This window comes from Streptomyces sp. SudanB52_2052 (assembly GCF_964272415.1).
In the GTDB taxonomy this organism is placed as follows: domain Bacteria; phylum Actinomycetota; class Actinomycetes; order Streptomycetales; family Streptomycetaceae; genus Streptomyces; species Streptomyces olindensis.
The window spans coordinates 8,748,069-9,102,193 of the sequence record NZ_OZ186796.1; the positions used below are offsets into that span (position 1 = coordinate 8,748,069).

Annotated in this window: 322 protein-coding genes and 28 pseudogenes (1 of these 350 only partly in view); 171 read left to right on the top strand and 179 right to left on the bottom strand. The window is 72.4% G+C overall.

Features of this window, described 5'->3' with window-relative positions; genetic code table 11:
- Positions 1-78, bottom strand: partial view of a GlsB/YeaQ/YmgE family stress response membrane protein gene (locus ACSUPV_RS39325; protein ID WP_031118633.1) — the start only. It extends 186 nt beyond the left edge of the window; 78 of the gene's 264 nt are visible here — the first part of the coding sequence; its start codon is at positions 76-78; the stop codon falls past the left edge of the window.
- A gap of 179 nt (positions 79-257) precedes the next feature.
- Positions 258-698, bottom strand: coding sequence for an SPW repeat protein (locus ACSUPV_RS39330; protein WP_436949676.1), 441 nt, complete (start codon positions 696-698; stop codon positions 258-260).
- 217 nt (positions 699-915) lie between these two features.
- Here ACSUPV_RS39330 and ACSUPV_RS39335 point away from each other — a divergent pair, with 217 nt between their 5' ends.
- From ACSUPV_RS39335 to ACSUPV_RS39345, 3 genes are all read left to right on the top strand, one after another.
- Positions 916-1,092 (top strand): hypothetical protein, encoded by a 177-nt coding sequence (locus ACSUPV_RS39335; protein WP_359788476.1) that lies wholly within the window; start codon positions 916-918, stop codon positions 1,090-1,092.
- A 136-nt stretch (positions 1,093-1,228) separates the two neighbouring features.
- Complete coding sequence (locus ACSUPV_RS39340) at positions 1,229-1,306, top strand: putative leader peptide (RefSeq protein ID WP_352234107.1); 78 nt, start codon at positions 1,229-1,231, stop codon at positions 1,304-1,306.
- A 269-nt stretch (positions 1,307-1,575) separates the two neighbouring features.
- Entirely contained in the window at positions 1,576-2,799 is a 1,224-nt protein-coding gene (locus tag ACSUPV_RS39345; RefSeq protein ID WP_382616140.1) for a serine hydrolase domain-containing protein, read from the top strand.
- Here the strand turns inward: ACSUPV_RS39345 and ACSUPV_RS39350 are convergent.
- Both ACSUPV_RS39350 and ACSUPV_RS39355 read right to left on the bottom strand, forming a co-directional pair.
- A complete protein-coding gene (locus ACSUPV_RS39350; RefSeq protein ID WP_031118636.1) occupies positions 2,796-3,845 on the bottom strand; it encodes an acyl-CoA dehydrogenase family protein in 1,050 nt (349 codons plus the stop codon). The two genes, ACSUPV_RS39345 and ACSUPV_RS39350, sit on opposite strands and share 4 nt — an antisense overlap.
- Before the next feature lie 84 nt (positions 3,846-3,929).
- Positions 3,930-5,036 carry a substrate-binding domain-containing protein gene (locus tag ACSUPV_RS39355; protein ID WP_031118637.1) on the bottom strand — a complete coding sequence of 369 codons (1,107 nt, stop codon included), beginning with the start codon at positions 5,034-5,036 and terminating at the stop codon, positions 3,930-3,932.
- 78 nt (positions 5,037-5,114) lie between these two features.
- Between ACSUPV_RS39355 and ACSUPV_RS39360 the strand changes: the two genes are divergently transcribed.
- From ACSUPV_RS39360 to ACSUPV_RS39375, 4 genes are all read left to right on the top strand, one after another.
- A complete protein-coding gene (locus ACSUPV_RS39360) occupies positions 5,115-5,552 on the top strand; it encodes a MarR family winged helix-turn-helix transcriptional regulator (protein WP_037758209.1) in 438 nt (145 codons plus the stop codon).
- Positions 5,553-5,793: 241 nt separating this feature from the next.
- Positions 5,794-6,684: a glycoside hydrolase family 19 protein gene (locus tag ACSUPV_RS39365; protein ID WP_436949677.1), complete on the top strand. Its 891-nt coding sequence runs from the start codon at positions 5,794-5,796 to the stop codon at positions 6,682-6,684.
- 84 nt (positions 6,685-6,768) lie between these two features.
- Positions 6,769-8,136: a phospholipase gene (locus ACSUPV_RS39370; RefSeq protein ID WP_436949678.1), complete on the top strand. Its 1,368-nt coding sequence runs from the start codon at positions 6,769-6,771 to the stop codon at positions 8,134-8,136.
- Positions 8,137-8,178: 42 nt separating this feature from the next.
- A complete protein-coding gene (locus tag ACSUPV_RS39375) occupies positions 8,179-9,102 on the top strand; it encodes an oxidoreductase (RefSeq protein ID WP_436949679.1) in 924 nt (307 codons plus the stop codon).
- Here the strand turns inward: ACSUPV_RS39375 and ACSUPV_RS39380 are convergent.
- Positions 9,099-9,557, bottom strand: a complete 459-nt coding sequence (locus ACSUPV_RS39380; protein ID WP_031118642.1) for a pyridoxamine 5'-phosphate oxidase family protein — start codon at positions 9,555-9,557, stop codon at positions 9,099-9,101. The genes ACSUPV_RS39375 and ACSUPV_RS39380 overlap by 4 nt on opposite strands.
- A gap of 90 nt (positions 9,558-9,647) precedes the next feature.
- On the opposite strand from ACSUPV_RS39380, the gene ACSUPV_RS39385 reads away from it, so the two are divergent.
- Positions 9,648-10,555, top strand: a protein-coding gene (locus ACSUPV_RS39385; RefSeq protein ID WP_436949860.1) for an IS5 family transposase whose coding sequence is annotated in 2 segments (ribosomal slippage) — positions 9,648-9,993 and positions 9,993-10,555 — 909 coding nt in all. Because the reading frame shifts where the segments join, the coding sequence is not laid out codon by codon here.
- Positions 10,556-10,580: 25 nt separating this feature from the next.
- Here ACSUPV_RS39385 and ACSUPV_RS39390 read toward each other — a convergent pair.
- Positions 10,581-11,216: a TetR/AcrR family transcriptional regulator gene (locus tag ACSUPV_RS39390; protein ID WP_037758220.1), complete on the bottom strand. Its 636-nt coding sequence runs from the start codon at positions 11,214-11,216 to the stop codon at positions 10,581-10,583.
- 62 nt (positions 11,217-11,278) lie between these two features.
- Between ACSUPV_RS39390 and ACSUPV_RS39395 the strand changes: the two genes are divergently transcribed.
- On the top strand, positions 11,279-12,163 hold the full coding sequence (locus ACSUPV_RS39395; RefSeq protein ID WP_436949680.1) for a class I SAM-dependent methyltransferase: 885 nt from the start codon (positions 11,279-11,281) through the stop codon (positions 12,161-12,163).
- A 36-nt stretch (positions 12,164-12,199) separates the two neighbouring features.
- On the opposite strand, the pseudogene ACSUPV_RS39400 reads toward ACSUPV_RS39395, so the two are convergent.
- Positions 12,200-12,589 (bottom strand): annotated as a pseudogene (locus ACSUPV_RS39400) (tautomerase family protein).
- A 129-nt stretch (positions 12,590-12,718) separates the two neighbouring features.
- Here ACSUPV_RS39400 and ACSUPV_RS39405 point away from each other — a divergent pair.
- Entirely contained in the window at positions 12,719-13,111 is a 393-nt protein-coding gene (locus tag ACSUPV_RS39405) for a VOC family protein (protein ID WP_436949681.1), read from the top strand.
- A gap of 46 nt (positions 13,112-13,157) precedes the next feature.
- Positions 13,158-14,237, top strand: coding sequence for an adenosine deaminase (locus ACSUPV_RS39410; protein WP_436949682.1), 1,080 nt, complete (start codon positions 13,158-13,160; stop codon positions 14,235-14,237).
- Here the strand turns inward: ACSUPV_RS39410 and ACSUPV_RS39415 are convergent.
- Positions 14,219-14,734, bottom strand: coding sequence for a mycothiol transferase (locus ACSUPV_RS39415; RefSeq protein WP_436949683.1), 516 nt, complete (start codon positions 14,732-14,734; stop codon positions 14,219-14,221). The two genes, ACSUPV_RS39410 and ACSUPV_RS39415, sit on opposite strands and share 19 nt — an antisense overlap.
- Positions 14,735-14,775: 41 nt before the next feature.
- Positions 14,776-15,660 carry a LysR family transcriptional regulator gene (locus tag ACSUPV_RS39420; RefSeq protein WP_031118649.1) on the bottom strand — a complete coding sequence of 295 codons (885 nt, stop codon included), beginning with the start codon at positions 15,658-15,660 and terminating at the stop codon, positions 14,776-14,778.
- 117 nt (positions 15,661-15,777) lie between these two features.
- Between ACSUPV_RS39420 and mgrA the strand changes: the two genes are divergently transcribed.
- On the top strand, positions 15,778-16,770 hold the full coding sequence (gene mgrA / locus ACSUPV_RS39425) for an L-glyceraldehyde 3-phosphate reductase (protein WP_436949684.1): 993 nt from the start codon (positions 15,778-15,780) through the stop codon (positions 16,768-16,770).
- 56 nt (positions 16,771-16,826) lie between these two features.
- Here mgrA and ACSUPV_RS39430 read toward each other — a convergent pair whose 3' ends face one another.
- Both ACSUPV_RS39430 and ACSUPV_RS39435 read right to left on the bottom strand, forming a co-directional pair.
- Positions 16,827-17,114, bottom strand: coding sequence for a DUF1905 domain-containing protein (locus ACSUPV_RS39430; RefSeq protein ID WP_031118652.1), 288 nt, complete (start codon positions 17,112-17,114; stop codon positions 16,827-16,829).
- 74 nt (positions 17,115-17,188) lie between these two features.
- A complete protein-coding gene (locus ACSUPV_RS39435) occupies positions 17,189-17,572 on the bottom strand; it encodes a nuclear transport factor 2 family protein (RefSeq protein ID WP_031118653.1) in 384 nt (127 codons plus the stop codon).
- Positions 17,573-17,910: 338 nt separating this feature from the next.
- On the opposite strand from ACSUPV_RS39435, the gene ACSUPV_RS39440 reads away from it, so the two are divergent.
- The 4 genes from ACSUPV_RS39440 to ACSUPV_RS39455 all read left to right on the top strand — a co-directional run bounded on the left by ACSUPV_RS39440 (position 17,911) and on the right by ACSUPV_RS39455 (position 22,834).
- Positions 17,911-18,321, top strand: a complete 411-nt coding sequence (locus tag ACSUPV_RS39440) for a hypothetical protein (RefSeq protein ID WP_031118654.1) — start codon at positions 17,911-17,913, stop codon at positions 18,319-18,321.
- Between the two features lie 65 nt (positions 18,322-18,386).
- Positions 18,387-20,717 (top strand): FHA domain-containing protein, encoded by a 2,331-nt coding sequence (locus tag ACSUPV_RS39445; RefSeq protein WP_436949685.1) that lies wholly within the window; start codon positions 18,387-18,389, stop codon positions 20,715-20,717.
- Positions 20,718-20,726: 9 nt separating this feature from the next.
- Positions 20,727-21,842 (top strand): hypothetical protein, encoded by a 1,116-nt coding sequence (locus ACSUPV_RS39450; protein WP_436949686.1) that lies wholly within the window; start codon positions 20,727-20,729, stop codon positions 21,840-21,842.
- Positions 21,839-22,834 carry a serine/threonine-protein kinase gene (locus ACSUPV_RS39455; protein WP_382616158.1) on the top strand — a complete coding sequence of 332 codons (996 nt, stop codon included), beginning with the start codon at positions 21,839-21,841 and terminating at the stop codon, positions 22,832-22,834. Before ACSUPV_RS39450 ends, ACSUPV_RS39455 begins: the two co-directional genes overlap by 4 nt.
- A gap of 9 nt (positions 22,835-22,843) precedes the next feature.
- On the opposite strand, the gene ACSUPV_RS39460 is transcribed toward ACSUPV_RS39455, so the two are convergent.
- A complete protein-coding gene (locus ACSUPV_RS39460) occupies positions 22,844-24,142 on the bottom strand; it encodes a streptophobe family protein (protein ID WP_031118659.1) in 1,299 nt (432 codons plus the stop codon).
- A 178-nt stretch (positions 24,143-24,320) separates the two neighbouring features.
- On the opposite strand from ACSUPV_RS39460, the gene ACSUPV_RS39465 reads away from it, so the two are divergent.
- Entirely contained in the window at positions 24,321-25,487 is a 1,167-nt protein-coding gene (locus tag ACSUPV_RS39465; RefSeq protein ID WP_436949687.1) for a DUF6777 domain-containing protein, read from the top strand.
- 16 nt (positions 25,488-25,503) lie between these two features.
- On the opposite strand, the gene ACSUPV_RS39470 is transcribed toward ACSUPV_RS39465, so the two are convergent.
- Genes ACSUPV_RS39470 through ACSUPV_RS39480 form a run of 3 tightly spaced genes read right to left on the bottom strand, consistent with a single transcriptional unit; the run spans position 25,504 to position 26,638 of the window.
- Positions 25,504-25,920: a PRC-barrel domain-containing protein gene (locus ACSUPV_RS39470; protein WP_436949688.1), complete on the bottom strand. Its 417-nt coding sequence runs from the start codon at positions 25,918-25,920 to the stop codon at positions 25,504-25,506.
- Entirely contained in the window at positions 25,917-26,501 is a 585-nt protein-coding gene (locus ACSUPV_RS39475) for a PRC-barrel domain-containing protein (protein WP_037758245.1), read from the bottom strand. Before ACSUPV_RS39475 ends, ACSUPV_RS39470 begins: the two co-directional genes overlap by 4 nt.
- Positions 26,498-26,638, bottom strand: coding sequence for a hypothetical protein (locus ACSUPV_RS39480; protein ID WP_359788524.1), 141 nt, complete (start codon positions 26,636-26,638; stop codon positions 26,498-26,500). Before ACSUPV_RS39480 ends, ACSUPV_RS39475 begins: the two co-directional genes overlap by 4 nt.
- Before the next feature lie 186 nt (positions 26,639-26,824).
- Here ACSUPV_RS39480 and ACSUPV_RS39485 point away from each other — a divergent pair, with 186 nt between their 5' ends.
- Complete coding sequence (locus ACSUPV_RS39485) at positions 26,825-27,289, top strand: ATP-binding protein (protein WP_031118663.1); 465 nt, start codon at positions 26,825-26,827, stop codon at positions 27,287-27,289.
- Positions 27,290-27,436: 147 nt separating this feature from the next.
- On the opposite strand, the gene ACSUPV_RS39490 is transcribed toward ACSUPV_RS39485, so the two are convergent.
- On the bottom strand, positions 27,437-28,324 hold the full coding sequence (locus ACSUPV_RS39490; protein ID WP_037758247.1) for an RNA polymerase sigma factor SigF: 888 nt from the start codon (positions 28,322-28,324) through the stop codon (positions 27,437-27,439).
- A gap of 250 nt (positions 28,325-28,574) precedes the next feature.
- On the opposite strand from ACSUPV_RS39490, the gene ACSUPV_RS39495 reads away from it, so the two are divergent.
- Positions 28,575-29,003, top strand: a complete 429-nt coding sequence (locus ACSUPV_RS39495; RefSeq protein WP_031118666.1) for a helix-turn-helix domain-containing protein — start codon at positions 28,575-28,577, stop codon at positions 29,001-29,003.
- A gap of 18 nt (positions 29,004-29,021) precedes the next feature.
- On the opposite strand, the gene ACSUPV_RS39500 is transcribed toward ACSUPV_RS39495, so the two are convergent.
- Both ACSUPV_RS39500 and ACSUPV_RS39505 read right to left on the bottom strand, forming a co-directional pair.
- Positions 29,022-29,624: a ClpP family protease gene (locus tag ACSUPV_RS39500; protein ID WP_031118667.1), complete on the bottom strand. Its 603-nt coding sequence runs from the start codon at positions 29,622-29,624 to the stop codon at positions 29,022-29,024.
- Entirely contained in the window at positions 29,624-30,265 is a 642-nt protein-coding gene (locus tag ACSUPV_RS39505; protein ID WP_436949689.1) for an ATP-dependent Clp protease proteolytic subunit, read from the bottom strand. Before ACSUPV_RS39505 ends, ACSUPV_RS39500 begins: the two co-directional genes overlap by 1 nt.
- A gap of 235 nt (positions 30,266-30,500) precedes the next feature.
- Here ACSUPV_RS39505 and ACSUPV_RS39510 point away from each other — a divergent pair, with 235 nt between their 5' ends.
- Entirely contained in the window at positions 30,501-30,980 is a 480-nt protein-coding gene (locus ACSUPV_RS39510) for a VOC family protein (RefSeq protein WP_031118669.1), read from the top strand.
- Positions 30,981-31,035: 55 nt separating this feature from the next.
- Here ACSUPV_RS39510 and ACSUPV_RS39515 read toward each other — a convergent pair whose 3' ends face one another.
- The 4 genes and pseudogenes from ACSUPV_RS39515 to ACSUPV_RS39530 form a co-directional block, all read right to left on the bottom strand.
- Complete coding sequence (locus ACSUPV_RS39515) at positions 31,036-31,911, bottom strand: aminoglycoside phosphotransferase family protein (RefSeq protein WP_382618618.1); 876 nt, start codon at positions 31,909-31,911, stop codon at positions 31,036-31,038.
- A gap of 32 nt (positions 31,912-31,943) precedes the next feature.
- On the bottom strand, positions 31,944-32,882 hold the full coding sequence (locus tag ACSUPV_RS39520) for an SGNH/GDSL hydrolase family protein (RefSeq protein WP_436949690.1): 939 nt from the start codon (positions 32,880-32,882) through the stop codon (positions 31,944-31,946).
- An 87-nt stretch (positions 32,883-32,969) separates the two neighbouring features.
- Positions 32,970-33,317: pseudogene (locus ACSUPV_RS39525) on the bottom strand (SAM-dependent methyltransferase); the annotation flags it as partial.
- A 1-nt stretch (position 33,318) separates the two neighbouring features.
- A pseudogene (locus ACSUPV_RS39530) lies at positions 33,319-33,705 on the bottom strand (family 2 encapsulin nanocompartment cargo protein terpene cyclase); the annotation flags it as partial.
- A 398-nt stretch (positions 33,706-34,103) separates the two neighbouring features.
- Here ACSUPV_RS39530 and ACSUPV_RS39535 point away from each other — a divergent pair.
- Together ACSUPV_RS39535 and ACSUPV_RS39540 are read left to right on the top strand one after the other, a co-directional pair.
- Positions 34,104-34,904 carry a VOC family protein gene (locus ACSUPV_RS39535; protein WP_436949691.1) on the top strand — a complete coding sequence of 267 codons (801 nt, stop codon included), beginning with the start codon at positions 34,104-34,106 and terminating at the stop codon, positions 34,902-34,904.
- Positions 34,905-34,940: 36 nt separating this feature from the next.
- A complete protein-coding gene (locus tag ACSUPV_RS39540) occupies positions 34,941-35,654 on the top strand; it encodes a ribonuclease H family protein (protein WP_436949692.1) in 714 nt (237 codons plus the stop codon).
- Between the two features lie 10 nt (positions 35,655-35,664).
- Here the strand turns inward: ACSUPV_RS39540 and melC2 are convergent, their stop codons facing one another.
- A complete protein-coding gene (gene melC2 / locus ACSUPV_RS39545; protein ID WP_436949693.1) occupies positions 35,665-36,486 on the bottom strand; it encodes a tyrosinase MelC2 in 822 nt (273 codons plus the stop codon).
- Positions 36,487-36,518: 32 nt separating this feature from the next.
- A complete protein-coding gene (gene melC1, locus ACSUPV_RS39550) occupies positions 36,519-36,887 on the bottom strand; it encodes an apotyrosinase chaperone MelC1 (RefSeq protein WP_031118678.1) in 369 nt (122 codons plus the stop codon).
- A gap of 333 nt (positions 36,888-37,220) precedes the next feature.
- Here melC1 and ACSUPV_RS39555 point away from each other — a divergent pair.
- Positions 37,221-37,658: pseudogene (locus ACSUPV_RS39555) on the top strand (FAD-dependent monooxygenase); the annotation flags it as partial.
- A gap of 10 nt (positions 37,659-37,668) precedes the next feature.
- Here the strand turns inward: ACSUPV_RS39555 and ACSUPV_RS39560 are convergent.
- Entirely contained in the window at positions 37,669-39,408 is a 1,740-nt protein-coding gene (locus ACSUPV_RS39560; RefSeq protein ID WP_436949694.1) for a cholesterol oxidase substrate-binding domain-containing protein, read from the bottom strand.
- Positions 39,409-39,547: 139 nt separating this feature from the next.
- Between ACSUPV_RS39560 and ACSUPV_RS39565 the strand changes: the two genes are divergently transcribed.
- Positions 39,548-40,531, top strand: coding sequence for an aldo/keto reductase (locus tag ACSUPV_RS39565; RefSeq protein WP_037758258.1), 984 nt, complete (start codon positions 39,548-39,550; stop codon positions 40,529-40,531).
- A 9-nt stretch (positions 40,532-40,540) separates the two neighbouring features.
- Here ACSUPV_RS39565 and ACSUPV_RS39570 read toward each other — a convergent pair whose 3' ends face one another.
- Positions 40,541-40,888 (bottom strand): hypothetical protein, encoded by a 348-nt coding sequence (locus ACSUPV_RS39570; protein ID WP_031118682.1) that lies wholly within the window; start codon positions 40,886-40,888, stop codon positions 40,541-40,543.
- Between the two features lie 151 nt (positions 40,889-41,039).
- Here ACSUPV_RS39570 and ACSUPV_RS39575 point away from each other — a divergent pair, with 151 nt between their 5' ends.
- The gene (locus ACSUPV_RS39575; RefSeq protein WP_436949695.1) at positions 41,040-41,537 is read left to right on the top strand and encodes a DUF6328 family protein; all 498 of its coding nucleotides are present in this window, start codon (positions 41,040-41,042) and stop codon (positions 41,535-41,537) included.
- A gap of 66 nt (positions 41,538-41,603) precedes the next feature.
- Here the strand turns inward: ACSUPV_RS39575 and ACSUPV_RS39580 are convergent, their stop codons facing one another.
- Positions 41,604-42,029, bottom strand: a complete 426-nt coding sequence (locus ACSUPV_RS39580; RefSeq protein ID WP_031118684.1) for an SsgA family sporulation/cell division regulator — start codon at positions 42,027-42,029, stop codon at positions 41,604-41,606.
- A 62-nt stretch (positions 42,030-42,091) separates the two neighbouring features.
- Entirely contained in the window at positions 42,092-43,132 is a 1,041-nt protein-coding gene (locus ACSUPV_RS39585; protein WP_436949696.1) for a hypothetical protein, read from the bottom strand.
- A gap of 200 nt (positions 43,133-43,332) precedes the next feature.
- Here ACSUPV_RS39585 and ACSUPV_RS39590 point away from each other — a divergent pair, with 200 nt between their 5' ends.
- On the top strand, positions 43,333-44,025 hold the full coding sequence (locus tag ACSUPV_RS39590; protein ID WP_037758265.1) for a hypothetical protein: 693 nt from the start codon (positions 43,333-43,335) through the stop codon (positions 44,023-44,025).
- On the opposite strand, the gene ACSUPV_RS39595 is transcribed toward ACSUPV_RS39590, so the two are convergent.
- The gene (locus tag ACSUPV_RS39595) at positions 43,922-44,893 is read right to left on the bottom strand and encodes an LLM class F420-dependent oxidoreductase (protein ID WP_031118687.1); all 972 of its coding nucleotides are present in this window, start codon (positions 44,891-44,893) and stop codon (positions 43,922-43,924) included. The genes ACSUPV_RS39590 and ACSUPV_RS39595 overlap by 104 nt on opposite strands.
- Before the next feature lie 72 nt (positions 44,894-44,965).
- Between ACSUPV_RS39595 and ACSUPV_RS39600 the strand changes: the two genes are divergently transcribed.
- On the top strand, positions 44,966-46,408 hold the full coding sequence (locus ACSUPV_RS39600) for a serine hydrolase domain-containing protein (protein ID WP_436949697.1): 1,443 nt from the start codon (positions 44,966-44,968) through the stop codon (positions 46,406-46,408).
- Here ACSUPV_RS39600 and ACSUPV_RS39605 read toward each other — a convergent pair.
- The 6 genes from ACSUPV_RS39605 to ACSUPV_RS39630 form a co-directional block, all read right to left on the bottom strand.
- The gene (locus ACSUPV_RS39605; protein WP_436949698.1) at positions 46,400-48,061 is read right to left on the bottom strand and encodes a protein kinase domain-containing protein; all 1,662 of its coding nucleotides are present in this window, start codon (positions 48,059-48,061) and stop codon (positions 46,400-46,402) included. The genes ACSUPV_RS39600 and ACSUPV_RS39605 overlap by 9 nt on opposite strands.
- A 344-nt stretch (positions 48,062-48,405) precedes the next feature.
- Positions 48,406-49,365 carry a threonine/serine dehydratase gene (locus ACSUPV_RS39610; RefSeq protein WP_031118693.1) on the bottom strand — a complete coding sequence of 320 codons (960 nt, stop codon included), beginning with the start codon at positions 49,363-49,365 and terminating at the stop codon, positions 48,406-48,408.
- A gap of 113 nt (positions 49,366-49,478) precedes the next feature.
- Positions 49,479-50,384, bottom strand: a complete 906-nt coding sequence (locus tag ACSUPV_RS39615) for a polyprenyl synthetase family protein (protein WP_436949989.1) — start codon at positions 50,382-50,384, stop codon at positions 49,479-49,481.
- A 386-nt stretch (positions 50,385-50,770) separates the two neighbouring features.
- On the bottom strand, positions 50,771-51,826 hold the full coding sequence (locus tag ACSUPV_RS39620; protein WP_436949699.1) for a tetratricopeptide repeat protein: 1,056 nt from the start codon (positions 51,824-51,826) through the stop codon (positions 50,771-50,773).
- 194 nt (positions 51,827-52,020) lie between these two features.
- Positions 52,021-52,698 carry an AIM24 family protein gene (locus tag ACSUPV_RS39625; RefSeq protein ID WP_436949700.1) on the bottom strand — a complete coding sequence of 226 codons (678 nt, stop codon included), beginning with the start codon at positions 52,696-52,698 and terminating at the stop codon, positions 52,021-52,023.
- Positions 52,688-53,890, bottom strand: coding sequence for a TerD family protein (locus ACSUPV_RS39630; protein ID WP_436949701.1), 1,203 nt, complete (start codon positions 53,888-53,890; stop codon positions 52,688-52,690). Before ACSUPV_RS39630 ends, ACSUPV_RS39625 begins: the two co-directional genes overlap by 11 nt.
- A 170-nt stretch (positions 53,891-54,060) precedes the next feature.
- Between ACSUPV_RS39630 and ACSUPV_RS39635 the strand changes: the two are divergent.
- The 4 genes and pseudogenes from ACSUPV_RS39635 to ACSUPV_RS39650 all read left to right on the top strand — a co-directional run.
- Positions 54,061-54,354, top strand: a pseudogene (locus ACSUPV_RS39635) (sugar kinase); the annotation flags it as partial.
- Positions 54,355-54,358: 4 nt separating this feature from the next.
- Positions 54,359-54,607, top strand: coding sequence for a hypothetical protein (locus ACSUPV_RS39640; protein WP_436950006.1), 249 nt, complete (start codon positions 54,359-54,361; stop codon positions 54,605-54,607).
- 22 nt (positions 54,608-54,629) lie between these two features.
- Positions 54,630-55,286, top strand: a pseudogene (locus ACSUPV_RS39645) (glycoside hydrolase family 95-like protein); the annotation flags it as partial.
- 98 nt (positions 55,287-55,384) lie between these two features.
- Positions 55,385-56,629: an SGNH/GDSL hydrolase family protein gene (locus tag ACSUPV_RS39650; RefSeq protein ID WP_436949702.1), complete on the top strand. Its 1,245-nt coding sequence runs from the start codon at positions 55,385-55,387 to the stop codon at positions 56,627-56,629.
- 210 nt (positions 56,630-56,839) lie between these two features.
- Here ACSUPV_RS39650 and ACSUPV_RS39655 read toward each other — a convergent pair whose 3' ends face one another.
- The 4 genes from ACSUPV_RS39655 to ACSUPV_RS39670 all read right to left on the bottom strand — a co-directional run bounded on the left by ACSUPV_RS39655 (position 56,840) and on the right by ACSUPV_RS39670 (position 63,357).
- A complete protein-coding gene (locus ACSUPV_RS39655) occupies positions 56,840-59,773 on the bottom strand; it encodes a helix-turn-helix transcriptional regulator (RefSeq protein ID WP_436949703.1) in 2,934 nt (977 codons plus the stop codon).
- Between the two features lie 115 nt (positions 59,774-59,888).
- On the bottom strand, positions 59,889-60,242 hold the full coding sequence (locus ACSUPV_RS39660; RefSeq protein ID WP_031118710.1) for a UBP-type zinc finger domain-containing protein: 354 nt from the start codon (positions 60,240-60,242) through the stop codon (positions 59,889-59,891).
- The gene (locus tag ACSUPV_RS39665; protein ID WP_382617603.1) at positions 60,239-61,684 is read right to left on the bottom strand and encodes an ATP-binding protein; all 1,446 of its coding nucleotides are present in this window, start codon (positions 61,682-61,684) and stop codon (positions 60,239-60,241) included. Before ACSUPV_RS39665 ends, ACSUPV_RS39660 begins: the two co-directional genes overlap by 4 nt.
- Positions 61,681-63,357: an FAD-dependent oxidoreductase gene (locus ACSUPV_RS39670; RefSeq protein WP_037758298.1), complete on the bottom strand. Its 1,677-nt coding sequence runs from the start codon at positions 63,355-63,357 to the stop codon at positions 61,681-61,683. Before ACSUPV_RS39670 ends, ACSUPV_RS39665 begins: the two co-directional genes overlap by 4 nt.
- Before the next feature lie 192 nt (positions 63,358-63,549).
- Between ACSUPV_RS39670 and ACSUPV_RS39675 the strand changes: the two genes are divergently transcribed.
- A complete protein-coding gene (locus ACSUPV_RS39675) occupies positions 63,550-64,443 on the top strand; it encodes a universal stress protein (protein ID WP_359788587.1) in 894 nt (297 codons plus the stop codon).
- 1 nt (position 64,444) lies between these two features.
- Here ACSUPV_RS39675 and ACSUPV_RS39680 read toward each other — a convergent pair whose 3' ends face one another.
- The 3 genes from ACSUPV_RS39680 to ACSUPV_RS39690 all read right to left on the bottom strand — a co-directional run bounded on the left by ACSUPV_RS39680 (position 64,445) and on the right by ACSUPV_RS39690 (position 67,237).
- Positions 64,445-65,677 (bottom strand): DUF4032 domain-containing protein, encoded by a 1,233-nt coding sequence (locus ACSUPV_RS39680; protein WP_031118716.1) that lies wholly within the window; start codon positions 65,675-65,677, stop codon positions 64,445-64,447.
- Between the two features lie 41 nt (positions 65,678-65,718).
- Positions 65,719-66,465, bottom strand: coding sequence for an MBL fold metallo-hydrolase (locus tag ACSUPV_RS39685; protein ID WP_037758303.1), 747 nt, complete (start codon positions 66,463-66,465; stop codon positions 65,719-65,721).
- 139 nt (positions 66,466-66,604) lie between these two features.
- Positions 66,605-67,237, bottom strand: coding sequence for an alpha-ketoglutarate-dependent dioxygenase AlkB family protein (locus ACSUPV_RS39690; protein WP_436949704.1), 633 nt, complete (start codon positions 67,235-67,237; stop codon positions 66,605-66,607).
- A 90-nt stretch (positions 67,238-67,327) separates the two neighbouring features.
- On the opposite strand from ACSUPV_RS39690, the gene ACSUPV_RS39695 reads away from it, so the two are divergent.
- Positions 67,328-67,975, top strand: coding sequence for a TetR/AcrR family transcriptional regulator (locus ACSUPV_RS39695; RefSeq protein WP_031118719.1), 648 nt, complete (start codon positions 67,328-67,330; stop codon positions 67,973-67,975).
- A 17-nt stretch (positions 67,976-67,992) separates the two neighbouring features.
- Positions 67,993-69,666: an FAD-binding dehydrogenase gene (locus tag ACSUPV_RS39700; RefSeq protein WP_436949705.1), complete on the top strand. Its 1,674-nt coding sequence runs from the start codon at positions 67,993-67,995 to the stop codon at positions 69,664-69,666.
- A gap of 22 nt (positions 69,667-69,688) precedes the next feature.
- Here ACSUPV_RS39700 and ACSUPV_RS39705 read toward each other — a convergent pair whose 3' ends face one another.
- Complete coding sequence (locus ACSUPV_RS39705) at positions 69,689-70,039, bottom strand: DUF488 domain-containing protein (RefSeq protein WP_382617613.1); 351 nt, start codon at positions 70,037-70,039, stop codon at positions 69,689-69,691.
- A gap of 143 nt (positions 70,040-70,182) precedes the next feature.
- Between ACSUPV_RS39705 and ACSUPV_RS39710 the strand changes: the two genes are divergently transcribed.
- Complete coding sequence (locus tag ACSUPV_RS39710; RefSeq protein ID WP_031118722.1) at positions 70,183-70,626, top strand: DUF6098 family protein; 444 nt, start codon at positions 70,183-70,185, stop codon at positions 70,624-70,626.
- Positions 70,627-70,670: 44 nt separating this feature from the next.
- Here the strand turns inward: ACSUPV_RS39710 and ACSUPV_RS39715 are convergent, their stop codons facing one another.
- Both ACSUPV_RS39715 and ACSUPV_RS39720 read right to left on the bottom strand, forming a co-directional pair.
- A complete protein-coding gene (locus ACSUPV_RS39715; protein WP_037758482.1) occupies positions 70,671-70,922 on the bottom strand; it encodes a WhiB family transcriptional regulator in 252 nt (83 codons plus the stop codon).
- A gap of 103 nt (positions 70,923-71,025) precedes the next feature.
- A complete protein-coding gene (locus tag ACSUPV_RS39720) occupies positions 71,026-72,243 on the bottom strand; it encodes a saccharopine dehydrogenase family protein (protein ID WP_436949706.1) in 1,218 nt (405 codons plus the stop codon).
- A 104-nt stretch (positions 72,244-72,347) separates the two neighbouring features.
- Here ACSUPV_RS39720 and ACSUPV_RS39725 point away from each other — a divergent pair, with 104 nt between their 5' ends.
- Complete coding sequence (locus ACSUPV_RS39725) at positions 72,348-73,067, top strand: TetR/AcrR family transcriptional regulator (RefSeq protein ID WP_031118725.1); 720 nt, start codon at positions 72,348-72,350, stop codon at positions 73,065-73,067.
- Here ACSUPV_RS39725 and ACSUPV_RS39730 read toward each other — a convergent pair.
- The gene (locus tag ACSUPV_RS39730) at positions 73,056-73,955 is read right to left on the bottom strand and encodes a LysR family transcriptional regulator ArgP (RefSeq protein ID WP_031118726.1); all 900 of its coding nucleotides are present in this window, start codon (positions 73,953-73,955) and stop codon (positions 73,056-73,058) included. The genes ACSUPV_RS39725 and ACSUPV_RS39730 overlap by 12 nt on opposite strands.
- Positions 73,956-74,024: 69 nt before the next feature.
- Between ACSUPV_RS39730 and ACSUPV_RS39735 the strand changes: the two genes are divergently transcribed.
- Together ACSUPV_RS39735 and ACSUPV_RS39740 are read left to right on the top strand one after the other, a co-directional pair.
- Positions 74,025-74,642, top strand: coding sequence for a LysE/ArgO family amino acid transporter (locus ACSUPV_RS39735; RefSeq protein WP_031118727.1), 618 nt, complete (start codon positions 74,025-74,027; stop codon positions 74,640-74,642).
- Between the two features lie 81 nt (positions 74,643-74,723).
- On the top strand, positions 74,724-76,016 hold the full coding sequence (locus tag ACSUPV_RS39740; protein ID WP_436949707.1) for an MFS transporter: 1,293 nt from the start codon (positions 74,724-74,726) through the stop codon (positions 76,014-76,016).
- Positions 76,017-76,020: 4 nt separating this feature from the next.
- Here ACSUPV_RS39740 and ACSUPV_RS39745 read toward each other — a convergent pair whose 3' ends face one another.
- The 3 genes from ACSUPV_RS39745 to ACSUPV_RS39755 form a co-directional block, all read right to left on the bottom strand.
- Positions 76,021-76,476 (bottom strand): cyclic nucleotide-binding domain-containing protein, encoded by a 456-nt coding sequence (locus tag ACSUPV_RS39745; protein ID WP_031118729.1) that lies wholly within the window; start codon positions 76,474-76,476, stop codon positions 76,021-76,023.
- A 285-nt stretch (positions 76,477-76,761) separates the two neighbouring features.
- A complete protein-coding gene (locus tag ACSUPV_RS39750) occupies positions 76,762-78,240 on the bottom strand; it encodes an aminotransferase class I/II-fold pyridoxal phosphate-dependent enzyme (protein WP_031118730.1) in 1,479 nt (492 codons plus the stop codon).
- Between the two features lie 70 nt (positions 78,241-78,310).
- On the bottom strand, positions 78,311-78,532 hold the full coding sequence (locus ACSUPV_RS39755) for a hypothetical protein (protein WP_359788610.1): 222 nt from the start codon (positions 78,530-78,532) through the stop codon (positions 78,311-78,313).
- Positions 78,533-78,800: 268 nt separating this feature from the next.
- Here ACSUPV_RS39755 and ACSUPV_RS39760 point away from each other — a divergent pair, with 268 nt between their 5' ends.
- The 5 genes from ACSUPV_RS39760 to ACSUPV_RS39780 all read left to right on the top strand — a co-directional run bounded on the left by ACSUPV_RS39760 (position 78,801) and on the right by ACSUPV_RS39780 (position 82,433).
- Positions 78,801-79,235: an ATP-binding protein gene (locus ACSUPV_RS39760; RefSeq protein ID WP_037758321.1), complete on the top strand. Its 435-nt coding sequence runs from the start codon at positions 78,801-78,803 to the stop codon at positions 79,233-79,235.
- A gap of 199 nt (positions 79,236-79,434) precedes the next feature.
- Positions 79,435-80,298 carry an RNA polymerase sigma factor SigF gene (locus ACSUPV_RS39765; protein ID WP_031118733.1) on the top strand — a complete coding sequence of 288 codons (864 nt, stop codon included), beginning with the start codon at positions 79,435-79,437 and terminating at the stop codon, positions 80,296-80,298.
- Between the two features lie 25 nt (positions 80,299-80,323).
- Complete coding sequence (locus tag ACSUPV_RS39770) at positions 80,324-80,587, top strand: DUF5133 domain-containing protein (protein ID WP_031118734.1); 264 nt, start codon at positions 80,324-80,326, stop codon at positions 80,585-80,587.
- A 549-nt stretch (positions 80,588-81,136) separates the two neighbouring features.
- The gene (locus ACSUPV_RS39775; RefSeq protein WP_436949708.1) at positions 81,137-81,970 is read left to right on the top strand and encodes a DUF1206 domain-containing protein; all 834 of its coding nucleotides are present in this window, start codon (positions 81,137-81,139) and stop codon (positions 81,968-81,970) included.
- A gap of 28 nt (positions 81,971-81,998) precedes the next feature.
- Positions 81,999-82,433, top strand: a complete 435-nt coding sequence (locus ACSUPV_RS39780; protein WP_031118736.1) for a hypothetical protein — start codon at positions 81,999-82,001, stop codon at positions 82,431-82,433.
- Positions 82,434-82,449: 16 nt separating this feature from the next.
- Here ACSUPV_RS39780 and ACSUPV_RS39785 read toward each other — a convergent pair whose 3' ends face one another.
- The 9 genes and pseudogenes from ACSUPV_RS39785 to ACSUPV_RS39825 all read right to left on the bottom strand — a co-directional run bounded on the left by ACSUPV_RS39785 (position 82,450) and on the right by ACSUPV_RS39825 (position 92,147).
- Complete coding sequence (locus ACSUPV_RS39785; protein ID WP_436949709.1) at positions 82,450-84,690, bottom strand: FUSC family protein; 2,241 nt, start codon at positions 84,688-84,690, stop codon at positions 82,450-82,452.
- A gap of 91 nt (positions 84,691-84,781) precedes the next feature.
- Positions 84,782-86,155: an NAD(P)/FAD-dependent oxidoreductase gene (locus ACSUPV_RS39790; RefSeq protein WP_031118738.1), complete on the bottom strand. Its 1,374-nt coding sequence runs from the start codon at positions 86,153-86,155 to the stop codon at positions 84,782-84,784.
- Positions 86,156-86,363: 208 nt separating this feature from the next.
- Positions 86,364-88,091 carry a PP2C family protein-serine/threonine phosphatase gene (locus ACSUPV_RS39795; protein WP_436949710.1) on the bottom strand — a complete coding sequence of 576 codons (1,728 nt, stop codon included), beginning with the start codon at positions 88,089-88,091 and terminating at the stop codon, positions 86,364-86,366.
- Positions 88,088-88,777 (bottom strand): annotated as a pseudogene (locus ACSUPV_RS39800) (SpoIIE family protein phosphatase); the annotation flags it as partial. The gene ACSUPV_RS39795 and the pseudogene ACSUPV_RS39800, both read right to left, overlap by 4 nt.
- Positions 88,778-89,322: 545 nt before the next feature.
- Positions 89,323-89,737 (bottom strand): annotated as a pseudogene (locus tag ACSUPV_RS39805) (ATP-binding protein); the annotation flags it as partial.
- Positions 89,737-90,177: an anti-sigma regulatory factor gene (locus ACSUPV_RS39810; protein ID WP_031118741.1), complete on the bottom strand. Its 441-nt coding sequence runs from the start codon at positions 90,175-90,177 to the stop codon at positions 89,737-89,739. The pseudogene ACSUPV_RS39805 and the gene ACSUPV_RS39810, both read right to left, overlap by 1 nt.
- The gene (locus tag ACSUPV_RS39815) at positions 90,177-90,596 is read right to left on the bottom strand and encodes an STAS domain-containing protein (RefSeq protein WP_031118742.1); all 420 of its coding nucleotides are present in this window, start codon (positions 90,594-90,596) and stop codon (positions 90,177-90,179) included. Before ACSUPV_RS39815 ends, ACSUPV_RS39810 begins: the two co-directional genes overlap by 1 nt.
- Positions 90,593-91,480 (bottom strand): STAS domain-containing protein, encoded by an 888-nt coding sequence (locus tag ACSUPV_RS39820; protein ID WP_031118743.1) that lies wholly within the window; start codon positions 91,478-91,480, stop codon positions 90,593-90,595. Before ACSUPV_RS39820 ends, ACSUPV_RS39815 begins: the two co-directional genes overlap by 4 nt.
- A gap of 265 nt (positions 91,481-91,745) precedes the next feature.
- Positions 91,746-92,147 carry an STAS domain-containing protein gene (locus ACSUPV_RS39825; RefSeq protein WP_031118744.1) on the bottom strand — a complete coding sequence of 134 codons (402 nt, stop codon included), beginning with the start codon at positions 92,145-92,147 and terminating at the stop codon, positions 91,746-91,748.
- Positions 92,148-92,485: 338 nt separating this feature from the next.
- Here ACSUPV_RS39825 and ACSUPV_RS39830 point away from each other — a divergent pair, with 338 nt between their 5' ends.
- Positions 92,486-92,857, top strand: a complete 372-nt coding sequence (locus ACSUPV_RS39830; RefSeq protein ID WP_031118745.1) for a hypothetical protein — start codon at positions 92,486-92,488, stop codon at positions 92,855-92,857.
- Between the two features lie 39 nt (positions 92,858-92,896).
- Here the strand turns inward: ACSUPV_RS39830 and ACSUPV_RS39835 are convergent, their stop codons facing one another.
- Together ACSUPV_RS39835 and ACSUPV_RS39840 are read right to left on the bottom strand one after the other, a co-directional pair.
- A complete protein-coding gene (locus ACSUPV_RS39835) occupies positions 92,897-93,331 on the bottom strand; it encodes an ATP-binding protein (RefSeq protein WP_031118746.1) in 435 nt (144 codons plus the stop codon).
- A 116-nt stretch (positions 93,332-93,447) separates the two neighbouring features.
- Positions 93,448-95,346: an AMP-dependent synthetase/ligase gene (locus tag ACSUPV_RS39840; RefSeq protein WP_436949711.1), complete on the bottom strand. Its 1,899-nt coding sequence runs from the start codon at positions 95,344-95,346 to the stop codon at positions 93,448-93,450.
- A 152-nt stretch (positions 95,347-95,498) separates the two neighbouring features.
- Here ACSUPV_RS39840 and ACSUPV_RS39845 point away from each other — a divergent pair, with 152 nt between their 5' ends.
- Positions 95,499-95,732 (top strand): DUF6480 family protein, encoded by a 234-nt coding sequence (locus ACSUPV_RS39845; RefSeq protein WP_031118748.1) that lies wholly within the window; start codon positions 95,499-95,501, stop codon positions 95,730-95,732.
- Between the two features lie 27 nt (positions 95,733-95,759).
- On the opposite strand, the gene ACSUPV_RS39850 is transcribed toward ACSUPV_RS39845, so the two are convergent.
- The 6 genes from ACSUPV_RS39850 to ACSUPV_RS39875 all read right to left on the bottom strand — a co-directional run bounded on the left by ACSUPV_RS39850 (position 95,760) and on the right by ACSUPV_RS39875 (position 104,711).
- Complete coding sequence (locus ACSUPV_RS39850; protein ID WP_037758336.1) at positions 95,760-96,848, bottom strand: glutamate--cysteine ligase 2; 1,089 nt, start codon at positions 96,846-96,848, stop codon at positions 95,760-95,762.
- Positions 96,849-96,958: 110 nt separating this feature from the next.
- Entirely contained in the window at positions 96,959-99,166 is a 2,208-nt protein-coding gene (glgB, locus tag ACSUPV_RS39855; protein WP_037758339.1) for a 1,4-alpha-glucan branching enzyme, read from the bottom strand.
- A 3-nt stretch (positions 99,167-99,169) separates the two neighbouring features.
- Positions 99,170-100,540 (bottom strand): maltokinase N-terminal cap-like domain-containing protein, encoded by a 1,371-nt coding sequence (locus ACSUPV_RS39860; RefSeq protein WP_037758342.1) that lies wholly within the window; start codon positions 100,538-100,540, stop codon positions 99,170-99,172.
- A 28-nt stretch (positions 100,541-100,568) separates the two neighbouring features.
- Positions 100,569-102,287, bottom strand: a complete 1,719-nt coding sequence (gene treS / locus ACSUPV_RS39865; protein ID WP_037758345.1) for a maltose alpha-D-glucosyltransferase — start codon at positions 102,285-102,287, stop codon at positions 100,569-100,571.
- On the bottom strand, positions 102,284-104,281 hold the full coding sequence (locus ACSUPV_RS39870) for an alpha-1,4-glucan--maltose-1-phosphate maltosyltransferase (RefSeq protein WP_037758348.1): 1,998 nt from the start codon (positions 104,279-104,281) through the stop codon (positions 102,284-102,286). Before ACSUPV_RS39870 ends, treS begins: the two co-directional genes overlap by 4 nt.
- A 73-nt stretch (positions 104,282-104,354) precedes the next feature.
- On the bottom strand, positions 104,355-104,711 hold the full coding sequence (locus tag ACSUPV_RS39875; RefSeq protein WP_051648375.1) for a DUF5133 domain-containing protein: 357 nt from the start codon (positions 104,709-104,711) through the stop codon (positions 104,355-104,357).
- Between the two features lie 374 nt (positions 104,712-105,085).
- Here ACSUPV_RS39875 and ACSUPV_RS39880 point away from each other — a divergent pair, with 374 nt between their 5' ends.
- Positions 105,086-105,598: a hypothetical protein gene (locus ACSUPV_RS39880; protein WP_031116354.1), complete on the top strand. Its 513-nt coding sequence runs from the start codon at positions 105,086-105,088 to the stop codon at positions 105,596-105,598.
- Positions 105,595-107,751 (top strand): glycogen debranching protein GlgX, encoded by a 2,157-nt coding sequence (gene glgX, locus ACSUPV_RS39885; protein ID WP_436949714.1) that lies wholly within the window; start codon positions 105,595-105,597, stop codon positions 107,749-107,751. The genes ACSUPV_RS39880 and glgX overlap by 4 nt, the downstream gene beginning before the upstream one ends.
- Positions 107,752-107,799: 48 nt before the next feature.
- Here glgX and ACSUPV_RS39890 read toward each other — a convergent pair whose 3' ends face one another.
- Positions 107,800-108,603 (bottom strand): VOC family protein, encoded by an 804-nt coding sequence (locus ACSUPV_RS39890; protein ID WP_359792020.1) that lies wholly within the window; start codon positions 108,601-108,603, stop codon positions 107,800-107,802.
- Positions 108,604-108,854: 251 nt separating this feature from the next.
- Between ACSUPV_RS39890 and ACSUPV_RS39895 the strand changes: the two genes are divergently transcribed.
- Positions 108,855-109,196: an ANTAR domain-containing protein gene (locus ACSUPV_RS39895; protein ID WP_359792018.1), complete on the top strand. Its 342-nt coding sequence runs from the start codon at positions 108,855-108,857 to the stop codon at positions 109,194-109,196.
- A 36-nt stretch (positions 109,197-109,232) separates the two neighbouring features.
- On the opposite strand, the gene ACSUPV_RS39900 is transcribed toward ACSUPV_RS39895, so the two are convergent.
- Positions 109,233-110,024: an RNA polymerase sigma factor SigF gene (locus ACSUPV_RS39900; protein ID WP_037758359.1), complete on the bottom strand. Its 792-nt coding sequence runs from the start codon at positions 110,022-110,024 to the stop codon at positions 109,233-109,235.
- 253 nt (positions 110,025-110,277) lie between these two features.
- Between ACSUPV_RS39900 and ACSUPV_RS39905 the strand changes: the two genes are divergently transcribed.
- The 4 genes and pseudogenes from ACSUPV_RS39905 (at position 110,278) to ACSUPV_RS39920 (ending at position 112,580) form a co-directional block, all read left to right on the top strand.
- Positions 110,278-110,733: a MarR family winged helix-turn-helix transcriptional regulator gene (locus ACSUPV_RS39905; RefSeq protein ID WP_436949716.1), complete on the top strand. Its 456-nt coding sequence runs from the start codon at positions 110,278-110,280 to the stop codon at positions 110,731-110,733.
- Positions 110,730-111,424 (top strand): annotated as a pseudogene (locus ACSUPV_RS39910) (ATP-binding cassette domain-containing protein). Before ACSUPV_RS39905 ends, ACSUPV_RS39910 begins: the two are co-directional and overlap by 4 nt.
- Positions 111,384-111,766 (top strand): annotated as a pseudogene (locus ACSUPV_RS39915) (ABC transporter permease); the annotation flags it as partial. The pseudogenes ACSUPV_RS39910 and ACSUPV_RS39915, both read left to right, overlap by 41 nt.
- A gap of 292 nt (positions 111,767-112,058) precedes the next feature.
- The gene (locus ACSUPV_RS39920) at positions 112,059-112,580 is read left to right on the top strand and encodes a hypothetical protein (RefSeq protein ID WP_031116348.1); all 522 of its coding nucleotides are present in this window, start codon (positions 112,059-112,061) and stop codon (positions 112,578-112,580) included.
- Between the two features lie 24 nt (positions 112,581-112,604).
- Here ACSUPV_RS39920 and hemC read toward each other — a convergent pair whose 3' ends face one another.
- The 4 genes from hemC to ligD all read right to left on the bottom strand — a co-directional run bounded on the left by hemC (position 112,605) and on the right by ligD (position 116,624).
- Positions 112,605-113,540, bottom strand: a complete 936-nt coding sequence (gene hemC / locus ACSUPV_RS39925; RefSeq protein WP_031116347.1) for a hydroxymethylbilane synthase — start codon at positions 113,538-113,540, stop codon at positions 112,605-112,607.
- Between the two features lie 68 nt (positions 113,541-113,608).
- A complete protein-coding gene (locus ACSUPV_RS39930; protein WP_037758362.1) occupies positions 113,609-114,631 on the bottom strand; it encodes a questin oxidase family protein in 1,023 nt (340 codons plus the stop codon).
- Positions 114,632-114,726: 95 nt separating this feature from the next.
- Positions 114,727-115,500, bottom strand: a complete 774-nt coding sequence (locus ACSUPV_RS39935) for an NPP1 family protein (RefSeq protein WP_436949718.1) — start codon at positions 115,498-115,500, stop codon at positions 114,727-114,729.
- Positions 115,501-115,643: 143 nt separating this feature from the next.
- Complete coding sequence (gene ligD, locus ACSUPV_RS39940) at positions 115,644-116,624, bottom strand: non-homologous end-joining DNA ligase (RefSeq protein ID WP_037758490.1); 981 nt, start codon at positions 116,622-116,624, stop codon at positions 115,644-115,646.
- Between the two features lie 443 nt (positions 116,625-117,067).
- Between ligD and ACSUPV_RS39945 the strand changes: the two are divergent.
- The 3 genes and pseudogenes from ACSUPV_RS39945 to ACSUPV_RS39955 all read left to right on the top strand — a co-directional run.
- Positions 117,068-117,316, top strand: a pseudogene (locus ACSUPV_RS39945) (cytochrome P450); the annotation flags it as partial.
- A gap of 34 nt (positions 117,317-117,350) precedes the next feature.
- On the top strand, positions 117,351-117,545 hold the full coding sequence (locus ACSUPV_RS39950) for a ferredoxin (protein WP_436949719.1): 195 nt from the start codon (positions 117,351-117,353) through the stop codon (positions 117,543-117,545).
- Positions 117,546-117,592: 47 nt separating this feature from the next.
- Entirely contained in the window at positions 117,593-118,108 is a 516-nt protein-coding gene (locus ACSUPV_RS39955) for a MarR family winged helix-turn-helix transcriptional regulator (RefSeq protein ID WP_031116341.1), read from the top strand.
- 79 nt (positions 118,109-118,187) lie between these two features.
- Here the strand turns inward: ACSUPV_RS39955 and ACSUPV_RS39960 are convergent, their stop codons facing one another.
- Positions 118,188-119,345 (bottom strand): MFS transporter, encoded by a 1,158-nt coding sequence (locus ACSUPV_RS39960; protein WP_436949990.1) that lies wholly within the window; start codon positions 119,343-119,345, stop codon positions 118,188-118,190.
- A gap of 90 nt (positions 119,346-119,435) precedes the next feature.
- On the opposite strand from ACSUPV_RS39960, the gene ACSUPV_RS39965 reads away from it, so the two are divergent.
- The 4 genes from ACSUPV_RS39965 to ACSUPV_RS39980 all read left to right on the top strand — a co-directional run bounded on the left by ACSUPV_RS39965 (position 119,436) and on the right by ACSUPV_RS39980 (position 123,496).
- A complete protein-coding gene (locus ACSUPV_RS39965; protein WP_436949721.1) occupies positions 119,436-120,197 on the top strand; it encodes an AraC family transcriptional regulator in 762 nt (253 codons plus the stop codon).
- A 50-nt stretch (positions 120,198-120,247) separates the two neighbouring features.
- On the top strand, positions 120,248-120,628 hold the full coding sequence (locus tag ACSUPV_RS39970; protein WP_031116338.1) for a DoxX family protein: 381 nt from the start codon (positions 120,248-120,250) through the stop codon (positions 120,626-120,628).
- Positions 120,625-121,092: a peroxiredoxin gene (locus tag ACSUPV_RS39975; protein WP_436949722.1), complete on the top strand. Its 468-nt coding sequence runs from the start codon at positions 120,625-120,627 to the stop codon at positions 121,090-121,092. The genes ACSUPV_RS39970 and ACSUPV_RS39975 overlap by 4 nt, the downstream gene beginning before the upstream one ends.
- 61 nt (positions 121,093-121,153) lie before the next feature.
- A complete protein-coding gene (locus ACSUPV_RS39980) occupies positions 121,154-123,496 on the top strand; it encodes a SpoIIE family protein phosphatase (RefSeq protein WP_436949724.1) in 2,343 nt (780 codons plus the stop codon).
- 105 nt (positions 123,497-123,601) lie between these two features.
- On the opposite strand, the gene ACSUPV_RS39985 is transcribed toward ACSUPV_RS39980, so the two are convergent.
- From ACSUPV_RS39985 to ACSUPV_RS39995, 3 genes are read right to left on the bottom strand one after another with little or no spacing between them, the layout of a single operon-like run.
- Positions 123,602-124,216: a DNA polymerase ligase N-terminal domain-containing protein gene (locus ACSUPV_RS39985; RefSeq protein WP_436949726.1), complete on the bottom strand. Its 615-nt coding sequence runs from the start codon at positions 124,214-124,216 to the stop codon at positions 123,602-123,604.
- A gap of 38 nt (positions 124,217-124,254) precedes the next feature.
- Positions 124,255-125,085: an aldo/keto reductase gene (locus ACSUPV_RS39990; RefSeq protein WP_037758383.1), complete on the bottom strand. Its 831-nt coding sequence runs from the start codon at positions 125,083-125,085 to the stop codon at positions 124,255-124,257.
- A 60-nt stretch (positions 125,086-125,145) separates the two neighbouring features.
- On the bottom strand, positions 125,146-125,268 hold the full coding sequence (locus ACSUPV_RS39995) for a hypothetical protein (protein ID WP_359792000.1): 123 nt from the start codon (positions 125,266-125,268) through the stop codon (positions 125,146-125,148).
- Here ACSUPV_RS39995 and ACSUPV_RS40000 point away from each other — a divergent pair.
- Positions 125,258-126,247 (top strand): LacI family DNA-binding transcriptional regulator, encoded by a 990-nt coding sequence (locus tag ACSUPV_RS40000; protein ID WP_359791997.1) that lies wholly within the window; start codon positions 125,258-125,260, stop codon positions 126,245-126,247. The two genes, ACSUPV_RS39995 and ACSUPV_RS40000, sit on opposite strands and share 11 nt — an antisense overlap.
- Here the strand turns inward: ACSUPV_RS40000 and ACSUPV_RS40005 are convergent.
- Genes ACSUPV_RS40005 through ACSUPV_RS40020 form a run of 4 tightly spaced genes read right to left on the bottom strand, consistent with a single transcriptional unit; the run spans position 126,210 to position 130,820 of the window.
- A complete protein-coding gene (locus ACSUPV_RS40005; protein WP_436949728.1) occupies positions 126,210-127,589 on the bottom strand; it encodes a glycoside hydrolase family 32 protein in 1,380 nt (459 codons plus the stop codon). The two genes, ACSUPV_RS40000 and ACSUPV_RS40005, sit on opposite strands and share 38 nt — an antisense overlap.
- Entirely contained in the window at positions 127,586-128,440 is an 855-nt protein-coding gene (locus ACSUPV_RS40010; protein ID WP_031116331.1) for a carbohydrate ABC transporter permease, read from the bottom strand. Before ACSUPV_RS40010 ends, ACSUPV_RS40005 begins: the two co-directional genes overlap by 4 nt.
- Positions 128,441-128,457: 17 nt before the next feature.
- The gene (locus ACSUPV_RS40015) at positions 128,458-129,414 is read right to left on the bottom strand and encodes a carbohydrate ABC transporter permease (protein ID WP_037758393.1); all 957 of its coding nucleotides are present in this window, start codon (positions 129,412-129,414) and stop codon (positions 128,458-128,460) included.
- Positions 129,411-130,820: an extracellular solute-binding protein gene (locus ACSUPV_RS40020; RefSeq protein WP_037758396.1), complete on the bottom strand. Its 1,410-nt coding sequence runs from the start codon at positions 130,818-130,820 to the stop codon at positions 129,411-129,413. Before ACSUPV_RS40020 ends, ACSUPV_RS40015 begins: the two co-directional genes overlap by 4 nt.
- 160 nt (positions 130,821-130,980) lie before the next feature.
- Between ACSUPV_RS40020 and ACSUPV_RS40025 the strand changes: the two genes are divergently transcribed.
- Complete coding sequence (locus ACSUPV_RS40025) at positions 130,981-132,522, top strand: glycoside hydrolase family 32 protein (protein WP_436949730.1); 1,542 nt, start codon at positions 130,981-130,983, stop codon at positions 132,520-132,522.
- A gap of 37 nt (positions 132,523-132,559) precedes the next feature.
- Here the strand turns inward: ACSUPV_RS40025 and ACSUPV_RS40030 are convergent, their stop codons facing one another.
- The 5 genes from ACSUPV_RS40030 to ACSUPV_RS40050 form a co-directional block, all read right to left on the bottom strand.
- Positions 132,560-133,588, bottom strand: coding sequence for an LLM class flavin-dependent oxidoreductase (locus ACSUPV_RS40030; protein ID WP_382617665.1), 1,029 nt, complete (start codon positions 133,586-133,588; stop codon positions 132,560-132,562).
- An 80-nt stretch (positions 133,589-133,668) separates the two neighbouring features.
- Complete coding sequence (locus tag ACSUPV_RS40035; RefSeq protein WP_436949731.1) at positions 133,669-135,174, bottom strand: metallophosphoesterase family protein; 1,506 nt, start codon at positions 135,172-135,174, stop codon at positions 133,669-133,671.
- A 47-nt stretch (positions 135,175-135,221) separates the two neighbouring features.
- A complete protein-coding gene (locus tag ACSUPV_RS40040) occupies positions 135,222-136,055 on the bottom strand; it encodes an MHYT domain-containing protein (protein WP_382617669.1) in 834 nt (277 codons plus the stop codon).
- Positions 136,056-136,185: 130 nt separating this feature from the next.
- Entirely contained in the window at positions 136,186-136,941 is a 756-nt protein-coding gene (locus ACSUPV_RS40045) for a dienelactone hydrolase family protein (protein WP_436949733.1), read from the bottom strand.
- Positions 136,942-137,087: 146 nt separating this feature from the next.
- Complete coding sequence (locus ACSUPV_RS40050; protein ID WP_031116321.1) at positions 137,088-137,708, bottom strand: L-threonylcarbamoyladenylate synthase; 621 nt, start codon at positions 137,706-137,708, stop codon at positions 137,088-137,090.
- 412 nt (positions 137,709-138,120) lie between these two features.
- On the opposite strand from ACSUPV_RS40050, the gene ACSUPV_RS40055 reads away from it, so the two are divergent.
- Positions 138,121-139,608, top strand: coding sequence for a helix-turn-helix domain-containing protein (locus ACSUPV_RS40055; protein ID WP_436949735.1), 1,488 nt, complete (start codon positions 138,121-138,123; stop codon positions 139,606-139,608).
- Positions 139,609-139,827: 219 nt separating this feature from the next.
- On the opposite strand, the gene ACSUPV_RS40060 is transcribed toward ACSUPV_RS40055, so the two are convergent.
- The 6 genes from ACSUPV_RS40060 to ACSUPV_RS40085 are packed head-to-tail and all read right to left on the bottom strand — an operon-like array spanning position 139,828 to position 145,302.
- Entirely contained in the window at positions 139,828-141,054 is a 1,227-nt protein-coding gene (locus ACSUPV_RS40060; RefSeq protein ID WP_037758408.1) for a cytochrome P450 family protein, read from the bottom strand.
- On the bottom strand, positions 141,051-142,289 hold the full coding sequence (locus ACSUPV_RS40065; RefSeq protein ID WP_031116318.1) for a cytochrome P450: 1,239 nt from the start codon (positions 142,287-142,289) through the stop codon (positions 141,051-141,053). Before ACSUPV_RS40065 ends, ACSUPV_RS40060 begins: the two co-directional genes overlap by 4 nt.
- Positions 142,286-142,912: a GTP-binding protein gene (locus tag ACSUPV_RS40070; protein WP_031116317.1), complete on the bottom strand. Its 627-nt coding sequence runs from the start codon at positions 142,910-142,912 to the stop codon at positions 142,286-142,288. The genes ACSUPV_RS40065 and ACSUPV_RS40070 overlap by 4 nt, the downstream gene beginning before the upstream one ends.
- Positions 142,884-143,246: a DUF742 domain-containing protein gene (locus tag ACSUPV_RS40075; protein ID WP_037758412.1), complete on the bottom strand. Its 363-nt coding sequence runs from the start codon at positions 143,244-143,246 to the stop codon at positions 142,884-142,886. The genes ACSUPV_RS40070 and ACSUPV_RS40075 overlap by 29 nt, the downstream gene beginning before the upstream one ends.
- On the bottom strand, positions 143,243-143,665 hold the full coding sequence (locus ACSUPV_RS40080; protein ID WP_031116316.1) for a roadblock/LC7 domain-containing protein: 423 nt from the start codon (positions 143,663-143,665) through the stop codon (positions 143,243-143,245). Before ACSUPV_RS40080 ends, ACSUPV_RS40075 begins: the two co-directional genes overlap by 4 nt.
- Entirely contained in the window at positions 143,662-145,302 is a 1,641-nt protein-coding gene (locus ACSUPV_RS40085) for an ATP-binding protein (RefSeq protein ID WP_436949738.1), read from the bottom strand. The genes ACSUPV_RS40080 and ACSUPV_RS40085 overlap by 4 nt, the downstream gene beginning before the upstream one ends.
- 329 nt (positions 145,303-145,631) lie before the next feature.
- On the opposite strand from ACSUPV_RS40085, the gene ACSUPV_RS40090 reads away from it, so the two are divergent.
- Positions 145,632-145,868: a hypothetical protein gene (locus tag ACSUPV_RS40090; RefSeq protein ID WP_030869562.1), complete on the top strand. Its 237-nt coding sequence runs from the start codon at positions 145,632-145,634 to the stop codon at positions 145,866-145,868.
- Positions 145,869-145,938: 70 nt separating this feature from the next.
- Here ACSUPV_RS40090 and ACSUPV_RS40095 read toward each other — a convergent pair whose 3' ends face one another.
- On the bottom strand, positions 145,939-146,388 hold the full coding sequence (locus ACSUPV_RS40095; RefSeq protein ID WP_359791975.1) for a hypothetical protein: 450 nt from the start codon (positions 146,386-146,388) through the stop codon (positions 145,939-145,941).
- Between the two features lie 83 nt (positions 146,389-146,471).
- Positions 146,472-147,176: a hypothetical protein gene (locus tag ACSUPV_RS40100; RefSeq protein WP_382617684.1), complete on the bottom strand. Its 705-nt coding sequence runs from the start codon at positions 147,174-147,176 to the stop codon at positions 146,472-146,474.
- A 158-nt stretch (positions 147,177-147,334) separates the two neighbouring features.
- On the opposite strand from ACSUPV_RS40100, the gene ACSUPV_RS40105 reads away from it, so the two are divergent.
- The gene (locus ACSUPV_RS40105) at positions 147,335-148,993 is read left to right on the top strand and encodes a catalase (protein ID WP_031116312.1); all 1,659 of its coding nucleotides are present in this window, start codon (positions 147,335-147,337) and stop codon (positions 148,991-148,993) included.
- A 4-nt stretch (positions 148,994-148,997) separates the two neighbouring features.
- Here ACSUPV_RS40105 and ACSUPV_RS40110 read toward each other — a convergent pair whose 3' ends face one another.
- Positions 148,998-149,852: a fructosamine kinase family protein gene (locus tag ACSUPV_RS40110; RefSeq protein ID WP_436949739.1), complete on the bottom strand. Its 855-nt coding sequence runs from the start codon at positions 149,850-149,852 to the stop codon at positions 148,998-149,000.
- A gap of 128 nt (positions 149,853-149,980) precedes the next feature.
- Here ACSUPV_RS40110 and ACSUPV_RS40115 point away from each other — a divergent pair, with 128 nt between their 5' ends.
- Positions 149,981-150,304 carry a hypothetical protein gene (locus tag ACSUPV_RS40115; protein ID WP_436949740.1) on the top strand — a complete coding sequence of 108 codons (324 nt, stop codon included), beginning with the start codon at positions 149,981-149,983 and terminating at the stop codon, positions 150,302-150,304.
- 25 nt (positions 150,305-150,329) lie between these two features.
- On the opposite strand, the gene ACSUPV_RS40120 is transcribed toward ACSUPV_RS40115, so the two are convergent.
- The gene (locus tag ACSUPV_RS40120) at positions 150,330-150,863 is read right to left on the bottom strand and encodes a hypothetical protein (RefSeq protein WP_031116309.1); all 534 of its coding nucleotides are present in this window, start codon (positions 150,861-150,863) and stop codon (positions 150,330-150,332) included.
- On the bottom strand, positions 150,860-151,429 hold the full coding sequence (locus ACSUPV_RS40125) for a hypothetical protein (RefSeq protein ID WP_382617688.1): 570 nt from the start codon (positions 151,427-151,429) through the stop codon (positions 150,860-150,862). Before ACSUPV_RS40125 ends, ACSUPV_RS40120 begins: the two co-directional genes overlap by 4 nt.
- A 281-nt stretch (positions 151,430-151,710) precedes the next feature.
- Here ACSUPV_RS40125 and ACSUPV_RS40130 point away from each other — a divergent pair, with 281 nt between their 5' ends.
- The 10 genes from ACSUPV_RS40130 to rfaE2 all read left to right on the top strand — a co-directional run bounded on the left by ACSUPV_RS40130 (position 151,711) and on the right by rfaE2 (position 162,318).
- Complete coding sequence (locus ACSUPV_RS40130; protein ID WP_037767316.1) at positions 151,711-152,238, top strand: hypothetical protein; 528 nt, start codon at positions 151,711-151,713, stop codon at positions 152,236-152,238.
- A 241-nt stretch (positions 152,239-152,479) separates the two neighbouring features.
- Entirely contained in the window at positions 152,480-153,445 is a 966-nt protein-coding gene (locus ACSUPV_RS40135) for an NAD-dependent epimerase/dehydratase family protein (protein ID WP_037767317.1), read from the top strand.
- A gap of 70 nt (positions 153,446-153,515) precedes the next feature.
- Complete coding sequence (locus tag ACSUPV_RS40140) at positions 153,516-155,228, top strand: carbamoyltransferase family protein (RefSeq protein WP_436949742.1); 1,713 nt, start codon at positions 153,516-153,518, stop codon at positions 155,226-155,228.
- A complete protein-coding gene (locus ACSUPV_RS40145) occupies positions 155,225-156,298 on the top strand; it encodes a glycosyltransferase family 2 protein (protein WP_037767318.1) in 1,074 nt (357 codons plus the stop codon). The genes ACSUPV_RS40140 and ACSUPV_RS40145 overlap by 4 nt, the downstream gene beginning before the upstream one ends.
- Positions 156,295-156,903 carry a D-glycero-alpha-D-manno-heptose-1,7-bisphosphate 7-phosphatase gene (locus tag ACSUPV_RS40150; RefSeq protein WP_359791965.1) on the top strand — a complete coding sequence of 203 codons (609 nt, stop codon included), beginning with the start codon at positions 156,295-156,297 and terminating at the stop codon, positions 156,901-156,903. The genes ACSUPV_RS40145 and ACSUPV_RS40150 overlap by 4 nt, the downstream gene beginning before the upstream one ends.
- The gene (locus tag ACSUPV_RS40155) at positions 156,900-157,967 is read left to right on the top strand and encodes a glycosyltransferase family 9 protein (protein ID WP_037767320.1); all 1,068 of its coding nucleotides are present in this window, start codon (positions 156,900-156,902) and stop codon (positions 157,965-157,967) included. The genes ACSUPV_RS40150 and ACSUPV_RS40155 overlap by 4 nt, the downstream gene beginning before the upstream one ends.
- On the top strand, positions 157,964-158,929 hold the full coding sequence (locus ACSUPV_RS40160; RefSeq protein WP_436949744.1) for a glycosyltransferase: 966 nt from the start codon (positions 157,964-157,966) through the stop codon (positions 158,927-158,929). Before ACSUPV_RS40155 ends, ACSUPV_RS40160 begins: the two co-directional genes overlap by 4 nt.
- Positions 158,926-160,203 (top strand): glycosyltransferase, encoded by a 1,278-nt coding sequence (locus tag ACSUPV_RS40165; RefSeq protein WP_436949745.1) that lies wholly within the window; start codon positions 158,926-158,928, stop codon positions 160,201-160,203. The genes ACSUPV_RS40160 and ACSUPV_RS40165 overlap by 4 nt, the downstream gene beginning before the upstream one ends.
- Positions 160,204-160,279: 76 nt before the next feature.
- On the top strand, positions 160,280-160,915 hold the full coding sequence (locus ACSUPV_RS40170; RefSeq protein ID WP_037767325.1) for a D-sedoheptulose-7-phosphate isomerase: 636 nt from the start codon (positions 160,280-160,282) through the stop codon (positions 160,913-160,915).
- Positions 160,912-162,318 carry a D-glycero-beta-D-manno-heptose 1-phosphate adenylyltransferase gene (gene rfaE2 / locus ACSUPV_RS40175; RefSeq protein ID WP_031116291.1) on the top strand — a complete coding sequence of 469 codons (1,407 nt, stop codon included), beginning with the start codon at positions 160,912-160,914 and terminating at the stop codon, positions 162,316-162,318. The genes ACSUPV_RS40170 and rfaE2 overlap by 4 nt, the downstream gene beginning before the upstream one ends.
- Before the next feature lie 79 nt (positions 162,319-162,397).
- Here rfaE2 and ACSUPV_RS40180 read toward each other — a convergent pair whose 3' ends face one another.
- The 4 genes from ACSUPV_RS40180 to ACSUPV_RS40195 all read right to left on the bottom strand — a co-directional run bounded on the left by ACSUPV_RS40180 (position 162,398) and on the right by ACSUPV_RS40195 (position 166,471).
- The gene (locus ACSUPV_RS40180) at positions 162,398-163,699 is read right to left on the bottom strand and encodes an MFS transporter (protein ID WP_037866329.1); all 1,302 of its coding nucleotides are present in this window, start codon (positions 163,697-163,699) and stop codon (positions 162,398-162,400) included.
- A 347-nt stretch (positions 163,700-164,046) separates the two neighbouring features.
- On the bottom strand, positions 164,047-164,610 hold the full coding sequence (locus ACSUPV_RS40185) for a hemerythrin domain-containing protein (RefSeq protein WP_031116289.1): 564 nt from the start codon (positions 164,608-164,610) through the stop codon (positions 164,047-164,049).
- 79 nt (positions 164,611-164,689) lie between these two features.
- Complete coding sequence (locus ACSUPV_RS40190; RefSeq protein ID WP_436949748.1) at positions 164,690-165,223, bottom strand: DoxX family protein; 534 nt, start codon at positions 165,221-165,223, stop codon at positions 164,690-164,692.
- 63 nt (positions 165,224-165,286) lie between these two features.
- Positions 165,287-166,471 (bottom strand): amidohydrolase, encoded by a 1,185-nt coding sequence (locus tag ACSUPV_RS40195; RefSeq protein ID WP_436949750.1) that lies wholly within the window; start codon positions 166,469-166,471, stop codon positions 165,287-165,289.
- A 176-nt stretch (positions 166,472-166,647) separates the two neighbouring features.
- Here ACSUPV_RS40195 and ACSUPV_RS40200 point away from each other — a divergent pair, with 176 nt between their 5' ends.
- Positions 166,648-168,111: an aminotransferase class I/II-fold pyridoxal phosphate-dependent enzyme gene (locus ACSUPV_RS40200; RefSeq protein ID WP_037767390.1), complete on the top strand. Its 1,464-nt coding sequence runs from the start codon at positions 166,648-166,650 to the stop codon at positions 168,109-168,111.
- A gap of 137 nt (positions 168,112-168,248) precedes the next feature.
- Positions 168,249-168,644 (top strand): annotated as a pseudogene (locus ACSUPV_RS40205) (serine hydrolase); the annotation flags it as partial.
- A 7-nt stretch (positions 168,645-168,651) separates the two neighbouring features.
- Here ACSUPV_RS40205 and ACSUPV_RS40210 read toward each other — a convergent pair.
- The 6 genes and pseudogenes from ACSUPV_RS40210 to ACSUPV_RS40235 form a co-directional block, all read right to left on the bottom strand.
- Complete coding sequence (locus ACSUPV_RS40210) at positions 168,652-170,019, bottom strand: alpha-lytic protease prodomain-containing protein (protein WP_436949752.1); 1,368 nt, start codon at positions 170,017-170,019, stop codon at positions 168,652-168,654.
- A gap of 158 nt (positions 170,020-170,177) precedes the next feature.
- Positions 170,178-171,545 (bottom strand): annotated as a pseudogene (locus tag ACSUPV_RS40215) (alkaline phosphatase D family protein).
- Between the two features lie 256 nt (positions 171,546-171,801).
- Complete coding sequence (locus tag ACSUPV_RS40220) at positions 171,802-172,566, bottom strand: metallophosphoesterase family protein (protein WP_031116282.1); 765 nt, start codon at positions 172,564-172,566, stop codon at positions 171,802-171,804.
- The gene (locus ACSUPV_RS40225; protein ID WP_031116281.1) at positions 172,563-172,850 is read right to left on the bottom strand and encodes a BON domain-containing protein; all 288 of its coding nucleotides are present in this window, start codon (positions 172,848-172,850) and stop codon (positions 172,563-172,565) included. The genes ACSUPV_RS40220 and ACSUPV_RS40225 overlap by 4 nt, the downstream gene beginning before the upstream one ends.
- Before the next feature lie 11 nt (positions 172,851-172,861).
- Positions 172,862-173,542 (bottom strand): nucleotidyltransferase family protein, encoded by a 681-nt coding sequence (locus tag ACSUPV_RS40230; RefSeq protein WP_359793377.1) that lies wholly within the window; start codon positions 173,540-173,542, stop codon positions 172,862-172,864.
- Positions 173,539-174,417 carry a hypothetical protein gene (locus ACSUPV_RS40235; protein WP_436949755.1) on the bottom strand — a complete coding sequence of 293 codons (879 nt, stop codon included), beginning with the start codon at positions 174,415-174,417 and terminating at the stop codon, positions 173,539-173,541. The genes ACSUPV_RS40230 and ACSUPV_RS40235 overlap by 4 nt, the downstream gene beginning before the upstream one ends.
- A gap of 221 nt (positions 174,418-174,638) precedes the next feature.
- Here ACSUPV_RS40235 and ACSUPV_RS40240 point away from each other — a divergent pair, with 221 nt between their 5' ends.
- The 3 genes from ACSUPV_RS40240 (at position 174,639) to ACSUPV_RS40250 (ending at position 179,842) form a co-directional block, all read left to right on the top strand.
- A complete protein-coding gene (locus ACSUPV_RS40240; protein ID WP_382617064.1) occupies positions 174,639-174,800 on the top strand; it encodes a hypothetical protein in 162 nt (53 codons plus the stop codon).
- Positions 174,801-174,921: 121 nt separating this feature from the next.
- A complete protein-coding gene (locus ACSUPV_RS40245; RefSeq protein WP_051649234.1) occupies positions 174,922-175,494 on the top strand; it encodes a hypothetical protein in 573 nt (190 codons plus the stop codon).
- A 16-nt stretch (positions 175,495-175,510) separates the two neighbouring features.
- Positions 175,511-179,842, top strand: coding sequence for a cation-translocating P-type ATPase (locus tag ACSUPV_RS40250; RefSeq protein WP_436949756.1), 4,332 nt, complete (start codon positions 175,511-175,513; stop codon positions 179,840-179,842).
- A gap of 123 nt (positions 179,843-179,965) precedes the next feature.
- On the opposite strand, the gene ACSUPV_RS40255 is transcribed toward ACSUPV_RS40250, so the two are convergent.
- Positions 179,966-180,415, bottom strand: a complete 450-nt coding sequence (locus ACSUPV_RS40255) for an SRPBCC family protein (protein WP_031116273.1) — start codon at positions 180,413-180,415, stop codon at positions 179,966-179,968.
- 159 nt (positions 180,416-180,574) lie between these two features.
- On the opposite strand from ACSUPV_RS40255, the gene ACSUPV_RS40260 reads away from it, so the two are divergent.
- From ACSUPV_RS40260 to ACSUPV_RS40270, 3 genes are read left to right on the top strand one after another with little or no spacing between them, the layout of a single operon-like run.
- Positions 180,575-181,006, top strand: coding sequence for a phage holin family protein (locus tag ACSUPV_RS40260; protein WP_436949991.1), 432 nt, complete (start codon positions 180,575-180,577; stop codon positions 181,004-181,006).
- The gene (locus tag ACSUPV_RS40265; protein WP_436949758.1) at positions 181,003-181,434 is read left to right on the top strand and encodes a DUF3618 domain-containing protein; all 432 of its coding nucleotides are present in this window, start codon (positions 181,003-181,005) and stop codon (positions 181,432-181,434) included. Before ACSUPV_RS40260 ends, ACSUPV_RS40265 begins: the two co-directional genes overlap by 4 nt.
- A gap of 42 nt (positions 181,435-181,476) precedes the next feature.
- Positions 181,477-181,971 carry a flavodoxin family protein gene (locus ACSUPV_RS40270; RefSeq protein WP_078651026.1) on the top strand — a complete coding sequence of 165 codons (495 nt, stop codon included), beginning with the start codon at positions 181,477-181,479 and terminating at the stop codon, positions 181,969-181,971.
- A gap of 3 nt (positions 181,972-181,974) precedes the next feature.
- Here ACSUPV_RS40270 and ACSUPV_RS40275 read toward each other — a convergent pair whose 3' ends face one another.
- A complete protein-coding gene (locus tag ACSUPV_RS40275) occupies positions 181,975-183,072 on the bottom strand; it encodes a YihY/virulence factor BrkB family protein (RefSeq protein WP_436949759.1) in 1,098 nt (365 codons plus the stop codon).
- A gap of 723 nt (positions 183,073-183,795) precedes the next feature.
- Between ACSUPV_RS40275 and ACSUPV_RS40280 the strand changes: the two genes are divergently transcribed.
- From ACSUPV_RS40280 to ACSUPV_RS40295, 4 genes are all read left to right on the top strand, one after another.
- On the top strand, positions 183,796-184,383 hold the full coding sequence (locus ACSUPV_RS40280; RefSeq protein ID WP_436949992.1) for a GNAT family N-acetyltransferase: 588 nt from the start codon (positions 183,796-183,798) through the stop codon (positions 184,381-184,383).
- A 209-nt stretch (positions 184,384-184,592) separates the two neighbouring features.
- Positions 184,593-185,273: a lytic polysaccharide monooxygenase auxiliary activity family 9 protein gene (locus tag ACSUPV_RS40285; protein ID WP_037767350.1), complete on the top strand. Its 681-nt coding sequence runs from the start codon at positions 184,593-184,595 to the stop codon at positions 185,271-185,273.
- Between the two features lie 253 nt (positions 185,274-185,526).
- On the top strand, positions 185,527-187,497 hold the full coding sequence (locus ACSUPV_RS40290; protein ID WP_436949993.1) for a DUF1996 domain-containing protein: 1,971 nt from the start codon (positions 185,527-185,529) through the stop codon (positions 187,495-187,497).
- Between the two features lie 178 nt (positions 187,498-187,675).
- Positions 187,676-188,425 carry a sulfite exporter TauE/SafE family protein gene (locus ACSUPV_RS40295; protein ID WP_382617153.1) on the top strand — a complete coding sequence of 250 codons (750 nt, stop codon included), beginning with the start codon at positions 187,676-187,678 and terminating at the stop codon, positions 188,423-188,425.
- A gap of 9 nt (positions 188,426-188,434) precedes the next feature.
- On the opposite strand, the gene ACSUPV_RS40300 is transcribed toward ACSUPV_RS40295, so the two are convergent.
- The 3 genes from ACSUPV_RS40300 to ACSUPV_RS40310 form a co-directional block, all read right to left on the bottom strand.
- Positions 188,435-190,696, bottom strand: a complete 2,262-nt coding sequence (locus ACSUPV_RS40300) for an MMPL family transporter (protein ID WP_382617079.1) — start codon at positions 190,694-190,696, stop codon at positions 188,435-188,437.
- Positions 190,697-190,755: 59 nt separating this feature from the next.
- Complete coding sequence (locus ACSUPV_RS40305) at positions 190,756-191,718, bottom strand: EamA family transporter (RefSeq protein ID WP_382617081.1); 963 nt, start codon at positions 191,716-191,718, stop codon at positions 190,756-190,758.
- 87 nt (positions 191,719-191,805) lie between these two features.
- Positions 191,806-192,636: a chitosanase gene (locus ACSUPV_RS40310; RefSeq protein WP_436949760.1), complete on the bottom strand. Its 831-nt coding sequence runs from the start codon at positions 192,634-192,636 to the stop codon at positions 191,806-191,808.
- A 218-nt stretch (positions 192,637-192,854) separates the two neighbouring features.
- Here ACSUPV_RS40310 and ACSUPV_RS40315 point away from each other — a divergent pair, with 218 nt between their 5' ends.
- The gene (locus ACSUPV_RS40315) at positions 192,855-193,037 is read left to right on the top strand and encodes a hypothetical protein (RefSeq protein WP_436949761.1); all 183 of its coding nucleotides are present in this window, start codon (positions 192,855-192,857) and stop codon (positions 193,035-193,037) included.
- A gap of 25 nt (positions 193,038-193,062) precedes the next feature.
- On the opposite strand, the gene ACSUPV_RS40320 is transcribed toward ACSUPV_RS40315, so the two are convergent.
- Positions 193,063-193,791 carry an ankyrin repeat domain-containing protein gene (locus ACSUPV_RS40320; RefSeq protein WP_382617087.1) on the bottom strand — a complete coding sequence of 243 codons (729 nt, stop codon included), beginning with the start codon at positions 193,789-193,791 and terminating at the stop codon, positions 193,063-193,065.
- Positions 193,792-194,179: 388 nt separating this feature from the next.
- Between ACSUPV_RS40320 and ACSUPV_RS40325 the strand changes: the two are divergent.
- Positions 194,180-194,449, top strand: a pseudogene (locus ACSUPV_RS40325) (SpoIIE family protein phosphatase); the annotation flags it as partial.
- Positions 194,450-194,484: 35 nt separating this feature from the next.
- On the opposite strand, the gene ACSUPV_RS40330 reads toward ACSUPV_RS40325, so the two are convergent.
- Together ACSUPV_RS40330 and ACSUPV_RS40335 are read right to left on the bottom strand one after the other, a co-directional pair.
- Positions 194,485-195,177: a GAF and ANTAR domain-containing protein gene (locus ACSUPV_RS40330; protein WP_031116261.1), complete on the bottom strand. Its 693-nt coding sequence runs from the start codon at positions 195,175-195,177 to the stop codon at positions 194,485-194,487.
- Positions 195,178-195,283: 106 nt separating this feature from the next.
- Positions 195,284-197,848, bottom strand: coding sequence for a SpoIIE family protein phosphatase (locus tag ACSUPV_RS40335; protein WP_382617090.1), 2,565 nt, complete (start codon positions 197,846-197,848; stop codon positions 195,284-195,286).
- 171 nt (positions 197,849-198,019) lie between these two features.
- On the opposite strand from ACSUPV_RS40335, the gene ACSUPV_RS40340 reads away from it, so the two are divergent.
- Positions 198,020-198,610 carry an AMIN-like domain-containing (lipo)protein gene (locus ACSUPV_RS40340; protein ID WP_051649230.1) on the top strand — a complete coding sequence of 197 codons (591 nt, stop codon included), beginning with the start codon at positions 198,020-198,022 and terminating at the stop codon, positions 198,608-198,610.
- A gap of 53 nt (positions 198,611-198,663) precedes the next feature.
- Here the strand turns inward: ACSUPV_RS40340 and ACSUPV_RS40345 are convergent, their stop codons facing one another.
- From ACSUPV_RS40345 to ACSUPV_RS40355, 3 genes are all read right to left on the bottom strand, one after another.
- Positions 198,664-199,767, bottom strand: a complete 1,104-nt coding sequence (locus ACSUPV_RS40345; protein WP_382617157.1) for a GNAT family N-acetyltransferase — start codon at positions 199,765-199,767, stop codon at positions 198,664-198,666.
- 94 nt (positions 199,768-199,861) lie between these two features.
- Positions 199,862-200,239 (bottom strand): hypothetical protein, encoded by a 378-nt coding sequence (locus tag ACSUPV_RS40350; protein ID WP_359793416.1) that lies wholly within the window; start codon positions 200,237-200,239, stop codon positions 199,862-199,864.
- 205 nt (positions 200,240-200,444) lie between these two features.
- Complete coding sequence (locus tag ACSUPV_RS40355) at positions 200,445-201,122, bottom strand: hypothetical protein (protein WP_037768770.1); 678 nt, start codon at positions 201,120-201,122, stop codon at positions 200,445-200,447.
- 314 nt (positions 201,123-201,436) lie between these two features.
- Between ACSUPV_RS40355 and ACSUPV_RS40360 the strand changes: the two genes are divergently transcribed.
- Positions 201,437-202,789, top strand: coding sequence for a diacylglycerol/lipid kinase family protein (locus ACSUPV_RS40360; protein WP_382617094.1), 1,353 nt, complete (start codon positions 201,437-201,439; stop codon positions 202,787-202,789).
- 64 nt (positions 202,790-202,853) lie between these two features.
- On the opposite strand, the gene ACSUPV_RS40365 is transcribed toward ACSUPV_RS40360, so the two are convergent.
- Positions 202,854-203,180 carry an antibiotic biosynthesis monooxygenase family protein gene (locus ACSUPV_RS40365; protein WP_031116253.1) on the bottom strand — a complete coding sequence of 109 codons (327 nt, stop codon included), beginning with the start codon at positions 203,178-203,180 and terminating at the stop codon, positions 202,854-202,856.
- 118 nt (positions 203,181-203,298) lie between these two features.
- On the opposite strand from ACSUPV_RS40365, the gene ACSUPV_RS40370 reads away from it, so the two are divergent.
- The gene (locus ACSUPV_RS40370; protein ID WP_436949764.1) at positions 203,299-204,249 is read left to right on the top strand and encodes a TIGR01777 family oxidoreductase; all 951 of its coding nucleotides are present in this window, start codon (positions 203,299-203,301) and stop codon (positions 204,247-204,249) included.
- A gap of 160 nt (positions 204,250-204,409) precedes the next feature.
- Here ACSUPV_RS40370 and ACSUPV_RS40375 read toward each other — a convergent pair whose 3' ends face one another.
- Both ACSUPV_RS40375 and ACSUPV_RS40380 read right to left on the bottom strand, forming a co-directional pair.
- On the bottom strand, positions 204,410-205,291 hold the full coding sequence (locus ACSUPV_RS40375) for a hypothetical protein (protein ID WP_436949765.1): 882 nt from the start codon (positions 205,289-205,291) through the stop codon (positions 204,410-204,412).
- A gap of 121 nt (positions 205,292-205,412) precedes the next feature.
- Positions 205,413-205,559 carry a hypothetical protein gene (locus ACSUPV_RS40380; protein WP_198678043.1) on the bottom strand — a complete coding sequence of 49 codons (147 nt, stop codon included), beginning with the start codon at positions 205,557-205,559 and terminating at the stop codon, positions 205,413-205,415.
- Positions 205,560-205,699: 140 nt separating this feature from the next.
- Between ACSUPV_RS40380 and ACSUPV_RS40385 the strand changes: the two genes are divergently transcribed.
- Together ACSUPV_RS40385 and pgm are read left to right on the top strand one after the other, a co-directional pair.
- Positions 205,700-206,128 carry a hypothetical protein gene (locus tag ACSUPV_RS40385; protein WP_382617099.1) on the top strand — a complete coding sequence of 143 codons (429 nt, stop codon included), beginning with the start codon at positions 205,700-205,702 and terminating at the stop codon, positions 206,126-206,128.
- Between the two features lie 228 nt (positions 206,129-206,356).
- The gene (gene pgm, locus ACSUPV_RS40390) at positions 206,357-207,997 is read left to right on the top strand and encodes a phosphoglucomutase (alpha-D-glucose-1,6-bisphosphate-dependent) (protein WP_359789494.1); all 1,641 of its coding nucleotides are present in this window, start codon (positions 206,357-206,359) and stop codon (positions 207,995-207,997) included.
- A 54-nt stretch (positions 207,998-208,051) separates the two neighbouring features.
- Here the strand turns inward: pgm and ACSUPV_RS40395 are convergent.
- A pseudogene (locus ACSUPV_RS40395) lies at positions 208,052-208,779 on the bottom strand (DUF5949 family protein).
- On the opposite strand from ACSUPV_RS40395, the gene ACSUPV_RS40400 reads away from it, so the two are divergent.
- Positions 208,693-208,983 carry a zinc-ribbon domain-containing protein gene (locus ACSUPV_RS40400; RefSeq protein ID WP_031116247.1) on the top strand — a complete coding sequence of 97 codons (291 nt, stop codon included), beginning with the start codon at positions 208,693-208,695 and terminating at the stop codon, positions 208,981-208,983. The pseudogene ACSUPV_RS40395 and the gene ACSUPV_RS40400 sit on opposite strands and share 87 nt — an antisense overlap.
- A 31-nt stretch (positions 208,984-209,014) precedes the next feature.
- Here ACSUPV_RS40400 and ACSUPV_RS40405 read toward each other — a convergent pair whose 3' ends face one another.
- On the bottom strand, positions 209,015-209,740 hold the full coding sequence (locus ACSUPV_RS40405) for an ArsR/SmtB family transcription factor (RefSeq protein ID WP_436949766.1): 726 nt from the start codon (positions 209,738-209,740) through the stop codon (positions 209,015-209,017).
- A 66-nt stretch (positions 209,741-209,806) separates the two neighbouring features.
- Between ACSUPV_RS40405 and ACSUPV_RS40410 the strand changes: the two genes are divergently transcribed.
- Positions 209,807-210,436 carry a flavin reductase family protein gene (locus ACSUPV_RS40410; RefSeq protein WP_382617104.1) on the top strand — a complete coding sequence of 210 codons (630 nt, stop codon included), beginning with the start codon at positions 209,807-209,809 and terminating at the stop codon, positions 210,434-210,436.
- 91 nt (positions 210,437-210,527) lie between these two features.
- Here ACSUPV_RS40410 and ACSUPV_RS40415 read toward each other — a convergent pair whose 3' ends face one another.
- Complete coding sequence (locus tag ACSUPV_RS40415; protein WP_435850533.1) at positions 210,528-211,031, bottom strand: hypothetical protein; 504 nt, start codon at positions 211,029-211,031, stop codon at positions 210,528-210,530.
- Positions 211,032-211,098: 67 nt separating this feature from the next.
- Here ACSUPV_RS40415 and ACSUPV_RS40420 point away from each other — a divergent pair, with 67 nt between their 5' ends.
- The 5 genes from ACSUPV_RS40420 to ACSUPV_RS40440 all read left to right on the top strand — a co-directional run bounded on the left by ACSUPV_RS40420 (position 211,099) and on the right by ACSUPV_RS40440 (position 217,017).
- Entirely contained in the window at positions 211,099-211,581 is a 483-nt protein-coding gene (locus tag ACSUPV_RS40420) for an SRPBCC family protein (RefSeq protein WP_436949767.1), read from the top strand.
- 251 nt (positions 211,582-211,832) lie between these two features.
- On the top strand, positions 211,833-212,840 hold the full coding sequence (locus ACSUPV_RS40425) for a trypsin-like serine peptidase (protein WP_037768788.1): 1,008 nt from the start codon (positions 211,833-211,835) through the stop codon (positions 212,838-212,840).
- A gap of 130 nt (positions 212,841-212,970) precedes the next feature.
- Positions 212,971-214,095 carry an NADAR family protein gene (locus tag ACSUPV_RS40430; RefSeq protein WP_436949768.1) on the top strand — a complete coding sequence of 375 codons (1,125 nt, stop codon included), beginning with the start codon at positions 212,971-212,973 and terminating at the stop codon, positions 214,093-214,095.
- A gap of 82 nt (positions 214,096-214,177) precedes the next feature.
- A complete protein-coding gene (locus ACSUPV_RS40435; RefSeq protein ID WP_436949769.1) occupies positions 214,178-215,680 on the top strand; it encodes a HEAT repeat domain-containing protein in 1,503 nt (500 codons plus the stop codon).
- Between the two features lie 95 nt (positions 215,681-215,775).
- A complete protein-coding gene (locus ACSUPV_RS40440) occupies positions 215,776-217,017 on the top strand; it encodes a glycosyltransferase (RefSeq protein WP_436949770.1) in 1,242 nt (413 codons plus the stop codon).
- A 123-nt stretch (positions 217,018-217,140) separates the two neighbouring features.
- On the opposite strand, the gene ACSUPV_RS40445 is transcribed toward ACSUPV_RS40440, so the two are convergent.
- Positions 217,141-217,713, bottom strand: coding sequence for a substrate-binding domain-containing protein (locus tag ACSUPV_RS40445; RefSeq protein WP_436949771.1), 573 nt, complete (start codon positions 217,711-217,713; stop codon positions 217,141-217,143).
- 252 nt (positions 217,714-217,965) lie between these two features.
- On the opposite strand from ACSUPV_RS40445, the gene ACSUPV_RS40450 reads away from it, so the two are divergent.
- The 4 genes from ACSUPV_RS40450 (at position 217,966) to ACSUPV_RS40465 (ending at position 231,264) form a co-directional block, all read left to right on the top strand.
- A complete protein-coding gene (locus ACSUPV_RS40450; protein ID WP_037768801.1) occupies positions 217,966-219,225 on the top strand; it encodes an MFS transporter in 1,260 nt (419 codons plus the stop codon).
- On the top strand, positions 219,225-222,557 hold the full coding sequence (locus tag ACSUPV_RS40455; protein ID WP_436949772.1) for a type I polyketide synthase: 3,333 nt from the start codon (positions 219,225-219,227) through the stop codon (positions 222,555-222,557). The genes ACSUPV_RS40450 and ACSUPV_RS40455 overlap by 1 nt, the downstream gene beginning before the upstream one ends.
- 47 nt (positions 222,558-222,604) lie before the next feature.
- Entirely contained in the window at positions 222,605-229,894 is a 7,290-nt protein-coding gene (locus ACSUPV_RS40460; protein WP_436949994.1) for a MupA/Atu3671 family FMN-dependent luciferase-like monooxygenase, read from the top strand.
- A 143-nt stretch (positions 229,895-230,037) separates the two neighbouring features.
- Positions 230,038-231,264: a glycoside hydrolase family 64 protein gene (locus tag ACSUPV_RS40465; RefSeq protein WP_037768808.1), complete on the top strand. Its 1,227-nt coding sequence runs from the start codon at positions 230,038-230,040 to the stop codon at positions 231,262-231,264.
- Here the strand turns inward: ACSUPV_RS40465 and ACSUPV_RS40470 are convergent.
- The 3 genes from ACSUPV_RS40470 to ACSUPV_RS40480 form a co-directional block, all read right to left on the bottom strand.
- Positions 231,257-232,024 carry a restriction endonuclease gene (locus tag ACSUPV_RS40470; RefSeq protein ID WP_436949773.1) on the bottom strand — a complete coding sequence of 256 codons (768 nt, stop codon included), beginning with the start codon at positions 232,022-232,024 and terminating at the stop codon, positions 231,257-231,259. The two genes, ACSUPV_RS40465 and ACSUPV_RS40470, sit on opposite strands and share 8 nt — an antisense overlap.
- A 396-nt stretch (positions 232,025-232,420) precedes the next feature.
- Positions 232,421-232,630: a hypothetical protein gene (locus tag ACSUPV_RS40475; protein WP_382617124.1), complete on the bottom strand. Its 210-nt coding sequence runs from the start codon at positions 232,628-232,630 to the stop codon at positions 232,421-232,423.
- Between the two features lie 73 nt (positions 232,631-232,703).
- Positions 232,704-233,057, bottom strand: coding sequence for a hypothetical protein (locus tag ACSUPV_RS40480; protein ID WP_031116225.1), 354 nt, complete (start codon positions 233,055-233,057; stop codon positions 232,704-232,706).
- A 262-nt stretch (positions 233,058-233,319) separates the two neighbouring features.
- Here ACSUPV_RS40480 and ACSUPV_RS40485 point away from each other — a divergent pair.
- Positions 233,320-233,832: pseudogene (locus ACSUPV_RS40485) on the top strand (HAD family hydrolase); the annotation flags it as partial.
- 45 nt (positions 233,833-233,877) lie between these two features.
- Here ACSUPV_RS40485 and ACSUPV_RS40490 read toward each other — a convergent pair.
- From ACSUPV_RS40490 to ACSUPV_RS40510, 5 genes are all read right to left on the bottom strand, one after another.
- Positions 233,878-234,633: an SDR family NAD(P)-dependent oxidoreductase gene (locus ACSUPV_RS40490; protein ID WP_037768814.1), complete on the bottom strand. Its 756-nt coding sequence runs from the start codon at positions 234,631-234,633 to the stop codon at positions 233,878-233,880.
- A 36-nt stretch (positions 234,634-234,669) separates the two neighbouring features.
- Positions 234,670-235,332: an acetoacetate decarboxylase family protein gene (locus tag ACSUPV_RS40495; RefSeq protein ID WP_031116223.1), complete on the bottom strand. Its 663-nt coding sequence runs from the start codon at positions 235,330-235,332 to the stop codon at positions 234,670-234,672.
- A complete protein-coding gene (locus ACSUPV_RS40500) occupies positions 235,329-235,781 on the bottom strand; it encodes a hypothetical protein (RefSeq protein ID WP_436949776.1) in 453 nt (150 codons plus the stop codon). Before ACSUPV_RS40500 ends, ACSUPV_RS40495 begins: the two co-directional genes overlap by 4 nt.
- Before the next feature lie 150 nt (positions 235,782-235,931).
- The gene (locus tag ACSUPV_RS40505; RefSeq protein ID WP_031116221.1) at positions 235,932-236,306 is read right to left on the bottom strand and encodes a TraR/DksA family transcriptional regulator; all 375 of its coding nucleotides are present in this window, start codon (positions 236,304-236,306) and stop codon (positions 235,932-235,934) included.
- Positions 236,307-236,358: 52 nt separating this feature from the next.
- Entirely contained in the window at positions 236,359-236,688 is a 330-nt protein-coding gene (locus ACSUPV_RS40510; RefSeq protein ID WP_037768819.1) for a TraR/DksA family transcriptional regulator, read from the bottom strand.
- 356 nt (positions 236,689-237,044) lie between these two features.
- Here ACSUPV_RS40510 and ACSUPV_RS40515 point away from each other — a divergent pair, with 356 nt between their 5' ends.
- From ACSUPV_RS40515 to ACSUPV_RS40540, 6 genes are all read left to right on the top strand, one after another.
- On the top strand, positions 237,045-238,004 hold the full coding sequence (locus tag ACSUPV_RS40515; RefSeq protein ID WP_436949778.1) for a sensor histidine kinase: 960 nt from the start codon (positions 237,045-237,047) through the stop codon (positions 238,002-238,004).
- Entirely contained in the window at positions 238,001-238,654 is a 654-nt protein-coding gene (locus ACSUPV_RS40520; RefSeq protein WP_031116218.1) for a response regulator, read from the top strand. The genes ACSUPV_RS40515 and ACSUPV_RS40520 overlap by 4 nt, the downstream gene beginning before the upstream one ends.
- Positions 238,651-239,091, top strand: coding sequence for a hypothetical protein (locus ACSUPV_RS40525; RefSeq protein WP_436949779.1), 441 nt, complete (start codon positions 238,651-238,653; stop codon positions 239,089-239,091). Before ACSUPV_RS40520 ends, ACSUPV_RS40525 begins: the two co-directional genes overlap by 4 nt.
- Positions 239,092-239,157: 66 nt before the next feature.
- Complete coding sequence (secD, locus tag ACSUPV_RS40530) at positions 239,158-241,395, top strand: protein translocase subunit SecD (protein ID WP_436949780.1); 2,238 nt, start codon at positions 239,158-239,160, stop codon at positions 241,393-241,395.
- Between the two features lie 240 nt (positions 241,396-241,635).
- The gene (locus ACSUPV_RS40535) at positions 241,636-242,055 is read left to right on the top strand and encodes a hypothetical protein (RefSeq protein ID WP_031116215.1); all 420 of its coding nucleotides are present in this window, start codon (positions 241,636-241,638) and stop codon (positions 242,053-242,055) included.
- A 128-nt stretch (positions 242,056-242,183) separates the two neighbouring features.
- On the top strand, positions 242,184-242,744 hold the full coding sequence (locus tag ACSUPV_RS40540; protein WP_037768830.1) for a snapalysin family zinc-dependent metalloprotease: 561 nt from the start codon (positions 242,184-242,186) through the stop codon (positions 242,742-242,744).
- A gap of 105 nt (positions 242,745-242,849) precedes the next feature.
- Here the strand turns inward: ACSUPV_RS40540 and ACSUPV_RS40545 are convergent, their stop codons facing one another.
- Positions 242,850-244,838 (bottom strand): protein-arginine deiminase domain-containing protein, encoded by a 1,989-nt coding sequence (locus ACSUPV_RS40545; RefSeq protein WP_436949781.1) that lies wholly within the window; start codon positions 244,836-244,838, stop codon positions 242,850-242,852.
- A 116-nt stretch (positions 244,839-244,954) separates the two neighbouring features.
- Positions 244,955-245,860, bottom strand: coding sequence for an NAD-dependent protein deacetylase (locus ACSUPV_RS40550; RefSeq protein ID WP_037768832.1), 906 nt, complete (start codon positions 245,858-245,860; stop codon positions 244,955-244,957).
- Between the two features lie 224 nt (positions 245,861-246,084).
- Between ACSUPV_RS40550 and ACSUPV_RS40555 the strand changes: the two genes are divergently transcribed.
- The 3 genes from ACSUPV_RS40555 to ACSUPV_RS40565 all read left to right on the top strand — a co-directional run bounded on the left by ACSUPV_RS40555 (position 246,085) and on the right by ACSUPV_RS40565 (position 248,447).
- Entirely contained in the window at positions 246,085-247,131 is a 1,047-nt protein-coding gene (locus ACSUPV_RS40555; RefSeq protein ID WP_382617141.1) for a glucose 1-dehydrogenase, read from the top strand.
- A gap of 34 nt (positions 247,132-247,165) precedes the next feature.
- Positions 247,166-247,708 (top strand): gluconokinase, encoded by a 543-nt coding sequence (locus ACSUPV_RS40560; protein WP_359789560.1) that lies wholly within the window; start codon positions 247,166-247,168, stop codon positions 247,706-247,708.
- Between the two features lie 85 nt (positions 247,709-247,793).
- Positions 247,794-248,447, top strand: a complete 654-nt coding sequence (locus tag ACSUPV_RS40565) for an NAD(P)H-binding protein (protein WP_436949782.1) — start codon at positions 247,794-247,796, stop codon at positions 248,445-248,447.
- Positions 248,448-248,482: 35 nt separating this feature from the next.
- On the opposite strand, the gene ACSUPV_RS40570 is transcribed toward ACSUPV_RS40565, so the two are convergent.
- Positions 248,483-249,424 (bottom strand): AraC family transcriptional regulator, encoded by a 942-nt coding sequence (locus ACSUPV_RS40570; protein WP_382617143.1) that lies wholly within the window; start codon positions 249,422-249,424, stop codon positions 248,483-248,485.
- A gap of 80 nt (positions 249,425-249,504) precedes the next feature.
- Between ACSUPV_RS40570 and ACSUPV_RS40575 the strand changes: the two genes are divergently transcribed.
- The 3 genes from ACSUPV_RS40575 (at position 249,505) to ACSUPV_RS40585 (ending at position 254,439) form a co-directional block, all read left to right on the top strand.
- The gene (locus tag ACSUPV_RS40575) at positions 249,505-250,350 is read left to right on the top strand and encodes an NAD(P)H-binding protein (RefSeq protein WP_436949783.1); all 846 of its coding nucleotides are present in this window, start codon (positions 249,505-249,507) and stop codon (positions 250,348-250,350) included.
- 212 nt (positions 250,351-250,562) lie between these two features.
- The gene (gene rph, locus ACSUPV_RS40580) at positions 250,563-253,160 is read left to right on the top strand and encodes a rifamycin-inactivating phosphotransferase (RefSeq protein WP_436949784.1); all 2,598 of its coding nucleotides are present in this window, start codon (positions 250,563-250,565) and stop codon (positions 253,158-253,160) included.
- 199 nt (positions 253,161-253,359) lie between these two features.
- Positions 253,360-254,439: an enoyl-CoA hydratase/isomerase family protein gene (locus tag ACSUPV_RS40585; protein WP_436949786.1), complete on the top strand. Its 1,080-nt coding sequence runs from the start codon at positions 253,360-253,362 to the stop codon at positions 254,437-254,439.
- Positions 254,440-254,501: 62 nt separating this feature from the next.
- Here the strand turns inward: ACSUPV_RS40585 and ACSUPV_RS40590 are convergent, their stop codons facing one another.
- The 3 genes and pseudogenes from ACSUPV_RS40590 to ACSUPV_RS40600 all read right to left on the bottom strand — a co-directional run bounded on the left by ACSUPV_RS40590 (position 254,502) and on the right by ACSUPV_RS40600 (position 256,395).
- The gene (locus tag ACSUPV_RS40590; protein ID WP_031116205.1) at positions 254,502-255,542 is read right to left on the bottom strand and encodes a vWA domain-containing protein; all 1,041 of its coding nucleotides are present in this window, start codon (positions 255,540-255,542) and stop codon (positions 254,502-254,504) included.
- A gap of 110 nt (positions 255,543-255,652) precedes the next feature.
- A pseudogene (locus ACSUPV_RS40595) lies at positions 255,653-256,229 on the bottom strand (alpha-L-rhamnosidase N-terminal domain-containing protein).
- Position 256,230: 1 nt separating this feature from the next.
- Positions 256,231-256,395 (bottom strand): hypothetical protein, encoded by a 165-nt coding sequence (locus tag ACSUPV_RS40600; protein WP_436949787.1) that lies wholly within the window; start codon positions 256,393-256,395, stop codon positions 256,231-256,233.
- A gap of 164 nt (positions 256,396-256,559) precedes the next feature.
- Here ACSUPV_RS40600 and ACSUPV_RS40605 point away from each other — a divergent pair, with 164 nt between their 5' ends.
- On the top strand, positions 256,560-259,922 hold the full coding sequence (locus tag ACSUPV_RS40605) for a galactose-binding domain-containing protein (protein ID WP_436949788.1): 3,363 nt from the start codon (positions 256,560-256,562) through the stop codon (positions 259,920-259,922).
- Positions 259,923-259,972: 50 nt separating this feature from the next.
- Here the strand turns inward: ACSUPV_RS40605 and ACSUPV_RS40610 are convergent, their stop codons facing one another.
- Positions 259,973-262,603, bottom strand: a complete 2,631-nt coding sequence (locus ACSUPV_RS40610) for a family 78 glycoside hydrolase catalytic domain (RefSeq protein ID WP_436949789.1) — start codon at positions 262,601-262,603, stop codon at positions 259,973-259,975.
- Complete coding sequence (locus ACSUPV_RS40615) at positions 262,600-263,424, bottom strand: alpha/beta hydrolase (protein ID WP_436949791.1); 825 nt, start codon at positions 263,422-263,424, stop codon at positions 262,600-262,602. Before ACSUPV_RS40615 ends, ACSUPV_RS40610 begins: the two co-directional genes overlap by 4 nt.
- A gap of 130 nt (positions 263,425-263,554) precedes the next feature.
- Between ACSUPV_RS40615 and ACSUPV_RS40620 the strand changes: the two genes are divergently transcribed.
- From ACSUPV_RS40620 to ACSUPV_RS40640, 5 genes are all read left to right on the top strand, one after another.
- Positions 263,555-264,562 carry a LacI family DNA-binding transcriptional regulator gene (locus ACSUPV_RS40620; protein ID WP_436949792.1) on the top strand — a complete coding sequence of 336 codons (1,008 nt, stop codon included), beginning with the start codon at positions 263,555-263,557 and terminating at the stop codon, positions 264,560-264,562.
- Between the two features lie 416 nt (positions 264,563-264,978).
- Positions 264,979-266,535 carry an ABC transporter substrate-binding protein gene (locus tag ACSUPV_RS40625; protein WP_436949793.1) on the top strand — a complete coding sequence of 519 codons (1,557 nt, stop codon included), beginning with the start codon at positions 264,979-264,981 and terminating at the stop codon, positions 266,533-266,535.
- Between the two features lie 9 nt (positions 266,536-266,544).
- Positions 266,545-267,486 (top strand): ABC transporter permease, encoded by a 942-nt coding sequence (locus tag ACSUPV_RS40630; protein ID WP_359789583.1) that lies wholly within the window; start codon positions 266,545-266,547, stop codon positions 267,484-267,486.
- The gene (locus ACSUPV_RS40635; RefSeq protein ID WP_436949794.1) at positions 267,483-269,243 is read left to right on the top strand and encodes a dipeptide/oligopeptide/nickel ABC transporter permease/ATP-binding protein; all 1,761 of its coding nucleotides are present in this window, start codon (positions 267,483-267,485) and stop codon (positions 269,241-269,243) included. Before ACSUPV_RS40630 ends, ACSUPV_RS40635 begins: the two co-directional genes overlap by 4 nt.
- Positions 269,240-270,082: an ABC transporter ATP-binding protein gene (locus ACSUPV_RS40640; protein WP_382617716.1), complete on the top strand. Its 843-nt coding sequence runs from the start codon at positions 269,240-269,242 to the stop codon at positions 270,080-270,082. The genes ACSUPV_RS40635 and ACSUPV_RS40640 overlap by 4 nt, the downstream gene beginning before the upstream one ends.
- Positions 270,083-270,121: 39 nt before the next feature.
- Here the strand turns inward: ACSUPV_RS40640 and ACSUPV_RS40645 are convergent, their stop codons facing one another.
- Positions 270,122-271,144 (bottom strand): zinc-dependent alcohol dehydrogenase family protein, encoded by a 1,023-nt coding sequence (locus tag ACSUPV_RS40645; protein WP_382617718.1) that lies wholly within the window; start codon positions 271,142-271,144, stop codon positions 270,122-270,124.
- A gap of 53 nt (positions 271,145-271,197) precedes the next feature.
- Complete coding sequence (locus tag ACSUPV_RS40650) at positions 271,198-272,469, bottom strand: MFS transporter (RefSeq protein ID WP_382617721.1); 1,272 nt, start codon at positions 272,467-272,469, stop codon at positions 271,198-271,200.
- A gap of 137 nt (positions 272,470-272,606) precedes the next feature.
- Here ACSUPV_RS40650 and ACSUPV_RS40655 point away from each other — a divergent pair, with 137 nt between their 5' ends.
- On the top strand, positions 272,607-273,524 hold the full coding sequence (locus ACSUPV_RS40655; protein ID WP_436949797.1) for a helix-turn-helix transcriptional regulator: 918 nt from the start codon (positions 272,607-272,609) through the stop codon (positions 273,522-273,524).
- Between the two features lie 31 nt (positions 273,525-273,555).
- Here the strand turns inward: ACSUPV_RS40655 and ACSUPV_RS40660 are convergent, their stop codons facing one another.
- Positions 273,556-274,536, bottom strand: a complete 981-nt coding sequence (locus tag ACSUPV_RS40660) for a LacI family DNA-binding transcriptional regulator (RefSeq protein ID WP_436949798.1) — start codon at positions 274,534-274,536, stop codon at positions 273,556-273,558.
- Positions 274,537-274,757: 221 nt separating this feature from the next.
- Between ACSUPV_RS40660 and ACSUPV_RS40665 the strand changes: the two genes are divergently transcribed.
- The gene (locus ACSUPV_RS40665; RefSeq protein WP_436949799.1) at positions 274,758-276,059 is read left to right on the top strand and encodes an MFS transporter; all 1,302 of its coding nucleotides are present in this window, start codon (positions 274,758-274,760) and stop codon (positions 276,057-276,059) included.
- A 183-nt stretch (positions 276,060-276,242) separates the two neighbouring features.
- Positions 276,243-277,217, top strand: coding sequence for an alpha/beta hydrolase (locus tag ACSUPV_RS40670; protein ID WP_436949800.1), 975 nt, complete (start codon positions 276,243-276,245; stop codon positions 277,215-277,217).
- A gap of 115 nt (positions 277,218-277,332) precedes the next feature.
- Here the strand turns inward: ACSUPV_RS40670 and ACSUPV_RS40675 are convergent.
- Positions 277,333-278,286: pseudogene (locus tag ACSUPV_RS40675) on the bottom strand (MFS transporter); the annotation flags it as partial.
- 71 nt (positions 278,287-278,357) lie between these two features.
- Here ACSUPV_RS40675 and ACSUPV_RS40680 point away from each other — a divergent pair.
- Positions 278,358-278,744 (top strand): annotated as a pseudogene (locus ACSUPV_RS40680) (CoA-transferase); the annotation flags it as partial.
- A gap of 116 nt (positions 278,745-278,860) precedes the next feature.
- On the opposite strand, the gene ACSUPV_RS40685 reads toward ACSUPV_RS40680, so the two are convergent.
- The 4 genes from ACSUPV_RS40685 to ACSUPV_RS40700 all read right to left on the bottom strand — a co-directional run bounded on the left by ACSUPV_RS40685 (position 278,861) and on the right by ACSUPV_RS40700 (position 282,466).
- Entirely contained in the window at positions 278,861-279,073 is a 213-nt protein-coding gene (locus ACSUPV_RS40685) for a hypothetical protein (RefSeq protein ID WP_436949801.1), read from the bottom strand.
- A gap of 228 nt (positions 279,074-279,301) precedes the next feature.
- Positions 279,302-280,477, bottom strand: coding sequence for a spore photoproduct lyase family protein (locus tag ACSUPV_RS40690; protein WP_436949802.1), 1,176 nt, complete (start codon positions 280,475-280,477; stop codon positions 279,302-279,304).
- Positions 280,478-280,681: 204 nt separating this feature from the next.
- Positions 280,682-281,833 (bottom strand): S1 family peptidase, encoded by a 1,152-nt coding sequence (locus ACSUPV_RS40695; RefSeq protein WP_037768896.1) that lies wholly within the window; start codon positions 281,831-281,833, stop codon positions 280,682-280,684.
- Positions 281,834-282,043: 210 nt separating this feature from the next.
- Positions 282,044-282,466: a DUF350 domain-containing protein gene (locus ACSUPV_RS40700; protein WP_436949995.1), complete on the bottom strand. Its 423-nt coding sequence runs from the start codon at positions 282,464-282,466 to the stop codon at positions 282,044-282,046.
- A gap of 227 nt (positions 282,467-282,693) precedes the next feature.
- Between ACSUPV_RS40700 and ACSUPV_RS40705 the strand changes: the two genes are divergently transcribed.
- Complete coding sequence (locus tag ACSUPV_RS40705; protein WP_436949803.1) at positions 282,694-283,485, top strand: phytanoyl-CoA dioxygenase family protein; 792 nt, start codon at positions 282,694-282,696, stop codon at positions 283,483-283,485.
- Between the two features lie 62 nt (positions 283,486-283,547).
- On the opposite strand, the gene ACSUPV_RS40710 is transcribed toward ACSUPV_RS40705, so the two are convergent.
- Complete coding sequence (locus tag ACSUPV_RS40710) at positions 283,548-284,801, bottom strand: SLC13 family permease (protein ID WP_436949804.1); 1,254 nt, start codon at positions 284,799-284,801, stop codon at positions 283,548-283,550.
- Positions 284,802-284,918: 117 nt separating this feature from the next.
- Entirely contained in the window at positions 284,919-286,040 is a 1,122-nt protein-coding gene (locus ACSUPV_RS40715) for a PrpF domain-containing protein (RefSeq protein WP_359789608.1), read from the bottom strand.
- 169 nt (positions 286,041-286,209) lie between these two features.
- Between ACSUPV_RS40715 and ACSUPV_RS40720 the strand changes: the two genes are divergently transcribed.
- The 3 genes from ACSUPV_RS40720 to ACSUPV_RS40730 all read left to right on the top strand — a co-directional run bounded on the left by ACSUPV_RS40720 (position 286,210) and on the right by ACSUPV_RS40730 (position 288,306).
- Positions 286,210-287,163 carry a LysR family transcriptional regulator gene (locus ACSUPV_RS40720; RefSeq protein ID WP_031116164.1) on the top strand — a complete coding sequence of 318 codons (954 nt, stop codon included), beginning with the start codon at positions 286,210-286,212 and terminating at the stop codon, positions 287,161-287,163.
- Positions 287,164-287,446: 283 nt separating this feature from the next.
- Positions 287,447-287,938, top strand: coding sequence for a hypothetical protein (locus ACSUPV_RS40725; RefSeq protein WP_436949805.1), 492 nt, complete (start codon positions 287,447-287,449; stop codon positions 287,936-287,938).
- Positions 287,935-288,306, top strand: coding sequence for a peptidase inhibitor family I36 protein (locus ACSUPV_RS40730; protein ID WP_037768907.1), 372 nt, complete (start codon positions 287,935-287,937; stop codon positions 288,304-288,306). The genes ACSUPV_RS40725 and ACSUPV_RS40730 overlap by 4 nt, the downstream gene beginning before the upstream one ends.
- A 38-nt stretch (positions 288,307-288,344) precedes the next feature.
- Here the strand turns inward: ACSUPV_RS40730 and ACSUPV_RS40735 are convergent, their stop codons facing one another.
- Positions 288,345-288,503 carry a hypothetical protein gene (locus ACSUPV_RS40735; RefSeq protein ID WP_436949806.1) on the bottom strand — a complete coding sequence of 53 codons (159 nt, stop codon included), beginning with the start codon at positions 288,501-288,503 and terminating at the stop codon, positions 288,345-288,347.
- The gene (locus ACSUPV_RS40740) at positions 288,473-289,516 is read right to left on the bottom strand and encodes an FAD-dependent monooxygenase (protein WP_436949807.1); all 1,044 of its coding nucleotides are present in this window, start codon (positions 289,514-289,516) and stop codon (positions 288,473-288,475) included. The genes ACSUPV_RS40735 and ACSUPV_RS40740 overlap by 31 nt, the downstream gene beginning before the upstream one ends.
- 86 nt (positions 289,517-289,602) lie before the next feature.
- Here ACSUPV_RS40740 and ACSUPV_RS40745 point away from each other — a divergent pair, with 86 nt between their 5' ends.
- From ACSUPV_RS40745 to ACSUPV_RS40765, 5 genes are all read left to right on the top strand, one after another.
- Positions 289,603-290,160 (top strand): TetR/AcrR family transcriptional regulator, encoded by a 558-nt coding sequence (locus tag ACSUPV_RS40745; RefSeq protein WP_436949808.1) that lies wholly within the window; start codon positions 289,603-289,605, stop codon positions 290,158-290,160.
- 289 nt (positions 290,161-290,449) lie between these two features.
- Entirely contained in the window at positions 290,450-291,061 is a 612-nt protein-coding gene (locus ACSUPV_RS40750; protein WP_436949809.1) for a TetR/AcrR family transcriptional regulator, read from the top strand.
- Positions 291,062-291,108: 47 nt separating this feature from the next.
- Positions 291,109-291,780, top strand: a complete 672-nt coding sequence (locus ACSUPV_RS40755) for an enoyl-CoA hydratase-related protein (RefSeq protein ID WP_436949810.1) — start codon at positions 291,109-291,111, stop codon at positions 291,778-291,780.
- A 172-nt stretch (positions 291,781-291,952) separates the two neighbouring features.
- Positions 291,953-292,750, top strand: coding sequence for a molybdopterin dinucleotide binding domain-containing protein (locus ACSUPV_RS40760; RefSeq protein WP_436949811.1), 798 nt, complete (start codon positions 291,953-291,955; stop codon positions 292,748-292,750).
- Positions 292,751-292,903: 153 nt separating this feature from the next.
- Positions 292,904-293,800 (top strand): aminoglycoside phosphotransferase family protein, encoded by an 897-nt coding sequence (locus ACSUPV_RS40765; RefSeq protein WP_382617751.1) that lies wholly within the window; start codon positions 292,904-292,906, stop codon positions 293,798-293,800.
- Between the two features lie 266 nt (positions 293,801-294,066).
- Here the strand turns inward: ACSUPV_RS40765 and ACSUPV_RS40770 are convergent, their stop codons facing one another.
- From ACSUPV_RS40770 to ACSUPV_RS40780, 3 genes are all read right to left on the bottom strand, one after another.
- On the bottom strand, positions 294,067-294,666 hold the full coding sequence (locus tag ACSUPV_RS40770) for a DoxX family membrane protein (RefSeq protein ID WP_436949812.1): 600 nt from the start codon (positions 294,664-294,666) through the stop codon (positions 294,067-294,069).
- A gap of 69 nt (positions 294,667-294,735) precedes the next feature.
- Entirely contained in the window at positions 294,736-295,998 is a 1,263-nt protein-coding gene (locus ACSUPV_RS40775) for a TolB family protein (RefSeq protein ID WP_436949813.1), read from the bottom strand.
- Between the two features lie 1,257 nt (positions 295,999-297,255).
- The gene (locus ACSUPV_RS40780; RefSeq protein WP_436949814.1) at positions 297,256-297,819 is read right to left on the bottom strand and encodes a cysteine hydrolase family protein; all 564 of its coding nucleotides are present in this window, start codon (positions 297,817-297,819) and stop codon (positions 297,256-297,258) included.
- 119 nt (positions 297,820-297,938) lie between these two features.
- Between ACSUPV_RS40780 and ACSUPV_RS40785 the strand changes: the two genes are divergently transcribed.
- Complete coding sequence (locus ACSUPV_RS40785; RefSeq protein WP_436949815.1) at positions 297,939-298,604, top strand: N-acetyltransferase family protein; 666 nt, start codon at positions 297,939-297,941, stop codon at positions 298,602-298,604.
- Here ACSUPV_RS40785 and ACSUPV_RS40790 read toward each other — a convergent pair.
- On the bottom strand, positions 298,565-299,017 hold the full coding sequence (locus ACSUPV_RS40790; protein ID WP_031116149.1) for an Lrp/AsnC family transcriptional regulator: 453 nt from the start codon (positions 299,015-299,017) through the stop codon (positions 298,565-298,567). The genes ACSUPV_RS40785 and ACSUPV_RS40790 overlap by 40 nt on opposite strands.
- A 145-nt stretch (positions 299,018-299,162) precedes the next feature.
- Here ACSUPV_RS40790 and ACSUPV_RS40795 point away from each other — a divergent pair, with 145 nt between their 5' ends.
- The 8 genes and pseudogenes from ACSUPV_RS40795 to ACSUPV_RS40830 all read left to right on the top strand — a co-directional run bounded on the left by ACSUPV_RS40795 (position 299,163) and on the right by ACSUPV_RS40830 (position 304,985).
- Positions 299,163-300,209, top strand: a complete 1,047-nt coding sequence (locus ACSUPV_RS40795; protein ID WP_436949816.1) for a DMT family transporter — start codon at positions 299,163-299,165, stop codon at positions 300,207-300,209.
- Positions 300,210-300,447: 238 nt separating this feature from the next.
- Positions 300,448-301,270: pseudogene (locus ACSUPV_RS40800) on the top strand (IS481 family transposase); the annotation flags it as partial.
- Positions 301,271-301,633: 363 nt separating this feature from the next.
- Positions 301,634-302,440 carry a hypothetical protein gene (locus tag ACSUPV_RS40805; RefSeq protein ID WP_436950007.1) on the top strand — a complete coding sequence of 269 codons (807 nt, stop codon included), beginning with the start codon at positions 301,634-301,636 and terminating at the stop codon, positions 302,438-302,440.
- 2 nt (positions 302,441-302,442) lie between these two features.
- A complete protein-coding gene (locus ACSUPV_RS40810) occupies positions 302,443-302,811 on the top strand; it encodes a hypothetical protein (RefSeq protein ID WP_031116146.1) in 369 nt (122 codons plus the stop codon).
- 327 nt (positions 302,812-303,138) lie between these two features.
- Positions 303,139-303,204: pseudogene (locus ACSUPV_RS40815) on the top strand (hypothetical protein); the annotation flags it as partial.
- Positions 303,205-303,238: 34 nt separating this feature from the next.
- Positions 303,239-303,716, top strand: a pseudogene (gene tpg, locus ACSUPV_RS40820) (telomere-protecting terminal protein Tpg).
- A 288-nt stretch (positions 303,717-304,004) separates the two neighbouring features.
- Positions 304,005-304,590, top strand: a pseudogene (locus ACSUPV_RS40825) (transposase); the annotation flags it as partial.
- On the top strand, positions 304,587-304,985 hold the full coding sequence (locus ACSUPV_RS40830; RefSeq protein WP_436949817.1) for a type IV toxin-antitoxin system AbiEi family antitoxin domain-containing protein: 399 nt from the start codon (positions 304,587-304,589) through the stop codon (positions 304,983-304,985). The pseudogene ACSUPV_RS40825 and the gene ACSUPV_RS40830, both read left to right, overlap by 4 nt.
- 47 nt (positions 304,986-305,032) lie before the next feature.
- On the opposite strand, the gene ACSUPV_RS40835 is transcribed toward ACSUPV_RS40830, so the two are convergent.
- Entirely contained in the window at positions 305,033-305,848 is an 816-nt protein-coding gene (locus ACSUPV_RS40835) for an oxidoreductase (RefSeq protein WP_037768935.1), read from the bottom strand.
- A 106-nt stretch (positions 305,849-305,954) separates the two neighbouring features.
- Here ACSUPV_RS40835 and ACSUPV_RS40840 point away from each other — a divergent pair, with 106 nt between their 5' ends.
- Positions 305,955-306,566, top strand: a complete 612-nt coding sequence (locus ACSUPV_RS40840; protein WP_436949818.1) for a TetR/AcrR family transcriptional regulator — start codon at positions 305,955-305,957, stop codon at positions 306,564-306,566.
- A 215-nt stretch (positions 306,567-306,781) separates the two neighbouring features.
- Here the strand turns inward: ACSUPV_RS40840 and ACSUPV_RS40845 are convergent, their stop codons facing one another.
- Positions 306,782-307,138: a type I-E CRISPR-associated endoribonuclease Cas2 gene (locus tag ACSUPV_RS40845; RefSeq protein WP_436949996.1), complete on the bottom strand. Its 357-nt coding sequence runs from the start codon at positions 307,136-307,138 to the stop codon at positions 306,782-306,784.
- Between ACSUPV_RS40845 and ACSUPV_RS40850 the strand changes: the two are divergent.
- The 12 genes and pseudogenes from ACSUPV_RS40850 to ACSUPV_RS40905 all read left to right on the top strand — a co-directional run.
- Positions 307,042-307,239: pseudogene (locus ACSUPV_RS40850) on the top strand (DNA helicase); the annotation flags it as partial. The gene ACSUPV_RS40845 and the pseudogene ACSUPV_RS40850 overlap by 97 nt on opposite strands.
- Before the next feature lie 368 nt (positions 307,240-307,607).
- Positions 307,608-308,492: a LysR family transcriptional regulator gene (locus tag ACSUPV_RS40855; RefSeq protein ID WP_436949819.1), complete on the top strand. Its 885-nt coding sequence runs from the start codon at positions 307,608-307,610 to the stop codon at positions 308,490-308,492.
- Between the two features lie 73 nt (positions 308,493-308,565).
- The gene (locus ACSUPV_RS40860; RefSeq protein ID WP_436949820.1) at positions 308,566-309,624 is read left to right on the top strand and encodes a tartrate dehydrogenase; all 1,059 of its coding nucleotides are present in this window, start codon (positions 308,566-308,568) and stop codon (positions 309,622-309,624) included.
- Between the two features lie 114 nt (positions 309,625-309,738).
- Positions 309,739-310,875 carry an N-methyl-L-tryptophan oxidase gene (gene solA / locus ACSUPV_RS40865; protein ID WP_436949821.1) on the top strand — a complete coding sequence of 379 codons (1,137 nt, stop codon included), beginning with the start codon at positions 309,739-309,741 and terminating at the stop codon, positions 310,873-310,875.
- A gap of 128 nt (positions 310,876-311,003) precedes the next feature.
- Complete coding sequence (locus ACSUPV_RS40870) at positions 311,004-311,684, top strand: haloacid dehalogenase type II (RefSeq protein WP_037768947.1); 681 nt, start codon at positions 311,004-311,006, stop codon at positions 311,682-311,684.
- A 395-nt stretch (positions 311,685-312,079) separates the two neighbouring features.
- The gene (locus tag ACSUPV_RS40875) at positions 312,080-313,186 is read left to right on the top strand and encodes an ABC transporter substrate-binding protein (protein WP_436949822.1); all 1,107 of its coding nucleotides are present in this window, start codon (positions 312,080-312,082) and stop codon (positions 313,184-313,186) included.
- On the top strand, positions 313,179-314,318 hold the full coding sequence (locus tag ACSUPV_RS40880) for an ABC transporter ATP-binding protein (protein WP_436949823.1): 1,140 nt from the start codon (positions 313,179-313,181) through the stop codon (positions 314,316-314,318). The genes ACSUPV_RS40875 and ACSUPV_RS40880 overlap by 8 nt, the downstream gene beginning before the upstream one ends.
- 3 nt (positions 314,319-314,321) lie before the next feature.
- Entirely contained in the window at positions 314,322-315,215 is an 894-nt protein-coding gene (locus ACSUPV_RS40885) for an ABC transporter permease (RefSeq protein WP_436949824.1), read from the top strand.
- Entirely contained in the window at positions 315,212-316,078 is an 867-nt protein-coding gene (locus ACSUPV_RS40890; protein ID WP_436949825.1) for an ABC transporter permease, read from the top strand. The genes ACSUPV_RS40885 and ACSUPV_RS40890 overlap by 4 nt, the downstream gene beginning before the upstream one ends.
- Positions 316,075-316,344, top strand: coding sequence for a hypothetical protein (locus ACSUPV_RS40895; protein ID WP_436949826.1), 270 nt, complete (start codon positions 316,075-316,077; stop codon positions 316,342-316,344). Before ACSUPV_RS40890 ends, ACSUPV_RS40895 begins: the two co-directional genes overlap by 4 nt.
- A gap of 79 nt (positions 316,345-316,423) precedes the next feature.
- Complete coding sequence (locus tag ACSUPV_RS40900; RefSeq protein ID WP_436949827.1) at positions 316,424-317,704, top strand: NAD(P)/FAD-dependent oxidoreductase; 1,281 nt, start codon at positions 316,424-316,426, stop codon at positions 317,702-317,704.
- 255 nt (positions 317,705-317,959) lie between these two features.
- Positions 317,960-318,313, top strand: a complete 354-nt coding sequence (locus ACSUPV_RS40905) for a cupin domain-containing protein (protein ID WP_436949828.1) — start codon at positions 317,960-317,962, stop codon at positions 318,311-318,313.
- A 640-nt stretch (positions 318,314-318,953) separates the two neighbouring features.
- On the opposite strand, the gene ACSUPV_RS40910 is transcribed toward ACSUPV_RS40905, so the two are convergent.
- The 9 genes and pseudogenes from ACSUPV_RS40910 to ACSUPV_RS40950 all read right to left on the bottom strand — a co-directional run bounded on the left by ACSUPV_RS40910 (position 318,954) and on the right by ACSUPV_RS40950 (position 327,902).
- Positions 318,954-319,532, bottom strand: a complete 579-nt coding sequence (locus ACSUPV_RS40910) for a hypothetical protein (protein ID WP_436949829.1) — start codon at positions 319,530-319,532, stop codon at positions 318,954-318,956.
- An 81-nt stretch (positions 319,533-319,613) separates the two neighbouring features.
- Positions 319,614-320,270 (bottom strand): hypothetical protein, encoded by a 657-nt coding sequence (locus ACSUPV_RS40915; RefSeq protein ID WP_436949830.1) that lies wholly within the window; start codon positions 320,268-320,270, stop codon positions 319,614-319,616.
- A gap of 379 nt (positions 320,271-320,649) precedes the next feature.
- Entirely contained in the window at positions 320,650-322,080 is a 1,431-nt protein-coding gene (locus ACSUPV_RS40920; protein WP_436949831.1) for an aldehyde dehydrogenase family protein, read from the bottom strand.
- Positions 322,073-322,363: a hypothetical protein gene (locus ACSUPV_RS40925; RefSeq protein WP_436949832.1), complete on the bottom strand. Its 291-nt coding sequence runs from the start codon at positions 322,361-322,363 to the stop codon at positions 322,073-322,075. The genes ACSUPV_RS40920 and ACSUPV_RS40925 overlap by 8 nt, the downstream gene beginning before the upstream one ends.
- Positions 322,360-323,172, bottom strand: coding sequence for a 2-oxo-tetronate isomerase (gene otnI / locus ACSUPV_RS40930; RefSeq protein ID WP_436949833.1), 813 nt, complete (start codon positions 323,170-323,172; stop codon positions 322,360-322,362). Before otnI ends, ACSUPV_RS40925 begins: the two co-directional genes overlap by 4 nt.
- Before the next feature lie 47 nt (positions 323,173-323,219).
- Positions 323,220-323,969, bottom strand: coding sequence for an aspartate/glutamate racemase family protein (locus ACSUPV_RS40935; protein ID WP_436949834.1), 750 nt, complete (start codon positions 323,967-323,969; stop codon positions 323,220-323,222).
- Positions 323,970-324,127: 158 nt separating this feature from the next.
- The gene (locus tag ACSUPV_RS40940; RefSeq protein ID WP_436949835.1) at positions 324,128-324,991 is read right to left on the bottom strand and encodes a class II fructose-bisphosphate aldolase; all 864 of its coding nucleotides are present in this window, start codon (positions 324,989-324,991) and stop codon (positions 324,128-324,130) included.
- Positions 324,991-326,439, bottom strand: coding sequence for a four-carbon acid sugar kinase family protein (locus ACSUPV_RS40945; RefSeq protein ID WP_436949836.1), 1,449 nt, complete (start codon positions 326,437-326,439; stop codon positions 324,991-324,993). Before ACSUPV_RS40945 ends, ACSUPV_RS40940 begins: the two co-directional genes overlap by 1 nt.
- A 49-nt stretch (positions 326,440-326,488) precedes the next feature.
- A pseudogene (locus ACSUPV_RS40950) lies at positions 326,489-327,902 on the bottom strand (aspartate ammonia-lyase).
- A 589-nt stretch (positions 327,903-328,491) separates the two neighbouring features.
- Between ACSUPV_RS40950 and ACSUPV_RS40955 the strand changes: the two are divergent.
- Both ACSUPV_RS40955 and ACSUPV_RS40960 read left to right on the top strand, forming a co-directional pair.
- A pseudogene (locus ACSUPV_RS40955) lies at positions 328,492-328,647 on the top strand (tartrate dehydrogenase); the annotation flags it as partial.
- Between the two features lie 1,152 nt (positions 328,648-329,799).
- A complete protein-coding gene (locus ACSUPV_RS40960; RefSeq protein ID WP_031121671.1) occupies positions 329,800-330,321 on the top strand; it encodes a hypothetical protein in 522 nt (173 codons plus the stop codon).
- Between the two features lie 289 nt (positions 330,322-330,610).
- Here ACSUPV_RS40960 and ACSUPV_RS40965 read toward each other — a convergent pair whose 3' ends face one another.
- Positions 330,611-330,994, bottom strand: coding sequence for a peptidase inhibitor family I36 protein (locus ACSUPV_RS40965; protein WP_436949837.1), 384 nt, complete (start codon positions 330,992-330,994; stop codon positions 330,611-330,613).
- A gap of 626 nt (positions 330,995-331,620) precedes the next feature.
- Positions 331,621-332,277, bottom strand: coding sequence for a TetR/AcrR family transcriptional regulator (locus ACSUPV_RS40970; protein WP_436949838.1), 657 nt, complete (start codon positions 332,275-332,277; stop codon positions 331,621-331,623).
- Positions 332,278-332,453: 176 nt separating this feature from the next.
- Between ACSUPV_RS40970 and ACSUPV_RS40975 the strand changes: the two genes are divergently transcribed.
- The 3 genes from ACSUPV_RS40975 to ACSUPV_RS40985 all read left to right on the top strand — a co-directional run bounded on the left by ACSUPV_RS40975 (position 332,454) and on the right by ACSUPV_RS40985 (position 335,966).
- Positions 332,454-333,485, top strand: a complete 1,032-nt coding sequence (locus ACSUPV_RS40975; RefSeq protein ID WP_436949839.1) for a medium chain dehydrogenase/reductase family protein — start codon at positions 332,454-332,456, stop codon at positions 333,483-333,485.
- Positions 333,486-333,613: 128 nt separating this feature from the next.
- Positions 333,614-335,098, top strand: a complete 1,485-nt coding sequence (locus ACSUPV_RS40980; protein ID WP_436949840.1) for an alpha/beta fold hydrolase — start codon at positions 333,614-333,616, stop codon at positions 335,096-335,098.
- A 43-nt stretch (positions 335,099-335,141) separates the two neighbouring features.
- The gene (locus ACSUPV_RS40985) at positions 335,142-335,966 is read left to right on the top strand and encodes an ester cyclase (protein ID WP_436949841.1); all 825 of its coding nucleotides are present in this window, start codon (positions 335,142-335,144) and stop codon (positions 335,964-335,966) included.
- Position 335,967: 1 nt separating this feature from the next.
- Here the strand turns inward: ACSUPV_RS40985 and ACSUPV_RS40990 are convergent, their stop codons facing one another.
- Both ACSUPV_RS40990 and ACSUPV_RS40995 read right to left on the bottom strand, forming a co-directional pair.
- Positions 335,968-336,120, bottom strand: coding sequence for a hypothetical protein (locus ACSUPV_RS40990; RefSeq protein ID WP_436946617.1), 153 nt, complete (start codon positions 336,118-336,120; stop codon positions 335,968-335,970).
- Positions 336,121-336,596: 476 nt separating this feature from the next.
- Positions 336,597-337,019: a peptidoglycan-binding domain-containing protein gene (locus ACSUPV_RS40995; RefSeq protein ID WP_436946616.1), complete on the bottom strand. Its 423-nt coding sequence runs from the start codon at positions 337,017-337,019 to the stop codon at positions 336,597-336,599.
- Positions 337,020-337,311: 292 nt separating this feature from the next.
- Between ACSUPV_RS40995 and ACSUPV_RS41000 the strand changes: the two genes are divergently transcribed.
- Positions 337,312-338,274 carry a DUF6233 domain-containing protein gene (locus ACSUPV_RS41000; RefSeq protein ID WP_436946615.1) on the top strand — a complete coding sequence of 321 codons (963 nt, stop codon included), beginning with the start codon at positions 337,312-337,314 and terminating at the stop codon, positions 338,272-338,274.
- Between the two features lie 232 nt (positions 338,275-338,506).
- Positions 338,507-338,764: a hypothetical protein gene (locus tag ACSUPV_RS41005; protein WP_436946614.1), complete on the top strand. Its 258-nt coding sequence runs from the start codon at positions 338,507-338,509 to the stop codon at positions 338,762-338,764.
- A gap of 119 nt (positions 338,765-338,883) precedes the next feature.
- Here ACSUPV_RS41005 and ACSUPV_RS41010 read toward each other — a convergent pair.
- A pseudogene (locus ACSUPV_RS41010) lies at positions 338,884-339,542 on the bottom strand (HNH endonuclease family protein).
- 718 nt (positions 339,543-340,260) lie between these two features.
- On the opposite strand from ACSUPV_RS41010, the gene ACSUPV_RS41015 reads away from it, so the two are divergent.
- The 4 genes and pseudogenes from ACSUPV_RS41015 (at position 340,261) to ACSUPV_RS41030 (ending at position 345,125) form a co-directional block, all read left to right on the top strand.
- A complete protein-coding gene (locus tag ACSUPV_RS41015; RefSeq protein ID WP_436946613.1) occupies positions 340,261-340,890 on the top strand; it encodes a hypothetical protein in 630 nt (209 codons plus the stop codon).
- Between the two features lie 117 nt (positions 340,891-341,007).
- Positions 341,008-341,114 (top strand): annotated as a pseudogene (locus ACSUPV_RS41020) (IS5/IS1182 family transposase); the annotation flags it as partial.
- A 165-nt stretch (positions 341,115-341,279) separates the two neighbouring features.
- Positions 341,280-344,396, top strand: coding sequence for an NACHT domain-containing protein (locus ACSUPV_RS41025; RefSeq protein WP_436946612.1), 3,117 nt, complete (start codon positions 341,280-341,282; stop codon positions 344,394-344,396).
- Between the two features lie 327 nt (positions 344,397-344,723).
- A complete protein-coding gene (locus ACSUPV_RS41030) occupies positions 344,724-345,125 on the top strand; it encodes an RRQRL motif-containing zinc-binding protein (protein ID WP_436946611.1) in 402 nt (133 codons plus the stop codon).
- Positions 345,126-345,334: 209 nt separating this feature from the next.
- Here the strand turns inward: ACSUPV_RS41030 and ACSUPV_RS41035 are convergent, their stop codons facing one another.
- The 5 genes from ACSUPV_RS41035 to ACSUPV_RS41055 form a co-directional block, all read right to left on the bottom strand.
- Entirely contained in the window at positions 345,335-345,733 is a 399-nt protein-coding gene (locus tag ACSUPV_RS41035) for a S26 family signal peptidase (protein ID WP_436949842.1), read from the bottom strand.
- A 1-nt stretch (position 345,734) separates the two neighbouring features.
- Positions 345,735-347,549, bottom strand: coding sequence for an ABC transporter ATP-binding protein (locus ACSUPV_RS41040; RefSeq protein ID WP_436949843.1), 1,815 nt, complete (start codon positions 347,547-347,549; stop codon positions 345,735-345,737).
- A gap of 14 nt (positions 347,550-347,563) precedes the next feature.
- Positions 347,564-348,106, bottom strand: coding sequence for a hypothetical protein (locus ACSUPV_RS41045; protein WP_436949844.1), 543 nt, complete (start codon positions 348,104-348,106; stop codon positions 347,564-347,566).
- A gap of 14 nt (positions 348,107-348,120) precedes the next feature.
- Positions 348,121-348,645 carry a MauE/DoxX family redox-associated membrane protein gene (locus ACSUPV_RS41050; protein WP_436946608.1) on the bottom strand — a complete coding sequence of 175 codons (525 nt, stop codon included), beginning with the start codon at positions 348,643-348,645 and terminating at the stop codon, positions 348,121-348,123.
- A 71-nt stretch (positions 348,646-348,716) separates the two neighbouring features.
- Complete coding sequence (locus ACSUPV_RS41055) at positions 348,717-348,920, bottom strand: hypothetical protein (protein WP_436946607.1); 204 nt, start codon at positions 348,918-348,920, stop codon at positions 348,717-348,719.
- 281 nt (positions 348,921-349,201) lie between these two features.
- On the opposite strand from ACSUPV_RS41055, the gene ACSUPV_RS41060 reads away from it, so the two are divergent.
- Entirely contained in the window at positions 349,202-353,056 is a 3,855-nt protein-coding gene (locus ACSUPV_RS41060) for an nSTAND1 domain-containing NTPase (RefSeq protein WP_436949845.1), read from the top strand.
- 166 nt (positions 353,057-353,222) lie between these two features.
- Here ACSUPV_RS41060 and ACSUPV_RS41065 read toward each other — a convergent pair whose 3' ends face one another.
- Complete coding sequence (locus ACSUPV_RS41065) at positions 353,223-353,657, bottom strand: hypothetical protein (protein ID WP_436949846.1); 435 nt, start codon at positions 353,655-353,657, stop codon at positions 353,223-353,225.
- A gap of 68 nt (positions 353,658-353,725) precedes the next feature.
- Positions 353,726-354,125 (bottom strand): ISL3 family transposase (locus ACSUPV_RS41070; protein ID WP_436949847.1); only part of this gene is annotated, 400 nt, incomplete at its 5' end.

Sequence of the window (354,125 nt, forward strand, 5' to 3'; positions counted from 1 at the left end):
GCCCGGGACCACGAGTCGGCCCAGGACGCCGATGACGATGCCGATCACGATGGCACTGATGATGCCGTCGATCTCCATCTCCGCCCCTTCTCCTCAGGACCCCCGCTGTAGTGCGTGTGCCCCATGCCGGCCGGGACACTCCGGCTCTGCGGCTCTGCGGCTCTGCGGCTCTGCGGCGCGCGCCGCTCGCGACCGGGTGCGGGTGTGAAAGGGCCGGCCCGGGGTGCGGACCGGCCTTCGGTTCTCCTCCGGCGGGGCTACGGCCTCGGGGAGGCCTTCGCCGCCGTGCCGGCGCACACCAGCCCCAGGATCACGGCCAGTGCGCCGATGATGATGTTGTTCCACACGACGCCGGCGTCCGGGCTGTCGCCGACGATCCACGGCGAGATGATCATCCACACCCCGAGGGCGCACATGGCCCAGCTCAGGCCGTACATGCGCTCCGGAGCGCGAGTGAACCCGAGCGCCAGCAGGCCGATCGCGACGCCCATGATCAGGTTGTGGGTCACGAGCGGCGGCTGGCTGATCGTGTAGTGGACTATCCACGGGGAGGCGGCGCAGTACAGACCGAGCAGGAACACCGGTCCGTCCACGAGCGCCACATCACGGCCACCGAGCACCCGGGCGTAACGGGTCCGCATTTCGGAGGCATCAGGATGGCTGGTTATGTCACCTCTTGTGGGCGAGACGTTGGCCATGAGTCGTCTCCTTCGTCTTGCAGGGCGACCGCGTATGCGGTAAACGCCGCGTAAGCCTCATTCTGCACTTATTTACCCTTTATGTGTAGAGGTCGGGGCGGTGTGCTGGTTCGTCCCGCGGTACATGTCCGGGCGGATCGGGGGCAACCGGATGGGTACGACAACGACCGATCGACGCCGCCCGGCAGGCGGCTCGGGACAGGGGAGGGCAGCGGGCATGTCAGCGGCCATGAGTGCGAAGGTGTTGGAGCGGTTCCCGGCGGGAGCTCCGCGCGGATCGTGGCCGGCGGAGGAGTACGCGGCCCGCCGCCGCGCCGAGGGCGAGCCCGCCACCGTCGTGATGGATCTGGAGTCGGACGCCTTCCTCGTCGTGGTTCCGTCCGACGAGGACTGAACCGGCCGCACGGGCCGTCCGGGAAACCGTTGCCGTCCAGGCCCCTCATGCTCGAAATCCGTGGTCCGGGATACGAGATGAGCCGCGATTTCCTTGACGGCCCTCGTTCCGCGCTGACGCGATCCACGGCATGACCATGCGACTGGACCTCACGCGGCGACGCCACGTCGACCTCGCACGCGTCTCCAGCGCTTCCTGTCGCAGCGCAGCCTGAGCCCGCAGCGCAGCCTGAGCCCGTCGGCTCGCCGCTTCCCGCACCGCCGTATCCGCCTTCGGCAGCATCCTGCCGAGCCCGCGCCCTGTCGAGCCGTGGCCCGTCCGGGGTCAGTGGTGGCGATTCCTGCGGTGAAGGCCTGCGGCGCGGCTCCAAGCGACAGGCCCTGGAGCCGCTCCGAGCTCAACGATCAACCTCCCGGCCCGAGTTCGGCGTCATCCGCACCAAGGGGCAACCCGGCCCCTTGGTGAACGGGAGGCACAGACCCCATGAAGCAGCGGGCCGCACGGACCGTCTCGTACGCACTGGCAGTGGCGTTGTCGACCGGGGCCGTGGCCGTCGCCCCCTCCGCACACGCGGCGCCGCCGGAGCACGGCCATGAGGCGACCCGGGCCGCCCTGCGTGATCTGGTCGAGAAGGGCGGCCTGCCCGGAGTGGCCGCCAAGGTCCGCGACCGTGAGGGGAGTTGGTTCGCGCAGGCCGGACACGCGGACACCGCCACCGGCCGCGAGCGCTCCCCGGGCGACCACTTCCGCGGCGCCAGCATCACCAAGACGTTCATCGCCACCGTCCTGCTCCAGCTGGAGGCGGAGCGGAGACTGAGCCTGGACGACACGGTCGAGCGCCGGCTGCCCGGCCTGGTGCGGGGCAACGGCTACGACGCGGACCGCATCACGCTGCGCCACCTCCTGAACCACACCAGCGGCATCGCCAACTACACCGACGACCCCGCGTTCCTCCACGACGCCGCCGGTCCCGGATTCCCCGAGCACCGGTACGACACCCACACGCCCGAGGACCTCGTCGCGGTCGCGCTGAAGCACCCGCCCGTCAACGAGCCGGGGACGGCACCCGCGTACTCCAACACCAACTACGTGATCGCCGGGATGGTCATCGAGAAGGCGACGGGCCGCTCCTACGCGCAGGAGATCACCCGGCGCATCGTCCGCCCGCTGAAGTTGCGCGGGACCTCGTTCCCCGGTACGTCACCCCACCTGCCGAAGCCGCACCCCGTCGGCTACTCGCGGCTTCACCAGGACGCCCCGGACGCCCCCGTCCACGACGCCACCGAACAGAACATGACCTGGCTGGGCGCGGCCGGTGACGTCATCTCCACCGGGGGCGACCTCAACCGCTTCCAAAGGGCGCTGATCAAGGGCGAGTTGCTGCCCCGGAAGCAGCTGAAGGAGATGCTCGACGAGGTCCCGACGGGGGACGGGCTCGGGTTCGGACTCGGCGTCGAGTTCGCGACGCTGTCCTGCGGTGTGAAGGTGGTGGGCAAGACCGGGCGGACCAACGGCTCCCTGTCCGCCATGGTCGGCACCCGGGACGGCGAGCACCAGCTGACCTTCAACATCAACGGGGACTGGCTGCCGGACCCGTCGCTCTACACCGACGTGATCGAGGCGGAGTTCTGCGGCGAGGTTCCCTCCCGGACCGGCGATCCGGCCCTGCCCCGGACCGGCGATCCGGCCCTGCCCCGGCTCGGTTAGCCGGACGCCAGCGAGCCGAGGTGCGTCCGGCGCGCCTCGGCCGTCTGGCCCTGCACCAGCAGGAACATCCCCTCGCGCGCCAGCCGCTGCGCCCGGCTGCCCAGGTCCATGGACCGGCCGCCCCCGGCCACGATGGCCGCGGTCGTGGCCGCGCGCAGCACGTCGTACGCCCGGGTCTTCACCGCCAGCCGATCCGGGACGCACGCGTGCGGGACGGGGTGGTCGGCCAGCGCGTAGGCCTCCCGCCGGACCTCGTCGAGCCGGGCCCGCAGCGACCGCGCCGTCTCCTCGCCGTCCGGGGCCCGCGCCACCAGGTGCAGCGCCGCGGACGCCACCCCGAACACGGCCGGACTGGCGTTGGCGGCCCTGGGCAGGTCGACCAGGGCGAACTCCTCCTGAGAGGTGCGCAGCACGACGGACTCCTCCGGCACCCACAGGCCGTCCAGCTCCAGGGAGACGGTACGGGCGGCGGTGAGCGCCGCGAGCCGCATCGGCGCCGACGCGGACAGCCCCGACTGCTCCCGGGCCCCGGCGACGACGAAGACCACCTCTGCGGTGTCCGTCACCCCGGCCAGCAGCATCACGTCGTTCAGACCCCAGCCCGTGTACCAGGGGACCGTGCCCTCGAAGCGCCAGCCGCCCCGCTCGGGCACGGCCCGCACCGGGACCCGGGGAAAGGCCCGGACGTGCGCGAACGCGATGCCGGCCAACAGCTCTCCGGTCGCCAGCGGACGCAGCAGCTGCTCCCGGACGGGCGAGTCGTATGTGGCGAGCAGTTTCACCGGCGTGTGGTGCTGTGTCTGCACGAACCATGTGGAGCAGCACGCCCCGGCGAGGATCTCCGCGGTCTCCCGCGCCACCGCCACGGGCGCGTCCGCCCCGCCGTACTCCTTCGGCCCCACCACCCCGAGCAGCCCCGCCCGCTTCACCGCCTCGACATGGCTCGCGGGCACACCCTCCTGGTCGACGCGCTCGGCGTGCGGGACGAGGAGGTCGTGCGCCAGTCGCCGGGCGCGGGTGACGAGAGGATGGGGTGTGGTGGTCATGGGGGAATTCTCCCGGTCGGCCGGCGCGGGGTGTCGATCCGGGGGTGTGTCGTCCGTGTGGGAGGTGCAAGGACACCCGGACACTCAGAGAGAACGGGCGTTCAGTTCCGTGAGCACGTCGAAGTCGAGCCCGTCGGCCCGCGCCAGATAGATCCGCTGCCGCACATGGGCGTCCCGCAGGTGCAGCAGGCCGCGCGGACCCTCGTACGACACCGCGCCCGCCGCCGCGCCGATCGCCGTCACGTCCAACGTCCCGGCACGCCTCAGCAACGCGGCCAGCAGCAGCACCCCCTCGTAGCAGGACTCGCCGAGGCTGCCGAGGGCGGGCGCCTCGACGCCGTAGCGGGCCGCGTACTGCCCGTGGAAGTCGAGGGTGTCCCGGTTGGCCAGCGACGCGAAGAACCCGGCCGTGCTGTAGAGGTCCTCGGTGGCCGCGGGGCCGCTCGCCATCACCATGTTCTCGTCCATCAGCGTGCTCAGCCGCAGACAGCGCGCGTGCAGGCCGTACGCCGCGAACGCCCGGTTGAAGCGCACCGCGTCGCTGCCGACCAGCAGCATCAGCACCGCGTCCGCGTCCGAGCGCTCGATCCGGCGCAGCACCGGTTCGAAGTCGTGGGTGCCGAGCGGGAGATAGGCCTCGCCGACGACACGACCGTCGGACGCGCGGGCGTACGCACGGGCCGAGCGAGCCGTGTGCCGCGGCCATATGTAGTCGTTGCCCACCACGAACCACCGCCGCACCCCGCGCTCGTGCGCCAGCAGGTCCATCGCGGGCCGCAGTTGGTCACGCGGGGTCTCACTGGTCAGGAAGACGCCCGCCGTGTCCTCGCCGCCCTCGTACAGCGCGGTGTACACGTACGGGACGCGGTGCGCGATACGCGGTGCCAGTGCCTGGCGCACCGAGGAGATGTGCCAGCCCGTGACGCCCTGCACGACACCGAGGTCCACCAGCGCCTCGACCTGGCCGGCGACCTCGCACGGCGCGCCCGAGCCGTCGACCGGCACCAGCCGCAGCTCCCTGCCCAGCACACCGCCGTCCCGGTTGACCTCCTCGGCGGCCAGTCGCGCGCAGAGCTCGCAGGTCGGCCCGAAGATCCCGGCCGGCCCCTGGAGCGGGAAGACGAGGGCCACGCCGAGGACGGAGTCGTCGGCCGTGAACCACTCGGGCGCGGGGAGGTCGTGCCGGAACATGGCGTCATGATTCCGGCTCGGCCGGACGAACTCCAGTGCGTCTCCTACGATGGACACCCCTCGTAGCCAAGGAGCAGGATGCCCACCCCACCCCCACGTCGGCCCGACGACCTGGTGCAGCTGCTGACGCGGGCCGAGCGGCTCGCGGCCCGCCGGCTGCAGGCCGTGCTGGCGGAAGAGGGCTGCTCGCTGGACGCCTGGCGGGTGCTGGCGCTGCTGTCCGACGGCGAGGGGCACCACATGACGGCGATCGCGGAGGCCGCCTTCCTGCCGCCTCCGACCCTGACCAAGCTGGTCGACCAACTCGTCGACCAGAACCTCGTGCACCGCCGGGTCGACCCGTTCGACCGCCGCCGCGTCCTCGCCCGTCTCACCCCGCGCGGCCAGGAGTACTGGCAGCGCGTCGACCGCGCGGTCCGCGCCGGCTGGCCTCCGCTCGGCGAGGGCGACGACGACCTGCTGCGGTCCCTGCTGGACCGGCTCGCGGCGGCGCTGGAGCAGCAGGCAACCGTGTGAGCCCCGAGCGGCCGTGTGAGCCCCGAGGCGGGCAGCCGTGCGAGCCCCGACGCGGAACCGGCGCGCGGATGACTGGTCTACACCCTTGACTGGTACAGACCAACGCGGTTGAGTGTGCCTCCACAGCCCCCCACCACGGCCGCGCCCACGCCGTGACCGGTCCACCGGTGCGTGCGGTGAAGGCTCTGCTCCATCCTGCTCTCGCCCGGGAACGGCCGTGCCCTGCAAAGGAGTTGATCCCGTGTCGAGACGCCGTGTCTCCGCCGTCCTGGCCGTCCTCGCCCTCGCCGGCACCGCGCCGGTGCTGCTGCCCGCCTCGAACGCCTTCGCCGCCGCGTGCTCCAGCTACCCGAACTGGGTGGCGGGGAGGTCGTACGCCGCCGGCGACATCGTCCGCTACACCGACGGCAAGGCGTACATCGCCGAGCACGCCAACCCGGGCTACGACCCCACCATCAGCACCTGGTACTGGGAGCCGTACGCCTGCGACAGCGGTCCGGGCACCCCCGACGCGCGCTTCGTCGTCTCCGAGGCGCAGTTCAACCAGATGTTCCCGAACCGGAATCCGTTCTACACGTACAGCGGCCTCACCACGGCCCTGAACGCCTACCCCGGCTTCGCCAACACCGGCAGCGACACGGTGAAGAAGCAGGAGGCCGCCGCCTTCCTCGCCAACGTCGGCCACGAGACCGGCGGTCTGGTGCACGTGGTGGAGCAGAACACCGCCAACTACCCGCACTACTGCGACTGGAGCCGTCCCTACGGCTGTCCGGCCGGGCAGGCCGCCTACTACGGGCGCGGCCCCATCCAGCTGAGCTGGAACTTCAACTACAAGGCCGCGGGCGACGCGCTCGGCATCGACCTGCTGAACAACCCCTGGCTGGTGCAGAACGACTCGGCCGTCGCCTGGAAGACGGCCCTGTGGTACTGGAACACCCAGACCGGCCCCGGCACCATGACCCCGCACCACGCCATGGTGAACGGCGCCGGCTTCGGCCAGACCATCCGCAGCATCAACGGCTCCCTGGAGTGCGACGGCAAGAACCCGGCGCAGGTGCAGAGCCGCGTGAACAACTACCAGCGGTTCACGCAGATCCTCGGGACGTCACCCGGCGGCAACCTCTCCTGCTGACGCCGGACCACAGGACGTGGTGTCATGCGGGATGTCATGAACCTGACCAGCTGGCCCCGGCCAGTCGTACGAAGGGCATCCCGCATGCGCAGACGCACCCCCCACGCCCTGCTCGCCACGACCGCGGCCCTGGCAGCCGCGGTCGTGGCCCCGCAGCCTGCCGCCGCCGCTGTCCCGGCTCCCGGCACCTACTACGTGCAGAGCGCCACGACCGGGCTCAACGCGGCCGACAGCGGCGGCGCGGTCGAGCAGCACCGGCCCCGCGGCGACGAGGACCGCCAGCAGTGGCGGCTGAAGCCCAGCGGGTCCTCGTACCTCCTGGAGAACACCGACGCGCCCGGCAGCTGCCTCGGTCGCGACGGCGACCAGGCCGCGACCGTCGCCTGCACCGGCGGCGACGCCCTCTGGGAGATCACCCCGCTCGGAGCCGACCGCCACACCCTGAAGGCCCCGGGCACCACGCGGTACCTCACCGTGGCCCCCAAACCGTCCGGTGCCAACTACCCGGCGCGGCTGGCCCTCGGCGGTGCGGGCGACCTCGCCGCCTGGTACCTCACCCCGGTCAGTCCCGTCACCTCCCCCATGCCACCGCAGGACCGGCGCACCCTGGACCAGGTCACGTTCCTCACCGCGCACAACGCCTACGCCAACGGCGTCGACGGCGGTTTCGCCCCGCCCTTCGTCAACCTGGTGCCCAACCAGAGCCGTGGCATCGAGCGGCAACTCGCCGACGGAGTCCGCGGATTCATGCTGGACATCCACCAGACCCCGGACGGCGCGATCCTCTGCCACAACAGCTGCACCCTCGTCAGCCGGCCGGTCGCCCTGTGGGTCGACCTCCAGCGCATCGTCGACTTCCTGGAGGCCCGCCCCGACCAGTTCGTCACCGTCTTCCTGGAGGACTACGTCGACCCCGGCGTCCTGCGCGCCGAACTCGCCCGGGTCGACGGCCTGGCGGACGTGCTCCACCGGCCCGACCGCACCGGCGTACGGCAGAACGGCTGGCCGGCGATGGCGGACCTGATCGCCGCGAACGACCGGCTGCTGATCTTCACCGACCACAGCCGCTCCGCCGACCAGGCCGCGGGCCTGACCCGGGACGCCTTCGGCGTCATGTACCAACGCGAATGGACCGTCGAGAACCACTGGTCCATGGGCCCGGGGATCGGCGCCTCCGACTGGTCCTGCTACAGCCGCTGGTACGACGCCGGCACGAACCTCCCGCTGACCCGCACCGAACCGGGCTTCCGTCCGCTGTTCGTCATGAACCACTTCCGCGACGCCGGGATCACCGCCACGGCCGCCACGGACAACGCCAAACTCGCCGACCGCGCCCGGCGCTTCTGCCAGCCCGCCGCCCGCAAGAAGCCCACCTTCCTCGCCGTCGACCACTACGACCTCGGCGACCCGGCCGCCGCCGTCGCCGCCCTCAACGCGTACACGTATCCGTAAAACCGCCGTACCGGCCCGCGCGGCGTGTGTGACACTCCGCCGATGGACTCACAGACGATCACCGCGGACGCCGCGGGCACCTGGAAACTCGGCGACCTGCCCGTCCACCGCCTCGGCCTCGGCGCGATGCGGCTGACGGGCAGCGGCGCCTTCCACCACGGCACGCCCAGCGACCGCGCACGGTCGATCGCCGTCCTGCGCAGGGCGATCGACCTCGGCGTCAACCACATCGACACGGCCGCCTTCTACTTCTCGTCGCTGCGATCCGCCAACGAACTCATCAACAGCGCGCTCGCGCCGTACCGCGACGACCTGGTGATTGTCACCAAGGTGGGTCCGTACCGGAGGTACACGGGGGAGTGGGGCACCTCGGCGCGCCCCGACGAACTGCGCGGCCACGTCGAGGAGAACCTCCGCCAGCTCGGCCGCGACCACCTGGACGTCGTCAACCTGCGCCGGATGCCGACGTACGACTCGATCGCCGAACACTTCGGCGCCCTCGCCGAACTGCGCGAGGCGGGCCTGATCCAGCACCTCGGCATCTCCAACGTCACGCCCCGCCATCTGGCCGAGGCACAGGCCATCGCGCCGGTGGTCTGCGTGCAGAACCGGTACGCCCTCGACCGGCCCGACCCCGTCTCGGACGAACTCCTCCGCGTCTGCGGCGAGCAGGGCATCGCCTTCGTGCCGTTCTACGCCGTCGCCGGCGACGCCGGTGAGCACGGCGCGACCACCGCCCACGACGAGGAACTCCAAGCCGTGGCCCGGGCCCACGGCGCGAGCCCCGCGCAGATCCGCATCGCCTGGACGCTGCACCGGGGACCTCACGTCCTCGCCATCCCCGGCACCGGCAACCCCGAACACCTCACGGAGAACGTGGCAGCGGGCGCGATCCGCCTCACCGGCGAGGAACTGCAGCGGCTCGACGGACTGCGGAGGAAGGCCGGCCGAGCGGACACCCCCTAGGCCGCCCAGACCCCCTCCCGCATGAGATGCCTGCGCGGCAGCTCGTGCACCTCGCACCACGCCTGGACCGCGCGCGGCCGGACCCGGAAGAAGGCGTACGACGCGTGGTCCTCGCGCGGGTCCCAGCCGGTCTTCGCCCGGAACGCCTCGGCCGCCGCCGACGGCACCCGCCGGGCCGTGAAGGTCTCCGCGTCACCGTCGACGAGCACGACGTCCCGGGTGTCCCCGAGGGCCAGCCGGGCCCGGCGGCCGTCCCGCAGGTTCCGGCCGGTGGGGTTGGTCAGCCGGGTGCACAGCCAGACGGCCTCCTCGTGCCAGACGAACCACAGCGGGACCAGGCACGGCACGCCGTCGGCGTCCGCCGTGGCGACCCAGATGTCCATCTCCCGCTCCAGCCGGTCCAGCACGTCGGCCTTGCGCTGCGCGGGGGTGCGAGGTGGCTCGGTGATCTCCATGGGAGGGACGCTAACGCGCGCCGGGGCCTCGCACCTCGGGCCTCGGACGTAGGCCCGGGGCCTAGGCACTGTCTGATAATTGATCTTGTGGTGGGTCGAGGTGAGTTGACGGATGCGGCATGGGAGCGGATAGCGCCCCTGCTGCCTGGTGTTGACGGTCGTGGTCGTCCGTGGCGGGATCACCGGCAGGTGATCAACGGGGTGTTGTGGCGGTTGCGGACCGGTGCTCCGTGGCGTGACCTGCCGGAACGCTACGGGCCGTGGCAGACGGTCTATGAACGGTTCGCCCGCTGGGAGGCGGACGGAACCTGGGCTCGCCTGCTCGAACAGGTCCAGGTCCGCGACGACTCCGTCGGAGCCGTGGAGTGGACCGTGTCTGTCGACTCCACGATCAGCCGGGCCCATCAGCACGCCGCCGGAGCCCGCAAAAAGGGGCGGCGGCGGGGGACGAACTGGAAGATCCGGCACGCCCGTCGGCTGGCCAGGCGCTGGGCCGGTCCCGCGGCGGGCTGACCACCAAGCTCCACCTCGCCTGCGACGGCCGGGGCCTGCCCCTGGCTGTCGTCGTCACGCCCGGCAACGTCAACGACTCCACCGTCTTCGACATGGTCATGGACGAGCTGAGGGTGCCCCGGACCGGCGCCGGGCGCCCCCGCCTCAGGCCCGATGCGGTCGTCGCGGACAAGGCGTACTCGTCCCGGGCGATCCGCCAGTCCCTGCGACGCAGAGGCATCCGGGCAGTGATCCCGGAGCGGGCGGACCAGAAGGCCAACCGCCTGCGGCGAGGGAAGGCCGGCGGCAGACCGCCGGCCTTCGACCGCGAGCTTTACAGGGCCCGCAACGTGATCGAACGCTGCTTCAACCGCCTCAAGCAGTTCCGCGCGATCGCCACCCGCTTCGACAAACTCGCCACCCGCTACAAGGCCGGAGTCCACCTCGCCGCACTTATCCTCTGGCTCCGCGAACCCAACCAAGATCCTTTGTCAGACAGGGCCTAGGCCGTGTCCGCGCCGTGGCTGGTGATCAGGGCTCCTTGTCGGCCAACAGCTGGGAGCCGAGGGTGTCGTACGCCCATCGTTCCCACTTGGCCGGTGGCCACGCCCGGTCGCGGGTGAGGACGAGGAAGAGCTCCGGGCTGAGGACGGCGTACAGGACGTCCGCCGCTTCTTCGAGGGGGACGGCCGGGCGGGCGCCCGGCTTCCGGGTCAGGGACCTCGCCGCTGTCGAGAGCACGGTGTACCGGGGGTCCGCCTGATCCGGCCACAACTCCCGGATCTCCGGGTTGGTCGCGGTCGCGGCGCGGACCATCTCGTTGAGGGCCGCGACGCGTTCGAGGGTCCTCCTCGTGCCGGCGACCAGTGCGGCCAGCGCGGACCGGGCGGTGGGCGCGGCCATGACCTCTGCGAACCAGGGCCGCTCCATCGTCGGGACGGGTTCGTCGTCGCCCGCGATCGCGACATCGACAAGCTCCTTCAGCAGCGAGGGCTTGTTCCGGAAGACGAAGTAGATCGTCTGGACCGCCACGCCCGCCCGGTCGGCGATCTCCTGCAGCCTGGTCGCCCCGTAGCCCTGCTCCATGAAGAGTGCGCCGGCCGCCTCGATGATGCGTCGCCGTGTCTCCTGGGCCTTGTTGGCCTGTTTTCCCCTGCCTTCACCCATGGCTGGAGTCTATATCTAGAGTCGAACTCTAGAGATGAGCTCTAGTCGTAGGAGGGCAAGCCGTGAACACGATCGCCAACCGTCAGCAGGCAGAGGCGTGGAACGACTGGGAGGGCGTCCTCTGGGCCGAACAGCCCGAGCGGTACAACGGGATGATGGGCGCATTCAACGCACCCCTGTTCGCCGCCGCGGGTATCGCGGCCACGGACCGGGTCCTCGACGTCGGCTGCGGCACCGGTCAGACGACACGTCTTGCGGCGCGACAGGCGCGCGACGGACACGTCGTGGGAATCGACCTGTCCGCGCCGATGCTGGAACGCGCCCGCCGTGACGCCGCCACGGAAGGCCTCGACAACGTCACCTTCGAGCAGGGCGACGCCCAGGTGCATCCGTTCCCCGACGGCGGGTTCGACGTCCTCATCAGCCGCGGCGGTGTCATGTTCTTCGCCGACCACATCGCGGCTTTCACCCATCTGCGGCACGCTCTCGTGCCGGACGGCCGCCTCGCGTTCCTCGGCCCGCAGCCCGCCGGCCCGGACAGTGCCTACGCCCGGGCGACCGCCGCGTTGACGCCGTTCCTTCGCGAGGCATCCCCCGCGTCCCGGGGTATGGGATCGCTCCTCGACCCCGGCCGCATCCGCCACGTGCTCGCCGCCGGCGGGTTCACCGACATCGAGGTGGTCCCATGCGAGGCGCCCATGACCTTGGGCGCCGACGCCGCCGACGCCGCGAACTTCCTCTTCTCCATGGGGCCGACGCGCTACAACCTGCGCGATGTCGCCCCGGCGACCGTCGCCCGTGTCCGTGCCGAAGTGCGCGACGCACTCGTGGAGTTCGAGACCGCGGACGGTGTCCGCGTCCCAGGGGGAGTCTGGATCGTCACGGCGGCGCGCGAAAGCCGCCAGGGCGCGTCCGGGCGCGGGTCGCACCTCCCCCTGAGCGCGTAGGACCGCCGCCCTCGGCGCTTCCGACTCGCCCCGGCGTCACGGTCCTTCGAGGTACTGCGCCACCCCCTCCCCGAGGGACCAGTCGGCCGATGCGTTCTCGGTCAGGACGACGAACACGTTCCGCGGCTCGGTGCCCGCGTACGCCTGGGCGAGTTCGGCGATCCTGCGGTACAGCGCCTGCTTCTGCGCGGGCGTGCGACCGGAGCGCAGGGTGATCGCCACGTAGGCGATGCCGTCGTCGCGACGCACGCCGAGGTAGTCGTCCTACCGCAGGGTGCCGCTGGTGCCGTCGTGGTCCACGAGGACCTGGAACCGGTCGTCGGGCGGGATGCCGATCGTCTCGGTCAGGGCGTCGTGGACCGCACGGCCGAGCGCGGCGAGGCGCTCCGGTCCGGCGCGCAGCGTGTCGATGCGGGTGAAGGGCACGGGGGCCTCCCGGGAGGTCGTCGAGCAGGTCTGTACATACTAGTAGTTACAGAAGGCGGCGACCCGGTTGGCATCCGGGGAGTTTTACGTATAACCTCTCGCGCTAACCCCGCGCTCCGAGAGGCCCCGATGAGACGTATCACCCTGGTCACCCTCGTCGTCGACGACTACGACGAGGCGATCCGCTTCTACACCGAGGCCCTCGGATTCCGGCTCGTCGAGGACGCGCCCCGGCCCGACGGATCCCGCTGGGTCGTCGTCGAACCCGGCGCCCCGGGTGCGGGCACCGGCCTGCTGCTCGCCCGCGCCAAGGGAGAGGCCCAGCAGGCCCGGGTCGGGGACCAGACCGGCGGGCGCGTCGGGTTCTTCCTGCACACCGACGACTTCGCCCGCGACCACGCCCGGATGACGGCCGCGGGCGTGACCTTCCTGGAGGAGCCGCGGTACGAGCCGTACGGCACCGTCGCCGTCTTCCAGGACCTGTACGGCAACCGCTGGGATCTGCTCCAGCCCGCCGCCTGACCCTCTCTCGCCGCTGAGGACCACTCCGCTCAAGGAAAGACCCGCCATGACCGCTACGCGTGTAGACACCGAAGTGATCCGTCGCCTCCCCAAGGCCGTCCTGCACGACCACCTCGACGGCGGCCTGCGCCCCGCCACCGTCGTGGAACTCGCGGACGCGATCGGCCACACCCTGCCCACCGCCGACCCCGACGAGCTCGCCGCCTGGTACTACGAGGCCGCCAACTCCGGTGACCTGGTGCGTTACATAGCCACCTTCGAGCACACCCTCGCCGTCATGCAGACCCGCGAGGGCCTGCTGCGCACCGCCGAGGAGTACGTGCTCGACCTCGCCGCGGACGGCGTCGTCTACGGCGAGGTGCGCTACGCCCCCGAGCTGAACACCCGGGGCGGGCTGACCATGGCCGAGGTCGTGGAGACCGTCCAGGAGGGCCTGGCGGCGGGCATGGCCAAGGCGGCTGCCGCGGGGACGCCGGTGCGGGTCGGCACCCTGCTGTGCGGGATGCGGATGTTCGACCGGGTGCGTGAGGCCGCCGACCTGGCCGTGGGGTTCCGGGACGCGGGTGTCGTCGGCTTCGACATCGCCGGCGCCGAGGACGGCTTCCCGCCCGCCGACCACCTCGCGGCCTTCGAGCACCTGCGCCGCGAGAACGTACCGTTCACCATCCACGCGGGCGAGGCCCACGGCCTGCCCAGCATCCACCAGGCGCTCCAGGTGTGCGGCGCCCAGCGCATCGGGCACGGCGTGCGGATCACCGACGACATCCCCGACCTCGCGGCGGGCAAGCTCGGCCGGCTCGCGGGCTGGGTGCGCGACCGGCGCATCGCCCTGGAGATGTGCCCCACGTCCAACCTCCAGACGGGCGCCGCGACGTCCATCGCCGAGCACCCGATCACCGCGCTGAAGGACCTCGGCTTCCGGGTCACGGTGAACACCGACAACCGGCTGGTGTCGGGCACGACGATGACCCGCGAGATGACCCTGCTGGTCCAGGAGGCGGGCTGGAGCGTGGAGGACCTGCGCACGGTCACGGTGAACGCCCTGAAGAGCGCGTTCCTCCCGTTCGACGAGCGGAACGCACTCATCCGCGACGTGGTCCTGCCCGGCTACGCGGCCGCGCTCTGAAGCAGCCCCTTGAGGTAGGCGGCCTGTCCGACGTGCTGGAGATCGTCGGACAGGACGCTGACCAGCCGTACGCCCAGGCTGACCGGCGGGTCCCAGCGCTCGTCGACGATGCGCTCCAGGTCCTTGGCGGCGAGGCCGCGCAGGGCGTCCAGGCTCTGCGCGTGCACCGCGTCGTAGTAGCCGGTCAGCAGGTCGCCGGAGTCGACCCTGACCTTGGCGACCTTGGCGGGGCTGTGGCCGTAGCCCGTGTCGTGGCGCGGCAGGCCCAGCCCGAAGCGCTTCTCCCAGTCCTGGGAGAGCCACACCTGGTCGAGGTCGAAGGCGTCGGCGATGTGGTCGTCCTGGACGCGGGTGAGGTGCCAGACCAGCCACGCGATGGAGTTGGTGTCGGGGGAGGGGCGGGCGGCCAGTTCGTCGGGCCCGAGCCCCTCGACGGTGGCGTGGACTTCTTCCCGGATGCGGTTGTAGCCGTCGATGAGGATGTCCTTCGCATGCATGGCTCCACCATCGCGCATCGGCGCGCCGCGTGCGCCCCCGGTCACGCGCCGGCGGTCTCCAGCAGCCCCATCAGCGCTCGGGCCGCCGGGCTGGTGGCCTGCCGGGGCGGCAGCAGCGCCACCGTCTCGTAGACGGCCTCGCCGGTGCCCTTCACGGGCAGCGCGGTCAGGGAGGCGCGCTTGTGCGCGAAGTGCCGGGGCACGACGGCCACGCCCAGGTTCTCGTCGACCAGGTCGAGCAGCGTGTGCACGTCGTTCACCTCCAGGGCCACGGCCCGCCGGACGCCCGCGGCGGCGAACACCGTGTCGGTGGTGCGGCGCGGCCCCCAGTCCGGATGGAAGTCGACGAACACCTCCCCGCCCAGGTCCTGAGGCGTCACGGCCGCGCCCGCGGCGGCGAGCCGGTGGCTGGAGTGGCACAGCAGCGTCATCGGCTCGCTGGTCAGCGGCACCGACCGCAGCTGGTCGCTGTCCTCCTGCGTCCGCACGGCGAACGCCAGGTCGAGCCGCCCGGCCGCGACCTCCTCCGCGAGCGCGCCCGACCCGGCCTGCCGGAGGCAGATCTCCACATCCGGGTGACGGTGCCGGAACGCGGCGAGCAGCCTCGCCACGTGTACCCCGGCGATGCACTGCTCGCTGCCCAGCGCGAGCATGCCGCGCAGCACGCCCTGCACCGCCGCCACCGCCTCGTGGGCCGAGCGCACCTGCGCCAGGATCCGCTCCGCCTCGCCGAGCAGGGCCCGCCCGGCCGGGGTGAGCGTCACCCGGCGGGTCGTGCGCACGAACAGCGGCGTCTGCAGCTCACGCTCCAGCGCCCGGATCGAGGCCGACAGGCCCGACTGGGACACCAGGAGGCGCTCGGCCGCACGGGTGAAGTGCTGGTCCTCGGCGACCGCGACGAAATGCTGCAAGTGGCGCAGTTCCATGACTGAGAAGCGTAGCCGCTGAATTCCATCGGATTCTTCTGTTGGACGCATGGGCGCAGGTCACGCCAGAGTGGACACCGGTTTCCTCCCGTCCGAGCCAAACCCTCTGGAGTCGCGTTGTACACCGCACACCCCGACCGCTACGCGGACATGCCCTACCGGCGCACCGGACGCAGCGGCCTGAAGCTCCCCGCGCTCTCGCTCGGCCTGTGGCACAACTTCGGCCCGGACCGTCCCGTCGAGACCCAGCGCGCCATCCTGCGCCGCGCCTTCGACCTCGGCGTCACCCACTTCGACCTCGCCAACAACTACGGCCCGCCGCCCGGCGCCGCCGAGTCCGCCTTCGGCGAGTTCCTGAAGTCGGACTTCGCGCGCCACCGCGACGAGCTGGTCATCTCCACCAAGGCCGGCTACCTGATGTGGCCCGGCCCGTACGGCGAGTGGGGCTCGCGCAAGTACCTGCTGTCCTCGCTGGACCAGAGCCTGAGCCGGATGGGCCTGGACTACGTCGACATCTTCTACTCGCACCGCCCGGACCCGGACACTCCGCTGGAGGAGACCATGGGCGCCCTGCACTCGGCGGTGCAGCAGGGCAAGGCGCTGTACGTCGGTGTCTCCAACTACTCCGCGGAGCAGACCCGCGAGGCCGCCCGCCTCCTGGGCGAGCTGGGCACCCCGCTCCTCATCCACCAGCCGCGCTACTCGATGCTGGACCGCCGCCCCGAGGACGAGGGCCTGCTGGACGCCCTCGACGAGCTCCAGGTCGGCTCCATCGTCTTCTCCCCGCTGGAGCAGGGCCTGCTCTCCGCCCGCTACCTCGACGGCATCCCCGAGGACTCCCGGGCGGCGAGCGACAGCCCGTTCCTCCAGTCCGACGCCGTCACCGAGGAGCTGGTGGGCCGGCTGCGCGACCTGAACGACATCGCGAAGACGCGCGGTCAGACCCTCGCCCAGATGGCGCTGGCCTGGGTCCTGCGCGGCGGCCGGGTGACCTCGGCGCTGGTCGGTGCGAGCAGCCCGCAGCAGGTGGAGGACAGCGTCGGAGCCATCGCCCACCTGGACTTCGACGCGGACGAGCTGGCCCGCATCGACGCCATCGTCCGGCAGTAGCCGCCGCGCTGCCCGGGGGAGCGCGGCCCCTGGCACACGGGAATGGGACGACAGGCCTAGGAACCGATCCGTTCCTCCAGGCGCACGGTCACCGTGTCGCCCTCTCCCTTGCCGATGGCCTTGCGGACGTCGGCCTTCACGGGCAGCTTGTGCGTGCCGTCGCCGAGGGCCATGAACGAGCTGCGGAACGGATGCCCGTCGATCGTCCCGCGGACCTTGACCAGGCCGCGGGTGCCGAAGAACGCGACGGACTCGGGCCAGACCAGATAGGTCCAGCCGCCCTCGGCGGGGCTCTTCTGCAGGACGGCGGTGAACTCGGCGTCCAGTTCTCCGGTCGGGGCCATGACGTCCTCCCGTGCTCGGCGGTCTCCCACACGGCAGACCGCCGGGCACCGGAAAACTCATCGCGGACCCCGGCTCACGCCCCGGCGGGCACCCGGTCCAGGAACCCCAGCACGGCCCTGATCCGGCCCTGCTCGTCCAGCGTGATCACATCCGACCCGGCCACCGGCGCCGAACCGTCGGCCTCGCTCACCAGCTCCCACGAGAAACGCGCGGTGTCGTGGTGCCCGTCGACCGCGCCGGCGAGCCGGAAGACGAACCCCGGGAACTGCTCCCGCGCCGCGGCGATCACCGCGGCGATCTGCTCATGGCCGCTGACGTCGGCCAGGGGGTCGGTGTAACCGCCGTCCGGGGTCCAGGCGGCGGCGACCGCCTTCTCCCGCGCCACCGGGTCCGGGGCGTTCCAGGCCTCGAAGTAGCGGGCGACGGCGTCCTCGTGACGACGGTCGGGTGCGGACATGGGCGATCAGCCTCCAGGAAGGGTCATACCTGCTGGTCGGAGCCCGGATCACCCAGTGCGGCGAACCCGGCGTGAACCACCCTGCCCGGGCCCGCCGGAACCGTCGATTACCTCCCGGGTCATGCCCCTCGGAGACCGCCGCCACGTTTCGGCCAACTCCGGGGGTGAATATGCCAGGAGAGTGGCCGGAAAGTCGTGGTGACAGTGTTTCAGTAGTGAACATACTGACCTGCGAGAGCGCTTTCACGTCCAGCGACGGCGCCCTCACGCACAGCACGCGAGCCGCCCGAGCAGCGAGGCCGGGCCGGCAGACGGGCAGGGCGACGGGGGAGGGTCACGTGCACGACGAGTTTCTGTGCCACGTCACGGCGTACGGAGTCTGCGACGGCCGCCGCATCGGAGTACCCCTGGGCACCTACCGGGCCCCCACCCTCGCCCTCGCCCTGTGGTGGCTGCGCGACCGCGCCTCCTGGATCGCCCAACGCCTCGACCCCCAGCCGGACGCCGAGCACTTACCGCCGGGCGCGCTCGTGCCGGTCGCCGACACCGTGCCCGACGTGCCCATGCTGCTGCGCGCCTGGTGCGCCGACCCCGCCCAGCAGGAGCGGGTCGCCGAGGAGCTGGCGGCCGGCCGGCTGGTGCGCATCGCCACCAGCGACGAGACGACCGAGTACGAACTGCTCGCCGAGTCGGTGGACGCCCTGCGGATGCAGCGCACGGCTCCCGTCCTCGGTATCCCCGTGGCCTGACCGGCCATCACCTGCTCCCGCGCTCACGGAGGCACACACCAGGGCAAATCGGTAGAATCTTGGCCATGGCGCAGCCGTCGGTAGCACCAGAACTCGTCCTGGAGACCGAGACGGGCTCCACCGTGATGATCCCGGGCCGCGACTACCACGTAGGACGCGACCCGATGAGCGACATCGTCATCGACGACGACCGCGTCTCCTGGCACCACGCGGTACTGCGGCCCGACGACGGCCACTGGACCATCGAGGACGAGAACAGCACCAACGGCACCTACGCGGACGGCCGGCGCATCCACGAGTGGGACGTCGGACCCGGCAGCGTCATCCGCTTCGGCAACCCCGCCGACGGACCCCGCGTGGTCCTCCTGGGCCGCCCCGCACCCACCCCGGAACGCCCCTCCGCCGTCTCCATGCCGGCCCTGACCGGCACCTACCGGCAGCCCACGACCGTACGGCCGCTGCCCACCCGCACCGTCCGCATCGGCCGCGCCGGCGACAACGACCTCGTCATCGACGACCTCGTGGTCTCCCGCCGGCACGCCGAACTGCGCGCCCTGCCCGACGGCACCTACGAGATCACCGACCTCGGCAGCCACAACGGCACGTACCTCAACGGCAGCCCCGTCACCACCGCACCGGTCGCCCAGGGCGACATCGTCGGCATCGGCCACTCGGCGTTCTGCCTCGTCGGCGACGAACTCCAGGAGTACGTCGACACCGGCGAGGTCTCCCTCGACGTGCAGGACCTCGCCGTCGCCGTCGACCGCGGCCGCAAGACCCTGCTCGACCACGTGTCCTTCCCGGTGGGGGAGAAGTGCCTGCTCGCCGTCGTCGGCCCGAGCGGCGCCGGGAAGTCCACCCTCCTCAACGCCCTCACCGGCCAGCGCCCCGCCGACCACGGCACCGTCCTCTACGACGGCCGGGACCTCTACCGCGACTACGCCGAGCTGCGCCAGCGCATCGGCCTCGTCCCGCAGGACGACATCCTGCACGCCCAGCTGACCGTCCGCAAAGCCCTCTCCTACGCCGCCGAACTGCGCTTCCCGCAGGACACCGCCAAGGCCGAACGGCGCGCCCGGGTCGACGAGGTCATCCGCGAACTCGGCCTGGAACAGCGCGCCGACCAGCCCGTGCACAGCCTCTCCGGCGGCCAGCGCAAGCGCGTCAGCGTGGCCCTGGAGCTGCTGACCAAGCCGTCGCTGCTCTTCCTCGACGAACCGACCTCCGGACTCGACCCCGGCATGGACCGCTCGGTGATGCACATGCTGCGCGGCCTCGCCGACGACGGCCGGACCGTCATCGTCGTCACCCACAGCGTGCTCAGCCTGGACGTCTGCGACCGGCTCCTCGTGCTCGCGCCCGGCGGCAGGATCGCCTACTACGGGCCGCCCGAGGACGCCCTGCCGTTCTTCGGCTTCGAGCAGTGGCCGGAGGCCTTCGAGGCCTTCGACCGGGACACGGACCGGGACTGGGCCGAGGAGTACAGCGCCTCACCCTTCCACGGCCGGTACGTCGCCGACGCCTCCGCCCAGCCCCAGCTGCCCCGGTCCGAGCCCGTCGTCATCACCGCGCCGCCCCGGCCGCGCAGCCGGGCCGCGCAGCTCGGCACGCTGGTACGCCGCTACGCCTCCGCGCTGAGCGCCGACCGCACCTTCCTGATCATCATGATCGCGCTGCCCTTCGTGATGGGCGTGATGGCGCGGGCCCTGGCGGCCGGCAAGCTAACCTTCGACACGGCGATGAACACGCTGCTCATCCTGTGTGTCGGCGCGGTGCTCACCGGCGCCGCCAACGCCGTCCGCGAGCTCGTCAAGGAACGCGTGATCTACCAGCGGGAACGCGCGGTGGGCCTGTCCAGATCGGCGTACCTGATGTCCAAGGTCGTCGTCCTGGGCGTCGTCACCGTGCTCCAGGCGGTGGTGCTGACCCTGGTCGCCCTGCTCGGCGTGGACCTGAACGCGCCCGGCGGCGAGGGCGTGCTGATGCCGCCCCTGGTGGAGATCACCGTCGCGGTCGCCCTGCTGGCGTTCACGGCGATGATGCTCGGGCTGCTCGTCTCCGCGCTGGTGCGCAAGGAAGAGGTGACGATGCCGCTGCTCGTGCTCATCGCCATCGTCCAGGTCGTCTTCTGCGGGGCCCTGCTGAAGCTGGACGGCGTGCCCGGGCTGGAGCAGCTGGGCTGGCTGGTGCCGGCCCGCTGGGCGCTGGCGGCGATGGCCGGCACCGTCGGGCTGGCCAGGATCGTGCCGGACGACCTGACCAAGGACCCCCTGTTCGAGCACTCGGCGGGCACCTGGCTGCTGGACGTCGGGATGCTGCTCGTGCTGTCGGTGCTGTTCGGCTTCCTCGTGTCCCGGCTGCTGCGCCGGCACGAACCGGCCGTGATGCGGAAGTAGGGAGCCGCCATGACGACTCCCGGCTTCCGGCCCACCCACGTCGTGCCCCAGCACGGGATGCCCGCCTGGGAGGCGCCCGACCCGGCCCGGCCCACCGTCGACCTCGACCCGCTGCTGCCGGTGCAGCTGCTGGAGCGGCAGGGCGACTGGGGGCACGTGCTGTGCTTCAACGGCTGGTCGGCCTGGGTCGACGGCCGCCGCCTGGTCGCCGTGCCGCAGGACCCGCCCGCCGCGGACGGGCCGCTCACCCGCGCCGCGGATCCGCGTCCGCTGCTGAGCCGGGCGCAGGAGGCTCTGGCGCGTTACCGGTCGGCCGTCGAGGACCTCGCGGGCGGCCTGGACCGGGAGTCCTTCCGCGCCCGCACCCGTGGGCTGCGGATCGGCGTGGTCGTCGACGGGGAGTCCGTGTGGCTCTACGACGCCGCGCACGGGCACTGGGTGTACGCCGACGGCACCCGCCTGACCACGTACGCGACGGACGAGACCCCCCGCGCCGACCCGGAGCCGTCCCGCCCGGCCGAGACGCCCGCGCATCCCCCGACACGGGTGGTCCCCGAGGAACCGCCCCGCTCGCAGCCGGCGCCGGCACCCCCACCTGTGCAGGGGGCACCCCCGGGACCGACGCGGGTTGCGTCGCCCGAGGCCCCCGAGCCGACGCGGGTGGTCTCGCCCGAGGCGCCGGGGCCGTCGGGGGCCGCGTCATCCGACGGGCCGGAGCCGACGCCGGTCGTCGTGACTCCAAGTGCTCCCGAGCCGACCCGGGTGGTGCCGTCCGAGGCTCCCCAGCCCACACGGGCGGTATCTCCCGAGGCTCCGGGGGCGTCGAAGTCCGCGCCTGCCGAGGCCCCCGAGCCGACGCGCGTGGTCTCGCCGGAGGCACCGGAACCGGTGGAGGCCGGGCCGCCCGAGGCTGCCGAGCCGACGCGGGCCGTGTCTGCCGAGCCGCCCGAGCCGACGCGAGTCGTGTCCTCCGAGCCCCCCGAGCCGACCCGGGTCGTATCGACCGAGGCTCCGGGACCTCCCGAACCCACGCGGCTCGTCACGCCGGAGGAGGTCGAGGAGGCGGGGCGTCCGGGGGAGGCGGCGCCCACGCGGGTCGTGTCGCCCGGGGGTGACGTCCGTTGAGCCGCGAGACGAGCGTGTTCTCGGGGCGGCCCTCCGAGCTGATCGGGCAGCAGATCGCCGGGTACCGGATCGAGCAGGAGATCGGGCGCGGCGGCATGGCCGTCGTCTACCGGGCCCGCGACCTGCGTCTGGAACGCACCGTCGCCCTCAAGCTGCTCGCCCCGGAACTCGCCCGCAACGACACCTTCCGGCGCCGCTTCACCCACGAGTCCCGCGCCGCCGCCGCGATCGACCACCCCCACATCGTGCCGGTGTTCGAGGCGGGCGAGACGGACGGCGTCCTCTACATCGCCATGCGCTACGTCGCCGGCAGCGACCTGCGGCACGTCCTCGACCGGGAGGGCCCACTGCCGCCCGCCACCGCCGTGCGCGTCGCCGCCCAGGTCGCCTCCGCGCTCGACGCCGCCCACGAGCACGGCCTGGTGCACCGCGACGTCAAGCCCGGCAACATCCTGGTGGCCCGCGGCACCGACAGCGACCACCCCGAGCACGTCTACCTCACCGACTTCGGCCTGACCAAGAAGTCGCTGTCGCTGACCGGGTTCACCACGGTCGGCCAGTTCGTCGGCACACTCGACTACGTCGCCCCCGAGCAGATCTCCGGCAAGCCGGTCGACGCCCGCTGCGACGTGTACGGCTTCGCCTGCGTCGTCTACGAGACCCTGGCCGGTCACCCGCCCTTCCGCCGCGACGACGACATGGCCCTGCTGTGGGCCCACCAGTACGACGCCCCGCCGCCGCTGACCGAGGCCCGGCCCGACATCCCCGCCCAGGCCGACCCCGTCTTCGCCAAGGCCCTGGCCAAGAGCCCCGACGACCGGTACCCGTCCTGCCTCGACTTCGTGACCGCCCTGCGCGCCGCGACGACCGGCGGCGTGGCCGGGACGGCCCCGACGCCCCCACCGGGGGACCGGCAGCGGCAGGGCATGGGGGAGGAGCGGCCCAAGCCGCCCCCGCGCTGGGCCGAACCGGTCTTCCTGCCGAGGCCGTAGCGTCCGCGGTCAGTGCTCCCGGACCGGGCCCGCCTCGCCCCGCCGCCGCACGCGCCGGGCCAGCAGCGCCCCGGCGAACCCGGTCACCAGCCCCCACGGGACGGCCAGCCCCACCGCACCCCAGAGCCGGGGTCTGAGGAACAGCTCGCCCGCGAGACCGCCGCCCAGGTCGCCGATGCCGAGCACGGACAGGCCGTAATGTGCGGAGATCCGCCCCACGAGGCAGATCATGAACACCGTCAGCACCAGCGCGACGGCCATGTGCACCGCGTGCTGCCAGGCCCGGACCCGGGCCGGGGACCGGGCCGCCATCACGAACGCCGCGGCCAGCAGCAGCACGGCGTCGACGACCAGCAGCCACCACACCCGGCCGTCGTGCTCCGCCAGCGTCCGCAGGTTCAGCTCGGAGATGTCCGGGGTGCGCAGCACCTCGTCGAGCACCCGCGGCATGGGCAGCCCGAACGGTCCCTCCACCCTGCCGTTCCAGGTGGCGCCGAGGCCGATCGTCAGCGCCAGCCACACCAGGTTGGGCATGCCCAGCAGGATCACCGCGAACGTCTCGGCGACGTGCCCTCGCGTCACCGCGACGACGAGCGCGACGACCACACCGATGGCGACGCAGGCGAGCAGCAGCGCGACCATCGCGTACGCGGCCGGCCGTACGGAGGCCTGGAACCGCAGCAGCCCGCCCGGCAGCGGAGCCCCGCGCGACACCAGCACCGCCAGCACCAGCACACCGGCCAGCCACACCACGCCGACGAACACGGACAGCGGGACGTCGGTGGTGAAACCGATCCTCGGCGAGGCGCCGAACAGGTCGCCGAGTTCGCCCAGCGCGTCGTTCCCGAGGGAGATGTCGAAGGTGTGCCGGGCGGCGAGCGCCAGGCCGATCAGCGCGAGCAGCCACAGCGCCGCGATGCGCGCGGCCCACCCGGCCAGCTCGCGGGCACCGGCGACCGCGCGGTGCCGCAGCGGCCGCAGGAAGCCCCAGGCGATCACCAGCGCCCCGGTGAGCGTCACCGACAAGGGGATCACCGTCAGCCCGGCCTGGGTGTCGGCGAGGTCGCCGGCGCTCCCGGAGAGCTCCACGGTGCCCCCGACGGCGGTGACCACGGTCGCCGCGACGACCGGGGCGAACGCGCCGTCCGGCAGGTCGGCGGCTCCGGCCGCCCACAGGCCGAGCGCGGCCACCACCGCCATGGCGAGCAGCCCGCCGAGCACCGTGACGAGGGCATGCGCCCAGCCGTGACGGGCGACGGCCCGCTCGTCTGCGGTACGGACCTGGCCGGAGGGGGTGCGCGAACTCACGCTGCCACGCTAAGCAGCGCCCGCGCCGCCCGCCCGCCGGGAGGTCCGTCCGCGTCGGCTTGCGGTGCGTACCGGACCGGAGCACACAATGAACTCGTAGTGGAAAAATCTGCCTACACCGGGATCAATGCCTCGGCTGTGCGCAGGCCGCAGAGAACCCACGCGGGAAGAAGAGCTCGTGAGCGTCGAACCGCCGTCGTCCGGCCGCCCCACAGGACCTCCCTCGGGCCCGCTGTCCGGCCCCTCCCAGCCGCCACCGGGAGGCGGCCCGCCCCCCGAGCCGCCGAGCGGGGGCGGCGAGCCGCCGGAGCCCCGCCGCTCGTGGTGGGGATCCGTCCCCCGCGTCGCGCTGATCGCCACCGCCCTCGTGGCCGCCGTCGTCCTGGTCGTGGTGTTCACCCGCCCAGACGGCGGCGGCACCGGCGCGTCCGACAGTGGCACCAGGACGTCCGAGGGTGAGGTCTTCCTCCAGCCCGCGGCGGACACCGGCCCGGACCCGTTCACCGAGTCCACGGCGAAGGAGAGCTCCGCCGCGCCGGTCTCGCCCTCGCCCACCGAGCTGGCCCCGCAGAACACCGTCCAGGGCGTGCAGGGCGGCGCGCCGGGTCTGTACGGCGGCACCCGCAACGTGTCCAGCTGCGACGTGGAGAAGCAGATCACGTACCTCAAGGGCGCCCCGGACAAGCAGCGGGCGTTCGCCTCCGTCGCCCGCGTGGACCCGTCCGACGTGCCTGCCTACCTGCGCTCGCTCACCCCGGTGCAGCTGCGCATGGACACGCGCGTCACCAACCACGGCTACAAGGACGGCGCCGCCACCAGCTACCAGGCCGTCCTCCAGGCCGGCACGGCCGTCCTCGTCGACGACCGCGGCGTGCCCCGGGTGCGCTGCGCGTGCGGCAACCCGCTGACCCCGCCGGTCGCCCAGCAGACCGCGCCGAAGGCCTCCGGCGACGCGTGGCCGTCGTACAAGTCGTCGAACGTCGTCGTGGTCACGCCCGCGCCGGAGCCGGTCGACGTCTTCGTCATGTGCGAACGCGACGGCGAGTGGTTCGAGCGCCACAAGGGCGACACGGGCACGAAGGACCGCAAGACGGAGAAGCCGGACAAGCCCTCCCCGTCGGTGAGCGTGACCACGCCGACGTCGCCGACCGACACGACCTCGTCGGAGCCGCCCACGAGCGAGCCGCCGACCTCGGAGCAGGAGACGTCGCCGGAGCCGCCGACGAGCGAGCCGCCGACGTCCGAGCCCCAGCCGCCGCCCGGGAGCGACACCGGGAACGGCACCGGGAACGGCACCGGGAACGGCACCGGGAACGGCACGACGGACCAGGCCCCGGCGTCCTGACCCACCCGGCACGGACTCACCCGGCACGGACCACCAGGGCGTAGTCGCCGAGCCCCAGCAGACGATCGGCCGGCACCTCGCCCCGGGCGCCGACGACCGCCTCGACGCGGCCCGTCTCCGGCTCGAACGCGACGTCCTGGACCGTGCCGAGTTCGTCACCCGTCTCGGCGAGGATCCGCAGGCCCTGCAGCTCGTGGTGCGGCGGCACCTCGGCGGGGGCGGCGACCGAGCGCACCAGCACGGCGTCCGGGCCGACGGCGTGCAGGGCGCCCCAGGGCAGCACCGTCTCCTTGCGGGAGTGCCTGCCCCGCACCCGGACGTGGGTGACCACACCGGACGCGGCGTCGACCGTCAGCGACCTCACGACGCCGATCTCCTCCGCCTCGGTCAGCGTCAGCACCGGCAGGCCCCGCGCCTGCGAGAACAGCATCACGACGGCGTCCCCTTCCGCTCCTCGCGGAAGGCACCGACCCGGGCGACGAAGGCCGTCAGGTCGTCGGCGACGTAACGGGTGGCGTCCGCGGGGATGACCAGCGCCCGCCCCGAGACGGCGAGCGTCTCCCCGCGTGGCACGTACACCCGGTGCCGACGGCGCCTGGAGCCCTGCACGAGCGCCTTGCCCGCGGCGATCCGGAAGCCCACGACCCGGCCGCTGGTGCCGCCCTCGACGACCACGTCGAGCACCGTGCCGACCTCCGCGCCCTCGTCGGTCAGCACCTTCGCGTGCAGCACCCGGCCCTGCTGGGCCTCGCGCCGCGCCACCACGACCGACGTGTCCTGCAGGGCGAGGGCGTCACGGATCATCACCGCGTCGTGGCCCAGCGAGTGCACCGCCGCCCAGGGCAGGCTCTGCTTCAGCGGGCCGGACAGCAGGCCGCGGCCGCTGAGCGTGAAGCCGGTGACGCGCCCCGCCGCGGCGTCGAACACCGTGTCCTTGACCTGTGCGACGGCGTCTCCGCCCAGAGTGACCACCGGCAGGGTCGTCAGGCTCCGCGCCGCCATCAGCTCGTTCATCGCACGCCCTTCCCGCCGGGCCTGCGCCGCACCGCGATGACCGTCCCCGACCGCCGTCCGGCCTGCACGGCGAGCGTCACCGCGGCGACCGCGGCGAGCGCCGCGACCACCACGACCAGCCATATCCACCAGGCCACCGCACACCTCCGGCGATCCGCCCGGCCGCCCTCGGCCGGTCCTGGTTCCTTCCGGGTGCCCCGTGGACGGGGGACAATGCCCAGGGCACGGGATGGACGGACACCTGTCAGGACTGCACCGCGCGGCTCGGGGTACGAGCACTGGTGCAGAGCGTCCGGCCAGTCCGGCTTCCCAGAGAGAAACGAATGATCGACCACCTGGACGGGGCAGTGATACCGACTGGTTTCGACGTGCCCGTGGAACCGCTGCGGCGGGCGGCACACTATTCGGGCGAGCAGGGATGCATCGCCGAGGCGCGGTCCTTCGCCGCGCTCTTCCTCGACCAGCTCAGGACCGAGTGGTGCGCGCGCATCGACGACCGCGTCGACGGCGCCGTGCTGCTGGTGGTGAGCGAGCTGGTCACCAACGCCGACCGGCACAGCAACGGGCCGTACATCCTGGAGCTCGTGGGCACGGACACCGCCGTGACGGTGTCGGTCTACGACAGCAGCTCCGCCCTGCCCCGCATCTTCCCGCGCAACCCCGAACGCGTCGGCCGGCACGGCCTGGAGATCGTCCACGCGCTCGCCGAGCAGGTCAGCGTGGAACGGGTGCCGGTGGGCAAGCGCGTACGCGCCGTGCTGCCCCTCGCCGACGAAACCGGTGGGTGAGCCGGCCCGGACAGCTCCTGGTCCTGAGGCTCGACGGGACGCTCCGCGCGCCATGGCCCCCGGGAGGCGGCCCTCCCGGCCCGGACGCCGTCACGGGTGCCGTCCCTTCCCGCATGGGGGACGGCACCCGTGACGGCGTCCGCTGCGTCAGGCGCAGCCCAGCTCGCCCAGCATGCCCTCGCGCAGCCGGGTGATGATCCGCTTGATCAGCCGGGAGACGTGCATCTGGGAGCAGCCGAGCCGCTCGCCGATCTCCGCCTGGGTGGCCTCCTCCACGAACCGCATGTGGATGATCTGCCGGTCCCGCTCGCTGAGCTCCGCCATGAGCGGGGCGAGCGAGTGGAAGTCCTCGACGAGCCGCAGCCCGTCCTCCTCCACACCGATGAAGTCGGCCAGGACGGCCTCGCCGCTCTCCGGCCCGTCGCCCGTGAGCGCGGCGTCCAGCGAGGACGAGTTGTACCCGTTCGCGGCGATCTGCCCCTCGACGACCTGGCTCTCGGAGATGTTCATCAGCGTGGCCAGCTCCGCCACCGTCGGCTCGCGGTCGAGCCGGCTCGCGAGTTCCTCACGGGCCTTGGCCAGCTCCACGCGCAGCTCCTGCAGCCGCCGCGGCACGTGCACCGCCCACGTCGTGTCCCGGAAGAACCGCTTGATCTCGCCCACGATGTACGGCAGCGCGAAAGAGGTGAACTCCACCTCGCGGCTCAGCTCGAACCGGTCGATGGCCTTGATCAGGCCGATCATGCCGGTCTGGACGATGTCCTCCATGTCGTCGCCGCGGCCCCGGAACCGGCCCGCCGCGAACCGCACGAGCGACATGTTCATCTCGATCAGCGTGTTGCGCGCGTACTGGTACTCGTGCGTGCCCTCTTCGAGTTCCGTCAGGCGCTGGAAGAACTGGCGGGACAGCTCCCTCGCGTCCCGCGGGGCCACGGACCGCGGGTCCGCGACGCCCGGCAGTGCTCCGTCACCCGTGCTGGCCTCGGCGTTCTCCTCGACGACCTGTGCCTTCGACCGGATCACGGCGGTCTCCATTACCTCTCCCCGAACGTCATGGCGGACATCTGCCTAGGTCCTTCCGGATTGCGGGTACCCGGACAGACGCCACACATGCCCGCGAAGGCCCGGCCGGTGGAGAACCGGCTGCCGGAACCCTCCGCCGGGGACACCCGGGCCGGGTCCCGGCACTCCCAAACCCGTTGTCCGGCCCCGGTGTTGGGGCGATTCCACCCAGGGCGGAACGCCGGGCCCTTCCCCCGGCGAGCAGGACTCCTAGGCTGGAGCAGTGAGCAACCACGTGCCGAACGAAGCCCGCGTCATCCCTCTGCGTCCGCACGGCGCGCGCCCCCAGGCGGCCCGCCCCACCGCCGCTCCGCCGCGCCCGGGACCCCCGGCCCCCGCCCCGAAGGAGCCCCTGTGGCGCGACCTCGTGGGCGACGTCCTGCGCCGTGAACGCCTCGCGCAGGAGCGCACCCTGAAGGACGTCGCCGACGAGGCGCGGATCTCGATGCCCTACCTGTCGGAGGTGGAGCGCGGCCGCAAGGAGGCCTCTTCCGAGGTCCTCGCGGCCGCCGCCCACGCCCTCGGACTGGGCCTGGGCGACCTGCTGTCGAGGGCGCAGGGCGAGCTGACCCGCGTCACCTCCCGCTCCGCGGGCGGCAGTCGCCCCGGGGCGTCCACCTCGTCGTACGACGGGATGTGCCTGGCCGCCTGAGCCCGGCCGGCCGGCGCCTCAGACCTGCACGGGGCGCCGGCTCAACACCTCGTCGGCCAGGCCGTAGGCCACCGCCTCCCGCGCGGTGAACACCTTGTCGCGGTCCATGTCGGCCCGCAGGCTCGCCACGTCGTGGTGCGTGTGCCGCGCCAGCACCTCCTCCACCTGGGAGCGGATCCGCACCATCTCCTTGGCCTGGAGCGCCAGATCGGACACCATGCCGCGCTGCCCTCCGGCGGCGGGCTGGCCGAGCAGCACGCGGGCGTGTTCCAGCACGAACCGCCGCCCGGGGTCCCCGCCGGCCAGCAGCACGGCCGCCGTGGAGGCCGCCTGCCCGACGCAGACCGTCGAGATCGGCGCCCGCACGAACGTCATGGTGTCGTAGATCGCCATGAGTGAAGTGAACGAGCCGCCGGGGGAGTTGATGTAGACGGCGATCTCGCTCTCCGGGGACGACGCCTCCAGATGGAGGAGCTGGGCGATGACGACGTTGGCGACGCCGTCGTCGATCTCGGTGCCGAGGAAGATGATCCGCTCCGACAGCAGCCGGCTGAACACGTCGTAGGACCGCTCGCCCTGCGGGGTGCGCTCGACGACGTTGGGAATCGTGTAGGTACCCATCACTGCAGTCCCATCCGTCGCCGGGAGGCGGCCGGGCGGACGTCCGCGAGGGACTCCACGACCCGGTCCACCATGCCGTACTCCCTGGCCTCCTCGGCCGTGAACCAGCGGTCCCGGTCGCCGTCCCGGGAGATCGTCTCCGGGCTCTGGCCGGTGTGCTCGGCGGTGATCCGCTCGATGGTCCGCTTGGTGAAATCCAGGTTCTCCGCCTGGATCTCGATGTCGGCGGTGGTGCCGCCGATGCCCGCCGACGGCTGGTGCATCATGATCCGCGCGTTGGGCAGGGCGTAGCGCTTGCCGGGCGCGCCGACGCTCAGCAGGAACTGGCCCATGCTGGCCGCGAATCCCATGGCCAGGGTCGAGACGTCGTTGGGAACGAGCCGCATCGTGTCGTAGATCGCGAGGCCCGCGTGCACCGCCCCGCCGGGGCTGTTGATGTACAGGCTGATGTCGGTGCGCGGGTCCTCCGCGGACAGGATGAGCAGTTGGGCGCAGACCCGGTTCGCGGAGACCTCGTCGACCTGCGTGCCCAGCAGCACGATGCGCTGCGCGAGCAGTTGCGCGGCCAGATGGTCGTCGAACCGGGTCGGAGGGGTGTCGCCCTCCTCCGCCCGCGGGGCGAGTGTCGCCAGGGGAGTCATCGGTTCTCCTCGTGGTGGCAGAAGTGCCGTGGACGTTGCGTCGACTCCACTGTCGGCCTCGGGTGAGGCACGGACGAGGTTTCTCTGCCCTGGGCAGATCCGCCACCGGCAGAGCGCAGCGGTCTGCGGTGCGCGCCGATCATCCGGTCCGAAAGAGTTTTCCGCTCCGACCGATGAGTTCCGGGCCGTCGGCCGGTCGACACAGATGACAGCGACCACGTCCCGGGAGGAACTCATGGCGACCGACGGTTTCACCACCTGCCTCTGGTTCGACGGCCAGGCCGAAGAGGCGGCCCACCACTACGTCTCGATCTTCAAGAACTCCAGCATCGGCAAGATCGCCCGCTACCCCGAGGGCGCGCTCCAGCCCGCCGGCAGCGTGATGACCGTCGAGTTCACGGCGAACGGTCACAAGTTCCTCGGGCTCAACGGCGGACCCCAGTTCAAGTTCACCGAGGCGGTCTCCTTCATGATCTTCTGCGCGGACCAGGAGGAGATCGACTACTACTGGACCAGGCTCACCGACGGCGGCGAGCCGGGCCCGTGCGGCTGGCTCAAGGACAAGTACGGCGTGTCCTGGCAGGTCGTCCCCGAGCGGCTCGACGAGATGGTCACCGACCCGGATCCGGCGAAGGCGGCCCGGGTGACCGAGGCGTTCATGGCGATGGGCAAGTTCGACATCGCCGCCCTGGAGAAGGCGTACGCGGGCGAGTGACCCACCGGCGCCCGTGGGGGCAGGAGCCCGCGCCCGTGGGGGCGGGGCCCCGCCCCTACGCCGTCTCGGCCAGGATCTCCCCGATCGCGAGCCGGGAGTTCTCCGCGACCGGTGGGTTCGTCTCCCAGTAGTACGGCAGCGCGATGACCGCGATCGACAGGGCCCAGCCACGGCCCCGGGCCCACTCGGCGTCGTCGGCGCCCACGGCCGCGCGGAAGGCGCCGCGGACCTCGGCGGGCAGCACGCACCAGGCGCTGATCAGGTCGACAGCCGGGTCGCCCACGCCGACCGTCCCGAAGTCGATCACGGCGCTCAGCCGTCCGCCGGTGACCAGCAGGTTCCCGGCCATCAGGTCGCCGTGCGCCCACAGCGGCGGCCCGGCGTACGCGGGGGCGCGCAGGGCCTCCTCCCACGCGGCCGTCACCGCCGCGGTGTCGACCCGGCCCGCCAGCTGCGCGAGCGCCTCCCGCACGAAGGGGTCCCGGGCCGCGAGCGGCACGCCCCGGTAGCCGAGGGGTCCCGCCGAGGCGTCCTTGCGGCGCAGGGCCCTGACGTACGCCGCCAGGTCCTCGGCGAGCAGACCGGGTTCCTCAAGGGCCCCGGGCACCGGGTTGCTCCCGTCGAGCCAGCCGTACACCGACCACGGCCACGGGAAGTCCTCCCCGGGCTCGCCCTGCCCGAGGGGTTCGGGCGAGGCGGCGGGCAGCCCGGGCGCCAGCCGGGGCAGCCAGCGCAGTTCGTGCGTGATGGCGTCGACGGCGCGGGGATGCCGGGGGAGCCGCACGACCTTGTCCGCGCCGAGGCGGAACATGGCGTTCTCCGTTCCGGAGGACTCCAGGCGGCGCAGCGGTAGCCCTGCCCACCGCGGGAACCGGTCCGCGATCAGCCGGCCGACGAGCGGGGCGTCGACGGTGACTTCGTCCTCATGCATTCGCAGCGCGCACATGGCGCCCATTCGAGCGGTCAACCCGCCGACTGTCGAATGGTTTTGGCGATCTCCCGGGCGATCCGCAGGATCCCCGGGGAGCGGACCGGGCAGGGCTTCGGCGTGGACGTCGTGGGCGCCAGACAGAAGTGCAGGTAGTCGTCGTCGCGGTGCAGGGCCGTACGGTCCCGGGACGGCTGGGTGCAGTAGTCCCGGTGGGCGCGCTCGTGGGCCGTGCACGGCAGGTACTGCGCCCAGGTGTAGCGGCCGCCGGCCGGGCTCACCGCCTTCCCGGCGTCCGACACCAGGTCGCCCGTGGCGGCGGCCTGCTGCTCGTAGAGGGCGTTGACGCGCCGGACCCGGTCGGGGGTGGCCGGGTCCGGGCCCTGGGACACCCAGACGATCCTCGGGCCGTCGCCGCCCCCGGCCGCGGCGATCTGCTCGGCGAGCCGGCGCGCGTCGGCGGCGTACCGGGTGAAGTACCGGGCCGGGGACTTGTCGTAGGTGATGCCGTCCATGCACGGCGTGTATCCCCAGGAGTTCCCCCAGAACTGCAGCACCACGAAGTCGGGCCGCAGCCTGCGCACCAGCGCGGCGGCCTTGTCGGCGGCCGGTACGAGGGACCGGTCGGCCGTGCCCTCCAGGTAGTCGCAGAGCGTGGTGCCGGAGTACGGGGCACTGGTGTACTCCGCCTCGACGTCCCGGCGTAACTCCTGCCCGAGGACCTTCTGGGCCTCCATCGCCAGCGAGTCGCCGAGGTACAGCACCCTGGGCGCCTTCCTCGGTACCGCGCCGGGGGAGACGGGGACGCGCCCGCGGGGTGGGGGCGCGCCCTGCTCACGCGGAGCCGGGAGCCCCGGGGAGGCCGACGTGCGCGGTGCGTCCGGTGGCGGCCCCTCGGGCGCGGACGCCGGATCCCCGCACGCGCCGAGCAGCACCCCGGCCAGCAACACCCCCACGACCCACGGCTTGCGCATACGGCAACTCCCACCCCGGCCACCGAAACGGCACTCAGGCAAGCACAGCCGGGCGCCGGGGGGAAGACGTACGCCGGACGCGGTGGGTCAGACGCGGTCGGCGGCGATCAGCAGGTACTGGAAGCTGCCGTTCCGGTAGGTGGTGAGGAACGTGTCCTCGATGCCCGTGACCAGGTGCTCGGCCTGCCGGCGCAACTCGCAGTACGGGATGGTCGCGGCCGTCAGGTCCTGCACGTGCACCGGGACCAGCCGGTTCCGGGCCATGGCCCGGAAGTACTCCGACCGCGGGTGGATGTCGCAGATGTAATGGGCGTTGATCAGGGAGACCTCGCGCGAGGCCCGACCGTAGGTGTCGTTGTAGCAGCCGGTGATCACCACGTAGCGGCCGCCGCGGCGCAGCAGCCGGGCGTGCTCGGCGAACAGCAGGTCCAGCTCCCGCCCAGGCGGCCTCGGCGACGTACCCCAGGTGCAGCCGGGCGATGTCGTGCACGAACCGCGCGGTCTGGCTGGGTGTGGCGAAAGCGGCGTAGTCCCTCAGCGCGCGGTGGTACGAGCGCAGCGGCCCGTCGGCCGTCAGGCCCCGGCGCCACTCCGCTTCCCGGTCGGGCGGGCCGTGGTAGGTGTCGAGGGCCGACCGGGCGATGATCAGCCGCCCGCCGAGTCCGCGGGAGGACCCGCCCCGGTCCTCGTCCTCGGAGCAGTAGCAGCTGTCGACGAGGTTCTCGGCCAGCAGCAGCTCGCCGGCGACGGTGAGGCGGTCCAGGTCGGTGGCGCCAGGATGCTGCAGCACGACGGCCCGGCCGAACTGGCACCCCGAGCGGTCGGCAGGGGTGGATGGAGTGGTCGGCGAAGACGGCGGGACGGCCGGCGAGGCCGGCGGCCTCGTGCGCCGGTGAGCCGGGCGGGCCTCGAGTACCGGCCAAACAGCGGCAGAGATGGCCGGATAACCGCGTGAAGGGGGCGGCCTCTCGCTCCGGCGGTGGCAAACCCCCGATCGGGGCGGAGGAGGAACGGCCCGGTGACCCCACGCCGGTCCCCCGCCCGTCGCCGCCGGGGCACAGGGCGCACAGGGCGCGCGAACGCCGCCGACACGGTCGTGCACCCGCCGTAGCCACCGCCCGCGCACGGTCCGGAAGCGGCTCGCGCTCGGCGCGCGGGCCGGCCCACAGGTGACTAGCGTGAGGAAACGGACCATCCACCCGTCCGGAGAGGGCCGCAGCCATGGCCGTGCAACCCGAAGGGGCCCCTTGCTGGGCCGACGCGATGTTCAGCGACCTCGAAGGGGCCAAGAGCTTCTACGGGGACGTCCTCGGCTGGACCTTCGCCGAGGCGTCGGCCGAGTTCGGCAACTACACCGAGGCCTACGCGAACGGCAAGGCGGCCGCCGCCGTCGTCCCGCCCATGCCCGGCCAGGAAGGCATGTCGCAGTGGTGCCTGTACTTCGCGGCCCGGGACGCCGCCGCCACCGCGCGGAAGATCCGCGAGAACGGCGGCGAGGTGGTGATGGAGCCGATGCAGGTCGCCGACCTCGGCACCATGTGCCTGGCTCGCGACCCCGGTGGCGTGATGTTCGGCCTGTGGCAGGCCGGCACCCACGAGGGGTTCGCTGCGGAGATGGGCGAGCCGGGGGCGTTCTGCTGGGCGGAGGTCTTCACCCGCGAGCCGGGGAAGTCCGACGCGTTCTTCCCCGCGGTCTTCGGCTACAGCGCCCAGCAGATGCAGGACCACACGATGGACTTCCGGGTCTACAACCTCGGTGAGCGACCCGCCCTGGGCCGCATGGAGATGACGGACGACTTCCCGCCCGAGGTGCCGCCGTACATCAACGTCTACTTCGGCGTGGCCGACTGCGACGAGGCGGTCTCGAAGGCCACGAAGCTCGGCGCGACGCTGCAGTTCGGCCCGATGGACACCCCCTTCGGGCGGTTCGCGGCGCTGACCGACCCGCAGGGCGCGAACTTCTCCGTGATCGACACCACGAGGACCGAGGGTGAGATGCCGGCCATGACCGACGTCTCCTGAACGGGCTCCGCGCCGGGCACCCGGCACGCCCATGGCATGATCGTGTCCATGGGTGAACGTGTTGTGGCCGCGTGCGACGGGGCTTCGAAGGGAAACCCCGGGCCCGCGGGCTGGGCCTGGGTCGTCGCCGACGCTTCCGAGACGCCGGAGCGGTGGGAGGCGGGGCCGCTAGGCAGGGCCACCAACAACGTCGCCGAACTGACCGCGCTGGAGCGCCTGCTGGCGGCGACCGACCCGGACGTACCGCTCGAGATCCGCATGGACTCGCAGTACGCGATGAAGGCCGTCACCACCTGGCTGCCGGGCTGGAAGCGCAACGGCTGGAAGACGGCTGCCGGCAAGCCGGTCGCCAACCAGGACCTCGTCGTGCGCATCGACGAACTGCTGGACGGCCGCTCGGTCGAGTTCCGCTATGTCCCCGCCCACCAAGTCGACGGGGACCGGCTCAACGACTTCGCCGACCGCGCCGCCAGCCAGGCCGCGACCGTCCAGGAGCCCGCGGGCAGCGGCCTCGGCTCCCCCGAGCCGCCGCCCGCCCCGGACACCCCGGCCAAGGCCCCGCGCTCCCGCTCCCGCGGCGGCGCCGCCCGCACCGCGCGGACCTCCGCGGCGAAGGGCTCCTCACGCACGATCAAGGCGAAGTTCCCCGGCCGCTGCCAGTGCGGCCGCTCCTACGCGGCCGGCGAGCCCATCGCCAAGAACGACAGCGGCTGGGGCCACCCCGAGTGCCGCACCGGTGCCGCCGTCTGATCAGTGGCCTCTAGGCGTCGAACGTGTAGTGCGGCGTGTGGTCCAGCAGGTCCGCCGGGCTCATGTCGTGCCACGGCCGCATCGTCTCGCGCAGGTCGATCACGTTCGGCGTGCCCGCGGCCGGCAGGTAGCCGGAGCGGGGGTGGCGCCGCTGCCAGTCCGCCCACAGCTTGTCTATGTAGGCGTGGTGCAGCCAGAACACCGGGTCGTTGGGGGAGACCCCGGTGGCCATCTGCCCGCCGACCCAGACGTGGACGCGGTTGTGCAGGTTGACGCCCCGCCACCCTTCGAGGTGGTTGCGGAAACCGTCCGAGCCGCTGTTCCAGGGCGCCATGTCGTACGTCGGCATCGCCAGCACCGAGTCGACCTCGGCGCGCGTCGGCAGCTCGCGTCCCCCGGACCCCAGGGAGCGGCGCAGAAACGTACGGCCGTCGACCCGCACGTTGATCGGCCAGTTCCCGCTCGACGCGGCGAACGGCCCGTCCGTCACCCGGCCGTCCCGCTCGCGCCCGGTGCCCCCGAGGAAGTCGGGCGCCCACAGCGAGGCACGCGGCGTACGGTCGACGGTCCAGTCCCAGTACGGCAGGCTCACCGACGCGTCCACCGACTGCAGCGCCCGCTCGAACTCCAGGAGGAATCTTCGGTGCCAGGGCAGGAAGGACGGGGAGCGGTGGCCCGTGCGCTCGCCGTCGTCGGTGTCGGAGACGATGAACGCGTTGTGGGTGGTGACGAACTCGTCGTAGCGGCCGGTGCGCTTGAGCTCGATCAGCGCGGCCACGAAACGCCGCTTCTCGTCGGCGGTCAGTTCGGACTGGTTCTTGCGGACAGCCATGTGCGGGTGCTCCAGGTGCGGTGCGGTACGGGTCAGTTGGCGGGGAAGGGCAGCAGGGGCGCGCCCTGCAGCTCGTCCACCGCGGCACGGGCGGCGGCGCGCGGCGTGGCCACCGGGTCGTAGTGGCTGACGACGCTGATCCAGCTGCCGTCGGCGTTGCGCATCACGTGCAGCTCCACGCCGTCGACGAACACGGCGTAGCCCGCGCCGTGGTGGTGGTGACCGGACCCGGAGGCCGGCCGGCCCTGTATCCGGCGGCCCTTGTAGACCTCGTCGAAGGACGCGGGGGAGCCGTGGTGTCCGGCGGCGGTCGCGGCCGGGGCCAGGGCGGGCACCGTTCCGGCGGCGGTGGCGAGGGCGGCCGCGGCGGTGAGCGCGCGACGACGGCTGAGTTCCGGCATACGGACCTCCTGGGGTCGTTCGGGTGATGACGCCGTATGCCTATCGGCCCGTGCGGTAACGGGAGAAATCCCCTCGAGCCGGTTGGCTGCGATCCGGGCAATTCCCCTTATGTCGTGCAAGGTTGAACCAGGATGATCTTGCTGTGGCGGCCGCGTGTGCCGGTCGGGAGGGGGAAATTCCGCCCGCTTCGGGTGCTGTGGCGGATGTTTCTCCCCGGGCGGTCCGCGGCTCGTGGTGCGCGTCACGCCGCGAAACTGACGCGAAACGGCGGTTCGATCGATGATGCTTTTGTCCTGCTACTCGTCCGCGATCGACAGCTCTCGGTCGCCGCCACCTGGACCGGGCTCGGGCTCGACCGCGCCGGCGAGGCCGACGGGCGGGCCCTGCTGGAGACCTCTTCGCCGACGTCCTGGACGGCCACCCCCTGCTGGGACGCCCCGGCGGCACCCCGTGGGGGACTTTCCGCACCCTGACGAACCGCACCTGGCACCACGGCACCCTCGTCCTGCTCGGCGACGCCGCCCACACCACGCACTACTCCATCGGCGCCGGCACCACCCTCGCCCTGGAGGACGCGATCGCCCTGGCCTCCGCCCCGCGCGAGCACGCCGCACTCCCGCGGGCCCTCGCCCGCTACGAACACGAACGCAGGCGTGCCCTCCTGCCCCTGCAGAGCGCGGCCCGCTACGGTGCTGCGCCGGTTCAAGCGCTGGCTGGGCCCGAAGGTCGCACGGACCGTACAGGCCAGGGAGCTGACCGCTCGCCCCTAGGGGTGTCCCCCTAGGCGCCCTGGGAGGTGTCCGCGAACAGCCGGTCCAGGAACGCGTTGCCGTAGACCCGGTGCGGATCGAGGCGGTCCAGGATCGCGGTCGCCTCGGCCCACTCGGCGGGCCCGACCGCCGCCGGCACCACCGAGCCCAGCACCTCCCCGTCGCTCCACACGCCGTCGTCCGTGTAGGCCCACCCCTTGGACCACTCGACCCGGGTCAGGGCGAAGCCGCCGTCGAAGGTGCGCAGCAGGAACCGCTCGATCTCGCGCAGGAACGCCGCCGCGTCCGGCGTGCCCGGCAGGGTCAGGACGTCCAGCCACACCGCGGTGTCCCACTCGGGGTGGTCCGCGCGCGGCCGGAGCGCGGACAGCAGCGGCGGGCGGGCCCCGGCCGCCTCGGCGTCGCCCGGGTCGTCCAGGCCGGTCACCCGGATCTCCACCGAGCCGTTGACCGGGAAGCTGCCCCGGGCGGCGTACGCCGTGAGCCGCTCCCGGTAGAACGCGGCGAACTCGGCGACGACCCGCTGCACCCTCTCCCGCGAGGTGAGGACCGTGTAACCGTCGGCATGGACCTTCAGAGTGGTCGGCTTCAGGTACAGCAGCGTGTTCTTGGACGGCCCCCAGAGGTCGCCCGACAGCGTCGCCACCAGCCCGAGCGCCGCCGCGTCGTACTGCGCGTTGCCCAGCACCGGAGCGAGGTACCAGGCCGCCTCCGACGTCATACGGCCCACCAGCTCGGCCACCGGGGCCGGGACGTTGTCGGAGAACGGGTAGTTGTACGGCCGCGTCACCGTCCGCGAGGTCAGCGGGCGGGTGGGGGAGACGCTCCACACCTTCAGCCAGGGGTGCTCGGTGAAGGCGAACCAGATCGCCTCGACCCGCCCGGCCTCGTCCAGGAAGCTCGCGAACGTCCGCCCGTCGGAGCCGGGCGCGGCGAACAGCTCCCCGGCCGGGATGTCCGTGCGGCTCACGCACCGCAGATGCGTGTCGGCCCCCACCCGCAGCACCACCTCCGTCACCAGCGACCGCCCCAGGTGGGTCAGCAGCGCGGCACCGTCCGCCTTGTCGCGGTGGAAGGTGCGCAGCACGTACGCGCCGGACCGCGCGTCCCACACGACCGCCGTCAGGGACAGGACCAGATTGCTGAGCGAGCCGTACGTGTGCCCGGGGAGCCGTCGCTCGCCCCGCGCGGGGACGCCGGTGCCGTGCCCGTCGACCGCCAGGACCCCGCCGAGGGTGAGGACACCGGGTGCCGGTGCGGCCGTGACGCCGAAGCCGTGCTCCTCCAGGAAGCCGAGCAGGGCCTCCATGGTCACGCCGGTCCCGGCGCGCACGGCCGTGGGGGAGTCCAGCGCGAGACCGGTGAGGTGCGGCGCGGTGTCGACGAGGAGGACGGGCGCACCGGACGCCGTCCCCTCCGTCACCGTCAGGGGCGACCAGCCGTGCGAGGCGCCCCGTGCCCGCACCCGCCACCCGTGCCGCCACGCCCAGTTCACGACGTCGACCACCTGGTCCGGGCCGTCCGGCGCGCACGCCCACAGGCCGTCGGCGGTGATCTCGCCGACCCAGTTCCGGTACGCCGAGCGGTACAGCGCGACGTCCGCCGGGAAGTCCGGCAGCTCCGCGGCGGCCACCGCCGGATCCGCCGGCAGACCCGGCACGGCGGCCAGCGCGGCCGCGGTGAGAAGGAAGCCCCGGCGCGTCCAACGCGGGTCGGCCGACGGGAAGTTGCTCTCTGCACCAGTTGTCACGTGCAGTCACGCTAGAGGCCGGTTGACACGTGCCATGTCCCTGCCCCCTCTATTCACTCGTGTGAGTGAATTCGGTGGGGTCGGCGGGCCGGAGCAGTACCCTCCGCGCGGGGCCGTGACGGATGACAGACTGACGCCCATGGACGAGCGCACATTCGACAGGTCGGGTCAGCACGCTTCCGTCGTCGGTCTCGGTACGTGGCAGCTGGGGGCCGACTGGGGAGACGTCGACGACAAGGAAGCCCTCGCGGTACTGGAGGCGGCGGCCGAGGCCGGGGTGACCTTCTTCGACACCGCCGACGTCTACGGCGACGGCCGCAGCGAGCAGACCATCGCCGCGTTCCTCGCCGGCCGGCCGGACCTGCACGTCCTGGTCGCCACCAAGATGGGCCGCCGGGTCGAGCAGATCCCCGAGAACTACGTGCTGGAGAACTTCCGCGCCTGGAACGACCGCTCCCGGCGCAACCTCGGCGTCGACCGCGTCGACCTGGTGCAGCTGCACTGCCCTCCGACGCCCGTCTACTCCACGGACGAGGTGTTCGACGCCCTCGACACCCTGGTCGAGGAGGAGCGGATCGCCGCGTACGGCGTCAGCGTCGAGACCTGCCAGGAGGCGCTGACCGCGATCGCCCGGCCGGGCGTGGCGAGCGTGCAGATCATCCTCAACCCGTTCCGCATGAAGCCCCTGCGCGAGGTGCTCCCGGCCGCCCGTGAGGCCGGCGTGGGCATCATCGCCCGCGTCCCGCTCGCCTCCGGCCTGCTGTCGGGCAAGTACACGCGGGACACGGTCTTCCCGGAGAACGACCACCGCACCTACAACCGGCACGGCGAGTCCTTCGACGTGGGCGAGACCTTCTCCGGCGTCGACTACGCCACCGGCGTCGAGGCGGCCGCCGAGTTCGCCGCGCTGGCTCCCGAGGGATACACCCCGGCCCAGCTGGCGCTGCGCTGGATCATCGAGCAGCCCGGCGTGACGACCGTGATCCCGGGGGCCCGCTCGCCCGAGCAGGCCCGCGCCAACGCGGCCGCCGCCCGGCTGCCGGAGCTGCCCGCCGAGACGCTCGCGGCGATCCGCGACCTGTACGAGCGGCGGATCCGTGAGCAGGTGGAGAACCGCTGGTAGGGCTCGCCCTCAGGGCACCAGGAGCAGCTGCCTCTCCTGCTCCTGGTCGCCGGAGGCGGCACCGTCGTCGCGTGCCGTGAACGCCCGGGTGAGCGTGTCACTCGCCCGCCGCACCGCCTCCGGAGCGCCCTGCACCGTGACGGTCACGGGCGCGGACAGCCGCCCGCCACCCTCCTCGGCGCTCCCGTCGGCACCGGCCTGCGCATCGCCGTCGAAGGTCGCCATGTGCACCGTCGCGTTCTCGTCGGAGGGAAGCTCGTCCGGCGCCCCGAACGTCCCTTCCAGGGCCCGGACGACCGCTCGCGCGTCGTCGGCGCCTCCGCCGCTGAGCGTCACGGTGAGCTGCGTACCGGACATGCGTCCACGACCTCCTCGGGCTCTGCGTCATTCGCGCCGTCCGTGTAACCGCCCCCTGATCGCTCAAACCGCGCGGGGGCCCGGGACGACGGTGCTTTCCGGGGAACCCGCGAAGAGTGAAGACGCGCGAGTTCTCACACCGGGAGGACCAGTGACCGACACGGCAGAGGGCGGGGCCAGGCGCCGGGGGCGCAACGAGACCGAGGAGGAGAGAGCGGACCGGATGTGGCAGGAGCTCATCCAGGAGGTCCGCGTGGCGCAGATGGGCGTGCAGATCCTGTTCGGCTTTCTGCTCACCGTGGTGTTCACCGAGAAGTACGACGACCTGACCGACACGGACCAGGCGATCTACCTGGTGACGGTCGTGCTCGGCGCGTGCGCGACCGGGGCGCTGATCGGGCCGGTGTCCCTGCACCGCATCGTCTCCGGGCGGCGCGTCAAGCCGCAGGCGGTGCAGCTGGCGTCCCGGCTGACGCTGCTCGGCCTCCTGCTGCTGCTGGCCACGATGACCGCCTCACTGCTGCTGATCCTGCGCGTGGCGACCCACGACGGCTTCGTGCCCTACCTGGTGGCCGGCGTCGTCGGCTGGTACCTGCTGTGCTGGTTCGCCCTGCCGCTGTGGACCCGGCACCGCCACACCTCCAGGTGACCGGCTGGTTTCGCCGGCGGCGTGGGCGGGCTGGTCACTAGGGGAGCCCGCCCTGACCGCCGCGGTTCAGCCTCCGGCGAGGACGCCCGCCAGGAAGTCGTCGACGTGGACCTCCTCGCGGCCCGGCGGGACCATCTCGTGGGTCTCCCGCAGGAACGCCGCGAACGCCGGGGCCCACGCGAACACCACCGCGTGGTGGCGGCCCCCGTCGGGGCGGGCGTCGCCGAGGAACTCCATGCGCAGCTCCTGCCACACGCCCCGCGACTCGGGACGCATCCGCACGTCCCCCACCCCGACCGGACGCCGCAGACCGTCCGCGAGCATCTCCCGGTCCAGCTGCCACCGGGCGAGGACGCGGCCGTCGTGGCTGAAGACGACGGTGACGGCGAACGGGTCGGCGGCGTCGTAGCTCAGGTGGGCGAGCACGGAGAAGCGGTCCGTGTCACCCGCCTGGAGCTGCACCACCAGGGTCTTGTGCACGAAGGAGTTCACGAGAGGGCCTCCGGGAAGAACCGACGTAGAGCCCTCTAGTACCCCCTGCACGCACAAGATGCTCAGCCCTCCGGGTGATTCCCGCGGGCTCCGCGCAGGGACTCGATGCACACGGCCACGGCCCGCTGGAGCTCCTCCAGCCGCGTGACCATGTCGTCCTCGTAAAACTCCGGGACATCGTCGAAGGTCAGTTCCTCGAACACCTTGGTCGCCTTCTGCAGGCTGCTGTAGAACTTCGTGCGCCGCTCCTGCACGCGCAGCCCAGGGTCGGCCTCCACGGTCTCCACCACGAGGGACTTCATGGTGTCGTACGCCTCGGCGGCCCACTCGCCGGCGTCCTCGCCCTCGTCCAGCTCGTCGATGAGGGACAGGTGCCGCTCGGCCTCCTGACGGAGGTCGGCGGGCGCCTCGACGGTCTGCCCGGCCGGCGTCCTGATCTGCCCCGACTCGGCGATCTGGCGCACGTAGCCGATGCGGTCCGCGGCCCTGCTCTCGCCGGCGACGGCCTTCTTCAGTTCGTCGGTGCGCACGACGTCGCGGGCCAGCTCCGACTGGAGACCGGGGTCCTCGCGGACGCGGTCGAGCAGGGCCTGGCGGGCCGCGCGGGCGGTGGAGGGGTCGGCGAGGATCGCGGCGCGCAGGGCGGTGGGGTTCTCCGCGACCTCCAGCGCCTTGGTGGGCCGGATGCCCTCCGCCTCGGCGGCCTCGGCGATGGCGGTGCCGCGTTCCGACGTGGCGCTGTTGCGGGAGACGTAGTAGCTCAGCCACACGTCGGCGTCCGGCAGTTCGACGTCCTGACCCGGGGTCAGGGCCTCGAAGTGCGGGACCATGCCGTCGTCGGCCGCCCGGTCCCACGCCTTGTAGTAGCGCATGACCCGCTCCGGGGAGCAGCCGGCGAGTTCCGCGAACTCCTTCGCGGACACCTTCGGCGTCTCGTCCGCGCCCTGCCCGCCGGGCCGCACGCTGCGCGCGACCTTCAGCCCGAAGGCCCATCCTCCGGTCCGGGCGTACGCCCCGAACTCCCGCGCGTCACGCGCGACGAGGTCGGAAAGGGGCTCCGGGGACGCGGGGGACGTCTCGGGCGGGGTGAGGGCTACGGTCACGGACGACTCTCCTGGGCGGGGCGGATCGGGACTGCACGAAGTGCGCACGGCAGCCTACCGGCAGCCGCTGACCTCGTCGTTCACCGTCGGTGAGGTCGGGGCCGGGGTCGTCTCGCGTGCACCGCCCGCGCGTTCCGCGGGTGCCGTCCCGCCTGGAATTCGTTTCGCCCGCCCGGCCCGCGTGGGCGAGGATGCCGGGCATGGTGCGACCCGAGATCGGCGCCGTCCCGCGCCGCTGCGCGGAGTGCGGTGGGTACGAGTACGGCGGTGCTCCCGGCTGCGACGCGTGTCGCGTCCTCGTCGACGGCATCGTGGAGGAGGCGTGGGCCGCCTTCCTGCGGCGGTGGGACGTCACCGGGGCTGAGGAGGAGAAGGCGCTGGCCGAGATGGTCGCGGCCGAACCCGACCGGCACGACTGGCGGGTGGTGGACGCCGCCCTCGACCGGCTGACGTGCCCCGACTGCGACGGCCGGCTCGCCCGGGGCCCGGTCGGCTGCCCGCCCTGCGACCAGGCGCACGGCTTCCGCTACGCCGCGATCGAGACGGACCGGCCGGGCGTCCCGCCGGGCAACGAGCACGCGGTCCGCGTGAACGTCTCGGTGGTGCGCCGACCGCAGGTCACCTCGGAGAGCGAGCTGCTCGTCCGACGCCTGCTGCTGCCCCTGCTCCTGGCCGGGGCGCTGCCCACCACCGAGGAGGCGCAGCGGGTCGGCGCGCTCGTGAAGAAGAGCCCTCCGGGCCGGAGGGCTCAGCTGGTCGGTCAGGTCGTCGAGGCACTGGCGGAGGACCTCAGCCGAACGCGTCGCGCAGGGCGGGCAGCAGGGTCTTCTCCGACCAGTCCAGATACGCCGGCTGGGACTCGCCGCCGATCTGCACCAGGGCGATCTCGGTGAACCCGGCCTCGGCGTAGGGGCGTACGGCCTCCACGAACGCGTCCGGGTCGTCGCCGCACGGGATGGAGTCGGCGACGTCGTCCCGCGTGACGAACTGGGTCGCCGCCTCGAAGGAGTCCGGGTGCGGCAGCTCCGAGTTGACCTTCCAGCCGCTGCCGAACCAGCGGAACTGGGCGTGCGCCCGCTTGATCGCCGTGTCCCGGTCGGGGTCGTAGCACACGGGCAACTGGCCCACGCGGGGCTTGCCCTCGCCGCCGTGCCGGTCGAACGCCTCCAGCAGGCCCGCCTTGGGCTCGGTCGCGATCACCAGATCGCCGAGCCGGCCCGCGAGTTCGCAGGACCGCTCGCCGGAGACGGCGACGCCGATGGGCGGGGCCTGTTCCGGCAGGTCCCACAGCCGGGCCGACTCAACGTCGAAGTGCGTGCCGCGGTGGTTGACGTGGCCGCCCTTGAAGAGGGCGCGGATGATCTCCACGGCCTCCTCGAACATCTCGTGCCGGACGTCGACGGACGGCCAGCCGCCGCCCACCACGTGCTCGTTGAGGTTCTCGCCCGAGCCCAGCCCCAGCCGGAACCGGCCCTCGGAGAGCAGCTGCACCGTCGCCGCCTTCTGCGCCACCACCGCCGGGTGGTAGCGGAACGTCGGACACGTCACGTACGTCATCAGCGGGATACGCGACGTGGCCTGGGCGGCCGCGCCGAGCACCGCCCAGGCGTACGGCGAATGGCCCTGCGACCGCAGCCACGGGAAGTAGTGGTCGGAGGTCACCGAGAAGTCGAAGCCCGCCTCCTCGGCCCGCACCACGTGGTCGACGAGGTCTCGGGGACCGGCCTGCTCGGTCATCATCGTGTATCCGATTTGCACCATAACCGCCGAGTCCCCTGACGTCCGACGGGAAAACGACTCGATCAAGGTCCGTCGGCGGGGAAGGATGCCGACATGAATGCCACGGTGCTCTCGCCCTCCGACCCCGCCGCCCAGGGCGTCGACGCGTCCGGCGTCCTCGCCTTCCTCGACGCCCTCGAAGCCGCCCCCGGCATCGAGCCGCACAGCCTGATGATCGTGCGGCACGGCCGGCTGGTCGCCTCCGGCTGGTGGGCGCCGTACACCCCCGACCGCCCCCAGCTGCTGTACTCGCTCAGCAAGAGCTTCACCGGCACCGCCGCCGCGCTGGCCGAGGCCGAGGGACTGCTCGACTTCGACGCGCCGGTGATCTCGTACTTCCCGGAGTTCGAGGCCGACATCACCGACCCGCGCAGCCGGGCCATGCTGGTGCGGCACGTGGCGTCCATGGCGAGCGGCCACGAGCGGGAGACCGTCGACGAGGTCTTCGCGCTGGACCGGGAGGAGCCCGTGCGCGGATTCCTGCTGCTGCCGCCGGATCGCGACCCCGGCACCGTCTTCGCCTACAACCAGCCCACCACCTACACCCTCGCCGCGATCGTCCAGCGGGTGACCGGGCAGTCGCTCACCGCGTACCTGCGCCCGCGGCTGCTGGATCCGCTGGGCATCGGCGAGGTGTTCTGGCAGCAGGGCAGCACCGGCCGTGAACTCGGCTTCAGCGGTCTGCACGCCACCACCGACGCCGTCGCCCGGCTCGGTGAGCTGTACCTGCGCGACGGTGTCTGGGAGGGCGAGCGGCTGCTGCCCGAGGGATGGGCGGCCCGCGCCTCGCACCCGCACATACCGACCGCCGGTGCCATGGGAGACGCGGACCGGCAGGACTGGGACCTGGGCTACGGCTACCAGTTCTGGAGGTCCCGGCACGGCTACCGGGGCGACGGGGCGTACGGGCAGTTCTGCCTGGTGCTGCCCGAGCAGGACGCGGTGATCGCGACGACCGCGGCGACCGAGGAGATGCAGACGTTGCTGAACCTCGTCTGGGAGCACCTGCTGCCCGCCTTCGGGCCCGAGCCGCTGTCCGGGCGGGAGGCCGTCGACGCCGAGCTGCGGGAACGCCTCGCCCGGCTCGCCCTGCCGACCGCCCCCGGCAAGCCCGCACCGCCGGAGCGGGCCGAGGAGTGGGCCGCCGCCGAGTTCACGCCCTCCGGCGGGGCGGGACCGGTGCGGACGGCCGGGCTCGCCCGGGACGCGGACGGCTGGACGCTGACGCTCACCGAGGAACGCGGCGGGGGCCGCCTGGACCTGCGGCTCGGCGGCGGGCCGGGCTGGACGGTGGCCGAGGAACCCTTCCCGACCGCGGTCGGCGGCGGCTGGACCGATCCCGGCACGCTCGCCGTGGACGTGGTGTTCCTGGAGACCCCGCACCGGCTGGAGCTGACCTGCTCCCTCGCGGACCGGACGCTCACGACGCGCTGGGCCACCGAGCCGCTCCAGAGCCGTCGGCTGACCGGCCAGCGAGCGCCGCGCGGCTCAGTCTGAGCCCGGCCGGAACGTCTTCAGGAACGTGCGCAGCGCCTCCTGGTTCACGTCGTCCTCCCAGTCGGCGTCCGAGGTGGTCCAGCGCAGCGAGAAGCTCCGGCCCTCGCCCAGCAGGAAGCCCCGGCCGAACGTGTGCACGCGGGTGCCGTCGGCCTGCGCCGTCCACTCCATGTCGGCGGCCTCGCGGCCCTGGTACGTCGTCGCGCGGATCTCGCCGATCCGCTCGTAGCCGCCCGACCGCTTCAGGTTCGGTTCGACGTCGTCCCGCCACACGGCGACGGGGTCCGGGCCCACGCGTGCGCTGTAGGTGACGGCCAGCGTGCGGTCGTCACCGTTGGCACCGAAGACGATCCGGTACGCCAGGTCGCCCTGGCGGTCGGTGTCCAGCCGCCCCCAGCCCTCGGGGAGCGCGACGGAGAAGCCCTCCGGCGCGTGGTAGCGGTGGAAGCCGGGCGGCAGGGCCGTGGCCGGGGTGGACGGAGTCGGTGTGGGGGACGGGGTGGTGGGCGTGGGGGAGGGGGACGCGGACTTCGTCGGACCGGGTGTCCCGGTCGGCTCGGGGCTGCCGCTGTCGCCACCGGTGTCGCCGCCGGTGCTCTCGCCCGGCGACGCGGCGGAGGCCGGTGGCCGGGCCGGGGACTCGGCCGCGTCGCTGCCCGAGTCGCCGCCCGGCAGCCCCTGGGTCGCGGCGAGCACGGCGACCGCGACGGTGACGACGGCCAGGGCGGTCCCCGCCACCATGGTCCGTCTGCTCCAGGCCGGGCTCCACGGGCGCACGGCGGCGTACGTGCCGCGCAGCCGCGGGGCGGGCACGGAGGCCAGGCCCGCTTCGGGGTCCTCGCTCAGCGCGCGGGTCAGCGCCTCCCGGACCACCGGGCGGGTGAGCCGTTCCCGCGAGTCCTTCCGGAGCAGCCCTTGCACGACCTGCGCCAGCGGCCCGGCGCGCATCGGCGTGCGCAGCGGCAGCCGGTCCACACCCTTCAGGGTGTTCTCCGGTCGGCCCCGGTCACGGAAGGGCGGGCGCCCCTCGACCGTCGTGTAGAGGATCGCGCCCAGCGCCCACAGGTCGGCCGCCGGGCCGATGCGCTGGTCGCGGGCCTGTTCCGGGGAGGCGTACGCGGGTGCCGTCAGGCGCGGTGCGAGGGTCGCGCCGGCCAGGCCGAAGCCGGTGACGACGATCGACTGGTCCTCGCGCACGAACACCTGGCCCGGGCTGAGTTCGCCGTGCGTGATGCCCTCGGCGTGCGCCGCGTCCAGCACGTCGAGCAGCTCCAGGCCGAGGCGCGCGGCCCGCACGTAGTTGAACGTGCCCTGCTCGGAGAGGAGTTCGCCGAGGGGGGTGCCGTCGATCCACTCGGTGACGGTCCACAGGGTGCCCGCCTCCTCGACGGCGTCCACGACCGTGGCGATGCGGCCCGGGCACAGCAACGCCATGCTCTCGGACGTGCGCAGCAGGCGGGCCGCGGTCCGGCGCTCGGTCGCGCGCGGGTCGTCCGGAAGCCCGATCTGGGTGACGAGACACGGGCGTGAGACGTCACCGGCGCCGATGTCCTCGGCGTACCAGCAGATGCGGTTGGTCTCGCGCTGGATGATCTCGAGCAGCCGGTACCGGCCGGCGACCAACTGGTGTGTGGAGACGTGCGCCCTGCCCATGGCCATCCCTCGCTGGAAACCTGGCTCTCACCTTTTCCAGAGGTACGGGGAGTGAGGCCGCCCGCGTTCAATCGGATCGCAACTCCGCGCGCAATCTTGTCTTTTATTCAAAAGATGGGAGCAAGTGTGCGAGAGGAAAACGGTCTTTCGCGGTTTCGGGGGCGGCTCACCTCGGCCACCCGGGCCCTCGCGGGCGCGGGGAATTCGGCCGCCGTGGCCCGTGGAATCGTTAATCCCCGCCCGGCCAGGTGGTAACCGGCGGTAAATGTGAAGGTGTCCGACCGCTGAACTCGACAGCCCTCCGAGTAATTACCGGCGACGGTTTCCGGAGGGCGGCCGGATCCTCAGCGCAGACCGAACCGCTGAGACCAGGCGATCATGTCGCCGGTGGTGGCGTTGCCCCCGCACACCACCAGGCCGAGCCGGGCCCCGTCACCGACCCGCTCCAGGACCCGCCGGGCGGCGGGCAGCAGGCACCCGGCGGCTGGTTCGGCCCACACCTTGGCGTGGTCGGCGAGGTCCAGCGACCCCTGCACGGCTTCCCGGTCCGGGACCACGAGCACCTCGGTGACCAGGGCGGAGGCATGGTCGTACGTCAGTTGCGACACGGCCGGGGCGCTGAGCGTGGAGACGATCGACGTCAGGGCGACCGGCCGCGGGCCGCCCGCCGCGAGCGCCTCGGACATGGCCTGCGCGCCCTCGGTCTCCACACCCCACACCCGCACACCGGGCCGGAGCGCCCGCAGCGCGGCGGCGACACCGGAGATCAGGGCGCCGCCCCCGATGCTGACGAGCACGTCGGTGAGGTCCCCGGCGTCCTCGGCGAACTCCAGTCCGACCGTGCCCTGCCCGGCGACCACCACCGGATCGTCGAAGGGATGGACCAGCGTCAGCCCTTCCTCCTGCAGCCGCGTCATCAGCGCGAAGGCCCCGGCCATGTCGTCGGTCAGCCGCACCGAGGCGCCGGACGACTCCGCGATCTCCACGGCCCGGGCGGGCGCCGACCGGGGCATCACCACCGTCGCCCGCACGCCCAGGGCGGCGGCCATGACCGCGAGGGCGATCCCGTGGTTGCCGCCGCTGACCGCCACGACTCCGGCCGCCCGCTCGGCCCGGCCCAGCGACAGCAGCTTCGCCGCCGCCCCGCGCGCCTTGAACGAGCCGGTGCGCTGCAGCACTTCCAGTTTCGCGGTGACCGGGACACCGAGCAGCGCCGACAGCCCCGGGCTTTCCACGGTCGGGGTGCGTACGACGTGCCCGGCGATCTGCTCGGCCGTGGCTTCGATCTCCGAGATGCCGATCACGGCAGCAGTCCTTCCGGCGCGGGTTGCGGAACGCGCCGGACGCACCCTGACCCGTGGAGGGGGTCCGGGTCAACGCGCCCCCCGGCCCGCGCGGCGGGCCGGGCGCCGCGGCCTCAGGCGTCGCGCCGCACCAGGTGGGCCAGCAGTGACCGCAGGTCGCGGGCTGCCCCCGCCGCCAACGGCACGCCGCCGAGCGCCGTCTCGACGGCGGCGAGGTGCCGCCGGGCCTCCGCCAGGGCCGCCGCACGGCCGCCCGACTCCTCGATCAACGCGGCCGCCCCGCCCGGATCGTCCCCGGCCTCCAGGAGTGCGGCGATCCGGTCGCCCTGCGGGGAACCGAGCGCCACCAGCACCGGGAACGTCTTCTTCCGTTCCCGCAGATCGCCGTGGACGGGCTTGCCGGTGACCTGCGGGTCGCCCCAGATGCCCAGCACGTCGTCGACGATCTGGAAGGCGACGCCGAGGTGCCGGCCCGCCCGGTCGAGTGCGGTGGCCGTCCCGGGCGCGGCACCGCCGATCACGGCACCGAGCGCGGCCGCGCAGCCCAACAGCGCGCCCGTCTTGTGCTCGGCCATCGCCCGGTACTCGTCCGGCCGTACGCGGCGCGGACCGGTCCAGGGGCGGTCGGCGAACAGCAGGTCGTCCGCCTGGCCGCGCACCAGGTCGCCCAGCGCCACGGACAGCGTCCGCACGGCGGCGGCGCCGCCCGGCCCCGCGGCGAGCGTCCCGACGGCCAGGGCGAACAGGGCGTCGCCGGCCAGGACGGCGGGGCCGGTGCCGTAGGCCTTCCACACGGTGGGACGACGGCGCCGGGCCGCGTCGCCGTCCATGATGTCGTCGTGCAGCAGGGAGAAGGTGTGCACCAGCTCCACCGCGACGGCCGCGGCCACTCCGTCCCGCCCGGGTGCCCCGGCCGCCTCGGCCCCCAGCACCGCGAGCGCCTGCCGCACACCCTTGCCGCCCGGGGCGACGGCCGGGGCACCACCGACCTCGCACCAGCCGAAGGAGTAGGCGGCCATCTCGGCCACCCAGGGGTGCAGCTGCCCGACGGCTTCGACGAGCGCGGGCCGCACCAGCGCGCGGCAGCGCTCGAGGACCTGAAGGGCATCGGTCGCGGGTCCACTGGTGGTGCCCGGGCGGGGCGGCTCGGCGGCGTTGGGGTGGTCGGTGGTGTCGGGGCGTGGGCGCTCGCCGGTGGTCGGTCCTGCGGTGGTCGGTCCGGCGGTGGTGCCGGGGCGCTGGTGCCCGGCTGCGGTGGTGGGTCCGCCCGTGGTGCCGGGTCGGGCCGACCGGTCGGCCGTGGGGGCCGTGAGGGCCGGCGGCGCCGTGACCTGTCCGGTCGCCCGTACTCCCGTACCGGCCGCCGTACCCCGCCGCACCGGCCCCGCCGCCTTCGGCAGCGTCGTCATCGTGCCGTCTCCGTCGCCCGCGCGGCGGCCGGTATGCCGAGTTCCTCGTGGGCGCGGGCCACCATCTCGCGGGCGTGCTGGAGGCCGATCCGCTCCAGCACGCCCGCGAGGTCGGCCAGTTCGGCCGCCGTCTCGCCCGGGTCGTGGCCCAGCCGGGCCAGGGCCTTGGCCAGCCCCAGCCGTGACAGCGCCTCCCCGCGCGGCTCGCTCATCTCGCGGAACTCCGCGAGCGCCTGCTCGTACCACGCCCGGGCCTCGGCGTAACGCCCCGCCCGGTACAGCACGTTGCCGCGCATCTTGTGGTTGTAGGCCAGCGCGCTGGACAGCCGCATCGCGCGGCACGTCGTCTCCGCCTCGGTCAGCAGTTCCAACGCCCGCTCGGTGTCCCCGTCCCGCACCGAGACGACATCGGCCAGGCCGCGCAACGCCCAGGCGTGGCCCCGCCGGTCGTCGGCGCGCGCGGCGATCTCGGCGGCCTCCTCGAACAGGGCGTGGGCGGTGTCGTACTTGCCGGTGTTGCGGTGCATCTGCGCGATGCCCTCCAGCGCCCACACCGTGTGCCGCGCCTCCCCGCGCCGCCGGGCCTCGGCGAGCAACTGCTCGTGCAACCGGCCGACGGCCTCGTAGTCGCCCTGGATGCGTCCGGTCTCGGCCAGACCCGCCAGCGAGTAGCCGCGTACGACGATGTCCCCGCCGCGCTCGCCCAGGTCGGCCGCGAGCCCGAGCAGCCGGCGGGCCAGCCGGAACGCGCCGCGCTGCCGGGCCAGCGTGCCGCCGCTCCACAGCGCCCAGGCCATCGCCGCGACGTCCCCGGCCCGGCGGGCGGCACGGTAACTCGCCTTCCAGGCCCGGTCCGCCTCCTCGACCCGGCCCAGTCGGCGCTGCGCCTCGGCCACCGCGAGCCCGGAACGCGCCGCCTCCCCGGGCCGCCCGGCACGCTCGGCAGCCTCCAACTGCTCGGTGCCGGCGGCCAGGACGTCGGTCAGGGAGGAGTTGACGGACAGGGTGGTCAGCGCGCCCTGGTACTCCGGGGCGAATGCCTTGCCGTACATCGATGCCTTTCGGTCCGTATACACATCATCTCTACACAGCGCGTATACATGGTGTGTATAGAAGGGTGGAAACCGGCCCTGGCCACGAGGGCCAGGGCCTCACCTGTTGCCGATCAAGACGTCGGCGGCACGGACCGGGTTGCCTGTGAGGCGCAGATCACCTGACGGGGGCTCAGTGGAGGCCCGGGGGCGTGTCAGTGCTGGCCGGGTTTCTGCGGGGTCGCCTCGCTCGGCCGTACGACGACGTATCCCTCGCCCTGGAGCATCAGCTGCACGGCCTCGCCGGAGCCGCCGCGCAGCATGGAGCCGAGGGACTGGGAGCGGTGGAGGGAGGTCTGCAGGCCCGCGGTCCAGCCGACGATGGCGTCGGTGTCGACGTACACCGGGTACTGCGGGGAGACCGGGATGACCAGCGGATTGCCCTCGCACACCAGGCCCAGCCTGCCGTGCCCGGTGAAGACGCTGTTGAACAGGCCGCCGCCGGTGATGCCGGCGCCCTTCACGGTCGCGATGCGGTACGCCAACGTGGCGTCGAAGCACAGGACGTTGCGGCCGTTGACGGTGAACTCGTCACCCGGTTCGACATCGACGATGAAGCAGTTGTGCGCCTCGTGGGCGAACCAGGCCTCGCCCTGCCCGCGCACCGCCATCAGGGGAAGCCCCTCCCCGGTGACCGCGCGCTTGAGCATGCCGCCCACGCCCTGGCCCTTGCGTTCGAACTGGAGGCTGCCGCGGTAGGCGATCATCGCGCCCTGGCGCGCGAGCATCTCGCCGTTCACCGTGTACCGGATGCACTTGGCGTTCTCGACCGCCATGCCCGGCGCGACGGCGGGCTGCACCATGTGCTCGCTGGAAAAGAGGTCACCCTTCATACCGGCATCCTCGCCCGGAGCCTCTCCTTCCGCCAAGATCGCGGTGATCGTCGGGGGGGCGGACGGACCACACGGCCGGGTGAGGCGGTCTCAACCGCCGAAGACCTGTGTCCAGTGCGGCTGCCGTGTCGGCCAGCCCACGGGGCGTGAAGGGCCGGGCCCACAGGGCAGTCCAGTAGGTGTCGCCGGACGGGCCGTCCTGGACCCGGGCCAGGGCTCCGTGGGTGAACGCCGGGTCGACCAGGGTGCGGCGGGGCGAATCCGCGCGCAGGCAGTACGCGACGAACTCGGCGGTCGTGCGCGGGCCGGACACCAGATGCTCGCCGACGGTGAGATACGCGTACCCGGCGCCGGTGACACGCTGGTAGACGGAGACGCCGTCGCGGCTCTCGACGCCGAGCCGCCCGGCGGCGGCCATGGCGGCGGCGTGTTCACGGGCCGCGGACACCAGACGGGCGTCGAGGGAGACCGGCGGTGAACCGGCGGCGGACCGCGCGGAGTTGACCAGGTCAAGGAAGGGGTCGTCCGGGGGTGCGTGACCGGGTGCCCCCGGAGAGGGGACGACGGCGGTCGGCGGCCCGGTCCGGTGGGAGCCCGCCGGGACGGCGGCCGGTCCGGCGAGGGGACCCACCCGCCGCGCCTCGCCGCCGAGCGGAGCGGGCCGGGTGCCCGGCCCGCCGGCCGCTGCCGGGCCCGGCCCGGACACCGGCGGGTCGTCCACGACGTCGACGCCGAAATCCCGCGCGAGCCCCGCCAGTCCGTCGGCGTACCCCTGGCCCAGGGCCCGCAGCTTCCAGCGGTCGCCACGCCGGTAGAACTCGGCGAGCAGCAGCACCGTCTCCCGCTGGGACCGCGGCGGTGTGAACCGGGCGAGCGGGCGGTCGGCCGCGTCGGTGACGTGGAGCGTCGGGGAGGGCAGGCGGTTGAGGGGAGTCCCGGGGTCGGCGGGGCTGACGGCGACGGTGACCCGGGTGGCGCCCGGACGCAGCCTCGGCGGGTCCACGGTGAGCGTGTCGCCCCGCAGTCGGGCGCCGGGCGCGGCCGGCTGGTTGTAAAAGACGAAGTCCTCGTCGCCCCGGACCTTTCCGCCGTCGTCCGTGACGAGCGCCGACACGTCGAACGGCCCGGGCACCCGGACGCTCACCGCACCGCCCGGCAACGGCACATTGCCCCCGGGGACCAACTCGCTCATCGCGCCGCCCTGTCGTTCCGCCCTGTCCGCGCCGTATGGCGGCGGATGCCCGGACAACGGCCGGGAAGTGTGCGGGAGTTCCCGTACGAACCAGGGCAATGCGACTGCCGCCGGGAGCGATCCCCGCTTCTTTTGTCGACAGCGGAAAATAACCCTCCTACGTTCCGGTCATGCACCCGACACGTCGCGGGGAGACGTTCGAGACGTTCCCGGCGAACACCCCGGCCGCTTCCCAGGTCTTCACCACCGTCCTCTCCCACGGCCCGCTCACCCGGCTGGCGGCCGCCCGGCTGGCCGGGCTCTCCCCGACCGCCGTCACCGAGGCGGTCCGGCCCCTGATCGAGGCTGGCTACCTGGTGGAGGACGTCGACGGGGAGGCGCGGCCGACGCTGGGGCGGCCCGCCAACCCGCTGCGGGTGAACGGCGATCGGGCGCTGTTCATCGGGGCCAAGGCGACCGGAGACGGCGATGCCCAGGCCCAGCACGCCCGCGCCGAGGCCGTCCGCCTCGGTCAGCAGGTCCTGCACCAGCGCCGTGATCCCGGCCAGCGGCGGCGGCGCCACCTCCCACACGTTCGCCTCCACGGGCGACTGGGGGACCGCCGAGACCGTCAGCGTCCCCGTGACGCTCGAGGCCGGCGCCAACACGATCACCTTCGACAGCGGCTCCGGCTACGCACCGGACATCGACCGATTCGACGTACCGACCTCGTCCTGACCCGGCAACCGGAGGCCCTCGCGTGGACACCCACCCGCCCAGACGCAGCCTGCTCGCCCTGGCCGCGGCGACCGGCTCCCTCGCCGCCCTGCCCGCCTTCACCGCCACGGCCGCACCGCGGCGCCCCGCCGGCGCGTCCGTCCCCGCCGGCGACCCACGCCACGCACCGTGGTGACGCGCACCCGCCGACGAGAAGTCGATGATCGAGCAGGGCCTGCCCGTCGGCAACGGCCGCCTCGGCGCCCTCACGGGCAACGACCCCGGCCGTGAACTCCTGCTGATCACCGACGCCACGATGTGGACCGGCGGCCTCAACGACACCCTCGACGCCGACGGCCAGTTCCCCTACGGCCGCGACGACTTCGGGTCCTTCACACTCCTCGCCCGCCTCACCGTCGACCTGCCGGACCACGACCTGTCGGCCGTCTCACCCCTCCACCGGCGGCGCCAACGGCACCGCCTTCAACCTGTTCGACATCTACGAAGTGGAGCGCGGCCGGGGCACGTGGAACTGCTGCCCGCCCTCCCCGCGGGCTGGGCGGACCACGGCAGCATCCGGGGAGCCGGTGTGCGGGGCGGGTTCGTCCTCGACCTGCGCCGGCGCCACGGCAGGCCCACCGAGGCCACCCTGCACAGCGTCGGAGGCCGCACCACTACCGTGTCGTACGCCGGGGCGACCCGCAGGATCCACCTCGCGCCCGGCGGCTCCGTGACCCTGCGGAACCTCGCACCGTGACACCGCCCGCACGCGACCGACCGGCCGAAGGAGCGCCGACGATGCCCCGCACCGCACGCCCTCGCTGTCGCGCCGCCCTGGCCGCCCTCTCCTCCTGCGTCGTGCTGGGCTGCGGGACCGGCGCGACACCCCAGGGGGACCAGCCGGCCCCGCCGTCCAGTGCCCCCACGGGAGCGGAGTACGGCGTGGTCACCTGGGCCTCGTCCGCCGACCGCATCGGCGAGGCCGTCGACGGCCGCGGCTACCGGCTGCTGGTGCACACCAGCGTCGGCGGCAGCGGCCTCAGGGTGCGGCTGTCCAACGCCTTCGGCGACCAGCCCGTGACGTTCGGCAACGTCCACGTCGGCCTGCGACGGGACGGGGCCGCGCTCGTCCCCGGCAGCAACCGGCGCCTGACCTTCGGCGGCGCGCGCACCGTCACCGTCCCCGCCGGCGGCATCGTCTACAGCGACCCGCTGCCCGGCCACGTCCCCGCCGCGAGCACCCTCGCCGTCAGCCTCTACGTCGCCCGGGCGGGCGGTTCGCTCACCGGGCACTGGATGGCGATGCAGACGTCGTACACCACCGAGGGTGACCACACCGCGGAGGAGAGCGCGGCCAACTGGAAGCAGCGGACCGGATCCTGGTTCTACCTCGACGCCGTCACCGTACGGCCCCGCGAGGGGACGGGCGCGGTCGCCGCGCTCGGCGACTCCATCACCGACGGCTGGCAGTCCACGACCGACCGCAACCGCCGCTGGCCCGACTACCTCGCCCGCCGACTGGCCAGGTCCGCCACCGGCACGGTCGAAGGCGTGGCCAACGAAGGCATCGCCGGCAACAGGGTCCTCACCGACGTCCCGGGGCAGAGCGCCCTGAACCGCCTGAGCCGGGACGTGCTCTCGCTGCCCGGAGTGCGGACGGTGTTCCTCTTCCAGGGCGTCAACGACATCAAGGCCGAACCGGGCGCCACGGCCGACGAGCTGATCGCCGGGTACCGCACGCTGATCGACCGGGCCCACGCGGCCGGGAAGTGCGTCATCGGCGCCACGATCGCCCCCTACAAGGGCTGGCAGGAATGGGACCCGGCCGGGGAAGCGGTACGGCGGAAGGTCAACGCCTTCGTCCGGCACAGCGGCGCGTTCGACGCCGTCACCGACTTCGACCGCGTCCTGCGCAGCCCCTACGACCCCGAGCGGATCCTGCCCGCCTTCGACGGCGGCGACCATCTGCACCCCAACGACAAGGGAATGCAGGCGATGGCCGACGCCGTCGATCTGCGGAGCCTGGACTGCCGGACCCGTTAGCCCGGGTCAGGGATACGCGACCAGGTTCGCCACGTTCGTCGCCGAGTTGTGCTGCCCGTCCACGGGGCTGACGTGGAACGACTGGGCGGCAAATCCGTTTGCAGGTTGGGCGGCTGCCGCCGTCGCCGTAGAGGTCGGCGGCGTCGAAGAAGGTCACCCCGGCTTTGAAGCAAGGCAGGCGCCTCGGCCCCCGGGCAGGTCAGGCGGTCCTCAGGACGCCGACGGCTCCGGGGCGATCAGACCCTCCCGGTAGGCGATCGCCACCGCCTCACCCCGGCTCGACGCGCCCAGCTTGGCGAGGATGTTGGAGACGTGGACGCTCGCCGTCTTGCCGCTGATGAACAGTTCCTCGCCGATCTGCCGGTTGCTGCGGCCGAGCGCGAGCAGCCGCAGCACGTCCTGCTCGCGCGCGGTGAGCACACCGGCCCGGTCTCCGGTGGCCGGTGCGTCCGACAGCCGGCCGCGCCGGACCAGAGCCTCCACCTGCTCCCGCAGCGGCACGGCACCCAGCCGGTCGGCGGTCTCCCGGACCGCCCGGGCCTGAGCCGCCGCCTCCTCGCGGCGCCCGGCCGCCACCAGGGCCTCGGCGTACCGCAGCCGGCACCGCGCCCGCTCGTGGACGTCGCCGTAGCCGAACGCCGCCACCGCCTCCGACCAGGCCGCCGCGTCCGGCCCCGACACGGCCCGCAGCCACTCCGCCTCGGCCCGGGCCAGCCACGCCTGTCCCTCGGGGCCCTGCGGAGTGTCGTCCTCACCGCGGCGGGCGACGGCCCGCGCCACGTCCACGAGCTCCGTCGCCGTGTCCGTCCAGTGGCGCGCCCCGTCCTCGTCGCCGGTCAGCCGCAGTTCGACGGCCGCGTCGGCCACGGCCGACAGCGCCAGGGCGGCGAGCCGGACCGTCACGTCCGGGCGGGTGCCCGCCTCGTCGGTGAGGGCCGCGACCGTGGAGCGCATCCGGCGCACCGCCTCCGCCGGGTCCCGGCGCAGCGCCGCGGCGTCGGTGAGCACGATGCCCGCCACCAGGGTGGCCATCCAGTCGAAGGGCCCGTCCAGCAGGGCACGGGCCCGGTCCGCCGCCGCGAGATCGCCGCGGGCCAGCGCCACGTACAGCGCAGGACCGACCGTGTACCCGCCTGCGGCCGGCAGCACGTCGGCGTCGGCCTCCGCCGCGCGCACGCACTCGTCCCAGCGGCCCAGCGCGTGCAGCACCAGCAGCCGCAGGTACCGCATCTCCAGCGGGTACGGGGAGGACAGCAGCCCGGCACGCCGGGCCCGGTCCAGGCCCTCCGTCAGCCAGGGCAGGCACTCGGCAGGCTTCCCGTTCTCGTGGCAGCCCATGGCCAGGTTGAACAGGGCCCGCAGCTCCACGGCCGCGTTGCCGGAACTCCGGGCCAGCTCCCGGGCCCGCAGCAGCCGCTCCCGGCCCTCGGGGCCGCGCCGCCCGCCCGCGCCGAAGACCGCCAGGGAGATCAACAGGTCCGCCTGGGCGTCGGTCACCCTCAGTTCCTCGGCCACGCTCAGGGCCCGCCGGGCGACGCGCAGCGCGGTCTCGTTCTCCCCGATGTGACGCGCGGCCATGGCATGCGTGGCCGCCGCCCACACCCACGTGACCGACGCGGGCTCCTCGGGGATCATCGCCAGCGCCTCGCTGCTGTAGGCGAACGCCGCCGTCAGACTGTCCACGCTCAGCAGGTTCCCGGCGAGCGTGTAGCGGACCCGGGCGGCGAGCTCGGAGTCGGCGTCCTGCCCGAGCTCCGCCAGCGCGGACCGGGTGAGGGACACGGCCCGGTGCAACTCGCCGGCGTGCGCGGCGGCCGCCGAGGCGCGCAGCGTCAGCGTCACACGGTCGACGCCCCCTCCGGAGGGCCGGGCCTCCGCGCCGACGGCCGGCCACAGGTCCAGGGCAGCCTCCAGATGGCGCTGCTCCTCGGCCGGCGCGCCGACCCGCTGGGCGTGGTCGGCCGCCTCCAGCGAAGCGGCCAGCGCCTCGGCGAGGTCATGGCTCTCCCGGTAGTGATGGGCGCGCTCGGCGGCACTCTCGGCACGGCCCCCGCGCCCGGCGAGCAGCCGCGCGAACGCGCCGTGCAGCCTCGCACGCTCCCCGGGCAGCAGATCGGCGTAGACGGCCTCCCGGGCGAGGGCGTGCCGGAAGGAGTACGTGCCGTCGTCCCCGGTGACGAGGAGCTGCCGCCCCACCGCCTCGCGCAGCGCCGACTCCAGCTCCTCCTCGGGCAGACCCACCGCCTCCCGCAGCAGGTCGTGCTCCACCCGGCGTCCGGCGACGGCGGCGGTCCGCAGCACCTGCTGGGCGGTGCCGGAGAGCTGCTCGAAACGGATCAGCAGCACATCGGCGAGTCCGCTGGGCACCCCGCCGGCCTCGGAGTCGGTGGCCGCGAGGAGTTCCTCCGCGTAGAAGGCGTTGCCCTCGGCCCGCTCCACGATCCGCCGTACGGTGGCGTCCGGCAGCGGACGGTGTTCGAGGGACCGCACCAGCCGGTCCACATCGGAATCGGCCAGCGGCCGCAGCTCCAGCCGCTCCACGGCGGGCAGCCGCACGAGTTCCGCCAGCAGCGGCCGCAGGGGATGCCGGCGGTGCAGATCGTCCGCCCGGTACGAGGCGAACACCGCCAGCCGGTGCCGCAGGACGCCCCGGCCGAGCAGGAACCGCAGCAGGTCCCGCGACGACTGGTCGGCCCAGTGCAGGTCCTCCAGCAGGAGCAGCAGCGGGGCGGCCTCGGCCACGTCGGCCAGCAGCCCGGCGATTCCTTCGAAGAGCCGCAGCCGCCCGTCCACGTCCCGCACGGCGTCGGTCCCGGCACCCAGCAGCCGCTCGACCACAGGATGAGCGGCCAGGGCGGCGGAGAACCGCTCGTCGGCGGCGAGCACCCCCAGGATCTCGGTGAACGGCAGATAGGGCAGCCCGACGTCCCCGAGATCCACGCAGTGCCCGGCGACCACCGTCATTCCGGCGTCAGCGGCCACCCCACCGGCCTCGTCCAGCAGCCGGGTCTTGCCCACCCCGGCGTCCCCGGCGACCAGCACGGCCCGGGCCTCGCCGCCGCGGGCACGCTCCAGCACACCGAAGAGCCGGGCGAGTTCGGCGTCCCGCCCGACAACCGGCGTGACAAATGAAGCGTGCTGCACAGGACCAACCTTCTTCTTCAGGGGCGCGGGGCTGTGACATGGTGCGGCTCCGCCGCGCGGGCGCGATCAACCACACACGACTCGCAGCCGCCACGAGACCATGAGACCCGAGCTCTCAGGTCCGCAGAACCCTGGCCCAGTCATCGGGCACCCGCCCCGCAGGCCCCGGCGCCGGCTGATCCGCGGGATGACTCACCGGCGGAGCCAGCTCCGGCCCCGACTCGTACAACTCGTTCGTCGAGTAGTCCCAGTACCAGCCCTCACCCGGCTCGAAGCTCTGCACCAGGGGATGCCCCGACTCCCTGAAATGAGCCGTCGCGTGCTTCGCGGGCGAACTGTCACAACACCCCACGTGCCCGCACTGCGCACACCGCCGCAGATGGAACCACCACCCCCCGGCCGCGTCGCACTCCACGCACCCGCTGCCGCTCGGCGGCACACTCGGATCGATCCCGTTCCCACCACTCATGCCGACTCCTCCTCGGCCGCCGTCAGCGGCAGCAGCACCTGGAACCGCGTGTCTCCCGGTTCCGACTCCACCTGGATGCTCCCGTGGTGCTTGTTGACCACGATCCGCCAGGAGATGTCGAGCCCGAGCCCGGTCCCCTCACCCACCGGCTTCGTCGTGAAGAACGGGTCGAAGATCCGCCCCCGGTCCTCCGCCGGGATACCGACGCCGGTGTCCCGGAACTCCACCAGCAGCCGGTCGTGGTCCCGCGCCGTGCGCACGGTCAACGTCCCCTCGCCGCCCGCGCTGTTCATCGCCGAGACCGCGTTGTCGATCAGGTTCGTCCACACCTGGTTGAGCTCCGCCGGGTACGCCGGGATGTTCGGCAGCGTCCGGTCGTACTCCTTGACGACCTTGATCCGCGGTCCGATCTTGCCCGACAGCATCAGCAGGGTGGAGTCGAGGAGTTCGTGCACGTCGGCGTTCTGGAACGGCGCCCGGTCGAGCTGCGAGTACTGCTTCGCCGCGTCGACGAGGTGCGAGATGCGGGTGGTCGAGTCGTTGATCTCGTCCATCAGCAGCTCGGTCTCGACCGTGTAGTTCAGCCAGCCGATCGCGCTCGGCAGCATCTCCTCGTCCACGGCGGCCGCGACCTGGTCCAGCCAGTCCACGTCGAGACCCGCCTGCACGAACGTGGGCGCGATCCGCCAGCCGTCCGGGATGCCCTGGTCGTCGAGCCAGTCGGTGAGCACGTCCTCCCGGTCGGAGGCCTCCAGCGGGCTCAACACGGGGGCCTTGGCGACCCGTTCGGCGGTGCGTTCCTGGATGTCGATGAGCCTCGCCATCACCTCGGGGGAGTACGAACCCTGTGCGATGACCGCCAGCTTGTGCCGCATCTTGCCGACCCGCTCCCGCAGCGTCGCGGTCGCCCGCACGGCCGCCGCGGCCGGGTTGTTGAGTTCGTGCGTGAGACCGGCGGACAAGGACCCCAGCGCCAGCAGCCGTTCGCGCTGCCCGATGGCCCGCTGGGTGTTCTTCGAGCCGAAGAAGAGCCCCTCCAGCAGATGCACCGCCATCGGGAACCACTCCTGCATGATCTCCGCGAACGTGTCGGCGGGCAGCACGAAGAAGCGCGTCGGCTCGGTGACGCGCATGGAGTTGTTGTAGACCTGCCGCACCCGGTCACCGAGGTACGCCTGCATGGATCCCGCGTACACCCCGCGCTGCGAGGTCCGGGTCACCTCCACGTCGTCCCCGCCGACCCGGCGGTACAGCACGACCGTGCCGTCCAGCATCACGTAGAAGCAGGTGGCGGGGTCGCCCTCGGTGTACACCGGCCCGGGCTCGTACCGCTCCACCCGCCCCTCGGCGCAGAGCCGCCCGAGCTGTTCGGGCGTCAGTTTCTCGAACAGGAACAGGGAGCCGATCTCCTGCGGGCTGCAGGGCACGGCCCGCCCGCTCACGACTGCTCCAGATACCGGTGGACGAGCATCACGGCCATGGCTCCCTCTCCGACGGCGGACGCGACCCGCTTGGCGGACTCGGAGCGGGCGTCACCCGCCACGAACACGCCGGGCACGCTGGTCTCCAGGTGGTACGGCGGCCGGTCCAGCTCCCAGCCCTCGGGCGGACGGCCGTCCGCGGTCAGGTCGGGCCCGGCGAGGATGAACCCGCGCTCGTCGCGCAGCACGGTGCCGTCCAGCCAGTCGGTGAGCGGGGCCGCGCCGATGAACACGAACATCCACTGCGCGTCGACCTGTTCGGTCTCCCCGCTGTCCACGTCCCGCAGGGTCAGCCGCTCCAGCCGGCCGTCGCCGTGCGCCTCCTCGACGACCGTGCGGGCGCGCACCCGGATGTTGGGGGACTCCTCGATCTGCTGGATCAGGTAGTGCGACATCGACGCCGTCAGCGACTCGCCGCGCACCAGCAGCGTCACCGACTTGGCGCCCCGGGACAGGTACATCGCCGCCTGCCCCGCGGAGTTGGCGCCGCCGACGATGTACACGTCCTGCCCCTGGCAGGAGGGGGCCTCCGTCAGGGCCGAGCCGTAGAAGACCCCGCAGCCGGTCAGGTCGTCGCAGCCGGGCGCCGACAGCTGCCGGTAGCTCACGCCGGTCGCCAGGATCACGCTGTGCGCGGCGACCGCCGAGCCGTCCGAGAACCGCACCACCCGCGCGGCGCCGTTGACCTCCAGGGCCGTCACCTCGCGCGCGGTGAGGATCTCGGCGCCGAACTTGGCGGCCTGCCGCCGGGCGCGGTCGGTGAGCTGCGCCCCGGACACGCCGTCGGGGAAGCCCAGGTAGTTCTCGATGCGGGAGCTCTGCCCGGCCTGCCCGCCGGTCGCCGACCGCTCCACCAGCACGGTCCGCAGCCCCTCGGAGGCGCCGTAGACGGCCGCGCCGAGCCCGGCCGGGCCACCGCCGATGACGACCAGGTCGTAGAAGTCGGCCGTCGGGGTCGTGGCCAGCCCGACCCGGGCGGCGAGATCGACGGCCTCCGGCTCGACCAGTGGTGTCCCGTCCGGCGTGATGACCACCGGCAGCCGCATCCCGTCCTCGCCGGCCGCGGCCAGCAGCCGGCGTCCCTCCGGCTCGTCGGAGGAGTACCAGCGGTAGGGCACCTGGTTGCGGGCCAGGAACTCCCGCACGTCGGAGGAGCGGGACGACCAGCGGTGCCCGACCACCTTCGTGGCGGGCACGGGCCGGAAGTCGCTGGACCGCCAGGCCTGGAGCAGGTCGTCCAGGACCGGGTACAGCTTCTCCTCCGGCGGGTCCCACGGCTTGAGGAGGTAGTGGTCGAGGTCGACGACGTTGATCGCGTCGATCGCCGCGTTCGTGTCCGCGTACGCCGTCAGCAGCACGCGCCGCGCGCCCGGGTAGACGTCAAGGGCCTGTTCCAGGAACTCGATGCCGTTCATCTGCGGCATCCGGTAGTCGGCCAGGATCACCGCCACGAGGTCGCCGCGCAGCTTCAGTTCCCGCAGCGCGTCCAGCGCCGACGCGCCGGACTCCGCGCGCACGATCCGGTACGACGCGCCGTACCGCCGCCTCAGGTCCCGGGCCACGGCCCGGGAGACCCCCGGATCGTCGTCCACGGTCATGATGACGGTCCGCGCCGTATCGGCGGCCTGTGCCATACGTCCCCCACACCGGGCGGTCGACTCACGGCGCGGCGTCCCGGGGGCGCCGCGCCGACCTCCGCCCATCGTATGTTCGATCGCCGGGGAAACGCCCGGATACGGAGATCATCGCCAAGTGTCGCCCGGCAGACGCTGAGGTTGGGGAAGACTGATCACCATCGCCAGTGACCCACACAAGGAGGCAACCGGATGACACGCCCGATCACCGCAGGGGTCGACGGATCGCAGGAGAGCCTCGCGGCCCTCGGCTGGGCGGCCCGCGAGGCGGTGCGCCGCGCACGGCCGCTGCGCGTGGTGCACGCCTGGCGGTTCCAGCCGCAGGAGGCGCTCGAAGCGGGGATCGAGGGCGACGCGGACAGCCAGGCCGAGTGGGTGCACAGCGCGGTGACCGAGGCCGTCACGACCGTCACCGAACGGCACCCGGACCTCGACGTGACCACCGACGTCGTGGAGGGCCCGGTCGTCGACACCCTGGTCGCCGCCGCTGCCGACGCCGAGCTGCTGGTGCTCGGCTCGCGCGGGCACGGGCCGATCGTCGGCTTCCTGCTCGGCTCGGTCGGCCAGCAGGTCATCGCCGGGACCACCCGGCCCGTGGTGCTCGTCCGGGCCGGCGACCAGCCCTCGGGCGAAGCCGCCGGGCGCGAGGTCGTCGTGGGCCAGCAGGGCGACCCGGAGGACAGCGCCGACACGCTCCGCTTCGCGTTCGAGACGGCCGCCGCGCGCGGGGCGACGGTGCGGGTCGTGCGGGCCTGGACGCTGCCGCCCGTGTTCGCCTACAGCCCGGGCTCGCTGAAGCTCCTCGACGAGGCCGGGGGACTGGAGCCCTACGAGAAGAAGGCCCTGGCCGCCGCGGTCCGGCCGTGGCGGGAGCGGTTCCCCGACGTGCCGGTGGAGGAGCACGTGGAGATGGGCAGCGCCGGCCAGGTCCTGCTGTCGGTGGCCGGCACGGCCCAGCTGATGGTCGTCGGCCGCCGCGCCCACCGCACGGCCGTCGGCGCCCGCATCGGCTCGGTGGCCCACGGCGTGCTGCACCACGCGGACTGCCCGGTGGCGGTCGTGCCGCACGCCGCGCGGGAGCGGTAGCTCAGTCCGTGGTCGGCAGCAGCGTCTCACCGGCTTTGGGCAGGATGTTCTTGATGTAGTCCTCGACCGCCGTGTCGAGGCCTATGTCGTGCTGGGCGCGCTCGGACAGGTACCAGCGGTGTTCGAGGAGCTGGTGGTAGATCTCCGCCGGGTCCATGGCGCCGCGCAGTTCGGGCGGGACGGCCCGCACGGTCGGGCGGAACACCTCGCGCACCCAGCGGTGGGCGAGGACCTCCGGGCGGGCCCCCAGGGGGTCGCCCGGGGCGTAGTCCTCCTGGGTCGCCATCCAGCTCTCCAGGTCGTTCAGCAGCCGCCGGGCCTGGTTCTCCTCCGTGTCCAGCCCGGTCAGGCGCAGCAACTGCCGCTGGTGGTGGCCCGCGTCGACGACCTTCGGCACGAAACTGACCGTGTCACCGTTCGACGCGTGCTCGATCTGCATCTCCGCCACGTCGAAACCGAGGTCGTTCAGGCGCCGGATCCGGCGTTCGATGTAGTGGTACTTGCCCGCCGGGTAGACGGACGTCCGCGTCAGCTCGTCCCACAGGCCGCGGTACCGCGCGCAGATCTCCATGCCGAACTCGATCGGGTCGACGGACGGGTGCAGCGCCCCGGACGCCTCCAGGTCCAGCAGCTCCCCGCTGATGTTCACCCGGGCGAGATCGAGGTCGTACTCGCGCTGCCCCTGGCTGAGCTGCGGGTGCAGGTCACCGGTCTCCGCGTCCACCAGGTAGGCCGCGTACGCGCCCGCGTCCCGCCGGAACAGGGTGTTGGACAGGGAGCAGTCGCCCCACGCGAACCCGGCCAGGTGCAGCCGCACCAGGAGCACGGCGAGCGCGTCCATCAGGCGGTGCATGGTGGCCGGGCGCATGGTCGTCTCGAACATCGAGCGGTACGGCATCGATCCGCCCAGGTGCCGGGTGACCAGCACGCTCTCCAGCGGGGCACCGTCCGCGTCGGTGCGGCCGGTGACCACGGCCAGCGGGTCCACCGCCGGGATGCCGATCCGGTCCAGGTCGCGCAGCAGTTCGTACTCGCGCAGCGCGGGCCGCTCGGCCAGCTCCTTGACGGCGATCACCTCGTCGCCGGCGCGGGAGTAGCGCACCACGTGCCGGGAGATGCCGCGCGGCAGCGGCACCAGGTACTCCTCCGGCCACTCCTCCAGGGGCACGTCCCACGGCAGTTCCAGCAGGAGCGCGGGATGCTCCGGGTTCGTCGCGCTGATCTGCAGTGCCATGCGCCGGGTGTCCTTGTCTCGCCGCCGATCGTCGCCTCACTTTAGAGGGCGCGTTCCCGGGCCCGGTGCGCGGCGTCCCCGACCGGGCCGCGGTGGACCGGTCCGTGGCCGGGCAGCAGCAGCTCGCCCTCCAGTCGGGCGAGCACGTCCAGGGAGGCCACGGCCCGGGACCGCTCGCGGTGGAACATGTCCGGCAGCAGCTGCGGCCCCACGACGCGGGAGGTGGGGTGGCCGCTGACCAGGGCGTCGCCGGATATCAGCACGCCGGTGCCCGGCAGGTGGTAGGCGCAGTGCCCGTCGGTGTGGCCCGGGGTGTGCACCGGCACCGGCCGCCCGGGCAGGTCCAGGGCGCCCTCGGCGGGGAACGCCTGCGGGGCGGTGACGGGGATGTGGGCCGTGCCGCCCGAGCGGAGCGCGTGCACCGCCCACGGCAGCACTCCCGGCCGCCAGCCGTTCCCCAGCACCGTGCCCACGGACACCTGATGCAGGAACTCCCGGCGCGCGTGGGGCACTTCGGCCTCGTGCAGGTACACGGGCGTGCCGTACGTGGCACGCAGGTACTCGGCGGAACCCAGGTGGTCGTTGTGCGCGTGCGTGATCAGCACCGCGGCGACGGCCTCCGGAGCGCTCCCCACCTCCGCGAGCGAGGCGAGGAGCTGCTCCCGGTCGCCGGGATACCCGGTGTCGACCAGCGTGACGGCGTCCCCCTCCGTGAGGATCACCCAGTTGGTGTTGGATCCGTGCACCAGGTAGGTGCCGTCCACGACGTGGTGTACGTCTGCCCGCATGATCGCCCCGCGTGATGTGGTCCCGGTCCCGGTTCGACGGGACAAGAAAACTCGACGGCACAAGAAAAGCAGACCCCGCGCGCGGCGGAATCGCCGGGCCCGGGCCAACGGCCCCGTGCGGCCCGGCCGTTGGACGGGCTCAGTGCACGCCGTGCGGACGGAACTGGATGCTGATGCGGGGCTCCGTCGCGCGGGTGCTCTTCGGGATCGAGTGCTCCCAGGTGCGCTGGCAGGAACCGCCCATCACGATCAGGTCGCCGTGGCCCAGGGGCCTGCGCACGGTGGCGCGGCCGCCCCGCATCGGGCGCAGCAGCAGGTCCCGGGGCGCTCCCACGGACAGGATGGCGACCATGGTGTCCTCGCGCGCGCCCCGCCCGATCCGGTCGCCGTGCCAGGCCACGCTGTCCCGGCCGTCGCGGTAGTAGCACAGCCCGGCCGTGGTGAACGGCTCGCCCAGCTCCTCGGCGTAGTGGGAGCTCAGCGCGTCCCGAGCCTCGGCGAGGACCGGGTGCGGCAGCGGGTCGTCGGCGCCGTAGAAGGCGAGCAGGCGCGGCACGTCGACGACGTGGTCGTACATCTGGCGGCGCTCCGCCCGCCACGGCACCTCGGCGGCCAGCCGTTCGAACAGCTCGTCGGAGCCGCTGAGCCACCCGGGCAGCACGTCGAGCCAGGCGCCGAAGCCGAGGTCGGTGCGGCGGATCCCGTCGAGCGTGCCGAGGCGCAGCTCGTCGGCCTGGTCGAAGAGTGAGCCCTGGAGGTGATGCCTGACCATGCGCCCAGCGTACCTCTTAATCGAAACTGTGTTCTATCTGGGTCCGGACGCTGTCGATACATCGGTGTATCGAATACGGTGATGCATCGAATGGGAGGGACCGCCGTGCAGGGAACCACCGGGCGCGTGACCAGGCGCCGTGTCCGCACCCGCGCCAACCTGCTGCGGGCGGCGTTCGACGTGTTCGCGGCGAAGGGCTTCGGGCACGTCTCGATCGAGGAGGTGTGCGAGGCCGCCGGCTACAGCCGGGGCGCCTTCTACTCCAACTTCTCCAGCCTCGACGAGCTGTTCTTCGCCCTCTACCAGGAGCGGGCCGAGCTGATCGCGGAGCAGGTGTCCGGGGCGCTCGCCGTAGACGGGCCCGACCTCGACGTGCCGGCCGCCGTGGACCGGGTCACCGAGGTGCTGCTCCTCGACCGGGACTGGCTGCTGGTGAAGACGGACTTCCTGGTGCACGCCGCCCGCGACCCCGAGGTGGCGCGGAGCCTGCTGGAACACCGCGCCCGGCTGCGGCAGGCCATCGCCGACCGGCTCGCCCGCGCCCGCGGGCACACCGCACTTCCCCCCGTGCTCGGCGACACCGACGGCGCCGCCCACGCGGTGGTCGCGGCGTACGACGGCGTCACCACGCAACTGCTGCTGGACCGCGACGTGGCGCACGCCCGCGCCTGGCTGAAGCAACTGCTCACGGCCCTGCTGACCGACGGCAGCGGCACCCCCGATCACGCGAAGAACTGAAGAAGGGAACGGTCGCCATGGATGCCGATGCCATCGTCGTCGGAGCGGGCCTCGCCGGCCTCGTCGCCGCGCACGAACTGACCAGCAGGGGCAGGAGGGTCGCCCTCGTCGACCAGGAGAACGCCGCCAACCTCGGCGGACAGGCCTTCTGGTCCTTCGGCGGACTGTTCCTCGTCGGCTCGCCGGAGCAGCGGCGCCTCGGCATCAAGGACTCCTTCGACCTCGCCTGGAGCGACTGGCGGGGCAGCGCCGGCTTCGACCGGCTCGACGACGAGGACTCCTGGGCCGTGCGCTGGGCGCGCGCCTACGTCGAGTTCGCGGCGGGGGAGAAGCGGTCCTGGCTCGACGGGCACGGCATCACCTTCCTGCCCACCGTCGGCTGGGCCGAGCGCGGCGACCTCACCGCGCACGGGCACGGCAACACCGTGCCCCGCTTCCACATCGCCTGGGGCACCGGCACCGGCGTCGTCGAACCGTTCGTCCGGTACGCCCGGCAGGCCGCCCGCGACGGCCTGCTCACCTTCCACCACCGCCACCGCGTCGACCACCTGGTCATCGAGGACGGCGCCGCCCGCGGCGTGCGCGGCACGGTCCTGGCCGAGGACACCTCGCCCCGCGGCGTCGCCTCCAACCGCGACGCCGTCGGCGAGTTCGAGCTCACCGCCCAGGCCGTCATCGTCACCAGCGGCGGCATCGGCGCGAACCACGACATCGTCCGCCGCCACTGGCCCGAGCGCCTCGGCACGCCGCCGAACGAGATGGTGACCGGCGTACCGGCCTACGTCGACGGCCGGATGCTCGACATCAGCGCCGAGGCCGGCGTCCGGCTGGTCAACCGGGACCGCATGTGGCACTACACCGAGGGCCTGCGGAACTGGGACCCGATCTGGCCCGGCCACGGCATCCGCATCCTGCCCGGACCGTCCTCGATGTGGTTCGACGCCCTCGGCCGCCGTCTGCCCGGGCCGTACCTCCCCGGCTACGACACCCTCGGCACCCTGAAGCACCTGCGCACCACCGAGGACATCGCCGGGTACGACCACTCCTGGTTCATCCTCACCCAGAAGATCATCGAGAAGGAGTTCGCGCTGTCGGGCTCCGAGCAGAACCCCGACATCACCGCCAAGGACCGCGCCGGGTTCCTCAAGGAACGCATCCTCGGCAAGGGCGCGCCCGGACCGGTCGACGCGTTCCTGCGCAAGGGCGCCGACTTCGTGACGGCGCCCAGTGTCGAACAGCTCATCGAGAAGATGAACGCGCTGACCGACAAGCCGCTCCTCGACGCGGCCCGGATCAGGCGCCAGATCGAGGCCCGCGACCTGCAGATCGCCAACCCCTACGCCAAGGACGCCCAGGTGCAGGGCATCCGCAACGCCCGCCGCTACATCGGCGACCGCCTGGGCCGGGTCGCCACCCCGCACCGCATCCTCGACCCGGCGGCCGGCCCCCTCATCGGCGTCAAGCTGCACATCCTCACCCGCAAGACGCTCGGCGGCATCCAGACCGACCTCGACTCGCGGGCCCTCGGCACCGACGGCACCCCGATCGACGGCCTCTACGCGGCCGGCGAGGTCGCCGGATTCGGCGGCGGCGGTGTCCACGGCTACAACGCCCTGGAGGGCACCTTCCTCGGCGGCTGCCTCTTCTCCGGGCGGGCGGCCGGCCGGGCGGCGGCCCGGCAGACCGCCTGACGGGACGGAGCGGCCCGTCCCCTCACGCTTCGAGGAGGCGGGCCAGCACCGCGGCGTGACTCCGCTCCGGCGTCTTCGACGCGGTCAGCAGGGTCACGTCGCCCGCGCGGGCCAGCTCCCGCAGCCGGTCGAGGGCCTCGGCCGCCTCACCGTCGGCGAGCTCCGCCTCGTACCGCCCGGCGAACTCCTCGTACGAGCCCTCGCCGGCGTGGTACCAGCGGCGCAGCTCCGTCGACGGGGTGAGGACCTTCGGCCACTCGTCCACCCGCGCCGCGGCCTTCGCCAGCCCCCGCGGCCACAGCCGGTCGACCAGGACCCGCGTCCCGTCCCGCCGCTCGGGCGGATCGTAGACACGGCGGACGCGGACGCTCATGGTCGGTCCCTTCGGCGGCGGACGGGTGTGCCGCGAGCCTAACCCCGGCCGGTGCGGGCTGCGCGGCGTGCCGAACGACCGATTCCGCTCGCGCCGGGCGGGTACTCCGTCCGCCTGACGGCGTCGAGGGAGGAGGTCACGACATGAGTGGATCGGACGACCTGCCGGTCGTGCGCACACTCGCCGAACTCACCGAGATGGTCGAGCGGCACCAGGGCCTGTACGTCCGCTGGTCGCGCGGCCCGGGGACCGATCTCCGCGACGTGTCCAGCACCGACGACCTGACGGGCGTGTCCATGCCGGGCCTGTCCGCCAACCCGCTCGATGTCGAGGAGTGGTGGGAGGACCGGCCCGTCCGCGTGTGGGTGGCACGGCGCCTGCACGACTACGCCCACCTGCCGCACGAGAAGGGGCCCGGTGTCCACCCCTGGGTGCTGTCGGGCAAGGAGACCGCACGCGGCCCCGACAACGAACCGCTGGTCGCCGACGTCCGGCCGATGTGCCGGCTCGACCAGCAGGTGATCGACGAGGCGAAGGCGGAGGTGGGCCGACAGGAGAACCCCTGGGGGACGCTGCGCCGCAGCTGACCCCCAGGGGTTCGGCAGGCGGAGCGCCGCCCACGGGGCGGGCGTCAGCCGGAGCGGCGGCGGGCGGCCGCGCGGCGCTTCAGCGCACGCCGTTCCATCTCGCTGGTGCCGCCCCACACGCCGATGGACTGCCCCGTGTCCAGCGCCCACTGCAGGCACTCCTCCTGGACGGGGCAGCGCCGGCACACGGCCTTGGCCTGTTCCGTCTGCAGCAGGGCCGGGCCGGAGGTGCCGATCGGAAAGAAGAGTTCGGGGTCCTCGTGCCGGCAGGCAGCGTGGTCTCGCCAGTTGTCCATCGAAGTCACCTGCATCGCAGTAGAAACGTGCTCTTTCGGATGCTTACTCCTTTTCGGGTCACCTGTCGATGCACGGTGAAACAGCGCCTTCCCGGACAACCGCTCACTGCTCGCGCAGGCCCCAGGGCGAGCCGTACGCCGTCAGCAGGTTCAGGAACGGGCGGGCCGGGAACGCCTCCGGGCCGAGCACGCCCGCTCCCGACCAGGCGCCCGAAGCCAGGAGTTCGAGCGCGACCACGGGGTTGACGGCGGTCTGCCAGACGACGGCCTGGGAGCCGTACTCGGCCATGGACCACTGGTTGTCGACCACGTGGTACAGGTACACCTCGCGCGGCCGCCCGTCCTTCACCCCCCGCACCCGCGTGCCGGCGCAGGTCTTGCCGTGCATCCGTGCGCCGAGGGTCGCCGGGTCGGGCAGGCACGCGGCGACCACGTCCCGGGGGGAGACGGGCACCGGCCCGTCCGGCCCCGGCACGGTGACCGGGTCGGTGCGGTCCAGGCCCAGCACGTGCAGCGTCCTCAGCGTCTCGACGAACTCCCGGCCCAGGCCGTACTTGAAGGTGACGCGGCGGGCGTCGACCCAGCGCGGCACGAGCAGCACCTCCTCGTGCTCCACGTTCACGCACTCGACGGGGCCGATGCCCTCCGGGAAGTCGAACACCTCGGGTTCGCTGAACGGCTCGGTGGTGAACCAGCCCCGGCCGGCCTCGTAGACGACCGGTGGGTTGAGGCACTCCTCGATGGTGGTCCAGATGCTGAAGGAGGGGGCGAAGGCGTGGCCGTCGACGGTCAGGTTCGCGCCGTCGCGGACGCCGATCTCCTCGATCTCGTCGAAGAGTTCGTCGGCGGCGTACCGCGCGAACACGTCCGCCAGGCCCGGTTCCACACCCATGCCGACGAGGGCCAGGAGGCCCTCCCGCTCCCACCGCGCCGCCTGCGCGAACTGCTCGTCGCCGAGCTTGACCCCGCACTGCGCGTACGGCCGCTCGGCATGCGGTCGGGACAGCGACATCGCCATGTCCAGGTAGGTGACTCCCGCGGCGCGGGCCGCGCGGAACAGCGGCATCACGAAGCGGGGGTCGGTGGCGTTGAGGAGGACGTCGCAGCGGTGCCGCGCGAGCAGCCGGGCCACGGCCGCCTCGTCGCCCGCGTCGACCTCCTCCGCCGTGAAACGGGCGTCGCCGCCCAGCGCCGCGACCGCCGCCCCGGCCCGCGCCGGGTCGTGGTCGGCCACCACCATCACCTCGACGAACGGCCGCCGCGCCGCGATCCGGGTGATCGCGCCCCCCACGCCCCCGGCGCCCACGAGCAGTACACGCATGACTGGAAACTCCCTCTTTGTGAAGAACGTGGCGCGCCCTTGGGGAAATACAACGCCGCCGCCCGTCGTAAGGTCAATGGCGTTGGCATAAGGAGGGAGACGTCGTGCCCAAGCCCGTCGTGCCCGAGGAGAAACGCCGCCGGCGCAGGCCCACCCGGAGCGGCACCGTGCTGTCCGAGCGGCTGATCGTCGAGACCGCGCTGCGCATGCTGCGCGAGCACGGCAGCGCCGGACTGACCGCCCGCCGGCTCGGCCTGGCCCTGGACGCCGACCCGAGCACGCTGTACCGGTACTTCCGGGGCATGGACGACCTGACGCTCGCCATCGGCGACGCCCTCATCGGCCAGGCCCTCGACGGCTGGCGGCGCACGGGGGAGTGGCGGACGGACCTGCGGGCCCTCGGGCTGCGGATCCACGCCGCGTACGTGGAACATCCGCAGGCCGCGGTGCTCACCGCGAGCCGGGTCTCGGGCCGCGCCAACGAACTCGCCGCCGACGAGGCGGTCCTGGACGTCCTGCGCACCGCGGGGTTCCCGCTGCCGGAGGCGGTGCGGGTGTATCACGTCTTCATCGACACCACCCTGGCCTTCGCCGCGCTCGACGCCGCCTCGCTGGCCCTGCCGAGCGCCTCGCTCCGGGCCGACGAGGAGATGTGGCGCTCGACCTACGCCCGCCTGCCCGCCGCCACCCACCCCCGCATCGCCGAGGCGGCGCCGCTGCTCGCCACCCGCATGCTCACCAGCGCCTATCCGACGGCCCTGGAGATGCTGCTGGACAGCGCGGCGGCCCGGCTGGACGACAGTCCCGGGGAGTCAGGGCCGTAGCGCCTCCGCGGCGGTCGCCGTCACCGCCCGGGCCACCTGCTGGAGGGCGGGCGAGTCGAGCTTCCACTGCTGCCAGTACAGCGGGACGTCGGTCGCCCGGCCCCCGGCGAACGGCACGAGCCGGCCGCCGCGCAGCAGGGGTTCCGCCTGCGCCTCGGGCACCAGGCCCCAGCCCAGCCCGGCGGCGACGGCCTCGGCGAAGCCCTCGGAGGTCGGCACGTAGTGCCGCAGCGCGCTCGCGTTGCTCCGTCCCCGGGTGAGCCGGCGCACGAAGTCGTCCTGGAAGTCGTCCCGCCGGTCGAAGGCCACCACGGGCGCGCCGGGCAGCACCTCCTCCAGGGGGCCGCCGAGCCGGCGCGCGGCGAAGTCCGGCGCGGCAACCGGGAGATAGCGCATCCGTCCGAGAGCCCGCACCGAACAGCCCGGCACCGGATCCGGTGACGAGGTCACCGCCGCCATCACCACCCCCTCCCGCAGCAGCGCGGCCGTGTGGTCCTCGTCCTCCCGGCGCAGCTCGAAGCAGAGCCGTGATTCCGCCGGCACGCGGCTGAGCACGGGGAGGAACCAGGTGGCCAGCGAGTCCGCGTTCACCGCAACCGACACCCGCGTCGGCTCCCCGGTGCCGCTCAGCCCGAGCTCCGCGTACGCGTCGTGCTCCAGCCGCGCCACCTGGCGGGCGAGCCGCACCAGCACCTCGCCCGACTCCGTCGGCCGCACCGGCTTGGTCCGCAGCAGCAGGACCCGTCCGGTGCGCTGCTCCAGGGCCTTCACGCGCTGGCTGACCGCCGACGGCGTCACGTGCAGCGCGGCCGCCGCCGCGTCGAACGTCCCCTCGTCGACGACCGCGAGCAGGGTCCGCACCTGGTCCAGCGGCAGATCAGTCATCATCACGTGCGCTAATGATATGTAAGAATCTTTAGCTGTACGCGAGAGATCTCCGTCCGTAGCGTCGACGCCATGACCAGCACCCTCACCGCCGGCGCCGCGGGTTTCGGCACCGGCCTGTCCCTCATCGTCGCCATCGGCGCCCAGAACGCGTTCGTCCTGCGCCAGGGGGTCCGCCGCCAGGCCGTCCTCGCCGTCGTCGGCATCTGCGCCCTGTCCGACGCCCTGCTCATCGCGCTCGGGGTCGGCGGGGTCGGAGCGGTGGTGGTCACCTGGCCGGGCGCCCTGACGGCGGTCGGGTGGATCGGCGGCGCGTTCCTGCTCGGCTACGGCGCGCTGGCCGCCCGCCGGGTGTTCCGGCCGGACGGCGGCGCGCTGCGCACGGAGGGGGAGGCGGCCGGATCGGCGCGCCGGGCCGTGCTGACCTGCCTGGCGATGACCTGGCTCAACCCGCACGTCTACCTCGACACCGTGTTCCTGCTCGGGTCCGTCGCCGCCGACCACGGCCCGCTGCGCTGGACGTTCGGTCTCGGCGCCGTTCTGGCGAGCCTGTGCTGGTTCACCGCCCTCGGCTTCGGCGCGCGGATGCTCGGCCGCTTCCTCGCCAAGCCCGCCGCCTGGCGCGTCCTGGACGGTCTGGTCGCCGCCACCATGATCGTGCTCGGTGCGCTGCTGATCGCCGGAACCTGAAAACGGTCGCCCGGCGCGGGGCGGTTGGTGCGATAGTGATTCCCGCCTGAAAGGTGTAGCGGGCATCGAGAATGGCGGCGCGTGGACATGAGTGAGAGCACGACCGGAGAGCGGGATCCCGAGGCGGGGACGTCCCGGCGGCGCGGCTGGCGCCGCTGGGCCATGGACACCCGGCCGTTGCGCCGCCCCGCCTACCGCAGGCTCTGGGTCTCCACCATCGTCACGGCCGTCGGCAGCCAGCTCACCGCCGTCGCCGTGCCCAAGCAGATCTACGACATCACCGGCTCCTCGGCGTGGGTGGGCGCGGCGAGCATGGCGGGCCTCGTACCCCTGATCGTGTTCGCGCTGTGGGGCGGTGCCATCGCCGACACCATGGACCGGCGCAAGCTGCTGCTGATCACCAACAGCGGCATCGCCGTCACCTCGCTGCTGTTCTGGCTCCAGGCCTTCGCCGGCCTGGAGTCGGTGGCCGCGCTCATGGTGCTGCTCGCGCTGCAGCAGGCCTTCTGGGGCCTGAACGCACCGGCCCGCAACGCCTCCATCGCCCGGCTGGTCCCCGAGGACGAACTCCCCGCGGCCAGCGCCCTCGGCTCGACCGTCATGCAGACCGGCCAGGTGGCCGGCCCCCTGCTCGCCGGCGCCCTCATCCCCGTCGTCGGCCTGCCCGAGCTGTACCTCATCGACGCCCTGGCGCTGTGCGTCACAGTGTGGGCGGTGTACCGGCTGCCCTCGCTGCCGCCCCTGGCCGGCACGGCGATCCGCCGCGCGGGCCTGAAGGAGATCGCGGCCGGTTTCCGCTACATCTCCGGGCACACCGTGCTGCTGCTGTCGTTCCTCGCCGACATCGTCGCCATGGTCCTCGGGATGCCCCGCGCCCTGTTCCCGCAGCTCGCCGCCCAGACCTACGCCCCGTACGGCGAGGGGCTCGCGCTGGGCCTGCTGTTCGCGGCGATCCCCATCGGCGCGGTGCTCGGCGGACTGTTCTCCGGCACCTTCTCCCGGGCCCGGCGGCACGGCTGGATGGTCATCGGGGCGGTCGCCGTCTGGGGCGTGGCCATCACCGGCTTCGGACTGAGCGGCAGCCTGTGGGTCGCGGTGGCGTTCCTCGTCGTCGCCGGCGTGGCCGACATGGTCTCGATGGTCTTCCGCGGGGCGATCCTCCTGTCCGCCGCCACCGACGAGATGCGCGGGCGCATGCAGGGCGTGTTCACCGTCGTCGTGGCGGGCGGCCCGCGCCTCGCCGACGTGCTGCACGGCACCGCGGGCTCCGCCTTCGGCCCCCGCACCGCCGTCGCGGGCGGCGGACTCCTCGTCGTCCTCGTGATGCTGGCCCTGGCCGCCGCCGTACCGGCGCTGCGCCGCTACCGCGTCTGAGACCTCACAGCGCCCCGCGCCGGTGCAGCGTGTACTGCTCCATCAGCTTGCCCCGGGTCATCTCCAGCCGGTGCGCGAGCACCTCGGCGACGTTGCGCACCAGCATCAGCCCCAGCCGCGGATCCTCCTCGCACAGCCCCAGCACGGCCCCCGCGTCGAACTCGTAGGCCCGCACCGGGCTGAACGCCACCGCGCCGAAGTCCCAGGTGTGGGGCGGGAACAGCCAGGACCAGCCCAGCAGGTCGCCGGCGCCCAGGTTGGCCACGGTCACCCGTTGCAGCGAGTTGACCTGCTGGTCCAGGGAGACGGCGCCGGAGCGGATGACCCAGAAGCGGTCGGCCGTGCCGCCCGCCTCGAAGATCCGGGCGTCCTCGGCGAAGGACACCTCCCGGCTGAGCGCCATCAGGCGCTGACGCTGGGGCGGAGGCAGGGCGGTCAGGAGTTTGATCGCTTTGGTCATGACGCGGAGCCTTTCGCCGGGCGGTCGACTACCGGTGCTTTCCCTACGCCCATTTCAGCGGCTGGCGGGCCCCAGGGCACCTCGGCGTGCGCGACTTTCCGGGGCATGAAAAAGCCCTGGCTGGACGGGGGAAACCAGCCAGGGCCGTAAACGGTGGTGCGCGGAGGACGCGGTCGACTCCGTCACCACGTATGAATGAACGGTAAACCATCCTCGGGGCGTGCGCGAAGCCCGAAGCGGGACGCGTGACCTGTTTCACGTCGGACTCACGACTTCACGTCGGACTCATGACGCGTCCCCGGCGACGACCCGGACCGTCTCCAGGTCGGGGTCCGTCGGGTCGGGCAGATGCATGCCCGCGTCCAGCCCCGTGCGCAGATACGCCAGCACCGGCTCGGTGAGGCGCTCACCGGGGAGGACCGCCGGGATGCCCGGGGGATACGGGGTGATCATCTCCGCCGCGACGCGTCCCGCCGCCCGCGCCACCGGCACGTCCTCGGCGGGCCCGAAGAAGGCGTCGCGGGGCAGCACCGCCTGCTCCATCCGCAGCTCCGCGGGCGACGGCACCGCCACCCGCGGCGCCCGGGGCAGGTCCCGCGCGACGCGCGCGAGGTCCCGCAGCGCCTCCAGCAGCTCCCCGGTCGTCTCCCGGTCGTCGCCATGGGTGATCTGCGCGCCGATGCGGCGGTGGTCCACCAGATGCGCGTCGATCTGCCGGTGCTCCCGCAGCCAGTCCGCCGCCTGGAAGCCCGTGATGCCCAGCCCGGCGAGGTCGATGACGCCCGGCAGCGGATCGAGGTCGTCGGCCAGACCCGGGCCGCAGAAGTCGTCCCGGCCGTTGACGTGCAGTCCGTCGATCCCCTCGATGGCGGCCCGCACCTCGGCCGCGAGATCCAGCGCGCCGCCCATCAGCTCCTTGCCGTGCAGCGCCATCTGCCGCCGCCAGCCGTCCAGGCCCGCGAAGATCAGCGACGACGGACTGGTGGTGCCCAGCAGGTCCGCCCGCATCCCCAGCAGCGCCGGCGGGACCAGATCGCCCTGGAGGTGGAAAACGGAGCCCTGCTCCAGGCCGCTGCCCATCTTGTGGATGCTGGTCACACAGATGTCCGCGCCCGCGTCCATCGCCCAGGACGGCAGGTCGGGATGGAACGGCAGGTGCGCGCCCCAGGCCTCGTCCACGATCAGCGGCCGCGAGCGCCGGTGGCACACCTCGGCGACCGCCCGCAGATCCGCGCAGCCGCCGTACGGCGTGGGGCTTGTGATCAGGGCTCCCCGCGCGTCCGGATGGGCCTCGAAGGCCCGGTCGAAGTCCTCGGCGGACGGCGGATGGGCCAGATGCCGCTCGGCGTCCCAGCGGGGCTCGACCCAGACCGGCTCGACACCGGAGATGATCAGGCCCGCCACCACCGACTTGTGCGCGTCACGCCCGATCAGCAGCTTCTCGTGCGGCCCCGCCACCGACAGCATCGCCGCCTTCACCGACAGGGAACTCCCGCACGTGCTGAAGAACGTGTGCTCCGCGTGCACCGCGTCGGCCATCAGCTCCTGCGCCCGCTGCAGCACCCGCCCCCGGGTGAGCCGGTCGTCCAGACCGCCCGAGGCGAGCACGTCCCCCAGGAACACCGCGTCACCGAGGACCTCGCGGACCTCCGGGTCGGCGCCGCGGGCCTGCTTGTGCCCCGGCGGCGTGAACGACAGATGCCCCTTGCGGCGGTACGCCTCCAGGGCTTCCAGAACCGGTGCTCGGGTGTGGTCGACTGTCATGCGCACCGGGTTCCCGGCACCGGCCCCCGCAATCAGCCCCGGCCGCGTGACCGGCCCGGCCCCTGCCCGGTCAACCCTCCACGGTGTGTTTGCCCGGGGTCAGGATCTCGTCCAGCACCGTCAGCACCGCCTCGTACGACATCCGCCGCACCGCCGCGTCCCGGGCGCCCTGCGGGTCGGTCGCCCCCAGCTCCTCGCTCCTGCTCCGCCACGAACGCTCCTCCCGCACCGCGCAGTCCCGCGCGCGCTGGATGCGCCGCAGCAGTTCATCGGAATCCACCACATCCATCATGCGCTCCGCGTACCCCGCCGGGGCGCGGAGATGGCACCGACTCACGGCCGTTCGAGGTGTTTTCGCGGCTTCGGCGCCCGCCGGAGGTTTGCAGGTGCGGGGAGAGGTCAGCCGAAAGGAGAGACCCGCGGCGCTCGCGCGGTGCGCGCCCCGAACGCCGCGGCAGGTTGAGGAAGCAGCGGGTCCGCGGGCCCAGGCGTGCCCGTGCGGCGGCCGCGGAACGTGCTCCGGATCCGGCTTCCGTCTTCACCGACCAGGGAGCTGCAGGATGTGCGAGGAGCACATGATCGAATCTCTATTCGAGCCGCCCGGCGCGAACCGGGTCCGGCCGCGCAAACCCGCCGAGGCGCGCCGGGCCGTGGAGCGAGCCGTGGCCGAACGCTGCCGCGCCACCCACACGCCGTGCGACGCGGACGCCCTCTCCGACGCGCTGCTCGTGGCCTCGGAGCTGACCACCAACGCGATCCTGCACGGCGGCGGCGTCACCGACTTCCAGGTCGACGTCGACGGCCCCGGCGTGCGCGTCTCGGTGAGCGACCGCAGTGACGAACTGCCCGTGACCCCTCCCCGCCGCGACCCGCACGGACGGCTGCGGCACGGCGGGCACGGCTGGCCCATCGTCTGCCGGCTCGCCCGCGACGTCCGCGTGTCGGACCTGCCCGCCGGCGGCAAGTGCATCACCGCCGTCGTACCCCTCTCCTGAGCAGGCGTGCCACGGCTCGCGGCAGATTGCACAGCAAAGCGGAGTTTGTTCCACCGGTGGCAGGGCAGACGCAGTTTCGTGCTTCGGACCGGAGGCGCGCCAGCGGGAGCGGTATGACTGCCCCGGAGGCCGTCGAGGCGATCCGGGCGTGACCCTCCCGCGGTAAGTCCCTGAAACGACCGTTCAGGAGCGAATCCGCATGCTCATCGAAACGCCCACCAACCGTCCCGGCACGCCCGAAACGCCGACCACCGCCCCGCGGCGGCGTCACGACGACGCCCCCGACACGGCGGCCCTCTTCGCCCGGATGGCCGAGCTGGAGGAGGGACCCGAGCGGGAAGCCGTCCGCGACGAACTCGTCACGCTGTGGCTCCCCATGGCCCACCGCATCGCCGGCCGCTTCCGCGACCGCGGAGAGTCGATCGAGGACCTCCGTCAGGTGGCCGCCCTGGGACTCGTCAAGGCCATCGACCGGTTCGACCCGAGCCGGGGTGCCTTCGAGAGCTACGCCGTGCCCACCATCACCGGCGAGGTCAAGCGGCACTTCCGGGACCGCATGTGGGCCCTGCGAGTCCCCCGCCGAGTGCAGGAACTGCGCAACAAGGTGCGGGTGGCCCGCCGGGAACTCACCCAGAACCCGGGCAGCCCCGAGCCCTCCGTGGCCGACATCGCCGCCCACACCGGCCTCACCGAGGAAGAGGTCGGCGCCGGGCTGGAGGCCCTGGACAGCTTCAGCACCCTGTCGCTGGACGCCGAGCTCTCGGCCGACGACGACGGCTACAGCCTCGCGGACACCCTCGGCGCGGCGGACTCGTCCTACGACGTCGTCGTCGACCGCGAGTCCGCCAAGGAGGGCCTGCGCCGCCTGCCGGAACGCGAGCGGGCCATCCTCTACATGCGGTTCTTCGAGGACATGACCCAGAGCCGCATCGCCGACCGCCTCGGCATCTCCCAGATGCACGTCTCCCGCCTCATCAGCCGCAGCTGCGCCCGCGTGCGCGACGAGGTCCTGGGGCAGCGGACGGGCAACCGGGGCACCGGCGGCACCTCCACGACGGCCTGACCCCCGACCCCGAGGAGCGAACGACATGCTGAGGCCCCATCCATCCGTGCTGCGCCGCCTGGTCGACGAGTACGAGGCGCTGACGGCCGCCGAGGCCGCGCGCGGACCGGCCGAGCAGAACCCGCGGGTACGCGACCTGGCGTACACGCTGTGCGTGTCCACCGGAACCCGGGACGTCGGGCGCGCACTGGAGGCAGCGCACCAGTGGCTCGCGGCCGCACCCGCACCGGCCGGCGAGACCGCTGTCCTGGCCGGCGGACAGTACGTCCCGGTCACGGAGAACGCCTGACCGGAGTGTGTCTCCGGCGCGACGGGGAAGGCGAGAGGCCGACCAGGGTCCGGGCCGACGGCGGCAGCCGTCGGCCCGGACCCGTCTGCCAGGTGCGTGACCTGCCGGCCCGGGCCCGCGTGTAGGCACGTCCTGCGGCCCAGGCCGCCCGGGACGTCGCCCAGGTCACCGTGCGCGACGTGGAGAGCGACCCGGTGTTCACCGAGCCGGCCCCGGCGGGCCATCCTCGAGGCCGGCAGCAGGGCCTGCCACAGCGTTCCGCTGACCACCGCCTCCGGGCCCTGCGTCGGCATGGTCTCCGCCCACCTGGACCGCCCCCTGAGAGGCCTGACGACGACCCAGACCGAGGCCCTCGGCACCGTGGGCTCCACGCCCAGGGCCGCGCCGACCGGGGCTCGCGACTGCGGCGGTCCTGAACCCGGTGACGGACGCGACGCCGCCGCACACCCGAGGACACAGGTCCCGGACCTGACCGGAATCCCCTGGTCCGGAGGCCGGGCCGGGTGTGTGGCGGCCGAGCCGGGGCATCCGGAGTGCCGGGAGGTCGACATGGACACGAGTGCGTTGGCACAAGGTCGGTTCCGGGCCCGGCGAGCGGCGCGGGGTTCGGTGACCGAGGGGGCGGCGCGGGCGGGCCTCACCGCCCGGGGCGTGATCTATCTGCTCGTCGGTGCCCTGGCCCTGCAGATCGCCTTCGGCGACACCGGCGAGCAGGCCGACCGCGGGGGAGCCCTGGCGGAACTGGCGCAGCAGCCGTTCGGCGCGGTGCTGCTGTGGGCGCTGGGCATCGGGCTCGTCGGCATGGCCCTGTGGCGGCTGTCCGAGGCGCTCTTCGGCTCCGTCGGACAGGACGGCCGCAGCGCCCGCAAGCGGTTGCTGGCGACGGTCCGCTTCGCCTTCTACGTCTTCGTCGCCTACTCCGTGCTGTCCTTCGCGACGAGCCGCGACCAGAGCGGCGGCTCCAGCGACCGGCAGTCCCGGGACGCCACCGCGCGGGCCCTGGAGCTGCCCGGCGGCCAGTGGCTGGTCGGCGCGGCCGGGATCGCGATCGTCGCCGCGGGCGGCTGGATCGGCGTACGGGCGGTGCTGCGCAAGTACCACGACAAGCTCCGGCTGGGGCAGCTGAGCCACCGCACCCGGCAGCTGGTGGACGTCACCGGCGTGGCCGGCGGCGCCGCCCGAGGGCTGGTGTTCGCCGTGGCCGGCGTCTTCGCCGTCCGCGCCGCCGTCGACTACGAACCCGACCGGGCCAAGGGCCTGGACGACACCCTGCGCAGCTTCGCCGACACCCCGCTCGGCCCCTGGCTGCTGGTCTGCGTCGCGGCCGGGCTCGTGCTGTTCGGCGTGTTCTCCTTCGCCATGGCCCGCTGGCGACGCGTCTGAGCCGCGTCGTGCGGGGAACACGATGCGAATGAGCGATTCCGAGATTCCGCATGGCGACGGCCGGCCCGTGGACATGTACCTGGACCTCCTGCGCATCCGGATGGACACGGAGGACTACCGCCTCCTGATGCGCGTGGTGGAACCGGTCCTCGAGGCGATCGAGGAAGAGCGCCTGTCCAGCCTCGACTTCGCGCTCGACTCCGGGGGCGGCGACGAACTGCCCCAGGAGGTCCGTGACGAGGTGGCCCTCGTCATCGCCACCGCCGTCACCGGCCGCCTGGACAACGAAGTGGTCGAACTCGACGTCGACGAGACCGGCCCGGTCAGGATCGTCACGGACGCGAACACCGCGTCCGACCCGGCCCGCCTCGGCGAGATAGCCGACTACATCAAGGAACGGCACCGGCAGACCGAGGAGCTGCGGGGCATCGCCGAGGTGAGCGGGCTGCCCACCGACTTCTGACCGGCAGCGGCCCGCCTCACTTCCTGGGCGCCGCCACCGGCACGCCCAGCGGCCGGGCGAGGCCCACCACGGCCTCGTCCAGCCGCTCCAGGTGCCGCAGCACGCGGTCGGTGATCCGCCCGTAGCGCGGCGTGCCGGCGTCGGAGCCCAGCAGCGAGGCGATGCTCGGCCCGGTCTCGACCTCGGCACCGGCGTGCTCGTCCGCGACCCGGGCGGCGATCGTCCCGATGTTGCGCACGGTGCGCCCGGCGGCGCCGCGCAGCCGTGGGTCCGCCGCGATCGAGGGATGCGTGGGCAGCAGCTCGGCGGTCGCCGCCAGGGTCCGCGCGTGGTACGCGCACGTCTCCAGCAGCGCCACCACGTACCGGGCGGTGTGGCGCCGGGCCCGCAGCGGCGTGACCGGGTGGGTCAGCGGCTGTGTGGCGGCCCGCAGGTCGGCCAGCGCCTGGTCCAGGTCGCGCGCCTGGTCCAGCAGGTCGTCCGCGGGCCCGCCGCTGAGCTGGCCGACCGCCGCCTCCGTGACGGCGGCCAGCCGGTCCAGCACGGTGCCGAGCAGCTCGTTCGTACGGCGGTCCGTGCGCACCGGCAGCACCAGCGCCGCCGCGACCACCCCGCAGGCCGCACCGAGCGCCGTCTCCTCGACCCGCAGCACGAGCACGTCGAGGCTGTAGGTGTGCAGCAGCGTGTACAGCAGCCCGAGCATCGCGGTGACGAAGAACGACATCAGCGTGTACGACAGCGGCGCCACATAGAACATCGCGAAGATCAGCACCAGGACCAGCGCGAACGCCGTCCAGGTGTGCTGCCCGACCAGACCGGCCAGCACGATGCCGGCCACCACGCCGAACACCGTGCCCAGCAGCCGCCGGTAGCCCTTGACCAGGATCTCTCCCGTCGAGGCGGTGTTCAGGAAAACGATCCAGCACGTCAGCACCGCCCAGTACCAGCGCTGCGTGGACAGCAGCTCGCCGCCCACGATGGCCAGCGTCGACCCGACGGCGACCTGCACGGCCGCGCGCGTGGTGGGCCGCCGCAGACCCGTCTGCTCGTCCTGCGCCGCCTCCTCGCCGCCGTCGATCGCGGCGTCCTCGGCGTCCAGCTCCTCCCGGGAGCGGGCGGTGGCGGGGGAGTCGTCCGACTCGTCCTGCGGGCCGTCCAGCGCGATCCGCAGCCCCAGCACCGCCCGCGCGGCCTCGCCGATGCCCCGGAAGACGTCCTGGACGGCGCTCGGGGCGGGGGGCAGGTTCTCCTCGTCCCGGTAGCCGAGGAGCCGGTTGCGGACATGGGCCAGTGCGGTGCCCGCGTCACCGCTGCCCGCCCGCAGCACGAGCGTGCGCAGTGCCCGCAGATCACGGCGGAGCGTGGCGGTGGCCTCGTCCGGCAGGGCCGGCTGTCCCACCGACGGGGCGGGCGCGCCCGGCAGGTGCAGGGTCAGCGTGTCGGCCCGTTCGGCGCTGCGGGCCGACAGCAGCAGCAGACCCAGCCGCTCGGCGGCGATCTCCGCGTCCGCGATCCGGCGCTGCACCAGCCGCGCCACCGACTCGTCGGGCGTGCCCTCCTCCAGCCGCGCCTGGATCATCATCGCCGTCTCGTGCAGCCGGGCGGTGCCCTCCCGCACGGCGTCGAGCGCCTTGTCCATCTCGTCCGCGCCGGCGTCCAGCAGGTCGAGCTGCGCGGACACCAGCTGCGCCAGCCGGGCCCGGAAGGCCATCCGCAGCCGCAGCAGCACGCCCGCGGGGGTGGCGGGCACGACCGCGAACCGCATCACGGCACTGGAGGCGAACGCCAGGGCGATGGCGCCGCACAGCACGGGCAGCGCCGAGACGGTGGCGCCGACGAACAGGGACAGGAAGTAGACCTGGAAGCCGATCAGCCCCAGCGCGGTGCCGCGGTCACCGAACCGCCTGCCGTAGACCGCGCAGAAGATCAGGACGACGAAGAAGACGTCACCGACGAGGAGACGCGCGTTCAGCACCGCGCCCAGGGACACCGATGCCAGCGCCACCGGCAGTCCCAGCGCCAGGGTCACCGCCTGGGCGCCGAGCTGCTTCTCCCGGATGGCGAAGGTGGCGACCATCGCCGCCATGGCCCCCGCCACCAGATGGTGCACATCGGCCCGCAGCAGGGAGAGCACGGCCAGGGTGAGGGCGATGGCGCCGACCGTCCGCAGTCCGGCCGTCAGGCGCAGCAGCCCGGGGTCGGAGGCCGCGATCCGGTTCCGCAGTCGTGTCCGCACCGAGCGTCCCGCTGCCCTCACGCCGCCGCACTCTCTCCCGACTCGCCCTCACACCAAGATCCGCACCTCAGCATGTCATGCCACGAGCGGAGGCTCCCGTCCGGGCCGGGCGCTACTCCTGCCGGCCGGTTCCCTCGACGTGCTCCCGGACCTGCTCCGGCGTCAGATAGGCGTCCGTGTACTCGAAGTCCTTCAGCCGGGCGGCCTTGCGGGCCTGGAACCCCGTGCGGACGAAGTCGTCGCCCGCGACCGCGTTGAGCAGCCAGTTCGTCATCACTCGCGTCTTGGCCACGTTGGTGCGCAACGCCGACCAGTGGTACCCGCGGGCCACGGCCTGGGCGGGCAGGCCGCGCAGTTCGATGCCCAGCGGCTTGGAGACCGCGTCGGTGCCGCCCAGGTCGACGACGAGCCCGAGGTCCTTGTGCACGTACGGCTTCATCGCCTGGCCCCGCAGCGTCGCGATGACGTTGTCGGCGACGTGCCGGCCCTGCCGCAGCGCGTGCTGCGCGGTGGGCGGGCACATGGCGCTGTCGTCGCCCTTGGCCAGGTCGGGCACGGCGGCCGAGTCGCCGAGCGCGAACACCCCGTCGTTGCCGGGCAGGTTCATCTCGGGGGCGACCGCCAGCCGCCCCTTCACCGTCTCCGCGCCGAGCGTGGCGATGAGGGGACTGGCGACGACCCCGGCGGTCCAGATGAGCGTGCGGGTCGGGACCACCCGCCCGTCGGTGAAGGTGACCTCCTCCGGACCCGCCTTGGCGATGGAGGTGCCCAGGGAGATCTCGATGCCCCGCCGGCGCAGGATCTCCTGTGCGCTGCTGCCGAGCTTCTCACCGAGCTCCGGCATCAGCTTCGGCGCGATGTCGATCAGATGCCACTTGATCAGCCCGGGGTCCAGCCGCGGGTAGCGCTTGACGGCGGCGTGCGTCAGCCGCTGCAGGCACGCCGCGGTCTCGGTGCCCGCGTAGCCGCCGCCGACCACCACGAACTGCAGCCGCGAGGCACGCTCCTCGGGGTCCTGGCTCGCGTCGGCCAGGTCCAGCTGGGAGATGACGTGGTCACGGATGTACGCGGCCTCGGCGAGCGTCTTCATCCCGAACGCGTGCTCCGTCAGCCCCGGGATGTCGAAGGTCCGGGTGATGCTGCCGGGGGCCAGCACGATGTAGTCGTACGGCTCGTTGACGATCCGGTCGGTGATGGTGCGGATGACGCACACCTTCGCCTTCAGGTCGACGCCGATGGCGCCGCCCGGAATGATCCGCGTGCGGTACTTCTTGCTGCGGCGCAGGGAGACCGCGATCGACTGCGGTGTCAGCACCCCGGAGGCGACCTGGGGGAGCAGCGGCAGGTAGAGCTGGTAGGCGAACGGCGTCACCAGCGTGACGTCGGCCTCGTCCGGGGAGAGTTTCCGTTCCAGACGGCGGACGCACTCCACGCCGGCGAAGCCTGCGCCAACCACCAGGATCCTGGGTCGTGTCACGGTGTTCATCCCTTTCTGCGGCTCCAGGCGGTCTGCCTCGAACGCCTTTCGACTGCCCCTGGATCGCTGGTTCGCACCCCTTCGATCCCACCGCTTGCCCGACGGGTACGCCAGTCGGACGTGGCAGGCAGACGAACGCGTCGATCACCACCATGCCCGCACCGTGGCCGAAAAGCACCAGGCGGGAGTGAAGAACGCGTGCACACCGGGCCCGCCGTCAGGAGGCGGCGTCCCCCCGGAGGTGACACAGCAGCAGGCACACGTCGTCGTCGCGCTCGGAATCGCTCAGCAGCGGATGCAGGATCCGGTCCGCCGAGCCCTCCAGGTCCGCGTCCAGCTCCCCGGAACGGAACCCGCCGAGCGCCGTGGCCAGCCGCCCGATGCCCGGGTCTATGCCCTGCGCGCGCCGCTCCACCAGGCCGTCGGTGTACAGCGCGAGCGTCGAGCCGGGCGCCACCCGCACCGTGTGGTCGGCGATCTCCTGGGTGAGCGGGATGCCGAGCATGGCGCCGGGCTTGGCGTCCAGGACGCGCACGCTGCCGTCGGCCAGGCGCAGCACCGGCGGTGGATGCCCCGCGGCGGCCCAGGTCAGCGTGGGCTCGTCCGGGTGGAACCGGGCGATGACGGCGGTGGCGTACAGATCCGGCTGCAGATGGTGCAGGAACCGGTGCAGCCGGGTCAGCAGCCGGCCCGGGCTGTCGCCGTCGACGGCGTACGCCCGCAGCGCGGTGCGCAACTGGCTCATCATGACGGCCGCGTGCAGCCCGTGCCCGGTCACGTCGCCGACGACGGTGATCAGCCCGCCGTCCCGCTGGGGGAAGGCGTCGTACCAGTCACCGCCGATGTTCAGCCCGTGCGTGGCGGGCAGGTACCGCGCGGCCAGGCTGAGGCCGGGCGTGGCCGGCAGATCCGTGAGCAGGGCGCGCTGCAGCGTCTCGGCGATGTCGCGGTTGTGCTCGAAGCGCCGCGCGTTGTCGATCGCGATGCTGGCCCGGCGGGTCAGCTCGATCAGCATCACCGCGTCGTCCGGGTCCCAGCGCGCACCGGGCGGTGACAGCGTCAGCACGCCCAGCGGCGCCCGCCGCGTCGGCAGCGGCACGCACAGCAGCGGCCGCGTGGGATCCAGCGCGGACGGCGGCTGGTCGTCGACCCCGGGCAGGTTGCCGGGATGGTCCGCGGCGTACTGGGGCCGCCCGGTGCGGGCCGCGACCACGGCGGCGGCCGGATGCGGCGCCGAGCGGTGCTTGTCGTCCTCGTGGTCGAACAGCCAGACGTCGACGCTGCTCGCGTACTCCGGCACCAGCAGGTCCGGCAGCCGCCGCACGATCTCCTCGTGGTTGAGGGAGGCCGTCAGCACGGCGCTCGCGTCCGCGAGGAACGTCAGTCTGCGGCGGGCGCTCTCCGCCTCGTTGCGGGCGCTGCGCTCGGCGGCGAAGGCCTCGCGCTGGGCCCGGCCCGCCGCGTCCAGCTCGGCGTGCAGCGCCAGGACGCCCTGGTTGGTCTGGTGCAGCTCCTCGCGGTGGAAGGCGACCAGATCCTCCTGCTCGGTGAGCTTGTCCAGCACCACGGCCGTGTCCTCGTCGGCGCCGAGCAGCGCCTCCGCGAGGGCGGCCGGGTCGTCGGCGACGCTGCCGCCCTCCGCGGCGTGGGCCGCCTCCGGGCAGGGGACCGTGACCTCCCAGGGCGGTTCCCCGGCGGCGCACGCGTCCGGCGACGGGGTCACCACGGCGTGCAGCAGGCCCTCCTCGGTGGGAGACCCGGCGAGGTTCAGGGTGAGCACCCAGGTGCCGCCCTTGGTGAGGCACTGGCGCAGCTGGGCGCTGAGGGCGGTGGCCAGCCTGGTCCGTTCCAGGGTGGGCACGCCGTAGGCCGCGGCCAGGCGCGCGAGGGCGATGCGGGCGCGGGCCGCGTCGGTGACGGTGGTGATCTGCCAAGTGCGCATCATGGGCGGTCCGGCGGGGTCGGAGTCAGCACGGCCACGGCGGTGTCGTCCCGCACCGGCCGGGCGGGACTGCTCGCGTCGCGTATCGTCACGGCGGCCGTCACGGCCGGATCGGCCGTCGCCAGACCGGTGTCGGTCGGCGGCGTCCAGCGGCTGGGCAGCCCGTCGGTGTGCAGGATCAGCAGCCGGTCGGGCGCCCAGTCGGCCTCCTCCTCGCGGAGGGTGGTGGGCCGGTGAACGCCGACGATCCCGGGCCGCGACAGCAGCGGACGCCAGGTCCCGTCCGCACGCAGCCGCGCCCCCACGTTCCCAATGCCGGCGAACCGCAGCCGCCCGGTCCGCAGGTCGAGCTGGGCCACGGCGACGGCCGCGCCGCGGGTGCCCTTCAGCGCGTCGTGGATGCGCCGCAGCGACTCGGCGGGGGAGAGGCGGGCCCAGCGGTGCAGCTCCGCGACCGCGGCGGACGAGGCACGGGCGGCCTCCGGGCCGTGTCCCAGCCCGTCCGCCAGCATCAGCGTCACCCGGTCCCCGGACCGCACCCACGTCCACGCGTCACCCGAGTACTCGGCTCCGCCGTAGGGGATGTTGACGCCTCCGGCCCGCACGTCGCCGACGGACGGGCAGGCCTCGCCCGCCGCACCGACCCGCCCCACCGGCCCCGGCACGCCCACGCCCACCGACGGGCGACCCCACGGCGTACGGCGGTCCGGCTGGTTCTCCGGCATGCCGCGGGCGGGCCCGTCGTGCGGCAGTCGGCGGTCCCGCGGTGTACGGCGGTCCGGCTGGTTCTCCGGCATGCCGCGGGCGGGCCCGTCGTCCGGCAGTGGGCGGTCCCACGGCGCACGGCGGTCCGGCTGGTTCTCCGGCACGCCGCCGGCGGGCCCGTCCTCCGCCAGTGCGCGGTCCCACGGTCTGCTACGGCCCGGCTCGTTCTCCGGCACGCCGCTGCGAGCGGGCCCGCCCTCCGGCAGGCCGGCGCCCCGTACGGCACCGGACCCGGCCGCGTGCCCCGTCAGGCCGTCGCACGCCACGGCGGCCACCGGCGACTCCGCGCGCGTCTCGCTGCCCGACCCGGCACCCGGCCACGGCGGGCCACCGGCGCGCGGGCCCTCGGGCCAGGCACCGGTGGCCCGCGGGCCACCACCCGGCGTGTCCGGCCCCGGGCCCCCGGACAGCCCGTCGGCCCACACCGTGACCGCCGAACCCACGGTGGCGGCACGCCCCCGGGGCGTCGTCCCCACGCGGGCCACCGCGACCGTTCCGCGGCCCGGCGTGCTGTGCAGGCCGAAGTCGTCGGCGAGACGCAGACACGTGCCGAGACCGGCCCCGAGCGAGCGCGTCGTGGAGTAACCGTCGCGGACGGCCGTGGGAACGTCGGCGATGCCCGGCCCGTGGTCGATCGCGGCGATCTGCACGACCCGGGCCCGCGTCCGGCCGTCCCCCGGCTCGGGCGGGTCCACGACGTCGATGAGCACCTGCCCGCCCTCGGCGTGCTTGAGCAGGTTCGTGGCCAGCTCGGTCGCGACCAGCGCGGCGGCCGCGGTACGCCGCTCGTCCAGCCCGGCCAGCGCGGCCGCGCCCTCGGCGGCGACCCGCGCGTCGCGCACCCGGGTCGCGTCGCGCACCGGGACGTCCCACACGCGCGGCATCAGACCTCCTCGCGCGGACGCGGCGGCTGGGCCGCCCAGCAGGTCACCCGGACCGTGGTGCCCGCGCCCGGCGTGCTCTCGATGTCGAACTCGTGCACCAGGCGCCGCGCCCCGCTCAGCCCCATCCCCAGCCCGCCCCCGGACGTGTAGCCGTCGCTCAGCGCCTGGTCCAGGTCGGCGATGCCCGGCCCCTCGTCCGAGAAGGCCAGCCGGAGCCCCTGGGTGGCTCCGCTGCTGACGTGCCTCGCCTCCATCTGTCCGCCCCCGCCGTGCACGAGGGTGTTGCGGGCCAGCTCACTGGCGGCGGTGACGAGCTTGGTCTGCTCCACCAGGCCGAAGCCGAGCCGGGCGGCGGCCTGCCGCACATGCTGTCGCACCCACACCAGGTCCATGTCCGACCGGATGGGCAGGCAGGCCTCCACGCCCGCGGCAGTGTGCATCACGGACTCTCCTGACGCGGGCCGCCGGGACGGGTCACCGGGGCCTGCCGCGCGAGGAGCTCCATGCCCGCCTCGGTGCTGAGCGCGGTGCTCAGGCCCGGCAGCGTCAGACCCAGTTCCACCAGGGTGATGGCGACCGCCGGGCGCATGCCGGCCACCACGGTCCGCGCCGCCAGCAGCCTGGACTGCGCGGCGATCTCGGCCAGCACCCGGCCGAGGAAGGAGTCCACGATCTCCACGCCGGAGATGTCGATGAGGACACCGCGCACCCCGGTACGGGAGATCGTCTCCGACAGGTCCTGCTGGAGCTGCTGCGCCGTGCTGTCGTGCAGATCGCCCTGGAGCGTGACCAGCAGGACGTCGCCGAGCCGCAGCACCGGCACGTGGCCTGTGGTGGGACGGGAGTACGCCTCGCTCACCGCTGACCCGCACCCGGGTTCACGATGTCCGCGCCCAGCTCGTGCAGCGCGTAACCCAGCGCGTCGGCGAGACTCGCCCGGGTGATCACGTCCAGGTCCAGACCGAGATGGACGATGGTCTGCGCGATGGCGGGGCGGATGCCCGAGACGATGCACTGGGCGCCCATCAGCCGCGCCGCGGCGACCGTCTTCATCAGGTGCTGCGCCACCAGCGAGTCGACCGTCGGCACACCGGTGATGTCCAGGATCGCGAACCGGGCGTGCTGGTCGACCACGGCGTTCAGCAGGGTCTCCATCACCACCTGGCTGCGGGCGCTGTCGAGCGTCCCGATCAGCGGCACGGCCACGATGCCGTCCCACAGCCGGATGACGGGCGTGGCCACCTCCAGCAGCTGCATCCGCTGCCGGTCGCTGAGCGCCTGCCACTCGCTCAGCGCCGACTGCATCGCCACCAGCCGCAGGGTGCCCATCAGCACGGTCAGCGTGGTCGAACACGCCCGCAGGTGCTCGGGCGGCGCCTGTTCCAGATCGGCGGCCAGCAGGTTCTCGACGGGCGGCCGCAGCGCGGCCAGCTCGCTGGAGACCTGGGTGTTGGACAGCCCCGCCCGGGAGCGCGCCGCGCCCATCCGGGACAGCTGCTCGCGGACCTCGCTGAAGCCGGCGGCGTCCGGGTCCTCCACCTGGTCCGAGTCGGCCACCTGGGCCAGCGCGTCCACGACGACCTTGCCCGCCTCCACCGCCTCGTCGCGCGAGACGGTGAACACGGTGCGGAACAGGGGCTCGTCCGCCCACCGCTGGGCGATCTGCTCCCGCCGGCGGTGCAGGAAATCCCTGACCTCGTGCGTGGGGGTGGCGAGCTGTCCGTCCGCTTCGTGCTCCGGCACCTGGTTCTCTCCTCATCCGCGTTGCGTCGACCGAACCCGCTTCAGGCAACGAGACGGCGTTGTGACACTTGCCGGGCGACAACTCTAACCATGCGCCGACCTCGTACGACACCGGATCCGACGCACGCGATCCGGTTGAGGGTGACGGCGGTTGGCCACCGCCGTCACCACCGCGCGAGGGGGGCGGGCCGCCGTCCGGGCAGGGCGGAGCGAGGGCACCGGGCCGCCGGTTCCACAGGCGCCGTGCCCCGGGGCACCCGGTCCGTCAGGCGCCCTGTTCCCCCGGCTCCTCGGGGGTCTGCGGCCCTTCGTCGACACGGGCCAGGGCCTCGTCCACGCTCTCCGATATCGGCACCGTGATGCTGACGCCGGTCAGGTCGAGGACGCGCCGCACGGCCGGGGTCGGGCCGATGACGTGCACGCTGCCGGCGTTCTGGCGGGTCTCCTGGTACACGCGCAGGATGATGTTCATGCCCGACGAGTCCATGAACGGGACGGACGACAGGTCGAGCAGGAAGTGCTGTCGGCCGTGGTGGAGTTGGTTGGCCAGATGGGCCTGGAACTCGGTCGCGGTGTCGACGTCCAGGTAGCCGTCGACCGTGATCAGGGCCACGTCCTCCCTGGGCAGCTCGACTTCCACGGACAGCGGGTTCTGGGCGAGGGGCACGGGTACCTCCAACATGTGCTACGGCCTGGGCTGGTCACCTCCGGGGGTGACCGCGGTGCGGGGCGACGCCGGTCGTGTCGCGGACTCGAGTGCCGTTTCTCATGTGCCTCCCTTCGCGGCAGGGCTCCGATTTTCACCGCGCCCCCGCGATTACCCCGGAAACCGCCCTCCATTCCCCCCGATCCGAACATCGACGGGGACCGCCCGCGTCGTACGGTGCGGGCGGGTGCCCCGAATGCGCTTGCGGCAGGAGGGTAATTGCTGCTGTGGAGCAGGCGGTCGGCAGTCGTCCGCCAGAGCTCGAGCGATCCGCACACCGCCAGGGAGGATGGGACAGCGTGGCCATCGACAGAATCTGGTCGTACGCGCCGGCAAGCGGTCACACCGAGGGACAGGACCTGACCGGGTTCACCGTCGCCGCGACCGACGGCACGATCGGGCACGTGGACCGCGAGGCCGCCCCGCACGGCATGCGGCATCTGGTCGTCGACACCGGCGTCTGGGTGTTCGGCCGCAGTGTCCTGGTGCCGGCCGGGGTCGTCACCGGCATAGACACGCAGGCCCGGAAGATCACTCTGGCCTGCAGCAGGGGAGACGCCAAGGCGGCGCCCCGATTCCAGACCGACAGCGAGACCAGGGACCGGGAGTACCTGACGGCCGTGGGCGACTACTACCACCGCCTGCCGCCGCGCGCGGCGACCTCGGTCTGAGCCGGGCACGGGCGCCCCGCGCCCGTGCCGCTCCCGGCTTCACCAGGGGAGGAAGACGTGCACGTCCTTGCCCCGGTCGTCGGTCACCACACTCACCTGGTCGCACAGCGTGTGGATCAGGTGCCAGCCGATGCCGCCGCCACCGCTGCGCGGATCGAAGGGGCGCGGGGCGGGCTCGGTGGTGCTGGTGTCGTGCAGGACCACGTGCACCCCGTCGAAGGTCCGGCGCATCCGCAGGGCGAACGGCCCCGGGGCGTACTGGACCGCGTTGGCGGCCAGTTCCGTCACCACCAACAGGATGTCGTCCCAGTACTCGGGGGCAGAGGGCGGCGAGGAGCGTGCCAGATCACGCAGGAACTCCTCCGCGGCCAGCCGCGCACCCGTCACGTCGTGCGGCTCGCCCACGAAGCTGTTCGTGCGGCTCGGGATCTCCTCGGAGGTCAGTGCGTCATCCCCACGCGGCTCGGTTGACATATCGCCTTTCCGGCCCGGCGTCAGCAAGGGCTGTCGTCAGGGCTGTCGTCCTTTCTCTTGCGTCGCCACTGTTGCGTGTTCCCGAGGGGGCGAGGCCTACGCGTCCGAGCGCGTGCTCAGCGGAACACGCTGTCCGAATCGTCCCAGTTCGACGGTTCGTTCACCGCGCTCGCCCGCCCGGGACGCCTGCGGGACAGGTACATCGCGTCGATCTCGGAGGCGTAGTGCCGCACGATCTCGTCCCGGCGCAGCTTCATCGACGGGGTCAGCAGCCCGTTGGTCACGTCGAACGGCTCCGGCAGCACCCGGAACACCCGGATCGACTCCGACGGGGACACCGCGCTGTTGGCCGCGGCCACGGCCCGCGCGACCTCCTCCCGCAGCGCGTTCTCCTCCCGCGCCTCCCGCATCTCGCCCTGCAGGGCCAGCGCCGCCCGCCAGTGCGCCAGGAACTCCGGATCCAGCGTGATCAGGGCACCCACACACGGCCGGTTGTCGCCCACGACCACCGCCTGGTGGATGAGCGGGTGCATCCGCAGCCGCTGCTCCAGGGCGAGCGGGGCGACACTCTTGCCGCTGCTGGTGACGATGATGTCCTTCTTGCGGCCGGTGATCGTCAGGTAGCCCTCCGCGTCCAGCTGCCCGAGGTCCCCGGTCGCCAGCCAGCCCCCGCGCAGCGCGGCCCGGGTGGCGGCCTCGTCGCCCACGTACCCCTGGAACACCGACGGGCCCCGCACCAGGATCTCCCCGTCGTCGGCCACCCGGATCTCCGTGCCCGGCAGCGCCTGCCCGACCGTCCCGGACTTCTCCCGGCCCAGCGGCTGCATCGTCACCCCGCCGGCGGTCTCCGTCAGGCCGTACCCGTCGTGCACGTAGATGCCGATGCCCTCGTAGAAGAGGGACAGGTCGCGGCTGAGGGGGGAGCCGCCGGAGGTCGCCCGCCGCACCCGGCCGCCCAGCGCGGCCCGCAGCCGGCGGTACACCGTGCGCTCGTACAGGGCGTGCTGCAGCCGCAGATCGAAGGCGGGCCCGCGGCCCCGGCCCAGCCGCTGGCGTTCCAGGGCCGCGGCGAAGTGCCGCGCTGTCTCGGCGGCCCGCTCGAAGAGCCCGCCGTGACCGCCCTGCTGGGCCGTGCGCAGGAAGTTCTTGTAGATCTTCTCCAGCACCGAGGGGACCGCGTAGAGGTACGTGGGCCGGAAGGAACGCAGCGCCGACGACAGCGCCTCGGCGCTCAGATCGGCCTGGTGCCCCATCAGCAGGCCGCCGCGCACGCACAGCCCCTGGATCATCAGCCCGTACACATGGGAGAAGGGCAGGAACGCGAGGACCGAGCCCTGCTCCCCGCGCGGAGCCGCCGTGTGCCCCCAGCCCGCCAGCAGCGTGTCGCACGGGCCGGCCAGATTGCGGTGGCTCAGCGCGCAGCCCATCGCGTGGCCGCTGGTGCCGGAGGTGTAGGCGATGACGGCCGTGGAGTCCGGCAGCACGATGCGGCGCATCGAGTCGACCGTGGCGAGCGGGATGACCTCCCCGCGTGCCGTCAGCTCCGCCAGGGCGCCCGCGTCCAGCTGCCAGACGTGGCGCAGCAGCGGCAGCGACGCGCACACCGAGCCGACGGTCATCACGCCCTGCTCGTCCTCGACCACCACGGCCACGCAGCCGGAGTCCCGCAGGATCCACTCCACCTGCTCCCGCGACGACGTCGGGTACACCGGGACGACCTCGGCGCCCACCGTCCACAGCGCGTAGCACAGGACCGTCCACTCGTACCGGGTGCGCGCCATGATCGCCACGCGGTGGCCCGGCGCGATCCCGGAGGCGATCAGGCCCTTGGCCACGTCCACCACCTCGTCGCGCAGCTCGATCGCCGTCACCTCCTCCCAGACCGCGGAGGCGGGGTCGGTGCGGCGGGCGAGCATCGGCCGGGTGGGGTCGCGGTCCGCCGCCTCGAACACGCTGTCGGCGAGCCCGCCGGTCAGCGGGGCCACGGCCGGTGGAGCGAGGGCGACATCACGCATGCACTGCTCCTGACATGTACGGGGTGTGACATTGCCGACGGGTACCGTCATCGGCGCGGTGCTCGAATGTAGTCGAGGCGGGACTCTCCGGGTCGGGAAATACGGAAGTGAGACCTCTGATGATCCGGGCGTGATCGGGGGACCCGGACGACATGAGTCACATCAATCCCGATCCCGAACCAGAACGCACCCCCGGCCTGGAGCCGGGCGGCGGCGTACCGCCGGGCGAGACCCCGCCCGCGGAGAGCAGCTTGCCCGAGGCGGGGCCCCGGGAGACCCACAACCCGCCCAAGGGCTGGGCCAAGGGACCGCTGGCGCTGATCATCGTGCTCGTGGTGCTGATCGCGGCGTTCTTCCTGGCCTACGCCCTCGTCCTGATCCTCTGAACCCGCGCCCGGGAAGGGCGGGGCGCCTCACGCCTGCGTGTGGCGGACGCACTCGGTGACGACGTCCCGCAGGCTCCCCGTGCGCTCGAACAGCTCCCGCTGCACCTGGGCGCCGTTGCCGTCCCGCAGCAGTTCCTCGCACCCGGTCCGGGCCCGCTCCAGGTCACCGGTGTCCGCGAGGGCCTCCTCGACGTGGTCCAGCAGGGCCCGCACGACGGCTTCGGCGGGCATGCGCCGCATGGTGGCGGGGTGCAGCAGCTCGCCCGCGAGACCGGACCGGGCCGCCTGCCAGTCGGCCAGCCGCAGCAGGCTGACACTGTGGTCGAGCGGCTCCCGCCCGGCCCGCCACTCGCGCGCCGCGGTCTCCACCAGCCCGCGGACCAGGGTGGCGACCAGCACGGCCGTGCCCGCGTGCAGACAGACGTCCGAGACCCGGATCTCCACCGTCGGGTACCGCTGGGACAGCCGCGCGTCGAAGTAGATCATCCCGTCGTCGAGGAGGGCGCCGGTGGCCACCATGTCCGCGATCAGACGGTGGTACCGCTCCGCCGAGCCGAAGATCTCGGTCGGGCCGGCCGACGGCCAGCGCAGCCACACCCGGCTGCGGTAGCTGCTGTACCCGGAGTCCTTGCCCTGCCAGAACGGCGAGTTCGCGCTGAGCGCCTTCACGACCTGCAGCCAGGGCCGCACCCGGTCGATGACCGCGACGCCCTCCTCGTCGGAGTCGACGGCCACATGCACATGGCAGCCCAGGACGAGCTGCTCGCGGGTGGCGATGCCGTACTGGTCCGCCATCCACTGGTAGCGCCGGTTGACGCCGACGGCGGGGCTGACCGGCAGCGGGGAGGTGGCGAGCGCCGCCACCGTGCAGCCGATCTCCCCGGCGTGCCGGGCGGCCTCCTTGCGGCAGCGGACGATCTCCGCGCGCAGGGCCTCCATGGACGACTGCGGATGCGTGGCGAACTCCAGCATCTGCTCGTGGAGTTCCTTTTCGAACACGTCCTGTTCCGCGTCGTCCTGCGCGGCCCGGGCGAGCACCGCCGCGGACAGTGCCCGCGGGTCCCCGGTCTCCGGATCCACCAGGAGGAGTTCCTCCTCCACTCCGACGGTGCGCACCCTGATGCCCGCCCTTCCCTGCCTGCCGCGTCGACCACCGGGTTCTCCCGGTGGTACGACCCCCAGTGCCCCTCACAGGCGGGTGGGACACCTGGTCGGGCGGCAGGACTTCACGCAGCGAACGGCGTCAGCCACACGGTGGCCAGCGGCGGCAGCGTGATCCGGACACAGTCGTCCTCCGGCTTGACCGGATCCGCGTTGGTCACACCGCTGCCGCCGTAGCGGGTGTCGTCGGTGTTGAGGGTCTCCCGCCAGGCGACGACGTCACCCGGCACCCAGAGGGCGTAGTCGTGCCGGACGACGGGGGAGAAGTTCGACACGGCCAGCAGCGGGTTGCCCTCGGCGTCGTACCTGAGGAACGCGAAGACGTTGTCGTCGGCGGAGTCCACCGCCACCCACCGGAAGCCCTCCGGCCGGGTGTCGCACTGCCACAGCGCGGGCGTCGCCCGGTAGACCGCGTTCAGGTCCCGGACGAGATCGCGCATGCCCCGGTGGTCCCCCGCCGAGTGGTAGCCCTCGTCGAGCAGCCACCACTCCGGCCCGTGCTCCACGGACCACTCCGCTCCCTGTGCGAACTCCTGCCCCATGAACAGCAGCTGCTTGCCGGGGTGGCTCCACATGAAGCCGAGGTAGGCGCGGACGTTCGCGCGCCGCTGCCACCAGTCGCCCGGCATCTTCGACACCAGCGCCTGCTTGCCGTGCACGACCTCGTCGTGGGAGATCGGCAGCACGTAGTTCTCGCTGTAGGCGTACACCATCGAGAACGTCATCTCGTGGTGGTGGTACTTGCGGTGCACCGGCTCCTTGGAGATGTACTCCAGCGAGTCGTGCATCCAGCCCATGTTCCACTTCAGCCCGAAACCGAGCCCGCCGGTGTCGGTGGGCCGGGTCACCCCGCCCCAGGCGGTGGACTCCTCGGCGATCGTGACGACGCCGGGGGCCCGCCGGTACACGGTCGCGTTCATCTCCTGAAGGAACGCCATGGCCGCCAGGTCCTCCCGGCCGCCGTAGGCGTTGGGCTCCCACTGGCCGTCCTCACGCGAGTAGTCGAGGTAGAGCATGGAGGCGACCGCGTCCACGCGCAGCCCGTCGATGTGGAACTCCTCGCACCAGTACACGGCGTTGGCCACGAGGAAGTTGCGCACCTCGGTGCGGCCGAAGTCGAACTCGTACGTGCCCCAGTCCGGGTGCTCGGCGCGCCGCTCGTTCCCGGGCTCGTACAGCGGGTCCCCGTCGAAGCGGGCCAGCGCCCAGTCGTCCTTCGGGAAGTGCGCCGGCACCCAGTCCATGATCACGCCGAGCCCGGCCCGGTGGCAGGCGTCGACGAAGTACCGGAAGTCGTCCGGGGAGCCCAGCCGCGCGGTCGGCGCGTAGAAACCGGTGACCTGGTAGCCCCAGGAGCCGTGGAAGGGGTGCTCGGCGACCGGCATCAGCTCCACGTGCGTGAAGCCGAGGTCCTTGACGTAGCGCGGCAGTTCCTCGGCCAGCTGCCGGTAGGTCAGCCCCGGGCGCCAGGACGGCAGGTGCACCTCGTACACCGAGAACGGCGCCTCGTGCACGGGCGTGTCGGCGCGGTGCGCCATCCACTCGGCGTCGCCCCACTCGTAGTGCGAAGAGGTGACGATCGACGCCGTGTTGGGCGGCTCCTCGGCGCGGCGGGCCATCGGGTCCGCCTTGAGGAAGCGGTGGCCGTACCGGGAGTGGATCTCGAACTTGTAGGCGGTGCCCTCGCCGACGCCCGGCAGGAACAGCTCCCATACGCCGGACGCGCCCAGCGAGCGCATCGGGAACTGGGTCCCGTCCCAGTACGTGAAGTCGGTGGCGACGCGCACGCCCTGCGCGTTCGGCGCCCACACCGTGAACCGGGTGCCGGGCACGCCCTCGTGGGTCATCGGCTGCGCGCCGAGCGCCTGCCACAGCTGCTCGTGCCGGCCCTCGCGGATCAGGTGCAGGTCGAGCTCGCCGAGCGCGGGCAGGAACCGGTACGGGTCGTGCACCTCCTGCTCACCGCCGTCGTACGCCACGTGCAGCGTGTACGCGGGGATCGCGTCCAGGGGCAGCACGGCCGAGAAGAGGCCGTCGCCCTCCGAGGCGAGGGCCGTGCGGCGCCCGTCGATCACCACGCTCACGGAGCGGGCGAAGGGGCGCAGCGCCCGGAACACGATCCCGCCGGGGACCGGGTGGGCGCCCAGCAGCGCGTGCGGATCGTGGTGGGCGCCCGCCAGCAGGCGTCCCCGGTCCTCCGTGCCCAGCGCGGGCGCGGTGGTGCTCGGGACCGGGCCGGACGGCTCCGGGATTGAGGTGTCTCGCAGGGCCACGGCTCAGTCTCCTCTCACGGCGAGGCGCTCGATCGCCGCCATCGGTGCAGGCAGCCAGTCGGGGCGGTGCCGTGCCTCGTACAGCACCTCGTACACGGCCCGGTCCGTCTCGTAGGCGCGGAGCAGTCCGTGCTTCTTGCGGGGGTCCCAGCCGGCGCGGCCGGCGTAGCCCGCGCAGTAGGCCTCGCGGCAGCGGCGGGCCCACTGCGGGCGCCAGGGGCGGCGCTGCCGGGCGGCGTAGTCGAAGGAGCGCAGCATCCCGGCGATGTCCCGCACGGGGGAGTGGGCGCTGCGCCGTTCGGAGAGCGGCCGGGACGGCTCGCCTTCGAAGTCGATGACGAACCACTCGCGTCCGGCCCGCAGCACCTGCCCCAGGTGCAGGTCGCCGTGGATGCGCTGCGCGGGCGGACCGGCGTCGCAGGTGGCCAGGGCGGCGAACGCGGCCCGCAGGCCCGGCACGAACGGCTGGAGCGCGGGCACGCAGTGCGCGGCGGCGGTCAGGCGCTCGTTCATCGCGGCGGCCGTCCGCCCGTTCTCGCCCGGCTCGCCGACCGGGAAGGCCGAAGCCAGCGCGAGGTGCACCTCGGCCGTGGCGGCGCCCAGCGCGCGGGCGTGGGCCGTGAAGTCGTCCCCGGCGGCCAGCGCGTGCAGCGCCAGCGTCCAGCCGTCGGAGGCGTCCCGCAGATACGGCTGGAGCACGCCGAGGGTGGCCTTGAACGGGTGCTTCGTCTGGAACCAGGCCACGGGCGCCGGGACGCGGTGGCAGCCCTGGCGGGCCAGCGCCCCCGGCACCTCCAGGTCCGGGTTGACGCCGGGCTGGATGCGCCGGAAGACCTTGAGGATGTACTCGTCGCCGTACACCAGCGAGGAGTTGGACTGCTCGGCGTCCAGCAGCCGTGGCACCAGTCCGGCGGGCACCTGCTGGTCCGCGTCGCAGTCGAAGCGCAGCGGGCCCGCGGTGCCGGGGTGCCGCAGCCGGTCCAGCAGGAGCTGGGCCGAACGGGGGTCGTGCAGCGCGTCGTAGACGGTCAGACCGGCCAGCGGCCCGTCCTGCACCTGCCCGATGAGCGCCCGCCCGAGGCGCGGCGACGGATGCTCCCGTACGCCGAGCAGCAGCTGGTAGCAGTCGCCGGCCGGGGGCGCCCATCCGGGGGAGGGCACGCCCGTGTGGCCGGCGTGGCCGGCGTGGACCAGCAGGTGGAGACAGCCCGGGAAGAGCTCGGTCATCGACAGCAGGCCGAGTTCCGTGACGGGCCGGTCCTTGCCCGCGAACCAGCGCTGCCGCGGCAGCCAGTCGCGCAGGAGCCCGCCGAGCGACTCCATGGGCTCGGCCAGGCGCGTGAGGCTCGGGCGGAGGGATGCGGTCTTCGGCATGGTCACGCCTCCTTTCGTCGGCGCATGCTCACAGTCGCCGGCCGATGCGGGATGCGACTCGAGTGAGCCGGAACCAGTAGAAGCCGTGGCCCCCGAGGGTCAGCAGGTACGGAAGTTCACCGATGGCCGGGAAGCGGACCCCGCCGAACAGCTCCACCGGGTGGCGCCCGGCGAACTCGCGCAGGTCGAGTTCGGTGGGCTGGGCGAACCGCGCGAAGTTGTTCACGCACAGCACCAGGTCGTCCTCGTACTCGCGCAGGAACGCCAGCACCGCCGGGTTGGAGGAGGGCAGTTCGGTGTAGGAGCCGAGTCCGAAGGCCGGGTTCTGCTTGCGGATCTCGATCATGCGGCGGGTCCAGTGCAGCAGGGACGACGGCGAGGACATCGACGCCTCGACGTTGGTCACCTGGTGGCCGTAGACCGGGTCCATGATGGCCGGCAGGAAGAGGCGGCCCGGGTCGCAGGTGGAGAAGCCCGCGTTGCGGTCCGGGGTCCACTGCATGGGGGTCCGGACGGCGTCGCGGTCGCCGAGCCAGATGTTGTCGCCCATGCCGATCTCGTCGCCGTAGTAGAGGATCGGCGAGCCGGGCAGGGCCAGCAGGAGCGCGGTGAACAGCTCGATCGTGTGCCGGTCGTTGTCCAGCAGTGGGGCCAGGCGCCTGCGGATGCCGATGTTGGCGCGCATGCGGGGGTCCTTGGCGTACTCGGCCCACATGTAGTCGCGCTCTTCGTCGGTGACCATTTCGAGGGTCAGCTCGTCGTGGTTGCGCAGGAACATGCCCCACTGGCAGCCCGAGGGGATGGCCGGGGTCTTGGCCAGGATTTCCGAGACGGGGTAGCGGGACTCGCGGCGGACGGCCATGAAGATGCGCGGCATGACCGGGAAGTGGAACGCCATGTGGCACTCGTCGCCGCCGTTCGCGTAGTCGCCGAAGTAGTCGACGACGTCCTCGGGCCACTGGTTGGCCTCGGCGAGCAGCACGGTGTCCGGGTACTGGGCGTCGATCTCGCGGCGAACCCGCTTGAGGAAGGCGTGGGTGGCGGGCAGGTTCTCGCAGTTGGTGTCCTCGGCCGCGTACAGGTACGGCACGGCGTCCAGCCGGAAGCCGTCGATGCCGAGGTCCAGCCAGAACCTCAGCGCGGCCAGGATCTCCTCCTGGACGCGCGGGTTCTCGTAGTTGAGGTCGGGCTGGTGCGAGAAGAAGCGGTGGAAGAAGTACTGGCCGCGCACCGGGTCGAAGGTCCAGTTGGACGTCTCGGTGTCGACGAAGATGATCCGGGCGTCCGGGTAGCCCTTGTCGTCGTCGGCCCACATGTAGTAGTCGCCGTAGGGCCCGTCGGGGTCCTTCCTCGACTCCTGGAACCACGGGTGCTGGTCGCTGGTGTGGTTCATGACGAAGTCGATGATCACGCGCATGCCGCGCTGGTGGGCGGCGTCGACGAACTCCACGAAGTCGGCGAGGTCGCCGAACTCCGGGAGGACGGCGGTGTAGTCGGAGACGTCGTAGCCGCCGTCGCGCAGCGGCGACTTGAAGAAGGGCGGCAGCCACAGGCAGTCGACGCCCAGCCACTGGAGGTAGTCGAGTTTGGCGGTCAGGCCCTTCAGGTCACCGACGCCGTCGCCGTTGCTGTCCTGGAACGAGCGGACGAGCACCTCGTAGAAGACGGCGCGCTTGAACCACTCCGGGTCGCGGTCCCTGGCGGGAGTGTCCTCGAATGTGTCCAGCACGGGCTCGTTCACGGTCATGACGTTCCTGCCCCTCCGTTCCCTTGCGCGGCGGGCGGCGACTGGACGTGGAAGACGTGTGCGGGAGCCCGCCCCGGCTCCAGGCGCACGTAGTTGCTGCGGCCCCAGTGGTAGGTCTCGCCGGTGAGCTCGTCGCGCACCGGCACCGACGCGTGCCAGTCCAGGCCGAGTTGCGGCATGTCCAACGAGACCGTGGCCTCCTGGGCGTGGTGCGGGTCGAGGTTGGCGACCACGAGGACGACGTCGGATCCGGTGCGCTTGCTGTACGCGATGAGCGCGTCGTTGTCGGTGGGGTGGAAGCGCAGGTTCCTGAGCCGGTGCAGCGCGGGGTGGGCGCGGCGGATGGTGTTGAGCCGGGTCAGCAGCGGGGTGATGGTGCGGCCCTGGCGTTCGGCGGTCTCCCAGTCGCGGGGCCTGAGCTGGTACTTCTCCGAGTCGAGGTACTCCTCGCTGCCTTCGCGCAGCGGGGTGTTCTCGCACAGTTCGTAGCCGGAGTAGACGCCCCAGGTCGGAGAGAGGGTCGCGGCCAGGACGGCGCGGACCTCGAAGGCGGGCCGGCCGCCGTGCTGGAGGTAGGCGTGCAGGATGTCGGGGGTGTTGGCGAAGAAGTTCGGCCGCATGTAGCTCGCGGCCTCGCCCGACAGCTCCGTCAGGTACTCGGTCAGCTCCTCCTTGGTGTTGCGCCAGGTGAAGTAGGTGTAGGACTGCTGGAAGCCGATCTGGGCCAGGGTGTGCATCATCGCCGGGCGGGTGAACGCCTCGGCCAGGAAGATCACATCGGGATCGGTGCGGTTGATGTCCGCGATCACCCGCTCCCAGAACACCACCGGCTTGGTGTGGGGGTTGTCCACGCGGAAGATCCGCACCCCGCAGTCCATCCAGTGCCGCAGCACCCGCAGCGTCTCGGCGACCAGGCCGTCCATGTCCGCGTCGAAGGCGATGGGGTAGATGTCCTGGTACTTCTTCGGCGGGTTCTCGGCGTAGGCGATGGTGCCGTCGGGGCGGTGGTGGAACCACTCGGGGTGTTTCTGCACCCAGGGGTGGTCCGGGGAGCACTGCAGGGCGAAGTCCAGGGCGATCTCCAGGCCCAGTTCGCGGGCCTTGCCGACGAACCAGGTGAAGTCCTCCAGGGTGCCCAGGTCGGGGTGGACGGCGTCGTGGCCGCCCTCCGGGGAGCCGATCGCCCAGGGCACGCCGACGTCGTCGGGGCCGGGGGAGAGGGTGTTGTTCTTGCCCTTGCGGAAGGTGGTGCCGATGGGGTGGATCGGCGGCAGGTAGACCACGTCGAAGCCCATCGCGGCGATCGCGGGCAGCCGCCGGGCGGCGGTGCGGAACGTGCCGTGGGGCTGGTCGGGGGTGCCCTCGGAGCGGGGGAAGAACTCGTACCAGGAGCCGTACAGCGCCCGCTCGCGCTCCACGAGCAGGGGCAGCGGCTCGGAGGTGGTGACCAGGTCCCGCAGGGGATGCCGGGCCAGGACCGCGTCCACCTCCGGCGTCAACGCCGCCGCCAGGCGCGCGGCCGGAGCCAGCGTGTCGTCGCGCAGGGCCCGAGCCGCCGCGAGCAGCACACCGCGGCCGGCCTCCTTCGGTACGCCGGCCGCCGCCCGCTCGTACAGGTCTGCGCCCTCCTCCAGAACCAGGCCGGGGTCGATGCCGGCCGGGACCTTTATGCCCGCCGTGTGACGCCAGGTGGCCACCGGATCGCTCCAGGCCTCCACCCGGTACGTCCAGCGGCCGACGGCGTCCGCGGTCACCTCGGCGCCCCAGCGGTCCGTCCCCGGCGCCAGCTCACGCATCGGCGTCCACGGGCCGGGGCGGCCCTCGGGATCCTTCAGCACGACATTGGCGGCCACCGCGTCGTGCCCCTCCCGGAACACGGTGGCGGTGACCTCGAACGTCTCTCCCACGACCGCCTTGGCCGGCCGGTTGCCGCTCTCCACGGCCGGGCGGACATCCCGTACCGGGATACGGCCGATGGCCCGGGTCCTACTCATGGTCCTCACCTCCACCGTGCTCGGAAGCCGGGCCGCAAGCCCGGTTCAGGGGACAAGAAGTGCGCGAAGGCCGTTACCTTCCCGCCGGGGAACGCCGCTCGGCCGCGGCGGCTCGTCGCTCGGCCGCCGGGGAGCGCCGCTCCACCGCCGACGGTCTTCGTCCGACCGCTGCGGCCGGACGCGGCCGTTCGTCCTGCTCCTGCGGACAGGCTTCCGGCAGAGAGGCGACCTGGTTCGTGCGCAGGTACTGCTCCGCCGCGTCCGCCGCCTCCCGGGCGCACCGCTTGCCCATCAGCACGCAGAGCGTGTAGCCGGAGTCCTCGAACGTGGTCCGCACCGTGCGGTCGTTCGGTGCCGCGAGCATCACGCGTTCCCAGGCCCGGTAACGCCGCAACTGCCGGGCGACTTCGGCTTTGGCGGGTAGCAGCATGGCGCCGATCACCTTTCGGGCTCGAGGGGCACGGTCTCCCGACGGTCGGACGGCGGCCGTGCCCACAGCGGCACGGACCCGTAACGGCGATCGAGTTCTTCACACATGGTGCACGGGTGACGACGCAGCGTCTTGTTGGATCTTCAACCAGTAGGGGTTCGGCGGCGTCGTGCGGGCCCTCAGAGTGTGCTCACTTGGGTGCTCACATGCGTGCTCCACCGCCTCAACCGTGCGCTCGTGTTGCACGAACGGGCTAGCACCCTCAGGCTGAGGGTGACTCAGAAGCGATACGCGCTCACGTTCCGTGTTCGGGGCTCGTCCCGCAGGACCGCGGGAGCGAGGAGGAGCTGAGCTTCGCGGTGAGGAGCCGACCGATGAAGACCGCAGTGCCCTGCTACTACCACCTCGACGTGGAAGTCAGCCCGGAACGGGTGGGACAGGTCAGCCGCATTCTGGCCGCTCACCTGAGGTTCTGGGACCTGGACAACCTGGTCCAGCCCGTCTGCGGCGGTGCCGAGATGCTGCTCAAGGCCATCGACGAACACGCCACGGACAAGAACACGTCGATCGAGATGTGGTGGAACGGGCAGCACCTGATCACCGCCATCGGGGACAACGACCGCGCCCTGCGCCCGGACCAGGAGCTGCGTGGCTGCCTGGAGCACCTCGCGGCGATGAGCGACGGCTGGGGCTGCTGCGCCACCGAGACCGGCAGCAAGGTCATCTGGTTCTCGCAGCGCGCCCGCGCCGGCGAACGCGTCCCGCTGGTGCCGACCGCGCCCGCCCCGCAGGAGCGCGAGGGCCTGGAGGTGCCCCGCGAGGAGCGCGTCGCGCAGCTGGCCGGCCCCGCCAGTACGCCGGACGAGGTCCTGGAGGAGGCCCGGTGACGCGGCGGCAGACACGGAAAGGGGCGCCCGCCTGGAGCGGGCGCCCCTACCCGCTGGGCGCCGCCCACGACGGGGAGGGCACCAACTTCGCGCTCTTCAGCGAGGTGGCGGAACGCGTCGAGCTGGTCCTCGTCGCCGACGACGGCACGCACACCCAGGTGCCGCTGAACGAGGTCGACGGCTTCGTGTGGCACGGCTACCTCCCCGGCGTCGGCCCCGGCCAGCGCTACGGCTACCGCGTCCACGGGCCGTGGGCCCCCACCCTCGGCCACCGCTGCAACCCGGCGAAGCTGCTCCTGGACCCGTACGCCCAGGCGGTGGACGGACAGATCGACAACCACCCCTCGCTGTACGAGCGGAACCCGGACGGCCCCGACCCGGCCGACAGCGCCGGGCACACCATGCTCGGCGTGGTGACCGACCCGGCCTTCGACTGGGGCGACGACACGCGGCCCTGCCGTCCCTACGCCGACACCGTGATCTACGAGGCCCACGTCAAGGGCCTGACCCGCACCCACCCCGAGGTGCCCGCCGAACTGCGCGGCACCTACGCCGGGCTGGCCCACCCGGCCGTGGTCGAGCACCTGACCTCGCTGGGCGTCACGGCGGTGGAGCTGATGCCGGTCCACCAGTTCGTCCATGACGGCGTCCTGCACGACCGCGGCCTGGCGAACTACTGGGGCTACAACACCATCGGCTTCTTCGCGCCGCACAACGGCTACGCCGCCCACGGCACGCGGGGCCAGCAGGTCACCGAGTTCAAGCAGATGGTCAAGACCCTGCACGCGGCCGGACTCGAAGTGATCCTCGACGTGGTCTACAACCACACCGCCGAGGGCAACGAACTGGGCCCCACCCTGTCCTTCCGCGGCATCGACAACTCCTCGTACTACCGCCTGGTCGACGGCGACTGGGAGCACTACTACGACACCACCGGCACCGGCAACAGCTTGCTGATGCGCCACCCCTACGTGCTCCAGCTGATCATGGACTCGCTGCGGTACTGGGTCACCGAGATGCACGTCGACGGCTTCCGCTTCGACCTCGCGGCGACCCTGGCCCGGCAGTTCCACGAGGTGGACCGGCTGTCGGCGTTCTTCGACCTCATCCAGCAGGACCCGGTGATCAGCCGCGTCAAGCTGATCGCCGAGCCGTGGGACGTCGGCGAGGGCGGCTACCAGGTGGGCAACTTCCCCCCGCTGTGGTCGGAGTGGAACGGCATGTACCGCGACGCGGTCCGGGACTTCTGGCGCGGCGAGGACCACACCCTCGGCGAGTTCGCATCCCGCCTGACCGGCTCCTCCGACCTCTACCAGCACAGCAGGCGCCGCCCCCGCGCCAGCGTCAACTTCGTCACCGCGCACGACGGCTTCACCCTGCGCGACCTCGTCTCCTACAACGACAAGCACAACGAGGCCAACGGCGAGGACAACCAGGACGGCGAGAGCACCAACCGGTCCTGGAACTGCGGCGCCGAGGGCCCGACCCGCGACCCGGCCGTCCTCGAACTGCGCGGCCGGCAGCAGCGCAACTTCCTCGCCACGCTCCTGCTGTCCCAGGGCATCCCGATGCTCTGCCACGGCGACGAACTCGGGCGCACCCAGCGCGGCAACAACAACGCCTACTGCCAGGACAACGAGATCTCCTGGATCGACTGGCGGCTCACCCCCGAACAGCGCGACCTGTTGGAGTTCACCCGGTACGTCATCCGGCTGCGAACCGGCCACCCCGTGCTGCGCCGGCGCCGCTTCTTCCTCGGCGAGACCCTGACCCGCGCCGACCAGCCGCTGCCCGACCTGGTGTGGCTGGCGCCCGACGCCACCGAGATGGCCGACGACGACTGGCAGCGCGGCGACGCGCACTCCGTCGGCGTCTTCCTCAACGGCGACGCCATCGCCGAACCCGACCCGCGCGGGCGCCCGGTCGTCGACGACTCGTTCCTGCTGCTGTTCAACAGCCACTGGGAGCCGGTCGACTTCCGCCTCCCCGACGCCGCCTACGGCGAACGCTGGACGGCCCTGATCGACACGGCGGACCCGGAGGGCAGACCGGACGAGTCCGAGTACAAGGCGGGCACGGTCCTGACGGTCGACGCCCGCAGCCTGGTGCTGCTGTCACGACCGTCGCGTGCGTCGCGCCGCAAGGGCCGGTGACGGACGACGGCTGCTCCTGGACGACGGCATCCTGGATGCCCAGGTCAGTCAGCGGTCCCGGCGTGCCGTCACCGTGAACTGGGCGCCGTCGTGGTCGCGCAGCACCGCCTCGTCGCTGCCCTTGGACAGCACGCTGCCGCCGTGCAGCTCCGCGGCCCGGGCGCAGGCCTCCACGTCGTCCACGGTGAAGTGGACCTGCCAGTGCGGCCGGATGGTGGGGTCGGGGGCCGCCTCCAGCGCGCCCGACTCGATCCGCGCCACCACGTCACCGCGGCTGCGCAGCACGACCTCGCCGCCCTCGTAGTGCACCTCGCAGCAGCCGGGCCGCTCCGACGCCCAGTCGAGGACCTCGCCGTAGAAGATCGCCGCGTCGAAGGCGTCCCGGGTGTGCAGCGTGATGAAGGCCGGCTGCGCGTTGCGCCAGGTCTCCCAGTCCGTGAAGAGGTCGCCCTCCCAGATCCCGAACGTCGCCCCGTCCCGGTCGGCGAGCAGTGCCGCCCGCCCCGGCGGCAGCGAGATCGGCCCGACGGCGACCGTGCCCATGCGCTCCTGCACCCGGGCCACCGCCTCGTCCGCGCTGCGCACCGCGAAGTACGGCGTCCAGGCCACCGCCATCTGCCACATGGTCGCCACCCCCGCGATCCCGGCCACCGGCGAGCCGTCGGCCAGTGCGATCCGGAACCGGTCGCCGAGCTTGGCCGGCCGCCACTGCCAGCCCAGCACGGCCCCGTAGAACTCCTCGGTCGCCTTGACGTCCCGGCTGGTCAGACTCACCCAGCAGGGCGCGCCGAACACGGAGTGTGATGAGACGACGTCCTTCGTGCCAAAGGAAGTGGGCATGTCGTGGTTCATGGCAGTCGCGTCCTGATCTCGTCGGCCTGGCAGACACCGGAGGAATGACACCAGTGTCCAACCGGAACCGCTGTGGGCGCCTGCCGAGTACCCCGGCGGCGGCGCCGAAACGATGTCGTGAACCGGCCGGTCCGCCCCGGTGGCAGCGGGCGCGCCGAGTGACGACGATGGATGGGTCGGACACTGTGTCAGGGCACTCAAGCACCTGGTGGGGCCCTGGCGGCAGCGGCGCACCGGACCCGGAGGTGACCATGCCCACGGACGGGGGCTCGGAGCGGATCTTCGAGCTGCAGGAGGAAGTCCAGCAGCTGAAGGAGGCGGTCGTCTCCCACGCCGTCGTGGACCAGGCGATCGGGATGGTCGTGGCGCTCGGCCGGGTCTCGCCCGACCAGGGATGGGCCGTGCTGAAGGAGGTCTCCCAGCACACCAACATCAAGCTGCGCAACGTCGCGGAACTGATCATCATCTGGGGGCGCACCGGCGTGATGCCCGAGGAGATACGGGCCGAACTGGAGGACGCCCTCGACCGCGCCGGACCGACCCAGATCCCCGGCGCACCGCCGGAACTCCCGGGAACGCCGCCGGAGGCCTGATCCTCCGGCGGCGCCGGCTCCTCCCGGCCCCCGTGCTCAACCGGCGTCGCTGAGCAGCTCCTCACGCAGATGGGCGAAGCAGCTGCTGAGCAGCCGGGAGACGTGCATCTGCGAGATGCCGAGCTGCTCCGCGATGCGGCTCTGCGTCATGCCCTTGAAGAACCGCAGGTAGAGGATGATCCGTTCGCGCTCCGGCAGCGCCTCCAGGCAGGGCTTGACCGCCACCCGGTTGACGACGATGTCGAAGGCCGGGTCCGGCCCGCCGATCGCGTCCCCGAGGGCGTAGCCGTCCGTGCCGGGCATCTCCGCCTCCAGCGACAGCGCGGAGAAGCACTCCAGGGCCTCCATGCCGGCGCGCACCTCGCCCTCGGTGAGGTGGGCGTACTCGGCGATCTCGGCGACCGTGGGGGCGCGGCCCGGGGTGGTCTGCGACAGCTCCTTGGCGGCGTGCCGCACCCGGTTGCGCAGGTCCTGGACCCGGCGGGGCACGTGCAGCGTCCACATGTGGTCACGGAAGTGGCGCTTGATCTCGCCGGTGACCGTCGGCACGGCGTACGCCTCGAAGGCGTTGCCGCGTGCCGGGTCGTAGTGCTCGACGGCCTTGACCAGGCCGAGGGCGGCCACCTGGTACAGGTCCTCCAGGGCCTCGCCGCGGCCCCGGAAGCGGACGGCGATCCGCTCGGCCATGGGGAGCCAGGCCTCGACCAGCTCGTCGCGCAGGGCCTTGCGCTCGGGCCCCTCGGGCAGCCGCGCGAGGCGGGCGAACGCCGCGGCGGTGTCGGGGGCGTCGTCGTGGGGGTGCGTTCGGGTGCTGCCGGCGATACGCATGGTGCGCACCTCCCTGAGCAGGTGCTGGATGGACAGACACCATGGGAAGCGCGGAGTCGGACCTCTCGGAGCACACCGGGGCCCGGCGGGCCGGCTTCCACGGACGTGCCTCCTGTCCGAAGCACTTCACTGCCCATTCCCGGGCAGAGATAAAACCAAACAATTCAGACAATACGGCATTCGAGGGTCCGAGGCTCCGCGGCCGACCGCCCCTTGGACCGATTGGCTCTGTTACAGAACTAATGTCGGCGGCATGGAGCCGGAGACCTTCCCCGAAGAGCTGGCCGACGCGCTCGTCGGGGTCCAGCGACTGATCCGGCGGCGCCTGCGCCGGGAGATGCCCGACCCGCCGCTGCGCGGCGCCGAGGCGGAGCTGCTGCGCCTGGTCGTCACCCGGCGCGGCATCGGCATCTCCGACGCGGCGAAGGAACTCGGGCTCGCGACCAACTCGGTGTCGACGCTGGTCAACCAGCCGGCCCGGGCGGGCTACCTGACCCGCGAGACCGACCCGGCGGACCGGCGGGCCGCCCGGCTGCTGCCCACTCCCGCCGCCGAGACGCGGCTGCGCGAGTGGCGCCGCCGCCGCGCGGACCTCCTGCGACGGCACGTGTCGGGCCTCGACGAGACGGACCGCCGGGCGCTGCTCGCGGCGGTCCCGGCCCTGCGCAAGCTGGCCGACACCCTGCACGAGGAGGCCGAGGAGTCATGACGCGGGGGGGGGGGCAGGCCGACGCCGTCGCCTGCACCGGGCTCACCTACGCCTTCGGCGACACCAACGCCGTGGACGGACTCGATCTCACGGTCCGGCCCGGCGAGGCCTTCGGGCTGCTCGGCCCGAACGGCGCCGGCAAGACCACCGCCATCCGCTGCCTCACCACCCTGATGCCCGTGCCCGTACGCCGCCTGCTCGGCTACGTGCCGCAGCAACTGTCCGCGGACGCCGGACTCACCGGGCGGGAGAACGTCGCCCTGTTGGCCCGGGTCTTCGACGTGCCCCGCCGGGAGCGCGCCGCTCGCGTCGCCCAGACACTGGCCGCCGTCGACCTCGCCCACGCCGCCGACCGGCGCGCCGCCACCTACTCCGGCGGCATGGTCCGCCGGCTCGAACTCGCCCAGGCCCTGGTCAGCGCCCGCGCCTGCTCATCCTCGACGAGCCCACGATCGGCCTGGACCCGATCGCACGCACCGGCGTCTGGGAGCACATCGGCGCCGTGCGCGCGGCCACCGGCATGACCGTGCTCGTGACCACCCACTACATGGACGAGGCCGACCCGTACTGCGACCGCGTCGCCCACGCTGGAGGACGTCTTCCGGGACGTGGCGGGCAGCGGTCTCGACGACCAGGCAGGAATTTCCGCGATGTCCGAAGCACCCGCCGCGCCGCCCGCCGTGTCGGCTGACCCCACCCCCACCCCCGGCATCGACCTGCTGCTGAAGCCTCCGCGGCCCCGCGCCGGATGGCGGCTGCTGCCCGCCCGGATCGGCGCGATGTGCGCGGTCGAACCGCAAAAGCTCCGCCACGACCGCACCGAGCTGTACACCGCGCGGTCCAGCCGGCCCTCTGGCTGCTGATCTTCGGCCAGACCTTCACCCGCATCAGGGCCATCCCGACCGGCGGCATCCCCTACGTCGACTTCCTGGCGCCCGGCATCATCGCCCACTCCGCGATGTTCATCGCCATCTTCTACGGCATCCAGGTCATCTGGGAGCGCGACGCCGGCATCCTGAGCAAACTCCTGCTGGGCGTGGACCTGAGGCTCGGCCTTCTTCTCTCGTGCTGCTCGTGGCCGCCGCCCTCGGCGTCACCGCCGCCTCGGCCCTGCTGGGCCGTCTGGCCCATTGATCTTCACCCGGGAAAGTGATGTGCGGCACGCCTCGGCAAGCGCTTTCTCCGACTGTTTCCGGATAACCGCTGGGCACGGCTTGATCACCGATCAAAAGGGGTGAACTGCCTGGCCACAGCGCATTCTGCTCATTTGACAGTCCGCTCGGACCACAGATAGGAAGCAGCTTCCAGAGGTCGAGAGGTGCAGCGTGTACGAGCCGAACGTGGTCGGGGACTGGCAGGAGTACGACGAGCATGCCGGTCTGCGCGTCCGCGTCCACCGTCTGGAACTGGCCGAGCCGCCCCGCGGCCGGGACGACGCCGCCGACGGACTGACGTACTTCTCCCTCCGCGTGACGGTCGAGAACCGTGGCAGCCGGCACCTCGGCATCCATCTCGAGGACGGCCAGATCGACGTACGGATCGGCCCGGACGGGGAGAGTGCCTTCCTCGACTGGCGCAACTCGCAGTTCATCGAGGGCTTCGACGTCTATCCGCTGCGCCGGGCCACCGCCGTGCTGTACGCGGCCGGCGCCGAGTCGTCCCTGGGTCTGGTGGACGTCCAGGTGCAGTTGCGCGTCGAGGAGGAGTGGACCGACCGCCGGCTCTGGTCGGGCGGGATCGGTGCGCACGAGGGATCGGCCGGGGCCCAGCAGGGCGCCGTGCGCGACAGCCTGGCGCACCAGGTGAGCGTCTTCCTGCGGGACCAGGCGGAGGAAGGAACCGCCTGATCCGGTGTCAGGGCGTCGCCGCCGTCAGTGCGGGATGCCGTCGATGATCTCGCGGGCGCCCTGCCGCAGCAGGGCCACGGCGACCGAGGTGCCGAGCGTGGCCGGATCGAGCCGTCCCGCCCACTCGTGGGCGTTCAGCCGTGTCTTGCCGTCCGGCGTGAACACACAGGCCCGCAGGGACAGTTCGCCGCTGCGGTCCACCCGCGCGAACCCGGCGATGGGGCTGTTGCAGTGCCCCTGGAGCACGTGCAGGAACATGCGCTCGGCGGTCGTCTCCCGGTAGGTGTCCGGGTCGCCGAGTCCGCTCACCGCGTCGATCAGGTCGGCGTCGCCCTCACGGCACTGCAGCGCCAGGACGCCCGCGCCGATCGGCGGCATCATCGTCTCGGTGGAGAGGATCTCGCTGATCACGTCGGTCCGGCCGATGCGCTCCAGTCCGGCGACCGCGAGCAGCAGGGCGTCGGCCTCTCCCGCCGCCAGCTTCGCCAGGCGGCGGTTGGCGTTGCCCCGGAACGGCACGCACTCCAGGTGCGGGTGCGTGGCGGCGAGTTGGGCGACCCGGCGCACCGAGGAGGTGCCGATGCGCGTCCCGGCCGGCAGCTCGTCCAGGGTGAGCCCGCCGGGATGGATCAGGGCGTCGCGGACGTCGTCCCGCTTGAGGAACGCGGCGAACACCGTGCCCGCCGGGAGCGGCCGGTCGGCCGGCACGTCCTTCACGCAGTGCACGGCGAGGTCGGCCTCCCCGGCCAGCAGCGCCGCGTCGACCTCCTTGGTGAACGCGCCCTTGCCCTCGACCTTGGACAGGTCGCCCATCCACTTGTCGCCGGTGGTCTTCACCGGGACGACCTCGGTGCGCACTCCGGGGTGGGCGGCGGCCAACTCGGCCCGGACGCGCTCGACCTGGGCGAGCGCCATGGGGGAGTCGCGGGAGACGATGCGGATCAGTTCGGGGACGGACATGCGGACACGATAGACCCTCCCCGGAGTGCGCCTGTGCCGTACCTCCCTCGATCGCCCCTCTGCGCACGTCAGTTCGGGGCGAGCGGCTCGCTCAGCTCGATCGCGCGCAGGGCCGCGGCCAGGGCCCGCTCGTCGCCGACGTCGAGGGCGGTGTCGGTGAGCTTGATGACGTGTTCGTCGCCGTGGGCGAGGGCCTGTTCGAGCACCTCGTCCGCCGTGCGGCCCGGCGCGGTGACGGGGGCGGCGGGCCCGGCCGGGGCGTACATGGCGGTGACCGCCGCGGACGCGGTCCACGCGGCGTGCAGACTCGGCGCCCACAGTTCGCGCGGCAGGGAGGGGAGGGCGCGCAGCACGGCGTTGGGTGCCGTCGCCGCGTGCACGAGCATGGTCTCCTCGCCGTGGCCGTGGGTGGCGTACCGGTGGGTCGCGGCCCGGACCAGCTCGGTCAGGCGGGTCCGGGCGGTGTCCGGGTCGGTCACGTCGCCCGCCCAGCGCGGCAGCCGCCGTACGGCCGCCAGCCGGTCGGGGAACCCGCCCCGGGGGTCGGTGATCGGCGGCACGGCGTCCAGCGACCGGGCGGCGCTCGGCGCCGGGGGAAGCGGCGCGATGCCGGACACGGGGCGGTGTCGGGCCGCCCAGTAGCCCAGACCGTGGGCGAGTTCGGCGAGCCGCGGCCCGTTCTCCCCGGCTTCCAGGGCCCGTACGGCGTGCCCGACGCGGATGACGGGGTGGGTGGAGCCGCCGTAGATCCCGGGCAGCAGGCGGGGCCACCAGACGGCGAGGACGTCCCGCCAGGGCTGTTCGGCGAGTGCGCGGCCGAAGTGGCCGATCCAGTCCGCGGCCCGGCGCGGATCGCCCAGCGCCTCACGCCAGTCGGCGTCCGTCACGGGGGAGAAGGGCCGGGGGAAGTCCTCCAGCTTGGGCCGGTACAGGTCCAGCCAGCGGTGCACGGCGTCCGCCCGGCCGTGCGCGGCGAGCGCCTCCACCACCATGGGGGCGTGGTTGGTGAGTCTGCCGAGCCGCTCCGGGCCCGAGGCGTGCAGGCGTCCGAGGGCCTCTTCGAGGGTCCCTGTCGTGTCGTGCGTGTCCATGGCGGGACGCTATGCGGCCGCCCTCGGCCGGCGGATCGGACGCGGGGCGGAAAGCGGGCCCGGCCGGGGACCTAGGCCCCCGGCCGGGGGTGGCATCACGCGTAGGGATCGAAGGCGATGCCCGAGGGCTTGGCGGACGCCAGGTGGTTGGCGAAGTTGGCGTCCTTCAGGCCGAAGTTGGCGCTGCCGAAGTTGTACGACGTGAGCTTGTCGCGCACCCCGGCCGGGTAGCCGTTCCAGCCGACCAGCGGCGGGTACTGCCAGGTGCCCTTGTGGTTCTCCGGCGGCTCGTCGCCCGAGTTGGCCAGGCGGAAGCAGTGCGTGCTCGCGCCGTCCTTGTGGTACACGATCTTCGGGTGCGTGCCGTCGAAGCGGACCTCGGACGCCGGGTGCACGTCGAAGGAGCCGTGGGCGGACGTGGACACGTACTTGACCTGGTTGTTCTGCACGAACACCGCCACGTGCTCGAAGTCGTGCCGGTGGCCGCCGATGCTGCTGCCCGCGATCGCCTGGTCCTTCTCGAAGTACAGGGCGTAGAGGATGGCGCACCAGCCGTTGTTGCACTTGTAACGGGAGTAGCCGTTGGTGTTGTCCAGGTCCGAGGCGTCGCGGCAGTCGCCGTTGAGGGCCCCGGTCGGGTTGAGCCCGCCGTTCACGGTGCCGTCCGGGCCGATGGCGGGCGTGGAGTAGCAGCCGTCGGTGTCGTAGTCGTAGGCGGGCTGGTACGTCTGCTCCAGCGACTCCGCGTTGGCCGGCAGCGCCCGCGGCGGGGCGGCGAAGGCCGTGGCGGGGAGGGCGAGCACGAGGGCGGCGGCACCGGCCGCTCCGGTGAGCCATCTCCTGCGGTGGGCGAACGGGCGTGACGACACTGCGTCCTCCTCTTGGTCCGGGCGCAGCCCAACGGCTGTGGGGGAAGGGAGGATCAGCTTCCAGGTTCAGCGCGTCCATGCCAAGAGGGGTGGGGGATCCCAACGGTGAATCACAGCCCAATAGTTGGCGCCCGGCCGCCGATTCAGACCATGTCGTCCGGGATGTCGGCCGCCGCCTCCTCGGGCGTGAGGTCCGGCCGGAGCCGCAGCCAGGACGGCTGCCGCAGCAGCCCCTCCCGGGTCCGGGTGCTGTAGCGGACCTCGCCGACCAGTCGGGGGACGACCCAGTGCGCGCCGGGAGCGCGCGGGGCGGGGTCGAAGGGGCAGGCGTCGGTCGCGGCGGCTCGCAGCAGCCCGGCCAGTTCGGTCCGTTCGGCCTCGCTCCAGCCGGTGCCCACGCTCCCGACGTAGCGCAGCCGCCCCGCGGCCCGCTGACCGACCAGCACCGCGCCCGGCAGGCCCGTGAGCCGCCCCTTGCCGGGCTGCCAGCCGCCGACCAGGACGTCCTCGGTGCGCATGTTGCGGATCTTGATCCAGGCCCGGGAGCGCACGCCCGGCTCGTACACCGAGTCCAGCCGCTTGCAGACCAGCCCCTCCAGGCCGTGCTCACGGGTGGCGCGCAGGGCCTCGGCGCCGTGGCCGACGATCGCGGCCGGTGTCGACCAGGACGGCCCGGCGAGGCCCAGGTCCTCCAGTGCCGCGCGGCGCCGTGCGTAGGGGAGCCGGAGCAGGGAGCGGTCCTCCAGGTGCAGCAGGTCGAACAGCACGAGATGGACCGGCACCTCCGCCGCCCGCCGCGCCGCCCGCGCGGGTGCGTGGGCGAGACCCATGCGGGACTGCAGCAACTGGAAGTTCGCGCGGCCCTGTTCGTCCAGGGCCAGGACCTCCCCGTCGAGCACGGCGGGCGTGGTGCCGAGCGCGGTGCCGAGCGGACCCAGTTCCGGGTACGCGGCCGTGATGTCCTCGCCCGACCGGGCCCGCAGCAGCACGCCGCCGTCCCCGGGGAGGTAGACCACCACGCGCTGGCCGTCCTGCTTGGTCTCGTAGGCCCAGCGCGCGTCCTGCGCGGCGGGCGGCAGGGTGCCGGGCGTGGCGAGCATGGGCGGGATCAGCGGCAGGTCCACGGGTGAGTTGTCGACGCGCCGGTGCCCGGTCACGCGCGTTCGGCGTGCCATTCCCCTGAACGGCGTCGACGGGACGGCGGCCGGGCGTGGCTGGTATTGCTTGAGTCAGGCAAGTAGGACGGTAGGGTGGGCGCATGGCTACCTCGTCGCCGTACGGCAGCATCCGTGAGAGGCCGGCGCTCGCGCGCGGGGACGGGCAGCACCTGCTGCTCGTCGTGCGGGAGCCGGAGCTCGCCGAACTGCTCTCGACCACCCTGGAGCTGGCGGGCTACCGGATCAGCCTGACGGATTCCGGGGGCGAGGTGCTGGCGCGGGTCGAACGGCACCGGTTCGATCTCGTCGTCCTCGACGGTGAGTTGCCCGACCTGGCGCGACTGGGCAGGCGAAGCCCCCTCGCGCTCGCCCACCGCCCGCCGGCCCTCGTGCTGACGGTGTGCGACTCCGACCTGGCCAACCGGGATCCCGCCGCCTTCCCCGACCCGGACCGGCTCGACCTGCGCCGCGACGCCCGCCGGCACGTCGCGTTCGGCTTCGGCGTGCACCAGCGCCTGGGCCAGCCGCTGGCCCGCGTGGAACTCCAGGTCGTCTGCGGCACCCTCTACCGCCGCATCCCCACGCTGCGGCTCGCCGCCCCGGTGGAGAGCCTGCCGTTCAAGCACGACGGCTCGGTGTACGGCGTCTACGAACTGCCGCCACATGGTGACGCGGAACCAGCAGGAGGCAGACATGCGAGTGGAACTGGACGAGCCGAAGTGCGTCGCCTCGGGGCAGTGCGTCATGGCCGCCCCCGAGGTCTTCGACCAGCGCGAGGAGGACGGCATCGCCTTCGTACTGGACGAACGGCCCGCGGGGGACTCCTTGGTGGAGGTGCGCGAGGCCGTGGCGATCTGTCCGGCGGCCGCGATCCGGCTGGGGGAGTGAACGACTCGATTTACTTGAGTTACGCAACGAGCTGGTAAAGTGGGTCCATGCCCACACCACCGCTCCCCGACGTCCCCTCCCCGGAAGTCACCGAGATCGAGCGTGCGCTCACCCGCATCACCTACCTGAGCACGCGCGCCCGCCAGCACGACCGGTTGATGGCCCTGGCGGGCGTGCCGCTCGACCGCGCCGCCGTCGCGCTGCTCCGGCAGATCGCCGACTGCGAGCCGCTGCGGCCCGGGGAGCTGGCCACCCGGCTGGGCGTGGAGGCCTCGCACGTCACGCGGACGGTGCAGCAGTTGCAGAAGTCCGGCTACGTCACCCGCGTCCCCGACCCCGACGACCGCCGTGCCCAGCGCATCGAGCTCACCGAGGCCGGGGCGCGGGCCATCGCCAAGGTCCGCGAGGCGGGGGTCCGCGGCATGCAGATGGCCCTGTCCGACTGGTCACCCGAGGAGCTGCGGCAGCTCGCCACGCTTTTCCACCGCATGGTCGACGACTTCCTCGCCCACGCCGCCGACGAGGACCCCGAATCCCAGTCAGCCCCCGTGGGCAAGGCCTGAGCCCCGCCCACCCGCTGCCCTTGCGGCCAGGGTCGATCGCCGCTCGCCGGCCGCCCTTGCGGCCAGGGCCGCTCTCCGCTCACCGCGCGGCCGGGTCCCGGGGATCCGCGCGCTCGGCGGCCGCGGGACCCGGCGGCGCGGGTTCGCGCAGGCGGCACAGCAGCAGTCGGCCCAGCGCGGGCAGAGCGATCAGCGGCACCAGGGCCGTCCGCAGCGACGTCGCGTCGGCCAGTGCCCCGAGTGCGGGAGCCGCGAGGCCGCCGACGCTCACCGTCAGCCCCAGCGTGACACCGCTCGCGGTGCCCACCCGCCGGGGCAGGAAGTCCTGTCCCAGGGTGAGGTGCAGCGAGAACGGCACGTACAGGCCCGCCGACGTCAGCGCCACGAACAGGTACACCGGCGGGCCGGGCACCACGACCAGACCGGCCACGGCCAGAACCGTCAGGGCGTACGACCGGCGCACCACCGCCAGTCGCCCGTACCGCTCGGCCAGCCGGCCCCCCGCCAGCGTCCCCACCGCGCCCCCGGCATAGAGCACGAACAGCGCCGCCGTACCGGCCGGTTCCCCGCCGCCGACGCGTTCCCGCACGTACAGCGCGACGAACGCGCTCAGGCCGACGAACACCACCGAGCGGCAGACCACGGCGCCGGACAACCGCAGGAAGGACGCCCAGTCGTCCCGGCCCCCGGCGACGGGCGCCCGGACAGCCTCGGTGCCGCCCCCAGCCGCCCGCACCGCCGCCGCGCACAGCGCCGCGCCCGCCAGCGCCGGAACGACCAGCAGGGGAGAGGCGCGCAGCCCGCCCACCGCCATGACGGCGAGAACCAGCAGGGGCGCCAGGGCGAAACCGGCGTTGCCGCCGAAGGAGAACCAGCCCATCCCCGTGTGCCGGCCGCCCGCGACGGCCCTGGCCACCCTGGCGGCCTCCGGATGGTAGGCGGCCACTCCGACCCCGGACACGGTGACCACCACCAGGGTCGCCGCGTAGGAGCCGGTCACCCCGCTCAGGGCGACACCGGCCCCGGCCGTGAGCGCGCTCAGCGGCAGCAGCCACGGCATCGCGCGCCGGTCGGTGAGCACCCCGAACAGCGGCTGCACCAGCGACGACAGCAGGGACGCGGCGAGCACCACGCCCGAGGCGGCGGCATAGGAGTAGGCCCGCTCGGCCACGAAATACGGCACCAGAGCGGCCACGGCCCCCTGGTACACGTCCACGCAGGCGTGCCCCAGGGACATCAGAACGACGGGTCGATCGCGTCTCGAAGTGGTCACCCGGCGATCGTCGTCGGAAGAGCGTCCGGCCCGCTTCCGATAATCTGCCGGACTGTGCCGAACATCCGCCACACCCCCACGGCACCGACCCGTGCCCAGCCACTGACCGCGGGCGACCGCATCGACGCCCACCGGCACGACGACCACCAGATCGTCCACGCGGGCACCGGCGTCGTCGAGGTCACCACCGACGCCGGCACCTGGTTCGCGCCCGCCACCCGCGCCATCTGGGTCCCCGCCGGCACCGTGCACGCCCACCGCGCCCACGGCCGCCTCGACCTGCACCTCGTCGGCCTGCCCGCAGGCGACAACCCCCTCGGCCTCGACCACCCGGCCGTCCTCGCCGTCAGCCCCCTGCTGCGCGAGCTGATCCGTGCCTACACCCACGACCCCGGCGACGACAGCCCCGAGCGCCGCCGACTGCGTGCCGTCCTCTGCGACCGGCTGCGCCTCGCGCCGCAGCAGCCCCTGCGCCTGCCCACCCCGGCCGACCCGCGCCTGGCCGCCGTCTGCGCGCTCGTCCACGACAACCCCGCCGATCCGCGCACGCTCGCCGCGCTCGGCGCCGCGACCGGAGTGGGGGAGCGCACCCTCAGCCGGCTCTTCCGCGGCGAGTTCGGCATGACCTTCCCGCAGTGGCGCACCCAGTCGCGGCTCTACCACGCCCTGCGGATGCTGGCCGACGGCCTGCCCGTCACGACCGTCGCCCACCGCTGCGGCTGGTCCTCCGCCAGCGCGTTCATCGACGTCTTCCGCCGCTCGTTCGGCTCCACGCCGGGCGCCCACCAGCGGCGTGCGCGGGACCCGCTGAACTGACCTGTCTACCGTCCAGTAATATCGCGCGGCAGGCCATCAGAGGAGGAACCGTGCCCCGGTCCGAACGCTCGCCCCTGCTGCTCGCCGGCCTGCTGGCCACCGCGGGGATCGCCCACTTCGCCGCTCCCCGCCCGTTCGACGCGACCATCCCCGGCGGCCTGCCGGGCGCACCCCGGGCCTGGACCTACGCCAGCGGCGCCGCCGAACTCGCGCTCGCCGCGGGCCTGGCCCTGCCGCGCACCCGCAAGGCGGCCGCCCTGGCCACCGCGGCCTTCTTCGTCGGGGTGTTCCCCGCCAACGTGAAGATGGCCGCCGACTGGCGCCACCGCCCCGCGCCGCAGAAGGCCGCGGCCTTCGGACGGCTGCCCCTGCAGGTGCCCCTCGTGCTCTGGGCCCGCGGTGTCGCACGGAACGCGGAGGGCCGCTCGTGACCGCGCGTGTGGAGACCGGTGACAAGGTCGAGGACTTCGCCCTGCCCGACGAGACGGGCACCGAGCGCACCCTGTCCGGACTGCTCGCCGAAGGGCCGGTCGTGCTCTTCTTCTACCCCGCCGCCCTGACCCCCGGCTGTACCGCGCAGGCCTGCCACTTCCGCGATCTGGCCGCCGAGTTCGCCGCCGCGGGCGCACGCCCCGTGGGCATCAGCGGGGACGCCGTGGAGCGGCAGCAGGAGTTCGCCGGCCGGCACGGCCTCGGCATGCCGCTGCTGTCCGACGCCGACGGCACCGTCCGCGAGCGGTTCGGCGTGAAGCGCGGCTTCTCCCTGGCGCCCACCAAGCGGACCACGTTCGTCATCGCGCCGGACTTCACCGTCCTCGACGTCGTCCGCAGCGAACTGCGCATGAACGCCCACGCCGACCGGGCGCTCGCCGCCCTCCGCGCCCACCGGACCTGACACCGTCACGAATGCGGCGGCGCGGTTGATAGAGGGCCGCAAAGGGATAATCCTGGACGATATGGAGGACGCCTCCGCTGCTGCGATCATCGACGCCCGCGGCACAGTGACGGGTTGGAGCGAGGGTGCCCGGCAGCTGACCGGCTACTCGGCCCCGGAGGCAGTGGGCCGGCCCGTGCGGGAACTGCTCGCCGAGGACGTGCCGCCCGAGGCGGTGTCCGCGCGGTCGGGCACCGTCATGGTGCGGCACCGCGACGGCTACCTCGTCGGGATCCGCGTCAGCGCGTGCGCCGTGACCGGCCGGGACGGGCAACCGGGCGGATTCGTGATCACCGCCGCGTCACCCGGCCGCGGGGAGACCTCCCTCGCCGGCCGCGCGTTCCAGCAGGCGTCCATGTCCATGTCCGTCTTCGACACCGGCCAGCGCTACCTGCGGCTCAACGAGGCCGCCTGCCACGTGATGGGCGTGTCCGAGGAGACCCTGCTCGGCCGGTACTTCCCGGAGACCGTCGAGGAGGCCGAGCACAGCCGCGGCTTCAACTGGCACCTGCGCCACGTCGTCGAGACGGGCCGGCCCCTGAGGTACGAGAGCTACACCGGCGCACCGGCCCTGAACCGGGAGCACGCCTGGGTCACCGAGATGTGGCCGGTCCGGGACGGCTCCGGGGAACTGGTGGGCACCGCCCTGGCCGCCTTCGACAGCACCGAGCAGTACTGGGCCCGGCAGCGGCTGGCCCTGCTCAACGAGGCCGCGGCTGCCATCGGCACCACCCTGGACGTGGTGCGCACGGCCGAGGAGCTGACCGGGGTCATGGTGCCCCGGTTCGCGGACTTCGCGAGCGTCGACCTGTACGACTGGGTCCTCGGCGCGGAGGAGGCCCCGGCGGCCTCCGCCGGGGAGATCACGCTGCGGCGGGTCGCCCACGGTTCCGTCACCGAGGGCACCCCCGAAGCCGCCGTCCACCTGGGCGAAGTGGACGTCTACCCCTCGTTCTCGCCGATCGCCCGGGCCATGCGGGAGGGCCGGGCGATCCTCAGCCAGGCGGGGGAGCCGGCGTTCATGCGCTGGGTCGCCGAGCGCAACGCGCGAGCCCCGGAAGGACGCCCTTACCGCAAGGGCGTCCACTCGATGATGGCGGTCCCGCTGCGGGCCCGCGGCACCACCCTGGGCGTCGCCGTGGCGGTACGCGTGGCGCAGCCGGACGACTACGGCGACGACGACGCCGTGTTCGCCGAGGAGCTCGCCAGCCGGGCCGCGGTCTGCGTCGACAACGCCCGCCGCTTCGCCCGCGAACGCACCACCGCCCTGGCCCTCCAGCACAGCCTGCTCCCCAAGGGCCTGCCCGGCCAGGCCGCCGTCGAGGTCGCCCACCGCTATCTGCCCTCCGGCTCGGCGGCCGGCATCGGCGGCGACTGGTTCGACGTCATCCCGCTCTCGGGCAGCCGGGTCGCGCTGGTCGTCGGGGACGTCGTGGGCCACGGCATCCCCTCCTCGGCGACCATGGGCCGGCTGGTCACGGCCGTACGGACCCTCGCCGACGTGGACCTGCCGCCGGACGAACTCCTCACCCACCTCGACGACCTGGTCACCCACCTCGCCACCGACGACCAGGGCGACGAGGTCCCGGAACTCGGCGCGACCTGCCTGTACGCCGTCTACGACCCCGTCACACGCCGCCTGAACCTGGCCGCCGCCGGACACCCCGCCCCCGCCCTGGTGCTGCCCGACGGCTCCGCCCGGCTGATCCCCATGAGCGCGGGGCCCCCGCTGGGCGTCGGAGGGCTGCCGTTCGAGGCGACGGAGCTCCAGCTGCCCGAGGGCTCCGTCGTCGCCCTCTACACCGACGGCCTCGTGGAGGACCGCTACCGCGACGTCGACCACGCCACCGACGAGCTGTGCCGCGCCCTGACCGTGCCCGCCGACTCGCTCGACGCCCTGTGCGACACCGTGCTGAAGGCCGTACTGCCGGAGGACCCCAGCGACGACGTGGCGCTGCTGCTGGCCCGTACCCGGGCGCTCGGCGCGGACCAGGTCGCCACCTGGGACGTGACGCCCGACCCCGCGCAGGTGGCCGCCACCCGCCAGGCCGCCACCGACCAGCTCACCGTGTGGGGCCTGGACGAGACGGCCTTCGTCACCGAACTCGTCGTCAGCGAGCTGGTCACCAACGCCATCCGGTACGGCGCCGCGCCCATCCAGCTCCGTCTGATCCGCGACCAGACCCTCATCTGCGAGGTGTCCGACGGCAGTTCGACCTCCCCGCACCTGCGGCGGGCCCACCAGGACGACGAGGGCGGCCGCGGTCTGCTGCTGGTCGCGCAGCTCACCCAGCGCTGGGGCAGCAGGCAGACCACCCGCGGCAAGACGATCTGGTGCGAACAGTCGCTCACACCGCTGTTCTGATCCTGTCTGCCACACCGGAATGCCGGAGCCACACCAGAATGCCGGAGCGCCGAGGACCTGCGCCGGTTCTTCGACCGGTGCCTGCACTCCCCGGTCCCCACCCGCTCACTCCCCGGCCGCCTCCGACGCGACCTGGGCGAGGGTGCGGCCGGACTTGACCGAACGCGCGCGCCGCGGATCGGGGGCGCCGTGCGTACGGGCCCGGCCCCCGGTCCGCTTCACCAGCAACCAGGCCTCCTCGTCGTCGCCGTGCCGGCCGCCGCGGAACCGGGTCAGGGCGTACTCGCCGTGCAGCTTCGACCCGCTCAGCCGGAACGTCGCGTGCCCGCGTTCCAGCGACTCCGCGAAGTCCACGGGCCGCCCCTCGCGGTCGTGGCTCAGCGGCTCGTACGTGCCGTGGTCCCACACGATCACCGTGCCGCCGCCGTACTCGCCGCGCGGGATCACGCCCTCGAACTCCTCGTACTCCAGCGGATGGTCCTCCGTGGGCACGGCCAGCCGCTTGTCCTTCGGGTCCGCCGAGGGGCCCTTCGGGACCGACCAGGACTTCAGCACGTCGTCCACCTGAAGGCGGAAGTCGAAGTGCATCGTGCTCGCGTCGTGGATCTGCACCACGAACCGGGGCCTCGCTCCGGGGGCGGCACCGCTGCCCCGGGGCTCGCCGGTCCGGGCGAAGTCGCGTTTGCCGCGGTAGTCCCGCAGCCGGTCCCGGTCAGCCACCCGCGGCTCCTTCCTGCCTCGCGGGCCCCGGGTACCCGTCAGAACTCCTCGTGCACCTCGGGGTCCCCGCCGACCCGCCGGTGCGCCCGGTCCGCGACGGCGTCCATCTCGTCCTCGCCGAGCTCGAAGCCGAAGACGTCGAGGTTGGCGCGCTGCCGCTCGGGGCTCGCCGACTTCGGGACGGGCACCGCGCCGAGCTGCGTGTGCCAGCGCAGCACGACCTGCCCGGGCGTGACCCCGTGCGCCTCGGCGATCCGCGCCACGGCCGGGTCGTCCAGCAGGGGCGTGCCCCGGCCCAGCGGGCTCCAGCTCTCGGTGACGATGCCCTTGGCCGCGTGGAAGGCGCGCAGTTCCTCCTGCGGCAGGAACGGGTGCAGCTCGATCTGGTTGACGGACGGCAGCACCCCGGTCTCCTTCTCCAGCCGCTCGATGTGCGCGGCGGTGAAGTTCGAGACGCCGATCGACCGCACGAGGCCGTCCTCGCGCAGCTTGACCATGGCCTTCCAGGAGTCGACGTATCGGTCCACGCGGGGCAGCGGCCAGTGGATCAGGTACAGGTCGACGTATTCCAGGCCGAGGCGGGCCCGGGACTCCTCGAAGGAGGCGAGGGTCTCCTCGTAGCCGTGGTGGCGGCCCGGGAGCTTCGTCGTCACGACGATCTCCTCGCGCGGCACCACGCCGGAGGCCACGGCCCGGCCGACCCCCGTCTCGTTGCGGTAGTTCGTCGCCGTGTCGATCAGGCGGTAGCCCGCCTCCAGGGCCGTGAGGACGGCCTGCTGCGCCTCGTCGTCGCCGAGCGGCCAGGTGCCCAGGCCCAGGGCGGGGAGCGTCGTACCGTCGTTGAGCGTGTGCGTCGGGATGCTGATCACCGTCGGACCTTCCCGTTGACTGTGTCGTCCCTCCAGCGTCACGGATAGGGTGAGCAATGATCAACCGGACAGGTGGGGGATGAGGACGGCGGACGGCATGGGCAGCGCCGAGCGGAAGCCGGCGACGGGATCGGGGCGTCCCACCTCGCGGGACGTGGCCCGGCTCGCCGGCGTGTCCCACACCGCGGTCTCCTTCGTGTTCAACGGCCGCGCCGAGGGCAACCTCTCGCCCGCCACCCAGGAACGCATCCGGCAGGCCGCCGCCCAGCTCGGCTACCGGCCCGACCCCGTCGCGCGCGGCCTGCGCCGCAGCCGTACGGCCGTGATCGGCCTGGTCACCGATGAGATCGCCTCCTCCCCGTTCGCGGGGCGGCTGCTGCGCGGCGCCATGGACACCGCGTGGGCCGGGGAACACCTGGTCCTCACCGTCGACTCGGGCGGCGACCCGGCCAAGGAGGACGCGGCGGTCGCCGAACTCCTCGACCGGCGCGTCGACGGCATCATCTACGCGGCCATGTCGCTGCGCCGCGTCCGCGTCCCCGAGGGCCTGCACCGCACCCACTCCGTGCTGGCCAACTGCCTGCCCGAGGACGACTCCCTGCCCGCCGTCATCCCCGCCGAGCGCGCGGGCGGCCGAACGGCGGCCCGGCTGCTGCTGGAGCAGGGGCACCGGCGCGTGGCGCTCGTCGGCGGGCAGGACGACATCGCCTCCGTGGAGCGGCTGCGCGGCTTCCGCGACGCGCTGCGCGCCGAGGGCATCACCGTGCCGAGGGACTGGGTCGTGCGGACCGGCGGGGAGATCTCCGGCGGGTACGAGGGCGCGGCGCGCCTGCTCGACGGGGCGCCGGCCGAGCGGCGGCCCACCGGGATCTTCGCCTACAACGACCGGGTCGCGGCGGGCGTCCTGCACGCCGCGACCCGGCTCGGGATCGCCGTACCCGGCGAGTTGTCGGTGGTGGGCTACGACGACCAGGAGCACATGGCCGCGTATCTCGCGCCGCCCCTGACCACCGTCGCCCTGCCCCACCGGGCCATGGGAGAGGCCGCGGCGCGGCTCCTGCTGGACTCCATCGCCACCGGCCGGACCCCGCCCGCGACCGTGCGGCGCCTGGCCTGCCCGGTGATCAGCCGCGCGTCGGTGGGACCAGCGCCCATCCGGTGACGGCCGCGTCCGGCCGCGTCACGGACAACTCCGCGACGTCGTCGGCCCGTCGGTAGACGCGCTCGGTGACCATGGCCCGGTCCCCGACGAACAGCTCGTACAGCGAGCCGTCGACGAGGACGCGTACCGTCAGCTCCTCGCCCGCCGGCACGGGGACGACGATCGGCGCCGCGGACCCCTGGCGGGGCCAGGCGTCCCGGTCCAGCGTGACCGTGCCCTCGTCCGGATCGAGCAGGACGGTGAGCTCGGCACCCGAGGCGGAGCGCAGCAGACGCACGGTGGTGCGGCCGCGGGCGCTGACGGTCAGGTCGTACGCGTCCGGCAGCGCCGCCCGGCCCGGGGCGGTGACGAACGGCTCGGCCGCGCGCAGCCGGTCCAGCTCCGGGGCCGGGCTCACGCGCAGCGCCCCGTCCGGGTGGACGTCGACGACGCGGGGAGCGGTCAGCACTCCCGCCCAGTCGGCGTCGCCCTGGTCCCGGGCCTCCCAGGACCAGCCCCACATCAGGGCCCGGTCCCGTTCCTGGAGCACCGCCGGCGCGTAGAAGTCGCGGCCGTGGTCGAGCCGGCCGCCCGCGCGGGCGGAGAAACCCAGGTCGGTGTCCAGATGACCCGTCAGATACCCGGTGGTCCACGGGTGGCCGTCCCACAACGACACGACCAGCACCCACTCGCCCCCGCCCGTCGCGTACAGCTGCGGGCACTCCCAGCCGGTGGCCCGGTCGCCGAAGGCCCCGCGGGCGGCCGGGTCGTGGCCGTCCAGGAGCACCCCGGCGAACCGCCAGTCGGTCAGGTCGTCGCAGTCGTACAGCAGGACGGACGGGGTGCCGTCGCCGTGACCGGCGCCGACGAGTGCCCAGCGCCGGCCCTCGTGCCGGAAGACGAACGGGTCGCGGAACATGACCACGTCCAGCCCCTCCGGCGGGCCCGTCACCACCGGCGTGGGCAGGGGAGCCCACTCGGTCAGCGCGGGGTCCTCCGGGTCCGCCGCCCGGGCCAGGCAGACCGCGCCGAGGCCGGTGTGGTGCCGGTCGACGCCGGTGTAGACGGCCGTCGGCACGCCCCCGTCGTCGACGACGCACCCCGACCAGCAGCCCGCCTCGTCCGGGCCGCCCGGTGTCGGGGTGAGCGCGATCGGGTGGTGCTCCCAGCGGGCGAGGTCGGGGCTGGAAGCGTGTCCCCAGTGCACGTTGGCGTGCACCGGGGCGTCCGGGTTGTGCTGGTAGAAGAGGTGGTAGCGGCCGCGCCAGCGGAAGGGACCGTTCGGGTCGTTCATCCAGTGGGCGGGCGGGCGGACCCGGAAGCGCGGGGCGTGCGGGTCCTGCGGGGGAGCGGCGAGGCTCAACGGTTGACTCCAGCGGAGGTGATGCCCTCACGCAGAGGGCGCTGGCCGACGACGAACACGAGGACGGCGGGGATCATGGACAGCACGACACCGGCGAGGACGACGGAGATGGAGCCGGTGCCGAGGTTGCCCTGGAGGGAGACCAGGCCCAGCGGCAACGTGTAGTTCTGGCCCGACGTCTCCAGGATCAACGGCCGGAAGAACTCGTTCCAGTGGTAGTTGAAGGCCAGGACACCGACGATCGCGAGGCCGGGCGCGGCCAGCGGGGCGTACACGGACCGGAAGGTCCGCCAGGGCCCGGCCCCGTCCAGCATCGCCGCCTCGCCGAGATCCTTGGGCATGCCCAGGAAGTACTGCCGCATCAGGAACGTGCCGAAGGCGGTCGGGAACGCCGGGATGATCAGCCCGAGCAGGGTGTCGGTCAGGCTCATCGACTTCAGCACCAGGAACACCGGCACGATGGTGACCTGCAACGGCACCATCATCGTCGCCAGGACGAGGCCGAACAGCGGCTTCTTGAAGCGGAACTCCAGCCGGGCGAAGGCGTATCCGGCCAGCCCGGCCGTGATCATCTGGCCGATGGCGATGAGGCCCGTGACCAGGGTGGAGTTCAGCGCGAGCAGCCAGACGTCGATCTGGTCGAACACCCCGCGGTAGGCCTCGGTGGAGGGGTTCGCCGGGATCAGCTGCGGCGGCAGGTCGAACGCCTCGGCGGGGGTGCGCAGCGAGGTGGAGACGGTCCACACCACCGGGCCGAGGGTGAGCAGCGCGCACACGGCCAGCCCGGCGATCCGCGCCCAGGGCGCGAGCCCGTGCCGCACGCGGCCGAAGGACAGGGTTGCTTGACTCATGGCAGGACTCACCCGGCTCACTGGTAGTGGACGAAACGCCGGCTGAGCCGGAACTGGAGGGCGGTGACCGCCATGATCAGCACGAACAGCAGCACACCCACCGCGGACGCCTCGCCGAAGCGGAGCTGCTCGAAGGCGTTCTCGTAGATGACCATCACGACCGTGCGGGTGGCGTCGCCCGGCCCGCCGTTGGTGAGGACGTAGGGCTGCTCGAAGACCTGGAGCGCGTTGATGATGCCGACGACGGAGGCGACCAGCAGGGTCGGCGACAGCAGCGGCAGGGTGACGGACAGGTGCTTGCGCAGGCCCGTCGCGCCGTCCAGGGCGGCGGCCTCGTGGATCTCCTTCGGGATGTTGTTCAGCCCGCCGACGAACAGCAGGAACGAGAAGCCGAACTGCTGCCAGACGTAGACCAGGACGACCGTCGCCATGGCCGCGTTCTCCGACGTCAGCCAGGGCACCGGCGCGATCCCGACGAAGCCGAGCAGCCAGTTGATCACTCCGAAGTCCTGGTTGAACAGGTACTTCATCACCACCGAGATCGACGCGGCGGACAGCACCAGCGGAAAGAAGAACGCCGAGCGGAACACCGACCGCAGCCACACCGGCATGCGCCCGTTCACGGCCAGCGCCAGCGTCAGCGCGACGAGCAGTTGCAGCGCCACCGCGAACACCATGAACACCAGCGTGTTGCGGAAGGACACCAGCACGGTCTCGTCGCCGAACACCTCGCCGTAGTTGGCGAGCCCGGCGTAGCTCGGCGAGTCGATCACGTTCCAGTGGAAGAGGCTCAGCACCACCGAGCCGATGATCGGCACGACCGTGAAGACGACGATGCCGACGATCGTCGGGGCCAGGAACAGGGTGGCGAGCAGCCGGGTGCCGCGGTCGCGGGCCGGGGGCCGCTTCGGCGTCGGCGACGGCGGCGTCCCGGGCTCTGCCGCCCGCGCGGGCGGTATCTGGGTGTTCGTCATACCTCACGCTCCATGGCCTTCTCCAGATCGCCCTGCATCCGGCGCAGCGCGGGTCGCACCGAGCGCGGCGAGGCCAGGGCCGTGCCCGTGTGCTTCAGCAGCACCTGCTCGACCTCGGCGACCTGCGGCGGCGCCGGGATCGGCCCCGTGTCGGGGAAGCGGTCGAGGGTGTCGTAGAAGACCGGCCAGTGCGCCGGGCCGGTCTTCTCGTAGCGGTCGGCGGTCAGCAGCGAGCGGCGGGCCGGGGTCGTCTGGTTCGTGGCGAACAGCCGCTCCAGGGTGTCCTTGCGGGCGGCGTACTTGATGAACTCCCACGCCTCGTCCTGCATCGTCGAGGTGCGCAGCAGCGCGTAGCCGGCCGCCCCGTACTGCATGCGCTGGGTGCGCCAGCGCGGGAAGTACTGCACGTCGAAGCCGTCGCGGTCCATGCCCGCCAGGTGCAGGCCGCCCGCCCAGAAGCCGCCCGCCGGGGTGACCCCGACCCGGCCCGTGGAGAACACGCCGATGAGGTTCTGGCCGTTGCCGCCCTCGGGACGGGTGCACAGGCCCTCCTGGATGAGGGAGGCCAGATAGTCGTAGACCTCCTCCACCCGGTCGTGCGTGGCCTGCGGCGTCGTCCAGCGGAAACCCCCGCCGCGGCCCGCGCGCTGCCCGGCCGGGTAGAAGCCGTCCCACAGCCACTGCCCGCCGGGCGCCTTCGACTCGGCGAGCAGGTTGGTGTCGTTGGCGAACAGCCAGGGCACCACGCCGCCCCACAGCCGGTTCGTCCAGAAGTACGGCGTGAAGCGGGAGCCGCCCGTCCTCTTCATGTCCCGCAGCAGCGCCGTGAAGTCGTCGCGGGTCCAGTCCGCCGGCGGGAACGCGGCGCCCGCCCGCTTCAGCACCTGCCGGTTGAAGTACATGTCGGCCGCGTTGAACTCCACCGGCAGCTGGTAGAGGCTGCCCTCGTACATCATCGACTCCACCAGTGAGGGGTGGACGTCGGCGAAGTACTCCTTCAGCTCGGCCGCGTCCCGCTTCACCCACTTGTCCAGGGCCACGCCGAGGCGCTGCGCGAACAGCTGCACGCCCTCGGTGGCGACGTAGACGAGGTCGGGGGCGGTGCCCGCCGCGACCTGGGTGAGGATCTTCGCGAAGAAGTCCGACCAGTCGACGGCCTGGACCGCGTTGATGCGGAGCTTGATGTCGGGGTGCAGCTCGGCGAAGCCCTCCTGGAGCGTGCGGATGGCCTCCGGCCCGTAGGCGGGGCCCAGTGTGGCGACGACGAGGGAGCCGTCGTCCCGGCCGGGGATGTCGGCTCCGGTGAGCCGGTCCCAGCTCGCGGCGGTGCCCGCCAGGGCGGCGGCCCCCGCGCCGTAGGCGCCGTACCGCAACAGGGCGCGGCGGGTGAGGTGCGAGTCGGTCATCGTGTCAGGGGCCTAACTCGTGTTAGCCGTGGGTTGATGCCCCAGATGATGTGAGCGCGACGAGAACCTGTCAAGGCGTGCGACCGCTTGACCTTTAACGAGTTAGGTCCGAAAGTCCTGAAGCCATGAGCCGATGTCTCCGACAGGAGGAACGAGTGTGATGGGCGGGATCACCAGGAGAGCGCTGTTCGCCGGGTCGGCCGTGGGGGCCGCCGGGGCCCTGCTGCCCGCGGCGGGCCCGGTCGCGGCCAAGCCCCGTACGGGGGGCGCGAGTTACCGCGCCGCGTACCACTTCACGGTCCCCGAGCAGTGGAAGAACGACCCGCAGCGCCCGGTCTGGATCGACGGGGAGTACCACTACTACTACCTCCACAACGCCGACTACCTCGCCGGGGAGATCGGCACCGCCTGGCGGCTGGCCACCAGCCGTGACCTGGTCTCCTTCACCGACCGGGGCATCGCCGTACCCAAGGACACCACCCCCAACGGCGACGTCTGGTCCGGCTCGGCGGTGGTCGACAGCGGGAACACGGCGGGCTTCGGGGCGGGCGCGGTCATCGTCCTGGCCACCATGTCCCCGCACGACGGCCCGGCCGACCAGGCCCAGTACCTGTACTACTCCATCGACGGCGGCCGCACGTTCACCCCGCACGGCACCGACCCGGTGCTGCCCAACCCGGGCATGCGCGACTTCCGCGACCCCAAGGTGATCCGCGACGAGGAACGCGGCCGGTGGGTGATGACCCTCGCCGAGAACGACAAGGTGGGCTTCTACCACTCCGCCGACCTCAAGTCCTGGACCTACGTGAGCGGTTTCGTGCGCGGTGGCATCGGGGTGCTGGAGTGCCCCGACCTGTTCCGCATCCGCGCCGCGGACGGCACGGCGAAGTGGGTGCTGGGCGTGAGCGCCAACGGCAAGGGCGCCGGGCTGCCGAACACGTACGCCTACTGGACGGGCTCCTTCGACGGCAGCGCCTTCACCGCCGACGCGGCGGATCCCCAGTGGCTCGACCACGGCTGGGACTGGTACGGGGCCGTCACCTTCGACAAACGGGGCGCCGACGGCAGGCTCGACGAGAGCACCCGCTACGCGATCGGCTGGCTGAACAACTGGGACTACGCCCACATCACGCCGACGATCGACAGCGACGGCTTCAACGGCACCGACTCGATCGTCCGCGAGGTGAGGCTGGAGCGCGGCGGTGACGGCACGTACCACCTGGCGTCCAGGCCGGTCGCCGCGCTCGACCGGTACGTCTCGCGCACCGTGCGGCTCGGCGACCTTGCGGTGGAGGGCACCCGCCTCCTCGAACACCGCGGCACTGCCTACGAGTTGACCTGCGAGATCACCTGGGAGCAGGCGGCGGGCGCGGGCGTACAGCTGCGGCGTTCCCCGGACGGCGTGCGGCACATCGACGCGGGGATCCACCGCGACTACGCGTTCCTCAACCGCCGCCCCTCGGTGTCGCCCGACATGACCGGCCGCTGGCAGGAGAGCCGCAGCCCCTTCGACCCGGCCCGGCGCGCGGTGCGGCTGCGCATCCTGGTCGACCGCACCTCCGTGGAACTGTTCGTCGACGACGGCCGGTACACGCACTCGTCGGCGGCCTTCCCCTACCTGGTCGACACCGGGCTCGCGCTGTTCACCATCGACGGGAAGGCCGTGTTCCGGGACGTCGTGATCCGCGAGTTCAGGGTGTGAGCGCCGGGGGCGAGGTCGTCCCGGACGGAGGCGGGTCTCAGGCGGCGGGCCGCCACCCCAGCGCCGGGCCGAGCTTCGTCGCCATGTCGGTGAGGATCTGCACGTAGTCCTCGTGCGCGAAGGTGAACGGCAGCGCGAACGCCACCTCGTCCACCTCCCGGAACGCCGCGTGCCCGTGCAGCCGCTCGGTGATCTCCGCGGAGGTGCCGACCAGGTCCGGAGCGAACAGCATCCGGGCCGGACCCTGCGGTTCCGCCGTACGCGGGGTGCGCCGGGCGGCGTACTCCTCGTACCGGGCGCGCTGCTCGGGCGAGGCGGAGTCCGTCGGGATCACGACCAGGCCCTGCGACACCCGGGCGGCCTCGCCCTCCGGGTGGGCGGCCCGGAAGGCCCGGATCTGGGCCAGCTGGATCTCCGCGAAGTCGTACGGGCCCTCGGGATCCTCGGCCTTCACGACGCTGCTGGTGAGGAGGTTCATGCCGTGCTCGCCCGCCCACCGGGCCGACCGCAGGCTGCCACCGCCGTACCAGAGGCGGCGGCCGAGGCCGGGGGCGTGCGGCTGCACCCGGTCCGAGAAGGTCTCGAAGCCCTCCACGCCCCGGAAATCCGTCGCCGGCTCGCCCCGTACGAAGCCCAGCAGCCGTTCCACCCGGCCGTAGCCGAAGTCCTCGGCGTCGGCCGTGTCCGGGTAGAGCGCGCCCTTGACCTGATCGAAGTGCATCGGCGGGCCGACGCTCACCCCCGGGTTGAGCCGGCCGCCCGACAGCAGGTCCACCGTGGCCAGGTCCTCCGCCAGCCGCAGCGGGTTCTCCCAGCCGAGCGGGATGACGGCCGTACCGAGCTCGATGCGCCGCGTGCGCTGCGACGCCGCGGCCAGGACGGCGACGGGGGAGGAGATGCCGTACTGGAGGTGGCGGTGGCGCACCCACGCGCTGTCGAAGCCGAGGCGTTCCCCCAGTTCGATGATCTCCAGCGTGGATTCGTGGCCCCGGCGCGGGTCCGTCTCGTCGAACAGTCCGATGGTCAGGAAACCCAGCTTGCGCAGCGGTCGCGGAGTCGGTGGCACGGACCCTCCATCATTGAACGTTCAAGTGGCTACGTCCGTGCCAACCCGGCCGGGCTCCGCACTGTTCCCGCCCCGGCGGATCAGATCAGCGGGATCGTCACCTCGTCCTCGACCGGCGGGGCGAGTTCCTGGGCGCGGTTGCCGGTGGCCGCGTAGCAGCGCAGCCGGACCGCCTCCGGGGAGACGTCCAGGCGCAGGAAGCACTTGAAGAACGGCGGGCTGTACGTCGCCGAGCTCGGCGAGAACAACGACGTGTAGATCTTCCGCACGGGCAGCCGGAACCGCTTGGCCTTGTCGGGGCGGCGGCCGGTGCCGAGCAGACCGGCGACCAGCCGCACGCGCCGGGTGACCCGGGTCGAGGCGTGCGGCGTGCGCGCGGGCGTGATGCCGAGGCGCTCGGCGATCACCGCGGTCGCCTCCGCCTCGGTCAGCGTGAAGAAGCGGGGCATGCGCAGGCGGCGCCCGTAGAGCCGGCTGTAGAAGGCGAGCGAGTCGCCGCGCAGCGGGTAGCAGCGGAAGTCCCGCTCGGTGACGCCGGCGACGCCGACGCGGGGGATGGTGTGGGTGGCGTGCATGAACGCCCCGCCGCCGCCCGCGACCACGTACTGGAGGGTGCGCCCGTCGTCCAGCCGGACCGGATAGCGCTGGTAGTTGTGGATGTCGCCGCCGATCGCCGCCACGTAGTGGTGCGCCGGGTCGCGGACGATCGCGTCGACGGTGCCGCCCCCCTCGATGGCGCACGGCTCGTGCCGGCCGTCCACGTACAGCGGCGAACCGGTGACCAGGATCTTCGGACGGGGACCCTGGGAGACCTCCCGCAGCCAGGCGCCCTGCTCGGCGTCGAGCGTGCCCAGCAGGCCGGTGTCGATGCCGATGATCCGCACCGGCCCGGCGTCGATCGCCCAGTACGGGCCCGGCTGGACGGCCTGCTGGGCGGGGGCCGAGCGCATCGTCCGGGCCTCGGCGAGGCCCCGGCCGTCGTCCGGGCGCGGCCGGTGCCACAGCAGCGAGCGCAGCCACGCCCGGGTCAGCGGACGCGGCCGGGGCTCAGGAGGCAGGGGCGGGGCGTCGTCACAGAAGACGCGCATGAAGCCGCCGAGATCCTCGTACCAGTCGTGATTGCCGGGTATCGCGTAGATCGGCGCCCGGTAATCCCGGTACGGTCGGAAGAACTTGGAGCCGTAGTCGTCCGCGCTGCCCACCGGGTAGATCACGTCACTGGCCAGGATCGCGAAACTGGTGTCCTGACCGGTCCTCAGAAAGCCCGGCACCACGGCGTACTGGGGGTCGTCGCCCTCGCCGGTGTCGCCGATGACCAGGAAGGAGAACCGGTCCGGGTCGTCACGCCGGATCACCTTGTCGGCCGGTGCGCCGGCGGCCTCGCGCTGTGCCACCCACCGGCCGCGAGTCCGCCCGGTGGGGTCGCCCAACCAGGAGGCCAGCACGCCGTTGCGGGCCGCCCACAGCATCCTGGGGTCGAGCCAGGAGATCGTCTCGGTCCGCTGCGGCATCAGCCGCCGGTAGTCGCCGCGTTCGGCGGTGCCCCAGCCGGCGCCTTCGGCGGTATCGCGTGAGGAGTCAGACACCGGTGCACCGTAACAATCGATCTCCGGGCCGCCCGCGGGCGGGCTCCTCACCGCCGACGGGCGGGCGACACCGAGTCGTGCCGCGAACCGCGCGGTGCGGGAACGGAGTTGGCGCCCGTGGTGACCGGGTGCGACGCGGACGGCCGCTCGCCCAGCACGAGCAGCGGATCGAACATCACCACGACCCCGGCCAGCAGCAGGAAGACGACCGGCCCCAGCAGCATGGGCAGCAGCAACGACAGGGGCGACTCACCGGCCCACGTCCCGCCGGTGGTGTCGTGCACATGCACGCTGACCGCGGCCATGCCCGTGTAGTGCATCCCGGACACCGCCACGCCCATCACCAGGCTCGCCCCGAGGCTCGTCCACAGACCGCGCACCGTGACGGCGGCCCAGAGCGCGGCCGTCGCGGCGGCGATGGCGATCAGCACGGACAGCGTGACACCGAGCAGGTCGTAGCCGATGTCGCCGTTCAGCCGCATCGCCGCCATGCCCAGGTAGTGCATGACGGCGACGCCCAGCCCGGTGACGACACCCGCGACCGCCAGAGTGGCGCCGCCCGTGCCGCGGTAGCCGACGATGAACACGCCGACGCCCGTCACGACGACGGCCACGACGAGACTGAGCACCGTCGTGGCCGCGTCGTACCGGACCCGGGTCTCCTCCACGTGGAAGCCGATCATGGCGATGAAGTGCATCGTCCAGATGCCGCACCCGATGGAGGCGGCGCCTAACGCCAGCCAGCCCGCCTTCCACGACTGCGCGTTCAGCAGCGAGCGCACGATGCACCGCAGGCCCAGCGCCCCGCCAAGACAGGCCATCAGATACGCCGCCACCGGCGTCACCGCACCGTAGCGGAACCCCTCGACCGTGCCGTCCATGAGCCAACTCCCCCCGAGTCACGGCTGTGTTCAGCAAGGTCTACGCGCAGGGATCGGGAGAGAGCAAGCCCTTACCGTAGGTAGGGCGGCAACTTCCGTCGACGAGGAGTCGGCGAGGAGCCGATTGGGGTCAGAATGTACGCTTCAGCAGGTCGAGCAGGGCCGCCCAGTGCCGCTCCTCGCCCTCCTGGTGGTAGGAAGCGGTGTCCTTCTGCGTGAAACCGTGGGGCGCGCCGGTGTACACCTCGCACCGGTGGCGGACGCCCGCCGCGGTCAGGGCCTCCTCCAGGCGCTCGATCTGCTCCGGCGGCAGCGACGGGTCCTGGTCGGCGTGGCCGAAGTACAGCTCGGCGGTGATCCGGTCGGCCACCAGGTGCGGGCTGTCCGGCGTGTCCGTCGCAAGCCGTCCGCCGTGGAAGCCGGCCGCGGCCGCGACCCGCTCCGGATGGGTGCCGGCGGTGAGCAGCGACAGACGGGCGCCCATGCAGTACCCGGTGAGGGCGACCGGCCCGTCCGCCACGGCGGGGGACTCGGCCAGCCAGCGCAGACAGGCACCGGCGTCCCGCATCGCCCGCTCGTTCGTCAGGTCCCGCATGAGCGGCATGATCCGCTCGAATATCTCCGGACGCGCCCCCGGGTCGATGAAATCGGGCAGCTCGAACAGCGGGGCGCGGCCGTGCCGGTAGAACACGTTGGGCACCAGCACCGCGTACCCCTCGGCGGCCAGCCGGTCGGCCATGGACCGCAGCTGCGGACGCAGCCCGAAGGCGTCCATGAAGAGCAGGACCGCCGGGTGGGCGGCCCCGTCGGCGGGACGGGCCAGATACGCGTCGGCGGTGCCGTCCTCGGTGGGGATGTCGACAGCGGTTCCCAGTACGGCGGTCATGGCTGGGCTGCCTCTCTGCGGGGGTGTGGGGCATGAACCCGTCCGCGTGACGGGGCGGATCATGGTCATCGTGACACGCCGCTTCCCGGGGCATTTCGCCCGCCCCCGGCACGCGGCGCATCCGTGAACCGCCCTTGGCGCGCCCTTTACTCGAAGCGCGAGGTGTCGCCCGCGCCGCGCCGCACGATCTCGGCCTCCCCACCGGAGAAGTCGATGACCGTCGTCGGCTCGGTGCCGCACTCACCGGAGTCGACCACCGCGTCGAGGACGTGGTCGAGCTCGTCCTTGATCTCCCAGCCCTGCGTCATCGGCTCGTCCTCGCCGGGCAGCAGCAGGGTGCTGGACAGCAGCGGTTCGCCGAGCTCGGCCAGCAGGGCCTGCGTGACGACGTGGTCGGGGATCCGCACCCCGACCGTCTTCTTCTTCGGGTGCTGCAGCATGCGCGGCACCTCCCGCGTCGCCGGCAGGATGAACGTATAGCTGCCGGGCGTCGACGCCTTGATCGCGCGGAACACGTCGTTGTCGATGCGCACGAACTGGCCGAGCTGCGCGAAGTCCTGGCACACGAGGGTGAAGTGGTGCCGGTCGTCCAGCTTGCGGATCGTCCGGATCCGGTCGATGCCGTCCCGGCTGCCCAGGCGGCAGCCGAGCGCGTAGCAGGAGTCCGTGGGGTAGGCGACAAGGGCGTCCGCGCGGATGCTGTCGGCGATCTGGCCGATGGTGCGCGGCTGGGGGTTGTCGGGGTGCACGTCGTAGTACTTCGCCATCCGTCGAGCTTATGCCGCGCGCGGGTGTCGGCCGAGCAGGGAGGGGCGTCGGGGCCGCCTGCCGCCTGCCGCCTGCCGCCTGCCGCCTGCCGCCGGGACCCGGGCCCGTGCGCGTGCGCGTGCGGGCCGGAAGGCCGAGGGGGCGTCCGTCCGGACGTGCGGGCCGGAAGGCCGAGGGGGCGTCCGTCCGGACGTGCGGGCCGGAAGGCCGAGGGGGCGTCCGTCCGGACGTGCGGGCCGGAAGGCCGAGCGCGTCCGCCGGCTGTCCGGGCCGGAAGGCCGAGGGGGCGTCCGCCGGGAAGAGGGCGCATGCCGTCCGGCGTTCGGACCGGAAGGAGGGGGCGGCTCACGTGAGGTAACGTCCCCGACCGGTGTGCCGGAGGCGGCACGGGGAGCGAAGGGGAAGGCCGAGGTGGCTGGCCGAGAGGACGGGAACCGGCAGCGTGAGACGCCGACCGGTGCGGCGTGGGCGGAGGAACTGCTGGAGCACCTGCGCCCGGCCGGGCGCGACGTCCGCAGGGTCGTCGCCTGGCTCTCCGGCGCCGTGCGCGGATCGGTCGCCCTGCAGGACGCCGCCGGGAACCTCGTCGCCGGCACCCGGCTCTCGCTGGACCCCGGCCTCGTCGCGGACATCACCACCGGCCGCATCGCCTCCGCCGCGTGGGAGGGCCGGGGACGCCACCTGCGCCTGGTCCGCGTGGAACACCCGTCCCACGCGTGCGTCCTGGCCGTCTCCCGCGAGATCCCCTTCGACCGGCGGGCCTCCGACGTCGTCACGCACACCGCCCAGGTGATCGAGCTGCTGCTGGCGGCGGGCGAGTCGACCGCGGCCGGACACCGGCTCCAGCGGGCCACCTCCGACCTGCGCCTGGCCATCCTGCAGCTGCTCATGGTCGAGGACACCATCGCCGCCCGCCGCGTCGCCGCCGGGCTCTGGCCCGGACTGCTCGACGCCGAGACGGCGTGCGTGTACGTCGTCGAGTCCGAGCCCGCCGCCCGGGACCGCATCGCCGAGGAGTGCCTGGAGCGGACCCGGGAGGAGGCGCTGGTCGTGCGCTGCCCCGCCATGGAGGGCCACGTGATCGTCGTCAGCCCCCGCGAGAGCACCGGCGACGCCCTGCGGTCACTGGTCGGCCGGCACCCGGACATCTTCCTCGGCGGCAGCGTCCGGCAGAGTCTCGCGCGGACCGCCACCGCCTACGGACAGGCCGTCAGCGCCCTCGCCGTCGCGCACTTCCGGCCCGACAAGACGGCCGTGTACGCCGAACGCACCCATCCCGAACGCCTGATGGACCCGGCGGCGCTGCGCGGCTGGACGGCCCGCCTGCTGCGCCCGCTCGACACCCTGCCGCACCACACGCGCGCCGAGCTCCTCGCCACCAACCGCCTGGGCCTGGAGTTCACCGCCGTCAACGCCGCGAAGGTCCTCGGCGTCAGCCGCAACACCGTCCGCGCCCGCATGGAACGCGTGGAGACCCTGCTCGGTACGGACTTCGCCGACCTCACGGTCCGGGCCGTCGTCCACCTGGCGGTCAACACCCAGATCGGCCTGCCCGACGCGCAGGCCGCGAGCGACCCGGCACACCCGGGGCCGCGACTGTCCGACCTGCTGTCCGGGCCCGCCGTGCGCACCTGGGCGCGGAACCTGCTGGGCCGGCTCGACGCCGACGCGCGGAACACGCGCCGGACGCTGCGCACCTGGATCGCCGTCGGCGGCAACGCCGAACGGGCCGCGCAGGCCCTGGGCATGCACGCGCAGACCGTGCGCGAGCACGTCCGCAGCGCCGAACCGGTCCTCGAACGCCAGCTGCTGGCCGCGGGCACCGACCTGTACGAGGTCGTGCTCGCCCACCTGGCCCTGGGCGACCTCGACCTGCCGGTTTTCCACCGCCGCAGGTGACCGGACCGCCGCCCCGGCAACCGGTTGGCCCGCTCCCGGCGGGACGAAACCGGGCCATCCGGACTCGGCTGTGCACGGGTGAGCCCTGCCGGGCCGGCAGCGGGCATCGACGCGGTTCACAAGAACTCGGCCATGGACGTAAGTTCGAGACATCGCGGGGGCACGACCGGAACGGGGGACCGGTCGCGCTCCCGCGCACTGTTCGTACGCCCGGCGGCCTCAGCCCCGCAGCCGCACCGGGATCTCCCGCCAGCCGAAGGCGATGAACGACGGCACCTGGCGCAGGCCCGTCTCGCCGGTCGCCAGGCGCAGGTCCGGGAAGCGGTCGAACAGCGCCGGCAGCGCCGTGAGAGCCTCCAGGCGGGCCAGCGGCGCGCCGATGCAGCGATGGACCCCGATGCCGAACGACAGGTGGTCGTCGGCGGCGCGCGTGGCGTCGAAGACGTCGGCGTCCGGCCCGTAGTGCTCCGGGTCCAGTCCCGCGGCGGCGTACGTCGTGATGATGGCGTCCCCGGCCGGGATCCGGACGCCGCCGACGGTGAGGTCGGTGACCGCGAACCGGAGCGGCAGCGACGCGATCGACGGGTGTACGCGCAGCGTCTCGTCGACGACGGCGTCCCAGCCGATCTCCCCGGACCGCACGGCCGCCAGCTGCTCGGGGCGGCGCAGCAGGGCGACGGCCGCGTTGCCCACGAGGTTGACGGTGGTCTCGAAACCGGCCCCGATGACCAGCAGCAGCGTGTACAGCAGCTCCTCGTCGCCGAGCCGGTCGCCGTCCTCGTCCCGGACCCGGATCAGCTCGGTGGTCAGGTCGTCGCCGGGATGCGCCGTCCTGTGCGCGATCAGCGCGGGCAGCACCGTGCCGATCTGCCGCTGCACGGACGCCGCGTGCTCCGGGCTCGGGTCGGAGGTGTCCATGATGGCCGCGACGAGCCGGACCGTGTCCGCCCACAACGCGTCCGGCACACCGAACAGTTCGCAGATGATCCGCATCGGCAGCGGATGGGCGAACCCCTCCTTGAGATCCACGACCTCGTCGCCGGCGGCGTCGAGCGCGTCCAGCAGCTCCGCCGTGACGGCCTCCACGCGGGGCCGCAGCGCCTCGGTGCGCCGGTGCGTGAAGCCGGGCGCCACCAGTTTGCGCAGCCGGGCGTGGTCGGCGCCGTAGGTGGAGAGCATGTTGACCACGCCCACCCAGCCCAGGATCCAGCCCCAGGACGGATGCTCGCCGACCTCGGGCCACAGCCGCCAGTGCCGTCGCGGGTCCCGGCTGACCCGCGGGTCGAGGATCAGCTCCTTCAGCGTGTCGTACCGCGTGGGCGCCCAGGCCGGGATGCCGCCGGGCAGCTCCACCGGCACGATCGGGCCGAGGGCGCGCAGCCGGGCGCTCTCGCCGGCGATGTCGGCACCCAACGGGTCGAGGGCGATGCGGTCGGTCGTGGTCACGGACGTCCTCCAGGCCGGTCGGGGGAGCGGGGGCTGAAACGGACGGGCAGCGCCGTCAGCGAGCGGTGGAAGGGGCCGGGCCGCCAGGTGAGGCGCTCGCGGGGCAGCACCGGTTCCAGGTCGGGCAGCCACTGGGTGAGCCGTTCGATCGCCTCCGTGACGATGAGCAGGGTGGGCTGCCGGACGGGGCAGGCGTGCGGGCCCGCCGACCAGGACAGGTGGGAGGCGTCACCCGGGCGGCGGTCCGCGACGCGTTCCTCGTCGACGGCCTGGGTGAGCGCCCCGTACGAGACCACCACGGGCACCGCGGCCCTGATCCACACGCCGTGGAAGGTGACGGGCGTGCGGGCGTAGTGGATGCCGTAGTTGGCGAGCGGCGTCTCGTGGTGCAGGACGTCCAGCACCGCCTCGGTGACGGGCCGGGCGCCGCTGGTGAGCGTCGAGTGGAAGGCGGGGTCGCCGAGGATCCTGGACAGCGTGTTGGACAGCAGGTTGGACGTCGGCTCGTGGCCCGCGCCGAGCGTGAGGAACACCTGCCAGGTGACCTCCTCGGGCGTGAGGCCGGCCGGATGGTCCAGCAGCCGGCTCGGCAGGTCCTCGCCGCGCCGCGCGGTCTTGGCCGCGATCAGCTCCAGCACGTACCCGGCGTACTCGGCCTCGCCCTCCGCGGACTGGGGGCCGCCCTCGATCACCTTGCCGATCGCGGCGTCGAGCCGGTCGCTCGCACTGTCCGGCAGCCCGAACAGGCTGTTGAACACCAGCGCCATCAGGGGCCTGGTGAACTCGGCGACCAGGTCGGCCTCGCCCCGCGGCCCGAACCGGCTCACCAGCAGGTGCACCGCCCGGTGCACCCGGCCCCGTAGATCATGCGGCTCCACCAGGTCGAAGGCGTCGATCAGCGTGGTGCGGTACCGCAGGTGCGCGGCACCGTCGGCGAACAGGGTGTTGGGACGCCAGCGCATCATGCCGAGGACCGGCGAGTCGTCGGGGACGGTCGCCTCCCACGGCCGGGGATCGCGCGAGAACGTCTCCGTGTCGTGCAGCAGGTCCAGCGCCGCCCGCCGGTCGGTCACGACGTACGCCGGCACACCGGGCGCGAGTTCCGCCCAGCCGACCGGGCCGTGGGCGCGCAGGGCGGCGTAGTAGGGGCGGGGGTCGCGGGCGAAGCCGTCCTCCCAGAGGCGGACGGGCGCCGCGCGGGAGAAGGCCTGCTCGGCGGGGGACGGGTGGGTCACCGGTGCTCCGGGGGGTGGTGGTCGATCAGGTGCTGGACCAGCGCGAGCAGGGCGTCGACCGAGGAGTCCGCCTCCCGCGCGTCGCAGGTCACCATGGGTGTCGCGGGTTCCAGGTCCAGGGCGGCGCGCAACTGCTCGGGCGTGTGGTGGCGGGGCGCGTCCGGGAAGGTGTTGAAGGCGACCGCGTACGGCAGTCCCGACTCCTCCACCAGCCCGAGCACGTCGAAGGAGGCGTCGATCCGGCGGGTGTCGACCAGGACGAGCGCCCCGAGCGCCCCGTAGGCGATGTCGTCCCACAGGGCCCGGAACCGCTCCTGGCCGGGCGTGCCGAACAGGTACAGCACGATCCCGTCCGGCAGGCTGATCCGGCCGAAGTCGATGGCGACCGTGGTGGTCGACTTGTCCCGCACCCCGGCGAGATCGTCCACCTGCGCGGACGCCTCGCTCAGCGGCTCCTCGGTGTGCAGCGGGCGGATCTCCGAGACGGAACGGATCAGGGTGGTCTTGCCCACCCCGAAGGGCCCGGTGACCAGGATCTTCACCAGGTCCCGGGCGGTGTCGGGCAGGTGGATGTCCGCACCGCCGGGCCGGTCGTCAACGGTGCTTGAGGTCGCGGAGGCCATCGGCCACTCTCTTCAGCAGGTCGGGGTCGAAGCGCCGGGCGGGCGGGATCGGCGCGCGGGCCAGCGCCAGGTCGCGGTCGATGAGGTCGGCGGCCAGCACGAGCACCGCCGAGACCGGCAGCCGCAGCAGGGCCGCGGCCTCCACCACCGTCAGCGACCCGTGCTCCAGCTCCTCCAACAGCGCCGCCTGGGCGGCGGGCAGATCGGCCGGGGCCCGCTCACCGCTGCCGGTGAGGACCGACAGCCGCTCCAGATGGGCACGGCTGGGCCGCGCCACCCCGCCGGTCGACAGGTACGCGGGAACCAGGGGACGGCCGCCTCGGCGGCCGGTCATGCCGACGCGTCGCCGTCGGCACCTCGGGGTCCGGCGACCATCGCCTTCTCGCCCAGCCGCGCCACCTGCGAGTGCACCCGGTGGGCGAGCAGGTCCAGGCGCACCTCGGGATCGCCGTACGCGGCCACGCACGTGCCGTGTTCCGTCGGCACGATGAGCACATAGCCGTGGTCCGACTCGATGACGACCTGCCGGATGTCGGCCCGGTCGGTGTCGGCGAACGCCGCCGCCGCGGTGCGGCAGGCGCCCTGCACCGTGCTGGTGATCGCCGCGACCCGCTCGGCCGACGGCTTCGACAGCGCGTCCGTGTAGCCCGTCACGAGCCCGTCCCGGGTGAGCAGGACGGCCGCCACGACGTGCGGCACCTCCAGGACCGGTTCGAGCACCCATGCCGTGTCCCCCGTTGCGCGGCTGCTCATCGAGCCGTTCCCCCTTCCTCGTCGTCCCGGTCGTGGCCGGTGTCGTCGGTTGCCGTTCCGGCCGTGGTCGTGGCCGGGGCACCCTCAGGTACGGCTGGGACGGGCCCGGCGTTCGGACCCGCGGCGGAACGGGCGGCCGCCGTGCCGGACTGGAGGGCGCCGAGGGCGGCGGCGGACTCCTCGGGGCGGCGGCGCGGTGCCGCGCCGGGCGCGTCGGCCGGGCCGGCGGTCCGGCTGCGGCGCCGCCGCTGAGGGAGGCCGCCGGTGTCGCGCGGGCCGGGGTGGCCGGAGGCCGGGGCGGAGATCTGGTCGACGTGTTCCGGGCCGTAGCCGTGATCGTCGCCGGGGGCGGCGGGGCGCGGCTCGTCCCGCGGGGTCGTGGCCGGCCGGTCGCCCGGGTGGAGGGGCCCGTCGGCCGCGGCGGCCGGGGAGGGCGGGGAGGCCGGGGAGGCTGCCTCCGGACCGGCACTGCCGGGCGTGGCGGGACCGCTCGCAGTCTCCCGCACCGCCGGACCGGCACCGCCCGGCGCGGCGGAACCCTTCGCCGTCTCCCGCACCGACGCCCTGCGGGTCGACCGAGGGGCGCTCGCCGCAGGCGGCAGTTCCTCCGGGTCGATCCGGGTCAGCAGGTGGCTGTCGATCAGCAGCACCGCCCGCACCCCGCCGTACGGGGACGGGGAGGACAGGTCCACGCTCAGGTCGAACTGCCGGGTCAGCTGTCCGATGGCGGCGAGTCCCATGCGCGGCGGGTCGCCCAGCTCGGTCAGCAGGATCGGTTCGCTGCCGCTCACCAGCCGCTGGGCGCGGGCCCGTTCGTCCTGCGTCATGCCCAGCCCGGCGTCGTCGACGGTGACGCAGACACCGCGGTGGACGGCCTCCAGGTTGACCACGACCTCGGTGTCGGGCGCGGAGTGCCGCAGCGCGTTGTCGAGCAGCTCGGCGACGATGATGGCGACCGGCTCCACGGCGTGGGACACCAGGGCGGTGCCCGCCTCCAGGTGGTTGCCGACCTTGACGCGCTGGTAGCCCGCGAGCCGGGCCTGACCGCCCGTCACCGCGTCCACCAGGTGGGACTCCTCGCGGGCCAGCCCGACCCAGGCCCCGCACACCACCGCGGCGATCTGCGCGCGGCGCAGCGACTGCTCGTTCTCGTGGTCCAGTTCGAACAGGGTCTGCGCCAGCTCGGGGTCGTCGTAGCGCTGCTGGAGTCCGCGCAGGGCGTCCTGCAACCGGTACAGCGCCGCCTGGATCTCCCGGGTGGCCCCGCGCATCCCGGCCTGCGCCGCCGCGTCGATCCGGGTGCGCTGCGCGGCGAGTTCGGCGTGCAGTCCCTTCAGCACCTGCTCCAGCGCCGCCCCCAGGGGCGAGCGGGCCAGCTGTGGGTTCAGCGGGCCGGGCACGGCGACGTGCGGATGCGCGGCCTGCCGGGCCGCGGCGGGCAGGCGCCGCGCCGCCAGATGCTCCACCTCGGCGGTGAACGCCCGTGAGGTGCCGTCGAGTTGCGCCCGCAGCGCGGCGGTCTTGGCGCGCTGCGCGGTCAGCTGCCGCCGGGAGCGCAGCAGCCCGCCGCCGAGGGCGAACGCGGACAGCGTGCCGACGGCGAGACCGCCGACGACCAGGTCCGGCAATGCGATCATCGAGTCGATTCCAGGGGAGTCGGGCAGGGCTGGGTCCTAGGCGCTCTGGCGAGTCGCCCGCAGCACAGTACACACCGTCATCGACCGGTCTCGCACGGTGGAGCGCCACTTCGTTTCGAAAGCGCTCGGTGTCTGTTCGCATCTGTGGCAACTGTCGGGATTGCCGTGCGGGGGTGGGGAGTTGGCGATGCGTACGGGTTCTGCCCGCCGGTCCGGGCGGCTGTGATCGGCACGTCACCGAACGTGAGCATGACGGGTTGTGTGCCCGTGCGACGGACGGGTACCCGTCCGTCGCCTGAAGAGGTCCGCTCCGCAAGAAGGAGGTCCGAATGACCAGCGAGACGGAGACCGGCGGCGTGACCGGTACGCAGGACAAGGACTACAACCTGATCTGGTACGTCGAGGCGTGCCTGAGCAACGCCCTGCGTCTGGAGAGCTACATCCAGGACGCGGAGCGCGCCAAGGACACCGAGGTCGCGGACCTGTTCCGCAAGGCCCAGGCGGACAGCCGCAAGGGTGCCGAACTGGGCAAGGGGCTCCTGCGTGCCCGGTTGAACGGCGGCTGAGCACGACCGGCCCGCACGGCCCGGGTCCCGCCGCGAGGGCGGGGTCCGGGCCGTGTCCGGCGAGGGCGGTTCAGCCGGCGTACACCCTGCCTTCCTTCACGACGTAGTGCGCCGGCTCGGAGCAGCCGAGGGACGGCGTGAGCAGCAGGCTCACCGTCAGCGGCGCGGGCTCGCTGCTCGCGGTGGAGAACTCGCAGACGGCGCCCTTGCCGGTGAGCGGGTACCAGAACCAGCCGTCCACGCCGCCCACGGTCACGCGGTCCGACTCCTTCCAGTCGCCGCCGGACTGCGTGTAGACCTGCAGGCGCACGGAGGCGGCGTACTCGTCCTCCGTCGAACGCAGCGCGGTGAGAGTGATCCTGTAGTCGGATCCGAGCGTGGACGAGGCGATCTGCCGCGTCTGGGGCTCGGCGGTGCCCGCGCTCGAGGCCCCGGCGCCGGCGGCGCCCAGAGCGGCTGCCATGGCGACGGTGAGGGCCGCGGTCGTGACGCGGCGGGTGTGCTTGCGGATCAAACTCATGTGTTCCCCCGTTGGAACGAGTCGAAGGGGCGGTCACCCCACGGTGGGAAAGACACCTCGCGCCCGACGGGGGTTGCACGGGATCAGAGCCCGAAGACGTCGGCGACCCGCTCGGCGAGGCGGTCCTCGGTCAGCGTCCCGTCCACGGTGAGGGCGGGCAGCCGCAGGCGGGCGGTCTCCGCGCGCAGGTCCCTCGTGAACAACTCGTCCCGCAGGGCCAGATTGCGCCGCGCCCGTGCGGGATCGCCGGTCCGCTCCAGGAAGGAGCCTCCCGCCGCGGCCCGGTCGCGGAACACGGCCTCGCGGAACCCCGGCGTGGGGAGCAGCCACACGGCGTGCCCGGGAGTCGCCAGCAGCGGTCGCACGAGGCGCGGCAGCAACCGGAAGCCCTCGACGACGACGCACCGGTCCCGCGGCATGCGCAGCAGGTCCTCCACGATCAGCCCGAAGGCCTCGCCCCGGAACCAGTGGAACGTCTCGAGCATGGTCTCGGGAGGCCGGTTCACCCACCGCTCGTCCATGTCCATGGCCAGGAACGCGTGCAGCAGGGGCGCTTCCCGGGCGGTGACGCGGCGAGTGTGATCCCCCATCACCTCGTCGGTGGCGTACAGGCGCCAGCCGTGCCGGGAGGCGAGCCGCCGGGCGATCGTGGACTTGCCCGCGCCGCTCCCGCCGCCGATCCAGTAGACGTGCCGCAACTGCGCGGAAACCCGGTCCTGCCCGCCCGACAGCATGCCGTTCCCCTCCCTGTCCCCGCCCCGGTCGTCGTCCGTGGCGGCTGCCGCCATGCCGACAGCTCACCCTCCGGAGGGGTCCGGGGCCCATGGGACGTGACTGACCCCGGCCCTCCGGGTACCCGGGCCGTCCCGCCACGACCGGCCGGGCGGCTGCTCGCGGCGCGCCGCCCCGGTCGGCCGCCGGCCCCGAGCCGAAGGAGCCCACGCTCATGACGGACGTATCCGGCACCGGTCCCGCGCCGGGCGACGACCGCAAGGTCCTCACCAACCGCCAGGGCCATCCGGTCTACGACAACCAGAACCAGCGCACCGTCGGCGCCCGCGGCCCCGCCACGCTGGAGAACTACCAGTTCCTGGAGAAGATCAGCCACTTCGACCGGGAACGCATCCCCGAGCGCGTCGTGCACGCCCGCGGTGTCACCGCCTACGGCCACTTCGAGGCCTACGGCGCCTGGGGCGACGAGCCGATCAGCCGCTACACCCGGGCCAAACTCTTCCAGGAGCGCGGCAAACGCACCGACGTGGCCGTCCGCTTCTCCACCGTGATCGGCGGCCGCGACTCCTCCGAGGCCGCCCGCGACCCGCGTGGTTTCGCCGTCAAGTTCTACACCGAGGACGGCAACTGGGACCTCGTCGGCAACAACCTCGGCGTCTTCTTCATCCGCGACGCCATCAAGTTCCCGGACGTCATCCACGCCCTCAAGCCGGACCCGGTGACCTTCGAGCAGCAGCCGAACCGCATCTTCGACTTCATGTCGCAGACGCCCGAGGCGATGCACATGCTGGTCAACCTGTTCAGCCCGCGCGGCATCCCCGCCGACTACCGCCACATGCAGGGCTTCGGCGTCAACACCTACAAGTGGGTCAACGCCGACGGCGACACCAAGCTCGTCAAGTACCACTGGATGCCCAAGCAGGGCGTGCGCAGCATGACCGAGGAGGACGCGGCCAACGTCCAGGCCGACACCCTCGGCCACGCCACGAAGGACCTGTACGAGGCGGTCGCCCGCGGTGACCACCCGGAGTGGGAGCTGCTCGTCCAGATGATGGACGACCACGACCACCCGGAGCTCGACTTCGACCCGCTGGACGACACCAAGACCTGGCCCGAGCAGGACTTCCCGCCGAAGCCGGTGGGCCGGATGGTGCTCGACCGGATGCCGGAGAACTTCTTCGCCGAGAACGAGCAGATCTCCTTCGGCACCGGCGTCCTCGTCGACGGCCTGGACTTCTCCGACGACAAGATGCTCGTCGGCCGGACCTTCTCCTACAGCGACACCCAGCGCTACCGGGTCGGCCCGAACTACCTCCAGCTGCCCGTCAACCAGGCCAAGAACGCCGATGTGCGCACCAACCAGCGCGACGGCCAGATGGCCTACCACGTGGACGGCGGGGGAGAGAACCCGCAGGTCAACTACGAGCCGTCGATCACCGGCGGCCTGCGCGAGGCCGCGTACCCGACCCACGACGAGCAGGGCCCCGAGATCACCGGCCGGCTCACCCGCAAGCGCATCCCCCGCACCAACGACTACCTCCAGGCCGGTCAGCGCTACCTGCTGATGGAGGACTGGGAACGCGACGACCTGGTGAGGAACTTCATCGGTCAACTGTCCCGGTGCGACCGGGCCGTCCAGGAGCGCATGGTGTGGCACTTCCTGCTGGTCGAGAACGACCTCGGCCTGCGGGTCGGCGAGGGGCTCGGCATCGGTCCGGAGGACGTGGCCGGTCTGGAGCCGCTGGCGAGCCAGGACCTGACGGACGAAGACCGGGAACGCCTGTCCAGGCTGGGCAAGAACCAGCCGCGGGACGTCGAGGGGCTGACCATGACCCACTGCGTGCCCGACGAGCGGCACGTCGTCACGCGCTGACCGGTCACCCCGCCAGGGCCGAACGGGCCACCGCGAGGGCCTGTTCGGCGTAGCCCCGGCCGAACAGCACGGCGTGCACCAGCAGCGGGAACAGCTGGTGCACGCCGACGCGGTCCCGCCAGCCGTCGGCGAGCGGCGCCTCCTCCTGGTAGCCGGCCAGCACCGCCTCCAGGTGCGGACAGCCGAACAGGTGCAGCATCGCCAGGTCGGTCTCGCGGTGCCCGCCGTGCGCGGCCGGGTCGATCAGCCAGACGTGCCCGTCGGCCGCCCACAGCACATTGCCGCTCCACAGGTCGCCGTGCAGCCGCGCCGGCGGCTCCGCGGGCCCCGCGAGCCCGGGCAGTTGCTCGCACAGACGCTCGACCACGGTCGCCTCGCCGGGGCGCACGGTGCCCCGGTCGACGGCGCGCCGCAGATACGGCAGCACCCGCTGCTCGGCGTACCAGCGCGGCCACTCGCCGCCGGGCTCGTTGCGCATCGGGGCGAGCCCGATGTACGCGTCCCGCGGCCCGTCCGGCGGCGGCGCGCCGAACGCGGGCGCCCCGGCGGCGTGCAGGGCGGCCAGGTCCCGTCCGAAGCGGACCGCCGCCTCCCGGCTCGGCCGGCCGTCCGGCACCCGGTCGATGACCAGCCAGCCCTCGTCGTGCCCGTGCACGGCCGGCAGCCGTACCGACCCGGCCCCGGCCAGCCACCGCAGCCCGGCCGCCTCGGCCCGTGTCGCCCGGGGCTCGCCGGACCGTTTGACGACCACGACACGGCCGTCGTCGAGGGTGACCTCGGCGAGGCTCCCGGACAGGGGCCGTTCCGCCCTGACGGCCCGCCCGGTGAGCCGGGCCGCGGCATCCCTGGGGGCGGTCATCCGTACTCCTCCCGGGCAGCGAGCTTGATCGGCACCCAGCGTACGACCGCGCCCGGCCGGTCACGCGGGACGGTGAAATCCCGCCGCCCGCCGACAGAACCGGCCGCCGCCGGGGGAGCAGTCGGGTCATGACGAGTTCACCGTTCCAGCGCACCATCGCCCTGCCCGCCCCCGTGTGCGAACAGGCCGCGCAGCACCTGGAGCAGGCCGCGCACCGGGCCATCGACGGCGCCGCGATCCCGCTGAAGGCGTTCCGCGCCGCCGCCGACAGCGACTTCACCCTCCCCCTGTCGGTGGTCGAACAGGCCGCCGCCTGCCTGCTGGTCCTCGCCACCGAGACCGCCCAGACCGTACGCCCGTCCGCGCTGCGCGCCACCATCAGCGTCGCACTGCGGCTGCGGGACGTCGTCGAGCTGGCCCATCAGCCCGCCCTCAGCAGCAGGTTCTGGTGAGCCCGGACCGACCTGTCAGGCCCGGTCAGGTCTCGCGGAAGGCGACCCCGACCTGCCTGCGGCGCAGCTCCTCCAGCGTGGCCTGCTGCCGCCCGGCCCGAGCGATGAGCTCGTCGAGCTGTCGCGCGTCGAGCCGTTCGTCCGTGGCGGCCAGATCACGGAGCGTCTGCCAGAGCGCCGCCTTGCCCTCCACCCCCAGCCGCAGCGCCTCCAGCTCCCACAGCGTGCTCAGCGGGGACCGCCGCACCAGGCTCCCGTTGCTCTTCAGCCGCCCCACCTGCTCGACCGCCCGGCCCGCGTAGACCTTGTAGCGCCGCACCGGGACGTCGAGCCGCCGCATCACGCCGAGCAGGCTCGCCCGGTCCTCGGCGATCTGGTCGGCGACCGGGGCCAGCGCGTCGGCCAGCGGCGTACCCCGGCACGAACGCAGCAGATAGCGGGCCCGCGCGGTACCGGCGGTGGCACCGGCGAGATGGTCGTTGAGGTAGATGCCCAGCAGGGACATGTCGGTGGCCGGGGCATGCCGGCCGCCCGGCGCATCCGCTCGCTGTTCCGTCATGACGCTGCTCCTGTCGTACTCCGGCCCTGCTCCACGGCCACCCTCGTGGTGACGCGCACGACACAGGGGCTGCGGGGGGTCGAGCCGGACCCGAACCGCACGGGAGGCTCGACCGGGGCGAGGGCCCCGAGGCTCTCGCCCGCGTGGCGGACGGTGGCCGAGACGACCGGGTGCAGGTCCCGGGCGCCGTACCACTGGTGCCGGCCGGCCCGGGCGCTGCCGTGGGTGCGCGCGCCCAGCAGCAGCCGGGCGGGCCGGTCCCACAGCGCGATCCAGCCCGGGCGGGTGGCGAGCCGGCCCGGCACCGCCCGCAGCGCGAGGCCCGTGAGGTTCCTCCGGCCGGTGCTGAAGCGCAGGTCGATCGGCGGGGCGGAGACCGTCCAGTGCCGGCCGTTGACCCGCACCCGGACCGGTACCACGCGGACCTCGTCGAAGACGTACGTGCCGGCGACGAAGTCCGCCGTCTCCCGCGAGGGCGCCAGCAGCAGCCGCCACCCGTCGGCCCCTTCGACCATCACGTCGCTGAACGGCCCGAACGGCGACCTCACCCAGTGCCCGAGAACCACGCGGGCACCGGAGGCCGTGCCGACGCCCGCGATCCAGCCGTCGAAACGTGGCGAACGCCCCGGCGAGGGGGTCCGACCAGCGGGTTCGGGTCCGTGGGAGAGCACGCGGGCCGGGTGCCCGGCCCTTCCGGTACGAAACGGGACCGGCGTCGCGGCGCGCACGGCCCGGCGCGGTGTGGCCGAGACCACGTCACGGACGAGGTCCCGATCACGTCCGGGCACCGGAAGCGGCGGTTACCGTCTACGACCAGAATCCCGCTCCCCCTTCGGACGGCCCGGCAGTGCAAGCAGATCTCTCCCCGGTCATCGCGGCGACCGCCCAGTGGCTGACCCGCGCCTTCCCCGCCTCCGGCGGCGCGCTCGCCTCCGCCCTGTGCGAGGTGCAGGCCCGGCAGGCCGTGACGGTCGCGGCGTGGCTCAGGTACCCGACGGCGATGGACGCGGCCCTGCTCGGCATGGCGGGCCCCGGCGGCTCCGCGCGGCTCGACTGGGTCACCGGCGCCGACGCGGGCCTGGGCGACGACGTGGACGTGCACGCCTGGCGCACCTGGGTGGACGAGGTCGTGGCGAGCTGGGCGGCCAGTCTGCTCACCGACCCGGAACTCGCCACCCTGGCGGTGGCCGCGCTCGCCGGGAACAGCCACGGCACCGGCGGGCCCGCCGAGTTCCGCCGCCTGGTCGCACCCGACGACAGCGACCGGAGCGCCGCCGCCCTGCTGCGCCACCCGGACCTGCTCGCCCCCGTGGCCGCACTGCACCACGACCAGCTCCTCGACCGCCTGAACCCGGGCCGCACGCTGATCGCCTGAACCCGGGCCGCCGCCGACTCGCCGGCCGCCTCCGCTCCCTGACCTCTCGCTCCCCGTTGTGACCTGCGCGAACGGGAGGACACCGACAGCCCCTCACCCTCCGTCACTCACCGGTTTGCCGTACGCGACCGTGCCCCGCCCGCACGGTCGGCGGACGCTGAGCGTGGGCTCGACGGCCTCCGGCCACGCTCTGACGGCCGTCGCGCCGGGCAGTGACGCCGCTGACGGAGGAGAGACCGCCATGACCATCGCCCTCTCACGGAGCTGGGAACACGCCGTCGTCACCGGCGGTGCCGGATTCGTCGGCTCCCACCTGTGCGCCGCCCTGCTGAACGCGGGCGCGGCCGTCACCTGCGTGGACGACTTCAGCACCGGCCGCCCCGAGAACATCACGCCACTGCTCGAACGGCCAGGCTTCACACTGGTGCAGGCCAACGTCGCCGAGGGGCTGCGGATCAAGCGCCCGCCGGACCTCGTCCTGCACTTCGCCTCCCCGGCGTCCCCGGCCGACTACCTGCGGCTGCCGCTGCACACCATGGAGACGGGCAGCCTCGGCACCCGCAACGCCCTCGAACTCGCGCACTCCTCCCGGGCCCGCTTCGTCCTGGCCTCCACCTCCGAGGTCTACGGCGACCCGCAGCAGAACCCCCAGGACGAGCGCTACTGGGGCAACGTCAACCCCGTGGGGCCGCGCAGCGTCTACGACGAGGCCAAGCGCTTCGGCGAGGCGCTGACCACCGCGCACGCCGAGACCCACGGCACCGACACCTGCATCGTGCGGCTGTTCAACACCTACGGCCCCCGGATGCGCGGCCACGACGGACGGGCGGTGCCGACCTTCGTACGGCAGGCCCTGGCCGGCGAGCCCCTCACCGTGACCGGCGACGGCCGCCAGACCCGCTCGCTGTGCTACGTCGACGACACCGTCCGCGGCATCCTCGCGGCGGCCGCCCACGGCATGCGCGGCCCCGTGAACATCGGCAACCCCACCGAGATCACCATGCTCGACCTGGCCCGGCTGGTCGTCGAACTCGCCGGGTCCCCCTCGGAGATCCGCTTCATCGAACGCCCCGTGGACGACCCGGCCGTGCGCTGCCCGGACATCACGCTCGCCCGCGACAAGCTCGGCTGGGAACCGCAGGTGCGCGCCGAGGAAGGGCTGCGGCGCACGATCGCCTGGTTCCGCGAGGACGGAACCGACGACTGACCCGGCCCGGGCCTCCCCGCGCAGCGCCTCGCCCGGTCCCGCCCCCACCGTCGAAAGGCCCGCCACCCCCATGCGCATCCTCGGAATCAACGCCCTCTTCCACGATCCCGCCGCCGCCCTGGTGATCGACGGGCGGACCGTCGCCGCCACCGAGGAGGAGCGGTTCTCCCGGCGCAAGCACGGCAAGCGGCCCCTGCCGTTCTCCGCCTGGGAACTGCCCGAGAAGGCCGCCGCCTGGTGCCTGAAGCGGGCCGGGCTGCGCCCGCAGGACCTCGACGCCGTCACCTACTCCTTCGACCCGGCGCTCGCCCGGCCCGCCGAGGACATGGGCCTGGACGACCCCTGGGACCACCTGCGGCTCACCTACGCCCGCGAGGCGCCCGGCTTCCTGCGGACGGCCCTGCCCGGGCTCGACCCCGGCATCGTCCGCTTCGTACCGCACCACATGGCGCACGCCGCCTCCAGTGCCTTCGCCGCACCGGACGCCGGGAACTCCTCCGTCCTGGTCCTGGACGGCCGCGGCGAGCGCGCCTCCCACCTGGCCGCCCGCCGCACCGGGGACCGCCTGGAGGCCCTGCACGCCCAGGAACTCCCGCACTCGCTCGGCCTGGTCTACGAGGAACTCACCGGACACCTCGGCTTCCTGCGCTCCTCCGACGAGTTCAAGGTGATGGCCCTCGCCTCCCACGGCAGGCCGCGCATGCTCGCCGAACTGCGCCGGCACGTGTACCCCACCGGCGACGGCGGCTTCCACGCCACCGGCGTGCCCTGGCACGAGCTGTGCGCGCCGCGCGGCCCCGACGAGCCGTGGACGCAGGACCACGCCGACGTCGCCGCCAGCGCCCAGGCCGTGCTGGAGGAGACCCTGCTCGACCTGGTGCGCTGGCTGCACGGCCGCACCCACGACCGGGTGCTCACCCTCGCCGGCGGCGTCGCCCTCAACTGCGTCGCCAACTCCCGCATCGCCCGCGAGGGCCCCTTCGCCCGGGTGTGGGTGCAGCCCGCCGCGGGAGACGCCGGGACCGCCCTGGGCGGCGCCCTTCTGCTGTCCGCCGTGGAGGGCGACCAACCCGAACCCATGACCGGCGCCGACCTCGGCCGGGACTGGTCCGACGCGGAGCTCGGAGCCTGGCTGAAGACCGCGGCCGTCCCCTTCGAACGGCCCCCGGACATCGCCGAGACCGTCGCCCGGGCCCTCGCCGACAACGGCATCGTCGCCTGGTTCCAGGGCCGTTCCGAGTACGGCCCCCGGGCGCTCGGCCACCGCTCGCTGCTGGCCCACCCCGGGCACGCGGGCAACCTGGAACGCCTCAACGACGTCAAGGGCCGCGAGCAGTTCCGGCCCGTCGCCCCGATGGTCCTCGCCGACCGCGCCGCCGACATCTTCGACGGCCCGCTGCCCAGCCCGTACATGCTGTTCGTGCACGACGTGGCCCCGGAGTGGCGGGAGCGGATCCCCGCCGTCGTGCACGTCGACGGCACCGCCCGCATCCAGACCGTCGACCCGGCCCGCGAACCCCTGGTCGCCCGGATGCTCGGCGCGTTCGAGCGGCTCACCGGACTGCCCGTGGTCGTCAACACCAGCCTCAACACGGCCGGCCGCCCCATGGTCGACGACCCGCGCGACGCCCTGGAGTGCTTCGGCTCCTCACCCGTCGACCTGCTCGCCATCGGCCCGTACGCGATCCGGCGCGGCGACCTGTTCCGGACCGAGTCCGGCACCGATTCCCGTACCGCTCTCGGTACCGACTTCCGCCCCGACGCCGCCGGAGGTCCGCGATGACCCGCCCCGACGCCCCCGCCGGGGACGCCGAGTACGCCGTCGTCATCCCCACCCTCGGCCGGCCCAGCCTGCGCACCTGCCTGCACGCCCTCGCCGAGGCGAGCGGACCCGGGCCGGTCCGGGTGGTCCTCGTCGACGACCGGCCCGACCGTGCCCGTACGTTCCTCACCGCGGACGTGCCGCCGTCCCTGCGCTCGCGCACCCTCGTGGTGCCCGGCGGGGCGCGCGGACCCGCCGCCGCCCGCAACCTCGGCTGGCGGGCGGCCGGCGACGTGCCCTGGATCGTCTTCCTCGACGACGACGTCGTACCCGGCCCCACCTGGGGCGACGACCTGACCCTCGACCTGGCCGCGGCCACCGACCGGACCGCCGGCATCACCGCCCGGATCGAGGTCCCCCTGCCCAGCGACCGCCGCCCCACCGACTGGGAGCGCAACACGGCCGGGCTCGCCACCGCCCACTGGATCACCGCCGACATGGCGTACCGACGGGCGGCGCTGGCCGCGGTCGGCGGCTTCGACGAACGCTTCCGCCGGGCCTTCCGGGAGGACGCCGACCTCGCCCTGCGCCTGCTCGACGCCGGCTGGACCCTCACCGGCGGCCGGCGCACCACCACCCACCCCGTACGGCCGGCCGGGCGCTGGATCTCCGTCCGGCTCCAGGCCGGCAACGCCGACGACGTGCTGATGACCCGGCTGCACGGCCGCCACTGGTGGCGGCGCGCGGAGGCGTCCCGCGGGCGGCTGCCCGTGCACCTGGCGGTGACCGGAGCGGCGGTGACGGCACTCGGCTGCGCCCTGCTCGGCCGGCCCCGACCCGCCGCGGCCTGCGCCGCCGCGTGGCTGGCCGGCACCGCCGAGTTCGCCCTGGCCCGGATTCTGCCCGGACCGCGCACCCGCGACGAGGTGCTCACGATGGTCCTGACCAGCGTGCTCGTCCCGCCCGCCGCCACCTGGCACTGGCTGCGCGGGCAGCTGGCGCACCGTACGGCCCGGCCACACACGCCTTTCGGGACGGGAGAGCCGGCACCCGCGCCCCGCCCGAAGGTCGGGGAACGGCTCCGGTCATGACCCGCCCCTGGCTGCTTCCCACGACACACGGGCCCGCCGACGCGCGGCCGGCCCGGCCCGGCCGCGCGCTCCCCGCGGCCGTCCTCTTCGACCGCGACGGCACCCTCGTCGCCGACGTCCCCTACAACGGGGACCCCGCGCGGGTCGCGCTCATGCCGGGCGCGCGGGAGGCCGTCGACGCCGTGCGCGCCGCCGGAGTGCCCGTCGGTGTCGTGACCAACCAGTCGGGCGTGGCCCGGGGCCTGCTGACCCGCCGCCAGGTCGAGGACGTGCGCCTGCGGGTGGAGGAACTGCTCGGGCCGTTCGCCGTCTGGGCCGTGTGCCCGCACGGGCCGGAGGAGGGCTGCGGCTGCCGCAAACCGGCCCCCGGCCTGGTGCTGGCCGCCTGCCGCGGCCTCGCCGTGCCGCCCGAACGCACCGTCGTCATCGGCGACATCGGGGCCGACGTGGCGGCCGCCCGGGCCGCGGGGGCCCGCGGTGTCCTCGTTCCCACGGTCCTCACCCGGCCCGAGGAGATCACGGAGGCCGACGCCACGGCGTACGACCTTCGCGAGGCGGTACGCCTCGCCCTCGACTCGGCCGTGCCGGCGGGGGAGGCCCGATGACTCCCACCCGGTTCCGCCGCCCCCGCACCCTCGTCGTCCGCCTCGACAGCGCCGGTGACGTCCTCCTGGCCGGGCCCGCCGTCCGGGCCGTCGCGGCCGGGTCCGCGCACACCGCGCTGCTGTGCGGGCCGCAGGGCGCCGCCGCGGGCCGGATGCTGCCCGGCGTGGACGACGTGCTGACCTACGACGCCCCCTGGGTCGGGCTGGAACCGCCGCCGATCACCCGGACGGCCACCCGGCGGCTGATGGAGACGCTCACGGCAGGCCGCTTCGACCGGGCGCTCGTCCTCGTGTCGTACCACCAGAGCCCGCTGCCGGCCGCCCTGCTGCTCAAGCTCGCCGGGATCGGCTGGACCGCCGCCGACAGCGAGGACTACCCGGGCGCCCTCCTCGACCTGCGGCACCGCAGACTCCCGCACCGGCACGAGGCCCTGGCCGCCCTCGACCTGGCCCGCGCCGCGGGCTTCGCACTGCCACCCGGCGACGACGGCGCACTCCGCGTCACCCCGCCGCCCCCCACCACCCGCCTCACCGGACCCGAGCCGTACGTCGTCGTGCACCCCGGCGCCGCCGTGCCCGCGCGGGCGTGGAGCCCCGGGCGGGCCGCCCGGGCCGTGGCCGCGCTGTCCGCCGAGGGCTACCGGGTCGTCGTCACCGGCGGCCGCGCCGAGCGGGAGCTGACCGCCCGGGTCGCCGGCCGGCACGCGCTGGACCTCGGCGGCGCCACCGACCTGCCGCAGCTCGCCGGAGTCCTGGCCGGAGCGCGGGTCGTGGTGGCCGGGAACACCGGCCCGGCGCACCTCGCCGCCGCCGTCGGCACACCCGTCGTCAGCCTCTTCGCACCGGTCGTGCCGGCCGAACGCTGGGCCCCCTACGGCGTCCCGCACCTCCTGCTCGGCGACCCGCACGCCGCGTGCGCGGACACCCGGGCACGCCACTGCCCGGTCCCCGGACACCCCTGCCTCGACGCGATCGGCGACGCCGAGGTGCTCGCGGCCGTGGCGGCCCTCACGGACGACCGCGCGGACCAGGGAGAACACACGGAGCGAGGAGCGACCGTATGAACATCCTGCTGTGGCATGTGCACGGCTCCTGGACGACCGCGTTCGTCCAGGGCCCGCACACCTACCTCGTCCCCGTCACCCCGGGCCGCGACCCGGACGGCCTCGGACGGGCCCGCACCTTCCTCTGGCCCGCCTCGGTGCGCGAGGCCACCCCCGAGCAACTTCGCGACACGCCCGTCGACCTGGTGCTGCTGCAACGCCCGCACGAGATCGAGCTGGCTGAGCGGTGGCTCGGCGGGCGGCGCCCCGGCCGCGACGTGCCCGCGCTGTACCTGGAGCACAACGCGCCCGACGGCGCCGTACCGGACACCCGCCACCCGTGCGCCGACCGCACCGCTCTGACGATCGTGCACGTCACCCACTTCAACCGGCTCTTCTGGGACTGCGGCACCACCCGCACCGAGGTCGTCGAGCACGGCATCGTCGACCCGGGCCACCACTACACCGGCCGGCTCGCCCGCGCCGCCGTCGTCGTCAACGAACCCGTGCGGCGCGCCCGGTACACCGGCACGGACCTGCTGCCCGCCCTGGCGGAGGCGGTGCCGCTCGACGTGTTCGGCATGGGCACCGAGGGCCTGGCCGGACACCTCGGCCTGCCACCCGACCGGTGCCGCACCGCCGACCTGGCCCAGAGCGACCTGCACACGGCCCTCGCCGAACGCCGCATGTACCTGCACCCGGTGCGCTGGACCTCCCTCGGCCTGTCCCTGCTGGAGGCGATGCACCTCGGCCTGCCCGTGCTGGCGCTCGCGACCACCGGCGCCGTCGAGGCCGTACCGCCCGGCGCGGGCACCCTCTCCACCCGCCCCGACGTCCTGGCCCGCGCCGCCCGCCGCTACCTCCACGAACCCGAGGCCGCGGCCGAGGACGGCGCCCGGGCCCGGCAGGCGGCCCTCGAACGCTACGGGCTCAAGCGCTTCCTGGCCGACTGGGAGCGCCTGATCACGGAGGTGTGCTCATGACCCCGTCCCTCAGCCCCTTCCCCGCCGGGCCGCTCGGCGGCGACCCCCTCGACCCGGGCGTCCTGGCGATCGCCCTCGTCTCGGAGCACGCGAGCCCCCTCGCCGCGCTCGGCGGGGTCGACGCGGGCGGACAGAACGTCCACGTCGCCTGCCTCGCCGGCGCCCTCGCCGACCGCGGCCACCGCGTCACCGTCTACACCCGCCGCGACACCTCCGACCTGCCCTGCCGGGTGGAGCTGCGCGACGGCGTCGAGGTGCACCACGTGCCCGCCGGGCCGGCCGAGCCGCTCCCCAAGGACGCGCTCCTGCCGCACATGGGCGAGTTCGGCCGCTACCTGGCCCGCAGCTGGCGCACCCGGGCCCCCGACCTCGTGCACTCGCACTACTGGATGTCGGGCCTGGCCGCGCTGCGCGCCACCCGCGAGCGGGGCCTGCCCCTGCTGCACACCTACCACGCCCTCGGCACCGTGAAGAAACGGCACCAGCGGCTCGCCGACACCAGCCCGCCGGAACGGATCCCCGGCGAGACCGAGATCGGCCTGGGCTGCGACCGCGTCATCGCCACCTGCCGCGACGAGGCCGTCGAACTGGCCCGCATGGGCATACCCCCGCACAAGGTCGGCATCGTCCCGTGCGGCGTCGACACCGACCGGTTCACCCCCAAGGGCCCGGCCGCGCCCCGCGGACCGCTCCCGCACCGGCTGCTCCAGCTGGGCCGGCTCGTACCGCGCAAGGGCGCCGCCGTCACCGTCGCCGCGCTGGCCCGGCTGCCCGGCACCGAACTGCTCGTGGTCGGCGGACCGCCCGCCGACCGGCTCGACGACGACCCGGAGGTCCGCCGGCTGCGCGGCATCGCCCGGGACGCCGGCGTCGCCGACCGGGTCCGCTTCACCGGCGCCGTGCCCAGCGAGGAGGTGCCCGCGCTGCTGCGCTCCACCGACGTGGTGGTCTGCCCCGCCGACTACGAGCCCTTCGGCATCGTGCCGCTGGAGGCCATGGCCTGCGGCGTGCCCGTGGTGGCCAGCGCGGTCGGCGGGCAGCTCGACACCGTCGCCGACCCGGGCACCGGACGGCTGGTGCCGCCCCGCGACCCCGAGGCCCTGGCCCGTGCCGTCGCCGGACTGCTCGCCGACCCGGCGGCCCGCGCGGCCTGCGGGGCGGCCGGGCGCCGCCGCGTCCTCAGCCGGTACGGCTGGGGCCAGGTCGCCGCCGCCACCGAGGCGGCCTACTGCGAGGTCCTCGACGCCGAGCCCGCCGCGACCGGCGCCGGCTGAACCGGCCCGCGCCCCGCCCAGAGCCCGAAGGAGGTGTGGGCCCGCCGCCACCCCCGCGGCGGTACGCCCGATCCGCATGGACGAACTCCCCGCACACCCCGCCCTCGACGCCGCCCGAGCACACTGCGAGTCGCTGGAGGAGGCCCTCGGCCGGTTCCGCCGGCACGGCCTGGACCGGATCGCCGACTGGGGCGGCCGCCTCGCCGACGTCCTCTCCGGCGGCGGCCGGCTGCTCGCCGCGGGCAACGGCGGAAGCGCCGCCCAGGCCCAGCACCTCACCGCCGAGCTGGTCGGCCGCTATCGCCGGGAGCGTCGCGCCTACTCCGCGCTCGCCCTGCACGCCGAGACGTCCAGCGTGACCGCCATCGGCAACGACTACGGCTTCGACCACGTCTACGCCCGCCAGGTCACCGCCCACGGCCGCCCCGGCGACATCCTGATGCTGCTGTCCACCTCCGGCCGCAGCGCCAACCTCATCGCCGCGGCCGTCACCGCCCGGCAGGCCGGGCTGCGCGTGTGGGCGCTCACCGGACGCGGCCCGAATCCCCTGGCGGAAGCCGCCCACGAGGCCCTGTGCGTCGACGCGGACAGCACCGCCACCGTCCAGGAGACCCATCTCGTCGCCGTCCACCTGCTCTGCGAGTGCTTCGACACGGCCGTGTCCACGCCCCTCGCACGCCGTACGGTCCTCACCCACGGGAGCACGCCATGACCGGGCCGAAACCGCTCGCCGTCGTCGGGGACGTCCTCCTCGACGAGGACATCGAAGGCGTCTCCACCCGGCTCTCCCCGGACGCCCCCGCCCCCGTCGTCGACGTCACCGGCGACCGCAGCCACCCCGGAGGGGCCGGACTGGCCGCCGCCCTCGCCGCGCGGGGCGGCCGGGACGTGGTGCTGGTGACCGCGCTCGGCGACGACGACGCCAGCGAGGCCGTACGCCGTGACCTGCGCGGCCGGGTCCGGCTGCTGGAGATCCCGCTGAAGGGCACCCTCCCGGTCAAGACCCGGGTCCTGGCGGGCGGCCGGCCCGTCGTCCGCATCGACCGGGGCGGCGGCACCCCCGGCGAACCCGACGACGCCGTCCGCTCCGCACTCGCGAACGCGCACGCCGTCCTGGTCGCCGACTACGGCCGCCACACCGCGGGCGCCCTGCGGCCCCACCTCGAGGACATCGCCCGCCGCACCCCCCTGGTGTGGGACCCGCACCCCAAGGGCGACCCGCCCGTGCCCGGAGCACGGCTGGTCACCCCCAACGCCGCCGAGGCACGCGCCCTGCACCCCGGCTCCGGAGGAACGTCGCTGGGCGAGTACGCCGAGCGCGGGGCGCGGCTCGCGGAGCGCTGGCGCGCGGCAGGGGTGGCCGTCACCCTCGGCGACCGCGGAGTGCTGCTGGCCCGGCCCGGCGCCGGCACGCCGATGCTGGTCCCCGTGCCCTACCGGGCCGCCGGGGACCCGTGCGGCGCGGGCGACTGCTTCGCCGCGACGACGGCGGCCGCCCTCGCCGACGGTCTGCTCCCCGAGGAGGCGCTGCAACGGGCCGTGGCCGAGGCGGCCGCGTTCGTCGCGGCGGGCGGCGCGGGCAACCCCGACCTGTGGCGGACTCCGCCGACGCCGGACCCCGCGGACGATCCCACGACCGACGCGTTCGCCCTAGCGGAGAGCGTCCGCGCCCGCGGCGGCACCGTGGTCGCCACCGGCGGCTGCTTCGACCTGGTGCACGCCGGGCACGTCGGCCTGCTGGAGAGCGCCCGGCGCATCGGCGACTGCCTCATCGTGTGCCTGAACTCCGACGCGTCCGTCACCCGCCGCAAGGGCCCCGGGCGCCCGCTCAACCACGCGGCGGACCGGGCCCGCGTCCTCGCCGCCCTCGGCAGCGTCGACGCGGTCGTGGTCTTCGAGGAGGACACCCCCGAGGCGGTCCTGACGCGCCTGCGCCCGGACGTCTGGGTCAAGGGCGGCGACTACTCCGTCCAGGACCTGCCGGAGGCGGAGGTCCTGCGGAGCTGGGGCGGGCAGGCGGTGGTCCTGCCGTACCTGGACGGCCGCTCCACGACCCTGCTGACCCGCAGGGCGGCCAAGGCGGCTGCCGGGGCCCTGCGGCCGTCGGGGTCCTGACCAGCAGGACGCCCTCGGGGTCCTGACCGGGAGAACGGCCTCAGGGTCCTGACCGGGAGGACGGCCTCAGGGGTCCTGCTCAGGCCGCCTTGCTCAGGGCCGGCACGTCGCCCTCCTCGGTGCGCAGCACCACCGGGGGCGCGGCCCTGCGCTGCCGCAGCAGGTGGCCCGCCCCGATCGCACCGGCGATGAGCAGTCCACCGGTGACCAGGGCACCGCGGGCCCCGGCCAGTTCCATGAGCAGGCCGAGCGCGGGCGGACCGCCCAGGCTCCACACCGTGCCGATGCTGCCCCACACGCCCAGCACGCGTCCACGCAGATGGGCGGGCGGGTCGGTCTGCAGCACGGCCGTACCGGCGGTGTCGGAGACGGACTCCACCACGGCCATCGGCAGCACCAGCGCGATCAGCACGACCAGCGACGGAGACAGCCCCGCCGCCACCTGGAGCAGCCCGCCGGTCGCCGCCAGCGCGCCCACGAGCCGCACCGACGGCCGGCGCAGCCGGGCGCCGAGCACCGCGCCGAGGATCCCGCCGATCGCGAGCACGGTCGACACGGTGCCGAAGGAACCGGCGCCACCCGCGAGCGGCCCGGTGACGAGCACGGCCAGGGTGAGCCCGTAGTTCCGGCCGAACACCGCGCTGATCCCGGTCACGCCGGCGAGCGCGACCAGCCGCGGCCGACGCGCGAAGAAGGCCAGCCCCTCGCGCACGCTCATCTCGGAGCCGGTGCGCCCGCCGGGCGCGGCGACGTGTCGTACCGCCCCGGCGGCCGGGCGCAGGAACGGAATGACCGACGCCACGAACAGGAACGACAGCCCGTTGGCGAAGTACGCGGCGGACGTGCCGAGGAACCCGACCGCCACACCGGCGAGAGCCGCTCCCACGAGCCGGCCCGCCTGGTGCACCAGCGCCCCGACCCCGATGGCCGACGGCACGTCCTCCGCCGGGACCAGGTCGTTGCCCAGCAGCGCGCACGCGGGGTTGTCGACGGTCGCGACGACACCCGTGACCGCGGCCAGCACCATCAGCGAGGTCATGTCGAGCCGGTCCAGCGCCACGAGGACGGCCGTCGTGAACGCGATCGCGCCGAGCAGTGCCTGGCTCACGGCGGCCGTCAGCTTCCGGGGCCACCGGTCGACGGCCGCACCGCCCAGGACGCTCATCAGCAGGGCGGGCGCCGCCTGCACGGACATGGACAGGCCGGTCGCGGCGGCGGACCCGGTGATCTGGAGGACCAGCAGGTTCTGCACCGTGAGCTGCATCCACGTACCGGCGTTGGACACGAAGTTCGCGACGGACCACCAGCGCATGCTGCGGTACCGCAGCGACCGCCAGGGCGAGCGCGAGGCGGGCTGGGCAGGGGAGGGCGAGGAAGACACAGTGCGGTACTCGCAAGACGAGTCGGAGGACTCAGCAGGAGGGGGGCGAGGAGAACGAGAGGCACCGGCTGCGCTGCGCGGTGGCTCCCCTCGCCGGATACGGCGCCGACCATCGTGACAGAGCGATCCCCCGAGTCGGTTCCGCCCGCACCCCGTCCGTCGCTCTCACCCGCCCCAAAGCCCTCTCGCCCACGGGGATTTGGGACCGCGAGTGTGGTTGATCACAGTTGTCGATCATGGGCCGCGGGCTGTGACGGCACCCACAGAAGGTCACGTGACGACGGCCACAGAAGCGGAGAAGGGCCCATCGCGTCGGCGATGGGCCCTTCTCCGCTTCTGTGGCCGCGTTACTCGAACTTCCCCCGACCGCTCAGCGCGTCGCGCAGCCGGTCGACCATCCCGGTGCCGGGCGCCAGGAGCTTGTTCGCCGGAGGCTTGTCGGGAGCCGCCGGGTGGGGGCGGGTCGGGGCGGTCTTCTTCGCCGTGCGGACCTTGTCGCCCAGCTCGTTGAGCGTGTCCATCGGGCACGCCTGCCGCAGCCGCGGGAAGAGGTTCCCTTCCTCGTCCGCGATGTGTGAGCGGATCTCGCTCATCAGCATGCCGATCAGGCGGTCGAAGTCGGCGTCGCCCGCGTCGCAGCCCTCCAGGTCCTTCATGATCCGCTCGGCCGTGGCGTGGTCCTGGAGCTCCTGGTCGGCCAGGGCGTCCCCGCCCGCCACGTGCTCGCGCACGGCCGGATAGAGGTAGGCCTCCTCGGCCACCGAGTGCCGCACCAGTTCGATCGTGACCTGGTCCGCGTACACCTTGCGGTCCTGGTGACCGGACGGCAGCGCCTCGATCCTGCCGAACATCTCCTCGACCTCGCGGTGATCGGTCACCAGCTCGTCGATGACGTTTCCTCCGTGTCCCATGTCCTTCACCTCCAGCCCTCGGGTCCCCCGGGCCCCCGAGGGCTAACGCGCGGTCGGTCCGGTCGGGCCCGCCCAGGGGTCAGGCGGGGAGCTTGGCGCGGACCCGCACGGCCGCGGCGGCCGGACGCGCGGTGGCCCGGACGGAACGCCGCACCAGGCCCGCGTCGTGCCGCAGACCACGGGCGGCGTGCGTGCCGCGCCACACCAGCGAGGGGCGGGCGCCCGTGTCGTCGGCGGCGATCAGCAGCCCGCCGAGCATGGACATGTTCTTGAAGAAGTGGATGCGCTGCTGGGCCCGCTCCGAGGGGTCCTCCGCCTCCCAGAAGCGGTGTCCCGCCAGCGTCGTGGGCACCAGCGTGGCGGCGATGGCGAGCGCGGCCGGCCGCGGCATGCGTCCGGTGGCCAGCATCAGGCCCGCCACGACCTGCACGGCGCCGTTCAGCCGTACGACCTGTTCGGTGCGGTCCGGCAGCGCCGAGACGCGCTCGGTGACGGGTTGGACGACAGGCTCGGCGATGTCGGCGACCTCCTTGGGATCGCGGACGGAGTTCAGGCCGCCCGCGAGGAACATCGAGGCCAGCATGGGACGGCCGAGCACACGCAACAGACTCATGGCCCTCTCCAGGGTGTCGGTGGGTTCAGCGCTCGCCGGGTTCCCCACCGGGCCGGGAGCCACTCACCCGGTCCGGGCCGCCCGGTGCCGCGCCCACGCCTCCTCGCGCAGCCCCTCGCAGAGCAGCACGTCGGCGGCGGTGCACGCGAGGGCCCCGGTCACGGCGACCAGCACCTCGCGGGCCGGGGGAGAGGCGGCCGCCGCGGCGAACTCCGGGGTGTGGTCGGAGCCGTCCTCGACCATGATCGCGACGAACGGGTGGATGGCGGGCACCCGCGTGCTGACGTTCCCGATGTCGGACGACCCCAGGTACACGCCGGGCGCGGGCGGCGACAGCGTGATCCCGGCCCTCGCCAGGTGCGCGGCGAACCGCTCGGACAGCGGCTCGCTGTCCCGGAAGTGCTCGTAGCGCACGGTGGCGCGCTCCACCTCGGCGGTGGTGCCGGTGGCCCGGGCCACGCCCTCGGCGCACACTCGCAGCCGCTCCACCAGGTCGTCCAGGGCCTCGGTGGTGGCCGCGCGCAGCCCGAACAGGCCCTCGGCGTACTCGGGGACGATGTTGGTGGCGGTGCCGCCGTGGGTCACGATGCCCTGCACGTGCGAGCCCTCCGGCAGCCGCCGCCCCAGCACGGCCAGCACATTGAACAGCTCCACGAGCGCCGCGAGCGCGTCGACGCCCTCCGTCGGGTTGCCCGTGGGATGCGCGGCCCGGCCGTGGAAGGCCACCCGGTACTGCACCTGCGCGGTCAGCGGCGCCCGGGCCCAGTCGTACACGCCGGGGTGGAACATCAGCGCGGCGTCGACGTCGTCGAACACCCCGGCGTCCGCCTCGATCGCCTTGCCGCCCCCGCCCTCCTCGGCGGGCGTGCCCACCGCCAGCACCGTCCCGGCGGACACCTCCGGCACGGCGGCCACCGCCAGCGCGGCGCCCAGGCCCGCCGCCGCGATGAGGTTGTGCCCGCACGCGTGCCCGAGGCCGGGCAGGGCGTCGTACTCCATCAGCAGCGCCACCGCCGGCCGGCCCTGGCCCGAGCGCGCCGTGAACGCGGTGGGCATCCCCGCCACGCCCCGCTCCACGGCGAAACCGGCGCGCTCCAGCTCGCCCGAGAGCAGGGCCGCCGCCCGGTGCTCGGCGAAGGCGTACTCGGGGTCGGCGTGCAGGCGCAGGGCAACGTCCCACAGGGCGTCGGCCCGGGCCGCCACCTCCTTGCGCAGGGCCAGATGTACGTCGTTCGGCGTGCCGGCCACGGGGCCTCCTCGGCAGTCGGGGTGCGGTGCCCTTCCCCGCCGGGTTTCACCGCCCGCCGCCGCGACACCCACCGCGTTTCGACCGGTGCCCCGGTGCAACACGGTCGGTGTACCCGCCGGGCCACGACGGCGTGGACGGCGCGGCGGCGGCCGGCGGGCCGGACCCGGGAGGAACCATGGACCACTCGCGCGTGCCCGTGCTGGAGGCGCTTGAGGACTTCCGGCGCCGCGGCGACATCGCCTACGGCCCGCCGGGCCACAAGCAGGGCAGGGGAGTGGATCCGAGGGTCGCCGAGATCGTCGGGCTCGACGTGTTCCGCTCCGACGTGCTCGCCCTCAACGGACTCGACGACCGCCGTCAGTCGCAGGGCGTGCTCAGCCGGGCCCAGGAGCTGATGGCCGACGCGGTCGGCGCCGAGCACGCGTTCTTCTCCACCTGCGGCAGCTCCCTGTCGGTGAAGACCGCCATGCTGGCCGCGGCCGGGCCGGGCGAGAAGCTGCTGCTGTCGCGCAACGCCCACAAGTCCGTCATCGCGGCCGTCGTCGTCAACGGCGTCGAGCCGATCTGGGTGCACCCGAAGTTCGATGCCGAACGCCATCTGGCCCACCCGCCCGAGCCCGACGACGTCCGGCGCCGGCTCAGGGAGCACCCGGACGCCAAGGGCATGCTGCTCATCACGCCGACCGACTGGGGCTCCTGCGCGGACATCGGGGGAGTGGCCCGGGTGTGCCACGAGTTCGACGTGCCCGTGATCGTCGACGAGGCCTGGGGCGCCCACCTGCCGTTCCACCCCGGCCTGCCCGCCTGGGGCATGGACGCCGAGGCCGATCTGGTGGTGACCAGCGTGCACAAGATGGGCGGGGCGGTGGAGCAGAGCTCCGTCTTCCACCTCCAGTACGACCGGGTGTCGCCCGAGGCCCTCAAGCAGCGGGAGGACCTGCTCGGCACCACGAGCGCCTCCTCCCTGGTGTACGCCACCCTCGACGGCTGGCGCCGCCAGATGGTCGAGCAGGGGCAGGAACTCCTGGACGCCGCGATCCGCCGCGCCGACCGCATCCGGGCCGCGGTCGCCGACCTGCCCGGACTGCGGCCCATGGGCCGGGAGGTCGTGGAGGAGGGGCTCGCCGCCGACCTGGATCCGCTCAAGCTGGTGATCGACGTGCGCAAGCTCGGCATCAGCGGGATGCAGGCCGCGGAGTGGCTGCGCACCCACCGCCAGGTGGACGTCGGCGGCTCGGACAGCTGCCGGGTCAGCGCCTCGATCACCCACGCCGACGACGACGAGACCGAGCAGGTCCTGGTGGACGCCCTGCGCGCGCTCGTCGAGCACGCCGACACCGTCGAACGGCGGCCGCCGGTGCGGCTGCCCGAGCCCTCGGCGCTGGAACTGGAGCAGGCGATGCTGCCCCGCGAGGCGTTCTTCGCCCCGGTCGAGCACGTGCCCGCCGAGCGGGCCGCGGGGCGCGTCGCCGCCGAGATGATCAGCCCCTACCCGCCGGGCGTCCCCGTGGTGGCACCCGGCGAGGTCGTCACCGACGCGGTCCTGGACTACCTGCGCAGCGGCGTCGAGCACGGCGTGCTGATCCCGGACGCGGCGGACTCCTCGGTCCGCACGCTGCGGGTCGTGGCCCGGCGCTGAGGAGCCGGATGAGCGGGCGCTCAACAGTCGGTGCTCAACCACTCATGCCCGAGATGTTGAACTCTTCCGCGAGGCGTGGCCGGCTCACGCCAGGCCCGGCTCGCGCGCCGGCTCCTCGACCACATCTGGCGCGAGACGCGGGCGCCGTACGCGCCACGCCGCACGACCTGCTCACCTTCCTGGAAGCCCATCTGAACCCGTCCGCGGCGCCCCCGGCCCCGGCCCCCGCCCTGCGCGCGGTGCGCGTCCCCGTGCTGCGCCGCGGCCTGACCCACCGGCACGTGCACACCGTCGCCTGGTTCCGTCACCCCACCGACGGCGGACCGATGTACTTCCACAGCGGCGCGACCCTCGGCCAGCGGGCGTTCCTCGGCTTCCGCCCCGACACCGGCACGGCCCTGGCCGCCGTGTGCACCCGCCGCTTCCGCGCCCACGACCCGTTCCTGGCCACCGCGTACGCGCTGCTCGCCGAGGAGCGGCTGGACCCGCCCGGCGCCGACGGCACGGGCCGCGCCGGCACCGGACAGCCCTGACCCCTCGTCACAGCCGGTGCCACAGGGCCGGGGTGCGGGTGGGCGCCCAGGGGCCCTGCGCCTGGTGCGTCTGCAGGCACTGGTAGCGCACCCCCGCGTGGGTCACCGTGGCGCCGGCCTCGTACACCCGGCCCGCGGCCCACGCCTGCGCCACGTCGCCCTGCGGCTGCGGGGCCTCGGCCTCCGCCGTCTTCAGCGTGAGGCCGAAGTCGCTGAGCAGCGGATTGATCGGCTGGAAGAACGTCGTACCGCCGCTCTTGCAGTCGCCGGTGCCGCCGGACGTCACGCCCTGCGCCTGCACACCCGAGACGTACGGACCCCCCGAGTCGCCCGGCTCGGCACACACCGTCGTCTGGGTCAGCCCGTCCACCTTGCCCTCGGTGTAGCTGACGCTCGTGTCGTGCTGCTCGACCTTGCCGCAGTGCCACCCCGTGGTGGAACCGGAGCGGCAGACCGCCGCCCCCACGAGCGCCTGGACCGAGCCGGTGATCTGCACCTTCTGCTCGCCCTCGCCCTTGACGTTCGGCGTGGCCGTCCACTTGTCGTTGACGGCCACCCAGGACATGTCCTTGCCGGGGAACGTGGACGCCTGGAAGGTGCCCTGCTCGGCCTTGTCGAACCCGGTCGTCTTGGCGCCCTGCTTGCCGCAGTGACCCGCCGAGGCGAAGCCCTGCTGCTCGCCCTTGGTGACGGAGAAGCCGACGGAGCAGTGGGCCGTGCCCTCGATGTAGTAGGCGTCGCCGCCGGTGACGTCCGCCATGAGGCGCGGCCGGTTCGCCGTCACCTTCACGGCCACGGCCTTGGCGTCGAGGCCCGCCGCCTTCACGAAGGCGGCCGCGGCGGCCTTGGTGCCGGCCTCCACCACGACCCGGTTCGCCGGGATGTCGACGTACCACAGCGGCGTCTCGCGCGTGCTGACCTTGGCCGCCGCCGCGTCCAGCTTCTCCTTCGTGGCCCGCAGGTCGCGCAGCGGCCTCTTCACGACGGCCGCCTTGGCGCCCTGGGCCTTGATCGCGGGCACGTCCGCGGCGTCCGTGGTCGCCACCACGAGTTCCTGGGACGTCGTACCGCGCAGCCAGGCCCCCGCGAAGCGGTCGCCCAGGGCGTTGCGCAGCAGTCCCGCCCGGGTGCCCGCCTCCGCCTCGTTGACCAGTCGCCGGGACGCCTGGGCCCGGGTCAGCCCGAGATCGCGCTGCAGGGCGCGCAGCACCGGAGCCGACGGCCGGTCGGCGCCCAGGGTCTGCGCGGCCGTGGGCAGAGGGCCGGGCGCGGGCGTCGGCTCGGCCGCCGCCGCGGCGGGGAGCCCGGCGGCGACGAGCGCGCCGAGCACGGTGAGGGCCGCCCGGCGACCGGTCAGGGCTTCTCTGAGGACCATGCGTGGTGTCTCCTTCGGTCACGGTGTCCGATACGTCTCGATCACGTGAAAGCTCCCGCAGAGGCCGTGCCGGAACGGCCCGGCGTGATGTCACCGGCCGCCCCGGTTCGCGCTTCGGTGCCGGGAAGGGGCGCCATGTGCAGTACGGGCGCCCGGCGTCACGCGGACTGCAGCCCGGGCGAGCCCACCTCCATGACGAAGGACGCGGTCGTCGAGATGGTGCCGTCGGGTTTCGTGATGGCCGAGACGGTCCGGAAGTCGACCTGGGCGTTCTCCTGTCCGAGCTCGACCCGCAGGTAACCGCGCCGGCCGTCGAAGTGCTTCATGTGAGGGTTCGCCTTCATGTACGTCTCCCAGTCGGACGGCCTCTCGGCCCCGTCGCCGCCGCTGGCGACGGAGGTGCAGGTGAACTCCGTGCCCACCGTCCTGGACGCCGGGTCGTCGAAGTTCTCCTTGATGCCGAAGGCGTAGCCGACGTGGACGTCCCCGGTGAGGACCAGCGTCCATGAAGACCCGGGCCGGCGCGGTCAGGTCGAACTTGCGCTGGGAGAAGTAGACCTGTTGGGGCATCACGTTCCACAGCGCCTGCGAGGTCGCCAGCCGTCCAGCAGCCAGCGCTCCTGGGCGTCGCCGGTGAGTGCTCCGGGGGGCTGCCCTTCTCGTCGACGGCGCCCGCGTAGTTGTTCTCGGTCTCGTGGTCGTCCCAGGTGACGACGACCGGGTGCCGGGCGTGCGCGGCCTGCAGGTCCGGGTCGCTCTTGTACAGCGCGTACCGCAGCCGGTAGTCCGCCGGCGTCGTCGCCTCGCGGTGGAACACGTCGGGCAGCTTGCGGTCGGTGTAGCGGCGGGCCCCGCCGGCGGAGTCCACCGCGTACTCGTACAGGTAGTCGCCGAGGTGGAAGACCACGTCGACGTCCTCCTGCGCCAGATGCCGGTGGGCGGTGTGGTAACCGTCCTGGTAGGCCTGGCAGGCGACCGCGGCCAGCCGCATGCCGTCGGTGTCGCTGTCCTCGTCCGGTGCCGTCCGGGTGCGGCCGACGGGGCTGATCCAGGCCCCCGCCCGGAACCGGTAGTAGTACTCGCTGTCCGGCATCAGGCCCTTGACGTCGACGTGCACGCTGTGCGCGTACTCGGGGTGGGCGATGGCGACACCGGTGCTCGACGAAGGCGAACCACTCGTCCATGGCGACTTCCCAGTAGACGACGACCCGCTGCTGGCCCAGGCCGCCGTCCTCCGCGAACGGCTCGGGAGCGAGCCGCGTCCAGATCAGCACCGAGTCGGGCAGCGGGTCGCCGGAGGCCACGCCGAGGGTGAACGGATCGTCGGTGACCCGGGCCGCGTCCAGCTCCGGTGCGGCGGTGGCGCCGCGGGTCGGCCGGTTGGTGGCGAACGCGGGCATCGCGGCGGCCGCGGTGACGGTCAGGAAGCGGCGGCGGGCGACATGCGGTGCCGCCGTGCGCAGTACGGCGTCGTGCGGGGAGAAGGCATGCTCGGACGGTGGTCTTTGACGGCCCGTCAGCGCCATCTGGTGTCCTCTCGTACGGGGCAGGGCGCCCCGGGCGGACGCGTGGGGACATCGCCGACGTGCGGAGCGCGGAGCTCGCATGCTAAGCAGACAAAATGCCTGAAACGGGCACGACGTGCGGGGCGTTCACACCAGAGGGGGTACGGGAGCGCGCACGGGTGACGCGGCGCGACGGAAACCGCCGCCGGCGTCAACGCCGGCGGCGGTCGGGGAACGGGTCAGGAACGGGTCGGGAAGGGGCCGGGAAGGGGTCGGTCTACCCGGCTTGTTGTGCTCCGGCGCCGCTCGTGGCGGGCTCCCGGACCGGCAGGTGGTAGACGTGGAAGGCCCGCCCGATCACCGGCTGGGCGACGTTGCGCACCCGCACGCCGCCGCTCGTCATGCCGTGCTCGGTGCCGGCGTGCGCGTGCCCGTGCACCGCCAGGTCGGCGCCGGCCGTGTCGATCGCCTCGGCCAGCAGGTAGCTGCCCAGGAACGGGTAGATCTCCAGCGGCTCGCCCGCCAGCGTGTCCGCCACGGGGGAGTAGTGGGTCAGGGCGATCCGCGCGTCGCAGCCCTCCTCGTCGAGCCGCTCCAGCGCGGTCCGCAGGGCGTCGGCGCTCCGGCGCGAGTGACGGACGAACTCCTTCATGACCGGCTCGCCGAACTCCCCGGCGCAGCGGCCGACGAAGCCGCCGCCGAACCCCTTGGTGCCGGCCACGCCGATCCGCGTCCCCCCGCTCTCCACGACCGTCCCCTGCCCCTCCAGGACATGGGCGCCGGCGTCCCGCAGGATCGCCGAGACCTCGTCCGGCCGGTCGTCGTGGTGGTCGTGGTTGCCCAGGACGGCGACCACGGGGACGCCGAGATCCCGGACCTCCCGGGCCACCACCCGCATCTCCTCGGGCGTGCCGTGCCGGGTGAGGTCCCCGGCCAGCAGCAGGAGGTCGGCGCACTCGGGCAGGGTCTCGAAGGCGGGGCGCAGCACGCCCTGGCTGTCGGGCCCCATGTGGATGTCTCCGACGGCTGCGATGCGGATCATGCGAGCTCCTCCGCGTGGTCGGGGGAGGACGCCTCGGTGACGACGAGGTCGCTGTGCACCGGGACGCCGGCGAACTCCTCCTCGACGGTGCGCAGGATCTCGTCGCGGCAGGGCGTCGAGGGCACGGTGCCGGTGAGCAGCACCGACCGGCCGCGGGTCTCGACCCGGACGCCCAGTTCTCCCAGCTCGCCCGAGGCGAGGCGCTCCTGGAGGTGGGCGATGCGGTAGTCCAGGTTCTCGGCCGGCGGCCCGCCGCCCGTGTCCTGGGAACCGTGGGTGCTCATGAGGTGCTCCTTCAGATGACGTTCAGGCGCTCCAGGAGGAAAAAGAAGGCCGCGGGCATGGGCGCGTCCCCGCACTCGCGCCGCACCCGCTGCCAGTCGACCTTCTCCCGCAGGGCGCGCGCGATGGGCAGGGCCGCCCCGAAGTCGCAGTGGTGTTCGGAGAACGCGGCGATCAGGCTCCACAGCAGGTCGGTCGGGGCCAGTACGGGCATGCGGACCGAGTCGACCGACAGCTCCTCCGCTCGCTCCAGCATGTCCGCGCCGACCGGCCGGTGCGCCAGCTCGAAGATGATGTCGACCGGCTGGCCGAAACACGTGGCCTTGATCAGCCAGTCCTCCGGCGGGGTGTAGACCGTCAGCCCCGCCTCGCGGAGCGTGGCCGCCACCGCGTCCGCGTCCTCGGGCCGGATGGCGAAGTCGACGTCGTGCTGGAGGTTCTTCTCGCCGCCGTGGGCGTACGCGGCCACGCTTCCGGCCAGGGCGAAGAGGTGCCCCTTCCGCTTCAGCAGGGCACCGACCTGCTTGGCCGCCTCCAGGATCGCCTGGTTGCGGTCCAGGGGCAGCTCCTGCGGCGGCTCGTCGGCCTGCGGGTCCTGGGGTGGCGCGGGCTCGGGCGACTCCGGCGCCGCCGGCCGGAGGTCGGGGACACCCGGTCGCCGGACGAGCGTCACGTCATCACCGTTCTGCGTCATGACCACTCCATTCGCCCAACCGGACACCGCGCCGCCGTGCGGTGCCCGGACCCTTGACGGCCTGCGTGCCTGCTCTGAGTACCCGGCGCTCCCACGCCGACACGGAAGGCTTCCGAAGAACGTCGGACCCCGGTCACCGGCCCGGGCCGGTGCTCCACCAGGGCACGTCCCCGGAGGTGTCCCGCAGGGCGTTCGTCGCGCAGTGCACCTCCCCGCCCGCCAGGTGCGACCAGGCGAAGTTCTCCACCCAGTGCACCCGGACCCCGCCGGCGGCCAAGGCCTCCTCGGTGACCTCGCCGGTCCCAGCGCCGCGGGTCACGGACGACGTCCCGCCCCTCCAGGGCCAGTTCGGCACCGGCCCGCAGCTCCCGGGCCGTCAGCGGCCCGCGCAGCACCCGCAGCGCCCCGCCGCGCCGCACGAACAGCCGCACGTACGGCGCCTGCGCCGCCGCCACCTCCACCCGCCCCGAGGCGCCCTCGCCGACCCGGGACGGCGGGATACGCAACGGGGCGAGATCCGCCTCGTCCCGCACCCCGTTGACCCGCTCGTCCGCCCCGTCGTGGCAGGCCGCCAGCCGCTCGTCCACCGCCGGATCGACCCGGTCCAGGTCACCGGGGCGCATCCGGCAGCGCCGCGAGTCGTCGTCGACGTTGGCGAGGAAGACCGCACCGCGCCCCGGCCGCCACGCCTCCTCGCCCGCCTCGTCGGACGTCCCCGCGACGTCCACCCGGCCGTCCTGGTTCACATCGGCGCGCAGATCCGCGACCGGCGCCGGCTCCGGTGCGGCCGCCGCCGCTCCGGAGGCGGCGACCAGCAGCGCCACGGTGGCGGCGGCGGTACGGCGCGGCAGGCGCGCCCTGGGTGTTTCGGGCATGACGAGTCTCCTCGGGCAGTCGAGAGGCCGGTACGGGAGGACGTCCGCCGACCATGCTCGCCCGCCGCCGGGCGCCGCACATCGTGCTGTGCGCCGAGGCGACGACTACATCGATCGACCTACCGGAACACCCGGACCCTCCTCCCGGGTGGCGGCCCCCGCCCGCCCTGGCGACGCTGATACGGCACCCACGCCCGGCCCGCACCTCCCGAGGAGCCCTCATGCACAAGCTGCCGTACGCCCTGCTCACCGCCCTGGACGTCACCGCGAGCCAGTGCATCGCCGGCGGCGGCATGATCATCACCTCCGCCGTGGGCAACGGATCGGAGTCGTACACCAAGCGCTGCAAGGGCGGAATCCACGACGGCCAGACGGTCCTCTGAACCCCCGGCGAACTCGCCCCGGCCGAATCGGACAAGCGCTCGCTTCACCGAAGGCGGAATATGGGGCAAAGAGCTGGGAAACCGGTTGAAGCCGCTGGACAACGCGCTTGTGGAGGTCGCCATGAACCAGGAACCGGCACGTTCGTCTGATCTTCCGCAGCCGTTGCGGGCCGTGGCCTCGGGCCTGAAGCACCTGCCCGGCGCGGAACAGGTCGGCAAGGTCGCCACGGACACCCTGGACCGGATCGGCGCGGTCTCGCCGCGCGGCCGCCGGATGGCCGTCTACGCCGGAGCCGGTGTGCTCGGCGTGGCCGGAGTGGTGGAGTGGCCGGTGGCTCTGACCGGCGCCGCCGTCGCCTGGCTGACCCAGCCGCGGCCCGGACAGCGGCCCGACGGCGGGTCGGCGAACGGCGGGACGCAGACCGGCACGACCGGTGAACGCCGCCCCGCCCAGGACCGGCCGGACGAACAGGACACCTCGTCGTACGGGCCCGGCGACAAGCTCGCCGCGTCCCACTACCGGCACGACCGGCCGGAACACCACGTCCACGAACAACCCGCCAAGGTCGGCGACACCGCCACCGCCTCCGCACTGAAGCAGGTCGCCGAGGCCACCGCGCACCACGGCACCCACGCGGAGACGGAGCCGGAACACGCCCACCGGCACGGACACGACAGCCGCACCACCGGCTGAGTCGGGACACCAGCAGATGCTCACACGCTTCGACGTCGCCCCGCTCGTCGGGGCCGTGGCCGGGGCGGCCGCAGGCGCCGCCCGCAGCACCGCCCAGGGAGTGACGTCCGTCTACGACACCACGCGCCGCGTTCGCAACGTCGCGCGCAACGCCCTCACGGGCGGACAGCACTGGACGGCGGGGCAGCGCCTCCACCTCGCCCTGCGGCGCGCCGACGGCGACGCCGGCGCGCTCGCCCGGAAGGTGGCCGCGGACCTGCTCGACCACCCCGACGTGCTGACCGCGTACTGGGACGGGGGACTCTCCCGCCTGGTGATCACCGTCGTCGAGGACGCCGCCACCGACCGCGTCGCCGAGCGCGCCACCGCGCTCGCCACCCGCCTCGGCCTCACCGAGGGAGCCGACCCGGTCGCCGAGGAGACCACCCACCCCGGCGACCCCCGCGAGGTACGCGTCGCCGCGGGAGCGATCCTGCTCGACGCCGCGGGCGCGGCCGGAGCCCTGGCCGGCCGCTCGCTGCGCCTGCCCCCCACCTCACGCATCGTCACCGCCACCGTCACGCTGCTGCGCGAGAACCCCCGCTTCCGGGCCCTGCTCCGGCAGCGGTTCGGCACGTCCGGCATGGAACTCGTCCTCACCGCCGTTAACGCCGCCACGCACGGCGCGGGCCAGTCACCGCTGGCCCTGGTGCTCGACGGCATGCTGCGCGGCACCCAGCTGACCGAAGCCGTGGCCCGAGCCGCGGCCTTCGAGGCGCTGCACGACGACATCTGCCGCGAGCGGCGCACCAGCGTGCCCTGCCCGCCGGGCACCCGCCCGCCGCTCAAGGTGACACCCGCCCAGGAGTACGCCTCCCACGCCAGCACCGGCAGCCTCGCCGGCGCCGCCGCCACCCTCCTCGTCACCCACAGCGCGCGGGAAGCGGCCGAAGCGGTCCTCGCCGGATCCCCGAAGGCGGCCCGGTACGGACCGGCCGCCTTCAGCGCGACCCTCGGCACGTTCCTCGCCCGGGCCGGCATCCTCGTGCGCAGCGGGGAGCGCCTGCGGCAGCTGGAGATCGCCGACGCCCTCGTCCTGCACGCCGACGCCCTGCGCAGCCTGCGGCAGGGCAGCGACGACTCCGACGGCCTGCCCGACGACCCGGTCCACCCCTTCGCCGAGGCCGTCCTCGACGCCGCCCGCCGGGCGGGCCTGCACGTCGTGATCGCCGGCGGCTCCGACCTCAAGGACATCACCCGGCTCGCCGACGAGGTCGCCCCGAGCGCGAAACCGTTCGCCGACGTCGTACGGGCCCTGCAGGACAGCGGGCACGTGGTGGTCACCGTCGCCCGCCTGGACGAGTCCGGCGACGGGCACGTGGGCGCCGGGCTGCCCGCCGGTGACGTGGCCATCGCCCTCACCGACGGCCGGGCGGCCGTCCCCTGGGGCGCCGACGCGCTGGCACCGGGCGGACTCGCCGACGTCTGGCGGCTGCTCACGGCGATCCCGGCGGCCCGGCGCGTCGGACGCCGCTCCCAGACCCTCGCCCGCGCGGGCGCCGCCCTGGCGGGCCTCCTGGTCGCCCGCGGCGGACAGCCCCCGGGCCGGCACCTCCTGTGGCCCCTCACCCGGCACGCCCCCGTGAACATCGCTGCCGCGAACGCCCTGCTCGCCGGCTGGCTCGCGGCCACCCGGGTGGCCCGGGCCACCCCGCCGCCGCCCCGGCTGCACATCCCCTGGCACGCCCTGGAACCCGACGAGGCCCGTGCCCGGCTGGGACGCACCGGGCCCGACGGAGAACCCCGCGGGCTCGCCCTGCTCGCCGACCGCTCACGCCGGCAGGCCGCCCGCCTGGGCCGCCACCCCGCCGCCGCGCCCGCCCGCTGGACCTGGCAGGCCGCCGGGGCCGTCCGTCGCGAACTCGACGACCCGCTCACCCCTGTCCTCGCCACCGGCGCCGTCGCCTCGGCGCTGCTCGGCTCCCTCGTCGACGCGCTGCTCGTCGTCGGCGCCATGGACCTCAACGCCGTGACGGGCGGGCTCCAGCGGCTGCGCGCCGAACAGGCCCTCGCCCGGCTGGCCGCCCGGCAGCAGCCCAAGGCGCGCAGGCAGGACAGCCGCAAACGCACGGTCACCGTCGACGCCGCCCGGCTGCGGCCCGGCGACGAGATCAGCCTCGACGCCGGCGACGTCGTACCCGCCGACGCCCGGCTGCTGGACGTCGACGGCCTGGAGGTCGACGAGTCCGCGCTCACCGGCGAGTCCCTGCCGGTGACCAAGGCCGTCGAGGCGACGCCCGGCGCACCGGTGGCCCAGCGCGCCTGCATGGTGTTCGAGGGCACCACCGTCGTGGCCGGCCGGGCCACCGCACTCGTCGTCGACACCGGAGACCAGACCGAGGCGGGCCGCGCCGTCACCCTCGCCGCCCGCACCCCGCCGCCCGCCGGCGTCCAGGCCCGGCTGCAGGAACTCACCCGCAAGGCCCTGCCCGTGACCTTCACCGGCGGCGCGGCCGTGACCGGCCTGTCCCTGCTGCGCGGCAGCCCCGTACGGCGCGCCGTCAGCGGCGGTGTCGCGGTCGCCGTCGCGGCCGTCCCCGAGGGACTCCCGCTGGTCGCGACGGTCGCGCAGATGGCGGCCGCCCGCCGGCTGTCCCGGCGCGGCGTCCTGGTCCGCACCCCGCGCACCCTGGAGGCGCTCGGGCGGGTCGACACCGTCTGCTTCGACAAGACCGGCACGCTCACCGAGAACAAACTGCGCCTGGTCCGCGTCGCCACCTCCGACGGCACCGTCCTGGCCACGGACACCGAACAGGCCGAGCCGATCGTGCGCCTGGCCGCGCGCGCCTGCCCGCAGGAGGAGACCGGACAGGGGCGCCGGGTCGCCCACGCCACCGACGAGGCCGTCCTCGACGTCGCCCCGCCCGACCCGGGCTGGACACCCACCGGCGAGCTGCCCTTCGAGACGCGGCGGGGCTACGCCGCGGCGGTCGGCCGCGACGGCGACCCCGACTTCGGTGAACTCCTCGTCGTCAAGGGCGCCCCCGAGACGATCCTGCCCGCCTGCCGGGACCTGCCCGCCCACGCGACCGACACCGCCCACGAACTGGCCGCACAGGGCCTGCGCGTCCTCGCCGTCGCCCGGCGCCCCTGCCGGGCCGACGACGCCGAGACCGAACTCGACGCCCCCCTCGCCGACCTGGAGTTCAGTGGTTTCGTCGCCCTCGCGGACGTGCCCCGCGAGACCTCGCACGCCCTGCTCGTCGAGTTGCGCCGCTCCGGCATCCTGCCCGTCATGCTCACCGGCGACCACCCGGAGACCGCCCGCGCCATCGCCCTGCAACTGGGCTGGCCGGAGGAGACCGAGGTGGTCACCGGTGACGAGCTGGTCGCCATGGAACGCGGCGAACGCGTCCGGGCCCTGCGCGGCGCGGGCGTCGTGGCCCGGGTCGCCCCCGAGCAGAAACTGCATGTCGTGGAGGCCCTGCAACAGGCCGGCCGGGTCGTGGCGATGGCCGGCGACGGCGCCAACGACGCCGCCGCCATCCGCGCCGCCGACGTCGGGGTCGGCATCGAGTCCCGCGGCTCCGCCGCCGCCCGCAACGCCGCCGACCTCGTGCTCACCACCGGTGACCTGTCCGTCCTGGTCGACGCGGTCGTCGAGGGACGCGCCCTGTGGCGCAGCGTCGCCGACGCGGTGAGCATCCTCATCGGCGGCAACGCCGGCGAGGTCGGCTTCAGCGTCCTCGGCACCCTGCTGGCCGGCGCCTCGCCCCTGTCGACCCGTCAGCTGTTGCTGGTCAACCTGCTCACCGACATGTTCCCGGCGATGGCGGTGGCCGTCACACCCAGCGACGACCCCTCGACGGCGGAGCACGCCGCGACCGGCCCGATGGGCCTGAACGTCCTCGGCGCGCCTCTGCTGCGCTCCATCCGCCGCCGCGGGATCACCACCTGCCTCGGCGCGGTCACGGCGTACCTCATCGGCCGCCTCACCCCCGGCACCGAACGCCGCTCCACCACCATGGCCCTGTGCGGTGTGGTCGGCGCCCAGCTGGTGCAGACGCTCTCCGGTCGGCGCCACAGCCCACTGGTGTGGGTCACGGCCCTCGGCTCGGCCGCCGTCCTGGCCGCGCTCGTCCAGACCCCCGGCGTGAGCCACTTCTTCGGCTGCACCCCGCTCGGCCCCGTGGCCTGGGCCGGAGTCGCGGCGGCCATCGCCCTGTCGGCCCTGGCACCCCGCCTGGAACGCCTCCAGGCCGTCCACAGCCTCTACGACGGCGCCGCCCGGCTCGCCCTGCACCTGCACGAACTGGTCCGGCAGGCCCGGCACCTGCTGCGCAGCGGCGTCGCCGCGCCCGTGGCCTGACGCACCGGTACGGAGGCACCGGCACGGAGGCACCGGCACGGAGGCACGGCACAACAACAGAGGCACAGCGCAACGGAAGGCCGCCACCACTGCACGTGGTGGCGGCCTTCCGTCGCCGTACGGTCAGACCTCGCCGCGCCAGGCCCCCGTCTCCGTGCCCCGGGCCTCCATGTACTCCTTGAAGCGCCGCAGATCACCGGAGACCTGCCGCTTCACGAACCCGAGCTTGTCGCCCACGGTCTCGGCCACGCCACTGGGGTCGAAGTCCATCTGCAGCATGACCTTGGTCGTGTCGTCGTGGATGCGGTGGAAGGTCACCACACCGGCCTGCCGGGCCTCGCCACCCACGGTGGTCCAGGCGACGCGCTCGTCGGGGATCTGCTCGGTGATCTCCGCGTCGAACTCCCGCTCCTGGCCGCCGACCTTCGTCACCCAGTGCGTCAGCGTGTCGGTGCGCTGCTCGATGCGCTCGACGCCGTCCATGAACCGGGGAAAGGTCTCGAACTGGGTCCACTGGTTGTAGGCGGTGTGCACCGGCACGCGGACCTCGATGGATTCCTCTACCTGTGACAAGGCGGTACCTCCCTTTCTCGTAGGTGGGCGACGGACGGGTACCAGGTCTCGCGCCGGCCACGCATGGTCACCACGACTTGTCCGACCAGGTGTCCTTTCCGCCCGCACGGGGGTACCCGGCCCGCACCGACGGACCGGGAGGTGATCGTCATGGCGGACATGGACCGCGCGTCCGCTGCCGCTCGCCCGGGGACCGCGCCGACGGGCGGCGACGAACCCGTGAGCGAGCTGGTGCAGCGAGCCACCGAACAGCTCTCCGACCTGGTACGGGGCGAAATGCGCCTCGCCCGGGCGGAGATGACCGAGAAGGGCAAGCGCTTCGGCAAGGGCGGCGGCCTGTTCGGCGGAGCCGGGGTGCTGGGCTTCGTCACGCTCCAGGCCCTCGCGGCCACGGCGATCGCGGCCCTGGCCGTACCGCTGCCGGTGTGGGCGGCGGCGCTGATCGTCACGGGCGTCCTCGCCGTCGCCACGGGCCTGACGGCGCTGGCCGGCCGCAAGCAGGTGCGCAGCGCCACCCCACCCGCCCCGCAGCGGACCATCGACAGCGTGAAGGCCGATGCGGCCGAGATCAAGGAGAGTGCTCAACGATGACCCAGCCCCCGCACGACGAGCCCACGGCCCGCAGCCAGGACGAGCTGCGCGAACAGGTCGAGCGCACCCGCCACGAACTGGGGGACACCGTCCAGCAGCTGGCGGACCGGGCCGACGTGAAGACCCGCGCCCGCGAGAAGGCGCTGGCGGTCAGGGAACAGGCCGAGACCAGGGTCCACGCCTTGCGCGGCCAGGCCGAGACCAAGGTCCACGCCTTGCGCGGCCAGGCCCGGACCAAGGCCGCGCACGTCGCCCACACCGTCGAGGAGAAGCTGCCCGAACCGGTGAGGCAGAAGGCCGCACAGGCCGAGCAGGCCTGGCAGGACAAGGCCCCGCAGCCGGTGCGCGACCACCGGACCGCCCTGCTGGCGGGCGCCGGAGCCGTGCTCGTGGCCTGGCTGCTCATCCGCCGTCGCAGCCACAGCTGAGCGGCACCGGCCCGGTCACCCGAGCGACACCGGCCCCCGTCGCTGCTTGCGGCGACGGGGGCCCAGGCGGCAAGGTCGGGTGCCGTGGCCACCTTGCTGATCGTCCATCACACGCCCTCGCCCAACTGCCAGGCGCTGTTCGAAGCCGTCGTCTCCGGGGCCACGGACCCCGAGATCGAGAACGTGCGCGTGGTGCGCCTGCCCGCGCTGTCCGCCACCGCCTCCGACGTGCTCGCCGCCGACGGCTACCTCCTCGGCACCCCCGCGAACCTGGGCTACATGTCGGGCGCCCTGAAGCACTTCTTCGACCAGGTCTACTACCCGTGCCTGGACGCGACCCGCGGCCGGCCCTTCGGCTACTGGGTGCACGGCGGCAACGACGTCACCGGAGCGGTCCGGGGCGTCGAGGCGATCACGACGGGCCTCGGCTGGCGCCGTGCCGCCGAGGCCGTGACCGTGACCGGCGAGCCGGGCAAGGGCGACGTCGAGCGGTGCTGGGAACTGGGCGCGACGGTCGCCGCCGGGCTCATGGGCTGAGCCTCAGGTCTCCTCCAGCCGACGCCGGTCCTGCTCGTCCCAGGTCCGGGTGTCGCGCGGCTGGGTGTACGGCTCGGCCTCCGGCGGATGACCACCGGCGATGGCCCGCTGCCGCACCGTCTCCGCGTCGAACTCCAGCCCCAGCAGGATCGCCAGGTTGGTGATCCACAGCCAGATCAGGAACACGATGACCCCGGCCATCGTCCCGTAGGTCTTGTTGTACGAGGCGAAGTTCGCCACGTAGACCGCGAAACCGGCGGAGGCGATCAGCCAGATCAGCAGGGCCAGCGCACTGCCCGGGGTGATCCAGCGGAACCCCTTCACCTTGGCGTTCGGGGTCGCCCAGTACAGGAGCGCGATCATGACCGTGACCAGCACGACCAGGACGGGCCATTTCGCGATCGACCACACCGTCAGCGCCGTGTCACCGAGCCCGAGCGCCGTTCCCAGCCGCTGGGCCAGCGGGCCCGTGAAGACCACGATCAGCGCGCTGATCACGGCCAGCACCATCAGCGCGACCGTCACGCCCACCCGCACCGGCAGCAGCTTCCACACCGGTCGGCCCTCGGGCATGTCGTAGACCGCGTTGGCGGAGCGGATGAACGCCGCCACGTAGCCGGAGGCCGACCACACCGCCAGGACCAGGCCGACGATCGCCATCAGCGAGCCGATACCGGCGTTGCCCTGCAACTGCTCGACGGCCCGGGTGATGATGTCGCGGACCGGGCCGGGGGCCAGTTGCTGGACGTTGTCGAGCACCTTGTCCGTGGTCGACCGGCCGGTGAGGCCCAGCAGCGACACGAGCGCCAGCAGCGCCGGGAACAGCGCCAGTACCCCGTAGTAGGTCAGCGCCGCCGCCCGGTCGGTCAGCTCGTCGTCCTTGAACTCCCGTAGGCTCCCCTTCAGCACCGCGCCCCAGGACTTCCGGGGCAGATCGCTCGGCGTGTCCGGCGCCGCGCGCTCCACCTCGGGGCCCGGCCCGGGCTCGGCCGGAGCCGGGGGAGGGGGAGGAGCGGAGGAACCTCGAGGCGGCGCGGAGGCCTGGGGCGGAGCGTCGTCCGCGTGGTGTTCTTTTCGTCCCGGAATATGCAGCTTCACCATGTGAGCCGGGTAACCCCTGACCGTGGCCTTAAGCCGCGCTCGACGGGGGAGTCGCCGAGGCTCACTGCCGCAGGGCGAGTCCCCGTTGCCGCAGCGCCTCCGACAGCACCCGCACGGCCTTCGGCCCGGCCCCGTGCAGGGCGAGGAGTTCCCCCGCGGAGCGCTCCGGCCACCTGCTCCAGCGTGGTCAGGTCCGCGCCGAAGAGGGCCCGGGTGGCGGGCCTCCCGATCCCGGCGGGCAGGTCGCCGCCGGCCCGGTCGGCCGCCGCCTCCGCCGCGGCGAGGGACGCGGCGAGCCGCTGCGGGGCACGACTGAGCCAGGACGCCCGCACCAAGGCGTTCAGGCTCTTGCCGTCCACGTCCGCGAGCGGCACGCGGAACGCGACCGGCGTCCCCCTCAGCAGCAGATGCTCACCGGTGGTATGAGCGGTCCTGGCCGTGGTGCGCGGTGCGGACGCAGATGTCGTCGAGGGCCGGCCGGTCCTCGGGCCGGTAGCGGCGGATGGCGGTGGGCTTGGTCATGGCGGCATCGTGCCCGCAGTGGGAGCGCTCCCTCAACTTCGCTCCGCGGTGCGGCCGTTGTGCGAGACTCCGACCCTGACCACCGTGCAGCAGCTGCGCGAGGCCGCGCTCGCCCTGCCGGAGACCGAGGAGGGCACGCGCTCCGGGGCGGCGTCGCTCTGCGTGCGGGGCAAGGGCGTCGCCTCGCTGACCGAGGACGGACTGGTGCGGCTGCACCTTCCCCCCGGAGGAGACGGAGGCAGCGCTCGCAGCCGCCCCCACTTCGCGGACCCGGGCATCTTCCCGGTGACCTTCGCGGCCCCGTACGTCCACCTGGAGCCGGATCTGGCCTTCGTGCTGGACGACGGCGAGGGGCGGGCGGTCGGCTACATCCTCGGGGCGGCCGACACCCCGCGCTTCGCCGAGGCCTTCCGCACGACGTGGCTCCCCCTGGTCGCCGACCGCTACCCGGAACCGCCCCCGCCGCCGCGGACCCCGGACGAGGAGATGGCACACCTGCTGCACCACCCCGAGCGGATGGTGGTCCCCGCAGTGGCCGCCTACCCCGCCCATCTGCACATCGATCTGCTCCCCGCCCTGCAGGGCCGCGGCTGGGGGCGCCGCCTGATGCGGACGTTCCTCGCGGCCCTCCAGGACAAGGGCGTACCGGCCGTCCACCTGGCGATGGCGACCGCCAACACGCGGGCCAGGGCCTTCTACGACCGCATGGGCTTCCACGAGATCGACGTCCCCGGGGACGGGTCGGTCACCTACCTGGGGCGCACCACGAAGGAACTGGACCGGCTCTGACGGGGCACCGACCGTCGACCTCTGACGGGGCACCGCCCGTCGAACGGATCGAACGCGCCACGCGGTACGGAAGTGGCGCGATCGCGCGTTGCCGACCCGCGCCAACGGGCGCAGCCTGTGCCCTGCGGGAGCGCTCCCACGCGCTCCGGCACCCCCCACACGAGGCACATCCACGGCACGACAACCCCCACATCCGGAAGAAGGAGATCATGAATTGTCATGGTCATGCTTTTGAGAGGCGCGGTGTCAGGTCTCGTCTGACGCTCGCCCTGAGCGTGCTGGTCGCCGCTCTGCTCAGCCTGATCCCGTGGAGCGGCACCGCCGTCGCCCACGGCTCGGTCGTCGACCCGGCCTCGCGCAACTACGGCTGCTGGCTGCGCTGGGGGAACGACTTCCAGAACCCCGCGATGGCCCAGCAGGACCCCATGTGCTGGCAGGCCTGGCAGGACAACCCCAACGCCATGTGGAACTGGAACGGCCTCTACCGCGACGGTTCCGGCGGCAACTTCCAGGCCGTCGTCCCCAACGGCCAGCTGTGCAGCGGCGGGCGGACCGAGGGCGGCCGGTACAACTCCCTGGACGCGGTCGGCGCGTGGAAGACGACGGACATCAGCGGCAACTTCACCGTGAAGCTGTACGACCAGGCCAGTCACGGCGCCGACTACTTCCTCGTCTACGTCACGCGGCAGGGCTTCGACCCCACCACCCAGCCGCTGACCTGGAACGACCTCCGGCTCGTCGCCCGCACCGGCACGTACGCGCCCAGCCAGAACTACTCGATCCCGGTGAGCACGTCCGGACTGAGCGGCCGGCACGTGGTCTACACGATCTGGCAGGCGTCGCACATGGACCAGACCTACTTCCTGTGCAGTGACGTGAACTTCCGCTGACCTGCCGTTTCCCCGCCGGTCCCACGGGTCGGCGGGGCCCGGCCCGTCGGTGCTTCCTGAGAGTTCTCCAAGAATCTCCGGGGCGATTGAACACGCCGGTGCTCCCGTACGTACGGGACGGGGGGATTTTCATGCCCGGCACGCCACGAAGCGCAGGAGAGCACCCTTGGGACGCAACACGCGAAGACGCCCTACCGGCCCACGACGCGCGACCTTCGCCGCGGTCGCGCTGATGCTGGGCGGAGGCGGCCTGATGGCGGCGAACGTCTACGCCTCGGCCACGGACGGAGGTTCGGGCGGTGGGTCCGCCCAGCCGCGGTCCGGCACGGGGGTGCGGACCGCGGGCGCGACGATCGACTGCCCGGACGTCGGCAGCCGGCTCACCTCGGTCCCCGAACGGGCGAGACCGGAGGTCGACAGGGAACTCGCCCGCCTGGACGAGCAGATCGCCCAGGCCTACCAGCGGCTGAGCACGTCGGCCCCGCAGATACGGCAGGACTCCGGCTTCGCCGACAGCGCCATCATGAACCCGCTGAAGGACAAGCGGGCCGCCACCATCGAGCGCATCGCGATCGCCATCGACCGCGTGGCGGACCGCCCGGAAGGGCTCGCGCCCCTCGCGGCCTGCACCGTACGGGACTCCGGCAACCAGGCCCCCGCGCCGACCGCGAGCCAGGGCGGTGGCGAGCAGCCCGGCCAGGGCGAGGGCGGCCAGGACCAGGGGAACGGCCAGGGGCAGGGCGGCAACGGCGGACAGGCGGGCAACGGCCCGGTCGCCGCCGACTTCGCGGACATCAGAAGCGTCCGGCCCGACGCCGGCACTCCCCGGCAGCGGGGCGGCGCCTCCCGCGGCTCCTTCGCCACCGACTGCGGCGTCAACGCGAACGGCCTGTTCAACTCCGACAACATCATCGCCGCGCCGGGCGTCACCAACGGCGCCCACCACTTCCACGACTACGTCGGCAACCAGGCCAACAACGCCTTCGCGAGCGACCAGGACCTCGCGAACGCCGAGACCAGCTGCGCCGACCCGGGCGACAAGTCCTCCTACTACTGGCCCGTGCTGCGCCTGCAGAACGGCACCCAGGAGCAGGACGCCACATCGCCCGGCGGCGGCATCGAGGGCAACGCGGGCGAGATCGTCACGCCGAAGCAGGTCACGCTGACGTTCGTCGGCAACCCGCGCGACAAGGTGACCGCCATGCCGCGGCTGCTGCGCATCATCACCGGCGACGCCAAGTCGTTCGTCAACGGCCCCGCCAACGCCAACGCGTCCTGGAGCTGCACCGGCTTCGAGGACCGGCAGCTGAAGGACAAGTACCCACTGTGCCCGCGCGGCAGCGACGTGGTGCGCACCTTCACGTTCCAGAGCTGCTGGGACGGCCGCAACATCGACAGCGCCAACCACCGCACCCACGTGGCCTTCGCGAACGCCACCGGCACCTGCCCGTCCGGCTTCCGTCCCATCCCGCAGCTGGTCCAGCGCATCGTCTACGACGTCGACGCGCCGAGCCTGGACGACGGCGGCCGTACGACTCCGCTGTTCGCGGTGGACTCCTTCCCCGAGCAGCTGCACAAGCCGGTCACGGACCACGGCGACTTCATCAACGTCTTCGACGAGGACCTGATGCGGGAGATGGTCGACTGCATCAACGAGGGCCGCAGGTGCGGCGCCGGGGCGGGCGCCGGGCCGGGAGGGGAGCAGCCGGGAGCGGGGGAGGAGCCCCAGGAGCAGCCGACCGGCAACCCGGACGCCCCGCAGGAGCAGCCCACGCGTACTCCCGACGCGCCGAGGGACGGCAACGCCGGCGGCAAGCCGGGTGACGCGGGCGCGGGCGGCGGCAAGGGCGAGGCGTCCAAGCCGCCGGTGACCGGCAGGCCGGCGCCCGAACCGGAGCCCGGCGACGACGCCACCACCGCCCCCGGCACCGGTGAACCCGAGGTGTACGCGACGCCCTCCGCCGAGCGCGGTACGGCGAACGCCGGTGAGCGGGGCGGCGCGGACGGCGACGCCGGTGAGGACACGGACGGCCTCGGCGGGTCCCAGGCGGTCGGAACCGCGACCAGCGCCGCACCGACCCCCTCCGACCCGTCGCGGACGGAACCGCAGGCCGTCGGCGAAGGCGGCCTGGCCGACACCGGTGCCCAGCTCTGGCCGGCCGCCGCAGGCGCCGTCCTGGTGGCAGCGGGCTTCCTCGTTCTCCGCCGGGCCAGGCGCGGCTGAGCCCACCCGACGCGCACGCGTCCAGGGAACGGCGGCGGGATCCTGGCCGGATCCCGCCGCCGTTCCGCGCGCACGACGACCCTTCGGCCCACGCCGAAGTGCCCACCGCCTAACGTGATCCCATGCATCACACACGGAACGGCGTACGCGGTGGAGCGGTGGCGTGACGCCCGGGGAGATGGTGGCCGTGTTCGCCGCCGGCACGGGTGCGGGGGCCGTCAACGCCGTCGTCGGCTCGGGAACACTGATCACCTTCCCGGTACTGCTCGCCACCGGGATGCCCCCGGTCACCGCCACGGTGTCCAACGGGCTCGGCCTGGTCCCCGGCTCGATCAGCGCGGCCATCGGCTACCGCGAGGAACTCCGCGGCCAGGGCCGGCGCGTCCTGCTGCTCGGCATCGGCGCCGTCCTGGGCGGTCTCGCGGGTGCCGTGCTGCTGCTGACCCTGCCCGCGGCGGCCTTCGAGCGGATCGTGCCCGCCCTGGTCGGCCTCGCCCTCGTCCTCGTCGCCTGCCAGCCCCTGATCGCCAGGCGCGTGCGCCGCCGTCGCGAGGAGGGCAGCCCCGCCCGCCGGGACGGTGGCCCGCTGCTGTTCTCCGGCCTGACGCTGGCCAGCGTCTACGGCGGCTACTTCTCCGCCGCGCAGGGCATCATCTACGTCTCCCTCATGGGCATGCTGCTCGACGAGACGCTCCAGCGGCTCAACGCCGTCAAGAACGTGCTGTCCGCCGTCGTCAACACCGTCGCCGCCGTGCTCTTCCTCTTCTTCGCCGACTTCGACTGGACCGCCGTCCTGCTCATCGCCACCGGATCCGCGCTGGGCGGACTGGCCGGCGCCAGAACCGGCCGCCGCTTCAGCCCCGCCGTCCTGCGCACCCTCATCGTGTCGGTCGGCACCGTCGCCCTCGTCCACCTGGTGCTCCACTGAGCCCCTCTGTCACGGGGCCGTCCGGCTCCCCGCCCGCTCCGTCGCGCCCTCGGCGTCGATGCGGGGCAGCACCCGGTCCAGCCACCTCGGCGTCCACCAGGCATGCTGTCCGAGCAGCGTCAGCACGGCCGGCACCATGAGCAGGCGCACCACCGTGGCGTCGATGAGCACGCTGACGGCCAGGCCCAGCCCGAGCATCTTCACCACGATGTTGTCGCTGACGATGAACGCCGCGAACACGCTCATCATGATCAGCGCGGCGCAGGTGATGACCCGCGCCGTGATCTCCAGGGCGTGCGCGACCGAGGCCTTGGCGTCCCCGGTGCGCCGCCACGCCTCGTGGACGCGGGACAGCAGGAAGATCTCGTAGTCCATGCTGAGCCCGAAGATGATGGCGAACATCATCATCGGCACGTAGCTCTCGATGGGCACCGTTCCGTTCACCCCGAGCGCGGGACCGCCCCACCCCCACTGGAACACGGCGACGACCACGCCGTACGAGGCCGTGATGGACAGGACGTTGAGAACGGCGGCCTTGACGGCGACGAGCAGTCCGCGGAACACGGCCAGGATGATCAGGAACGCCAGGGCGACGACCACGGCGATGATCACGGGCAGCCGGGACGCGACGATGTCGCGGAAGTCGACCTGCGCCGCCGTCGTCCCGGTGACGTACCCCTCGGCGTCCGTCCCCCGGACCGCGTCGGGCAGCGTGTCGTCGACCAGACGGTTGGTCAGGTCCGTGGTGGTGCCGCTCTGTGGGGACTGCTCCGAGTAGACCGTGCCGATCAGGACGTCACCGTCCTGGGTGGACGTCAGGGGCGTGACGACGGCGGCGCCCTCGACGCCGTCGAGGGTCTGCTGGGCCTTCGAGGCGAGGCCGGAGCGCTGCGCGTCCGGTACGTCCGACTGGTCGATGACGACGGTGAGCGGCCCGTTGGACCCGGGCCCGAACGCGTCGGTCATCAGGTCGTAGGCCCGCCGGTCCGTGAAGGACTTCGGATCGGCACCGTCACCGATGTGACCGAGCCGGATCGACAGCACCGGGATCGCGAGCACCACGATCACGGCGACACCGGCCGTCAGGAACCACAGCGGCCCGTGCTCCACCCGTTGCGCGTACCGGTGCCAGGTGCCCTGCGGTGTCCCTCCCGACTCGGCGTCGGTCTCGGCCACGGGGCGGCGCACCGTGTAGCGGTCGATGTGCCGCCCGAGGAGACCGAGCAGCGCCGGCACCAGGGTGAGCGCGCCGACGACGGCCGAGACGACGGTGACCGCGGCGGCGAGGCCGAGCAGGCCGATGAAGGCGACCCCGGACGCGGACAGGCCCGCCAGGGCGATGATCACCGTGCAGCCGGAGACGAGGACGGCGTGGCCGCTGGTGCTCGCGGCCTGTCCGGCGGCCCGGACCGGATCGGCCCCGTCGACAAGGTTCTGCCGGTGGCGCGTGATCAGGAACAGGGCGTAGTCGATGCCGACGCCGAGACCGATCATCGTCGCCAGGGTCGGCGAGACCGTCGCGAAGGTGAACGCGACCGCCAGCAGCCCGAGGATGGCCAGACCGCCGACGACGCTGATCAGCGCGGTCAGCAGCGGGACGCCGGCGGCGATGACGCTCCCGAACCCGACGAGCAGGACGACGACGGCCACGCCGAAGCCGATCAGCTCGCTCACCCGGTCGTCGGCCTCCGGCCGGGCGAGCTCGCCGAGCGGCCCCCCGTACTCGACCTCCGCCCCGGCCGAGCGCAGCGGCTGCACGGCGTCGTCGACCCCGCCCAGGTATCCGCCGCCGAGCGTCGAGGGCTGCACGTCGAAGCGGACCGTGATGTACGCCGTCTTCCGGTCGTCGGACAACGGCCCGACGTTCTGCTGCGACTGACCCGACGTCGAACCCTGCGCGGTCAGCGGGTTCTGGGCCGACAGGACGTGCGGGAGCTTCTCCAGGTCGGCGACCGCGGTGGACATCTGGGAGCCAAGTGCGGTCAGTTCCTGGCCGTCGTCGTGCAGCACGATCTGGCTGCTGTAGCCGCCGGCCTGCGGGTCGTGCTCCTTCAGTACGTCCAGGCCCTTCTGGGACTGCGCCTGCGGCAGGGAGAAATTGTCGGAGTACGACCCGCCGTAGACGTGGTTGACCACCTGGAGGGCCACCAGCGCCACGAGCCAGGCTCCGATGACGATGCCGAAGTGACGCGCGCACCACTCGCCCAGCCGCCGCAGCACGCCCCCGCGCGCTGCCGTGTCGATCTCTTCACCGGTGCGGGTGTGCGGCATGGACGTCGTCTCCTGGGTCGGCCGGGACGCTGTGTGCCGTCCATTAGACGCACGCGGGATCAGTCGGGCATTCCAGGCACGCGGTTCTCATGCCCCAGCGGGCGGCCGTTCCCTCTAAAGGCCCGACCCGGTGCACGGCGTGCACGTCCGGCCCGCCTCAGCGCTCCGGACCCCAGCGCCACTCCGAGCCCCACGAGCGCGCTGCCCGTCGCCTGCGCGAGGCCGTAGGAGCCCGTGCCGACGAGCGGTGCGGTGCACGCCGCGGCCACCGGGATGAGGCCGGAGAAGAGGGTGGCGCGTTCCGCGCCGATCCGCTGCAGGCCCATGTACCAGCACACGAAGCCGACCACGGTGACCACCACCGCCTGCCACAGCAGCGCGGCCGTCTCGACGGCGTCCGGGCGCCGCAGCCACCCGCCCCCGTCGACCAGTAGCCCCACCGCCGCCGACTCCAGCGCGGCGACCGCGCACACCGTGGCCGACAGCAGCCTGGGCCCGAGCGGCCGCAGCACGGGCACGGCGAGCACGGCGAACCCGACCTCTCCCGCGAGTGCGCACACGGAGAAGGCGAGGCCCGCGCCGTCCGTACGCCCCCAGCCCTGCACGGCGAAGGCGCCGACGGCCACGAGCAACGCCCCGTGCAGGACCGCCCGTTGGGGCCGGCGCCCGTCCAGCAGCGGTACGAGCACGGCGACGACCACCGGGGCACAGCCCACGAACACGCCGGGAACGGCCGGTTCCGCCGTGCGCTCCGCGGCGATGACGGCCAGGTTGAAGCCGACCATGCCGACCGCCGCGAGCAGGCAGAGCCGGACCCACTGGCGGGGCGCGAGCGCCCGCAGCCGGGCGGTCGCGCCCTTTCCGGCGAGCGGGAGGAGCAGCAGGCAGGCCAGCCCGTAGCGCAGGAACTGGCCACCCGCGTACGGGTACTCGCCGAGGAGGCTGTTGGCGGTGAAGGACCCTCCGACGAGGACGCAGGCGAGCGCGGCGAGCAGGGTGCCGCGCGAGGTGGTGGCGTTCATACGGGCGACGCTAGGCAGCCGGGCGGCCCGGGAAGGAGTCCACTTGCGCGACCGCTCGATGGACCAATCCGGCCCGGGCCGCGGCGGTCACCCGATGTGGTAGCTGTCGCCGTAGACCTTCCAGTCGAGCGGCGGGTCGAGGTCGAGGTTGCGTCGGCGCAGGAAGACGCGCTGCGCGGTGTCGACGCGGCTCGTGTCGCTGTGGGCCTCCTCCTGCTTCATGGCCCACACCCGCGCGTCCAGGAAGGCGTCGAGGTACCTCACCTCGTCACCGCCCTGCGCCGGCGGCTTCGCCGTGCGCAGCGCACGCCTGCGGATGTTGCGGAAGCTCAGGGGGTCGGTGCCGTCGCCGTGCATCACGATGGCGTCGTAGTAGGCGAACTGGCCCAGCACGCGCAGCCCGTCCGCCTTCCCCTGCCGGACCGCCGGGCCGAAGTACACCCGGTCGCGCTCGTCGTCCTGGGCCCGCCGGAACGCGGCGTCGCGGGCCGCCCGGCGCCAGTCGCCGGGGAAGCCCGGGTCGAGCCCGTCGTGCGAGTCCGAGCCGTTGACGGCGCGCAGCGCCGGCAGGTACTTCGCCAGGACGTTGCCGGGCTTGCGGTCGGTGTAGAGCTCGACGAGGTCGAGCATGTCGCCGGTGCCGGAGCAGAACCCGATGATGCCGGCGGTGTAACCGCGGCCGTCGCGGATGTCCTCGATGTACTGGTACTGCGCCTTCCAGTCGAGCGAGGAGTTCTCCGCGCTCGACACGAGCTGCATGGCGATCTCCTTCTTCGCCGGGTCGTCGAGTCCGACGGCGCGGACGGATGCCGTGGCAGTGGCCGGTCCAAGGAGCGGGGCGGCGACGGCGGCCCCGAACAGGGCCAGGACGGTGCGGCGTGCCGCTGGGCTCGCGGCCGGGGTCGAGGGCTGTCTCACGGTGTCTCCAAGCAGGGTGGGGGGTGGAAGAGCCGAACCGTGCAGAACTGATAGGAAGGTTTCCTATCACCAGGTGGACGCAAGGGAAACAGGCGAACGGAAAGTTCGTAGGGTCGAACAAGCGCGCCCGGCGGGAACCGTGAGCCTCGCTCGTACGTCAACTCTTTGCCCAGGAACGGCCGATCGGTCTGAGAGACCAACCGGAGAGGGGAATCGCCGTGGACGACGCGACGTCGCAGCAGGGAAGCGAGGCGGAGGCCGCCGCGCGCCGGTCCCGCTTCGGGGCACTGCCGGAGCCGGTACGCGTGGAGGACATGGTCGAGGAACGGGCGGCGAACTCACCCGACCCCGCCCGCACGGCGTACAACCAGGACGAGTGGCTCGTGCGCTACTGCCTGTGAGGCACGGCGCGGCGGACCCTGACCGCTACGACCGGCCGCGCGCGCCCAGCTCGCGCAGCCACCGCACGACGTCGTCGGCGTCCTGGGCGAGGGCGATGTCGAGCGGCGTCCGGTCGTCGTAGCCGCACCAGTCGATGTCGGCGCCGTGCCGGTGGAGGTACTGCGCGGTGGCCAACTGCCCGCCGTGGCAGGCCCCCCAGAAGGCGCTGGTGATGTCGTCGGGCGAGGGAGGCTCGCCGTCCTCGACGTACGCGCGGACCCGGTCGAGCAGGCCGAGCGTCGCGGCGTCCTGGAGCGTCGTGCGGGCGCCGTGCGCGACGAGGCGGTGCGCGGCGCGCCACTGGCCGAAGGCGCGGGCGTCGGCGAGCGGGGTGCCCCCGGCGATCACCGCCCCGGGGGCCTCGATGTCGGCCCCGGCGGCGATGAGCGCGTCCAGTACGGGCACGTCGTTGTTGCTCGCGGCCCAGTGCAGCGGCGTCTCCGTGTGCGCGCCGGCGAACCGGGCGTTGGGGTCCGCCCCGGCCGCGACCAGGGCGGCCACCACCTCGGGGCCGTGGGGGAAGTGACCGGGCCAGTCGGTGGCGAGGTGCAGCAGACTGCGCGTGCCCTTGCCGTCCTCATCGTGCTCGGTGACGCGTGCGGTGGCCAGGCCGGGATGGTCGTCGAGCAACCGCCGGAGCCCGGGCAGATCACCGGCCCGGATCGCCTCGGTGACGGCGACGGCCAGCGGGTCGCGCGATGTCAGCGTCTGCAAGCCGGCCTCCCGATCGTCCCCAGGGCCTCCGATTCTGCCAGCACGGCACCCTCGGCGGCCGGTGAACCGGCCGGATTCCGCGTCGGCACGGCCGGGGTGCCGCCCCCCGGGGGCTCGGCGAGGGACCCGCACGGACGCTTATCGGTCCCGGCGGACGCTATTGGCTTCCCGACGACCGCTGTCGGGCTCGCGGCGGACGCTCACCGGGCTTCCGACGGACGCCAGCGGGCTCCCGACGGACGCTCACCAGGCTCCCGGCGGCCGCGACATCCTCGGCGGCGGCGCGCTGCCCCGGCCCACCGGGTCCGTCCCCCGATCCGCCTCCTGCCCGGACCGGCCCCCGCGCACCGCCACCCCCACCGCCCCCTGGGGGCGCCGCCCGGACGACGTGCCCGCACGTCCCGGCAGCGCCGGCGTCCTCGACATCCAGCCCGGCCCGCTGCCGGGCGTCGACCCCGCCGCCCACTACCCCGTCACCAGCACGCCCCTGCTCCCCGGCACCACGCTCGCGCTCTGCACCGACGGCCTCGTCGAACTCCCCGGCGACCCCACCCGGGCCACCTCCGGCCTCGCCCGGCGCCTGGGGGCCGGCGACGGCCACGCCCTGGAACGGCTCGTCCACCACACGACGCCCACCGGACGGGACGCCGACGACATCGCCGTGCTGCTGCGCGCCACCCGCGGTCCGGACGGTCAGGCCTCACCGGGACGGTCGGCGCGGACCCGCCGGGCCACGTCGCGCAGCTTGATGTTGTGGTGCTGCGAGATCCGCCGCAGCACACCGAAGGCCTCGTCCTCGCTCAGCCGGTGGCGTTCCATCAGGATCCCCATGGCCTCCCCGATGGCATGCCGGGTCTCCAGGGCGTGCTCCAGCTGGTCGACGGTGCGGGCGGTGGCCAGCGCGACGGCGGCGTGGGAGGCGAGCAGCCAGCCCGCGGTCTCGATGTCCTTGCCGAACGCCCCCGGGCGACGTGAGTAGAGGTTCAGCGCGCCGAAGTCCTCCTGCTCGGTGTAGAGCAGCACACCGGTCATGCTGCCGATCCCGAGCCCACGAGCCGCCTCGGAGAACCGCGGCCAGGACGGCTGGGGTCTGGTCATGTCGGCGATGCGGAAGAGCCGCTCGCCGTCCACGCGCCGCGCGGCGTCGAAGCACGGCCCCTCGCCCAGCTCGCCCTGCAGCCGGTCGGACTCCTCGACCATGTCGCCGCACACCGCCAGCGTCACGGCCCGGCCCTTCGACACCGCCAGGATGCCCGCCGCGTCACAGCCCTCGACGAGCTTCACCGCCGCCGCCGCGATCTCGTCCAGCGTCGCCTGGACCGAGTCCTGCGCCAGCAGATCCCGGGCGAGCAACGCCATCTGCTCGGCGTACCGCTGCCACTCCACCGCCACCACCGCCTTGCTCGCCGATTCCGACCACGGTACTCGCGCCGCGTCCGCCACGCCGACCGCCGGGGGCCTGACGGACGCGGTCCCGAGCCCGCGCCTCCGCTCAGCGGTACGCCGTCAGCAGCAGCGCCACGTCGTCCGGCCGCTCCGTGGCCCGCCGGGCCGTGCCCACCAGCCGGTCGGCGAGGTGCTCCACCGAGTCCGCCGACGTGTCGGCCAGGCAGCGGCGGACCCGCTCGATGCCCGTGTCGATGTCGCTGCCGGGCCGCTCCACGAGCCCGTCGGTGTACAGGGCGAGGACGCTTCCGGGGGCCAGCTCGATCGGGGTCACGGGGTAGAACGCGTCGGGCTGCACACCCAGCATGACCCCGCCCGCCAGGTCGAGCGTCTCGGCGTGCCCGTCGGGATGGCGCAGCAGCGGCGGGGGATGGCCGGCCCGCACGGCGAGGGCCCGGCCGGTGCGCGGGTCCAGTTCGATGTAGCAGCAGGTGGCGAAGGCGTCGGCCTCCAGCTCGGCGAGCAGCCGGTTGGTGTGGATGATGACCTCCTGCGGCGGACGCTCGCTCGCGGCGAACGCGTGCACGGCGCTGCGCAGCTGCCCCATCACCGCCGCGGCGCCGACACTGTGGCCCTCGACGTCCCCGATGACCAGCGCCACCCCACGCCCCGTCCTGATCACGTCGTACCAGTCGCCGCCGATGGCCATGCCCTGTGTGCCGGGCAGATAGCGGCCGGTCGTGCGCAGCCCGTCCACGGCGGGCAGCCGGTGCGGCAGCAGCCCCTCCTGGAGGCCGCGGGCGACGGCGGACTCCGCGTCGTAGAGCCGCGCCCGCTCCAGGGCCTGGGCGGCGAGGCCGCTCAGCGCGGTGAGAGCGGAGCGCTCGTCGGCGGTGAACCGGCGCGGGGCGTCCCAGCCGAGGATGCAGGAGCCGACGGGGTGACCGGAGGCGATCAGCGGCAGGAACGACCAGGCGCTCATGCGGTCCAGGGCGATGCCCGGATACGCGACGGAGAGGTCCTCCGGCGACTCGAAGAACAGCGGTAGCCACGTGGTCAGGGCGTGCACGCCGGGCAGCTGCGTGTCGAGGGTGACCCCTTCGAACGGGGTGAGGAAACCCTCCGGGTAACCCGACTCCCACAGCAGGTACATCCGGCCCTCGCGGACGGTGTACAAAGCGAGTTCCCGGGCGCCGAACGCCGGCAGCAGCTGCTCCGACACGGCCCGGCACACGTCCCGCACGGTCACCGCCTCGGTGAGGACGCTCGCCATCTGCACCACGTGGTACAGCGCGCCGGCCCGCGCCGCGGCCACCGGCCCGGGCGGCGGCGCGCCGGGACCCGCCACGAGACCGGCGGCGGACCCGGCCTCGTCCGCGGACTCCCCACCCGTGGGCGGGCCGGTCTCGGAGACCCGGCCGGTCAGCCCGTGCACGTCCGGGTACAGCACGAAGCCCAGCCAGTCCCCGTCCGGACGCCGCACGAGGAAGGACACCTGCTCCTGCGACAGCATCGCCGCCCGGTAGCGGTCCTCGTACGCGGGATCCCGGAGCCAGGTGACCACCTCCCACGGATAGCGGCCCAGCAGCTCCTCCCGGCCGCAGCCCAGCAGTTCCTCGCAACGCCGGTTGGCGAACGTCAGGCGGCCGTCCTGGTCCAGGGAGAAGATCCCGTCGGGCAGCCGCTCGGCCGCCTCGGCCGCGGTCAGTCCGCCGGCCGCGTCGACCAGGGCCGCCACCAGGACCCGGGCGGCACCGGCGCCGCCGCCCACGAGGTGCCCCCACAGCTCGACGGGCCGGTAGCCGCTCTCCCCGCTGTCCGCGGACGCCTCCCGCACCCGGAGGTGCCGGGACCTGACCCGGCCGTGGGTGAGCGCGTCGTGCCGGCTCGCCCGCAGCTCGTGCAGGTCGTCGGGGCTGATCCGGGCCTCGATGTCCGCCAGGGTGCCCCCGAAGTCCGCCCGGGCGATGCCCAGGAGGGCGAGGGCCTCGTCGTCCGGGGTGCACCGGTCCGTCTCCAGGTCCCAGTCGACGAGCCCCACCCGGACGGGGTGGACGGCGGGGGTGGGCAGCCGCACGCCGACGGGTTCGTCGTCGTACTCGAGCCGAGCGGTGGAGACCGGGCCGGGCCGCCCGGCGGCGAGGCGGCCGAGCCGCTCCTCCATGGCGCGCCCGGCGGGCCGCAGCGCGAGCGCCACCGCCTCCGCGTCCATCGGCGTCCGGGCGGCCGAGCGCAGCACGACCAGGACGCCGACGGGCTCGCCGCCCGCCCGGACCGGCCGGTAGGCGGAGCCGAACGAGTACGGCAGCCCGGCGGTGAAGTGCGGGAAGCGCACCATGGTGGCGCGCTCGTCCGGCAGCCACAGGGGTTCGTCGCGCCGGTAGGCCTCCGCCATGGGCAGGGCGCCGCCCACGGGCACCCGCCACCAGCTCCTGAGCAGCGACCGGGGCACCCCGGTGACCATCGCCAGCACGAGCGAGCGCCGGTCGCGGGAGCGCAGGTAGACCAGACCGCCGTAGCCCCCGAGGTCCCGTACGGCCTGGATCAGCGGAGCGGTCAGGGCGTCCTCGATCCGCCCCGTGTCCCCGGCCGGGTCCCGGCCGTCGCCCCCGCCCCGGATCCGGCCGCCGGACGACCGCGGCCCGTCCGGTACGGCGGCTGCCTCATCCATGTCGCGTCCTCCCGGTACGGACGCACCGGACACCAATCGCTCCCCACCAGGATGTGCCATGGTCGGCGCTCCGGCGCGGTGGGTGCGACCTTTCGTTCACGCGGGTGCAACCTTTGGGTCAAGACGGCCGTCTCACCCGATATCACAACCACGCAAGCCTCGGGGGCGGCAATGGTACGAATCAGAACAGCATGCGCGACGCTCGCGCTCGTGGGCGCCACGGTCGGCGTCGCGGCGATCCCGGCGGGCGCCGCACCGGCCGCGGCCCGGCAGGCCACCACGCAGACCACGACGTGCCCGACCGGCTGGGGAAGCCTCGCCAAGACCGGCACCGGCACGACGGTCGCACCGCTGACGAACGTCAGGACCGGCCGCCACGCCTGCTTCGACCGGATGGTCGTCGACGTGCCCGGCGCGGGCAGCGGCGTCGGCTACAGCGTCCGGTACGTCGACCGCCTCCACCAGGACGGATCCGGCCGCCACATACCCGTGGCCGGCGGCGCCGTTCTCGAGGTGCGGGTGGCCGCGCCCGCCTACGATCCGGAGACCGGCGCCCCCACGTATCCCGGCCGGGTGGCGCGTCCGCTGCCGGGCGTCGACCTCACCGGTTACCGCACCTTCCGTGACACGCGCTTCGCCGGCAGCTTCGAGGGGGAGACCCAGATCGGCCTCGGCGTCCGCGCCCGGCTGCCCTTCCGGGTGCTGCAGCTCGACGACCGCGTCATCGTGGACGTCGCCCACAGCTGGACCGCCACGAGCTGACCCCCGCGCGCCCGGCTCTTCCCCGAGCCGGGCGCCCCGGGCGGGCAACGCGCTCAGCGGCCGCGCAGCCGCCCCGCCTCCGCCAGCGCCCGGGCGGCCGCACCGGCCAGACGGGGCCGGTTGCGGACGAAGCGGCGGGCGGCCCGGGCGGGCTCCCGGCCCAGCCAGTGGGCGGCCCCGCCCGGCACCGGCCGTACCACCGCCCCCTCGTACACCCGCAGGTCACGGGTCTTCAGCGACTCCTTGTAGCGGGCCGGGCCGCTCCCGAGGTCGACCGTCTCGACCCCGTCGGCCGCCGCGGCCTCCAGCATCCTCAGCTGGAGCACGAGCCCGGGGGAGTACTTGGCGTACGCGCGGTCGTAGGCCGGGAACCACCAGGAGAGCACCGTGCGCGAACGCAGACCGAAGTGCGCCGCCACGGGCCGGTCCGCGGCGTACAGCACGGACAGCACCCCGCGGCACTCCGGTTCCTCGCTCCGGCCGAGCAGGCCCACCAGCCGGGTGATCCAGTCCTGCGCGAACCGGTCCCGCCGTCCGGTCCGCCGGTACTGCGCCGACTTCCAGCCCATCAGCGCCCGCAGGGCGGCGGGGTCGTCGGCGTCGTACACGAACCGCACCTCGCCGACCTGCCGGGCCAGCCTGCGCTCCTTGGCCAGGGTCTGTCTGAGGAAGCTCGGCGACTTCGCCCGCAGCCGCCGCGTGTACCGCTCGAACCCCTCGGCGAGGTCGACGACCGGCGAGGCGAGCTCCTCGGCCGCGTGCGGCACGAACAGCCCCTGCCCGGCCTCCAGGTTGTCGAACTCCCAGGACGACAACGCGCAGGACCGCAGCAGCCGGCGGGCGTCGAGCCGGATCCCGGGGCGTAACACGGCCCCCTGACTGTCCGACACCCCGAGCCCGATGGCCCGGCCCTGCCCCAGGGGCCCTCTCTCGTACGGGAAGAACCCGACCGGTGAGCCGTCGTCCTGCAGCACCGCGACCCTGGCTCCCGGCCTGACCCGCCCCACCGCCGTGGTGAACGCGGGGTCGAGGAAGGGGTTCGCCGGGGCCCCGGACTCCGTCCGTATCTCCCGCCACATCTTCTGGTCGTTCGGGCTCAGTTCGTCCGGCCTCAGAACGAGAACGCGCTTTCCGGGCAAGTCTGCCTCCTGTGTCATCGGCATGGGGACACACGAAGGCCTGCGCACCGCGTACCGGCACCAGGCAGTACTCGGGCCGCACGGCGCAGGCCCTGATCGGTACCGCCGCCACTCAGCAGCGGAACGTCTGCAACTCGACGGCGCTCCGGGCTGCCCCGACCGCCCCCGGACGTCTGGCCGCTCCCCCCGCGCGGGGGTCAGTACCACCCCGGTCCACCGCGGGCGCCCCGGCCGTCACGGAACTCGCCCCGGCCGCTCCGACCGTCCGGGGCGTCCGCGCCGCCGGCTGCCTGGCGGACGCCTCCTCCTCGCACGGACAGCGCTCCCCGGCCGCTTCCGCCTCGGCGCCCGAAGCCGTGGCCGTCTCCGTGGCCGCCGTGACCGCGCCTTCCGCCGCGGGGCCGCCGTGCGTGAACGCCGGGACGACGAGATGCAGCACCAGCAGGCAGGCCACCAGGCCCATCGCCGCTGCCCATCGTGGCCGCACCATCAGACCCCTGATCTGCGTCTCGGCGGGGGAGTACGGAAGGGACCCGGGCCCCGGGGCCGGCACCGGACCTGACCCCCGACCCGGCCGGCTGCGTCTTCCAGTAGGCCGAGCCCGTCCCGCCCCGTCAACCCCTGGTGAGACGATTCGCCCCACTCGGCCGACCGTCGCCGGAGCGTGACGGAAAGCGCTGTCGACACAAGGGCCGTCAGTCGCCCACGCTCAGCACCTCGGCCGGCTTCGGCGGCCGGATGTCGAGGGGCTCGTCGAAGCCGCTGAACGAGGTGGTGGTGTGCTGGGCGCCGCTCTCGTAGACCGTCCTGAGGAGATACGGCTTGCCCTCGTCAGCGACGTAGAAGGTGTACGTCCCTTCCTTGTCCGCCTTGTCGGTCACGATCAGCTCGACGGCCTTCGTGCCCCCGACGCGGGTGGATCCGCCCTTCCTCGCCGTGCCGAACGAGTCGAAGGGCCTCTCGCAGGAGGTCAGTCCGTCACCGGTGCTCGCCGGGTCCACCGGTGTCTTCACCCACAGCTTCTGCTCGCTGGTGAGGCCCGGATTGTTCTTCCACTTCTGCAGATAGGCCCGGTTCGGGCGGACGTAGTCGGTCGTTCCCAGCCGGATCTGCTCCAGGGCGCTGCCTCCGGCCCAGGTGGTCCTGGACCTGCACCGGCTGTCGAGGTCGGTGACGAGATGGCTGGTGACCGTGGATCCGCGGGTGGTGCGGTTGGTGATGTCGACGGTGACGGAGTCCAGCTTCCGCATCGTCGCGTTGGCCTCGTCGAGGATGTCGCCGGCGGACCTGTCCTCGCCGGTGCCGCCGCTACCGCACCCGGTCAGGACCGCGCCCGCCAGCAGGCACAGCGCGGTCGTCGTCGTGATGGTCATGGCCCGCACGGAGCCCCCCTGTTGTTCGTGTCGGCCGATGATCGGCAAGGGAGCCTACCCGCCTGCCGCCCGGCCCTCCGGTCCGGAGGGCCGGGGGTGGGTGCCGGCGTGCCCCGGCGCGCGGAACCCGCGCTCGCGGGCCGCGTACGCTACCGGTGGCTCCACGCCGGGGAATCGTCACATCTGACGTGCTCGCCGGCCGGGGAGCCATCTGGAACGGCGGTGGCCGAGCCGGTCCGTCGGCGGGCACCATGGGCACGGCCGGGCGCGGTCTCCAGGGTCCGCCCGCGCCGGCCTCCGAGCGGAGGGACGAGATGGGATCGGCGATGAGCGAGTGGTATCACCACCGGCAGAGATGGGCCGCCAGGGGAGCCCTGGCCGCAGCCGCTTCGGCCGCGTTGCTGCCCCTCGTCGCCGGCGGTCTGGCAGGGCTGCTGCTGCTCGTGGCCGGCCTGGCGGGACTGGCCCTCACCGCGGCCGCGCTCTGGTGGGTCCTGTCCCGCCGCGGACCGGCACGGATGGCGGCGGCCGCGCTGGCCGTCGCCGCGCCCGTCGGCCTCATCACCCTCTTCGCGACCGCGAACGTGCTCTGGGTGGTCTTCCTGTCCCTGCTGCTGTGGTGCGCGGCGGTCTGGAGCGGCCGCTACGCCCTGCGCAGCACCGGCCTGCGGCCGGTCCGGGTGAAGGAGTACCGCACGCCGGCGCCGCAGCGCCCCTTCCTCCTGCTCAACCCGCGCTCCGGCGGCGGTAAGGTCGGGAAGTTCGGCCTGAAGGAGAAGGCCGAGGCGCTGGGCGCCCGGGTCGTCCTGCTCGACCCGGAGCAGCACCAGGACGTCACCGTCCTCGCCAGGGCCGCGGTGGCCGACGGAGCCGACCTCCTGGGCGTCGCGGGCGGTGACGGCACGCAGGCCCTGGTCGCCGCCGTCGCGGCGGAACACGGGCTGCCGTTCCTCGTCATCGCGGCCGGTACGCGCAACCACTTCGCCATGGACCTGGGACTGGACCGGGACGACCCGTCCCGGTGCCTGGACGCCCTCACCGACGGCGTCGAACTCCGCGTCGACCTCGGCTTCGCCGACGACCGCCCGTTCGTGAACAACGCGTCCTTCGGCGTCTACGGGGCCGTCGTGCAGAGCCCCGGCTACCGCGAGGACAAGGTGGGCGCGGCACTGGAGCGGCTGCCCGAGCTGCTCACCCGGCAGACCGGCCCGCGGCTGACCGCGAGCGCCGACGGCACGACCATCGCCGACCCGCAGGCCGTCCTGGTGAGCAACAACCCCTACCGCATGGACGACCCGTTCGGCTTCGGTCGGCGCGAGCGGCTCAACTCCGGGAGGCTCGGCGTGCTCGCCGTCCGCGTGGACAGCGCGGTGGAAGCGGCCGAACTGCTGCTGTCCCCGCGCCCGGAGGGGCTGACGGTGCTCACCGCGCAGCACGTCGTCGTCCACGCCGACGCACCGCACCTGGAGGTCGGCCTCGACGGCGAGGCACTCACCCTGCCCGCTCCCGTCCACTGCCGCATCGCACGCCGGGCCCTGCGCGTCCGGGTGCCCCGCGACCGGCCCGGAGTCCCCGACGCGCCTCCGCGCCTGGACTGGCGCCGGCTGCGCAAACTGGCGGCCGCGGTGAGCCGTACCGCCGCGCCCTCGCGCTCCTGGCGTACCTGAGCGCCGCACACACGAGGCCCCCTGCCGCTCCGGCCAGGGGGCCTCGCCCTTGACGGGCCGCGGGCTACGCGCCCTTCGGCCCGGCCTGCTGCACCACCTCGAAGGACCAGAGGGTCGAGTCGCTCGCCGCGGGCCTGGGCCGCTCGCCGCCCTCGCCGCCGCCCTGGTGCGCTGCCTTCATCGGCCCTTCCATCCAGGCCTGGAACGACGCCTCGTCCCGCCACCGGGTGTAGACGAGGTAGGTGTCGGTGCCCTCCACCGGGCGCAGGAGCTCGAACCACTCGAACCCGTCGGAGCTCTCCACGGTGTGCGCGCGGGAGGCGAACCGCTTCTCCAGCGTCTCGCGCTGCTCGGCGGGCACGGTCAGCACATTGATCTTGACTACGCTCATGGCCCCATCTTGCCCGACGACACGTCTGCGCCGGCTAAGGGCCCCGCGCCACGCGAAGGTTTTGAACGCGTTCAAATGTGGGTTAGGGTCGCTCTCACACGTCGAGCGGGAGACCTTCATGAAGATCGTGATACCCGGCGGGACCGGTCAGGTCGGCACCGTGCTGCAGCGCGCGCTGAGCGCGGTGGGGCATGACGTCGTGGTGCTCAGCCGGCGCCCGGCGGGCCGGGGCGAGGTGCACTGGGACGGTGCGACCCCGGGCCCGTGGACGAAGGAGATCGACGGCAGCGACGTCGTCGTCAACCTGGCGGGCCGGAGCGTGAACTGCCGTTACACCCCTGCCAATCTGCGGGAGATGATGGACTCGCGGGTCCACTCCGCCCGGGTCGTGGGCGAGGCGATCGCCGCAGCCGCCCGGCCGCCCCGGGTCTGGCTGCAGATGAGCACCGCGACCGTCTACGCCCACCGCTTCGACGCGCCCCACGACGAGGCCACCGGCGTGATCGGCGGAGCCGAGCCCGACGTCCCGGGCTACTGGGTCTACAGCGTCGAGATCGCCAAGGCATGGGAGCGCGCGCAGGAGTCGGCCGACACCCCGCACACCCGGAAGGTGGCGCTGCGCACCGCCATGGTGATGAGCCCGGACCGGGGCGGCGTCTTCGACGTCCTGCTGCGGCTGGCCCGGCTCGGTCTCGGCGGCCCGGTGGCGGGCGGCGCCCAGTACGTCTCCTGGATCCACGACCAGGACTTCGTCCGGGCGATCGAGTTCCTCGTCGCCCGGGACGACATCGACGGCCCGGTCAACCTCGCCGCTCCCGAGCCCCTCCCGCAGCGCGCCTTCATGCGCACGCTGCGCGCCGCGTGGGGCGTTCCGGTGGGGCTGCCCGCCACCCGCTGGATGGCCGAGGTGGGTGCCTTCGTCCTGCGCTCGGACACCGAACTGCTGCTCAAGAGCCGCCGTGTCGTCCCCGGCCGCCTCCTCGAAGCGGGCTTCACCTTCGACCGTCCCGCCTGGCCGGAGGCCGCGGACGACCTAGTGCGGCGGTTGCGCGGCGGGCGCGTGGGGTGAGACGGCGGCGCGTATCGGCGCGCGCGTGAGGTGAGGGGGCGGCGCGGCAGGTGCGGGGGAGAACGCGGGCAGGTGCGCGGGAAGGGCCCGCGCCAGTTGTGCGGGCCGGCCGGCGCCAGTTGTGCGGGCAGGCCCGCGCCAGATGTGCGAGAGGCCCGCGTCAGCTGCGTCCCTCGCCCCGCTTGCCCTGCTCCACGGCCTTGCCGGTCATGTCGGTGACCTGCCCGGCGGGCGGCGCGTCCGCCTCCACCTCGGTGCCGAAGTCGGTGAACTCCATGAGCGTGCGCACCGTGACCTTCTGCGGCGAGGAGGAGGCGTCGGCGGACGACCGCTGCGTCACCGCGGCGGGGGCACTGAGGGTCATGTCGAACTGCTGCCGCCGCATCCGGCCCTGCTCGTCGAGCCACACGTCCATCGGCAGCGTCGGACCGACCTGGCGGCGCAGGGCGTCCCCGTCGGGGAGGTCGGCGACGTCGACGGAGACGCGGTAGTGCGTGGTCTCGACCCCGTCGATCGTCTCCGTGCCCTTCTCGGTCACGTCCTTGTCGGTGATCGCCTGGGCGAACTTCGCGGAGCGAGCGGGGTCGTTCACGGGCCGGTCGCCGGAGCCCTGCCGGGCGGCGACCTTCCCCATGTCGATCTTGATCCACGGCTTGCCGCCCGGCGCCTGCCCCTTCGGCACCTTCTGGTACAGGACCTGGTCGACCACGCGCTGTTCGATCCGCTGTCCCTGTGCCGTGACCGTCATGACGCTGTCGCCGTCGTCCAGGTCCACGGCGCCCTGCCCGTTCGCGGTCATCGACGTGCCCCGGGCCGAGGTCTGCACCCGCAGCTTCACCCGGGCGGTGTCCTCCTCGGCCGTCCTGTCGTAGGCCGAGCGCACCGCCCGGGTGCCCTCCTCCTGCGTGCCGCCCCGCGCCGAGGAACCCGGCGCCGCGTCACCCGTGCCGTCCTCGTCGCCGCAGCCGACCAGCACCGTTCCCGCCAGGACACCGGCGACACCTAAGGCACAGACCTTCCTGCCGTTGCCTGCCCTGCCCATCGAACCAGCTCCTCTCAGAGGTGTGTGATGCGACCCAAGTGCCCATACCGGGCATGAACACACCCACCGAACCGAGGAGTTGGGGACCGGGGCCGGTCCTGGGGCGGACGGTGCGGTCCCGTCAGCGGCGGCCCCTGAGCTTGCCGAGCAGACGCTGCGCCTGGGCCCGCTTGCGGGGGTCGGCCGCCGCCCGCCGTGCCTGCTCGACCGCACGCCGCCCCTGCGGACTCCGTGCGAACTGCTTGATGCGATCCAGCATTCCGGCCATGACGTACCTTCCTTCGTGTCCTGACGTCGTCCTTGCTGTAGCTCGCCTACCCCCGCTACGACCTGCTCAGGCACCCGCCCGCCCGGTCGGCGCGCGGCCGAACGTGTTTGCCGCCGAAGTCAGGGGCAAGGCGGTGTTCCATGACTGAAGAGAACAAGCGCGCGAATCAGAAGCCGACCACGATACGGGCGACGGAGTCCAAGGCCCGCCGTACGGCGGACAAGGCGACCGCGCCGGCGTCCCGGGCCGCGAAGCAGGCGGCCGGCAAGGCCGATGACGCGGCGTCAGCGGCCACGTCCGGCGCCGAACGCTCGGCCGAGACGGCGAAGGCCGCGGCGCAGACCGCGGCCCGCGGCGTCGAGGCGGGCCGCCAGGCCGTCGTCGCGGCGTCGGGCCAGGTCGCGTCCACGGCCAGGACGGCCTGGACGGTCATCGCCCAGCGCAAGCTCGTCGCCGCGGGCGTCGGCGCCGGTCTCACGGCCCTGAGCGCCGCCTCGTACGCCGTGGGGCGCCGCGCGGAACGCGGCACGCACGGCCCGCTCACCCGGATCACCGGCGGGCGGATCTGACCACGGCCGGCACGCCCGGCGTGCCGGCCACGAGGGGAGCAGGCGGCGCGGCGCGGCACCGAGTCCACGGTGGTCCGCGGCGCCGCCCTCTCACGTTCCGGAGCCGCCGCCCCGGTGGCCCGGCGCACACATCCGGCCGCCGCCGCGGTGCCCCCCTCGCGCGGCACGGCCGTGACGAGGAAGGATGAGACCGCACACGAAGGATCAACCATGCGGAGGAGCGGGCCCATGCAGCACGAGCGAGCGGGCAGTCCGGCCGGTCCCGGAGATCTCGTCGACGTCGCCCGGCTGGTCACCGCGTACTACGCGCTCCACCCGGACCCGGACGACCCGGGGCAGCGCGTGGCGTTCGGGACCTCCGGACACCGCGGATCGTCACTGGCGAGCGCGTTCAACGACGACCACATCGCCGCGACCAGCCAGGCCATCTGCGAGTACCGGGCCGACCAGGGCACCGACGGCCCTCTCTTCCTGGGCGCCGACACGCACGCCCTGTCGGAGCCCGCGCGGGTCACCGCCCTGGAGGTGTTCGCTGCCAACGACGTGACGGTGCTGATCGACCAGGCGGACGGCTACACGCCCACCCCGGCCGTCTCGCACGCCATCCTCACCCACAACCGCGGCCGCACCACCGGCCTCGCGGACGGCGTCGTGGTCACCCCCTCCCACAACCCGCCCGCCGACGGCGGCTTCAAGTACAACCCGCCCAGCGGCGGCCCCGCCGCCTCCGACGCGACCTCCTGGATCCAGGACCGGGCCAACGAGATCATCCGGGGCGGCCTGAAGGACGTCCGCCGCGTGCCGTACGCCCGGGCCCTGGCCGCCGGCACCACGAGCCGCTACGACTTCCTGGGCACCTACGTCACCGACCTGCCCGCCGTGCTCGACCTGGACGCGATCCGCGAGGCCGGGGTGCGCATCGGGGCCGATCCGCTGGGCGGCGCGTCCGTCGCCTACTGGGGCCGCATCGCCGAACAGCACGGCATCGACCTCACCGTGGTCAACCCGCACACCGACCCCACCTGGCGGTTCATGACGCTGGACTGGGACGGCAAGATCCGCATGGACTGCTCGTCGCCGTACGCGATGGCCTCGCTCATCGAGCAGCGCGACCGCTTCCGCATCGCCACCGGCAACGACGCCGACGCCGACCGGCACGGCATCGTCACCCCGGACGCGGGGCTGATGAACCCCAACCACTACCTCGCCGTCGCCATCTCCTACCTGTACGCCCACCGCGACCGCTGGCCGGCCGGCACCGGCGTCGGCAAGACCCTGGTCTCCTCCGCCATGATCGACCGGGTCGCCGCCGACCTGGGCCGCGAGCTGGTGGAGGTGCCCGTCGGGTTCAAGTGGTTCGTCGACGGGCTGGTCGGCGGCACCATCGGCTTCGGCGGCGAGGAATCGGCCGGGGCGTCCTTCCTGCGCCGGGACGGCTCCGTGTGGACCACCGACAAGGACGGCATCATCCTGGCGCTGCTCGCCTCCGAGATCACGGCGGTCACCGGCAAGACCCCCTCGGAGCACTACGCCACGCTGACCGCCCGCTTCGGCGAGCCGGCCTACGCCCGGATCGACGCCCCGGCGTCCCGCGAGGAGAAGGCCCTGCTCGCCAGGCTCTCCCCGGCACAGGTCAGCGCGGAAACCCTGGCCGGGGACGCGGTCACCGCGGTGCTCACCGAGGCACCCGGGAACGGCGCAGCCATCGGTGGCATCAAGGTGACCACGGACAGCGCCTGGTTCGCGGCCCGCCCCTCCGGCACCGAGGACGTCTACAAGATCTACGCCGAGTCGTTCCGCGGCCCCGACCACCTGCGCCGGGTGCAGGAGGAGGCCAAGTCCGTGGTGCTGGCGGCCCTGTCCGGCTGAGCACCGGCACGACACGGCCCGGGCCACGCCCTCGTGGCCCGGGCCGTGCGGAGTTCAGCCGCGCAGGCTGCGGGCGGGCAGGACGACATGGGCCGCCGACGTGAGCACGTCCTCGTCGGAGGTGAAGGCGGCCAGCGTCTCGACGTCGTCGGGTTCGGCACCCTCGGGCCACGGGCGGGTGGCGACGATGAGGCAGGCGTACCCGAGTTCGCCCACGGCCTTCAGCCAGGTCTCCGGCGGAACGGACTGGGACGTGAGGTGCCGCACGGTGAGGACGGCCGACCCGGGCACGACGAGCAGGCCGATCGGCAGGCTCGGCCGCTGGACCGCGTGGACGAGGCCCTCGCACGGGGGAGCCCGGCGCCGCGCAGCAATTGCTCGATGGCCGCCGACGTCGCCTCCCGACCGTTCGCGCCGTCTCCGAGGGAACAGGCCAGGAGGTAGGGAACGTCCCCGTCGGGGGTCGTGCCCTGCCAGGACAGGACGACACCGCGGCACCGCTTCGGCGCGCCGGAACGCGGTCGGCCCGCTGTCACCCGAGTGGACCACGCCCCGCCGGGCGCTCCACACGAACGAGGGGCGCGGGTACCGGCTCGCACCGGCGGAACGGGATACAGGACACTGGTAGGGGCGACAACAGCTCGGAACCCGCCGGCGGTGTGTCGTCGGGGTGCGACCCGGGGAAGGACCGACACGTGATCATCTTTGGCACCAAGGGCTACCTGTACCAGCTGGCGATACTGACGCTGGTGTGCGGCCAGTGCGGCAACCCCGCCGCGCACACCCTGAGGAAGCGCGTCACGAAGTTCACGCTGTTCTTCGTGCCGCTGTTCCCGGTCTCCACGTCGTACCGCACCCAGTGCACCTTCTGCGGCGCGGAACAGAAGGTGACCAAGGAGCAGGCCGAGCAGCTCCAGGCGCAGGACGCGGGCGCCCAGGGCGGCGGCCAGGCGTACGGGCAGCCGCAGCAGCAGCACCGGTTCTGAGCCGGGCGGACACACCGGGCGGAGGAGGTGCTCAGCCGACCGTGAGCACCTCGTCCGCCAGACCCAGGTGATGCTTGAAGGCGTCCCGCCCCCGGTCCGTCAACCGGACGACCCGGGAACCATCGCCGTGCACCAGCCAGGATGCCTCCAGCGCACGGTGGAACACGGCGGCGGCCACCGCCCCTGCCAGGTGCAGGCGCCCCTCCGTCCAGTCCATACAGGTCCGCACATGCGGCCGGCCCGCTGCCGCGACCCCCTCGCCCGCGATGCCGAGGTCCGTCAGCCAGGCACCGCCGGACGCGGTGAGCGCCGGGCCGGACTCCCAGGACAACAGCCCGCGCGTGGTCATGCCGTCGGTGATCGCCACGGCCAGGGAGCCGCCGAGGTGGTCGTAGCAGACACGGGCGAAGCCCACGGCCCGGTGACGGCGGGCGGCGGTGAGCGAACGGACCGGGACGAGCCGGCGCGGCGCCCGGGCCGCCAGTGCCTCGATCATCTCCGCGATGCCGGGGTCCGCCAGGCGCACAAAGCGGTGCCGTCCCCTGCGCTCCTGCGCCAGCAGTCCACCGTCCACCAGCCGGTTGAGGTGGCTCGTGGCCGTGGACGGGGCGACGCCGGCGAGGGCGGCCACCTCCGACGCCGTCCAGGCACGGCCGTCGAGCAGGGCGAGACAGATCCCGGCGCGCGTACGGTCGGCGAGCAGCGCACCCAGCGCGGCGAGATCCGGTTCTTCGGCGTGGACGTCAGGGCTGGTCACCGCCCCATTGTCGCCGGGCGACACTTCGACGGCCGGCGAAACGTCCCGCCCGTAGCGTCCTGGGACATGACGAACGACACCCACCTGGTGGTCCGGCCCAGCATCCTCTACTTCGGAACGCCCGTGGTCCTGCTGACCACCGAGAACGCCGACGGCACCTGCAATCTCGCCCCGATCTCCTCCGCGTGGGCCCTGGGGCAGCACCTCGTCCTGGGCCTGGGCATCGAGAGCCAGACCGCGCGCAACCTCGCGGAGCGCCCGGAACTCGTGATCAACGTCGCCTCGCCGGAGCTGTGGGAACACGTGGAACGCCTGGCGCCGCTCACCGGCGCGAGTCCCGTCCCGGAGGCCAAGCGGGCGGTGTACCGCCACGAGCCGGACAAGTTCGGCGCGGCCGGGCTCACCCCGGCCGCCGCCGAGGTGGTGAAGCCGCCGCGCGTCGCCGAGTGCGCCCTGCAGTTGGAGGCCCGGGCCCGCAGGCTGACGCCGGGCGGCGCCGGCCTCTTCGTCAGCGTCGAATGCGAGGTGCTGCGCGTCCACGCCGCCGAACGCGTCGTCGTACCCGGCACGCACCACATCGACCCGGCCCTGTGGAGCCCGCTCATCTACAACTTCCGCCACTACCACGGCCTGACGCCCGAACTCGGCCACGGATTCCGCTCGGAGACGGCCAGGACCAGCGCACCGGCCGCCTGACCGCTGCCGCGGCCGGTGGGCTCATCGCGCGTCGCCCACGGCGACCAGCTCGCCTGCCGCGGCGATCAGCTCGCCTGTCGAGCCGACCGGCTCACCGCCGCGGCGCGGACTCCGGCCCGTCCGTGGTGTGCGGCCCGTCCGCAGACACCGATCTGTCCGCGGACCTGAGCCGGCCCGCCCCGCGGCGCCGCTCCCGCAGCAGCGCCGCAGCCGTCGCGGCCGCCCCCGCGGCCTCCCACGCCCCGACCCCGACGAAGACGTCCGGCGCCCTCCCACCGGCCGCGGCGGCGACGAAGACCGTGCAGGTGAGCAGCCGGAACGGGACGGTCCAGCGGAAGAAGGCCCGCCAGTCGGCCAGTGCGGCCAGCACGTAGTACACGCCCATGTTGAGCGCCGCCATGGACGACGCCGTCATGAACGCGGGCGTGAAGTCCCCGGCGGCCCGCTCACCGGGGTCGGCGAGCAGGCGCACGCGGGGGAGCGTACCCACGTGCGACGGGCGGTGGTGGGGGTTCCACCCTGCAGCCGGACGTGGCACGAGAGGCAGTGATCGGATCGCAGGTGGCAACCGCGGCATGCCGGGTACTCGTCGCATCGGGCCCGGACCTGTGTGTGGGCCGATGGGCCTCCTGCAGTCGATCAGGGAAAACGGAGGCATGCAGATGAGCACCGTCAAGGAAACCGTGGAAGTCGACGTCCCCCTGCACACCGCCTACAACCAGTGGACGCAGTTCGAGGAGTTCCCGAACTTCATGGAGGGCGTCGAGGAGGTCAGGCAGCTCGACGACCGCCACAACCACTGGACCACCAAGATCGGCGGCGTACGGCGCGAGTTCGACACGGAGATCGTCGACCAACTGCCCGACGAGCGGGTCACGTGGCGCACCACCAGCGGCGACACCAACCAGAGGGGCTCCGTCCGCTTCGAGCGCGTGGATGACACCCACACCAGGGTGGAGCTCGTGATGGACGTCGAGCCCAGCGGAGCGGCGGAGAAGGCCGCGGACATGATCGGCACGATCGACCGGCGGGTCAAGGGCGACATGAAGCGCTTCAAGCAGTACATCGAGGAGCGCGGAAGCGAGTCCGGCGCCTGGCGCGGACGCATCCAGCCGGGCGGCGGCGGCACCGGCCCCGCCCTCTGACCCACCCCCTCTCCGTCCCGGACCCGGCCTCCACCGTGGAGGCCGGGTTCTCTCATGCCCGCGTGTGCCCCCACCTCCGTGGCGCGTGTGCTCCTCGCGGAGAGCGTGTGACGTTTCGGCCATCGTGATGACATGCACCTGTCCCTTTCGGTCTCCTGGTGGCACGCTGCCCTCTGGCTGTCCGCAGCGACACCCCTGCCTGACCGGGCGGACGGTCCCTCCGCCCGACCCCCACAGCAGAAGGAGACCGCGTGATAGGCAGACCCCGTAGCCTCCGCTCGTCCGGCCGCGGCGCGCCCGTTCGCCGCACCCTCCTCGGCGCACTCGCCGGCGTCGCCGCGATGCTGGCGACCGGCGTCACCGCCGCACCGGCGAGCGCCGCGCCCGAACCGGGAGCGACGGCACCCTCGGCGCAGGAGCGCGCCCGCGCCTTCTGGACCCCGCAGCGGATGCGCGAGGCCACCCCGCTCGACGTCCTGTCCGTCGACCGCTCCGACGTGCGGACAGCGGCGCCGCGCAAGGGCAAGGCGACCGTCATCGCCCCCAGCGCCTCCGCCTCAGGCGTGGGGCCCCTGGCCATTCCCCACAGCGGAGGGCCCTGGACCGGCGGGGGAGCGGTGGTCAAGACAGCGGGCCGGGTGTTCTTCACCTTCCAGGGGCGCACCGCCTCCTGCTCCGGCAACGCCGTCACCAGCGCCAACAAGTCCACCGTGATCACCGCGGGGCACTGCGTGAAGATGGAGGGCGCCTGGCACACCAACTGGGTGTTCGTGCCCGGCTATCACGACGGGCAGGCCCCGTACGGCACCTGGACGGCGTCCAAGACCCTGTCCACGCCGCAGTGGACGGCCAGTGAGGACATCAACTACGACATCGGCGCGGCCGTCGTCGCCCCGCTCGACGGAAAGAGGCTGACCGACGTCGTCGGCGGTCAGGGACTCGCCTTCAACACCGGCTACAACAAGGCGATGTACGCCTTCGGCTTCCCGGCCGCGGCACCCTACGACGGCTCGAAGTTCATCTACTGCAGCGGCACCACCTACCGGGACTTCCTGCTGTCCAGCGACCACGGCATGACCTGCAACATGACCGGCGGCTCCAGCGGGGGCCCGTGGTTCACGCAGTTCGACGAGGCCACCGGGACCGGCCTGCAGTCCTCGGTGAACAGCTTCAAGTACAACTTCCTGCCGAACGCCATGTACGGCCCGTACTTCGGCGCCGACGCGCAGAACCTGTACCAGAGCGCCCAGTCCTCCTGATCCACCGGCCGGCCGGGAGCCGGGTCCTCCGCCGCACCCAGGCGGAGGACCCGGCTCCGGGCGTGCGCGCGACGATCCGCGGCCACGACAAACCCGTTGCGCCGACCAGGGGTTACGGCAGAATGCCGGCATGATCGGCCATCGGATCACCTACCGCACGGCGGACGGCAGACGCGTCCCCGGGACCTGGCGCCACGCCTTCATCCGCAACGGCGACTACTTCCTCACCGACCTGTTCGTCTACGCGGACGGGCTGATCGACTGCTGGGGCCTGGTCACCCTGGAGGAGTTCGAGGAGAAGCTGCGGTGCGGCTGGGTCGCCACCCGGCTCCCGGACGGCGCCCGGGTCTCCGCGCACGACCTGGCGGTGTGGAAGTTCAGCGAGCCGCGCACCTGGCTCACCCCCGAGCTGCTGCTCGCCGAGATCCGCGACACCATCGACCAGCTCAACGGACGCCCGGACTCCACGGACCGCTGCCTGGCCGCCGTCGACGTGTTCCTCGCCGACGGGACCGAGGAGAACCGGGCCGCGGCCCGCGCCGCCTACCACGCCATCCCGGAGACCCAGCGCCACTACGCCCTCGGCGACATGGACCGCAAGGACGGGCCGCTGCAGGTCCTGGTGACCGGACCCGGCGGACTCCTCGAGGCCCTGCCCGACGAACCGGTCACGCAGGAGGAGTACGACGAAGCGGTGGCCTACTTCGAGGACCGGGCGAAGTGGAACGCCGAACGCCCCTCGCGCGTCCCGGCCGACGGCCCCGCCACCCCCATGGCCCCGGCGATCCACCTCTACCAGAGCTACCCCCTCAGGCCCTCGGACGACCCGGGCACCGAGGTCCTGCGCAACGAGTTCCCCGCGCCCCTGCTGATCGACGGCGTCACCTATCCCACGGTCACGCACGCGTACTGGGCCCTGTCCACCGCCGATCCCGAGGCCCGGGCCGCCGCCCGGGACGCGGCCTCGACGTTCGACGCCCGCGCCGCGGCGGCCGGCGCCCCCCGGCGCGAGGGGTGGGAGCAGGCCCGGACGGCGGTCATGACCTCCCTGCTGAGGGCCAAGTTCACCCAGCACCCGGCGCTCGCCCGGGTCCTGGTGGACACGGCCGACGCGACACTCGTCTACGACGACGCGGACTCCGAGCACTGGGGCGACCGGGGAGGCCGCGGCCGGAACTGGACCGGCCGCCTCCTCGAAGTCGTCCGCTCCGAACTCCAGGCGGAACAGGCGGGCATCACCCCACCTGTCGGCTGACGCCCAGGCGGCCGACCTTCCAGAAGAGGGGCACCGGAGCAACCTTCGTGTCCCTCGCAGGTCTTTCTTCGTGGAGGTGTCCATGGGGGCGGACCATCAGATCGCTTTCTTCCTGCGGGAGTCGACGGCGCCGGATGCGGAGCGGCGCGCGGCGGCGCTGAAGGGGCTGGGGCGGACCGGCCGGTCCGAGTACGCCCCCGTGGCCGCCGAGGCGGCCGGCGACCCCGCGTCCTCCGTACGCGCGGCCGCCGCCCTGGCCCTGGCCCGTCTCGGGGACCCGGAGGCGGGCCGCGCGGTGCTGCCCCTGCTGATGAGCGACGAGGACCCGGGCGTACGGTGCCGGGCCTCGGTCGCCGTCACCCGGCTGGGACTCGGCGGTCCCGCGGTCATAGAGGCCTTCGCGCGTCAACTGGCCGACCCGGACCGCCGCGTGCGGATCAACGCCCTGGAGGGGCTGAGCGTCCTGGGCGTGCCCGGGGACGCCGCGGCCCTGGTCCGGCTCCTCGGCGATCCCGACCCGGCCGTCCGGGGGCGGGCTCGGACCCTGATCCACGGGTGCGCCGGTGACGAGACCGTGCGCGCGGAGGTGATCCGCACCGCCCGCCAGGGCTCGGGCACCGCCCGCGCGCGAGCCCTGGACTGGCTGTCGGAGAGTCACACCGAGCACCTCCTCGACTCGCTGCTCACCGGGCTGCGCGATCCCTCTCCCGCGGTACGGATCGCGGTCGCCCGGCGCTTGTTCCACGTGGAACAACGGCAGGTGCAGGACAAGCTGGCCGAGGCCCTGCGCACCGAGCGGGACCCCGAGGTCGCCGCGAGGCTGCTGCGCGGCCTCGGACGGCACGGCGACGAGCACGTCGGCGAACCGGCGGTGCGCTGGCTGCGCGACCCCATAGCCGGACCGTCGGCGGCGCAAGCCCTGGGCGCTCTGAACACGGACACGGCCGCCGAGGAACTGCGCGCCGCCCTGGCCGACGAGACACTGCCCTCCCGCACCCGGGCCGCCGTCGCCACGGCCATCGGAGCCCAGGGCCGATGGGACGCCGTGTGGCTCCTGCTGCCCCTCCTCGACGACCCCGACGACGACCTGCGCGCGGGCGCCCTCGACGGACTCGAGGCACGCGTCGAGAACGGACTCCGCCTCTGGGAGCGGCACCCCGTGGCCTGGTCCCTGGCCGCCCACCTGGAAACCGACGCGCGCCACATCTGGCGTACCCGCAACGCCCTCTTCGGCCTCGCCCAGGCGCTCCCGGCCGTACGGCGCCTCGCGGACGGCAGCCGGTCCGCGGAGGTCCGGGCCGCCGCGCTGTCCCTGCTCGACGGCGACGACCCGACCGACGAGCGAGCCCGGCACGACGTGCGGCGCTTCCTGCGGAGCCTGGACGACCCGCACGAGGCGGTCCGCTACCAGGCCGTTCTCGGGCTCACCCGCTGGGTGGAGGCCACCGGTTCGCTGCCGCCCGGCGGCGAGGAGGCGCGCGCCCGGCTGACCGCGCTCACCACGGACGCCTCGCTCCGCGTCCGCCAAGCCGCCGCCGGCCTCATCGAAGCGCTCGACACCGGCCCGGTGTTCGACCCGCCGTAACAAGGTCCGGCCGGCCCTCACCTGCACCGGCGGTTTTCGTCCACATGCCGCCGTACACAGCGTGTCGCCCTCCCGGGCGGTCCACACTGGGACGCATGCGGGTGGTGATCATGACAGCGGGGTCGCGCGGCGACGTCGCGCCGTACACCGGGTTGGGCGCGGGGCTGGTGCGGAGCGGGCACGAGGTCACGCTCGCCACCCACGGCCTGTTCGAGCCGTTGACCGCCGGTTCCGACGTGCGCTTCCACCCCACCCCGGTCGACCCGCACGCCGTGTCGCACTCCGACCGCGGCCGCAGCCTGCACGCCAGTGTCACCGGGCTGGGCAAGCTGCTGCACGCGGTGTCGATGGCCCGGTCCGCGGCCGAGGAGATGACCGACGCCCTGGTCCAGGCCGCGCGCGGCGCGGACGTCGTCCTGGCCGCAGGCGCCGTGGCCCCCCTCGGCGCCGCCATCGCGGAGGGGCTGCGGCTGCCCAGCCTGGGCCTGTTCCTGCAACCCCAGCACCCGACACGGGAGTTCGGCGCCCCCATGCTCGGCGGGCGCTCGCTCGGCACCGTGGGCAACCGCCTGGGCGGACTGGCCGTCACCACCGCCGTCGACGGCGTCTACACCCGGGCCATGCGCAGGCTCCGCACCCGGCACGGCATGACCCTGCGCGGCCCCGTCGCGATCCGCCGGTCCCACGAACGGGCCCTGTGGCCGGTGCTGCACGGCTTCAGCGCACAGGTGGTGCCCCGGCCCCGGGACTGGCGGGCCGGACTGGAGATCGCCGGCTACTGGTGGCCGCACGACAGCCGCGAACTGCCCCGCGAGGTGGAGGAGTTCCTCGCCGCCGGGCCCGCCCCGGTCTTCGTCGGGCTGGGCAGTGCCACCGTGCCCGACCCGGAGCGGCCCAGCGGCGAGATCGTGCGCGCCCTGCGCACCGCGGGACTGCGCGGGATCGTCCAACAGGGCTGGGCGGGGCTGGCCGCCCGCACCGACGACGTGATCACCGTCGGCGACGTGCCGCACGCCATGCTGTTCCCCCGGACGGCAGCCGTCGTCCACCACGCCGGAGCCGGCACCACCGCCGCCGTCCTGCGCGCCGGCGTCCCCACCGTTCCGGTGCCCGTGCAGTTCGACGGCGGCTTCTGGGCGGCCCGTCTGGTCGCACTGGGCACCGCGCCTTGCGCCGTCCCCCTGCGCCGCCTCACCGCCGACACGCTCGCCGCCGCCCTGCGCCGGGCCGTGAACGACTCCGCCCATCGCGGCCGCGCCCAGGACCTCGCCCGCCGTCTGGCCGAGGAGGACGGCGTGGCACCGGTCCTGACGGCCCTGGACCGACTCGTGTCGTGAGCGGCGCGGGTGGCCGATCCGCAGGCCACGCCGGGTGATCGCGCCGGAGATTCCCGCATCGATGTCGTGGCGTCATGCCTGATGCAGGGTCACGACAGACGCACACTCACGACAGATGCAGGGTCACGTCAGCGGTACCGTCGACCCCCTGATGACCACCCGGCAGGGCAGCGTCTCGATCCCCGAGCGACGCGCGCCGGAGATCGCCGTGAACAGGGCGTGCGCGGCGGCCCGCCCGACCTGTTCCAGGTTCATGTCGACACTGGTCAGCGGCGGCCGGGAGGCGGACGTCAGGACCCGCCAGTCGTCGAAGCCCATCACCGCCACGTCCTCCGGCACCCGGTGGCCGCGCTCGCGCAGGACGTCCATGACGCCCCGGGCGATCTGGTCCCTGCCGCACAGCACCGCGTCCACGTCCGGGTGCCGGTCGAGCAGCAGCGCGGTCGCCGCCCGGCCCCAGCCCTCCGACCACGCCCCGAACCTCGGCTCACCCACCAGGGCGAGACCGGCGTCGGCGAGCGCGGCCCGGGCACCCTCGGCCCGCTCCCGGGCGACGGCGTACCCGGGGTCGCCGGTGATGTGCGCGATGCGATGGTGGCGCTGAACGTCTTCGTCTACGACGCCGCGGGTGAAGTACGCGTGGTAGGGCGTGTCGTCGCCGATGTGGAAGGGGGCGAACGCCGGCCGCTGGCTCACCGAGAACCTGCTCACCCGCGCCGAGCACGACCGCGTCGTCGCGCGGCGAACGAGGCGGACCTGCGACGCTGAGCGCCCGCGACGGGTTGGCCGGTCGCTCCGAAAGCGCCAAAACAAGACCGGAAGTCGTCTGGACCACTGTCGAGTCTTGAAGACGCCTGTCCGGTTCTGCTTGGGTGACGGACCAACGGCTGCCGGCCGGCGGCGTATCGGGGGGAACGCGCACCCCTCATGCAGACCAGGGGAAGGTGCATGAGGTACTTCCGTCTGCTCGTCCTGGGCAACGGCATCTCGGCGTACGGCAGTTACCTGAACATGGTGGCGCTGAACGTCTTCGTCTACGACGCCACCGGCAGCGCGCTCGCCGCCGGCCTCTTCATGGCCGTGCGGCTCGGGACGAACGTCCTCTCCGGCTGGGTGAGCGGGCGGCTCGTCTCGGTGTACGACCGCAAGCGCCTGATGGTCGGCGCCGACCTGTGCCAGGCGGCGGCCCTGCTGACGCTGCTGCTCGCCCCCGACGGGGTGCGCCCGGGGCTGCTGTACGTCCTGGCCGTGGTCACGGGCGGTTGCTCGACGCTCTCCCAGGTGGCGCTGCGCAGCAGCATCCCCGAGATCGTCGGAGCGGAGCACCGGGTCCGGGCGAACGGGCTGCTCGTGACCGGACGTTCGCTCGCGATGATCGCCGGTTTCGCCTCGGCGGGCGTGGTGGTGGCGGAGCTCGGCTACTCCGCCGCCTTCGCCCTGGACGCCGCGACGTTCCTGGTCTCCGCGACCGTGCTGTTCCTCCTCCCCGTCCGCACCCGGGCGGCCGAGGACCCCACGGCCGACGGCTCCGCGAAGGCCCCGGGTGCCGCGCGCGGCACGGTCCGGGTGCTGCTGGCCACGGCCCCGCTGCTGTTGGCGATGATCGCCGTCCGGGCCGTGGACGGACTGGGCTCCTCGTCCCACAACGTCGCCCTGCCCCTGTACTCCAGCAGCCTCGACCCGGACCATCCGGCCACCTTCATCAGCCAGTTCTGGGCCACCTGGGCCATCGGCAACATCGTCGCCCAGCAGGTGATCGCCCAGGTCACCGCCAAGACGGGGCGGACCCCCGGGGAGCGGGCGTTCGCGCTCGGCGCCTGTGTGATGTCGGCCGGATTCATCGTGGTCTTCTGCGGACTGCCGACCCTGCCCGCCGTCATCGCCGCGCTCGTCGCCGGAGCCGCCGACGGCTTCACCGAGACCGTCTACGTGTCACGGCTGCAGGCCGCCCCCGACGACCAGCGCGGCCGGCTCTTCGGCCTCTCCGCCTCGGCCGAGAACACCGGCTTCGGCCTCGGCATGCTCGTGAGCGGCGCACTCCTGGAACGCTTCTCGCCGCTGCAGGTCGTGGCCGCCTTCCACGGCCTCGCGATCGCCCTGTGCACGGCCCTGCTCCTGCTGCTGGTCGTCAAGGGCCGGAGAGGACCCGGCCCCGCCCTGGAGGAGCCGGCCGCCGACCGGCCGGCCGTGACGGAGGGACGCGGCTGATGACCACCAGCGATCCCGACCCGCGGATGGCCGTCATCGGCATGGCCTTCCGGCTGCCCGGCGCCGACACGCCCGAGGACTTCTGGCGGATCATCCGGGACGGCACCGACCGCATCACCCGCTTCACCGACGAGGAACTGGCCGCCGCCGGGATCCCCGCCGAGGAGTACGGGGCGGAGGACTTCGTCGGTGCCTCCGGGATCCTCGACGACCTCGCCGGCTTCGACGCCCGGCACTTCGCGATGAGCCCCCACGAGGCCCGCCTCACCGACCCGCAGCAGCGCATGTTCCTGGAATGCGCCCAGCACGCCCTGGAGAACGCCGGCTACCCGCGGGAACGGAACGGCACCCGTGTCGGCGTCTACGCCAGCAGCGGCTACCACCTGTACACCCTGCAGAGCTACCTCCTGAACAACGTCCTGCCCAGCCTGCCCCCGACCGACTGGCCGTCGGGCATGCAGACGATCATCGGCAACTTCGCCGACTTCACGGCCACCCGTGTCGCCTACCGGCTGGGCCTGACCGGCCCCGCCGTCAACATCCAGACGGGCTGCTCCAGTTCCCTGGTGGGCGTGCAGGCGGCCGCGCAGTCGCTGCTCCTGGGCGACTGCGACATCGCCCTCGTCGGCGCCACGGCCGTCCACGTCCCTCAAGTCCTGGGCTACCGCCACGTCAAGGGCTCCATCCTGTCCAGGTCCGGCCGGGTGCGCCCCTTCGACGCCGGTGCCGACGGCACCGTGGGAGGCACCGGTGTGCTGGCCGTCGTACTGAAGCGGCTGGCCCGGGCCGTCGCCGACGGCGACACCGTGCACGGCGTCATCCGCGGCTGGGGCATCGCCAACGACGGCGCCGGGAAGTCGGCGTTCAGCGCCCCGAGCGCCGAGGGCCAGCGCGCGGCCATCCGGCAGGCCCTGCGACGCGCCGGCGTCGGCGCCGAGACCATCGGCTACCTGGAGACCCACGGCACCGGCACCCTCAAGGGCGACCCGATCGAGTTCGACGGCGCGGCCGGCGCCTACCGCGAGGACACCGACCGCGAGGGCTACTGCGCCCTCGGCTCCACCAAGGCCAACCTCGGCCACCTCGACGCCGCCTCCGGACTGGCCGGCCTCGTCAAGGCCCTGCTGGTGCTGCGCCACGGCGTGATCCCGCCGATGGCGAACTTCACCGAGCCCAACCCCCTCCTCGACCTCGACCGCAGCCCCTTCTACATCCCCCGCACCGCCCGGCCCTGGCCCGAGACCGACCTGCCGCGCCGCGCGGGCCTCACCTCGCTCGGCGTCGGCGGCACCAACGTCCACCTGATCCTGGAACAGGCCCCCGAACCGGCGCCCAGGAGCGGCGCGGCCTCCCCGCCGGACGTCCTGCTGGTCTCGGGCAGCACCCCGCAGGCCCTCGCGGACAACGCCCGCGCCTTCCGCGACCGGCTGCGCAGGCCTCCCACGCCGCACCCGGCCGACCTGGTCACCACGGCCGCCCTCGGCCGCAGGCACGGTCCCCACCGCCTCGCCGCCCGCGGCTCCACCCCCGCGGCCCTCGCCGACGCCCTCGACACCTGGCTCGCCGGAACGGCCCGGGCGGCGGTGACCACGGGGACGGCACCGGGGGAGGGCACCGCGCGCGTGGCGTTCCAGTTCACCGGCCAGGGCAGCCAGTACCCCGGCATGGCGGCCGGCCTCTACGCGCGTTTCCCCGCCGTACGCGACGTCCTCGACGCGTGCGAGCAGTACCACCGCGAGCTCACCGGCGTCTCGCTGCACGCCGAGCTGACCACGGAGCACGCACACGGGGAGGAGCACCTCGGGGACACGGACACCGCGCAGCCCGCGCTGTTCGCCCTGCAGTGCGCCCTCGTCCGGCTCTGGCGCGACACCGGCATCGAACCGTACGCCGTGACCGGGCACAGCGTCGGCGAGTACGCCGCACTCCACGCGGCCGGAGCCCTGTCGCTCCGGGACGGACTGCGCCTCACCGCCGAACGCGGCCAACTGATGCGGCGGCGCTGCGCCCCGGGCGCGATGGTGGCCGCGCCGATCGACAGGGCCGCCGCGCTCGCCCTGGCCGCCGAGGTGCCCGGGCTGGAGCCCGCCGTGTCGAACGGAGAACGCACCCAGGTCCTCGCCGGACCGGTCGGGGCCGTCGACCGGGCGTGCGCCCTGCTGGACGAGCGCGGCACACCGGGGCACCGGCTGCCGGTGACCCGCGCCTTCCACACCGCCCTGATGGAACCCATGCTCCAGGAGTTCCGGAAGGTCCTCGACGACGTGGAGTTCCGGCCCGTCGGGATCCCGTTCGTCACCACCCTGGACGGGGCGGTCCGCCCACCCGGCTGGGTCCCGGACACGGACCACTTCCTGCGGCACACCCGCGAGCCCGTCCGCTGCGACGAGGCGCTGCGCGGCATCGCCGCCCAGCGGCCGCACGTCCTGCTGGAGATCGGGCCGCACACCACCCTCAGCGGACTGGCCCGCCGGGCCCTGCCCGACGTACCGGCGGTGCCGTCGCTGCGGCGCGGCACCGGACTCGGCACCCTCTGGAGCGCCGCCGCGGCACTGCACTGCGCGGGCGCGGACCTCGACTGGCAGCCGCTCCTGGCCGGCAGCGGGGGCCGGCGCATCCCGCTGCCCGGCTACCGATTCCAGCACCGACAGCACTGGACCGGGCCCGAGCCGACGGTCCTCGGCACGGCACCATCAGCGAGAAGGGGAACCGCAGTGGTTCAGCAAGAGGCAGCGGCCGCACGGGTACTGCACGGCATCGTCGAGGCGACCGCCCGGCACCTCGGCGGGGATCCGTCGGCGATCGACGGCGACGCGAACTTCTTCGATCTCGGCGCCGACTCGCTGCAGATGATCAGCGTGCTGCGGGAGCTGGAGCAGCAGCACCAGGTCAGGGTGACGATGCGGCAGCTGCTGGAGGAGACGGGCACGCCGCGGCGGCTCGCGGAGTTCATTGTGGCCCACATGCCGGAGACGGTTCAGCGGGCCGAACCGACCTGTGCGACGGAGTCCATCGCGCCCAGGGCCACCACTCCGGCACCCGCACCCCCACTTGCACCGGCACCCACACCCGCACTGGCACCCACACCCGCACTGGCACCGGCTCCCGAGCCCGCACCCGCCCCCTCTGTTTCCGACCCCGAGCCCGCGCCCGCGGCGCCCCCCTCCGCCCCCGCTCCCGCGTACGCGACCCGCGAGGAGCTGGAGGATCTCGCGGACAAGATCCAGCAGATGTCCCGGATACAGCTGCAGATGATGTCCCAGCTCTCCCAACTGCTCGCGCTCCAGACCGCCTCGGTCACGGACCGTCTCAACGGCAGGGTCGTCAAGTGACCGGGCTGAACGGCATATCGGCCGCACTCGACCGGGACCTGGCGGCGATGGCCGAACTCTCGCGCCGCATCGCCGACCAGATGGGCACGGCCGCCGCCGACGCCCCGGAGCCGCCGCGCGTCCACGGCCCCCGCGTGTCGGTCACGAGGACCTCCGGCATGGTGCGCGACGCCTCCCCCCACTCCCAGCAGGTACACCTCGCCGACCTCGTCCGCCGCTACACCGCGAAGACCCCGACCTCCAAGCGGATCGCCCAGCGCTACCGCCGGGTCCTGGCCGACAGCCGCGCGGTCGTGGGCTTCCGCAGCGGCACGAAGGAGATGCTGTACCCGATCGCCGGGCGCCGGGCGAGCGGGGCGCGGCTCCAGGACGTCGACGGCAACGAGTACGTCGACATCACGATGGGCTTCGGCGTCCTCCTCTTCGGCCACGAGCCGGACTTCGTCACGGAGGCCGTGCGCGAACACCTCTCCCGCGGCATCCAGCTCGGCCCCCGCACCATCGAGACCGGCGAGGCGGCGGAACTGCTCGCCGAACTCACCGGCCTGGAGCGCGTGGCCTTCGCCAACTCGGGCACGGAGGCCAACTCGGCGGCCATCCGACTGGCCCGCGCCGCCACCGGCCGCGACAAGATCGTCACGTTCCTCGGCGCGTACCACGGCCACGCCGACAACGTCCTGGGCCGTGCCTCGGGCAGCGGCAGCGAGCAGCTCACCGTCCCCGTCTCCCGGGGCATTCCGCAGAGCGCCGTCTCGGACCTGCTGGTCCTCGACTACGGCAGCGACAGCGCCCTGGAGGCGATCGCCCGCAACGCCGGCGACATCGCCGCGGTCGTCGTGGAGCCGGTGCAGAGCAGGCACCCCTCGCTCCAGCCGGCCGAGTTCGTCCGCAAGCTGCGGGAGCTGACCCGCCGCCACGGCATCGTGCTGCTCTTCGACGAGATGCTGACCGGCTTCCGCCCCGCCCCGCGCGGCGCGCAGGAGCTGTACGGCGTCACACCCGACCTCGCCACCTACGGCAAGCTCCTCGGCGGCGGCTTCCCCATCGGCGCCATCGCCGGCCGCGCCGACATCATGGACGGCGTCGACGGCGGCCACTGGTCCTACGGCGACGACAGCTACCCGCCCGCCGACACGACCTTCTTCGGCGGTACGTACATCCAGCACCCGGTGTCGATGGTCGCCGCCCGCGCCGTCCTCGCCCACCTCAAGGAGCACAGCCCTCGCCTCCAGGAGCGGCTCAACGCGCGCACGGCCGAACTGGCCGCGACGCTCAACGGCTTCTTCGAGGCCGAGGAGTACCCGCTGCGGATGAGCCACTTCGGCTCCCAGTTCCGCTTCGAGCACCGCGCCGACATGGAGCTGCTGTACCACCACCTGATGCTGCGCGGGGTGCACGTCTGGGAGTGGCGCAACTTCTTCCTGTCCACCGCCCACTCGGACGGTGACATCGAGTTCGTGGCGGACGCCGTACGGGACTCGCTGCGCGAGCTGCGGTCGGCGGGGTTCTTCCCGGGCGGGCCGATCGTGGCACCGAAGGCCACGCCACCGAAGCCGCACCCCCGAGCGACTTCAGAAGCGCCCGCGTCCACGCCCTCACCGACACCCCCGCCCACCCCCGTGGCTTCCATGCCCTGGAACGCCGCCGCGACGGCCACCGCACACGCCACAGCACCGGCAAAGGACGTCGCACCCCACACCGAACCGGCGCCCCAAGCCGCCCCCCGCACCCCCGACTTCAGCGTCTACTTCTTCGGCGACTACCCGCAGGACGCGCCCGCGCCACGCCACGGCCAGTACGAACTGCTCATCGAGACGGCCCGGTTCGCCGACCGGCACGGTTTCCACGCGCTCTGGATGCCCGAGCGCCACTTCCACTCCTTCGGCGGCCTCTTCCCCAACCCGGCGGTCCTGGCCGCCGCACTGTCCCGGGAGACCGAGCGCATCCGCCTCAACGCCGGCTCCGTCGTCCTGCCGCTCCACGACCCGATCCGGGTCGCCGAGGAGTGGTCGATGGTGGACAACCTCTCCGGCGGACGCGTCGGCATCGGCGTCGCAGGCGGCTGGAACTCCAAGGACTTCGCCTTCTTCCCCGACCGTTTCGGCCGGCACAAGGAGCTGATGTACGAACAGCTGGAAGAAGTACGGCAGTTCTGGCGCGGTGCCGCCCTGCGCCGCACCACCGGCGACGGCGAGGCCGACCTGCGGCTCTTCCCGCGCCCGGTGCAGGACACCCCACCCCTGTACACCGCGGTCGTCGGCAACCCCGCCTCGTACGAACTGGCCGCCCGCCACGACCTCGGCATCGTCACCAACCTGATGACCCAGAGCGTCGAACAGCTCCGGGAGAACATCGCCCGCTACCGCGGCACCCGGGCCCGGCACGGCCTGGACCCGGACGCCGGGCGGGTGGCCGTCCTGCTGCACACCTTCCTCGCGGAGGACCACGACACCGCGCGCACCGAGGCCTACGAGCCCCTGTCCCGCTACATGCGGGCGTCGCTGTCCCTGTTCAGCGGCGTCACCGGCAGCCTCGGGCACAACGTCGACCTGGCCGCCCTGAGCGAGGACGACCTTCAGGCGCTGTTCCGCCGCGCCTACGGCCGTTACTGCGACCAGCGCGCCCTGATCGGCACGGCGGACAGCGTCCGCCCGGTGGTCGACGCGGTGACCGCGGCCGGGGCCGACGAGATCGTGGCCCTCGTGGACTTCGGTGTCGCGGCGGACCACCTGCGCGAGGGTCTGCCCCGCCTGGACGCCCTGCGCCGGCACTACCACCGGCGGGCCACCGCCGCCTCGGCACCGCCGCGCCCCGCACCGGTCCGCCCGGCCCCCGCCGAGGCGCCCTTGTCGCCCGGCCAGGAACGCATCTGGTTCCTGGAACGCCTCCTGCCGGGACGGACCGCCTACAACGAGATCAAGGCGATCCGCCTCGCCGGGCCCCTCGACGTACCCGCCCTGCACGCGGCCCTGCGCGGTCTCGTCGCCCGGCACGAAGGCCTGCGCACGGTCTTCCGGGAGGCGGGGGGAGAGCCCCGGCAGGTGGTACGGGCGTCCGCCGAGCCCGACTTCGAGGTCGTGGACGCCACCGGCGCTCCCGGCACCGCACTGCGGGACGTCCTGGCCGCCGAAAGCGGCCGCCGCTTCGACCTGGCGGACGGCCCGCTGTTCGTCACCCGGCTGGTCCGGACGGCCGAGACGGAGCACGTGCTCGTCCTGTCCCTGCACCACATCGTCGTCGACGCCGCCTCCGCCACCGTCCTCGCCCGCGACCTGTCCGCCCTCTACCGGGCCGAACGCGACGGTACCGCGCCCGACCTCCCCGCCCTGACGTGGTGCTACGCCGACCACGCCCGGGAACTGGCCGCGTCCGCGCACGGCCGGGACGCCGAGGAGGACCTGACGTACTGGCGCACCACCCTCGGCGGCGAACTGCCCGTCCTCGCACTGCCCACCGACCGGCCCCGCCCGGCGACCATGACGTCGAACGGCCGGGCGGTCTTCCACACCCTCGACCCGGAACTCTCCCGGCGCCTGCGCGAGATGAGCCGCACCCGCCGCAGCACCCTGTTCATGACCCTGCTCGCCGGGTACGCGGCGATGCTGCACCGGGTCACCGGGCAGACGGACCTCGTCGTCGGCACCCCGATCTCGGACCGGCCCGAACGCGCCGAGCACGTGCTCGGCTTCTTCGTGAACACCCTCGCGCTCCGCCTCGACCTGTCCGGCGACCCCGCGTTCGGCACCCTCCTGGACCGGGTGCGCACGGTCGCCCTCGACGCGTACGACCACGCGCGCGTGCCGTTCGAGACGGTCGTGCGCGAGCTCGCCCCGGCCAGGGCGGTCGACCGGACGCCCGTGTTCCAGACGTTCGCCGAGTTCCAGCGGGCCGAACCGTTCCGCTTCGACCTGCCCGGCATCGAGGCCACGCCGCTGGACGCGGGCCCGGACAAGTCCCTGACGGACCTCACCGTCTACTTCACCGACCAGCCGCACGGCATCCGCTGCCATCTGGAGTACAACAGCGACCTGTTCGACCGACGCACCGTCGACGGGTTCTTCGCCGTCCTCCGGGACCTGCTCGCGGCGGCGGTCGACGATCCCGAGGCGCCCCTGTCCCGACTCGCCGCGCCGGCCGCCGACACCGCGGCCGACGGCGAACCGGTGCCGAGGGCCTGGCGGCACGGCCCGTCCCGCCCGCCCACGGACACCACCGTCCACGCCCTCGTCGCCCGGCGGGCCGCCGCGCACCCGAACAGCACGGCGGTGATCAGCGGCGACACCCGACTGACCTACCGCGAACTGGACGACCGCGCCGAGCGATTGGCCTCCGCGCTGGGGGAACCGCCCGCGGCGGGCACCGCCGAGACGGTGGCGCTGTGGCTGCCCCGCTCCGCCGACCTCGTGGTGGCCATGCTCGCCGTGCTCAGGACGGGCCGCGCCTACGTCCCGCTCGACCCGTCCCTCGGCCGGGCGCGCGCCGAGCAGGTCATCGCCGAGTGCGGCGCCCGGACGCTGGTGTCGACGCGCGAGGCGGCGGCGGCCCTGAAGCTGCCCGGGCACGTCACCGTCGTACCGCCGGACGCGACCGCGCCGCGCGGGCAGGGCGCCGGGTCCGCCCTCGACGGTCAGGCGCCGTGCTGCGTCCTCTACACCTCGGGCAGCACCGGCACCCCCAAGGGCGTCGTGGTGTCGCACCGCGGCGTCGTCGACCTGTGCGCGTGGCAGCACCGGCGCTTCGCCGTCACCCCCGCCGACCGCAGCGCCGTGGTGTGCAGCCAGAGCTTCGACGCCTCCCTGCTGGAGATCTGGCCGGCGCTGACGGCGGGCGCGTCGGTCACGATCGCCGACGAGGACCTGCGCCGGGACCCGCTCGCCCTGGCCCGCTGGTACACCGAGCAGCGCGTCACCTTCTCGATCCTCCCCACCGCCCTCGGCGAACAACTGCTGCGTCTCCCGCCGGCCGAGCAGCCGCCCCTGCGTCATCTGCTGCTCGGCGGCGACGTACTGCGCACCCGGCCGCGGCCCGAGGCGCCGTACGAGACGGTGAACGTGTACGGGCCCACCGAGGTCACCGTGCTGTGCACCACCGAGACCGTCTCCCCACGGGGCCGGGAGGCCGGCCGGCCCATCGCGATCGGGAGGCCGGCCGACAACGTGACGCTGAGCGTCCTCGACGCCGCCGGCGACCCGGTGCCCGTCGGCACGGTGGGGGAGCTGTACGTCGGCGGCCCCGGCGTCGCCCTCGGCTATCTGCACCGCCCCCGGCTGACCGAGGAGCGCTTCCTGCCGGACCCGGACGGCGCCCCGGGCGCCCGCCGGTACCGCACCGGCGACCTGGTCCGCTGGCGGGACGACGGCACACTGGAGTTCCGCGGCCGGGCCGACGACCAGGTGAAGATCCGGGGCTTCCGGATCGAGCCGGAGGAGGTCTCCCGCGTCGTCGCCACCCTGGACGGCGTGCGCGAGGCGGCCGTCCTGACCCGCCGCAACAACCGGGACGAGGCCTACCTGGCCGCCTACGCCGTCCCCGCCGACCCGGTCGGCGCGGCGGCCGACGACCGGCAGGCGTTCGCCGACCTCCTGGCCGAGGAACTGGCGGCCCGTCTGCCCGAGTACCTGGTGCCGCGCGCCTGGCGCGTCCTGCCCGCGCTGCCCGTGACGGGCAACGGCAAACTGGACCGGTCCGCGCTCCCGGCACCCGACCTCGTGACGACGGCACCGAGCCACAGGCCGGCCCCCACCACCGAGGGCGAGCCGGCGACCGGCCACCCCACCGGCGTCGAGCGGCGCGTACGCGAACTCTGGGCCGCCGAGTTCGGCACGGACCCCGACGCCCTCACGGCCGACGCCTCGTTCTTCGACCTGGGCGGCCACTCGATCACCGCGATGCGGCTGGTCAACCAGGTCCGGGAGGAGTTCGGCACCGACTACCCGATGCTGAGCTTCTACCAGGAGCCGACCCTGCGGGCCATGACGGCCCGACTGGCCCGGGCAGCCGAGGGCACGACGCCCGAGCCGGACACCCTCCCCGGCACGGTCGTGCACCGGGCACCCGCCACCGCCCAGCAGGCGCGCTTCGCCACGGTCCACGCCGACCACCTCCTGCCGCAGGTCTTCAACGTCGCCCTGCGCATCACCCTCACCGGGACCCTGGACGTCCCGGCCCTGCGCACCGCCCTGACCCAACTGGTCGAGCGGCACGAGGGACTGCGCACCCGCCTCACCCGCAACGGGGACGGCTGGGAACAGCGGGTCCTGCGACCCGGCCCGGTGCACCTGCCACTCGACGACCTCACCGCACGACCCGAGCACGAACGCCGGGCCGCCCTCGACGCGGCGAGCACCGAGGCCGCCGAAACACCGATCGACCCCACCCACGGCACGCCGATGACCGTGCGCCTCCTGCGCACCGACGACACCACCTGGGTCCTGCTCCTCGTCCTGCACCACTCCGCCTGCGACGGCTGGTCCGTCAGCCTGCTGCTGAAGGAACTCGCCGCGCTCTACGGCGCCGCCCGACGCGGCGAGCCCCACACCCTGCCCGCCGTGCGGTGCCAGCCGGTGGCGTACGCGCGCTGGCAGCGGGAGCAGGCCGACGAGGCCGCCGACGCACGCAAGCTGCGGTTCTGGCTGGACGCACTCGACGGAGTGCCGTTCACCGTCGGCCTGCCCCTGGACCGGCCCAGGCCCGAGCAGCCCAGCGGCCGGGGCGGGGCCGTGCCCTTCACCGTGCCGGCCGACGTGCGGACCGCCGTGGAACGCCTCGCGCGGCAGCGGGGCACGACCCCGTTCGCCGTCACGGCGGCGGCCCTGGGCCGGATGCTCGCGCGGAAGTCCGGACAGGCCGACGTCGTGTTCAACATCTCCTACGCCAACCGTGAGCGCCGTGCGTTCGAAACCCTGCTGGCCTGCACGATCACCGGCTTCGCCCTGCCGGTCCGGGACGGAGCCGCCGGTTCCTTCACCGCGCTGACGGACCGGGTCGCCCGTACGGCGGTGGAATGCATGGACCAGGCCATGCCGGTGCGGCTGATCGCTCCGGCGCTGCGGGAACACACGGGCGCCGACGTGCCGGACCGGCTCGACGTCGGCTTCGCGTACCAGAACTCCCTGGACGCGGAGGTCGAACTCCCCGGCCTGACCACGGCCGTGGAGGACCTCGCCCCCGCCGCGTCCCGCACGGACCTCACCTTCGGTCTCGTCCCGGCCGGGGACGAACTGCGGGGCTTCGTGGAGTACTCGGCCGACCTGTGGGACCGCGGCACGGTCGAGGCCTGGACCCGTGACTACGTCGCCCTCCTGCGCGACGAGACCAACCGGGCACTCGAAGACTGACGGCACCGCCCGGAGGTGCGCCCCCTGCGGCGCACCTCCACCACGGCTTCATGTCGACCTCATTGACAGGTCCGGACCAAAGCGCAACTCTGAGAGCGCTCTCAGAACGTCCCGTACCGGCCCTCGTCGAACGGAGGCAGCGCATGTTACGGACCCTCAGGCGCCAGGCCAGAGCAGTGGGGGTGTCCCTCGCCACGGCGCTCGCCGGCTCACTGCTCGCAACCGGAGCGAGCACCCCGGCCCAGGCCGCGAGCACACCGGCCCAGGCCGCGGTCCCGGCGACGATCCCCCTGAAGATCACCAACAACTCGGCCCGCAACGAGCCGGTGTACCTCTACAACCTGGGCACGGAACTGTCGACCGGACGCCAGGGCTGGGCCGACGCGAACGGCACCTTCCACCCCTGGCCGGCAGGCGGAAACCCACCGACACCCGCGCCCGACGCCTCCATCCCCGGCCCGGCGGCAGGCCAGTCGACCACCATCCGCATGCCGAAGTTCTCCGGCCGCGTGTACTTCTCCTACGGACAGAAACTCGTCTTCCGGCTCACCACCGGAGGCCTGGTCCAGCCCGCCGTGCAGAACCCCACCGACCCCAACCGGAACATCCTGTTCAACTGGTCGGAGTACACACTCAACGACTCAGGCCTGTGGATCAACAGCACACAGGTCGACATGTTCTCCGCCCCGTACGCGGTCGGGGTGCAGCGCGCCGACGGCACCACCGCGAGCACCGGCCGGCTCCGTCCCGGCGGCTACAACGGCTTCTTCACCGCCTTGCGGGGACAGCCCGGAGGCTGGGCCAACCTGATCCAGACCCGCTCCGACGGCACCGTACTGCGCGCCCTGTCACCGCTGTACGGACTGGAGACCGGCGCCCTGCCGGCCACCGTCATGGACGACTACATCAACCGCGTCTGGCAGAAGTACGCCACCTCCACCCTGACGGTCACCCCGTTCGCCGACCAGCCGGGCACCAAGTACTACGGCCGGGTCTCCGGCGGCGTCCTGAACTTCACCAACGGCGCCGGCGCCCTCGTCACCAGCTTCCAGAAGCCGGACGCGTCCTCCGTCTTCGGCTGCCACCGGAGGCTCGACGCGCCGAACGACCAGGTGCGCGGCCCGATCTCCCGCACACTGTGCGCCGGCTTCAACCGCTCCACGCTCCTGACCAACCCCAACCAGCCGGACACCACCGCCGACGCGTTCTACAAGGACGACGTCACCAACCACTACGCCCGCAAGATCCACGCCCAGATGGCCGACGGGAAGGCGTACGCGTTCGCCTTCGACGACGTCGGCCACCACGAGTCCCTCGTCCACGACGGCGACCCCCGCCAGGCCTACCTCACCCTCGACCCCTTCAACTGACCCGCCCGGCAGGAGGTGAGGGCGACGTCGCCCACTCGTCCGGGGCGTCCTCCCAGGGCCGGGGGCCGGTGCCGTCCGTCCACGTCCGGAGGGCGTCCCGGTCCACGCACACGATCCCGCACTGCTCGGCGTACTCCACCGCCGGTGCGGTGAAGTCGCTCGTGGTGACCAGCACGGCGACGTCGGCCTCATGGACGGTGAAGCAGGTGCCGCCGAAGCGCTGAAGGTCCTGGGAGCCGACCCGGTGGGAGTCCCCGTAGTGCTTGCACTGGATGACGACCCGGCGCCCGTCGGGGGCCACGGCGACGACATCGGCGCCCAGGTCCCCGGCGCCCCCCACCACCTCGACGCCGGAGCAGCCGTCGCGTGCGCAGAGCGCGGCGATCGCCTCCTCGAACTCCTCGGCGGAGAGGGCGTCATAGTCCACCGAGACCGCGGCGGCCGGGCGCTGACGGGGAATCACGGGCGCCTCCAGCTCCCTGGCCGCCTCTCGCGCCGCTTCGTCGAGCGCCGCCGCGGCCCGGCGGGCCGCCCGCGCCAGGTGCCACCGTCGCCCCAGGCCGGCGAAGCCCGCCACAGCGACGACGACCAGGACGAAGACCCAGGCGGGACGCCGCTCGACAGCACCCGCCACCACGCGGGCGACGAGACCGACGACACTCACGACCATGGCGAGAAAGACGAAGAACAGGGCGGTCGCGCGAAGGTCGAACCGGCGCCGACGCCTCGCAGGCGGTGCGGGACGCGCGGGTGCGGTCACGGCATGCCCCCTCTCATGGGACCGACGGGAAGATCACTCCCGCCGTCTGCCCAAGATCGGCAGCTTCATCGTCACCGCCGCCCCGCCTTCGCCGCTGGAGAACAACGGGGCGAGGCCGGTGCCCGCGCTCAAGACGGCCCGGCGAGCGGGAGAGTCGGGGCGGCCTGCACTCCGCGCTGTCCGCCGATGCGGTGCGAGGGCGCACCGGATGCGCGTGGGGCGGGCAGGCGACGGGGGGATGCGCGCCTGCCCGCCCCCGCACGAGCGCCCGCTCACGGGGGGAAAGCGGGCCTCACGGGGCCGCCCTCGCGGCCCACCTGTTACAGCGCACCGTGCGCCACGGACGTCACCCGACCCGTGTGGCCCTGGGGGCGGCACCGATCCCCACCAGCACTGTCACGGCTGTCGTGGCGAGGGCACTCGCGCCGGGTGTCCGAGTGGCTCGCCGGCATACGGCTGCCCGGCGTGGTGACCGCCCAGCAGCCGGGCCGCCTGCTGCTGTGTGTGCTCGGCGGCCGACTGGGCCTCCGCCACCACGTCTCCTCGCTCGCGCACCAGTTCCTGGTAGATCGGCGCCTGATCTCTTTCGCTCGGAGTGCCTGTCACGGTGCTGGCCTTTCCGTTCTCGTGCACGACCCGCATGCGCGGTTTCCCGGATGCGAGTGCGTTCTCGGTACTGTCAGGCCCGATTGATCCGGGCGGCGATGCCGTGACCGATCAGCAAATAGATGACGGCCGGAAGGCCATAATTAAGGATGACGCGTAGACCTTCTGTGTCCATCGTGAAAATATCCTGCGCCCATCCGGACAGCCAGTTCGCGGTGCCCTGGACGAACTCGACGAAGGGATTCGCCTGGTTGGCGTCGAGCAGGTAGAGGACGATCCACAGGCCCAGCAGACCCGCCGCGACGTCGGCGATCGTGCAGATCGTGAGGGCGGCCCTGCGTGCGGCGGCCTGGTTGCGGGCGGAATGGTCGGGCGCCGGGGGCTGGTCGTAGGCCTGGTATCCGGAAGCCGGTCCGGTGTTGTTCACAGGAAATCCCGTCTGATGTTTCGCTTCGTCGGCCGGTCGCCGATGGCGGTGAGATTCAGCTGAGGCCGGCCCTTTCAGCTTCTACAGCGCACCGCAATCACCTCCGCGTCACACCCGGTTCTGTGGAAGCCAATATGGCGGGCTATTCGGTCACGCCCCCAAAAGGTCACCCGCGGGGTACATTTCGGGTCCTTCGTGGCCCCGGCCAGCACGCGGTCCGCCTGGCATGATCGACGCGTGACCAGTGAACCCGTGCGGCCGGGCGGACGAGGTCTACCGGGTGGCTCTGCGGACACGGCCGATGGAGACGTTCGCTCAGGTCGCCGCCGACCGCGATCCGGCCGAGTGCCTGGCCCTGCTGCACGAACTGGAGGACGAGGACGTCCGGTCCGGCGTCTACGCGGCGTTCCACGGCGCGTCGGAGCTGCTGCACGGCCTGCTGCCGGGGGCCTGGGCGTTGGTGACCTCGAACTACGAGCACCGCGTGCGCGGCCGCTTCGGGCGAACGGGCCTGCCTGTGCCGCACGTGATCGTGGACGCGGCCGCCGTGCCGGAGGGCAAGCCCTCTCCCGTTCCCTATCTGCAGGCCGCCGCACGGCTGGGCGTCCGGCCGGAGGACTGTCTGGTCATCGAGGACGCCCCGTCCGGAGTGCGGTCCGGGCTGAGCGCCGGGATGACGGTGTGGGGCGTGAACACCGATGCCGCGGTGGAGGGCGTCCATCGCCACTTCGGCAGTCTGCGCGACGCGGTCCCTCACATCCTGGCGTGGACGTCCGTGCCACACCCACGGGAATGCGCCCCGCCCCCACCTCGTCAGCCCTCAGCCGAGCGTGTGGCCGCCGTTGACCTTGATGCGCTCGCCCGTGACGAAGGCCGCTTGCGGTGACGCGAGGAAAGCCACGGCGGCGGCGATGTCCTCCGGCCGGCCCATGCGCCCCAGGGGCACGTCGGCGGTGTAGGCGGCCAGTGACTCGGGACTCGCTCCGGCGTGCCGCTCGACCGGGATCCAGCCCGGCGCGACCGTGTTCACGGTGATCCCGTACGGGCCGAGCGCGCGGGCCCAGCACTCGGTCAGACTGTGCTGGGCGGCCTTGGCGGCCACGTACGCCGACATCTGGGGCAGGGCCCGTTCCAGCACGTCGGAGCCGATCTGGATGATCCGGCCGCCTCCGCGCTCCCGCATGGCCGGCAGCACCGCCTGCATCAGCAGGGTGGGACTCTTGACGAAGAACGTGAGCTGGTCCAGGTGGTCGTCCCAGGTCACCGCCGCCGGGTCCACCTCGGGCTGGGGACCGGTGGCGTTGACGACGAGCGTGGCGATGGGCCCGAGGTGCGTGGTGACCTCCGCGACGAGATCCGCGACGGCGGCCTCGTCCGTCACATCGGCGGCGAACGCCCGCGCGGTCCCGCCCGCCGCACGTATGTCCGCGACGACCCCGTGAGCCGCTTCGGCTCCCGTCCGGTGACCAACGGCGACCGGGTGCCCGTCCGCCGCGAGGCGCCGGGCGATCACGGCCCCCAGGCCGCGGGAGGCTCCGGTGACCAAGGCCGTGCCTGTGGTGGCTGCATGCGACATGTCGCCAACCTATGTCCATCCGCACCTGACGTCAGGTCACTTGTCGCGCCGGCGGCCGACAGTGAACCGGAATTCGTCGGCGGTCCCTGCCAGCAGGGGACGGCGGCCGTCGAGGAACGACAGCGGCGAGGTGGGGGCGGCGGTCAGGGACGCCGTTCCGATGCCGAAGGAGGCGGTCAGCCGCAGGGGGACCTCGCGAGGGGTGTCGCCGGGGCCCGGCTGGATGAGGCGGGCGGGGAGGAACCACCGGCCCGGGACGCGGAGTCGAGTGCGGTGTCGGCCCGTCACGGCCGGACGGCCCGAGCCGGGGTCGTCGTACAGGTGAAAGGGCCCGTGGACGCCGGTGGAGGGCTCCGGGTCCGGGAAGTCGAGCACGGCGAGTTCTTTGGGGATGCCCCACAGGGTGCGGCCGCCGGCCCGGGATCGCTCACTGTCGACCCAGGCGGCCACCGCGGTGGCCGCGACGGCGCGGCGGTAACGCACCGCCTGCGCGACGAGGAGTTCTCGGTAGGCGAGGGTGCCTCCGGGCAGGTAGTCGACCCAGAAGGTGACGACGCAGCCGTGGCGGCCCACAGCCAGGGGCCGGGCGCCGGGAGGCAGGGGCCACTCCGGCAGGTCGGTCAGCGGAACCCGCCACAGGGCGACCTGCATGGTGCCCCGCAGGTGCCAGGGCTCGGGCGGGAAAGGGGTCTGGTTCACAGCCGGCTCGCTTCGCAGTACCTGCACGCACGGTGGGGCCACGCCAGGATGTGGTGCCCGGAATCGTACGCCGGCGCCGCGAGGACCAGCAGGTTGCCGACGATGCCGAGCGACCCCATGGTGACCATGCCCACCTCGGCCAGCGACGTCCGCCACGCCGCCGTGACGTCCGCGGCACGCCGACGGCGTGCCAGAGCCCACACCACCAGCCAGGCCAACGGCAGCGCGGCCAACGTCATGAGCACCACACCGTTGAACGTGTCGAAACAGCCGTGCCACCGCCCGGCGGCGCACGCCGGAGCCGACATCATCAGCGGCCGCCGCATGGCGAACACGGCACCGGCCACGCCGAGGACCGCCAGACCGAGGAACACGAACCCCCGGGTACGGCCGGGCGGTGCGGACAGGGATGCGTCGTCGTCCACGCCCCCATGGGATATGTCGTCCATGCCCCCATGGGATACGGAGGGCCGTTGCGGCGGCGTGTGCGATTCCCGATATGCCCGCGAGGACGTCCTCGACACGGCCGGCTCTGATCGGCGTGCCGACCGGCCCGCGCCGCGGTAGCGGATCCGGTCAGGGCGCAGGCCGGTCCGCGCTCATCGTCCGGCCTCCCTGACCTGCTGGCAGCGCGCGCAGTAGCGCGCCTGCGGCACGATCATCAGCCGCTCGCGCGCGACAGGACCCCGGCACAGTCGGCAGGTGCCGTAGCTTCCTTCGGCCATGCGCCTGAGGGCCGCCTCGACGTCGGCGAGGACCATGCGCGCGGCGGCCGCGAGCTTGACGTGGACCTCGACCTGGGAGGCGGCGTCGTGTCGCCGCACGTCGTCCGTGCGGGAGGGAGCCGCGTCGGCGAGCTGCCGGAGCTGCTCCTGGCGGAACAGGCGCTGTTCGGTGAGGTTCTCCCGCAGGGCGGCGAGATCCTCGGCCGACAGGCGCGTCGCGCGGTCGGCGATGAGCGGGTCGTTCACCACTGCACCCCTTGGGCAGAGCGAGGGAGAGGAACGGCGGGAGTCGGCGTGCCGGTCAGGCGGCGACGCGGCGCTGGCAGGCAACGCAGTAGGGGGTGTAGGGGAGGATCTCCAGGCGCTCCGCCGGGACGGGGTCCGCGCAGCCCAGGCAGGTGCCGTAGGTGCCGTCCTCGACCCGGGCGAACGCCTCGTCGATCTCCTTCAGGACGCGCTCGATGGCGGCGCGCTGCATGGACATCAGGTGATCGTCCACGCTCTGCCCGGTCTCGTCGAGGGCGTGCAGCTGCGTCAGCCGGGTGCTGCGGGCGTGTTCCAGACGTCGGCGCACGTCGTGCGCGGTCATGCGCTCGGGACGGGGGCCGGTGAGGGGTGCATCGACGGACACGGCACGACTCCTTCTCCTCGGGGGCGGGCGACCGGCGCGGGACGACGGGGCAGGCGTGGGCGCTGCCCGGTCCGACCGCCGCACCGACTGCGCGGTCAGGCCTCAACCCTGGTCCTCTTCGGGGCGGATCCCCATCGGGCGCGGGCCCCATTTGCGGCGGGGCGGGGGATGCACGCCGCCGGGGTGTGGGTAGCCCGGGCCACGGGAAATGGGGGCTGGGCCCCATCGACCCGGCCGCGCCGGAGCGGGCAGGCTGGCGCCAGGCTCGGCCGACGGCCAGGCGCGGCTGCTCGTCCGGGATGCGTGATGCCCGACAGCGGAGGCAGGCCGCATCTCAGAAGGAGGCGTGACGTCCGGTGTCCCTGTTCTGGCGGATCTTCGCCCTCAACGCCGTCGTGCTGGGCACGGCGACGGCGCTGCTGCTGTGGGCTCCGGTGACCGTCTCGGTGCCGGTGCTGCTGACCGAGGCGATCATTCTGCTGGGCGGTCTGGCGGTGATGCTGGTCGCCAACGCCGCCCTGCTGCGCTGGGGGCTGACCCCGCTGGACCGGCTGACCCGGCTGATGACCACGGTGGACCTGCTCCGGCCCGGGCAGCGGCTGTCCGCGCACGGCGGCGGGGAACTCGCCGAACTGATCCGCACCTTCAACTCCATGCTGGAGCGACTGGAGCAGGAACGGGCCGCCAGCAGCGGCCGCGCCCTGCTCGCCCAGGAGGCCGAACGCCGCCGCATCGCCCAGGAACTGCACGACGAGGTCGGGCAGAGCATGACCGCGATCCTGCTGGGCCTCAAGCGCGCCGCGGACGACGCCCCCGGGCCGCTGCGCGAGGACCTGCGTGAGGTGCAGGAGATCACCCGGGACAGTCTCGACGAGGTCCGCCGCCTGGTGCGCCGGCTGCGGCCCGGCGTGCTGGACGACCTGGGCCTCGTCAGCGCGCTGACCTCGCTCACCGAGGACTTCGCCACCCACACCGGACTGCAGGTCACCCGCCGCTTCGCCGCCGACCTGCCCGCGCTGGACCCGGAGACGGAACTGGTCCTCTACCGGGTCGCCCAGGAGTCGCTGACCAACGCCGCCCGCCACGCGGAGGCCGGAGGCGTCGTCGTCGCCCTGGAGCACAGCGACGCCCGGGTGGCCCTGGCCGTCACCGACGACGGGTGCGGCATCAAGGCTCCCCGGGAGGGCGCCGGCATCCTCGGCATGCGCGAGCGGGCCCTGCTCGTCGGCGCCACCCTCGACATCACCCCGGCGCCCCGCGCCGGAACGCAGGTCAAGCTCACCGTGCCCCTGCCCAGGAAGCAGCCGACCTCATGACCGGGAACATCCGCATTCTGCTGGCCGATGACCACGCCCTGGTGCGCCGGGGCGTACGGCTCATCCTGGACCAGGAACCGGGCCTCGAGGTGGTCGCGGAGGCGGGCGACGGCGCGGAGGCCATCGAGAAGGCCCGCAGTCACGAAGTCGACCTGGTCGTGCTGGACATCGCCATGCCGCGCATGACCGGCCTCCAGGCCGCCCGTGAACTGGCCGGTCTCGAACCGGGCCTGCGCGTCCTGATCCTCACCATGCACGACAACGAGCAGTACTTCTTCCAGGCGCTCAAGGCCGGCGCCAGCGGCTACGTGCTGAAGTCCGTCGCCGACCGGGACCTGGTCGCCGCCTGCCGGGCCGCGATGCGCGACGAGCCCTTCCTCTACCCGGGGGCGGTCACCGCGCTGATCCGCAACTACCTCGACCGGGCCCGCCACGGCGAGGAGACCCCCGACCACATCCTCACCCCCCGCGAGGAGGAGGTCCTGAAGCTGGTGGCCGAGGGCCACTCCTCCCAGGCGATCGCCGACCTGCTCTTCATCAGCATCAAGACCGTCCAGCGTCACCGCGCCAACCTGCTGCAGAAGCTCGGCCTGCGCGACCGCCTGGAACTCACCCGCTACGCCATCCGCGCCGGCCTGATCGAACCGTGAGCCTCCGCAACGGCCCGGGGGCGCCCACCGCCCGGCCCGCCCTCAGGGTCCTCGGCGCCACGGTCGGCGCCCGGCCGGCCGCGGCGGTCGCCGTGTGGGCGGCCGTGCTGCTGGCCCTGCTCACCGGCGTGATCCCGGGCGGTGCGCAGCACGCACCGGCCGGGACGGTATCCATCGGCACGTCGGCCGACGAAGGCCCCGGCCGTCTCGCCGACGACGGATGCGCCACGACCTGCATCCTCCAGGCAGCGGCCCGGCACGAGCCGCACGGCGAACGCACGCATCCACACGGCCCGTTCGCCACCCTCGCCGACGATCCGGCCACCGTCCCGCGTCGCCCCGCCCGGCCGGCGGCACCACCGTCACCGGCGGCCTTCCCCACGGACACCGCGGCGGCCGACCGCGGCCGCGCGCCGCCCACGCCCACCGGCACCTGACCCCACCCTGTCCTTCACCGCGGCCGCGCCGGCCGCCGCCGCGGTGTGCCCGCCGGAGGCCCCGCGTTGATCCGTTCCACCCGGGTGAGAACCCTGCTCGCCCTCACCGTGATCGCTCTGTCCCTGTTCATCACCCTCACCGTGCCGGTCCGCCTCGGCCTGGACCTGCGCGGCGGCACCCAGATCGTGCTGGAGACCCGCTCCACCGCCACCACGAAGGCCGGCCCCGAGGCCACCGACCGCACCCTGGAGGTGCTGCGCGGCCGCATCGACGCGCTCGGCGTCGCCGAGCCCGCCCTGCACCGCTCCGGCAGCAACCGGATCATCGTCGAACTGCCCGGCGTGCAGGACCCGAAGAAGGCGGCCGACGTACTTGGCCGCACCGCCCAGCTCACCGTCCACCCCGTCTCCGCCCTCGCCGACGAGGCCCCCGACCCCTTGCCGAAGCGGCCCCGCGAGCACGTCCTGCCGGACGAGTCCGGCCGGCCCCTGCGCCTGGAGGACGCAGCGCTGACCGGACGGGACGTCAGCAGAGCCGAGGCCCGGTTCGACCAGCAGACCGGCGCCGGATGGCACGTCATCGTCGACTTCGACGCCTCCGGCCGCGGGAAATGGGCCCGGCTGACCGGCCAGGCCGCCTGCCGCCCGGCAGGCGATCCCGCGCGCCGCGTCGCCATCGCCCTCGACGAGAAGATCATCTCCTCGCCGCAGGTCGACCCGGCCGTGACGTGCGGGGCCGGCATCACCGGCGGCACCACCCGGATCACCGGGTCCTTCACCGACACCGAGGCCCGTGAACTGGCACTGCTCATCAGCGGCGGCGCCCTGCCCGTGCCCGTGGAGACCGTCGAGCAGCGCACCATCGGCCCCACCCTGGGCGCCGAGGCCATCACCGCCAGTGCCTGGGCCGCCGTCATCGGCACCGCCCTGACCGCACTGTTCATCACCACCGTCTACCGGCTCATGGGCGCTCTCGCCGTGCTGGCCCTGGCCGCCTACGGGCTGATCTCCTACGCCGCCCTCGCCGCGCTCGGCGCCACCCTCACCCTGCCGGGCCTGGCCGGCTTCGTCCTGGCCATCGGCATGGCCGTCGACGCCAACGTGCTCGTCTTCGAACGCGCCCGCGAGGAGCACACCGACCGCCGCCGTCCCAGTCCCCGCTCGGCCCTCGCCGCCGGCTTCCGCAACGCCTTCAGCGCGATCGCCGACTCCAACATCACCACCCTGATCGCAGCCGGTCTGCTCTTCCTCCTCGCGTCCGGCCCCGTGCGCGGCTTCGGCGTCACCCTGGGCATCGGCGTCCTCGCCTCCATGATCAGCGCCCTCGTCGTCACCCGGGCCCTCGCCGACCACGCCGCATCCCGCCCGTGGGTACGCCGTCGCCCCCACGTGACCGGACTGGCCACCCCCAGCCGGGTCCGCAATCGCATCGAGCGCTCCCGGCCCCGACTGATGCGCCGGCCACGCCGCTTGCTGGCCCTGTCCGCCGCCGCGCTCGCCCTGGCCGCCTCCGGCATCGCCGTCCGCGGCGTCGACCTCGGCGTCGAGTTCACCGGCGGCCGCCTGATCGAATACACCACCACCCGCCCCGTCGATCCGGAACACGCCCGCGCCGCACTCGCCGACGCCGGCTTCCCCCGCGCCGTGGTGCAGTCCTCCGGCGACAGCGCCCTCACCGTGCGCACCGAGGAACTGACCAACACGCAGGCGGACACCGTCACGCGCGCCATCGACACCCTCGGCGGCGACACGGAGAAGATCCGCGACGAACTGATCGGCCCCAGCCTGGGCGAAGAACTCCGCCGCAGCGCCCTCGTCGCCCTCGGCGTGGCCCTCACCGCCCAACTGCTCTACCTGACCGTCCGCTTCCGCTGGCTGTTCGGCACCGCCGCGGTCGCCGCGCTCGCCCACGACGTCGTCATCCTGGTGGGCGTCTTCGCCTGGCTCGGCAAGCCCCTCGACGGGGTGTTCCTGGCGGCGCTCCTGACCGTGATCGGCTACTCCGTCAACGACTCGGTCGTCGTGTTCGACCGCATCAGGGAACTGTGGCGACGTCACCCCACCACCCCGCTGCCGCTCCTGACCGACCGGGCGATCCTGCAGACGCTGCCCCGCACCGTCAACACCGGCATGGGCGCCGCCCTCATCCTCACCGCCCTCGCCGTCCTGGGCGGAGACACCCTCACCGACTTCGCCCTCGCCCTGCTCGTCGGCCTGACGATCGGCACGTACTCCTCGGTCTTCACGGCCACCCCGCTCGCGATCGAAATCAACCGGCACACCACCCCGACCCAGGTGCCGTGAAGACCGGCCACCGGCCCGACTGCCGATGCGACCGAGGACGAGCCGAGCCGGACAACCCGTCCGCCGGACATCCGGACAGGCCCTCCTGCCAGGCCGGACAGCGAGCAGCCGTGTCCCGGACAGCGCACCGCTTGTCCTCGTCCCCCCGCTTCGTCAGTCTCTGTCTGGCCCTGATCACTCGGGCGAAACGGAGATTCACCGCCGGCTCGCTGCCGGCGGAGGGGAGAGGAACAAGTGCGTATGCGAAGAGTTCTTGCGAGCGGGGTCTTCGCCTCCGCTCTCGTGCTGGGGGTCGCCGCGTCGCCGGCCTCCGCCGCGGACGGCCTGCAGCGCGCCGGCGTGAGTTCCACCGTCCCGGACGACAGGTACTGCGCGGTCATGGACTGGGACGGGAAGGCCTGCTTCGACGGGCACGGCGAGTGGTTCTACCTGCTGGACGACTACGACGACCACATCCCCATCGCCATCCGATGGAGTCACCGGAAGAGCAACGGCACGTTGCGCAGCGGTGTGATCTACAGCGACCGTGGTCCGGGAGTCTGGACCAGTGTGAACAAGAGCTTCGAGGAGAACCTCTTCGTCGAATACGAGCTCTGCGACTTCGACGTGACGACCAAAGAGGCATACAACTGCGTCGGACCGGGCTGGGGGCCCACGTAGTCACCGGTGGTGCGGAGGTCCGCCGTGACGTCCTCCGCGGATTGACGGATTCGTCGGCATCCTCCTTGGGCAGTAGGCCCTGCGAATGTCATGAGCACGACTGCCCTTCCCCCACAAGGAGGTCGATCATGCACGTCCGTATGCTCACCGGCGGTCTGGCCGCCGCCTTGGTCGCGCTGTCCCTGACGGGCGGCCAGGCCGCGGCCGCTGCGCCCGGCCCGGCCGACACCACCCTCGCCGCCCGGGTCCTCACCTACGACGCCGCCGGCGCCGCGGAGTTCAGGAGCGCGGTCGACCGGGGCGCGGCCATCTGGAACGCGAGTGTCGACGCCGTGGAGCTCCGGCCGGTCACCGCCGGGCAGCGCGCGAACATACGGGTCCTGGCGGACAACGGCTGGCCGCGCGCCCTGCCCACCACCCTGGGCAACGGAACCGTCTACATCGGGCGTCAGGCCGTCGACCAGGGTTACGACACGGTACGGATCTCCTCCCACGAACTCGGACACATCCTGGGCCTGCCCGACCGCAAGCCCGGACCGTGCTCGAGCCTGATGTCGGGCTCCAGCGCCGGCGTCTCGTGCACGAACCCGTATCCGAACGCGGCGGAGAAGACGGAGGTCGAGGACAACTTCGGCGGCGTGCTCGCCGGGCGGACGCCGGCGGTGCGCGCGGAGCTGATCGTGGACTGACGCGCACGGCTCCCGTCAGGCGACGGCGGGTCGTGGTCGCCGACCGTGTGACAGGGGGGCGTGAACCCGGTGTTGGCCGCGACCACCACCGGGTTCACCTGCCGCCTAAGCCCCGTCGCCGCGCCCCGCCACCGGACGCTGCCACCAGGCCGCCGTCGCGTCGCGCAGCGTGTTGGTGCCGCAGTGCACCTCACCCATCCCGAGGTGGTACGTGTACCAGTCGTCGATGTACGACACCTTCAGCCCGACCCGCTGGTAGGCGGCGGTGACGGCTTCCGTGAAGATGTCCTTGCCGCCGATGACGGGCCCCCACTGGCGCGGGGCGAGGTAGCGGTCGCGCGCCAGGAGCACGCCGTTGACCGCGCCGGGAACGTACGCGCTGGTCGGCACCGTCGGCGCCGCCGCCGCGCGGGGGGCGGCCGGGTTCTCGGCGAGCCACTTCTGCTGGCCGTGGTCCCCAAGGCTGTCCACCAGGTCGGAGCCGGCGCCCATGCGCGTCAGACGCGGCACCGGAATCTCCTCGCCCTCCGCGGTGAAGGCCTCCGCGTCACGGGTGTACAGCGCGGGCACCCGCACGATCTCCTCGTCGGTGACCCCCGTCTCCCGCTTGAGGACCTCCAGGTTGGCCGCGATGCGCCGCGCCGCCATCTCGTTGTCGGCCACCAGGTGACGGGAGGCGAGTGCCTGGTCGATGGTCTCCTTGGGCGCGGGACTGTCGCTGCGGCCCGGCACGGAGAACATCTTCGTCTTGCCGTGGCCGTCGCGCTGGGCGTCACGCAGCAGCCGCAGCCCCGCCTCCGGGTCGGCGAGTCCGATGCGCCAGCCGCGCGGGGTGTCGGCGGGCAGGAACTGCACGAACTCGTCGACGTGCCCCACGCCCAGCCAGGAGGTGTCCAGCAGCAGCGGGTCCTGCATGCCCTGCGACGCGAGCAGCGTCCGCATCACCTTCGACGGCCGCGCCCCGCTGTCCTTGCGCTCGCCCATGATGATGCGTCCGGCCGGGAACGAGCGGCCGTCGTGCGTGTAGGGCGGGATCGTCTCCAGGTTCCCCATCGAGTTGAGCGACCAGTCGTCGGGCTCCGCCCGGTCGGTCACCTGCACGACACCGATGTCCCGGCCGCGCACCTTCTCGAACAGCTCCCGGCCGGCGTCCCGGTCGGGCTGGGCGGAACGCAGCATCACGCGCATCACGTGCCGCCGGCCGCCCGGCCCGGTCATGCTGACGTAGGCCGGTTCGACGAAGTCCTGGGCCCAGGGGTCGGCGTACTTCGTGAACTTGACCAGCGGCGTGGTGACCCCGGCCTTCTCCACCTCCTTCGCGAGTTCGGCGACGAACTTCTGCTGGAGACGGCTGTACGGGCCCTCACCCTGGACCTCGGTCACCATCACCTGCTGGCTGTTCTGGAGGTGATGGTGCGTCAGCAGCGGAGCGACGCGCAGGGTCACGGCGTCGGAGGTGGACTTCCCGCCGGACGTCACCGTCAGCCGGACCACCGCGCGGCCGTCCCACTGGGCACGGTCCCGGACGACATCGGTGGCCTCGACCCCGAACTCCACACCGGAGCGCAGCTCGGCGGCGGTCAGCCGGGTCGCGGACGTCACCGGCACCCACGTCCCGGCACGCTTGAGGAAGAGGTGCGCGTGCTTGCCTCCCGTGGTGAGCTTCAGGCTGCCCTTGGCGTCCGCGGGAAGCCCCGGCAGCGGCACGGAACGGACCCGGGCGAGGTCGGCCGCGTCCTCGGCGCCGTTGACCTTCGTGTCGGAACCGTCGTTGCACGCCGCCAACGCGGCGTCGGAGAGCGGTCTGCCACCGGGCCCGGTGACCGGGCACCGCTTGGCGTCGTCGTCGATGTTGGGCAGAAAGACGGCCCCGCGTTCGACGGACCAGCCGTCCTCACCGCGCTTGTCGCTGCCACCGGTGACGTCGACGCGCCCGTCGCGGTTCACATCCGCCCGTAGATCGGCGCGTCCCGCCGCGTCGACGGCGAACGCGGGGCCGGCCGGCCCGGCCAGCACGGATCCCGCGGCGGCGATGGCCAGCACCACCGACCCGGCCGGGTACAGGCGCGGACGTATACGTGTACGTGAACGCACAGCACGTTCCTCTCAGTTGCGGGCTTTCGCCCTGCAAGAGGAGGGACAGTGGCTGTGCGTTCACTGTGAGACGGGAGTTGCTTCCCACAGGCGAGGTCCGCTCACGTCTCGCACGGTCACGGGCGCGGCGCACCCTGCCGGTCGACCGCGATGCCCAGCCGGTCCGCCACGGCCGTGAGGGCCGTGCCCAGTGGGAGCGCGACCCGGGTGAGGGCGTGCCGGTCACCCCGGGTCGGGTCCCGGTTGACGATCAGCACCGGCTTCCCGGCCTGGGCCGCCTGGCGGACGAAGCGGAGCCCGGACATCACCGTCAGCGAGGAGCCCAGGACCAGCAGCGACGACGCCGCCCGGACCAGCTCGCGGCAGTGCTCGACCCGTTGCGGCGGCACGGTTTCGCCGAAGAAGACCACGTCCGGCTTGAGGATGCCGCCGCAGACCGCGCAGGGCACCACGCGGAAACCGGCGACCTGGTCGTCCGTGAGGTCTGCGTCGCCGTCCGGGTTGATTCCGGCGGCCACGGGCTCGAACCCCGGATTGGCCTCCTCCAGCCGCCGGGCGAGCTCGCGGCGCGGGCTGCGGGCGCCGCAGGAGAGGCAGACGACCCGGTCCAGGGCCCCGTGGAGTTCCACGACGTCCTCGCTGCCGGCGGCCTGGTGCAGTCCGTCCACGTTCTGGGTGATGACGCCCGAGAGCAGGCCGTGCCGCCCGAACGCGGCCACGGCCCGGTGCCCGGCGTTGGGGAGGGCCCGGCCGAAGGTGCGCCAGCCGAGGTGGCTGCGCGCCCAGTACCGGCGCCGGGCCTGGGCGCCGGCGACGAAGTCCTGGTAGGTCATCGGCGTGTGCCGGCTCAGGCTCCCGCCCTCGCCCCGGTAGTCGGGGATGCCCGACTCGGTTGAAATGCCCGCTCCACTGAGCACCAGCACACCGCCGGTGCCCAGCGCGTCGGCGACCGGCTCCAGGTCCGTGGTCCCCGGCGGCAGGTCCTCGGCAGGCGTCCAGCTCAGGGTGGGGCGCATCCGCATGCCGTCAGGGTACGGAACGGCGGCCCTCGACGCGGCGGCCCGGGCACCGGGCGGTGAAGGCGCCGGGCGGTCCGGGCGCCGCGCGGTCCGCGCGTTTCCGTGACGCCGACACGGTCGTGTCCGACCCGGGACGGTCGGCGAGTGCTGAAACCCTCTGAACGGGACAGACGGTCGGACAGCGGCGCGTGCCCGTCCGGCGCCGCCCGAGCGAGGGATGAGGTGCGATGCGTGCGGTGACTGTGCGACCCGGCACCAAGGACTCGGTGGAGGTGAGGGAGGTGCCGGACCCCGCCCCGGCCGCGGGTGAGCTGGTGGTGGACGGCCTGGCGATGGGGGTGTGCGGAACGGACAAGGAGATCCTCCGGGGCGAGTACGGCTCCGCCCCGCCCGGCCGCGCGTGGCTGGTCCTGGGACACGAGTCCCTCGGGCGGGTGCGGGAGGCACCTCCCGGCAGCGGCTTCTCGGCCGGTGATCTGGTCGCCGGGGTGGTGCGCCGCCCCGACCCGGAGCCGTGCGGTGCGTGCGCCCGCGGGGAGTTCGACATGTGCCGCAACGGCCGCTACACCGAGCGCGGCATCAAGGAACTCGACGGTTACGGGGCCGAGGCGTGGTGCGTGGAGGCCGACTACGCGGTGAAGCTGGCGCCGCATCTGGAGCGCGCCGGAGTGCTCATGGAGCCGACGACCGTGGTGGCGAAGGCGTGGGAACAGGTCGAGCGTGTCGGTGGCCGTTCCTGGTTCGAGCCGCGGCGGGTCCTGGTGACCGGCGCGGGCCCCATCGGCCTGCTGGCCGCCCTCCTCGGCACGCAGCGAGGACTGGACGTGCACGTCCTCGACCGGGTGACCGACGGCCCCAAGCCCGGCCTGGTCCGGGACCTGGGGGCCACGTACCACGCGCGGGACATCGAGCAGGTCGTCACGGCCGTATGCCCGGACGTCGTCATCGAGGCGACCGGCGCGAACGAGCCCGTGCTGGCCTCGCTGACCGGCACCGCGCCCTACGGAGTGGTGTGCCTGACCGGCGTGTCACCCGCGGGGCGCAGGATGACCGTGGACGCGGGCGCGATCAACAGGGAGATCGTGCTGCAGAACGACGCGGTGGTCGGCTCCGTCAACGCCAATCCGCGTCACTACCGGCAGGCCGCCGACGCCCTGGCCGAGGCCGACCTGTCCTGGCTGGAACGCCTGATCACCCGGCGGGTGCCGCTGGAGCGCGCGACGGAGGCGTTCACGCCGCGACCGGACGACGTCAAGGTAGTCGTCGACCTGTAGACGGTGGCGACGAAATCTCGAAGGGAAGGTCTGGATGTCTCAGGACTCCGCTCCGCTGGTCGTGGTCATGGGCGTGTCGGGCTCGGGGAAGACCACGGTGGGCCGCTTGCTGGCACAGAGCCTGGGCGTTCCCTACGCCGAGGGCGACGACTTCCACCCCGCAGCCAACGTGGCGAAGATGCGGGCGGGTCACCCCCTGGACGACGAGGACCGCCGCCCCTGGCTGGAGGAGATCGCACGCTGGCTGGCCGGCCACACGGACAGCGGAGGCGTGGTGACCTGCTCGGCGCTGAAGCGGCGCTACCGCGACCGGCTGGCCTCCGCCGCGCCGCGCGTGTTCTTCCTGCACCTCGACGGCTCGCCCGAGCTGATCGCCGCGCGGATCTCCGCCAGGCGGGGCCACTTCATGCCGCCCGACCTGCTCCGCACCCAGTTCGCCGACCTCGAACCGCTGGGGGACGACGAAGCGGGGGCGGCCGTCCCGATCGACGGCCCGCCCGAGCAGACCGCCGCCCTGGCCCACGCCGCCGTCACCCCTCCCGAGGCCGACCCTCCGGCCCCTCAGGGCTCGGAATAGCCGTGCGGGCGCGGCCGGTTGATCACTGGTGCACCGGCCCGGCCACGGAGCCGGAGCGTCCAGTCGAGAGAACGGAGTATCCACCGTGGACGTCTTCATCATCGGCATCACCGGAGGCATCGGTGGTCTGCTCGCGCGGAGACTGCGAGCGCGAGGAGACGCCGTCCACGGGCTCGTCCGCCGGGAGGAGCAGCAGGCCGAACTCGCGACGCACGGCGTGCACGCACACGTCGGTGATCTCTCCACCATGATCGAGGAAGACCTGGCAGCGGCCTTCCGCGACATCGACGTGATCGTCTTCAGCGCCGGATCGAACGGCGGCAGCAAGGAGGTCACGAAAGCCGTCGACGGCGACGGGGTCGTCAAGGCCATGAACGCGGCACGCCTGGCAGGCGTGGAGCGCTTCGTGCTGGTGTCGGTGCTCCCCGAGTCCTGGCGGGAACGCGACCTCGGCGAAGAGGTCGAGTACTACTTCGCCGTCAAGAAGCGCGCCGACATCGCGGTCAGCCGCAGCGACCTGAACTGGCTGATCCTGCGTCCGTCACTCCTTCTCGACGGTCCGGGAACCGGCGCCGTGTCCCTCGGGCCGGCGGAGTTCCACGGCGAGATCACCCGTGAGGACGTGGCCGCCACCCTCGCCGAGCTGCTCCACGAGCCCCGGATCGGCCGGCAGATCCTCGAACTCGATGCGGGCTCGACGCCCATCGAGGAGGCGGTCCGGGCGAACGTCCGCTCCTGATCCGCCCGGCCGGGAGGGCGGCCCGAGGGCGGTCCTCATCCGGCCGGCGGCCCCGGCTCGGCGGCGCGGAAGTCGCTGGGCCGCGTGCCGCGCAGCCTCTTGAACGCCACGCTCAGCGCGAACGCGTTGGCGTAACCCACTTTCCTCGCGATCGTGCCCACCGTGAGGTCACTCTGCCGCAGCAGGTCCGCGGCCAGGGCGATGCGCCAGCTCGTGAGGTAGGCCATGGGCGGTTCGCCGACCAGCGCGGTGAACCGCCGGGCGAGCGCGGCCCGCGACACTCCCACCTCGGCGGCCAGGTCCGCGACCGTCCACGGACGGTCGGGCGCGGCGTGCAGCGACCGCAGCGCCGCGCCGACGACCGGGTCGTCCAGCGCGCTGCACCAGGCCGGGGCACCGGCATCCGGATCGTCGAACCAGCCGCGCAGCGCGGAGACCAGCATCAGATCCAGCAGCCGGTCGAGCACGAGCTGCCGGCCGGGCCGCTCCCGGGCGATCTCCTGAGCCACCAACTCCACCGGCGCGTAAGGGCTGTTCTCGCCCGGCACCACCAGCACGGGAGGCAGGACCCGCACCAGCCGGTCGCTGAGTTCCCCCCGTCTCTCGAAAGCCCCGCTGAGGAGCACGGGGGCTCCGTCGGCCGGTGTTCCGCACGTCCGGGCGGGCCCGGCGGCAGGCTCGACACCCTCGGCCCCCGGACAGTAGTCGGCGCCGGTCACCACCGCCGAGGGGGTGCTCGCGGGGTCGTCCGCCACCGTGTAGGGCGCGTCGCCACGGACGACCGCGATGTCTCCGACGCCGACGGGCACCGGCTCGTGCTCGTCCGGAACGATCCAGGCCCGGCCGCGCAGCATCAAGGCCAGCGTCAGGGGAGCGCCACTGGCCATGCGCAGAGCCCACGGCGGCCGCATGATCGTCTGCCGGAAGACGGCGCCGCGCGCCCGGACTTCACCCAGCAACTGCGACACGGCGTCCATGCCCTCACTGTAGACGCCCGGACATCGAAGAGAGCTTGTGAGGCATGGATCGTCTCGATGTCGCCCGCTTGACTGGAGCCATGTCTGAACATCCGATTCTCGTCACGGGGGCGTCCGGCAAGTCCGGGCGCCGTGTGGTCTGTCACCTGCGGGACAGGGGACTGCCGGTCCGCGCGGCTTCCCGGAACGGCGAGCACGTCTTCGACTGGAGGGACCGCCGCACCTGGGACGCCGCCCTGGAAGGGGTGCGGTCCGTGTACATCGTCCAGTTGGACGGCACGAAGCTCGTGCGCCCGTTCGTCGAGCGAGCCGTGCGGCACGGGGTGCGGCGGATCGTCCTGGCCTCGGGACGCGGCATCGACGATCCGCACTACGCGAAGGACAGCGGCGGCGTCCTGACGGGCATCCGCGACAGTGAGGCCGCCGTGCGCGAGAGCGGTCTGGAGTGGACGATCAGCAGGCCGGGCTGGTTCGCGCAGAACTTCAGCGAGGGCTTCTTCGCCGACGCCGTCCGCGCCGGTGAGCTGCGGCTGCCCGCGGGTGACGGGGCTGCGAGCTTCGTCGACGCCGAGGACATCGCCGCGGTGGTGGTCGCCGCGCTCACCGACGGCCGGCACGCGGGCGAGACCTATGAGGTGTCCGGCCCCCGGGCGGTGACGATGGCCGAGGCCGTCGCCACGATCTCCGAGGCCACCGGCCGTGCCATCCGCTACGTACCGCTCTCGGTCGAGGCCTACGTGGCGGAACTGGTCCGGCAGGGATGGGCGCCCGCGGACGCCCGGGCCTTCGCGGACGTCATCGAGCCACTCCGGGAAGGCAGGGACGCGTACGTCTCCGACGGCGTGTGGCGCGCCCTCGGACGCCCACCGCGGACCTTCGCCGAGTTCGCCAAGTCGACCGCCGCGCAGGGAGGGTGGCCGTCCTGACCACCCCGCACCGTCTTCACCGTGCCCCGAAAACAGCGAAGGCAAGGAGAGAGATCTCCTTGCCTGTCTCAAGGTATAGCGCACCGGGGGGCTTGCGGCAAGGCCCGGGGCACGGCGCAGAATCGTCGGCCGAGACCAGGACCTGCTGAAACGGGGCACCCCATGCGTGAGTTGTTGTCGTACCGGAGCACAGCCGCCGCGGAGGTGCGGCCGTGAACGAGCAGTACGTGCTGGACCTACGAGAGATCGACCAGACGCAGGTCGCGGTCGCGGGCGGCAAGGGCGCGCACCTGGGTGTGCTGTCACGGATCGAGGGCGTCCGCGTGCCGGAGGGCTTCTGCGTGACGACGGACGCCTTCCGGCGCACCATGGCCCAGGTGCCCTCGCTCGACGACGCACTCGACCGGCTGTCGCGCGTGGACCCGGACGACCGGGAGGCGATCCGCACGCTCAGCGCGCGGATCCGCCGCACCATCGAAGAGGCCGCCGTCCCGGACGACATCGCGGCGTCGATCACCGGCGCACTCGCGCCGCTCGGTGAGGACGCCGCCTACGCCGTCCGCTCCAGCGCGACGGCGGAGGACCTGCCGACGGCCTCGTTCGCCGGCCAGCAGGACACCTACCTCAACGTCATGGGAACGCCGTCGGTCCTGCGGCACATCAGCCGGTGCTGGGCCTCGCTGTTCACCGAGCGGGCCGTGACCTACCGGCGGCGCAACGGCATCGACCACCGCACGGTCCACATGGCCGTCGTCGTGCAGCGGATGGTCTTCCCGCGGGCGGCCGGCATCCTGTTCACGGCCGACCCCGTCACGGGCAACCGGAAGACCGCCACCGTGGACGCCGGCTTCGGCCTCGGCGAGGCCCTGGTCTCCGGCCTGGTCAACCCGGACGTCTTCACGGTGCGCGACGGCGAGGTCGTCGCCAGGACCATCGCCGCCAAACAACGCGCCGTGCACGCCCTGCCGGGCGGCGGTACGCAGGAGGTGACGATCGACGCGGAGCGGCAGGAGCAGCCGGCGCTGACGGATGCGCAGGCCGTGCGGCTCGTGCGGCTCGGGCGGCGGATCGAGGCGCACTTCGGCCGCCCGCAGGACATCGAGTGGTGCCTGGTCGGCGACGACTTCCGGATCGTCCAGAGCCGGCCGATCACGACCCTGTTCCCCGTCCCCGAGGCCGGTGACGAGGAGGACCACGTCTACGTCTCCGTCGGTCACCAGCAGATGATGACCGACGCCATGAAGCCCCTGGGGCTCTCCATGTGGCGCCTGACGGCCATGGCACCGATGCACGAGGCCGGCGGGAGGCTGTTCGTCGACGTCACCCGGCGCCTGGCCTCGCCCGCGACCCGCGACGGCCTCCTGGAGGTCATGGGGAGGGGCGACCCGCTGGTCAGGGACGCGCTGGAAACCCTCCTCGACCGGGGCGACATCGTCCTGTCGCCCCCGGAGCCGGCTCCCGGCGGGCCGCCGCCCGGCGGTGACTCCACCCCCGTCGAGACCGATCCGGCCCTCGTCACCGAGCTGGTCGAGCGCAGCGAGGCCTCCGTCGCCACCCTGCGGCGCGACATCCGGACGAAGAGCGGACCGGCGCTGTTCGACTTCCTCCTGGAGGCCTTCGCGGAGCACAAGCGGGTCCTCGGTGATCCGCTGAGCATGCAGGTCATCATGGCCGGGATGGAGGCCACGTGGTGGCTCAACGACAAGCTGCGGGAGTGGCTGGGGGAGAAGAACGCGGCCGACACGCTCACACTGTCCGCCCCCGGCAACATCACGTCGGAGATGGGACTGGAACTGCTCGACGTCGCGGACGCCATCCGCCCGCACCCGCGGGTGGTGGCCTTCCTGCAGGGCGTCGACGACGAGAACTTCCTGGACGAGCTGCCGAAACTCCCCGGCGGGACCGAAGCGCGCGACGCGATCGAGGCCTACCTCGACCGGTACGGCATGCGCTGCGCCGGCGAGATCGACATCACCAGGCCCCGTTGGAGCGAGCGCCCCAGCACGCTCGTGCCGGCGATTCTCGACAACGTCAGGAACTTCGAACCGGGCGCGGCCCGGCGGCGCTTCGAGCAAGGTCTGCGGGAGGCGCAGCAGAAGGAGCAGGACGTGCTGTCACGCCTGCGGGCCCTGCCGGACGGTGACCGGAAGGCCGACGAGGCCAAGCGGATGATCGACCGGGTCCGCACGTTCATCGGGTACCGGGAGTACCCGAAGTACGGCATCGTCAGCCGCTACTTCGTCTACAAGCAGGCCCTGCTGGAGGAGGCCGAGCGGCTCGTCCGGGCCGGCGTGCTCGCCGAGCGGGATGACGTCTTCTACCTCACCTTCCAGGAGTTCCACGAGGCGGTGCGCTCGCAGCAGGTGGACGACCGGATCGTCCGGCAGCGCGAGGACGCGTTCCGGACGTACCAGGCCCTCACCCCGCCCCGCGTGCTCACCTCGGACGGCGAGGCCCTCAACGGGGCGTACCGGCGGGACGACGCGCCGGACGGTGCCCTGATCGGTCTGGCGGTCTCCGCCGGGACCGTCGAGGGCAGGGCCCGCGTCGTCCTCGACATGGCGCAGGCCGATCTCCAGGCGGGCGACATCCTGGTCACGGCCTACACGGACCCCAGTTGGTCGCCCCTGTTCGTCGGCATCGCCGGTCTCGTGACGGAGGTGGGCGGCCTGATGACCCACGGCGCGGTGATCGCCCGCGAGTACGGCCTGCCGGCCGTGGTCGGCGTGGATCGGGCCACCCGCCTGATCCGGGACGGGCAGCGCATCCGCGTCCACGGCGGCGACGGGTACGTCGAGCTCCTGCCGTGACCCACCACACCGTGCCATGACCACCGCGTGCCGTGACCGACCCCGCCGGGTCGTCCGGGCAGGTCATCAGGCACCGTAGGGGCCGGGTGGCGAGACGGTTCGTCGCCGGCGGTGGCGGACGCGGTGTCCCTCACCGGAAACGGAAGGAAGCTGCACGCATGCGCACCATCCCGGCCCACGACCTGGGGGAGGCGTCCCGATGAGCGGAGCCGAGGACCCCGTCCTCTTCCACACCACCGGACGCGCCGCCCGCATCACGCTCAACCGGCCGCGGGCCCTCAACGCCCTCACCCACACCATGGTCCGCCGCATCGACGAGGCGCTGAGCGCGTGGGAACGCGACCCGGCCGTGGAGACCGTGGTCATCACCGGCGCGGGCGAGCGCGGCCTGTGTGCGGGCGGTGACATCCGCGCCATCCACGACGACGCCCGCGACGGCGACGGCTCGGCCTCCCGGGCGTTCTGGCGCGACGAGTACCGCCTGAACGCCCGGATCGCCCGCTACCCCAAGCCGTACCTCGCCGTGATGGACGGCATCGTGATGGGCGGCGGTGTCGGTGTCTCGGCACACGGCAGCGTCCGCGTCGTCACCGAGCGGTCCCGGGTCGCCATGCCGGAGACCGGCATCGGGTTCGTACCGGACGTCGGCGGCACCCATCTGCTCGCCCGGGCACCCGGCGAGCTGGGCACCCACCTCGCCCTGACCGGCGCTCAGACCGGCGCCGCCGACGCGCTGCTGTGCGGTCTCGCCGATCACTACGTGCCGTCGGCCTCGCTGGAGCGTCTCCTCGATTCCCTGGCCGAACTGCCCGTGAACGAGGCGCTGGCCGGCGTGGTGCGGACACCACCGCGGGGTGTCCTGGCCGACCAGCGCGACTGGATCGACGCCTGCTACGCCGCGGACACCGTCGAGGAGATCGTGCACCGGCTGCTCGCGCACGGCGACCCCGCCACCAAGGAGGCCGCGGAGACCCTGCTCGCCAAGTCACCGACCGCCCTCAAAGTCACCCTGGCGTCGCTGCGCCGGGCCCGGGCACTCGGCTCGCTGGACCGCGTCCTGGACCAGGAGTACCGCGTCTCCTGCGCCGCCCTCGGCACACCCGACCTGGTCGAGGGCATCCGCGCCCAGGTCGTCGACAAGGACCGCAGGCCGCGCTGGTCGCCGAAGACGCTCGCCGAGGTCACCGACGCCGACGTCGAGCGCTTCTTCACCCCGGCCGGCCGGCCCGAGCCGGGTCTCGCGGCACCGTCCGAGGCCGCTGCGGAGGACGCCTGGTGACGTCCGTCGCCGGTGAGGGCCGGTGACGGCGAAGCCTTTGGCCCTCCCGGATCCACGAGGTGTCAGAGCATGAGCAACAGCCGCGTGTGCGACACGAGCTTCCGGTTGACGCTGGTGCTCTGCACGAAGATGGTGAAGTCGTCGTTGTGGTCCGGCTTGACACGCACTTCCGTGTTCGGCAGGCCCAGCAGGGATCGGGCCGCGGGCCCCGTGTACACGCGGTCCGTCTTCTTCTCCAGCACCGCGATCTGCTTCTGCGCCTGGATCTTCTCGGACTTGCTCAACTGGTAGAACGCCGCGCCGGTGCGGTAAGGGTGCCCGCATTCGATGACCCACTCCCGGATCCCCGCGTCACGAGCCACCGGGATCAGCTGGTACTTCGAGGGCTCGACCGGCGTGAGGCCGGCCGCCTTGATGGTGTCCTCGTTGACCGCGTCCGCGCCGGTGGAGAACACCGCCCGCGATCCCCGGATGCCCTGGGCGCGGCCCACCATGAAGTTCTCGGTGGCCTGCCGGATGACCTGCCCGGCCTCCTCCAGACCCTGAGTGCTGGTGGCGTCCCATATGGCGATGTTGTCCTTGGGGAAGCCGCACTGCATGGCCTCGCGCTTGCCCATCTGGTCGGGCACCAGGACGGCCAGTGTCCAGTTGTCCTGCTGGGTCGCCATCATCTCGGCCACGGCCTTGACCAGTTCACGCGGCTCCCGGCTGGGGGAGTCCTCGCAGCGATGGCTCGCGTTCTCCTGTCCGTCGGTCAGCACGAACGTCAAGAAGCTGTGGTCGCCGTACAGTTGGGCCGTCTGGGCCAGTTCCCGCTGCGACTTCAGCGCGGCGGCCAGCAGGGCCGTCATGCCACCGGGCCGGTACAGCTGCTTCAGCGACGGCATGCGCAGCACGTCCTTGTCGTAGATGACGCACTCCACCCTGTCGGCGAAGACGTACACCGTGACGCGCGTTTCCTGGTCCAACTCCCTCGAACGGCGGGCGAGATAGGCGATCTGCTGGTCGGCGACTTCGACCACCTTGCCGCTCAGGTGCGACATGGACGAGCTGGCGTCCAGCACGAGCGCGACGTGGTTGATGTAGTTCTGGGTTCCGGTCACAGCTCCCCCTCGTTCCGGCTAGGTGTTCCCACCTTCTCACCCACCACTGACAATCGATCTTGGCTCGGGCACCCGGGGGAGGGGGCACCCAGGAGCCGACCGCCCGCGGGTCACCGGTCGTGGGCCGGGAGGTCCGCGAGGGCCTTCTCCACCGCCGCGAGGACCGGCAGCGGAGCCTTGTCCCCGGAGACGGCCAGGCGGGCGTCGTAGGTCTCGCCCTGGTAGAGGCCGGCCGACACGACCGGCCCCCGCGCCCAGCGCCACCGCTCGTCGGTGAGCACCGTTGCCACGCCGCCGTCCTCGTACTCCAGTGAGTTGCGCGGCGGCGGCCGGGGGCCCTTGGTAGAAGCGCTCGGCGGAGTCGCGGAACCCGTAGCGCTCGGTGTACCAGCCGCCGGTCAGGGTGATGCCGAGGGCGTTGCGGCCGGGGCGGAGGAGCGCGGTGACGTCGGCGACGTCGAGGAGGACGCGCCACTGGTAACTGCTCCAGCCCGGTTTGAGCTCGGCGTCGTCGACCGGGGCGCCGTTGAGGCGGAGGTCGTAGGCGCCGAACGCGGTGGAGTGCAGCAGGGCGCGGCGGACCGGACGGGGCACGTGGAACGTGGCGCGCAGGAGATGCGGCTCCTCGGACACCGAGCCGACGAAGCGGGCGCGCCACTGATCGGGGGCCAGGAACCCGGCGGTCACCTCAGAACCCGCGCTCCACTCGGAGGACGGAGCCGCCCTTGCCCTGCACCCGTACGCCGACCAGGGCCGTCTCCAGCGGCCACAGGGGCGCGAAGGGCCAGTCGACCAGTTCGTAGTCCCGGCGGCGCCGGCCCCGGCCCGTGCTCCGCTTCGCCGTGACCGTCACGGAGACCTGTCGTGGGCAACGTTGCCCGTTTCGCGCGCGAGTCATTGACACGGTCCGGCGGAGGGTCCAGGATCGCGCCGCAAGTACGGGATTGAAACGATTCAAAACCGCCCGTCCGCACGAGCAGGCTCCGCTCCCCGCAGCACCCCCGGAAGGTCCCCTCGATGCAGAACGTCTCCCGCCGATCCACCCTGCGCTCCGCCGTGGCCGTCGCCCTTGCCCCGACCCTCGGCTCCCTGGTTCTTCCCCGCCTCGCACCGACGGCGTCCGCCGCGGTCTCCTGGACCGCGAAGTGGATCTGGGCGCCCTCCACTTCGACGAACCAGTGGGTGGCCTTCCGCAGATCCTTCACCCTCCCGACCGCCCCTTCCCAGGCCGTGACGCGGATCGCGGTGGACTCGAAGTACTGGCTGTGGGTGAACGGCACGCTGGTGGTCTTCGACGGCGGGCTCAAGCGCGGCCCGAACCGCACGGACACGTACTACGACGAGCTCGACCTCGCCCCGTACCTGAGGAGCGGCGGCAACACGGTGGCGCTGCTGGTGTGGCACTTCGGCAAGCAGGGCTTCTCGCACCACAGCAGCGGCAAGGGCGGGCTGCTGTTCCAGGCCGACCTCCAGACCGGCTCGACGACCACCCGGCTGGTCAGCGACACCGGGTGGAAGCACACCGTCCACCCGGGCTACTCGAACAACACCAGCGGCACGCAGGTCAACTTCCGGCTGCCCGAGTCCAACATCCACTACGACGCCCGGGCCGCCGCCGTCATGGCGGGCTGGCGGTCGCCCGGCTTCGACGACAGCGGCTGGACGGCGCCGACCGACTACGGAGCGGCGGGCGCCGCGCCCTGGAACGCCCTCGTCGAGCGGCCGATCCCGCTGTTCCGCTACTCCGGTCTGAAGTCCTACACCAACGCCGCGTCGCTGCCGTCCTCGGGACAGGGCGCCACCGCGATCTCGGCCACCCTGCCGTCCAACATCCAGGTGACCCCGTTCCTGAAGGTCGACGCCCCGGCCGGTGCGGTGATCGGCATCCAGACCGATCACTACGACGACGGCGCGGGACTGGTGGGCATCGAGCCGGGCACGCAGTACAACGTGCGCGCCACCTATGTCTGCGCGGGCGGCGTCCAGGAGTTCGAGCCGCTCGCCTGGATGAGCGGCACCGCCGTGCGGTACACCATCCCGGCCGGCGTGGACATCCTGGAGCTGAAGTACCGCGAGTCCGGCTACGACACCGACTTCGCCGGCTCTTTCAGCAGCAGCGACGCCTTCCTGGACACGCTGTGGACCAAGGCCGCCCGCACCATGTACGTCAACATGCGGGACAACTACATGGACTGCCCCACCCGCGAACGCGCCCAGTGGTGGGGCGACGTGGTCAACCAGCTCAAAGAAGGCTTCTACACCTTCGACACCCGCTCCCACGCCCTCGGCAAGAAGGCCATCGCCCAGCTCGCCGCCTGGCAGAAGGACGGCGGAGCGCTGTACTCGCCGGTCCCGACGACCATCTGGACCGCCGAACTGCCCGTGCAGATGCTCGCCTCCGTGTGGTCGTTCTGGACGTACTACCTCTACACCGGTGACGCGAGCGCCGTCACTGTCGCCTACCCGGCGGTGAAGCGGTACCTGAACCTGTGGAGCCTGGACGCCGACGGCCTGGTCAACCACCGCGCCGGCGACTGGGACTGGGAGGACTGGGGCGCCAACATCGACGCCCGCGTCCTGGACAACTGCTGGTACTACCTGGCCCTGGACACCGCCGTGAAGCTCGCCGACCTCAGCGGCAACACCGCGGACGTGGCCGGATGGCAGTCCCGGCGCGACAGCATCAAGGCCAACTTCGACCGCGTGCTGTGGGACGCCTCCCGGAGCGAGTACCGCTCACCCGGCTACACCCGGGACACCGACGACCGCGCCAACGCCCTGGCCGTGGTCGCCGGGCTGGCCACCGCCACCCGCCACCGGGCGGTGACCGAGGTGCTGCGCACCCACCTCAACGCCAGCCCCTACATGGAGTTCTACGTCCTGGAGGCGCTGTATCTGATGGGCGCGGCCACCGTCGCCGAGGAGCGCATGCGCAACCGCTTCGCCGCCCAGGTCGCCGACCCCGCCTGCCACACGCTGTGGGAGCTGTGGACCAAGGCCGACGGCACCGACAACCACGCCTGGAACGGCGGCCCGCTGTACGCGCTGTCCGCGTACGCGGCCGGGGTCCGCCCCACCGAGCCGGGCTGGACGGCGTACGAGGCCGTGCCTCGAACAGGCACCCTCACCAGGATCGACACGGTGACGCCCACCCCCAAGGGCGACATCCGCTTCCGCATCCTGCGCGACGGCACCCAGGTGACCCTGACGCTGACCTCGCCGAGCGGGACGACCGCCCGGGTGGGCGTGCCCACCTACGGAGGCGCCCGGCCGGTCATCAAGGCGAACGGCACCACGGTCTTCACCGACGGCTCCGGCACCGGCGGCGTCAGCGGTCTCAGCCAGGCGGGCAAGGACGCCGCGTACGTCTACTTCACCGTCCAGCCGGGCACATGGACGTTCACGGCGACGGGCACGGGCCGGCTCGACGACCTGGCCCTCGGCCGCCCGGTCACCGGCAACAACAGCCTGGAGAACGCCGACTGGGGCCGGAACCGGCTCACCGACGGCACGCTCCGCAGCGTGGCCGGGGCGAAGGGCTGCACCAGCAACGAGTTCACCTCGGCCGACATCGGCGCCAACCCCGTCTGGGTGGAGATCGACCTCGGGGCCGACACCGACCTCGACGCCGTCCGCCTCTTCCCCCGGACCGACACTCCGGCGGCGGGCGGCGGAACCGCGGGCTTCCCGGTCGACTTCACGATCCGCACCCGCCGCGACGGCTCCGCCACGTACACCACCGTGCGGACCGTCACCGGCCAGCCGAACCCCGACGGACGCGTGCAGACGTACGGATTCAGGACCACCACCGCCCGCCATGTGCGCCTCGAAGTGACCAGGCTCGGCGCCCCCGCGGCCGACGAGGCCACCAAGTACCGCCTCCAACTCGCCGAACTCACCGTCCCCACCGCCGCGACCACCGTCACCGCCAACTACACCCTGGAGAACGGCGACTGGGGCAAGACCCGGGTGCTGGACGGCACCACCACGAGCGTGACGGGCGCCAAGGGGTTCACGAGCATCGACTTCCCCTCCGCCGACGTCCGTGACACGCCGGTGTGGATCGAGGTCGACCTCGGCGCCGACCGGGCGATCGGCACCGTCACCCTCCACCCGCGCACCGACACGACGGCGGCGGGCGGCGGAACCGCGGGCTTCCCCGTCGACTTCACGCTGCAGACCCGCGCCGACGGCGCCTCCTCCTACACCACCGTGCGGACCGTCACCGGCCAGAGCAACCCCGACGGAGCCGCCCAGACCTACACGCTCACCGCCGCGAGCGGACGCTACCTGCGGCTGCGCGCGACCAGACTCGGCAGACCGGCCTCCGACGAGTCGACCCGCTACCGCCTCCAACTCGCCGACATCGGCGTCAAGTAGAGAGCGGCCCGCTGTGTGTCAGGGCACAGCGGGCCGCGATCGTGGGGCCGTCACGCGTGCAGGCGCAGGCGGTGACGTCCGGACCCGAGGTCCATCAGGGGCTGCGCGGACTCCCAGCCCTCGGGCGGGAGGAACCGCCCGGTCGTGCCGGGCGGCAGGTCGGCGTGCACGGTGAGCGTGCCGCCGTCGACCGACCAGGCGACGGACGCCGTCCCGTACGGGGTGGCGATCGCGGCGCGGGCCGAGGTGAGCGTCGACCCGGGTCGGGGAGCGATCTCGATGACTCGATAGCCGGGCGCGGCGGCCCGCAGTCCGGCGACGGACCGGTAGAGCCAGGCGGCGACGGCGCCGTAGGCGTAGTGGTTGAACGACAGCATCGTCCCGGCCTTCTCGGTGTCGATGCTGCCGTCGGGCCGGATCGCGTCCCACCGCTCCCACATCGTGGTCGCCCCGCGCTCCACCTGGTACAGCCAACCCGGGCACTCGGTGTTGAGCAGGAGGCGGTACGCCTCCGCCAGGTGGCCGGTTCCGGTCAGGGCCGGCAGCACGAAGGGGGTGCCGAGGAACCCGGTGGCGATACGCCCGTCGTGGGCGCGCACCAGGGCGGCGAGCGCCTCACCGACCGCGACGCGTTCGGCGGCGGGTACGACACCGAACTCCAGGGCGAGCGCGCACCCGGTCTGGGTGGTGCGGGCATGGTCGCCCCACTTCCGCCAGGCGGCCTCGGCGGTACGCCGGTGCAGCTCCCCGTACCGGTCGGCGTCGTCGGCGTGGCCCAGTTCCCGGGCGGCGTCGGCGAGCAGCCGGGCGCTGTGCGCGACGAAGACGGTGGCGACGTAGGCGGAGTCGGTGGTGGCGCGGGCCGGGTCCTCCGGCGGGGCGGCCGGGTCCAGCCAGTCCCCGAGCTGCGCGTTGCCGCTCCAGGTCCCGTCCTCGTCCAGGCGATCGGCGGTGAACTCGACCCAGGCACGCATCGCGGGATAGTGGCGGCCCAGCAGGCTGCGGTGGCCGTAGGCCTCGAAGAGGGCGGTCGGCACGACGGTGGCGGCGTCGCCCCAGCCCGCCGCCGTACCGGCGAACGGCAGTTCCATCGGCGGCAGTTCACCGAGGTCCACGTCGGGAATCACCAGCGGTACCGCGCCGTCCGCCCGTTGCTCGATGGCCAGGTCGGTGAGCCAGCTGTCGAGGAAGGACCGGCTGTCGAACGTGGCGCAGGCCGTCGGGGCGAAGGCCATGATGTCGCCGGTCCAGCCGAGCCGTTCGTCGCGTTGCGGGCAGTCCGTGGGAACGGCGAGGAAGTTGCCGCGCTGCGAGCGGACGACGTTGGCGTACAACGCGTTCACCCGCTCGTCGGAGCAGTGGAACTCACCGATCCGGCGCAGGTCGCTGGCGACGACGGCGACCTCGACCCGCTCGACCGTGACGCCCGGGGACGCCTCGATCTCCGCGTACCGGAAACCGTGGAAGGTGAACTCCGGCTCCAGTTCGGCCCCGCCGCCGGACAGGGTGTACCGGTCGGTGGCGCGTGCCCCGCGCAGGATGCTGGTGAGCAGCCTGCCGTCGCCGTCGAGGACCTCGGCGTGCCGGACGGTGAGGGTGCTGCCGGCCGGGCCGCCGGCACGGAGGCGGAGCCAGCCGGTGATGTTCTCGCCCGCGTCGACGGCGATCGTGCCGTCGGGCAGGGTGCGCACCTCCGGCCGGACGACCTGCACGACACGTACCGGCGGATGGGCCCGCTGCGTCAGCCCGGCGGGCAGGGGCGACGCGGCGGCCCGCTCCCAGGCACGGTCGTCGAAGCCCGCCAGCCGCCAGCCGTGGGGCTCGTGGCGGAGGTCCCGTTCGCAGCCGTCGTACAGGTCCGCCGCGAACAGATCGCCGTACCCGCCCCGCCACTGGTCGTCGGTGGCGACCGTGACGGTGCTGCCGTCGGCCAGGGTGACCTCGAGCTGGGCGAGCAGTGCCGAGGTGTCGCCGTAGACGTCGCGGTTCTTGTGCCAGGTGAGGTGGCCTCGGTACCAGCCGTCGCCGACGGCTGCGGACAGGGCGTTGCGGCCGGGGGAGAGCAGGCCGGTGACGTCGTAGGTGGCGTACAGGAGCCGGTTCGGGTAGCTGGTCCAGCCCGGTTCCAGAAGGTCGTCCGAGACGGGCCGGCCGTTGACGGCCGTGCGGTGGACGCCCAGCGAGGTCACGTACAGGCGGGCGGACACCGGCTCCGCCGGGAGGTCGAACTCCCGGCGGAGCAGCGGCACCGGGCCGGGGGAGGTACGGCCACGGTCACTGGGGACATGGACTGGACGGGCCGTCCAGTCCATGTCGTCGAGCAGCGCCGCCTCCACCCGGGCCGGCTTGCTCCATGCCGTCCACCCGACATCGGTGCGGACCCGGACCCGCCAGTGCCGGACCTCGCGGCTGCGCAGCGGTGCGGCCGGCCACGGCTGATCGGTCACCACGTCGGACTCGACCTCGCCGCTGGAGACCGCGCCCGTGAAGGACCGGCCGGCCGCCACCTGGATCTCGTAGGCGTGCTGCAGGACGCCCGGCCGGTCGCTTGCCAGCGACCACGACAGACGGGGCTCGGGATACGGGGTGGCCACGAGACCGGAGTCGTCCGCAGTGCGCAGCCCGGTGGCCGTCGTCGCGGTGTCCGCCGCGCGGAGTGCCTCGGAGCTCGGCGTCGTCATGACGTCAGGTGCCTTTCGAGGAACCGCAGCGTGGACCGGTGCAGCGTGGTGCGGTGGGGGACGGTGCCCCAGGCGTGGTCCGCGCCCTCGACGATCTCGAGTTCCGCGTTGCCGTCGTAGTGGTCCAGGTAGCGGCGTACGTAGGGGAGGGGAGCGATGTCGTCCTTGTCGCCGTGCAGGATGTGGACGGGGCCCCGGTAGGGCGCGGAGCGCCCGTACACGTCGAGACGGGCGATGTCCTCCACGAGCGCGGGACTCATCCGGTGTCCGTCGGCGTCGAAGTACCCCTTCTGCTCGATCTCGGCCGCGAGGCTGCGGCCCTTGAGGTGTCCGCCGCCGATCTCGAAGGGGGCGACCGCGGCCGGGGACCACAGGCACAGGGCGCCTATCCCCGGTTCCTCGGCGGCGACGATGCCGGCGACGACACCTCCCATGCTCATACCCACCAGGCCGATCCGGTCGGGGTCGACGAAGTCGAAGGTCCGGACTGCCCGGAGCACCGCGCGGGTTTCGGCGATCTCACCGGTGATGGTCACGTCGAAGAAGTCGCCGTCGCTCTCGCCGTGGCCGGAGAGGTCGAACCGGACCGAGGCGATGCCGTGGGCCTCCAGCAGCCGGGACATGGCGACGAAGTTGGGCAGTTCGAGCCGGTTGGAGCTGAAGCCATGCACGAAAACCACGGTGGGCCGGCGGGTTCCGGTCGGGCCTTCGGGGATGTGCAGCGTGGAGCGCAGTGTCATGCCGGTATAGCGGAAGTCGTGATGGCAGATCACGCGGATGCCTTTCGGGATGTGTCGAGTGCGGGCGTGTGCGGCGGTCATCGTGCTGCGGTTGCGCCTCACCTCGGTCAGCACCACTCGATCGCTTCACTTAAACGTGTAGGTAAGCTGAGCGGAAAAGCTAACCGCAGCCACGGGCTTTGGCAAGAGGCCTGGCAGAGGGAGGGGATGCATGACAGGAAAGTCCGGCCCCAGGCGTGTGACCAGCGCGGATGTCGCGCGCGAGGCCAAGGTCTCCCGCGCGACGGTGAGCTACGTGCTCAACGACGCCGCTCACCAGAAGATCCCGGAGGCTACGCGGCAGCGGGTGCGGGAAGCGGCCGCCCGGCTCGGCTACGCGCCGTCGGCCGCGGCGCGCTCGCTGCGCAGGGGGCGCTCCGACATCGTGCTCGGCCTGCTGCCCGACTGGCCGATCGAGCACGTCCTCGGTCGGCTCGTCCAACAACTGACCGACGCCTTGGCCCAGCACGAGCTGACGTTTCTCGTGCACTCGGCTGCTCACCCCGCCCGGCCCCTGCTGGAGGTCCGGAGAGCCTTGACGCCCGCGGCGGTTCTGGCGCTGGACGCGTTCCCGGAGGCCGAAGCCGACGCCGTGCGGGCGGCGGGAATCGAAGTCGTCATGGCAGTGCACGGCTCGGCGCGGAGCGGGCACCGGTCTCCCCTCGTGCCGGAGGAGCCGATCGGAGCGGCGCAGGCCCGCTACCTCGGCCGCGCGCACCGCCGGCTCGGCTACGCCTACCCGGACCTGGCGAGGCTCGGTGTCCTGGCCCGGCCGCGACTGGACGGCGTGCGCAAGGTGTGCGCCGAACTCGGCCTCCCGGAGCCGGATGTCCGGACCGTCCCCGTCGATCGGGACGGTGCCGTCGAAGCGGTGAAGGCATGGCTCGCCGCCGATCCGCCGGTGACGGGCGTCTGTGCGTTCAACGACGATGTCGCCATGGCGGTTCTGGCCGCCCTGCGGTGGCTGGGGCTGCGGGCCCCCCGGGACCTCGCCGTGATCGGCGTCGACGACATTCGCGCCGCGGCGCTGGCCCGGCCGCCGCTCACCACGATCGTCCGCGACACCGAGGCCATCGCGCGGGGCCTGGCCCGCCGTATCGTCGACACCCTCGACGGGGCGCGGGTCTCCGCCGATCCCATCGAGGACCCGCTGCTGGTCCTCGTCCGGGTGTCCGCCTGACCGGTTCCGCCGTCGCGGCAGTCAACCGGCCACCTCCGCACACCTAGTGCCCCGCGCGGCGCTGTCACCGGGACCGTCTTCCGCGAACCTCTTGCGCAACGAGGGCGACACAGTTAGTTTACGGACCACTCGCTTAAAGGTGTAAGTAACCCGCGAGGGCTCACTCGGAGTGACGCGCGCTGGAGCCGACACCTCTGCGTCGACGTCATCTCCAGCAGCTTTCGCGCCGGGATTCCACAGCTCGACCGCGGCGGATTCTCCTGGCTCCGCTCATCCGTGGCGGCCCCCGGACCACGCCGCCGCCCGGCTCGCCCACCTCGACAGCTCGATCGCGACCCATGTCGTATCGCCCGTTCTCCCCGCACACCCTTCCCAGCTCCTCCCTCCCCGGCCCTCCCGACCTCACGGAGACCTCGATGAAGAGAAGCACCGTCCTCCAAGCCTCGCTCGGCGTGGTGGCAGCGCTCGCGCTCGCCGCCTGCGGCGGTGGGCAGGGCAACGGCACCGGCGGCGCCGGATCGGCCACCCTGACCATCGCCCTGTCCTCGGCGCCCAACAGCCTGGACCCCGCACACGTCGCTGTCGGGCCCTTCCTGAACTACATGGACCCCGCCTACGCGACACTGCTGACCCGCAAGGCCGACGGCACCCTGGGAGCCGGGCTCGCCGACAAGTGGGGCTACGTCGGCAAGAAGAACACCAAGTTCAGGCTCCACCTGCGCAAGGGCGCGAAGTTCGCCGACGGCACGCCGATCACCGCAACCGACGTCGTCAACTCCTTCAAGTACTTCCAGAAGGGCAGCGGACCCTCCGTCCCCAACTTCCGTCCCCTGACCTTCTCCACGCCGGACAGCTCGACCGTGGTGGTCAGCAGCCCGACACCGAACCCCGACATGGGCACCCTCTTCACGCCCCCGTACATGGGCGGCGCCATCATCAGCCCGGCCGGGCTCAAGGCCCCGAAGAAGCTCGCCTCCGCGACCTTCGGCGCCGGACCGTACGTGTACAGCGCCCAGCAGTCGGTCTCCGGCGACCACTACGTCTACGTCCCGAACAAGAACTTCTACGACCAGTCCGCCATCCACTTCAAGAAGATCACCGTGCGCGTGATGCCGAACGTCAACTCGCAGGTGCAGGCCCTGAAGTCCGGCCAGATCGACCTCATGTACGGCACGCCGGACGTGGCGCCGACCATCAAGGGCGACAAGTCGCTCACCACGCTCAAGAAGCCCACCACCTGGGCCGGCCTGTTCCTCCTGGACCGTGAGGGCACCGTCGTCAAGGGACTGGGTGATGAGCGTGTCCGGCAGGCGCTGAACTTCGCCGTCGATCGCTCCGCGATCACGAAGGCGGTCTACGGAGACTACGGCACCCCCATCTCGCAGCCGCAGATGCCCGGCTACGACGGCTACAGCCCCGAAGCCGAGAAGATGTACCCCTACGACCCGGACCAGGCCAAGAAGCTGCTGAAGGCGGCGGGCTACGGGAAGGGGCTGACCATCCCGGTGAACTACGGGTCGTTCGACCCCTCGACGACCAAGATGCTCCAGGCCGTGCAGGACCAGCTCGCCAAGGTCGGCGTCAAGCTGAAGCTGAGGGCCGCCACCAACTTCGGCGGCTGGATCAACGACCTGCTGACCAAGAAGTACGCGGCCACCGTGCTCTCGCCCGGCACGGGTGGCGAGGCCAACTTCTACGCCCAGCAGGCGGGATTCACCAAGACGGGCATCATGAACGTCTTCGGCGTGGCCGACCCGGACGTCGACGCCGCGTACGCCCGGCTCGCCGCGGCGGACCCGAAGTCCAGCGGGGCGGCGGCGAAGGATCTCACCGATGTCATCGTGCGGAAGGCGCTCGCCCTGCCGGTGTCCGGTTCCGACACGATCGCCATGTACAACAACAAGTTGCGCGGGGTGCAGTTCCCGGAGGGCGGCGCTCAGCTGACCTCCAACACCCTGTGGACCACCCGCTGACGAGGGCCGATGTTTCCCATCATTCTCCGCAGGCTGGCACTGTCCGTCCCGCTCCTCCTGATCGTCTCGGCGATCACCTTCGTCCTGGAGTCGTTCGTGCCGGGAGATCCGGCACGAACAGTGCTCGGCATCAACGCGACGCAGGAACAGTACGACGCGCTGAGGGCCGCCATGCATCTCGACCAGCCGGTCGCCGTGCAGTACTGGCTGTACCTCCGCGACCTCCTTCAAGGTGACCTCGGCAGCTCGCTGTTCAGCGGCGAATCCGTGCTGGGGCTGATCGGGCAACGCCTGCCGGTCACCCTGGCGTTGGTGATCGGGGGGACCCTGCTCGCGAGCCTGGTCGGTGTCGTGCTCGGCGTGTACAGCGCGACGCGCGGCCGGTTCAGCCGCCGGCTGTTCGACATCCTGTCCCTGCTGGGCAGCGCGGTGCCCAACTTCTGGATCGCACTGATGCTCGTCGCCGTGTTCGCCGTCAAGTTCGGCTTCTTCCCCGCCACCGGGTACACCCCGTTCGCCGAGTCGCCGGGGCAGTGGGCGGCCGGCCTCGTCCTGCCGGTGGTCTCCCTCTCGATCGGCGGAGTCGCCTTCATCTCCAAGGTCACGCGCGACGCGATGATGTCCACCCTCGGCCTCGACCACATCAGAACGCTGCGGGCCTCCGGCATCCGGCCCTCGTCGATCGTCTGGAAGCACGCACTGCGGGGCTGCGGACTGCCGGTGGTGACCACGATCGGCCTCATGATGATCACGTTCATCCCCGGCACGATCCTCATCGAGAACGTCTTCACGTTGCCCGGTCTGGGCACCACGGTCGTGGACGCGACCAACCAGCACGATCTGCCGGTCGTCCAGGGCCTCACCATCACCTTCACGGTCATGGTCATCGTGGTGAACCTTCTCGTCGACGTCCTCTACAGCCTCCTCAACCCGAAGGTACGTGCGGAATGACCACTGTCGAGGCGCCCCCGAAGGCGCGATCGCGGCCGAGGACCAACCCCTTCGCCGGGATATGGCGCCGTCCCGTCCCCGCCGCGGCGTTCGTCGTGGTCGTCGGGATCAGCGTCGCCGTGATCCTCGCCCCGCTCCTGGCACCGCACCCGCCGCTGGCGCAGGACCTGCTCCACACGCTGTCCGGTCCGTCGGCGAACCATCCTCTGGGCACCGACGTCCTCGGCCGCGACGTGCTGAGCCGGCTGCTGTACGGCGGACGGCCGACCCTGATCGGGGTGGGTCTCGCCGTACTCGTCTACGCCTTCTTCGGCATGTCGCTGGGCATGCTCGCCGGCTATCTGCGGGGCTGGACCGACCGGGTCATCGTCGCCGTGCTGGACGTCATGCTCTCGGTTCCGGCGGTCATCATCACGCTGGCCGTCCTCGCGATCTTCCACCAGAGCAACGCCGCCGCCATGCTCACGATCGGCTTCTTCGCCTCCGCGGGCCTCGCCCGGATCATCCGCAGCTCCTGCATCGCGCTGCGCGAGGAACTGTTCGTGGACGCCGCCAGGGTGTCCGGGCTCGGCCCGGCCCGGATCATGGCACGGCACATCCTCCCCCGACTGACAGGGCAGTTGCTGGTCCCGGTCTTCCTCTTCTCGGGCAACGCCCTCGCCATCCAGACCGGCCTCGGGTTCCTCGGCCTGGCCACTCCGGCGCCCGCACCGAGTTGGGGCGGCATGGTCGGAGAGGCCGCGCAGATCATGCAGCAGGACCCCTACCTGCTGTTCGTCTCCGGTGGCGTGATCGGCCTCATGTCCCTGTCCTTCGGGCTGGTCGGCGACGGCCTGCGCGACCTCGAACAGGACCGGCGGCAGGCCACCGGTGGCCGGTTGCGGCGGCCGGTTCCCGCAACGGTCCTCCAGGACGCGAACAAGCCGTCGGACGCACCGCCGGACGGAGCAGTCCTCGCCGTGCGCGACTACTCGATCGCCTTCGCCACCGCGCAAGGGCCACGCACCGTCGTCGACTCCATCAGCTTCTCGGTCCGCCCCGGTGAGATCTTCGGTCTCGTGGGCGAATCCGGCAGCGGAAAGACAGTGACGGGCCTGTCCCTGCTCGGACTCCTCCCACCCAACGGAGCCGTGACGAGCGGCTCGGCCTGGCTGGCCGGCACCCGTATCAGCGGCCTGCCGGAGCGGGAGTTGCAGGGCATCCGCGGCAGCGAGATCGCCCTGGTGTCGCAGGAACCCATGGTGGCCCTCGACCCGTACTTCACCATCGGCTCCCAGCTGTCGGAGGTCGTCCGCCGCACCGGCGCCGTGCCTGGAGGGAAGGAAGCCGTCCGGCAACGCGTCCGGGACCTGCTCACCAGCGTCCACCTGCGCGATCCGGACGGCGTCGCGCGCAGGCACCCGCACGAGCTGTCCGGCGGCATGCTCCAGCGCGTCGTCATCGCCATGGCGCTGGCCGGCTCACCGAAGGTGCTGATCGCCGACGAACCCACCACGGCACTGGACGTGACCGTGCAGGCGGGCATCCTGGATCTGCTGCGGTCACTGCGCGACGAGCACGGCATGGCGATCATCCTGATCACCCACGACCTGGGCGTGGTGGCGGACAGCTGCGACCGCGCCCTCGTGATGGAACAGGGCCGGATCGTGGAGGAAGGCCCGGTCGAGGACATCTTCTACCGGCCCCGCCACCCCTACACGAGGCAACTCATCGCAAGCACCCCCAGCATCGCTCCCACGGAGGGCAGGATCGCGTGACCGGGACACCCGTACTCCGACTCGACGGCCTCGCGGTCCGTTACCCGTCCCGCGGCTTCCGCCGGCCCCCGACCACCGTCATCGAGGACGTGTCGTTCGACGTCGGCGAAGCCGAGACGGTCGCACTCGTGGGCGAGTCCGGCTCGGGGAAGACCACCATCGGCAAGGCGGTGCTGGGGCTGACCCCGGTCAGCGGCGGACGCGTGCTGCTCGCCGGGCGGGACATCACCCGCCTCACCGGCCGGGCCCGCAGGCTCCTGTCCTCCGACCTCCAGGCCATCTTCCAGAACCCCTACGGGTCGCTGAACCCGGCGCTGCCCGTGGGCCGGACCCTCGCCGAGCCCCTGCTCACGAGCGGCTCCACCCTCTCCCGCGCGGAGGTCCACGAGCACATCGCCGACCTGCTCCGCCGGGTCGGCCTGCCGGAGGACGCCGCCGGCCGCTACCCGGCCCAGTTCAGCGGCGGCCAGCGCCAGCGCATCGCCATCGCCCGGGCGGTGGCCCGCCGGCCCCGGGTCGTCATCTGCGACGAGCCGACCAGCGCCCTCGACGTCACCACCCAGGCCGCCGCCCTGGACCTCCTCGCCGAGTTGCAGAGGACGTTCGGCTGCGCGTACCTGTTCATCACCCACGACCTGGCCGTCGTCAAGGAGTTCGCGGCGCGCACCCTGGTGCTCCAGCGGGGACGCATCGTCGAGGAGGGCCCCAGCGCCGAGGTGTGCGAGCGGCCCCGGCACGCGTACACCCGGCGCCTGGTGGCGGCCGCGCCCGTCCCGGACCCGGTCCTGCAACGCAGGCGCCGGCAAGAGCGGACGGACATGCGGGCGGGCACCGGCTGAGCCGTCACGAGCCCGAGCCGGTGGCCGCACGCGCACATCTCAGAGGGTCAGGAGCACCTTGGTGGCGCGGCGTTCGTCCATCGCCCTGTACCCCTCGGCTGCCTGCTCCAGGGGCAGGGTGAGGTCGAAGACCTTGCCGGGGTCGATCTCGCGCTCCCAGATGAGCCGGATCAGCTCGGGCAGGAACCGCCGTACGGGCGCGGGGCCGCCGAGGGTGTGGATGCCGGCGAAGAACAGCTCGATGCCGGGGATGCTCACGTCGTGGTTCACGCCCACGTAGCCGAGGTGCCCGCCGCCGCGGGTGGCGCCGACGGCCTGCATGAAGGACTCCTGCGTGCCGACCGCCTCGATCACCGAGTGCGCGCCGAGGCCGTTCGTCAGCTCCTTGATCTTCGCGACGCCCTCGTCACCGCGCTCCTCGACGATGTCGGTGGCGCCGTAGTAGCGCGCCAGCTTCTGCCGCTCGGGGTGGCGGGACATGGCGATGACGCGCTCCGCGCCGAGCTGCCTGGCGGCCAGGACGGACATCAGACCGACGGCACCGTCCCCGACGACGGCGACGGTCTTGCCCGGTCCGGCCTCGGCGGCGACGGTGGCGTACCAACCGGTGCCGAGCACGTCGGAGGCGGCCAGCAGGGCGGGGATCAGCTCCGGGTCGGGCTGCCCGGGGGTGGCGACCAGGGTGCCGTCGGCCAGCGGGATACGGGCCTTCTCCGCCTGGGTCCCGATCCCCGCGTGGACGAACTCGGCGTGCACGCACTTCGACTGGAACCCGGCCCGGCAGATCTCGCAGGTGTTGTCGGAGATGACGAACGATCCGACCACGAAGTCCCCGGGCTTGACGGTCGTCACCTCGGAGCCGACCTCCTCGACCACACCCACGTACTCGTGGCCCATGAGCGTGTGGTCGGCGGGCTCGATCCCGCGGTAGGGCCACAGGTCGGAACCGCAGATGCAGGTCGCGGTCAGCTTCACGATCGCGTCGGTGGGCTCGACGATCCTCGGATCCTCGCGCTCCTCCACCCGGACGTCGCCGGCCTTGTGCATCACTACTCCGCGCATGGGTTCTGTCTCCTTGTTTCTGTGCTGTGGCGCCCGTGGCGCCGGTGCGTTCTTCAGCTCGTCCCGGCGGATTCATTCGCGGCCCGGGCGGGGGACGGCCCGGGACGGCGGCGCTGGACGAGCGCGATGGTGACGGCGGGGATCAGGGTCAGCGCCGCGATGACCGTGCCGACGGCGGCGGGGCCCGTGGCCCCCAGGGAGGAATCGATGGCCAGTCCGGCGATCCAGGAGCCGACGGCGGTGCCCAGGTTGAAGCCCGACACGGTCAGCGCGGACCCCAGGGTGGGTGCTTCGCCCGCGAAACGGACTCCGAGGGAGATGAGTACCGGGTTGACGCCGAGCCCGAACAGCCCGAGCAGGGTGATCATCGTCACCGTGGGTGCGGCGTGGCCGGCCAGCAGGAAGATCGCCAGCAGCAGGACGGTGGTCACCGCGGGGGCCAGGATCGTCGTCAGGTACGGGCGGTGGTCCCCGAGGCGGCCGCCCAGGAGGAAGCCCGCCAGGGCACCGGCCCCGAACCCGACCAGGACCAGTGGCACGAGTCCGGCGGCCAGCCCGGTCTCTCCGGTCAGCAGCGGCGCGACGTAGGCGTACGTCGACAGCACTCCACCCGTGGTGGTCGTGCAGGCCGCGAGGACCAGCCACAGCCGCTTCGAGCGCAGTGCGGACAGCTCGGAGCGGAGCGACACCGCCTGGTCGCCGTCGGCGTCGCGCGGCACATGCCGGGCGATGAGCACCATGGCGGCCGCTCCGAGGACGGCGAGCGCCCAGAACGGTCCCCGCCAGCCCATGAGCTGCCCGGCGAAAGCACCCAGCGGCACACCGACGACGTTGGCGAGCATCGCCCCGGCGCCCACGACGCCCAGAGCACGCGAACTCGCCGCGGGACCGGCGGCCCGGGCGGCCACCACATTGGCCACCGCCCAGAACGCCCCGGTCGCCAGCGCCGTCAGGAACCGGGCCGCCAGCAGCAGCGCGAAGCCGGAGCCGAGCGCGACGACGAGGTGCCCCGCGGCGAAGACGCCCAGGGCGAGGACCAGCGTCAGCCGCCGCGGCAGCCGCAGCGTCAGCATCGCCATCAGCGGCGCCCCGACGATCATCCCGACCGCGAACACGGTGATCAGCAGTCCGGCCCGGCCGACACCGACCTGGACGTCCTGCGCGATCTCCGGCAGCAGACCCGCCACCACGAACTCCGTCGTCCCCATCAGGAACGTGCCCAGGGCCAGGACGTGGACGACCAGCGGAAGCCGGGTGGGCGGCCGCTCGCCGTCACCGGCGCGGCTGTGGGCAGGTGCGTGGAGGGTTCCTCCTCGCATGGTCATACGTCGTCTCCGCAGCGGATCGGGAACGTGGTGCGCGTCCCACGAAACAGCTCCCGCCGCGCGCGAGGGAGACCGCGTTTATGGGGGGTACCGGCTCAACCCCCCTCCCGAGGGTTCCGGGCCTTAGCGTGGGGGTCATGGACGGCCGTTCCGAAAACCGCGCTGACATCCGTGACTTCCTGGCGCGCCGACGCGCCCAGCTCACGCCCGAGCAGGTGGGCCTGCCCACGAGCGGACGGCGCCGGGTCCCCGGGCTGCGCCGTGAGGAGGTCGCGGTCCTCGCCGGGGTGAGCACGGAGTGGTACACGCGGCTGGAGAAGGGCCACATCGGCGGCGTGTCCGAGGACGTCCTCGACGCGGTGGCCCGCGCCCTGCAGCTGAGCGAGGACGAGCGGACCTACCTGTTCGACCTGGCCAAGGCCGCCCACCCCGGCCCCGCGGCCCGGCGCCGCCGCAAACCCGTCGACATCCCGCCCCGCGTCCAGTGGATCCTCGACTCCATGACGCTGTCCGCGGCCCTGGTCATCAACGGCCGCCTGGACATGGTGGCCACCAACGCCCTGGCCCGTGCCCTGTTCGCGCCGATGTTCGACAGTCACACCACCGACGAGGGCGGTCGGCCGAACTTCGCCCGGTACTACTTCCTCGACGACACCTCCCACGACTTCATTGAGGACTGGGACGGGGCCGCCCGCACCACCGCCGCCCTGCTGCGCGCCGAGGCGGGCCGGTATCCGCACGACAGGGCCCTGCGCGCACTCGTCGGAGAGCTGTCCACGGTCAGCGCCGAGTTCCGCACCCGGTGGGCCGCGCACGACGTGCGGATCCACCACGGCGGCGTCAAACGCTTCCACCACCCCGAGGCCGGGCCCCTCGAGCTGACCTATCAGCCGCTGGACCTGCCCGTGTCCGCGCACGAGGCGCACTCGATGACCATCTACACCGCCGAACCGGGCACCGTCGACGAAGACCGGCTCAGACTCCTCGCCAGTTGGGCGGCCACCCCCGACGGGCAGCGGGAGAGCCCTCACGACACCCGTGACCTCCTCGGATGAGGCGGTCGAGGACCGCTCGGGCGCGGGCCGGTCAGGCGGATTCCCGGAAGCGGAGGAGGAGGTCGTCCCGGACGGGCTCGGCGGGGGTCTCCTTGCCGCCCAGCGAGTCGACGACGCGGCGGGCCAGTCCCCGCGCGATCGCGTCGGTGTCCCGGACGACCGTGGTGAGCGGCGGCTGAGCCAGCGACGCGCCCGGGATGTCGTCGACGCCGATCACGGCCAGGTCGCGCGGGGCGCGCAGTCCCAGATGGCTCAGCCCCGCGAGTACGGCGAGGGCGACGTTGTCGTTGAACGCGCAGATGCCCGTGACCGGCGGGTCCGCGCCCAGCCACCCCTTCACAGCTTCGGCCGCTCCGGCCGCGTCGAGCGGCACCGTCCGGACGTCCGGCTCCGGCATGCCCAGGTCGGCGCAGACCGCTCGGACGCCCTCCAGCCGCGGCCCGGCCAGGACGTCGAGTCCCGGCAGGTCGGGGTAGGCGTAGCCGAGCCGGCGGTTCGGTGCGGCGAGGTGCCGGGCCTGCAGTGCGCCGATCGGCTGCTCGGACACCAGTGGGGGCCGCGGCTCACCCCCGGGCGATCCGTGCATCGCCATCACGACCTCGATGCCCGCCGCGCGCATCGCCTCGGCTTCGACGTCGTCGAAATCCTGCAGGGCCAGCACGGCCGCCGGGGTCATGGCCTTCCAGATGTCCCGCAGGGGGCGCGCGGGATGAGCCGACGAGTGCACGACGAAGGTCAGTCCGGCCTCCGCGAAGGCGTTGGTCAGCTGCTGGATGAGCCGTCCGAGGACATGCTCGATCGGCCAGTCCGGAAGCAGGCCGAGCACGATCTCCGAGCGTCCCGTGCGCAGGGCACGCGCCGCGGCCGAGGGGGCGTAGCCCAGGCGGGCGGCCGCGTCCCACACCCGCTGCCGGGTGGTCTCGGGGATCTTCTGGTGGGGCACGCCGTTGAGGACGTAGCTCACCGTCGCCCGGGACACTCCGGCCTCGCGGGCCACATCCGCGCTGGTCACCCGTCTGCCCTCGGACACCCCGCACCCGCCCTCGCCTCGTCGGCACCTCTTGTCAAAGCCCCCGGCCGCGGTTAGCTTACCGGCCACAACGCTCAACTGGCACGCGTAAGTGAATCGAGTAGGCAGCTCTCGCCGGAGTGGTGCCTCCTCACGTCTCCCGGACGACTCGCAGCCAGGCCACCACAGCTCCCGCCCCCTCTCATCCGCGTCGAGGAGGAGCCATGCCCGGCAACGAGAACGCCGCGAGAAACCCGTGGAAGACCGCGGCCCTCGCCGGCATGGCCTCCTATCTGGACGCCGCGGCCCTGGTCACGTCGGGCATCGCCATCGGCGGCTACTACGCCGGACCGCTCCGCCTCGGCGCCGACGCCATAGGAGCCCTGCTGGGCCTGCAGACGCTGGCGTTCGCGGTCGGCGCGCTGTTCGGCGGCAGGCTGGGCGACCGGTTCGGCCGCCGGAAGGTCTTCACCCTCTCGCTGGTCCTCTACGCGGCCGGTGTCCTGCTGCTCCTGGTGGCGGCGGACCCCGCGCTGCTCTACGCCGGTGTCGTGGCCACCGGTCTGGCGATCGGCGCGGACCTTCCCGTCTCGCTCGCCCTCGTCAACGAGGAGGCGCCGGCCGGCCGGAAGGGCACCATGGTGGTGTTCTCCGGCATGCTCTGGCTCGCCGGAATCGTGGCCGTGCTGGTGCTGAGCTCCTTCATGGGGGTCCAGGGCCTGACGGGCGGCCGGATCCTGTTCGCGCACCTGCTCGTCGTGGCGGTCGCCGTCCTGCTGCTGCGCCTCACCCTCAGCGAGTCGGCCGAGTGGACGGCCGCCCGCCGCGCGGCCGACGCCCGGACGACGGCCCGCTCGGAGACCATCGAGTTCAGCCGCGTCCGGGACCTCTTCCGGGCACCGACCCGCTACGCCCTGCTGGCGACGGGCCTGTACTACGCCGCCTGGAACCTCGGCGCGAACACCCTCGGCCAGTTCGGCACCTTCCTGTGGACCGCTCTGGCCGGGGGAGAGGTGGCGCAGTTCTCCCAGCTGACCCTGGTCGGACTGCCGGTCGGCTTCGCCGCCGGCCTGCTCTTCATGCGGGTGGTCGACACACCGTCCCGGCACACCTGGTTCGCCGCCGGCTCGGGGCTGATCGTCCTGGCCTGGGCGCTGCCCGCGCTGCTCGGGCCGGGCAAGGTCACTCTGGTCGCCGTCATGCTCATCTCGGGCCTCGGCAACTCGTTCGCCGGCGAGTCCGTCTACAAGGTCTGGTCGCAGGAGCTGTTCCCCACCTTGCTGCGGGCCACCGCCCAGGGCGTGACGATGGCCTTCACCCGGGCCGTCGCCGGGCTGGCGGCCCTGGGCACTCCGGCCTTCGCCCTGGGCCACCCCCGCCCGCTGTTCGGCGCCCTGTTCTGCCTGGCGCTGACCGCTGCGGTCATCGGGCTGATCTGGGTGCCCCGCCTGCCCACGACCGCGGGATCCGAGCCGATGGCGCCCGGCACGCCGGCATCCGGCACCTCCCGGCGGACGGCGGTGTGATCCGCCGCCGCACGAGTCCAGCACGGCGCCGCCGCACGGCCCGGCATTGGCGCCGTCGCATGGGCCCGGCATGGCGCCGCCGCACGGGCCCAGCACGGCACAGACCCCGGCCGCCGCTCAGGGATGCCTGCTGCAACCGCGAGCGCCGCTGCCCCGTATCGATCACCCCTCAGGAGGACCTCGATGGTCATGACTCCGCCGCCCTTCGACCCGGAGATCGCCGCGCACCTCGCGGCGATCCACGCGTGGCTGCCGCCGACGATCACACCGGACATGATCCCGGCGGGACGGCAGCTGCCCTCCGGCTCGCCGCCGCCCCCGACGAACGAGGAGCTGGCCGGTGACGGTCGCTTCGAGGTCGAGGAGCGGGCGGTTCCGGGGCCGCCCGGCGCGCCGGACGTGACGGTGCTGATCGGCCGGCCCACCGGCGCGATCGAGCCACGCCCGGTCCTCTACACCATCCACGGCGGCGGCATGGTGACCGGTACCCACCGGCTGGGGATCCCCCTCGACTGGGCGGAGGAGCTGGAGCTGGTCGTGGTGTCCGTCGAGTACCGGCTCGCTCCCGAACATCCGCACCCGGCCCCGGTGGAGGGCTGCTACGCGGGCCTGCTGTGGACGGCGGAACACGCCAAGGAGATCGGCGGTGATCCCGACCGCATCGTCCTCGTGGGCGGCAGCGCGGGCGGCGGACTCGCCGCGGCGGTGGCGCTGCTGGCCCGCGACCGGGGCGGCCCGCGCGCGATCGGCCAGATGCTGTTGAGCCCGATGCTCGACGACCGCAACGACACTCCGTCCGCCCACCAGATGGCGGGTCTGGGCGTGTGGGACCGCACCTCGAACGAGACCGGGTGGAGCGCGTTGCTGGGTGAGGCGCGCGGCACCGCCGACGTCTCGCCCTACGCCGCGCCCGCTCGCGCGGACGACCTGTCCGGCCTTCCCCCGGCGTTCATCGACGTGGGATCGGCGGAGACCTTCCGCGACGAGGACGTCACCTATGCGAGCCGCATCTGGCAGGCGGGCGGCACCGCGGAGCTGCACGTGTGGCCGGGAGGCTTCCACGGGTTCGACACCCTCGTCCCGGAAGCGGCCCTGTCCGTGGAGGCCCGCGCCGCCAAGCTGCGCTGGCTGCGCCGGCTTCTGGGAGACACGGCGTAGGCCGTCCATCCGCTGCCCGGACGGTCACTCGAGTGTCGGCGAGGGCGCGCCGCCCACCCTCGCGGGCGGAGCACTCCACCGGGGTGCCCCGCCCGCGAGGGTGACCTCGGCGCGGTCAGGTCGGCTCCGGCAGGGAGCGCGCCGTGCCGTCCGTGCTCGGGTGGGCCACCGGTGCCGTATCGCCGGGAGCACGGGGAACCAGTCCGATCAGTGCGGCGCCGATGATGCCGGGGATCGCGAGGGCGTAGAAGTTCCACTGGTACGCCAGTCCCGCCCCGATGATGAGTCCGAGCAGCGGAGGGGCGAGCATCGAGCCGATGCGGCCGAAGCCCAGCGTCCAGCCCAGCGCCGTGGCGCCCATCCGCACCGGGTAGTACTTCGAGGCGTAGGCGAGGACGAACGTCTGCGTTCCCATCGCCCCGATGCCTCCCAGCGCCACGGCCGCGTACAGCACCGCTGTGGGCAGTCGCAGGCTGAGGAGAATCACGGCCGCACCGGCCAGGAGGTAGGTCGCGACGATGATCGGCTTCGAGCCGAGCCGGTCGGCGGCCAGGGAGATGAGGAGCTGGCCGACGACAGCACCGAAGTTGAACATCAGCAGGAAGCCCAGCGCGGAACCGGAGGAGTAGCCGGGCCGCCCCATGATCTCCGGGAGCCAGGTGTTGTAGCCGTAGATCATGAACAGGCACAGGCACGACATGGCCAGGAAGCACAGCGTCGCCACCACGTAGTGGCGTGAGAACAGAGCTTTCACCGGCGACATGCCGCTCGGGCCGTTCTCGGCCGGAGACGGGGCCGACGACGGTCCGGCCGCCGCCGCGTCCTCGACCGTGATGTTCCAGCGCCGGGCCGTCTTCTCCGCCTCGGCGTGCCGGCCTTTCGCCTGGAGGAAGGCGATCGACTCGGGCAGGAACTTGAGGGCCACGGGCACGACCAGGACGAGCGGGAGGAGGCCGAGCAGGAACATCGCGTGCCAGCCGAACCGGGGGATGACGGACATGCCTACCAGGGCGGCGATGATGCCGCCCACGGGAAAGCCGCTGAAGATGATCGCGAACACCAGGTTGCGGTTCGCCGGCCAGGCGGTGGGCGGTGGCGTGGCGGAGGCCGGTGAGGCGGCCGATCTGGGCGAGGGTCAGCTCCGCACTCTCCTTCGGGATGATCCGCGGCGGACACATCGACGTCGCCGTACTCGGCGCCATGCAGGTCTCCGCGGCGGGCGACCTGGCGAACTGGGCGGTCCCGGGCCGGCTCGTCACCGGCATCGGCGGCGCCATGGACCTGGTCCACGGGGCCCGCACCGTCATCGTCGTGATGACCCACACCGCGAAGGACGGCAGCCCCAAGATCGTCGAGGAGTGCTCCCTGCCGCTGACCGGCAGACGCTGCGTGCACCGCGTCATCACCGACCTCGCCGTCCTGGACGTGACCGACGGCGGCCTCGTCCTGGTCGAAACGGCCCTCGGCGTCACCGCCGACCGAGTGCGGGAGCACACCGAGGCGGAGATCCGGGCCGGTACGGCCTGACCAAGGCCGCCGTGAGGTGGATACAGTCGACCCTCCTCTGGACCTCGCTGCAGCGGCCCCTCCTCCTTGTACCGGCGCTGGAACTGCTCGGCGGTCTCGTCGAGGCGACGGTAGAGCTAGAAGTTGGCGCGCAGGGCGGCCGGGTCGCGCAGCGCGTCGACATAGACGTCGACGGCGTGCTGCGGGATGGCGTCGGGGGTGGCGGCTTTGGAGGCGAACTGGTGGCCGGTGTAGATCTCCTCGCGGCCGGCGACCATGCGTTCGTTGATGTCCGTGAGGCGGTTGAAGGCGAAGTGCCACAGGAACTCGTTGGTCGCCGCGTCCGACATCAGCGGTGGGGGAGAAGCCGGGCAGGACCGCCTCGCCGACGACGAGGCGGGTGACCTGGGAGGACGTTCGACCGCTCATGTGCGGGGTCGCCTACGCCGCCCTCCTCCACGCCGACGACCCGGAGCCCCGCCTCGCGCCTGGCCGCCGCTACCTGGGCGTCATGCTGCAGGGGCTGCGCACGGCCTCGGCATGAGGGCCCCTCTGATCACCCCCGATGCTCCAGGCGCTCAGAAGGCGTAGCGCACCCGGAGCCACGGCGCATGCCGGTCGATCAGGGCGCGCAGGGCCCGCACGGCATCCCCTTTGACCCTGTTGCGGTAGCGGACGTTCAGGGCGCCGTTCTCGGAGCGCTTGGCCTGTTGGAGCTCCGGTCGCCACAGGACTTCCTCGGCGCGGGGGTGCCAGCCGAGGTTGACCTCGTGCAGGTCCTGGTTGTGGGTGAGCATGATCACCTCAGCGGCGGCCTGCTGCTTCACCCGGCGCGGCAGGACGTCGTCGAGGTGGCGGAGCAGCTCGGCCCAGGCGTCCTGCCGGCCGGGGCGGACGACCACGGGGGAGAGGTTGAAGTGCACCTCGTACCCGGCGTCCAGGAAGTCCGCCGCGGCGCCGATGCGCTCGGCGACGGGCGAGATGCGCACATCGAGCAGCCGGGCGTCGTCCGGCGGCATCAGCGAGAAGCGGATGCGGGTGCGGCCACGCGGGTCGAGGGCCAGCAGGTCGGGGTTGACGAACTTGGTGGCGAAGGAGGCCTTGGCCGTGGGCCACTGCCGGAACGCGTGCACCAGATCCGCCGTGTTGTCGCAGATCAGCGCGTCAACCGAGCAGTCGCTGTTCTCCCCGATGTCGTACACCCACGCCTCGGGGTCGCACTGGTTCGGTTCGGGCTTGAGCCCCTGCCGCGTCACGTGATGAGCGAGGTGCGCGATGATCCGGTCGATGTTCGTGAAGACGGTGATGGGGTTGGCGTACCCCTTGCGCCGGGGCACGTAGCAGTAGGCGCAGGCCATGGCGCAGCCATGGGAGGCGCCGGGAGCGATCCAGTCCGCCGACCGGCCGTTGGGGCGTGTGGCGAGGGTCTTCTTCTCACCCAGGACCAGCGTCTCCCCTTTGACGCGGACCCAGCGCTCGACGTTGCCCTGGTTGCCGTGCAGCCCGGGGATGCGCCAGTGGGAGTCCACCATGGTCACGCGCGCGTCGGGGAACCGGGCGGTGATCTGCCTCCCGCGCGGTGACGCGGCCGCCGCGGGCTCGGCGTGGATCTCCCGCACGGGCAGCATCCGGCGGGCCTCCGCGGAGGTGCGGAAGGAGGAGGGCCGGTCGGACGCGGCGGGTCCGGGGGTGAGGGCGTCGAGCCCGAACAGCGCGCCGGAGTCGTCGTCCGGGCCGCCGGAGGGGTGGTGCATGAGTGCTCCCGGACGGATGGTGCGAGGGGGCGGCGGGCCCGTCACGTCAACTGTACGGGGCACACATCGTTCACACGGAGGCCCGTCACGCAGGGACACGGCCGCTCAGTGCTCGGTGACTTCCCCGCCCGGCGGCCACCCGAGCCCGGGCGGGCCCCGCCGTCGTCGCAGAGGCGGGGCCCACCCGGTCACACGGGTCACTGGTCAGGCGGTGTGAAGCCGCAGCCCGTACCGGTTGAGGATCTCGTTGACGGGCTGGTGCCACGTCTGGCCGCCGCTGCCGCAGTTGCCCCAGCCGCCGGAGGTGACACCCTGCGCCTGGTCGCCGCTGATGAAGGAGCCGCCGGAGTCACCGGGTTCGGCGCAGACACTCGTCTTCGTCATCTGGTGGACCGCACCCTGGCTGTAGTTCACGGTCTCGTTCTTGGCCAGCACGGTGCCGCAGTGCCAGCGAGTGGTGGAGCCGGAACGGCACACGGAGGCTCCCACCGGGGCCTCGGCGGAGCCGCGGACGAGCTGGTCGGGGACCGTGCCCCAGCCCAGCACCACCGGCACGGTCCACCAGCCGCTGCCCACGTTCACCCAGGCGTAGTCGTCGCCCGGGAACGACGACCCCTGGAAGTTGCCGATGTAGGACCGGTCCCAGCCGTACACGGCCGCGCTCGGCCGGCCGCAGTGCCCTGCGGTGACGAAGCCACCGTGCACGGAAAAGCCTATGGAACAGCGGACGTTGCCCGTGTAGTACGGGTCGCCGCCCACGGTCCCGGCGGCGAAGGTACGCGGTGCCGCGGGGGCCTGTCGCACCGTCACGGGACCGGCCTCGCGGGCTCGGGCGAGGAAGGCCCGGACATCGTTGTCGTCGCGGTGCGCGGCGACGACGTTCACGACGACCTTGTTGGCCTTCGGGTCCACGTGCCAGCTGCCGACTCCGGCGGGCGCGGACAGGCCGTCGATGCGCTTCTTCGCCGCGTCGAGTCGCCGCGCGTCGTGGCGCACGAGCCGTACGGTCGCTCCGGTCGCGCGTACGGCGTCGGCGGGCGCGGCGCGCGTGACGGCGACGGTGAGTCGGCCCTTGTCGGCGTCGAACCAGGAGCCGGCGTAGGCCGATCCGGCGGCGTCGCGCGCCTTGCGTTCGACGGCTGTCGCGGTCTTCTCCGCGGCCAGGCGCGCTTCGGCCTGATCCCGGGTCAGCCCCAGGTCGCGCTGCATCGCGGAGAGAAGGCCGGGGGAGGCAGGTGCTTCGGTGGAGCGCGCGGGTGCGTCCGCGGCGGAGGCGGGCAGGGCGCTCGCGCTCGCCCAGCTGCCGAGCAGGAGGAGAACGGACAGTCCGGCACGCAGGGTGGTGATGCGTCTCAAGGGAATGACCCTTCGTTGTTCCAGCAGGGTGGGGTGGAACAGCAGTGCTTGAGAGCGCTCTCTTGGGTGTGCGCGGCAGAGCCTAGCCCTTGATCATGAAAAGGGTCTACGCCAATCCTGGCCACGCCTTCGCTTCGGCGGAAAGGGAGCGACGAGCGAACAGCTCCCCGCCGCTCCGAGGGCCACAACTCCTCCCGGCCGGGCCCGGGTTCAGGCGATGGACGCCGAAATGACGGTGGACACGGCGAGATTGCAGGACGCCGTCACCCAGACCGCGGGATGAGGCTCGGTCTCGACCAGCGTCGCCCCCAGGCGCCCCGGCGTGATCAGGTCCACCACCAGGAACGCCACGGCCATCATCACCAGCCCCAGCAGCCCGAAGGCCGCGGTCGAGACCAGCCCCTTGCCGAAGTCCTCGTACGTCGTCCAGATGGACGTGAACACGATGCCGCCGATACCGAGCAGTGCGGAGCTCAGCACCGTGGCGGCGTTGCGGTTGCGCTGCTCCCATATCTGCCGGCCGAGCTTTCCGGGCGTCAGCACGTCGACCAGGACGATGCCGAGGACCAACAGGACCAGCCCCAGCCCGCCGTACGCAGTGGCCCGCCCGAGTCCGTTGACGATGTCGCTCATGGGATAGCCCGACTCCAGAGTGTTGAGATCGTGAGTGATCGCGGTCAAGGAGAGGCAAAATGTAGCGCAGACGTCGCGTCCACTGATCATCGCCCGCCGCGGTGGCGCCCCTCCGCCGCAGCCGGGACGGCGCCGCCGGTGACGACCCGAGTGCGAGGCCGGGCCCCGACGAACGCGGTAGGGAAAATGTCGGGTGGTCGGGAACACTGCCGCCGCACGATGAGGGCATGGACGACACGACCCTGGTGACCCGCTTCCTCCGCGACGGCTTCGTGAAGTTGGAGGGCGCCGTCGCGCCGCGTGTGGCCGCGGACTGCGCCCGGCTGCTGTGGCGGGAGACGGGCTGCGACCCGGACGATCCGACGACGTGGACACAGCCCGTGCACTGGGTGCCTGGCATGGCCCAGGGGCCGTTCGCGGCCGCCCCCAACTCCGCGTCGCTGCATCGTGCGTACGACCTGCTCGTGGGCGCGGGACGCTGGGAGCCGCGCTACTCGCTGGGCACCTTCCCGCTCCGCTTCCCGCACGAGGAGGAGCCCGACGACGCGGGCTGGCACATCGAGGGGAGTTATCTGCCGGAGGGCGAGAGCTGGTACTTCACGAACCTGCGCTCCCGGGGCCGGGCGTTGCTGATGCTGTTCCTGTTCAGCGAGGTCGGTGAGGACGACGCCCCGACACGCATCCGGGTCGGCTCCCACCTCGACGTGCCGAAGGTGCTGGCGAAGTACGGGGAGGACGGGGCGAGCGGGCCGGTCCTCGCGCCCGACCTGGTGGCGGCGTCCGACCACCGGCCGCTCGCCCACGCCACCGGGTCCCCGGGCGACGTCTTCCTGTGCCATCCGTTCCTGGTGCACGCGGCGCAGCCGCACCACGGGGTGCGACCGCGCTTCATGGCCCAGCCGCCACTGATGCCGGCCGCGCCGTACGAACTGGAGCGAGCCGACGGCGCGTACTCCGCCGTGGAGATCGCGATCCGTCGGGGCCTGGGACATGACACCCCCGCCGTCGGCCTGCACTGAGAACCGCAACCGGCGCGGCCGACCCGACGCCCTCCGCGGGCACGCGGAGGGCGCTCGTCGCGCTATGACCAGGGCAGGATCAGGGCGCTCCAGGCGACGACCGGGCCGAGGGCGACGATTCCGCCGGTGTAGCCGATGATCTGGCGGTAGAAGCGGCGGGTGTCCACTCCCCGGGCGTTGCCGAGGACGAGTGCTCCGTTGGTCGAGAAGGGAGAGGTGTCGACGATCGTCGTGGAGACGGCGAGCGCGGCGATGAGCCCGGCGGCATTGAGATGGCTGGCGAGCAGCAGGGGCACGGCGATGGGGATGATCGCCGTCAGGATCGCGGTGGAGGAGGCGAAGGCGGAGGTGATGGCCACGGTGAAGCACAGCAGCAGGGCGACGACGAGCGGGGCGCCGAGGCCCGCCGCGTGTGCGGAGATCTCCTCGATGATGCCGGCCTTCTCCAGCATGGCGATGTACGTCATCATGCCCGCGACCAGGAGCAGGGTGGACCAGCTGACGCCGTCCACGGCCTTCTCCTGCCGCTTGATGTCCACCAGGGCCAGCAGGGCACCGGCAGCCAACGCGAGGAAGCCGATCTCCAGGTGGAAGCCGAGCGCGCCGACGACGAGGGCCACCAGGCAGGCGAGGGTGAGCCACTGCCGCCAGTCGGGCCGGCCGGAGACGGCGATGTCCTCGTCGTCGGCCGCGTCCGCGGCGCCTTCGACCAGCGGGGCGGGACGCTTGGCGAGCAGGGCGTAGGTGAGGACCGAGAGCACCAGGTTGATCACGAAGCTGGCACTGAACAGCGCCACGGCGGACACCTGCAGCTCGGTCTTGTCGACGAGTCCGAGCACCAGCGCCCCGGAGACGGCCAACGGGGAGAACGCGCCCGCGTGCCCGCCGCTGATCACCATCATGCCCACGAGCAGCGGGTTGAGCTTGTAGCGGTAGGCGAAGTTCATGCCGATCGGCGCGAGGATCGCGACCGCGGCCGGAGTGAACGTACCGAACGCCGTCAGCAGGGCGGCCACCAGGAACAGCACCCAGGGAATCAACTCCACCCTGCCGCGGACCAGCCGCACCCCGGCCGCGACCAGCCGGTCGATGGTGCCGTTGCGGCGGGCGACGGAGAACAGGTAGGTCACTCCGACGATGGTGACGAAGAGCTTCGCCGGGAACCCCTCGAAGATCTCGTCCTCGGTGAGGCCGAGCGAGGCGGTGCCGACCGCGAAAGTGGCGACGAAGGCGAGGATGCCCAGGTTGATCGGCAGCACGGTGCCGACCACGAACATCACCAACAGGGCGCCCATGGAGATCACTTCAGCAGACATCTTTGTCCTTGGTGCGGTGGGGACGGGGTGGCGCGCCCCGGCGGGCGCGAGGGAGTCCCGGCGCGGCCGGCGGCGAGCCGGCCTGACCGAGGCGGTGTACGTCGCGGCTCAGGCGTCTCAAGCCGCTCGTGGGCCGGCCGGTTCCGGTACGTAGATGCGGGCATCGGCGAGCAGACGGGCCGCGCGCTGCACGGTGACCCGGTGCGGCAGCCCGTCCCGGACGTCGCTGCAGCGGACCGCGACGACGCCGGCGGGCGTGCCGAGGCGCAACCACTCGTCGGTCGGGCCGCCCGTGGCCCGGGAGACCACGGAGCCCTCCACCAGCCCGGCCGCCGCGACGGCGACGGCCGAGGTCAGACCGATCGCGGGGTGCGGGGCGTTCATGGTGAGCATGCGCACCGACACGTCGTACTCCTCGGCGCCGATCGGTTCGCCGAGGGTGCTGGTGTACGGCACCGGCGGCCCGACCAGGCCCACCTTGGGCACCGCGTCACCCGGTTCCTCGCCCGGCCGCAGCAGCCCCATCAGAGCGGCGGCGGTGTGACGAACCGTGCGCAGCCAGGGGACGTCCGCGCTCATCCGTTCCAGCGACTCGGCACCGGTACGCCCGGCACTGGCGGCATCGACAAGGACGACCGGAGCTCCGGCGGTCACCATGCTCACCCGTACCGGCTCGGCGGCACCGACCCGCAGGTCCTGGGCGGCCCGGCCGGTCGGCAGCAGCGAACCGGTCGTGCCACCGGCCGGGTCGCGGAAGGTGAGTCCGACCGCGACCCCGCCGGCGCGGGTGCCGGGCACCGTCTGGCGGCCGAAGTGGTGCACCACGCCCCCGGTGGTGTCGACGATCCCTTCGAGGACCGCGCCGGTATTGGTGTTGCGCAGCACCACGCGCGTCCGGTCACCGGTGACCGGAACCATTCCCTTGCTCACGGCGTACAAGGCGACGCCGGTGGCGCAGTTGCCGCAGTTGCTCGTCCACTCCACCGAGCCCGTACCGATGCCGACCTGAGCGAACAGGTAGTCGACGTCGACACCAGGCTGCGGTGAGGCGCCGACCACGGCCGCCTTCGAGGTGGTGGGCGTGGCCCCGCCCACCCCGTCCAGCTCCACGGGATCGCTGGCGCCGTACGCGGCGACCAGCAGCCTCTCGAGGTCGCCACGGTCGGCGGGGACTTCGACCTGGTTGAACAGCCAGCACTTGCTGGTGCCGCCACGCACCAGTGTCGCGGGAATGTGCACGTCTGAAGCTCTTCCTGATCAACGGAGGCAGGGAAAGGCCGAGGCAGCGGTGACGGGCGCATTGCGGGCCGGTGAACCGCTCGGCGATTGCGGAGACCTTCGCAGAGCCATGACTTCGGAACAATCGCAGTTCGCTTCACCTTGGTTTAGCTCAGCTAAAGTCGCCCGCATGCTCAACGTGCGCCGTCTGCTGCTGCTCACCGAGGCCACCGAACGCGGTTCGCTCACGGCCGCGGCCGAGGCCCTCGGCATGACCACCTCCGCCGCCTCCCAGCAGATGTCCCTGCTGGAGCGGGAGGCGGGGCAGCCCCTGATCGAGCGGCTGCCACGCGGTATCCGCCCCACCCCGGCCGGTGCCGCGCTGGCCGAACGCGGTCAGGCCATCCGCCGCGAACTCCGTGCCGCCCAGGCCGACCTGGACTCCTACGCCGCGCTCGACCAGGGCACCTTGCGGCTCGGTTCCTTCCCCACGGCGAGCGCGTCCCTGCTGCCCTTGGCCCTCACGCGGTTCCGACGTGGCCACGCCGGCATCCGCATCGAGGTACGCGCCGGAGTCCTCGCGGAACTCAGGGAGATGCTGCACACCGGCGAGGTGGAGCAGGGGCTGCTCTGGGACTACGAATGGAACCGCCTCGACGATCCCGCGCTCGTCCTCACCCACCTCCTGGACGACCCCACGGTGCTCGTCGTCCCCGCCGACTCACCCCTGCGCACCCATCCCTCCGTCCGCCTCGGCGACCTCGCGGACCAGGAGTGGATCATCCGCGCCGACAACCACCCCGTCGCCGACGTCCTGCGCCGCAGCTGCCGCCAGGCGGGATTCGAGCCGCGCATCGCCTACTCCTCGCACGACTACCAGGAGGCGCAGGCCATGGTCGCCGCCGGTCTCGGCATCGCGCTCGCACCCCGCCTGGCCCTCACCAGCCGACGCAGCGACGTACGCCTCCTGCCGTTCGCCTCCGACGTCCCGGCCCCCACCCGCCGCATCCTCCTCGCGCGCGCCGCGGCGCGCCCCGCCACCCCACCCGCCCAGGCGATGGCCCGCGTCCTGCGCACGGTGGCGCGCCGCTTCACCGCCCCAGACCTGCACCGGGCCCAACTCGGAGCGGTCAGGCGGGGTTGACGGCGCGCGCCCCCACCGCCGCACCGCCACCCCACGCCACCGCGCCGCCACACAGCCCCCTGCCGTCCTCGTGAGCACCGCTGAAGGCCCAACCGGCCGACCACCGCATGGCCCGGAAGCGCGGAGAGCGGCGGCCCCGCCCGTGCCGTGTCCGCTCGGAGCCTGAGCGGGGCGCCAACCCGGAACTCGCGCGCGGTGCGGGCGCCTGCGCGCCGCTCCGCGGAGTGAACGACCGGACTCCGCCGTGTCCCATCGCCCGTCCGCCACCGTTGAGTTGATCACCATGCCCACGTACCAGCACCGCGCGGTGGCCGTCGCGCTCCTCGCCCCGTTGACCATCGTGACCGCCTGCGCGGCCCCGAAGACCCCGCCGCTCGGCGCGGACGACACCGTCAGGGCCGCCCAGGTCCTGCTCACCGACCACTGCCTCACACGCCAAGGCCTCACTCCGCCGCGTCCGGGACAGCGCCCGACCGACACCGAGGAACAGCGCCGCGTCACTGACGCGCTGTTCGGCACCGGACGGGCCGAGCTCACCCTCACCCTGCCCAGCGGCCACGAGGTCCGCCAGCACACCGACGGCTGCCTCGCCCGGGCCCAGCAGCGCCTCTACGGCGATCAGGAACGCTGGTTCCGCGCCTCGACCACTGTCAACAACCTCAAGGACAAGGCCCCGGCAGGCGAACGGACCGCCTACCGGGAACTGCGGGCGCACGCCGTCCGCACCGCCCGGACCATCCTCCAGTCCGCCCACGAGAAAGGCACGACCCGATGAAGAAGCCCGCCCTCTTGGCCGCCGCACTGCTCCTCGCCGCCGGCACCACCCTCACCACCGCCCCCACGGCATCGGCGGCCGACTGCCCCAGCGGCCACTTCTGCGCCTGGGAGAACGCCGACTTCAAGGGGCAGCGCGCCAACTGGCACGGTGACGACGGCTGGTGGGAGAGCAACATCGCCGACGTCGACTCCTCCTGGGCCAACCACGGAATCGTGGGCCCGGGCATCCCGGCCCATGTCCAGGTCTTCGAGGACGCCGGGCACGGCGGCGACATGACCCTCTGCCTGGCCCCCGGCCAGGAGGTCGACTACAACGGCGTCGCCAACGACCGGGGTGACTCGCACAGGTGGGCCATGGGCTGCTGATCCCACAGGAGGACCGACCCTGCCGTGGCTGTGCGGCGTCAGAGCATGAACCGCGCGAGCTCGGCCATTTCCGTCTCGGGGGCCACCACGGGCTGGATCAGGAGCTCGTTGACCCCCGACTTCTCCAGCGCGTCGACCTGCTGTCTGACCTCATCCCTGGTACCGATCAGACCGAACCTGTCCACCAGCGAGGGCACGACGAGACCACGGTCCTCGACGGACAGTCGGCCGAGATAGTTGGGGTACAGCCTCTGGTGACTTCGACGGTGGACGCGGTGGTGAGCGCGGCAGCCAGAGCGGCCGCGTCCTCCAGGGCCTGGCAGGCGCCCTGTCCGAGGTTCGGGGTCATCGCGTGCGCCGCGTCGCCGAGCAGCACGATCCGGCCCTCGGTGTAGGCGGGCAACGGTGTTGCCAACTCGTGGATGTCGTGGTGCAGGACGGCGTCCGGCCGCGTCGCGTCCAGCAGCGCGGGGATCGGATCGTGCCAGCCGCCGAACCGGCGGCGCATCACGGCAAGGGCATCGGCATGCCGTATGCCGGGCGGCGAGTTGAGTACCGCATGCCACTCCGCCCGACCGTCGGTGAAGGCGATGTGGCCGAACTCGGCCCCCTTTCCCCAGGTCAGTTCGAAGTCGGTGCGCAGCGGCACCGGATGCTCGGTGACGGCACGCAGGACCGTCGATCCGCTGTAGACGGGACCGGGGTGGCCGGGTAACAACTGGCCGCGCAGCCGGCTGTGCACTCCGTCGGCCGCCACGACCAGGTCCGCGTCCAGGACGCCGTCCCTGACCGGCACCCGCACCCGGCCCGGCGCCGAGCGGTCGACGGACGTCACCTCGACCCCGATGAGAAGGCACTCGGCAGGTAGCGCCTCGCGCAACAGGCGGTGCAGAACAGCCCGGCGGACACCGACGATCGGCGTGCCCAGCTCGCGCTCCAGCACGGCTCCGTCCATCCGGGCCAGCCGGGTGCCGCGGGGAGTGCGGGTGCCCCCGGTGTACTGGGGCCGCGCGGCCGCGCGTACCGCTTCGCCGACACCGAGGACGTCCAGCGCGCGAACGCCGTTGGCATGCAGGGAGATGCCCGCGCCCGCGTCGGCCAGGACACGAGCGCGTTCGACGACCGTCACCTCCCAACCGATCCGGCGCAGGCCGATCGCCGCGGCCAGCCCGCCGATGCCACCCCCGACCACCACCGCGCTGCCACCCATGCCAGCCCCTCTCCGACCGCCTCGCCTGTCTTCTACAGATGTAGAAGAAGGGTATCCCGCCGCCTCTACAGGTGTAGAAATGGAGGGTGCCCGACGATCGACGTACCGTCCTTGCCGACACGGCCATCACAGTGCTCGCCGAGACCGGGATGCGGGGACTGACCCACCGCGCCGTGGACCGGGCAGCGGGCCTGCCGCCCGGCACCACCTCCGCGTACTACCGCACCCGCCAGGCGCTGCTCACCGCGCTGGTCCGGCGCCTGGTCGCCCTCGACCAGGCGGAACTCGAGGAGATCGGGAACCGGACGCCGGTACCGCGGAGCGCCGAGGAACTGGTGGCAGGGATCGCCGTCTTCATCGAGCAGCGGCTCACGGGGGAAGGACGGCGACGTTCCCTCGCGCGCTTCGCCTGCGCCATCGAGAGCGTTCATCACCCCGAGCTGCGGGAGATCCTCGTGCCGCGAAAGAACGCCGGGCGACAGGTCGTACACGCCTTCCTGACCGCACAAGGCATCGCGGATGCCGAGGCCCGTACCGTCACATTGCTGACGTACGTGGACGGGTTGGTCTTCGACCGCCTGGTGAGCGGTGGCAGCGTGTCCGACGCGGAGATCCGCGGGCTCGTGGCGGCGGCGCTGCGATGACCCACCCCCCACAGGGGGACGATCTACGACACGGATGACCGGCGGGCCGCCGAGCCGGGCGCCCCGCCACTCACTCTCGTCACCGGCACCAGCCCCACTGCGGAACCTGTGGGGAGCAGGTCCGGCTCTTCAGGGAAAGCGCGCTGGGCGGTGCCATCGGCCGCCGGCGCCGCGGGCGACATCGACGCTGGCCTCGCGCGCCTCTTGCATGTTCTATGGCATACCCCATAAGTTACCGACAGGTAGACCACTCGGTGGGCCATACGGCCATGGGAAAGGTGGTGAGCGGATGAGCCCGCGCAGAAGTGACAGCCGTGAACGGATGATCCTCAGCGCTGCCGCTCTGCTGCGTGAGTACGGCGCGAGCGCAACCAGCATCGACCGGGTGCTCGCCCACAGCGGAGCTCCCCGGGGCTCGGTGTATCACCACTTCCCCGGCGGGCGGGCGCAGCTCATCGACGAGGCGGTGGCACTGGCGGGGGACTTCATCGCGGGGCTGATCGACGCCGCCACGCAGGCGGACGATCCGGTGGCGGCCGTCGACGCGTTCTTCCGGTTGTGGCGTGACCGGCTCGTGGAGAGCGGCTTCCGGGCCGGCTGCCCGATCGTGGCGGTGGCCGTGGAGACCAATGATGACGCGCCCCAGCTTGCCCGTTCCGCCGCCGCGGTCTTCGCCCGCTGGCAGGAGGCCCTCGCGGACCTCCTCCTGAGGCACGGCCTGAGCGAGGAACGCAGCCGCAGGCTCGGTGCCTTCATCATCGCCGCAGTCGAAGGCGCGGTGATCATGTGCCGGGCCGAACAGAGCACCGCCCCGATCGAGGCCGCCGCCGCCGAGATCCACGACCTGCTCGTGCACGCCCTGCGCGACCGCCCCGGCGCTGAATCCGGTCCCCGGCCGTAATCCGCAGCCGCCCAGCCGCTTCACCCACCTACCTCGAAGGAGTCGCCATGCCCTCGCTCGACCGTCAGGACAACGTCTTCGTCCTCGACCTCGGAGACGGTGAGAACCGCTTCCACCCCGACTGGGTCACCGCCGTCAGCGCCGCACTCGACGAGGTGGAGAAGGCGGAAGGCCCCCGCGCCCTGGTCACCGCCGCCACCGGCAAGTTCTACTCCAACGGGCTGGACCTGGACTGGCTGTTCGCCCACGCCGACCAGTACCACGACTACGTCGTCTCGGTTCATGAGCTGTTCGCGCGGATGCTGTCGCTGCCGGTCGTCACGGTGGCCGCGCTGCAGGGGCACACCTTCGCCGCCGGCGCGATGCTCTCCCTCGCCCACGACTTCCGCGTCATGCGCTCCGACCGCGGCTACTGGTGCCTGCCCGAAGCGGACATCAACATCCCCTTCACCCCCGGCATGGCCGCCCTCATCCAGTCCCGGCTGGCGCCGCAGATCGCCCACGAGGCCATGCTCACCGCCCGCCGCTACGGCGGCACCGACGCCGCGGCCACCGGCATCGTCGACCAGGCGGTCGGTGAGGACGCCGTGCGCTCCACCGCCATCGAGATCGCCCAGGCACAGGTGAACAAGGCCGGCGACACCCTCGGCACCATCAAAACCCGCATGTACGCGCCGGCCCTGGCCACCCTGCGCGACACCACCAACCCGCTCGGCTGAGCCGACACCGCACCCACCGCACCGAGCCGCGCCCCCGGCACTTCCCCCTGGGGCGCGGGCTGCCCCGGCTGCCCACCGCATACTCGACCCGCTCCCCGGCACTCTGCCGGAACCCGAGATCTACGCTCGCCTCATCCGCGAACTGAACGCCGTCCCCGGCAGCAGGCTGACCGTGCTGCGCACGGCGGCCCGCCTGGGCCGCACCGCCTACCAGCTCGCCTTCGCCGTCCTCGCCGCCATCGACAAGTCCACCTTCGCCATGGCCCCGTACCTGCTGTACGAGACCCTCGGTCCCACCCTGCCCGCAGGCGCCCGGTCCGCCGCGGTGCTGTGGGCGCTCGCGCAGCGCATCGCCAAGGAGTACCCCGCCGCCATGCGCCGGGCCGGACACCAGAACGCCGACACACTGTTCGACGCCATGCTGGAGGGCCGCTCCGGGATCACGTTCACCGAGGACGAGTACGACGACGCCTGGAACTACGTGCCCCATCCCGGCCACCGCATCCCGTTGCCCATCCCCGAACTCCTCGCCCTCCTCGCCGACCTGGACACCACCCCGGCCGTCCACACCACCGAGGACTTCCCCATCGTCCTGGCCGCCGGCCAGCGCCGGGCCTTCACCGCCAACACGATCTTCCGAGACAACGCCTGGCGCAAGCGCGACCAACAGGGCACGCTGCGGGTCAGCTCGCACGACGCCGAACAACTCGGGCTCTCCGACGGAGCCCTCGCCCGCATCACCACGCATCGCGGCACGGCCCAGGCGGTCGTCGAGATCGACGACCGTCTGCAGCCGGGGCACGCGGCCCTGCCCAACGGCTTCGGCCTCGACCTGCCCACCGAGGACGGCGCCACCGAGCGCACCGGCGTCGCCCTGAACACCCTGACCGACCTCACCTGGCGCGACCCCATCGCCGGCACCCCCTGGCACAAGCACGTCCCCGCCCGCATCGAGCCCCTTCCCGCCTGACGGGGTGCGGACCGAACGCCCCGGACCAGAACTGCGCCGGGCAGGGCGTCACCGGTCAGCGGCTGGACCTTCGGGCGGCTGCGGCTGGGGCACAGCGAGATCTTCCGGGGAACGGGAGCCGTTCCGCCTGCCGCCTCGGTACTGTGACTTCGCATGACCGACACCGAGATCGAGATCACCGCAGAGCTGGTCCGCGACCTGCTGCGGGAACAACATCCAGACCTCGCGGGGCTGGCCATCCGTGAGGTGGCGGGCGGCTGGGGCAATCAGATGTGGCGTCTCGGGGACGAGTTGGCGGTGCGCATGCAGCGCATGGACCCCACCCCGGAGCTTCAGCTCAAGGAGCGGCGGTGGCTGCCCGTGCTGGCTCCGCGCCTGCCGCTCCCCGTGCCGACGCCGGTGCGGTTCGGTGAACCGTCCGAGCGCTTCCCCAAGCACTGGACCGTGATGACGTGGGTTCCCGGCGAGCCGCTGGACCACGGCTCGATCAGCCGCGGCGACCACGCGGCCGACACCCTGGCGGACTTTCTCCGGGCGCTCCACGTGGAGGCGCCCGCCGAGGCGCCGATCGCCACGGACCGCGGTGCTCATCCCAGCGACTGCACGGACGGCTTCGAGAACTTCTTCCGGGCTGTCGCTCCCGACGACATCGCCACGGACGTCCGGGCCGTCTGGGACGAGGCGGTTGCGGCCCGGGCGTGGGAGGGACCGCCGGTGTGGGTGCATGGCGACCTCCATCCGGCGAACGTCGTCGTCTCGGACGGAACGCTCTCCGGCATCGTCGACTTCGGTGCCATGTTCGCGGGCGATCCGGCGTGGGACCTCGCCGCCGCGTGGCTGCTGCTACCGGCGGGCACGGCCTCACGGTTCTTCGACGTGTACGCGCAGGCAGACGAGGCGGCGATCCGGCGTGCCCGCGGGCTGGCCGCGTTGAAGTGCCTCTTCCTGATGCTCATGGGACAGAACGGCGATCGGGGTCTTCCCGGCGGCAAGCCGCACTGGGGACCTGTAGGCCGCGCGGCACTTGAGCGTGTTCTGAAGGGCGTCTGATGCGCTCTCGGGAGTCCTCCCACTCGGTTTCGGTGGGGGTGTGGTCGCAGCCGTAGGCGGCCGGCGGCCACCGCGCTGCTCAAACGGCCTGGGCCATGGATGGTGCCCAGGTTGCACCACGACCTGCGGCCGGGACGGTGGTGTGGACCGCTGACGAGACGCATCCAAGAACCGGCAGCGGACGGTGCTGGGCGCGCTGGAGGTCACCACCGCACCTTCGTCTGCCGGCTCACCCCGTCGGCTCCTGACCACCGCCGCGCCCTGGATCAGCCCCCGGTGCTCGACCAGTTGCCGACAGAACTTCTGCAAAGCCGCTTGGCTACTTGAAGAGCAGGACGACGCCCCCCACCCGCGGCACCGAGTACCACCGCGGCCACTCCGTACCCGAGCCGGTGGGCGCGCAGTACGGGCAGGAAGCGGTCGGCGGCGATACGGCCGGGCCCGGCCAGGGCCAGCCCGGTGGCCGTGGCGGCCACCAGGATGTCGAGCTCCATGCCCCCGTCCTTGTCCATCATGAAGAAGCCGCCGCCCGAGTTCACGGACATGGCGTTGAGCATCGTGCCGAGGACAGCGGCGCCGGCCAGCGGGGTGAGAAGGCCGAGGGCGAGACCGAGACCGCCCAGGGTCTCGGACAGCCCGGCGACGAGCGCCATGGTCTTGCCGGACGGGTAGCCGACCATCGTGAAGAACTGGCCGGTGCCTTCGAGGCCGCCGCCCCCGAACCAACCGAACAGCTTCTGGGTGCCGTGACCGACCAGGAGGAAGCCCAGTGCGAGGCGGAGGATCAGCAGTGCCGCGTCGTAGGCGTGCGGCGGGACGTGGCTCTCGGAGCGGTGGGAGCGGACGAAGTGCCCCGCGGGGCACACACGAGACCAGATCGTCGGGCACACACGAGACCAGATCGTCGGGCACACACGAGATCAGAAAACAAACACTCAGCGCAGCCGCCGCACATAGGCGTCCGCTTTCGGGCTGCGCGGGCCCGGCGCCAGGTTGTCTGCCGTTGACGAGAAGGCCACCGTCCGGGCCCGGGCGTCGAGCGGCCGATCCCCGGTGTCGGCCCGGACCGGGGTGCCGGCCGCGTCGGTGATCGCCACCCTGGTGCGGCCGTCGCGCAGGTCACGCAGGTACCAGGTGCCCGGGTCCGACGTGCCCGCGAACGCCCGGAAGAGCAGGTACCGGCCGTCGCGGCTCAGTGCCCCGTCGGCGGTCGACAGGGCGGGGTCGGGCGCCTCGACGATGCGCAGCGCGTCGGTGCGCAGGTCGCGGACGAAGACGTTGGACCCGTCACCGTTGGTGTCCTCGGGGCCGAGGTCGGTGGACGTCGAGGTGAAGGAGGCGTACCGGCCGTTGCCGCTGATGCCTGCCTGGGACGCCCTGCCGTTGCCACGGGCGCCGTCGGGCGTGGTGTGCAGCGACCGGTGGGTCCCGGTGAGCGGGTCGGCCACCTTGACGTCGGAGGCCGGATTGTCGTACGGCCAGTAGCTGCTGTTCGTGTACACCATGACGCTGCCGTCGTCGCTCAGCAGCGGCCTGGTGGCCCGGTGCAGGGCGAACGGGTGCTTCGTCAACTCCCCGGTGCGCATGTCGCGTACGGCGACCAACGCGCCCGGCCGGGGGACCGTCTCGCTCACGGCGAACGCGACATACCGACCGTCTGCGCTGACGGACGCGTGCAGCGCCCACGTCAGGTAATTGCCGAGGTCGTTGCCGACGTGCCTCACTTCCCCGGTCCGCAGGTCGCGCCAGTAGACCGACGACTTGCCGTGGACTTCGCCCGGTATCAGGTCGGTCGAGGCCGACACGAAGACCACGTACCGTCCGTTCGCGCTGATGGCTCCCTCGGTGCCACCGAGCCGGGACTGGCCTCCGGCGGCGTCGGTGCTGACCCGCTGGGTGCGGCCGGTCCTCAGGTCCCGCAGGAAGACGTCCGGGGCGCCGTTCGTGTCATCGGGAACCAGGTTGGCGGCCGACGACGTGAAGACCGCGTAGCGGCCGTCGGCGCTGAGCGACGGGGCTTCCGACGCGCCGTCGGCGCCCTGGCTGAGGCGGACGGAGTGCCCGGCGCCCGGCTTCTTCCCGTGGTGCTCGCGGTGCGGGTCGTGCGGTGCCGCCTGAGCCCCCGTCGGCGCCGACAACGCCGCCGCGCACACGCAGGCGGTGATGGCCACGGCTGTGGCTCCAAGTCTGCTTCGCATGATGTCTTCCCCCTTGACTCGTGCGGACGTGGACGCCCGCCCGGGCTCGGCATGCCCCGCGCGCCAGGCGTCGGCGGCGGCCGTCAGCGTCGACCGGGCGGTCACACACCGGACGTCGCGGCGGCAGGCGGCGCGCCTTCGATGAAACTCCAACTGCCGCCCGTGGACAATCCGATGAATGCGGTACAACCAGGCGGCGAGATCAGCGGTCCGCACGCTTGCCCAGTCCCGGCAAACGGGAGACGGCAGACGGCACGAGGACTGAGAAGCCGCCCAGTCGGCCCGGCGGTGCCGGGTGGTTTCGAGGGGCTTTCGTCCGCGGTCAGTTGTGTCGCCAGGGCGGTGATGCGTTCGGCCTCCGCTGCCCCCGACGGCGTACGGACCGTCTTCCAGGACCTGTCCGACGACGTGGCCACCGCCCCTGAAAGGCCGTCAAGGACGCCGTGGAAGACCTGGACGTCGACCGCATCGACGGGCCTGGCCTCATCCCGCAGCCCAACGCCGACCTCGCCCACCAGTTCCACAACCTCGTCCCCACCGACCACTGACAACCGAAACCGCGGGCGGTCTCGGAGACAGTCGGCTCCGTTTGTGTCTACGGCACACGTGGGGGCAGGAGGAAGGCTGGTCCGGTTGAGCGCTCGTCAGCGCCAGGCCGGTCGGTGGCACGGGCGGTGTGAGAGGGCGGGAGGTTCGGGCCTTGTTCGAGGGTCCGAGCGAGCCGACCGAGCCGGTGGCGTCGAGCACGGCGAAGGCCAGGGCGATCGGCGCCACCCCGTTGCCGAGCAGGTTGGCCGTCGTCCCGATGAAGAGGTGACGGAACGGACGGTGACGCAGAGGCGCCAGGGCGGCAGACATGCGCCTGATCGTCCGCACCGGGCGACGCGCCCGTCAACGGATTTCATGACCGGGCATGACCCCGCCGGTCGACGGCACCGAGGTCAGGCCCCGCCGCCCGAGCACGCACCAGAGACCTGGTCCAAAAAGTCGCGATGCCGGCGTCCGGGTGATCTCAGCGTCGGCGGTGAGGCCGGGAACGGTTGGCGCTCGCCGACCTTCCAGGACCGCTCATGATCTGCGTACCCGCGGGGCGGATCACAGCCCGCCACGCCGCGCTTGTCCCACAAGCGATGCGCTCCTCTGATCACTCCTGATCACTTGCCGACGCTTGACCCACTGGCTTGGGCGCCAGGAAGGCGGCTCCCTGGCGCCCAAGCTGGGATGATCACGCGGCCGGCTTCCCACAACGGGGTTGCGCTACTGCGGTGCGATGGCTTTGAGCCAGTCTTCGACGATGAGGACGTCTGCCCACTGCGGGAACAGTTTTTCGGTGAGCATCCGGTGCACCTCGGGGTCGGTGTCGAGGCAGCCGTCCGCCAGGACGGTGAGGCCGAAGTCCAGGTCGATGGCACGCCACAGGGTGGACAGCACCACGGCGCTGGTGGCGATGCCGGTGAGAACAAGGCTGTCGATATCGCGAGCCCTGAGTACCACGTCGAGGTCGCTGCCCGAGAACGCACTCCCTCGTCTCTTCGTGACCACGACGTCGCCTTGCTGGGGCGCGACGTCGTGATGGATCTCGGTGCCAGGGGCCCCTTCGGTGAACAGGCCGGCCTGCACGGCGTTCGTCATCACTTTGTTTCGGGGGCTGACCACTGGATCGCCCGGCCGTAAGCCAAGCACCACGTAGATCACGGTGATACCGGCAGCGCGGGCGCCGTCGATCGCCCGGCGCAACCGCGGTAGGTATCCGGAACCGTCATCGGCGATGGCCACGACGTCCCGTTGGACGTCCATCACCAGAAGTGCGCTGTTCGTCATGCCTGCCGTCCCTTCTGCGTGGGGAACCAGGGCAAGTCTGGTGGATCAGCCGAACTGCGGTGGGATTTCCGGCGATTCGAAGATCGCGGGGTTCTGCTCGCGCTGCCACGATGCTCCGCATGGAGATCCGGACGTCCAGCCCCATGCGGGTGCGAGCGGCACACGTCGCAGACTGGCAAGCACTCAACGCGATCGACTCGACCGCCGCAGCAGGCGACGACGCACGGAGCGCACACATTCGGCGGTGGTTGGAACAGGGGTCCGTCCTCGTCGCCGAAGACCCGTCAGGCATCGTGGGTTACAGCGTTCTGGAGTACACGTTCTTCGAACAGGGTTTCATCACCATGCTGATGGTCTCGCCAAACGCTCGCCGACGGGGCATCGGCGCTCACCTTCTCCAAGCGGCCGAAGCGGCCTGCTCAGCCCCGAAGCTGTTCACCTCTACGAACGTCTCGAACCATCCCAACTGCAACCGCTCAGAAGCTGGAACAGACTCAACCCCGGCTGCGCGCATGCCTACGTGCTCGACAGGTTGCTGTCTCGTTGCCGCTGTGGACGTGCCGGACCGGCCGGTTGGGCGTGGTGTGGTGATCCGCTGCCTTGGTGGCGCTGATGACGCCGCCTGCCGCGAGCAGGACAAGCTGCCTTGGCGGTGGCTGTTCAGCAAGCGCACGGAAGGCGGGACCAGTCGTGCCACCGACGGCGCGGCCAGTGGCACGCCCACCGACCGGGACTGCGGCCAGTGTCACGCCGGACTGATGACTTTCTTGCGTAGGTGGCCGTAGACCACCGACGTCCGTACGTCGGCGAGTTCCGGGCGTTTCGCCAGCTTTTCCAGGACCACTGCGTGGAGGTGGTCGGTGTCCCGGACGGCGACGTGTACGAGGAAGTCGTCGTTGCCGGTGAGGACGAAGATCGAGACGACTTCGGGCATCGCCTCCAGGAAGGTCTGGAAGGCTTCGATCACGGCACGTGTCGGCGGGCGGACGCGTACGGCGATCACCGCCTGCAATCCCCGGCCGATCGCCGCGAGGTCTGCCTCCGCGTGAAACCCCGTCAGGACACCGCTTCTGCGCAGTGACCGGACGCGCTCCAGACACGTCGACGGGGCGATGCCGAGTTCCTCCGCCATGTCCCGGTTGGTGCGCCGACCGTCCTCCTGCAACATCCGCACCAATGCCGAATCTAGTTCGTCCACGCTTGCCTCACTCCGCGAGATTCCGAAGGTAATTCGGCCTCTTCGCATTGCTGTCGATGACCTTGTTAGTCTCCAGCCTACTTGGCTGACGTTCATTCGGTCACGGCGTGGTAGGCGGCACTGGGCAGCGGAGGGGCGACTCGATATGCGTGAACGTGGAACCACTGTCGGGGCGGTGTGTGCGGTCATGGCGGCCGCACTGTTCTGGAGCAGTTCGTACGCGGTGACCAAGCGCGTGCTGGAGGACGCCGGCCCGCTCAGCATCGGCGCCATCCGGTTCACCCTCGCGGCGTTACTCCTGGGCGTGATGGTACGGATGAGCCGGCACCGCCCGGCCCGGCCGGCCCCCAGGCAGAGGCGGCAGCTCTACCTGAGCGGCTTCCTCGGTATCACGGTGTACTTCATCCTGGAGAACGTCGGCGTCGATCTGTCCACGGCATCCGACGCGTCGCTGATCGTGGCCACGTACCCGCTGATGACGATGGTGGTAGAACTGGTCGTCTTCCGCACGCGGATGCCGCTGCTGAGGGTGACCGGCGTGCTGCTGGCTACCGTCGGCGCCTTCCTCGTCGTACGCAACGGCGCCGAGGTCGGGGGCAGTTCGCGCTGGCTGGGGGACATCCTGCTGCTGCTCGGCGGGTTGGCCTGGGCCGGCTACAACGTGCTCGGCAAACGTGCGAGCGCCGGCCAGGACGCTACGAGCGTCACCTACTACCAGACCCTGGCAGGCGCGGGCGGCTTCCTGCTCGCGTCCCTGCTGGAGGCCGACGAGTGGCGGATGCCGGGTGCGACCGCGTCAGCGCTGCTGGCCTACCTGGCCGTGGCGTGCTCGGTCGGCGGCTTCCTGCTCTACAACTACGGCCTGCGCGCGATGGCGTCGAGTGTCGCTGTCAACATCCTCAATCTGGTCCCGGTCTTCGGTGTCATCGGCGCCGTCGTGATCAACGGTGAGTCGATCAGGCCCGCCCAGGTCACGGGCGGCCTGATCATCATCGTCGGAGTGGCGCTGGGCATGATGGACAGGGAACAGGGAGCCATGGAGAAGCTGGACGCGCGGGGCAGCGAACCCGCCGGGACTGCGACCGCCCGGACCGCGGCGGAGACCAGGCCCACGCGGGACGAGCCCGAAGCGGACGTACCGACTGCTGCGTATGGAGTGATCAACGGGGCACCGCGACGAGTTCTGGATTGAAGTCTCCTAGCGCTGCGGAGACCGGCCTGCGTTGAGTGAAGGGCTCCTGGCACTGCTTGCCTCCTCCCCGCCTGTCCGGGCACGACGAAGGAATCGGCCACGAGTTGCGCCGGCCCGGCCCCTCGACGCCCGCATCCCGCAGTGCGTCGATGTCCAGGAGCGGTGTTTCTGACCAAAGGCGGGGGTGCTCCGGCCCGGGTTGACCTGTCGGGCGTGTGGCTGTGGTCGGGCGACACCGGTGCCGCTCGCGGAGCCTGTAACGCCCACTGGCGTTTCACCTGAGCGGTACTCAGGAGCTAGGTGTGCTGTTCCGGGACGTTGGTGACAGGTGAGACGCCTTGAGCGGTTCTTCCACTGGGCACACCGCTACCGGCTGGAGGGAACAGCGGGCATGCAGGACCGCTCCAGCTGCCCAGACCACCAGCCCCGCCGTACCCAGGGCACCATCGAGGAGCAGGTCGTGCGCCTGCGGCGCGAGCACCGCATCGGACCAATGCGGCTGGCCACCCGCTGCGGCATAGCCGCTTCCACCGCCCACCGCATCCTCAAGCGCCACGGCCTGCCCGTCCTGGCCGCCATCGGCCGGGCCACCGGCGAACCCGTGCGCCGCTTTGAGTGCTCCAGGCCCGGCGAACTGCTCCACATCGATGTCAAGACACTCGGCCGCATCCCCGACGGCGGCGGCTGCAAGGCCCTGGGCCGCGCAGCCGGCCGGGCCGACCAGGACCGGCGCGACGGCACCGGATCGCCCCGGACGACCACTCCCCTTTGGCCTACACCGAGGACCTGCCCGACGAGAAAGCCGCCAACCTGCGCCGCCTTCCTGCACCGAGCTGCCGCCTGATTCGCCGCACGCGGCGTCACCGTCGAGCGGGTCCTGACGGACAACGCCTGGACCTACACCGAGAACACCTGGCGCGACACCTGCCGCGCCCTGGGCATCAACCCTCGCCGGACGCGCCCCGGGGCGGCCCCAGACCAACGGCAAGGTCGAACGCTTCCACCGCACCCTGCTCGACGAATGGACCTACCACCGGCCCTACACCTCACAGGCCGAACGCCCGCTGAGGGATCGAGGCTGGCCATGCCAAGGCGCTTGTCCGGGACAGCGGCTCCTGGGATCCGGACAGCTCTGTGACCAGGACGGACGCATCCGGGCTGTCCGGGACAGCTGCTCGCCGTTGTGCCGCCCCAGCGCATCCAGGACCTTCTGCTCATGCGGACGACACGGGTGCCGCCCGGTGTCGACGAAGGTTGGGGGGATGTCCGTGCGCTTGGTTCGGCTCGTCACGGGGGGACGGCTCACGTTGTCGGCCGTGCTCATCTCGGTGTCTCTGGGCGGGTGTACCTCGCGGGCCACCACGCCTGCGGGCGAGCCACAGGCACCACCCCGGTCAGTACTGGAGGCATCGGCACCGTTGCCCTTGGACGCCTACACGCTGTCACCCGAGGCACAGGAACGGTCCGACCGGGCTCAGGCGGCACTGGAGCAGGCTTGTCTGCACCGGTTCGGGCTGCGCTGGCCCGGCCCCGACGAGCACGCGCTGCTTGCCGGAAAGCGACTTTCGGCTTCACGGCTGGCCACGCGATTCGGGCTGATCGACGCGGACCAGGCAGAGCACTACGGGTACCACGCACCGCCCTGGAGCCTGCACAACACCGAGTTCCAACGGGCCATGGCGACCACGGACCGCGTGCACGCCTCGGGCGACGTGGAAAAGGTGCTGCACGGGCTGGTCCGCGACTGGAAGGGCAGCGCCGTACCCGAAGGAGGTTGCCGAGGTGAAGCGTTTCGGACGCTTGCACCCGATGTGAAGCAGGCGAATTACCGGGACCTCCCCCGCAGGCTGACGGCACAGGCCGCCAAGGAGGCTGCGGAGGACCCTCAGGTCATCGCGAAGTCGCGGCAGTGGGCGTCGTGCATGAGCCGGGCCGGCCACCGTTATGCCTCACCGACTGCGGCCGCGCGGGACCCGCGGTGGGCGCGGAGCCGAGAGCCGGGTGGCAGGGAGACAGCGGTGGCTGAGGCGGACGTGCGCTGCAAGAAGGTCGCCGGATATCTGGCCACTCTTCTCGAGACGACAGCCCGACGGCAGCGACTGCTCATCGACCAGCACAGTCACGAACTCGGCCAGCTGAAGCAGTACCAGGCCGAACGCGCGGCGAACGTCAACAAGGCGCTCGCCGCGAGAACGGCACCGTCCGGAAGACCCCGACAAGGAAAGGGTTGATCATGAAGCGTGTACAGCTCCCTTGGCTCGGCGCGATCGCGGCGGGACTCGTCGTCGCCGTGACCGCAAGCCCGGTCAACGCCGCGCCGGCGGATCAGGGTTCCGATTTCGCCACCCACAGCTACGACGCGACCGTTCTGACCGTCTGCGACGTGGAGAAGGACGGCAACTCCGTGTGGGCCGGCTATTACATAGAGGGCGGCAGCTCCTACCAGACCGCCTCGGTCCTCTACGACGACGACCCCGACAGCATCGACTGCACGGAGTGGGGCACGTACCCGGTACGTGACTTCAGGGTCGTCGAAGACAACCCCAACAGCAGTTCCAACTACTACGGGCCTTGGCACGGGGAGCCCGTCTACGGCAACTGAGCCGATGAGGGCGGCTCGGCTCCCGAGTCAGCCACCTGCAGCCCGCATGGAGCAGGCGTGGTGGCGTAGTCGGCGTGGTGGTGGAGAGGGTGGGTGAGTGGGGGTTTCCGGCAGGGGATCGGTTCGGTGGTCTCGTTGCTGTTCTCGGGAATGGACGAGAGACGCCGTCCGCAGCCTCACCGCCTACGCTGTGGTGGGAGTCGGCGGCCTGTTCGTGGAGCGGGGGTCCGATGGTGGCACCGTCGGTCTGGTGGGGTTGTCGGGGCTGCATGCGCAGCTCGTCCACGATGCCGCGACCCGGGTGGCGGCGAGGCGGAATGAACGTCCCTGACCGGGCCGGCCGGAAGCGCCCCAGCAGAAGCCGTCGACCCCCGCACCCTCGAACCCCGCATCAAAGGCTCCAAGACCGAACGCTCCGAGAGCGACCATGACCCTGTTCGGGGACGGCCTGAACGCCGCGTTGCAGAAGGCGTTCACCCGCCCGGCACCCAAGACCGCGCCCGCGCAGATGCGCTACCTGGTCAAGCAGCTCAAGAGCACCAAAGCGGTCGCCCAGACGCTGAGCATCTCCCAGCGCACCGTCGAAAGCTACGTGAAAAACCGGATCAGAAAGCCCCGCGCCGACCACCGGCGGCATTGTCATCGACACGCGCGCCCGCATCGGCTACACCGCCCCGATCGGCACGACCGACGACGCCCGGCTCCGGCACCTGACCGTCGCGCTCCCGCCGCAATACGCCGCCCGCCTCTTCGACGCCCAGCAGGCCGGCGCCGCCGAGCAGCAACTGCAGCAGATCGCCGCCGAAGGCCTCAAGGAGATGTACTTCCAGGACGGCGGCCGCCGCGCCGGCAGCCTGGAGGAAGTCCGCTTCACAGACGTCGAGCACCTGGAGTTCGACCTCTAGCCGCTGGGTTGGGCGTAGAGCACGACGATGACCGCATGAGCCGAAGCACGATGGTTGTCACATAGGCAAGCTGGTTGTCACCGACGGCGTTGTGGGCCATTGAGCCTGAGCGCGACAGGTCGACAGGTGTGGTCATCCGTGTCCGGCCTCCTACATCCCGCACACGACTCCCGAGCGGACCGACCAGGTCCGCAACCAGGCCCGGCGAGGCAGCCGCGGAGGCCGCCCGCCGGCCTTCGACCGCGAGGTCTACAAGCACCGCAGCGTCGTGGAACGGTCCTTCAACCGCAGGAGATCCTGCGGTGCCATGTGCGGGAGCGGGCCCGGCGATTAGAGGACCCGTCCCTGGTCATCATCGACACCCAGTCCGTCCGCGTGGCGGCGGGGGTGCCGAAGACGACGACGGGACTGGACACGAACAAGAAGACGCCCGGCCGGAAGCGGGGATTTGCCGTCGACGTGTTGGGCCTGGTCATCGGTGTGGTTGTCCTCGCGCTAGCGTGAGGACAACGAGGCTGGCATCGCCCTGCTGGACCAGGCGGCCGAACGGTGCGGGATGCGCCTGGAGAAAGTCCTGGTCGACCAGGGCTTCAAGGACGCCGTGATCACCCACGGGGCGGTGAAGGACATCACTGTCGAGGTTGTCCGCCGCAACCCCGAGGACCAGGGCATGGGCTTCGTTCCGCAACCGAAGCGATGGGTAGTGGAGCAGGTCAACGGCACCCTCATGTTCCACCGGCGCCTCGCCCGGGACTACGACCATCGTCCCGACAACGCCGCCTCCCGCGTCTACTGGGCCTCCACCGCGGGCATGCTCCGCCGCCTCACCACGCCCAGCCCCGCCTGGCGCGACGAGGTGGAGCTGGCCGCGTGAACGTCACCGAACTCCTGCGGCTGTTGCAGGCCGAACACGACGAGACCGCCGCGCGGGCCGACAGCCTGGGCGAGCAGATCGAGCGGCTGACCACCGCACTCGTCGAGACCGAGGCCCGCCTGGCCGAGTTCACCGTGACCCGCAAGGTCATCGACGCCCTGCCCCCGCCCGACGACGAACCGGCCCTCGCGGAGGCCGCCACGGTCTGCCAGCGCATCGTGACCGCCTTCACCGAGCACCCCGGGCGGGTCTTCCGCGTCCGCGACCTACACGAACTCCTCAAGCTGCCTACCGACGAGCCCTCGATCAACGTCACCCGCTCCCGCCTGGGACGACTCGTCCGCCAGGGACTCCTCGACCAACCCGGACGCGGCCAATACCGGAAACGGAATTAACGTCCTCTGAGTGGAGCGGGTGGTGGTCTCGGGGGATGGGGTGCCGGTCAGGCGGGCAGCTGGTTGAGCTTGCGGATCTGCCGGTCGAAGGCCCGGGAGGGGACGAGGCGGCGGAGGGCGCTGACGCGTCCGGCGGTCGGCCCGGCGGGATAGCGCAGCCTCGGCTTCGGGTCGGTCGCCGCAGCGACGATCGCCTTGGCGACGGTGGCGGGATCGTCGCCGTCCTTCATCGCCGCGCCCATCACGCGCTCGAAGACCTGCCGCTGCTGCTCGTAGACCGGCAGAGGCATGGCGGGTTTCGGGGAGTTCGCCTCGAACGCCGTCCTGGTCACGGCGGGCTCGACGAGCAGTACGCGGACGCCGTGCTGGCGGACCTCGTGGTCCATGGACTCGGAGTAGCCCTCGACCGCGTGCTTGGACGCGGCGTAGGCGGCCATGTATGGCGCGGGGACGAACCCGAGGACGGACGAGATGTTGATGATCCGGCCGCGGCCTTGGGCGCGCATGTGCGGCAGGACGGCCTTGGTCATGCGGATCAGGCCGAAGACGTTGATGTCGAACAGTTGCTGGTCCTGGGCAAGGGAGCGTTCCTCGCCGGCGCCGGCGGAGCCGATGCCGGCGTTGTTGACCAGGACGTCGATCCGCCCGAACTTCTCGATCACGCGGTCGACCGCGCGGGCGACCGAGGTGTCGCTGGCCACGTCGAGGTCGAGGAACGTCACGCCGTCGCGGCGGGCATCCCCGGAGGCTCGGCGGCTCGTTCCGACGACCTCAAATCCTGCGTCGACGAGCGCGAGCGCGGCCGCTTTGCCGATGCCTGACGATGCTCCGGTCACGAGTGCTACCGGCCGGTTTGTGGTCATGTGGGGACCTCCTCAGCGATTGGATTATGATCGTAATGCAATTACTCTAGGATGGGAGTCGGCAAGCGGCAAGCGGCCTCCCGGCCGGAGCGACGAGGAGGAGTGCGTGGCGCGCTACACGAAAGAACACAAGCAGGCGACGCGGCAGCGGATCATCGAGGCCGCCGGCCGCCGGTTCAAGAAGGACGGCATCGACGGCTCCGGAGTCTCCACGCTGATGTCGGACGCGGGGCTGACCAACGGCGCCTTCTACGCCCACTTCGCCTCCAAGGAGGACCTCGTCGCGAACACCGTCGCCGACCAGCTGGGCGCGCAGAACGCGAGCCTTGAAGCACTCGCGCCCGGCCGCGCCGGGCTCGAACAGTTCGTCCGCGCCTACCTGTCCGCCGAGCACCGTGACGACCCCGAGAACGGCTGCCCCACGGCCGCTCTCCTCGACGAGATCGGGCGATGCACGGACGCGACCAAGCAGGCGTTCACCGACGGCCTGCTGACCGTCATCGACGACATCGCCGCCCGCCTGGCACCCGACAGCCCGCCCTCGGCACGCGCACAGGCGCTCGGCGTCTTCGCCATGATGGTCGGGACGCTCCAACTCGCCCGCGCCCTGGCTGATCCCAAGCTCGCCGACGACGTCCTCGACCAGGGTGTCCACAACGCCCTCGCGCTGCTGGACGCCGGACCTGTCCGGCAGCGCCGCGTCCGACGGCCTTCGTGAGGGCGCGCCGTCTGGCGATCGTGAATGCCTTCAACCAGCACCCCGACCAGGCGTTCCGGGCACGCGAGCTGCACGAACTCCTCGGCATGCCCACTGACGAGGCGTCCGTCAACATCACCCGCAGCCGCCTCGGAGGCCTCACCAGTCAAGGCTTCCTCACCCAACCCGGACGAGGCCGCTACCAAAAACGGACTTAACGTCCACTCACAGCTGCGTCAGGCACCCGGTGGCCGCTGGCGGCGTCGGCCGGCATAGGAGCCGGTATGAAGGGATGTGCTCCAGACTGGCGAATGTCGCTGCGAGGTGTCAGAAGGCGGCGTTCTCGCGTGACCACGCGTGCCTCCAGCAGCCGTTCCACCGTGACGTGGCTCTTCCAGTGCCGCAGTTCCTTCAGTGACGGCCCGCCAGAGTTGGTCGCGGACGCGGGCGGAGACACTGCCGACGAAGATGCCGGATACTACTTCGCTGGTCCATCGGTGCGGACGCCATCCTGGCCGCCGTCGCCCATCTCGCCCCCGAAGACCAGGCCGAGGTAACCGTCTCCACTGCGCACAAGGCCAAAGGCCGGGAATGGGCACAGGTGAAAATCGCCGACGACTTCACCCCGCCCTCCGACGACCCGCCGGACGACACGGGTCAAGGCACGGCCCGCCGGATCGACGGAGCATCGGCCGGTCCCCAGCCGCCGCACAGGACGGGTTTTGGGCGTCGGTGCCTTTGTCCGGGAGGAGCGCACGGGGGAGCGGCGGTACGGACCGCAATGATCCGGGGCGATGCGGTAGTGAGTGTGACGGGGTGCCGGCCCTGTCGGTGACGGCCACGTGCGAGAAGCCCAGTGCCTCGTCGAACCCTCAGGCTGGGAGACGGCTGCGAGCGAGTGCCGCAGCCGGCCCTTGAGTGCCTCAGTTGGCTGTGACCGCGCTTTGTGAGGACTACGGCCAGTTTGTCGGTGATCTGTGCTTCGTCGAGGCGATCTTTCACGCCACTATGGCCGGGACCGATCGGTTCGTCGGTTGATTTCTTCCAGGGCAGAGGGCGCGTATGGACATTCGGCAGCTGGAGTACTTCCTTGCGATTGTTGATCGTGGGGGATTCAACCGTGCGGCGTCGGCTCTGTACGTGTCGCAGCCGTCGCTGTCGCAGGCCGTGCGGGCACTGGAGCGTGATCTGGGCTCCGAGTTGTTCCATCGCATCGGGCGCAGGGCGGTGCTGACGGAGGCCGGAAGGGCCCTGATCGAGCCTGCCCGGGAGGCTGTGCGGAGTCTGGAGACGGCGCGGGCGAGTGTTGCGGCGGTGCATGAGCTGCGTGAGGGGCGCCTGGATGTGGCGGCGATGCCGTCGCAGGCGGTGGAGCCGCTGACGAGCTTGGTCAGTGCCTTCAGCCGCCGTTATCCCGACGTTTCTGTGGCGATCAACGCTGCGTTCACGTCGCGCGATGTGATCGACATGGTGCGCACGGGTGCGGTGGAGCTGGGGCTTCTGGCGTCCGCCGGTCCTCTTTCCGACAAGGAGGTCGTCTCCCATGCGCTGGGGCGGCAGCGTTTTGTGCTGGTGGTGCCGGCCGACGGCCCGTTCGCCGGCCGGAGGGCGGTGGAGGCCCGGGAGCTTGCGGGACAGCGGCTGATCGTCGGGCAGTCGGGTACCGGGATGCGTGCCTACGTCGACGCGTTGCGGGAGCAGGGCATCGAGTTCGCCGTCGCCGTGGAGACCGAGCACCGGGTCTCGCTGATGCCTCTGGTGCTGGCCGGGGTGGGGCTGGCGGTGGTCACGGATTCCTGGCGGGACCTCGCCGGGCGGCTGGGCGCCCGCGTTCTGGACATCGAGCCGGAGAACACCTTGGACATCGCCCTCGTCGCCCGCCGCGGCCTCCTGTCGCCCGCGGCCGCAGCGTTCGTGACGGCCGCGACCTCGGCCACCGCCAGCTGATAGGCGCCGCTTATAAGACAGATCCGCTTTGCGTCTTGGACGCCCCACGGACCACCCTGCTGCAATCTTCACCATGACGACGAACCACCAGATCGCCCTGATTCCGGGCGACGGCATCGGCGCCGAGGTACTTCCTCCAGCACAGCAGGTGCTCGATGTTCTCGGCCGCCGCCACGGCTTCAGCCTGTCCTACACGTCGTACGACTGGTCGTGCGAGCGGTACCTGCGGGAGGGCGCCATGATGCCCGCAGACGGGATCGACCAGCTGCGCGAGGCGGACGCGATCCTGCTGGGCGCGGTGGGATACCCGGGGGTGCCCGACCATGTCTCGCTGTGGGGACTGCTCATCCCGATCCGGCGCAGCTTCCGCCAGTACGTCAACCTCCGGCCCATCCGTGTCTTCGAAGGCATCGACACTCCGGTGCGCGGCGCACGGCCGGGCGAGGTCGATGTCGTCGTCGTGCGCGAGAACGTGGAAGGCGAGTACAGCGAGGTCGGCGGCCGGCTCAACAGCGGCTTCCCGGACGAGATCGCCGTGCAGGAGGCCGTGTTCACCCGGGCCGGCGTCACACGCCTGCTGGACTACGCCTTCACGCTCGCCTCCCGGCGCGGCGGCCGCCTGACCTCCGCGACCAAGTCGAACGGCATCATCCACACCATGCCGTTCTGGGACCAGCTCGTCACCGAGCGGGCCGCCTCGTTCCCGCAGGTCGCCTGGGACCAGGAGCACATCGACGCGCTCGCGGCCAAGTTCGTCCTGGAGCCGGCGCGTTTCGACGTCGTCGTCGCCTCCAACCTCTTCGGCGACATCCTCAGCGACCTCGCGGCCGCCGTCGCCGGATCCATCGGTATCGCCCCGGCGGCCAACCTCAACCCCGAGCGGGACTTCCCCTCGATGTTCGAGCCGGTGCACGGTTCCGCACCCGACATCGCGGGGAAGGGCATCGCCAACCCGCTGGGCGCGATCTGGTCCGCGGCCATGATGCTCGACCACCTCGGCCATCCCGCCGCGGCCAGGGACATCACGGACGCGATTGCCGCGGTCCTGGCCAAGACCGATGTCCGCACCCGTGACCTGGGCGGAACCGCGACCACCGCCGAGTTCACCGACAAGCTGATCGAGCTCCTCTGAGCCATCTCCCCCTGCCTCATGGGTGAAGCGAAGTATGGGTTGACCTGCAGGATTCCATGGCCGAAAGTGAGCGCCATTCCAGCGGGGCCTAAACCGGAAGAAAGGAGCGATTTCATGAGCATCCCGAAGCGCGTCGCCGTGATCGGTGCCGGCAGCATGGGCAGCCAGGCCATGTGGCGACTGGCCGCCCGCGGAGCCGAGGTCATCGGCTACGACCGGTACGCACCGGGTCACGACCGCGGCGCGGCCGGGGGCGAGAGTCGCATCTACCGTGCAGCCCACCTCGGCGAGCCCGGGTACGTTCCGCTGCTGCGACTCGCGGACCGGATGTGGGAGCGGCTCCAGGCGGAGACGGGCCGGTCGCTGCGACGCCGCAGCGGCAGCCTCGTGATGGGAGAGGCCTCCTCACCGGCCATGCAACTCCTCCTCTCCACCAGCGCCGCCCAAGGGCTGGATCACGAGGTACTGGACCAGGAGGAACTCGCCCGCCGCTACCCCCAGCACCGGCTCCCGGACGGACACACCTCCGTCCTCGACCGGCTGGGCGCCGTCATCAGACCCGAGGCGTCCATCCAGGCCGCCGCCACCCGTGCCGAGCAGTTGGGCGCCCGGCTGCACCGCTACACCACGGTGCGCGAGGTCGTCCCCGCGGCGGGCGGCGGGGTGAACGTCGTCAGCGACCACGGCACGGACCACGTGGACGCCGCCGTGGTGACCGTGGGCCCCTGGATCAACACCCTGCTCCCGAACCTCCCCCAGGCCATCGACATTCGCCGGGTGATCTGCTCCTGGCACCTGCCCACCCGCCACGACTGGTTCGCGGGCGGTGCCCCTCCCTTCGTGCGCGCCACACCCCACGACTGCTTCGGAATCCCGTCGCCCGACGGCATCTCCGTCAAGCTCGGTCTCTCCTTCAAATACCATGCGCCCGTGCCCGAGCCCGAACGGCTCGACCGTACGGTCCGCCCCGAAGAACTCGGCATCTTCCGCGAGCTCATCGGGGAACTCATGCCCGACCTGAACCCCGACCCCATCAGGATGTCGGCCTACATGGAGGGCTACACCAAGTCCGGAAACCCGCTCGTCGGCCATCTCCCCGGCGAGGACGACATCATCGTCATGGCCGGTTTCTCCGGCAGCGGCTTCAAGCTCTCGCCCGCGATGGGCGAGATCGCCGCCGACCTGGCGCTCGACGGCGCCACGGAGCACCCCGTGGACTTCCTCGCTCCGGCAGGAGTCGGCGCCACCTGACCCGGGGCGAGCGTCGACGACATCACCCCGCACCCCCACACCCCGCACCCCACCCATCTCTGTCATGGGCATGTCCGAAACCGGGTTGCCCGCAACCAGTTCCCCGCAGCAAGAAAGTGAGCACTCCCATGCCCATTCCCTCGTTCCAGTGGCGCCCGAAGTACGTCTCGTTCGACTGCTATGGCACGTTGATCGACTGGCCGATGAACCCCATCACGCGTGAGCTCGTCGGCGACCAGATCCCGGCCGAGCACTGGGACCAGTTCGTCAAGGAGTTCCGCGGCTACCGCTACGACTCGGTCTGCGGCGAGTACAAGCCCTACGAGCAGACTCTGCAGGACGCCTTCGAGGGCGTCTGCCGCAAGTGGGGCATCAAGGCCGCTCCGGACGCCGGCAAGCGGCTCGGCGACGGCGTCCGCAGCTGGGGCCCGCGCGCCGATGTGCCGGAACCGCTGAAGAAGATGGGCGAGAACTACAAGCTGGTGATCCTCTCCAACGCCGACAACTCCTTCCTCGAGGAGAGCGTGCCCCGGCTCGGCGCGGACTTCCACGCGGTCTTCACCGCGGAGCAGGCCGGCTGCTACAAGCCCCGCTACGCCGCGTTCGAGTACATGCTCGACCAGCTCGACGCGTCCCCCGAGGACTTCGTGCACGTCTCCTCGCACACCCGCTACGACCTGCTGCCGATGCACGACATGGGCTTCCGCAACCTCGTCCTCCTGGACCGCGGCAGCGACCCGGTCACCCACGGCTACGACTACGTGACAGTGAAGTCCCTGGACGAGCTCAACACCATGCTCGGCCTCTGACCCGCGACGCACACCGTCCCGCACCGACACCTCGAAGGATCCGCAGTCCATGCCGGCGACGCCCGCGTAGAACTCGCAGTACCGGGCCGAGGGCGACGTCCTCCGCCGCATCCTCGACCCGGCCGACAGCGGGGAGCACACGGTCCCCGCTGCCGGCCGGCGGGCGGATCCCCTACGGCATGCACGGCATGCACGGCATCACCGTCCCCGACGCGGAACTGGCCGCCCTGGCCCTCCCGCGGGACCCCGCTACGGACACGCGCCCAATCTCCGGCCCACAGGCCAGGGCGTCGATTCCGACGAGGCGGACCACCACCCCCAGACCCAGCTCCGGCTGCCGCTTTCCACGTCCCCAGCCGCTCCCCTTCTCGCGGCCGGCACCACCAGGAGGCACGATGAAAGACACCCGAATAGGCCGCAGACTGTTCCTAAGGGGAATAGGCGGGATCACGGCGGGTGCAGCCGCCGCGACCGCCCTCAGCGCCTGCGGTACCGGTACCAGCCGGTCCGCCACGGGCGGCGGCAAGGGCGGCGGCAAGACGGTCGTCGTCCGCGACAGCGGCGGTTCCTACGGTGCGGCGCTGCAGAAGGCGATCTACACGCCGTTCACGCAGGAGACCGGCATCCAGGTCAAGGTGCTGAACCTGGACAACGCCCCGCTGCTGGCCCAGATCAAGCAGGGCCGCCCGCAGTGTGACCTCATCAACGACGCGATGGTGTCGCACACCAAGTACGCCAAGCAGGACGCGCTGGAGGCGCTGGACCTCGACCGGCTCAAGAGCGTGAAGAGCGCGAAGATCCCCGAGAACCAGATCACCGACCATGCCATCGGCCACAGCTTCTACGGCCAGTGCATTGCCTACCGCACCGACGCCTTCGGCGGAAAGAAGCCCGAGTCGTGGGCGGACTTCTTCGACGCCAAGGCGTTCCAGGGTGGCCGTGCGATGTGCAGCCCGGACGGTGACCTGCCGGAGCTGGAGTTCGCGCTGCTGGCCGACGGCGTGCCGATGGACAAGCTGTACCCGCTGGACGTGGACCGCGCGTTCAAGGTGCTGACCCGGCTGCGGCCGGACATCAAGAAGTACTGGGACAGCGGCCCGCTGCCCGGCGTGCTGCTCAGCCGCCAGGAAGTGACGATGTCCACCGTCTGGGACGGCCGGATCGCCGATCTGCAGAAGCAGGGCGTCCCGGTGGAGCGGCAGCTCAACGGCATGCGCCGCCAGTTCTCGGGCTACGCCATCGCCAAGGGCGCGGCCCACGTGGACAACGCCTACCAGCTGATGGACTTCGCTTTGCGTGCGGAGAGCCAGGCCGCGCTGGCGAAGGCCTTCCCGTCGAACCCGTCGTCCCCGGTGGCCTACGCCAAGCTCACCGAGGACGAGCGCAACGCACTCGCCGGTGCGCCCAAGTACTACGACAAGGGTTTCGATGCGGATGTCGACTGGTGGCTGAAGAACGAAGCGGCCGTCACCAAGCGCTGGTTGGAGTGGGCTCGTGGCTGATTTCGGTGTTGCCACACCGTCGGTGAAGGTGGTCGGCGCCAAGTCGGCCACCGCCACCGGCAAGGCGCTGTCGGTGGTGGCCCTGAGTAAGACCTACGGTGACGTGGTCGCCGTGGATGAGGCGTCGATGGAGATCGCGGCGGGGGAGTTCGTCACCTTCCTCGGCTCCTCGGGGTCGGGCAAGACCACGACCCTGATGATGATCGCCGGGTTCTGCGAGCCGGACTCCGGCACCATCACCGTCGGCGGCCGGGACGTGACGCGGCTGGCGCCGCAGAAGCGCAACCTCGGCTTCGTCTTCCAGCAGTACCTGCTCTTCCCGCACATGACCGTGCAGGAGAACGTCGCTTTCCCCCTGACGTTGCGTGGTGTGGGCAAGGACGAGATCCGCCGGCGGGTGGGGGAGACGCTGGAGATCGCGGGCCTGTCCCGGTTCGCCGGGCGCAAGCCGCGTGAGCTGTCCGGTGGCCAGCAGCAGCGTGTGGCCCTGTGCCGGGCGCTGGTCTACCGCCCGCCGGTCATCCTCATGGACGAACCGCTCGGCGCGCTGGACAAGAAGCTGCGTGACCAGCTCCAGGTCGAGATCAAGACCATCCAGCAGGAACTCGGCCTGACTGTCATCTATGTGACGCACGATCAGGAAGAGGCGCTGGTCATGTCGGACCGCATCGCGGTGATGCGCAACGGCCTGATCGAGCAGTTCGACACTCCCCGGGAACTGTTCGAGCGGCCCAAGACCCCGTTCGTGGCGGACTTCCTCGGCGCGGCCAACTTCCTGCCCGGCCGCATCGAACAGCAAGACGGCGAGCACACCCTGGTACGCCTCGATGGCAGTGGCGGCCTGATCAAGGCACGCCGCCACGACCTGGCCACCGGAACGCACGTGAAGGTCGCTGTGCAGCCGGGCCGGCTGCGGGCCTGCGCCGCCGACGACGGCTTCTGTACCGGCACCGTCGAGACCGCCACGTATGTGGGCACTCTGGTCCGCGCCGGGGTGCGCATCGACGGCAAGGACGCGCCCCTGCTGCGTCTGGAGGTCCCGGCCGGCCGCGGACCCGTCGCCGGTGAGCGGGTCGGGATCACCGCCGACCCCGACGACGTCAACCTCTTCCCCGCTGAACAGGACGGGTGAGCCATGGCCACCCTCACCGCCACCGCACCCGCCCGTCCGCGCAAGCTCCTCGCCTCGCGCCGCACAAGGGTCGGCATCCTCTACGCCCTGCCGGTCGTCGTCTACCTGTTGGTGCTGTTCATCTACCCGATCTTCAGCACCCTGCTACTCAGCCTGAAGGACGCCGACGGATCGTTCACCCTGCACTGGTACGCCGACGCGCTCACCGGCGTCAACCTCTCCGTCCTGATCACCACGCTCAGGATCTCCGCCGAAACAGCCGTGCTGAGCCTGGTCTTCGGCTTTGTCCTGGCCAATGCCATCACCCGGCTCAAGCCCATCCTGGCGGGCCTTGCCATGCTGGTCGTCGTGGTGCCGCACTTCATCAGTGCCCTGGTGCGTACCTACGGCTGGATCATCATGCTCGGTGACAAGGGCCTGGTGAACGAGACGCTGGCCGCCATGTCGGTCCCCGGAGCGCCGTTCCAGCTGCTCTACAACGAACTCGGCGTCGTCATCGGTACGACCTCGATGATGCTGCCGTACACGGTGCTGCTGCTGTACGGCGTGATGCGCGGCGTGGACCGCCGCCTGATGGCGGCCGCGGCCAGCATGGGCGCCGGACGCGTGACCATCTTCCGCAGGGTCTACCTGCCCCTGGTCGCCCCCGGCCTGGCCAGCGCCGGACTGCTCAGCTTCATCCTCTCGCTGGGCTACTACATCACCCCGGCCCTGATGGGCGGACCCGACCAGACGATGATCGCCACCCTCATCAACCAGCAGGTGACGAAGGAGAACCAGTGGAACGGGGCGGCCGCGCAAGGCGTCATCCTGCTGGTCCTCACCCTGGCCGGACTCCTCCTGGTCAAGGCCGTGACCTCACTGGGCGCCAGCCGTAAAAAGAGGAGTGCGTCATGATGGAACTGCGCAGCAGCCTGGCCGGACGCATCGCCCTGACCGCGGTCGCCACTGTGATCCTGCTGTTTTTGGCGCTGCCGATCGTCGTCATCCTCGTCACCTCCTTCAGCAACAACGCCTTCGCCTCCTTCCCGCCCGAGGCGTGGACGCTGAACTGGTACAAGGCCCTGTTCGCCGACGGCAGCAAATGGCCCGCCGCGCTCTCCCTGAGCGCCCTGGTCGCCGCCCTGAGCACCGTGTTCTCCCTGATCATCGGGGTGACCGCGGCGACCGCCCTGGTCCGCAGCGAACTCCCGCTGCGTTCGGCGGTCTTCGCCCTGGTCCTCGGCCCTCTGGTCATCCCGCAGATCGTCACCGCGCTCGGCCTGTTCCTGCTGTTCGAGCCCGCCGCGATGCTGGGCAGCCCCATCGCCATCGCCCTCGGACACACCGTGCTGGCCTCACCGATCGCGGTGCTGATCCTGATCGCGACCCTGCGCGGGATCGACGAACGCCTCGAGGACGCCGCCGCGAGCATGGGCGCCGGCCGCCTCACGATCGCCCGGAAGATCACCTTCCCCCTCGCCGCACCCGGCATGATCGCGGCGGCGATCTTCTCCTTCATCACCAGCTTCGACGAGTTCTACATCTCCCAGTTCCTCTCCTCGGTCGACACCGTCACCCTGCCCGTGCAGGTCTACAACTCGCTCACCTTCGAGATCGACCCCAGCGTCACCGCCGTCAGCGCGCTCCTCACCGCCTTCGCCATCCTCGCCCTCGGCCTGGTGGCCCTGGTGCGCTGGCTCGGCTCCGGACGACAGGACTCCCTGCTCTCGGTCGAGAACACGGTCGGCGTCGCCAACCCCGGAGGCGAGGCGGTATGACCACCGCCGCCACCGCTCAGCGGCACCTGCTGTACATGACCGCCAACGGCTCGCTCAGCCCCGAGGGCGAGGATCTCCTCGTCGTCCAGCGAGGGGCGAGCCCGTACATCGACGACGCGGACAGCAGGCGCTACATCGACGGCCTGTGGGGGCCGGCCCGCGTCGGCCTGGTCGTCGACCTGATCCCGCGCCGACTGCGCGAGACCGGCCTCCTCGTCCGCGTCTGCAACCGCTTTGTGCCGCTGATCGGATTGAGCCCTCGCTGATCAGCGACCGCAGCCCCGTCGCCGAGCTCCTGGTGGTGCCCGGCCGCGCCCCTTCGAAACTTCCCGCTAAGGACCTGACATGAAGACGATTCCCTACTGGATAGAAACCGCTGGGGCGTTTCCCGACCGGTCCGGCAAGCCGCTGACCGAGGACACCGACCTGGTGGTCGTCGGCGCCGGCCTGACGGGTCTGTCCACCGCCCTGCACTCCGCCCGCAAGGGCGCCCGCGTCACCCTCGTCGAGAAGGGCCAGATCGGCTCCGGTGCCTCCGCCCGCAACGGCGGCATGGCCAACCTGGGCTTCACCATCGGCGTACGCCAGGCCATCCGCCGGTACGGACCCGAACGGGCCCGCGAGATCTACAACTCCTACGGCGAGGCCGTGGACACCGTCGAGCGGCTCGTGAACGAGGAGTCCATCGACTGCCAGTTCCGCCGTGTCGGACGCCTGGCCCTCGCGTCCCGCCCCGCGCACTTCGAGAGCAAGAAGACCCAACAGCGCGACCTGGCCAAGTACTTCGGACACGAGACCACTCTGATCGGCAAGTCCGAGCTGCGTTCCGAGATCGGCTCCGACGCCTACCACGGCGGCCTGCTCGACCCGTTCAGCGCCGCCCTGCACGTCGGCCGCTTCGTGCGCGGGATGGCCGAGGCGTGCGAGCGCACCGGTGTCGAGATCCACGAGCGCAACGCGGCCATCGGCGTGCGGCGCACCGCCACCGGCCGTTTCGAGGTGCAGACAGAGCGCGGTGTCATCCGTGCCGGGCAGGTCATGATGGCCACCGACGCCTACACCGACAAGAACTTCCCGTGGCTGCGCCGCCAGCAAGTCTGCGTGGGCAGCTTCATCATCGTCACCGAGCCGCTCGGCGAGGAGCTCGCCCGGGACATCATCCCCAAGGCCCGCCTCCTCGTCGACTCCAACAAGGTCTGCCACTACTTCCGGCTCACCCCGGACAACCGGCTGCTGTTCGGCGGCCGCGCCCGCTTCGCACCGTCCGACCCCACCTCGGACAAGAAGAGCGGACAGGTCCTGTTCCGTGATATGTGCGCGACCTTCCCCCAGCTCTCCCGCACCAAGATCGAATACCTGTGGGGCGGCTCCGTCGGCTTCGCCATGGACCGCATCGTGCACGCCGGGCAGAGCGATGACGGCGTCTACTACTCCATGGGCTACTCCGGCCACGGCGTGCAGATGGCCACCCACATGGGGCACGTCATGGCGGAGGTGATGGACGGCCACCCCGACGTCAGCCCCGTCCGCGACATCGCCCCGCCCCGCATCCCCCTCTACAACGGCACCGCCTGGTTCCTGCCCTTCGCGGGCGCCTACTACAAGACGCTGGACCGCATCCGCTGACCGGTCGATAGCCGGCCTGGGCAGCACCGGAAGCCAAGAAGGTCCTCGCCGCCGGCCGTGTACGGCCCAACCGCTCATGAGAAGGGCCTGTTGCCCGCCGAAAGACTCACCGACCTACTGCGTGCCGTGACCGTGGAGCGCAGCCGTCAGGCCCTGGTCCCAGATGCACGATGAGCCTGGTCGAACTCGACCCGGTGACACCTGGTATGTCCGCTCTCGATTCACATCGCTCCCGAAACCAACAGAGGAGAAAGCATGTCACTCCTGAAGACCATCGACACCAACCCCTCCTTCGCTCCCAGCGAGTCCGGCCCGCTGCCGGAACGCCTGATCTCCGGCGACCCGACGTACAAGACCTGGGCCCAGGACACCGCCCGTGACGGAAAGATCAACACGGGCGTCTGGGAAGCCACGCCCGGCGAGACGCGCTCGATCAAGGGCGAGACCTTCGAGTTCTGCCACATCCTGTCCGGCGTCATCGAACTCACGCCGGAAGGCGGCGAGCCGGTGATCTACAAGGCAGGCGACAGCTTTGTCATGAAGCCGGGCTACGTCGGTGTCTGGAAGACCATCGAAACCGTGCGCAAGATCTACCTGACCGTGTCGTAACGCCGATCCCACAGGGCACGATCGGCGTCGTGACCTCTCGCGAGGGCAACCTGCCCAGAGACACATGCCCTCGATGCCCCGAGGACCGCGCTGCGGCAGAAATGCGGCTCAGCGACGAGGTATGCGGCGATGGGACCGTCGGCTGCCGCCCGGTCCCATCCGTACTGCTCGACGTCGCCGCGTGGAAAGCAGACGGGCACACGGAGGCCCAGATCGAAGAGGCCATCCGTGCGCCCGCGACCGGCAGGCGGTGGGTGGCGAAGCGCACCGCCAGTTCTCCGGCGCCTCGCGCAGACGGCAGCGGAACGTGGCGGCCGGCCCGGCGCGACGGCATGGTCCGGCCGAGCCTGCGAAGCACTGTAAGCGCAACGGTGCGCACCGCAAGAAGGCCACCGGCAGCTTCAATCCTGGTGATCCCATTGCACGGAATCGATCTGCGACTGACAAGCGTGGAGAACTGCATCCGATCAGGTGCGAGAAGCGTTCGGCTGTATCCGCGGTTGACCACAGAGAAGAGCGAAGCCAGCCGAAGAACACAGACCACGCTGGCCCACCACCAGCGGCCCGTCGGGTCTGCCACCTCCGCCAGCCACGTCGCCACTGCCATGCACGCGAACAGCAGCATCAAGACCCAGATCCATCACCAGTTTCTACGCCGGGCAGCAACGTCGAGACCGATCCATATCACCGGCACGCGCTGACCTTGGCCGTCCCGTAATGCTGCGATGGCGTCGGGTTCCACGGGCCCGAGGTGGTGCTGTGCGCTCCTCTCTGGTGTCGTTCTACGGGCGCGGGCGGGCAGGTGGTACGGCTTCATGCGGATCGTTTGCGGCTCGGCGGCGACGAGTTCGGGCTCGTCGTGCAGGAGAAGGAGCCGGGTGCAGGCGTCGAGGTCGGCGGCGATCGTGGCGGCCAGCAACCAGGCGGCCAGGACTTCGAGGGCAGCAGCCCGAGGCTGACCCGTTCTATCGCTTTCACGCAGTCCTGGACCTCGGCGTGACCACGGTAGAGGGCGTCCACGAACCACACCTGCCTGGAGCCGGGAACTCCGGAAAGCCCGTGGTGAGCGGGGACGTTCGTGGGCGAGGATCTGGTAGTGCCAGCCGGTGTGTTTCTCGAAGGCGGTCAACTTCTTCGCATCCCGCCGCGAGGGCTTGAGCCGGCGCACGATGAGCCGCAACCCGGTCGGCCAGCCGGTCAGGTCGCGCAGGCAGGTCAACTCGGTGACCTGCTAGGAAACCATGTCGCCGTCGGGTCCCTTGATCTCGTGGACCTTGCCGTCCTGCCGCAGCGCGGCCGTCTACACCTTCTCTGACAGCGATGCGATGGCCTGCTCGTCCGTGGCGTTGACGGACCAGCCGGTCACCCAGCGCACCCGGCGCCGGCTCGTGGGCAGCTGGTGGAGATGATCGAGCAGGGCGTGGCTGAAGGCCGCGCCGTCGATCCGTACCAGCAGCTTCGACCACAGCGGCAGCAGGAGCTGCCGAAACTGCGAGGCCAGGGCCGTCTTGTGGTCGGTAACGTCATTGGTCGGGGCGGTGCCGGGCCGCAGCAGCATGCCGATGCACTCACGGGTGTTGGCCACCCACGCACCCAGCGGAATGTGACCGAACTGCCCTTGAAGGTGCCCGCCGCGCCTTTCCTTGCGGCTGGTGCAGGTGACGATGGTCGCATCCGGGTCGAGGACGTACCAGTTAGCCAGCTCGCGGCCGCACACCGAGATGCAGGGGAAGCCGCCGGGTCGCAGGGCGAGCAGCGTCCACACCACGCGCGTATCGCGGTGCGGGCGCGCTCGACCCACGCCCGTAACGGGGGCGTCGATCGCCACCAGAGCACGGCGCAAAGTGCTCTCCGAGACCGGTCGGTCTAACACCGCCCGCCACTGGTACTGGAGTTGCTCGGCCTCCAAGATGTTCGTCGCACCGGGCACGATCGCGCAGGCCAGCTGGACCAGCACGGTGCCCCGGTCCCGCCCAGTGCCCCTCGGCAACGCCGCATTCAGCGCAGTGGCCAGGCCGACGCGGGTGGCAACCCTCCGCAGCAGCACCACGCCCGCGTGCCCGATCAGCTTCTTGGCCGTCGGCCCGCAGGGCAAGCCGATGATCCCAGCCGGTACTCCTCACCCGTTGGGTGCCTCTTCCTCGCGGTCTTCTCAATCTGAACAGTCCAGGTCATCGCAGGTGGGAGGCACCATTCTGCTGTCAGGGCGTCAGGCGATCGTTCCATCTGAATTCATGAGGCTGACGCTACAGACAGTCAGGCGCACCCCATCCACAGATCTGACAATCCTCCGGTCGCGCCACTGCCCAGAGAGTCGAGCTCGGCGCGCAAGGGGATCAATGCACCACGTCACTGATGTGGTTGATGCAGACGACCTTGGGCTGGGTCATGTCCTCGAAGGCGAAGCGCACGCCTTCGCGGCCCATGCTGCCGTACTTGAACCCGCCGAAGGGCATGGCGTCGAAGCGGTAGTCGGACGAGTCGTTGATCATGACTCCGCCGGCTTCCAGCAGCCGGGCCGCGTTCAGGGCGCGGTCCAGGCGCGAGGTGAAGATGCCCGCGTGGAGGCTGTATTCGATGGCGTTGGCCTGTTCGATGGCGTCCTCGAAGGACGTGAACGGCTGCAGCACGACGACCGGGGCGAACACCTCCTCCTGCCAGATCGAGCAGGTCGCCGGGACGTCTTCCAGGACGGTCGGCGTGTACAGGGCGCCGGTGATGTCGTTGCCGCACAGCAGCACGGCGCCCTCGGCCACCGCCGCATCGACCTTGGCGCGGGTGGCGGCCGCGGCCTGATGGGTGATCATGGGGCCGACGTCGGTGCGCTCGTCGAGCGGGTCACCGACGCGCAGCCCCTTGGTGCGGGCGACGAAGGCGTCGCGGAAGCGGTCGTAGACCTCGGCCGCGATCAGGATGCGCTGGGTGCCGATGCAGTTCTGGCCCGCGGCCCAGAACGCGCCGGAGACACAGGAGGCGACGGCCTCGTCGAGGTCGGCGTCGTCCATGACGATGACCGGGGCGTTGCCGCCCAGGTCCATGGCGAGTTTTTTCAGCCCGGCGGTGCGGGAGATGGCCTCGCCGGTGGCGAATCCGCCGGTGAAGGAGACCATGCGCACGTCGGGGGCGGCGACGATCGCGGCGGCGATGTCGGCGTCGCCGTTGACGACGGTGACGATCTCCTCGGGCAGGCCGGCCTCGATGAGGGTGTCGACCAGGCGCAGCGCGGACAGCGGTGTCAGGGCGGACGGTTTGAGGATGACCGCGTTGCCGCCGGCGATGGCCGGGCCGAGCTTGTGGGCGACCAGGTTGAGGGGGTCGTTGAACGGGGTGATGGCGGCGATGATGCCCAGCGGTTCGCGGGTGAACCAGCCCTGGCGTTTCTCCGAGCCCTCGTAGGAGTCGAAGGGGATGACCTCGCCGGCGTTGCGCCGTGCCTCGGCTGCGGACAGGGACAGGGTGTTGACCGCGCGGGCGACTTCCTTGCGGGCCTGGGTGATGGTCTTGCCGGCCTCGCTGACGATCAGCTGGGCGAAGGACTCGGCGCGCCGTTCGATCAGGTGGGCGGCGCGTTCCAGCACGGAGGCCCTGGCGGCGCGGGACAGCGCGGCCGCGGTGCGGCGCCCACGTCTGGCCTGCTGCAGGATGCCGCCGACGGCGGATGCGTCGACGGTGGGCACCGAGGCGATGACCTCGCCGGTGTAGGGGTTGTGCACAGGCGCCGTCTCGGCGCCCAATTCGATGCTGGGGGGTACGACGGTGTCAGACACGGTGAGTCTCCAGGAGAACGGGGCGCGCGGGCGCGGCGTGGTCGTCGGCGTGGCGCTCGTGGATGGCGATGAGGCCCGACAGCAGGGCGTAGGCGGTCTCGAGGGCCTCATGGGCGCCGGCCCGGGCGGCCGGATCGGCGGTGAGGAGTTGCGTGGTGGAGGCCATGTCGGCGACCAGCCGGCGGAGTTGGTCGTCGGTGGTGATGAAGGGCGGGCTGGGCGTAGCCGGAGGTGACGCCCTCGGCGAAAGTGACCAGGTCAGGGTCGAGGCCGTACCGCTCATCCTCCTGCGCTTTCTGCTCGGTGGCTGCGGTAGTCGCTGAGCCAGCCAAGACCTTCGCTCGTGCCGGCGCGGGGGCGGTACTCGCAGCCGGCCCACCCGTCGAAGCCCAGCTCGTCGACCACGTCGAGCAGGTGGCGGAGGTTGAACTCACCCTGGTCGGGCTCACCCCGGTCGGGCACGCCCGCTATCTGCAGATGACCGACCCGGCCGGTCGGCAGGTCGCGGCGCAGTGTCGTGGTGAGGTCGCCCTCGACGATCTGGCAGTGGTAGAGGTCGAGCTGCACCTTGAGATGGGAGGCTCCCACCTCCTGCACCACGGCGTGGGCCTCGGCCTGGGTGCTCAGGAAGTATCCGGGCATGTCGCGGCCGTTGATCGGCTCGATCAGGATGTCGACGCCCGCCGCGGCGGCCCGTTCCGCGGCCCACGCCAGGTTGCTCAGGTAGGTTTCGCGGTGCTCGGTCACCGGTGTCGCGTCCGGTCGGACCAGCCCGGCCATCAGGTGCACCCGAGGGCAGCCCAGCACCCCCGCGTACTCCAGCGCCCGGTCCACCCCGGAGCGCACCTGCGCCTCACGTCCGGGCAGTGCCGCCATCCCGCGCTCTCCGGACTCCCACGCTCCTGCGGGTGCGTTGAAGAGCACCTGCACCAGGCCGTGGTCGTCGAGCCGGCGGCGCAGCTCGGCGGCGTCGTACGCATAGGGGAAGAGGTACTCGACCCCCTGGAAGCCATCAGCCGAGGCCGCGGCGAAGCGGTCGAGGAAATCGTGCTCGTTGTACATCAGGGACAGGTTCGCTGCGAACTTCGGCATGCTGGCTCCTGTCTTCCGGCCGGGGACGGCCACGGTCAGTGGTTCAATCACCTCGCTCCGCAGCCTCCCTGCCATCCCGTGGTCTCGAAGGCGCTCTGGGTGGCATGGCCAGGTTCAGCCGTCTGCTCGTTCAGCACACGCACCGCGTTCTCCGCTCCGCTGCGCGGGCTGGAGAGCACGGGCTTGCCGACCGCTTCGGCGATCGCGGGAGCCAGGCGTGCCATGGACGCCTGGGCCAGCACGATCACGTCGACCTCCTTGGCCAGCGCCCGTGCCGCGTCCAGCACCATCGCGTCGTGGCGGTCGCGGTCACCGGATATCAGCACCGAGAAGGCGCCTTCGCAGAGCCGCTCCTGGACGGTGATGTCGCGACCGGCCGCCCGGGCCTTCTCCTCGACGAGGGCACGGGTCGGCGGCAGCGTCGTGGGGACCGTCGCCAGGACGCCGATGGCGTCCGCGGTCTCGACCGCTGACGCGGTCATCGCGTCGTCGATCTTGACGATCGGGACGGAGACCAGGCGTCGGGCCACGTCGATGGCCGGACCGACCGAGGAGCAGGCGGAGAAGATGACGTCGGCGCCCGCGGCCTGCGCGGCCTGAGCGAGGTGCACCATGCGCTGCGTGCTGGCAGGTGAGACCTCACCGTCGCGCACCACGGCTGCGAGCACATCGCTGTCGACGAAGTGCAGGACCTTGGCGTCCGGCGCGAGTTCCGCGAGGTATTCGTTGATGACCGAATCGGGGTTGATGAACAGCAGGCTGGTGTGCAACACGGCGATCGAGGCAGTGGTGGACATGGTGGCTCCAACAGGGTGAGGTACGGCCCGCGTGCCCAGGTGGGCACGAGAGCGCGGGACGGAGCGGTGCGAGCCGCGCGCAGCGCGCACGGCCGGGGACGTACGACGGTTGTGTGTCTGGCGGTGTGGTGCGGCTGGGGCAGCGGGGCTGCATCAGGTCACGCTTGCGTCCCCTCGGCGCTGGGGCTCAGGCGGCCGATGACCTCCAGGGCGGCGTCCCGGACCGCGTCGCGGCCCGCCGCCCACAGGGAGACGACGTCGGAGCCGGGCAACGCGGACGGGAGGGCCACGCGGACGGCCTCCAGATAGGCGCGGCGCAGTTCGGCGTTGACGTTGACCTTGGCGACGCCTCGGGCGAGGGCGCCGTGCAGTTCCCCGACGGGCAGACCGCTGGCGCCGTGCAGGACGAGCGGGACGGTTACGGCCTCGTGGATCGCGGCCAGCCGCTCCAGGTCCAGGCGGACCGGGTGCTTGGTGAAGCCGTGGACGTTGCCGACGGCGACGGCGAGTGCGTCCACGCCCGTCGCGGCCACGAATTCGGCCGCCTGCTGCGGATCGGTCATCGCCGCGGCCTGCGCGACGGCATCGGTGGAGACGTCCTCGTCGCCGGGGAGCGCACCGAGTTCGGCCTCCACCCAGGCGCCGTGGTCGCGGGCCCGGCGGACCGCCTCCTTCGTCAACGCGATGTTCTCGGCGAACGGCAGGTGGGAGCCGTCGACCATGACGGAGGTGTAGCCCGCCTCGAGGCAGGCGGTGATCTCGTCCAGGTCCCGGCTGTGGTCGAGGTGCACCCCGAGAGGGGCCGTGGAGCGCGCGGCGGCGTCCAGCGCCAGCCGCATCAGGGCCTCGCGCCCGGCGTGCTTGAAGGGACTGGAGCCCGCCTGGATGACGACCGGCCGTCCGGCGGCCTCGGCGGCGGCCGTGATGCCCTGGACCGTCTCCAGGTTGTAGGCGACGAAGGCGGGCAGGGCGTGACCGGCGGCCGCGGCCTCCTTCAGGGCATCGGTTCCGTGCAGCAGCATCAGGCACTCCTGAGCAGGTCGAGGGCGTCGGCGAGGGCGTCGGCGCCCCCGACGTTCCCGGCGAAGACGATGTAGGGGATGCCGGCGGCGGGGCCGTCCGCGGGCTCCCAGAGCGAGACGATGCCCGGCAGCAGCGTGCCCCGGGCCCAGGCACGGCGGATCTCCAGGCCGTGGGTGGCGGTGTCGCTGGAGGTGATGCCGCCCTTGGCGACGACGAAAGCGGGCCGCCGGGTGGCGTTGACCTGGCGCACGGTCTGAACGAGCGCGGCGGAGACCCGGCGGGAGATCGCCAGACTGTCGTCCGCGTCGGCACCCGTCACCAGCACGCGAGAGGTGCGGATCACGGCATCGGCCGAGTCCAGCGCGCCGGCGGCTGCGGCCGCGACCTCGGCGATGTGGGCGTCACGCCGCTCCTCGTCGAGCAGCAGGGCCACGTCCAGCTCGTACTCGGCGATCTGGCCTCGCTCCCGCAGCCGGTCCAACTGCCGTGTCGTCAGCGCGACATGAGAGCCCACGACGATGAGACCGTGCGGCGCGTTGCCGCGCAGCGGGCGCAGTTCGGCCGGGGCGAGCGGTGCCCGCCCGGCCTGTCCGGCGCGGGCCCTGACGAAGGACGGCCCCACCCGGTACAGCAGCCGCGTGCCGTTGCCCTCCGCCTGCGCGAGGGCCAGGGCGAGCACCCGCAGATCGTCGTCGCACACCGCGTCGACCACGGCCACCCGTCCGCCGCGCAGCGAGGACAGCAGCCGCGCCGTGTGCTCCGGGCCGCCGCCACGCAGGTCGTCGAGGGTGACGCGCAGGACCTCGTCCGCGGGCACGCGTCCGCCCGTCTTCTCCTCGACCCACTCGGGCAGCGAGGAGCTGTGGTAGCCGAAGGTGGCGTCGCGGGCGAACTCGCTCATCCCGACCGGGAGCAGCCCGCCGGCGGTCCGCATCCAGTGGTTCGAGGCGACGGTCAGCCGGCCCGCCTCGATGTAGGCGGGGACCAGCACCACGCCGTCTGGAGCTTTGCCGTCCAGGCCGGTCAGCTCTTCGGCGAGGACATCGGTCTCCAGCGGGAAGTGGCCGCGCAGCGTCGAGTCCCCACGGCTGGCCAGGACGTAACCGGTGCCCTCAGCCGCCGATGCCGCGTGCAGGGCGCGGACCACCTCGCGGTTGCGGGCGGCGGCATCCTCAGCAGGCAGGCTGCGGGTGTTGGTGAGGACGAAGAAGACGGCGCTGTCCTGGCGCAGCGCCCAGCGCAGGTCCTCCACCGTCCAGGACGTCAGGACGGGCACGTCGGCGACCGTCTGGGTGCCGGTGGGATCGTCGTCGAGGACGACGAGACGGGGGCCGCCGGATATGCGGGCGGCCACTTCCGCGGCGCTGACCTCGCGGACCGGGGGCAGCCCTTCGAGCACCGCTGCCTCGGGGACGGGCCGCGTCTGGGCATGGAGGGGTAGGGACATGGCGAATTCCTGCTCCATTACGGGTAGTTGGGGGAGGGGGGAACGTCAGTCACACCAGGGCTTGACCGGGTCCCGCGACGGCCTCGGGACGGAGCAGCTCGGCGAGGGTGCCGGCGGGCAACAAACCTCTATCCAAGACGAGTTCAGCGACTGGGCGCCCGGTGGCGAGGGCCTCCGCGGCGATGCCGGTGGCGGCCTCGTAACCGATGTGCGGGTTGAGGGCCGTGACCAGGCCGATCGAGTTCTCCACCGCCGGCCCGTAGCGCCTGCGTTTTGGCCGTGATCCCCGCGACGCACCGCTCGGCCAGGGTCAGGCACGCGCGCTGAATGTGCGTGATGCTCTTTGAGAGGGAGTGCCAGATGATCGGTTCGAAGGCGTTGAGGTGGAGCTGTCCGGCCTCGGCGGCCATGGTGATGGTGATGTCGTTGCCGATCACCTCGAAGGCGACCTGGTTGACGACCTCCCGGATCACCGGGTTGCCCTTGCCGGGCATGATCGACGAACCGGCCTGCACGGGCGGCAGGTTGATCTCGCCGAGCCCGGCGCGCGGCCCGGACGACAGTAGCCGCAGGTCGTTGCAGGTCTTGGAGAGCTTGACCGCGACCCGCTTGAGCACACCGGACATCTGCACGAACGCCCCGCAGTCCTGGGTCGCCTCCACCAGGTTGACCGCAGTCACCAGCGAAAGCCCGGTGATCTGCGACAAGTGGCGCCGCGCCGACTCGGCGTAGCCGGCGGGGGCGTTGAGACCGGTACCGATCGCGGTGGCACCGAGGTTGATCTCGTGAATCAGCTCCACGGCCTCGGAGAGCCGGCTGCGGTCCTCCTCCAGCATGAGCGCGTACGCCGAGAACTCCTGCCCCAGCGTCATCGGGACCGCGTCCTGGAGCTGGGTACGGCCCATCTTGAGGATGTCCCGGAACTCGACCGCCTTGGCCGCGAAAGCGTCCTGTAGCACCGCCATCGCCTTCAGCAGCCCGCGCACCGCATACACTGTCGCGATCTTGACGGCGGGCGGATAGAAGTCATTGGTGGACTGGCCGAGGTTGACGTCCTGGTTGGGGTGCAGGTGCTCGTACTGGCCCTTGGCGTGGCCCAGCAGCTCCAGCGCCCGGTTGGCGATCACCTCGTTGGCGTTCATGTTGGTGGAGGTGCCGGCGCCGCCCTGGATCACGTCGACGACGAACTGGTCGTGCAGCTTGCCCTCACGAATCTCACGGCACGCCTCCACGATGGCGGCCGCCTTCCTCGGCTCCAGCAGGCCGAGTTCCTCGTTCGCCAGGGCGGCGGCCTCCTTCACGGCGGCCAGAGCGTCGATCAGATGCGGGCAGGCGGCAATCGGCGTGCCCGTGATGGCGAAGCTCTCCCTGGCGCGCAGGGTGTGGATGCCCCAGTACGCCTCGGCGGGGACGTCGCGATAACCGAGCAGGTCGTGCTCGCTGCGGTGCGCTACGGCGGTCATGGCAGGCCGGGCCTTATCTCGGAGCGTGTTCAAGCGTGCGGGTGCGTGGCGTGCGGCAAGGGGGCGGGCGAGAACGACCCGCAGGGGCGGTGGGGACTTGCCACGATCACGCCGCGAAAAGTCTGGGCAGTGTCACCGCCGTCGGTATCGGCTCAGAACGACTTGTCCTTCGCCTTGTCGCAGGCGCCGCCGGACGGCAGGAACCAGGCGGTGGCGTCGTAAGAGGGGACGGGCACCTTCGCCGAATCGCCGGGTGGGCGGCAGGCCCTCGGCCTCGATGCCGTCACCGGGGACGAGGGCGAGGCGGTGGTTCTGGCTCGTCATACGGCCGATTGCAGCAGCGGGCGGGGCAGCGCGTCCAAGACTCAATCCCGATGTGCCTTATAAGGCCGCTCTATAAGGCGGCTTTATCGCGGCTCGTGGGCGCCCGCGTCCTGGACATCGCCCTCGTCGCCCGCCGCGGCTTCCTGTCGCCCGCAGCCGTCGCGCGGCCGCGACCTCGGCCACCTACAGCTGATACGCACCGCTATAAGACAGATCCGCTTTGCGTCTTGGACGCCCCACGGACCACCCTGCTGCAATCGACGCCATGACGACGTACCGCCGGATTGCCCTGATTCCGGGCGACGGCATCGGCGCCGAGGTACTTCCCCCGGCACAGCAGGTGCTCGATGTTCTCGGCCGCCGCCACGGCTTCAGCCTGTTTTATACGTCGTACGACTGGTCATGCGAGCGGACGAGGAGGCCGGTCTCGCGCAGTCGGCGCGGGGTCAGGTCGACCACCAGGCCGACGCGGGACGGCCCCCACAGGCCGTCGATGTAGCGCCTGCCGTCGGCGTCGTCGATGTGCGGGCTCTCCCCTCGCTGGACGACAGGTTCGCCCGGCAGAGCGGGATCGAGATCACCAGGACTCCTCCAGAGACTACGCCGAGCTCAAGGCGAGGGTCGAGAACCAGAGGACACCGCTGGGGTCCGCCGAGGCGCTGCGCGGGGTGCTCGCCGCCAACGTCACCTGGGACGTCATAACCGCCGCCGCGTGCGGTGCTGACCGGTCTCGTGAGCGCTCCGCCTTTGACGGACGGCCCGCCTCGGACCTGATCGCCGACCAGGTGGGGGAGAGCGTGCTGGGCGCGGGCCCTGCGGCCCTCGGAGTGGGGGCATCGAGGGGAAGTACCAAGCGGGGGAGTGCGCCCCGGGGGCGGCGGGCAGGGCTGCCGCGGCTGACACAGGCCCACGGTGAGTGATGAGCGACCTGACGACGTGAGAGAGAAAGCACCGATGACCTTCGCGACCACCACCGGCCAGGACCGAACGACCGTCCCCGGTTACACCGGCCAACTGCCGGGCTCGCTCCTCGATCACGTCCTGCGGCAGTCCTTCGGACTCGAGGGATATGTCCAGCACCCACTGGGAGGGGAGGTCGACCAGAGTAGGGGCTGGGCCACCGGCACCGGAAGCGAACAGCCGCCTTCGCTGGAGGCGTCGCGGAGTGCAACCGGCGCACAACAGTACGGCGGCGAATGGTGTCTCAGGACGGCCGTTGACCTTGCTGTAGGACTCCGAGGCGCAGGCGCTGGTCAGCCCGCCGCCTCACCGGCGAAGCCACCGTCTCCTGGCACGACCCGACACCTCGGGATCAAGCAGTAACGGTTCTCCAGGCACACCACCACGGAAGGGCCCGCACCGTGACGAAGAAGATCACCCTTCCGGAGCTGCTGCGCCGCTGGCCGGGCTCCTGAATCGGCCCGAAGCGATCTGGGATCCCTCAGGTCCGCTATGGCCTGACCATGCGGACTATGCGGTGGTCGTCAGTGCAGGGGGCGTGAGGAGGGCGCGTGGCGCATCGCGGTACTCGGGCGCGGGCATGGCGCGGGCCGACGGCGGGCAATGGTGAACTATGGCTATGGACGGTGGCGTTGCGCCCGGTGTGCAGGTTTGCTCTCTCAAGGTTGATACGCCGCAGCTGATCGCGCCGGGGACCGGCTACAAGATCGTCCGGTTCCCTTTCGGAGCGGCGGAGCCGACGGACCGATTCGGAATGCACCAGGCCGCCCAGCCGGACGGCTACGTGGTGAGTGACTGGGCGGCAGACGACCGTAGCGGCCTGATCTGGCCGTCCAAGGCCGGCTGGGGCCACTTGCACGCGATGATCCAGTGGGAGGCTGCCAGCGGCACGGGCGGCTACAGCGAGCTGCGCGACCAGTACGTACGTGACCCGCTGGGCCTGACGCCCAACCCCAACGACACCACGGCGACCGAGCACCGCACGCCGACGCCCGGCGGCCAGTTCTACGTCAAGAACCACGGCCTTTTCGTCGACCCGGGCACCCCGGTTGCGCTCCGTGTCACGCACAACGACGCCAACTCGCGTCTGTTGACCCTCGCCGAGTTCAAGCTCGTCATCCACGATGCCGCCTGACGAGCTCGTGCATCGTTGGTGGTAAGACGTCCAGCTCCCTGATCGTTGATCATGAGCGGGGTGGGGATCTCGCTTCGTGCAGTGATCCTCAGCCACCGGGGGATCACGGGCCTGAGGGCCGACGTCCGGGGCACATGCTGGGCCCTGGCTCACACTGATGGTGTTGCGATGAGGACGGCCCTGTAGACCCTGGACCGAGAAGCTGAACCGCTGAGGTATCCCACCCAAATACCGGCGGCCGGGCGGGCCCGGGCCAGAGCGGCCTGAGCCCGCCTGGGGCTGTGGGTGGTCAGCCGCAGTCGTTACGGTTGATTTTCAGGGAGCGGGTCTGGTCGTTGAGGTTGTAACCGCGAAGGTCGTGGATGGAGCCGCCACTGCAGGTGACGCACACCCACCGGCCGCTGTAGTTGCGCTTCTCATAGACCCGGGCGGTGCGGGCGGAGTTGTTGCGGATGGAACTGCCGCGATCACGTTTCGCGGAGGGGAGGTCCTTCACACTGCCGTCCACCGCCCGCCGCACCCACGGCTGCCCACCGACGTTGATCTCCGGGTAGATGCACACGTAACCGGACGGGCAGTCGATCGCGGCCCGCGCCACCCTGGCCTCACTGGACGCGGCAGCCGGAACGGCCATGGGCAGGAGGACCAGTGCGGCGACGGCCGCAGCACGCATTTTTGATCACGCCACTACACATAGCGGCCACCGGAAGCCCGCCGGGCAGGGCTGCTTGCGGGTTCACTCCAACGGGCCCTCGGACGGTACCGCGGTGACGAGGAAGCGGACGAGCTCGAACCGGTATGACCATTCCCACTCACAGGGGCGGCTCATCTGGCAAAGCAGCGGCACAGCTCCTTCTTGTGCAAAGGCAGGCCGCCCCGACGGCAGCGCGGACACCGGCCCGGTGGGTAGAGGCCGGGGAGGCGCTGCCACTCTCCGCAGCCGCCGCAGCGAGCCGTGGTGATTCCCCAGCTCCCGCAGTCTGCATATGCCCCGACCGGCCACAAGGCGGGCGGCGGAGCCGTGCGCGGCCGCAGTATTCCGGCCTCGGCGAGGATCTCAGCCGCGGGCGCCTTCAGCGGCAGCCGCACCTGGCGGTCGCCTTCAGCGGCAGTCGCACCTGGCGGTCGCCTTCAGCGGCAGCCGGACCTGGTCGAGCATCTCCGGTGCTACCAAAGCCTCACCCTCCGCATCCCGGATCGCCGGCGCGCACCGGATCAGCCGCATCGCACGCACGAGACTCGGCAGCCAGGAGGCAGCCGCTCCCACGATCGCCGCAGCCTTGCGCCTGGAGGGGGCGCCTACTGGCTCAGGTGGCGCAGTTCGTTTTCGTAAAGCTCGGCCGCATCGAATCCCATGCCGGTGAAGTGGCCTGCCAGCTCCAGGGAGAGGATGCCGTGCAGGCGGGTCCAAAAGCGCAGGGCGCGGCGCAGGGCGGCCGGCTCCGCAGGGTGGTCTGCCGCCCATTGCCGGTGCTGTGCGAGGTGGGCCTCCAGACGGGCGTCGAGGTGGCCGTCGTCCACGGCGTCGCCGCCCAGTTGGGCGTCGTTCAGGAGGACTTGCATGATCTCGGATGCAATCGCGGTGACGTCGTCGGGTGCGTGGTAGCCGGGGACCGGTGTGCCGTAGATGAGGAAGTAGCGCTGGGGGTCGTCAAGTGCCCAGGTACGCAGCGCGCGTCCCAGTCCCGCCAGGTCCGCACCCGATCCGGCGGCCGTGCTGATGGTGTCCGCGAGGCTGCGGTAGGCGTCCTTGATCAGTTCGGTGATCAGCTCGTCCCGGCTGGCGAAGTACCGGTAGAGCGCGGGGCCGCTCATGCCCATCTGCTTGGCGATGGCGTTCAGGGACAGCCCAGGTGCCCCGGCGGCGGCGATCTGTTCCCAGGCGCGCTCCTTGATCTCGGCCCTGACTTGCGCGCGGTAGCGCTCGCGGGGGGTCTCCTTGCCGGCGACTGTCACGTGATCGTCCTTCCCTCTTGGAGTCACCGGCCGTCCAGGAGCCGGTGCGCTGCTCGACGTGCGCTCTTGGTTAGACCCTATTACGAAAGTTCTTGACCATCACTCCTCCGGCTAGTTATAACTTCTAACGAACGCGCTAGCTGCTAACAGCGAGTGTGAAGTCGAGGGAGGCCGTGATGAACGCTGGTGAAATGACCAAGGTCGTGCTGCCGGGAAAGGTCGAGCCGGAGGGGCTGGAGGTGCGGCGGGGGGCCGTGCCGACCGCCGGTCCGCGCCAGGTCGTGGTCCAGATGGAGGCGACCGGTGTGTCCTTCGCCGAGCAGCAGATGTGCCGTGGCCGCTACTACGACCAGCCGTCCTTCCCGTTCGTCCCCGGTTACGACCTGGTCGGCACCGTCATGGCGGCCGGCTCCGGGGTCGACCCTGCCCTGGTGGGCACCCGGGTGGCCGCGCTGCTCAAGGTCGGCGGCTGGGCCAGCCACGTGGTCGTCGACGCCGCCGACGTGGTGCCGGTCCCGGACGGGATCGGCGCGGCGGAGGCGGAGACCGTGGTGATCAACGGCATCACAGCGTGGCAGATGCTGCACCGCAAGGCCCGCGTGCGCGCCGGGCAGACCGTCCTGGTGCACGGCGCCAACGGGGGAGTCGGCTCGGTCCTGGTCCAGCTCGCCCACGCCGCAGGCGCGAAGGTGATCGGCACCGCGTCCGCCCACCACCACAACGCGCTCCGCGCCCTGGGCGTCACCCCCGTCGACTACCGCACCGAGAACATCCCTGCCCGCGTCCGCGAGTTGGCCACGGGCGGTGTGGACGCGGTCTTCGATCACGTCGGCGGCCGCAGCGTCGTCGACTCCTGGCGCCTTCTCGCGCGCGGCGGCACGCTCGTCTCCTACGGCAGCGCCTCCACCCGGGACGATGAGGGCTCCAAGCAGTGGCCCGTGCTCAAGCTGCTCGGCCGCATCTGGGTGTGGAACGCCCTGCCCAACGGCCGCCGCGCCTACTTCTTCAACGTCTGGGCCGGCCGGGCTCTCAGCCCCAGCCGGTTCCGGGCCCGGCTGCACGCCGACCTGACCGAGGTGTTCGCGGCGCTGAAGCGCGGCGAGGTCACCGCCCAGATCGCTGCCGAGCTGCCCCTCACCTGTGTCGCCGAGGCGATGCGGCTGGCGGAATCAGGCACCGTCGCCGGAAAGGTCGTGCTGCACGCCTGACGCGGCACACAGAATCCGGCGTCCAACGCGCACCCGCCCCCGCACCGTCCTCCTTCCGCACAGCCCCCTCCGCCCTCGCCCCGCCCTCAGCGCCGTTACGGCGCAAAGACGCCACGGAGAGCCTCGTCATGCCCAGAACCGGACTACACACATACGTCCGCCGCACTTTCACCGCCGCCTTCCTTGCCGCGTCCACTCTCGCTACCCCGGCGGTCGCCGCTCCCGTACAGCCCCAGATGGCCGCCCCGGCGAGCCGGATCAGCTGGACCGCTTGTTCCGACACGGAGTTCGAGGGCATGCAGTGCGGCACGCTGCGGGTCCCGGTCGACCACGCCCACCCGCGCGCCGGCAGCCTCACCCTCGCCCTGGTCCGCCGTCCAGCCGACGACCAGGCCCACCGCCAAGGCACGCTGCTGCTCAACAACGGAGCGGGCGGATCATCGATCGAACAGCTGCGACTGGCGATGCGCATCGGCTTCCCGTCGTTCGCCGGCGCCATGAGCCGCAACTTCGACCTGGTCGCCGTCGACCCGCGCGGGGTGGGACACAGCACGCCGATCCGCTGCAGCACACCCCTCAAGCCCGCCGGCGTCACCCACTTCCCGCAGACTCAGGCGGAGTTCGACACGCTCGTGGCCCACAACCGCGCATTCGCCGCGAACTGCCTGCGCCGCAACGGCCCTCTGGTCGCCCACACCGACCTGACCAGCACCGCGCGGGACTTCGAAGCCGTGCGAACCGGGCTCGGCGAGAAGCAGCTGAACTGGTACGGCATCCACTACAGCACCCTGCTAGGGCGCACCTACGCCCACCTCTACCCCGGCCGACTGCGCACCATGGTCCTCGACACGGCGCTGGACGACACCACTACACCCACCGAACGCATCCGCCGCGAAGCAGCCACGGCCGAAGAGGCCTTTGACCGCTTCACCGCCTGGTGCTCGGCATCGACGGACTGCGCCTTGCACGGCAAGGACACCGCGGCCGAGTACGACGCCCTCGTCACCCGCGCCGACCGCACCCCGATCCCCACCGCCGACGGCAGCCGGGCACTGACCGGTGAAGACATCCGCGCCGCGACCCAGGACTACCTCACCCTCTCCGGCGTCACCTGGCCCGCCCTCGCCCAGGCCGTGGTCAAGGCCCAGGCCGGCGACGCGAGCGACTTCACCTACGAGCCCGACGACACCCTCGACCCGGTGCAGGTCCAGGTCCCCGCCTGCCTGGACACCGCGCGCCCGGTGGCCGGGTTCGACCAGCTCACCCGGTTGCGCAACGACCTGGCCCGTATCTCCCCGCACCTTGGCGGCGCCGTGCGCTCGTGGACCGCCCTCACCGGCTGCCTCGGCTGGCCCGTCCCCGCCCACCCCGTCACGGCCGGGACCCCCGTCCACGGCGCGCCGCCCGCGCTCATCGTGCAGTCCACTCACCAGGCGCTCGCCCCGCACAGCGCCGGCCTCGCCATGGCGGCCCAACTGCCCGGCAGCGTCGTCCTCAGCCGCGAAGGCGACGACTACAGCATGTTCCTGCTCTCCCAGTGCGTGCGGGATGCCACCAACCGTTACCTGACGACCCGCGCCCTGCCCGCACCCGGCACCACCTGCACCGACTGACACCCGCCCCTTTTTCCGCCCGACCGATATGCGAGGAACCATCGTGACCACCACCGCACGCAACCGGATGCGTCTGCTCGTCCCTGCCGCCCTGGCTGCCCTGGCCGTCAGCGCCACGACGGCCGCTGCACCCAGCTCCTCCGCCACCACAGCCGAACACTCGATCACCTCGCACAGCCACCAGGCGCCCGCCAAGAGCCCCAAGGCGATGCTCGACGCCTGGCTCCGCCTCTGGAACGGCGACTTCACGCAGGCATCCGGCATCATCTCGCCAGACTTCACGGTCCACGCCGCGCTCCTCGACGGAGGGGACGGCAGCAGCATCCGCGGCGCGGACGGTCTGGTGGCCTGGATCGCCCAGACCCGCGCAGCCTTCCCCGACCTGCGCTTCTCCCTGCAGGTCGACCCTCTGGTCGCCGGACACCGCGCCTCAGTGCGCTGGACGGCCACCGGCACCTACGCCGGCGGCTTCCCCGGTGCCAAGGCCGCACCCGGCACCGTCGTCACCTTCACCGGCACCGACACCCTGCGCATACGCAACGGCAAGTTAAGTTCGTGGAGTACTGGCTCAACTCGGACACCCTCCAGCTCCTCACTACCAGTCGTAGCCCGCCGCCCTTCCGGCCACACGGCAAGGAGGGCGGCGATCCGACATGAGACAGCAGCGCGACCACCTCCACCGCCTTGGCCGGAAGGGACGAAGCAGAGATACGGCCGTCTGTCCTTCCTGGGGTGGTGGAGGACGGCGGCAGCGGATGGTGACCGTCGGCCCCTGCCGCCTTCGTCACGTCCGCCTCGACCTGGTGACGTGCCGTGCCCTGTGGCGACCGCGGCCGCACGCCACCCGGACCTCGCGGCCGGCGGCTGACCTACGCGTCCTCAGGCCAGCTCGCGATCAGCCGCTCGCCGTCGTCGGCGCGCTCGGTCAGAACGATCCGGGCGCCGGCGATGCTGCCCCACGAGCCGATCCACGACCGGTACTGGTGCACGGCTGTCGGCTTCTTGCCCCACCAGCCGTGCATCACCGGCTTCCCCCCCCCGGCCGTCACGGCGGCGTCGCGAGGAAGCACTCCCGGCACCGGTCCAGCCAGCGGCTCCCGTGGTCCGGGTCGTGGATCAGGCTGCTGGTGCGCGACGGCCGGCCGCAGGCGGAGCAGGGCGGCTCCTGCTGCATCCGCGCCCAGGTCTGGGCGAACCGGGGCGCGGCCGGGGGCAGGGGAGAGGGAGGTCGCTTCGACGCCCAGCTTGCGGGCGGCCTCCTCACTCCTCATACCTGCTCCTGGGGGTGGGGTGGATGTGACTCGCACCGATAGTTGGCCAGAGACGGCGAGAAGAGCGCTGGTGGGCGGGGGGTACTCAAGGACGGCTGGCCTGTTTACAGAGATACTTGGCCACTCAGGTCACGAAGTAGGCGCGGCCGGTCCCTTCCCCCCGGGCGGAGTCGGAAACGCCGCCACCCGCCTTCTCGTGTAAGAAGGCGGGCCACTGTGGGGAAGCGTCACCCCGTCCAGCAGACGTACACGTCGCGTAGGTACGGCCAGGTCTTTGGCCCGACTAGGCCATCGACGTCGAGAACCTTCCTGCCGCAGAGCTCGTTGACCCTGGTTTGGAACTTCTTCGCGGCGGCCTGCGACTTACTTCCGAAGATGCCGTCAACGATTCCGACGTCGTACCCCTTGTACTCAAGCAGGCACTGGGCTTCCTTGCCCGCGGCCGAGACCGACGAGGACGAGGGCTGAACGGTGTTGCCGCTGTAGTACCCGGCGTAGTACTTGTCACCAGGCGCGTTCCCGGTATCCGTGACGTTGCATACGTATGCCTGAGCGCCGAGTTCGGCTGCCGCTGCCGACGAGGCCGACAAGCCGGACAGGCACAGCGCGGCTGCACCCAGGGCCACCCCGAGCTTTGCTCCAAACTGCATGAGCTACCCCCACTACCGCTGGTGAGAAACAAAGGCTGACCTAGGCACTGTTCACTGCCAACTGAGGTCTTTCACGGACAAAAGCACGCACGCACTACAGAAAGCGTGCTTCAGCAGTCTCGGACGACTTCGCGACGTGCTGTACCTATAACGTTTCAGGGTGGATGGCTAACCCCTCACTGCCAGGCGTCTGCTGCCTCAAGCCCCTCGCGACGCCAGCTACCGCTGCGCATGGCCAACTAACTGAGCGTCACAGTGCGCTGCGGGGCGCCACGATCTTAGAATCGAACACGTGAACGGTGCAGAGTCGTCGCGACTCACGCTGCTCCGCTTTCTGGAGCGTGTGCAGGAGCGTGACCTGGCCCGCACCCGCAGGTGGATCGCCGAGGAGGAACGCCGCGAGGCGGAGCGGCGCGTCGGCGCAGCACGGCGCCCTCCGGCCCCCGAGTGGCTGATCGAGCGCGGCCTGGACCGCAACAACATCGTCTCCGTACACACGGGTGAGTGCTGGGACCCGGGCAAGAGGGCGAGGCCTGTGACCCGGGCGCAGGCGATCGAGGCACTCCGCCATCAGGTACCGGCGTGCTCGAAGAAGTTCCGGATGGCAGCTGGGCGGCGGCGCAAGGGGGGTGCGGTACGGCAGATCGGCGGACGGATCGCTCCGAAGCACCGCAACGGTGTCATGAGCCAGGTCGTCGCCTCCCGGCTTCCGTGTCCGGTGTGCGGGTCGGGCAAGCTGCGCGTCACCACGAGCGGCCAGCAGTGCGAGGCATGCCGGCAGACCCGGGAGCAGCGGCGCCGACGGCGCACCATGCTCAGGCGAACGGCCGCGGGATGGCCCGTGTCGTGGCTGGTCAAGGAACGCAGCCGGGAGGCCGGCCTGATGCTCTCGCGCTACGAGGTCTGGCAGGCCCTCGGTCCCGACCCGCTGCCGCGAGGCCGCAAGACCCTGGACCGGCTGCGTATTCACTTGGACGCGGTGCACGTCCTGGACGCGGAGCTCAAGCGCCGCTACGCCGCGGGGGCTGCTGCCAGCCCGGTGGGAATCACAGAGCGGCGGGCGGCCGCGTTCCGCCGCCGTCTGCTCACCGATCTGACGGCCGGACGCCGTTGCGTCGATGAGCTGCTTCAGTCCACGATCGCCTGGGAGATCAGCAGGCCCTGCTGGATGCGACGCACGCTTTTGGCCTCTTCAGCGCTCAATACGGACACCACATCGCCGCGGCCGCCTTCGAGTACGCGCGGGTGCCGGTGAGCCTGTCCTGGCAGGCAGCAGGCCTTACCTGCCCGCCCTGGTCAAGGCCACGGGCACGGTCGCTTCCAGACCGTCCGCCGCGTCAGACCGCCTGGAAGAGGCCACCCGCCTCGATACCGAAGCAGAAGCCGCAGCAGCGCGGGCCCGCAGATAGCGTCTCGAGGTACCAGGAACCCACGGGCCACTGCGTGGACAGCACGCAGCCGGCCTGGGTGGGCGAGAGAGGAGCGCCATGCCCAAGATGACGAGCGGTCCGGCCAGGCCGTGGCACCCGGGGATGACCACAGCCTCCAAAGAGGACATCCAGCACATGCGGCCGAAGCAGCGGAACAAGTACCGCCGGCTCGGCTTCACCTGGGCGGAGATCAAGAAGATCGACCGTGCCATCGGACGTGGGGAGACCACCCTCACCCTCAAGACCACGGCCGGCGAAGTGACGCTCACCCTGCCACCACCGAACAGCCCCCAGACCCCCGGGAATCAGCCCTGACGTCTTCGGGCCCGCATATGCGCTCGCACGGTTCAACGACCGCGCCACGTCGGCGTCGGCATGACCGCTGAGCAGACACGGGCCCATCGCACTGAGCGGCCGGAGCAGGGCGGGGCCTGTCAGGGCACGGGTGTGTAGGTGACGGTCTGGTCGGGGCAGGAGGCGGCGAGGTCGTTCAGGGCGGCGTGTTCGGTGTCGTCGACGGTGAGGTCCCAGCGGAGTTTGGTGGCGGTCCATTCGGCTGTGTACCGGCAGTGGACGTCGCCGGCCGGGGCATCCACTGGGCCGGGTCCTGGTCGGCCTTGCTCCGGTTCGAGCGGGCGGTGACCGCGACGAGCGACGCCTCCTGGCCTTGATCGTTGGCGTAGGCCTCGCGGCGCTGCGCGGTCCAGGCGGAGGCGCCGCTGTCCCAGGCTTCGGCCAGGGGCACCATGTGGTCGATGTCCAGGCCGGAGGCGGAGGTCACCGTGGTCTGGTCGTAGTACGACCACCAGCTGCCGCCGGTGAGTCGGCACCTCGGTCCCACGGCCGGTGCTTCGACGGCTTCGGCGATGAGGACCTCGTTACGGGTGGTGCAGCCATCGGCCGGGTCGTCGCCGGCGTTCCAGTGCTTGAACGCCTCGCGGGTATAGCCGTCGCGGGACTCGGTGGCCAGCGGCAGGCTCGCGACGGCCTCGGCGAGCGGTACGGTCTCCGCGCCATGGGCGGGGGTGACGGTGGCCAGCGGCAGGGCGGTGAGGAGCGCGGCGGGCAGGCCGCGCAGCAGAGCGGTACGCAAGTACCTGTTGGTAGAGGCCCACCTGGGGCGCACGAGCCCAAGACCGCGGTTGCGCCCCTCGTGTGAGTGCAATGGTCGTATTGGAGAAACGACACAGCTCGGCTCAGTGGCTGGTCACGCGGCGAGGACGTCCCCGCAGCTCCAGTACGACGCGATCATGGTGGTATGAGAGGGGCCCAGAGTGGCCACTGCGGTGTGTTCGTGGCGTTGGCTGCGTGCTCGCCGTGGCGCCGCTTGCCGGCGCCGGTCTAGGCCGACACGGTGGCCTGCTGCGGCATGCCGCCCGGCCACCCGTAAAGGGCGCTCGCTGTTACGTAGCTCGACGTTGTATGAGGGTCCGCCAGTTCGCTGGCGACCCTCACCCTCGTTCGGAGCGGTGACCAGATGGAGGGACCAGATGGAGGCTTGCCTTCCGTGACAAAATCCGGGTCCGCCCGGCCGCCGGGACGCCTACCTCGCCCGCCGCCAGGCCGCCCAAGAACAGCGGCGCCGTGAGGTGCGGGAGGCCACGGAGCGGGAGGCGCGGCGGCCGGTGTGCGAGGACTGCGGGCAGAAGTTCACCGACGACCGGTGGGAGGCGATCGGCTACACCTGGGACTGGAGCAAGCGCCAGTCGCACCCGCGGCGGGGTGCTCTTACGGACGGTGTGTGGTGTCGCTGACCCGGCGGCTATCCACGGGATTGTGGAGCACTACCACGTGCCTTAGTGTGCATGTGCATGACGCTGGAGGAACCTGTAGAGCGGTCTGGTGGGCACCGCAAACAGCACTCCAGGGAACTCCTGGTGAAAGCGGCGGGCGAACTGCGCCTGGGACGCCGTCTCGGATACCCGCGCCAGACTCGGGCCTGGGAGCGCGAGTACCGGCGATACCACGGCACAGCACCGGAAGAGCGCGGGCGGTGGCACCGCTGGCGGACCGATCTGCGGGACGCCCGGATCGGCCCCCTGCCCGCCCCCGACCACCTCAGCCTGACCCGGCACGAGGCGCGCGTGGCTCCGCGGTTGTATCAGGAGCAGGTCGGCTACAACTACGGCGAGGGCTACGAGCTCACGTGGCGCACGGTGGGCTACCGCTGGAACGTGGGGCATCACCCCGAGGAGAGGGGGAGCACCTGGTTCACCTTGACGGTGAATGCCGACGGGGTGCCTGAGTTCCGCGCGCCGAACCATCGTGAAGCGGGTGCCCAAGACGACGTCTTTCGGGCCGACCTCGCGGGCTGGCGGGCGCTGATGAACTACGTAGGCGATACCGCCGCCCGCCAGGACTCTCCGTGGAAGCTGATCCGGCTGTGGCAGCATCCGTGGAGCCGCGACGGCGTGGATACGTCGTGGCAGGACGTGCACTAGCACGAGGGCCTGTCCGGCGAATCAGGAGCGGAGCCAGAGACGTACGGCAGCAACGGTCACAGTGCCGTCTGGACCCCGGAGCACCCCCGCGTCGACGGGGAACCGACGCCTGCGGCACCTCGCCCGCTGGGCTTCGGCTCGGGCATGACCTGCTGGCGGCGCCTGGCCGCGTGGAACGAGGCCGGCGTGGGACCAGCTGCACGCCGGGCTGCTGAAGGAACTGTGGTCGAAGAGCAAGCCGGACTGGTCACGGGCGTTGCGGCGGGGGCGCGCGAGAGGGCTGAGAGCAAAGCCGGGCGCTCAACCCACCCGGAGCCGCCTTCGCCGAATCCTGCGCCCGGGCACGGAAGTTGGGGATCCGCTGACCCCGCCGGGGCCGCCGTGACACGATGCTGACCTTGGGTGCGCGGGTGATCACGGGGGGTGTGGCGGTGTCGCGCAGGTTGCTTTCGTTCGGGGACGCGCTGGTGCTCCTCGGGCAGGATCCCCCCGCGACGGCCACCGTGGACCGGGCGGTCGGTGGCGCGCTGAACCTGGCCACGGGCGGCCTGAGCGGCGAGGTGCTCGGCATGCTGGGCGAACGCGGACGCATCCTGGGGCTGGGTCGTGCGGCGGCCCGGAGCCTGGGGGACCGCCTGCGCGGCGCCGACGGGCGCGCGGCGCGCACCCGACTGCTGGAGGCGGCCCACACGGTCATCGTCGTGTTGGCGTTCTTCGAAGTGCTCCAGGAAACTGAACTCCCTTTCTCGTGGGACGACGTGCGCCTCACTCGCCGGGAACAGATGCGGCTCGTGGCTGGCCAGCCGCCCGCACCGGAGGGGCTGGCGCAGACCCTGGCTCAGGTCGACGCACCCTGTCCGGCCCCGCACCTCCCCTACGAGGACACCCTCGTCGCGCTCGGGCAGTGGTACGAGTCCTTGGGCGGCCGTATCACGCGCTTCCTGAAGGGACTCGACCTGTGGGCCCGGCTGCCGAGCCGTGAAAGGCAGGCGGCCACGGACACCGTGCACCGGACCCTGCCGCGCCGTGCGGTGGAACGGTACGAGGAGCTGTACCGCCGACTCGTCCAGGAGGCCCCGGAGTTCCTCTACTGGACCGGTCAGCTGGAGCACCAGGCGACGAGGGCTGAGCTGCGCCGGGCGCTCTCGCACCTGGAACAGGTCCTGGCGTCCTCCGCTGCTTTGAGCCACCCCCCGGAGCACGCGGCCCGGGCACTGGCACGCGCCCACCAGGCGGCGCTCAGTCGCCGCATCCTCGCCGCCGACTTACCTCCCGAAGGCATGCGCATGCCCACCCTGGACGAGGTCTACCTGGACCCCGACTTCAAGGTGCGCGCCGTCGGCGACCACGACAACCCCGCCGACGAGGAGTGGTGGGCCGGGGTAGCGGTGCGCAGCGACCTGACGGACTACCTGGCCGGCGCCCTCACCTCACCGGGGCTCTGGGACGTTCCGCTGCTGGTGCTCGGGCAGCCGGGCGCGGGCAAGTCCGTCCTCACCATGATCCTCGCGGCCCGGCTGCCCGCCACGGGCTTCCTGCCCGTCCGGGTGGCGCTGCGCGACGTGCGGGCCGAGCTCAACCTCCAAGACCAACTGGAGCAGGCCGTGCGCGACGCGACGGGGGAGCGGGTCGGCTGGCCGGAACTGGTCCGTTCGGCCGGTACGGCGGTCCCCGTCCTCCTGTTGGACGGCTTCGACGAACTCCTGCAGACCACCGGAGTGCGGCAGAGCGACTTCCTCACACGCGTCGCCCGCTTTCAGGAGAGGGAGCGCGAACAGGGTAGGCCCGTACTGGCCTTGGTGACCAGCCGGACCGCGGTCGCGGACCGGGCCCAGCATCCGCCCGGCACAGTCGCCCTCCGGCTCGAACCCTTCCAGCCGGACCAGATCAGGGTGTGGATCCAGCAGTGGAACAACCGCAATGCCCGCAGCCTCCTCGCCCGTGGACTGTCCACCCTGAGCTGGGAGTTGCTAGCACCGCACCGCAGACTGGCCGAACAGCCCCTGCTGCTGACCATGCTCGCCCTCTTCCACGGCGCCGGAAACGACTTCCAGGGCGAGGACGGCCGCCCCCTTGACGAGGCCGAACTCTATGAGGCTCTGCTGATCTCCTTCGCGCGGCGAGAGGTGCGCAAGAGCGCCAGGGACGCCCTATGGGACAGCCAGGTCGACGAACGCGTCGAAAGCGAGTTGCAGCGGCTGTCGATCGTGGCCTTCTCCATGCTCAACCGCAGGCGCCAATGGGTGTCCAGTAAGGAACTGGAGGACGATCTCGGAGCCATCTACGGACAGTCCGAAGAGCGGTCGGACAGCTTCCGCAAGCCGCTGGACCAGGCCGAGGCCGCACTCGGCCGATTCTTCTTCGTCCAGCGAGCCCAGTCCATCCGGGACGGCGAGCGGCTGTCCAGCTACGAGTTCCTGCATGCCACGTTCGGCGAATACCTCGCCGTGCGCCTGGCGGTCCAGCAACTGGTACGGTTCCTCGGCCATCGGCCCGCCCTGCTGCGGAGCGCGGAGCCCCTGGACGACGACCTCCTCTACGCCCTGGTGTCGTTCGCGCCCCTGTTCTCACGGCAGATGCTGAAATTCGCCCGCGCGTGCGTCGCCCGGCTCTCGGCGGAGGAGCGGGAGCGGATCGCCGACCTGGTGGTGCGGGTGCACTGGGAGCGGGGCCGGGAGGAGCGCGGGGACAAGCGGTCGTACCCGACGTACAGCCCGCGCCGCATGCCAGTCTCCTCGCGGCACGGCATCTACAGCGCGAACCTCGTCATGCTGGTCGTCCTGCTGACCGGCGAGACGACGGCGGCAACCCTGTTCCCTGCCGAGGACGACCCCGGTCAGGCCTGGCACGCCCACACACTGCTGTGGCGTGCCTCGCTACCGGAAGTGGAGTGGGCGGACTTCGCCCTGGCCCTGAACATCAGTCACGTCAGGGACGTCGCGGGCCGGGACCTGCACATCCGCCTGCGGCAGGAGGACGACACCGCACGCCCCGAAGTCGTCGACGCCCACTGGATGTACCAGGTCACGCCGCGCGAGGCAGGGCCCGTGGCCTGGTACGTCGCCTACTGGGATGACATGTGGCACAAAGCTCGTCTCGCCGCCGGGACGACCGAGGGCGTGCTGCTGCAGGTGGCCCAGCCGTTGCTGGAGTCGCTGGGGCCGCTGGTGACCACCTTCAACGGTGGCGGGGGCCGCCCCGCGACCTCCGTCGTGCACGACCTGCTGCGGCTGTGGCTGGACACCGGGTCGGCATTACCGGACGAGGAGGTTAGGCAGTTGTACGCGCGCGTCGCCGCTGGACTCGACACCGCCGGGCCGGACGCCACGGTGGGTCGGCGCCTGCTGCCCCTGCTATGTGACCTGGTCGACCGGGACCGCGACCGGTTAGGGGCGCACGCCCGCCCGACCGTGGAGGCCCTGGTATCCCGCCTTCCCGCGGAATTGAGGGAACACATGAACAGGCACCACGCCGACCTGTTCGGCCTGCTTCCGGATGAGTCGTAACCACGGCGGGGCCGGCCGCACGGACCGCGCATGGGGCCGATCGGGGTGAGTAATTACGGACGCCGCTAGGGGGAGGGCGAGGGACAGGAGGTGATGAAGTACGAGGAGGCCCGCGGGGGTAGCTCCCCAGGGACGAGCGCCCCCTTGTCGGTCCGGGAGTCGTCCCCGCACCCGCCGGGGTGGCTCCACATCGAGGTGTTCAAGCGGCAAGCGCTGCAGTTGTCCCCCGCACCCGCGGGGTAGCTCGCACGGGCACAGAAGACCACGCGTCGCCGTTGACCAGCGAATTCCGTCGGTTCCCCGAAGAAGCGCCGCCGCCGCGAGGCGATGCTTCCGGAGTACGACCGGCGCGCTTGTCCCGAGGGCCTGGTCACCCGGCGGCAGTTACGGGAGAAGGGGCTGAGCCCCGGCGGTCACGGTCCGGTGGCGGTGCTGCGCTGCAAGGCGTGCTCCTACCGGCCCGACCAGGCGTGCATCCATCCCACTAGAGCCTGGCTCTACAGCGTGGAACTCGCCCGGCCGAAGCGCACGCCGACGCTCGCGCAGGAATGGGCGCTGGACCGGGCGATGGCCGCGAGGTCCACCTGCCCCCGGTGCAAGCGCCGGTACTACTTCTGCCTCCCGCTGCGCACCCAGGGCTGCTGCGACTCCTGCGACAAGGGCTACGAGCCCAGCCCCGACACCTACATGCCGTCCACGACCCCGGCCGGCCACCGGCTGGCCGCCTGATCAACGACCCTCCCGAAGGAGAAGTCACCCCTGGCTCTGAGCCTGTTCGCCGCCCCGCCGTACAGGACACGGCGACGCGGACGCCGGACGGCACCACCGTCGTCCAGCGCTACCGCGGCGCCGTAGGAGAGCGTGAGAGCGCGATCGTTCGCGACGCGGGCCAACGCTCGAGACGCGTTGGCGATGTTGCCGCCTGCGACGCTCAAGTGTTAGCGGAGCTGCCGTACGACCCGCCCTACAACCCGGTCGGCAGGGACGCTGCCGAAGTGCCGTGAGTCATGGCTCATGCCTGGATTGTCGCCCAGGAGGACCACCATGCCGTCAGGGACAGTGCCCGCGGCACCCAGGGCCGCAGGGCTGGGGGTACCGCCGATAGCCGCGATTCGCTTGATGATCAGCTGTCCGGAGTCGGGAGCGGGGACCACGACGATGTCTCCGATGGCGAGAGAGTGGGGAGGAACCCGTCGAGCAATGACCTCGGAGCCGGGGGCGAGAGTCGGCTCCATACTCCAGCCGACGACCTTCACCCGAGCCACCTCGCGCCGAAGGCGCCATACAGGCCACAGGAGACCCAAGAGACTCAGGGTCGCTGCCGCGATCCAGCACACGCTAGACAACCTCCTCAGTATGTTCCTGGTAGCCCATGGCCTGCAGGGAGAACAGCCGCGCGTAGCACCCGCCGAGCTCCATCAATTCCGCATGCGTGCCCTGCTCCACGATCCGGCCGTCCTCGAGGATTATCAGGAACTCGGCCTCACGGACTGAGCCGAGGCGATGTGAGATCAGCAGGCTTGTGCGCCCGACCCGATGATGCTGGAGACCTCGGTGGATTGCGTGTTCGGCCTCGGCGTCGAGTCCCGAGCTCGGCTCGTCCAGGATCAGGAGATCACAGTCGCCGCGAAGATAGGCGCGAGCCAGCGAAAGCCGCTGCCATTGGCCGCCGGACAGTGTTACGCCCTGGTTGCTCGTCCCCTCGGCCTCGTCCGTGTCGAAGAAGCTACGGGACAGGAGCGTCTCGTAGCCGCGCGGCAGCTCGGACACGAAGGCGTGCGCGCCCGCCTTGTGCGCTGCGGAGGTGATCTCCTCGGGGCGGGTCAGGAGGGAGAGGTTGCCCAGGCCGATGTTCTCTGCGGCGCTGAGCTCGTATTGCATGTAGTCCTGGAACACTGCTCCGATCCGCTGCCGGAGCTCGACCGGGTCGAGTGAGCGGAGATCGACACCGTCCCATAGGATCTGCCCGCGATCGGGATCGTACATCCGGCACAGTAGCTTGATCAGCGTGCTCTTCCCCGCACCGTTTCTACCGACCACGCCGACCGCCGCTCCAGCCGGGATGGTCAGGTGAACACCGCGCAGGACCCAGGGATGGTCGTTGGAGTAGCGGAACCAGACGTCGCGAAATTCGATTCCCCTGCGCAGGCCAGGCACTGGCCTGGGGTCGGCCGGGACCGGAAGGTCCGGCTCGGCAGTTACGATGTCGAGGTAGTGCTGGAAGAGCAGCAGTTGCTGGTGTGTGAGGGCGGCGTCCCGGGCGATCGACGTCATCGCGGACTGCACACTTGTGACCGCCGCGATCAGCAGGGCAACGTCGCCTGCGGTGATCCGGCCGGACGCCGCTGCGAAGGCCGACCACAACAGGGCGACGCCGGTTATGACGGCGGTCACCATGCTGGCCCCCGTCTGCAGAAGGAGCTCGTGGCGATCGAGGACCGACTGCTCGCGATTGGAGGCCCTGCGTTCGTCGGCCATGCGGGTGCGAAGGAAGGCGCCCGTTCCGAACAGACGTATCTCCTTGGCCGCTTGCACGTCGGTCAGCAGGTCGCGATAGAAGATCTCACGCCGTTGAGTGGGACCGATACGCCAGAACACGTCCGCACGACGCCTGGCAAGCCATACCTCGGTCATCAGCGTCGAGACTCCCGAGGCCAGGACCAGCACGGGCATCCAAGCCGAGAGCACGAGCATCGAACCGAGGAAACCCAGGGCGGTCATGGCCGAGCCGACGACGGACATGCTCCCCGAGACCACGGCTCCGGGCGCGGAGCTGCCGGCCTGGAGTGCGAGCCGCAGCCGGTCCAGGAACTGGGGCTGTTCGAAGCGTGCCATGCCGACGAAGCGCTCGGTCACGGCGAAGAGACGGTCCTGGGCCAGTAGGCCGACCCGACGCTCGGTTTCCCGGTGGGCGAACAGGATCCAGCGGGGGATCAGGGCGGTCAGCAGCCCCATGAACGCGAGTGCGAGGCCGAGGCCCAGAAGCGGCCTCGTGCCGACGGCACCACTGACCAGGACGTCGAGGAAGACCTTGGTGAGCCACGCGGTCACGAGGGGGACACCCGCAAAGATCAGTGTCAGGGTGACGGCCAGAGTGGTCAGCGGGTGGCTCGCCTGCCAGCTCAGCCGCAGGGCATGCAGGACTCTACGCATCACCAGTCGCCTGTTCAGGCGCTGACCGGCGTGCCGGTGATGTGCTTGAGCAGGACACCGGAGGCCTGTACGACGGCGTCGTCGTCGAGGACGCCGAAGGCGGGATAGCCGCGGACTCCGAATGCTGAGCCGACCGCGCCGTCCCTGCCCTCGAGTACGACGCGCGCCACCGGTTCCAGCAATGTGATCTTGTCGCGGAGCTCCTCGGGGTCTCCCACGAGTACTGCGACGACGTGTTTGGGGCCGCTCTTGAACGCGGCGGCGTACTCGACGAACAGCGGTAGCCGCTCCTCGCACTCAGGACAGCCCTGGACGAATGCGCCGACCAGGGTGGGGGCCCCGCGGAGCAGGCCGTCGGAGAGAATCGCTCCGTCGGTGGCGACCGTCCGGAAGGCACCGACGCGCGTGCCGGCGGCGTGCATTACCTGCGGACCGGTGGACTGTGCAGTCGTCTGGGCGGTGTCCTCACGGAGCCGGCGGACGAGTCCGAGTGACAGCACGAGGTTGAACAAGGAGAGCACGCCGAGCAGGGCGAGGAAGGTGATGACGTAGGACATGGTCTCTCTTTCCGCTAGGTCCGGGTTTGGAAGAGGTCGGCGAGTTCGTCCGTGAGGTAGGCGAGAGCGGCAGCCACCGCGCCTACCGCGATGGCGGTGAGAGTGCCGGGCCATGGTGTGGCGGCGCCCGTCGGGTCGGGGCGAGTGATGATTCCGGCCAGCGCGCCTGCGGTCAGCAGGGAATTCCGTGCGACGGTGAATCCGCTTACTGGAGTGGCGGACTTGCCGAAGCACCCGCAGGAGACTCGCTTGCGGCGCCGGAGTGCCACCACCAGGGCCACAGTGAAACAGAGCAGCAACAGCACGGCCCCGGCCAGCCCGTACACCGCAGTTCCCGCCGGAACGATCAGTAATGCGACAGATGCCTCCGCGGCGCACACTGCGACCGCGGTCGTCCGCGCCGGAAGATGCGGAGCCAGCCCGCGCACTGAGGCCGTGAAACGGTGCCATCCGTTCTTGCGCAGAAGTTTCATGGTCAGAGAGGCGGCGAAAACCATCCCGATGAGAACCCGGGAGGCGATGAAGACGTGGTGGTCCACCGTGGCGGTTCCTTAGTGGTGGGCCAGGGTGTTCCGCCCCCGAGGGGGGCGGAACACCCTGGCCCGGTCGGTCAGCAGTTGCCGGAGCCGCAGGCGCTGTAGCGGATGTAGCTGTCGCCGTTGTCGCACACGACGTGGTAGGCGCGCCGCCACCACCAGAACGGGCACCCGTTGTCGCACCAGCTGGAGTCGGTCCGGCAGGCGGCGGCAGCCGTCGCACGGGGCGCGAGGAGTGCAACCAGCTTGTCGCCGGCAGCAGATATGGCAGACCGCATGTGTTCTTCCTTTCGTGGGCTGTTTGCATGCTTCTCTGCGGGACGGACAGCCGTCCGCGCCGCGGCCTCCAGGGGGAGGGCTGTGCCTGATGCGCGTGGCGATCAATCACGGCCACGCCCGTCGTGGGGCGACCCTGGGGACGAGTCGAGTTCAGCGGCTGGCGCATTGTTCGGAAGGGGAGTTCCGGCAGCCAAACAATGGCCGGACGCGATCTTTGCGAGGAAATGAGGGATACGTAGGTTTGCCACCGGGCTATACGGGGGCGGCTGAGGGGGTCGGCGTGGCGGGACGTCGTGAGGTGCCGGTGGATCCGGGGGCGGGTCCGGTGCAGCGGTTCGCGTTCGAGTTGCGCAAGCTGCGTGCCGAGGCGGGCGGATTGACCTACCGGGTGCTGGCCCAGCGGGCGGGGTATGCGGTGACGACGCTGTCCCAGGCAGCCGCAGGTGAGCAGTTGCCGACATTGCCGGTGGTGCTGGCCTATGTGCAGGCGTGCGGGGGTGACGTAGCGGATTGGGAGGCGCGTTGGAAGCAGGCGGTGGACGAGGCCGCTGCCTCAAGTTCGAGGGAAGAGGAGGGGGGAGGCACGCCGCCGTATCGGGGGTTGGCACGGTTTGAGCCCGGCGACAGCAGCCGGTTCTTCGGCCGCGACAAGCTCATTGCCGACCTGCTCAACCTGCTGCGCAAGCAGCGGTTTGCTGCAGTGTTCGGGGCCTCCGGCAGCGGCAAGTCCTCCCTGCTACGCGCCGGACTCATCCCCGCCCTCCAGCACATCCAGGACGTCGCACTGCGCCCTGCCGCAATCCGGATCCTGGCCCCTGGTCATCGCCCGGCGCGCACCCACGTCCATGTGTTTGATACCGACCCGGGCAGTCAAGCGGACGTGTTCGTGATCGTTGATCAGTTCGAGGAAGTCTTCACCCTCTGCCACGATCCGGCTGAACGCGCCGCCTTCATCGACCTGCTCTTGACCGCCCGACACGCAGACAGCCGGCTGCGCGTTGTCCTGGCGGTGCGCGCCGACTTCTACGGTCGCTGCGCCGAACACCCTGGCCTGGCGGAGGTATTACGCGACACCAACTTGCTGGTTGGCCCCATGAGTCCAGTGGAATTGCGCCAGGCCATCGTCAAACCAGCCGCAGCCGAAGGCATGACTGTGGAACGCGCTCTGACCGACCGCCTCGTCGACGAGGTCGCGGACGCGCCCGGTGGACTGCCGTTGCTCTCGCACGTGCTGTTGGAGACCTGGCGCCGCCGCCGCGGCAGAACCATGACCTTGACTGGTTACGAGGCGGCCGGAGGCTTGGGGGGCTCGGTCGCCAAGACCGCCGAGGACGTCTACGGCCGGTTCACCGCAGCCCAGGTTGATGCGGCCCGCCGTCTGCTGCTGCGCCTGGTCGCCCCCGGCGATGGCACGCCCGACACCCGACGACCTGTCGACCGGGAGGAACTCGGGGTCCCCGACAGGCAGGAGACCGCCGAGGTGGTGGAGGCGCTGACCCGGGCGCGGCTGCTGACGCTCGACGGCGACACTGTCGACCTCGCCCACGAAACGTTGCTCAGCGCCTGGCCCCGGCTGCGCGGCTGGATAGAACAGGACCGCGAACTCCTGCGAGCCCACCGCAAACTGACTGAGGCCGCCCGTGCCTGGGAGGAACTGGGCCGCGACCCCGGGGCCCTCTACCGGGGAAGCCGACTCGCTACTGCCCAGGAACATTTCAGCAGCCCCGGGCACCTCGACGACCTGACCGGCCCAGAACGGGATTTCCTCACTACCAGCATCACCGCACGCGAAGAGGATCAACGTTCTGCTACCCGCACCACACGCCGCTTGCGCCGGTTGCGAGTGGGTTTGTCCCTCATGATGGCGCTCGCCTGTGTAGCGGGCGTGATCGCATGGCAGCAGAGCGAGTCCGAGAAACGGGAACGGTTGCATGCCGAGGCCCGCAGGATTGCGGCCCTGGCCGAGAGCCTGCGGGCGACGGACCCGGTCACCGCCATGCGGCTGAGCATTGCTTCCTGGGCTCTGGCCGATCTCCCCGAGAGCCGCTCGGCGCTGATGAGCGCCGCGGTTCAGAAGGAGCAGGACGTCTTCACCGACCCAGATACCGATCCGACCGTCGTGCGCTACCTCAGCGGAGATGGCCGCACTCTGCTCAGCGTGGGAGCGAAGCGAGCCGTGGTGTGGGACGTGCGTGGCCACCGGCGGATCGCATCGTTACCCGGGCTGGGCGACAGCCTTGGCCACGCCGGTGTGATGAACCCCGACCTGCGGAGACTCACTCTGGTGGACGACGACGGCAGGGTGAGGATCTGGGACATGCGGGCGGGCCGTGTGGATGGGCGGCGCCTGCCGGCCGACGACGGAGCCGAGATCAGTCCGAGCGGCCGTTCGCTTGTCCTGTACCGCACCCAGGGACCCCAGGCAGTACTCCAGCTCCGGGACATGCGGACCCGACGTGTGCTGCTGGAGCGTCGCATGGACAGTGTCCTGCCCAGACTCCGCCCCGGGGAACGGTTCCACGTCCCGGAATGGGACTTTCGGCGGCTCCACCAGCAGCGCCGAGTGAACAGTTACCCGCTCCCCGATGCTCAGGTGAGCGCGGACGACCGGCTGCTGGCCCTGTGCTTGCCCGGCACCCGTCTGCAGATCTGGGACATCCCCAGGCGACGCAAGGTACCCACCGCATGGGCCCCCAAGGCGACAGCCGCCAACTGCTCCAAGGAGGACTTCCAGTTCACCCCCGACAGTCGGCACCTGATCCAGCGCGGCCCATCAGGACTCCGCAGATGGGACATCGCTTCCGGGCGCGAACTGCCGAAACTTGAGCACGAGGGACTGGAAGATCTCGAATTCAGCCCGGACGGCAGATTCCTGGCCGCCGCAGACCTCGACGAGATTCTGCTGTGGCGCACCGGCGCGCCCGCGACACCCGTCTTCCGGTATCCGCTCCCCGAGGAAACGATCAGTGACCTCAGACTGGACGTGGAAGAACGTCGCATCCGCTACTTCGCGGGAAGCTCCCAGACTGTGGTTCGCTCCCTCTCCCTCGATGGCATCGTCGACTTCCGCTGGCACAGCCGACCCGCCGCATCGGGCTCCTTCAGCCCGGACGGCCGCACACTCGCCATCGCCCACCAGGACACCGACACCGGCCGGGCGCAGATTCAGTTGCTCGACAGCCGCAACGGCCGTCACCTGGCCAGCCCGCCGTCGGCAGCCTGCCCGACTTTCCCCGAAGGTCGGCACAGTGCGGAGCGCTGCTCAGTGCACATGGCCTTCCGTCCCGACGGACGCTATCTCGCCTACGGCGTCAGTCACCCGAGAGAGTCCCTTCCGCCGGAGAAGCTGTCCCTGTGGGACGTCTCCGCCCACCGCATCACCAAGTCACTGACGGTAGCGCGTACCGGCCCCGAAAACCCCTCTCCCGCAAACGCCGTCAACGGCATTGTCTTCCACCCGAATGGGACGTCGCTGATGGTCTCCCGCATACCAGAGGCCGAGCGGCTTGAGTTCTGGAACCTGCGCAGCGGGAACATGGCCCGTGACATCCGAGGCATCGGAGGTGAAACCCTGGCGGTGAAACCCGGCGGACGCATCCTGGCGACTAACCACGGCCAGTTCCTCGACCTGCGGTCCGGCCGGATCACACGCCGAGCACTCACCTCGGGCATGACGACCGCACTGGCATTCAGCCCGGACGGCAAGTACCTCGCAGCAGGCGAGGAATCCGGTCAGGTCACCGTGTGGGATGGTGACGCCGAGAAGCCCCTCGGCATCCTTCCCGCGTCTCCAGAGCGTGAGGGCAAGCCCCGGCACGTGTCGGCGTTGGTGTTCTCCCCGGACGGGCGCACCCTGGCCGCTGCGGGCCATGACGGCACCCTTCGGCTATGGGACACCGACTCCAGCCGCCCCATTGGCTCCGCCCTCCCTACCCCAGGAACAGCCCTCCTGGACCTCGCCTTCAGCCCTGACAACAAGACCCTCTCCGGGGCAGGCGAACACGTACTGCTGCAGACATACGACATCACCACAGGCCGGGCAGCCACCCTGGCATGCGACCGCGCCGGGGCAGGCCTGACCCAAGACGAATGGCGCACACTCGTCCGTGGCATCCCTTATCAACGGACCTGCTGAACAGCCGCTGGCGGCGGACCAGAACCCGGGTGTGGTCGCGTACGCAGCGTGACGGTTGCCTTTGCTGTGACGGCGGTCGCAGTCGGCCGAGAGTCGTTCGGCTGAGAACACACCTCATGGGGCCGAAGGGTCGAGCGGCCCCGGTACTGGGCGTCCTCGACCCTCCCTACTGCCCACCGTCAACAACGACGGGTGCAGTGCCGTCGTCCGGGAAGAAAGTGTCGGCAATCCGGGCGAGGTCGGCGTCGCTCAGCTGAGGTGGTGTCCACCCGCGTCCGCGTGCGTGATCAACGAATTGTGCATCCAGGGGCACGTGGTAGTGCTCGACGTAGTACGCCAGATCCGTGTACCAGAACCACTCACCGTCAGTAAGGAGGTGCAGGCCGCCGATCAGCTCGTTCGTGGCGCTGAGGACGTCATGGACCCGTGAGGTGGTCGCGGCCAGCACCGAGCCAGCACGCAAGTAGCGAACGAGATCCGTTTCATAGGCCGTACCCTCTCTTTGCGTGCAGTCCCTCAGCGAGGGCCCGTCGGTGCGGCCATGCCCCAGCTCCCGGAACTCCCCAAGGAATCGGCCTGCGTGCATGTTTTCGCTGCTCACGGCAGCACCCTATGTGCCGAGCGCGGGCTAGGGCAGACTCTCTGCAGACGAGCTCTGATGGCCCTCGGTCACGTCAGCAGGACGCGCTTGCGGAGGAGCTCGAATCCTGCGCGGCCGAACATCTGGCGCTTGAGCATCTTGATCCGGTTGACATGACCTTCCACGACGCCGGAGTTCCACGGTTGGGAGAGCCCTGCGACGACAGCGTCAAGGTCGCGTTCGAGGTGGTGAGCGAACCGGCTGAGACTGGGCAAGTCGGCAGAGGCTCTGGCTGATTCGATCCACTCTGGCGATTGGTCGCCTCGAAGGTCGGTGACCATGTGGGCGAAGGCCCGCACGTGCTTGGCGAGGACGCCCAGCTCGGGGCAGTTGGCCAGCACGGCCTTGAGCTGGATCCGATCGCTCTCGGCCAGGGCGTCCGGGTGGGTCAGGAGCCAGCGAGTCACGGCGCGGGCCGATGGCGGTCGG

Coding starts and splice junctions, on each gene's coding strand:
- ACSUPV_RS39330 (WP_436949676.1), bottom strand. CDS start 698: ATGGCCAACGTCTCGCCCACAAGAGGTGACATAACCAGCCATCCTGAT.
- ACSUPV_RS39335 (WP_359788476.1), top strand. CDS start 916: ATGTCAGCGGCCATGAGTGCGAAGGTGTTGGAGCGGTTCCCGGCGGGA.
- ACSUPV_RS39340 (WP_352234107.1), top strand. CDS start 1,229: ATGCGACTGGACCTCACGCGGCGACGCCACGTCGACCTCGCACGCGTC.
- ACSUPV_RS39345 (WP_382616140.1), top strand. CDS start 1,576: ATGAAGCAGCGGGCCGCACGGACCGTCTCGTACGCACTGGCAGTGGCG.
- ACSUPV_RS39350 (WP_031118636.1), bottom strand. CDS start 3,845: ATGACCACCACACCCCATCCTCTCGTCACCCGCGCCCGGCGACTGGCG.
- ACSUPV_RS39355 (WP_031118637.1), bottom strand. CDS start 5,036: ATGTTCCGGCACGACCTCCCCGCGCCCGAGTGGTTCACGGCCGACGAC.
- ACSUPV_RS39360 (WP_037758209.1), top strand. CDS start 5,115: ATGCCCACCCCACCCCCACGTCGGCCCGACGACCTGGTGCAGCTGCTG.
- ACSUPV_RS39370 (WP_436949678.1), top strand. CDS start 6,769: ATGCGCAGACGCACCCCCCACGCCCTGCTCGCCACGACCGCGGCCCTG.
- ACSUPV_RS39375 (WP_436949679.1), top strand. CDS start 8,179: ATGGACTCACAGACGATCACCGCGGACGCCGCGGGCACCTGGAAACTC.
- ACSUPV_RS39380 (WP_031118642.1), bottom strand. CDS start 9,557: ATGGAGATCACCGAGCCACCTCGCACCCCCGCGCAGCGCAAGGCCGAC.
- ACSUPV_RS39390 (WP_037758220.1), bottom strand. CDS start 11,216: ATGGGTGAAGGCAGGGGAAAACAGGCCAACAAGGCCCAGGAGACACGG.
- ACSUPV_RS39405 (WP_436949681.1), top strand. CDS start 12,719: ATGAGACGTATCACCCTGGTCACCCTCGTCGTCGACGACTACGACGAG.
- ACSUPV_RS39410 (WP_436949682.1), top strand. CDS start 13,158: ATGACCGCTACGCGTGTAGACACCGAAGTGATCCGTCGCCTCCCCAAG.
- ACSUPV_RS39415 (WP_436949683.1), bottom strand. CDS start 14,734: ATGCATGCGAAGGACATCCTCATCGACGGCTACAACCGCATCCGGGAA.
- ACSUPV_RS39420 (WP_031118649.1), bottom strand. CDS start 15,660: ATGGAACTGCGCCACTTGCAGCATTTCGTCGCGGTCGCCGAGGACCAG.
- ACSUPV_RS39430 (WP_031118652.1), bottom strand. CDS start 17,114: ATGGCCCCGACCGGAGAACTGGACGCCGAGTTCACCGCCGTCCTGCAG.
- ACSUPV_RS39435 (WP_031118653.1), bottom strand. CDS start 17,572: ATGTCCGCACCCGACCGTCGTCACGAGGACGCCGTCGCCCGCTACTTC.
- ACSUPV_RS39445 (WP_436949685.1), top strand. CDS start 18,387: ATGGCGCAGCCGTCGGTAGCACCAGAACTCGTCCTGGAGACCGAGACG.
- ACSUPV_RS39450 (WP_436949686.1), top strand. CDS start 20,727: ATGACGACTCCCGGCTTCCGGCCCACCCACGTCGTGCCCCAGCACGGG.
- ACSUPV_RS39475 (WP_037758245.1), bottom strand. CDS start 26,501: ATGAACGAGCTGATGGCGGCGCGGAGCCTGACGACCCTGCCGGTGGTC.
- ACSUPV_RS39485 (WP_031118663.1), top strand. CDS start 26,825: ATGATCGACCACCTGGACGGGGCAGTGATACCGACTGGTTTCGACGTG.
- ACSUPV_RS39490 (WP_037758247.1), bottom strand. CDS start 28,324: ATGGAGACCGCCGTGATCCGGTCGAAGGCACAGGTCGTCGAGGAGAAC.
- ACSUPV_RS39500 (WP_031118667.1), bottom strand. CDS start 29,624: ATGGGTACCTACACGATTCCCAACGTCGTCGAGCGCACCCCGCAGGGC.
- ACSUPV_RS39505 (WP_436949689.1), bottom strand. CDS start 30,265: ATGACTCCCCTGGCGACACTCGCCCCGCGGGCGGAGGAGGGCGACACC.
- ACSUPV_RS39510 (WP_031118669.1), top strand. CDS start 30,501: ATGGCGACCGACGGTTTCACCACCTGCCTCTGGTTCGACGGCCAGGCC.
- ACSUPV_RS39515 (WP_382618618.1), bottom strand. CDS start 31,911: ATGCATGAGGACGAAGTCACCGTCGACGCCCCGCTCGTCGGCCGGCTG.
- ACSUPV_RS39520 (WP_436949690.1), bottom strand. CDS start 32,882: ATGCGCAAGCCGTGGGTCGTGGGGGTGTTGCTGGCCGGGGTGCTGCTC.
- ACSUPV_RS39535 (WP_436949691.1), top strand. CDS start 34,104: ATGGCCGTGCAACCCGAAGGGGCCCCTTGCTGGGCCGACGCGATGTTC.
- ACSUPV_RS39540 (WP_436949692.1), top strand. CDS start 34,941: ATGATCGTGTCCATGGGTGAACGTGTTGTGGCCGCGTGCGACGGGGCT.
- melC2 (WP_436949693.1), bottom strand. CDS start 36,486: ATGGCTGTCCGCAAGAACCAGTCCGAACTGACCGCCGACGAGAAGCGG.
- melC1 (WP_031118678.1), bottom strand. CDS start 36,887: ATGCCGGAACTCAGCCGTCGTCGCGCGCTCACCGCCGCGGCCGCCCTC.
- ACSUPV_RS39565 (WP_037758258.1), top strand. CDS start 39,548: ATGGACGAGCGCACATTCGACAGGTCGGGTCAGCACGCTTCCGTCGTC.
- ACSUPV_RS39570 (WP_031118682.1), bottom strand. CDS start 40,888: ATGTCCGGTACGCAGCTCACCGTGACGCTCAGCGGCGGAGGCGCCGAC.
- ACSUPV_RS39590 (WP_037758265.1), top strand. CDS start 43,333: ATGGTGCGACCCGAGATCGGCGCCGTCCCGCGCCGCTGCGCGGAGTGC.
- ACSUPV_RS39595 (WP_031118687.1), bottom strand. CDS start 44,893: ATGGTGCAAATCGGATACACGATGATGACCGAGCAGGCCGGTCCCCGA.
- ACSUPV_RS39600 (WP_436949697.1), top strand. CDS start 44,966: ATGAATGCCACGGTGCTCTCGCCCTCCGACCCCGCCGCCCAGGGCGTC.
- ACSUPV_RS39605 (WP_436949698.1), bottom strand. CDS start 48,061: ATGGGCAGGGCGCACGTCTCCACACACCAGTTGGTCGCCGGCCGGTAC.
- ACSUPV_RS39615 (WP_436949989.1), bottom strand. CDS start 50,384: ATGGCCGCCTACTCCTTCGGCTGGTGCGAGGTCGGTGGTGCCCCGGCC.
- ACSUPV_RS39620 (WP_436949699.1), bottom strand. CDS start 51,826: ATGTACGGCAAGGCATTCGCCCCGGAGTACCAGGGCGCGCTGACCACC.
- ACSUPV_RS39625 (WP_436949700.1), bottom strand. CDS start 52,698: ATGAAGGGTGACCTCTTTTCCAGCGAGCACATGGTGCAGCCCGCCGTC.
- ACSUPV_RS39630 (WP_436949701.1), bottom strand. CDS start 53,890: ATGAGCGAGTTGGTCCCCGGGGGCAATGTGCCGTTGCCGGGCGGTGCG.
- ACSUPV_RS39640 (WP_436950006.1), top strand. CDS start 54,359: ATGCCCAGGCCCAGCACGCCCGCGCCGAGGCCGTCCGCCTCGGTCAGC.
- ACSUPV_RS39650 (WP_436949702.1), top strand. CDS start 55,385: ATGCCCCGCACCGCACGCCCTCGCTGTCGCGCCGCCCTGGCCGCCCTC.
- ACSUPV_RS39660 (WP_031118710.1), bottom strand. CDS start 60,242: ATGAGTGGTGGGAACGGGATCGATCCGAGTGTGCCGCCGAGCGGCAGC.
- ACSUPV_RS39670 (WP_037758298.1), bottom strand. CDS start 63,357: ATGGCACAGGCCGCCGATACGGCGCGGACCGTCATCATGACCGTGGAC.
- ACSUPV_RS39675 (WP_359788587.1), top strand. CDS start 63,550: ATGACACGCCCGATCACCGCAGGGGTCGACGGATCGCAGGAGAGCCTC.
- ACSUPV_RS39680 (WP_031118716.1), bottom strand. CDS start 65,677: ATGGCACTGCAGATCAGCGCGACGAACCCGGAGCATCCCGCGCTCCTG.
- ACSUPV_RS39685 (WP_037758303.1), bottom strand. CDS start 66,465: ATGCGGGCAGACGTACACCACGTCGTGGACGGCACCTACCTGGTGCAC.
- ACSUPV_RS39690 (WP_436949704.1), bottom strand. CDS start 67,237: ATGGTCAGGCATCACCTCCAGGGCTCACTCTTCGACCAGGCCGACGAG.
- ACSUPV_RS39695 (WP_031118719.1), top strand. CDS start 67,328: ATGGGAGGGACCGCCGTGCAGGGAACCACCGGGCGCGTGACCAGGCGC.
- ACSUPV_RS39700 (WP_436949705.1), top strand. CDS start 67,993: ATGGATGCCGATGCCATCGTCGTCGGAGCGGGCCTCGCCGGCCTCGTC.
- ACSUPV_RS39705 (WP_382617613.1), bottom strand. CDS start 70,039: ATGAGCGTCCGCGTCCGCCGTGTCTACGATCCGCCCGAGCGGCGGGAC.
- ACSUPV_RS39710 (WP_031118722.1), top strand. CDS start 70,183: ATGAGTGGATCGGACGACCTGCCGGTCGTGCGCACACTCGCCGAACTC.
- ACSUPV_RS39715 (WP_037758482.1), bottom strand. CDS start 70,922: ATGGACAACTGGCGAGACCACGCTGCCTGCCGGCACGAGGACCCCGAA.
- ACSUPV_RS39720 (WP_436949706.1), bottom strand. CDS start 72,243: ATGCGTGTACTGCTCGTGGGCGCCGGGGGCGTGGGGGGCGCGATCACC.
- ACSUPV_RS39730 (WP_031118726.1), bottom strand. CDS start 73,955: ATGATGACTGATCTGCCGCTGGACCAGGTGCGGACCCTGCTCGCGGTC.
- ACSUPV_RS39735 (WP_031118727.1), top strand. CDS start 74,025: ATGACCAGCACCCTCACCGCCGGCGCCGCGGGTTTCGGCACCGGCCTG.
- ACSUPV_RS39745 (WP_031118729.1), bottom strand. CDS start 76,476: ATGACCAAAGCGATCAAACTCCTGACCGCCCTGCCTCCGCCCCAGCGT.
- ACSUPV_RS39750 (WP_031118730.1), bottom strand. CDS start 78,240: ATGACAGTCGACCACACCCGAGCACCGGTTCTGGAAGCCCTGGAGGCG.
- ACSUPV_RS39755 (WP_359788610.1), bottom strand. CDS start 78,532: ATGATGGATGTGGTGGATTCCGATGAACTGCTGCGGCGCATCCAGCGC.
- ACSUPV_RS39760 (WP_037758321.1), top strand. CDS start 78,801: ATGTGCGAGGAGCACATGATCGAATCTCTATTCGAGCCGCCCGGCGCG.
- ACSUPV_RS39765 (WP_031118733.1), top strand. CDS start 79,435: ATGCTCATCGAAACGCCCACCAACCGTCCCGGCACGCCCGAAACGCCG.
- ACSUPV_RS39770 (WP_031118734.1), top strand. CDS start 80,324: ATGCTGAGGCCCCATCCATCCGTGCTGCGCCGCCTGGTCGACGAGTAC.
- ACSUPV_RS39775 (WP_436949708.1), top strand. CDS start 81,137: ATGGACACGAGTGCGTTGGCACAAGGTCGGTTCCGGGCCCGGCGAGCG.
- ACSUPV_RS39780 (WP_031118736.1), top strand. CDS start 81,999: ATGAGCGATTCCGAGATTCCGCATGGCGACGGCCGGCCCGTGGACATG.
- ACSUPV_RS39790 (WP_031118738.1), bottom strand. CDS start 86,155: ATGAACACCGTGACACGACCCAGGATCCTGGTGGTTGGCGCAGGCTTC.
- ACSUPV_RS39795 (WP_436949710.1), bottom strand. CDS start 88,091: ATGATGCGCACTTGGCAGATCACCACCGTCACCGACGCGGCCCGCGCC.
- ACSUPV_RS39810 (WP_031118741.1), bottom strand. CDS start 90,177: ATGCACACTGCCGCGGGCGTGGAGGCCTGCCTGCCCATCCGGTCGGAC.
- ACSUPV_RS39835 (WP_031118746.1), bottom strand. CDS start 93,331: ATGTCAACCGAGCCGCGTGGGGATGACGCACTGACCTCCGAGGAGATC.
- ACSUPV_RS39840 (WP_436949711.1), bottom strand. CDS start 95,346: ATGCGTGATGTCGCCCTCGCTCCACCGGCCGTGGCCCCGCTGACCGGC.
- ACSUPV_RS39845 (WP_031118748.1), top strand. CDS start 95,499: ATGAGTCACATCAATCCCGATCCCGAACCAGAACGCACCCCCGGCCTG.
- ACSUPV_RS39860 (WP_037758342.1), bottom strand. CDS start 100,540: ATGCCGAAGACCGCATCCCTCCGCCCGAGCCTCACGCGCCTGGCCGAG.
- treS (WP_037758345.1), bottom strand. CDS start 102,287: ATGACCGTGAACGAGCCCGTGCTGGACACATTCGAGGACACTCCCGCC.
- ACSUPV_RS39870 (WP_037758348.1), bottom strand. CDS start 104,281: ATGAGTAGGACCCGGGCCATCGGCCGTATCCCGGTACGGGATGTCCGC.
- ACSUPV_RS39875 (WP_051648375.1), bottom strand. CDS start 104,711: ATGCTGCTACCCGCCAAAGCCGAAGTCGCCCGGCAGTTGCGGCGTTAC.
- ACSUPV_RS39880 (WP_031116354.1), top strand. CDS start 105,086: ATGAAGACCGCAGTGCCCTGCTACTACCACCTCGACGTGGAAGTCAGC.
- ACSUPV_RS39890 (WP_359792020.1), bottom strand. CDS start 108,603: ATGAACCACGACATGCCCACTTCCTTTGGCACGAAGGACGTCGTCTCA.
- ACSUPV_RS39895 (WP_359792018.1), top strand. CDS start 108,855: ATGCCCACGGACGGGGGCTCGGAGCGGATCTTCGAGCTGCAGGAGGAA.
- ACSUPV_RS39900 (WP_037758359.1), bottom strand. CDS start 110,024: ATGCGTATCGCCGGCAGCACCCGAACGCACCCCCACGACGACGCCCCC.
- ACSUPV_RS39905 (WP_436949716.1), top strand. CDS start 110,278: ATGGAGCCGGAGACCTTCCCCGAAGAGCTGGCCGACGCGCTCGTCGGG.
- hemC (WP_031116347.1), bottom strand. CDS start 113,540: ATGTCCGTCCCCGAACTGATCCGCATCGTCTCCCGCGACTCCCCCATG.
- ACSUPV_RS39930 (WP_037758362.1), bottom strand. CDS start 114,631: ATGGACACGCACGACACGACAGGGACCCTCGAAGAGGCCCTCGGACGC.
- ACSUPV_RS39950 (WP_436949719.1), top strand. CDS start 117,351: ATGCGAGTGGAACTGGACGAGCCGAAGTGCGTCGCCTCGGGGCAGTGC.
- ACSUPV_RS39955 (WP_031116341.1), top strand. CDS start 117,593: ATGCCCACACCACCGCTCCCCGACGTCCCCTCCCCGGAAGTCACCGAG.
- ACSUPV_RS39960 (WP_436949990.1), bottom strand. CDS start 119,345: ATGTCCCTGGGGCACGCCTGCGTGGACGTGTACCAGGGGGCCGTGGCC.
- ACSUPV_RS39980 (WP_436949724.1), top strand. CDS start 121,154: ATGGAGGACGCCTCCGCTGCTGCGATCATCGACGCCCGCGGCACAGTG.
- ACSUPV_RS40010 (WP_031116331.1), bottom strand. CDS start 128,440: ATGAGTCAAGCAACCCTGTCCTTCGGCCGCGTGCGGCACGGGCTCGCG.
- ACSUPV_RS40015 (WP_037758393.1), bottom strand. CDS start 129,414: ATGACGAACACCCAGATACCGCCCGCGCGGGCGGCAGAGCCCGGGACG.
- ACSUPV_RS40020 (WP_037758396.1), bottom strand. CDS start 130,820: ATGACCGACTCGCACCTCACCCGCCGCGCCCTGTTGCGGTACGGCGCC.
- ACSUPV_RS40025 (WP_436949730.1), top strand. CDS start 130,981: ATGGGCGGGATCACCAGGAGAGCGCTGTTCGCCGGGTCGGCCGTGGGG.
- ACSUPV_RS40040 (WP_382617669.1), bottom strand. CDS start 136,055: ATGGACGGCACGGTCGAGGGGTTCCGCTACGGTGCGGTGACGCCGGTG.
- ACSUPV_RS40045 (WP_436949733.1), bottom strand. CDS start 136,941: ATGACCGCCGTACTGGGAACCGCTGTCGACATCCCCACCGAGGACGGC.
- ACSUPV_RS40050 (WP_031116321.1), bottom strand. CDS start 137,708: ATGGCGAAGTACTACGACGTGCACCCCGACAACCCCCAGCCGCGCACC.
- ACSUPV_RS40070 (WP_031116317.1), bottom strand. CDS start 142,912: ATGGCCTCCGCGACCTCAAGCACCGTTGACGACCGGCCCGGCGGTGCG.
- ACSUPV_RS40075 (WP_037758412.1), bottom strand. CDS start 143,246: ATGACCGGCCGCCGAGGCGGCCGTCCCCTGGTTCCCGCGTACCTGTCG.
- ACSUPV_RS40080 (WP_031116316.1), bottom strand. CDS start 143,665: ATGAGCAGCCGCGCAACGGGGGACACGGCATGGGTGCTCGAACCGGTC.
- ACSUPV_RS40085 (WP_436949738.1), bottom strand. CDS start 145,302: ATGATCGCATTGCCGGACCTGGTCGTCGGCGGTCTCGCCGTCGGCACG.
- ACSUPV_RS40090 (WP_030869562.1), top strand. CDS start 145,632: ATGACCAGCGAGACGGAGACCGGCGGCGTGACCGGTACGCAGGACAAG.
- ACSUPV_RS40095 (WP_359791975.1), bottom strand. CDS start 146,388: ATGAGTTTGATCCGCAAGCACACCCGCCGCGTCACGACCGCGGCCCTC.
- ACSUPV_RS40100 (WP_382617684.1), bottom strand. CDS start 147,176: ATGGCGGCAGCCGCCACGGACGACGACCGGGGCGGGGACAGGGAGGGG.
- ACSUPV_RS40105 (WP_031116312.1), top strand. CDS start 147,335: ATGACGGACGTATCCGGCACCGGTCCCGCGCCGGGCGACGACCGCAAG.
- ACSUPV_RS40110 (WP_436949739.1), bottom strand. CDS start 149,852: ATGACCGCCCCCAGGGATGCCGCGGCCCGGCTCACCGGGCGGGCCGTC.
- ACSUPV_RS40115 (WP_436949740.1), top strand. CDS start 149,981: ATGACGAGTTCACCGTTCCAGCGCACCATCGCCCTGCCCGCCCCCGTG.
- ACSUPV_RS40120 (WP_031116309.1), bottom strand. CDS start 150,863: ATGACGGAACAGCGAGCGGATGCGCCGGGCGGCCGGCATGCCCCGGCC.
- ACSUPV_RS40135 (WP_037767317.1), top strand. CDS start 152,480: ATGACCATCGCCCTCTCACGGAGCTGGGAACACGCCGTCGTCACCGGC.
- ACSUPV_RS40140 (WP_436949742.1), top strand. CDS start 153,516: ATGCGCATCCTCGGAATCAACGCCCTCTTCCACGATCCCGCCGCCGCC.
- ACSUPV_RS40145 (WP_037767318.1), top strand. CDS start 155,225: ATGACCCGCCCCGACGCCCCCGCCGGGGACGCCGAGTACGCCGTCGTC.
- ACSUPV_RS40150 (WP_359791965.1), top strand. CDS start 156,295: ATGACCCGCCCCTGGCTGCTTCCCACGACACACGGGCCCGCCGACGCG.
- ACSUPV_RS40155 (WP_037767320.1), top strand. CDS start 156,900: ATGACTCCCACCCGGTTCCGCCGCCCCCGCACCCTCGTCGTCCGCCTC.
- ACSUPV_RS40160 (WP_436949744.1), top strand. CDS start 157,964: ATGAACATCCTGCTGTGGCATGTGCACGGCTCCTGGACGACCGCGTTC.
- ACSUPV_RS40165 (WP_436949745.1), top strand. CDS start 158,926: ATGACCCCGTCCCTCAGCCCCTTCCCCGCCGGGCCGCTCGGCGGCGAC.
- ACSUPV_RS40170 (WP_037767325.1), top strand. CDS start 160,280: ATGGACGAACTCCCCGCACACCCCGCCCTCGACGCCGCCCGAGCACAC.
- rfaE2 (WP_031116291.1), top strand. CDS start 160,912: ATGACCGGGCCGAAACCGCTCGCCGTCGTCGGGGACGTCCTCCTCGAC.
- ACSUPV_RS40185 (WP_031116289.1), bottom strand. CDS start 164,610: ATGGGACACGGAGGAAACGTCATCGACGAGCTGGTGACCGATCACCGC.
- ACSUPV_RS40190 (WP_436949748.1), bottom strand. CDS start 165,223: ATGAGTCTGTTGCGTGTGCTCGGCCGTCCCATGCTGGCCTCGATGTTC.
- ACSUPV_RS40200 (WP_037767390.1), top strand. CDS start 166,648: ATGGACCACTCGCGCGTGCCCGTGCTGGAGGCGCTTGAGGACTTCCGG.
- ACSUPV_RS40210 (WP_436949752.1), bottom strand. CDS start 170,019: ATGGTCCTCAGAGAAGCCCTGACCGGTCGCCGGGCGGCCCTCACCGTG.
- ACSUPV_RS40220 (WP_031116282.1), bottom strand. CDS start 172,566: ATGATCCGCATCGCAGCCGTCGGAGACATCCACATGGGGCCCGACAGC.
- ACSUPV_RS40225 (WP_031116281.1), bottom strand. CDS start 172,850: ATGAGCACCCACGGTTCCCAGGACACGGGCGGCGGGCCGCCGGCCGAG.
- ACSUPV_RS40230 (WP_359793377.1), bottom strand. CDS start 173,542: ATGACGCAGAACGGTGATGACGTGACGCTCGTCCGGCGACCGGGTGTC.
- ACSUPV_RS40235 (WP_436949755.1), bottom strand. CDS start 174,417: ATGCCCGAAACACCCAGGGCGCGCCTGCCGCGCCGTACCGCCGCCGCC.
- ACSUPV_RS40240 (WP_382617064.1), top strand. CDS start 174,639: ATGCACAAGCTGCCGTACGCCCTGCTCACCGCCCTGGACGTCACCGCG.
- ACSUPV_RS40245 (WP_051649234.1), top strand. CDS start 174,922: ATGAACCAGGAACCGGCACGTTCGTCTGATCTTCCGCAGCCGTTGCGG.
- ACSUPV_RS40250 (WP_436949756.1), top strand. CDS start 175,511: ATGCTCACACGCTTCGACGTCGCCCCGCTCGTCGGGGCCGTGGCCGGG.
- ACSUPV_RS40260 (WP_436949991.1), top strand. CDS start 180,575: ATGGACCGCGCGTCCGCTGCCGCTCGCCCGGGGACCGCGCCGACGGGC.
- ACSUPV_RS40265 (WP_436949758.1), top strand. CDS start 181,003: ATGACCCAGCCCCCGCACGACGAGCCCACGGCCCGCAGCCAGGACGAG.
- ACSUPV_RS40275 (WP_436949759.1), bottom strand. CDS start 183,072: ATGGTGAAGCTGCATATTCCGGGACGAAAAGAACACCACGCGGACGAC.
- ACSUPV_RS40285 (WP_037767350.1), top strand. CDS start 184,593: ATGAATTGTCATGGTCATGCTTTTGAGAGGCGCGGTGTCAGGTCTCGT.
- ACSUPV_RS40290 (WP_436949993.1), top strand. CDS start 185,527: ATGGCGGCGAACGTCTACGCCTCGGCCACGGACGGAGGTTCGGGCGGT.
- ACSUPV_RS40295 (WP_382617153.1), top strand. CDS start 187,676: ATGGTGGCCGTGTTCGCCGCCGGCACGGGTGCGGGGGCCGTCAACGCC.
- ACSUPV_RS40300 (WP_382617079.1), bottom strand. CDS start 190,696: ATGCCGCACACCCGCACCGGTGAAGAGATCGACACGGCAGCGCGCGGG.
- ACSUPV_RS40305 (WP_382617081.1), bottom strand. CDS start 191,718: ATGAACGCCACCACCTCGCGCGGCACCCTGCTCGCCGCGCTCGCCTGC.
- ACSUPV_RS40335 (WP_382617090.1), bottom strand. CDS start 197,848: ATGGATGAGGCAGCCGCCGTACCGGACGGGCCGCGGTCGTCCGGCGGC.
- ACSUPV_RS40340 (WP_051649230.1), top strand. CDS start 198,020: ATGGTACGAATCAGAACAGCATGCGCGACGCTCGCGCTCGTGGGCGCC.
- ACSUPV_RS40345 (WP_382617157.1), bottom strand. CDS start 199,767: ATGACACAGGAGGCAGACTTGCCCGGAAAGCGCGTTCTCGTTCTGAGG.
- ACSUPV_RS40350 (WP_359793416.1), bottom strand. CDS start 200,239: ATGGTGCGGCCACGATGGGCAGCGGCGATGGGCCTGGTGGCCTGCCTG.
- ACSUPV_RS40355 (WP_037768770.1), bottom strand. CDS start 201,122: ATGACCATCACGACGACGACCGCGCTGTGCCTGCTGGCGGGCGCGGTC.
- ACSUPV_RS40360 (WP_382617094.1), top strand. CDS start 201,437: ATGGGATCGGCGATGAGCGAGTGGTATCACCACCGGCAGAGATGGGCC.
- ACSUPV_RS40365 (WP_031116253.1), bottom strand. CDS start 203,180: ATGAGCGTAGTCAAGATCAATGTGCTGACCGTGCCCGCCGAGCAGCGC.
- ACSUPV_RS40370 (WP_436949764.1), top strand. CDS start 203,299: ATGAAGATCGTGATACCCGGCGGGACCGGTCAGGTCGGCACCGTGCTG.
- ACSUPV_RS40375 (WP_436949765.1), bottom strand. CDS start 205,291: ATGGGCAGGGCAGGCAACGGCAGGAAGGTCTGTGCCTTAGGTGTCGCC.
- ACSUPV_RS40380 (WP_198678043.1), bottom strand. CDS start 205,559: ATGGCCGGAATGCTGGATCGCATCAAGCAGTTCGCACGGAGTCCGCAG.
- ACSUPV_RS40385 (WP_382617099.1), top strand. CDS start 205,700: ATGACTGAAGAGAACAAGCGCGCGAATCAGAAGCCGACCACGATACGG.
- pgm (WP_359789494.1), top strand. CDS start 206,357: ATGCAGCACGAGCGAGCGGGCAGTCCGGCCGGTCCCGGAGATCTCGTC.
- ACSUPV_RS40410 (WP_382617104.1), top strand. CDS start 209,807: ATGACGAACGACACCCACCTGGTGGTCCGGCCCAGCATCCTCTACTTC.
- ACSUPV_RS40415 (WP_435850533.1), bottom strand. CDS start 211,031: ATGCGACGAGTACCCGGCATGCCGCGGTTGCCACCTGCGATCCGATCA.
- ACSUPV_RS40420 (WP_436949767.1), top strand. CDS start 211,099: ATGAGCACCGTCAAGGAAACCGTGGAAGTCGACGTCCCCCTGCACACC.
- ACSUPV_RS40430 (WP_436949768.1), top strand. CDS start 212,971: ATGATCGGCCATCGGATCACCTACCGCACGGCGGACGGCAGACGCGTC.
- ACSUPV_RS40435 (WP_436949769.1), top strand. CDS start 214,178: ATGGGGGCGGACCATCAGATCGCTTTCTTCCTGCGGGAGTCGACGGCG.
- ACSUPV_RS40440 (WP_436949770.1), top strand. CDS start 215,776: ATGCGGGTGGTGATCATGACAGCGGGGTCGCGCGGCGACGTCGCGCCG.
- ACSUPV_RS40450 (WP_037768801.1), top strand. CDS start 217,966: ATGAGGTACTTCCGTCTGCTCGTCCTGGGCAACGGCATCTCGGCGTAC.
- ACSUPV_RS40455 (WP_436949772.1), top strand. CDS start 219,225: ATGACCACCAGCGATCCCGACCCGCGGATGGCCGTCATCGGCATGGCC.
- ACSUPV_RS40460 (WP_436949994.1), top strand. CDS start 222,605: ATGGCCGAACTCTCGCGCCGCATCGCCGACCAGATGGGCACGGCCGCC.
- ACSUPV_RS40465 (WP_037768808.1), top strand. CDS start 230,038: ATGTTACGGACCCTCAGGCGCCAGGCCAGAGCAGTGGGGGTGTCCCTC.
- ACSUPV_RS40490 (WP_037768814.1), bottom strand. CDS start 234,633: ATGTCGCATGCAGCCACCACAGGCACGGCCTTGGTCACCGGAGCCTCC.
- ACSUPV_RS40500 (WP_436949776.1), bottom strand. CDS start 235,781: ATGGACGACATATCCCATGGGGGCGTGGACGACGACGCATCCCTGTCC.
- ACSUPV_RS40520 (WP_031116218.1), top strand. CDS start 238,001: ATGACCGGGAACATCCGCATTCTGCTGGCCGATGACCACGCCCTGGTG.
- ACSUPV_RS40535 (WP_031116215.1), top strand. CDS start 241,636: ATGCGAAGAGTTCTTGCGAGCGGGGTCTTCGCCTCCGCTCTCGTGCTG.
- ACSUPV_RS40540 (WP_037768830.1), top strand. CDS start 242,184: ATGCACGTCCGTATGCTCACCGGCGGTCTGGCCGCCGCCTTGGTCGCG.
- ACSUPV_RS40550 (WP_037768832.1), bottom strand. CDS start 245,860: ATGCGGATGCGCCCCACCCTGAGCTGGACGCCTGCCGAGGACCTGCCG.
- ACSUPV_RS40555 (WP_382617141.1), top strand. CDS start 246,085: ATGCGTGCGGTGACTGTGCGACCCGGCACCAAGGACTCGGTGGAGGTG.
- ACSUPV_RS40560 (WP_359789560.1), top strand. CDS start 247,166: ATGTCTCAGGACTCCGCTCCGCTGGTCGTGGTCATGGGCGTGTCGGGC.
- ACSUPV_RS40570 (WP_382617143.1), bottom strand. CDS start 249,424: ATGGACGCCGTGTCGCAGTTGCTGGGTGAAGTCCGGGCGCGCGGCGCC.
- ACSUPV_RS40575 (WP_436949783.1), top strand. CDS start 249,505: ATGTCTGAACATCCGATTCTCGTCACGGGGGCGTCCGGCAAGTCCGGG.
- ACSUPV_RS40585 (WP_436949786.1), top strand. CDS start 253,360: ATGAGCGGAGCCGAGGACCCCGTCCTCTTCCACACCACCGGACGCGCC.
- ACSUPV_RS40605 (WP_436949788.1), top strand. CDS start 256,560: ATGCAGAACGTCTCCCGCCGATCCACCCTGCGCTCCGCCGTGGCCGTC.
- ACSUPV_RS40610 (WP_436949789.1), bottom strand. CDS start 262,603: ATGACGACGCCGAGCTCCGAGGCACTCCGCGCGGCGGACACCGCGACG.
- ACSUPV_RS40615 (WP_436949791.1), bottom strand. CDS start 263,424: ATGACCGCCGCACACGCCCGCACTCGACACATCCCGAAAGGCATCCGC.
- ACSUPV_RS40620 (WP_436949792.1), top strand. CDS start 263,555: ATGACAGGAAAGTCCGGCCCCAGGCGTGTGACCAGCGCGGATGTCGCG.
- ACSUPV_RS40625 (WP_436949793.1), top strand. CDS start 264,979: ATGAAGAGAAGCACCGTCCTCCAAGCCTCGCTCGGCGTGGTGGCAGCG.
- ACSUPV_RS40630 (WP_359789583.1), top strand. CDS start 266,545: ATGTTTCCCATCATTCTCCGCAGGCTGGCACTGTCCGTCCCGCTCCTC.
- ACSUPV_RS40635 (WP_436949794.1), top strand. CDS start 267,483: ATGACCACTGTCGAGGCGCCCCCGAAGGCGCGATCGCGGCCGAGGACC.
- ACSUPV_RS40645 (WP_382617718.1), bottom strand. CDS start 271,144: ATGCGCGGAGTAGTGATGCACAAGGCCGGCGACGTCCGGGTGGAGGAG.
- ACSUPV_RS40650 (WP_382617721.1), bottom strand. CDS start 272,469: ATGACCATGCGAGGAGGAACCCTCCACGCACCTGCCCACAGCCGCGCC.
- ACSUPV_RS40655 (WP_436949797.1), top strand. CDS start 272,607: ATGGACGGCCGTTCCGAAAACCGCGCTGACATCCGTGACTTCCTGGCG.
- ACSUPV_RS40665 (WP_436949799.1), top strand. CDS start 274,758: ATGCCCGGCAACGAGAACGCCGCGAGAAACCCGTGGAAGACCGCGGCC.
- ACSUPV_RS40670 (WP_436949800.1), top strand. CDS start 276,243: ATGGTCATGACTCCGCCGCCCTTCGACCCGGAGATCGCCGCGCACCTC.
- ACSUPV_RS40685 (WP_436949801.1), bottom strand. CDS start 279,073: ATGTCGGACGCGGCGACCAACGAGTTCCTGTGGCACTTCGCCTTCAAC.
- ACSUPV_RS40690 (WP_436949802.1), bottom strand. CDS start 280,477: ATGCACCACCCCTCCGGCGGCCCGGACGACGACTCCGGCGCGCTGTTC.
- ACSUPV_RS40700 (WP_436949995.1), bottom strand. CDS start 282,466: ATGAGCGACATCGTCAACGGACTCGGGCGGGCCACTGCGTACGGCGGG.
- ACSUPV_RS40705 (WP_436949803.1), top strand. CDS start 282,694: ATGGACGACACGACCCTGGTGACCCGCTTCCTCCGCGACGGCTTCGTG.
- ACSUPV_RS40710 (WP_436949804.1), bottom strand. CDS start 284,801: ATGTCTGCTGAAGTGATCTCCATGGGCGCCCTGTTGGTGATGTTCGTG.
- ACSUPV_RS40720 (WP_031116164.1), top strand. CDS start 286,210: ATGCTCAACGTGCGCCGTCTGCTGCTGCTCACCGAGGCCACCGAACGC.
- ACSUPV_RS40725 (WP_436949805.1), top strand. CDS start 287,447: ATGCCCACGTACCAGCACCGCGCGGTGGCCGTCGCGCTCCTCGCCCCG.
- ACSUPV_RS40730 (WP_037768907.1), top strand. CDS start 287,935: ATGAAGAAGCCCGCCCTCTTGGCCGCCGCACTGCTCCTCGCCGCCGGC.
- ACSUPV_RS40740 (WP_436949807.1), bottom strand. CDS start 289,516: ATGGGTGGCAGCGCGGTGGTGGTCGGGGGTGGCATCGGCGGGCTGGCC.
- ACSUPV_RS40750 (WP_436949809.1), top strand. CDS start 290,450: ATGAGCCCGCGCAGAAGTGACAGCCGTGAACGGATGATCCTCAGCGCT.
- ACSUPV_RS40755 (WP_436949810.1), top strand. CDS start 291,109: ATGCCCTCGCTCGACCGTCAGGACAACGTCTTCGTCCTCGACCTCGGA.
- ACSUPV_RS40765 (WP_382617751.1), top strand. CDS start 292,904: ATGACCGACACCGAGATCGAGATCACCGCAGAGCTGGTCCGCGACCTG.
- ACSUPV_RS40775 (WP_436949813.1), bottom strand. CDS start 295,998: ATGCGAAGCAGACTTGGAGCCACAGCCGTGGCCATCACCGCCTGCGTG.
- ACSUPV_RS40780 (WP_436949814.1), bottom strand. CDS start 297,819: ATGACGAACAGCGCACTTCTGGTGATGGACGTCCAACGGGACGTCGTG.
- ACSUPV_RS40785 (WP_436949815.1), top strand. CDS start 297,939: ATGGAGATCCGGACGTCCAGCCCCATGCGGGTGCGAGCGGCACACGTC.
- ACSUPV_RS40795 (WP_436949816.1), top strand. CDS start 299,163: ATGCGTGAACGTGGAACCACTGTCGGGGCGGTGTGTGCGGTCATGGCG.
- ACSUPV_RS40810 (WP_031116146.1), top strand. CDS start 302,443: ATGAAGCGTGTACAGCTCCCTTGGCTCGGCGCGATCGCGGCGGGACTC.
- ACSUPV_RS40835 (WP_037768935.1), bottom strand. CDS start 305,848: ATGACCACAAACCGGCCGGTAGCACTCGTGACCGGAGCATCGTCAGGC.
- ACSUPV_RS40855 (WP_436949819.1), top strand. CDS start 307,608: ATGGACATTCGGCAGCTGGAGTACTTCCTTGCGATTGTTGATCGTGGG.
- ACSUPV_RS40860 (WP_436949820.1), top strand. CDS start 308,566: ATGACGACGAACCACCAGATCGCCCTGATTCCGGGCGACGGCATCGGC.
- solA (WP_436949821.1), top strand. CDS start 309,739: ATGAGCATCCCGAAGCGCGTCGCCGTGATCGGTGCCGGCAGCATGGGC.
- ACSUPV_RS40870 (WP_037768947.1), top strand. CDS start 311,004: ATGCCCATTCCCTCGTTCCAGTGGCGCCCGAAGTACGTCTCGTTCGAC.
- ACSUPV_RS40875 (WP_436949822.1), top strand. CDS start 312,080: ATGAAAGACACCCGAATAGGCCGCAGACTGTTCCTAAGGGGAATAGGC.
- ACSUPV_RS40885 (WP_436949824.1), top strand. CDS start 314,322: ATGGCCACCCTCACCGCCACCGCACCCGCCCGTCCGCGCAAGCTCCTC.
- ACSUPV_RS40890 (WP_436949825.1), top strand. CDS start 315,212: ATGATGGAACTGCGCAGCAGCCTGGCCGGACGCATCGCCCTGACCGCG.
- ACSUPV_RS40895 (WP_436949826.1), top strand. CDS start 316,075: ATGACCACCGCCGCCACCGCTCAGCGGCACCTGCTGTACATGACCGCC.
- ACSUPV_RS40900 (WP_436949827.1), top strand. CDS start 316,424: ATGAAGACGATTCCCTACTGGATAGAAACCGCTGGGGCGTTTCCCGAC.
- ACSUPV_RS40905 (WP_436949828.1), top strand. CDS start 317,960: ATGTCACTCCTGAAGACCATCGACACCAACCCCTCCTTCGCTCCCAGC.
- ACSUPV_RS40925 (WP_436949832.1), bottom strand. CDS start 322,363: ATGAGCGGTACGGCCTCGACCCTGACCTGGTCACTTTCGCCGAGGGCG.
- otnI (WP_436949833.1), bottom strand. CDS start 323,172: ATGCCGAAGTTCGCAGCGAACCTGTCCCTGATGTACAACGAGCACGAT.
- ACSUPV_RS40935 (WP_436949834.1), bottom strand. CDS start 323,969: ATGTCCACCACTGCCTCGATCGCCGTGTTGCACACCAGCCTGCTGTTC.
- ACSUPV_RS40940 (WP_436949835.1), bottom strand. CDS start 324,991: ATGCTGCTGCACGGAACCGATGCCCTGAAGGAGGCCGCGGCCGCCGGT.
- ACSUPV_RS40945 (WP_436949836.1), bottom strand. CDS start 326,439: ATGTCCCTACCCCTCCATGCCCAGACGCGGCCCGTCCCCGAGGCAGCG.
- ACSUPV_RS40960 (WP_031121671.1), top strand. CDS start 329,800: ATGGCTATGGACGGTGGCGTTGCGCCCGGTGTGCAGGTTTGCTCTCTC.
- ACSUPV_RS40965 (WP_436949837.1), bottom strand. CDS start 330,994: ATGCGTGCTGCGGCCGTCGCCGCACTGGTCCTCCTGCCCATGGCCGTT.
- ACSUPV_RS40975 (WP_436949839.1), top strand. CDS start 332,454: ATGAACGCTGGTGAAATGACCAAGGTCGTGCTGCCGGGAAAGGTCGAG.
- ACSUPV_RS40980 (WP_436949840.1), top strand. CDS start 333,614: ATGCCCAGAACCGGACTACACACATACGTCCGCCGCACTTTCACCGCC.
- ACSUPV_RS40990 (WP_436946617.1), bottom strand. CDS start 336,120: ATGCACGGCTGGTGGGGCAAGAAGCCGACAGCCGTGCACCAGTACCGG.
- ACSUPV_RS40995 (WP_436946616.1), bottom strand. CDS start 337,019: ATGCAGTTTGGAGCAAAGCTCGGGGTGGCCCTGGGTGCAGCCGCGCTG.
- ACSUPV_RS41005 (WP_436946614.1), top strand. CDS start 338,507: ATGCCCAAGATGACGAGCGGTCCGGCCAGGCCGTGGCACCCGGGGATG.
- ACSUPV_RS41015 (WP_436946613.1), top strand. CDS start 340,261: ATGACGCTGGAGGAACCTGTAGAGCGGTCTGGTGGGCACCGCAAACAG.
- ACSUPV_RS41025 (WP_436946612.1), top strand. CDS start 341,280: ATGCTGACCTTGGGTGCGCGGGTGATCACGGGGGGTGTGGCGGTGTCG.
- ACSUPV_RS41030 (WP_436946611.1), top strand. CDS start 344,724: ATGCTTCCGGAGTACGACCGGCGCGCTTGTCCCGAGGGCCTGGTCACC.
- ACSUPV_RS41040 (WP_436949843.1), bottom strand. CDS start 347,549: ATGCGTAGAGTCCTGCATGCCCTGCGGCTGAGCTGGCAGGCGAGCCAC.
- ACSUPV_RS41045 (WP_436949844.1), bottom strand. CDS start 348,106: ATGTCCTACGTCATCACCTTCCTCGCCCTGCTCGGCGTGCTCTCCTTG.
- ACSUPV_RS41055 (WP_436946607.1), bottom strand. CDS start 348,920: ATGCGGTCTGCCATATCTGCTGCCGGCGACAAGCTGGTTGCACTCCTC.